General features: G+C 71.2%; 412 protein-coding genes, 6 tRNA genes and 12 pseudogenes (2 of these 430 cut by a window edge). 231 read left to right on the top strand and 199 right to left on the bottom strand.

All coding sequences use genetic code 11. From position 1 onward, the window contains the following. Nucleotides 1–71: the 5' end (the start) of a DUF349 domain-containing protein gene (locus tag OG505_RS19140; protein WP_405426228.1), read on the bottom strand. Its footprint begins 1,138 nt before the window's first position; only the first 71 of its 1,209 coding nucleotides appear in the window; the start codon lies at nt 69–71; its stop codon lies beyond the left edge, outside the window. Nucleotides 72–272: 201 nt separating this feature from the next. Between OG505_RS19140 and OG505_RS19135 the strand changes: the two genes are divergently transcribed. Genes OG505_RS19135 through dapF form a run of 3 tightly spaced genes read left to right on the top strand, consistent with a single transcriptional unit; the run spans nt 273 to nt 2,777 of the window. Then, on the top strand, nt 273–989 hold the full coding sequence (locus OG505_RS19135; RefSeq protein ID WP_405426227.1) for a class III extradiol dioxygenase subunit B-like domain-containing protein: 717 nt from the start codon (nt 273–275) through the stop codon (nt 987–989). After that, the gene (gene miaA / locus OG505_RS19130; protein ID WP_405434591.1) at nt 974–1,918 is read left to right on the top strand and encodes a tRNA (adenosine(37)-N6)-dimethylallyltransferase MiaA; all 945 of its coding nucleotides are present in this window, start codon (nt 974–976) and stop codon (nt 1,916–1,918) included. Before OG505_RS19135 ends, miaA begins: the two co-directional genes overlap by 16 nt. Before the next feature lie 7 nt (nt 1,919–1,925). Further along, complete coding sequence (gene dapF / locus OG505_RS19125; protein WP_405426225.1) at nt 1,926–2,777, top strand: diaminopimelate epimerase; 852 nt, start codon at nt 1,926–1,928, stop codon at nt 2,775–2,777. A gap of 210 nt (nt 2,778–2,987) precedes the next feature. Here the strand turns inward: dapF and OG505_RS19120 are convergent, their stop codons facing one another. After that, on the bottom strand, nt 2,988–4,454 hold the full coding sequence (locus tag OG505_RS19120; protein ID WP_405426224.1) for an NAD-dependent malic enzyme: 1,467 nt from the start codon (nt 4,452–4,454) through the stop codon (nt 2,988–2,990). 183 nt (nt 4,455–4,637) lie between these two features. On the opposite strand from OG505_RS19120, the gene hflX reads away from it, so the two are divergent. Further along, nucleotides 4,638–6,092, top strand: a complete 1,455-nt coding sequence (hflX, locus tag OG505_RS19115) for a GTPase HflX (RefSeq protein WP_405426222.1) — start codon at nt 4,638–4,640, stop codon at nt 6,090–6,092. A gap of 50 nt (nt 6,093–6,142) precedes the next feature. Next, on the top strand, nt 6,143–7,816 hold the full coding sequence (locus OG505_RS19110; protein WP_405426221.1) for a hypothetical protein: 1,674 nt from the start codon (nt 6,143–6,145) through the stop codon (nt 7,814–7,816). Between the two features lie 68 nt (nt 7,817–7,884). On the opposite strand, the gene lexA is transcribed toward OG505_RS19110, so the two are convergent. Further along, nucleotides 7,885–8,670: a transcriptional repressor LexA gene (lexA, locus tag OG505_RS19105; protein ID WP_091400540.1), complete on the bottom strand. Its 786-nt coding sequence runs from the start codon at nt 8,668–8,670 to the stop codon at nt 7,885–7,887. Between the two features lie 541 nt (nt 8,671–9,211). On the opposite strand from lexA, the gene nrdR reads away from it, so the two are divergent. Together nrdR and OG505_RS19095 are read left to right on the top strand one after the other, a co-directional pair. After that, nucleotides 9,212–9,712, top strand: coding sequence for a transcriptional regulator NrdR (nrdR, locus tag OG505_RS19100; RefSeq protein WP_234587987.1), 501 nt, complete (start codon nt 9,212–9,214; stop codon nt 9,710–9,712). Between the two features lie 32 nt (nt 9,713–9,744). Continuing rightward, nucleotides 9,745–12,651: a vitamin B12-dependent ribonucleotide reductase gene (locus tag OG505_RS19095; protein WP_405426219.1), complete on the top strand. Its 2,907-nt coding sequence runs from the start codon at nt 9,745–9,747 to the stop codon at nt 12,649–12,651. Between the two features lie 73 nt (nt 12,652–12,724). Here the strand turns inward: OG505_RS19095 and OG505_RS19090 are convergent, their stop codons facing one another. Further along, nucleotides 12,725–12,904 carry a hypothetical protein gene (locus tag OG505_RS19090; protein WP_405426217.1) on the bottom strand — a complete coding sequence of 60 codons (180 nt, stop codon included), beginning with the start codon at nt 12,902–12,904 and terminating at the stop codon, nt 12,725–12,727. A 354-nt stretch (nt 12,905–13,258) separates the two neighbouring features. Here OG505_RS19090 and OG505_RS19085 point away from each other — a divergent pair, with 354 nt between their 5' ends. The 3 genes from OG505_RS19085 to OG505_RS19075 all read left to right on the top strand — a co-directional run bounded on the left by OG505_RS19085 (nt 13,259) and on the right by OG505_RS19075 (nt 15,929). Continuing rightward, nucleotides 13,259–13,828 (top strand): RNA polymerase sigma factor, encoded by a 570-nt coding sequence (locus OG505_RS19085; protein ID WP_405426216.1) that lies wholly within the window; start codon nt 13,259–13,261, stop codon nt 13,826–13,828. Between the two features lie 18 nt (nt 13,829–13,846). After that, on the top strand, nt 13,847–14,812 hold the full coding sequence (locus OG505_RS19080) for a CU044_5270 family protein (protein WP_405426214.1): 966 nt from the start codon (nt 13,847–13,849) through the stop codon (nt 14,810–14,812). Between the two features lie 181 nt (nt 14,813–14,993). Next, the gene (locus tag OG505_RS19075) at nt 14,994–15,929 is read left to right on the top strand and encodes a DUF2332 domain-containing protein (RefSeq protein WP_405426212.1); all 936 of its coding nucleotides are present in this window, start codon (nt 14,994–14,996) and stop codon (nt 15,927–15,929) included. 24 nt (nt 15,930–15,953) lie between these two features. Here the strand turns inward: OG505_RS19075 and OG505_RS19070 are convergent, their stop codons facing one another. Beyond that, nucleotides 15,954–16,889: a MerR family transcriptional regulator gene (locus OG505_RS19070; RefSeq protein ID WP_405426210.1), complete on the bottom strand. Its 936-nt coding sequence runs from the start codon at nt 16,887–16,889 to the stop codon at nt 15,954–15,956. 293 nt (nt 16,890–17,182) lie between these two features. On the opposite strand from OG505_RS19070, the gene OG505_RS19065 reads away from it, so the two are divergent. Both OG505_RS19065 and OG505_RS19060 read left to right on the top strand, forming a co-directional pair. After that, complete coding sequence (locus OG505_RS19065) at nt 17,183–17,437, top strand: DUF5522 domain-containing protein (RefSeq protein WP_405426208.1); 255 nt, start codon at nt 17,183–17,185, stop codon at nt 17,435–17,437. Nucleotides 17,438–17,526: 89 nt separating this feature from the next. After that, complete coding sequence (locus OG505_RS19060; protein WP_405426206.1) at nt 17,527–18,075, top strand: hypothetical protein; 549 nt, start codon at nt 17,527–17,529, stop codon at nt 18,073–18,075. A 19-nt stretch (nt 18,076–18,094) separates the two neighbouring features. On the opposite strand, the gene OG505_RS19055 is transcribed toward OG505_RS19060, so the two are convergent. Beyond that, nucleotides 18,095–18,781: a metal-dependent transcriptional regulator gene (locus tag OG505_RS19055; RefSeq protein ID WP_405426204.1), complete on the bottom strand. Its 687-nt coding sequence runs from the start codon at nt 18,779–18,781 to the stop codon at nt 18,095–18,097. A gap of 100 nt (nt 18,782–18,881) precedes the next feature. On the opposite strand from OG505_RS19055, the gene OG505_RS19050 reads away from it, so the two are divergent. The 3 genes from OG505_RS19050 to OG505_RS19040 are packed head-to-tail and all read left to right on the top strand — an operon-like array spanning nt 18,882 to nt 23,553. Next, on the top strand, nt 18,882–19,742 hold the full coding sequence (locus OG505_RS19050) for a sulfurtransferase (RefSeq protein WP_405426202.1): 861 nt from the start codon (nt 18,882–18,884) through the stop codon (nt 19,740–19,742). A gap of 48 nt (nt 19,743–19,790) precedes the next feature. After that, nucleotides 19,791–20,972 (top strand): acetoin utilization protein AcuC, encoded by a 1,182-nt coding sequence (locus tag OG505_RS19045; RefSeq protein ID WP_405426201.1) that lies wholly within the window; start codon nt 19,791–19,793, stop codon nt 20,970–20,972. A gap of 25 nt (nt 20,973–20,997) precedes the next feature. After that, nucleotides 20,998–23,553, top strand: coding sequence for a GNAT family N-acetyltransferase (locus OG505_RS19040; RefSeq protein WP_405426199.1), 2,556 nt, complete (start codon nt 20,998–21,000; stop codon nt 23,551–23,553). Nucleotides 23,554–23,674: 121 nt separating this feature from the next. Here OG505_RS19040 and sigB read toward each other — a convergent pair whose 3' ends face one another. Continuing rightward, the gene (gene sigB / locus OG505_RS19035) at nt 23,675–24,691 is read right to left on the bottom strand and encodes an RNA polymerase sigma factor SigB (RefSeq protein ID WP_405426197.1); all 1,017 of its coding nucleotides are present in this window, start codon (nt 24,689–24,691) and stop codon (nt 23,675–23,677) included. 230 nt (nt 24,692–24,921) lie between these two features. Here sigB and OG505_RS19030 point away from each other — a divergent pair, with 230 nt between their 5' ends. Next, nucleotides 24,922–25,710 (top strand): sporulation protein, encoded by a 789-nt coding sequence (locus tag OG505_RS19030; RefSeq protein WP_405434589.1) that lies wholly within the window; start codon nt 24,922–24,924, stop codon nt 25,708–25,710. Nucleotides 25,711–25,833: 123 nt separating this feature from the next. On the opposite strand, the gene dtd is transcribed toward OG505_RS19030, so the two are convergent. After that, nucleotides 25,834–26,256 carry a D-aminoacyl-tRNA deacylase gene (gene dtd / locus OG505_RS19025; protein ID WP_405426195.1) on the bottom strand — a complete coding sequence of 141 codons (423 nt, stop codon included), beginning with the start codon at nt 26,254–26,256 and terminating at the stop codon, nt 25,834–25,836. A 28-nt stretch (nt 26,257–26,284) separates the two neighbouring features. Continuing rightward, on the bottom strand, nt 26,285–27,769 hold the full coding sequence (locus OG505_RS19020; RefSeq protein ID WP_405426193.1) for a methyltransferase: 1,485 nt from the start codon (nt 27,767–27,769) through the stop codon (nt 26,285–26,287). Between the two features lie 96 nt (nt 27,770–27,865). On the opposite strand from OG505_RS19020, the gene OG505_RS19015 reads away from it, so the two are divergent. After that, the gene (locus tag OG505_RS19015; protein WP_405434588.1) at nt 27,866–28,450 is read left to right on the top strand and encodes an HhH-GPD-type base excision DNA repair protein; all 585 of its coding nucleotides are present in this window, start codon (nt 27,866–27,868) and stop codon (nt 28,448–28,450) included. A 3-nt stretch (nt 28,451–28,453) separates the two neighbouring features. Here the strand turns inward: OG505_RS19015 and OG505_RS19010 are convergent, their stop codons facing one another. Beyond that, the gene (locus tag OG505_RS19010) at nt 28,454–28,765 is read right to left on the bottom strand and encodes a hypothetical protein (RefSeq protein ID WP_405434586.1); all 312 of its coding nucleotides are present in this window, start codon (nt 28,763–28,765) and stop codon (nt 28,454–28,456) included. A 13-nt stretch (nt 28,766–28,778) separates the two neighbouring features. Then, nucleotides 28,779–29,066, bottom strand: coding sequence for a hypothetical protein (locus tag OG505_RS19005; protein ID WP_405426192.1), 288 nt, complete (start codon nt 29,064–29,066; stop codon nt 28,779–28,781). A gap of 103 nt (nt 29,067–29,169) precedes the next feature. Here OG505_RS19005 and OG505_RS19000 point away from each other — a divergent pair, with 103 nt between their 5' ends. Beyond that, nucleotides 29,170–29,529, top strand: a complete 360-nt coding sequence (locus tag OG505_RS19000; RefSeq protein WP_405434584.1) for a DUF3099 domain-containing protein — start codon at nt 29,170–29,172, stop codon at nt 29,527–29,529. Between the two features lie 63 nt (nt 29,530–29,592). Here OG505_RS19000 and OG505_RS18995 read toward each other — a convergent pair whose 3' ends face one another. Together OG505_RS18995 and OG505_RS18990 are read right to left on the bottom strand one after the other, a co-directional pair. Continuing rightward, nucleotides 29,593–30,492 (bottom strand): carbohydrate kinase family protein, encoded by a 900-nt coding sequence (locus OG505_RS18995; RefSeq protein WP_405426191.1) that lies wholly within the window; start codon nt 30,490–30,492, stop codon nt 29,593–29,595. Beyond that, on the bottom strand, nt 30,489–31,424 hold the full coding sequence (locus tag OG505_RS18990; RefSeq protein WP_405426189.1) for a pseudouridine-5'-phosphate glycosidase: 936 nt from the start codon (nt 31,422–31,424) through the stop codon (nt 30,489–30,491). Before OG505_RS18990 ends, OG505_RS18995 begins: the two co-directional genes overlap by 4 nt. 88 nt (nt 31,425–31,512) lie before the next feature. Here OG505_RS18990 and OG505_RS18985 point away from each other — a divergent pair, with 88 nt between their 5' ends. From OG505_RS18985 to OG505_RS18975, 3 genes are all read left to right on the top strand, one after another. Beyond that, nucleotides 31,513–31,731 carry a DUF3039 domain-containing protein gene (locus OG505_RS18985; RefSeq protein ID WP_007456912.1) on the top strand — a complete coding sequence of 73 codons (219 nt, stop codon included), beginning with the start codon at nt 31,513–31,515 and terminating at the stop codon, nt 31,729–31,731. 40 nt (nt 31,732–31,771) lie between these two features. Beyond that, complete coding sequence (locus OG505_RS18980; RefSeq protein ID WP_405426188.1) at nt 31,772–32,434, top strand: trimeric intracellular cation channel family protein; 663 nt, start codon at nt 31,772–31,774, stop codon at nt 32,432–32,434. Nucleotides 32,435–32,603: 169 nt separating this feature from the next. Then, nucleotides 32,604–34,337, top strand: coding sequence for a DEAD/DEAH box helicase (locus OG505_RS18975; protein ID WP_405426186.1), 1,734 nt, complete (start codon nt 32,604–32,606; stop codon nt 34,335–34,337). 130 nt (nt 34,338–34,467) lie between these two features. On the opposite strand, the gene OG505_RS18970 is transcribed toward OG505_RS18975, so the two are convergent. Both OG505_RS18970 and OG505_RS18965 read right to left on the bottom strand, forming a co-directional pair. Then, nucleotides 34,468–34,701, bottom strand: coding sequence for a hypothetical protein (locus OG505_RS18970; protein ID WP_355234582.1), 234 nt, complete (start codon nt 34,699–34,701; stop codon nt 34,468–34,470). Nucleotides 34,702–34,946: 245 nt separating this feature from the next. After that, complete coding sequence (locus OG505_RS18965) at nt 34,947–36,557, bottom strand: RNA polymerase sigma factor (protein WP_405426184.1); 1,611 nt, start codon at nt 36,555–36,557, stop codon at nt 34,947–34,949. Nucleotides 36,558–36,845: 288 nt separating this feature from the next. Between OG505_RS18965 and OG505_RS18960 the strand changes: the two genes are divergently transcribed. After that, nucleotides 36,846–37,667 carry an inositol monophosphatase family protein gene (locus tag OG505_RS18960; protein ID WP_405426182.1) on the top strand — a complete coding sequence of 274 codons (822 nt, stop codon included), beginning with the start codon at nt 36,846–36,848 and terminating at the stop codon, nt 37,665–37,667. 58 nt (nt 37,668–37,725) lie between these two features. On the opposite strand, the gene OG505_RS18955 is transcribed toward OG505_RS18960, so the two are convergent. Further along, nucleotides 37,726–38,244 carry a LytR C-terminal domain-containing protein gene (locus OG505_RS18955; RefSeq protein ID WP_405434582.1) on the bottom strand — a complete coding sequence of 173 codons (519 nt, stop codon included), beginning with the start codon at nt 38,242–38,244 and terminating at the stop codon, nt 37,726–37,728. Between the two features lie 435 nt (nt 38,245–38,679). On the opposite strand from OG505_RS18955, the gene OG505_RS18950 reads away from it, so the two are divergent. Further along, on the top strand, nt 38,680–38,976 hold the full coding sequence (locus OG505_RS18950) for a DUF4193 domain-containing protein (RefSeq protein WP_007075406.1): 297 nt from the start codon (nt 38,680–38,682) through the stop codon (nt 38,974–38,976). 121 nt (nt 38,977–39,097) lie between these two features. Continuing rightward, on the top strand, nt 39,098–39,895 hold the full coding sequence (locus OG505_RS18945) for a hypothetical protein (protein ID WP_405426178.1): 798 nt from the start codon (nt 39,098–39,100) through the stop codon (nt 39,893–39,895). Nucleotides 39,896–39,905: 10 nt separating this feature from the next. Here the strand turns inward: OG505_RS18945 and OG505_RS18940 are convergent, their stop codons facing one another. After that, complete coding sequence (locus OG505_RS18940; protein WP_405426176.1) at nt 39,906–40,439, bottom strand: DUF3093 domain-containing protein; 534 nt, start codon at nt 40,437–40,439, stop codon at nt 39,906–39,908. A gap of 84 nt (nt 40,440–40,523) precedes the next feature. Between OG505_RS18940 and dut the strand changes: the two genes are divergently transcribed. The 4 genes from dut to OG505_RS18920 all read left to right on the top strand — a co-directional run bounded on the left by dut (nt 40,524) and on the right by OG505_RS18920 (nt 42,971). Then, complete coding sequence (gene dut, locus OG505_RS18935; RefSeq protein WP_405426174.1) at nt 40,524–41,060, top strand: dUTP diphosphatase; 537 nt, start codon at nt 40,524–40,526, stop codon at nt 41,058–41,060. 25 nt (nt 41,061–41,085) lie between these two features. Further along, nucleotides 41,086–41,754, top strand: coding sequence for a DUF3710 domain-containing protein (locus OG505_RS18930; RefSeq protein WP_405426172.1), 669 nt, complete (start codon nt 41,086–41,088; stop codon nt 41,752–41,754). Between the two features lie 124 nt (nt 41,755–41,878). Next, a complete protein-coding gene (locus OG505_RS18925) occupies nt 41,879–42,259 on the top strand; it encodes an OB-fold nucleic acid binding domain-containing protein (protein ID WP_357498525.1) in 381 nt (126 codons plus the stop codon). 25 nt (nt 42,260–42,284) lie between these two features. After that, the gene (locus tag OG505_RS18920) at nt 42,285–42,971 is read left to right on the top strand and encodes a DUF3159 domain-containing protein (RefSeq protein ID WP_405426169.1); all 687 of its coding nucleotides are present in this window, start codon (nt 42,285–42,287) and stop codon (nt 42,969–42,971) included. Nucleotides 42,972–42,998: 27 nt separating this feature from the next. Here OG505_RS18920 and OG505_RS18915 read toward each other — a convergent pair whose 3' ends face one another. Both OG505_RS18915 and OG505_RS18910 read right to left on the bottom strand, forming a co-directional pair. After that, nucleotides 42,999–43,688, bottom strand: a complete 690-nt coding sequence (locus tag OG505_RS18915) for a potassium channel family protein (RefSeq protein WP_405426167.1) — start codon at nt 43,686–43,688, stop codon at nt 42,999–43,001. 3 nt (nt 43,689–43,691) lie between these two features. Continuing rightward, complete coding sequence (locus OG505_RS18910) at nt 43,692–44,357, bottom strand: potassium channel family protein (RefSeq protein ID WP_405426165.1); 666 nt, start codon at nt 44,355–44,357, stop codon at nt 43,692–43,694. A 173-nt stretch (nt 44,358–44,530) separates the two neighbouring features. Between OG505_RS18910 and OG505_RS18905 the strand changes: the two genes are divergently transcribed. The 3 genes from OG505_RS18905 (at nt 44,531) to dxs (ending at nt 49,898) form a co-directional block, all read left to right on the top strand. Continuing rightward, entirely contained in the window at nt 44,531–46,600 is a 2,070-nt protein-coding gene (locus OG505_RS18905; protein WP_405426163.1) for an APC family permease, read from the top strand. Next, the gene (locus tag OG505_RS18900) at nt 46,593–47,870 is read left to right on the top strand and encodes a class I SAM-dependent RNA methyltransferase (protein WP_405426161.1); all 1,278 of its coding nucleotides are present in this window, start codon (nt 46,593–46,595) and stop codon (nt 47,868–47,870) included. Before OG505_RS18905 ends, OG505_RS18900 begins: the two co-directional genes overlap by 8 nt. An 81-nt stretch (nt 47,871–47,951) precedes the next feature. Further along, nucleotides 47,952–49,898, top strand: a complete 1,947-nt coding sequence (dxs, locus tag OG505_RS18895) for a 1-deoxy-D-xylulose-5-phosphate synthase (protein ID WP_405426159.1) — start codon at nt 47,952–47,954, stop codon at nt 49,896–49,898. A gap of 213 nt (nt 49,899–50,111) precedes the next feature. Here dxs and OG505_RS18890 read toward each other — a convergent pair whose 3' ends face one another. Then, a complete protein-coding gene (locus tag OG505_RS18890) occupies nt 50,112–51,311 on the bottom strand; it encodes a hypothetical protein (RefSeq protein WP_405426158.1) in 1,200 nt (399 codons plus the stop codon). Nucleotides 51,312–51,748: 437 nt separating this feature from the next. Here OG505_RS18890 and OG505_RS18885 point away from each other — a divergent pair, with 437 nt between their 5' ends. Further along, on the top strand, nt 51,749–53,599 hold the full coding sequence (locus OG505_RS18885) for a hypothetical protein (RefSeq protein ID WP_405434580.1): 1,851 nt from the start codon (nt 51,749–51,751) through the stop codon (nt 53,597–53,599). After that, the gene (locus tag OG505_RS18880; RefSeq protein ID WP_405426156.1) at nt 53,599–55,404 is read left to right on the top strand and encodes a hypothetical protein; all 1,806 of its coding nucleotides are present in this window, start codon (nt 53,599–53,601) and stop codon (nt 55,402–55,404) included. The genes OG505_RS18885 and OG505_RS18880 overlap by 1 nt, the downstream gene beginning before the upstream one ends. Here OG505_RS18880 and OG505_RS18875 read toward each other — a convergent pair. Continuing rightward, nucleotides 55,401–57,308: a hypothetical protein gene (locus OG505_RS18875; RefSeq protein WP_405434579.1), complete on the bottom strand. Its 1,908-nt coding sequence runs from the start codon at nt 57,306–57,308 to the stop codon at nt 55,401–55,403. The two genes, OG505_RS18880 and OG505_RS18875, sit on opposite strands and share 4 nt — an antisense overlap. Nucleotides 57,309–57,431: 123 nt before the next feature. Here OG505_RS18875 and OG505_RS18870 point away from each other — a divergent pair, with 123 nt between their 5' ends. From OG505_RS18870 to OG505_RS18845, 6 genes are all read left to right on the top strand, one after another. Further along, nucleotides 57,432–58,709, top strand: coding sequence for a PQQ-binding-like beta-propeller repeat protein (locus OG505_RS18870; RefSeq protein WP_405426154.1), 1,278 nt, complete (start codon nt 57,432–57,434; stop codon nt 58,707–58,709). Beyond that, on the top strand, nt 58,706–59,833 hold the full coding sequence (locus OG505_RS18865) for a PQQ-binding-like beta-propeller repeat protein (protein WP_405426152.1): 1,128 nt from the start codon (nt 58,706–58,708) through the stop codon (nt 59,831–59,833). The genes OG505_RS18870 and OG505_RS18865 overlap by 4 nt, the downstream gene beginning before the upstream one ends. Before the next feature lie 85 nt (nt 59,834–59,918). After that, a complete protein-coding gene (locus OG505_RS18860) occupies nt 59,919–60,587 on the top strand; it encodes a response regulator transcription factor (RefSeq protein WP_039907546.1) in 669 nt (222 codons plus the stop codon). Further along, nucleotides 60,584–61,765: a sensor histidine kinase gene (locus OG505_RS18855; RefSeq protein WP_405426150.1), complete on the top strand. Its 1,182-nt coding sequence runs from the start codon at nt 60,584–60,586 to the stop codon at nt 61,763–61,765. The genes OG505_RS18860 and OG505_RS18855 overlap by 4 nt, the downstream gene beginning before the upstream one ends. Before the next feature lie 164 nt (nt 61,766–61,929). Beyond that, the gene (locus OG505_RS18850) at nt 61,930–62,352 is read left to right on the top strand and encodes a VOC family protein (protein ID WP_405426148.1); all 423 of its coding nucleotides are present in this window, start codon (nt 61,930–61,932) and stop codon (nt 62,350–62,352) included. Then, a complete protein-coding gene (locus OG505_RS18845) occupies nt 62,349–62,768 on the top strand; it encodes a VOC family protein (protein ID WP_405426147.1) in 420 nt (139 codons plus the stop codon). The genes OG505_RS18850 and OG505_RS18845 overlap by 4 nt, the downstream gene beginning before the upstream one ends. 56 nt (nt 62,769–62,824) lie before the next feature. Here OG505_RS18845 and OG505_RS18840 read toward each other — a convergent pair whose 3' ends face one another. The 4 genes from OG505_RS18840 to OG505_RS18825 all read right to left on the bottom strand — a co-directional run bounded on the left by OG505_RS18840 (nt 62,825) and on the right by OG505_RS18825 (nt 68,482). Next, entirely contained in the window at nt 62,825–63,613 is a 789-nt protein-coding gene (locus OG505_RS18840) for a hypothetical protein (RefSeq protein WP_405426145.1), read from the bottom strand. A 171-nt stretch (nt 63,614–63,784) separates the two neighbouring features. Next, the gene (locus OG505_RS18835; RefSeq protein ID WP_405426143.1) at nt 63,785–65,854 is read right to left on the bottom strand and encodes a 3-hydroxyacyl-CoA dehydrogenase NAD-binding domain-containing protein; all 2,070 of its coding nucleotides are present in this window, start codon (nt 65,852–65,854) and stop codon (nt 63,785–63,787) included. Next, nucleotides 65,851–67,047: a thiolase family protein gene (locus OG505_RS18830; RefSeq protein ID WP_405426141.1), complete on the bottom strand. Its 1,197-nt coding sequence runs from the start codon at nt 67,045–67,047 to the stop codon at nt 65,851–65,853. The genes OG505_RS18835 and OG505_RS18830 overlap by 4 nt, the downstream gene beginning before the upstream one ends. A gap of 109 nt (nt 67,048–67,156) precedes the next feature. Next, entirely contained in the window at nt 67,157–68,482 is a 1,326-nt protein-coding gene (locus tag OG505_RS18825; protein WP_405426139.1) for a ribonuclease D, read from the bottom strand. 266 nt (nt 68,483–68,748) lie between these two features. On the opposite strand from OG505_RS18825, the gene OG505_RS18820 reads away from it, so the two are divergent. Next, on the top strand, nt 68,749–69,981 hold the full coding sequence (locus OG505_RS18820) for a trypsin-like peptidase domain-containing protein (protein WP_405426137.1): 1,233 nt from the start codon (nt 68,749–68,751) through the stop codon (nt 69,979–69,981). Between the two features lie 197 nt (nt 69,982–70,178). Beyond that, nucleotides 70,179–71,222 (top strand): hypothetical protein, encoded by a 1,044-nt coding sequence (locus OG505_RS18815; protein ID WP_405426135.1) that lies wholly within the window; start codon nt 70,179–70,181, stop codon nt 71,220–71,222. A gap of 27 nt (nt 71,223–71,249) precedes the next feature. Here the strand turns inward: OG505_RS18815 and OG505_RS18810 are convergent, their stop codons facing one another. Then, nucleotides 71,250–71,822, bottom strand: a complete 573-nt coding sequence (locus tag OG505_RS18810) for a DUF3000 domain-containing protein (RefSeq protein ID WP_405426133.1) — start codon at nt 71,820–71,822, stop codon at nt 71,250–71,252. A 149-nt stretch (nt 71,823–71,971) separates the two neighbouring features. Here OG505_RS18810 and hemE point away from each other — a divergent pair, with 149 nt between their 5' ends. The 3 genes from hemE to hemQ are packed head-to-tail and all read left to right on the top strand — an operon-like array spanning nt 71,972 to nt 75,289. After that, nucleotides 71,972–73,123: a uroporphyrinogen decarboxylase gene (gene hemE / locus OG505_RS18805; RefSeq protein ID WP_405426131.1), complete on the top strand. Its 1,152-nt coding sequence runs from the start codon at nt 71,972–71,974 to the stop codon at nt 73,121–73,123. A gap of 7 nt (nt 73,124–73,130) precedes the next feature. Next, nucleotides 73,131–74,591, top strand: a complete 1,461-nt coding sequence (gene hemG, locus OG505_RS18800; protein WP_405426130.1) for a protoporphyrinogen oxidase — start codon at nt 73,131–73,133, stop codon at nt 74,589–74,591. Continuing rightward, nucleotides 74,588–75,289, top strand: coding sequence for a hydrogen peroxide-dependent heme synthase (gene hemQ, locus OG505_RS18795; protein ID WP_405426129.1), 702 nt, complete (start codon nt 74,588–74,590; stop codon nt 75,287–75,289). Before hemG ends, hemQ begins: the two co-directional genes overlap by 4 nt. A 51-nt stretch (nt 75,290–75,340) precedes the next feature. Here the strand turns inward: hemQ and OG505_RS18790 are convergent, their stop codons facing one another. The 3 genes from OG505_RS18790 to OG505_RS18780 all read right to left on the bottom strand — a co-directional run bounded on the left by OG505_RS18790 (nt 75,341) and on the right by OG505_RS18780 (nt 77,361). After that, the gene (locus OG505_RS18790; RefSeq protein WP_405426127.1) at nt 75,341–76,474 is read right to left on the bottom strand and encodes a lytic polysaccharide monooxygenase; all 1,134 of its coding nucleotides are present in this window, start codon (nt 76,472–76,474) and stop codon (nt 75,341–75,343) included. Nucleotides 76,475–76,592: 118 nt separating this feature from the next. Continuing rightward, a complete protein-coding gene (locus OG505_RS18785; protein WP_405426125.1) occupies nt 76,593–77,048 on the bottom strand; it encodes a GNAT family N-acetyltransferase in 456 nt (151 codons plus the stop codon). Nucleotides 77,049–77,100: 52 nt separating this feature from the next. Continuing rightward, entirely contained in the window at nt 77,101–77,361 is a 261-nt protein-coding gene (locus OG505_RS18780; protein WP_357498562.1) for a Prokaryotic metallothionein, read from the bottom strand. 317 nt (nt 77,362–77,678) lie between these two features. On the opposite strand from OG505_RS18780, the gene OG505_RS18775 reads away from it, so the two are divergent. Both OG505_RS18775 and OG505_RS18770 read left to right on the top strand, forming a co-directional pair. Then, nucleotides 77,679–78,431 (top strand): lytic polysaccharide monooxygenase, encoded by a 753-nt coding sequence (locus OG505_RS18775; protein WP_405426123.1) that lies wholly within the window; start codon nt 77,679–77,681, stop codon nt 78,429–78,431. Nucleotides 78,432–78,494: 63 nt separating this feature from the next. Next, complete coding sequence (locus OG505_RS18770; protein ID WP_405426121.1) at nt 78,495–79,082, top strand: DUF305 domain-containing protein; 588 nt, start codon at nt 78,495–78,497, stop codon at nt 79,080–79,082. A 9-nt stretch (nt 79,083–79,091) separates the two neighbouring features. Here OG505_RS18770 and msrB read toward each other — a convergent pair whose 3' ends face one another. Then, nucleotides 79,092–79,496, bottom strand: a complete 405-nt coding sequence (gene msrB, locus OG505_RS18765) for a peptide-methionine (R)-S-oxide reductase MsrB (protein WP_139582112.1) — start codon at nt 79,494–79,496, stop codon at nt 79,092–79,094. 47 nt (nt 79,497–79,543) lie between these two features. Between msrB and ligD the strand changes: the two genes are divergently transcribed. Further along, nucleotides 79,544–80,569, top strand: a complete 1,026-nt coding sequence (ligD, locus tag OG505_RS18760; protein ID WP_405426119.1) for a non-homologous end-joining DNA ligase — start codon at nt 79,544–79,546, stop codon at nt 80,567–80,569. Nucleotides 80,570–80,600: 31 nt separating this feature from the next. Here ligD and OG505_RS18755 read toward each other — a convergent pair whose 3' ends face one another. Continuing rightward, nucleotides 80,601–80,738 carry a hypothetical protein gene (locus OG505_RS18755; RefSeq protein WP_405426117.1) on the bottom strand — a complete coding sequence of 46 codons (138 nt, stop codon included), beginning with the start codon at nt 80,736–80,738 and terminating at the stop codon, nt 80,601–80,603. A 232-nt stretch (nt 80,739–80,970) separates the two neighbouring features. On the opposite strand from OG505_RS18755, the gene OG505_RS18750 reads away from it, so the two are divergent. Further along, complete coding sequence (locus tag OG505_RS18750; RefSeq protein WP_405426115.1) at nt 80,971–82,221, top strand: DUF222 domain-containing protein; 1,251 nt, start codon at nt 80,971–80,973, stop codon at nt 82,219–82,221. 179 nt (nt 82,222–82,400) lie between these two features. Here the strand turns inward: OG505_RS18750 and OG505_RS18745 are convergent, their stop codons facing one another. After that, nucleotides 82,401–82,820, bottom strand: coding sequence for a barstar family protein (locus OG505_RS18745; protein ID WP_405426113.1), 420 nt, complete (start codon nt 82,818–82,820; stop codon nt 82,401–82,403). On the opposite strand from OG505_RS18745, the gene OG505_RS18740 reads away from it, so the two are divergent. The 7 genes from OG505_RS18740 to OG505_RS18710 all read left to right on the top strand — a co-directional run bounded on the left by OG505_RS18740 (nt 82,813) and on the right by OG505_RS18710 (nt 91,160). Further along, the gene (locus OG505_RS18740; protein WP_405426111.1) at nt 82,813–83,073 is read left to right on the top strand and encodes a DUF2975 domain-containing protein; all 261 of its coding nucleotides are present in this window, start codon (nt 82,813–82,815) and stop codon (nt 83,071–83,073) included. The two genes, OG505_RS18745 and OG505_RS18740, sit on opposite strands and share 8 nt — an antisense overlap. 4 nt (nt 83,074–83,077) lie before the next feature. Further along, nucleotides 83,078–83,293 (top strand): helix-turn-helix domain-containing protein, encoded by a 216-nt coding sequence (locus OG505_RS18735; protein ID WP_405426109.1) that lies wholly within the window; start codon nt 83,078–83,080, stop codon nt 83,291–83,293. Beyond that, nucleotides 83,290–83,418, top strand: a complete 129-nt coding sequence (locus tag OG505_RS18730) for a hypothetical protein (RefSeq protein ID WP_405426107.1) — start codon at nt 83,290–83,292, stop codon at nt 83,416–83,418. Before OG505_RS18735 ends, OG505_RS18730 begins: the two co-directional genes overlap by 4 nt. 108 nt (nt 83,419–83,526) lie before the next feature. Further along, a complete protein-coding gene (locus tag OG505_RS18725; RefSeq protein ID WP_405426106.1) occupies nt 83,527–86,724 on the top strand; it encodes an FtsX-like permease family protein in 3,198 nt (1,065 codons plus the stop codon). Then, nucleotides 86,721–89,426: an FtsX-like permease family protein gene (locus OG505_RS18720; RefSeq protein WP_405426103.1), complete on the top strand. Its 2,706-nt coding sequence runs from the start codon at nt 86,721–86,723 to the stop codon at nt 89,424–89,426. Before OG505_RS18725 ends, OG505_RS18720 begins: the two co-directional genes overlap by 4 nt. Nucleotide 89,427: 1 nt before the next feature. Continuing rightward, entirely contained in the window at nt 89,428–90,423 is a 996-nt protein-coding gene (locus OG505_RS18715) for an ABC transporter ATP-binding protein (protein WP_405426101.1), read from the top strand. 11 nt (nt 90,424–90,434) lie between these two features. Further along, nucleotides 90,435–91,160 carry an ABC transporter ATP-binding protein gene (locus tag OG505_RS18710; protein ID WP_405434577.1) on the top strand — a complete coding sequence of 242 codons (726 nt, stop codon included), beginning with the start codon at nt 90,435–90,437 and terminating at the stop codon, nt 91,158–91,160. A gap of 531 nt (nt 91,161–91,691) precedes the next feature. Here the strand turns inward: OG505_RS18710 and OG505_RS18705 are convergent. The 3 genes from OG505_RS18705 to OG505_RS18695 are packed head-to-tail and all read right to left on the bottom strand — an operon-like array spanning nt 91,692 to nt 94,912. Continuing rightward, entirely contained in the window at nt 91,692–92,144 is a 453-nt protein-coding gene (locus tag OG505_RS18705) for a GNAT family N-acetyltransferase (RefSeq protein ID WP_405426099.1), read from the bottom strand. A gap of 22 nt (nt 92,145–92,166) precedes the next feature. Continuing rightward, nucleotides 92,167–93,738 carry an alpha/beta hydrolase gene (locus tag OG505_RS18700; RefSeq protein WP_405434576.1) on the bottom strand — a complete coding sequence of 524 codons (1,572 nt, stop codon included), beginning with the start codon at nt 93,736–93,738 and terminating at the stop codon, nt 92,167–92,169. A 58-nt stretch (nt 93,739–93,796) separates the two neighbouring features. Continuing rightward, nucleotides 93,797–94,912, bottom strand: coding sequence for an ATP-dependent DNA ligase (locus OG505_RS18695; protein WP_405426097.1), 1,116 nt, complete (start codon nt 94,910–94,912; stop codon nt 93,797–93,799). A 135-nt stretch (nt 94,913–95,047) separates the two neighbouring features. Between OG505_RS18695 and OG505_RS18690 the strand changes: the two genes are divergently transcribed. Continuing rightward, complete coding sequence (locus OG505_RS18690; protein WP_039905709.1) at nt 95,048–95,260, top strand: hypothetical protein; 213 nt, start codon at nt 95,048–95,050, stop codon at nt 95,258–95,260. Between the two features lie 133 nt (nt 95,261–95,393). Further along, a complete protein-coding gene (locus OG505_RS18685) occupies nt 95,394–95,816 on the top strand; it encodes an SRPBCC family protein (protein ID WP_405426095.1) in 423 nt (140 codons plus the stop codon). Here the strand turns inward: OG505_RS18685 and OG505_RS18680 are convergent. The 11 genes and pseudogenes from OG505_RS18680 to OG505_RS18630 all read right to left on the bottom strand — a co-directional run. Then, nucleotides 95,797–95,997 (bottom strand): annotated as a pseudogene (locus OG505_RS18680) (GNAT family N-acetyltransferase); the annotation flags it as partial. The gene OG505_RS18685 and the pseudogene OG505_RS18680 sit on opposite strands and share 20 nt — an antisense overlap. A 78-nt stretch (nt 95,998–96,075) precedes the next feature. Then, the gene (locus OG505_RS18675; protein WP_405426093.1) at nt 96,076–96,996 is read right to left on the bottom strand and encodes a DNA-3-methyladenine glycosylase family protein; all 921 of its coding nucleotides are present in this window, start codon (nt 96,994–96,996) and stop codon (nt 96,076–96,078) included. A gap of 125 nt (nt 96,997–97,121) precedes the next feature. Beyond that, entirely contained in the window at nt 97,122–97,772 is a 651-nt protein-coding gene (locus tag OG505_RS18670; RefSeq protein ID WP_405426091.1) for a hypothetical protein, read from the bottom strand. A 206-nt stretch (nt 97,773–97,978) separates the two neighbouring features. After that, the gene (locus tag OG505_RS18665) at nt 97,979–98,761 is read right to left on the bottom strand and encodes an anti-sigma factor family protein (protein WP_405426089.1); all 783 of its coding nucleotides are present in this window, start codon (nt 98,759–98,761) and stop codon (nt 97,979–97,981) included. Continuing rightward, nucleotides 98,758–99,450: a sigma-70 family RNA polymerase sigma factor gene (locus OG505_RS18660; protein WP_007457036.1), complete on the bottom strand. Its 693-nt coding sequence runs from the start codon at nt 99,448–99,450 to the stop codon at nt 98,758–98,760. Before OG505_RS18660 ends, OG505_RS18665 begins: the two co-directional genes overlap by 4 nt. Nucleotides 99,451–99,586: 136 nt before the next feature. Continuing rightward, a complete protein-coding gene (locus OG505_RS18655; protein ID WP_354863142.1) occupies nt 99,587–100,444 on the bottom strand; it encodes a fused MFS/spermidine synthase in 858 nt (285 codons plus the stop codon). A gap of 16 nt (nt 100,445–100,460) precedes the next feature. Beyond that, nucleotides 100,461–101,513 (bottom strand): hypothetical protein, encoded by a 1,053-nt coding sequence (locus OG505_RS18650; protein ID WP_405426087.1) that lies wholly within the window; start codon nt 101,511–101,513, stop codon nt 100,461–100,463. Continuing rightward, nucleotides 101,476–103,950: an AAA family ATPase gene (locus OG505_RS18645; RefSeq protein WP_405426086.1), complete on the bottom strand. Its 2,475-nt coding sequence runs from the start codon at nt 103,948–103,950 to the stop codon at nt 101,476–101,478. The genes OG505_RS18650 and OG505_RS18645 overlap by 38 nt, the downstream gene beginning before the upstream one ends. After that, nucleotides 103,950–105,098: an exonuclease SbcCD subunit D gene (locus OG505_RS18640; protein ID WP_405426085.1), complete on the bottom strand. Its 1,149-nt coding sequence runs from the start codon at nt 105,096–105,098 to the stop codon at nt 103,950–103,952. The genes OG505_RS18645 and OG505_RS18640 overlap by 1 nt, the downstream gene beginning before the upstream one ends. 18 nt (nt 105,099–105,116) lie before the next feature. Beyond that, complete coding sequence (locus tag OG505_RS18635; RefSeq protein WP_405426084.1) at nt 105,117–106,880, bottom strand: ATP-binding protein; 1,764 nt, start codon at nt 106,878–106,880, stop codon at nt 105,117–105,119. A 148-nt stretch (nt 106,881–107,028) separates the two neighbouring features. Next, on the bottom strand, nt 107,029–107,775 hold the full coding sequence (locus OG505_RS18630) for a pyrimidine reductase family protein (protein ID WP_405426083.1): 747 nt from the start codon (nt 107,773–107,775) through the stop codon (nt 107,029–107,031). A gap of 150 nt (nt 107,776–107,925) precedes the next feature. Here OG505_RS18630 and OG505_RS18625 point away from each other — a divergent pair, with 150 nt between their 5' ends. The 6 genes from OG505_RS18625 to OG505_RS18600 all read left to right on the top strand — a co-directional run bounded on the left by OG505_RS18625 (nt 107,926) and on the right by OG505_RS18600 (nt 114,622). Then, nucleotides 107,926–108,471 carry a plasmid pRiA4b ORF-3 family protein gene (locus OG505_RS18625; protein ID WP_405426082.1) on the top strand — a complete coding sequence of 182 codons (546 nt, stop codon included), beginning with the start codon at nt 107,926–107,928 and terminating at the stop codon, nt 108,469–108,471. A gap of 268 nt (nt 108,472–108,739) precedes the next feature. Next, nucleotides 108,740–110,050, top strand: coding sequence for an ABC transporter substrate-binding protein (locus OG505_RS18620; RefSeq protein ID WP_405426080.1), 1,311 nt, complete (start codon nt 108,740–108,742; stop codon nt 110,048–110,050). 110 nt (nt 110,051–110,160) lie between these two features. Continuing rightward, entirely contained in the window at nt 110,161–111,147 is a 987-nt protein-coding gene (locus tag OG505_RS18615) for a carbohydrate ABC transporter permease (protein WP_405426079.1), read from the top strand. 13 nt (nt 111,148–111,160) lie between these two features. Continuing rightward, nucleotides 111,161–112,063: a carbohydrate ABC transporter permease gene (locus OG505_RS18610; RefSeq protein WP_405426078.1), complete on the top strand. Its 903-nt coding sequence runs from the start codon at nt 111,161–111,163 to the stop codon at nt 112,061–112,063. Then, on the top strand, nt 112,060–113,493 hold the full coding sequence (locus OG505_RS18605) for a GH1 family beta-glucosidase (protein WP_405426077.1): 1,434 nt from the start codon (nt 112,060–112,062) through the stop codon (nt 113,491–113,493). The genes OG505_RS18610 and OG505_RS18605 overlap by 4 nt, the downstream gene beginning before the upstream one ends. Nucleotides 113,494–113,575: 82 nt before the next feature. Further along, nucleotides 113,576–114,622, top strand: coding sequence for a LacI family DNA-binding transcriptional regulator (locus tag OG505_RS18600; RefSeq protein WP_234581573.1), 1,047 nt, complete (start codon nt 113,576–113,578; stop codon nt 114,620–114,622). An 11-nt stretch (nt 114,623–114,633) separates the two neighbouring features. Here the strand turns inward: OG505_RS18600 and OG505_RS18595 are convergent, their stop codons facing one another. Both OG505_RS18595 and OG505_RS18590 read right to left on the bottom strand, forming a co-directional pair. Next, the gene (locus OG505_RS18595; RefSeq protein WP_405426075.1) at nt 114,634–115,842 is read right to left on the bottom strand and encodes an acyl-CoA dehydrogenase family protein; all 1,209 of its coding nucleotides are present in this window, start codon (nt 115,840–115,842) and stop codon (nt 114,634–114,636) included. After that, nucleotides 115,842–116,921, bottom strand: coding sequence for a phosphotransferase family protein (locus tag OG505_RS18590; protein ID WP_405426073.1), 1,080 nt, complete (start codon nt 116,919–116,921; stop codon nt 115,842–115,844). The genes OG505_RS18595 and OG505_RS18590 overlap by 1 nt, the downstream gene beginning before the upstream one ends. Before the next feature lie 239 nt (nt 116,922–117,160). On the opposite strand from OG505_RS18590, the gene OG505_RS18585 reads away from it, so the two are divergent. Together OG505_RS18585 and OG505_RS18580 are read left to right on the top strand one after the other, a co-directional pair. Further along, on the top strand, nt 117,161–117,862 hold the full coding sequence (locus OG505_RS18585) for an amino acid-binding protein (RefSeq protein ID WP_405426072.1): 702 nt from the start codon (nt 117,161–117,163) through the stop codon (nt 117,860–117,862). A 90-nt stretch (nt 117,863–117,952) separates the two neighbouring features. Next, nucleotides 117,953–118,072 (top strand): annotated as a pseudogene (locus tag OG505_RS18580) (GNAT family N-acetyltransferase); the annotation flags it as partial. Between the two features lie 77 nt (nt 118,073–118,149). On the opposite strand, the gene OG505_RS18575 reads toward OG505_RS18580, so the two are convergent. Both OG505_RS18575 and OG505_RS18570 read right to left on the bottom strand, forming a co-directional pair. Then, nucleotides 118,150–118,548 (bottom strand): VOC family protein, encoded by a 399-nt coding sequence (locus OG505_RS18575; RefSeq protein ID WP_405426070.1) that lies wholly within the window; start codon nt 118,546–118,548, stop codon nt 118,150–118,152. Between the two features lie 88 nt (nt 118,549–118,636). Then, nucleotides 118,637–118,810 (bottom strand): hypothetical protein, encoded by a 174-nt coding sequence (locus OG505_RS18570; RefSeq protein ID WP_405426069.1) that lies wholly within the window; start codon nt 118,808–118,810, stop codon nt 118,637–118,639. Between the two features lie 357 nt (nt 118,811–119,167). On the opposite strand from OG505_RS18570, the gene OG505_RS18565 reads away from it, so the two are divergent. The 3 genes from OG505_RS18565 (at nt 119,168) to OG505_RS18555 (ending at nt 125,394) form a co-directional block, all read left to right on the top strand. Beyond that, nucleotides 119,168–122,056, top strand: coding sequence for a glycoside hydrolase family 9 protein (locus OG505_RS18565; RefSeq protein WP_405426067.1), 2,889 nt, complete (start codon nt 119,168–119,170; stop codon nt 122,054–122,056). A 207-nt stretch (nt 122,057–122,263) separates the two neighbouring features. Continuing rightward, nucleotides 122,264–124,750 (top strand): non-reducing end alpha-L-arabinofuranosidase family hydrolase, encoded by a 2,487-nt coding sequence (locus tag OG505_RS18560; protein ID WP_405426065.1) that lies wholly within the window; start codon nt 122,264–122,266, stop codon nt 124,748–124,750. A 113-nt stretch (nt 124,751–124,863) separates the two neighbouring features. Then, a complete protein-coding gene (locus OG505_RS18555; RefSeq protein ID WP_405426063.1) occupies nt 124,864–125,394 on the top strand; it encodes a DUF488 family protein in 531 nt (176 codons plus the stop codon). A gap of 1 nt (nt 125,395) precedes the next feature. Here OG505_RS18555 and OG505_RS18550 read toward each other — a convergent pair. Next, nucleotides 125,396–125,542, bottom strand: a pseudogene (locus OG505_RS18550) (GNAT family N-acetyltransferase); the annotation flags it as partial. Between OG505_RS18550 and OG505_RS18545 the strand changes: the two are divergent. After that, nucleotides 125,539–125,670, top strand: a pseudogene (locus OG505_RS18545) (cellulose binding domain-containing protein); the annotation flags it as partial. The pseudogenes OG505_RS18550 and OG505_RS18545 overlap by 4 nt on opposite strands. Nucleotides 125,671–125,777: 107 nt before the next feature. Here the strand turns inward: OG505_RS18545 and OG505_RS18540 are convergent. Together OG505_RS18540 and OG505_RS18535 are read right to left on the bottom strand one after the other, a co-directional pair. Next, nucleotides 125,778–126,422 carry a response regulator gene (locus OG505_RS18540; RefSeq protein WP_405426062.1) on the bottom strand — a complete coding sequence of 215 codons (645 nt, stop codon included), beginning with the start codon at nt 126,420–126,422 and terminating at the stop codon, nt 125,778–125,780. Beyond that, the gene (locus tag OG505_RS18535) at nt 126,374–127,663 is read right to left on the bottom strand and encodes a sensor histidine kinase (protein ID WP_405426060.1); all 1,290 of its coding nucleotides are present in this window, start codon (nt 127,661–127,663) and stop codon (nt 126,374–126,376) included. The genes OG505_RS18540 and OG505_RS18535 overlap by 49 nt, the downstream gene beginning before the upstream one ends. A 220-nt stretch (nt 127,664–127,883) precedes the next feature. Between OG505_RS18535 and OG505_RS18530 the strand changes: the two genes are divergently transcribed. The 3 genes and pseudogenes from OG505_RS18530 (at nt 127,884) to OG505_RS18520 (ending at nt 130,002) form a co-directional block, all read left to right on the top strand. Continuing rightward, a complete protein-coding gene (locus OG505_RS18530) occupies nt 127,884–129,449 on the top strand; it encodes an apolipoprotein N-acyltransferase (protein WP_405426058.1) in 1,566 nt (521 codons plus the stop codon). Next, nucleotides 129,383–129,822 (top strand): annotated as a pseudogene (locus OG505_RS18525) (DUF488 family protein); the annotation flags it as partial. The gene OG505_RS18530 and the pseudogene OG505_RS18525, both read left to right, overlap by 67 nt. A gap of 6 nt (nt 129,823–129,828) precedes the next feature. Then, nucleotides 129,829–130,002: a hypothetical protein gene (locus OG505_RS18520; RefSeq protein ID WP_405434884.1), complete on the top strand. Its 174-nt coding sequence runs from the start codon at nt 129,829–129,831 to the stop codon at nt 130,000–130,002. 1 nt (nt 130,003) lies between these two features. Here OG505_RS18520 and OG505_RS18515 read toward each other — a convergent pair whose 3' ends face one another. The 3 genes from OG505_RS18515 to bioB are packed head-to-tail and all read right to left on the bottom strand — an operon-like array spanning nt 130,004 to nt 131,730. After that, complete coding sequence (locus tag OG505_RS18515) at nt 130,004–130,510, bottom strand: GNAT family N-acetyltransferase (protein WP_405426056.1); 507 nt, start codon at nt 130,508–130,510, stop codon at nt 130,004–130,006. Between the two features lie 4 nt (nt 130,511–130,514). Then, entirely contained in the window at nt 130,515–130,733 is a 219-nt protein-coding gene (locus OG505_RS18510) for a hypothetical protein (RefSeq protein WP_393048875.1), read from the bottom strand. Between the two features lies 1 nt (nt 130,734). Further along, the gene (gene bioB / locus OG505_RS18505) at nt 130,735–131,730 is read right to left on the bottom strand and encodes a biotin synthase BioB (RefSeq protein WP_405426054.1); all 996 of its coding nucleotides are present in this window, start codon (nt 131,728–131,730) and stop codon (nt 130,735–130,737) included. 273 nt (nt 131,731–132,003) lie between these two features. Between bioB and OG505_RS18500 the strand changes: the two genes are divergently transcribed. The 4 genes from OG505_RS18500 to OG505_RS18485 all read left to right on the top strand — a co-directional run bounded on the left by OG505_RS18500 (nt 132,004) and on the right by OG505_RS18485 (nt 136,362). Beyond that, nucleotides 132,004–133,140: an 8-amino-7-oxononanoate synthase gene (locus OG505_RS18500; protein ID WP_405434575.1), complete on the top strand. Its 1,137-nt coding sequence runs from the start codon at nt 132,004–132,006 to the stop codon at nt 133,138–133,140. A 196-nt stretch (nt 133,141–133,336) separates the two neighbouring features. Next, nucleotides 133,337–134,041: a dethiobiotin synthase gene (gene bioD / locus OG505_RS18495; protein WP_405434573.1), complete on the top strand. Its 705-nt coding sequence runs from the start codon at nt 133,337–133,339 to the stop codon at nt 134,039–134,041. A gap of 54 nt (nt 134,042–134,095) precedes the next feature. Further along, on the top strand, nt 134,096–135,688 hold the full coding sequence (locus tag OG505_RS18490; protein ID WP_405426053.1) for a sensor histidine kinase: 1,593 nt from the start codon (nt 134,096–134,098) through the stop codon (nt 135,686–135,688). A 56-nt stretch (nt 135,689–135,744) separates the two neighbouring features. Beyond that, nucleotides 135,745–136,362, top strand: coding sequence for a response regulator (locus OG505_RS18485; protein WP_405434571.1), 618 nt, complete (start codon nt 135,745–135,747; stop codon nt 136,360–136,362). A 32-nt stretch (nt 136,363–136,394) separates the two neighbouring features. On the opposite strand, the gene OG505_RS18480 is transcribed toward OG505_RS18485, so the two are convergent. The 3 genes from OG505_RS18480 to OG505_RS18470 all read right to left on the bottom strand — a co-directional run bounded on the left by OG505_RS18480 (nt 136,395) and on the right by OG505_RS18470 (nt 138,909). Further along, a complete protein-coding gene (locus tag OG505_RS18480) occupies nt 136,395–137,216 on the bottom strand; it encodes an ABC transporter permease (protein WP_405426051.1) in 822 nt (273 codons plus the stop codon). Then, nucleotides 137,213–138,145, bottom strand: coding sequence for an ABC transporter ATP-binding protein (locus tag OG505_RS18475; protein WP_405426049.1), 933 nt, complete (start codon nt 138,143–138,145; stop codon nt 137,213–137,215). The genes OG505_RS18480 and OG505_RS18475 overlap by 4 nt, the downstream gene beginning before the upstream one ends. 83 nt (nt 138,146–138,228) lie before the next feature. Continuing rightward, entirely contained in the window at nt 138,229–138,909 is a 681-nt protein-coding gene (locus OG505_RS18470) for a polysaccharide deacetylase family protein (protein WP_405426048.1), read from the bottom strand. A gap of 297 nt (nt 138,910–139,206) precedes the next feature. On the opposite strand from OG505_RS18470, the gene OG505_RS18465 reads away from it, so the two are divergent. Beyond that, complete coding sequence (locus tag OG505_RS18465) at nt 139,207–139,485, top strand: hypothetical protein (RefSeq protein WP_405426046.1); 279 nt, start codon at nt 139,207–139,209, stop codon at nt 139,483–139,485. Here OG505_RS18465 and OG505_RS18460 read toward each other — a convergent pair. Beyond that, the gene (locus OG505_RS18460) at nt 139,459–140,640 is read right to left on the bottom strand and encodes a cytochrome P450 (RefSeq protein WP_405426045.1); all 1,182 of its coding nucleotides are present in this window, start codon (nt 140,638–140,640) and stop codon (nt 139,459–139,461) included. The genes OG505_RS18465 and OG505_RS18460 overlap by 27 nt on opposite strands. A gap of 9 nt (nt 140,641–140,649) precedes the next feature. Continuing rightward, a complete protein-coding gene (locus OG505_RS18455) occupies nt 140,650–141,318 on the bottom strand; it encodes a class I SAM-dependent methyltransferase (protein ID WP_405426043.1) in 669 nt (222 codons plus the stop codon). A 193-nt stretch (nt 141,319–141,511) separates the two neighbouring features. Here OG505_RS18455 and OG505_RS18450 point away from each other — a divergent pair, with 193 nt between their 5' ends. Beyond that, the gene (locus tag OG505_RS18450; protein ID WP_405426042.1) at nt 141,512–142,360 is read left to right on the top strand and encodes a hypothetical protein; all 849 of its coding nucleotides are present in this window, start codon (nt 141,512–141,514) and stop codon (nt 142,358–142,360) included. 45 nt (nt 142,361–142,405) lie between these two features. Here OG505_RS18450 and OG505_RS18445 read toward each other — a convergent pair whose 3' ends face one another. Further along, nucleotides 142,406–145,336, bottom strand: coding sequence for a M36 family metallopeptidase (locus OG505_RS18445; protein ID WP_405426040.1), 2,931 nt, complete (start codon nt 145,334–145,336; stop codon nt 142,406–142,408). A 221-nt stretch (nt 145,337–145,557) separates the two neighbouring features. On the opposite strand from OG505_RS18445, the gene OG505_RS18440 reads away from it, so the two are divergent. Continuing rightward, the gene (locus tag OG505_RS18440) at nt 145,558–146,691 is read left to right on the top strand and encodes an alkane 1-monooxygenase (protein WP_405426039.1); all 1,134 of its coding nucleotides are present in this window, start codon (nt 145,558–145,560) and stop codon (nt 146,689–146,691) included. 4 nt (nt 146,692–146,695) lie between these two features. On the opposite strand, the gene OG505_RS18435 is transcribed toward OG505_RS18440, so the two are convergent. After that, complete coding sequence (locus tag OG505_RS18435; RefSeq protein ID WP_405426038.1) at nt 146,696–147,277, bottom strand: TIGR03086 family metal-binding protein; 582 nt, start codon at nt 147,275–147,277, stop codon at nt 146,696–146,698. A gap of 80 nt (nt 147,278–147,357) precedes the next feature. Beyond that, nucleotides 147,358–147,960, bottom strand: coding sequence for a TetR/AcrR family transcriptional regulator (locus OG505_RS18430; protein ID WP_405426036.1), 603 nt, complete (start codon nt 147,958–147,960; stop codon nt 147,358–147,360). Nucleotides 147,961–148,373: 413 nt separating this feature from the next. Between OG505_RS18430 and OG505_RS18425 the strand changes: the two genes are divergently transcribed. The 3 genes from OG505_RS18425 (at nt 148,374) to OG505_RS18415 (ending at nt 148,639) form a co-directional block, all read left to right on the top strand. After that, a tRNA-Gly gene (locus tag OG505_RS18425) sits at nt 148,374–148,446 on the top strand. Between the two features lie 34 nt (nt 148,447–148,480). Beyond that, nucleotides 148,481–148,551: transfer RNA gene (locus OG505_RS18420), tRNA-Cys, on the top strand. A 13-nt stretch (nt 148,552–148,564) separates the two neighbouring features. Continuing rightward, nucleotides 148,565–148,639: transfer RNA gene (locus OG505_RS18415), tRNA-Val, on the top strand. Nucleotides 148,640–148,719: 80 nt separating this feature from the next. Here OG505_RS18415 and OG505_RS18410 read toward each other — a convergent pair. The 5 genes from OG505_RS18410 to OG505_RS18390 all read right to left on the bottom strand — a co-directional run bounded on the left by OG505_RS18410 (nt 148,720) and on the right by OG505_RS18390 (nt 157,468). Next, nucleotides 148,720–151,479 (bottom strand): FtsX-like permease family protein, encoded by a 2,760-nt coding sequence (locus tag OG505_RS18410; protein ID WP_405426034.1) that lies wholly within the window; start codon nt 151,477–151,479, stop codon nt 148,720–148,722. Then, nucleotides 151,476–154,661 (bottom strand): permease, encoded by a 3,186-nt coding sequence (locus tag OG505_RS18405; protein WP_405426032.1) that lies wholly within the window; start codon nt 154,659–154,661, stop codon nt 151,476–151,478. Before OG505_RS18405 ends, OG505_RS18410 begins: the two co-directional genes overlap by 4 nt. Before the next feature lie 7 nt (nt 154,662–154,668). Next, on the bottom strand, nt 154,669–155,391 hold the full coding sequence (locus OG505_RS18400; RefSeq protein WP_405426030.1) for an ABC transporter ATP-binding protein: 723 nt from the start codon (nt 155,389–155,391) through the stop codon (nt 154,669–154,671). Beyond that, a complete protein-coding gene (locus tag OG505_RS18395) occupies nt 155,388–156,320 on the bottom strand; it encodes an ABC transporter ATP-binding protein (RefSeq protein WP_405426028.1) in 933 nt (310 codons plus the stop codon). Before OG505_RS18395 ends, OG505_RS18400 begins: the two co-directional genes overlap by 4 nt. Before the next feature lie 167 nt (nt 156,321–156,487). Then, entirely contained in the window at nt 156,488–157,468 is a 981-nt protein-coding gene (locus tag OG505_RS18390; RefSeq protein WP_405426026.1) for a DUF5937 family protein, read from the bottom strand. Between the two features lie 71 nt (nt 157,469–157,539). On the opposite strand from OG505_RS18390, the gene OG505_RS18385 reads away from it, so the two are divergent. Beyond that, complete coding sequence (locus OG505_RS18385; RefSeq protein ID WP_405426024.1) at nt 157,540–158,355, top strand: isocitrate lyase/phosphoenolpyruvate mutase family protein; 816 nt, start codon at nt 157,540–157,542, stop codon at nt 158,353–158,355. Nucleotides 158,356–158,494: 139 nt separating this feature from the next. Here OG505_RS18385 and OG505_RS18380 read toward each other — a convergent pair whose 3' ends face one another. Continuing rightward, complete coding sequence (locus tag OG505_RS18380; RefSeq protein WP_405426023.1) at nt 158,495–158,767, bottom strand: DUF6458 family protein; 273 nt, start codon at nt 158,765–158,767, stop codon at nt 158,495–158,497. Nucleotides 158,768–158,915: 148 nt separating this feature from the next. Here OG505_RS18380 and OG505_RS18375 point away from each other — a divergent pair. The 4 genes and pseudogenes from OG505_RS18375 to OG505_RS18360 all read left to right on the top strand — a co-directional run. Further along, nucleotides 158,916–158,988: transfer RNA gene (locus OG505_RS18375), tRNA-Gly, on the top strand. Nucleotides 158,989–159,037: 49 nt separating this feature from the next. Further along, nucleotides 159,038–159,112: transfer RNA gene (locus OG505_RS18370), tRNA-Val, on the top strand. A gap of 132 nt (nt 159,113–159,244) precedes the next feature. Then, nucleotides 159,245–159,895 (top strand): TOPRIM nucleotidyl transferase/hydrolase domain-containing protein, encoded by a 651-nt coding sequence (locus tag OG505_RS18365; RefSeq protein ID WP_405426021.1) that lies wholly within the window; start codon nt 159,245–159,247, stop codon nt 159,893–159,895. A gap of 165 nt (nt 159,896–160,060) precedes the next feature. Next, a pseudogene (locus tag OG505_RS18360) lies at nt 160,061–160,711 on the top strand (NAD-dependent epimerase/dehydratase family protein); the annotation flags it as partial. A gap of 123 nt (nt 160,712–160,834) precedes the next feature. Here the strand turns inward: OG505_RS18360 and OG505_RS18355 are convergent. Beyond that, nucleotides 160,835–161,818 (bottom strand): Acg family FMN-binding oxidoreductase, encoded by a 984-nt coding sequence (locus tag OG505_RS18355; RefSeq protein WP_405426019.1) that lies wholly within the window; start codon nt 161,816–161,818, stop codon nt 160,835–160,837. A 193-nt stretch (nt 161,819–162,011) separates the two neighbouring features. Here OG505_RS18355 and OG505_RS18350 point away from each other — a divergent pair, with 193 nt between their 5' ends. Beyond that, entirely contained in the window at nt 162,012–162,650 is a 639-nt protein-coding gene (locus tag OG505_RS18350) for a response regulator (RefSeq protein ID WP_405426017.1), read from the top strand. Nucleotides 162,651–162,665: 15 nt separating this feature from the next. On the opposite strand, the gene OG505_RS18345 is transcribed toward OG505_RS18350, so the two are convergent. Together OG505_RS18345 and OG505_RS18340 are read right to left on the bottom strand one after the other, a co-directional pair. Beyond that, the gene (locus OG505_RS18345; protein WP_405426015.1) at nt 162,666–164,399 is read right to left on the bottom strand and encodes a GAF domain-containing protein; all 1,734 of its coding nucleotides are present in this window, start codon (nt 164,397–164,399) and stop codon (nt 162,666–162,668) included. Between the two features lie 42 nt (nt 164,400–164,441). Continuing rightward, on the bottom strand, nt 164,442–165,437 hold the full coding sequence (locus OG505_RS18340) for an Acg family FMN-binding oxidoreductase (RefSeq protein ID WP_405426014.1): 996 nt from the start codon (nt 165,435–165,437) through the stop codon (nt 164,442–164,444). A 296-nt stretch (nt 165,438–165,733) separates the two neighbouring features. Between OG505_RS18340 and OG505_RS18335 the strand changes: the two genes are divergently transcribed. Continuing rightward, nucleotides 165,734–168,067, top strand: a complete 2,334-nt coding sequence (locus OG505_RS18335; RefSeq protein WP_405426013.1) for a heavy metal translocating P-type ATPase — start codon at nt 165,734–165,736, stop codon at nt 168,065–168,067. A 29-nt stretch (nt 168,068–168,096) separates the two neighbouring features. Here the strand turns inward: OG505_RS18335 and OG505_RS18330 are convergent, their stop codons facing one another. From OG505_RS18330 to OG505_RS18320, 3 genes are all read right to left on the bottom strand, one after another. Next, a complete protein-coding gene (locus tag OG505_RS18330) occupies nt 168,097–168,942 on the bottom strand; it encodes a universal stress protein (RefSeq protein WP_405426012.1) in 846 nt (281 codons plus the stop codon). 10 nt (nt 168,943–168,952) lie between these two features. Then, nucleotides 168,953–171,346 (bottom strand): phosphoketolase, encoded by a 2,394-nt coding sequence (locus OG505_RS18325; protein WP_405426010.1) that lies wholly within the window; start codon nt 171,344–171,346, stop codon nt 168,953–168,955. Nucleotides 171,347–171,413: 67 nt separating this feature from the next. After that, a complete protein-coding gene (locus OG505_RS18320) occupies nt 171,414–172,274 on the bottom strand; it encodes a universal stress protein (protein ID WP_405426009.1) in 861 nt (286 codons plus the stop codon). A gap of 191 nt (nt 172,275–172,465) precedes the next feature. Between OG505_RS18320 and OG505_RS18315 the strand changes: the two genes are divergently transcribed. From OG505_RS18315 to OG505_RS18285, 7 genes are all read left to right on the top strand, one after another. After that, the gene (locus tag OG505_RS18315) at nt 172,466–172,702 is read left to right on the top strand and encodes an HTH domain-containing protein (protein ID WP_007457155.1); all 237 of its coding nucleotides are present in this window, start codon (nt 172,466–172,468) and stop codon (nt 172,700–172,702) included. Then, nucleotides 172,702–173,280, top strand: a complete 579-nt coding sequence (locus OG505_RS18310; RefSeq protein WP_405434570.1) for a Clp protease N-terminal domain-containing protein — start codon at nt 172,702–172,704, stop codon at nt 173,278–173,280. Before OG505_RS18315 ends, OG505_RS18310 begins: the two co-directional genes overlap by 1 nt. 93 nt (nt 173,281–173,373) lie before the next feature. Further along, nucleotides 173,374–174,378 carry a diacylglycerol/lipid kinase family protein gene (locus tag OG505_RS18305; protein ID WP_405426006.1) on the top strand — a complete coding sequence of 335 codons (1,005 nt, stop codon included), beginning with the start codon at nt 173,374–173,376 and terminating at the stop codon, nt 174,376–174,378. Next, nucleotides 174,371–175,372 carry a YihY/virulence factor BrkB family protein gene (locus OG505_RS18300; protein WP_405426005.1) on the top strand — a complete coding sequence of 334 codons (1,002 nt, stop codon included), beginning with the start codon at nt 174,371–174,373 and terminating at the stop codon, nt 175,370–175,372. Before OG505_RS18305 ends, OG505_RS18300 begins: the two co-directional genes overlap by 8 nt. Before the next feature lie 71 nt (nt 175,373–175,443). Beyond that, nucleotides 175,444–176,934 carry a phosphatase PAP2 family protein gene (locus tag OG505_RS18295; RefSeq protein WP_405426004.1) on the top strand — a complete coding sequence of 497 codons (1,491 nt, stop codon included), beginning with the start codon at nt 175,444–175,446 and terminating at the stop codon, nt 176,932–176,934. 17 nt (nt 176,935–176,951) lie between these two features. After that, on the top strand, nt 176,952–177,749 hold the full coding sequence (locus tag OG505_RS18290) for an endonuclease/exonuclease/phosphatase family protein (protein WP_405426002.1): 798 nt from the start codon (nt 176,952–176,954) through the stop codon (nt 177,747–177,749). Nucleotides 177,750–177,821: 72 nt separating this feature from the next. Beyond that, a complete protein-coding gene (locus tag OG505_RS18285; RefSeq protein ID WP_405426000.1) occupies nt 177,822–178,847 on the top strand; it encodes a hypothetical protein in 1,026 nt (341 codons plus the stop codon). Between the two features lie 450 nt (nt 178,848–179,297). Here OG505_RS18285 and OG505_RS18280 read toward each other — a convergent pair. Next, nucleotides 179,298–180,259, bottom strand: a pseudogene (locus OG505_RS18280) (TIGR03557 family F420-dependent LLM class oxidoreductase). A 376-nt stretch (nt 180,260–180,635) separates the two neighbouring features. Between OG505_RS18280 and OG505_RS18275 the strand changes: the two are divergent. After that, nucleotides 180,636–182,027 carry a cellulase family glycosylhydrolase gene (locus OG505_RS18275; RefSeq protein WP_405425999.1) on the top strand — a complete coding sequence of 464 codons (1,392 nt, stop codon included), beginning with the start codon at nt 180,636–180,638 and terminating at the stop codon, nt 182,025–182,027. 300 nt (nt 182,028–182,327) lie between these two features. On the opposite strand, the gene OG505_RS18270 is transcribed toward OG505_RS18275, so the two are convergent. Genes OG505_RS18270 through OG505_RS18255 form a run of 4 tightly spaced genes read right to left on the bottom strand, consistent with a single transcriptional unit; the run spans nt 182,328 to nt 187,677 of the window. Then, nucleotides 182,328–184,463, bottom strand: coding sequence for an alpha-galactosidase (locus tag OG505_RS18270; protein WP_405425997.1), 2,136 nt, complete (start codon nt 184,461–184,463; stop codon nt 182,328–182,330). Then, nucleotides 184,460–185,374: a carbohydrate ABC transporter permease gene (locus OG505_RS18265; protein WP_405425995.1), complete on the bottom strand. Its 915-nt coding sequence runs from the start codon at nt 185,372–185,374 to the stop codon at nt 184,460–184,462. Before OG505_RS18265 ends, OG505_RS18270 begins: the two co-directional genes overlap by 4 nt. Beyond that, nucleotides 185,371–186,327 carry a carbohydrate ABC transporter permease gene (locus OG505_RS18260; RefSeq protein WP_405425993.1) on the bottom strand — a complete coding sequence of 319 codons (957 nt, stop codon included), beginning with the start codon at nt 186,325–186,327 and terminating at the stop codon, nt 185,371–185,373. The genes OG505_RS18265 and OG505_RS18260 overlap by 4 nt, the downstream gene beginning before the upstream one ends. A 21-nt stretch (nt 186,328–186,348) precedes the next feature. Continuing rightward, the gene (locus tag OG505_RS18255) at nt 186,349–187,677 is read right to left on the bottom strand and encodes an ABC transporter substrate-binding protein (RefSeq protein WP_405425991.1); all 1,329 of its coding nucleotides are present in this window, start codon (nt 187,675–187,677) and stop codon (nt 186,349–186,351) included. Between the two features lie 285 nt (nt 187,678–187,962). Between OG505_RS18255 and OG505_RS18250 the strand changes: the two genes are divergently transcribed. After that, nucleotides 187,963–189,954, top strand: coding sequence for a beta-galactosidase (locus tag OG505_RS18250; RefSeq protein WP_405425989.1), 1,992 nt, complete (start codon nt 187,963–187,965; stop codon nt 189,952–189,954). A 37-nt stretch (nt 189,955–189,991) separates the two neighbouring features. Beyond that, on the top strand, nt 189,992–190,765 hold the full coding sequence (locus OG505_RS18245) for a DeoR/GlpR family DNA-binding transcription regulator (RefSeq protein ID WP_405425987.1): 774 nt from the start codon (nt 189,992–189,994) through the stop codon (nt 190,763–190,765). Here the strand turns inward: OG505_RS18245 and OG505_RS18240 are convergent. Continuing rightward, a complete protein-coding gene (locus OG505_RS18240; RefSeq protein ID WP_405434569.1) occupies nt 190,762–191,040 on the bottom strand; it encodes a hypothetical protein in 279 nt (92 codons plus the stop codon). The two genes, OG505_RS18245 and OG505_RS18240, sit on opposite strands and share 4 nt — an antisense overlap. 44 nt (nt 191,041–191,084) lie before the next feature. Beyond that, nucleotides 191,085–191,333 carry a DivIVA domain-containing protein gene (locus tag OG505_RS18235; protein ID WP_405425985.1) on the bottom strand — a complete coding sequence of 83 codons (249 nt, stop codon included), beginning with the start codon at nt 191,331–191,333 and terminating at the stop codon, nt 191,085–191,087. 330 nt (nt 191,334–191,663) lie between these two features. On the opposite strand from OG505_RS18235, the gene OG505_RS18230 reads away from it, so the two are divergent. The 4 genes from OG505_RS18230 to OG505_RS18215 all read left to right on the top strand — a co-directional run bounded on the left by OG505_RS18230 (nt 191,664) and on the right by OG505_RS18215 (nt 194,156). Beyond that, complete coding sequence (locus tag OG505_RS18230) at nt 191,664–192,536, top strand: helix-turn-helix domain-containing protein (protein ID WP_405434567.1); 873 nt, start codon at nt 191,664–191,666, stop codon at nt 192,534–192,536. Further along, nucleotides 192,533–192,754 carry a DUF397 domain-containing protein gene (locus OG505_RS18225; RefSeq protein WP_405425984.1) on the top strand — a complete coding sequence of 74 codons (222 nt, stop codon included), beginning with the start codon at nt 192,533–192,535 and terminating at the stop codon, nt 192,752–192,754. Before OG505_RS18230 ends, OG505_RS18225 begins: the two co-directional genes overlap by 4 nt. A gap of 118 nt (nt 192,755–192,872) precedes the next feature. Continuing rightward, on the top strand, nt 192,873–193,112 hold the full coding sequence (locus OG505_RS18220) for a hypothetical protein (protein WP_405425982.1): 240 nt from the start codon (nt 192,873–192,875) through the stop codon (nt 193,110–193,112). Between the two features lie 63 nt (nt 193,113–193,175). Beyond that, nucleotides 193,176–194,156, top strand: a complete 981-nt coding sequence (locus OG505_RS18215) for a sporulation protein (protein WP_405425980.1) — start codon at nt 193,176–193,178, stop codon at nt 194,154–194,156. Nucleotides 194,157–194,222: 66 nt separating this feature from the next. On the opposite strand, the gene OG505_RS18210 is transcribed toward OG505_RS18215, so the two are convergent. Continuing rightward, a complete protein-coding gene (locus OG505_RS18210) occupies nt 194,223–194,504 on the bottom strand; it encodes a hypothetical protein (protein WP_405434566.1) in 282 nt (93 codons plus the stop codon). A 405-nt stretch (nt 194,505–194,909) separates the two neighbouring features. Here OG505_RS18210 and OG505_RS18205 point away from each other — a divergent pair, with 405 nt between their 5' ends. After that, the gene (locus tag OG505_RS18205) at nt 194,910–195,329 is read left to right on the top strand and encodes a hypothetical protein (protein ID WP_405425978.1); all 420 of its coding nucleotides are present in this window, start codon (nt 194,910–194,912) and stop codon (nt 195,327–195,329) included. 55 nt (nt 195,330–195,384) lie between these two features. Here the strand turns inward: OG505_RS18205 and OG505_RS18200 are convergent, their stop codons facing one another. After that, the gene (locus OG505_RS18200) at nt 195,385–197,604 is read right to left on the bottom strand and encodes a HelD family protein (protein ID WP_405434565.1); all 2,220 of its coding nucleotides are present in this window, start codon (nt 197,602–197,604) and stop codon (nt 195,385–195,387) included. Nucleotides 197,605–197,858: 254 nt separating this feature from the next. Next, nucleotides 197,859–198,974: a LolA family protein gene (locus tag OG505_RS18195; RefSeq protein WP_405425976.1), complete on the bottom strand. Its 1,116-nt coding sequence runs from the start codon at nt 198,972–198,974 to the stop codon at nt 197,859–197,861. 95 nt (nt 198,975–199,069) lie between these two features. On the opposite strand from OG505_RS18195, the gene OG505_RS18190 reads away from it, so the two are divergent. Continuing rightward, nucleotides 199,070–199,726 (top strand): response regulator transcription factor, encoded by a 657-nt coding sequence (locus OG505_RS18190; protein WP_405425974.1) that lies wholly within the window; start codon nt 199,070–199,072, stop codon nt 199,724–199,726. 53 nt (nt 199,727–199,779) lie between these two features. Continuing rightward, on the top strand, nt 199,780–201,147 hold the full coding sequence (locus OG505_RS18185; RefSeq protein WP_405434564.1) for an ATP-binding protein: 1,368 nt from the start codon (nt 199,780–199,782) through the stop codon (nt 201,145–201,147). Nucleotides 201,148–201,184: 37 nt separating this feature from the next. Here the strand turns inward: OG505_RS18185 and OG505_RS18180 are convergent, their stop codons facing one another. Together OG505_RS18180 and OG505_RS18175 are read right to left on the bottom strand one after the other, a co-directional pair. Further along, nucleotides 201,185–202,831: a tetratricopeptide repeat protein gene (locus tag OG505_RS18180; RefSeq protein ID WP_405425973.1), complete on the bottom strand. Its 1,647-nt coding sequence runs from the start codon at nt 202,829–202,831 to the stop codon at nt 201,185–201,187. Between the two features lie 57 nt (nt 202,832–202,888). Then, nucleotides 202,889–203,350, bottom strand: a complete 462-nt coding sequence (locus OG505_RS18175; protein WP_234581715.1) for a MarR family winged helix-turn-helix transcriptional regulator — start codon at nt 203,348–203,350, stop codon at nt 202,889–202,891. Nucleotides 203,351–203,399: 49 nt separating this feature from the next. Here OG505_RS18175 and OG505_RS18170 point away from each other — a divergent pair, with 49 nt between their 5' ends. Continuing rightward, on the top strand, nt 203,400–203,921 hold the full coding sequence (locus OG505_RS18170) for a VOC family protein (RefSeq protein WP_405425971.1): 522 nt from the start codon (nt 203,400–203,402) through the stop codon (nt 203,919–203,921). Between the two features lie 25 nt (nt 203,922–203,946). Continuing rightward, nucleotides 203,947–204,855 (top strand): hypothetical protein, encoded by a 909-nt coding sequence (locus OG505_RS18165; protein WP_405425969.1) that lies wholly within the window; start codon nt 203,947–203,949, stop codon nt 204,853–204,855. Nucleotides 204,856–205,026: 171 nt separating this feature from the next. Here the strand turns inward: OG505_RS18165 and OG505_RS18160 are convergent, their stop codons facing one another. Beyond that, nucleotides 205,027–205,206: a DUF4236 domain-containing protein gene (locus tag OG505_RS18160; RefSeq protein WP_030333600.1), complete on the bottom strand. Its 180-nt coding sequence runs from the start codon at nt 205,204–205,206 to the stop codon at nt 205,027–205,029. Nucleotides 205,207–205,371: 165 nt separating this feature from the next. On the opposite strand from OG505_RS18160, the gene OG505_RS18155 reads away from it, so the two are divergent. Beyond that, nucleotides 205,372–205,518, top strand: coding sequence for a hypothetical protein (locus tag OG505_RS18155; RefSeq protein WP_405425967.1), 147 nt, complete (start codon nt 205,372–205,374; stop codon nt 205,516–205,518). 164 nt (nt 205,519–205,682) lie between these two features. On the opposite strand, the gene OG505_RS18150 is transcribed toward OG505_RS18155, so the two are convergent. Next, a complete protein-coding gene (locus OG505_RS18150; protein ID WP_405425965.1) occupies nt 205,683–206,138 on the bottom strand; it encodes an RrF2 family transcriptional regulator in 456 nt (151 codons plus the stop codon). 7 nt (nt 206,139–206,145) lie between these two features. Further along, nucleotides 206,146–207,138: a helix-turn-helix domain-containing protein gene (locus OG505_RS18145; RefSeq protein ID WP_405425964.1), complete on the bottom strand. Its 993-nt coding sequence runs from the start codon at nt 207,136–207,138 to the stop codon at nt 206,146–206,148. A gap of 188 nt (nt 207,139–207,326) precedes the next feature. Here OG505_RS18145 and OG505_RS18140 point away from each other — a divergent pair, with 188 nt between their 5' ends. Then, nucleotides 207,327–208,103, top strand: a complete 777-nt coding sequence (locus tag OG505_RS18140; protein WP_405425962.1) for an SDR family oxidoreductase — start codon at nt 207,327–207,329, stop codon at nt 208,101–208,103. Nucleotides 208,104–208,216: 113 nt separating this feature from the next. On the opposite strand, the gene OG505_RS18135 is transcribed toward OG505_RS18140, so the two are convergent. Beyond that, complete coding sequence (locus OG505_RS18135; protein WP_007457244.1) at nt 208,217–208,648, bottom strand: SsgA family sporulation/cell division regulator; 432 nt, start codon at nt 208,646–208,648, stop codon at nt 208,217–208,219. A gap of 294 nt (nt 208,649–208,942) precedes the next feature. Between OG505_RS18135 and OG505_RS18130 the strand changes: the two genes are divergently transcribed. Continuing rightward, nucleotides 208,943–209,500 carry a TIGR02611 family protein gene (locus OG505_RS18130; RefSeq protein WP_405434562.1) on the top strand — a complete coding sequence of 186 codons (558 nt, stop codon included), beginning with the start codon at nt 208,943–208,945 and terminating at the stop codon, nt 209,498–209,500. 50 nt (nt 209,501–209,550) lie between these two features. Beyond that, nucleotides 209,551–209,622, top strand: a tRNA-Val gene (locus tag OG505_RS18125). A gap of 233 nt (nt 209,623–209,855) precedes the next feature. Here the strand turns inward: OG505_RS18125 and OG505_RS18120 are convergent. From OG505_RS18120 to OG505_RS18095, 6 genes are all read right to left on the bottom strand, one after another. Continuing rightward, nucleotides 209,856–210,653, bottom strand: a complete 798-nt coding sequence (locus tag OG505_RS18120) for an aminoglycoside phosphotransferase (RefSeq protein WP_405425958.1) — start codon at nt 210,651–210,653, stop codon at nt 209,856–209,858. A 15-nt stretch (nt 210,654–210,668) separates the two neighbouring features. After that, nucleotides 210,669–210,830 (bottom strand): hypothetical protein, encoded by a 162-nt coding sequence (locus OG505_RS18115; protein ID WP_405425957.1) that lies wholly within the window; start codon nt 210,828–210,830, stop codon nt 210,669–210,671. A gap of 256 nt (nt 210,831–211,086) precedes the next feature. Then, nucleotides 211,087–211,371, bottom strand: a complete 285-nt coding sequence (locus OG505_RS18110; RefSeq protein ID WP_405434561.1) for a hypothetical protein — start codon at nt 211,369–211,371, stop codon at nt 211,087–211,089. Between the two features lie 370 nt (nt 211,372–211,741). Next, entirely contained in the window at nt 211,742–212,647 is a 906-nt protein-coding gene (locus tag OG505_RS18105) for a hypothetical protein (RefSeq protein ID WP_405425955.1), read from the bottom strand. A 93-nt stretch (nt 212,648–212,740) separates the two neighbouring features. Next, nucleotides 212,741–213,418 (bottom strand): GPP34 family phosphoprotein, encoded by a 678-nt coding sequence (locus OG505_RS18100; protein WP_405425954.1) that lies wholly within the window; start codon nt 213,416–213,418, stop codon nt 212,741–212,743. A gap of 11 nt (nt 213,419–213,429) precedes the next feature. Next, the gene (locus tag OG505_RS18095) at nt 213,430–214,443 is read right to left on the bottom strand and encodes an acetamidase/formamidase family protein (RefSeq protein WP_405425952.1); all 1,014 of its coding nucleotides are present in this window, start codon (nt 214,441–214,443) and stop codon (nt 213,430–213,432) included. Nucleotides 214,444–214,503: 60 nt separating this feature from the next. On the opposite strand from OG505_RS18095, the gene OG505_RS18090 reads away from it, so the two are divergent. The 11 genes from OG505_RS18090 (at nt 214,504) to OG505_RS18040 (ending at nt 225,024) form a co-directional block, all read left to right on the top strand. Next, nucleotides 214,504–214,665: a hypothetical protein gene (locus OG505_RS18090; RefSeq protein ID WP_405425950.1), complete on the top strand. Its 162-nt coding sequence runs from the start codon at nt 214,504–214,506 to the stop codon at nt 214,663–214,665. Continuing rightward, nucleotides 214,662–215,363 (top strand): pPIWI_RE module domain-containing protein, encoded by a 702-nt coding sequence (locus OG505_RS18085; RefSeq protein WP_405425948.1) that lies wholly within the window; start codon nt 214,662–214,664, stop codon nt 215,361–215,363. The genes OG505_RS18090 and OG505_RS18085 overlap by 4 nt, the downstream gene beginning before the upstream one ends. A 238-nt stretch (nt 215,364–215,601) precedes the next feature. Next, complete coding sequence (locus OG505_RS18080) at nt 215,602–216,948, top strand: hypothetical protein (protein WP_405425947.1); 1,347 nt, start codon at nt 215,602–215,604, stop codon at nt 216,946–216,948. Beyond that, a complete protein-coding gene (locus tag OG505_RS18075; protein WP_405425946.1) occupies nt 216,945–218,372 on the top strand; it encodes a class I adenylate-forming enzyme family protein in 1,428 nt (475 codons plus the stop codon). Before OG505_RS18080 ends, OG505_RS18075 begins: the two co-directional genes overlap by 4 nt. Continuing rightward, a complete protein-coding gene (locus OG505_RS18070) occupies nt 218,369–218,626 on the top strand; it encodes a phosphopantetheine-binding protein (protein ID WP_405425944.1) in 258 nt (85 codons plus the stop codon). The genes OG505_RS18075 and OG505_RS18070 overlap by 4 nt, the downstream gene beginning before the upstream one ends. Further along, nucleotides 218,623–219,354: a dihydrodipicolinate reductase C-terminal domain-containing protein gene (locus OG505_RS18065; RefSeq protein ID WP_405425942.1), complete on the top strand. Its 732-nt coding sequence runs from the start codon at nt 218,623–218,625 to the stop codon at nt 219,352–219,354. Before OG505_RS18070 ends, OG505_RS18065 begins: the two co-directional genes overlap by 4 nt. After that, nucleotides 219,332–220,105, top strand: a complete 774-nt coding sequence (locus tag OG505_RS18060) for a class II aldolase/adducin family protein (protein WP_405425940.1) — start codon at nt 219,332–219,334, stop codon at nt 220,103–220,105. The genes OG505_RS18065 and OG505_RS18060 overlap by 23 nt, the downstream gene beginning before the upstream one ends. Beyond that, nucleotides 220,102–221,211, top strand: a complete 1,110-nt coding sequence (locus OG505_RS18055; RefSeq protein ID WP_405425938.1) for an acyl-CoA dehydrogenase family protein — start codon at nt 220,102–220,104, stop codon at nt 221,209–221,211. Before OG505_RS18060 ends, OG505_RS18055 begins: the two co-directional genes overlap by 4 nt. A 9-nt stretch (nt 221,212–221,220) precedes the next feature. Continuing rightward, nucleotides 221,221–222,567 (top strand): MFS transporter, encoded by a 1,347-nt coding sequence (locus OG505_RS18050; RefSeq protein WP_405425936.1) that lies wholly within the window; start codon nt 221,221–221,223, stop codon nt 222,565–222,567. Between the two features lie 28 nt (nt 222,568–222,595). Continuing rightward, nucleotides 222,596–223,789 (top strand): LLM class flavin-dependent oxidoreductase, encoded by a 1,194-nt coding sequence (locus OG505_RS18045; protein WP_405425934.1) that lies wholly within the window; start codon nt 222,596–222,598, stop codon nt 223,787–223,789. Then, the gene (locus tag OG505_RS18040) at nt 223,786–225,024 is read left to right on the top strand and encodes a hypothetical protein (protein ID WP_405425932.1); all 1,239 of its coding nucleotides are present in this window, start codon (nt 223,786–223,788) and stop codon (nt 225,022–225,024) included. Before OG505_RS18045 ends, OG505_RS18040 begins: the two co-directional genes overlap by 4 nt. A 38-nt stretch (nt 225,025–225,062) precedes the next feature. Here the strand turns inward: OG505_RS18040 and otsB are convergent, their stop codons facing one another. Then, the gene (gene otsB, locus OG505_RS18035; protein WP_405425930.1) at nt 225,063–225,851 is read right to left on the bottom strand and encodes a trehalose-phosphatase; all 789 of its coding nucleotides are present in this window, start codon (nt 225,849–225,851) and stop codon (nt 225,063–225,065) included. A gap of 62 nt (nt 225,852–225,913) precedes the next feature. Between otsB and OG505_RS18030 the strand changes: the two genes are divergently transcribed. Both OG505_RS18030 and OG505_RS18025 read left to right on the top strand, forming a co-directional pair. Further along, entirely contained in the window at nt 225,914–227,383 is a 1,470-nt protein-coding gene (locus OG505_RS18030) for a trehalose-6-phosphate synthase (protein ID WP_405425928.1), read from the top strand. Next, nucleotides 227,380–228,702: a condensation domain-containing protein gene (locus tag OG505_RS18025; RefSeq protein ID WP_405425927.1), complete on the top strand. Its 1,323-nt coding sequence runs from the start codon at nt 227,380–227,382 to the stop codon at nt 228,700–228,702. Before OG505_RS18030 ends, OG505_RS18025 begins: the two co-directional genes overlap by 4 nt. Before the next feature lies 1 nt (nt 228,703). On the opposite strand, the gene OG505_RS18020 is transcribed toward OG505_RS18025, so the two are convergent. The 8 genes from OG505_RS18020 to OG505_RS17985 form a co-directional block, all read right to left on the bottom strand. After that, entirely contained in the window at nt 228,704–229,573 is an 870-nt protein-coding gene (locus OG505_RS18020) for an MBL fold metallo-hydrolase (RefSeq protein WP_405425926.1), read from the bottom strand. Next, nucleotides 229,566–230,849 carry a 3-phosphoshikimate 1-carboxyvinyltransferase gene (aroA, locus tag OG505_RS18015; RefSeq protein ID WP_405425925.1) on the bottom strand — a complete coding sequence of 428 codons (1,284 nt, stop codon included), beginning with the start codon at nt 230,847–230,849 and terminating at the stop codon, nt 229,566–229,568. The genes OG505_RS18020 and aroA overlap by 8 nt, the downstream gene beginning before the upstream one ends. Nucleotides 230,850–230,902: 53 nt before the next feature. Further along, nucleotides 230,903–232,051, bottom strand: coding sequence for a putative PEP-binding protein (locus tag OG505_RS18010; RefSeq protein ID WP_405425923.1), 1,149 nt, complete (start codon nt 232,049–232,051; stop codon nt 230,903–230,905). A gap of 196 nt (nt 232,052–232,247) precedes the next feature. Next, entirely contained in the window at nt 232,248–233,000 is a 753-nt protein-coding gene (locus OG505_RS18005) for a hypothetical protein (protein ID WP_405425922.1), read from the bottom strand. Nucleotides 233,001–233,093: 93 nt separating this feature from the next. Next, entirely contained in the window at nt 233,094–233,741 is a 648-nt protein-coding gene (locus OG505_RS18000; protein WP_405425920.1) for a dTMP kinase, read from the bottom strand. A 74-nt stretch (nt 233,742–233,815) separates the two neighbouring features. Next, entirely contained in the window at nt 233,816–234,748 is a 933-nt protein-coding gene (locus OG505_RS17995; protein WP_405425918.1) for a diiron oxygenase, read from the bottom strand. Further along, nucleotides 234,748–235,086: a PqqD family peptide modification chaperone gene (locus OG505_RS17990; protein WP_405425916.1), complete on the bottom strand. Its 339-nt coding sequence runs from the start codon at nt 235,084–235,086 to the stop codon at nt 234,748–234,750. Before OG505_RS17990 ends, OG505_RS17995 begins: the two co-directional genes overlap by 1 nt. A 46-nt stretch (nt 235,087–235,132) precedes the next feature. Next, on the bottom strand, nt 235,133–235,912 hold the full coding sequence (locus OG505_RS17985) for a nucleotidyltransferase domain-containing protein (RefSeq protein ID WP_405425915.1): 780 nt from the start codon (nt 235,910–235,912) through the stop codon (nt 235,133–235,135). Between the two features lie 218 nt (nt 235,913–236,130). Here OG505_RS17985 and OG505_RS17980 point away from each other — a divergent pair, with 218 nt between their 5' ends. Beyond that, nucleotides 236,131–236,748 (top strand): TetR/AcrR family transcriptional regulator, encoded by a 618-nt coding sequence (locus tag OG505_RS17980; RefSeq protein ID WP_405425914.1) that lies wholly within the window; start codon nt 236,131–236,133, stop codon nt 236,746–236,748. Here the strand turns inward: OG505_RS17980 and OG505_RS17975 are convergent. Beyond that, a pseudogene (locus OG505_RS17975) lies at nt 236,726–236,938 on the bottom strand (hypothetical protein); the annotation flags it as partial. The gene OG505_RS17980 and the pseudogene OG505_RS17975 sit on opposite strands and share 23 nt — an antisense overlap. A gap of 393 nt (nt 236,939–237,331) precedes the next feature. Beyond that, nucleotides 237,332–238,237, bottom strand: a complete 906-nt coding sequence (locus tag OG505_RS17970; protein WP_405425913.1) for a septum formation family protein — start codon at nt 238,235–238,237, stop codon at nt 237,332–237,334. Nucleotides 238,238–238,798: 561 nt separating this feature from the next. Here OG505_RS17970 and OG505_RS17965 point away from each other — a divergent pair. Then, nucleotides 238,799–238,921, top strand: a complete 123-nt coding sequence (locus OG505_RS17965; protein WP_405425911.1) for a hypothetical protein — start codon at nt 238,799–238,801, stop codon at nt 238,919–238,921. Between the two features lie 55 nt (nt 238,922–238,976). Here OG505_RS17965 and OG505_RS17960 read toward each other — a convergent pair whose 3' ends face one another. Both OG505_RS17960 and OG505_RS17955 read right to left on the bottom strand, forming a co-directional pair. Next, the gene (locus OG505_RS17960; protein ID WP_405425910.1) at nt 238,977–239,399 is read right to left on the bottom strand and encodes an SRPBCC family protein; all 423 of its coding nucleotides are present in this window, start codon (nt 239,397–239,399) and stop codon (nt 238,977–238,979) included. A 152-nt stretch (nt 239,400–239,551) separates the two neighbouring features. After that, on the bottom strand, nt 239,552–239,965 hold the full coding sequence (locus tag OG505_RS17955) for a hypothetical protein (protein WP_405425908.1): 414 nt from the start codon (nt 239,963–239,965) through the stop codon (nt 239,552–239,554). A gap of 1,027 nt (nt 239,966–240,992) precedes the next feature. Here OG505_RS17955 and OG505_RS17950 point away from each other — a divergent pair. After that, entirely contained in the window at nt 240,993–241,973 is a 981-nt protein-coding gene (locus tag OG505_RS17950; RefSeq protein WP_405425906.1) for an SdrD B-like domain-containing protein, read from the top strand. Between the two features lie 1,144 nt (nt 241,974–243,117). Here the strand turns inward: OG505_RS17950 and OG505_RS17945 are convergent. The 4 genes from OG505_RS17945 to OG505_RS17930 form a co-directional block, all read right to left on the bottom strand. Beyond that, the gene (locus tag OG505_RS17945; RefSeq protein WP_405425905.1) at nt 243,118–243,921 is read right to left on the bottom strand and encodes an inositol monophosphatase family protein; all 804 of its coding nucleotides are present in this window, start codon (nt 243,919–243,921) and stop codon (nt 243,118–243,120) included. A 189-nt stretch (nt 243,922–244,110) separates the two neighbouring features. Next, entirely contained in the window at nt 244,111–244,707 is a 597-nt protein-coding gene (locus OG505_RS17940) for an SMI1/KNR4 family protein (protein ID WP_405425903.1), read from the bottom strand. Between the two features lie 454 nt (nt 244,708–245,161). Beyond that, nucleotides 245,162–245,824: a serine hydrolase domain-containing protein gene (locus OG505_RS17935; RefSeq protein WP_405425902.1), complete on the bottom strand. Its 663-nt coding sequence runs from the start codon at nt 245,822–245,824 to the stop codon at nt 245,162–245,164. Nucleotides 245,825–245,836: 12 nt separating this feature from the next. After that, on the bottom strand, nt 245,837–246,019 hold the full coding sequence (locus tag OG505_RS17930; protein ID WP_405425900.1) for a hypothetical protein: 183 nt from the start codon (nt 246,017–246,019) through the stop codon (nt 245,837–245,839). A 375-nt stretch (nt 246,020–246,394) separates the two neighbouring features. On the opposite strand from OG505_RS17930, the gene OG505_RS17925 reads away from it, so the two are divergent. The 5 genes from OG505_RS17925 to ltrA all read left to right on the top strand — a co-directional run bounded on the left by OG505_RS17925 (nt 246,395) and on the right by ltrA (nt 256,635). After that, nucleotides 246,395–249,274: an immunoglobulin-like domain-containing protein gene (locus OG505_RS17925; protein ID WP_405425898.1), complete on the top strand. Its 2,880-nt coding sequence runs from the start codon at nt 246,395–246,397 to the stop codon at nt 249,272–249,274. Between the two features lie 875 nt (nt 249,275–250,149). After that, nucleotides 250,150–250,350: a DDE-type integrase/transposase/recombinase gene (locus tag OG505_RS17920; RefSeq protein WP_405425896.1), complete on the top strand. Its 201-nt coding sequence runs from the start codon at nt 250,150–250,152 to the stop codon at nt 250,348–250,350. Nucleotides 250,351–250,548: 198 nt separating this feature from the next. Next, nucleotides 250,549–251,085 carry an SUKH-4 family immunity protein gene (locus OG505_RS17915; RefSeq protein WP_405425895.1) on the top strand — a complete coding sequence of 179 codons (537 nt, stop codon included), beginning with the start codon at nt 250,549–250,551 and terminating at the stop codon, nt 251,083–251,085. 15 nt (nt 251,086–251,100) lie between these two features. Continuing rightward, the gene (locus OG505_RS17910) at nt 251,101–253,311 is read left to right on the top strand and encodes a hypothetical protein (RefSeq protein WP_405425893.1); all 2,211 of its coding nucleotides are present in this window, start codon (nt 251,101–251,103) and stop codon (nt 253,309–253,311) included. A gap of 1,569 nt (nt 253,312–254,880) precedes the next feature. Beyond that, complete coding sequence (ltrA, locus tag OG505_RS17905) at nt 254,881–256,635, top strand: group II intron reverse transcriptase/maturase (RefSeq protein ID WP_405425891.1); 1,755 nt, start codon at nt 254,881–254,883, stop codon at nt 256,633–256,635. 88 nt (nt 256,636–256,723) lie between these two features. Here the strand turns inward: ltrA and OG505_RS17900 are convergent, their stop codons facing one another. Beyond that, on the bottom strand, nt 256,724–256,921 hold the full coding sequence (locus OG505_RS17900) for a hypothetical protein (RefSeq protein ID WP_405425890.1): 198 nt from the start codon (nt 256,919–256,921) through the stop codon (nt 256,724–256,726). 33 nt (nt 256,922–256,954) lie between these two features. Here OG505_RS17900 and OG505_RS17895 point away from each other — a divergent pair, with 33 nt between their 5' ends. Beyond that, entirely contained in the window at nt 256,955–258,250 is a 1,296-nt protein-coding gene (locus OG505_RS17895) for an MFS transporter (protein ID WP_405425888.1), read from the top strand. Nucleotides 258,251–258,487: 237 nt separating this feature from the next. On the opposite strand, the gene OG505_RS17890 is transcribed toward OG505_RS17895, so the two are convergent. From OG505_RS17890 to OG505_RS17865, 6 genes are all read right to left on the bottom strand, one after another. Continuing rightward, nucleotides 258,488–259,171, bottom strand: a complete 684-nt coding sequence (locus OG505_RS17890) for a GNAT family N-acetyltransferase (protein ID WP_405425887.1) — start codon at nt 259,169–259,171, stop codon at nt 258,488–258,490. Between the two features lie 124 nt (nt 259,172–259,295). After that, nucleotides 259,296–259,811, bottom strand: coding sequence for a hypothetical protein (locus tag OG505_RS17885; protein ID WP_405425885.1), 516 nt, complete (start codon nt 259,809–259,811; stop codon nt 259,296–259,298). A gap of 135 nt (nt 259,812–259,946) precedes the next feature. After that, on the bottom strand, nt 259,947–260,486 hold the full coding sequence (locus OG505_RS17880) for a GNAT family N-acetyltransferase (protein ID WP_405425883.1): 540 nt from the start codon (nt 260,484–260,486) through the stop codon (nt 259,947–259,949). Between the two features lie 276 nt (nt 260,487–260,762). Next, nucleotides 260,763–261,296 carry a DUF3592 domain-containing protein gene (locus OG505_RS17875; RefSeq protein WP_405425881.1) on the bottom strand — a complete coding sequence of 178 codons (534 nt, stop codon included), beginning with the start codon at nt 261,294–261,296 and terminating at the stop codon, nt 260,763–260,765. 664 nt (nt 261,297–261,960) lie between these two features. Further along, a complete protein-coding gene (locus tag OG505_RS17870) occupies nt 261,961–262,617 on the bottom strand; it encodes a response regulator (RefSeq protein WP_405425879.1) in 657 nt (218 codons plus the stop codon). Next, nucleotides 262,614–263,747, bottom strand: coding sequence for a sensor histidine kinase (locus tag OG505_RS17865; RefSeq protein ID WP_405425877.1), 1,134 nt, complete (start codon nt 263,745–263,747; stop codon nt 262,614–262,616). The genes OG505_RS17870 and OG505_RS17865 overlap by 4 nt, the downstream gene beginning before the upstream one ends. Before the next feature lie 186 nt (nt 263,748–263,933). Between OG505_RS17865 and OG505_RS17860 the strand changes: the two genes are divergently transcribed. Both OG505_RS17860 and OG505_RS17855 read left to right on the top strand, forming a co-directional pair. Continuing rightward, nucleotides 263,934–264,410 carry a DUF6326 family protein gene (locus OG505_RS17860; protein ID WP_393083041.1) on the top strand — a complete coding sequence of 159 codons (477 nt, stop codon included), beginning with the start codon at nt 263,934–263,936 and terminating at the stop codon, nt 264,408–264,410. Nucleotides 264,411–264,427: 17 nt separating this feature from the next. Next, nucleotides 264,428–264,763 (top strand): MMPL family transporter, encoded by a 336-nt coding sequence (locus tag OG505_RS17855; RefSeq protein ID WP_405425875.1) that lies wholly within the window; start codon nt 264,428–264,430, stop codon nt 264,761–264,763. 523 nt (nt 264,764–265,286) lie between these two features. Here OG505_RS17855 and OG505_RS17850 read toward each other — a convergent pair. Further along, nucleotides 265,287–265,838 carry a hypothetical protein gene (locus tag OG505_RS17850; protein WP_405425873.1) on the bottom strand — a complete coding sequence of 184 codons (552 nt, stop codon included), beginning with the start codon at nt 265,836–265,838 and terminating at the stop codon, nt 265,287–265,289. A 114-nt stretch (nt 265,839–265,952) separates the two neighbouring features. On the opposite strand from OG505_RS17850, the pseudogene OG505_RS17845 reads away from it, so the two are divergent. Then, a pseudogene (locus tag OG505_RS17845) lies at nt 265,953–266,414 on the top strand (transposase); the annotation flags it as partial. Nucleotides 266,415–266,968: 554 nt separating this feature from the next. Here the strand turns inward: OG505_RS17845 and OG505_RS17840 are convergent. Then, on the bottom strand, nt 266,969–267,280 hold the full coding sequence (locus OG505_RS17840; protein WP_405425871.1) for an integrase core domain-containing protein: 312 nt from the start codon (nt 267,278–267,280) through the stop codon (nt 266,969–266,971). Then, complete coding sequence (locus tag OG505_RS17835) at nt 267,280–270,093, bottom strand: ATP-binding protein (RefSeq protein ID WP_405425869.1); 2,814 nt, start codon at nt 270,091–270,093, stop codon at nt 267,280–267,282. The genes OG505_RS17840 and OG505_RS17835 overlap by 1 nt, the downstream gene beginning before the upstream one ends. Nucleotides 270,094–270,314: 221 nt before the next feature. On the opposite strand from OG505_RS17835, the gene OG505_RS17830 reads away from it, so the two are divergent. Beyond that, complete coding sequence (locus OG505_RS17830; protein WP_405425867.1) at nt 270,315–270,671, top strand: VOC family protein; 357 nt, start codon at nt 270,315–270,317, stop codon at nt 270,669–270,671. A gap of 59 nt (nt 270,672–270,730) precedes the next feature. Next, entirely contained in the window at nt 270,731–271,375 is a 645-nt protein-coding gene (locus tag OG505_RS17825; RefSeq protein ID WP_405425865.1) for a glyoxalase, read from the top strand. Nucleotides 271,376–271,605: 230 nt separating this feature from the next. On the opposite strand, the pseudogene OG505_RS17820 reads toward OG505_RS17825, so the two are convergent. Beyond that, nucleotides 271,606–272,024: pseudogene (locus OG505_RS17820) on the bottom strand (transposase); the annotation flags it as partial. Between the two features lie 109 nt (nt 272,025–272,133). Then, nucleotides 272,134–272,598, bottom strand: a pseudogene (locus tag OG505_RS17815) (transposase); the annotation flags it as partial. A 506-nt stretch (nt 272,599–273,104) separates the two neighbouring features. On the opposite strand from OG505_RS17815, the gene OG505_RS17810 reads away from it, so the two are divergent. Then, nucleotides 273,105–273,815: a DinB family protein gene (locus tag OG505_RS17810; RefSeq protein WP_405425864.1), complete on the top strand. Its 711-nt coding sequence runs from the start codon at nt 273,105–273,107 to the stop codon at nt 273,813–273,815. A gap of 91 nt (nt 273,816–273,906) precedes the next feature. Here the strand turns inward: OG505_RS17810 and OG505_RS17805 are convergent. Together OG505_RS17805 and OG505_RS17800 are read right to left on the bottom strand one after the other, a co-directional pair. Beyond that, a pseudogene (locus tag OG505_RS17805) lies at nt 273,907–274,050 on the bottom strand (DUF3618 domain-containing protein); the annotation flags it as partial. 422 nt (nt 274,051–274,472) lie between these two features. Next, nucleotides 274,473–274,730, bottom strand: a complete 258-nt coding sequence (locus OG505_RS17800) for a phage holin family protein (protein WP_405425862.1) — start codon at nt 274,728–274,730, stop codon at nt 274,473–274,475. A gap of 647 nt (nt 274,731–275,377) precedes the next feature. On the opposite strand from OG505_RS17800, the gene OG505_RS17795 reads away from it, so the two are divergent. Both OG505_RS17795 and OG505_RS17790 read left to right on the top strand, forming a co-directional pair. After that, entirely contained in the window at nt 275,378–276,406 is a 1,029-nt protein-coding gene (locus tag OG505_RS17795; protein WP_405434559.1) for a fatty acid desaturase family protein, read from the top strand. Between the two features lie 676 nt (nt 276,407–277,082). Then, nucleotides 277,083–277,379: a helix-turn-helix domain-containing protein gene (locus OG505_RS17790; protein ID WP_396729268.1), complete on the top strand. Its 297-nt coding sequence runs from the start codon at nt 277,083–277,085 to the stop codon at nt 277,377–277,379. A 17-nt stretch (nt 277,380–277,396) separates the two neighbouring features. Here OG505_RS17790 and OG505_RS17785 read toward each other — a convergent pair whose 3' ends face one another. The 4 genes from OG505_RS17785 to OG505_RS17770 all read right to left on the bottom strand — a co-directional run bounded on the left by OG505_RS17785 (nt 277,397) and on the right by OG505_RS17770 (nt 280,445). Further along, nucleotides 277,397–278,275, bottom strand: coding sequence for an AEC family transporter (locus tag OG505_RS17785; RefSeq protein ID WP_405434557.1), 879 nt, complete (start codon nt 278,273–278,275; stop codon nt 277,397–277,399). Nucleotides 278,276–278,277: 2 nt separating this feature from the next. Continuing rightward, nucleotides 278,278–279,393 carry an ISAs1 family transposase gene (locus OG505_RS17780; RefSeq protein ID WP_405425859.1) on the bottom strand — a complete coding sequence of 372 codons (1,116 nt, stop codon included), beginning with the start codon at nt 279,391–279,393 and terminating at the stop codon, nt 278,278–278,280. Nucleotides 279,394–279,681: 288 nt separating this feature from the next. After that, a complete protein-coding gene (locus OG505_RS17775) occupies nt 279,682–279,912 on the bottom strand; it encodes a hypothetical protein (RefSeq protein WP_405425857.1) in 231 nt (76 codons plus the stop codon). A 242-nt stretch (nt 279,913–280,154) separates the two neighbouring features. Continuing rightward, nucleotides 280,155–280,445 carry a hypothetical protein gene (locus OG505_RS17770; protein ID WP_405425856.1) on the bottom strand — a complete coding sequence of 97 codons (291 nt, stop codon included), beginning with the start codon at nt 280,443–280,445 and terminating at the stop codon, nt 280,155–280,157. A gap of 729 nt (nt 280,446–281,174) precedes the next feature. Between OG505_RS17770 and OG505_RS17765 the strand changes: the two genes are divergently transcribed. Then, complete coding sequence (locus tag OG505_RS17765) at nt 281,175–282,125, top strand: hypothetical protein (RefSeq protein WP_405425855.1); 951 nt, start codon at nt 281,175–281,177, stop codon at nt 282,123–282,125. A gap of 336 nt (nt 282,126–282,461) precedes the next feature. Here the strand turns inward: OG505_RS17765 and OG505_RS17760 are convergent, their stop codons facing one another. After that, complete coding sequence (locus OG505_RS17760; RefSeq protein WP_405425853.1) at nt 282,462–284,738, bottom strand: glycoside hydrolase family 44 protein; 2,277 nt, start codon at nt 284,736–284,738, stop codon at nt 282,462–282,464. Between the two features lie 380 nt (nt 284,739–285,118). Here OG505_RS17760 and OG505_RS17755 point away from each other — a divergent pair, with 380 nt between their 5' ends. From OG505_RS17755 to OG505_RS17745, 3 genes are all read left to right on the top strand, one after another. Then, on the top strand, nt 285,119–286,348 hold the full coding sequence (locus tag OG505_RS17755; protein ID WP_405425851.1) for a cytochrome P450: 1,230 nt from the start codon (nt 285,119–285,121) through the stop codon (nt 286,346–286,348). Continuing rightward, nucleotides 286,345–286,572 (top strand): ferredoxin, encoded by a 228-nt coding sequence (locus tag OG505_RS17750; protein WP_124772925.1) that lies wholly within the window; start codon nt 286,345–286,347, stop codon nt 286,570–286,572. Before OG505_RS17755 ends, OG505_RS17750 begins: the two co-directional genes overlap by 4 nt. Nucleotides 286,573–287,043: 471 nt before the next feature. Further along, a complete protein-coding gene (locus OG505_RS17745) occupies nt 287,044–287,373 on the top strand; it encodes a TraR/DksA family transcriptional regulator (RefSeq protein ID WP_405425849.1) in 330 nt (109 codons plus the stop codon). A 48-nt stretch (nt 287,374–287,421) separates the two neighbouring features. Here OG505_RS17745 and OG505_RS17740 read toward each other — a convergent pair whose 3' ends face one another. Both OG505_RS17740 and OG505_RS17735 read right to left on the bottom strand, forming a co-directional pair. Then, nucleotides 287,422–287,673 carry a potassium transporter TrkA gene (locus OG505_RS17740; RefSeq protein ID WP_405425847.1) on the bottom strand — a complete coding sequence of 84 codons (252 nt, stop codon included), beginning with the start codon at nt 287,671–287,673 and terminating at the stop codon, nt 287,422–287,424. A gap of 153 nt (nt 287,674–287,826) precedes the next feature. Next, a complete protein-coding gene (locus tag OG505_RS17735) occupies nt 287,827–288,036 on the bottom strand; it encodes a hypothetical protein (protein ID WP_405425845.1) in 210 nt (69 codons plus the stop codon). Between the two features lie 316 nt (nt 288,037–288,352). Here OG505_RS17735 and OG505_RS17730 point away from each other — a divergent pair, with 316 nt between their 5' ends. After that, the gene (locus OG505_RS17730) at nt 288,353–288,745 is read left to right on the top strand and encodes a nuclear transport factor 2 family protein (protein ID WP_405425843.1); all 393 of its coding nucleotides are present in this window, start codon (nt 288,353–288,355) and stop codon (nt 288,743–288,745) included. A gap of 68 nt (nt 288,746–288,813) precedes the next feature. On the opposite strand, the gene OG505_RS17725 is transcribed toward OG505_RS17730, so the two are convergent. Next, the gene (locus OG505_RS17725; RefSeq protein WP_405425841.1) at nt 288,814–289,434 is read right to left on the bottom strand and encodes a Type 1 glutamine amidotransferase-like domain-containing protein; all 621 of its coding nucleotides are present in this window, start codon (nt 289,432–289,434) and stop codon (nt 288,814–288,816) included. Between the two features lie 226 nt (nt 289,435–289,660). Then, nucleotides 289,661–290,509 (bottom strand): methyltransferase domain-containing protein, encoded by an 849-nt coding sequence (locus OG505_RS17720; RefSeq protein ID WP_405425840.1) that lies wholly within the window; start codon nt 290,507–290,509, stop codon nt 289,661–289,663. 235 nt (nt 290,510–290,744) lie between these two features. On the opposite strand from OG505_RS17720, the gene OG505_RS17715 reads away from it, so the two are divergent. Then, entirely contained in the window at nt 290,745–291,029 is a 285-nt protein-coding gene (locus tag OG505_RS17715) for a hypothetical protein (protein ID WP_405425838.1), read from the top strand. A gap of 151 nt (nt 291,030–291,180) precedes the next feature. On the opposite strand, the gene OG505_RS17710 is transcribed toward OG505_RS17715, so the two are convergent. The 3 genes from OG505_RS17710 to OG505_RS17700 form a co-directional block, all read right to left on the bottom strand. Further along, on the bottom strand, nt 291,181–292,008 hold the full coding sequence (locus OG505_RS17710; RefSeq protein WP_405425836.1) for an SAM-dependent methyltransferase: 828 nt from the start codon (nt 292,006–292,008) through the stop codon (nt 291,181–291,183). Between the two features lie 258 nt (nt 292,009–292,266). Continuing rightward, the gene (locus tag OG505_RS17705; protein WP_405425834.1) at nt 292,267–293,622 is read right to left on the bottom strand and encodes a carbohydrate-binding protein; all 1,356 of its coding nucleotides are present in this window, start codon (nt 293,620–293,622) and stop codon (nt 292,267–292,269) included. A gap of 278 nt (nt 293,623–293,900) precedes the next feature. Further along, nucleotides 293,901–294,290 carry a hypothetical protein gene (locus OG505_RS17700; protein WP_405425832.1) on the bottom strand — a complete coding sequence of 130 codons (390 nt, stop codon included), beginning with the start codon at nt 294,288–294,290 and terminating at the stop codon, nt 293,901–293,903. Nucleotides 294,291–294,441: 151 nt separating this feature from the next. On the opposite strand from OG505_RS17700, the gene OG505_RS17695 reads away from it, so the two are divergent. Both OG505_RS17695 and OG505_RS17690 read left to right on the top strand, forming a co-directional pair. Further along, entirely contained in the window at nt 294,442–295,620 is a 1,179-nt protein-coding gene (locus OG505_RS17695; protein WP_405425831.1) for a cellulose binding domain-containing protein, read from the top strand. Nucleotides 295,621–295,644: 24 nt separating this feature from the next. Next, a complete protein-coding gene (locus OG505_RS17690) occupies nt 295,645–296,772 on the top strand; it encodes an arabinogalactan endo-beta-1,4-galactanase (protein ID WP_405425829.1) in 1,128 nt (375 codons plus the stop codon). Nucleotides 296,773–296,883: 111 nt separating this feature from the next. On the opposite strand, the gene OG505_RS17685 is transcribed toward OG505_RS17690, so the two are convergent. Continuing rightward, the gene (locus tag OG505_RS17685) at nt 296,884–297,318 is read right to left on the bottom strand and encodes a hypothetical protein (RefSeq protein WP_405425827.1); all 435 of its coding nucleotides are present in this window, start codon (nt 297,316–297,318) and stop codon (nt 296,884–296,886) included. 135 nt (nt 297,319–297,453) lie between these two features. Between OG505_RS17685 and OG505_RS17680 the strand changes: the two genes are divergently transcribed. The 3 genes from OG505_RS17680 (at nt 297,454) to OG505_RS17670 (ending at nt 300,009) form a co-directional block, all read left to right on the top strand. Then, entirely contained in the window at nt 297,454–298,611 is a 1,158-nt protein-coding gene (locus OG505_RS17680; RefSeq protein ID WP_405425825.1) for a sensor histidine kinase, read from the top strand. Further along, complete coding sequence (locus OG505_RS17675; protein ID WP_357495432.1) at nt 298,608–299,249, top strand: response regulator transcription factor; 642 nt, start codon at nt 298,608–298,610, stop codon at nt 299,247–299,249. Before OG505_RS17680 ends, OG505_RS17675 begins: the two co-directional genes overlap by 4 nt. A gap of 70 nt (nt 299,250–299,319) precedes the next feature. Then, a complete protein-coding gene (locus OG505_RS17670) occupies nt 299,320–300,009 on the top strand; it encodes a phosphotransferase (protein ID WP_405425823.1) in 690 nt (229 codons plus the stop codon). 79 nt (nt 300,010–300,088) lie between these two features. On the opposite strand, the gene OG505_RS17665 is transcribed toward OG505_RS17670, so the two are convergent. The 3 genes from OG505_RS17665 to OG505_RS17655 all read right to left on the bottom strand — a co-directional run bounded on the left by OG505_RS17665 (nt 300,089) and on the right by OG505_RS17655 (nt 302,809). Then, a complete protein-coding gene (locus tag OG505_RS17665; RefSeq protein WP_405425821.1) occupies nt 300,089–300,970 on the bottom strand; it encodes a fructosamine kinase family protein in 882 nt (293 codons plus the stop codon). Nucleotides 300,971–301,061: 91 nt separating this feature from the next. Continuing rightward, nucleotides 301,062–301,709 carry a response regulator gene (locus tag OG505_RS17660; protein ID WP_405425819.1) on the bottom strand — a complete coding sequence of 216 codons (648 nt, stop codon included), beginning with the start codon at nt 301,707–301,709 and terminating at the stop codon, nt 301,062–301,064. Beyond that, complete coding sequence (locus OG505_RS17655; RefSeq protein WP_405425817.1) at nt 301,706–302,809, bottom strand: sensor histidine kinase; 1,104 nt, start codon at nt 302,807–302,809, stop codon at nt 301,706–301,708. The genes OG505_RS17660 and OG505_RS17655 overlap by 4 nt, the downstream gene beginning before the upstream one ends. A 141-nt stretch (nt 302,810–302,950) precedes the next feature. On the opposite strand from OG505_RS17655, the gene OG505_RS17650 reads away from it, so the two are divergent. Both OG505_RS17650 and OG505_RS17645 read left to right on the top strand, forming a co-directional pair. After that, nucleotides 302,951–303,544: a CDP-alcohol phosphatidyltransferase family protein gene (locus OG505_RS17650; RefSeq protein WP_405425815.1), complete on the top strand. Its 594-nt coding sequence runs from the start codon at nt 302,951–302,953 to the stop codon at nt 303,542–303,544. Then, nucleotides 303,541–304,011: a VTT domain-containing protein gene (locus OG505_RS17645; protein ID WP_405425813.1), complete on the top strand. Its 471-nt coding sequence runs from the start codon at nt 303,541–303,543 to the stop codon at nt 304,009–304,011. The genes OG505_RS17650 and OG505_RS17645 overlap by 4 nt, the downstream gene beginning before the upstream one ends. 163 nt (nt 304,012–304,174) lie before the next feature. Here the strand turns inward: OG505_RS17645 and OG505_RS17640 are convergent, their stop codons facing one another. Beyond that, on the bottom strand, nt 304,175–304,708 hold the full coding sequence (locus tag OG505_RS17640; protein ID WP_405425811.1) for a hypothetical protein: 534 nt from the start codon (nt 304,706–304,708) through the stop codon (nt 304,175–304,177). Between the two features lie 108 nt (nt 304,709–304,816). Here OG505_RS17640 and OG505_RS17635 point away from each other — a divergent pair, with 108 nt between their 5' ends. From OG505_RS17635 to OG505_RS17580, 12 genes are all read left to right on the top strand, one after another. Then, complete coding sequence (locus OG505_RS17635; protein ID WP_405425810.1) at nt 304,817–305,239, top strand: GNAT family N-acetyltransferase; 423 nt, start codon at nt 304,817–304,819, stop codon at nt 305,237–305,239. Nucleotides 305,240–305,309: 70 nt separating this feature from the next. Beyond that, on the top strand, nt 305,310–305,801 hold the full coding sequence (locus OG505_RS17630) for a YcxB family protein (protein WP_357574523.1): 492 nt from the start codon (nt 305,310–305,312) through the stop codon (nt 305,799–305,801). A gap of 385 nt (nt 305,802–306,186) precedes the next feature. Next, nucleotides 306,187–307,491 carry a cellulose-binding domain-containing protein gene (locus OG505_RS17625; RefSeq protein WP_405425808.1) on the top strand — a complete coding sequence of 435 codons (1,305 nt, stop codon included), beginning with the start codon at nt 306,187–306,189 and terminating at the stop codon, nt 307,489–307,491. Between the two features lie 156 nt (nt 307,492–307,647). Next, complete coding sequence (locus OG505_RS17620; RefSeq protein WP_405425806.1) at nt 307,648–308,259, top strand: YdeI family protein; 612 nt, start codon at nt 307,648–307,650, stop codon at nt 308,257–308,259. Nucleotides 308,260–308,889: 630 nt separating this feature from the next. Next, the gene (locus OG505_RS17615) at nt 308,890–310,206 is read left to right on the top strand and encodes a cellulose binding domain-containing protein (protein ID WP_405425804.1); all 1,317 of its coding nucleotides are present in this window, start codon (nt 308,890–308,892) and stop codon (nt 310,204–310,206) included. Nucleotides 310,207–310,757: 551 nt separating this feature from the next. Further along, nucleotides 310,758–312,296, top strand: a complete 1,539-nt coding sequence (locus OG505_RS17610) for a non-reducing end alpha-L-arabinofuranosidase family hydrolase (protein ID WP_405425803.1) — start codon at nt 310,758–310,760, stop codon at nt 312,294–312,296. A 135-nt stretch (nt 312,297–312,431) separates the two neighbouring features. Next, nucleotides 312,432–312,791 (top strand): VOC family protein, encoded by a 360-nt coding sequence (locus tag OG505_RS17605; protein ID WP_405425801.1) that lies wholly within the window; start codon nt 312,432–312,434, stop codon nt 312,789–312,791. A 283-nt stretch (nt 312,792–313,074) separates the two neighbouring features. Continuing rightward, a complete protein-coding gene (locus OG505_RS17600) occupies nt 313,075–314,895 on the top strand; it encodes an ABC transporter ATP-binding protein (RefSeq protein WP_405425800.1) in 1,821 nt (606 codons plus the stop codon). Between the two features lie 5 nt (nt 314,896–314,900). After that, nucleotides 314,901–316,673, top strand: coding sequence for an ABC transporter ATP-binding protein (locus OG505_RS17595; protein WP_405434556.1), 1,773 nt, complete (start codon nt 314,901–314,903; stop codon nt 316,671–316,673). 23 nt (nt 316,674–316,696) lie between these two features. Further along, on the top strand, nt 316,697–317,932 hold the full coding sequence (locus OG505_RS17590) for a glycosyltransferase (RefSeq protein WP_405425798.1): 1,236 nt from the start codon (nt 316,697–316,699) through the stop codon (nt 317,930–317,932). 48 nt (nt 317,933–317,980) lie between these two features. Next, a complete protein-coding gene (locus OG505_RS17585) occupies nt 317,981–319,258 on the top strand; it encodes a glycosyltransferase (protein WP_405425796.1) in 1,278 nt (425 codons plus the stop codon). Next, a complete protein-coding gene (locus tag OG505_RS17580; RefSeq protein WP_405425795.1) occupies nt 319,255–320,076 on the top strand; it encodes a PIG-L deacetylase family protein in 822 nt (273 codons plus the stop codon). Before OG505_RS17585 ends, OG505_RS17580 begins: the two co-directional genes overlap by 4 nt. Here the strand turns inward: OG505_RS17580 and OG505_RS17575 are convergent. The 3 genes from OG505_RS17575 to OG505_RS17565 all read right to left on the bottom strand — a co-directional run bounded on the left by OG505_RS17575 (nt 320,039) and on the right by OG505_RS17565 (nt 322,537). Then, nucleotides 320,039–321,271, bottom strand: a complete 1,233-nt coding sequence (locus OG505_RS17575; protein WP_405425793.1) for an RNA polymerase sigma factor — start codon at nt 321,269–321,271, stop codon at nt 320,039–320,041. The two genes, OG505_RS17580 and OG505_RS17575, sit on opposite strands and share 38 nt — an antisense overlap. Nucleotides 321,272–321,287: 16 nt before the next feature. Beyond that, nucleotides 321,288–321,644 (bottom strand): YciI family protein, encoded by a 357-nt coding sequence (locus tag OG505_RS17570; RefSeq protein ID WP_405425791.1) that lies wholly within the window; start codon nt 321,642–321,644, stop codon nt 321,288–321,290. Nucleotides 321,645–321,778: 134 nt separating this feature from the next. Continuing rightward, a complete protein-coding gene (locus OG505_RS17565) occupies nt 321,779–322,537 on the bottom strand; it encodes an LLM class F420-dependent oxidoreductase (protein ID WP_405425789.1) in 759 nt (252 codons plus the stop codon). A gap of 235 nt (nt 322,538–322,772) precedes the next feature. Here OG505_RS17565 and OG505_RS17560 point away from each other — a divergent pair, with 235 nt between their 5' ends. Continuing rightward, nucleotides 322,773–324,011 (top strand): cytochrome P450, encoded by a 1,239-nt coding sequence (locus OG505_RS17560; protein ID WP_405425787.1) that lies wholly within the window; start codon nt 322,773–322,775, stop codon nt 324,009–324,011. Between the two features lie 91 nt (nt 324,012–324,102). On the opposite strand, the gene OG505_RS17555 is transcribed toward OG505_RS17560, so the two are convergent. Further along, nucleotides 324,103–324,843 carry an SDR family NAD(P)-dependent oxidoreductase gene (locus tag OG505_RS17555; RefSeq protein WP_405425786.1) on the bottom strand — a complete coding sequence of 247 codons (741 nt, stop codon included), beginning with the start codon at nt 324,841–324,843 and terminating at the stop codon, nt 324,103–324,105. A 248-nt stretch (nt 324,844–325,091) separates the two neighbouring features. Here OG505_RS17555 and OG505_RS17550 point away from each other — a divergent pair, with 248 nt between their 5' ends. After that, entirely contained in the window at nt 325,092–326,273 is a 1,182-nt protein-coding gene (locus OG505_RS17550) for an acyl-CoA dehydrogenase (protein WP_405425784.1), read from the top strand. A gap of 248 nt (nt 326,274–326,521) precedes the next feature. Continuing rightward, complete coding sequence (locus tag OG505_RS17545; protein ID WP_405425782.1) at nt 326,522–326,944, top strand: SgcJ/EcaC family oxidoreductase; 423 nt, start codon at nt 326,522–326,524, stop codon at nt 326,942–326,944. Between the two features lie 489 nt (nt 326,945–327,433). Here OG505_RS17545 and OG505_RS17540 read toward each other — a convergent pair whose 3' ends face one another. Beyond that, nucleotides 327,434–328,099, bottom strand: a complete 666-nt coding sequence (locus OG505_RS17540; RefSeq protein WP_405425780.1) for a MerR family transcriptional regulator — start codon at nt 328,097–328,099, stop codon at nt 327,434–327,436. Between the two features lie 919 nt (nt 328,100–329,018). Between OG505_RS17540 and OG505_RS17535 the strand changes: the two genes are divergently transcribed. The 4 genes from OG505_RS17535 (at nt 329,019) to OG505_RS17520 (ending at nt 332,275) form a co-directional block, all read left to right on the top strand. Continuing rightward, complete coding sequence (locus OG505_RS17535) at nt 329,019–329,828, top strand: helix-turn-helix domain-containing protein (RefSeq protein WP_405434554.1); 810 nt, start codon at nt 329,019–329,021, stop codon at nt 329,826–329,828. Between the two features lie 187 nt (nt 329,829–330,015). Beyond that, on the top strand, nt 330,016–331,068 hold the full coding sequence (locus tag OG505_RS17530; protein ID WP_405425778.1) for a carboxymuconolactone decarboxylase family protein: 1,053 nt from the start codon (nt 330,016–330,018) through the stop codon (nt 331,066–331,068). Between the two features lie 113 nt (nt 331,069–331,181). Next, the gene (locus OG505_RS17525; protein WP_405425776.1) at nt 331,182–331,739 is read left to right on the top strand and encodes a hypothetical protein; all 558 of its coding nucleotides are present in this window, start codon (nt 331,182–331,184) and stop codon (nt 331,737–331,739) included. 2 nt (nt 331,740–331,741) lie between these two features. Continuing rightward, entirely contained in the window at nt 331,742–332,275 is a 534-nt protein-coding gene (locus OG505_RS17520) for a copper resistance protein CopC (RefSeq protein ID WP_405425774.1), read from the top strand. Nucleotides 332,276–332,340: 65 nt separating this feature from the next. Here the strand turns inward: OG505_RS17520 and OG505_RS17515 are convergent, their stop codons facing one another. After that, entirely contained in the window at nt 332,341–333,501 is a 1,161-nt protein-coding gene (locus OG505_RS17515; RefSeq protein ID WP_405425772.1) for an epoxide hydrolase family protein, read from the bottom strand. 218 nt (nt 333,502–333,719) lie between these two features. On the opposite strand from OG505_RS17515, the gene OG505_RS17510 reads away from it, so the two are divergent. The 5 genes from OG505_RS17510 to OG505_RS17490 all read left to right on the top strand — a co-directional run bounded on the left by OG505_RS17510 (nt 333,720) and on the right by OG505_RS17490 (nt 339,025). Then, on the top strand, nt 333,720–335,045 hold the full coding sequence (locus OG505_RS17510) for an FAD-dependent oxidoreductase (RefSeq protein ID WP_405425771.1): 1,326 nt from the start codon (nt 333,720–333,722) through the stop codon (nt 335,043–335,045). A 33-nt stretch (nt 335,046–335,078) separates the two neighbouring features. Beyond that, entirely contained in the window at nt 335,079–336,542 is a 1,464-nt protein-coding gene (locus OG505_RS17505) for an MFS transporter (RefSeq protein ID WP_405425769.1), read from the top strand. Between the two features lie 11 nt (nt 336,543–336,553). Then, nucleotides 336,554–337,363 (top strand): TIGR03084 family metal-binding protein, encoded by an 810-nt coding sequence (locus tag OG505_RS17500; protein ID WP_405425767.1) that lies wholly within the window; start codon nt 336,554–336,556, stop codon nt 337,361–337,363. Nucleotides 337,364–337,558: 195 nt separating this feature from the next. Beyond that, a complete protein-coding gene (locus OG505_RS17495; RefSeq protein WP_405425765.1) occupies nt 337,559–338,542 on the top strand; it encodes a DUF1702 family protein in 984 nt (327 codons plus the stop codon). Nucleotides 338,543–338,575: 33 nt separating this feature from the next. After that, a complete protein-coding gene (locus OG505_RS17490) occupies nt 338,576–339,025 on the top strand; it encodes an SCP2 sterol-binding domain-containing protein (protein ID WP_405425764.1) in 450 nt (149 codons plus the stop codon). Between the two features lie 55 nt (nt 339,026–339,080). On the opposite strand, the gene OG505_RS17485 is transcribed toward OG505_RS17490, so the two are convergent. The 3 genes from OG505_RS17485 to OG505_RS17475 are packed head-to-tail and all read right to left on the bottom strand — an operon-like array spanning nt 339,081 to nt 342,270. After that, a complete protein-coding gene (locus OG505_RS17485; RefSeq protein WP_405425762.1) occupies nt 339,081–340,070 on the bottom strand; it encodes a carboxymuconolactone decarboxylase family protein in 990 nt (329 codons plus the stop codon). After that, nucleotides 340,067–341,704 carry a GMC family oxidoreductase N-terminal domain-containing protein gene (locus tag OG505_RS17480; RefSeq protein ID WP_405425761.1) on the bottom strand — a complete coding sequence of 546 codons (1,638 nt, stop codon included), beginning with the start codon at nt 341,702–341,704 and terminating at the stop codon, nt 340,067–340,069. Before OG505_RS17480 ends, OG505_RS17485 begins: the two co-directional genes overlap by 4 nt. Then, on the bottom strand, nt 341,701–342,270 hold the full coding sequence (locus tag OG505_RS17475; protein WP_405425759.1) for a DUF5987 family protein: 570 nt from the start codon (nt 342,268–342,270) through the stop codon (nt 341,701–341,703). Before OG505_RS17475 ends, OG505_RS17480 begins: the two co-directional genes overlap by 4 nt. A gap of 283 nt (nt 342,271–342,553) precedes the next feature. Here OG505_RS17475 and OG505_RS17470 point away from each other — a divergent pair, with 283 nt between their 5' ends. The 8 genes from OG505_RS17470 to OG505_RS17435 all read left to right on the top strand — a co-directional run bounded on the left by OG505_RS17470 (nt 342,554) and on the right by OG505_RS17435 (nt 355,846). Further along, nucleotides 342,554–343,537, top strand: a complete 984-nt coding sequence (locus tag OG505_RS17470; protein WP_405425757.1) for a DUF1702 family protein — start codon at nt 342,554–342,556, stop codon at nt 343,535–343,537. Then, nucleotides 343,534–349,320: an SDR family NAD(P)-dependent oxidoreductase gene (locus OG505_RS17465; protein WP_405425756.1), complete on the top strand. Its 5,787-nt coding sequence runs from the start codon at nt 343,534–343,536 to the stop codon at nt 349,318–349,320. Before OG505_RS17470 ends, OG505_RS17465 begins: the two co-directional genes overlap by 4 nt. A gap of 2 nt (nt 349,321–349,322) precedes the next feature. Further along, nucleotides 349,323–349,763 carry a thioesterase family protein gene (locus OG505_RS17460; RefSeq protein ID WP_039905788.1) on the top strand — a complete coding sequence of 147 codons (441 nt, stop codon included), beginning with the start codon at nt 349,323–349,325 and terminating at the stop codon, nt 349,761–349,763. Then, complete coding sequence (locus OG505_RS17455; protein WP_234582918.1) at nt 349,760–350,299, top strand: flavin reductase family protein; 540 nt, start codon at nt 349,760–349,762, stop codon at nt 350,297–350,299. Before OG505_RS17460 ends, OG505_RS17455 begins: the two co-directional genes overlap by 4 nt. After that, the gene (locus OG505_RS17450; protein WP_405425754.1) at nt 350,296–351,654 is read left to right on the top strand and encodes a cytochrome P450; all 1,359 of its coding nucleotides are present in this window, start codon (nt 350,296–350,298) and stop codon (nt 351,652–351,654) included. Before OG505_RS17455 ends, OG505_RS17450 begins: the two co-directional genes overlap by 4 nt. Nucleotides 351,655–351,748: 94 nt before the next feature. Further along, nucleotides 351,749–353,719, top strand: coding sequence for a CRTAC1 family protein (locus tag OG505_RS17445; RefSeq protein WP_405425752.1), 1,971 nt, complete (start codon nt 351,749–351,751; stop codon nt 353,717–353,719). Continuing rightward, complete coding sequence (locus OG505_RS17440) at nt 353,716–354,771, top strand: enediyne biosynthesis protein (RefSeq protein WP_405425750.1); 1,056 nt, start codon at nt 353,716–353,718, stop codon at nt 354,769–354,771. Before OG505_RS17445 ends, OG505_RS17440 begins: the two co-directional genes overlap by 4 nt. 133 nt (nt 354,772–354,904) lie before the next feature. Next, nucleotides 354,905–355,846 (top strand): hypothetical protein, encoded by a 942-nt coding sequence (locus tag OG505_RS17435; protein WP_405425748.1) that lies wholly within the window; start codon nt 354,905–354,907, stop codon nt 355,844–355,846. Here the strand turns inward: OG505_RS17435 and rph are convergent. Beyond that, complete coding sequence (rph, locus tag OG505_RS17430) at nt 355,837–358,647, bottom strand: rifamycin-inactivating phosphotransferase (RefSeq protein WP_405425746.1); 2,811 nt, start codon at nt 358,645–358,647, stop codon at nt 355,837–355,839. The two genes, OG505_RS17435 and rph, sit on opposite strands and share 10 nt — an antisense overlap. A 53-nt stretch (nt 358,648–358,700) precedes the next feature. Between rph and OG505_RS17425 the strand changes: the two genes are divergently transcribed. Next, nucleotides 358,701–359,264, top strand: coding sequence for an alpha/beta fold hydrolase (locus OG505_RS17425; protein WP_405425744.1), 564 nt, complete (start codon nt 358,701–358,703; stop codon nt 359,262–359,264). 47 nt (nt 359,265–359,311) lie between these two features. Continuing rightward, on the top strand, nt 359,312–360,148 hold the full coding sequence (locus tag OG505_RS17420; RefSeq protein ID WP_405425742.1) for an alpha/beta fold hydrolase: 837 nt from the start codon (nt 359,312–359,314) through the stop codon (nt 360,146–360,148). Between the two features lie 67 nt (nt 360,149–360,215). On the opposite strand, the gene OG505_RS17415 is transcribed toward OG505_RS17420, so the two are convergent. Beyond that, nucleotides 360,216–360,929: a hypothetical protein gene (locus tag OG505_RS17415; RefSeq protein ID WP_405425741.1), complete on the bottom strand. Its 714-nt coding sequence runs from the start codon at nt 360,927–360,929 to the stop codon at nt 360,216–360,218. A gap of 165 nt (nt 360,930–361,094) precedes the next feature. Continuing rightward, complete coding sequence (locus OG505_RS17410; RefSeq protein ID WP_405434552.1) at nt 361,095–362,708, bottom strand: glycoside hydrolase family 27 protein; 1,614 nt, start codon at nt 362,706–362,708, stop codon at nt 361,095–361,097. Between the two features lie 293 nt (nt 362,709–363,001). Between OG505_RS17410 and OG505_RS17405 the strand changes: the two genes are divergently transcribed. After that, the gene (locus OG505_RS17405; RefSeq protein WP_405425739.1) at nt 363,002–363,895 is read left to right on the top strand and encodes an SGNH/GDSL hydrolase family protein; all 894 of its coding nucleotides are present in this window, start codon (nt 363,002–363,004) and stop codon (nt 363,893–363,895) included. A 155-nt stretch (nt 363,896–364,050) separates the two neighbouring features. Here OG505_RS17405 and OG505_RS17400 read toward each other — a convergent pair whose 3' ends face one another. The 4 genes from OG505_RS17400 to OG505_RS17385 all read right to left on the bottom strand — a co-directional run bounded on the left by OG505_RS17400 (nt 364,051) and on the right by OG505_RS17385 (nt 368,397). Beyond that, complete coding sequence (locus OG505_RS17400; RefSeq protein ID WP_405434551.1) at nt 364,051–365,196, bottom strand: RNA polymerase sigma factor; 1,146 nt, start codon at nt 365,194–365,196, stop codon at nt 364,051–364,053. A gap of 8 nt (nt 365,197–365,204) precedes the next feature. Beyond that, nucleotides 365,205–365,612 (bottom strand): YciI family protein, encoded by a 408-nt coding sequence (locus tag OG505_RS17395; RefSeq protein ID WP_405425738.1) that lies wholly within the window; start codon nt 365,610–365,612, stop codon nt 365,205–365,207. A 101-nt stretch (nt 365,613–365,713) separates the two neighbouring features. Further along, on the bottom strand, nt 365,714–366,778 hold the full coding sequence (locus OG505_RS17390) for a LacI family DNA-binding transcriptional regulator (RefSeq protein WP_405425736.1): 1,065 nt from the start codon (nt 366,776–366,778) through the stop codon (nt 365,714–365,716). Between the two features lie 44 nt (nt 366,779–366,822). After that, a complete protein-coding gene (locus OG505_RS17385) occupies nt 366,823–368,397 on the bottom strand; it encodes a glycoside hydrolase family 43 protein (RefSeq protein WP_405425734.1) in 1,575 nt (524 codons plus the stop codon). Nucleotides 368,398–368,876: 479 nt separating this feature from the next. Here OG505_RS17385 and OG505_RS17380 point away from each other — a divergent pair, with 479 nt between their 5' ends. Then, on the top strand, nt 368,877–371,708 hold the full coding sequence (locus tag OG505_RS17380; RefSeq protein WP_405425732.1) for a glycosyl hydrolase family 95 catalytic domain-containing protein: 2,832 nt from the start codon (nt 368,877–368,879) through the stop codon (nt 371,706–371,708). Between the two features lie 509 nt (nt 371,709–372,217). Here the strand turns inward: OG505_RS17380 and OG505_RS17375 are convergent. After that, the gene (locus tag OG505_RS17375) at nt 372,218–372,667 is read right to left on the bottom strand and encodes an iron chaperone (RefSeq protein WP_405425730.1); all 450 of its coding nucleotides are present in this window, start codon (nt 372,665–372,667) and stop codon (nt 372,218–372,220) included. Nucleotides 372,668–372,904: 237 nt separating this feature from the next. On the opposite strand from OG505_RS17375, the gene OG505_RS17370 reads away from it, so the two are divergent. Then, a complete protein-coding gene (locus tag OG505_RS17370; protein WP_405425728.1) occupies nt 372,905–373,918 on the top strand; it encodes a LacI family DNA-binding transcriptional regulator in 1,014 nt (337 codons plus the stop codon). Nucleotides 373,919–373,969: 51 nt separating this feature from the next. On the opposite strand, the gene OG505_RS17365 is transcribed toward OG505_RS17370, so the two are convergent. The 4 genes from OG505_RS17365 to OG505_RS17350 all read right to left on the bottom strand — a co-directional run bounded on the left by OG505_RS17365 (nt 373,970) and on the right by OG505_RS17350 (nt 378,791). Then, nucleotides 373,970–375,682 (bottom strand): amylo-alpha-1,6-glucosidase, encoded by a 1,713-nt coding sequence (locus OG505_RS17365; RefSeq protein WP_405425726.1) that lies wholly within the window; start codon nt 375,680–375,682, stop codon nt 373,970–373,972. A 56-nt stretch (nt 375,683–375,738) separates the two neighbouring features. Further along, nucleotides 375,739–376,563, bottom strand: a complete 825-nt coding sequence (locus OG505_RS17360; RefSeq protein WP_405425725.1) for a carbohydrate ABC transporter permease — start codon at nt 376,561–376,563, stop codon at nt 375,739–375,741. Further along, nucleotides 376,560–377,408, bottom strand: coding sequence for a carbohydrate ABC transporter permease (locus OG505_RS17355; protein ID WP_405425723.1), 849 nt, complete (start codon nt 377,406–377,408; stop codon nt 376,560–376,562). Before OG505_RS17355 ends, OG505_RS17360 begins: the two co-directional genes overlap by 4 nt. A gap of 141 nt (nt 377,409–377,549) precedes the next feature. Further along, nucleotides 377,550–378,791, bottom strand: a complete 1,242-nt coding sequence (locus tag OG505_RS17350) for an extracellular solute-binding protein (protein ID WP_405425722.1) — start codon at nt 378,789–378,791, stop codon at nt 377,550–377,552. A gap of 300 nt (nt 378,792–379,091) precedes the next feature. Here OG505_RS17350 and OG505_RS17345 point away from each other — a divergent pair, with 300 nt between their 5' ends. Further along, nucleotides 379,092–380,927: an RICIN domain-containing protein gene (locus tag OG505_RS17345; protein ID WP_405425721.1), complete on the top strand. Its 1,836-nt coding sequence runs from the start codon at nt 379,092–379,094 to the stop codon at nt 380,925–380,927. A gap of 219 nt (nt 380,928–381,146) precedes the next feature. Next, nucleotides 381,147–382,724, top strand: coding sequence for an arabinofuranosidase catalytic domain-containing protein (locus tag OG505_RS17340; RefSeq protein ID WP_405434549.1), 1,578 nt, complete (start codon nt 381,147–381,149; stop codon nt 382,722–382,724). Between the two features lie 120 nt (nt 382,725–382,844). Here the strand turns inward: OG505_RS17340 and OG505_RS17335 are convergent, their stop codons facing one another. Beyond that, complete coding sequence (locus OG505_RS17335; protein WP_405425719.1) at nt 382,845–383,462, bottom strand: TetR/AcrR family transcriptional regulator; 618 nt, start codon at nt 383,460–383,462, stop codon at nt 382,845–382,847. A gap of 189 nt (nt 383,463–383,651) precedes the next feature. On the opposite strand from OG505_RS17335, the gene OG505_RS17330 reads away from it, so the two are divergent. Together OG505_RS17330 and OG505_RS17325 are read left to right on the top strand one after the other, a co-directional pair. After that, nucleotides 383,652–385,292, top strand: a complete 1,641-nt coding sequence (locus OG505_RS17330) for an MDR family MFS transporter (RefSeq protein ID WP_405425718.1) — start codon at nt 383,652–383,654, stop codon at nt 385,290–385,292. Nucleotides 385,293–385,376: 84 nt separating this feature from the next. After that, nucleotides 385,377–386,156, top strand: coding sequence for a phosphatase PAP2 family protein (locus OG505_RS17325; RefSeq protein WP_405425717.1), 780 nt, complete (start codon nt 385,377–385,379; stop codon nt 386,154–386,156). On the opposite strand, the gene OG505_RS17320 is transcribed toward OG505_RS17325, so the two are convergent. The 7 genes from OG505_RS17320 to OG505_RS17290 all read right to left on the bottom strand — a co-directional run bounded on the left by OG505_RS17320 (nt 386,122) and on the right by OG505_RS17290 (nt 393,075). After that, on the bottom strand, nt 386,122–386,691 hold the full coding sequence (locus tag OG505_RS17320) for a hypothetical protein (protein WP_405425715.1): 570 nt from the start codon (nt 386,689–386,691) through the stop codon (nt 386,122–386,124). The genes OG505_RS17325 and OG505_RS17320 overlap by 35 nt on opposite strands. Before the next feature lie 159 nt (nt 386,692–386,850). After that, nucleotides 386,851–388,329 carry an arabinofuranosidase catalytic domain-containing protein gene (locus OG505_RS17315; RefSeq protein WP_405425713.1) on the bottom strand — a complete coding sequence of 493 codons (1,479 nt, stop codon included), beginning with the start codon at nt 388,327–388,329 and terminating at the stop codon, nt 386,851–386,853. 610 nt (nt 388,330–388,939) lie between these two features. Then, complete coding sequence (locus tag OG505_RS17310) at nt 388,940–389,299, bottom strand: hypothetical protein (protein WP_405425711.1); 360 nt, start codon at nt 389,297–389,299, stop codon at nt 388,940–388,942. Between the two features lie 10 nt (nt 389,300–389,309). Further along, nucleotides 389,310–391,055, bottom strand: a complete 1,746-nt coding sequence (locus OG505_RS17305) for a hypothetical protein (RefSeq protein ID WP_405425709.1) — start codon at nt 391,053–391,055, stop codon at nt 389,310–389,312. A gap of 19 nt (nt 391,056–391,074) precedes the next feature. Beyond that, nucleotides 391,075–391,986, bottom strand: coding sequence for a hypothetical protein (locus OG505_RS17300; protein WP_405425707.1), 912 nt, complete (start codon nt 391,984–391,986; stop codon nt 391,075–391,077). Nucleotides 391,987–392,439: 453 nt separating this feature from the next. Beyond that, nucleotides 392,440–392,772, bottom strand: a complete 333-nt coding sequence (locus OG505_RS17295) for a putative quinol monooxygenase (protein ID WP_405425706.1) — start codon at nt 392,770–392,772, stop codon at nt 392,440–392,442. Between the two features lie 36 nt (nt 392,773–392,808). Next, nucleotides 392,809–393,075: a helix-turn-helix domain-containing protein gene (locus OG505_RS17290; protein WP_405425704.1), complete on the bottom strand. Its 267-nt coding sequence runs from the start codon at nt 393,073–393,075 to the stop codon at nt 392,809–392,811. 104 nt (nt 393,076–393,179) lie between these two features. Here OG505_RS17290 and map point away from each other — a divergent pair, with 104 nt between their 5' ends. Beyond that, nucleotides 393,180–393,998, top strand: a complete 819-nt coding sequence (gene map / locus OG505_RS17285) for a type I methionyl aminopeptidase (RefSeq protein WP_405434547.1) — start codon at nt 393,180–393,182, stop codon at nt 393,996–393,998. A 72-nt stretch (nt 393,999–394,070) separates the two neighbouring features. On the opposite strand, the gene OG505_RS17280 is transcribed toward map, so the two are convergent. The 6 genes from OG505_RS17280 to OG505_RS17255 all read right to left on the bottom strand — a co-directional run bounded on the left by OG505_RS17280 (nt 394,071) and on the right by OG505_RS17255 (nt 399,879). Then, complete coding sequence (locus tag OG505_RS17280; RefSeq protein ID WP_405425702.1) at nt 394,071–395,066, bottom strand: sensor histidine kinase; 996 nt, start codon at nt 395,064–395,066, stop codon at nt 394,071–394,073. After that, a complete protein-coding gene (locus OG505_RS17275) occupies nt 395,063–396,235 on the bottom strand; it encodes a DUF418 domain-containing protein (RefSeq protein ID WP_405425700.1) in 1,173 nt (390 codons plus the stop codon). Before OG505_RS17275 ends, OG505_RS17280 begins: the two co-directional genes overlap by 4 nt. A gap of 72 nt (nt 396,236–396,307) precedes the next feature. Further along, nucleotides 396,308–396,952: a LuxR C-terminal-related transcriptional regulator gene (locus OG505_RS17270; RefSeq protein WP_405425699.1), complete on the bottom strand. Its 645-nt coding sequence runs from the start codon at nt 396,950–396,952 to the stop codon at nt 396,308–396,310. Nucleotides 396,953–396,993: 41 nt separating this feature from the next. Next, nucleotides 396,994–397,821, bottom strand: a complete 828-nt coding sequence (locus tag OG505_RS17265; RefSeq protein WP_405425697.1) for a PIG-L family deacetylase — start codon at nt 397,819–397,821, stop codon at nt 396,994–396,996. A 265-nt stretch (nt 397,822–398,086) separates the two neighbouring features. Further along, on the bottom strand, nt 398,087–398,695 hold the full coding sequence (prfH, locus tag OG505_RS17260; RefSeq protein WP_405425696.1) for a peptide chain release factor H: 609 nt from the start codon (nt 398,693–398,695) through the stop codon (nt 398,087–398,089). After that, a complete protein-coding gene (locus OG505_RS17255) occupies nt 398,692–399,879 on the bottom strand; it encodes an RNA ligase RtcB family protein (RefSeq protein WP_405425694.1) in 1,188 nt (395 codons plus the stop codon). The genes prfH and OG505_RS17255 overlap by 4 nt, the downstream gene beginning before the upstream one ends. Nucleotides 399,880–400,110: 231 nt before the next feature. Here OG505_RS17255 and OG505_RS17250 point away from each other — a divergent pair, with 231 nt between their 5' ends. Continuing rightward, nucleotides 400,111–400,641, top strand: coding sequence for an adenylate kinase (locus tag OG505_RS17250; protein WP_405425693.1), 531 nt, complete (start codon nt 400,111–400,113; stop codon nt 400,639–400,641). 7 nt (nt 400,642–400,648) lie between these two features. Here the strand turns inward: OG505_RS17250 and OG505_RS17245 are convergent, their stop codons facing one another. The 3 genes from OG505_RS17245 to OG505_RS17235 all read right to left on the bottom strand — a co-directional run bounded on the left by OG505_RS17245 (nt 400,649) and on the right by OG505_RS17235 (nt 404,771). Further along, nucleotides 400,649–401,299 (bottom strand): class I SAM-dependent methyltransferase, encoded by a 651-nt coding sequence (locus OG505_RS17245; protein WP_405425691.1) that lies wholly within the window; start codon nt 401,297–401,299, stop codon nt 400,649–400,651. A gap of 173 nt (nt 401,300–401,472) precedes the next feature. After that, nucleotides 401,473–403,668 carry a hypothetical protein gene (locus OG505_RS17240; RefSeq protein WP_405425690.1) on the bottom strand — a complete coding sequence of 732 codons (2,196 nt, stop codon included), beginning with the start codon at nt 403,666–403,668 and terminating at the stop codon, nt 401,473–401,475. A 176-nt stretch (nt 403,669–403,844) separates the two neighbouring features. Next, nucleotides 403,845–404,771 carry an AraC family transcriptional regulator gene (locus tag OG505_RS17235; protein WP_405425688.1) on the bottom strand — a complete coding sequence of 309 codons (927 nt, stop codon included), beginning with the start codon at nt 404,769–404,771 and terminating at the stop codon, nt 403,845–403,847. An 82-nt stretch (nt 404,772–404,853) separates the two neighbouring features. On the opposite strand from OG505_RS17235, the gene OG505_RS17230 reads away from it, so the two are divergent. The 18 genes from OG505_RS17230 (at nt 404,854) to OG505_RS17145 (ending at nt 427,857) form a co-directional block, all read left to right on the top strand. Further along, nucleotides 404,854–405,822, top strand: coding sequence for an SDR family NAD(P)-dependent oxidoreductase (locus OG505_RS17230; RefSeq protein WP_405425686.1), 969 nt, complete (start codon nt 404,854–404,856; stop codon nt 405,820–405,822). A 155-nt stretch (nt 405,823–405,977) separates the two neighbouring features. After that, nucleotides 405,978–406,505 carry a hypothetical protein gene (locus tag OG505_RS17225; protein ID WP_405425684.1) on the top strand — a complete coding sequence of 176 codons (528 nt, stop codon included), beginning with the start codon at nt 405,978–405,980 and terminating at the stop codon, nt 406,503–406,505. A gap of 58 nt (nt 406,506–406,563) precedes the next feature. Next, nucleotides 406,564–407,406, top strand: coding sequence for a DUF4097 family beta strand repeat-containing protein (locus OG505_RS17220; RefSeq protein WP_405425682.1), 843 nt, complete (start codon nt 406,564–406,566; stop codon nt 407,404–407,406). 34 nt (nt 407,407–407,440) lie between these two features. Next, nucleotides 407,441–408,451 (top strand): ATP-binding cassette domain-containing protein, encoded by a 1,011-nt coding sequence (locus tag OG505_RS17215; protein WP_405425680.1) that lies wholly within the window; start codon nt 407,441–407,443, stop codon nt 408,449–408,451. After that, nucleotides 408,448–409,236 (top strand): ABC transporter permease, encoded by a 789-nt coding sequence (locus OG505_RS17210; protein WP_405425678.1) that lies wholly within the window; start codon nt 408,448–408,450, stop codon nt 409,234–409,236. Before OG505_RS17215 ends, OG505_RS17210 begins: the two co-directional genes overlap by 4 nt. 792 nt (nt 409,237–410,028) lie before the next feature. Beyond that, the gene (gene araB, locus OG505_RS17205) at nt 410,029–411,711 is read left to right on the top strand and encodes a ribulokinase (RefSeq protein WP_405425676.1); all 1,683 of its coding nucleotides are present in this window, start codon (nt 410,029–410,031) and stop codon (nt 411,709–411,711) included. Beyond that, the gene (locus OG505_RS17200; RefSeq protein ID WP_234582851.1) at nt 411,708–412,400 is read left to right on the top strand and encodes an L-ribulose-5-phosphate 4-epimerase; all 693 of its coding nucleotides are present in this window, start codon (nt 411,708–411,710) and stop codon (nt 412,398–412,400) included. Before araB ends, OG505_RS17200 begins: the two co-directional genes overlap by 4 nt. A 130-nt stretch (nt 412,401–412,530) precedes the next feature. Then, on the top strand, nt 412,531–413,535 hold the full coding sequence (locus OG505_RS17195; protein WP_405425674.1) for an ABC transporter substrate-binding protein: 1,005 nt from the start codon (nt 412,531–412,533) through the stop codon (nt 413,533–413,535). Nucleotides 413,536–413,725: 190 nt separating this feature from the next. Then, the gene (locus tag OG505_RS17190) at nt 413,726–415,267 is read left to right on the top strand and encodes a sugar ABC transporter ATP-binding protein (RefSeq protein ID WP_405425672.1); all 1,542 of its coding nucleotides are present in this window, start codon (nt 413,726–413,728) and stop codon (nt 415,265–415,267) included. Next, on the top strand, nt 415,264–416,334 hold the full coding sequence (locus OG505_RS17185) for an ABC transporter permease (RefSeq protein ID WP_405425670.1): 1,071 nt from the start codon (nt 415,264–415,266) through the stop codon (nt 416,332–416,334). Before OG505_RS17190 ends, OG505_RS17185 begins: the two co-directional genes overlap by 4 nt. Further along, nucleotides 416,331–417,323, top strand: a complete 993-nt coding sequence (yjfF, locus tag OG505_RS17180) for a galactofuranose ABC transporter, permease protein YjfF (protein ID WP_405425668.1) — start codon at nt 416,331–416,333, stop codon at nt 417,321–417,323. Before OG505_RS17185 ends, yjfF begins: the two co-directional genes overlap by 4 nt. 26 nt (nt 417,324–417,349) lie before the next feature. Then, complete coding sequence (gene araA / locus OG505_RS17175; RefSeq protein WP_405425666.1) at nt 417,350–418,852, top strand: L-arabinose isomerase; 1,503 nt, start codon at nt 417,350–417,352, stop codon at nt 418,850–418,852. A 339-nt stretch (nt 418,853–419,191) separates the two neighbouring features. Continuing rightward, nucleotides 419,192–421,312 (top strand): family 43 glycosylhydrolase, encoded by a 2,121-nt coding sequence (locus OG505_RS17170; RefSeq protein WP_405425665.1) that lies wholly within the window; start codon nt 419,192–419,194, stop codon nt 421,310–421,312. Nucleotides 421,313–421,726: 414 nt separating this feature from the next. Then, entirely contained in the window at nt 421,727–422,716 is a 990-nt protein-coding gene (locus OG505_RS17165; RefSeq protein WP_405425663.1) for a LacI family DNA-binding transcriptional regulator, read from the top strand. A gap of 342 nt (nt 422,717–423,058) precedes the next feature. Further along, nucleotides 423,059–424,201, top strand: a complete 1,143-nt coding sequence (gene chvE / locus OG505_RS17160) for a multiple monosaccharide ABC transporter substrate-binding protein (protein ID WP_405425661.1) — start codon at nt 423,059–423,061, stop codon at nt 424,199–424,201. A gap of 81 nt (nt 424,202–424,282) precedes the next feature. Then, a complete protein-coding gene (mmsA, locus tag OG505_RS17155) occupies nt 424,283–425,821 on the top strand; it encodes a multiple monosaccharide ABC transporter ATP-binding protein (protein ID WP_405425660.1) in 1,539 nt (512 codons plus the stop codon). Continuing rightward, entirely contained in the window at nt 425,818–427,068 is a 1,251-nt protein-coding gene (mmsB, locus tag OG505_RS17150) for a multiple monosaccharide ABC transporter permease (RefSeq protein WP_405425658.1), read from the top strand. The genes mmsA (OG505_RS17155) and mmsB (OG505_RS17150) overlap by 4 nt, the downstream gene beginning before the upstream one ends. Before the next feature lie 315 nt (nt 427,069–427,383). Continuing rightward, a complete protein-coding gene (locus OG505_RS17145) occupies nt 427,384–427,857 on the top strand; it encodes a hypothetical protein (protein WP_405425656.1) in 474 nt (157 codons plus the stop codon). A 385-nt stretch (nt 427,858–428,242) separates the two neighbouring features. Here the strand turns inward: OG505_RS17145 and OG505_RS17140 are convergent, their stop codons facing one another. Continuing rightward, entirely contained in the window at nt 428,243–429,619 is a 1,377-nt protein-coding gene (locus tag OG505_RS17140; protein ID WP_405425654.1) for a DNRLRE domain-containing protein, read from the bottom strand. Nucleotides 429,620–429,840: 221 nt separating this feature from the next. On the opposite strand from OG505_RS17140, the gene OG505_RS17135 reads away from it, so the two are divergent. The 3 genes from OG505_RS17135 (at nt 429,841) to OG505_RS17125 (ending at nt 432,515) form a co-directional block, all read left to right on the top strand. Further along, nucleotides 429,841–431,121, top strand: a complete 1,281-nt coding sequence (locus tag OG505_RS17135; RefSeq protein WP_405425652.1) for an MFS transporter — start codon at nt 429,841–429,843, stop codon at nt 431,119–431,121. Beyond that, nucleotides 431,118–432,104, top strand: coding sequence for a TolB family protein (locus tag OG505_RS17130; protein WP_405425651.1), 987 nt, complete (start codon nt 431,118–431,120; stop codon nt 432,102–432,104). The genes OG505_RS17135 and OG505_RS17130 overlap by 4 nt, the downstream gene beginning before the upstream one ends. A gap of 267 nt (nt 432,105–432,371) precedes the next feature. Next, on the top strand, nt 432,372–432,515 hold the full coding sequence (locus tag OG505_RS17125) for a hypothetical protein (protein WP_405425649.1): 144 nt from the start codon (nt 432,372–432,374) through the stop codon (nt 432,513–432,515). Between the two features lie 61 nt (nt 432,516–432,576). Here OG505_RS17125 and OG505_RS17120 read toward each other — a convergent pair whose 3' ends face one another. After that, a complete protein-coding gene (locus OG505_RS17120) occupies nt 432,577–433,143 on the bottom strand; it encodes a TetR/AcrR family transcriptional regulator (RefSeq protein ID WP_405425647.1) in 567 nt (188 codons plus the stop codon). A gap of 13 nt (nt 433,144–433,156) precedes the next feature. Next, complete coding sequence (locus tag OG505_RS17115; protein ID WP_405425645.1) at nt 433,157–433,849, bottom strand: hypothetical protein; 693 nt, start codon at nt 433,847–433,849, stop codon at nt 433,157–433,159. A 147-nt stretch (nt 433,850–433,996) separates the two neighbouring features. Here OG505_RS17115 and OG505_RS17110 point away from each other — a divergent pair, with 147 nt between their 5' ends. The 4 genes from OG505_RS17110 (at nt 433,997) to OG505_RS17095 (ending at nt 438,701) form a co-directional block, all read left to right on the top strand. Continuing rightward, nucleotides 433,997–434,656: a M23 family metallopeptidase gene (locus OG505_RS17110; RefSeq protein ID WP_405434546.1), complete on the top strand. Its 660-nt coding sequence runs from the start codon at nt 433,997–433,999 to the stop codon at nt 434,654–434,656. Between the two features lie 73 nt (nt 434,657–434,729). Beyond that, complete coding sequence (locus tag OG505_RS17105) at nt 434,730–434,960, top strand: DUF2188 domain-containing protein (RefSeq protein WP_405425644.1); 231 nt, start codon at nt 434,730–434,732, stop codon at nt 434,958–434,960. Between the two features lie 156 nt (nt 434,961–435,116). Further along, nucleotides 435,117–438,128 carry a fibronectin type III domain-containing protein gene (locus OG505_RS17100; RefSeq protein WP_405425642.1) on the top strand — a complete coding sequence of 1,004 codons (3,012 nt, stop codon included), beginning with the start codon at nt 435,117–435,119 and terminating at the stop codon, nt 438,126–438,128. A gap of 204 nt (nt 438,129–438,332) precedes the next feature. Then, the gene (locus OG505_RS17095; RefSeq protein ID WP_405425640.1) at nt 438,333–438,701 is read left to right on the top strand and encodes a hypothetical protein; all 369 of its coding nucleotides are present in this window, start codon (nt 438,333–438,335) and stop codon (nt 438,699–438,701) included. A gap of 118 nt (nt 438,702–438,819) precedes the next feature. Here OG505_RS17095 and OG505_RS17090 read toward each other — a convergent pair whose 3' ends face one another. The 4 genes from OG505_RS17090 to OG505_RS17075 all read right to left on the bottom strand — a co-directional run bounded on the left by OG505_RS17090 (nt 438,820) and on the right by OG505_RS17075 (nt 442,940). Next, nucleotides 438,820–439,803 carry a hypothetical protein gene (locus OG505_RS17090; protein WP_405425638.1) on the bottom strand — a complete coding sequence of 328 codons (984 nt, stop codon included), beginning with the start codon at nt 439,801–439,803 and terminating at the stop codon, nt 438,820–438,822. 16 nt (nt 439,804–439,819) lie between these two features. After that, nucleotides 439,820–440,365 (bottom strand): hypothetical protein, encoded by a 546-nt coding sequence (locus tag OG505_RS17085; RefSeq protein ID WP_405425637.1) that lies wholly within the window; start codon nt 440,363–440,365, stop codon nt 439,820–439,822. Nucleotides 440,366–440,491: 126 nt separating this feature from the next. Next, nucleotides 440,492–441,514: a DUF4331 family protein gene (locus tag OG505_RS17080; RefSeq protein WP_405425636.1), complete on the bottom strand. Its 1,023-nt coding sequence runs from the start codon at nt 441,512–441,514 to the stop codon at nt 440,492–440,494. Between the two features lie 169 nt (nt 441,515–441,683). Next, complete coding sequence (locus OG505_RS17075) at nt 441,684–442,940, bottom strand: family 16 glycosylhydrolase (protein WP_405425635.1); 1,257 nt, start codon at nt 442,938–442,940, stop codon at nt 441,684–441,686. Between the two features lie 278 nt (nt 442,941–443,218). Between OG505_RS17075 and OG505_RS17070 the strand changes: the two genes are divergently transcribed. Further along, a complete protein-coding gene (locus OG505_RS17070; RefSeq protein ID WP_405425633.1) occupies nt 443,219–443,617 on the top strand; it encodes a hypothetical protein in 399 nt (132 codons plus the stop codon). Nucleotides 443,618–443,629: 12 nt separating this feature from the next. Here the strand turns inward: OG505_RS17070 and OG505_RS17065 are convergent, their stop codons facing one another. Both OG505_RS17065 and OG505_RS17060 read right to left on the bottom strand, forming a co-directional pair. Continuing rightward, a complete protein-coding gene (locus OG505_RS17065) occupies nt 443,630–445,078 on the bottom strand; it encodes an aminotransferase class V-fold PLP-dependent enzyme (protein WP_405425632.1) in 1,449 nt (482 codons plus the stop codon). After that, nucleotides 445,068–446,834, bottom strand: coding sequence for an ATP-binding cassette domain-containing protein (locus OG505_RS17060; RefSeq protein ID WP_405425630.1), 1,767 nt, complete (start codon nt 446,832–446,834; stop codon nt 445,068–445,070). The genes OG505_RS17065 and OG505_RS17060 overlap by 11 nt, the downstream gene beginning before the upstream one ends. Nucleotides 446,835–447,056: 222 nt before the next feature. Here OG505_RS17060 and OG505_RS17055 point away from each other — a divergent pair, with 222 nt between their 5' ends. The 6 genes from OG505_RS17055 to OG505_RS17030 all read left to right on the top strand — a co-directional run bounded on the left by OG505_RS17055 (nt 447,057) and on the right by OG505_RS17030 (nt 455,305). Continuing rightward, nucleotides 447,057–448,235, top strand: coding sequence for a glutathione-independent formaldehyde dehydrogenase (locus OG505_RS17055; protein ID WP_405425628.1), 1,179 nt, complete (start codon nt 447,057–447,059; stop codon nt 448,233–448,235). Nucleotides 448,236–448,765: 530 nt separating this feature from the next. Further along, nucleotides 448,766–450,313 carry a multiple monosaccharide ABC transporter ATP-binding protein gene (gene mmsA, locus OG505_RS17050; RefSeq protein ID WP_405425627.1) on the top strand — a complete coding sequence of 516 codons (1,548 nt, stop codon included), beginning with the start codon at nt 448,766–448,768 and terminating at the stop codon, nt 450,311–450,313. Next, nucleotides 450,310–451,608, top strand: a complete 1,299-nt coding sequence (gene mmsB / locus OG505_RS17045; protein WP_053652775.1) for a multiple monosaccharide ABC transporter permease — start codon at nt 450,310–450,312, stop codon at nt 451,606–451,608. Before mmsA (OG505_RS17050) ends, mmsB (OG505_RS17045) begins: the two co-directional genes overlap by 4 nt. A 57-nt stretch (nt 451,609–451,665) precedes the next feature. Further along, a complete protein-coding gene (locus tag OG505_RS17040) occupies nt 451,666–452,769 on the top strand; it encodes a substrate-binding domain-containing protein (protein WP_405425626.1) in 1,104 nt (367 codons plus the stop codon). Nucleotides 452,770–452,880: 111 nt separating this feature from the next. Continuing rightward, on the top strand, nt 452,881–454,143 hold the full coding sequence (locus tag OG505_RS17035) for an ROK family protein (protein WP_405425625.1): 1,263 nt from the start codon (nt 452,881–452,883) through the stop codon (nt 454,141–454,143). A 73-nt stretch (nt 454,144–454,216) separates the two neighbouring features. After that, nucleotides 454,217–455,305, top strand: coding sequence for a DNA glycosylase AlkZ-like family protein (locus OG505_RS17030; protein WP_405425624.1), 1,089 nt, complete (start codon nt 454,217–454,219; stop codon nt 455,303–455,305). A gap of 47 nt (nt 455,306–455,352) precedes the next feature. Here the strand turns inward: OG505_RS17030 and OG505_RS17025 are convergent, their stop codons facing one another. Genes OG505_RS17025 through OG505_RS17015 form a run of 3 tightly spaced genes read right to left on the bottom strand, consistent with a single transcriptional unit; the run spans nt 455,353 to nt 457,672 of the window. After that, a complete protein-coding gene (locus tag OG505_RS17025; protein WP_405425622.1) occupies nt 455,353–456,333 on the bottom strand; it encodes an ABC transporter permease in 981 nt (326 codons plus the stop codon). After that, nucleotides 456,330–457,220: an ABC transporter ATP-binding protein gene (locus OG505_RS17020; protein ID WP_405425619.1), complete on the bottom strand. Its 891-nt coding sequence runs from the start codon at nt 457,218–457,220 to the stop codon at nt 456,330–456,332. Before OG505_RS17020 ends, OG505_RS17025 begins: the two co-directional genes overlap by 4 nt. 44 nt (nt 457,221–457,264) lie before the next feature. Next, on the bottom strand, nt 457,265–457,672 hold the full coding sequence (locus tag OG505_RS17015; RefSeq protein ID WP_355068880.1) for a GntR family transcriptional regulator: 408 nt from the start codon (nt 457,670–457,672) through the stop codon (nt 457,265–457,267). Between the two features lie 178 nt (nt 457,673–457,850). Here OG505_RS17015 and OG505_RS17010 point away from each other — a divergent pair, with 178 nt between their 5' ends. Beyond that, the gene (locus tag OG505_RS17010) at nt 457,851–458,006 is read left to right on the top strand and encodes a hypothetical protein (protein ID WP_405425618.1); all 156 of its coding nucleotides are present in this window, start codon (nt 457,851–457,853) and stop codon (nt 458,004–458,006) included. A gap of 64 nt (nt 458,007–458,070) precedes the next feature. Here the strand turns inward: OG505_RS17010 and OG505_RS17005 are convergent, their stop codons facing one another. The 3 genes from OG505_RS17005 to OG505_RS16995 all read right to left on the bottom strand — a co-directional run. Further along, entirely contained in the window at nt 458,071–458,343 is a 273-nt protein-coding gene (locus OG505_RS17005; protein WP_405425617.1) for a hypothetical protein, read from the bottom strand. A gap of 66 nt (nt 458,344–458,409) precedes the next feature. Then, nucleotides 458,410–461,247, bottom strand: coding sequence for a DUF5682 family protein (locus OG505_RS17000; protein ID WP_405425615.1), 2,838 nt, complete (start codon nt 461,245–461,247; stop codon nt 458,410–458,412). Then, a protein-coding gene (locus OG505_RS16995) for an AAA family ATPase (RefSeq protein ID WP_405425614.1) crosses the window boundary here: on the bottom strand, nt 461,244–461,373 show its final stretch. It continues 983 nt past the right edge of the window; only the last 130 of its 1,113 coding nucleotides appear in the window; its start codon lies off the right edge, out of view — the gene reads right to left on this strand; it ends in the stop codon at nt 461,244–461,246. Before OG505_RS16995 ends, OG505_RS17000 begins: the two co-directional genes overlap by 4 nt.

Here is a 461,373-nt window from a genome sequence, read left to right as displayed (position 1 = left end):
TCGCCCTCGGAGGTCTTGACGTAAACGGTGCCGTCCGCGTCCACCCGTCCGAAGGCAGTCCAGTCGCTCATGTGCCCATCCTCGTTCTCCCGGCGTCGAGGGAGCCATCCCCCGTCGCCGCCACGGCGCAGCCAAGTTACTTCCGGCATTGTCACAGGTCCGACCCGGTCCCCGTCGAGCGCCTATCGCCGACCGTGACCATACGGTGTCCTAGAGCCTGATTGACCGGATCGGCGCGGAGACGCACCGGGCGTTCCCGCTACGGTGAACGGGTGCCACTGGTCGCCGCCGCTGTCTGCCCGCATCCGCCCCTGCTCGTGCCCGAGGTTGCCGGTGCCGCCGCCAGCGAACTGGACGACCTGCGCGCGGCCTGTGACCTCGCCGTACGCCGACTGCTGGCAGCCGATCCGGATGCGGTGGTGCTGCTCGGCGTCGGCCCGTCGACCGGCCCGATCCGCCCCCCGGCCACCGGTTCCCTCCAGCCCTGGGGCGTCGACCTGGACGTGCCCCTGGCCCCCGGTCAGCCGGACCGCGGCGCGGTGCTGCCGTTGAGCCTGACGGTCGGCGCGTGGCTGCTGGCCCGGCACGCCGAGCGCCCCGCCGTGACCGCCGTGCCGGTGACCGCCGACGCCGGGCCGGTGGAGGTGGCCGCGCTCGCCGAGCAGGTCGCCGCGGCCGGTGACCGGGTGGCGCTGCTGGTGCTCGGCGACGGGTCGGCCTGCCGGGGGGAGAAGGCCCCCGGGTACGACGACCAGCGCTCCCTCCCGTACGACAAGCGGGTCGCCGCGGCCCTGGCCGAGGCGGACCTGGACGCCCTGCGCGACCTGGACGCGGGTCTGTCGGCGCAGTTGAAGGTCGCCGGCCGGGCGTCGTGGCAGGTGCTCGCCGAGGCGGCCCGGTCGAGCGGCGGCGGGTGGCGCGGCGAGTTGCTGCACGACTCGGCCCCCTACGGCGTGGCCTACTTCGTGGCGTCCTGGGAGCGGGCGTGACCGGCGGTGCGGCCGTCCCGGCCGGCACGGTCGTGGCGGTGGTCGGCCCGACGGCGGCGGGCAAGTCGGCGTTGAGCATCGCGCTCGCGCACGCGCTGGACGGGGAGGTGGTCAACGCCGACTCGATGCAGCTCTACCGGGGCATGGACATCGGCACCGCCAAGCTGACCCCGGCCGAGCGGGAGGGGGTGCCGCACCACCTGCTCGACATCTGGGAGGTCACCGAGCCGGCCAGCGTCGCGGAGTATCAGCGGCTGGCCCGCACGGCGGTGGACGACATCCTGTCCCGAGGCCGGGTGCCGCTGCTGGTGGGTGGCTCGGGGTTGTACGTGCGGGCGGTGCTGGAGCGCTTCGAGTTCCCCGGCACCGACGCGGCGCTGCGCGAGCGGCTGGAACGGGAGTTGGCCGAGGTCGGCCCCGCGCCGCTGTACGCGCGGCTGCGCGCCGCCGACCCGGTGGCCGCCGAGGGCATCCTGCCCGGCAACGGCCGGCGGATCGTGCGGGCCCTGGAGGTGATCGAGCTGACCGGTGCGCCGTTCGTCGCGTCGCTGCCGCAGCCGACCCCGTACTACCCGTCCGTGCAGCTCGGCGTCGACCTGGACACCGGGCTGCTGGACGAGCGGATCGCGCTGCGGGTGGACCGGATGTGGGCCGACGGCCTGGTGCCCGAGACCCGCGAGCTGGTGGGTCGGGGGCTGGCCGAGGGACGCACGGCCAGCCGGGCGCTCGGCTACCAGCAGGTGCTCCGCCTGCTCGACGGCGAGTTGACCGAGGCGCAGGCGCACGACGAGACCGTCCGGGCCACCCGGCGCTTCGTGCGCCGGCAGCGGTCCTGGTTCCGGCGCGACCCGCGGATCCAGTGGCTGGACTCGGCGACGCCGGACCTGATCGGGGCCGCGCTGCGTCTGGTGCCGGCCGCTGCGCGATGATGGGGGCGTGGAGTTCACCAAGGGCCACGGCACCGGCAACGACTTCGTCCTCCTGCCCGACCCGGACGGTCAGCTCGACCTGACCCCGGAGTTGGTCGCGGCGCTCTGCGACCGGCGGCGGGGCATCGGCGCGGACGGCGTGCTGCGGGTCGTCCGCGCGGCCAAGCATCCGGACGGCGCCGGGCTGGCCGGCGAGGCCGAGTGGTTCATGGACTACTGGAACGCCGACGGCTCGTTCGCCGAGATGTGCGGCAACGGCGCGCGGGTCTTCGTGCGCTACCTGCTGGACAACGAGCTGGCCACGCCGGCCGGCGCGGCGCTGCCGGTGGCCACCCGGGCCGGCGTCGTGCGCGCGCTGGTCGAGGGCGACGCCGTGTCCGTCGAGATGCGCCGCCCCCAGGTGTACGACGCCTCGACCGCCACCCTGGGCGGTCTGACCCTGCCCGGCACCGCCGTCGACATCGGCAACCCGCACCTGGTCTGTGTCCTGCCGTCGGGCGTGGAACTGGCCGCGCTGGATCTGACCGTCGCGCCCGGATTCGATCCGGAGGTCTTCCCGGCCGGGGTGAACGTGGAGTTCATCGTGGCGGGCGACCCGGTCGACGCCACCGACGCGCACTCCCTGATGCGGGTGTACGAGCGCGGCAGCGCCGAGACCCTGTCCTGCGGCACCGGCGCCTGCGCGGTGGGTGCGGTGGCCCTGCGCGATGCCGGTCGGGACACCGGCGTGGTCGCCGTCGACGTCCCCGGCGGCCGCCTGACGGTGACGGTCACCGAGAACTCGTGCTGGCTGTCCGGCCCCGCCGTCCTGGTGGCCACCGGCGAGGTCGACCTCTCGACCCTGCCCGCCGCCGTCTGACGTCGGGCTGATCCGCGCGCCCAAGTTGATCCGCGCGCCCGCTGGCCGCCGGTCGGTGTTGGTCCTTTGCTCTGCTTCAACCCACGCAACGGCATCTGTCCGATAATCGGACACCGGGCGTTGCGTGGGTTGAAGCAGAGCAAAGCGGGGGAGACGACCCAGCCGAGGGCCGCCTCCCCTGCTCCCGGCGTCACACCGCCGGGCTGCTCGTCAGGGCGTCGCGCTGGCGTTGGCCGCGATCTCGGGGAGGTCGGAGGGGCCGGGGTCGGCTGCCGGGAGAGGGCTGGGGTTGTGCGCGGCGGCGCGGACGGCGGCGGCGACGGCCGGGGCGACCCGCGCGTCGAAGACGCTTGGCACGATCACCGTCGGGTTGATCTTGTCCTCACCGACGACGTCGGCGATGGCCTGGGCGGCCGCGATCGCCATCTCCTCGGTGAACTCCTCGGCGTGCGCGTCCAGCATCCCGCGGAACACGCCGGGGAAGGCGAGCACGTTGTTGATCTGGTTGGGCTGGTCCGAGCGGCCGGTGGCGACCACCGCGGCGTACCTGCGCGCCTCCCGCGGGTCGACCTCCGGGTCCGGGTTGGCCAGCGCGAAGACGATGGCGTCCTTCGCCATGCCGGCGATGTCGTCGCCGGAGAGCAGGTTCGGCGCGCTGACCCCGATGAACACGTCGGCGCCCCGGATCGCGCCCGGCAGGTCGCCGGAGTAGTTCTCCTTGTTGGTGTTCTCCGCCAGCCACTGCCAGGCCGGGTTGAGGTCGCTCAGCCCGCGGTGCAGGGCGCCCTTGCGGTCGTACGCGATGATGTCGCCGACGCCCTGGCGCAGCAGCAGCTTCATGATCGCGGTGCCCGCCGCGCCGGCGCCGGAGACGACGACCCGGACGTCCGCGAGCTGCTTGCCCACGACGCGCAGCGCGTTGGTCAACGCGGCCAGCACGCAGATCGCGGTGCCGTGCTGATCATCGTGGAAGACCGGGATGTCCAGCGCCTCGCGCAGCCGGGCCTCGATCTCGAAGCAGCGCGGCGCGGCGATGTCCTCCAGGTTGATCCCGCCGTACGCGGGCGCGATCGCCTTGACGATCTGCACGATCTCGTCGGTGTCCTGCGTGTCGAGCACGACCGGCCAGGCGTCCACGCCGCCGAAGCGCTTGAACAGCGCGGCCTTGCCCTCCATCACCGGCAGCGACGCGGCCGGACCCAGGTTGCCCAGGCCGAGCACCGCCGAGCCGTCGCTGACCACCGCCACCGTGTTGCGCTTGATCGTCAGCCGCCGGGCGTCCGCCGGGTTCTCGGCGATCGCCATGCAGACGCGGGCCACCCCCGGGGTGTACGCCCGGGACAGCTCGTCACGGTTGCGCAGTGCGACCTTCGAGGTGACTTCGATCTTGCCGCCGAGGTGCAGCAGGAACGTCCGGTCCGACACCTTGCGCACGTCCACGCCGTCGAGCGCGGTCAGCGCCTGCACCACCTGGCCGGCGTGACCGGCGTCGGCGGTGTCGCAGGTCAGGTCGACGATCACGTTGGTCGGGTCCGAGTCCACCACGTCCAGCGCCGTGACGATCGCTCCGGCCTCGCCGACGGAGGTGGTGAGTCGGCCGATCGAGGACGCGTCCGCGGTCACGGCGATCCGGATGGTGATCGAAAATCCGGCGCTCGGCAGTCGGGTGATGGCCACGGGGTCCCTCCGTCACGGCTGTGCGGCCGGTCGGCCGCCGCCCGCATTTCTACCGGGTTGTCGCGGCCGACCAGCATTCGCCCCCGCTTTTGGCGGCCTTCACCGTGGGCATATAGCAGGTGCGTTCGGCGTTGAGGCATGTCAGGATTGCGTTCTACTTATCATTTCGGACAGGAGAACCGCTTGCGAGACCAGGAGAGCTTTGTCCCCGTCGAGGACGAGCTCGACGACGTCACCACCGGCGAGATGGAGCTGTCGGAGCGACAGTCCCTGCGACGCGTCCCCGGCCTGTCAACCGAGCTCACCGACATCACCGAGGTGGAATACCGCCAGCTGCGGCTGGAGCGGGTCGTCCTGGTGGGGGTCTGGACCGAGGGCACGGTGACCGACGCGGAGAATTCGCTTACCGAGCTGGCCGCGCTGGCCGAGACCGCGGGCTCGCAGGTGCTCGAAGGGCTGATCCAGCGTCGTACGCGACCCGACCCGGCCACGTACATCGGCCGCGGCAAGGTCGACGATCTGGGCGCGGTGGTGCTCTCCACCGGCGCCGACACGGTCATCTGCGACGGTGAGTTGTCCCCGTCGCAGCTGCGCAACCTGGAGCAGCGCACCAAGGTCAAGGTCGTCGACCGTACGGCGCTGATCCTCGACATCTTCGCCCAGCACGCCAAGAGCAAGGAAGGCAAGGCGCAGGTCGAGCTGGCGCAGCTGGAATACCTGCTGCCCCGGCTGCGCGGTTGGGGTGAGACGCTCTCCCGGCAGACCGGTGGTTCCGGCCGGGGTGGCGGCGCCGGCGGCGGCGTGGGTGTGCGTGGTCCCGGGGAGACCAAGCTGGAGACCGACCGGCGGCGCATCCGCCACCGCATCTCCCGGCTGCGTCGCGAGATCAAGAGCATGCGCACCGTACGCGTCACCAAGCGCGCCCGTCGTACCCGCAACTCCGTGCCCGCCGTGGCCATCGCCGGCTACACCAACGCCGGCAAGTCCAGCCTGCTCAACCGGCTGACCGGGGCGGGCGTGCTGGTGGAGAACGCGCTCTTCGCCACGCTGGACCCGACCACCCGCAAGACCACCACCTCGGACGGGCGGCTCTACACGCTCTCCGACACGGTGGGATTCGTCCGGCACCTGCCGCACCAGATCGTCGAGGCGTTCCGCTCGACGCTGGAGGAGGTCGCGGAGGCGGATCTGGTGGTGCACGTCGTCGACGGCACCCACCCGGATCCCGAGGAGCAGGTGCGGGCGGTGCACGAGGTGCTCGCCGAGGTGGGCGCGGACCGGCTGCCCGAGCTGCTGGTGGTCAACAAGACCGACGCGGCCGACGAGGACGCGCTGCTGCGGCTCAAGCGACTCTGGCCGGAGGCGATCTTCGTCTCGGCGTACTCGGGTCGGGGGATCGACGCCCTGCGGGCGGCGATCGAGGAACGGCTACCGCAACCCGCCGTGGAGGTCCGGGCCGTGCTGCCGTACGACCGGGGTGACCTGGTGTCCCGGGTGCACCGCACCGGCGAGGTGCTCAGCACGTCGCACCTGCCGGAGGGCACCCTGCTGCACGTGCGGGTCAGTGCGGCGCTCGCTGCCGAGCTGGCGCCGTTCGCCGTGCAGCGGGAGGGCCAGGCGGTCGGTAGCCGGCCCTGAGCGGCCCCGGCGTCATCCACCGGAAACGCGCGGCATGCGACACTGGCCGAATGCGCCGCGTTGTTTCCTCGGTCACGGTTGTCCTCGGCCTGCTCGGGGCAACCGTGGCGCTGGCCGGAGTCGCCGTAGCCGCTCCCGCGCCCGGATCACCCCAGTCGCTCGGGGTTTCCCCCGGCAAGAAGCGCTGTTCGGTCACCGATGAGCGGCTGCGGGAGCTGTCCGGGCTGGTGGCGACCAAGACCGGCTACATCGTCATCAACGACGGCACCGAGGTTGAGGCGCGCAAGCGCATCTTCTTCCTCGACAGCAAGTGCAAGGTCGTCAAGGAGCCGGTCCGCTACTCGGGCCAGGGGCCGTCCGACACCGAGGATCTTGCCGTGTCGCCGAAGGGCGACACTCTCTGGATCGGTGACATCGGCGACAACGCCACCAACAAGGAGCGGCGGTCGCGGATCGCGGTCTGGACCATGCCGATCGACGGTACGAAGCAGCCCGTACTGCACCGGCTCTCCTATCCGGAGAACAAGCCGCACGACGCCGAGGCGTTGCTGGTGGGGGCCGACGGTCTCCCCTTGATCATCACCAAGGTGTCGAACGGCAACTCGGAGATTTTCACCCCGACGGCGAAGCTGAAGAACGGCGACACCCCGCCGGTGCCGATGAAGAAGGTCGGCGAGATCAAGCTGCCGAAGACCACCACCGAGAACCCGCTCAGCGTCTACGGGCGGCTCGCGATCACCGGGGCCGCCCAGTCGCCGGACGGCACCCGCGTCGTCATCCGGACGTACGCGGACGCCTTCGAGTACGACGTGACCGGCGGCGACATCGTCGGTGCGCTCACCACCGGCAAGCCGCGGGTGACGCCACTGGCCGATCCGTTCGGTGAGGCGATCTCCTACACCCCGGACGGAAAAACCTTCGTCACCGTCTCCGACGGCGGTCAGCTCACCGCGGACGAGCCGGTCGACATCCTGAGCTACACGCCGTCCACCAGCGTGGCGGCGCCCGTGGCCGCTCCCGGGGGTGGCAAGCCGGCCGCCGGGAAATCCTGGATCGACGGGCTCGATTTCGACGACATCACCTACCTCGTGGGCTCGGTCGGCGTGCTCGGTCTGCTGCTCGTCGGCGCCGGCATCGTCGGCATCCTGCGGGCCCGCCGCCGGCCACCCGCAGCCGACGACGCGGATTCGACGGATGACCGGGACGATCGGCGCGGCGCACCGCGGGACGAGGACGCCCCGCCCGGCGGTCGCCGTCCCGGCGCTGGCGTGTACGGCGGTGCGGCGGCCGGTGGCGGCGTCTACGGCGGTAATTCCGGCCGGGGTGGTCCCGCTCCTGCCGGCGGTGCCGTGTACGGCGGCGGCGGTGCACGCCCAGCCGGTGGCGGTGGCGCACGCCCAGCCGGTGAGGGGGGTGGCGGTTACGGCCCTGCCCGCCCCGGCGGCGGGGGCGGTGCTCCGGTCGGGGGCGGTGTCTACGGCGGCGGCCGTGCCGGCGGCCCTGGAGGTCGACCCGGCGGCGCCGGTGGCCGGCCGGGCGGCGGGGTGTACGGCGGCGGTGGTGGCCAGCCCGGCGGCGGTCGCGCGGAGCCGCCACGGCGCGGTGGACAGGAGCCGGACTACCGGGGCCAGCGGCCCGGCCGTCGGCGGGACGGCGATGCGCCCGGCGACCCGTACGGGCAGTATCCCGGGGGCGGCCGTGGCCATCGGGGCGACCGCTACTGACCCGGTCAGCGCTATCGGTCCGGCGGCGCGGGTGAGCGCGGTGGGCCACCCACCCGCGCGCCGGCCGGTCAGATTCGGCGGAGCACCGCCACGACCCGGCCCATGATGGTGGCGTCGTCGCCGGGGATCGGGTCGAAGGCCGGGTTCTGCGGCATCAGCCAGACGTGCCCGTCGCGTCGCCGGTAGGTCTTGACGGTCGCCTCGCCGTCGAGCATGGCGGCCACGATCTCGCCGGAGTCGGCCGTCGGCTGCTGCCGGACGACCACCCAGTCGCCGTCGCAGATCGCCGCGTCGAGCATCGAGTCGCCCTTGACCTGGAGCATGAACACCTCGCCCTCACCGACCAGCTCGCGGGGCAGGGGAAAGATGTCCTCCACCGCCTGCTCGGCGAGGATCGGCCCACCGGCGGCGATGCGGCCGAGCATCGGCACGTACGCCGGGGTGGGCCGTTGGGCGCGGGACAACTCGTCGTCGATGGCCTCGCTGGGGGCGCGGACGTCCACCGCCCGGGGCCGGTTGGGGTCGCGGCGCAGGAACCCCTTCTTCTCCAGCTCCTTGAGTTGGTAGGCGACGCTCGACGGTGACACCAGGCCGACCGCCTCGCCGATCTCCCGGACGCTCGGCGGGTAGCCGTGCCGCTCGACCCAGGTGCGGATGAACTCCAGGATGCGGCGCTGACGGGCGGTCAGGTCGACCGTCGCCGGGTCGGGGAAGGCGCTGACCACCGGGGTGACCGGGCGCACGGCGGGCTGACCCGTCCGGCTGCGCGCGGCGCTGCGGCGTCGGGTGGCCGGCGGGCCCGCCTCGGTGATCTGCTGCGGGCTCTTCGGCCGGCTGGCCCGGTCCTCGGTCACGTCCGTCCTCCCTGGTCGGCGGTGGGTGCCTCGTCGGCTCGTGGTGCGTGCGGTGGTGCCACGTTGTTCATGACCGTATAGGTGAGATCGGTCATTTTCAAACATCTGTACGACGTCTCACCGGCGTGTCGGGGTGAAAAACGGCTCTGGTCGTACGAATGTTCTGCTAAATGGTACGTCGGATAGCACGGATGTTCGATCGGCGGCTGTTTTCCGGGGCGTTCCGGCCGTGCGGCCGGTAACCGGGGAGGGTTCCCGGCGTTGGTTCTGCGGTGACGTGGCGGGGTGCGGATGACCGGATGGTCCGTGACGCGCCGGACACGCCGGCCAACTTGACCGGGGTTCGCCAGCGACATACGGTCAACCCCTAGATGTAGTAGTGACACGGGCGTAAGTTGCCTACAGGTTGGGTTCGACTACCGACCGCACTCCCGTAACGTTGATCACGACGGGCGTCACCCGAGGGTGGCGCCGTCGTGGCGAGCCGTGTCCGGGAGTGCCCGGTGCGTCCGCGGTTGATCATGATTTTGGAGGTTGGGCGATGCGGTGTCCGTACTGCCGGCACGCCGACTCTCGGGTGGTCGACTCGCGGGAGGCCGACGACGGCCAGCTCATCCGGCGGCGGCGCTCCTGTCCGGAGTGCGGCAAACGGTTCACCACCGTCGAGGAGGCGGTCCTCGCGGTCGTCAAGCGCAGCGGGGTGACCGAGCCGTTCAGCCGCACGAAGATCATCGGCGGGGTGCGCAAGGCGTGCCAGGGTCGGCCGGTGGACGACGACTCACTCGCGCTGCTCGCGCAGCGGGTGGAGGAGACCGTCCGGGCCAAGGGGGCCGCCGAGATCCCCAGTCACGAGGTGGGCCTGGCGATCCTGGGTCCGCTGCGCGACCTGGACGAGATCGCCTACCTGCGGTTCGCCAGCGTCTACCGCTCCTTCGACTCGCTCGCCGACTTCGAGCGCGAGATCGAGACGTTGCGGGCCGTGGCGCGAGCCCGGGAGCAGGGCCGGGCCGACGCGGTTGAGGCCGCCGGCCGTACCAGTTGACTTCACTGTTTTTCGAAAGATCAGGACGCGCGGTGGGTGACCGCGCAGACGAGGGGGGCGACGGCGTGACAACGAGCCGTTCACGGAACAAGGCAGGCGCGGGGCTGAAGATCGAGCGGGTGTGGACGACGGAGGGGGTCCACCCGTTCGACGAGGTGTCCTGGGAGCGCCGCGACGTCGTGATGACGAACTGGCGGGACGGCTCGATCAACTTCGAGCAGCGTGGGGTTGAGTTCCCGGAGTCGTGGAGCGTCAACGCGGCGAACATCGTCACCACCAAGTATTTCCGGGGCGCGGTGGGGACCCCGGAGCGGGAGTGGTCGCTCAAGCAGCTGATCGACCGGGTGGTCACCACCTACCGCACCGCCGGCGAGGAGTACGGCTACTTCGCCAGCCCGGACGACGCCGAGGTCTTCGCCCACGAGCTGACCTGGATGCTGCTGCACCAGGTGTTCAGCTTCAACTCGCCGGTCTGGTTCAACGTCGGCACGCCGTCGCCGCAGCAGGTCAGCGCCTGCTTCATCCTCTCCGTCGACGACTCGATGGACTCCATCCTCGACTGGTACAAGGAGGAGGGGCGGATCTTCCAGGGCGGCTCGGGGGCCGGCGTCAACCTCTCCCGGATCCGTTCCTCCAAGGAACTGCTCTCCTCCGGGGGCACCGCCTCCGGTCCGGTCAGCTTCATGCGCGGCGCGGACGCCTCCGCAGGCACCATCAAGTCCGGTGGCGCCACCCGGCGCGCGGCCAAGATGGTCATCCTCGACGTCGACCACCCGGACATCGAGGAATTCGTGGCGACCAAGGCGCGCGAGGAGGACAAGATCCGCGCGCTGCGCGACGCCGGGTTCGACATGGATCTCGGCGGCTCCGACATCGTCAGCGTGCAGTACCAGAATGCCAACAACTCGGTCCGCGTCTCGGACGAGTTCATGACCGCCGTGCAGAATGGTGGCGGCTTCGACCTGCGGGGGCGGCTGGACGGCTCGGTGATCGACACCGTCGACGCCAAGAAGCTGTTCCGCACGATCTCCCAGGCCGCCTGGGAGTGCGCCGACCCGGGCCTGCAGTACGACGACACGATCAACGACTGGCACACCTGCCCGGAGACCGGGCGGATCACCGCGTCGAACCCGTGCTCGGAGTACCTGCACCTGGACAACTCCTCGTGCAACCTGGCCTCGCTCAACCTGATGAAGTTCCTGCGCGCCGACGGCGGCTTCGAGGTGGAGAAGTTCGTCAAGTCCGTCGAGTTCGTCATCACCGCGATGGACATCTCGATCTGCTTCGCCGACTTCCCGACCGAGAAGATCGGTGAGACCACCCGCGCCTACCGGCAGCTCGGCATCGGCTACGCCAACCTGGGCGCCCTGCTGATGGCCACCGGCCAGCCGTACGACTCGGAGCAGGGCCGCTCGGTCGCCGCGGCGATCACCTCGCTGATGACCGGCACGGCGTACCGCCGCTCGGCCGAGCTGGCCGGCGTCGTCGGCGCGTACGACGGTTACGCGCGCAACGCCGAGCCGCACAAGCGGGTCATGCGCAAGCACGCCGCAGCCAACGACGAGATCAAGCCGACCAGCCCGGTGGCCACCGCGATCGTCCGCGAGGCGACCAGGCAGTGGACCCAGGGCAACAAGATCGGTGACAAGTTCGGCTGGCGCAACTCGCAGGCCAGCGTCCTGGCCCCGACCGGCACGATCGGCTTCATGATGGACTGCGACACGACCGGTGTGGAGCCGGACCTGGCGCTGGTCAAGTTCAAGAAGCTGGTCGGCGGCGGCTCGATGCAGATCGTCAACCAGACGGTGCCGCGCGCCCTGCGTAGCCTCGGCTACCCCGAGGAGCAGGTCGAGGCGATCGTCGAGCACATCGCCGACCACGGCCACGTGGTCGATGCCCCCGGCCTCAAGCCGGAGCACTACGCGGTCTTCGACTGCGCCATGGGGGAGCGGTCGATCGCCCCGATGGGCCACGTGCGGATGATGGCGGCGATCCAGCCGTTCGTCTCCGGCGCGATCTCCAAGACGGTCAACATGCCGGAGGCGGCCACCGTCGAGGACGTCGAGAAGATCTACTTCGAGGGCTGGAAGCTCGGCCTCAAGGCGCTGGCGATCTACCGGGACAACTGCAAGGTCGGCCAGCCGCTCTCGGTGGCCAAGTCCAACAAGGCCACCACGCCGGCCGCCGTCGAGACCGCTGCCGCCGCGCCGACCGCGGTGGAGAAGGTCATCGAGTACCGGCCGGTGCGCAAGCGCCTGCCGAAGAAGCGCCCCTCCGAGACGGTCAGCTTCTCCGTCGGCGGCGCCGAGGGCTACCTCACCGCGTCGTCCTACCCGGACGACGGCCTCGGCGAGGTCTTCCTCAAGATGTCCAAGCAGGGCTCGACCCTGGCCGGCGTGATGGACGCCTTCTCGGTGGCCATCAGCATCGGCCTGCAGTACGGCGTGCCGCTGGAGACGTTCGTCAGCAAGTTCACCAACATGCGCTTCGAGCCGGCCGGCATGACCGACGACCCGGACGTGCGCATGGCGGCCTCGGTGATGGACTACATCTTCCGTCGCCTGGCACTGGACTTCCTGCCCTACGAGCGCCGCGCCGAGCTGGGCATCTTCACCGCCAGCGAGCGGGCCGCCCAGCTGCGTGCCGAGGCCGACGCGGAGGCCGCCGCCGTCACCGGAGCGGAGCTCACCGCGATGGCGTCGTCGGCGCCGGTCGAGGCCCCGGCCAAGCCGGAGGTCGTCGCCCAGCCGGCCCAGGAGATGGCCGACGTGGCCGCCGCCAAGCCGGCCCCGAGCGTGGGTTCCAGCACCGAACTGCTGGAGGCCGTGATCGGCAAGGCCGCGGACGCGCCGCTCTGCTTCACCTGCGGTACGAAGATGCGCCCGGCCGGTAGCTGCTACGTCTGCGAGGGCTGCGGCTCCACCAGCGGCTGCAGCTGACGTACCACCGCACCACCCGCGAGCGCGGCAGGGATCACCTGCCGCGCTCGCGGCGTTCCCGCCCGCCGCTTGGCTACTGGCTCGCGCGTTCGGCGGCGATGGTGGCGAGGCTCGGTGTGATCCCGCGGTCGCGCAGGCGGGCGGCTGCGGCGGCGGTCTCGGCCAGGACGGCTTCGGCTACCGGTGCACCCGGCAGGAGCCGGGCCGTGCCGGATGGGCTGTGGCGCTCGGCGGATTCGCTGGTCGTGGTCATGGCGGTCCCTCGACGCAGGCGCCCAAGCGGTCGACGCCCGCGAGAGGCTCCCCGATGGTTCGACCATCCCCGTGCCGCCAGTCGCCGATGGTCCGATAACGCCGCATCACCAGGGCGGCTGCCCAGCCGGACCAGCGGCGTCGCCGTCAGCGCCAGGCAGACCCGCACCCTTGGCATGCCGCCGATCGCCGACATACCTCAGAGTCATAGATATGACTCTGAGGTATGTCGCTCGTCGGGGTTGGTGCCGCCGACGGGGCCGGCCGGGCCAGCACGAGGGCTCAATCGGGGTTCGGTAACACCGGTGCTCCGCCGAACGAAGAAGAGGTGTGAACGCGCGAGAGAGGACGGCCCGTGAATGAGACCAGCCGCGCTGGTGACGACATCTCCGGCATCGGAGTCGATCCGGTGGCGTTCGAGGTCTTCTACCGGCGGCACCTGGAGGCGGTGGGCCGGTTCGTGGCGCGGCGGGTCGACGACCCACATCTCGCCGCCGACCTGACCGCCGACGTGTTCCTGGCGGTGATCGAGTCGGCGGCCGGCTACCGGCCGGACCGGGGCAGTCAGATCGGCTGGCTGTACGGGGTGGCCCGCAACGTCATCGGCGACGAGCGGCGTCGGGCGGCCCAACGACTGCGGGTGACCGGCCGACTGGCCGGACGACGGGACCTCGGCCCCGACGACATCGCGCGCATCGAGGAGCGGATCGACGCCGAGTCGGCGGCCCGCCACACCCACCGGGCGCTCAGCGAGCTACCCGAGGGCACCCGAACGCTCGTCGAACTGGTCGCCGTGGACGGTCTCACCGTCGCGGAGGCGGCGACAGCGCTCGGGATGTCGCCGGTCGCCGCTCGGGTCCGCCTGCATCGTGCCCGCCGCCTCGTCCGCGCCGTGCTCGCCCGCCCGGTCACCACCCTCGCCTGAGATGAGACGGAGCTGACGATGAACGAGACCGAACGGTCGCCGCAGGGTTTCGACGAGCAACTCCTCAGGGACCTGACCGCACACGTCGCCCAACGCGCCGAGTTGGCGTCGGCGGCCCGTCCCGCCGGGCGCCGTACCCGGTTTCTGCGCGGTTGGCGTCTCGCCGGAGCGGTCGGGCTGGCAGTCGCGCTGACCGCCGGTGGTCTGGCGGTTCAGACCATGAGGCTGGGCGACCAGTCGCCGCCGACGGCCAGCGCGTCGGAGATCTTCCACCTGGCGGCCGACGCCGCCCGGCAGCAGCCGGAGCTCACCGCCCGCCCCGACCAGTACGTCTTCACGGAAACCCTGGCGACGATCCGGGAAATGCCGGCCAGTGGCCCGTACCGGACCCTCCGGAACCAACTGTGGCAGTCGGCCGGCGGGGTCGCGTACACGCAGGGACGGTATCGACCGGAGACCGATCCGAACGGGTGGGGCGAGCTGAGGGTGCTCCGCATGGGCGACGTCGCCGATCCCGAGAAGGAGCTCGACGCGTTCCAGCCGCCCGCGTACCACGGCGACCTGCCCACCGATCCGGACGAGCTGCTTCGATACCTTCGGGAACACCCGGTCGACCTGCATCTCCCCGAAGGGGCCGACGAGGAGGCCGTCTACGGGGACGAGAGCATGGCGTACACCACGGCGCGGTCGATGCTCGACGGGTACGTGCCGCCCCGAGCGCTGGCGGCGCTGTTCGAAGTGCTGGCACGGGAGCCCGGTGCGGTAGTCATATCCGGCGACGTGGTGGACGCCGCCGGTCGGCATGGGGTGGCGATTCGGATGCCCGGTGTGATCGGTGGAAACCTGGACCTCATCTTCGATCGGGACTCCCACGTCTACCTTGGCACCCGCAACTCGGTGATACGCAACGGCAAGGAGTCACTGGAGTCGGCTGCCGCCCTCCTGCGGGTCGCCATCGTCGACCGGCCGGGCCAGCTGCCGTGAGCGGCGATGCGCTCGTCCCGGCCACCGGGCCGTTACCCCGCGCGAAACGCTCCTCCCCGTTGCGCAGGCCCGCTGAGCTGCTGCTCAACGATTCGGCCGCCGCAGCACTCTAGGAGGCGGGTGAGTCAGCGCACGCGTACGGGGGCTGAATTACCGAGGGATGGGCTGCGACGATGACTGCATGACAACCGCCGAGGCGTACGTCGAGTTCGCTCGCCGCGAGGCACACGGCGTGTCGCCGACGTACGAGCGGCTGTCGTACGCGGTGGCCGCCGACCCCGACCTGCTCGCCCTCCTCGACACCCTCCCGCCGGCGAAACGGCAGCCGAATCTGCTGTTCGGCGTGGTCCGCTGGCTGGGCGGCCCGGTCGACGACCCGGCCGCGTTCCACGACTACGTCCTGGCGCACTGGCCGGTCATCGAGACGGAGTTGCGACGAAGGGCCACCCAGACGAACGAGGTCGGGCGGTGCGCGGTCCTGCTGCCCGTGCTCGCCGCTCTGCCGCAGCCCCTCGCCCTGCTGGAGGTAGGCGCGTCCGCGGGGCTCTGCCTCTACCCCGACCGGTACGCCTACCGCTACGGCGAGCACGAGGTCGGCGAAGGCACGCCGGTCCTGGAGTGCGCGGCCAGCGGATTCGTGCCGCCTGAGCGCGTACCCCAGGTGGTGTGGCGGGCCGGCCTGGACCTGAACCCGCTCGACGTGACCGACGCGGACGACGTGTCCTGGTTGGACGCCCTGATCTGGCCGGAGCACGCCCACCGACGTGCCCGCCTGCACGCGGCGGCGGCGGTCGCTGCGGCCGACCCGCCGGTGCTGGTCCGCGGCGACCTGGTGGACGACCTGCCGGCGCTGGCCGCGCGGGCGCCGGCCGGCGCGACGCTCGTCGTCTTCCACACCTCGGTGCTCTACCAGGTGCCCGTCGCCCGTCGGGAGGCGTTCGTCCGGCTGGTGCGTGAGCTGCCGGGGCGCTGGATCGCCAACGAGGCACCGGAGGTGTTGCCCTACGACGGCCTGCCCGACTCGCCGGACGCGGCGCTGCACAACGTCCTCGCGCTCGACGGCAAGCCGCTGGCCTGGGCCCGGGGGCACGGCCAGGCGATGACCTGGTTCGCCTGACGTCGCGACGGCGACCCGTCCGGTTCAGCGGTTCGGCGCGGGCATCCTGGCGCGCAGGGCACGGATGAACCAGTCCACGGCGGGCGCGACCGCGCCACCGCCCGACCAGCCGTTGATCACCGACAGCAGGTCGAGGTAACGGTCTCGGCGCGGGTCGTTGGCCAGAACCAGCCGGTCCAGCAGCCGCTGGCGCAGGTCGGCGTCGTCGGGACGACCGCGGAGGCTCGCGTACCGGCCGGTGACCGCCGCGACCACCGGCTCGGCCTCGGGTCCGGTCGGATCGAGACCGGCGGCCAGGGCGGCCGCCACCCCGTCCCGGACCACGGCGACGGCGTCCGGGCGGGGCAGCCCGGGCACGTCGTTGTCGGCGGCGTGCTGGCGAGCGAGCCGCCGCATGCTCGCCCGGAAGGCGGGGTCCCGGCACAGGTCGGCCAACTCCACCCACGCCCGCACCTGCTCGGCGGTGGGGTCGTCGGGCAGCTCGGGCGTCATCGAGACGAGCACACCCGGGTACGTCGGCGGGTCGGCGGTGAAGACGCTGTCCAGGAAGTCGTCCACCAGTTGCCGTCGTTCGTGGGCGGTGAGCTGGGCCAACCGGTGCAGGTCGTTCACCTCGGACGGGCCCGCTTCGCGCCCCGCCGCGACGGTCAGGACGGCCTGGCGCAGCCGCAGCACCCGGATCTGCGCCGCCAGCGCCTCGGCGTGCGCGGCGGCCACCTCGTGCAGGGGCACCTCGCGGTCCACCACCCGCCGGATGGACGCCAGGTCCACGCCCAGGTCGCGTAACGTCCGGACCAGTTCCAGTCGGGCGACGGCGTCCGGGCCGTACTGACGGTAGCCGGCCGGGCTCCGGTCGGTCGGCGGCACGATCCCGCTGTTGGCGTAGTACCGGATGGTCTTGACGCTCAGCCCGGTGCGCCGGGCCAGGTCGCCGATCGTGTACCGCTCGTCACCGCTCATGCCCCCACCCTGCGGTCTCCCCCCGCTGGAGACTCAAGCCACCGGGACTCTACGACGGAACTGGCGGCGTGTCCCGCATCCGTCGCAGCGGCGAGCAGACCACGAACAGGCACGCCGCCCAGGTGCCCAGCACGCACACCCAGAGCGCGCCGCGCAGCCCCAGCGTGGTGCCGAGCGCGCCGCCGGCCGACGGCCCGCGGACTCTATCGAGGCGCCACCCCGCCCGGCACCGCAATTCCGTCGGCGCGACGCGGCTGGGCGATCGCCGACGGGTCCTCCCTAGACTGCTGCGGGTGAGCGGAGAGCGACGACCCCTGGCGGATCGGCCGCTGACCGAGCCGCACCCGTCCCGGCTGCCGCCCGAGCGCCCCGAGCGGATCCGGATCCTCGCCGCGCACGCCGCCGCGCTGGCCGCCGGTGAAGCCGGCTACCTCGACCCGGCGACGGGGCTCTTCGTGCTCAGCGCCGGCTTCCTGGCCCGCCGCGGCACGTGCTGCGGTCGGGGCTGCCGCCACTGCCCGTACGTGGATGATCCACCCTCAGAATGAGGACTTCCGCCCGACCCGGACACCCCGTACGGTGTCCGACGGACATCCGGCGGGGCCCCTTCCGCCGTCGGTCGGCGAGAGGGTGGAGCGTGCGCGGGCGGATCGTGGTCGCCGGGCTGGCGGGCCTGCTGGTGAGCGGCTGTGCCGCCGAGGCCGAGCCGGTGGCGGTGCCGCCGCAGGCGCCGGTCGCCCTGGACGTGTCGGCGGCCTCCTCAGGGGGCGCCTGCCGGCTGCTGGACTTCGCGGTGATCGAGCAGCTCGTCAAGGTGCGCTTCGACGTGGCGGCGGCCAGCGAACGGGGTGACACGCACACCTGCGTGGTCCGGGCCGAGCGCGCGGCGCTGCCGGAGCTGATGCTCAGTGTGTCCAAGACCACCATCGACAAGACCACCTTCGGCGCGGACGTGGTGCCCGACAAGGCGGCAAAGGTCACCGGGCTGGGTCAGCAGGCGTACCGGCGTACCACCGCCGCGACCGGCGGGCACGGCCCGGTCGCCGAGGTCGGCTGGCTGGCCACCGACGGACGCCTCGCCACGCTGACCTGGACGGGCGCTCGTGCCGCCGACCGCACGGCCGCCGACAAGCTGGCCGGTGACCTGGTCGGGCTGGCCAAGAAGGTGGACACCCGGGCGCTGTGACGCCCGGGTGTGCGGCCGGTCAGTTGGCGACGAAGACCCGGGAGGCGACCTCGCGCGGCAGCCGCACCCGGTCACCGGACCGGTCGATCGACACCCCGTCGCGCTCCTGGGCCACGGTTACTGTGGCGCCCGGGTCGACGCCGGCGGCGTGCAGCTGGCGCAGCACGTCGGCGTCCTTCTGCACGCTCTCGCAGATCCGCCGCACCACGACCGGCCCGGAGAGGCCGGGAAAGGCCAGGTTGCGCTCGCCCTCGGCGGCCTCGGTGGTCTCCGCCTCGGCCGAGCCCAGCTCCTGAAGCCCCGGGATCGGGTTGCCGTACGGGGAGCGGGTCGGCCGGTTGAGCAGCTCGTACACCCGCTTCTCCACCGCGTCGCTCATCACGTGCTCCCAACGGCAGGCCTCCTCGTGGGCCTCCTCGTAGGGCATCCCGATGACGTTGACCAGCAGCAGCTCGGCGAGGCGGTGCTTGCGCATCACGGAGACCGCGCTGCCCCGGCCGAGCGCGGTGAGCGTCAGGTGCCGGTCGCCCTCGACGGTGAGGAGGCCGTCGCGCTCCATCCGGGCGACGGTCTGGCTCACGGTGGGGCCGCTCTGCTGCAGCCGTTCGGCAATCCGGGCGCGCAGAGGCGGCACCCCCTCCTCTTCCAACTCGAGGATGGTGCGCAGGTACATCTCGGTCGTGTCGACCAGGTCGTGAGACTTCATAACGTCAGCGGCCCTCCGGTGCACGATGCTACCTCGCTGCGTGGCCGACGACCGCCGCCGAACCGCGTGGTGCCGACCCGGATGGTGTTGGATGGTCGCCATGTCCGGTACCGAGGAGTTGCTTGTCGAGGTCGATCAGCTCGCCGTCGAACTCGACCACGCGGACCCGCCCACCCTCCTCGACGTTCGCTGGCGGCTCACCGGCCCGCCCGGCCACGACGACTACCTGGCGGGCCACCTGCCCGGCGCGGTCTTCGTCGACCTGGACACCGCGCTGTGCGGGCCGCCCGGGGTCGGCGGCCGGCACCCGCTGCCCGACCCGGGCGCGCTACAGGCCGCGCTGCGGGCCGCCGGCGTCCGCGCCGGTCACCCCGTGGTGGTGTACGACGGCGGTGACGGCCTGGCCGCCGCGCGCGCCTGGTGGACGCTGCGCTGGGCCGGGCACCGGCCGGTGCGCCTGCTGCACGGGGGCTTCCCGGCCTGGGTCACCGCCGGACGACAGGTCTCCACCACCGCGCCCGCCCCGGCCGACGGCGACGTCGAGGTGCGCCCCGGTGACCTTCCGGTACTGGACGCCGGGCAGGCCGCCGCGCTGGCTGCCGCCGACGACGCCGTGCTGCTCGACGTGCGCGCGGCACCCCGCTACGCCGGCGAGGTCGAGCCGATCGACCCGGTCGCCGGTCACGTGCCCGGCGCGGCCAACCTGCCCGCCGGCGATTATGTGGGCGCCGACGGGCGCTTCCCGGCCGCCGACGTGCTGCGCGAGCGGTTCGCGGCGGTCGGCGCGACCGAGGCGCGGACGGTCGGGGCGTACTGCGGCTCCGGGGTGACCGCCGCGCAGGCGGTCCTCGCGCTGCACCTGGCCGGCCGCACGGACGCCGCGCTCTACGTGGGTTCGTGGAGCAACTGGGTGGCCGACCCGGCCCGACCGGTCGCCTCCGGGCCGACACCCGGCCGCTGACCAGCGCGTGCGGTGGGCCGACGATGGTCCTCGTGCGACGATGGGCTCATGTCCGACGACACGGTGGTGGTGTGGGACCCCTCGCTGCTCGCCTACGACATGGGCGACCATCCGCTCGACCCGGTCCGGGTGGAGTTGACCATCGCGCTCGCCCGCGAGCTGGGCGTCCTCGATCGCTCCGGGGTGCGCGTGCTCAAGCCGGAGCCCGCCGACGACGCCGCGCTCACCCGCGTGCACCACCCGGCCTACCTGGCCGCCGTGCGTGCCGCGCCGCGCGATCCGCTCTTCGCCGGGTATGGGCTGGGCACCTCCGACAACCCGGTCTTCGAGGGGATGCACGACTCCAGCGCGCTGATCGCCGGTGCGACGCTGGCCGCCGCCGAGGCGGTCTGGCGCGGTGACGCGCGTCGGGCGGTGAACGTGGCCGGTGGCCTGCACCACGCGATGCCCGCCCGGGCGTCTGGCTTCTGCGTCTACAACGACCCGGCGGTGGCCATCGCCCGACTGCTCGACCTGGGCGCCGAGCGGATCGCGTACGTCGACGTTGACGTGCACCACGGCGACGGGGTGCAGGAGATCTTCTGGGACGACCCGCGGGTGCTCACGGTCAGCCTGCACGAGACGCCGCTCGCGCTCTTTCCGGGCACCGGTTTTCCGGACGAGACCGGCGGGCCGGGCGCGCAGGGCAGCGCGGTGAACATGCCGCTGCCGCCGGGCGTCGACGACACCGGCTGGCAGCGGGCGTTCCACGCGATCGTGCCGTCGGTGCTGCGCGCGTTCCGGCCGCAGGTGCTGGTGAGTCAGTGCGGCGCGGACGGGCACCGGCTGGATCCGCTGGCCGACCTGAACCTGACGGTGGACGGGCAGCGCGCCACCTACCTCGCGTTGCGGGCGCTCGCCGACGAGCTGTGCGAGGGCCGTTGGGTGGCCACCGGCGGCGGCGGGTACGCGCTGGTCGAGGTCGTGCCCCGAGCCTGGACCCACCTGTTGGCCGTGGCGACCGGCGGCCCGATCGACCCGGCGACGCTCACCCCACCGGGCTGGCGTGAGCTGGCCGCGGCCCGTCGGCCAGGTCGGGAGATTCCGCTGCGGATGACCGACGACGCGGACCCGTCGTACGAGCCGTGGCAGCCGACGGGCGAGCCGAACGCGGTGGACCGGGCGATCGCGGCGACCCGTAAGACCGTCTTCCCGCTGCTCGGGCTCGACCCGCACGATCCCCGGGACTGAGCCGGGCCGGGGGAGGACCACACCGGTGACGACCGTGGACCAGCCGGTGGACGTGCTGCTCAGCGACGGCAGCACCGTCCAGTTGCGACCGATCAGCCCGGACGACGCGCCGGCGATCGTGGCGATGCACAGCCGATTCTCCGAGCGCACCCGCTACCTGCGTTACTTCTCGCCGTACCCGCGCATCCCGGAGCGGGATCTGATCCGGTTCGTCACGGTCGACCACCACGACCGGGAGGCGTTCGTGGTGCTGGCCGGGGATCGGCTCGTCGCCGTCGGCCGGTACGAGCGGCTCGGCCCGCAGGCGCCGGAGGCGGAGGTCGCCTTCGTGGTCGAGGACGCCTTCCAGGGCCGGGGCATCGGCTCGGTGCTGATGGAGCACCTGGCCGACGCCGCGCGGCGCAACGGCATCATGAGCTTCGTCGCCGAGGTGCTGCCGGCCAACGGGACGATGCTGCGGGTCTTCTCCGACTTCGGCTACCAGGTGCAGCGCGCGTACGCCGACGGCGTGGTGCACCTGAGCTTCCCGATCGCCCCGACGGAGGCGACCCTGGAGGTGCAGCGCGGCCGGGAGCACCGCACCGAGGCCCGCTCGATCGCCCGGCTGCTCGCCCCGCGAGGCATCGCCGTCTACGGCGCGAGCGCCACCGGCCAGGGCGTCGGCGCGGCCGTGCTCGGGCACCTGCGCGACGGCGGGTTCACCGGCGCGGTGGTGCCGGTGCACCCGAGCGCGTCGACGGTGGCGGGCCTGCCCGCGTACCCCTCGGCGGTTGACGCCGGGGTGGCGGTGGACCTGGCGGTGGTGGCGGTCCCGCCGGAGGCGGCGACCGCGGTGGTCACCGACGCGGCCGCCGCCGGGGTGCACGGCCTGGTCGTGATCTCGGCCGGCTTCGCCGAGGCCGGCGGTGAGGGCGCGGCCAGGCAACGTGCGCTGGTCCGCGCGGCGCACGCCGCCGGGATGCGCGTAGTGGGCCCGAACTGCCTGGGCGTGGCCAACACCGACCCGGTGGTACGCCTCAACGCCACCCTCGCCCCGGCGTTGCCGCCGGCCGGTCGGGTTGGCATCTTCAGCCAGTCCGGCGCGTTCGGGGTGGCGCTGCTCGCCGAGGCGGACCGGCGTGGCCTCGGGCTGTCCAGCTTCGTGTCGGCCGGCAACCGGGCCGACGTGTCGGGCAACGACCTGCTGCAGTACTGGCAGGACGACCCGGGCACCGATGTGATCATGTTGTACCTGGAGACGTTCGGTAACCCGCGCAAGTTCGCCCGGCTGGCCCGACGGATCGGCCGGGCGAAACCGGTCGTGGCGTTGGCCTCGCCGGCCCGCCCGGCCGGTGTGGGCGACACCGCCGGCCCGGACGAGGTGGCGGTGGCCGCGCTCTTCGCCCAGTCCGGGGTGATCCGGGTGGACACCGTGCCGGAGCTGCTCGACGTGGGGGTGTTGCTGGCCAACCAGCCGCTGCCGGCCGGCGGCCGGGTCGGCGTGGTCGGCAACTCGTCGGCGCTGACCGGCCTGGCCGCCACGGCCTGCGTCGGGCAGGGCCTGACCGTCGCCGACGGCTACCCGCGTGACGTCGCGCCGAGCGCCGGCGCCGACGAGTTCGCCGCCGCCCTCGCCGAGACGGCCGCCGATGACCGGGTGGACGCGCTCGTCGTGGTCTTCGCCCCGCCGCTGCCCGGCCAACGCACCGAGGTGGACGCCGATGTCACCGCCGCGTTGCCGGCCGCCCTCGCCCTGGGCAAGCCGACCGTGGCGACGTTCCTGGTCGGTCGGTTGCCCGCCGGGGTGCCCGCGTACGGCGGCGTGGAGGAGGCCGTCCGGGCGCTCGCCCGGGTGCACCGGTACGCCGAGTGGCTGCGTCGACCGCCCGGGGTCGCGCCCGAGCTGCCCGGGATCGACCGGGACGCCGCGGCGGCCGCGCTGCGCGTCGACGGCACCGACGTCGATGCGCTGCTGGCCGCGTACGGGATCGAGGCCGTCGCGTCGGTGCCCGTGGCCTCGGTCGACGCGGCGGTCGACGCGGCGACGCGGGTGGGTTTCCCGGTGGCGCTCAAGGCCGCTGCCGCGGGGCTGCGGCACCGGCTCGACCTGGGCGCGGTCCGCCTCGATCTGCCCGACGAGGCGAGCGTCCGTCGCGCGTACGCCGACATGGCCGCCGGCTTCGGCGCGGACGTGCTGGTGCAGCCGATGGTCCCGCCCGGTGTGGCCTGCGTGGTGGAGTTGGTGGAAGATCCGGCGTTCGGTCCGGTGGTCGGCTTCGGCCTCGGCGGGGTCGCCACCGAGCTGCTGGGCGATCGGGCCTGGCGGGCGGTGCCGCTGACCCACACCGACGCCGCCGAGCTGGTCGACGAACCTCGGGCGGCTCCGCTGTTGCGGGGGCACCGGGGCGCGGCGCCGGTGGACCGGGCGGCCCTGGCCGACCTGCTGCTGCGGGTCGGTCAGCTGGCCGACGAGCAGCCCCGGGTGCGCTCGGTGACCCTCAACCCGGTGCTCGCCCGCCCGGACGGCATCTCGGTCCTGCACGCCCAGGTGCGGGTGGGCGGCGTGGCCGCCCGTCCGGACACCGGCCCCCGGCGTCTCTGAGCGCGGCAGCTCAGGCGCGGCTGGACGATCGAGCAGCCGGAGCCGGGCGCCACAGTCAAGCACCTCGACAGCAGGGAAGGCCCCGGCGAACCGCCGGGGCCTTCCCTGCGCATCCGGTGCGTCAGCAGGCGTACGCCTCCAGGCGCTGCGCCCGCTCGGGAGCGCGCAGCTTCAGCAACGTCACCTTCTCGATCTGCCGGATGCGCTCACGGGACAGGCCGAACTCGCGGCCGACCTCGTCCAGGGTGCGCTGCCGGCCGTCGTCCAGCCCGAACCGGAGCCGGATGACCGCCTGCTCCCGCTGCGACAGCGTGGACAGCACGATGCTCACCTCGTTGCGCAGTTCGCCCTGCGCGGCACCCTCGCCCGGGTCGGTGCGCGGGTCCACCGAGGCCACGAAGTCACCGAGCGCGCTCTCGCCGTCGTCGCCGACGGCCTGGTCCAGGCTGACCGGCTCGCGGTCGTACGAGATCAGCTCGATGACCTGGAACTCGGGGATGTCCAGGGCCCGGGCGACCTCGGCGACCGTGGGCTCGCGACCCAGCGTCACCGCCAGTTCCCGGCGGGCCCGGACCATCCGGTTGACCTGCTCGACCATGTGCACGGGGATGCGGATGGTGCGCGCCTGGTCGGCCATGGCACGGGTGATCGCCTGCCGGATCCACCAGGTGGCGTACGTGGAGAACTTGTAGCCCTTGGCGTAGTCGAACTTCTCCACCGCCCGGATGAGGCCGAGGTTGCCCTCCTGGATCAGGTCGAGGAAGGCCATCCCGCGTCCGGTGTAGCGCTTGGCGATGCTGACCACCAGCCGCAGGTTCGCCTCCAGCAGGTGGTCCTTGGCGGCGCGGCCCTCGGCGACGATCAGCTCCAGGTCGGCCCGCAGCTCCTCGGAGACCGGGGTGCAGGTGGCGAGCTTCTCGTCGGCGAACAGGCCGGCCTCGATCCGCCGGGCCAGGTCGACCTCCTGCGCCGCGGTCAGCAGCTTCGTCCGGCCGATTCCGTTCAGGTACGCCCGGACCAGGTCGGTGGAGATGCCGCGCTCGTCGGTGGCGTCCAGGTCGGTGAGGGCCTCGGCGGCCCCGTTGGTCTCGGTGCTGGTGGCCGGGCGCGTCCGGTGTTCCGTCATCTGCAGGACCATCTCTGTCTCCCCGTTTCCACGTCTGTGCCGTGTCTCCGGCCCAGTGGTGCCGGTGTGAGACACAGCTTGGCGGGTGGGGCGTAAAACGGGAGTGAGGCGATCGGGCACCCGACAGGAATCCGGCCGGATCGTTGCCGCGGTGTGTCATCCCGGCGGTTGCGGGCCCGGCCCGGTTACGTTGCGGACGGTCGGCCGCCCCGGGTCGGCATGGTCCGACGATGGAGGACGGTGTGGTCTTCAGGCGGCTCATGAAGGCGATGGGGGTCGGCGGCCCCTCGGTCGAGACGGTGCTCGCCAACCCGAACTGCCGCCCCGGCGGGCAGTTGGAGGGCCACATCCACGTGCTCGGCGGTGACCATCAGGTCGACATCGACCACGTCACGCTCGGCCTGGTCACCCGGGTCGAGGTGGAGAGCGGTGACAACGACTACGACACCACCCAGGAGTTCTACCGCCAGCGGGTCACCGATGCGTTCCGGCTGGAGCGGGGGCAGCGCCACGATCTCCCGTTCCGCTTCGACGTGCCCTGGGAGACACCCGTCACCGAGCTGTACGGGCAGCACCTGCACGGCATGACGATGGGCCTGCGGACCGAGCTGGAGGTCGCCCGCGCCGTCGACACGAGCGACCTGGACGCCGTGTCGGTGCACCCGCTGCCCGCGCAGGAGCGGCTGCTGGAGGCGTTGCTGCGGCTGGGCTTCCGGTTCGCGCGCGCCGATGTGGAGCGTGGGCACCTCTACGGCGTACGGCAGACGTTGCCGTTCTACCAGGAGATCGAGTTCAGCCCGGCACCGCAGTACGCCCGCTCGATCAATCAGTTGGAGGTCACCTTCATCGCCGATGCGCGACAGATGCAGGTGGTGCTGGAGGTCGACAAGCGCGGCGGCGTCTTCACCGAGGGCCGGGACGCCTTCGGCCGGTTCACGGTCGAGCACGCCACCGCCGACGCCACCGACTGGACCGCCGAACTGGACACCTGGCTCCGCCAGTCCCTGTCCCGCCGAGGCCTCTTCTCCTAACCCACCCCACCCCACCCACCCACCCACCCACCCACCCACCTCTTCGTCCGTCGATCATGAAGTTATTGCCCCGACACGCCGAGGCGGCGGGCAATAACTTCATGATCGACAAGGGGAGTGAGATTAGAGGTCCAGGAGGAGGGTTTGGGGGCCTATGTTGGTGCTTTCCACCAGCATGTGGGTGCGGAAGCGGCCGGTCTCCACCTTGGCTCCCCGCTGGCGTAGCGCGTCGACTACCGCTGTCACCAAGGGTTCGGCTACCTCGGCGGGGGCGGCGGCGGTCCAGCTCGGGCGGCGGCCCTTGCGGACATCGCCGTAGAGGGTGAACTGGCTGACCAGCAGGATCGGAGCGCCAGTGTCGGCGGCGGACCGTTCACCGTCCAGGATGCGCAGCTCGTGCACCTTGCGGGCCATCGTCTGAGCGGTCTTTGTGGTGTCGGTGTGGGTCACCCCGAGCAGCACCAGCAGGCCGTTCTCGATCGCGCCGACCACCTCGCCATCGACGGTCACGCTGGCCCGCCCGACGGTCTGTACCACCGCCCGCATCAGCGCCCCACCGCGTACATCGCCGGCATCACGTGGTCACCGGTTCGATGAAGCCGCGCTCCACCAGGTGCGCGACGATCGGGCCGGCCGCCACGGCCATCTCCGCGGGTTCGACGTCGTGGGCCGCCGCGAGCAGGGCGAGCTGGTCGCGCAGCGGCAGCCGGCCGTCCGCCCCACCGACCAGTGCCAGCACCAGCGGGTCGATCTCCTCGGTCCAGCGCAGGCCGTGCGGCATCGCGAGCACCTGCCGGTCCACCGCCCAGCCCTCGTCGCCCATGGTGGCCTCCTGGCGCAGTTGGAGGCCGTCGGTGGCCCGGTAGCGCTCGGCGAGCAGCGCCTCGGTGTCGCGTACCCGCAGGAAGTCCTGGCGGTCGAACCAGGCGCCGATCTGGTCGCCCAGCGGTGGCTGGACCCGCTGACGCAGGTCCTCCACGCGGACCACCGGGTCGGCGTGCCCGCCCTGGCGCAGTGACACGATGCCGAAGCCGATCGCCTCGATCTTGTGCGCGTCGAACCAGTCCAGCCAGACGGCCGCCCGCTGCGGGTCGGCGCCCTCGCCGACGTCGGTGAGCCACAGGTCGACGTACGCCATCGGGTCGGCGACCTCGCGCTGGATCACCCAGGCGTCCAGGCCGGTGCCGACGAACCAGCCGGCCACCCGCTCGTCCCACTCCTCGCCGGCGACGTGCACCCAGTTCGCCAGGTACTGCATGGTGCCGCCCTCGGTGAGCAGGCCGGGGGCGGCGGTGGCCAGCTCGGCGGCGATCGCGTCACCCACCCGCCCCGAGTCGCGGTAGACGTGCGTGGTGGTACCCGGGCCGACGACGAACGGTGGGTTGCTCACCACCAGGTCGAAGCGGCGGCCGGCCACCGGGGCGACCAGGTCGCCCCGCAGCAGCTCCCAGTCCTGGCCGTTGAGGGCGGCGGTGGTCGCGGCGAAGCGCAGAGCGCGCTCGGAGAGGTCCGTGGCGGTCACCGTGTCGGCGTGGGTGGCCAGGTGCAGGGCCTGGACGCCGGAGCCGGTTCCCAGGTCCAGCGCGCGGCCCACCTGCCGGCGCACGGTCGCGCCGATCAGGGTCTGGGTGGCGCCGCCGATGCCCAGCACGTGCTCGGCGTGCAGCGCGCGGCCCGGCCGGGCGCTGGCCGGCACGTCGGCGAGCACCCACCAGTCGTCGCCGTACGGCTCCAGGTCGACGCCGGCACGCAGACCGTCGCCGTACCGCTCGACCAGCCCGCCCGCCAGCGCCTCCGCAAGGCTGAGCGGCGCCAGGGCGGCGGCCACCGTGGCCTCCGGCTCGGTCTGGTCGCAGATGAACACCCGGATCAAGGTGCCGAGCGGGTCGCCGTCCTCGGTGGCGCGCAGCGCGGCCCGATAGTCGTTGCGGGAGACCGCAGCGGTGGCCTGCGCGCCCAGCCGCTCGGCGATGCCGTGGCTGGTGAACCCCGTTCGGGTCAGCGCGGTCCGCAGCGCGTCGACGCCCGAGGGGGAGAGCAGCATGTCGTGTTCGTCCACGCCCTCATCCTGCCTTTCGCCCCGTCCCGCGTCGGCAGCACCCGCCGGACGACTCCCGGAGCGTCGGTGGCCGCCCGGATCCGCGCGCCAGGCAAGATGGCAGGTATGACGCTCGTGCTGCCCATCGATCCAGAGGCCAACCGGCTGCTGGAGCGCAGCCCGCTGGCCCTGCTCATCGGCATGACCCTGGATCAGCAGGTGCCGATGGAGAAGGCGTTCTCCTCGCCGTACGTGCTCACCCAGCGGCTCGGCCGCGACCTGGACGCGGCGGAGCTGGCCGGCTACGACCCGCAAGCCCTGGTCGCGCTCTTCGCCCAGCCACCCGCGCTGCACCGGTTCCCAAAGGCGATGGCGGCCCGGGTCCAGGAGGTCTGTCAGGTGCTCGTGGAGCGCTACGACGGCGACGCCGCGCTGCTGTGGGCCGACGTCAACGACGGGCCGGAGCTGCTGCGGCGGGTGGCCGGGCTGCCCGGCTTCGGCACGCAGAAGGCGCAGATCTTCGTGGCCCTGCTCGGCAAGCGGTTCGGGGTGACCCCGCAGGACTGGCGGGAGGCGGCCGGCGGGTACGGCGATCCCGGCGCGTACCGGTCGGTGGCGGACGTCACCGACGCCGATTCGCTGCGCCGGGTGCGGGAGTACAAGCAGCAGATGAAGGCGGCGGCGAAGGCTGCCCGGGGCTGACGCTCAGGCGGCGGTCGGGTGGGCCAGCGACGCCAGCGCCCGCCGGACGTCGGCGAGGGAGACGGTCGCGGAGTCGTCCAGGTCGGCGAGGCCCGCCTCGATCCACTGCCGCATCAGCGTGGTGACTCCGATGCCCCGGGCGTCGGCGGCTGCGCGGACCCGCTCGTAGGTCTCCAGCGGCAGCCGCACCGATCGGCTCACCATCGGCACGTCGGTGTCGGGGGTGGGCAGGTCCACCGCCGGGCTGTCGTCGATCAGGTCGGCGAGCCCGTCGTCGCCGCTGTGGAACTGCTTGGTCGCGTCGTTACGGTGCATCGTCACGGCCTCCTCATCGGCGATCTCTCCGCACGGCCTCGTCGTAGCGCTTCGACTCGACGTCGCTCAGCTCGCGGGCGGAGAGGATGTCCCAGTCGTTGTCGGTGCCGTCGGACTCGGCGAGCAGCACCGCCAGTCGGCGACCCCGTCGGGCGGCGGCGTAGACCACCATCACGTCGTCGCCCAGGTGGCGGATGACCCGCCGGGCGCTGTGCAGCGCCTCCCAGACTTCCCCGGGTGTGACGTCGTAGACCCTCAGGTTGGCCAACGCCTCGTCGGTGAAGCTGAACCTGCTGCCCACATCGCGCAGCGTACCACGTGCGTAACACGTACGGGCTGGGTCAATTTTCGCTGATCACGCTTTTGTGGTGACAGGATGAGGCGTAATCCCCTCGAGGAGGTCCATAGTGAAGCGTCAGGCGTACCAGCCGATTCTGATCACCGATGCCTCGCGCAGCCAGAATGATCAGCTCACCAGCCGTCAGCGCCGCTATGTCCTCATGATGGGCATCCGGGTGGCCTGCATCGTCGCCGGCGCGATCCTGGTCGGCGCGAGCGCCCCACTGCTCTGGGTCTGGCTGCCGCTGTGCGCCCTCGGCATGGTGCTCATTCCGTGGCTGGCCGTGCTGCTGGCCAACGACCGGCCGCCCAAGGAGGAGCACCGGCTGGCCAATCGGTTCCATCCCCGGCGGCAGGACGAGGCGCCGCCGATGAGTCTCACCGCCGAGGAGCGCCCGCACAAGGTCATCGACGTCGAGCCCTGACCCGCGAGCGGGCCAGGGCTCGACCGTGACGGCGTGCGGTGACTGCGGTCGGTGCGTCGGTCCCTACGGCTGCGGCCGCGCGCCGGCTGTGGAGACGGCCAGCGCGCCGAGGTCGGTGGCGCGGCTCAGTGCCACGGTCGGGCTGGCGCCGGCGAGCCACGCGGTGAGCAGACCGGCCGCGAAGGCGTCGCCCGCGCCCGTGACGTCCACCACCGCCACCCGACGGGCCGGAGCCGCGCAGACCGGCGTCGTGCGATCGACCCAGACCGCTCCCGCCGCGCCACGTTTGACCACCACCCGCCGAGCCGTCGCCGACAGCGCCCGCCCCTGTGCCGCCGGGTCCAGCCCGCCGGCCAGCACCGTGGCCTCGTCCGCGTTGACCAGCAGCAGGTCGACATCACGTACCCAACCCAGGAAGGTCCGCGCGCCCGCGCGCCGCAGCGGCGCCGCGGACGCCGCGTCGACGCTGGTGGTGAGCCCGCGCTCGCGGGCGGCGGCCAGCGCCCGCAACCCCGCGCCGCGCGACCCCGCGTCCAACAGGGTGTACGCGGACAGGTGCAGATGCCCCGCGTCGGGCACCGCCGCGAGGGCCTTCTCCACGTGCTCGGCGCTCAACGCGAGGTTCGCGCCCCGCGACGTGACCATGGTCCGCTCGCCGTCGGCGGCCAGCACGATCACCGTGCCGGTCGGGGCGTCGACCACCCGCTCGACCGCGCAGTCCACGCCCGCGCGGTCCAGCTCGGCGATCCGGTCGCGCCCGGCGTCGTCGTCACCGACCGCGCCGACGAGCGTGACGGCCACCCCCTGCGCGGCGATCCAGGCGGCGGTGTTGGCCGCCTGCCCGCCGCCGCCGAAACTGATCTCGGCCCCGGTGTCCGACCCCGCCGCGAGCGGCCCGGACAGCACCGCCACCACGTCGGTGATCACGTCCCCCACGACGACCACGCGGGCCGCACGGGTCATGCCGGTACGGCGGAGGTGCGGGCGACCGCGGCGACCGCGATGCGCGCGGCCAGGTCGGCGTTGCGCAGGATGATCCGGACGTTCACCGCCAGGCTCGCGCCCTCGGTGGCCGAGTGGAAGTGCGCCAGCAGGTACGGCGTGACGGCCTTGCCGGTCACCCCGTCCCGATCGAGCAGGGCCAGGCCCTCGGCGAGGGTTCGGTCGTGCAGCTCCGGGTCGAGCTGCTCGTCGACCGGCAGCGGGTTGGCGACGAGCAGGCCCCCGAGGTGCACGGCGTGCCCGTCCCGAGCGGCCAGCACGGCGGCGACCTGCTCCGGCGAGTCCACCGACCAGTCCAGGTCGAAGCCCGCGTCGGTGAGATAGAAGCCGGGGAACCGGCGGGTGCGATAGCCGATGACGGCTACCCCGAGGGTCTCCAGGCGCTCCAGCGTCGCGCCCACGTCGAGGATCGACTTGACCCCGGCGCAGACCACCGTGATCGGGGTCTGGGCCAGGGTGACCAGGTCCGCCGACTCGTCGAAGGTGTGCGCCGCCTCCCGGTGCACCCCGCCGAGGCCGCCGGTCGCGAACACCCCGATCCCGGCGGCGGCGGCCACCGCGCTGGTCGCCGCCACGGTGGTGGCACCGTCCGCGCCGGTCGCCGCCGCCACGGCCAGGTCGCGGACGGAGAGTTTCGTCACGCCATCGACGGTGGCCAGCCGGGTCAGCTGCGCGTCGTCCAGGCCGACCACCAGCTCGCCACCGATCATGCCGATGGTCGCCGGCACCGCTCCGGCGTCCCGGACCGCCTGCTCGATCTCCCGGGCCACCCGGAGGTTCTGCGGACGGGGCAGGCCGTGCGAGACGATGGTGCTCTCCAGGGCGACGACGGGCCGGCCGTCGCGCAGGGCTTCGGCGACCTCGGTGCCGTAGCTGATGCGAAAGTCAGTCACACCGGCACGGTACGGGGTCGGACCCCGACCGGGCTCAAGTGGACCCTGCCGTGATGACCTGCCAAACTTGACGATCGGAGGTGCAGACGTGAGCACAGAGGTTCTCGAGCGTCCGGAACTGAAGGACGCCGACACCGGTCCCGAGATGTTCCATTACGTCCGCAAGGAGAAGATCGCCGAGAGTGCCGTCATGGGCACCTTCGTCGTCGCGCTCTGCGGGGAGACCTTTCCGGTCACCAAGGCGGCCAAGCCGGGCTCGCCGGTCTGCCCCAAGTGCAAGGAGATCTACGACTCGTACCGCGAGTGAACCTGGGCCGGCGCTCCGGCCGTCGACGTAGCCTGCGGCGGTGACCACCTCCACCGCCCTGCTCCTCGCCGACCTGACCGGGGTGGCGGTCTTCGCCGCCTCCGGCGCCTCGGCGGCGGTGGCCAAACGACTCGACCTGTTCGGCGTCGCGTTCGTCGGCTTCGTGGCCGCGCTCGGCGGCGGGATCCTGCGCGACCTGGTCATCGACGAGGTACCGCCGCTCGCCTTCGCCGACTGGCGGTACGCCGCCACCGCGGCGATCACCGCGCTCGCCGTCTTCTGGCTGCACCCGCAGCTCGCCCGACTGCGCACCACGGTGCTGGTGCTCGACGCGGCGGGCCTCGGTCTGTTCACCGTCACCGGCACGCTCAAGGCGCTCGACGCCCGGGTGCCGGCGGTCGGCGCCTGCCTGATCGGCATGCTCACCGCGATCGGCGGAGGGCTCGGCCGGGACCTGCTGACCGCCGAGATCCCGGTCGTGCTGCGCCGGGAGATCTACGCGCTGGCCGCACTGGCCGGTTCGGTTCTGGTGGTGCTGCTGTACGTCACCGGCCGAACCGGGCCCGTGCCGCTCACCGCCGCCGCCGTGCTGGTCTTCGGGCTGCGCCTGATCGCGCTGCGTCGACGCTGGTCCGCGCCGGTGGCCACGCTGCGCCCGCCGCGTGCCGACGGGGCGGATCCACGCACCGACCGCGAGTGGTGAGGAGGTCGTCGGATGTGACAGGCGTGGTGTCGCCTGGGCCCGCGGGCCCGCGCTGGTTATGCTGAGTCGGCCTTCGCGGCAGCTTCTGCGCGGAGGCGTTTTCATGGGCGGCGGTACTCGTGGCCCTCGCCCGGTGTCCGCCCTCGTGCGGTCGGAGAGGAGCTTTCGCGTGGCAGCCCGGACGCCGGTGCTCGAGACGTTCCCGGCACTACGTGCCTGGCAGCGCAAGGCCCTGGTGGAGTACCTGCGCCGGCGTACCGAGGACTTCACCGCGGTCGCCACGCCGGGCGCCGGCAAGACCACCTTCGCCCTGCGGATCGCCGCCGAACTGCTCGGCGACGGCACCGTCGAGGCGGTCACCGTGGTCGCGCCCACCGAGCACCTGAAGAACCAGTGGGCCGAGGCCGCGGCCCGGGTGGGCATTCAGCTCGACGCCGCGTTCCGCAACGCCGACGTGCACTCGGCGGCCGACTTCCACGGTGCGGTGGTCACCTACGCCCAGGTGGGAATGGCCCCGCAGGTGCACCGGCGGCGCACCATGACCCGCCGCACCCTGGTCATCCTCGACGAGATCCACCACGCCGGCGACTCCCGCTCCTGGGGCGACGGCGTCAAGAACGCCTTCGAGCCCGCCGTACGTCGGCTGATGCTCACCGGTACGCCGTTCCGCTCCGACGACAACCCGATCCCGTTCGTCACCTACGAGCGGGGCGGTGACGGGTTGCTGCGCTCCCACGCCGACTCGGTCTACGGCTACGCCGACGCGCTGCGCGACGGAGTCGTCCGGCCGGTGCTCTTCCTCGCGTACTCCGGGGAGACCCGGTGGCGCACCAACGCGGGGGACGAGTTGGCGGCCCGCCTCGGCGAGCCGATGACCCAGGATCTGGTGGCGCAGGCGTGGCGTACCGCCCTGGACCCGGCGGGGGACTGGATGCCGCAGGTGCTGCGGGCCGCCGACGCCCGACTCACCGTGCTGCGCAACGCCGGCATGCCCGACGCCGGCGGTCTGATCATCGCCACCGACCAGCAGACCGCCCGCTCGTACGCCAAGCTCATCGAGCAGGTGACCGGCGAGAAGGCCGCTGTGGTGCTCTCCGACGACCAGGGCGCGTCCGCGCGCATCGCGACGTTCGCGGCGTCCGACCAGCGGTGGCTGGTCGCGGTGCGGATGGTGTCCGAGGGGGTCGACATCCCTCGACTGGCGGTCGGTGTCTACGCCACCAGCGCCAGCACCCCGCTCTACTTCGCCCAGGCGATCGGCCGGTTCGTGCGGGCCCGCCGCCCCGGCGAGACCGCGTCGGTCTTCCTGCCCAGCGTGCCGCACCTGCTCGGGCTGGCCAGCGAGATGGAGAACGAGCGGGACCACGTCCTCGGCAAACCCAAGGACTCCGACGGCTTCGACGACGACCTGCTGGAACGCGCGCAGCGCGACGACCAGGCCAGCGGGGAGCTGGAGAAGCGGTTCGCCGCACTCTCGGCCACCGCCGAACTGGATCAGGTGATCTTCGACGGCGCGTCGTTCGGGACCGCGGCCCAGGCCGGCACCCCCGAGGAGGAGGAGTACCTCGGCCTGCCCGGCCTGCTCACCGCCGACCAGGTCTCCCTGCTGCTCACCAAACGGCAGGCCGACCAACTCGCCGCCCAGCGTCGCCGTACCGCCGAGCGGGCCGCTCAGCCGGCCGCTGCGCCCACCGCCGCGCCGCCGGCACCCATGAGTGCCGCCCAGCGCCGCGTGGCGCTCCGGCGCCAACTGAACGCTCTGGTGGCCGCCCGGCACCATCGCACCGGCCAACCCCACGGCAAGATCCACGCCGAGCTGCGCCGGCTCTGCGGCGGCCCGCCGAGCGCCCAGGCCACCATCGAGCAGCTCGAGGAACGTATCGCCACCGTGCAGACCCTCTAGCCCGCGGGCACCTCGTGCGCCGGGCGTACGCCGGGCGCGGGGGCCGTGCGGGGCCGCATGGGTGGGTACCGAAAAGCCGACCGGAGGCGCCCCGTGGGGTGCCTCCGGTCGGCTATGTCGGGTTGCGGACTCAGTTCGCCATCAGATCGGCGCCACGCCAGCTGAACTCGGGGTCCGTTGCGAACCGCACGGTGATCTTCACGAGATCCTCCGCGTACTTGTTCGCGTGGTGCCCACAGAACACCAACTCGCTCCCACCCGAGAGAGTGATCCGGAGCTTGCCGGCAGCATTGCAGCGGTCGCACCGTTCATCGGCGGCTGGGGGAGCCACCGTCTCGGGCGGCGGCGTGAGGGTCGGGGTCATCGCCTTCCTCCTCTGGTCGTCACCGATGAACAATCTCTTCGGTCGTTGCTCACCTATCGTGCAACACCCGTGCCGGGCCTTGCCTTCCCTGTGTGCCCGCGGGGGACCGAGGTCACACATGGCAGGGACAGTGTGCCGTGAACCCAGGGTGCCACGTCAACGATCACATTCGTGCATCCGGACGATCACCATCTGGTGTTGCACACCAGGTGGTCAAAACGACACGTTCGGTTGACGAAACCGGCTCAGTCCAGGTAATCCCGGAGAACCTGCGACCGGGACGGGTGACGCAGCTTGGACATCGTCTTGGACTCGATCTGCCGGATCCGCTCCCGGGTCACCCCGTAGACCTGACCGATCTCGTCCAGCGTCCGCGGCTGACCGTCGGTCAGGCCGAAACGCAGGCGCACCACACCCGCCTCACGCTCGGAGAGCGTCTGCAGCACCTGCTGGAGCTGGTCCTGCAGGAGCGAGAACGAGACCGCGTCGACGGCGACCACAGCCTCGGAATCCTCGATGAAGTCACCGAGCTGGCTGTCGCCCTCGTCACCGATGGTCTGGTCCAGCGAGATGGGCTCCCGGGCGTACTGCTGGATCTCCAGCACCTTCTCCGGTGTGATGTCCATCTCCTTGGCCAGCTCCTCCGGCGTGGGCTCACGGCCCAGGTCCTGGAGCAGCTCGCGCTGTATGCGGCCGAGCTTGTTGATGACCTCGACCATGTGCACCGGGATGCGGATGGTCCGGGCCTGGTCGGCCATGGCGCGGGTGATCGCCTGCCGGATCCACCAGGTGGCGTACGTGGAGAACTTGTAGCCCTTGGTGTAGTCGAACTTCTCCACCGCGCGGATGAGGCCGAGGTTGCCCTCCTGGATGAGGTCCAGGAAGGCCATGCCGCGCCCCGTGTACCGCTTGGCCAGGGAGACGACCAGACGGAGGTTCGCCTCCAGGAGGTGGTTCTTGGCGCGCTCGCCGTCGCGGGAGATCCAGCCCAGGTCGCGGACCATCTCCCGGGCGAGCTTCTCCTCGCCCTCGTCGGCTGCGCGCAGCTGCTCGGCGGCGTAGAGCCCGGCCTCGATCCGCTTGGCCAGCTCCACCTCCTGCTCGGCATTGAGCAGCGGGACCTTGCCGATCTGCTTCAGGTACGCCCGGACGGAGTCGGCGGAGGCGGTCAGCTCGGCGTCGCGCCGGGCCTGCTTGAGCGCCTCGGACTCCTCGTCGTCCCACTCGAAGTCGTTGTCGGTGGCCGACGCGGCGGCGTCGGTCTCGGCGGCCTGGGCCAGCTCGGCCGGCTCCTCCACCACCACGTCCTCGATGGCGGCGGCGAGCTCCTCGGGGTCGATCTCACCCTCGGCGCCCTTGGCCTTGCCGCCGGCCTTGACCGGCTTGGCTCCGGCGGCCGCGGCGACCGTCGCCTTGGTGGCGCGGGTCGACTTGGTCGCCTTCGCCGGGGTGGCCGCGGCGGCGGCGACCTCGGCGGTGCTGCCGGCGGCCTTGCGAGCGGCCACCTTGCGCGGCGCCGGCGTCGACGGCGCCTCGTCGGAGGCGGGCGCCTGCTTCGGGGCGGGCGCGGCGGCCTTCTTGGTGGTCTTGGCGGTGGTGGCCCGGGACGCGGGGGTCGTCGAGCGGGCCGCGGCGACCCGGCGGCGGGTGCTCGCCGAGCCGTCCACCACAACGGTCACTCCCGCCTCGGAGAGCGCCCGCAGGATCTTCTTGGCCTGGGCCGGAGTCACCTCGGCGGTCTCGACGGTGCGCGCGAGCTGGGCCGACGTGAGCTGACCGCCGGCGCTCTGCGCGTGGGCGATCAGGGTGTCGGTGAGCGAGCGAACGTCGGCGCCGGGCTGGCGGGGTTCTGTCACGAATGACCTTCCGGAGGCGAAGAGCGGGCACGGCCGGATCGTCCGGCACAGCGTGGGGCAACCGGGCCGGGCGATGTGGTTGAGGGACCCCCGTGTCACGGACCGGCCGGTGGTCGGCGGTCCGTGGCGCGTGGGCAGGGTGAATTGTAACGCCGTCTGCGGCGATCATCCTGCGCCGCACGACGTAACGACGGCGGGACCGCCGATTCGGCGCAGATGTGGAGTTTGTAAGGATGATACTCGCGCACGGCCCGGAACGTCCCGGTCGTACGGGAAGGGGACCCTGGAATGGACCGTTCGGCGCCGCCACCGCGGGAACTGTTGGCGATCGCGGTCGACGTGGCGCGGGACGCCGCGGCCACCGCGTACCGGATGCGGGTCGAGGGCGTCTCCGTGGCGGCGACCAAGAGCACGGTCACCGACGTGGTCACGGCGGCCGACCGGGCCGTCGAGCGGCAGGTCCTCGACGCCCTGCGCGCGCTGCGGCCGGGGGACGCGGTCCTGGGCGAGGAGTACGGGACGGAGGCCACCGGTCCGGCGGAGCCGGGCGGCGTGCGGTGGATCGTCGACCCGATCGACGGCACCGTGAACTACCTCTACGGGTTGCCGTACAGCGCGGTGTCGCTGGCCGCCGAGGTGGACGGGGTGGTGGTCGCCGGCGTGGTGCGCAACGTGAACACCGGCGAGGAGTGGACCGCCACCGCTGGTGGCGGCGCCTGGCGCGACGGCGTCCGGCTGCGCTGTTCCGGCGAGACGGATCTGGGGCAGGCGCTGGTCGGCACCGGCTTCGGCTATGACGCCGGTCGGCGGGCGCACCAGGCGGCGGTGGTGGCCGGACTGATCGCGTCGGTGCGGGACATCCGCCGCCTCGGAGCGGCCGCCCTGGACCTCTGCCTGGTGGCGGAGGGGCGGCTGGACGCGTACTTCGAGAAGGGCCTGGCCGCCTGGGACCTGGCCGCCGGCGGGCTGGTGGCCGCCGAGGCGGGCGTGCGGGTCTCCGGCCTGGCCGGTCGCCCGCCCGGCCCGGACCTGGTGATCGCGGCCCCGCCCGCCCTCTTCGCCGAGCTGCACGACCGGCTGGCCGCCCTGGACGCCTCCGGCGGCCCCTGACCGCGCCGCCGTCGCGGACCGGGACGCCCGGCGCGGGGCGGACGGCCCGGTTACGCCGTCACTTCTTGGCGGCGGGGGACGGGCAGGAGCCCGCCGGCGCGACCGGTGGGCCCAGGTCGCCGAGGGACTGGTTGACCTCGGTGGTGGTGGCGAGCTGCTGGAAGCCATTGCCCAACACCACGTCCACGGTGTCGTCGGTGCGCTTCTCGTCGTAGACCGGCTCGGCGTTGTCGAGGAAGTACGCCTTCAGCAGGTGGGCGGAGCTGACGCCCTTGGGCCCGAACTTCAGCACGGCGACGTCGTCGATGCCCTTGGGCGCGTTGCCGACCTTCTTGACCTGGAACTTGCGGTTGCGGAAGTCGTCGGCGACGGTGCCCGCCCGGCCCGGCTCGTCGGTCGCGTTCAAGACGTTGATCTTGACGTCCTTGGGCTCGTGCAGGGTGACGTCGGCCAACGGCCAGCCGTCCGGGCAGCCGCCCGCCGCGCCGGCCTCGCTCTGGCTGTCGCGGACGATCGCGGTGATCACGAACGCCAGGGCCAGGACCCCCAGCAGGCCGACGACAACGAGTGCTCGCACTCGCGCAAAACTCATCTGGGCGCTCCCGGGACCTCAGGTGGGTGGCGGCGGCCACCAACGATCGCACTGACCGCCGGCCGTCGAATACGCCGCTGAGGTTAACGGTTGTCCGGCCGTCGCGTGGAAACAGTCCGACATGCCGGCGCGCCGACCGTGAACCGGGTACTACTACCCCTATCTTCGTGTCGCCTGAATCACATTGGGAACAACTTGGCGTGCGGGGGCGTACATCTCAGCCGCAAGGGCGGTATACATGCCTCGCCCAAGGGGGGGTAAGGTTCCGCGCTCGCAGGGGAGTGGCCCCAGCGGTCCCGACCCGTACGGTCCCCCGGGTCGGGTGCCCGACACAAGTGGTTGCCGGCCAGCGGAACCGAAACAGCGTCGTCCGGCGTTACAACCGGAAGCGACAACATCGATATGGGAGAGTGACATCCGATGGCCACCGACTACGACGCCCCGCGTCGCGACGAGGTCGACCTCGGCGAGGACAGCCTGGAAGAGCTCAAGGCCCGGCGCGTCGACTCACAGTCGGGCGCGGTGGACGTCGACGAGGCCGAGGTCGCCGAGAGCTTCGAGCTGCCCGGTGCCGACCTGGCCGACGAGGAGCTCACTGTCAAGGTGCTACCGATGCAGCAGGACGAGTTCCGGTGCGCCCGCTGCTTCCTGGTCCACCATCGCAGCCAGCTGGCGGTCGAGCGCAACGGCGAGCTGATCTGCCGAGAGTGCGTCTGACACTCACGACACCGGCGGCGGCCTCCTGATCGGGGCCGCCGCTACCGGTGTAGGCATGCAACGCCGGTGGGTACCTGCTTGACTCGTAGCGGGGTAGCCACACCACCGGGAGGTCCGACCCATGAGCGATCGAGGCGACACCACCGACGACGGCGCGGACGATCTCGGCGCCACCGTCGCGGCGTTGACCGCGGACGACATCGAGCCGGCCCGGCGACGGCAACTGCTCACCCGGATGGTGGGACAGGCCCGCAGCCGAGGCATCTCCGACCTGTTCAAGCCCCGCGCCGCCGTGCGCTGGATGACCGACACGGTGGCCGAGATCGCCCCGCACGTACCGGTCCGGGACCTGGCCACCCTGCGTCGACACTTTCCCGGCCTGGACGACGCCGCCCTGGCCGAGCGACTGATCCGCAACGCCTCCCGCGCCACGGCCGGGATCGGCGCGGCAGGCGGGGGAGTCGCCGCCGTCGAATGGGCCGTCGCACCCACGCTGCTCTCCGCGCCCGTGCTGCTCGCCGCCGAGACCGTCGCCGTCGTGGCGGTGGAGCTGAAACTGATCGGTGAGCTGCACGAGATCCACGGCGTGTCGCTGCCGGGCGTCGGCAGCCAACGAGCGGTGGCCCTGGTGCACTCCTGGGCCACCCAGCGCGGGATCAACCCGATGGTGCCCGGCGTGGGGGTGGGCGCGGTGCTCGGCACCGCCGCCCGCAAGGAGATGCGGGACATGATGCTGCGCCGATTCGGGCGCAACCTCACCACGCTCGGGCCGTTCCTGACCGGCGCGGCGGTGGCCAGCTTCCTCAACCGCCGGGCCACCCGGCAGATGGCCGACCAGCTCCAGGTGGACCTGCGCCGCCGCGGCATCGCCCGGCCGGCGCCGCCGCCGGCCCTGCCCGGCCCGCCGACGGGAACCTGAGCGCGGTCGGTCAGCCCGGTTCGCCGGCCGTACGGTCGGCAGGCCGACCGGCGTCCCGCGCGGCCAGCACCGCCTCGGCCAGCTCGACCGGACGCCTCGTGCTCACCACCCAGAAGGGGGTCGGGTCGGCCGGGTCGTCGAGCACCACCTGCACGGCGCCGCCGATCCAGGGCCGCTGCACCACGAAGGCGAGTGGGTCCGCGCCCACACCGAGCACCTCACGGCGGCCGGTCACGTCCAACGGGATCACGTCGGCCACGAAGCGCACCGGCAGGCGGGCGTCGTCCACCCGCAGCTCGGAGTCGACGACCGCGACGCGGATGCGGCCCAGCCACCACAGCCCGGCGGCGGTGACCGGCAGCAGCACCGCGAAGGGCAGCCAGGCGCGGACGCCGGAGCCGCCCATCCAGATCTCGACGGCCAGCAGCGCGGCGGCCACCAGCCCGGTCAGCCACAGCCACCAGGGCAGGTCCAGCCGTTCGGCGTACGCCGGACGGGCCGGCACCGGCGGCCGATCGGCGGACGGAGAGGGCGACATGCTCACTCCTGCGAGGGTACGGCGCACGGCGGGCCGGCCAACCGGCAGGATGGCAGGGTCACCGGAGACAACCGGACGAAGAGGGGACCCGTGACCGACGTCGTACCCGTGCCCGTACGGCTGCTCGATGCCGAGCTGCCGCTGCCCACGTACGCCCATCCCGGCGACGCCGGGGCCGACCTGGTGGCCGCCGCGGAGGTGGAGTTGCCGCCCGGCGGTCGGGCCCTGGTGCCCACCGGCGTGGCCGTCGCCCTGCCGGACGGGTACGTGGGCCTGGTCCATCCGCGGTCCGGCCTGGCGGCCCGGCTCGGCGTGACGGTGCTCAACGCGCCCGGTACGGTCGACGCCGGCTACCGGGGTGAGATCATGGTCAACCTGATCAACCATGATCGGGACACGACCGCGAAGATCTCCCGTGGCGACCGGATCGCCCAGCTCGTGATCCAGCGGGTCGCGCGGGTTCGGTTCGAGCCGGTGGCCGAGCTGCCCGGGTCTTCGCGCGGGGCCGGCGGGCACGGCTCGACCGGCGGGCACGCCGGGCTGGTGCCGTCACCGGCCGGCCAGGAGTGGGCCGACCAGCGGCGGGCCGAGCCGGGCCACGGGCAGACGGAAGAGGTGGCAGGGTGATTGTGAACAGCGGAGGGTGGGCGCAGTGATCTTCTCCCGAAAGCGGGCCGATGCCGGGCGGCACACCCGCGACGAGCGGGCCACCGAGGTCCTCGACGAGGGCGCGTCGGCGCCGGCGCTCGTGCGCGGGCCGTACGACATCTCCGAGGTCGACGACGACGTGCAGCGACTCGACCTCGGCAGCCTGCACATCCCGGCGGTGGCCGAGGTGGAGGTGCGGGTGCAGGCCGACCCGCAGGGCGTGATCCAGCAGGTGGTGCTGGTGCACGGGGACAACGCGCTGCAGCTCGGCGTCTTCGCCGCCCCCCGGTCCGAGGGGATCTGGGACGAGGTGCGCGAGGAGATCCGGCAGTCGCTGCTGCGCGACGGCGCCGCAGCGCAGGAGGTCGAGGGCGAGTACGGCCCGGAGCTGCACGCCCAGGTGCGCACCCCGGACGGCCCGACGAACCTGCGGTTCGTCGGCGTCGACGGGCCGCGCTGGATGGTCCGGGGCGTCTTCCAGGGCCCGGTGGCCACCGACCCGGCCGGCGCCGGGCCGCTCGCCGAGTGCCTGGACGGCCTGGTGGTCGACCGTGGCCAGGAGGCGAAGCCGGTCCGTGAGCCGCTGCCGCTGCGACTGCCCCGCGAGATCGCCGACCAGGCCGACGCCGAGGGCGGGGATTCGTCCGCCGCCTCCGAGCCCCGCCAGGTCTGACCGAGCGCACCGGCCCGCCGGAACCGGCCCCGTCGGCGTACGCTGGCGGGACGGTTCCGGCGTCGCCGGAGCTGGGCCGGTGCCGGCCTGCGCCGGCGAGCGTGGAGAGGGTGACGCGGAGGTCATGACGACCGACGAGAGCCGGGTGTCGCTGCGGCGCATCCTGCAACGGTTCACCGCCAGCGAGGCCGAGATCGACGCGCAGGAGCTGCGGCAGGAGAGCGCCGAGTGCGGCGGTGTCCTGGCCCAGCAGTGCTCCCGGGGCCAGGTGGTCTCGGTGGCCGGTCGGCTGCGCACCGTGGTCTACACGCCGCGCACCAACCTGCCCACGCTCGAGGCCGACCTCTACGACGGCAGCGACGTCGTCACCCTGGTCTGGCTGGGCCGGCGGCACATCTCCGGGATCGAGCCGGGCCGGCACCTGACCGCGCGCGGCCGGGTGGCCATGCGCGACGACCGCAAGGTCATCTACAACCCGTACTACGAGCTGGACTCGCCGAAGTGACGGCACCGCGGACGGAAGGCCGGGCATGACGACGGGACAGCACCGGGCAGCACAGCCGGAGATCGATCCTCCGCAGGACGACGAGCCGCTGCCCACGATCGCCGAGCAGATGGCCGACCAGCTCGGCGGCTGGCGGGGGCTGGTCGAGTCCAGCATCCCGGTGGTCGTCTTCGTGCTCGCCAACATCATCGGCGACCTGCGGCCCGCCGTGATCGCCTCGGTGGCCGTCGCGCTGCTGATCGCCGGGTTGCGGCTGGCTCAGCGCCGGCCGATCCGGCACGCGCTCAACGGGCTGTTCGGGGTCGGCATCGGCGCCGCCATCGCCTGGCGCACCGGTGACGAGCGGGATTTCTACCTTCCCGGCATCCTCTACGGCATCGGCTACGGCATCGCCCTGCTGATCTCGGCGGCCATCCGGCAGCCCCTCGTCGGGTGGATCTGGTCGGTGCTGGTCGCCAAGGGCCGCTCCGAGTGGCGGGCCGACCCGAAGCTGGTCCGCGTCTTCACCCGGCTGACCGTGCTCTGGGGCGTGGTGTGGCTCGCCAAGGTGGGCGTGCAGGCCGGCCTCTACCTGGCCCACCAGGACACGGCGCTGGGCGTGGCCCGGCTGGCGCTGGGCTACCCGCCGTACGCGTTGCTGCTGCTCATCACCGTCTGGACGGTGCGCCGGGTCACCCGGGAGCCGCAACCCACCCCGCTGCCCGGCGCCTGAGCGACCGCGCCACCCGCGCCCCGCGGCTCAGTGTGAGCCGCGGGTCCGCTCGACGCTGTCCGGGCCGAGGATGACCGCGCGGACGTCGTCCTCCACCTCGGCGGTGCAGACGAAGATCAGCTCGTCGCCGGCCTCGATGGGGTCGTCCGGGCTGGGCACCAGGACGCGCTTGCCGCGCAGGATCGCCACCAGGGCGGAGTCGCGAGGCAGCGGCACCGCGTGCAGGGGCTGACCGACGTAGGGAGCGGCCGGCGGGAGGGTGATCTCGACGAGGTTGGCCTCGCCCTGCCGGAAGGTCATCAACCGGACCAGGTCGCCGACCGTGACCGCCTCCTCGACCAGGGCGGCCATCACCCGCGGCTTGCTCACCGCGACGTCGACGCCCCACTGCTCGGTGAAGAGCCACTCGTTCTCCGCCCGGTTGACCCGAGCCACCACCCGAGGCACCGCGAACTCGGTCTTGGCCAGCAGCGACAGCACCAGGTTGGTCTTGTCGTCACCCGTCGCCGCGACCACCACGTCGCAGCCGGCGACGTTGGCCTCCTCCAGGCTGGCAACCTCGCACGCGTCGGCGAGCACCCACTCGGCGGCCGGAACCCGGTCCGGGCGGAGCATCTTCGGCTGCCGTTCGATCAGCATCACCTGGTGGCCGTTCTCGATCAGCTCCTGGGCGATCGAGCGGCCCACGTTGCCGGCGCCCGCGATGGCGATCCGCATGGCTCAGTGCCCCCCTTCCGGCGGGGTCGCCGCCACCGACGTGACCGTCGCCACGATGTCGTCGCTGACCAGCACGAACACCTGGTCGCCCTCCTGCACGACGGTGGACGCGGTGGGCAGCGTGCCGATGCCGAAGCGGATCAGGTAGGCCACCCGCGCGCCGGATGCCTCCTCCAGGACGCGCACCGGCCGACCGATCCACTCCTTGTGCACCGGGACCTCGACGATCGACACGGTGCTCGTCGGGTCGCGGAAGATCTCCACGTTGCCCTCGGGGACGAGGTGCCGCAGCATCCGGTCGGCCGTCCAGCGCACCGTCGCCACCGTGGGAATGCCCAGCCGCTCGTAGACCTGGGCCCGGCGCTGGTCGTAGATCCGGGCCGCGACCCGGGACACGCCGAACGTCTCACGGGCCAACCGCGCCGAGATGATGTTGGAGTTGTCGCCGCTGGAGACGGCCGCGAAGGCGTCCGCGCGCTCGATCCCGGCCTGGCGCAGCACCTCGCCGTCGAAACCCGCCCCGGTCACCGTGATTCCGGCGAAGTCGGGGCCGAGGCGGCGGAAGGCGTCGGCGTCCTGGTCGATCACGGCCACCGAGTGCCCCCGGGACTCCAGGCTGTGGGCGAGGGTCGACCCGACCCGGCCACATCCCATGATCACGACGTGCACGCTGTCCCTCCCAAGGTGCGTACCGCTGCCGCTGGCCCTCTCGCCGCCGGTGGCTCCGAATCCGAGCCTGCCACGTCCGGGTCGACAGCGGGACCGACCGTACCGCGTCCTGCCCGCCACCCCTGATCGCCCACCCCCGCGTTCTCACCGTGGTGGTCGTACCCTTGGCGTTCGTGGCCAGACCCACCTCGCTGCTGAAGCGACTGCTCCTCGGTCGACCGTTCCGGTCCGACCGACTGCAGCACACCCTCCTGCCGAAGCGCATCGCGCTGCCCGTGTTCGCCTCCGACGCGCTGTCCAGCGTCGCGTACGCGCCTGACGAGATCCTGCTGACCCTGTCCATCGCCGGGGCGTCGGCGTTCCTGTTCTCCCCCTGGATCGCCCTCGCGGTGGTCGTGGTGATGCTCACGGTGGTGGCCAGCTACCGGCAGAACGTGCACGCCTACCCCTCCGGCGGCGGCGACTACGAGGTGGCCACAGTCAACCTCGGACCGAAGTTCGGGGTCGGGGTGGCCAGCGCCCTGCTGGTCGACTACGTGCTCACGGTGGCCGTGTCGGTCTCCTCCGGCGTGGCGAACCTCGGCTCGGTGGTGCCGTTCGTGGCCACCCACAAGGTCATGATCGCGGTGCTCGCGGTGGTCCTGCTGACCGCCGTCAACCTGCGCGGGCTGCGCGAGTCGGGCACCGCGTTCGCCATCCCCACGTACGGCTTCGTGATCGTGATGGGCGGAATGCTGCTCACCGGGCTGTTCCGCGTCTTCGTGCTGGGTGACGAACTCCGTGCGCCCAGCGCCGGCCTGGTCATCCAGGCCGAGCACAGTGTGACCGGTTTCGCGCTGGTCTTCCTGCTGCTGCGGACGTTCAGCTCGGGCGCCGCCGCGCTCACCGGCGTGGAGGCGATCGCCAACGGCGTGCCCGCGTTCAAGGCGCCGAAGAGCCGCAACGCCGCCACCACGCTGCTGCTGCTGGGCGTGATCGCGGTGACCCTGCTCGTCGGGATCATCTGGCTGGCCCGGTTGACCCGCCTGCAGTTCGTCGAGGACCCGGCCCTGCAGATCGTCTCGGGCCCCGAGGGGTACGTGCAGAAGACGGTGACCACCCAGCTCGGCGAGACGGTCTTCGGCTCCGGCTCGTTCCTGCTCTACGTGGTGGCCGGGGTGACCGCGCTCATCCTCTTCCTGGCCGCGAACACCGCGTTCAACGGTTTCCCGGTGCTCGGCTCGATCCTCGCCCAGGACCGCTACCTGCCCCGCCAGTTCCACACCCGGGGCGACCGGCTGGCCTTCTCCAACGGCATCACCTCCCTCGCCCTCTTCGCGATCGTGCTGATCGTCGGGTTCCAGGCCGAGGTGACCCGCCTCATCCAGCTCTACATCGTCGGCGTCTTCGTCTCGTTCACCGTCTCCCAGGCCGGCATGATCCGACACTGGAACCGACGCCTGCGCACCGAGCGGGACCCGGAGGCGCGAAAGCGGATGCACCGCTCCCGGGCCATCAACACCTTCGGCATGGGGCTGACCGGCACGGTGCTGGTGATCGTCCTGATCACCAAGTTCCTGCTCGGCGCCTGGATCGCGATCGCGGCGATGGCGGTGATCTACGCGCTGATGCTGGCCATCCGCCGGCACTACGACCGGGTCGCCACCGAGCTGACCCCGCCGGACGAGGGCCGGGCCGTGCTGCCCGCCCGGAACCACGCGATCGTGCTGGTCAGCAAGCTGCACCAGCCGACGCTGCGAGCCATCGCGTACGCCCGGGCCACCCGGCCGGACACGCTGACCGCGGTGACCGTCAACGTGGACGAGAAGGACACCCGCGACCTGCAGGCCGACTGGGAGCGGCGGGAGATGGCGATCCCGCTCACCGTGGTCGACTCGCCGTACCGGGAGATCACCCGGCCGATCCTGGACTTCGTCGCCTCGACCCGTCGTACGTCACCGCGCGACGTCGTCACCGTCTTCATCCCCGAGTACGTGGTGGGGCGCTGGTGGGAGAACCTGCTGCACAACCAGAGCGCGCTGCGCCTCAAGGGTCGGCTGCTCTTCGAACCGGGGGTGATGGTGGTCAGCGTTCCGTGGCAGCTCGCCTCGACCGCCAGCAAGAACCTGGACCGGCTGGACGCCACGCTCTCCCGTACCCCCGCGCGCGGGCCGCGGGGCACCGTGCCACCCGTGGTCACCGCACCGCCGCCGGACGAGTCCGGCCCGGTGGACAGCGAAACGGTCGGGAACGGCCGTGACTGAGCGGACCGCGCCGTCCGTGGCGACCGAACGGGGCCTGGCGGAGGCGGAGCGGGTCGAGCTGACCGTCGACGCGGTCGCCCCCGGCGGGCACTGCGTGGCCCGGGTGGAGGGGCAGGTGGTGTTCGTCCGGCACGCGCTGCCCGGCGAGCGGGTGATCGCCGAGGTCACCGAGGTGCACCGGGGGTTCGTCCGGGCCGACGCCGTGACCGTGCTGGACCCGTCACCGGACCGGGTGGAGCCGCCCTGCCCGTACGCGAGGCCGGGCGCCTGCGGCGGCTGCGATCTGCAACACGTCGCCCCGGACGCGCAGCTGGCCTGGAAGACCGCCGTGGTGCGCGAGCAGTTGGTCCGCCTCGGCGGGCTCGCCGACGCCGAGCTGGACCGGCTGGGCGTCCAGGTCGAGGCGCTGCCGGGCGGGCCGCTGGGCTGGCGTTCGCGGGTCCGCTACGCGGTCGACGCCGCGGACCGCGCCGGCCTGCTCAAGCACCGCTCGCACGAGGTCGTGCCGATCGACCGCTGCCGGATCGCCCACCCGGCCATCCAGCAGCTACCGGTGCTCACCCCGACCGGCACGCGCTGGCCGGCGGCCGAGGCGGTGGAGACCGTCGCCAGCACCGGCGGGGACGTGAGCGTCGCCGAGGTCCGCGACGGGGTGGCCACGCCGGTGAGCGGGCCGACCGAGGTCCGCGAGGTGGCCGCCGGCCGGGACTGGGCGCTGCCCGCGTCCGCCTTCTGGCAGGTGCACCCGGCGGCGGCGGACACCCTGTCCACGGCCGTGCTGGAGCTGCTCGACCCGCGGCCGGGCGAGGTGGCCTGGGACCTCTACGGCGGCGCCGGGCTGTTCGCCGCCGGGCTGGCCGCCCGGGTCGGCGCGTCCGGTCGGGTGACCCTGGTGGAGGCCGCCGCGCAGGGCGTCGCCGCCGCCCGGGAAAACCTGGCCGACCTGCCCCGCGTGGAGGTGGTGGCGGCCCGGGTGGAGACCGCGCTGGCTCGTCGACGGATCACCGGCCCGGTCGACGTGGTGGTGCTCGACCCGCCGCGCTCGGGCGCCGGCGCCCCGGTGGTGCGCGCGCTGGCCGCCGCCGGTCCGCGGGCCGTCGCGTACGTGGCCTGCGACCCGGCCGCCTTCGCCCGGGACGTGCGCACCTTCGCCGAGCGGGGCTGGCGGCTGGCCGCGCTGCGCGCCTTCGACCTGTTTCCGATGACCCAGCACGTCGAGCTGGTGGGGCTCCTGCTGCCCGTCGACGCTCCCGTTGTGGATCGACCCTGACCAGGCGCTCAGCGGCCCGCCGCGGTGCGCGCGGCTCGGGCCAGGCTGCGGAGTGTCGGACGGCCGATAGACTCTCCGGTCATGAGTGTTGAAGAGGACACGGCCAACCACGGTCGGTTGCTGGGGACGGTACGCGGTCCGCAGGACGTCAAGCGGATGTCGGGCGAGGAGCTGGATGTGCTCGCCGCCGAGATCCGGGACTTTCTGATCGCCAAGGTCTCCCGCACCGGCGGGCACGTCGGGCCCAACCTCGGTGTGGTCGAGCTGACGCTGGCCATGCACCGCGTCTTCGACTCCCCTCGGGACCGGCTCCTGTTCGACACCGGCCACCAGGCGTACGTGCACAAGATCCTCACCGGGCGCCAGGCCGGCTTCGACAAGCTCCGTCAGCGCGGTGGCCTCTCCGGCTACCCCAGCCAGGCGGAGAGCGAGCACGACCTCATCGAGAACTCGCACGCCTCCACCGCGCTCTCCTACGCCGACGGCCTGGCCAAGGCGTACGCCCTGCGGGGCGAGGCGCGCAGCGTCGTGGCCGTGGTCGGTGACGGCGCGCTGACCGGCGGCATGTGCTGGGAGGCGCTGAACAACATCGCCACCGCCGGCAACTCCCTCGTCATCGTGGTCAACGACAACGGGCGGTCCTACTCGCCGACCATCGGCGGCCTCGCCGACCACCTCTCCTCGCTGCGGCTCAACCCCGGCTACGAGAAGGTCCTCGACACGGTCAAGGACGCCCTGGGCTCCACGCCGCTGGTCGGCAAGCCGATGTACGAGGTGCTGCACGCGGTCAAGAAGGGCATCAAGGACGCGGTCGCCCCGCAGGCCATGTTCGAGGACCTCGGCATCAAGTACGTCGGCCCGGTGGACGGGCACGACGTGGCGGCCGTCGAGTCGGCGCTGCGCGCGGCGAAGAACTTCGGCGGGCCGGTGATCGTGCACGCGGTCACCCGCAAGGGCTACGGCTACCGCCCCGCCGAGGAGGACGAGGCGGACTGCCTGCACGGCCCCGGCGGCGCCTTCGACGTGGAGACCGGCGCCCTGCTGGCCGCCCCGGCGGTGAAGTGGACCCACGTCTTCGCCGACGAGTTGCTGGCCATCGCCGACGAGCGCCCGGACGTGGTGGGCATCACCGCCGCCATGGCCGAGCCGACCGGCATCGCCAAGCTGGCCCGCAAGTACCCCGAGCGGGTGTACGACGTGGGCATCGCCGAGCAGCACGCCGCCACCTCGGCGGCCGGTCTGGCGCTGGGCGGGCTGCACCCGGTGGTCGCGGTCTACGCCACCTTCCTCAACCGCGCCTTCGACCAGGTCCTGCTGGACGTGGCGATGCACAAGCTGCCGGTGACCTTCGTGCTGGACCGGGCGGGCATCACCGGCCCGGACGGCCCCAGCCACTACGGCATCTGGGACATGTCGGTCTTCGGTGTGGTGCCGGGTCTGCGGATCGCGGCTCCCCGGGACGCCGCCACACTGCGCGAGGAGCTGCGCGAGGCGCTGGCCGTCGACGATGGCCCGACCGTCGTGCGGTTCCCCACCGGCACGGTCGCCGCGGACCTGCCGGCCGTGCGTCGGGTCGGCCCGGTCGACGTGCTGGCCGAGTCGGCGCGTACCGACGTGCTGCTCGTCGCCGTCGGCTCCTTCGGGCAGCTGGGCATGGAGGTCGCGGCCCGGGTCGCCGAGCACGGCTACGGGGTCACCGTCGTCGACCCCCGGTGGGTCCGCCCGGTGCCGGCCGAGCTGGTCGAGCTGGCCGCCCGGCACCGGCTCGTGGTCAGCGTCGAGGACGGCGTCCGCGTCGGCGGTGTCGGCGACGCCCTCGGCCAGGCCATGCGCGACGCCGACGTCCGGGTGCCGCTCAAGGACCTGGGCGTACCGGCCGACTGGCACCCGCACGGCACTCGCGCGCAGATCCTCGCCGACCTCGGCCTGACCGCCCAGGACGTCGCCCGGAACGTCACCGGCTGGGTCTCCGGCCTGGACGCCACCCCGGACCGGCTGACCCCCAGCAAGACCGCAGTCCAGAACTAGTCCCTGAAACGTCACGAAGGCGGGCGCGTCCCTCTCCGGGACGCGCCCGCCGTCCCTGCGCGCTACTTCGACTCCTCCGCGCGGTCTCCCGCCCCTCTCCGCGCCGATCTTGCACTTTCGGTTGTCGTAACGCACCTTTTCGCGCCTTATGTCACAGCAGAAAGTGCAAGATCGCCGGGGCCGGGGCCGGGGCCGGGGCCGGGGCCGGGGCTGTTAGCGGGGGCGGGGGCTTACTGAGCGGTAGTGGGTCTTGTCGGTGTTGGCCAGGCTGTAGGTCTGGGTGCGTTCCGGCTCGGGGACGACCACCAGGCCGGGGCGCTCCACCAGCAGCGGGGTGCCGGGCGGCACCGAGAGGGAGCTGTCCCGGGTGGCCCGCCAGCTGAGCACCACCAGCGGCTGGCCGGGCACCGGCAGCTGGTACGTCTGCAACGGCGTGGCCCGGTCGGCCGGCGAGACCACCGGCGCGCTCCCGTCCGCCGGCCGGTAGACGACCGCGGTCATCGTGCCGGCGTCGGTAGCCCAGCTGAGCTGCTGCAACTCGGCCGGCTCGCCGCCGCCCAGAGCCACCTCACCGAGTGAACGGACCGAGAGCTTCGCCATCGGCCAGGACGTCGGCACCGACTTCGGCGCGTCCCGGTCGCCGATCCGGCGCGGGATGCTGCCGAACGGACCCCGCTCACCGGCCAGCACGCAGGTGTCCAGGCCGGTGAGCGCCCGCCGGCCCGCGCCGGACTCGTCACGGACCAGCGGATAGCGCGGGTCGGTCGTGCCGGTGCCCAGGTCGAGCAGCCGGTCGGCGGCCCGCCCACGGGGCAGCGACTCGGTGGCCCGCAGCGTCGCCGTCACGCCGACCGCGGTGCAGGCCGGCACGTCGACCGGGGCGCTGAGGCCGTCGGCGACGGTCAGCGCCCGGCCCTGCGGCCCGAGCAACTGCTGCACCCGGGCGGAGACCAGATAGCGCCGACCACCGGCCGTCTGCACCGGCAGCACGTCGGAGTAGACCAGGTAGCCGGGGTCGGTGTACTCGGTGGCGCGGGCGATCGCGTACCGGCCGCCGTCGCCGGCGAGTTGCAGCAGCCAGGACGCGCTCTCGCCGGGCACGTCGGCCGCGACCAGGGCCACCGGCGCCCCGTCGACCCGACCCGAGAAGAGGATGCCGGACGAGGGCAGGTGCGCCCGGTCGTCGGCCGGCGAGCGCCAGTCGCGGACGGCCCTGGTGACCGCCGCCGTCGCCGCCGCATCACCGGCCAGGTCGCCCCGAGGCGGCCACACCGCCAGCGTGCCGTCGAGGCTGTCGTACCCCACCCGCAGGTCGCGGGGCGTGCGCTCCGCGACGGGACCGCACGCGGTCGCGGTCAACAGCGCGGTCAGCAGGACGCTGAGCGCCCTGCCGTGCCGGCGGCCCGGAGTCACCTGATCCGCCCCCGATCGCCTCGCCGTCGTTGTGGGAAAGCGCCATAGTACGAGATGTCCGACGCGACCCCGTCGCTGGCCGGTCCTGCACCCACCACAATGGACGTCACCGGGGCTTTAGTGCCTTTTCGCCGCTCGGGTAGACTCCGCCGACTGTGACGCCTGCCGAGTCCCGCGCCCTGTCCGCGCCGCACCGGGAGGCGGCCGGCCCCGACGAGACAGTGAGCCACCACACTCCCACCGCTTCCCGGGCCAGGGCCGTCGGCGCTTCCGGCGGCTCCGCTGCTCCGGCCTCCCACGCCGGCGCCCGCGTGCGCACCGTTGGGCGCGAGCCCGAGCCCGCCACGACGGCGGTCGCCGCCGCGCCGGTCGAGGCCCCACCGGCGCCGCCGGTCGAGGCCCCACCGGCGCCGCCGGCCGAGACCCCGCCAGCGCCGCTGGTCAGAGCCACCCCGGCTGGTGTACCCGTCGAAGTCGCCCCGGCCGGCGTACCTGCCCAGGGCGACGGCGACGAGGGGGCCGCCGGGCCGCGCCGACGTCGGTGGGCCCGCTGGACCCGCCGACGGCAGCACCTGGCGGTCGGCGGGCTTTTCCTGCTCGCCGCGCTCTGGGTGACCAGCCGGATCTGGCTGGACCCGGCCGGCCGGGTGGCGTCGCTCTACACCGGAGACCCGGCCCAGGTGCAGTTCTTCCTCGCCCATTCGGTGCGGGTGGTGCTGCACGGCGAATACCCGTTCTACACCGAGCAGTTCAACTATCCCGACGGCGTCAACCTGATGGCCAACACGGCGGTGCTGGCGCTGGGCATCCCGATGGTGCCGGTGACCCTGCTGTTCGGGCCGGCGGTGTCCTTCGTGGTGCTGGTGACGCTCGGCCTCGCCGGCACCGCGATGGCCTGGTACCTCATGCTCCGCCGCCACGTCGTGCGTACGCCGCTCGCCGCCGCGGCGGGCGGCTGGTTCTGCGGGTTCTCCCCGGCGATGCTCTCGCACGCCAGTTGGCACCCGAACATCATCAGCCAGTTCCTGCTGCCGTTCATCGTCTGGCGGGTGCTGGTGCTCACCCGCTCGCGCCGGCCGGTCCTCGACGGCGCCCTGCTGGCCCTGCTCGTCACCGCGCAGGCGTTCATCAACGAGGAGATCCTGCTCTTCACGGCGCTGGCCTGCGGGATCTTCCTGCTCGCGGTGGTGGCGCAGGAACCGGCCCGCTGGCGGGCGGCGTGGCGACCGCTGGCCGCCGGCCTGGCCGCGTGCGCGTTGCTGGCCGGGGCGCTGCTGGCGTACCCGCTGTACGTGCAGTTCGTCGGGCCGATGGCGTACCACGGGCTCAGCGACGCCGTGCAGGACTACGGCAACGACATCGCCGCCTTCTTCGCCCCCGGCTCGGCCACCCTCGGCGGCAACCAGCGGGCCAACGTCAACCTGGCCCCGAACTACTCCGAGGAGAACGCCTTCTTCGGCTGGAGCCTGTCGCTGCTCGCCGTCGCCGTCGTGGTGTGGCTGCGTCGGGAGATGGTCGTGCGGGCGCTCGCCGCGACCGGTGGCTTCTTCGCCCTGCTCTCCCTCGGCGAGCGGATCTCCTGGTGGGACCGGGAGCTGATCACCGGGCCGTGGGAGCTGCTGGTGCACCTGCCCCTGCTGGACGCGGTCGTGCCGACCCGGTTCGGCCTGATCACCACGGTGGTCATCGGTCTGCTGCTCGCGCTCGCCGTCGAGCGGGCCTGGGCGCTGCGCCCGGCCGACCGGCGTACCGTCCGGACGCTCACCGCCGCCGGCCTGGCGTTCGCGCTGCTGCCGATCGCCCCGATGCCGCTGCGGATGGTTTCCCGGCCGCCGGTGCCGGAGTTCATCACCGCCGACCGCTGGCGGGCGTACGTCGGCCCGGACCAGACGCTCGTGCCGATCCCGGTGCCCAGCATGGGCAACACGCACGGCATGCGCTGGGCGGCGGCCACCAACCTCGACTTCAAGATCCCGGGTGGCTACTTCCTCGCCCCCCGCAACGGCAACACCGGCGACCCCGGTCGGTTCGGCGGCCGGCCCAGCGGGGTGGGCCAGCTGCTGGAGGAGGTGGCGACCACCGGCCGGACCCCCAAGCTGGACGACCGGCAGCGTCGGCGCTGCACCGACGAGCTGCGGCACTGGCACGCGGCGATCCTGGTGCTGCCGGTCCGTCAGCAGCACGTCGAACCGCTGCGGCGTACCGTCGAGGAGCTGGTCGGCCCCGGCCGGCAGGAGCTGGACGTCTGGGTGTGGGACGTTCGGACGCTGACCGACCGCTCGGTCTGATGTCCACGGGAACGTCGTCGCCGACGGCGACGACGGCAGCGACGGTCGGGCCGCCGACCGCGCGCCCACCCCGGCCGGCGTGGCTGACGGACGCGTTGGTCATCGCCGGCTACCTGGGGCTGGCGGTGCTGCTGACCAGCGCACAGTGGGGCCGCCCCGGCCGGCTGTTCCACCAGGCCGGTGACCAGGTGCTCTTCGAGTGGATGCTGGCCCACGCGGCGCACGCCGTCGTCGCGGGGGAGAACCCGCTCTACAGCACCGCCCTGAACGCGCCGGACGGCGTCAACCTGATGGCGAACACCTCGGTGCTCGGCCTCGGTGTCCCGCTGGCCCCGGTCACGCTGCTGTTCGGCTCGCAGGTGGCGTTCTGCGTGGCGGTGGTCTGCTGCCTCGCCGGCACCGCCACGGCCTGGTACGCGCTGCTGCGGCGTCGACTGGTCACCGCCCGCTGTGCGGCGGCGCTCGGCGGGCTGGTCTGTGGCTTCGCCCCCGGCATTGTCGCCCAGGCCGGAGCTCATCTGCACGTGGCCGCCCAGTTCCTGCTACCGGCGATCCTCGCCCTGGTGTTCCGTCCCGGGTCGAGCCCGCGCGGGGTGTGGCGGCCCGGTGTCGGCCTCGGGCTGCTGCTCGTGTGGCAGGTGTTCATCGGCGAGGAGGTGCTCGTCTTCCTGGCGCTCGCCGCCGGGGTGTTCGCGCTGGGCTACGCCCTCGCCGACCGGGCTGCGGCCCGCCGCCTCGCGCCGTCCCTGCTCGGCCGGCTCGCGGTGGCGGGCGTGGTGGCGGTGACGCTGCTGGCGTACCCCCTGTGGTTCCAGTTCCACGGGCCGCAGCACTACACCGGAATGGCCTTCGCCGCGCACGGCTTCCAGCTCGACGCCGCGTCGTTCACCGCGTCGGCCCGGCAGACCGTGCTCGGTGACGACTGGCTGCCGGGGCTGCTCGCACCGAACCCGACCGAGGAGAACTCGTTCTTCGGCCCCGGGCTGCTGGTGCTCGCCGTGGTCATCGTGATCTGGCTGTGGCGACGGCCGCTGGTCCGGGCGCTGGCCGGCTGCGGTGTCGTCTTCGCCCTGCTGTCGCTCGGCACCGAGCTGCGGGTGGACGGCACCGCCACCGGCGTCGCGGGCCCGTACCGGCTGGTCGCCGGGCTGCCGCTGCTCGACCTCGCGGTGCCGGCCCGGTTCGCGCTGGTCTGCGTGCCGGTGCTGGGTGTCCTGGTGGCGCTCTTCGTGGACCGGGTGCGGGCGGCTCGCCGGTCACCGGCCGTGCCGGGACTGCCGGTACGACTGCTGGGGGCGGGCGCGGTGGCCGCCGCGCTGCTGCCGCTGACGCCGACGCCGATCCGGGCGGTGCCGGTCGCGCCGCTGCCGGGGTTCGTCGCCGACGGCGGGTGGCGGGCGCTGGTGCCTCCGGGCCGGACCGTGGTGGCGGTGCCCCCGGTGACCGGCGCCGCGCTGAGCCCGGTGATGCTCTGGTCCGCCCGCACCGGCCTGGCGTTCCGCGCCCCGGGCGGGTATTTCATCGGGCCGAGCGGTCCGGACGACCCGGCGGCCCGCTGGGGCGCCCCGGACCGAACGACCGCCGTGCTGCTGCGCCGGGTCGCCGAGACCGGCACGGTGCCGGTGCTCACCGAGGCCGACCGTCGTCGGGCCGTCGACGACCTGCGGCACTGGCGGGCGGGCGTGGTGGTGCTCGGCCGGTTGACGCACGGCGAACCGGTCCGTCGGACCGTCGAGGAACTGCTCGGCCCCGGCCGTCCGGTCGACGGCGGGTGGGTGTGGGACGTCCGGACGTTGGTCGGCTAGCGCTGATCCACCAGCGTGCGGACGTTCCAGACCCAGACGTCGTCGACGCGCTGCGGCGGCCCGATCAGTGCGGTGACCAGTTCGCGCAGCACCGCCTCGCGCGGGTGTGCGCCGAGCACCACCACCGACGCCCGCCAGAACCGGAGGTCCTCGACGGCCTGACGGCGGTTCTCGTCGGTGAGGACGGGGACCGCGCCGGCGTCCATCGTGGCGTAGATGAGGCTGCTGGTGGGCCGGTTCGGTGCGCCGAAGACGCCCTCGCCCAGCTCGTTGGGGCCGATGAAGTAGCCGCCCGGGACGGGGAACTCCTGCCCGGTCAGGGCACTCCAACGCAGCGTGGGCAGGCCGTGCACGTTGCTCGGGATCGGCACCGGCACGAGGGTCCGGCCCTGCGGCACGTACGGCCGCCAGCCGCCGGCGGTGATGAAGTGCGGCGGCGGGTCGATCTGCTGGGCCGGCAGCGGCCGGGGGACAAGCGGCAGCAGGGCGAGGGTGACCGCCGCGTACCCCAGCGGGCGCAGCCACCGGCGTCGCGGCGCGACCGGCGCGGTGGCGCCCTGATCGTCGGACGTCGCCGCCTCTGCGGCGGTCGCCGGCTCTCCGGCGCGCGGGGCCGGCACGCGGGCCGGCGCGGCCACCGGACGGCCCTGCCGGGCCGCGGCGTCCCAGGTCAGCGCCAGCAGTACGCCCACCGCGGCGGCGACCACCAGGGTCAACCGGGTCGGCATCATCATCTCGACCAGCGGCAGGTCGTCCGGTACGTACGACCAGGGGCCGCGCACCCCGGTCTCCACTCCGTCGAAGCGCACCCGCGGCCCGATCGCGGCCACCGTGAAGACCACGATCAGCACCGCGACGATCCGGGCGGCCAGCGAACGGCGCACCAGCAGCACAAGGGCCACCACCGACAGCAGCACCAACGGCCAGCCGAACCAGGTGTTCTGCTCGGTCATGCCGATCGTCTGCTCGACCGCCGGGTCGCCCGCCCAGGTGTCGCGGGCGAAGGTCACGAAGGCGACCAGGTCCTCGCCCCAGTTGTGGAACACGCCACCCTGCAACCCGCGGTAGGACTGCGGGCCGTTGAACTGGAACCAGATCGGGTACGCCGCCAGCAGCAGGGCCAGCCCGCCGGCGACGCCCAGCCCGGCCAGGAACGTCCCGGCCGCGGCGCGCGCCGCCCGTGGCCGCTGCACCGCGTACGCCAGCACGACGACCAGGCAGGCGAGCGCGGTGAGCAGCAGCATCTCCTCGTTGATGAAGATCTGGTAGACCACCAGCACCCCGAGCACCAACCCGTTGCGCCGCCACCGGCCCGGCTCGCCCATCCGCAGCACCCGCACCACGATCAACGGCAGCAGGAAGTTGGACACGAAGTTGGGCTGGCCGTTGGCGTGGTGGATGATGCCCGGCGCGAAGCCGAGGAACGCCCCGCCGACGAAGGCCGCCGCCCGGGAGCGCACCAGGTGCCGCGAGAGCATCCAGTAGGCGGTGCCGGCGGTGGCCGCCAGAGCGCCACCCAGATAGAGCGCGTACGTGACCTGGGGGCCGAACAGCATCGTCAGGGGCGACAGCGGCAGGGTCACCCCGAGCAGCGAGGTGTTGGCCATCATGTTCACCCCGTCCGGGGCGTTCTGCCGGGCCGTGAACAGCGGGTTCTCCAGGTGCCGCACCGAGTACGCGCCGTGCGCGAACAGCCACTCGAACCAGCTGTGGTCGGTGGGCAGGTGCGAGGACACCCGACCGGTCACGTCCCCCCAGTAGTGGAGGCAGACGAAGACGCCCAGCACCACATAGGCTCCGAGGGCCAACAGGTCGGCTCGGGCCGGACGGCGGCGAGGGCGCCGTGTCGGCTCGACCTCGGCCGGCTCAGCGTCGGTCACGGGATTCAGCGAGGGGTCTACCACCGGCACAGCCACGACGCGCCATCGTACAGGCGAGGATGCGTCGCTTCTGCCGGGCCGGTACGCCCCCGGCCGGTTTGCCGGGGCCGCCCCCGGCCGACCTCGCCGGCGATGGAGGGACGGTCTTTGTCGATCATCGAGCTGGGCGAGGTCCGGGACGAGCCCGAGTCGCGGCCGAGCGTCCGCCGACCGCGCGCCGCCGGCCGCCGGCTGCGCAGCATGGCGGTGCTGCTGCTGGCCCTCGTCACGCTGGCCGGCGCGACCCCGGTGCGGCAACGGATCGTGACGTCGGTGCCGGCCTCGCCGGGCGCCTCGGTGTACCTCACCGAGGACGCCGTCGTCGTGGTCGACACGTCGACTCCCATCGGCGACCGGTACCTGACCGCGTACCGCCGTCCCGGGCCGACGGGCGGGGACAGCGTGCGGCGCCGGTGGCGCGCGCCGCTGGAACGCAGCGGTGACTTCATGGCGGTCTGGGCCGACCGCGGGATGCTGCTGACGGTGGGTGCCAGCACCGCGAACGGGGTGCTGGAGACCACCGCCTTCGACGCCGGGACGGGCCGGCGGCGCTGGCGCCAGCCGGGAATCGCCCAGCGAACGGCCGACGGGGGCATGCTCCTCGCGAACGACCTGGGCGACGGGCCGGGCACGGTGAGCCGGGTGGTGCCCGACACCGGCCGGGTGCTCTGGTCGGTGCCCATCCCGTCCGGCAGCCCCGACTACCACGGACCGGCGGGCCAGATCGACCAGATCGTGTTCGTCCAGCCGACTGGTGAGCTGCAGGTGTACGACGCCGGCAGCGGCGACCTGCTGCGCAGCGTCGACACGTTGCCCGGTGCCCGGTCAGCGTTCCAGCGGGTGCAGGTCGTGGATGACCTCGTGCTGCTCGTTCCGCCCGGCAGCACCGGGCTGGTCGCCTTCCGGCTGCCCGGACTGGACCCGGTGTGGACGTCCTCGCTGCCGCTGGTGGCATGGGCGGTGCCGTGCGCAGGTCTGCTCTGCACGGTCCAGCAGACCGGCACCATCCAGACCATCGACCCCGCCACCGGCGCCGTTCGCTGGTCGGACCCGGGGCCGGACACGTTGGTCGACGTCCGGCGGGACATGTTGCTGGTGACCACGCCCGAGCAACGGTACGCGGTGCGGGACGCGCAGACCGGGCGGGAACGCGCTGAGCTGGGCCGGTGGCAGCTGGTGGACCAGCTACGCCGCGATGATCCGCTGATCGGCGTACGGTCGACGCCCGACGGCCGGCTCGTCGTCGCCGAGCTGGACCTCACCGCCGGTCGGGCGCGGATCCTGGACGTGTTGCCGGGCGTGGTCGGCGGGTGCCAGGCGGCGCTGCCCGTCCTGCTCTGCCGCCGCGTCGACGGCTCGACCGCGCTGTGGCGGTTGTCCCGGTGACCGGCCCAGTGATCGACCTCGGGGAGCTGCGGCACGGGCCGGACCTCGACAGCGTCCGGCTGCCCCGCCCGCCGCTGGCCCGGCAACGGCCCCTGCGCTGCGCGCTGGTCCTGCTGCTGGTGCTCGCCGGCCTCTCCGGTTCGGGGCCGTTCAACCGGCGTGAGGTGGTGACGCTGCCGGCAGAGCTCGGCACCGAGGCGTTGGTCTCGGACGACCTCTTCGTCCTCGTCGAGCCGTTCGGCCGGACAGGGCAGCGGCGGCTCACCGCCACCCGGCTGCCCGGCGGCGAGCCGGCCTGGCAGGTGCCGTTGCCGACCGAGGGCCGGTACTGGGGAGTCGCGCAGCAGGGCGAGACACTGCTGGTCACCGGCCACGAGGTCGGCCCGGACAGCCAGGGGACGCTCACGATGGCGCTGGGCATGTTCGTCCTCCGCGACGGCGAGCACGGGGTGGACCGCCTGCTCGTCGTCCGCCTGGGCGGGTCGACCGAGGTCCGCGACCCGACCACCGGCGCGGTGCTGGCCCGCGCCGACCTCGGCGCTGGCGGGGGTACGTCCGGCGTGTCGGTGCAACTGGCGGACGACCTGCTGCTCACCATCGGCGGTCCGTCGGCCACAACCACCGCGTACGGGCTCGACGACCTGCGCCAACGGTGGCGCGTGCCGGCCGGCGAGGCGCTGTACGCGTCGGACTGCGGCGTCGTCGTCTGCCTGCAGACCCGCTCCGGCGGGCTGCGGGCGCTCGACGCCGCCACCGGCCGGGACCTCTGGGGGAGCGAGCGCTGGGGGCGGGTCTGGCCCTACGCCGGTCGGCTGGTGGCCACGACGGTGAGCAGCGCCGGGCCGGGTGCGGAGGAGATCGTCGTGCTCGACCCACCGACCGGCCGGGTGGTGGCCGAGCTGGGTCGGTGGGAGCTGGCCCGGTTCGCCCTCGGCGACCCGCTGATCGGCGTACGCCGCCATCCCGACGGGGGTCTGCTCGTCGCCGAGCTGGACGTCACCGGTGGCCGGGCACGGACGCTGGACGTGTTGCGGGACGCGACCGGGGACTGTCAGGCCCGCACCGGGCGGCTGGTCTGCCGGCGCCATGACAGCGCGTACGGGCTGTGGCGGTTGCCCCGCTGACCACCGGTGGGTCGGTCCGGGCGGCGAGGGAGGATTGTTGCCCGCCGGCACTAGGTTGTCGGTGGTCAGCAGCGAGGAGGCCGGGATGCGGGTACTGGTGGTGGAGGACGAACGCAACCTCGCCGACGCGATCGCGCGCGGGTTGCGCAAGCGGGGCATGGCGGTGGACGTGGCGTACGACGGCGACGCCGGCCACGAGGCGGCGTTCGTCACCCGGTACGACGTGGTGGTGCTCGACCGCGACCTGCCCGGCGTGCACGGCGACCAGATCTGCGCCGACCTCGCCGCCTCCGGGGCGCTGACCCGGGTGCTGATGCTGACCGCGAGCGGCACCGTGGCCGACCGGGTGGAGGGGTTGCAGCTCGGGGCGGACGACTACCTGCCCAAACCGTTCGCGTTCGACGAGTTGGTCGCCCGGGTGCAGGCGTTGGGCCGGCGGGCCACCCCGGCCGCGCCGCCGGTTCTCGAACTGGCGGACCTGGTGCTGGACCCGGCCCGCCGGGTCGCCACCCGCGCCGGTGTGCCGATGGACCTGACGAACAAGGAGTTCGGCGTGCTCAGTGAGCTGCTCAAGGCCCGCGGCGCGGTGGTGTCCAGCGAGGAGCTGTTGGAGCGGGTGTGGGACGCCAACACCGACCCGTTCACCACCATCGTCCGGGTGACCGTCATGACGCTGCGTCGCAAGCTCGGCGACCCGCCGTTGATCGAGACGGTGGTGGGGGCGGGTTACCGCACGGCCGAGGTCCTGCCGTGAGCCGGCCGGGGCGGTTGCGACCCACCCTGCGGTTGCGGCTGACGCTGCTCAACGGGGTGCTGCTGGTCGGCGCCGGCGCGATCCTGGTGCTGCTGGCCTGGCTGCTGGTCCGTGACGCGCTGCGGCCCACCGACGAGCTGCTGCCCGGGACGACGGTGCTGCTGTCCGACGGTGGGCGGATGGACGCGGCCCAGTGGCAGCGGGAGCTGGTCGACGCCGCCTCCGGGGAGCTGCTGGCCAAGGGCCTGGTCGCGCTGTTGGCGATCAGCGTGGTCGGGGTGGCCGGCGCGTACGCCGTGGCCGGCCGGGCGCTGCGACCCCTGCACCAGGTCACCGCGACCGCCCAGCGGCTCGGCGAGGCGACGCTGGACCAGCGGATCGGCTACTCGGGCGCGGACGACGAGGTCGCCGAGCTGGCCAAGACGTTCGACGCGATGCTGGACCGGATCGCGTCCGCGTTCGAGGCGCAGAAGCGCTTCGTGGCCAACGCCTCGCACGAGCTGCGGACCCCGCTCGCCGTCATGCGGACCGAGATCGACGTGACGCTCAGCGACGACGACGCGGACGCCGCCGAGTACCGCCGGATGGCGACCGTCGTCCGGGACGCCTCGGAGCGGGCGAACAGCCTGGTGGACGCGCTGCTGGTGCTGGCCCGCAGCGAGGCGCAGGCCGGGCGGCGCCTCGGTCGGCGCACCGAGTGCGACCTCGCGACGGGCACCGCCAACGCGCTGTCGGCGATGCGCCGCGAGGTGGAGCGGATCGGCCTGCGCGTGCAGACGTTGCTGGAATCCGCGCCGGTGGTCGGCGATCCGGGGTTGCTCGACCGGCTGGCCGGCAACCTGATCGAGAACGCCGTCCGCTACAACCACCTGCACGGTCGGCTCTGGGTGCGTACCGGCACCGACGGCGACCGCTCGTGGCTGGTGGTGGGCAACACCGGGTTCGAGGTCGACCAGGCCGACGTGCCCGGGTTGTTCGAGCCGTTCCGGCGCGGTGGCCGGGAACGCACCGGGGCGCGCGGCTCCGGCCTGGGCCTGTCCATCGTCCGGGCGGTCTGCCAGGCGCACGGCGGCACCGTCCGGGTGATCGCCCAGCCCGGCGGCGGCCTGGAGGTGACGGTCACCCTGCCGACCGCGGACGCCCCGGCGGTGACCGGCCCGGTGGCCGCTGCCGGTTGAGCGGTCGGCGCGGTCGCGAGGGTTGCGGACGGCCCTCGCCCGATGGCAAGATCACTCACGTCAGCTCGAGAGCGAAGGGGGGTGCGTCGATGTCCACCAGTCAGGGCTCCGCACCCCGGGTCTTCGCCGGCTGACCCCGGGCAGCGGAGCGTCCCCATCCGAACATGGAGGGACCACCCGTGTATCCACGGATCCGCAACATCAGTTTCGACTGCCACGACACGTACTCCCTGGCCGGTTTCTGGTCGGCGGTGCTCGGCTACGCCCGGCACGGCGAGGACGTCCCCGGTGATCCGGAGGCGGTTCTGCTGCCGCCGGACGAGGCCACCCCGAACCTGTTCTTCCAGGCGGTGCCCGACGACAAGGTGACCAAGAACCGGCAGCACATCTGCCTGGAACCTGTCGACCGGACCCGTGACGAGGAGATCGAGCGGGTGCTCGGCCTCGGTGCCACGATGGTCGCCGACCGTCGGCATGCCGACGGCACGGGCTGGGCGGTGCTTGCCGACCCGGAGGGCAACGAGTTCTGCGTGCTGCGCAGCGCCGGGGAACGTGTCGTCACCACCACTGTGGAGGACCAACCGTGAGTTCGACGATCCACAACATCAGCTTCGACTGTCGCGACACGTACGCCCTGGCGGGCTTCTGGTCGCAGGTCTTCGACTGCCCCCGGCAGCCCGACGACTTCCCGGGCGACCCGGAGGCGATGCTCCTGCCGCCGGGCGGGCCGGAGGTGCTGTTCATCGCCGTGCCCGAGGGCAAGGCGGTGAAGAATCGACTGCACCTGGACCTGGAGCCGGCCGACCGGTCGCGGGCCGACGAGGTCGAGCGGTTGCTCGGCATCGGCGCGGTGCACGTCGCCGACCAGACCCGGCCGGACGGCTCCGGCTGGGTGGTGCTTGCCGACCCGGAGGGCAACGAGTTCTGCGTGCTGCGCAGCGCGGCCGAGCGGGCCGCGTCAGCGGCGGGCGGCGCGGCGACGGGTGACGCCGAGCCGGTCTAGGCGTACGGCAGGGGCCCCGGTCACCCTGAGGTGGCCGGGGCCCGGTCGTGCACGGGTCAGGAGCGCTGCTCGATCTGACCCCGGATGGTGACGAACTCGGCCTTCGTCTCCTCGGCCGACTTGAAGTACATGACCACCAGGCCCACGCTGCCCCGGTCGGCCCACACGCAGACGCCGAGCGGCACGCCCTCGGTCTTGCCGTCGCCGCAGCGCGCGTCACCGCCCAGCGGGCCCGCCTCGACCACCGCCATGTTGGTCACCGACAGTTCGCTGGAGAGCCCGGTGACGGCCTCGTCCAGTTCCTTCTTCGGGTCGGCCATCACGCCGGACACCGCCGTGACCATGATCAGATCCTGCTTGGCCGGGTCGCCGTAGAACGCGCCGATCGTGCTGGTCTCGTTCTGCACCTCGGTCTTCATCTCGGTGACCATCTGGTCGGCGACCGTCTGCAACTGCGGGTCGGTGTTCTTCGCCCGGCCGGCGAGGGTGGCCGGCGCGACCACCCGGGTCTTGGTGGCGTCGACGACGTCGCCCACCTCGTCCTTGACCGCGAACCAGGTGATCGCCGCGCCGCCGAGGCAGAGCACGAGCACCACGGCCAGCACGATCAGGATGATCTTGCCGACGTTCGATCTCTTCGCCGGTGGCGGGCCGCCGAACTGGTTCGGGTCGCCGTACGGCTGGCCCGGCTGAGCCGGCGGGAAGCCCTGCTGCTGCGGCGGCGGCCAACCGCCGGGCTGCTGCGGCTGGCCCGGCTGCTGCGGCACGGCCGGCTGGCCCGGCTCCTGCGGCGGGTGAGGGGAATCGTGCGGCGGGCCGAAGGGGTTGGCCGGCGGCTGGGACATCAGTCAGCTCCAGGATGGGTGTGCAAAGCGCGTGATCGTAACCCGGCGACCGCCCCGGCGTTCCCCCGCCCAGGTCCCGGCACGCTCCACGGCCGGTCACCAACGAGCGCGGTGGCCGGCCCGGTCCACGAGGGACGGTCCGGCCACCGCGACGGTGGTGCTGGGATCTTGTCAGGCGGGCAGGCTCGCCGCTCCGAGCGGCAGGAACCGCCGACCGGTGACCCGCTCGCTGGTGCCGGTCCGGTCCAGGTACGGCGTGACGCCGCCCAGGTGGAACGGCCAACCGGCGCCCAGGATCATGCACAGGTCGATGTCCTGCGCCTCGGCGACCACGCCCTCGTCCAGCATCAGCCGGATCTCCTGCGCGAGCGCGTCGAGCGCGTTCTGGCGTACCTGCTCGGCGGTCAGCGGCTGGTCACCGACGACGAGCAGCTTGGCCACCTCGTCGTTGACCTGGTCGTCGACCACGATCGGCTGGCCCGAGTCGGCGATCCGCTTGAGGTTCTCGCTGACACCGAACCGGTCCGGGAACGCGGCGTGCAGGGTGCCGCCCACGTGGTACGCCACGGCCGGGCCGACCAGCTGGAGCAGGGCGAGCGGGCGCATCGGCAGGCCCAGCGGGTCCAGTGCGCTGTTCGCCACGTCCAGCGGCGTGCCGGCGTCGACGGCCGCGAAGACGGTGCCCAAAAAGCGGGTGAGCAGCCGGTTCACCACGAACGCCGGGGCGTCCTTGACCAGCACGCTCGACTTCTTGAGCTGCTTGCCGACCGCGAACGCGGTGGCGAGGGTGGCGTCGTCGGTCCGCTCGCCCCGGACGATCTCCAGCAGCGGCAGCACGGCCACCGGGTTGAAGAAGTGGAAGCCGACCACCCGCTCCGGGTGCTCCAGCTCCGCGGCCATCTCGGTGATGGACAGCGAGCTGGTGTTGGTGGCGAGCACCGCCTCCTTTGAGACGATCTTCTCCAGCTCGGCCCAGACCTGCTTCTTGACGCCCAGGTCCTCGAAGACCGCCTCGATGACGAAGTCGGCGTCCGCGAAGGCGCCCTTGTCGACAGTGCCGCTGACCAGGCCGTACAGCTTGGCGGCCGTGCCCTTGTCCATCCGGCCCTTGGTGACGGCCTTCTCGATCTGGGTGTGCACGTAGCCGACGCCCTTGTCCACCCGGGCCTGGTCCAGGTCGCTCATGACGACCGGCACCTGGAGGCGGCGGGCGAACAGCAGCGCCAACTGGCTGGCCATCAGGCCGGCGCCGACGATGCCGACCTTGGTGACCGGGCGGGCCAGGCCCTTGTCCGGTGCGCCGGCCGGCCGCTTGGCCCGCCGCTGCACCAGGTCGAAGGCGTACAGGCCGCTGCGCAGTTCCTCGGAGAAGACTAGGTCCGCGAGGGCCTCGTCCTCGGCGGCGGTGCCGGCGGCGAAGTCGCCGTCCTTCGCCGTCTCCAGCAGGTCCAGCGCCTTGTACGCGGCCGGGACCGCGCCGTGCAGCCGCTGGTTCAGCGTCTCCCGGGCGAAGTAGAGCACGCCCGCCCACATGTCCTTGTCGACCTCGGGTCGGGTCACGGTGACCTGACCGCGCACCACACCGGCGGCCCACTCCAGGGACCGCTCCAGGAAGTCGGCCGGCTCCAGCAGCACGTCCGCGATGCCCAGCTCGGCGGCCTGCTTCGGCTTGAGCATCTTGTTCTGCATGAGCGGGTTCTGGATGATCACCTGCGTGGCGGCGGGGATGCCGATCAGGTTCGGCAGCAGCTGGGTGCCGCCCCAGCCGGGCACCAGACCGAGGGAGACCTCGGGCAGGGCGAGCGCCGCCGCGCCGCCGGAGAGCGTCCGGTAGTGGCAGTGCAGCGCCAGCTCCAGGCCGCCGCCCATGGCCGCGCCGTTGACGAACGCGAACGTGGGCACGGTGCTGTCCTTGAGCCGGGCGAAGACCCGGTGACCGAGCCGGCCGATCTCCAGCGCCTGCGCGCGGTCGGCGAGCTGCGGCAGGCCGACGATGTCCGCGCCCACACAGAAGATGTACGGCTTGCCGGTGACCGCGATGAACGCCGGGTCGGCGGCGAGCGCGGCCGTGATGGCCTCGTCCAGGCTGGTCAGACCGGCCGGGCCGAAGGTGTTCGGCTTGGTGTGGTCGAAGCCGTTGTCCAGCGTGATCAGAGCGGCGGGTCGGTCCAGTCCTGGCACGTTCACCTGGCGCAGCAGCGCTCTGGTGACGACCTCGTTCGGTGCGGCGAGCGCGCTCACTTGTTGCCACCCTCCCAGTTCGGGTTCTCCCAGATGACCGTGCCGCCCATGCCGATGCCGATGCACATCGCGGTGACGCCGTAGCGGACCTCGGGGTGCTCGGCGAACTGGCGAGCCAGCTGCGTCATCAGCCGTACGCCGGACGAGGCGAGGGGGTGGCCGATGGCGATGGCGCCGCCCCACGGGTTGACCCGCGGGTCGTCGTCGGCGATGCCGAAGTGGTCGAGGAAGGCGAGCACCTGCACGGCGAACGCCTCGTTCAGCTCGAACAGGCCGATGTCGTCGATGGTCAGGCCGGCGAGGCGCAGGGCCTTCTCCGTCGACGGGATCGGGCCGACGCCCATCACCTCCGGCTCCACCCCGACGAAACCGAACGACACCAGCCGCATGGCGATCGGCAGGCCCAGCTCGCGGGCGGTGGCCTCGTCGGCGAGCAGGCTCGCGGTGGCGCCGTCGTTCAGGCCCGCCGCGTTGCCCGCGGTGACCTTGCCGTGCGGGCGGAACGGGGTCTTCAGGGTGGCCAGCTTCTCCAGCGACGTGTCGCGGGGGGCCTCGTCCACGCCGGCCAGACCCCAGCCGCCCTCGGTGTCGCGGATGGCCACCGGCACCAGGTCGTCCTGGAGCTTGCCGTTGGCGTACGCCTTCGTGGTCTTCTGCTGCGAGGCGAGCGCGAACGCGTCGGTGCGCTCCTTGGTGATGTGCGGGACCAGGTCGTGCAGGTTCTCCGCGGTGGCGCCCATGACCAGCGCCGACGGGTCCACCAGCTTCTCCGCGATGATGCGCGGGTTGGGGTCGACGCCCTCACCCATCGGGTGGCGGCCCATGTGCTCGACGCCACCGGCGATGGCGACGTCGTACGCGCCCATGGCGATGCCGCTCGCGACGGTGGTCACGGCGGTCATCGCGCCGGCGCACATCCGGTCGATGGCGAAGCCGGGAACAGTCTTGGGCAGACCGGCCAGCAGCGCGGCGGTACGGCCGATGGTGAGGCCCTGGTCACCGATCTGGGTGGTGGCCGCGATGGCGACCTCCTCGACCCGCTCCGGCGGCAGCTGCGGGTTGCGGCGCAGCAGTTCACGGATGCAGCGGATCACCAGGTCGTCGGCGCGGGTGTTGGCGTACATGCCACCCGCCTTGCCGAACGGGGTACGGACGCCGTCGACGAAGACGACATCCCGAACTTCACGGGGCACTTGAGCCTCCTAGCCGAACGGGCACGGTACCCCGGATGCTACTCGCCAGTAACCAGCCTGCCGCCCACCCCCCGCTGTGGCACACCCCACACTGGAAGGCGGGGGCGGGTCAGGGGATGGGGTTGGGGGACAGGGCCTGGGTCAGGTCGGGGGTCAGCAGGGCGATCTGCCACTCGCGGGCGTTGAAGGCGCGCAGGGACTCCGCCACCGTGTCCTCGGTGACCTCCTCCGGCGGGCTCCACGCCAGACGGCGTACCGAATCCGGGGTGATCAGATTTTCCGGGGGCAGGTTGTGCTCGCCCGCGATGCGGACCACCACCTCCCGGCAGCGGGCCAGGCGACCGGCCGCCACCGGGTCCCGCTCGGCCCACCGGTGCGGTGGTGGTGGGCCCTCCACCGCCGGGGTGACCGGAAGCGCGTCGTCCGGCAACTCCCGGGCGTCGTCGAGCGCGGCCAGCCAGGTGCGGGCCAGCCGACGGACCGACCGGCCCCCGAAGCCGGGCAGCGTCAGCAGCGTCTTCTCGTCTTTCGGGTCCAGCTCGGCGGCGGCGACGATGGCCGAGTCGGGCAGCACCCGGCCGGGCGCGGCGTCCCGCCGGGCCGCGATCTGGTCCCGGGCGTACCACAACGAGCGGACCCGGGCCTGGGCCCGCGCCCCGCGCACACGGTGGATGCCCGACGTGCGCCGCCAGGGTTCCGCGCGGACCCGGGGCGGTCGGGCGCCGGTCCGGACCAGGGCGGCGAACTCCTCCGCGGCCCAGGCCGACTTGCCCTGCCGGGCCAGCTCGGCGTCGAGCGCGTCGCGCAGGTCGGTGAGCATCTCCACGTCGAGCGCGGCGTAGGTCAGCCACGACTCGGGCAGCGGCCGACTCGACCAGTCGGCCGCCGAGTGATGCTTCTCCAGGGTGAATCCGAGTAGCTGCTCGGTCAGCGCGGCCAGGCCGACCCGCTCGAACCCGGCCAGCCGAGCGGCCAGTTCCGTGTCGAACAGCCGGCGCGGACGCAGCCCCACCTCGGCGAGGCAGGGCAGATCCTGACTCGCCGCGTGGAGCACCCACTCGGCCTCGCCGATCACCGCGTCCAGCGCGCTGAGATCGGGCAGCGGCAGCGGGTCGACCAGCGCGGTGCCGGCGCCCTCGCGGCGCAGCTGCACCAGGTACGCGCGTTGGCTGTAGCGGTAGCCCGAAGCGCGCTCGGCGTCCAGGGCAACCGGGCCGGTGCCCGCCGCGAACCGGGCCACGACCTCGGCCAGCTCGGCTTGTGTGGTCACCGGATCAGGGGTGCCGTCGCGGGGGGCGGTCAGCGGAACGGGCCCACCGTCGGTCGGGTCGGGCCCCTCGCCCGCCGGCTGCGGCTGGGCCGACGGCGGGTGCTGGGGTGCGTGTCCCGGGAGTTCTTCGGTGGGCCGACGGCGCAGGGGTGGTTCGTCGGTCACCTGCCAACCCTAGTGCGCGCCGCGATCCGGTGTGTGCAGCCGGTCCGGCGTGTGTCGGTCAGGCGTCCGCAAGGTGTCCCATCGGATGCCGGACATCGGGGGAGACAAAGCCCGTTCGCGCCGGTACGGTCCATCGAGCCGCCGGCCCCGCTCGGGTGATCCTGGGCCGTGGCCGCAAGCGCACGACCACGGGGAAGGGCAAGACGATCATGACGGCTGGCTTCGGTGCGGGGGACGCACGGCCAACGGGCGCCGGGCCTGACGACGTGAGCGGGCGGGCGGCCGAACGGCCGGGCCCTCTGCCGCCGCGCATCGAACCGCACCCGGAGGTCGGCGCCACCTGGCAAGGTGCGCCGGGCCCCGGTGGCGAGCCCACCGCCGCCGTCCCGGCGCCCCGCGCCGGCTGGGCGGCCCCACCCAACGCCGGCCAGTGGGCCGCGGCGCCCCAGGGGCCCGTGCCGGCCGGCCCGCACACCACGGCCGCCGCACCGGGCACCGGCGCTGCGCACGGCACCGCCACGCCGTACGCGACCGGGCCAGCGCCGTACGCGGCAGGTCCAGCGCCGCACGGCGCCGGTCCCTACACCTCGGGCGCTCCCGTAGCCTACGGCGCGGGCGGCTATCCGCCCGCCGGTGACCTGGCCAGCGCACCGCCGTTCCCGACCGCGACTCACCCCGGCCAGCCCGCCTGGCCGGGCGTCACCCCGCCCGCGCGACCCACCCGGCGCCGTTGGCCGGTGGCGCTCGCCACGTTGCTCGTCGTCGCGCTGGCCACCGTGGCCGGCCTGCAGGCGTACCAGCTCAACCGGCTCGGCGACCGGCTCGCCGCCACCGACCGCCGGCTGGCCCAGGCCCAGGACGGCGACGGCACCCGCCTCGACGGCCTGGAACAGCGCACGGACGCGCTGGAGAAGCAGGCCGGGGCGGCGTTCAACCCCGAGGCGGTGGCCAGCGCCGTGCTGCCCAGCGTCTTCCGGGTGCGGGCCGGCCAGTTCACCGGCACCGCGTTCGCGGTGGGCAAGCCGGCCGCCGGTGGCGGCACCAACCTGTTCACCAACTTCCACGTCGTCGAGTCGATCTGGGAGAGCGGCGGCCGACAGGTCTTCCTGGAGCGCACGGACCAGCGCTTTCCGGCCACCATCGTCAAGGTCGACAAGGCCAACGACGTGGCGCACCTGCGGGCGACCGGCAAGTTCACCGGCCTGGTCACCGCGCCCAGCGCCGTGAAGTCCGGCCAACAGATCATCGTCGTCGGTGCTCCGCTCGGCCTGGAGGACAGCGTCACGACCGGTGTGGTGAGCGCGTTGCGCGCCGCGCAGGGCGGCTCCGGGCCGGCCATCCAGTTCGACGCCCCGATCAACCCCGGCAACTCCGGCGGCCCGGTGATCAACGGCAGCAAGCAGGTGGTCGGCATCGCCACCGCCAAGGCTCGTGACGCCGAGGGCATCGGGCTCGCCATCCCGATCAAGGTGGCCTGCGACGGTTTCAAGATCTGCTGATCTGTGGCCCCGGCCGCTCGCGCCACCGACGGCCTCCTTCGGCCGCTCGCGCCACCCACGGCCTCTTCGGCCGCTCGCGCCATCGACGGCCTCTTCGGCCGTCTCCGACCCATCCGGGTCCTCGGTCCCGGACGATCCCGCCGCCGCACCTGGTCCGTCGCGCCTACCGGCGGAGGACCTGCTCACCTGGAGGAAACATGTCCCAGCCACCGACCGGACCGGAGGGTCTCCCGCCCGCCACCCCCACGCCGCCGGCCGGCTCGCCCGACCCCGACGCCACGGTGCAGCACGCCGCCGGCACCGACCCGACCGTGCAGCACGCGGCCGGCACCGATCCGACCGTGCGGTACCCGGCCGGGCAGCCCGCGCCGCAGCAGCAGTACGCGCCGGGTCAGGCCGCGCCGCAGCAGCAGTACGCGCCGGGTCAGGCCGCGCCGCAGCAGCAGTACGCGCCGGGTCAGGCCGCGCCGCAGCAGCAGTACGCGCCGGGTCAGGCCGCGCCGCAGCAGCAGTACACGCCGGGTCAGGCCGCGCCGCAGCAGCAGTACGCGCCGGGTCAGGCCGCGCCGCAGCAGCAGTACACGCCGGGCCAGCCCACGCCGCAGTACGGTGCCGCCGCGCCCGCGCAGCCGCAGTACGGCACCCCGCAGACGCCGGGCCACCCGGCCAGCGCCCCGCCGTACGCCGGCCAGCCGATGTCCGCGCCGCCGGTCTCCGGTCCGGCGTACGGGCAGTCGATGTCCGCGCCGCCGGTCTCCGGCCCGGCGTACGGGCAGCCCATGTCGGGTCCGCCCGGGATGGCGCCGTACGGCGCTGCCGCGGCCCCGCGGCGGGGTCGCGCGGTGCTGGTGCTGGCTCTGGTGGCCGCGCTTCTCTTCGTGGTCAGCGGTGTGATGACCGGGCTGTTCGTGACCAAGAACAACGAGCTGAACCGGACCGAGAAGCGCCTCACCAGCCAGGTCAGCCAGCGCGACGGGACCATCGCGGCCAACACCACCGAGATCGCGAAGCTCAAGACGGATCTGCAGGCCATGCAGGACAAGCTCGACAACACCGAGCAGGACCTGACCGGCACCCGCAACGACCGTGACGAGCAGGCCCGGCAGAAGAAGGTCATCGCGAGCTGCCTGGACAAGCTGACCACCGCGCTGGGTGCGGCGGCGGCCGGCAACAAGGGCGCGTACAACGCGGCGATGAAGGGCCTCGACAAGGTGTGCGACGAGGCGGAGAACTACCTCTGATGTGCTGTGCCGGCCGCCGCCGTGGTTTCAGGCGGTGGCGGCCGGACGGCGGTCGGCCAGGGCGGTGACCCCGGGTGGGGGCAGGCCGGCCGTCGAGGCGAGTAGGGCGCACCAGCCGAGCAGGTGGGGGGCGAGGTCGTCGTCGACGGGCGTCCAGGAGGCGCGGATCTCGATGTCGCCGGCCGTCGGCGGCCCGGCCAGGTCGCCGAACCGGGTCGACATGGTCTGGGTGACCGTCCCGCCGATCGCCCGGTGACCCGCGTCCTGGGTGTCGAGGGCGTCGGTCAGCCACGTCCAGCCGACCCCGGGGAGCAGCGGGTCGGCGGCGAGGTCGACCTCCAACTCCGCCGTCACGTAGGTGACCAGTCGCAGCGTGCCCTGCCAGGCCTCGTGCCCGGCCGGGTCGTGCAGCAGGATCAGCCGGCCGGTGGCCACCTCGTCGCCGTCGCGCAGCACCGTCGCGGCGAGAGCGAACGTGAACGGCGCGAGCCGCTGGGGAGCGCCGACCTCCTCGAGGGTGATCTCCGGTCTCGGTGCCGGCGACCGCAGCCCGGCGACCGCGCGGGCAAAGGTCTCCGGGAGCGCGATCGGGGGGGCCATGTCGGCAGCCTATGCCGCCGTCGGCCCACCCGCTTCGACGGCGCGCCGACGTGTACCCCGCCCGCCCGCCCGCGCGACGGACGTTAGGTGCGTCGCCTTCCGTTCACCCGCGGCGGGCTGGGGCCGAGCGGCGTGGCACGATTGCGGCGATGACCACGGACACCACGGGCACTGCCGCCCGAGACGGACACCCGCGCCCCGGCGGCCCGGCCGACTCGCCCCTCATCCGGGCCTGTCGGCGTCGGCCCGGGCCGCACACCCCGGTCTGGTTCATGCGCCAGGCCGGCCGCTCACTGCCGGAGTACCGGGAGATCAGGGCCAGCGTGCCGATGCTGGAGTCCTGCCGTCGCCCGGAGCTGGTCACCGAGATCACCCTCCAGCCGGTGCGCCGGCACGGGGTCGACGCGGCCATCCTGTTCAGCGACATCGTGGTGCCGGTCGCCGCGGCCGGGATCGACCTGGACATCGTGCCGGGCACCGGTCCGGTGGTGGCCGAGCCGATCCGTACCGCCGCCGACATCGAGCGGATCCGCCCGATCGGCCGCGACGACGTCCCGTACGTGGACGAGGCCGTCCGCCAACTGGTGGTCGAGCTGGGCGACACCCCGCTGATCGGCTTCGCCGGCGCACCGTTCACCCTGGCCAGCTACCTGGTCGAGGGCGGCCCGTCGCGGACCCACGCGAAGACCAAGGCGCTGATGTACGGCGCGCCCGAGCTGTGGCACACGCTCTGCGGCCGGCTGGCCGAGGTGACGCTGGCCTTCCTGCGGGTGCAGATCGAGGCCGGCGTCTCGGCCGTGCAGCTGTTCGACTCGTGGGCGGGCGCGCTCTCCGAGGCCGACTACCGTCGCTACGTGCTGCCGCACTCGACGGCGGTGCTGAGCGGGCTGGCCGACGACCGCTCCGGGGCGGGGCGCGACGACAGACGCGCCGAGCCGGAGCGGTCGCACGCGGGCGTGCCGCGGATCCACTTCGGGGTGGGCACCGCCGAGCTGCTCGGCGCGATGAGTGAGGCCGGCGCGGACGTGGTCGGCGTCGACTGGCGTGTCCCGCTGGACGTGGCCACGCACCGGATCGGCCCGGACAAGGCGGTGCAGGGCAACCTGGACCCGGCCGTGCTGCTCGCGCCGTGGCCGGTGGTGGAGGCCGAGGTGCGCCGGATCCTGGCGCAGGGGCGGGCGGCCCCCGGGCACGTGTTCAACCTCGGCCACGGTGTGCTGCCGGAGACCGACCCGGACGTGCTGACCCGGGTGGTCGCGCTGGTGCACGAGGTCTCCAGCCGCCGGGCCGACGAGGGCTGACACGGCGATGCGGCAGCCCTGGCGGGTGGCGGTGGTCGGTGGCGGGATCGCCGGGCTGGCCGCCGCGGTCCGGCTGCGCGACCGCGCGCCGAAGGGCACCGAGATCACGGTGTACGAGCAGTCCGGCGCGGTGGGCGGCAAGCTGCGCACCGGGACGTTGGCCGGAGCGCCGGTGGAGTTCGGCGCCGAGTCGTTCCTGATGCGCGACCCGACCGGGGCCGAGAGCGCCGCGGTGGCGTTGGCTCGCCGGCTCGGACTGGCTGAGAAAATCGTGCACCCCAGCGTCGGGCAGGCCGCGCTGGTCGTCGACGGGGGGCTGCGCCCCATCCCGGGCGGGACGCTGGTGGGCGTACCCGGGGATCTGGAGCGGGTGGCCACGGTCGCGCGCCCGGCCGCGGACGCCGACACCGACGGCGGCCGGCCGCTGGTCGGGCCGGCCGCGGACGTCTCGGTGGGCGCGCTGGTCCGGTCCCGCTTCGGCGACGAGGTGGTCGACCGGCTGGTCGACCCCATGCTGGGTGGCGTGTACGCGGGCCGCGCGGACGACCTCTCCCTGGTGACCACGATGCCGGCGCTGGCGCGTGCCGCCCGGGTGGAGCACACCCTGGTCGGCGCGGTCCGGGCTGCGCAGGCCGCCGCGCCGCGCGCGCCGGGCGCCCCGGTCTTCGGCACCCTGGCCGGTGGGCTGAGCACCCTGGTCGAGGCGGCGGTGACGGCCAGCGGCGCGACGGTACGACGGGACGCGGCGGTACGCGATCTCACGCCGACCGGCACGGGTTGGCGGCTCACGGTCGGCCCGACCCGCGCTCCCGACGACGGCTTCAGGTCGTGGCGCGGCGGCAGACGCGCCGAGCTGAAGTCGTCGGTAGTCGACGTGGACGCCGTGGTGCTGGCGGTGCCGGCCCGGCCGGCGGCCCGGCTGCTCGCCGGCCCGGCCCCGGTGGCCGCCTCGGCCGTGGGCGAGCTGGACTACGCGAGCGTCGCGCTGGTCACCCTGGCGTTGCCGCAGCCGCTGCTGCCCGAGCTGTCCGGTTTCCTGGTGCCGAGCACCGAGGGACTGCTGATCAAGGCGGCCACGTTCTTCACCACGAAATGGGGGCACCTGCGGCGGCCGGACGGGCTGGCGCTGGTGCGCGCCTCGGTGGGCCGCTACGGCGAGGAGGCGCAGCTCCAGCGCCCGGACGCCGACCTGGCCGCCACCGTGCACCGGGAGCTGTCGGCGGTGCTCGGCGCCCCGCTGCCCGCCCCGGTCGACGGGCACGTGCAGCGGTGGGGCGGCGCGCTGCCCCAGTACGCCCCGGGGCACGCCGACCGGGTTTCCGCCGCGCGGACGGCGCTGCGGGCCGCGCATCCCACCCTGGCCCTGGCCGGCGCCGGCTACGACGGTGTCGGCATACCGGTCTGCGTCCGCTCCGGCGAGACGGCAGCCGACGAGATCATCACAGCACTGGGAGGATCGACGAGATGACCGAGCAGACCAACGCGGCCCGGCTGCGGGAGCTGAACGACAGCATCCGTTACACGATGTGGTCGGTGTTCCGGGCGAGCGCCCCGCTGCCGTCCCTGCGGGACAACGTCATCGGTGAGGTCGAGTCCCTCTTCGAGGAGCTGGCCGGCAAGGACGTGGTGATCCGGGGCGTGTACGACGTGTCCGGGTTGCGCGCCGACGCGGACGTGCTGATCTGGTGGCACTCCGCGTCGAGCGACGCGCTCCAGGACGCGTACCTGCGGTTCCGCCGCACCACGCTGGGCCGGGCGCTGACCCCGGTCTGGTCGCAGATGGCGCTGCACCGGCCGGCGGAGTTCAACAAGAGCCACATCCCGGCGTTCCTCGCCGGCGAGGAGGCCCGCCCCTACATCTGCGTGTACCCGTTCGTCCGCTCCTACGAGTGGTACCTGCTGCCCGACGCCGAGCGGCGCGAGATGCTGACCGAGCACGGCAAGATGGCCCGCGGCTACCCGGACGTCCGGGCCAACACGGTCGCGTCGTTCGCGCTGGGCGACTACGAGTGGATGCTCGCCTTCGAGGCCGACGAGCTGCACCGGATCGTCGACCTGATGCGGGACCTGCGCGCCTCCGGGGCCCGCCGGCACGTCCGCGAGGAGGTCCCGTTCTACACGGGCCGCCGCCGGTCGGTCGCCGAGATCGTCAACTGCCTGGTCTGAGCCCCGCCGGCCGGCGCCGCGCCCCCGCCCGGGTGCGGCGCCGGACGGGGATCAGCTGGTCTTCGTACAGGAGACCAGGGGAACGGGGTTGCTGCCGGTCCACGAGCCGAGGAAGCCGAACGTGGTGCTCGCTCCGCCGGCCAGGGCGCCGTTGTAGTTCACGTTGCGCGCGGTCACCAATGTGCCGTTGGTGGTGAGGTCGGCGTTCCACGCGGACGCGACCTTTTGCCCGTTGTTGAAGTTCCAGCTCACCGACCAGCTCTGGGTCGGCGAGTTGGCCCCCGCGGTCACCTTCACCTCGGCCTGGAAGCCGCCGGCCCACTGACCGGTGATCGTGTACGTCGCGTAGCAGGCGCCGGCCGGCACGGGAGTGCTCGGCGGCGGGGTGCTCGGCGGCGGCGTGCTCGGGGGCGGGGTGGTGGGCGGCGGCGTGGTGGGCGGCGGGGTCGTCGGCGGCGGCGTGGTGGGCGGCGGGGTGCTCGTGCCACCGGAGAAGTCCACGTCACTGCACAGGTAGTACGACTGGTCCAGGTGGCTGGCCTGCCAGACGGTGTAGACGATGTGCCGCCCGGTGCGGCCCGGCGCGCTGACCGGGATCTGGATGGACACGCCACCGGTGTCCTTGTCCCACTGCGATGCCGGGGTGTTGCCGATCTGGCCGGCCAGCTCCAGGTCGTTCCAGCCGAGCGCCTCGGTCGACGAGTTGAAGCCCTGCTTGGTCACGTACACCCGGATGTAGTCGGCGCCGTGGCTGGCCTGGTCGAAGAAGCGCAGCCGGAAGTTGTTCGACACCGGGGTGGCCTTCCACGCACCGATGGTGTCCAGGGCGTTGTAGCGACCGTTCTGGGTGCGTCCGCCGCTGCACAGCTGGCCGTTGGGGACGGCGGCCTGGTGGTTGCCGGCCACACCCTCGCGGAACAGCCCGTTCCAGTTCCACATGGCCTGCGGGTCGGCCTGCCAGGCCTGCCAACACATCGGGTCCTCGGTGGCCATCCGCGGATTCTGGAAGTCGCTGCCCCAGCGTTGCCAACAGCTGTAGTTGCGCGAGGCCGGGTCGACGACCGAGCCGTGCGCGGAGGCGGGCTGGACCAGCGTGACGCTCAGCGCGGTGGTCAGCAGGAGCGTGGCGGCCGCCGCGATGGCGAGTGGCCGGAGCACGCGTGGTGATCGGACGAAAGTGGACATGGAGCCCCCGGGGGGATGAGGTCGGACGACGACACCCGGACAGCCGGGAGTTGCCCGCTCCCGTGCCTATTGCGTTGCTCCCGCGATGGCTCTACCCGGCACGATGCCAGGCCAATCGTCAGACGTCAATGAGCTGGCGGTGCATCGGGGTGTGCGGGATGCCGTCCTCGACGTACTCCGGGCCGCTCACCGCGAAGCCGTGCCGGGCGTAGAAACCGACCAGGTGCGACTGGGCCTCCAGCACGCAGGGCCGGTTGCCGACGAGGTCCAGCGCCGCCGTCATCAGCCGGCCCGCCTGCCCGCCGCCGCGCGCCTTCGGGGCCACCGCCACCCGACCGATCCGGGCGGCGCCGTCGGGGTCGGCGAGGATCCGCAGGTACGCCAGCGGCGCGTCGCCATCGGTCAACCAGAGGTGGCGCGTGCTCGGCTCCACGTCGCGCCCGTCGAGTTCGGGGTAGGGGCAGTTCTGCTCCACAACGAACACGTCGATGCGCAGCTTGAGCAGGTCGTGGAAGGTGCGGGTGTCCAGGTCGGCGAAGGACGCCGCCCGGATCTCGGTGGTCTGCTGGGGCACGCACCGATCGTAGGCCGAGCAGGCTCACGCGGCGTCCGCGCGGGAAGTGTGGTCAGGCGGGGCGGGCGCCGACGGCGTCGCGGATCTCGGCGCCCTCGGCGCCCTCGACCGCGCGGGCGCAGTGCCCGCAGCAGAAGAACCGACCGTTGACCTCCACGCCGTGCCCGACGATTTTGATCTGGCAGTGTTCGCAGATGGGTGCCAGGCGGTGGATCGCGCACTCGAACGAGTCGAAGGTGTGCACGTCACCGCTGACGGTGTGCACCTCGAACGCCATCCAGTAGTCGTTGCCGCAGACCTCGCAGGTTGCCACCGAAAACCCCCCGTATCAGGATATGTGCCATCAGACTCCCCCAGGGCAGGGCGGCGGCGGGCGAATTACCGCCAGCTGGCCGGGCTGAGCGGCGTGTCGGCTCCGGCGTGTCGTCCGTTAGGTCCGATGAGCGCCGTAACCCCGGAGGATCGCCATGATCGAGACGGCCGACGAGGTCGACGACCGCGGCGGCCTGCTGCGACTCTGAGGAGCGAAGTCGTCACCATCGATGTATTTATCGACCGCACCCTTTACTGTTAATAAAGTTTAAATTACCTTGGGGGCACCTCACCGCACCTGGAGAAGGAGCTGCCCCCATGCGTCGAAGAATCACCGTCCCGCTGGTGGCGGCGGGCGCTGTCGCCGCCACCCTCACCGTCGCCGCGCCCGCCCAGGCGCACGGCTACGTCTCCGCCCCACCGAGCCGGCAGGCGCTCTGCGCGCAGGGCCGGGTGCCCGACTGCGGGCAGATCAAGTACGAGCCGCAGAGCGTCGAAGGGCCCAAGGGCCTCAAGAGCTGCAACGCCGGCATCGCCCAGTTCGCCGTCCTCAACGACGACAGTCGGGGCTGGCCGGCCACGTCGGTCGGCAGCTCGCTGACCTTCACCTGGGTCAACACCGCCCGGCACGCCACCAGCAACTGGGAGTACTGGATCGGCAACACCCGCGTCGGCGTGGTCAACGGCAACGGGCAGCAGCCGGGCGCGACGGTCTCGCACACCGTCAACCTGGGCAACTTCTCCGGCCGGCAGAAGATCCTCGCGGTGTGGAACATCGCCGACACCGCGAACGCGTTCTACTCCTGCATCGACGTGCAGATCGGCGGCGGCGGGTCGACGCCCACCCCCACGCCGACGCCGACCACCTCACCCACGCCGCGGCCCACCACCAGCCCGACCACGGCGCCGACGACCCCGCCCGCGACGGGTGGCACCTGGACCGCCAACCGGGCGTACCAGGTCGGCGACCAGGTCACCTACGGCGGCCTGACGTACCGCTGCCGGCAGGCCCACACGGCGATCCCCGGCTGGGAGCCGCCGAACGTACCGGCCCTCTGGCAACAGGTCTGACCCGCACGGGTGCGGCCCCGGCCGCACCCGTGTCGCCGTCCCCGGATGATCGGAGCCCTCGGCATGCCCCGCGCAACCCTGCTGACATGCCTGGTCGTCGCGTCGCTGCTCACCGCCTGCGCCGGGCCGACGGAGCGCCCGCCAGCTCCCGCGTCCCCGGCCGCGTCGGCCACGGCCGGGCCCGCGGCGGCCGGAGCGCCGCCGGCCGGAGCCGAGATGAGCGGCATCGACGTGGTGTTCCTGAGCACGATGGTCGGGCACAGCGAACGCACGTTGCAGATCGTCCGGCTCGTCCGGGACCGGCTGCGCGACGACGCGCTGCGCACCCTGGCCGCCGCCATCGAGGCGACCGAGGCCGACGAGCTGTCGGCCATGCGCGGTTGGCTGCCCACGACCGGGCCGGGCATGAGCACGGCCGGGCACGACCACGCCGGGCACGGCGACGACACCGCGCTCGACCGGCTGCGGGCCGCGTCGGACGCCGACGTCGACCGGGTGCTGCGCGAGGTCCTCGCCGACCACCAGCGGGCCGCCGCCGGCCTGGCCCGGGCCCAGGTCGACGTCGGCCGCAACGAGCGGGTCCGCGACCTGGCCCGGCGGATCGACCAGTCCCGCAGCGCCGAGGTCGAGCTGCTCAGGGGTACGCCCTGAGCGTGCCCGTCAGCGCGGTTCCAGCCGGACCGAGATCGAGTTGACGCAGTGCCGGGTGTCCTTCGGGGTGAAACCCTCGCCGTGGAACACGTGCCCGAGGTGGCTGTCGCAACGGGCGCAGCGGATCTCCGTACGGGCCATGCCGAGGCTGCGGTCCTCGATCTCCTTGACCCGGCCCGGGATGGCGTCGTCGAAGCTCGGCCACCCGCAGTGCGAGTCGAACTTCGTGTCGCTGGAGAAGAGTTCGAGACCGCAGGCGCGACAGTGGTAGACCCCCTGGGTCTTGGTGTCCACGTACTCGCCGGTCCACGGGCGTTCGGTGCCGGCCTCCCGCAGGACGTGGAACTCCTCGGGGCTCAGGCGGACACGCCACTCGTCCTCGGTCTTGGGCAGGTTGTTGTCGTCAAGACTCACCTGTCAACGGTACGTCGAACGTCGGGGGCGTGGCATAAGGTCGCGGGATGGGTGGCACCAAGGCAGCGGCCGCCGAGGTCGAGGTGGCCGGGCGCAGCGTACGGCTGAGCAGTCCGGACCGCGTGATCTTCCCGCAGCGGGGGTTCACCAAGGCGGACGTCTTCCACTACTACCTGGCGGTCGGCGACGGGATCATGCGCGCCCTGCGGGACCGGCCCACCACGCTGCAACGCTTCCCCGAGGGCGTCGAGGGTGCGGCGTTCTTTCAGAAGCGGGTGCCCACCCGGGGCGTGCCGCCCTGGGTGACCACCGCCCAGATCACCTTCCCCAGCGGTCGCAGCGCGGCCGAACTCTGCCCGGCCGATCTGGCGCACGTGGCCTGGGCGGCACAGATGGGCACGATCGTCTTTCACCCGTGGCCGGTGCGCGCCGCCGACGTGGACCGCCCCGACGAGCTGCGCATCGACCTCGACCCGCAGCCCGGCACCGACTTCGCCGACGCGGCGCGGGCCGCCGGCGAGGTCCGCGCGCTCCTCGACGAGCTGGGCGCGACCGGCTGGCCGAAGACCTCCGGGGGCCGCGGCGTGCACGTCTACCTGCGCATCCAGCCCCGCTGGACGTTCACCGAGGTGCGTCGCGCCACGATCGCGCTGGCCCGGGAGGTGGAGCGCCGCAACCCCGACCTGGTGACCACCGCCTGGTGGAAGGAGGAGCGCGGCACCCGGGTCTTCGTCGACTACAACCAGATGGCCCGGGACCGGACGATCGCCTGCGCGTACTCGTTGCGGGCCAACGCCCGGGCCACCGTCTCCACCCCGGTCACCTGGGACGAGCTGCCCGACGTCGAGCCGGACGACTTCGACCTGCGCAGCGTCCCGACCCGGCTCGCCAAGCAGGGCGACCCGCACGCCGGCATCGACGACGCCCCGTGGGACATCACGCCGCTGCTGGAGTGGGCCGAGCGCGACGCCGCGGCCGGCCAGGGCGACCTGCCCTACCCGCCGGACCACCCGAAGATGCCCGGCGAACCCAAGCGCGTGCAGCCCAGCCGCGCCAAGCGCGAGAGCGCCTGACCCGGCCCGCTCACGTCGGCGCCCGGCCCGCTCACGTCGGCGGTCGGGCGGTCCACGCCAGGAACCTGGCGAACAGCTCCGCCGGGTCGGGCGCCGGATCGGGGTTGAGTCGGCACAGGTCGGCCGCGGCGTCGAACAACTGGCTGGCCATGTAGATCGACAGCGCCACCCGATCCGCCCGGCAAGCAGCGGGTTTACGTGATCAACAGCCACCGCAACTTCCCGGAGCCGGTCGCAGACTTGGTGCAGGGCAAGGTCTGGCGGAGGTCGGACGTTGCGGCGTGGATCAGGCAGCACCGCCCGGAGTTGGCAGATGGCGGCGCCTGACCTCGCAATACCGGGTGCGGTCCGTCGATGTTCGGACGGCCGAAAGTGTCGTACACCCGTTCTAAAATTCGCCTGTGATCGATGAGTTGGCGCGGGTGGAGAGTGCGGTGGCGACCTGCGCCGACACTGCCGCCTGGGCCCTGTCCGAGCATGACCTGATCGCGACGATCGATGCCACTCACCGGCTGCAACAGCGTCTGGCCGCGGTGCAGGTGGCGGCGGTGCGCGAGTTGGACGGCCGGGGCACCGCGGTCGCGCAGGGTGCGTCCTCGACGGCGGTGTGGCTGCGTCACCGCCTGCGCCTTGACGTCGCCGCCGCCCGTCGGCTGGTCGGGCTCGCTGCCTCGCTCGACGTGGCACCGCCCGGCGTGCGGGCAGCCCTGGCGGATGGTGCGGTCAGCGTCGAACAGGCCCGGGTCATCGTCGACGCGGCCGCCACCGTGTCGGCCTCAGCGGGTGCCGAGGTCGCCGACAAGGCCGTCGGCGTGCTGGTGGAGTGGGCCGAGCAGTTCGATCCCACCCTGCTGCGCAAGATGGGCACTCGGATCCTCGACCACGTCGCCCCAGACCTCGCCGATGCTGCCGCCGCGGCGGCCTTGAAGGCCGAGGACGCGCGAGCCGCCCGCGACCGGCACGTCACCATCTCCGAGCAGACCGGCGGTCGACTGCGGGTCGCCGGCACGCTCGACGCGGAGGCCGCCGCGCTGCTGCGCGCCGCCATCGATCCGCTCACCGCGCCCTCCGGGCCCGACGACAGCCGAAGCCCCGGGCAGCGCCGCCACGATGCCCTCGCCGACGTGTGCCGGCTCGCCCTGCGTACCGGTGAGCTGCCCGAGCACGGCGGCGATCCCGCCCAGGTCGTCGTCACCACCAGTTACGACGGCCTGACGCGGCAACTGGATGCCGGTGCCCTCGACATCGGCCCGCACCTCACCCCCGACTCAGTGCGTCGGCTCGCCTGCGATGCCGGCATCCTGCCTGCCGTGCTGGGCGGTGCCGGCCAGGTTCTCGATGTGGGCCGACAGCGCCGTCTCATCTCTGGTCCGCTGCGTCGAGCTCTGGTCCTCCGGGACGGCGGCTGCGCGTTCCCGGGCTGCGACCGGCCGCCGCGCTGGTGCGCTGCCCACCACATCCGCCACTGGGTCGACGGTGGCCCGACCAGCCTCGACAATGCCGTCCTGCTCTGCGGCCACCACCACCGACACGTCCACCAGGGCGACTGGGTCGTCCGCCTCGGCGGCGACGGCCACCCGGAGTTCGTGCCGCCGGCCTGGCTCGACCCGGAGCAACTGCCGCGCCGCAACCACTACCACCGGCGAACGTAGGCGATCGGCACTCGGGCTCGTTCTCGCCAGCGATTCCCGGACGTGATTTCCGACCGGGCCGTTGCGGCGCGCTGCGAGGTGGGGTGCTGCGAGGTGGGGTGGTCGCAACCGGCGGCGTGGGTGTCCACCCGCTCGGGTTCGGCGCCGACGGCTCAGGAGTTCGGTTCGTCCGCCACGGTTCAGAGTAGTTCGAGGAGGATGCCGTTCTCGGAATCCTCGCCGCGTGGGCCGTGGTCGCGGATGATTTCGACGATCATGTCGAACAGCGTCTGCCCCTGGCCGCGTCGCGCGTTGCGGAGCCTGGCCTCGATGTCGGCCCGGTTCGACGGGTGGCAGGTGCGCAGGATCTGCTCCAGCCAACGGACCGTCGCGTCATGACCGAGTGCCGCCCGCGACGTGTCGGAGTTGAGCCACCTGAGCACCCACGGTGTCTCCGGGGTGCCGAAGCCTCCGTGCAGGATGTCGTTGAAGGCGTCGAGGTTTCCGTTCCACGTGGCGTGCGGCAGCAGCCGCGAGAACTCGCGTACGAAGCCGGCGAAGTCGACGAACGAGGCGCCGTCGATGCTCAGCACGGGGAGGGCGTCGCTCTGGTTGGTCACGGTCCGAGTATGCGGGCTCCACCCGCACGAGGCGTCCCTGAAGGGGGTCGACCTGATCGTGTGGGCCATCGGCGCGGGGTGGGTGGTGCTGGTGGGCGTCTTCCTCTACGTCGGCTTCAACGCGGACGACCCGGGCGGCCCGATCCTGCGGTTCCTGTTGACGATGGGCGTCACGGTGCTCGGGCTCCTCATGGTCGTGATGCGCGCGCTGTGCGGCAGGCCACCACGCTGCGGACCGACACGGAAACGGTGATCTGATGCCCATCATCGTCCGCATCGACGTCGAGTTGGCCAAGCGCAAGATGAGCGTCGGCGAGTTCGCCGAGCGCGTCGGGCTCAGCCCGGCGAACGTGGCGGTCCTGAAGAACGGCCGCGCCAAGGCCGTCCGCTTCAGCACCCTGGAAGCGATGTGCCGAGTGCTCGACTGTCAGCCCGGAGACCTGCTCGAGTGGGTCGAGGAGGAAACCCCATGAGCTACGTCATCGCCGCCCTCGTGTACGCAGGAGCCGACGACTCGCCGGGCCTCCAGCTCATCGGTGCCCTGCTCGTCGTTGGAGCGGTGGTGTTCGCGGTACGGACGGTCCGCCGCGGAACGTGACCACGCCGGTCGTACTCGTAATAACGATCATGTAACGGGCGCGAACCTTTCCCCGTAGGTGACCGGTCTTGAAGGTCGTCGGCCCGCCAGGGCCAGGGGAGGCGTCGGATGAAGCTGGTGTGGAGGCGGGCCCGCGAGGCGCGGGGTCTGCTGGTTGCCGCGGTGATCGCCGCCCTGGTGGCCGTAGCGTTGGTCACCGGTCTGTCCGACTACAACCGCCGGGCGGTGGACGCCGGGCAGCGAGCACTGGTCGCCGCGTCGCCGGCCGAGGAACGCGGCCTGCTCATCAGCGGCGCCGGCGGCCGTGACGCCGCCGAGTTCGCCACCCGCGACCAGGCGGCACGGGCCCAGTTCGCCGACGGGCTCGCCGGGGTCCCGGTCACCGTCGCCGGGGCCCGGTACGGCACCGGCCGGGAGCTGACCGGCGACCTCGGCTCGGTGCCGCGCACGGGCGACGAGCCGATCTTCGCGAACCTGGCCACCCTCGACGACCTGGCCGCGCACGCCGAGCTGGCCAGCGGAGCGTGGCCGCGTCCCGGAGCGAAACCCGTCCAGGTGAGCCTGCCGGAACGGGTCGCCACGACACTCGGCCTCACCACCGGCGAGCGGATCCCGCTGCGGGACCGCTCCACCGAGAAGGCCAGTGAGGTGGTGCTCGCCGGCACCTGGCGGCCCCGCGACCCGACCGAGGCGTACTGGCTGCTGGCCCCCGGTGTGGGTGCGGGCAGCGTCGGGTCGGCCACCTCGTACGGGCCGTTCGCGCTGGACCCGGCCGACTTCGCGACCGCCTTCCCGGGCTCGGTGACGGCGTCCTGGCTGGCCGAACCGGACCTCGGCGGCGTCAACGCCGGTGACCTGCCCGCGGTGCGGACCGCCGTGAACGCGGCCTCGACGGCGGTGCCGGAGGCCGCCCAACTGGGCAGCTCGGCGCAGTCCCTGACGAAGATGGACCAACTGCTCGACCGGATCGCCCGCGCCGACCTGGTGGGACGCTCCGCGCTGGCCACTCCGCTGCTGCTCATCCTGGTGCTCGGCGGGTACGCGCTGGTGCTGGTCGCCGCCCTGCTGCACGAGGACCGCCGTCCGCAGACCGCGCTGCTGCGCGCCCGGGGCGCTGCCCGGAGCCAACTCGCGGGCCTGGCCGCCCGGGAGGCGACCCTCGTGGTGGCGCCGGCCGCCCTGCTCGGGCCGGTGCTCGCCGGGGAGGCGCTGCGGTTCGTCCGGCCCGGCGGGGCGGCGGAACTGTCCGTCGCCGGCGGCAACGCCACCCTGGTCTGGGCGGCTGCCGCGGCGACCGCCGCCGGATGCCTGGTGGCCATGGTCGCGCCGACGCTGCGCGGGGCCGGCACGTACGTGGCCGACATGGCCGCCCGGTCCCGGCCGAACCGGTCGGCGAGCATCCAGCGGGCCAGCGTCGACCTGGTGCTGGTCGCACTCGCCGTGCTCGCCTGGGTGCAACTGCGCCGGTACGCCTCACCGCTGGCCGGCTCGAACGGCCGTCTCGGGCTCGACCCGCTGCTGGTGGCCGCCCCGACCCTCGGTGTGCTGGCCGGGGCCGTGCTGGTGCTGCGGGTGCTCCCGCCGCTGACCCGGTTCGCCGAACGGTTCGTCGACCGGCGGCCGTGGACGGCCACCATGTTCGGCATGTGGCAGGCCGGCCGGCGTCCGCACGCCGGGCCCGTGCTGCTGCTCGCCCTCGCCGTCGGCGGGAGCACCCTGGCCTGGTCGCTGGTCAGCACAGGCGAGCGGTCCCAGGTCGAGCAGGCCGGCCACACGGTCGGCGCCGACCTGCGGGTGACCGAGCGGGCCGGCGCCGCCCCGCCGTCCCGAGCCGGTCAGCTCGCCGCGCTGCCGGGTGTGCACCGGGCAGTGCCGGCGTGGCGCGACGAGATACGGGTCGGCCGCAGGGACCTGCCCGTGACCGTGATCGGGTTCGACCCGGCCAGCGCGGCCGGCGTCGTCCGGCTCGCCGACCGGCTCAGCGACGAGCCGGTGTCGACGCAGTACCAACGGATGGTCGCCGCGCGTGGCGCCCCCGCCGGCGTCGAACTGCCCGTCGGCACCCGTGCGATCACCGGCACGGCTCGCACCCCCGTCGGCCAGGCCGTCCGGCCACAGCAGATCGCGGTGGCGCTGCTGGTCACCAGCTCCGACGGGCTCGCCTTCCGGCTGCCGGCGGTCAGCGCCACCAGCGACGGGCGGGCTGCGCCGTTCACCGTGCAGTTGCCCGACATGGGCCCGGCGCGGCTGCGGCTCGCCGGCTTCGAGGCCGACGGCGGGGCGGCAGCCGGGAACTCGTACCAGCTCCAGGTGGACGGACTGACGCTCGTCGGCGCGGACGGGACCACGCGACCCGCCGAACTGACCGGGGACTGGATCACCACGACCGGCCGCCAGGCCGGCAACCAGGCGCCCGCCGTGGCGCGGTCCACCGCGACGGGGGTCGCCGCGAGCTACCCGGTGGAGGTGATCCCCGGCGGGCAGTTCGCCTACCAACCGCCCACCCGGTTCGCCATCGTGCCCGCTGGGCAGATCGCACCCGTTCCGGTGCTGATGACCGCCGGAGTACGTGACGCGTTGAGCCTGCGCACCGGCGACACCTTCAACCTGACCCTCTCCGGCGCGTCCGTGCCGGCCCGACTGCTCGGCGAACTGGACTCCGTGCCGACCACCACCGGCGAGGGCGTGCTGCTCGACCTGCCCACGGCGGTCGACGCGCTGATCCGCGCCGGCGGGACCGTCCGGCCGGTGCCGGAGTGGTGGATCGGCGCCGACGACCCGGCGGCTGCGGCCCGCGCCACCGGTGAACTGACCGGCGTCACCGTCCTCGACCGGCGAGCCGTGATCGAGGCCGCCGCCGACGACCCGTACTGGCGCGGCTCGCGCACCGGGATGCTCGCCGCGGCGCTCGGGGCGGTGCTGCTCGCCCTGGTCGGTCTCATGGTCGACGTGTGGGCCACCGCCCGGCGTCGGGTGGGCGAGTTCGCGGTGCTGCACACCCTCGGCGCGACACCTCGGCTGCTGGCCCGGGCGTTGCTGGCCGAGCAGACCTTCCTGGCCGGCATCGGCGTCGGGGTCGGGCTGCTGCTCGGCGCCACCGTCGGGGCCACCATGGCTCCACTGGTCATCCTCACCCCGGCCGCCGGCCGGCCGGTGCCCCCGGCGGCCTTCGCGCTGCCCTGGGTGCCCATCGGCCTGACCGCGGTCGGCCTGCTGCTGGCGGCGCTCGCCTTCAGCGCGTTCATCGCCGCCGGCATCCGTCAGCGGGTGGCGGCGGTGCAGCTGCGAATCGGGGGAGAACGATGAGCGTCGGCGCGGCCGCCCGCCGGGTCCGGGCGTACGGCGGGCAGTTCCTGCTGCTGGCGGTGCTGACCCTGGTGGTCACCCTCCTGGTCAGCGGAGTGCCCCGACTCGTCAACCGGCTCGCGGAACAGGGGTTGCGGGCGCAGCTCACCAATGAGCCCGCCGCTCGCCGGGACCTTTCGTACACGTCGAACTCCGCCGTTCCCACGACGAAGACGGCGATGGCCGAGTCGCAGGAACGGTTCGACGGCCTGGTCGCGGCGATGCCGCCCCGGGTACGCTCGGCCGTCACCGAGCGGTGGCACCGGGTGGACCTCCCCCCGACCCGACTGGTCGGACCGGACCTCGCGGCCCGCAAACTGCTGGTCGATCTGGGTCTGCGGGCCATGCCCGGGATTCAGGATGCCGGCGCCCTCGTCGAGGGCACCTGGCCCAGTGAGACGTACGTCCCGGACCGGCCGATCGAGGTGGCGCTGGACGTCGACGTGGCCCACAAGCTCAACCTGCGTGCCGGCAGCCGGCTGCGGATCGGCACCGTCGACCTCGCGGGCACCTTCGGCAACCCGAAACCGGTGGTGGTGTCCGGGTTGTTCCGGCCCATCGACCCCGCGGACGGGTTGTGGGACGGACTGCCGCAGCTGCTGCGGGTCATCGAACCGAGCGGCGACGGCCAGCCGTTCACCATCACCGGCGTGATCGCCCAGTCCGCCATGAACAAGCGGGCCGCGGAGGGCTGGCCGATCCAGTCCGAGTGGCGGTACCGACTGGGCATCGACCGGATCGACGCACGCGGTCTGGACCAGATGATCGGCGGCCTGCAGGAGATGCAGCGCAACGTTCCGCCGGGCTTCACGCTGACCGTCGGCGTCGACGTTCCGCTGCGGGCCTTCGCCGCCCAGGTGAACGCCGCCCGTACCCTGCTCGCCGTCATCGGCGCCGGTGTGCTGGCCACCCTGGCCGGTCTGATCGTGCTCGCGGCCACCCTGGCCACCCGCCGGCGTCGCTCGGAGTTCGCGTTGATCCGGGCCCGTGGCGGCGCCGCCACCGCCGGCGCCCGTCGCAGTCTGGCCGAGTCACTGCTGGTGGTGCCGGTCGCCGCCCTGGTCGGCTGGTTGCTCGGCACCCTGTTCCCCGGCGCTCCGGATCCGACCGCCCCGTACGCCGCGGCGGCGACCGTGCTGGTCACCCTGGCGCTGCCGCTGGCGACACTGGCGGTGCCAAGCGGCGGTGTCGCTCGCCGGGACCTGGTCCGGGTGCGCCCGTCGGCCCGCCGGCTCACCGTCGAGGTCTCCCTGCTGCTGCTGGCCGGGCTCGCCGCGGTGCTGCTGCGCCGACGCGGGCTCACCCTCGGCGAGGTGGACCCGCTGCTGGTGTCCGTGCCGGTGCTGCTCGCGGTCGCCGCGGCGGTGCTCGCGCTGCGCGCGTACCCCTGGCCGTTGCGGTTGGTCAGCCGGCTGGCCGCGCGCACGCGCGGCAGCGTGACATTCCTCGGCACCGCGCGGGCCGGGCGATCCGCCGTCGCCGCGCCGCTGGTCGTCGTGGTGCTGGCGATCGGCACCGCGGCGTTCTGCGCGGTCGTCGCCGCCGGCGTCGACGCCAGCCGTGACCGGGCCGTGGAGCGGATCGTTCCCGCCGACGCGGTGATCCGGGGGGAACGTTTCGCCCCGGACACGGTCGAGGCGCTGGCCGGTCTGCCCGGCGTCCAGGCCGCCACCCCGGTCCTGATCGAGCCGGGCGAGCGGCTGGCAAGCGACGAGGTCGGCACCGACGCCCGGGTCGGGCAGACCACGGTGCTGCTGGTCGACGGACCCGGACTGGCCAGGGTGACCGGCGACTCAGAGCTGGACGTGACGGTGCCGGACGCGTTGCGCTCCGCCCGGGCCGAACCGGGACCGCTGCCCGCGATCGTGTCCCCGGCCGTCGCCGCCGACCTGTCGCGCACGGGCCTGCAGGGCTCGGCGTTCGTGTCGGTGCAGGGGCAACGGTACGAGTTCCGGGTGGCCGGCGCGCAGGACAGCTTCCCGCTGTTGGCGGCGAGCACCAGCCGATTCGTCATCCTGCCCTGGCAGGCGCTGCCGCCGCGGAACACCACGCCCGTGCCGACCAGCCTGCTGGTCGCCGGGGACCGGCTCGATGTGGAGGCGCTACGGCAGGCCGGTGACCAGGGCCAGCTGCGCTACCAGCAGCAGGGCGCGGTCACCGGCCGGGAACGGCCGCTCGGGGTCACCGTCGACACCCGAGCGGGCGTACGACGGGACCTCGGGGACGGTGGCGCGAACGGTGTGCTGGCCTTCGGGTTCGTGGCGGGCGCCGCCGGCGGCACCGCGCTCGGACTGCTGGCCATCGCGTTCACCGTGCTGGCCGGCGCGCGGGCCCGGGGGCAGGTGCTGTCCCGGCTGCGCACCCTCGGCCTGTCCCGCCGGCAGTGGCGGGGGCTGCTGCTGGTCGAGCTGGCCCCGCTGGTCGGGGTGTCGGTGCTGACCGGCGCGCTGGTCGGCGCGGTGCTCCCGCTGGTGCTCAATCCGGTGCTCGGCCTGTCCGCGTTCACCGGCGGAATGCCGGTCCGGGTGGCGTTCGAACCCGGCCTGGTCGTCGCGGTGTTCGCACTCGGGGCGGTCGCCCTCGGCTTCGCGGTCGCCGTCGAGGCCCTGAACAACCGCCGGCTGCGCCTCGGCGAGGTGCTCCGGCTCGGAGAGGAGAGCTGAGATGACCGTTACCGCACAGACGTCACTGGTGCCCGACCTGGCCGCCCTGCAACACAGGGCCGCGCAACGCGCTGCCGAGCGCGCCGGCGGGCAGGACCGACTGCGCGGACACATCGTCTGCGACGGTCTGGTGCGCATCTTCAAGACCGAGGGGGTGGAGGTCGTCGCCCTGCAGGGTCTGGACCTGGTCATCGACCGGGGTGAGCTGGTGGCGATCGTCGGCGCGTCCGGCTCGGGCAAGTCGACCCTGCTCAACATCCTCTCCGGTCTGGACACGCCGACCGCCGGCATCGCCCGGGTGGCCGACTACGATCTGCTCTCGCTGTCGGCCAAGCGACGGTTGAGCTACCGGCGTGAGCTGGTCGGGTTTGTCTGGCAGCAGACCGGCCGCAACCTGCTGCCGTACCTGACCGCGCTGGAGAATGTCGAGTTGCCGATGCAGTTGGCCGGCAAGCGCGGCGCCAAGGCCCGCCGGGAACGGGCCCGGGAACTGCTCGACATGGTCGGCGTGGGCTACTGCGCGGACCGCCGGCCGGGCCAGCTCAGCGGCGGCGAGCAGCAGCGGTGCGCGGTGGCGGTGGCGGTGGCCAACGACCCGGAGGTGCTCTTCGCCGACGAGCCGACCGGTGAACTGGACGAGGCCACCGGCGCGGAGGTCTTCGCGGCGCTGCGCACCATCAACGCCGAACTGGGCGTGACCATCGTCGTCGTCACCCACGACCACGCCGTGGCCACCCAGGTCCGCCGGACCGTCGCGATCCGCGACGGCCGAACCGCCTCCGAGGTACGCCGGACCGCGCGCGTCGGCGCGGACGGCAACACCGAACTGGTCAGCGAGGAGTACGCGGTGCTGGACCGCAACGGCCGGATGCAGTTGCCGGCCGCGTTCGTCGACGCGCTGTCGCTGAAAGAACGGGTCCGGCTCGATCTGGAGCCCGACCACGTGCAGGTACGGCCCGGTGACCGGGCCTCGGACGAGCGGGAGGCACGGGCGTGAGCCCTCAGGACATGGTGGTGGCCGGAACGGCCGGGTTCAGCGGTGGCTCCGGAACGCCTGCCGACGAGGTGGTGCGGGTCAGCGGCGTGAGTCGGACCTTCGGCCGCGGTGAGCACGCCGTGCCGGCGGTACGGGACGTCTCGTTCAGCGCCAACCGTGGTGAGCTGGTCGCCATCCGGGGTCGCTCCGGCGCCGGCAAGACCACGTTGCTGAACATCATCGGCGGACTGGACCGGCCGGACAGCGGTCAGGTCATGGTGGCCGGGCACGACGTGACCTCGGCCGCGGAGGCCGAGCTGCTGCGGCTGCGCCGGGGCACCGTCGGCTTCGTCTTCCAGACCTTCGGGCTGGTGCCGATCCTCTCCGCCGCCGAGAACGTGGGGGTGCCGTTGCGACTGGCGCAGGTGCCGGCTGCGGAGCGGGAGCAGCGCGTGGCGGTGCTGCTGGAGCTGGTGGGGCTGGGCGGGCACGCGGCGCAGCGCCCGTACGAGTTGTCCGGCGGGCAGCAGCAGCGTGTGGCGGTCGCCCGCGCGCTCGCCAACGAGCCGGACCTGCTCATCGCCGACGAACCCACCGGACAGCTGGACTCGGAGACCGGCCGCTCCATCATGGACCTGCTGCGCGCGGTGGTGCACGCCCGTGGCATGACGGCCCTGGTGGCCACGCACGACCCGGCCCTGATCGACCTCGCGGACCGGGTGCTCATCCTGCGCGACGGCCGCCTGGTCGACGGCTGACCGCCGCCCTCGGCCGTGGTCATGGTCCATGGTCGGTGGTCCATGGTCGGTGGTCGGTGGTCGGTGGTCGGTGCTCAGTGGTCGTGGTCTGCGGTCGGTGATCGGCGGTTGGCGACCACAGGCTGCGGGCGCGCGGGCCGCGCGGGCTCGGTCAGAGCCGACCGGCTGTGGTCTGTTCGCATCCTGTCGAGCTGCCCCAGATATGGGCCGCGCGGTAGGCGTGCGCGTCTTGTGTCAGGCGTACTGGGCGGGGGCGTGCAGGGCCCCGTGCTGGGCGGGGGCGTGCGGGGCCCGTGCTGGGCGGGGCGTGCGGGCGCCCCGTGCTGGGCGGTCGGCGTGTGGGCGTGGGGCCTCCCGCCGCCATCGCCGTGGTTCCGTGCCCCGGATCTGGGGCAGCTCGACAGGGCCGAAGGGGCACCCTGGGGACCTGAGGCGCCACAGCGCGCCGAAGCTGGCCAACGGGCGGGCGACGTTGACGGGCTGACGACGTTGACGGGCTGACGACTCGGCGGTCTGACGCCGTCGGCGGCATCAGAGCGGGAGCTTCATGCCCTCGTGGCTGGCCACGAAGCCGAGCCCCAGGTAGAAGCGGTGCGCGTCGGCGCGGGACTTGTCCGTGGTGAGCTGCACCAGGGCGCAGCCCCGGTGCCGGGCCTGGTCGATGGCCCAGGTCATCAGCTCCCGGCCGAGCCCCTGGCCGCGCCGGTCCGAGCGGACCCGGACCGCCTCGATCAGGGATCGCTCGGCGCCGTGCCGGCCGAGCCCCGGGATGTAGGTGATCTGGAGGCAGCCGACCAGATCGCCGTCCTGCTCGGCGACGATCAACTGGTTGCGCGGATCGGCGCTGATGTCGGCGAACGCACGCTCGTACGCCTCATCGACCTCGGTGAAGTCGCGGGTCTTGCCCAGGACGTCGTCGGCGAGCAGGGAGATGACGGCGGGCAGGTCGGCCCGTACCGCCTCGCGGAAGATCACGTCGGTCATGCCGGTCAGCGTGGCACATCGGTCACTTGGCCGGGCAGCGCAGCCCCTCCCGCGGCACGGTCAGGTCGAGCAGGTACGCGTCGACGGCCTTGGTGATGCAGGAGGTCTGCGGGTACGCGGTGTGCCCCTCGCCCTCCCAGGTGAGCACCCGGCCGACACCCAACATCGAGGCGAGGCGGCCGGTCTGCTCGTACGGCGTGGCGGGGTCGCCGGTCGTGCCGACCACCACGATCGGCGGGGCGCCGTTGGCCCGACCGGTCGGGTACGGATCCCGACCACCCGGCCACTCGACGCAGCTCAACATGCCGACCGCGAGCGCCGGACCGAACAGCGGGTACTTCGTCCGCCACTGCGACTGCAACTGACGGATCTGCTCCCGGCTCGGCTTCTCGGTCTCGTCGGCACAGTTGATGGCGAGGTTGGCGTCGAACAGGTTCGAGTAGTGCCCGTCGCCCTCCCGGCCGGCGTACGAGTCGGCGAGGCGGAACACGTCCTTCGGGTCGCCCTCGGCCAGCCGGTCGATGGCCCGGGCCAGTTCCTGCCAGCCGGCCTCGGTGTAGAGCGAGGAGATGACCGCGTAGAAGACCCAGCCCGCCGTGGCCTCCCGCCCGTCGTCGCCGCGGACCGGGGAGACCTTGGCCTTGTCGATGGCCGAGGTCACGGCGGCGCGGGCGTCCGGGGCGATCGGGCAGCGCGCGGCGTTCGCGGCGCACCAGCGGGTGAAGTTGTCAAAGGCCCGTTCGAAGCCGCGGGCCTGGCTCTCCGAGCCGGCGATCAGTCGCTGCTGCGGGTCGACGGCGCCGTCGAGCACCAGCGCGCGCACCCGCTGCGGGTAGAGCTGGGCGTAGATGGCGCCGAGCAGCGTGCCGTAGGAGTAGCCCAGGTAGGTGAGCTTGTCGTCGCCGACCGCGGCGCGGACCGCGTCCATGTCCCGAGCGGCCTGCTCGCTGCCGTACAGGGGCAACTGGTCGCCGTAGCGGTCCCCGCAGCCGCGCCCGATGCGCTGGCTCAGCCCGGCGAAGCCGTCGAACGACGTCTGGCTCGCCGGATCCGGGTCGTAGCCGAAGCTGGCGTCCAGGTCGGCGTCGGAGATGCACTTCACCGGACTCGACCGGGAGACACCGCGCGGGTCGAAGCCGACGATGTCGAAGCGTTCGGTGACCGAGGCGGGCAGCCCACCGAGCTGGGGGCCGAAGGAGAGGTAGACGGCGGTGTCCACACCGGAGCCGCCCGGGCCGCCGGGGTTGACCACCAGTGAGCCGATCCGGTCCCGCTGTTTGGTGGACCGGGCCCGCAGCAGAGCGATCTCGAAGGTCTCGCCGGCGCCCGGCCCGGCGGTCGCCCCGCCGCCGGTGCCCCAGTCCCGGGGAACGGTGATCCGGGCGCACTCGTAGCGCATGTCCGGCGCGCCCCGCCCGACCAGGTCCTCAGCGGCCTCGGGGCAGGCCCGCCAGGTCGCCGACGAGCCGGCCGGCGCGGCCGCACCCTCCACGTCGGTGCGCGGCGCGAACGCCGGCAGCGTGCAGCCGGCGGTGAGCAGCGCCGCCACGGCGAAGGCGACGAGGCTGCGACGGACTTGGCGACTGGTCGCCATCCGAGGCTGGTCGGCGGTGCGGCTCACGTGATCCTCCGGTGTCGGGTCGACGGCCAGGCTACGCCGGACCGGTGGCGGCCCGATCGAGGGTGACGGTCGGATCGCCGCGCAGCACCTGGTCCACGTCGAAGCGGATCGGGCGGTCGAGCTGGTCGTAGCGGCACGAGCGGGGGTCGCGGTCCGGCCGCCAGCGGACGAACTGGGCGGTGTGCCGGAACCTCTCGCCCTCCATCGCGTCGTAACCCACCTCGACCACCAGCTCCGGGCGCAGCGGCTCCCACTCCAGGTTCTTGGTGCCGGTCCACCGGCTCACCCCACCCGGAATGCGCTGGCCACGCTCGTGGTCGCCGTGCACCCACGGGTGCTCGCCGCCGACGTCCCGGTAGGGGGCCAGCTCGTCGAGCAACTCGGCGCGGCGGGCCATGCTGAACGAGGCGCTCACCCCGACGTGGTGCAGGACGCCCGCGTCGTCGTAGAGGCCGAGCAGCAGCGAACCCACCACCGGGCCGGACTTGTGCCAGCGGAAGCCCGCCACCACCGCGTCGGCCGTACGGGCGTGCTTGACCTTGAACATCAACCGCTTGCCCGGCTCGTACGGCAGGTCGGCCGGCTTGACGATCAGCCCGTCCAGCCCGGCGCCCTCGAAGACGTCGAACCAACGGCGCGCGGTCTCCGGGTCGGTGGTGACCTGGGTGACGTGCACCGGCGGGCGCACCCCGGCCAGCGCCTGGACCAAACGCTCCCGGCGGCGCGGGTACGGCTGGTCGAGCAGCGCCTCGTCACCGATCGCCAACAGATCGAAGGCGACGAAGTCGGCGGGAGTGGTCTCGGCGAGCAGCTTCACCCGCGACGCCGCCGGGTGGATGCGTTGGGCCAGCAGTTCGAAATCAAGACGGGGCTGGCCGGACGGCCCGTCCCGACGGATCACGATCAGCTCGCCGTCGACAGCGCACCGCTCGGGCAGCTGACGGCGGGCCTGCTCGACCACCTCGGGGAAGTAGCGGGTCATCGACTTGCCGCCCCGGCTGGCCAGCTCGACCTCGTCGCCGTCCCGGAACACGATGCACCGGAACCCGTCCCACTTGGGCTCGTAGGTCACCCCGGCGGTGGTGGGCAGCTTCGGGACGCTCTTGGCCAGCATCGGCTCGACGGGCGGGTTGATCGGCAGGTCCACGGCGACCAGTCAATCAGACGAGGCCGACAGTCGTGAGGCAGATCACCGTGGGCACGGCGGCGGCGTGTCCGTCCGCGCGCCGCTCGTCCTGCCTGGGCGAATCAGATAACCCCAGGTCAGAGTTAGTTTCGCGGGGTGTCCGAGTGGGTCTGTGACTGCTGCGGGCGGTGGCGGGTGAGCGTGGAGCTGATCCGGGGCCGCTACCGCTACCGGCTGACCCGCCGTTACCCGCAGCGGTTCGGCGGTGGCCGCAACGTGCTCGGCGAGGTCGGTTCGGTGGCGGAGCTGGAGGAGCTGCTGCGTCGGCGTACCCCGTTGAGCCTGGCGGACCTGCGCGAAGCCGCCTGATCCCGCGCGCCCGGCGAACCCACGTCCCGATCGATGATCGGACCGGGCGGTGGATGCCGCCGTCACGATCCGCCGGGCAGCGTCGTCGGCAGAACGAGGCGGCGCCGGCCGGTGCCGCCGGGAAGGGGACGCGATGCGGTTCGAAGCGGACACGGAGATCGGCGCGGACGCCGAGCGGGTCTGGGCGCTGCTGGTCGACGTGGCGCGGTGGCCAGAATGGACGGCCTCGGTGAGTCGGGCCGAGCGGGGTGAGCCCGGGCCCCTCGCGGTCGGCGCGACCGCCCGGCTGACCCAGCCGAAACTGCGGCCGGCGGTGTGGCGGGTCACCGAGCTGACCGAGGGGCGGGAATTCACCTGGGTCTCCGACAGCCCGGGCGTGCGCACCCGCGGCGAGCACCGGTTGCTGCCGCTGCCCGACGGGCGTACCCGGGTCGAGGTGGCCATCGACCAGGCTGGGCCGCTCGCCGGGCTGATCGGCCTGCTGTACGGCGGTCTGCTGCGCCGCTACGTCAGGCTGGAAGCCGACGGACTCAGGGCCCGAGCTGAGCGGAGCTGACGACCGGCTTCTCCGTCGTCGGGCCGGTCAACACCGCCCGGACCTCGTCCAGCTCGGTCAACGGCGGCAGGAACGGGTCGGCGTAGTGCTGCGCCTCGGTCAGGTACGCGGCGCGCTGCACGGTGAGGATCTCGCCGGCGTCCGCGACACCGGCCGGGACGATGCGGGGCTCGACGCTCATCCGTGCAGCACACCACAGCCGCACGCCTCGTCCACCGGCGACCCAACGCGCCGGCCGTACCCTGGCCGCCGCCGGTCTTCAGAACCGGGCGAACGAGCGGATCGGGGCGCGCGGGCCGTACTTCGGCGCCTGGATGCCGGCGGCCTCCAGCAGCAGACACACCCGGGCCCGATGCCCCCGGAACGGCTCCAGCAGGGCCAGCATCCGAGCGTCGTCACCCCTCGGTTCGCCGGCGAGCGCCCAGGCCACCGTGTTCGGGATGTGGTAGTCGCCGACGCTGACCGCGTCCGGGTCACCGTAGGCGATCCGGACCACCTCGGCGGCGGTCCACGGGCCGATGCCCGCGATGGCGGTCAGCCGGCGGGTGGCCTCGGTGGAGTCCACGCAGCGCTCCAGCCGATCGGCGAGCGCGGCGGCGCGGCGCAGCGTGTCGGCCCGGCGCTGCTCCACGCCGAACGGGTGGAACACCCAGTACGGGGTGGCGGCCACCGCGGCGGCCTCGGGCGGCAGCAGCAGCGGTTGCAGCGGGCCGGGCGCCGGCTCCCGGAAGTGCCGCACGGTCGCCGAGTACGCCCGGTACGCCTCCTTGCTGGTGACCTTCTGCTCGAAGACCGCGCGCAGCAGCCGGGGGAACACCTGCCCGGTGGTGGGCATGCGCAGCCCCCGGTGCTCCCGGGCCAGCCGGGCGACGAGCGGGTGCGCCGCCGCCAACTCGGCGAAGCCGGTCAGGTCGTCGTGCAGCCCGGCGATCTTGTCGGCGCGGGCCACCACGTGCTCGGCGCCCGGCCCGTAACCCTCGGCGAGCAGTTCACCGCCCGCCGGCCGCAGAGCGAGGGTGGCCGGCCCGTCCGGGGTGCGGGTAGCCCACCAGAACGTGCCGGCGGCGACCCGCGCGCACGGGTCGTACGGGCTGAAGGTCAGGCCGCGGACCGACGCGGCCAGCCGGTAGCCGACGGGCGGGTGCAGCACCCTCGTCGCGGCGGGCTCGGTCTCGGTCACCGTCCCACTCTGCCAGGTCACGGTGCGGTGCCGGTCGCCGCCGTCGCTGATGCGCTCCGGGCATGGCGGTGGCCGGCCGCGCCCTCCCCGGCTGCGACCGGCCACCGTGCCCTGGCGTATCGGGATCAGTACGAGTAACCCGAACCGCCGGCGTCGCTCGACCCGCTGTCCGCCGGCGGCGCGACGGCCTTCGGCGTCGAGGTGGGCAGGCAGGTCAGGTTCTTCTTGCCGTTCTTGTCGACCACGAACCAGGTGCCGCCGACGGCCTGGCCCTTCCACTGGCCGGGCTTCTTGTCGCCGATGTAGCGGTACACCGGCCAGCCGCCGATGGTGAGCTGTCGGGTGCCGTCCTGTCGGGTGACGCTGCCGACCTTGTCGTCGGAGAGGCCGGTGAGCTGCGGGTTGCCGTCGGTCAACGCCGGCGGCCACACCTGCGCGCACTTGTCGACGCAGTTCGACGCGGGCGGGTCGGCGGTGTCCTTGTCGAAGCGGTACAGGACCCAGCCGTCCTGGTCGGTCACGACGTTGCCCATCCGGGCGATCTTCTTGCCGATCAACTGCTCGGTCAGGTCGACGTTCGCGGGCGGCGGCGCGTCGGCGGCCGGCGCCTCCGCGGATGCCGACGCCTCGGGTTCAGCCGACGCGGCGGGCTCGGCCGCGGCGACGGCGACCGGCTCGGCCGCGCCCGAGTTCGCCCCGTCGTAACCCGCGGGAGCGCAGGCCGTTAGTGCGACCATCGCGCTCGCGACGATGACGGTCCGCTTCATCTGTGCCACGTGCCCTCCTCATTCTTGGCAGTTCACCCATAGGTACGGCGGGCAGGCTGTCAAGGTTGAACGAGTAACAGTGGTCAATTTCACGCGAATGGATTGAACCGATGTGAGCGGCCATCCGTATGGCCCTCCACATGGGGCCTGCGGTCCCACAACAGATCGACGCCGGCCATTGAGACAATGACCGGCGTCGAGGATGGTACGCGACCTTACATGGGCACCGTGACCAGCGGGCTGGCCACACCGTTGCCGTCGACCGACTGCACCTGGAGTTGCTTGATGTCACTCGCCAACGCGGACGTCGAAGCGCTCAGCTCGAGACCCTGCGGGCGATTGTTCGTCCCGTAGCCGCCAGCGGGCACCGACCACGTCGAAATCACCTCCGTGGTGGCGTTCTTGCGCACCACCACCAACCGGCAGGTGCGCGGGCCGGGCAGTTTCCGCAGGCTGAAGTTGATGCGGGTGCCGTACTCCCGCTCGACCAGGAACATCGTCGTCTGCACGCCCGTCGTCGGGTCCGTGGCGTCGACCTGGTCGCCCTCCTCCTCGGTGCCGCCGACACCCGGGCCGCTCGGCGGCGCGGTCGACGCGCTCGTCGGCGGGTCGTTGGCGGCGGCGCTCGTCGTCGGCTCCGCGAGAATCCCCGGCGCCTCGTCCCCGGCCACACTCACGAACCCGTAACCCGTCAACCCGCCGAAGACCACCACCGCCGCGGCGGTCGCGAGCAGCTGACGAAACCGGGTACGCCGTCGGTCGGCCCGGACCGCGACCAACGTCCGGTCCAGCAGCGCCGGATCGGTGGCAGTCTGCTCCAGCGCCATCATCGTCTCGCCGTCGATGCCGGAGAGCAGCCCCACCACCGGCACCATCGTCTCCAGCTCGGCCGCGCACGCCCAGCACGCGGCGAGATGCTCCTCGAACCGCTCGGTGTCCTGCTCGTCGAGCACGCCGAGCGCGTACGCGGCGACGTCCATGTGGTCTGGCCGGCTCATTCTGTCACCCCCCGCTCCTGCAGAGCCGTGCGCAGCGCGCGCAGCGCGTAGTAGACCCGCGACTTGGCGGTGCCCAGCGGAAGCCCCAACTCCTCGGCGGCCTCCGGCACCGTCCGCCCCCGGAAGTACGTCGCGATCAGGATCTCCCGATGCGACTGACTCAGCGTACGCAGCGCGTCCGCCACCGTCATCGTGCGCAGCACCCGGTCGGTGCTGTCCGCCTCGGCGAACGCGGTCAGGTCCCGGTCGTACGTCTCCGGCGGCCGGGCCTCCTGGCTGCGGTGCTCGTCGATGGCGATCCGACGGGCCACCGTGACCAACCACGGCCGCAGCGAACCCTGCCCCTGCGCGCCGAGGCGGTGCGCGTTACGCCAGGCCCGCAGCAGCGTCTCCTGCACGATGTCCTCCGCGCGCTGCCGGTCCCCCCCGGTGAGCCGCATGACGAACATCAGCAACGGGCCGGCGTGCTCGGCGTAGAGCAGCCGGATCAACTGGTCGGAGTGGTTCGCCTCGGTTGTCGTCGCCTGGTGGCGCCCGGGCGCCGGTCGGGGCGTCACCGGACCATTTTGGCGAGATGTGGCTCGGGCGTCGACCCCCCGGGCAGACGAGGTCGGCCGCGACGATGACCGCGCGGACAACCAGTCTGCGCGAACCGCGTCGCCATGCCAACCGGCCGCCACCGCATGCATGCAGACCTCCGGGATGTCCGTGACCAACGCCGCCCCCACAGGGCGGGCCGCCCGGTGGTACGCAGCGCCGCCCCGAACGGATCAACAAACCGCGAAAAAAGTTCGACGGAGAGGTCGGCGGGCTCGGATCGGCCCGTCAGCGGCGGACGGAGAACAACCCCGGCGGCGGCGGATCCGACCCGGTGGCGTCCGCGTCGCGGACCACCGCCGCGCCACCGACGAAACGGTCCAACTCGTCGCCGGCCACCACCCGCCCGGGGAACCAGTCCCCGGCCGCCCGCCGGGTCAACGCGGGCACCGGGGGAGTCGTCCGCCCGGCGACCAGCACCAGATTGCCGTACCGGCGACCGCGCAGCACCGCCGCGTCACCGACCAGGCACGCCTGGGGCAGCACCGAGCGCACCGTGGCGACCTGACCACGGGCGTACCGCAGCGGCGGGCCGTCGGCCAGGTTCGCCAGCAACCAGCCCGCCGGGCGGAGCACCCGCGCCACCTCGGCGGCGTACTCCACCGACGTGAGATGCGCCGGCGTGCGGGCGCCGGCGAAGACGTCGGCGACCACCACGTCGTAGCTGGCGTCGCGCGTCGAGGCCAGCACCGCCCGCGCGTCCTGCACGCGGACCCGCAACCGGGCGTCCGCCGGCCAGGGCAACGCGCGGCGCACCAGCTCCACCAGAGCACCGTCCACCTCGGACACCCGCTGGGTGGACCCCGGCCGGGTGGCCGACACGTAGCGGGGCAGGGTCAGCGCGCCACCGCCGAGGTGCAGCACCCGCAACGGCTCGCCGGGCGGCGCGACCAGGTCCAGCGCGGCGGCCAGCCGCCGGACGTACTCGAACTCCAGATGCGTGGGATCGGTCAGGTCCACGTGCGACTGCGGCGCCCCGTCCAACAGCAGCGTCCACGAACCGGCCCGGTCCGGCGACGGCACCAGCTCGGCCCGCCCGGTGTCCACCTGTTCGACCACCCGGTCATCCGCTCGTTTGCGTCCCACCGCGACCGGTCCCCGCTCAGCGGCCGACGCGCGCCGCGGTGGTCAACGCGCGGTGCAGCAGACGGGAATCGCCGAGCAGCGCCCGCAGGCGGCGCTCCAGACCGGCGATCGGAATGAGGTTCTGCGGCGCCCGCGGATCCTTGTACGGAGTCGACGCGAACCGGGGCAGCGTGACCAGCGACAGGTCGGCCAGGTCGATCGCCGCCTCGACGGGCAGGTCGGCGGAGCACTCCACCCGGACGATCCCGGCCCACGGCGCACCCACGGCCACCGGCAGCCGCAGATACCACGACCACCCGCCCCACGCCGTGCCGAGCCGGAACACCGGTGACCGCTGACCGGACGCCAGAGACGTCACCACCGCCGTCAGCCGGGCGTCCAGGTACTGGCTGTGCTGGGTCTTGATGTAGCCGAGCGTGCGCGGCAACTGGCGGCGACTGCGCAACGGGCCGTCCACCACCAACAGGTCGCCGTCGACCCGGGCGGCGTCGGACACCGCCACCTCCAGCGCGGTCAACGGACCCTGCACGGCCGCCGGCAGCTTCGCCAACTCGCCGGTGCCGCCCACCCGGTGCACCGGGTAGCGGATCGCGCCCGCCACCACGTCCTGCGCCGACGGGCTCGCCGTGAACAGGCCCCGGCCCACCTGCGTGCCGGCCAACTGGGCCGCACCCCGGCCGAGGTCACAGCGGACCACACCGGCCGCGTACGACGCCGCCAGCCCCGGGAAGGACCCGCCGTCCGCCTCGGCCGTCCAGATGCTCGCGTCGATCCGGCGGACCCCGTCGACCAGCAACACCACGTCCGGGGCCCGCACGTCCGCGCGTACCCCGATCGCCCGCCAGTCGACGGCCGGCAACTCCACGTCGGCGTCGACCTGCGCGCTGCTCGGCGTCGCCGGCCCGGACGCGGACGCCTCGAACGACGCACCGTACGACGGATCCCACGAGTCGACGAAGAACGCGGCGTCGCTCACCGGCCCGACCTCTCGTTCGCGACTGCGGGGCTCCGCCGCGCTGCGCTGCTCGCGCTCACCGGCCGGTCCGTTCGACGCGGGCCGAGCGGGCATCCTTGCGCACCTCGAAGCGGACCGGGATCCGCTCGGCCAGCGCCGAGACGTGCGTGACCACGCCGACCATCCGGTCACCCCGGGCGGCCAGGTTCTCCAGGGTCGCGGCCACCGTGTCCAGGGTGGCCGCGTCCAGCGTGCCGAAGCCCTCGTCCAGGACGATCGACTCCAGACTCGCGGCGGTCGTCGACATGCCGGCCAGCTGTTCGGAGAGCGCCAACGCCAACGCCAGCGACGCCTGGAACGTCTCGCCACCGGAGAGGGTGCGCACACCCCGGCGCAGCCCCGCGTCGTGGTGATCGACAACGAAGAACTCGCCCTTGTCGTGCACCAGCTCGTACTGGCCCGAGGACAGCTCCCGCAGGATCCCCGACGCGCCGTCGACCAGCAGGTCCAACGCCTCCGCCAACAGCCACCGCTCGAAGTTGTTGGCCCGCAGGTGCCCGGCGAGGGCCCGTGCCACCTGCGCCTCGCGCTCGTGCCCCGCCCGCTGCTCACGCAACGTGCCGGCCTGCTCGCGGCGCTCGGCAAGCCGGCGGCGGTCGGCCTCGGCCCGCTCCACCGCCACCGTCGCGGCGTGCACCGGGTCCTCGCCGACGGGCACGTCGGCGGCGGCGAAGCGCTCGGCGATCCGCCGCTGCACCGCGTCGGTTGCCGCCTCGGCGTCGGCGACGACGGTGGCCCGGCCGGCCCGGTCCGCGCGGCGGCGCTCGGCCTCGGCCGCCGCCCAGTTGGTCAGCGCCGCCCACGAGGCCGCCACGTCGTCCCGATCGGCGGCCGGCGGACCGAACCGCGCCAGAGCGTCGCGAGCCGTGTCGAAGCCCCGCCACGCCGACCGCAAACGCTCCTCGGCCGCGTCCACACCCGCGCGCGCCTGGCGGGCGCTGTCCCGGCCGGCCCGCACGGCGGTCGCCGCCTCCTCCAGGGCGCGTCGCAGCCGGGCGTGCTCGGCCAACTCCCGGCGCAGCACCGCCGGCTCCGCCGCGCCCGCGAGCTGCCCGCCCAGCTCGGCCAGCCGGGCGTCCACCTGCTCCTGCCGGGCACGGGCCTGCACCAGCAGCCGCTCCAGGTCCCGCGCCGCGGCGTCCCGCTGCTGCACCACCGCCTGCGCCGCCTTGGTGGCGGCCCGCGCCGCCTTGCCGGCGGCCGTCGCGGCGGCTACCGCCGAGTCCGCCGGAACCGCCGGCACCTCGGCCACCGGGTGCTCGCACACCGGGCAGGGCGCACCGGGATGCAGGTGCACGCGCAGGCTGACCGCCAGGTCGGTGGCCTTCGCCTCCTCGTGCGCCCGGAAGGCCGCCTCCAGCTCGGCTTCGGCCCGCTCGGCGTCCGCGCGGGCGGCGGCCAGCGCCGCGACCGCCGTGGCGTGCTCCTCGTCCGCCGCGCGCACCGCCGCGCGGACCGTGTCGGCCTCGCCGGTCAGCCGATCCCGGTCGTCGTACGCCCGCAGTTGCAGTCGCAGCGCGCTCTCGTCACCCGCGCCGGCCAGCTCACCGCGCAGCTTCTCCTCCCGCTCCTCGGCCAGCGTCACCGCCGCGGCAGCGGCGTCGGCCTCGGCCCGCGCCGCGGTCACCGCGCGGGCCACCTCGGCCACCCCGCGCGGGGCACGCACCCCGGACAGCACGCCCAGCTCGTCGTCGAGCGCGGTCAGGGCAGCCGCCGCCTCCCGAGCGCGTGCCCGGGCCGCCGCCAGCTCCGGCATGGCCCCGGTCACCGCGTCGGCCAGCTCGACCATCCGGCCCACCCGGGCGTCGGCCTCGGCCAACGCCTCGTCGTCCACCCCCGTCAGGCCGGCGAGCACCTGATCGACCGCGTCCAGCCGGGCTTCCGCCTGCGTGGCGCGCGCCGTCGCCCGCTTCTGCACATCCTCGTAGACGCCGAGGCCGAGCAGGTTGACCAGGATCTGCTGCCGGGTCGCCGGCTTGGCGTGCAGGAAGTCGGCGAACTGACCCTGCGGCAGCACCACACAGCTGGTGAACTGCTCGTACGGCAGCCCGACCGCCTCCAGCACCGCCTGCTCCATCTCGGCGGGGGTGCCGGCCACCACCTCACCGAGGTCGTCCGGGCTCAACCCGGTGTCGAGTTTGGTCACGTCGAAGCCGGCCGGCATCACCTGGAGCCCGGCGTTCGCGGTCTTCACGTTGCCCCGGCCGTCCCGGCGCACCACCCGGGTCGCCACGTACCGGGCGCCGCCGGACTCGAAGACCAGCCGGACCCGGGCCTCGGTCGCCGACGGCGCCAGCGCGTTGGCCAGCCCGCGGGCGCCACCCCAGCGGGGCACCGTGCCGTAGAGGGCGAAGCAGATGGCGTCCAGCACGGTGGACTTGCCCGAGCCGGTCGGGCCGATCAGCGCGAAGAAGTCGGCGTCGGTGAAGTCGACGGTCGTGGAGTCCCGAAAGACCGTGAAGCCGGCCATGTCCAGCCGCATCGGCCGCATCAGTGCTCGACCTCCTCGAAGAGCTCGTCGAAGAGTTCCCGGACACCCTCGTCGTCGTGGCCCCGGCTGTCCAGGTAGTCGCCGAACAGCTCCCGGGGAGAGCGCCCCGACCGCTGCGCGATCCGCGCGCCGCTGCCCGGCGCGGCGAGCAGCTCCGGATCGATCCGGATCTCCAGGGCCCGGGGGAGCAGCTCCTGGATCTCCTCGCGCAGGCCGGCGCGGGGCTGCTCCCGGACGAACACCCGCAGCCAGGCGTCCGGCGCCTCGATCTCGGCGAGCTGGGCCAGGGTGCCGCGCACCGTCCGCAGCGCGCTCGCGGCGGTCACCGGCACCTCCCGCACCCGGGCGGCCGTGCTGGCGGTCACCTCGACCACCGTCACCGAGGGCACGTTTTCCTGCTCGCCGAAGTCGACGGCGAGCGGGCTGCCGCTGTAGCGCACCGGGCACGGGCCCTCGACGCGCTGCGCCCGGTGCAGGTGGCCCAGCGCCACGTAGTGCGCGGTCGCGGGGAAGACGGTGGCCGGCACCGCGTAGCCGAGCACCGTGTGCGCGTCCCGTTCACCGCCGCCGGCCGCCGCGCCGGTCACCGTCAGGTGCGCGGTGACCAGGTGCACCCGGTCCGGTTCGGTGAAACCCTCGGTGAGGCGGCCCAGCACACGGCCCAGGTGGTCGGCGTACGTCTGGTTGGCCTCCGCGGCGGTCAGCTCGTACATCTCCAGTGCGCGGATCGCGTACCGCTGGGACAGGAACGGCAGCGCGGCCAGCTGCCACCGCTCACCGCCGGCCGTGGTGCCGTCGATCACGTGCTCGGCCGGGTTCTCGCGGACGCCGCCGCGCAGCGTGATGCCGGCGGCCTCGGCCCACGGCCGCAGCGCGTCCAGCGCCGGACCGTTGTCGTGGTTGCCGCCGATCGCCACCACGTCCGCGCCGGTACGCCGCAGCGCGGTCAACGCCCGGGTGACCAGGCGGGTCGCCTCCGAGCTGGGCGCGGCGGTGTCGTAGAGGTCACCGGCGACGATCACCAGATCCGGCTGCTCGGCACGGGCGATGTCGATCACCCCGGCCAGAACGGCCTTGTGCTCGTCGGCCCGGGACTGCCCCTTGAGCACCTTTCCCACGTGCCAGTCGGAGGTGTGCAGGATCTTCATGGCTGTGCCGGCCCCTACCTAGAACGGGATGTCGTCGTCGGTGCTGCCGCCGCCGGAGCCCACCACGGCGAACGGGTCCGCGGACTGGGTGATCGAGCGCAGCGTCTCCGATGGTGCCCGGCCCGCCTCGGAGACCCGGGTGGCCCAGGCCGGGAACGGGAACTCCAGACACAGCGGCACCGGAATGTCCGGCTGGTTGACGAACATGGTGCCCGGCTTGGCCAGCAGCGCCCGCTGCCGCTGCGCGGGCGGGAGGAAACCGTACTCCGGGCGGGACGCCTCGGCCGGGTCGAGCCGGCCGACCACCCGGATCGCCGAGTTGGTGACGATGCGCCGCTCCACCTCGCTCGCCGTCTGCTGCGCGCCGATCAGAATGACCCCGAGCGACCGCCCCCGCTCGGCGATGTCGAGCAGCACCTCCTTGATGGGGGAGGAGCCCTCCCGGGGCGCGTACTTGTTGAGCTCGTCGAGGACGACGAACAGCAGCGGCTTGGCGGTGCCGGACTTCTCCTTGCGCTCGAACTCGCTCTTCAGCGTCACACCCACCACGAACCGCTGCGCGCGGTCCGGAAGGTTGTGCAGGTCGACCACTGTTACCTGGGCGGACTCGCTGGTGTTGATCGAGTGCGGGCGGCGGGTGGCCAGGTCGCCACGGATCAGCCGGGCGAGGTCCTTCTTGCTGCCGATCAACCGCCGGGCGAACGCGTTGACGGTGCCCAGACCGACAGCGCTGCCCGCCCAGTCGGAGCGGGTCTCGTCGTCGTTGAGCGCATCGACGATGTGGTCGACCAGGTCGCCGTAGGACCCGAGCCGCACCCCGTCGATGCTCACCCCGCCGTCGGCCGGCTGGGCGTGGCGGGCCAGGTGCGCGGCCACCGAGTGCACGACCATCGTGTACTGCTGGCGCTCGTCGTCGGCGTCGGCGAACACGTACGGCAGCAGGCGGTCGGCGCAGAACTCGTCGAGCGTCCAGTAGAACGAGTCGACCCCGGTGAGGCGGCTGCTCACGTCCGGCGTGCCGGCCGCGTCGCCGACCCGCGGCGGGGCGTACACCCGCACGTCGGGGAAGGCGCCGGCGCTCAGGCCCAGCTTCGCGTACGCCGCTCGGGTCGGCTCGTCGAGGCGCGTGTTGGGGTGGTCGAGGAACAGCAGATCCTCGCCCTTGACGTTGAAGATCAGCGCCTTGGCGTTGACCGCGTCGCCACCCAGGACGCCGGAGCGGAACACCGAGTAGAGCAGGAAGGTCGCGAAGCTGGTCTTGGTGGCCACCCCGGAGATGCCGGAGATGGAGACGTGCGCGCCCCGGCTGCCGTCGAGGAAGTCGGCGTTCAGGTAGACCGGCACCCCGTCGCGGCCCATCCCCATCGGGATGCGCCGCTCCATCCGGTCGAAGTGCAGCGCCCGGGCGCGCGCGTCGCCCTCGGCCCGGTGCACCACGGCCCCCGGCGTCGGCGGCACGTAGAACTCCGGGTCGACCCGGGTGGTGGTCACCTCCGCCGCCTCCTGCACCTGGGCGGGCAGTGTGCCGTCGGCGATGGCGAACACGTCGGAGTCGAACTGGGCGCCCTCGTGCCGGGCCCGGACCTGGGTGACCACCCCGGCGATCGTCACCGGCTCACGGTCGGGCAGCTCGCGGCGGGTGACCACCACGTCGTCGAGCTGGAGGTAACTGCCGGGCGCCACGGCCGTCCAGAACTGCAACGGGGTGGCGTCGGCGGTGCCCAGCACCCGGCCGACCGGCTGGCCCGGGCCGTCCAGGCCGTCGTGGTCGGCGTCGGTCATCGGGCGGGGTGGGTCGGTCGGGCAACGCGGTCGGGGCACATGCCCTGCATCCTGCCCGAGGAGTACGACAGGTCGCCACGCGACGCGGCGGAGGACACGATGCCCGGTCACACTCGCGACGCTCGGTGTGTGACCGGGCGACGGTTCGTCACGGGCGGGCGTGGTGGAGCATGAGGACGCCGTCGTCGGCGGCGAGCACGTGCCGCAGCGGCAGGTGCCGGGGCGCGCTGGCGTCGCCGGCGCTGATCCGGCCAGGGCCGGGGCCGGCGAGCAGCGGCGCGACGGTGAGGCACAGCTCGTCCACCAGGTCGGCGGCGGTGAGCGCGCCGAGCAGGTGCGGGCCGCCCTCGCAGAGCAGTTGGGTCAGCCCGCGCCGGTGCAGCTCGGCGAGGCCGGCGGCGAGGTCGACCCGGTCGGTCCCGCAGCGCAGCAGATCGGCGACGTCGGTCAGGCCGGGCGGCGGCTCGGCGTCGGCGCGGGTGAGCACGATCGGCCGGACCGGGGCGTCGGCGAAGGCCGCCTGCGCCGGGTCCAGGTCGAGGGAGCCGGAGACGACCACCAGCGTCGGGTACGCGGCCAGCCCGTTCGCCCGTCGCCAGGCGCGTCGAGGCTCGTCGAGCCGGACCGCGCGGTAACCCTCGTGTCGCAGGGTGCCGGCGGCCACCACCAGGGCGTCGCAGACCATCCGCAGCAGGCCGAAGACCCGCTTGTCCGGCTCGCCGGACAGGCCGGCGGAGTAGCCGTCCACACTGACCGCGCCGTCCAGGCTGGCGACGAAGTTCACCCGCAGTCGCGGCTGGTCCGCGCGCTGGTAGAGCGCGGTCAGCCCGGCCTCGTCGAGCGGCTGGGTGGACGGCTCGGGCCAGAGTCGCCGGATCGGTATTCCGACCGTCATTCGCCGGCCGGACCGGTGACCGGAGGGGTCGGTTCGGCGGTACGGTGCTGGCAGTCGCACCAGTTCCGGCCCGGGCAGTCATCGTGCCGCCGGGCCCGGCACGCTCGGCAGATCATGCTCGCAGCCTAAGCCGCCGGAGGACAGGACAGCATGCCGCGTCAGATCTTCCAGTTGAAGATGTCCCTCGCCGGCGTACGTCCGCCGGTGTGGCGCCGGGTGCTCGTCCCGGCCGGCTACACGCTGGACCGACTGCACCGGGTCGCCCAGCACGCGATGGGCTGGCGGGACTGCCACCTGCACTCGTTCGAGATCGACGCGGTGGCGTACGGCGAGCCGGACCCGGACGGGGGTCTGGCGCTGCACGACGAGCTGGACGTCCGGCTGGACGCGGTCCTCGGCAAGGGCAGCAGGTTCTCCTACACGTACGACTTCGGTGACTGGTGGGAGCACGACCTCGTCGTCGAGGACGCGCTGACCGCCGACCAGGACGAGCGGTACCCGGTCTGCCTGGACGGCGAGCGGGCCTGCCCTCCGGAGGGTATCGGCGGGCCGCCGGGTTACCAGGCGCTGCTCGCGGCCCTGGCCGATCCGACCCATCCGGAGGGGCCTGTGCTGCGGGTCTGGGCCGGTGAGGGCTTCGATCCGACGTTCTTCGACCCCACCGTCGCCACCACCCTGCTGCGCCGTTTCTGCTGACCCCGCCTGGGCGTACGGGTCGACCTCCGTCACGCGCGGTGCCGGCCTGAAACAGGGCGGTAACGATCTGGGAACGCTCCCAATGGTCTATTGACACCCTGGTAGCGCCCCGGCAATCTCATGGGAGCGCTCCCGGGGGAGTGGCGGAAGTCTCCTTCACAGCTCTCCCCAGATCGTCCACGACCCACCGGTCCGGCGGCGGCAGGGGCGCTGCAGCACCCCCCACCACGCACGACACACCAAGCCTCACCACTTGAGAGGGGTCAGGATGAGCGTCACCTCACGTCGCCGCTTTGCGGCGATCGCGCTCGCGTCCGTCGCCGTACTCGCCTCGGCGACCGCCTGCAGCGGCGACGACTCGTCGTCCGATTCGGACGGCGGCAAGGTCACTCTGGTCGTCGATGTCTTCGGCGACCAGGGCTTCGGTTACGAAGATCTTTACAAGCAGTACCAGACGGAGCACCCGAACGTCACCATCCAGGAGCGCGGCAAGGGTCTCGGCCTGGATGACTACAACACCCGGCTGACGCAGCAGATCACCGCCGGCGCGGGCGCCGGTGACGTCGTCGCCCTCGAAGAGGGCACGATCGTGCAGTTCTTCGCGCAGGCCGACAAGTTCGTGAACCTGGCCGACCACGGCGCCAACGACCTCAAGGCCAACTTCCTGCCCTGGAAGTGGGAGGGTGGCCTCACGCCGGACGGCAAGGTGCTCGGTCTCGGCACCGACGTCGGCGGCATGGCCGTCTGCTACCGCAGCGACCTCTTCAAGGCCGCCGGCCTGCCGACCGACCGCGAGCAGGTCGGCGCCCTCTGGCCGACGTGGGACGCCTTCATCGCCCAGGGCCAGAAGTTCGCCGCCGCCGACAAGAAGCACAAATTCGTCGACTCGGCCACCAACTTCTACAACATCGTGCTGATGCAGACGGCGGGCGCCGGCAACGGCTACACCTACTTCGACAAGAGCGGCAAGCTCGTCGTCGGCGAGAACCCGGACGTGCAGTCCGCGTTCCAGCAGACCACCAAGATGATCAGCGCGGGTCTGTCGAACAACCTGCGGAGCTTCTCCAACGAGTGGAACGCCGGCTTCAAGAACGGCAGCTTCGCCACCATCGGCTGCCCGGCGTGGATGACCGGTGTCATCAAGGGTCAGGCCGGTGACGCGGCGGCCGGCAAGTGGGACGTCGCCAAGGCGCCCGGCAACGGCGGCAACTGGGGCGGTTCCTGGCTGGCCGTGCCGAAGGCCAGCAAGCACCAGAAGGAAGCCGCCGAGCTGGCCAAGTTCCTGACCACCGCCAAGAGCCAGACCGAGGCGTTCAAGAAGGTCGGCAACCTGCCCTCGTCGCCGCAGGCCCTCGAGGACCCGGCCGTGCTCGCCGCCACCAACGAGTACTTCAGCGGCGCGCCGGTCGGCAAGATCTTCGCCGCTGGCGCGAAGGAGCTGAAGCCGGTCTACCTCGGCCCGAAGAACCAGGCGGTCCGGAACGCGGTCGAGAACGCGCTGCGCAGCATCGAGCAGGGCAAGGCCGCCGACGCCGCTTGGCAGGACGCGGTGAAGAACGGCCAGGCAGCAGGCAAGTAACGGCTGTGACGCGCTCACGGGTGGTGCCGCTGCGGCACCACCCGTGAACCCGCGTCGGAACGCCCTGCCGCGGCGCCCACGACGGCGTCGCCGAGTGTGAAGGACCGCTCATGAGCTCCCTGAAGACCCCCGCGCCACCGGATGCGTCGGCCCGCCGGTCGCGTCCCGCTCCGCGGCACTCACCGGCGCGCCGCCGGCAGCTGAACCGGCTGGACCTGCGCTTCACCCCGTACGTCTTCGTGCTGCCGTTCTTCGTGCTGTTCGCGATCTTCGGCGTCTACCCGATCGTCTACACGTTCTGGATCGCGATGACCGACCGGTCACCGATGAACGCGACGATCAGCTTCGTCGGTCTGGACAACTTCGTCGAGTTGTTCACGAACGATCCGCAGTTCTGGAACGCGGTGGTGAACACCTTCGGGATGTTCGCGCTCTCCACCATCCCGCAGCTGATCATCGCCCTGCTGCTGGCCAACGCCCTGAACCGGCGCATCCGCGGTCAGATGTTCTTTCGGCTGGCCATCGCGATGCCGATCATCACCTCGACCGCCGTGGTGGCGCTCATCTTCTCGATGATCTACGCCCGCGAGTTCGGCCTGATGAACTGGTTGCTCGACGTGGTCGGCGTCGGCCCCATCGACTGGCGGGCCAACCGCTTCGCCTCCTGGTTCGCCATCGCCACGATGGTCGACTGGCGGTGGGTGGGTTACAACGCCCTGATCTACCTCGCGGCGATGCAGTCGATCAACAAGGACGTGTACGAGGCGGCCGCCCTCGACGGCGCCTCCCAGCGTCGGCAGTTCTGGTCGATCACCATCCCCCAGCTGCGTCCCACCATCATCTTCACACTGATCATCTCGACCATCGGCGGTCTGCAGCTCTTCACCGAGCCACTGATGTTCACCAGCGGCTCGGGCGCGCTCTCCGGCGGCACGGAGGGTCAGTTCCAGACGATCACGATGTACCTGCTGGACGTCATGAACCAGCGGTTCCGGTGGGGGTACGCGGGTGCTGTCGCCCTGGTGCTCTTCCTGCTGATCGCGTCCGTCTCGTTCCTCAACTACCTGCTGGCCCGCCGAATCAGCTCCGACAAGTGAGGGTGGCCCACCCATGACCAGTACCACTCTGCGACCGCCGGCGGTTGAGCCACCGGCCGGGGGCACCGGCATCCGCCACCGGGCGGAGAAGCTCTGGACGGCCAGCCCACTGACCTGGTTCGGGCTCGTCCTCGGCGTGATCCTGTCGCTCTTCCCGTTCTACTGGATGATCGTCATCGCCTCGCGGACCAGCGACGCCGCGAACTCCTGGCCGCCGCCCTTCCTGCCCGGCGGCAAGCTGGGCGAGAACATCCAGCGGGTGCTCGACAACGGCGACGCGAACATCGTCAAGGGCCTGCTGAACTCGTTCCTGGTGTCGGGCACGATCACGGTGGCTACCGTGTTCTTCGGCTCGCTCGCCGGGTTCGCGTTCGCGAAACTGCGCTTCCGCGGCAAGAACGCGCTGTTGCTGATCATCCTGGCCTCGATGATGATTCCCATCCAGCTCGGCGTGCTGCCGCTGTACATCCTGATGGCGAAGCTGGAATGGCTGAACACCATGCCGTCGGTGACCGTGCCGTTCCTGATCGGCGGGTTCGGCATCTTCATGATGCGCCAGTACGCCGAGCAGGCGGTGCCCAACGAGCTGATCGAGGCGGCCCGGGTCGACGGCTGCTCCACCTGGCGTGTCTACTGGCACGTGGTGGTGCCGGCGCTGCGACCCGCGGCGGCCGTGCTCGGGCTGCTCACCTTCATGGAGCAGTGGAACCAGTTCTTCTGGCCATTCGTGGTGCTCGCCGACCCGGCCAACCCGACCGTGCAGATCTCATTGCGCAGTCTGAACACCGCGTACTTCGCGGACAATTCTCAGATCTTCGCGGGTACGCTCATCGCGACCCTTCCGTTGTTTATCGTGTTCGTTCTGTTCGGCCGCCAGATCATTGGCGGGATCATGGAAGGTGCCGTCAAGTCGTGAGCAACCCCGCCAGCCCACCCGCCGTCGACGTCCTCGACGAGCGCCCCGGGCTGACCTTCCCACCCGGCTTCCTGTGGGGCGCCGCGACCGCGGCCTACCAGATCGAGGGGGCGGCGGCCGAGGGCGGCCGCACCCCGTCGATCTGGGACACCTTCAGCCACACCGAGGGCCTGGTGGTCAACGGACACACCGGTGACGTGGCCTGCGACCACTACCACCGGGTCCGTGACGACGTCGCCTTGATGGCCGAGCTGGGCCTGAAGTCGTACCGTTTCTCGGTCTCCTGGCCCCGGGTGCAGCCCGGCGGCTCGGGCGCGGCCAACCCGCAGGGCCTGGACTTCTACCGTCGGCTGGTCGACGATCTGCTGGCCCACGACATCGAGCCGTGGCTGACCCTCTACCACTGGGACCTGCCGCAGGAGTTGGAGGACGCCGGCGGCTGGCCGTCGCGGGACACCGCGGCGCGCTTCGCCGACTACACCACGCTCGTCGCCGACGCGCTCGGCGACCGGGTGCGCTACTGGACGACGCTGAACGAGCCCTGGTGCTCGGCGTTCCTCGGGTACGGCTCCGGAGTGCACGCCCCGGGCCGGTCGAACGGCGCGGACGCGGTCCGCGCCGGACACCACCTGATGCTCGGGCACGGCCTGGCCGTGCAGGCGCTGCGGGCCGCCCGACCCACCGCCGAGGTGGGCGTGACCGTCAACCTGTACCCGGTCGACCCGGCCAGCGACGCCCCCGCCGACATCGACGCGGCCCGGCGGATCGACGGGCTGGCCAACCGCTTCTTCCTCGACCCGCTGCTGCGCGGGTCGTACCCGGCGGACCTGGTGGCCGACCTGCGCACGGTGACCGACTTCGACCACGTCCGCGACGGCGACCTGGCGACCATCGCCACGCCACTGGACCTGGTCGGGATCAACTACTACAGCCGGCACGTGGTCGCCGCGCCGGTCGAGGGCGCCGAGCCCGAGCCGTACTGGCGGGAACCGTCCTGCTGGCCGGGCAGCGAGGACGTCCGCTTCGTCACCCGGGGCGTCCCGGTCACCGACATGGACTGGGAGATCGACGCCCCGGGCCTGGTCGAGACGCTGCGGCGGGTGCACGACGAGTACACCAACCTGCCCCTGTACGTCACCGAGAACGGCTCCGCGTTCGTCGACACGGTCGTCGACGGGGAGGTCGACGACCCCGATCGGCTGGCCTACTTCGACGCCCATCTGCGCGCCTGCCACGAGGCGATCAACGCGGGCGTCCCCCTGCGGGGATACTTTGCCTGGTCACTGATGGATAATTTCGAGTGGGCCTGGGGTTACACGAAGCGCTTCGGCATGATCCACGTCGACTACGACAGCCAGCTTCGCATCCCCAAGTCCAGCGCCAGGTGGTACGCCTCGGTGACCCGACGCAACGGTCTGGCCGCACAATAGGCTCGGGCCAGCCATCAGGGCGGTCCTGGTGTCCACCTTCCTCGGGTGGCGCCAGGCCCGCCCGCCGTCGGAGGAGCAGACGATGACAACGCAGCGCACCCGGTCGCTCGGGCGTCCGACCCTCGACGCGGTCGCGGCGCGCGCCGGCGTGGGTCGAGGCACGGTCTCCCGCGTGGTCAACGGCTCGCCCCAGGTCAGCCCGGAGGCCCGGGCCGCGGTCCAGCAGGCCATCGCCGAGCTGGGGTACGTGCCGAACCGCGCGGCCCGTGCGCTCGTCACCCAGCGCACCGACTCCGTCGCCCTGGTGGTGTCCGAGTCCGGCGAGCGGGTCTTCACCGAGCCGTTCTTCGCCTCGATCGTGCGGGGCATCAGCTCCGCGCTGCTCGAAACACCGATGCAGCTCTGGCTGGCCATGGCTCAGTCGCCGGTCGAGCGGGAGCGGGTCGAGCACCACCTGACCAACCAGCACGTCGACGGCGTACTGCTGCTGTCGTTGCACGACTCCGACCCGCTGCCGACCCTGCTGGAGGAGCGCGGCCTGCCCGCGGTGCTCGGCGGTCGGCCCGCCCGGATGCTGCAACCCGGCGCGCAGCCGGCCTGGTTCGTCGACGTGGACAACGTTGGCGGAGCCCGGCAGGCGGTGGAGTACCTGACCGGGCAGGGGCGTCGACGCATCGGCACCATCGCCGGGCCACAGGACATGGGCGCTGGTCTGGCCCGCCTGGCCGGCTACACCGAGGCGGTCAAGGCCACCGGGGGCGGCGTCAACCCCGACCTGATCGCGTACGGCGACTTCAGCGAGGGCAGCGGCGCGGCCGCCATGCGCCGGCTGCTGGACTCCTGCCCGGATCTGGACGCCGTCTTCGTGGCGTCCGACCTGATGGCGTTCGGCGCGCTGCGTACCCTGCGCGAGGCCGGCCGGCGTGTCCCCGAGGACGTCGCGGTGATCGGCTTCGACGACGCGACGATCGCCCAACAGGCGGACCCGCCGCTGACCACGGTCTTCCAGCCGGTGGAGGAGATGGGCCGACAGATGGCCCGCCTGCTGGTCGCCCGCATCCGCGGTGACGATCTTCCGGCCCCGCACATCCTCCTGGACACCCAACTGGTCCACCGAGCCTCCGCCTGAGCGGCGGGGGGTCAGGCCCAGCGGCGTAGTTCGCGTTTGGCGAGGGAACTGCGGTGAACCTCGTCGGGACCGTCGGCGAGGCGCAGGGTGCGGGTCTGCGCCCAGAGGGCGGCCAGTGGCGTGTCCTGGCTGACGCCGGCGCCGCCGTACCCCTGGATGGCCTTGTCGATCACCCACTCCGCCATCGCCGGCGTGCCGATCTTGATGGCCTGGATCTCGGTGTGGGCGCCCTTGTTGCCGACGGTGTCCATCAACCAGGCCGTCTTGAGCACCAGCAGGCGGGCCTGCTCGATGCGCACCCGCGACTCGGCGATCCACTCCCGGACCACGCCCTGCTCGGCGAGCGGTCGACCGAACGCGACCCGCCCGAGCGCCCGCTTGCAGAGCAGCTCCAGGGCCCGCTCAGCCATTCCGATCAATCGCATGCAGTGGTGGATCCGGCCCGGGCCCAGTCGCGCCTGGGCGATGGCGAAGCCGGTGCCCTCGGCGCCGATCAGGTTCTCCGCCGGCACCCGGACGTCAACGAAGTCGATCTCGGCGTGCCCACCGTGTGCGCCGTCGGTGTAGCCGAAGACGGTCATGCCCCGGCGGACGTGCACCCCGGGGGTGTCCCGGGGGACCAGCACCATGCTCTGCTGGCGGTGCCGGTCGGCGTCGGGATCGGTCTTGCCCATCACGATGAAGATCTCGCAGCGCGGGTCCATCGCGCCGGACGACCACCACTTGCGGCCGTTGATGACGTACTCGTCGCCGTCGCGGACGATCCGGGTGGCGATGTTGGTGGCGTCGGAGGACGCCACGTCCGGCTCGGTCATGCAGAACGCGGAGCGGATCTGGCCCTCCAGCAGTGGCATCAGCCAGCGCTGCTGCTGCGCTTTCGAGCCGAACTCGGCCAGCAGCTCCATGTTGCCGGTGTCCGGGGCCGCGCAGTTGACCGCCTCCGGCGCCAGGTGTGGGCTGCGCCCGGTCAGCTCGGCCAGCGGAGCGTACTGCAGGTTGGTCAGGCCGGCGCCGTAGCGCGGGTCGGGCAGGAACAGGTTCCACAGGCCGCGCTTGCGGGCCTCGGCCTTGAGCTCCGCCAGCACCGGGGTACGCGACCACGGGTCACCGGCGGCGACCTGCTCGGCGTGCACCGCCTCGGCCGGGTAGACGTGCTCGGTGAGGAACCGGGTCAGCTCGTCGCGCAGCTCCTCGGTCCGGGCGTCGTACGAGAAGTCCATCACCGCTCCCTGGCGGCGGTCAGCCCATGCGCGACCAGCGGTGCCACCATCTCGCCGATCCGGTCGAAGCCCTCGCCGAGCGTCTGCCCGAGCGTGTGGCGGTAGTGGATGCCCTCGCAGATCACCGCGAGCTTGAAACAGCCGAGCGCCACGTGCCAGTGCAGCGGCCCGACGTCCACGTCGCTGCGCCCGGCGTACCGGTCGATCAGTTCGGCGCCGGTGGGGAAGCCGGCGCGCGGCCCGAGCCCGTCGGCGACCGGGTTGCCCTCGGCCGTGTCGCTGCCGCCGAGGACATCCCAGTACGTCAGGAGCAGCCCCAGGTCGGCGAGGGGGTCGCCGAGGGTGGCCATCTCCCAGTCCAGGACGGCGTGCACGGCCACCGGGTCGGCCGAGGCGAGAAGGTTGTCCAGCCGGTAGTCGCCGTGCACGATCCGGCCGGCGTTCGCGCCCTCCGGGGCGGTCGCGGCCAGCAGGTCACGCAGCTCGTCGATGCCGGGCAGGTCGCGGCTGCGCGAGCGGTCGAGCTGCCCGGCCCAGCGGCGGACCTGCCGGGCCAGGTAGCCCTCGGGGCGGCCGAAGTCGTTCAGCCCCACGGCGGCGGGCTCGACGGTGTGCAGCGCGGCGAGGGTGTCCATCATCGCCATGGCGAGGGCTCGTCGTCGGTCGTCGCCGAGCGGGTCGGTCTGCGCGCGGGTGCGGAACACCTCGCCGGGCATCCGCTCCATGAGGTAGAAGGGTGCGCCGATCACGTCGGGGTCGGTGCAGAGCAGCAGCGCGCCGGGCACCGGCACCGCGGTCGGCGCCAGCGCCGAGATGACCCGGAACTCGCGGGCCATGTCGTGCGCGGTCGCCAGCACGTGCCCGAGCGGTGGCCGGCGCAGCACGACCTCGCGGTCGCCGATGCGCAGCAGATAGGTGAGGTTGGACTTGCCGCCCGCGATCAGGTGAGCGCGCAGCGGCCCGGCGGCCAGCTCAGGTCGGTGCTGGGCCAGATGGTCGGCGAGCCGGTCCAGGGCCAGACCCGCGGGTGAGGCCGGGACGGCTTTCGGCCGCGACGCATCGGCGGCCGGATCACTCATCCGACTAGTTGATGGCAGGCCGTTCACGTTGTCAAGGTCAGAATGCGTCTGCCCGTCGGCAGCACCCTTCTGGAGCCGCCCATCTGGGGCTCGGCCCGCTTCCCCAACTGTCGGAACCAGCCGGCGCCGGTCGCAAATTTCCCCTCGGGACATGCCTCGGCAACAGGGACGAAATGGTCAACATGCAGGCTGTGAGCAGCCTGCCGGCCGCCGCCGGCCCGCCAAGCGGAGGGACAGACATGTTGCTGCGAGTTCGGGTCACCCTGCCGGACCGTCCGGGCACCCTCGGCCAGGTCGCCCGCACGTTGGGTGTCTCCGGCGCGGACATCGTCCAGGTGGTGGTCCTCGAACGTCTCGGCGGGCGCGCGGTGGACGACTTCACGGTGGTGTGGCCGGGCGCGGCTCGGGTCGAGCGTCTGCTGGCCGGCCTCGCGGCGATTCCGGGTGTACGGGTGGACGGCGTGTGGCGGGCGATCGGCGCGCCCACCACCACCGGCCAGGACGCGGAGCTGCTGGCGCAGGTCGCGGCCAACCCGGCCGACGGGCTGGCGACCCTGGTCGACGCGGTGCCGGGGCTGCTGGCCGCCGACTGGGCGGTCGCCGCGGTGGTCCCGGTGGACTGGGCATCGCGCACCGGAGGCGGTGGCGCCACCGTGGGCCACGCGAGCTGGCGTGCCCCCGTACCCCTGCGGTTGCCCGAGGTGACCCCGCTGCGCGGCCGCTCGATGACCACGCCCGACGGCACCCACCACGCGATCGCCCCGTTCGGCCGGGCCGGCCTGGTGCTGGTGGTGGCCCGCGAGCACAGCGACACCCTCTGCGCGGCTGGTTTCCACAGCACGGAGGTCGACCGGCTCACCCAGCTCGTCCGGGCCAGCGCGGTGATTCTCGGCGACCGACTGGACCTGGTCGGCGCACCACCGGTCGTCGCCGGCCCCTGAGCGGCCCCGGGAATTCCCGGGCCGACACGGCCGAGCAACCGGGCGGCAACAGCCGGGGGCGAGGCTCCGACGTGGGGAAGGGAGCCAACCATGACGTTGTGGCGGATCCGGGCCACCGTGGACGACCGGCCGGGTTACCTGTCGGTTCTCACGGCGAGCCTCGTGCTGCGTGGGGTCAACATCCTCACCGTGCAGGTGCAGCCCACCGAGCAAAGGAAGGGCACCCTGTTAACGCCTGTTGCATAGGAAGGGCCCCCTTTTAACAGCGGGCGCGGCTCACTGATGCGTCAACGCGTGGAGGGTTGGCGGCGGCCGGACAGGCAGAACCGGTTGCCCTCCGGGTCGGCGAGGACCACGTACGGCGGTTCGGTGGGGTGGGGGTCCGTGGGGTAGCGCCGCCAGTCCACCCGCTGGGCGCCGAGCGCGAGCAATCGGTCGAGCTCCTCGTCGAGGCTGCGCTCGCCGGCGTCCAGGTCCATGTGGAGCCGGGGAAACTCCTGCACCGGGCTCTTGCTGAGGTCCATCGCGATGGCCATGCCCGGAGCCCCTGGCGGCGGCTCCAGCACGATCCACTCGTCACCGTCGAATCGGGGCGCCCGGCGGCGGTAACCGAGCGCCGCGGCCCAGAACCTTCCCGCTCGCTCGGAGTCGGACACGCCCAGGGAGAGCTGTTCGATCATCGCCATCGTTCGACGGTACGCCGACGGCGCGCTGTTAATAGGGGCCCCCTGCTCTACATCAGGCGTTAACAAGGGGCCCTTCCTTGCACCGTGGTCAGGTGGCGGGGTAGCTGTTGTGCAGCGTGGTGACGCCGTCCACCTCGGCGCCGGCGTGGGCGGGGTGGAGGGGGGCGATGCTCGATGCCCAGGCCGGTGAGGCGATGGCGAGAGCGGCCGTGGCGGCGGCCCTCCAGACGGCCGAGCGCATCAGGCGCCGACGCAGTGGCATGAGGATTCCTCCGAGATTGGTCGAGGGGGCCGCCCACGATCCCATGAACGGGACCTCCCGACGGCATCGGTCAACCAGGTTGAGCTGGGACGACGTCTCAGGCGGAAGTGGTTGCCGGGACGACGTTCCGCGCGGCCATGCGCGTGTCGCTGTAACGCCTACGAGCGCGGTGGCGCTGGCGGCGCGACACGGGCTTCCCAATCGACGACGTGCACATTACATTGTCGGTTATCCATGGGAGCGCTTCCACGACTGCCCGTGGTCACACCGCCACCCCGCTGTCGCCGGTGGCCGTGCCGCCCCCACGCCGTCCCGCGTCGGTGCGACCGCCGGCGGCGCCTCCGACAGGAGCCCTTCATGCGCCACCTGACCCGGCCGTCCACCGGCCACCCCGGCCGGTCGCCGGTCGCCGACCAGCCCTGGCCCCGGCGGTTGCTGGCCGCCGGCGTCGCCCTGCTCACCGGGCTGTCCCTCGCGGTCACCGCGCCGCCGGCCGGGCCCGCGTCCGCCGCGCCGGCCTTCAACTACGCCGAGGCGTTGCAGAAGTCGCTGCTCTTCTACGAAGCGCAGCAGTCGGGTAAGCTGCCGGACTGGAACCGGGTCTCCTGGCGTGGCGACTCCGCGCTCACCGACGGGGCCGCCGCGGGACTGGACCTCACCGGCGGCTGGTACGACGCCGGCGACCACGTCAAGTTCGGCTTCCCGATGGCGTTCAGCGCCACCATGCTGGCGTGGGGCGCGGTGGAGTACCGCAGCGGCTACACGGCCTCCGGCCAACTGCCGCACCTGCTCAACAACCTGCGCTTCGTCAACGACTACTTCATCAAGGCGCACCCGTCGGCCAACGTCCTCTACGGACAGGTCGGCAAGGGCGACGACGACCACAAGTGGTGGGGCCCGGCCGAGGTGCTGCCGATGGCGCGGCCCGCGTACAAAATCGATGCGAGCTGTGGCGGCGCGGACCTCGCTGGCGAGACGGCGGCCGCGATGGCCGCCTCCTCGATGGTGTTCCGGCCCACCGACGCGACCTACGCGGACAAGCTGCTCACCCACGCCCGGCAGCTCTACACCTTCGCCGACACGGTGCGGAAGTCCTACCACGAGTGCATCACCGACGCGACGAGCTTCTACAAGTCGTGGAGCGGCTGGCAGGACGAGCTGGTGTGGGGCGCCATCTGGCTCTACCGGGCCACCGGCGACGCCAGCTACCTGACCAAGGCCGAGAGTGAGTACGACAAGCTCGGCACCGAGCCGCAGTCCACCACCCGCTCCTACAAGTGGACGATCGCCTGGGACAACAAGCAGTTCGGCGCGTACGTGCTGTTGGCCAACCTGACCGGCAAGCAGAAGTACGTCGACGACGCGAACCGCTGGCTGGACTACTGGACCGTCGGGGTGAACGGGCAGCGGGTGCCGTACTCCCCCGGTGGGATGGCGGTGCTCGACTCCTGGGGTGCGCTGCGCTACGCGGCCAACACCTCCTTCGCCGCGCTGGTCTACAGCGACAAGACCACCGACACGACCCGCAAGGCGCGCTACCACGACTTCGCCGTTCGGCAGATCAACTACGCGCTCGGCGACAACCCGCGCAACTCCAGCTACGTGATCGGGTTCGGCGCCAACGCACCGAAGAACCCGCACCACCGCACCGCGCACGGGTCCTGGTGGGACAGCCAGACGGTGCCCGTCGAGACCCGGCACACCCTCTACGGCGCGCTGGTCGGCGGCCCGTCCTCGGCCAACGACGCGTACACCGACAGCCGGTCCGACTACGTGATGAACGAGGTCGCCACCGACTACAACGCCGGCTTCACCTCGGCGCTGGTCCGGCTGACCTCCGAGTACGGCGGCAGCCCGCTGGCCAACTTCCCGGTCGCCGAGACGCCCGACATGGACGAGCTGACCGTGGAGACCACGGTGATGCAGGCCGAACCCCGGGCCACCGGGCTCAAGGCGATCATCTACAACAAGTCGGCGTTCCCGGCCCGGGCCCTGACCACCGGCAAGTTCCGGTACTACTTCCGGCCCGACGGCGCCGGCGCGGTGCAGGTCACCCCCGGCTACACCCAGGGCTGCCCGTCGCCGGCCACGGCCAAGCAGTTCAGCGGCGACATCTGGTACGTCGAGGTGGACTGCACCGGCTACACCATCGCCCCGGCCGGGCAGTCCCAGCACCGGATGGAGGTCCAGTTCAAGATCGGCGTGCCGGAGGGCGGGACCTGGGACCCGACCAACGACCCGTCGTACCAGGCGACCGCCGGGCCCAACCGCAAGGTGCCGCTCTACTCCGGCGGGGTACGGGTCTGGGGCGAGGAGCCCGGACCGGCCACCCCGGACACCACCGCGCCCACAGTGCCCGGCACGCCCGTCGCGTCCGCCGTCACGTCCAGCGGGCTCACGCTGACCTGGGCCGCGTCCACCGACACCGGCGGCAGCGGGTTGGCCGGCTACGAGGTGACCCGTACCTCGGCCGGCGCCGACCCGGTCGTCACCGCCTCGACGAGGGCCACCCTGGCCGTGACCGGGCTGGCGCCCGAGCGGACGTACCAGTTCACCGTGCGGGCGCTCGACGGCGCCGGCAACCGTTCGGCGGCGTCGGCGGCGGTCACCGTCACCACGCCGGCCGGCCCCGCGCCGGACACCACAGCGCCGACCGCACCCGGTACGCCCACCGCCTCCGCGGTCGGCCCGACCGGCCTGACCCTGACCTGGGGCCCGTCCACCGACGCGGTGGGCGTCACCGGCTACCGCGTCTACCGGGGCGGGAACGTTCTGGTCGGTTCGGCCACCGGCACCACGCTGGCGGTGACCGGGCTGACCGCCTCCACCACGTACACGTTCACGGTGGTGGCGGTGGACGCGGCCGGAAACGTTTCGCCCGCGTCGCCCGGCGTCACGGTCACCACCACGGCCCCGCCTGCCGGCGGCGGCTGCGCGCTGACCTGGACGGCGAACAACTGGGACACCGGATTCACCGCGAACATCACGATCGCCAACACCGGCGCCACGGCGATCAACGGCTGGACGCTCGCGTTCACCTTCCCGAGCAGCGGGCAGAAGGTCGGGCAGGCCTGGTCGGCGAACGTGACCCAGACCGGCACCGCGGTGACCGCGTCGAACCTGTCCTACAACGGGACACTGGCGCCGGGTGCGTCGACGAGCTTCGGCTTCAACGGCACCCACACCGGCAGCACCACCAGGCCGGCCGCCTTCACCCTGAACGGCGCGGCCTGCACCGTCTCCTGACTCATCGACGCGGCGTGGCGTGGCCGGTACCGCGCCCGGGCGACCGGTCACGCCACCCGCGCAGGGCCACAACATTCCCGAAACTTTTCCGTAAACTCCATTGCCCGGACCGACGCGTGGTTAGCATCGACTGAGTTAGATGTCCCAACCAAGACGTCCGGTCGTTCCGCCTCGGCGGCCCGGGTGTAGGCCACTAAGGAGGCCGAGATGGCAATGAGCCCATCCGATCATCGCAGCGGCACTCGGCGACGGCGATCACCCGCCGTCCGAGCGCTGCTCGCCGGCGCGTTCAGCGTCGTGACGGTGGCCGCCGTCGCGGTGATGATGCCCTCGGCGAACGCCGCCGCGAGCACGCTCGGCGCGGCCGCCGCGCAGTCGGGCCGGTACTTCGGCACCGCCATCGCGGCGGGCCGGCTGGGCGACTCGACGTACAGCACCATCGCGGCGCGTGAGTTCAACATGATCACGGCCGAGAACGAGATGAAGCCGGACGCGACGGAGCCCCAGCGGGGCCAGTTCAACTTCAACTCCGGTGACCAGATCTACAACTGGGCGACCCAGCGCGGCCTGAAGGTCCGTGGGCACACCCTCGCCTGGCACGGGCAACAGCCGGGGTGGATGCAGAGCCTGAGCGGCAGCAGCCTGCGTCAGGCGATGATCGACCACATCAACGGCGTGATGGGCCACTACCGGGGCAAGCTCGCCGCGTGGGACGTGGTGAACGAGGCGTTCAACGAGGACGGCAGCCGGCGTAACTCCAACCTCCAGGGCACCGGCAACGACTGGATCGAGGTGGCGTTCCGGACCGCGCGGGCGGCCGACCCGTCGGTCAAGCTCTGCTACAACGACTACAACATCGAGAACTGGTCGTACGGCAAGACGCAGGGCGTCTACCGCATGATCCAGGACTTCAAGTCCCGTGGCGTGCCGATCGACTGCGTCGGGTTGCAGACCCACTTCACCGGCGGCAGCTCGCTGCCGAGCAACTTCCAGACCACGCTGTCCAGCTTCGCCGCGCTCGGCGTGGACGTGGCGCTGACCGAGGTCGACGTCACCAACTCCTCCACCACCCAGTACGCCGGGCTGACCCAGGCGTGCCTGAACGTGCCGCGCTGCATCGGCATCACCGTCTGGGGCGTACGCGACAGCGACTCGTGGCGCTCGAACGAGAGCCCGCTGCTCTTCGACGGCGGCGGCAACAAGAAGGCCGCGTACAACTCGGTCCTCAACGCGCTCAACGCGGCCCCCCCGACGTCGAGCCCGACCGCGAGCCCGACGGTGAGCCCGACGGTGAGCCCGACGGTGAGCCCGACCACGAGCCCGCCGCCGAGCGGCGGCGCCGGCCGGATCGTCGGCGTGCAGTCGGGCCGGTGCATCGACGTGCCCAACGCCACGCAGACCAACGGCACCCGCGTCCAGCTCTATGACTGCAACAGTCAGTCGAACCAGCAGTGGACGTACACCAGCGGCAAGCAGCTGAGGGTCTACGGCAGCAAGTGCCTCGACGCGAACGGCGCGGGCTCCGCGAACGGCACCGGAATCATCATCTGGGACTGCAACGGCCAGTCGAACCAGCAGTGGAACGTCAACTCCAACGGCACCATCACCGGTGTGCAGTCCGGCCGGTGCCTGGACGTCTGGGGCACCGGCAACGGTCAGCAGGTCCAGCTGTACGACTGCCACGGGCAGACCAACCAGCAGTGGCGGACCGACTTCGGTGGCGGCACCACCCTGCCGACGCCGCCGACGTCGCCGTCGCCGCCGCCGACCACGCCGCCGCCGGGCGGCTGCGCGCTCCCGTCGACCTACCGGTGGTCGTCGACCGGCGCGCTGACGAGCCCGAAGAACGGCTGGCTCTCGCTCAAGGACTTCACCAACGTGGTCTACAACGGCCAGCACCTGGTCTACGGGTCGTACGTCAACAGCAGCGGCCAGTACAGCTCGATGAACTTCGGCACGTTCACCAACTGGTCCGACATGGCCTCGGCCAGCCAGAACGGGATGAGCCAGGGCACCGTGGCGCCCACGCTGCTGTACTTCGCGCCGAAGAACATCTGGGTGCTGGCGTACCAGTGGGGACCGACCTCGTTCAGCTACAAGACGTCGAGCGACCCGACCAACGCCAACGGCTGGTCCTCGGCGCAGACGCTGTCCACCGCCACCCTCTCGGACGCTCCGTACGGGGTGATCGACCAGACCCTCATCGGCGACGACCAGAACATGTACCTCTTCTTCGCCGGGGACAACGGCAAGATCTACCGGTCGAGCATGCCGCTGGGGAACTTCCCGGGCAGCTTCGGCTCGACCTACACGACGGTCATGACCGACTCGACCAACAACCTGTTCGAGGGCGTCGAGGTCTACAAGGTGCAGGGCCAGAACCAGTACCTCATGATCGTCGAGGCGATCGGAAGCCAGGGACGCTACTTCCGGTCGTTCACGTCCACCAGCCTGGGCGGCTCGTGGACTCCGCAGGCCGCCAGCGAGAGCAACCCGTTCGCGGGCAAGGCCAACAGCGGCGCCACGTGGACCAACGACATCAGCCACGGTGACCTGGTCCGCACCAACCCCGACCAGACCAAGACCGTCGACGCCTGCAACCTGCAGTTGCTGTACCAGGGCAAGGACCCCGGTGCGGGCGGCGACTACAACCGGCTGCCGTGGCGGCCGGGTGTCCTGACCCTCCAGCGCTAGGCCCACCGCGCAGAACCGAAGCGCGCCCGGCACCGTGTGGTGCCGGGCGCGCTTTTCGGTGGACCGTGCCGGGCCGGCGGGCGGGCGGCGGCGACCCGGGGCAAACTGGGTCGATGGAGCGCGCGTTGGTGACCGTCGGGCACGGGGCCGCCGGCCGGGACCAGTTCGGGGCACTGCTGGCCAGCGCGGAGATCGCCCTGGTGGTGGACGTGCGCCGCTACCCGGCCAGCCGGACCAACCCGGACGTCCGCCGGGAGGCCATGGAACGCTGGCTGCCCGAACGGGGCATCGGCTACCGCTGGGAGCCGCGCCTCGGCGGCCGCCGGCACGTCCGCGCCGGCGAGCCGGAACCGGACACCTGGTGGACTGTCGCGGCCTTCCGGGCGTACGCCGCGTACACGCGCACGCCCGACTTCGACACGGCCCTGGACGAGGTGCTGGCGGACGTCGCACCGCGAACCACAGCGGTGATGTGCAGTGAGAGCGTCTGGTGGCGCTGCCACCGGCGGCTGATCGCCGACGTCGCAGTGCTCGGCCGCGGGGTGCCGGTGTCGCACCTCATGCCGGACGGCCGGCTCAGCCCGCACCGGCCGGCCGAGGGCGCCCGCCGCCTGCCCGACGGGCATCTGCTCTGGGCGGGCTGAATCAGCCGGCCAGCTCCTCCGCGAGCAGGTCCATCAGCAGCGCGTCGTGCCAGCGCCCGTCCGCCCCGCGCTCGTAGCGGCGCATGATGCCCACCGGCCGGAAACCCACCTTCGCGTACGCCCGGATGGCCGCGCTGTTCGCCGACGAACCTGTCGTACAACGGGACGCTGGCGCCGGGGGCGTCGATTGGCTTCGGCTTCAACGGCACCCACACCGGCGCCAACCCGAAGCCCACGTCCTTCACCCTCAACGGCACCCCCTGCACCGTCTCCTGACGGCGCCGGCCGGATCGTGGTCGGTCACCGTTGCGCACGGACGGTGACCGGCCACGAGTACGCCCCGAAGCCGCCGTTCGACGCCGGCTCACCGGCGACCCTGGCCCCTACCCGTTGAGGTAGGCGAGCACGGCGCGTACCCGGCGGTTGTCGCCGTCGGAGGGCGGCAGGTCGAGCTTGCTGAAGATGTTGGCGATGTGCTTGCCGACGGCGCCGTCGCCGATGACCAACCGTTGCGCGATGGCGGCGTTGGAGCGGCCTTCGGCCATCAGGGCGAGCACCTCGTGCTCCCGCCGGGTCAGCCGGGCCAGCGGCTCGTCCTTCGCGGTGCGGGCCAGCAGCCGGGAGATGACTGTCGGGTCCATCGCCGTGCCGCCGGCGGCGACCCGGCGCAGCACGTCGAGGAACTCGTCCGTGCTGGTGACCCGGTCCTTGAGCAGGTAGCCGATGCCACCGGCGTCGTCGGTCAGCAGCTCGCGGGCATAGAGCTGCTCGACGTGCTGGGACAGCACCAGAATCGGCTGGCCGGGTATTCGACGGCGTGCCGTCAGGGCTGCCTGTAGTCCTTCGTCGGTGAACGACGGGGGCAGCCGCACGTCGACCACGGCCACCTCCGGTCGCTGCTCGGACAGCGCCTCAAGCAGCGCCGGACCGTTGTCGACGGCCGCGACGACGGTGATGCCGTGTGCCTGCAGCAGCCGGGTCAGTCCGTCGCGCAGGAGAGCGTGGTCTTCGGCGAGGACAACTCGCATGGCAGCTCCATGGTCACTGTCGTGGGTCCACCTGGTGGGCTGTTCAGGGTGAGGGTGCCATCGAAGGCGGCGAGCCGCCGCTGGATTCCGCGCAGCCCGGTGCCGCGCCCAATCTCCGCGCCACCGCGCCCGTTGTCGGCGACGGTCACCCGGAGCATGCCGTCGCGGTGCCGGATGTCGATCGACACGCGCTCCGCGCCGGAGTGCTTGGCTGCGTTGGCCAGGACCTCGGAGATCGCGAAGTACGCGGCGGATTCCACCGCGGGCGCCAGCCGGCCGGGCAGCTCGGCTGAGACAGCCACCTTCTGGCTGCTGTCGAGTGCCACTGCCCGCACCGCGTCGGGCAGCCCACGATCGGCCAGCACGGGCGGGTGGATGCCCCGGACCAGGTCGCGCAGCTCGTTCAGCGCCTTTGTTGATGCCGTCCGGGCTTCGCCCACAAGCGCCCGCGCGGTCTGCAGGTCGTGATCCAGCAGTTGTTCGGCCGCGCTGAGGGTCATGCCCATGGCCACCAGCCGGGCCTGGGCGCCGTCGTGCAGGTCGCGTTCGATCCGGCGTAGCTCCGCAGCCTGGCTTTCCAGCGCATCCGTGCGGGTTTCGGTCAGGCGCCGCACTCGCAGGGCCAGGGCGGTGGGTGCCAGCAGCCAGCGCGTGAAGCGGGCGTGGGTCAGCAGTGACCGGGGGCCGATGGCCAGGCCGAGCAGCACGATGGCCGCGCCCAGCGCCGCCGCCGACCATGCGGTGACCGGGCCGGTGACGTGGATCATGGCGTACCAGTTGTTGCCGCCCGCATCGACGATGGGCCGCCACACGATCGGCTGGGCGAGGCCGAACAGCCCGAACGCGAGGACCGCCGCCGGCAGGACCGCGACGGAGGCGCCGACGATCGGGGCGAGCAGCAGCCACAGCAGGTCCCGCCAGGTCGCCGGGTCGGTGAGGAGCCAGGCCCAGCGCTGCCACCACCCCTTCGCACCGGCGGCGATCGGCGGTCGCGGCCGGTACGGTACGGGGATCTCCACCCCGCTCCAGGTGTCGGCGAGACGTCGCGAGTGGTCGGCCAGCTTCCGGATGGCCATGACCGTCGCCGGGACCAGGAAGACGCCGGGAAAGAGGACGGTGCCGACGGCAACGGTCAACAGCACCGTGAGTAGGACCGCCTGCAGCGACAGTCCGAACAGGACCAGCCCTCGTCCGGCGGCAACCAGACCACGGCGGCCCCGTTCAGCGATCTGGTTGCGCATTGTCATCTCCCCGTCGGACGTTGTCTCGCCCAGTATTCAGGCGAGCCGGGCCCGACGCACGGGCCCTGGGACCCGGACCCGTGCGGGGGTTCAGCTCCACCACGGTTGCGGGGGCTGGCCGGATGGTCCCGACGACGTCGTTTTCCTACCTTTCCGTCAGCGGCTCCTGCCGCCTGCCCTATCCGAGGAAGGTGAGGACAAAACGATGCGAGGATCGCGCTTGCCGCAACCGGCCGATCGGCTCGGCTACCTGTGGCTGGGGATCGGCACCGTCCTGTCGTTGTTCGCGGTGCACGGGCGCTGGGACGTGCCCGTGGCGGCGTGGCTGTACGGCGTCTTTCTGCTGCGTTACACCCGTACCCGCCGGCCGTTCGTCGGGTTCGTCGGCGTCTGGGCGGCATCGGCGGTCAGCGCCGCGTTCTGGCTGTACGAGTCGGGTGTGGACGTGCTCAGCCCGATCCTGTTGTTGTGCCTCGCGTTGAGCACCGTGCTGACGGTGCCGTACCTGGTCGACCGGCTGCTCGCCCCGCGGCTGGGCGTACCGGGCGCGTTGGTCGCCACGCTGGTGTTTCCACTGGCCCGGGTCTGCGCCGAGTACGTCAACGCCATGTTCAGCCCGGCCGGTAGCATCTTCGGGTCGCTCGCCGCCACCCAGCACGACAACCGGCCACTGCTGCAGGTCGCCGCGGTCACCGGCAGCTACGGCGTCAGCTTCCTGATCGCGTGGTTCGCGGCCGTCTGCGCCGGCGTCTGGGAGCGTCGGTTCTCCTGGCTGGCAATCCGCATCCCGGTTCTGGCGTACGGCGTGGTGCTGGGCATGGTCGTCATCGGCGGGGGTGTCCGGCTCGCGCTCTTTCCGCCCTCTGCCGGCACCGTCCGCGTTGCGGGGGTCAGCCCGACGCGTTCGGCCCTGGCCCACCGGACCGCGATGCTGGACAGTTTCGCCTCCCTGTCGCAGTTGGCCCAGGCTGACCCCGCGCTGCTCCGCCCGGTCTTCGCCGCCGTCACCGACGACCTGCTCGCGGCCAGCGAACGCGAGGCCCGCGCCGGAGCACGGATCATCGTCTGGCCGGAGACCGGCGCGGGCGTCCTGACCGGCGACCGGGCCGAACTGATCACCCGGGTCGGGGTACTCGCCCGCACCCACGGCGTGTATCTGGAGCTGGGTCTCGGGGTGCTGTCCCGCCAGCCGCCGTACGTGCGGAACCAGGCCGTCCTCATCGACCCACGCGGCCAGGTGGTCTGGACCTACGAGAAGGCGCACCCCGTCCCGGGCCTGGAGGAACTCACGCCAGGCGACGGTGTGGTCCCGACGGTCGACACACCGTACGGTCGGCTCGGGAACCTGATCTGTTTCGACGCCGACTTCCCCAGCCTGGCGCGGCAGGGCGGCAGTCAGGGGGTGGACCTGATGCTGGTGCCGTCCAACGACTGGCGGGAATTCGGCGAGGCGCACACGGAGAAGGCCACCCTCCGGGCGATCGAGAACGGCTACTCGCTGGTCCGGCAGGACACCAACGGGCTGGCGCAGACGGTCGACTACCAGGGCCGGGTCCTCGCTTCGTCCAACTACTTCACCAGCGACCAGCAGACCATGGTCGCGTACGTGCCGTCCAAGGGAGTACGCACGATCTACGCCGCGGTCGGTGACGTGTTCGCCTGGCTGTGCGTCGCGGCGCTGGCCGCGCTGGTCGGCGTAGCCGCCCGCCGCGCCGTGCGGTGGCCCGCGCGGACCCTCGCCGGCCGACCCGCCGTCACCGAACGAGCATCCATGGGTACGCCCTGAGCGATCCGGGGCAAGCTGACCTGGTGGAGCGGGTGGTGCTGACGGTGGGGCACGGGGCGGCCGACCGGGAGCGGCTGGGGGAGCTGCTGGGCGGCGCGGGGGTCGCGCTGGTGGTGGACGTGCGGCGGTATCCGGCCAGCCGGACCAACCCGGACGTGCGGCGCGAGGTGCTCGAGCGCTGGCTGCCCGAACGGGCATCGGCTACCGCTGGGAGCCGCGCCTCGGCGGCCGCCGGCACGTCCGCGCCGGCGAGTCGGAACCGGACACCTGGTGGACTGTCGCGGCCTTCCGGGCGTACGCCGCGTACACGCGCACGCCCGACTTCGACACGGCCCTGGACGAGGTGCTGGCCGACGCCGCACCGCGAACCACAGCGGTGATGTGCAGTGAGAGCGTCTGGTGGCGCTGCCACCGGCGGCTGATCGCCGACGTCGCAGTGCTCGGCCGCGGGGTGCCGGTGTCGCACCTCATGCCGGACGGCCGGCTCAGCCCGCACCGGCCGGCCGAGGGCGCCCGCCGCCTGCCCGACGGGCATCTGCTCTGGGCGGGCTGAATCAGCCGGCCAGCTCCTCCGCGAGCAGGTCCATCAGCAGCGCGTCGTGCCAGCGCCCGTCCGCCCCGCGCTCGTAGCGGCGCATGATGCCCACCGGCCGGAAACCCACCTTCGCGTACGCCCGGATGGCCGCGCTGTTCGCCGCGGCCGGGTCGATGGTGAACCGGTGGTGGCCGTACTCGTCGATCAGGTGCCGGGCCAGGGTGCGGATGGCGTCCCCGCCCAGGCCCTCGCCGCGCACCGCCGGATCGAGGAAGACGTCCAGGCTGGCGTGCCGGTAGTCCGGGTCCGGTTCGGCGTGCCACTGGATCGCGCCGATCACCCGACCGTCGTGCTCGATGGCGTACAGGGCGAGGTCGTCGTCGTTCAGGTCGGCCTGGACGGACGCGGCCAGGTCGTCGCCGCCGCGCCACCACCGGCGTACCTCCGGTTCGGCCCGGATGGCCGCGAGGGCCGGCACGTCCGCGACCGTCGCCGGTCGGAGGGTCACCGCACGCCCACGCAGCATCGGCTCAGCCTCGGCTCTCGCCGTGCTCGACGCAGACCGCCGACCAGCCGACCGGCAGCACCTGCACCTTCATCCGGCGTCGGCACTGCGGGCAGTAGCGCGGCGGCTCCAGCGCGCGGGCCGCCGCGCACGACTCGTGCCCGGCGGCCGACGCGTCCTCGCCGCAGCGGTCACACCAGCGCTGCGCTGCCACAAGCTCGGTCACGTCGTCCTCACCGGTCAGCTCAGAGGGTCGCGGACAGGGCCTTGACCGGCATCTTCAGCTCGTCGAGCAGGTCGAGGTCGGCGGTCGCCGACCGGCCCAGGGTGGTCAGGTAGTTGCCGACGATCACCGCGTTGATGCCGCCGAGCAGACCGTCGCGGGTGCCCAGGTCACCGAGGGTGAGCTCTCGGCCGCCCGCGTACCGCAGGATGGTGCGCGGCATGGCCAGCCGGAACGCGGCGATGGCCCGCAGCGCGTCCTTGCCCTCGACCACCGGGCGGTCACCGAGCGGGGTGCCGGGGCGCGGGTTGAGGAAGTTCAGCGGCACCTCGTGCGGGTCGAGTTCGGCGAGCTGCGCGGCGAACTCCGCCCGCTGCTCGACCGTCTCGCCGAGGCCGAGGATGCCGCCGCAGCACACCTCCATGCCGGACTCGCGAACCATCCGCAGCGTCTCCCAGCGCTCCTCCCACGAGTGGGTGGTGACCACGTTCGGGAAGTACGACCGGCAGGTCTCCAGGTTGTGGTTGTAGCGGTGCACGCCCATGTCGACCAGGTCGTCGACCTGCTCCTGGGAGAGCATGCCCAACGACGCGGCGACCTGGATGTCGACCTCGGCCTTGATGGCGGCGACGCCCTCACGCATCTGCTTCATCAGCCGGGCGTCCGGACCGCGCACGGCGGCCACGATGCAGAACTCCGTCGCACCCGTCTTCGCGGTCTGCTTCGCGGCCTCGACCAGCGATGGGATGTCCAGCAGGACCGAGCGCACCGGGGAGGTGAACAGGCCGGACTGGGAGCAGAAGTGGCAGTCCTCCGGGCAGCCGCCGGTCTTCAGCGAGACGATGCCCTCGACCTCGACCTCCGGGCCGCACCAGCGCATCCGCACCTCGTGGGCGAGCTGGAGGGCGGCGGGTAGGTGCTCGTCGGGCAGGGTCAGCACGGCGAGGACGCCGGCCTCGTCAAGACCGACACCGTCACCCAGGACCTGGGTGCGGGCCTGGTCGAGGATCTCTGGCATGGCTCGTACCCTACAAGGCCCCCGGTCGGGCGGGTACGACCTGCCGTCCGGTCGATCGTCGTCAGCGGAGCCCGCGGCACACCGGTGGCGACCGTGGGTGACTGACCATTGACGGTACGTGGTGACGGCCGTCTCGGATCCCCATCGACGTCGCCATCCGCCCCCGGTCGGCCGCCGGGTGCCGAGTGGATTCGCCGGGTCGGTGGCGGCGGGTGGTAATTTCGCCCGGCGGGTGTCGGCGTGACCGGCGCGGACGGCGGTGAAGGGGTGACGGTGGCGGACTGGCTGGCGGCGCTCGATCGTCGCGCGCAGTTGCGGGCGAAGGCCGGCCTGACCCGTCGGCTGCACCCGCGTCCCGCCGACGACCGGATGGCCGACCTGGCCGGCAACGACTACCTCGGCCTGGCCACTCACCCGGAGGTCACCGCCGCGGCCACGGCGGCACTGTCGGCGTACGGGCTGGGAGCGACCGGGTCGCGGCTGGTGCGCGGCTCGACCGACGCGCACGAGGCCCTGGAGGTCGAGCTGGCGCAGTGGCTGGGCACCGACCGGGCGCTCGTCTTCTCCTCCGGATACCTGGCCAACCTCGGCGCGCTGCGGGCCCTCGTCCAGCCCCGGACCCTGCTCGTCTCGGACGCGCACAACCACGCGTCGCTGATCGACGGCTGCCGGATCTCCGGCGCGGAGACGGTGGTCAGCGCGCATGCCGACGTGACGGCGGTGGCCGCCGCGCTGGCGGTCGCGCCGGGACGCCCGGCGGTGGTGGTCACCGAGTCGGTCTTCTCGGTCGACGGCGACCTCGCGCCGCTGGCCGAGCTGCACGCGGTGGCCCGTCGCCACGGTGCGCTGCTGCTGGTCGACGACGCGCACGCGCTCGGCGTGACCGGTCCGTCCGGTGCCGGCGCGGTCGCGGCCGCCGGGCTGGCCGGCGAACCGGACGTGGTGGTCACCGCCACCCTCTCCAAGGCGCTCGGCGGTGCGGGTGGGGTGGTCGCCGGCCCGGCGGAGTTCGTCCGGCACCTGGTCGAGACCGGCCGTACGTTCATCTTCGACACCGCGCTGCCGCCGGCCGTCGCGGCCGGTGTGCACGCCGCGCTGCGGCTGGCCCGGGCCGGCGACGACCTGCGCGCCGAGGTTGCCGACCGGGTGGCGCTGGCGGTCGGTCGACTGGGCGCGGCCGGGCTGGCCGTCTCCGCGCCGGACGCCGCGGTGATCTCGGTGGCGGCGCCCGGCCCGGAGGCGGCGACCGCCTGGGCCGCCGACTGCCGGGACCGGGGAGTCGCGGTGGGCTGCTTCCGGCCGCCCTCCACCCCGGACAGCCGCTCCCGGCTGCGCCTGACCGTCAGCGCCGGGGTGCCCCGGGCGGATTTCGAGCGGGCCCTGGACGTCATCGTGGAGTGTGCGCCGTGAGCGCGAGGAGTGAGCCGGGTTTGCGAGCCCCGCAGTCGCGAACCACGTGCGGTCCCGTGAGCGCGAGGAGTGAGCCGGGTTTGCGAGCCCCGCAGTCGCGAACCACGTGCGGTCCCGTGAGCGCGAGGAGTGAGCCGGGTTTGCGAGCCCCGCGGTCGCGAGCTGAGGGAGCGCCGTGACGGCGTGGGAGGGGCCGGTGCTGGTCACCGGCACCGACACCGAGGTGGGCAAGACGGTGGTCACCGCGGCGATCGCGGCGGCTGCGCAGGCCGCCGGCCTGCGGGTGGCGGTGGTCAAGCCGGGTCAGACCGGCACGGCCGGTGGGGAGCCGGGCGACGTGGACGCGGTCAATCGGCTGGCGGCCCCGCTGACCGGTCGTACGCTGGCCAGCTTCCCGGACCCGCTCGCCCCGCTGGCCGCCGCCCGGGTCGCGGACCTGCCGCCGCTGGAGCTGTACGCGGCGGTGGACGCCGTCCGGGAGGAGGCGGACAAGCACGACCTTGTCCTGGTCGAGGGGGCCGGTGGTCTGCTGGTGCCGATGGGGCTGCGGCCGTCCGGCGAGCCGTGGACGATGGCCGACCTGGCGGTGTCCCTCGGGGCGCCGGCGGTGGTGGTCACCCGCGCCGGGCTGGGCACGCTCAACCACACCGCGCTGACCCTGGAGGCGCTGGACCGCCGGGCGGTGCCGGCCGGCGTGGTGATCGGCGCCTGGCCGGCGTCGCCCGAGCTGGTGCACTGGACGAACCTCACCGACCTGGTGCCGAACCTGCTGGGCGCGGTGCCGGCCGGCGCCGGTGCGATGGACCCGGGGGTGTTCCGGCGGTCGGCGCCGGGTTGGCTCACTCCGGCGCTGCACGGTGTGCTCGACGACTGGCGGGTCTGGGCCGAGGAGAGCAGCTGAACACCTGACTTTCGTCGGTGTCCGCGCAGGTCGGGCGTGGGTAGCCTGGCCGCCGTGAGGATCCTGGACCGGTCGGTGCCCGGGCGGTGGCGGCGTCCGTTGCGGGACGTGCTGCTCTGGGCCGTGGTGGCCGCCCCGATCGCGGCGGCCCGGTTGAGCCCGCCGTACCCACGTTTCGATGTGGCGCTGCTGCTCGGTTCGCTGGCGCTGCTGGCGGTCGCGGTGGCGTCGGCGCGGCGCTGGCCGCTGGTCGGGTTGCTGCTGGTGGTGCTTGGTTCGCTGGCGGACGGCAACTTCGTCTTCGCCATTCCGGTCTTCAGTTATCTGAGCGGGCGTCGCAGTGCGGGCGCGGCGCCGGCGGCCGTGCTGTTCGGCGTGATCGCCGTCGGCGGCACGGTGCTGAACCTGGGGTTGCTCGGCACCGGGGCGGCGACCTGGTTCCTGCTCGCTTCGGTGCTGCTGTTCGCCGGGGTGTTCCCGTGGCTGGTGGGCCGCTACCGGCGGCAGCAGCAGGCTCTGACCGACGCCGGCCGTCGGCACGTCGAGGCGCTGACGCGCGAGCGGCGGGGCGCCGCGGAGCGGATCCGGCTGCGGGAGCGGGCCCGCATCGCCGAGGAGATGCACGACTCACTCGGCCACGACCTCAGCCTGATCGCGTTGCGGGCCGCCGCGTTGGAGCTTGCCGACGACCTCGCCGCGGAGCACCGGACGGCGGTGGGGGAGCTGCGGGCCAGTGTCGCGGCGGCGACCGAACGGCTGCACGGCATCATCGGGGTGCTGCGGGAGGAGGGCGGTCCGGCCGGCGTCCGCCCGGTGGGGGAGACCGTCGTCGACCTGGTGGTCGGGGCCCGCGAGGCCGGGATGGCGGTACGGCTGGACGGCCCGACCGACACCGCCGAGCTGCCCGGGTTGACCGGGTCGGCCGCCCAACAGGTGGTGCGGGAGGCGCTCACCAACGCGGCCCGGTACGCCCCGGGCGCGTCGGTGACCGTCACCCTCGCTCGGGACCCGAACGGGGTCGAGGTGCGGGTGCGTAACGCGTCGCCGCCGGCGGGCCCTCTGCCCCGACCGGCTTCCTCGGGGAGCGGTCTGCTCGCCCTCGCCGAGCGGGTACGGCTGGCCGGCGGCGTGCTGGATGCCGGCCCGTGCCCCGACGGTGGCTTCGCGGTGCGCGCCCGGCTGCCGCTGCCCGCCGAAGCGGACTCCGGCGCGGGATGGTCGGGCGTGCCCGTCGCGGTGGGCGCCGTGACCGATGGCACGTTCGACGGTGCCGTCCCGGTCCTCGGTGGCCCGGAACGGCCGGCCGACGCCGAGCGCCGGCTGCGCGAGGCTCGTCGCCGGGCGCGGCGCAGCCTGCTGACGGCGCTCGCCGCCCCGGCCGGTCTCGCGCTCGTCCTGTCATTGGTCTACTACTCGGTCGCCACCACCGGCACGGTGCTGGACGAGTCGACGTACGACCGGATGCGGCCCGGTACCGCGCGCGCCGACCTGCCCGGGTTGCCCCGCCGGCAGCTCGCCCCGCCGGTCGGCGGGTCGGCGCGGGGGTGTGAGTACTACACCGACGGCAACTTCCCCCTCGCCGAGCCGACGTGGCGGCTCTGCTTCACCGACGGTCGACTGACCAGCAAGGAGCGGATCACGCAGTGAACACCGACACGGCCGCGCCGACTCCGGTCCGGGTGGTCCTCGCCGACGACGAGGCGATGATCCGGGCCGGCGTCCGGGCCATCCTCGCCGCCGACCCGGGGATCGAGGTGGTCGCCGAGGCCGGTGACGGGCGGGCCGCGGTGGAGCTGGTTCGCGCGCACCGACCCCGGGTGGCGGTGCTGGACATCCGGATGCCCCGGTTGGACGGGCTGGCCGCGGCGGCCGAGATCCGCCGGGTCGCGCCGGCCACCGCGACGCTCATGTTGACCACCTTCGGCGAGGACGACCACGTGGCCCGAGCGCTCGGGCACGGCGCGAGCGGGTTCCTGCTCAAGGCCGGCGACCCGCGCGAGCTGATCGCCGGGGTGCACGCGGTCGCCGACGGCGGGGCGTACCTGTCGCCGCGGGTGGCCCGCCGGGTGATCGAGCTGGGGGCCGGGCGGCTGGCACGCCAGCCCGCCGCGCGGAACCGGACGGCCGGGCTGACCGAGCGGGAACGTGAGGTGCTGGCACTGGTCGGGGCGGGGCTGTCCAACGCGGAGATCGCCCGTCGGCTGCACCTGGTGGAGGGCACCGTGAAGAGCTATCTGACCAGCATCTTCACCCGGCTGGACGTGCGTAACCGGGTGCAGGCGGCGATCCTCGCGTACGAGGCGGGGCTGGTCGAGCGGTGAGCGGGGGCCGCGAGGGCCCCCGCTCGCGTGCCTCAGGCGTCGCGGCGGCGCAGCGCGGTCCGACCGAGCAGCAGGGCGGCGCCCGCCCAACCGGCGAGCACCAGCAGCCCGACCGCGCCCGGGTACGGCTCGGTGTCGCCGGCCAGGAAGTGCCCACCGGCCACGCCGGGGAACGCGTCGGCGATCCGGTTCAGGACGGTGATGTCCGGCTCCTGCAGGGACAGCGGGACGATCATCAGGGTGGCGAAGAGCACGATGATCGTGAGCACCGCGCTGCGCAGTGCCGCGCCGAGGCCGAGCGCGAGGACGCTGACCAGGGCCAGGTAGGTCGCCACCGCCGCGATGTCGCCGATCGTGCCGGCGGCCGGCGCGCTGCCCCACTCGCCGAGCACCGGCCGGGCGACCAGGGCGCCGACACCGCCGAGCAGCAGTCCGAGGACGAAGGTGACGGCACCGGCCACCACGGCCTTGGCCAGGAGCACCCGGCCGCGTGCCGGGGTGCACTGCAGGGTGGTCCGGATGGTGCCGCTGGTGAACTCCGTGGTGATGGCGAGCAGTCCCAGCGCCAGCACGGCGTACTGGGTCAGCTCGACCGCGTCGATCAGCACGCTGCCGACGGCGACGATGCCGGGGTCGTCGGCCGGGTCGTCGTTGGTGTTGGCGTTGGCCGCGTAGATGGCGAGCTGGCCGGCGCTCGCGGCCATCAGGAGCAGCCCGGCCAGCATCGTCCACCAGGTGCTGCGCACCGAGACCAGCTTGGTCCACTCGGCGGCCACGGCGGCCCGGAAGGCGGCCGGCGCGCTGACGGCCGGGGCGGCGGTGGGACGGCTGCCCACCATGGTCTGCGTGCTCATCGTGCGTCACCTCCGGTCGGGCCGCCGGCGTACTCGACGCTGTCGGCGGTCAGCTCCATGAACGCCTGCTCCAGCGACGCGCCGTGCGGGCTCAGCTCGTGCAACCGCACCCCCAGCTCGTACGCCAGATCGCCGATCCGGTCGACGGTGGTCCCGGTGACGGTCAGCTCGTCCGCGCCGGCCGGCTCGACGGTGGCGCCCTGTGCGGCGAGACGTGCGGCGAGGGTGGCGAGCCCGTCGGGGTGCGGGCTGCGGACCCGTACGGCGAGTCCACTGCCCGCGATGACGTCGCCGACCGGGGCGTCGGCGAGCAGTCGTCCCCGGCCGATCACCACGAGTTGGTCGGCGGTGAGCTGCATCTCGCTCATCAGGTGGCTGGAGACGAAGACCGTGCGGCCCTGCCCGGCCAGGGAGCGCAACAGCTGCCGGACCCAGCGCACCCCGTCCGGGTCGAGGCCGTTCACCGGCTCGTCGAACATCAGCACCGGCGGATCGCCGAGCAGCGCGCCGGCGATGCCGAGCCGCTGGCCCATGCCCAGGGAGAGGGTCCGGCCCGGTTTCCCGGCGGCAGGCCCGTCCAGCCCGACGGTGTCGAGCACCTCGTCGACCCGCCGGGCGGGGATGCCGTTGCTGCGGGCCATGGCCAGCAGGTGCGCGCGCCCGGACCGGGTGGGGTGGATGGCCCGGGCGTCGAGCAGGGCGCCCACCTCGTGCAGCGGTCGCCGCAGCTCCCGGTACGACCGGCCGTGCACGAGCGCCGTTCCGGCGGTGGGCCGGTCCAGGCCGAGGATCATCCGCATGGTGGTGGACTTGCCGGCGCCGTTGGGGCCGAGGAAACCGGTGACCCGCCCGGGTGCGATGTCGACGGTCAGCGCGTCGACCGCGAGGGTCGCCCCGAACCGTTTCGTCAACCCACGTAATGTGATCATGCGCTGACGCTAGGCGTCCGCCACCTCGGCCCGCCGCGCCCGAACGGCACCACCCGACCCTGACTTTCGTCAGGTCGCCCGGGTCAACGGATGTAGTCCTCCAGCAGCGCCGGGGTGAGCCCGGCCCGGTGGATCGCCTTCAACGCCGCGAGGAGGTCGTCCATCAGTGCCGGCCGGAAGTGCATCAGCAGCACGTCGCCCGGTTGGACGACCTTCTCCGGGGTCTGGTAGCGCACCTTGCCCTCGTGGACGGTCTCGGACCAGTGCAGGACGGCCTTCGCGCCGCAGTCCCGAGCGGCGGTCAGCGTGGTGCTGTCGTACTCGCCGAACGGTGGGCGGAACAGGGTCGCCCGCTTGCCGAACAGCGTCTCCAGCTTGTCCGCCGCCCCGCAGATCTCCCGCTTCTGGTAGCCGTACGACCGGCCGGCCAGCGAGTTGTGCCGGATCGTGTGGTTCTCGACGACCCCGCCGGCCACCTGGATCTGCCGGAAGTAGACGTCGTGCTCCTCGGCCGCCGGTGAGTTCAGGAACATCGTGACCGGGATGTGCGCCCGCCAGATGAAGTCGGCCACCGCGGGCGGGCGAGCCAGCCCACCGTCGTCGATGGTGATGAAGGCGACCTTCTGGTCGGTCGGCAGGCGGTGCCAGAACGGGATCGCGCCGGTCGCGGTCAGCGGCACCGGCTGCGGCGGCGGCGCCTCGGGAAAGGTCGGCACCTGGGACACGTACCAGTCCAGGCTTCCCGGAACGGGCTTCGTCGTCACCGACGGCGAGGTCAAGGGTGTCGGCTGGGCGGACGGTGTGGGCTGGGACGCGGTGATCTGCCGGGCGTGGATCGTACGGCCCTGGCCGACTGTGCACGAAGTCAGCGTCAGCAAGGCCAGAAGCGTTACCACTGCGTGGATGCGGCGCGGAGGGGCTGATGACACGCCCGAAAACATAGCGGGTGACGCTCAGGTGCCGCGCCCCCGTGACGCTCTCCCGAGCGGTCTTGCCCGGGCGGCCTAGTCTCGGATCGACGTCGATTCGAGCAGCGGAGGCGACCGATGGTGCGGTGGATCATGCAGATACTCGCTGTCGTCGGCTTCGGCGTGCTGCTGGGGTTCATCGGGCTGGCGATGACCCGCAACCTGTTCGGGTTTGTCGACGCGGAGGCCCGCCGGTTGTCGAGGAACCCGTTGAATCGCCTGTGGGGAATACCCGACCGTGATCCGGCGGAGTTGCGGCAGGCCGCCGGCTTCAACGTCGCGCGGTTCCTCGTCGGCGGCGCCGCCCTGCTCCTCGGTGCCGCCGCGGTCATCGGGGGCATCGTGCTACTGGTCAGCGGGCCGCTCGACTGACCGCACCACGAAGGCGTCCGGCATCCGGAAGGTGAGGTTGTCCGGGCACCACGGCGGCCGGACCACGGTCACCCCGTCGAGCAGGGGCGTCGCCTCAGCCACCACCACGGCCGCCTCCATCCGGGCCAGCACGTCGCCGACGCAGCGGTGCGCGCCCGCCCCGAACGCCAGGTGCCGGCGCGACCCGCGCTGCCCCGGGCGGAACTCGTCGGGGGCCTCGACGATCGCCGGGTCCCGGCCGGCGCGGGCCAGCCACAGCACGATGCTGGTGCCCGCCGGCACGGCGGTCCCATCCAGCGTGCCGTCCACCGCCGCGACGCGTCGCCACGTGACGATGGGCGGTTCGAGGCGCAGGCCCTCCTCGACGACGTCGGCCACCGCGACGTCGCCGGTGCGCAGGCCGGCGCGGACCGCCGGTTCGCCGGCCAGCCGGTGCAGCAGCAGGGTGAGGAACTGCGAGGTGGTCTCCTGGCCGGCGACCAGCAGGAAGAAGAGCGCGCCGACCACCACGTCCGGCGGGTGGCCGCCCGCGCGCAGCTCGGCGGCCAGGCCGCCGCCGGTGGCCGCGAACTCCCGCAGTACGCGGTGGAAACGGCCCACCTCGGTGGCGAGCGCCAGCTGCCGGTCGGTGTCCAGGGGCGCCCAGAACAGCTCCAGTGCCGCCCGGGCGAACGCCTTGACCGCGCCGACCGGCGCGTCCGGCAACTCGACCAGCCGGGCCAGCACCAGCAGGGGCAGGTCGGCGGCGAGGTCGGCGTACAGGTCGACCGGCGCACCGGCGTCGAGCGCGGCACGCAGCCGGGCCACCCGCTCCCGGACCAGAGCGGTGAGCCAGGGGCGCTGCGCCGCGACCCGGGTGGGGTGCAGCGCGTCCGCGACGATCGCCCGGATCGCGGGATGGCTGGCGGCGGAGTTGTTCGCCAGCGTCGGCGGCAGCCGGAACCGGTGCCCGGCGAGCACCCGCAGCGCGGTCACCGGCATCGGGGTCACCGCGTCCAGGGCGTTGTCCGGCCGGTAGCGGACCGGGTCGGCGAGGACCTGCCGAACCAGGGCGTGCCGGGTGACGACGAGGTGACGTACGCCGACGTGGTCGGTCACCTCGGCGACGTCCGGCCAGGGTGCCTCGACCTCGGACGCCCAGCCGGAGAACAGCACGCCGACACGCTAGCCGGCAGCCCTCGGCAGGCCGGCGCGCAACTGCCAGACGGTGGTGCGCTTCACCCGGACGCTCTCCAGGGCCTCCGGCACCGGCACGTCGTAGGTCGCCAGCTCGTCGAAGCGGTCCCCGGGCAGGAACGCCCGGCCGGGGTCACCGACCAGCGCCGGCGCCCCGGCCCGGGTGGCGCGCAGCAGGAACCGCAGCACCCGGTGGGCCATCGCCTCGCTGTAGAACACGTCCCCGGCGAGCACCACCTCGGCGTCGCCCGCGTCGCCGTCGAGGATGTCGCCGAACTCGGCGTCGACGCGTACCCCGTTGGCCTCGGCGTTGAGCGCGACGGCCGCGACCGCCAGCTCGTCCACCTCGACGGCCCGCACGGACGCCGCGCCGGCCCGGGCGGCGGCGATGGCCACCAGACCGGAGCCGGAGGCGAGGTCGAGCACCCGGCGGCCGGCGACCAGCTCCGGATGGTCGGTGACGTAGCGGGCGAGCGCCTGCCCGCCGGCCCACGCGAAGGCCCAGAACGGCGGCGGTCGGTCGGTGGAGAACTCGCCCTCGGTGAGTTCCCAGAGCCCGATCGGCTCGTCCGCCTGGTGCAGGCGCACCTCGGGAACGAAGGAGACCGGGGCGAGCCGGGCGTGTAGCCGGACGAATGTGCTGGAGAGCTCGGACACCTGGCAATTCTCGCGCACCGGGCAGCCCCGGCGACGCACGGAGGTGGTCGAGGGAGTGCGGGTACGGGTGAAGGGTTCACCACTCTCGGTGAAATCACCCCTCGCGCTTGGCGTCCGCTGCGAAGACACCCCTCTGTCCGGCCCGCCCGATTCCTCCTAGCGTTTCCCTCCAGGGACAAGAAGGAGCGAGGTGGTGGTGATCGTGTGGCGGTACGCGCTGCGGCTCGGAACGTTGGTTGCCGGCGTTGCCGGGGCGGTGCTGACCCTGGCCGCGCCGGCCCAGGCGGCCTTCGCCACCGAGATGAGCGGCCTGCCGGCCCGGTTCACCGCGGGGGGCCAGGTACGCACGATCTCCGCGGTGGTCTCGCAGACGGACCGGCGCGGCGGATGCGCGAAGGTGCGCTGGTCGATGGTGCTGCGCGTGCAGGGCATCCGGCTCGACCAGGTGAAGATGGACCGGGTGGAGGAGAACGGCGACTTCCCGCTGGAGATCCGGACCGACGGTGACGTGGCCCGGTTGACCGATCGGCAACTCGACCCGGGCACGCTCTGTCCGGGCCGCACGGTCACCGCCCGCTACCGGGTGGCCTTCGCCGAGGACGTCACCCAGGGGCGGGTCACCCTCGCCGCCGAGGCGTACGACGTCAACCTGCGCCTGTTGGCCCGCCAGAGCGCCACCCGGTCGGTGGTGGGGGCGGGGGCCAGGCCGACCCGTACGCCGACGCCGACGCCGAGCGCGACGCCGGCCGAGCCCAGCGATCCGCCGAGCGAACCGGCGCAGGAGAGCGCCCCGGCCGAGGAACCGGTCGCCGACCAGAGCATCGACGCCGCGCCGCCGGCCGCTGGGCGGCCGGTCTCGCAGACCGGTGGGTTCGGCATCGTGCAGGCCGCGTTCGGACTCGGTGGGCTGCTGCTCTCGCTCGGGGTGGGGTTGCTGCTGCGGCTGCGTCACCTGACCCGGGCCACCACCGAGGCCGAGGACCCGCCGGCGGACCGGCTCTGGGAGCGGCCGGCGGGTGGCTGGCGACCGGCCCGCCGCTGATCGGGGGTTGTCGGGGCCGGCGGCGGACCGCCGGCCCCGACGGTGTCACTTCGTGAACGCCTGGAACTCGGCGATCCTGACCTGGGCCCGGGCCGGGCTGGCGGTCGCGCAGTCCGTCGTCGTGGCCGGGTCGTCGTCCTGCTCACCGGCGTACTGCGGGCCGCCGGTGCACTGGCTGGCCAGCACCTCCAGGCGCAGGTGGGTGGCGAGGGTGGCGGGCACCGCGAACGTCCGCAGGTTGATGTCGCGGCTGTACGCCCGGTACGCCCCGCCGGGGAACGCGTCGCCCGCGCTGGTGTAGATCCGCCGCCAGTGCGCCGGATCCGCGCAGTCGGTCGTCGTCGCGTCGCACGCGGACACCGCGAACGAGCGCAGCGCGCTGAGCGCGTTCTGAGCACCGGTGTCGGCGTCCCCGACGATCGCGGGTCGCAGCATCGCGCTGACGTTCACCCGCTTGACCGTCTGCCGGCCGTCGCCCGGCAGGTCCACGGTGAGCTGCCGACCGGCCACCCCGTCCAGGGAGGCCCAGTTGGTCGCCTCGGTGTCGTCGGCGACCCGGTCCAGGTTGACCCCGTCGCCGCTGATCGTGGCGCCGGAGGCGGTGGACGCGAGGTTACGACTCAACCGCAGGTCCAGGTAGCCGGTCCGGCCGGCGTCGGCGACCACGCTGAGCCGCTGGTGCCCGAAGCCGGGCGCGACGGCCAGCAGGTCGTACGTGCCGGCCACCAGCTCCACCGTGTCCGGGATCGGCGTCGCCGGGTCGGTGTCCGCGATCGGCGTGGCTCGCGCCTCGTACGCCCCGACGTACACCCGGATCGGCGCGTCGGCGCTGTCCCCGCGGGGACGCAGGGTGAGCGTCGCGTTGCCGCCGCGCGGCGAGGCGAAGCTCGGCATCGGGTCGGTGTCCGCGGCCCCGTTGGTGGCGGCGTCCCGGCCCATCCCGGAGCGGGCGAACTCGGCCCAGATCAGGTCCTGGTTCGCGCCCCCGAAGCGCAGCAGGTCGGCGGTGAGCATGTTGTCCCGCATGTCGAGCATGCTGACCTGGCTGGCCGCCTGGAGCAGGAACGAGTCGAAGACCAGTTGCGACCAGCGCCGGTTGCCCGGGCACTTGTCGGCGGTGACCTTGCCCTGCGCGCACTCCAGCTGCCGCTGGGCGGTGCCGAGGCCGTACCGCTTGACCAGCGCCGAGCGGACCCGGTAGTTGGTGGCGCCCCAGATCTCCCCGTCGGCGTGCACGGCGGGGCCACCGGTGTTGTAGCCGATGTCGGAGTAGTTCAGCGGGCTGCGGCTCAGGTCGTAGTTGCGGATTCCGCTGACCAGGTTGCCGGTGACGTAGCCGCCGGTGACGAAGGGCGTCTCGCCGGGTGCCCGCAGGCCGTTCTGGTACAGGTACTCGGCCGCGAGCAGGTCGCCCCACGACTCACCCATCGCCCCGCCCTGGTGGCCGCTGATCCCGCTGTCCGGGCCGGCGATCATCCGGTTGGTGATGGCGTGGGTGTATTCGTGTCCGATCACCGTCATGTCGTAGTCGCCGTCCACGCACGGCGGGTACGGGCCACCGGCCTGCGGCTGCCACAGGTACATGTTGGTGGTCGGCGGCAGGCCGTCGCGCCCGGTGCTCTGGTTGGCGTTGTTGCGGTTGCCGGTCAGCGCGCCCTGCTGCGCGCGACCCTGCTCGGCGTCCCCGCCCAGCCCGGACGGGGTGAGGTTGACCGCCTGCAGGTTCCACGCCGACTCGGTGAAGCCCAGCTGGTACGCCCAGTCGTGCATGCGGTTGTGCATGACGAAGAGGTTGGCGATCGCCGCGTCCGCGTCGTTGCGCTGCGCGGACGTGAACACCTCCGGATTGCACTTCGCCTGGTGCCACTGGTCGGTGAACGGGTACTCGTGGCGGCGCTGGGCGCTGGGGGTGGCCGGGACGATCGGGGTGTTGTTGCCCCAGGAGAGCACGGTGTTGGCCGAGTTGCCACGTGAGGTGAAGGTCGGTGTGCCGGTGGCCGCGTCGACGTCCCACGGCTGGCCGGTTGCCGGGTCCCGCTGGGCGGTCTGGCAGCCGGGGGCCGGGTCACCGCACCAGCGCACCCGGGGGTCCTGCCCGGCGGCGAGGTCGCGGGGCGGGGTGGCCGGGAAGACCGCCCAGCTCGGGTTGTCCGAGTCGAAGTCGACGAGGTCCTCGCGGACCAGCACCTTTCCGGTGCTGCCGTCCACGTAGCTGGTGAACGCCGCCGGGTGGTCGGCGTCCGCGCCGATCATGGTCACCTCGTAGGCGGCCCGGGGCCCGTCCAGCGGGGTGGGCACGGCCACGGCGCGCACGGTGTGGCTGGCCACCGCCGTCGCGGTCAACCCGGCGTCGGCGAGCGCGTCGGCGTACGCCTGCTCGGCGGTGCGGGTGGCCGGCGCGGGCGCGCGGGTGTCGCGGGCCAGCGAGGAGTTGACGGCGAGCACCGAGCCGCCCTGGACCGCGAGGGTGACCAGGCCGTCAGGCCCGGCCGGCAGGTCGCCGAAGCGCTGCCGCAGGGTCACCACGGCACCGCTGCCGATCGGGCGGACCAGCACCCGTTCCAGGTCGGCGACCGTCGCGGCGTCCATGCCGTACAGGTCACGGTTGGCCCTCAGGTAGGCGCGGGCGGCGGCCTCCGGGTCGGTGGGCAGCCCGGTGGCGAGCGGGGTGCGACCGGGGCCGAGTGCCTGCGGGGTGCCGAACCGGTTCCACCGCACGTCGGGATCGGCGGCGCGGGCCAGACCGCGCTGGCGGGCGTCGGGTGCGGCCGTACCGGAGCGGTTGTCGAGGTCGGCGGGCTCGTGGTTGCCCTCGGCGAACGGCCCGGACGAGCGTTGCGTGGACGGCGACCCGGCGGGGGCCGCGGTGCTCGCGCCGGTGGGTAGCAGCGCGGCGATGGTCGCGGTCGTCGCCAGGACGGCGATGAGCCGGCGTCGACGCCGGCTCATCGGGGGTGACCACTCCGGTTGTGGCACGGGACCTCCTCGTGGGAGCGGGATGGCCGGCGGCTGCCGACCGACGCAGCGCGGTGACGCATGTGCATCTGTGGATATCAGCCGGCCGGGGGTGCGGCAAGGTCCACGACCGTCGACGCGCGGGCGGATCGAGATTAATCGACTTTACAAAACGTACGCCCTTGTAAAAGAGCGTGACGGCTGTCACTGTCGATGCCAGAACGCGAGACCGGAGGTTGGCCATGGCCGTCGATGCCGATCCGACCGTCGAGCCCGCCGTCTGGCGGGACCGTCGCAAGCCGCTCTGGCCGCTGGCGCTGCTGGTGCCGGCGCTGCCCTTCGTCGGCTTCGCGTTGTGGCGGGCCGGCGGCGGCGCCTGGGCGTGGTGGCTCACCCCCGCCATCGTCTTCGGCCTGATCCCGGTGGTCGACCTGCTGCTCGGCGACGACCGGCAGAACCCTCCCGAGGAGGCCGTGCCCCGGCTGGCGGCCGACGGCTACTACCGCTGGCTCACCTACCTCTACCTGCCGGCGCAGTACGCGGCACTGGTGCTGTGCTGCGCGGTGTGGGCCCACGACAGCCTCTCCGTCGCGGGTGCCGCCGGCCTGGTGGCCACCGTCGGGGTGGTCAACGGCATCGCCATCAACACGGCTCACGAGCTGGGCCACAAACGCGAGCGGGTGGAGCGGTGGCTGTCCAAGGTGGCCCTGGCGCCGGCCGCCTACGGGCATTTCCACGTCGAGCACAACCGCGGCCACCACGTACGCGTCGCCACGCCGGAGGATCCGGCGAGCTCGCGACTGGGGGAGGGCTTCTGGGCGTTCTGGCCGCGTACCGTCCTCGGCAGCCTGCGCTCGGCCTGGCGGGTGGAGACCAGCCGGTTCCGCATTCGCGGCCGGTCCCCGTGGACCCACCGCAACGACGTGCTCAACGCGTGGGCCCTGACCCTGGCGCTGTACGCGGCGCTGACCCTGGTCTTCGGCCCGGTGGTGCTGCCGTTCCTGGTCCTGCAGGCGGTGGTCGGCTTCTCCCTGCTGGAGGTGGTCAACTATCTGGAGCACTACGGGCTGGCCCGGCAGCGCACCGCCGCCGGACGCTACGAGAAGGTCGACGCCCGGCACAGCTGGAACAGCGACCGCACGGTCACCAACGTCTTCCTCTTCCAGCTCCAGCGGCACAGCGACCATCACGCGAACCCGCTGCGCCGCTACCAGACGCTGCGCCGCTTCGACACCTCACCGCAGCTGCCCGCCGGGTACGCGACGATGGTGGTCGTGGCGCTGGTCCCGCCGCTGTGGCGACGGGTGATGGACCACCGGGTGCTGGCGCACTACGGCGGCGATCGGGGGCTGGCCAACACGCGGCCCCGACGGTGACCGGTCAGTCGGCCGGGGCCCAGTCGGGGTCGCGGCCGAAGGCGGCCAGCAGATGATCCTGCTCGTCGGCGTCGGCGGGCAGCCGCGCGTCGTCGCGTACCAGCTTGTCCCGCCGGTAGTCGTCGACCCGCCCGGCGAACCAGCGGGCGCACACGCGTACCGCCTCCGGGTCGAGCCGCGGGTCGGCGCCGATCGCCACCGCCAGATCCCAGCCGTGCACGAGGTGTTCGGCGAGGAGCTGCTGGACGTACTCGGCGGCCGGGGTCGGGCCGGCCGACAGGTGCACGGTGCGGTCGATCGTGCCGGGATGGATGACGGCGATCTCGGCCTGCGCGGCCGCCTCCCGCGCCGTCGTGGCCGGGTCCGCGCCGAGCTGGTCACCGTCGAAGCGGTCGCCGACCTCGTCGACGGTGCGGCCGGCGAGCAGCGGAACGCTCCACCGGTCCTCGCCGACCACGTGGTTGACCAGGGTGCGGACGTCCCAGTCCGGGCACGGTGTCTCCTCGGCCCACTGGCCGGGCCCGATCTGGTCCACCCGGTCGACGAACTCGGCCAGGCTCCGGCGGTACGCCTCCAGCAGGTCCATGCCGTCGATTGTTCTCCTCGGCGCGGTGGCCCGAGCCGTTTTGCCCGGCCCGACGTGCGGCGCCGTCGCGCCGTCGCCGCTCAGTCCAGGTCGGCCGGGCCCAGGCCCAGCTCCCGGGAGGTGACCAGCCGCACCCACTCCCCGAACTGCCGGCGGGAGATCACCCGGTCGTGCACGGCGAGCTGCACGGCGAGGCCGTCCATCACGGCGCTGATCCGCCACGCGGCCCCTTGCGGGTCGGCGCACTGGAAGGTGCCGTCGGCGACCCCGGCGGCGATGACGGCGGCGAGATCCTGCCGCCAGCGCAGGTCGAGCCGCCGGGACACCTTCTCCAACTCGGGGGTGCGCAGCGACTCGGACCAGCCGTCGATCCACATCGACCAGGAGGTCGCCCGCCCGGCCGGGGTGTAGAGCTTGAGGATCCTGCGGAGCTTCGTCAACGGCGCAGCGGAGGAGCGGGTGACCGCGTCCAGGCGGGCCAGGTCCTGCTCGACGGCGTACGCGAACGCCTGCGCGAGCAGTCGCTCCTTGGTGGCGAAGTGGTAGAACACCAGGGCCTGACTCACGCCGGCGGCCTGTGCCACGTCCGCCGTCCGGGTGTTGGCCAGACCGCGCTCCACGATCACGTCGCAGGCCGTGCGCAGCAGGGCATCCAGGCGGATCTCGGCCGCACGTCTCGTCACGACCGTTACCGTAGCCCATCCACCCGAACACGAACAGTTACCACCACCGTCCGTTTCGTGAGGTAAGAGTCGGAAGCCGGACACTTCCCTGGAATGCCGTGGTCCGGTCTCCCGGCGGGGTCCATCGAGCTCCGCCGCTCGCTGCGGCGGCGCGTCGCCGCTGGTCGAGGGGCATTTGCCCGGACGGCGACACCGACCGTCGCAGGATGCCGGAGGGTGATGGTCGGGAGTCAACCGAGAAACCAGTCCAGCTCCCTAGGAAGCCTGCGGTCTGTGGGTCCGACCTGCCTCCAGGATCCGGCATGCCGCGCTGCCCGGACGGGAGGGGACGCGCCGACACAGACCCCCGGGTTGGCAGTCGTTCACCGGCTCGGCTAAAGTTCTCATCCGTCACCCGGGAACGCCGGGGGCGTGCGGACGTAGCGCAGCTGGTAGCGCATCACCTTGCCAAGGTGAGGGTCGCGGGTTCGAATCCCGTCGTCCGCTCGGAGCTGCCGCCACGCATGACGGGGGCAACCTCGGTGGGGTGGCCGAGAGGCGAGGCAACGGCCTGCAAAGCCGTCCACGCGGGTTCAAATCCCGTCCCCACCTCGGCATTATGCACGGGCGATTGGCGCAGTGGGAGCGCGCTTCCTTGACACGGAAGAGGTCACTGGTTCAAACCCAGTATCGCCCACCAGCTGTACAAGTAGGGCAGAAGGCCCGTTACCGGATATCCGGTAACGGGCCTTGGTCAATTCGGTCGTAGCCCACCGGCGTCTACTCGCCCGCGCGGAGCACCTCGCTCAGCCGGTCGCGTCGCCGCAGCGCCGACTCGACAGGTACGACCGTCGCGGCCGCCGCCAGCAGTGCCACGCTCACCAGGCCGAGCAGCCACCACGGCAGGACCGCCCCCGGGTCGGCGGCCTGGCCGGTGAACAGCCGCAGGTCGAGCGGGCCGAGCGTCAGGCGTGCGAGCAGGGCCCCGAGGAGCGGGCCACACACCGCAGCGGCCACGACCGGCGGCAGCACCTCTCCGGCGGCGACCCAGCGGGCGTCGCGTGGCCGCAGGCCGAGGGTCCGCAGCCGGGTCAGGGTCTGCCACCGCTCCGACGCGCCCGCGGCGGCGGCGAGCGTGAGGCCGAGCAGCCCCAGCGCCAGCAGCATCGCGGCGGCCGTCCACGCCAGCCGTAACAGCCCTGCGGTCAGCGGAGCCACTCGCTGTGCCCGCAGGACGTCCGCGCGCAGCACGACGTCGGCCGCGACGCCGCTGTTCGACACGGCCCGCGCCGCGCCGGGGCCGGTCACCCAGACGGTGTTCGCAACGGCGGGCAGCCCGGCGCTCGCGAGGGCCGCGGCGTCCACGATGACGACGTCACCGACGCCACCGACGGAGGGCGCGGTACCGACGGCGGTGAGACGGATCGCCGGGGCGTCGTCCCGGGTCAGCTGCAACCGCGTGCCGGCCCCTAGCTCGCCGTCGCTCGATCGGACCAGCGCCGGGACGTCCCCCGGGCCGGGAACGGGTGTCGTGAGCCGGGCCAGCGCCGGCGCGTCGGGCAGCGGGGTGGTGGCCAGCAGGCGCTGGAACGCCTCGGCGTCCACGATGACCAGGCGTGGGGTGAACAGTGTCGATTCGCTGAAGACGCGCGCCGAGTCGGTCACCTGCGCGACGACGACCTGCCCGACCCCCGGTGCGGCGGCGATGCGCTCGGCGACCGCGGGCGTGGCGGCCCCGGCCTCGGCGCCGACGTCGAGGCGAGCGTCGGCGCCGACGCTGCTCCACGCGCCGTCGGCCAGGCCCCGGGTGACTGTGCTGCCGAGGATGAGCGCGAACGACGCGAGCGCCGTGGCGCTCACCAGAACCAGCAGCGGTAGCGCGCGCCCGGCCGTTGCGGCGGCCCGGGCGGCACCGAACACGGCCAGCGGGCGGCGCGAGCGCAGGGCCTGTCGAAGCGCGAACCGTGCCCCGAGGGGCAGCAGCCGGATCAGGACGAGCGCACCGACGAGCACGCCCAGAGCGGGAGCGCTGATCGGCAGGATCGTGTCGCCGGTCAGCTCGCCGGTGTCGCCGTCGGAGGCGACGGACAGGAGCCCGCGCTGGTGCAGGGTGACGAAGGCGGCGACCGCGGCGATCAGGACAGCGGCCTCCACAGCGGCGCGGCGCAGCTGGCCGGTGGCCCGGATCCAGCGCCGAGCGGCCGGGTTGGCGGGTTGACGCCGGTCGCGGCTGGCGCGGGCGGCGGCGAGGATGCCGAACGCCGGGCCGGCGACGGCACCGGCCAGGACAGCGGGAACGGCCCAGGCCCAGGCGACGCCCGGAGCCGCCGCGCGGGCGAGCGTGAGCCCGACGGCGGCGGCCGCGAGGGACACCACTGTGGACTCGATGGTCAGCTCCGCACCGAGGTCGGGTAGCGCCGCCCCACGCTGCCGGGCGGCGCTCAGCGCCGGGTCGCGGCGGCGGACCAGCAGGTCGGCGGCGAGTAGCAGGACCAGTACCGTGGCGGTCAGCACCCCGGTGAGCAGGACGGCGGCCTGCGCCCAGGCGGCGCTGATCCGTCCACGGACGTCGCGCAGGGTGGTGTCGAGTTGCGACTCCCACTTCAGGGACTCATCGCGGGTGGCTGATGAGCCGGAGGCTGCCTTGAGCTTGACCACCTGACTGGCGAGCGCCGCGGTGGTGTCCCAGGTGAGCGCGTCGGGTTCGGGGGCGAAATGGACGGTGCGCCGCAGTTGGTCCTCGTCGACGGCGAGCCGGGCGTCCGGCAGCGACTCGCGCGACAGCAGGCCGGCGAACCGGGTGATCCCCACGCCGTCGGCGCCGGGCACGGGGCGCAGGAGCGCCGGGGCGAGTCGCCAGGCGGGGTCGGCGCTGTCCGCGGGTCGGTAGATTCCGCTGATCCGGACGTCCCGGTCCCGACCCTGGCCGTCCTTGACCGGGATTCGATCGCCGGGGCCGAGGCTGAGTCCGGTGGCGTCCGCCTCGGAGATGCCGACCTGCACCGGCCAGGGCGGTCCCTTGTAGGGGGTCTCGACGTATTCGGCGGCGACGGTGGGGCCGGGCGCGCTGCCGGCGATCCAGGTCACGTCCGGGCCGCCGAGATCACCGGCCAGGTAGGTGAACTGGAAGGTACGCGGCGCGTTGCCGTCGGTGATGGTGAGGATCGGGCCGTTGACGACGGCGATGGGCGAAAGTAGCGCGGCGTCCAGGTCGGGCCCGAGCGCGTACGCCGCCCGGGTGCGGAAGTCGTCGACGTCATCGGCGAGGCGGGCGGTCCGGACCCGTCCGCCGGTCGGGCCGTCGTCGCGTTCCCAGTCGGCGCGTACGAGGACGTTCGAGTCCTGGCCGGCGCGGCGGACCGCGTCCTGGACGGCGTTGTCGGCGGCGGCGCGCAGCAGCGCCGGCACGGCCCCGGCGAGCAGCGCGACGGCCGCGATGACGGCGGCGGTGAGCAGCAGTGGTCCGACATCGGTCCGGCCACGGCCGCGGATGCTGGGCCAGTGCGGCGCCGGCAACCGGCGGGTCAGCCACCGGTTCACGGCGCTACCCGCAGGTGCGCGGCGTCGGCCCGGCGGACCTGGACGGTGACCACGACGGCGACCGCCAGCAGGCATCCGGCCAGCAGCACGGCGAGCAGCGCGGTCTCGGCTGGCCACGGCCACTGTGGCTGGGCGGCCGGGATGGGCGCGGCGCCGGTGTCGGAGCGCACCAGCAGGGGCGCGACGATGCGGGTGGCGAGCGCGCCGACGGCCGCGCCCGCCGCGAGCAGGGGCAGCAGAACCCCGACGTGCTGGCCGAGCAGCACGGCCCGGATGCCGCGCCGGGACATACCCAGGCCGCGCAGCCGCGCCACCTCGACGGCGCGGACCTGCAGATCGCAGGTGACGTGCAGGACGGCGCCGGCGAGCAGCAGCAGGGCCGCTGCCGGGACGATGAGCCGGAGCGCGGCCGGTAGGCCGGCGCGCAGCGGGCCGCCGGTGAGGCGGGCGGTCTCCGCCGCGCGGTTCGTGACGGTGCCCAGGTGCAGGGCGGTGGCCCGCTCGGCGGCGCCTGCACCGGCGGGGTGGCCGACCCACCAGGCGTCGACCGGGAATGTCAGGTCGCCGGTGACGGCGCGTGCGCGGGACAGCGTGTCCAGGTCGGCCAGGACGGCGACGGCGCCGGGGGCGGACGGTACGGTCGGCACGACCTCGGTGACGACGATCGGGACGGGCGTGGTGCCGACGGTGACGCTGAGCTGGCTGCCGCTGTCGACACCGACCTCGCTGGCGAAGCGGGCGGACACGGCGACGGGCACCGGGCCGGGGTCCGCAAAGGCGGTGGCGACGAGGGTCCGGGCGGCGTCGTCGGCGCCGCCGAGGTCGACGGTCGCGGCCATCCGCAGCGCTGTTCCCGTCGGCGTGGGAGACAGCAGGACGCTCAGGTTGCTCAGCTTGCTCGGGACCGGCGGCGCGGACGTGGCGGTCCAGGCCGACCCGTCGGCGGATTTGTCCGCCGGCCCGGTGGGCGGCACGGTGAGCGTGACGGCCACGGCGACGGGTCCAGCGGTGGCCACGGGTTCGTCGCCCGCGTCGGCGGTGACCGGCAGGGCGACCGCGACGAGGCGCAGCCCGTCAGCCGTCGCGCAGGCGGGCAGCCGCACCTTTCGGCCGTCGAGCGGCACGGCCGGACCGGTGCAGGACGTGCGCAGGCCGGTGGCGTCCTGCAGCAGCAGCCGGGGCGTCACGGCGAGCGAGGCGCCGCCGGCTGCGGTCCCGCTCAGGACGAGCGGGGCGCCGGCCGCGACGGCGAGGCCGGTGACCCGGGTGCGTGGTGCCAGCGTGGCACCCACGTCAGCCCATCCGCGGTCGCTGTCCACCGGCCCGCGCAGCAGCGCGTCGGCGCGGGTGGTGTCGACGGCGACCAGGCGTGGCGCATCGCCGGCGGTGCCGAGCCACTGACCGACGGCGGTACCACGGTTGAGGGCCGGACTCACCGCCCCGGCGGTGGCCGCGCTGACGACCGCGCCGTCTCCGGGCACCGGCGTCGTGCCGAGGGTGAGTACCAGGTCGGTGCCGACGGAGAGCGCGGCCTGGTCGCGCTGCGACTGGTGCCAGGTGGCGTCGAAGGCGAGGCCGAAGGTTCCCCCCGCGCAGGCCAGCCCGACGAGCAGCCCGGCAGCCACCGCCTGCGGCCGGCGGGCGCTCTCGGAGACCGCCAGCGGAAGCGCCAACCCGCGGGCGCGGTACGCCAGCCGGTCGGCGCCGCGCAGGGCGGGCAGTACCACCCGGAGCGCCAGGGCGGCGCCCGCGGTGAGCAGCAGCGCTGGCGCGAGCATCCGGACCGCGTCGGCGCGTGGGCTGGCGGCGGTGGGCTGCGCCTGCAGCTGCCACCATCCGGCGACGGCGAACAGCGCGAGCATCAGGTCGGCGCCGGATCGGGCCAGCAGTTCGCGGCGGGTACGCCGGTCGCCAGGTGCCGGGACGGGCCGGATCGCCAGGACGGTGAGTACAGCGGTGAGCACCAGCGCGCCGCCGGCCACCGCGAGGACCTGGACGCCGGTGATGGCCGGCCGGACGGTCAGGCCGGCGTCGTCCAGCGGCGAGAGGTGGGTCAGGCCGGCGTGCACGGCTGCCGAGGCCGGTATCGCCAGCGCCGCGGCGACGGCGGCGACGATCCCGGCCTCGAGTGTCGCGGTGGCGGCGAGTTGGCGAGGGCTGGTGCCCAGGGCCGAGCGCAGGGCGGTCTCGTCCGCGCGGATTCCCGCGGTCAGCCGGCCGGCGAGGACGAGTGCCGTCGCGGCCAGGACACCGCCGAGGACGGCGATGGCGAGCACGACGGCGGCGGTGACGTGCCGTTGGTCGTCGGCGGCCCGCAGGGTCAGCGCCAGGTCGGAGGAGACACGCGCGAGCGTGACGCGGTCGCCGAGGGTGCCGCCCAGCCGGCGGTCGGCACCGCCGACGGCCCCGGCCATGGTCTCCAGGTCGCGGCGGTTGGGGTGGGACAGGTCCGGATGGGCGGTGATTTCCATCCGGTCGACGGTGGCGCCGGTGGTGAGCAGGTCGGCGAGGTTGACGAGGAACGGGCCGTAGGCGTTGACCGGCTGCAGGAAGCGGCCGTCCCGGTAGCCGGTGGCGGAGCCGGCCGCGGCGAGCGGGTCGCGGTCCCAGCCGCGCCCGGGCAGCGGGCGTACGACGCCGACGACGGTCACGTCGACGGCCGGGACGGGGGCGTGGGCCAGTTCGGCGCCGAGGCGTACCCGGCTACCGGGGGTGAGGCCGAGGAGCCCGGCGGTGGACTCCAGCAGCACCGCGTCGCCAGGGTGCTGTGGCCAGCGTCCGGTGATCAGCTCGGCTCGGGCCGGCAGGTCGTCCAGCCCCGACAGGTACGCCTGGGCCGGGACTGTGGTGCCCCGGGCGAGCGCGGGCGGCAGCGCCCGCAGCACTGTCGACGCCCGCGCGGTCGTTGTCACCGGAAACGGTGCGAGCGCGGAGGTCATCACGGTGCGGGTGTCGGCGGCGACGGACCGGGCGTCGCGGCCCTCCACGGCGCCGGTGTAGACGGTCACGTCGACGGCGGCGGGGGCGGCGCGGGCCATGGCGACCTCCAGCGCCCGCTCGGCGGTGCGGGTGACCAGCAGGGTGCAGGTGCCCAGCAGGGTCGCGCCGATCGTGACGACCCCGAGGAGGGCTGCCAGCAACGGCCACTGCGCGCGGGCACGCCGGCTGACCAGCCTCAGCATCGTCGCGTCACCTGGCGTCCGGCACGGGCCCGTACGGCTGCCCGGTCGCCTCTTCGTCGAGGTGCCCGTCGTGGATGCGGATCACCCGGTCGGCCAGCGCCATCATCACCGCGTCGTGCGTCGACACCAGCACGGTGACGCCTTCGGATTCGGCTATCCCGCGCAGCAGGGCCATCACCGACAGACCTGTCTCGGCGTCCAGTTGCCCGGTGGGCTCGTCGGCGAGCAGCAGCCGGGGCGAGGCGGCCAACGCGCGGGCGATCGCCACCCGCTGCTGCTGGCCGCCGGACAGCTCGGTCGGCCGCTGCCGGGCGTGATCGGCCAGGCCGACCAGATCCAGCAGCAACTCGACCCGCCGCTCGCGCTCGGCCGGGGCGGTGCGGGCCAGCCGCAGCGGGGCGGCGACGTTCTCCGCGGCCGACAGCACCGGGATCAGTCCGAAGCTCTGAAAGACGTACGACACCTTCTCGCGCCGCAGCCGGGACAGGCCGTCCTCGTCGAGCGCGCCGATGTCGGCGCCGTCGACGTGCACGGTGCCGGCGTCCGGGCGGTCCAGGCCGCCGATGACGTTGAGCAGGGTGGTCTTGCCCGAGCCGGACCGGCCGACGAGCGCCACCATGGAACCGGCGGCCACGTCGAACGACACCCCGCGCAGGGCGTGGACGACTGTCGGCCCGGTGCGGAAGCGCCGGTGTACGCCGTGCACGCGCAGCAGCGGCTCGCTGCTCATTCGCCGCTTCCCAAGTCGGGGCGGATCGTGATGTGGTCGGGTTCCAGGGCCAGCCGGACCCGTCGGGTCAGCGCCAGCGCCTGGCGGAACTCGCGGGGCACCTGGACCCGCCCGGCCCGGTCCATCACGGCGTACTCCTCGGCGATCACGTGGGTGTCGCCCTCGGCGTCGGTGGTGGTGCGACGCAGCACCTCGCTGCTGGTGCGCCCGTCCCGGATCGCGATGGTCCGTTCGACCTGCCCGCTGACCTCCGGGTCGTGGGTCACGACGACAACCGTGACGCCGTATCGCCGGTTGACGTTCCGCAGCACGCCGAAGACTTCCGCGGACGTGGCGGCGTCCAGCTCGCCGGTCGGCTCGTCGGCGAGCAGGACCCGCGGCTGGTTGGCCAGCGCCACCGCGATCGCGACCCGCATCTGCTGCCCGCCGGAGAGTTGCCCGGGGCGCCGGTCGGCGCAGTCGGCGACACCGAGGCTGTCCAGCAACTCGGCCGCGCGCTCCCGGCGCTCCTTCTTCGCGGTGCGGGCCGCCGTCATCGGCAGGTCCACCATCTCCCGTGCGGTCAGGTAGGGGATCAGGTTGCTCGCCGTCTGCTGCCGTACGAACCCGACGGTGTGCCGCCGGTAGTCCACCCGGTCCGCGCGGGACATCGCCAGCAGATTCCAGTTCTCGACCCGGACCCGCCCGGCGGTGGGGGCGTCGATGCCCGCCAGGATGGCGAGCAGCGTCGACTTGCCCGACCCGGAGGCACCGACGACGGCGACCAGCTCACCGCTCTGCACGGCCAGGTCCAGGCCCTGTAGTGCCTGCACCTCGACCGAACCGGTCTGGTAGATCCGCACCAGGTTCTCGCAGACGATGAGCGCGTCCCGGCCGAACTCGGTCGTCCGCGCCGATGGCTGCGGCAGGGACAGCGGTGTGCTGGACATTGTGAGCAGTTTCGCAATCCGCCGCCTCGTTGACCATGCCCCGGGGCGGCTTTTCTGCGTTCCGGACGAGGATCTGCTCCGGAACGTGTCGGCGGACGGGGCGGCCCGGTCAGAAGGTCAGCAGCCGGAACGATCGGCCGTCGGTGATCCGCCGGCCCGGACGACGGCTATGCCGTTGCCGAGAGCAGCGCCTCGGCGAGGTCGGTGCGGGCGCTGAGCAGGCTCCGACCCCGGCGGTGGGTCACCACCAGACCGGCCGCGCGCAATGCGGTGAGGTGCTGGGAGACGCCGCCGGGCGACATCCCACTGCGACGGGCCAGTTCGGTGGTGCTCGCCTCCCCGACCAGTTCGGTGAGCAGCCGGGCCCGCCCGCGGCCGAGCACGGCGGCCAGCGCGTCCGGGACATCGTTCGGCCGCTCCCAGAGGGTGCCCAGCCCACTGGCGGGGTAGGCGAGCTGCGGCGCGTCCCCGGCGGACACGCTCAGCACCGACGGCCAGACGAAGACCGACGGGACCAGCACCAGGCCCGGGCCGTCCGCGACGTCCGGGGCCAGGCAGTGTCGCTGCGCGACGACAAGCGTGTCGCCCTCCCACCGCACCTGCCGGTGCAGATCGTTGAGGAGCACCGCCGCGCCGTCCTCGGCGAGCAGGCGGGCGCGTGCGGTGACGTCGGCGTCGAGCAGCAGCCGCAGCCGCGGCCAGTGCGGGGCCAGGGCGATCCGCCAGTACGCCTCGATCTCCGCGCTGAGGCGGCGCAGCCCGGCCGGCGGGTCGGCGTACAGGGCGGCCAGCGCCGGTGTCCGGTCGCCCGGATACAGGTCGAGGTGGGCGCGGACGGAACCGGCCGGGGTGGCCCGCAGGGCGGTCAGTTCGGCGGCCAGATCGGGGTTGAGGTCGGCCGGCGGCGGGGTGAGGAAGTCGGCCAGGTAGCCGGGAGGGGCCGGCACGAGTTGCCAGAGCAGCCCGGTGTCCGCCTCGATCAGCCCCGCCTCGACAAGGGGTCGACGCACCCGGCGTACCCAGGGCAGGTGGACCGCGTGGTCTCCGGGGTCGCGCAGCACGCGGACACTCGCGACGACCTCCCACAGGCAGGAGACGGCGAACCGGATGCGAGCGACGGCGCCCGCCGACATGCTGATGGCGACCACGACACCCCCGGTGGTTTCAGCTGGCGCTAAAACATTACCGGCGGCTGCGGGGGCCGACCGAGACTTGCCGCGTGAGCGAACACCACACCCGAGCCGAACTGTTCCGATCCCTGCACACCCCCGGGTCGCCGCTGGTCCTGGTCAACGCCTGGGACGCCGCGAGCGCCCGCGTCGTGGCCGCCGCCGGTGCCCGGGCGGTGGCCACGACCAGCGCCGGCGTCGCCTGGAGTCTCGGGGCGCCCGACGGTGACATCCTCGGCCGCGACGCGGCCGTCGACCTGGTCCGCCGGATCACCGCCTCGGTGCCGCAGCCGGTCACCGCGGACATCGAGTCCGGGTACGGGGGGACGCCGGCGGAGGTCGGCGTGACCACCCGGGCCGTGCTCGACGCCGGTGTCGTCGGCGTGAACATCGAGGACGCCCGACGCGAGGGCGGCCCACCGCTGCGCGACGCGCCCGACCAGTGCGCCCGGATCGGCGCGGTGCGGGACGCGGCCGACGCCGCGGGTCTGCCGCTGTTCGTCAACGCCCGGATCGACACGTTCCTCAGTGGCGCTGGGGACGTCGCCGAGACCCTGGCCCGGGCCACCGCCTATCTCGCCGCCGGCGCGGACGGCATCTTCGTGCCCGGGGTGGTCGACCCGGTGACCATCCGCGCGCTGGTGCGGGCGGTGCCGGCGCCGCTGAACGTGCTCGCCGGGCCGGGCGCCCCGGCGGTGGGGGACCTGGCCCGGCTCGGGGTGGCGCGGGTGAGCCTCGGCTCATCGATCGCGCAGGCCGCGTACGCCCTCGCCCGCCGGGCTGCGGACGAGGCCCTCGGCGCGGGCACGTACGACGCGCTGGCGGACGCCCTCGACTACGGCACGCTCAACGCCCTCATGCGGTGAGCGGGGCGGGCTGCGTCACCCCCGGAGCCCGTCCCTCCCGTGGCGCGTGGGGGCCACGATGACGTCGGGCCGGCCGCCTCTGCCGAGGTGGCCGGCCCGGATGCTCCGCCAGTTCCGTCAGTGGTGGCCGATGGTCGTGTCACAGCGGCGGGGCGATGTCCCGCCGCTCCTCGACCCGGCGGTACTCGACCGGTTCCTCGACCTGGCGATACTCCACCGGCTGCTCGGTGGCGACGGGGACCGCCTGGCGGCGGCGACCCCAGACCAGCGTGGTCATGATCAGGCCGAGCACGCCGGCGCCCATCAGGATCCAGCCGACCACGTCGAGGTTGATGCCGCCGACGCTCGCGTCGAGCGCGAAGGTGAGGATCGCGCCGAGCGCGATCAGGAAGATGCTGGTGCCGATACCCACGACAGCCTCCTTAGGGGGTGTGGTGCGCTGTCGAGGTCCCTCAGTACCCCGGCGGCGACCAGCGCAATCGCCCCCGCCCAGGGTCGCGCGCCCGCCGATCTTGGCATCGGGTAGAGTTTGTCGCGTCGCCGGCGTTCGTCGGGGACGTGCGGACGTAGCGCAGCTGGTAGCGCATCACCTTGCCAAGGTGAGGGTCGCGGGTTCGAATCCCGTCGTCCGCTCGCGATTTCGCCTCGACGGGCTTGAGTTCCCGGGCCGGGCGGAAACCACGGGCGATTGGCGCAGTGGGAGCGCGCTTCCTTGACACGGAAGAGGTCACTGGTTCAAACCCAGTATCGCCCACCAGTTCACTACGGCTCGTCACCGCATCCTCGGTGACGAGCCGTTTGCTGTGGTGACACCACCGCGGGACCCCGACGCCCGACAGACCGGACAATCCGGTTGTGACGCGGGTTGGTCGTTGCGAGACTCGGTCCCGTGCCTGAGCCGGACCGCTTCCGCGCCGCCGTACGCGTCTGGGCGGCCGGCGGTCCGGACGCCGCGACCGCCGCCGACGCGGCCCGGGAGTCGGCCGCCGGCCTGCGTACCGTCGTGCTCGTCGAGGGGGTCAGCGACCAACGCGCCGTGGAGGCGCTAGCTGAACGACGGCACCGCGATCTGGCCACCGAGGGGGTGTGCGTGGTGCCGCTCGGAGGCGCGATGAGCGTCGGTCGTTACCTGCGGCTCTTCGGCGCGCAGGGCCTCGCCGTGACCGTGCGGGGGCTGTGTGATGAGGCCGAGGAGGGCTTCTTCCGGCGTGGCCTGGAGCAGGTGGGTCTCGGTGCCGGCCTGACCCGGTCGGCGATGGAGGTGCTCGGCTTCGAGGTGTGCGTGACCGACCTGGAGGACGAGCTGATCCGTGCGCTCGGCAGCGACGGCGTCGAGCGGGTCATCGCCGAGCAGGGGGACCTGGCCCGGTTGCGGGTGTTCCAGAACCAGCCCGCCCAGCGCGGACGCTCGGTCGAGCGGCAACTGCGGCGCTTTCTGGGGACGATGAGTGGCCGCAAGGCCCGCTACGCGGGGGCGCTCGTGCGCGCTCTCGACCCGGGCGCCGTGCCCCGCCCGCTGGACCGGCTGCTCGCCGGTTGACCGGCCCGAGCCCCGTTGACCAACCTGGCCTCGGTTGACCGGCCCGAGCCCGGTTGCCGGCCCGATCCGGCCGCGCGGACGTCGGGGCGGGGTTCTGCCGAGGGCAGATCCGCTCGCCGTGAACAGGAGCGCCACCCGCCACACCCACCCGGCAGGGTGGGGCCCATGAGATTGCTGGTGTTGGGTGGTACGGGTTTCGTGGGCGGTGCGACGGTCGCCGAGGCGGTTCGCCGGGGCTGGTCGGTGACGGTGTTCAACCGAGGGCTGCACGGGGCGGTCCCGCCCGGCGTACACCGGTTGCGGGGCGACCGGAGCGCGCCGGACGGCCTGGCGGCGCTCGCGGACGGTGAGTGGGATCTGGTGGTCGACACCTGGGACGGCGCTCCGCGCGCCGCGCGCGACGCTGCCCGCGCGCTGGTCGACGCCGTCGGGCACTACACCTACGTGTCCAGCGGCTCGGTCTACGCCGACCCGGTGGTGCCCGGCTCGGACGAGACCGCGCCGGTGGCCGACGCCGACCCGGACGCCGTCGACGGCGACTACCAGCACCTCAAGGCGGGGGCGGAGCGGGCGGTACGGGCGGTCTTCGGTGACCGGGCGCTGATCGCCCGGGCCGGGCTCATCCTCGGCCCGGGGGAGGACATCGGCCGGCTGCCCTGGTGGCTGAGCCGCATGGCGCGGGGCGGTGACGTGCTCGCCCCCGGCCCGGCCGAGCTGCCGATCCAGTGCATCGACGTGCGCGACCTGGCCGGCTGGATGCTGGACCAGGGCGCACGACGGCGGGGCGGGACGTTCAACGCGGTCAGCCGTCCCGGGCCGCGGTCCCGCCGCGCGCCGGCAGACCCGGTCGCGGTTCGGTCGGCCTGGACCCGGCCCGGGAGGCCGCCCTGCTCGCCGCGGCCGGGCCGGTGGCGAGCTGACCGGCGGTCGTCGGATCACCTACACCGTGACCGAACCGGCGGTCGGTGCCGCGAGCACCTCGTCGATCGCCCGGCGCGGGGTGGGTCGGCCCGGCTGGCCGTACCCGATGCGCAGCACCATCTGCGGCGTGCCGAACCGCCCCAGCGACACCCGTAGCTGCTCCCGGGCGGTCGGCACCTCGATCGGCTGGGACAGCATCGACACGCTCAACCCGGAGTCGGTGGCGGTGAGCAGCACCCGTTGCAGGGCCTGCCCGGCGACCACCTGGTCGATGGCGGTGTTGCCGACCGAGCCGAGCACCCCCACCAGCGGCTCGGGTTCGAAGTCGCGTCCCGGCGCGCGGTCGCGCCCACCGAAGCCGCGCGTCGGCAGCACGTCCTGCGGCTCGTGCTGCGGGCCGCCGGCCGAGGCGGGTACGCCGTCCGGCGCGGGCTCGTGACGCAGCCACTGTTCCCGCTCGGCGCGGTACGCCGGGTCGCGCTCCAGCACCCGGTGCGCGCTGCGAGCGATCTCGCCGAACGCGTTCACCGCGCTCACCCCGACCAGCAACTCCAGCCAGCATCCCTCGGCGCGGGCCGCCTCTCCGAGGCGCCACCGCGAGTCGGACGGCACCGGGTCCGGCCAGAACGGCAGCCGGTTGCTGAACCGGCGGGGGATGGCCACGTACAGGCTCTGCTCGGCGGGTGTGGGCCGGCGCGGGATGTCCGGCACCAGCCGAGCCAGCAGATCCGGTTCGGCCGGGTCGGGGCGCAGCCGTACCTGGGCCGGGACGCCAGCCACGGCCAGCGCGAGCCGCAGGTTGAACAGGGCGGCGCCGCACGCGACCCGTACGCCCCAACCGTTCGGATCGGTCGCCGGCAGTCGCCGGGTCGGATCGGCCAGCACCTCGATCCCACCGTCGCGCAGCCGTAGCCGCCACGGCTGTGTGTTGTGCAGCGACGGCGCGCGGACCGCGTCGGCGGCGGCGGCCCGCAGTTGGTCCGCGGTGTAGCCGATGTCCATGGCGGTGCTCCTTCCGGTGGGCCGGTCGTCGAGCCGCGACGGCCGGCGCACCCCCACGGTCCGCCGATCCAGCCGTGCCGAGCAGGGCCGGACGTCCCGACCCGCCGGGCCCGACCGCCCCACCGACAGTCGGTCCCTCCGGTCGGGACCTTTGGCCCGTGCACCCGTCGCTCGGCGCGGGTAGAAACGAGTAATGATCCGCGTCTTCCTCCTCGACGACCACGAGGTCGTCCGCCGTGGCCTGGCCGACCTGCTGCAGAGCAGCGGGGACATCGAGGTGGTCGGCGAGTCCGGCTCCGCGCAGGAGGCGTCCCGCCGCATCCCGGCGCTGCGGCCCGACGTGGCGATCCTCGACGCCCGGCTGCCCGACGGCAACGGCATCGACGTGTGCCGCGACATCCGGGCCGTCGACTCGTCCATCAATGGCCTGATCCTCACCTCGTACGAGGACGACGAGGCGCTGTTCGCCGCGATCATGGCGGGGGCCGCCGGGTACGTGCTCAAGCAGATCCGCGGCACCGACCTGGTCGACGCGGTGCGCCGGGTGGCGGCCGGGCAGTCCCTGCTCGACCCGGCGATCACCGCCCGGGTGCTGGAGCGCATCCGCAACGGCGTCGAGCAGCCGCGCGAGTTGAAGTCGCTCACCGAGCAGGAGCGGCGGATCCTGGAGTACGTGGCCGAGGGGCTGACCAACCGCGAGATCGCGGGAAAGATGTTCCTCGCCGAGAAGACGGTGAAGAACTACGTGTCGAGCGTGCTGGCCAAGCTGGGCCTGGAGCGCCGCACTCAAGCTGCCGTCCTGGCCACCCGACTGCTGGGTAAGACGCCCTGACCCGGCCCGCGCCGGTCAGTCGCGCAGGGGCACCGACCAGCACAGCTCGGTGCCGTGCGGAACGGCCGGGCGGATCGTGAAGATGCCGCCGAGGCGGTCGGCGCGTTCCCGCAGGTTGATGAGGCCACCTCGGGCGGTGGCCGGGTCGCAGCCCACCCCGTCGTCGGTGACCGTCACGCTGACCTGACCCCCGTCGACGCGTACGGCCACGTCGACGCGGGTGGCCTGCGCGTGCCGGACCGTGTTGGACAGCGCCTCGCGCAGCACGGCGGTGAGATCCGGGCGGATGGTGTCCGGCACGGCGCTGTCCACCGGGCCGGTCACCTCCAGGTGCGGCTTGAAGCCCAGCGACTCGGCGGCCAGTTCGATGGCCTCGCTGATCTCGGTGCGCAGCGCGGCGGTCATCGGCGTCCGCAGCTCGAAGATGGTGCGCCGGATGTCGCGGATGGTGGCGTCGAGGTCGTCGACGGCCGCGTTGATCCGTCTGGCGACCTCGGGGCGGGTCATCATCGGCGCGGCGCTCTGCAACTGCAGGCCGGTGGCGAAGAGCCGCTGGATCACCACGTCGTGCAGGTCGCGGGCGATCCGTTCGCGGTCCTCCAGGACCACCAGCAGCTCCCGTTCCTCCTGGCCGCGGGCCCGTTCCATCGCCAGCGCCGCCTGACCGGCGAAGCTGCCGAGCAGCGCCACGTCCTCGTCGCTGGCACCGCCGCCGCGCTCGGGCCGGTGCGCCACGATCAGCACGCCGTGCAGAGTGTCGGCGGTGGCCAGCGGTGAGACGATCGCGGGCCCGGTGTGCAGCAGCGCCGGCCACGGCGCGGCGTGTGCCAGGTCGTCCACCTGGTCGTGCCGGCCGTCGGCGACGGCCGCCCCGAAGCTGGTGTCGGCGGCCGGCAGGACCGCGCCGACCAGCGCCCGGGCCCGCTCGTCGACGCCGTCGACGACCTCCACGGTGAACTGCGCGGTCTCGCTGTCGTGGAGCAGCACCAGCGCCAGCTCCGCCTCGGCGACCTCCCGGGCCCGGCGGGCGACCAGCGCCAAGGCATCGGTGCGACGTACCTCACCGAGCAGCACCGTGGTGATCTCGGCGGTCGCGGCGAGCCAGCGTTCCCGTCGGTGGGCCAGGGCGTACAGGCGAGCGTTCTCGATGGCCACACCGGCGGCCGCCGCGAGCGCGACGACGATCTCCTCGTCGTCCTCGGTGAACTGCGCGCCGCCCTGCTTCTCGGCCAGGTAGAGGTTGCCGAACACCTGCTCCCGGATGAGCACCGGCACGCCCAGGAAGCTGTGCATGGGCGGGTGGTTGGCGGGGAAGCCGTAGGAGCGCGGGTGCTGGGTGATGTCCGGCATGCGCAGCGGGCGGGGTTCGTCGATGAGCAGGCCGAGCACGCCCCGCCCGTGCGGCAGGTCGCCGATCTGCGCGTGCTGCTCGGGCGTGATGCCGTGCACGATGAAGTCGTGCAGCAGCCGGTCCGGGCCGACCACGCCCAGCGCGCCGTACCGGGCGCCGACCAGCTCGCAGGCCGCCTGCACGATGCGACGCAGGGTGGTGCGCAGATCCAGGTTGGTGCCGATGCCGACGACCGCGTCGAGCAGCGCCCGCAGCCGCTCCCGGCTGGTCATCACCTCACCGACCCGGTCCAGCATCTCCTGGAGCAGCTCGTCGAGGCGGACCCGGGACAGGGGGCTCAACCCGAGCGACGGCGTCACCGGGGATTCTGGGCGGGGCTGCGGGACGCTGCTGATCATCGCGTGATCGTAGCGCCGGCGTACACCGTCGATCCGCCCCCGTCAGGCCCGCTCGCCGCGCACCGCGGAGGTGTCCACCACCTGCTCGCTGGCCAGTCGCGGGGTGTGCGGCGGGCCGGCGTGTGCCGGGTCCGCGATTCCGATGCGCAGCACGAGGTACGGGAAGCCGATGCCGGCGAGCACCTGACGCAGGGCCTGCCGGGTGCCCGGGATCTCGACCACCGCGCTGAGCGGCACCACCGACACGCCGAGTCGGGTGGCGGTCAGCCAGGCGGCGGAGAGCGCTTCACCGGCGCGCAGCCAGCTGTCCCGATCGTCCTCGTCGCCGTGCAGCAGCGCGTACACCGCCGCGCGGTCGTGGCCGGGGCCGATCGGCAGGCTGCCGGGACGGCCGAAATCGCGGCCCGGCACGGTGGTCTGTGGCGGCTCGGCGGGGAGCACCTCGGGGGGCAGACCGGTGTTGGTGTCGGCGCGGCTCGTCCAGTACGCCAACTCGGCGCGCAGCTCCGGGTCCTCGGCCTCGACCGCGCTGGCGTGCCCGGCCGTGGCGGCCAACTCCAGCACCTGGTCGCGGTCGAGGACCTGGAATCGGCAGCCCTCGGCGGTGACTGCCCGCGCGATCTCCCCGATCGAGTCGGTGGGCACCGGCTCGTCGCTGACCGGCCGCCGGTCGGTGTGCCGCACCGACATGCACTGCACCATGCGCATGGCGTCCGGGTCGGCCGCCGTCTGGCTCAGATCGGTCAGGCGGGCCAGCAGGCTGGGATCGCCCGGGTCGGGCAGGCGTCGCACCACCGCGCGCCAGCCCTCGGCGGCGAGCGCCAGCCGGGCGTGGTGCAGGGCGGCGCCGCAGCTGATCGCCAGCAGTCGTCCCTCCGGATCGCTGGCTTGGAGCTGCCGGTCGGCGACCGTGCGCAGCTCCAGCGCGTCGGGGAGCACCCGCCAGCGCCACGGCTGCGTGTTGTGCACCGAGGGGGCGTGGCCGGCGGTGGCGGCGGCCTCCGCCAGCGCGGTCGTCAGCTGACTGTCCTGACTCATCGTCACGACCTTTCCGTCTCTGCCCATCGTGCCTCACCGGGCGGTGACGCGCGGTGCGTTGCCGCTCCATCCTGGGGCATCGGAGCTGGTGACGCAGGGGCCATAGGTCCCGGCCGCCCCGGTCGTCCGCCCACCGGCCGGGGCCCTGTGCAAGCGGCGTGGCCCGGCCCGCCGGGCCTCATCAGGCTGGCGGAGAGGCCGCTGGCATCGGTCTGCTCCAGACACCGCCGGCGGCCGGCGGGGCGGATCCCACCGTGTGGGGCCGATGAAAGGCTGTGGGCTGCGACGATGCGCAAATGGCAGGGGAGCCGACCGAGTGCGTCGACAAGCGGCCGGCGCGCGAGCGCGTCCGGCGGTGGTGGGCGTGGGCGCCGCTGGTCGGGCTCGGTGCCGCGGTGTTGGCGGGCGCGGTGCTGCGGGTCGTCGGCCGACCCGGTGCGGCCGAGGTGATCTGGGCTGCCGTCACGGTGGCCGCGCTGGTGCCGGCCGTCTGGTCGACGCTGCGGGAGTTGTGGCGTCGGCATTTCGGCGTGGACGTGATCGCCGTTCTGGCTCTGGCCGGTGCGCTCGGCATCGGGGAGTACCTGGCCGGGGCGGTGATCGCGGTGATGGTGGCGACCGGACGGTCGTTGGAGGCGTACGCGCAGCGCCGGGCGACCCGGGACCTGCGCGCCCTGCTCGAGCGCGCCCCGCGTACCGCGCGTCGACGGGGCGCCGGCGGCGCGATCGAGGTGGTGCCCCTGGACCGGGTGGCGGTGAAGGATCGGCTGCTGGTCGGGCCCGGTGACGTGGTACCGGTCGACGGAACCGTCGACGAGGCGGCCACCCTGGACGAGTCGGTGGTGACCGGGGAGTCGCGGCTGGTGCAGCGCTCGGCCGGGGAGGCGGTGGCCAGTGGCGTGGTCAACGCGGGCGCGGGGTTCGGCATGCGGGCGACGAAGAGCGCGGCGCAGAGCACGTACGCCGGGATCGTCCGGCTGGCCGAGGAGGCCACCGCGCACAAGGCCCCGATGGTTCGGCTGGCGGACCGGTACGCGGCGGCGTTCGTCCCGTTCACGCTGGTGCTGGCGGGGTTGGCGTGGCTGCTCTCCGGCGACCTGGTCCGGGCGGTGGCGGTGCTGGTGGTGGCCACCCCCTGCCCGCTGCTGTTGGCCACCCCGATCGCGATCGTGTCCGGGCTGTCGCGGGTGGCCCGACGCGGGGTGCTGGTCCGTGACGGCGGCGCGTTGGAGCTGCTCGGCCGGGCCCATACCCTGCTGGTCGACAAGACCGGCACGCTCACCGCCGGCCGGCCGCGTACGGCCGAGACGGTCGTCGCTCCCGGCGGCGACCGGGACGAGGTGTTGCGCCTGGCGGCGTCGGTGGAACAACTCTCCCCGCACGTGCTGGCCGCCGCGTTGGTGCGGCAGGCCCGTGAGCGAGGGCTGGCGCTCACCGAACCGACCGACGTGACCGAGGAGCCGGGCCTCGGGGTCAGCGGTCGCGTGGACGGACGGCTGGTCCGGGTCGGTCAGCTCACTGGCGAGCTGCCCGAGTGGGCGGACCGGGCGCGGGCGCGTACCGAGCTGGCCGGCTGGTCCGCCGTCTGGGTGAGCGACGACGGCGGCCCGCTCGGCGCGATCCTGCTGGAGGACCCGGTACGCCCCGACGCCCGCCGGACCGTTCGCCGGCTGCGCGCGGCGGGGCTGCGGCGCGTCGTCATGGTCACCGGCGACCGACCGGCCACCGCCGCCCAGGTCGCCGAGGCGGTCGGTGTGGACGACGTGCTGGCCCGCTGCACGCCGCAGGAGAAGGTGGCCAGGGTTCGGGAGGAGGCCGACCGGGCCGTCACTGTGATGGTCGGCGACGGCGTCAACGACGCTCCGGCGCTGGCCCAGGCGCACGTGGGTGTGGCGATGGGCGCGACCGGCGCGAACGCGTCGGCGGAGGTGGCCGACGCGGTGCTCACGGTGGACCGGCTGGACCGCCTCGCCGACGCCGTGGAGATCGCGCGGTACGCCCGTCGCATCGCCGTGCAGAGTGCCGCCGTCGGGATGGGACTCGCCGTGCTGGCGATGCTCGCGGCGGCGGCCGGCCGGCTGCCCCCGGTCGCCGGCGCGTTTCTGCAGGAGGGCATCGACGTGCTGGTGATCCTCAACGCGTTGCGGGCCCTACGCGGTGGACTGCGTCGCCGCGACATCCCCCCGGCCACCCGGGATCTGCTCGCCCGCTACGCCGGGGAACACCAGGCCGTACGCGACGTGCTGGCCGGGCTACGCGACACCGCCGACCTGGTCGCCACCGACGCCGCGTCCACACGGTGCCTGCCGGCGCTACGCGAGACGCACCGCCGGCTGGTCGAGCGGGTGCTGCCGCACGAGGCCGCTGAGGAGCGCCAGCTCTATCCCGCGCTGGCCGACCCGCTGGGCACCGGCGAGGCGACCTCGACGATGAGCCGCGTTCACGTGGAGATCCGCCGCCAGGTCGACATGCTCGGCGCTCAGCTCACCCATACCGACGGCCGGCTGCGCCCGGACCAGGTTCCCGATCTGTTGGCCACGCTCTACGGGCTGGACGCCGTTCTCCGCCTGCACCTGGCACAGGAGGAGGAGACGTTCTTCACCCTCGACCCGGCCCCCGAGCGGCAGTGAGCTGCGGTTGCCGCTTGATCTGGCCCGTCTCAACGTTCCCGGACGACCGCGACCGGGCAGCCGGCGTGCTGGATCACCTGCTGGCTGACCGAGCCGAGCAGCATCCCGGCCAGCCCACCCCGGCCCCGACTGCCGACCACCACCAACTGCGCGGACCGGCTCGACTCGATGAGCGTCCCCGCCGGGCTGCCCGCGACGAAATCGAGCGTGATGTCCAGCTCGGGGAACGTCCGCCGCCACGGCTCCAGCGCCTCCTCGACGGCGGTCTGCTCGTCGGGCGCCCCGGCCGCCCCGCCGGGGCCGGGGGTCCAGGCGTGCAGCACGCGCAGCGGCACCCGGCGTTGGGCGGCCCGCTCGGTCGCGAACCCGAGCGCCACCAGCGACGGCTCCGAACCGTCCACCCCGACCGCCACCGGGGCTTTCGGCTCGCTGGCGGTCCCGTCGCGGACCACCACGACCGGGCAGTGCGCGTGCGCGGCGGCCGCCACCGCCGTCGACCCGGCCAGCAGCCCGCCGAATCCGCCGTGGCCCCGGCTGCCGAGCACCAGCAGCCCCGCGTCGACAGAGCGCTCCTGCAACACCAGGGCCGGAGGCCCGTCGTACACCTCGCTGGTGATCGTCAGGCCGGGGTGCGCGGCGGCGGCGTCCGCCGCGGCCTTGCGGACCAGGTCGTCCGCCTGCCGCCGGGCGGTGTCGTCCGGCCAGATGCCGGGCGCCACGCCCGGACCGACCCAGCTGGCCACCGTCAGCCACTCGAAGACGTACGCCAGTCGCACCGGCTGGCCGCTGTGCTCGGCCTCGGCCAGCGCCCAGTCCAGGGCCACCGACGCGTCGGTGGAGCCGTCGTAGCCGACCAGGATCTCCGCATCCCGCACGTCGTCCTCCTCAGGGGTTGGTCGGGTCGGTCTCGCGGACCCAGCGCCACTCGGCGACCCGGGGGTCGTCCTCGCCGTGTTCGCGGGTGTAGTCGCGGGCGGCCTGGCGGGCGTCGATCATCTGCTGGCGCAGGTGCGCGGCGCGAGCGCCGAGGCCGGGCACCCGGTCGATGACGTCGATGACCAGGTGGAACCGGTCCAGGTCGTTGAGCACCACCATGTCGAACGGGGTGGTGGTGGTGCCCTCCTCCTTGTACCCGCGCACGTGCAGGTTGTCATGGTTGGAGCGGCGGTAGGTCAGGCGGTGGATCAGCCACGGGTAGCCGTGGTAGGCGAAGATGACGGGCCGGCCCGCGGTGAAGATGGTGTCGAACTCCTTGTCTGGCAGGCCGTGCGGGTGTTCGGTGTCCGGCTGCAGGCGCATCAGGTCGACCACATTGACCAGCCGTACCTTCAGCTCCGGCAGGTGATCGCGCAGCAGCTCGGTGGCGGCCAGCGTCTCCAGGGTGGGCACGTCACCGCAGCAGGCCATGACGACGTCCGGCTCGCTGCCGCCGTCGCTGCTGGCCCACTCCCAGATGCCCAGGCCGCGCCGGGTGTGCTGGATCGCCTCGTCCATCGTCAGCCAGTTCGGCGACGGCTGCTTACCGGCCACCACGACGTTGATGTAGTGCCGGCTGCGCAGGCAGTGGTCCATGGTGGCGAGCAGGGTGTTGGCGTCCGGCGGCAGGTAGACCCGCACCACCTCGGCCTTCTTGTTGACCACGTGGTCGATGAAGCCCGGGTCCTGGTGCGAGAATCCGTTGTGGTCCTGCCGCCAGACGTGGCTGGACAACAGGTAGTTCAGCGAGGCGAGGGGCTGCCGCCAGGGGATCGCCCGCGTCACCTTCAGCCACTTGGCGTGCTGGTTGACCATCGAGTCGACGATGTGGATGAACGCCTCGTAGCTGGTGAACAGGCCGTGCCTGCCGGTCAGCAGGTAACCCTCCAGCCAGCCCTGGCACAGGTGCTCGGAGAGCACCTCCATGACCCGGCCGTCGGGGGAGAGGTGGTCGTCGCCGGGGACCGTGCCGGCGATCCAGGCCCGGTCGGTCACCTCGAAGGCGGCGCCCAACCGGTTGGACGTGACCTCGTCCGGGCCGAACAGCCGGAACGTCTGCGGGTTCGCGGTGATCACGTCGCGGATCCACGGGCCGAGCACCCCGGTCGCGCCGGCCATCGGCTGGCCCGGCTCGGGAACGTCCACGCCGTAGTCGCGAAAGTCGGGCAGGGTCAGGTCGCGCAGGACCACGCCGCCGTTGGTGACCGGGTTGGCGCTCATCCGTCGGTCACCGCGTGGCGGCAGCGTCCGCAGCTCGTCGACCGGAGCGCCGGTGGCGTCGAACAGCTCCTCCGGCCGGTAGCTGCGCAGCCACTGCTCCAGTTCGCCCAGGTGGGCGGGGTTGTCGCGGACGCCCGACAGCGGCACCTGGTGGGCGTGGTACGTGCCCTCCACCTGGGTGCCGTCGACCTCGCGCGGGCCCGTCCAGCCCTTCGGCGTCCGCAGCACGATCATCGGCCAGCGGGGGCGCTCGACGACACCCCCGGAACGGGCCCGTCGCTGGATTTCGGCGATCTCGTCCAGCGCCCGGTCCATCGTCGCGGCGAGGGTGCGGTGCACCACGGCCGGGTCGTCGCCGGACACCACGTACGGCTGGTAGCCCGAACCCCGCATGATGTCGAGCAGATCGGCCTCGGGGATCCGGGACAGCACGGTCGGGTTGGCGATCTTGTAGCCGTTCAGGTGCAGGATGGGCAGCACCGCGCCGTCGCGGGCCGGATTGAGAAAGACGTTGGAGAGCCAGCTGCCGGCCAGCGGCCCGGTCTCCGCCTCACCGTCGCCGACGACGCAGGCCACCACGAGGTCCGGGTGGTCGAACGCGGCGCCGTAGGCGTGGCTCAGGGCGTACCCGAGCTCGCCGCCCTCGTGGATCGAGCCCGGCACGTCCGCCGCGACGTGGCTGGGAATGCCGCCGGGGAAGGAGAACTGCCGGAACAGCCGGGCCATCCCGGCCTCGTCGCGCGCCACGTCGTGGTAGCGCTCCGACCAGGTGCCCTCCAGCCAGGTGTTGGCCACGATCGCCGGGCCGCCGTGCCCGGGGCCGGTGACCAGCATCGCGTTCAGGTCGCGGGCGACGATCACGCGGTTGAGGTGCGCGTAGATCAGGTTGAGTCCGGGGCTGGTGCCCCAGTGCCCGAGCAGCCGTGGCTTGATGTCGTCGGGGGTCAGCGGCTCGCGCAGCAGGGGGTTGCCCAGCAGGTAGATCTGCCCGACGGTGAGGTAGTTCGCGGCACGCCAGTAGGCGTCCAGTCGGCGCAGCTCCTCGTCGGTGAGTGCGCGCTGCACGTCGAGAGCGATGTCCATGATGCTGCCTCTCGCGGGTAGGGGGCGGGTGTCCGGGGTCCAGCCTCGCCGCCGCCGACGCGGCCGGTCAGGGCCGTTGGTCCCGGGCCGGGCGGGCGTCGGGCCCGGTGAGCGGCACCTCGGCCATGCCGCGTACGACGATCACCGGGGCGGGGGAGTGGTAGAGCAGGGACTGGGCGACCGCGCCGAGCATGGCTCGTCCCGGTTCGTCGCCCCGGGCGGCGACCACCGCCACCTGGGCCGACCGGGACGTGTCGACGAGCACCTGCCCGGGGTCGCCGCGGACGACTTGGCACTCGGTGGGCACCCCGCTGTGGCGGTCGGTGTGGCGGGCCAGGGCCTCGCTGAGCTGCTGGGCGACCGCGTCGGTGTCCTCGTCGCTCTCCACCACCCGCAGCGCCACGAGGCGGGCGTCGCGCCCGCGTGCGCAGTCCACGGCCCACCGCAGGGCGAGGTGTGAGCTGGGCGAGCCGTCCACCCCGACCAGGACGGGGCCCTGCGGCGGCGGTTCGCGGCGGACCACCAGCAGCGGGCAGCTGGCTCGCGCGGCCAACTGCACGGCGGACGTCTCGGCCGGGACGCACTGGGCGCTGCCGGCCATTCCGCTGTCGCCGACCGCCAGCAGGAAGGCCGTTTCGGACCGGCGGATGAGGGTGGGCAGCAGGCCGCTCTCGACGATCTCGGCGCGTACGGTCAGACCGGGTTCGACCTGGTGGGCGAGCTGGGCGGCCCGGGTGATCAGGTTCTCGGCCTCGTCGCGCGGCGCGGCGACGGTCTCCGCCTCGAAGGCCGCGTGCCAGTCGAAGGTGTGCACGACGTGCAGGGGTCGACCGTGCCCGGCGGCCTCCTGCGCGGCCTGCTCCACGACCGGAAGGTCACCGTCCGAGCCGAGGCCGACCAGCACCTCCGCGTCGGCGGATACCGCCATCCGATATCACCTCCCGGGCGTCGCGCCCGGCACGACCGCACTGTCTCCTCACCGAGGGTAGTCGTGTGGTGGCGGCGGCGGGTCGGTTCGGGCCGCGCCGACGGGTCTGCGGTGGTCAGCGCATGGGGGTCGACGCGATCGGTCGTCAACAAAGGTTGACAGCGGTGGCGTTGTCAACGTATGTTGACGACATGAGTCAGGCGACCGAACTCGCGGCGGCAGCCGGCAGCACCGACCCCCGGGTCGGGCTGCGCGCCGTCCGCGCGCTGCGCCGGCTGCTCGAGCGACTCGAGGTGGTCCAGGTGGACAACGCCCGTCGACAGGGCTGGTCCTGGCAGGAGATCGCCGACGCGCTCGAGGTCAGCCGGCAGGCGGTGCACAAGAAGCACGCTGGGCGACCGGCGGTCAACTCATCCTGGGAGGCGTGATGTTCGAACGGTTCACCGAGCGGGCGCGCGGAGTGGTGCGGCAGGCGCTGGAGGAGGCGCGGGCCGAGGGTCAGCGGCCGGTCGGCACCGAGCACCTGCTGCTCGCCCTGCTCGCCGACGAGGCCGGCCTGGCCAGCCGGGTCCTGACCGACGCCGGAGTGCGCGCCGACGACCTGCGCGAGCGGGTCCGGCGGCACACCAGCGGCGGAGGCGCGGGCCTCGGCGATGCGGACGCGGCGGCGCTGCGCGAGATCGGCATCGACCTGGCCGCCATCGTGGCCCGCATCGAGCAGTCCTTCGGCCCCGACGCGCTGCGCGAGGCCGTGCCGGCGCCGCGCCGCCGGTGGGGGCGTCGACGCTACCTGGGCGGGCCGTTCTCGCCCCGGTCGAAGAAGGCGCTGGAGCTGTCGCTGCGCGAGGCGCTGCGGCTGCGCCACAAGCACATCGGCACCGAGCACATCCTGCTCGGGGTGCTGCGGGAAGGCCAGGGGCTGGGCGCGCTGGTGCTCACCGAAGCGGGCGTCGACCTCGACGATCTGCGCCGACGGGTGGAGACCGCGCTGCGGACGGCGGCGTGACGGAGACGTACGCGTTGAAACCTGTCTGTGGCACTTCCGACGCCGGCGCGTCACCAGGTCGCTGAAGGCGGCCCGGTGCTGCACACTGGCGCCGTGGATGCTGGACAGGACAGGCGCCCCGCAGGTGGCGACGGCGGGCTACGCTCCGCCGTGGTGGTGAACCCGGCGAAGGTCGACGATCTCGACGGGCTGCGCCGCACCGTGAACGACGCCCTGAGCGCCGCCGACTGGCCCGAGCCGCAGTGGTTCGAGACCACCGTCGACGATCCCGGCCGGGGCCAGACCGAGCAGGCCGTCAAGGCCGGCGTCGACCTGGTCTTCGCCTGCGGCGGCGACGGCACCGTGATGTCCTGCGTCAGCGGGCTCGTCGGCACCGACGTGGCCCTCGCCGTGCTGCCGCAGGGCACCGGCAACCTGCTCGCCGCCAACCTCGGCCTCTCCACCGACCTCGCGGCGGGGCTTCAGATCGCCGTCGAACGTGGTCGGCGGCTGCTCGACGTCGGCGCGGTGGAGGACCAGTACTTCACCGTCATGGCCGGCATGGGCTTCGACGCCCAGATGCTCGCCGCCACCAACGAGACCACCAAGGCCCGCATCGGCTGGCCGGCGTACGTCATGGGCGCTGCCCGGCACCTGCGGGACCGGCCGATGCGGGTGCAGATCCGCATCGACGACCGCCCGCCGGTGCGCCGCCGGGCCCGCTCGGTGCTGATCGCCAACGTCGGCCGGCTCCAGGGCGGGGTCCGCCTGCTCACCGAGGCCGAGCCGGACGACGGCTGGCTCGACGTCGCCGTGCTCACCCCGCGCAACCTGCGGCACTGGCTCGCGCTCGGCTGGGCGGTGATCCGTCGCAACGGCCAGGTGCCGCAGATGGAGGTCTTCCGCGGCCGCCGTGTGGTGGTCACCAGCAACCGGGCCCAACCCCGGGAACTGGACGGCGACCTCATCGCACCGGGTCGACAGCTGCGGGCCGAGATCCGGCCCGAGGCGCTCTGGCTCTGCGTCCCGCAGCCCGAGGACACCCCCGACCTGTCCGTTGACGCCCAGGGCGCCGGGGAGCGGGGCGAGCAGCTGATCGAGGAAGCGCGCCGTGAGTAGCACCCGGATCGTGCCGGAGACCCGGCTGATGGCCAACGAGGAGCTGTCGGCCGACGACGCCTGGCACACACTGCGCCGCCAGGGCGGCTGGCACCTGCTGCGCGACGCGTTCATCCGGTTCCGCTACGGCGACGGGTTCAGCCACTCCCGCGCCTTCGCGTTGCAGCTCTGCCTCGCCGTGGTGCCGTTCCTGATCGCCCTCACCGGTCTGATCAGCAAGCTGGGTGTCGAGGAGGGCGGCCAGGTGGTCGCCGACACCGTGCTGGCGCTCACCCCGGGCCAGAGCGCGCAGGTGGTCGGCGAGCTGCTCGGCGAGGGCGAACGCGTCGAGGACGCCGGCGAGCTGGCGCTCACCCTCGGTCTGCTCACCGGGCTGGTCGCGCTGACCACCACGATGGCCCAGATCGAGCGGGGCGCCAACCGCATCTACGGGGTCGAGCGGGACCGCCCGGCCCTGGGGAAATACCTGCGGGCGGCCGTCCTGGCCGTCACCGCCGGTCTGCCCGCGCTGGCCGGCTTCCTGATCCTCGTCGGCGGCGGGGCGATGGGCGACTCGGTCCGCAAGCACTACGAGTGGGGCGAGGTCGCCAACGGCATCTGGGACGTGGTCCGCTTCCCGCTGAGCCTCGGGCTGACCGTGCTCGCCGTGGCCGTGCTGTTCCGGCACGCGCCACGCCGCAACCAACCCGGCCTGTCCTGGCTCTTCTTCGGCGCGGGCATCGCCACGGCCCTGTGGTGGCTGGCCAGCCTGCTGCTCGCCGCGTACGTGCGGTTCAGCGACGGCTTCGGCCAGACCTACGGCGCGCTGGCCGGCATGATGGCGCTCCTGCTCTGGGCCAACCTGACCGGCATGGCGCTCTTCGGCGGGCTGGCCTTCGCGGCCCAGTTGGAGGCGCTGCGTATCGGTGTGGAGGAGCCGGCGCAGCCCGACCTGTGGGAGCCCGAGGCCGACCGCGCCGAGCTGCTCGACACCGGCGACATGACGGCGCTCTGAGCCGCGCCCGGGTGTACGCCTGACCCGGATCGGGTACAGCGCCTCGCCAGGAGCAACAAGGGAGGTGCGGGGTGACCGCGGTCAAAGAGGTGGCTCGGCGTCCAATCGGTCACTTCGCCGAACGGAGCATCGCCGGTCTGGTGGCCGTCACCGGCGCCGGCATGGCCTTCGGGCTGTTGTTGTTGCTCGTGCGGGTGCGGTGGAGCCCGTTGCAGGACGCCGACCACGCGGTCGCCGAGTGGTTCAACTCGCTCGTCGCCCCGCACCACCCGCTGGTCACCGTGCTTCAGGCGGTGACCGATCTGGGCGGCCGGCCGATCCTCATCTGGCTGGTCACCATCGCGGTGGTCGGGCTGCTGATCCGGCGGCAGCCCCGGCTGGCCGTCTACCTGATCATCACCGGGGTCGGTGGGCTGATCCTCGACCCGTCGCTCAAGGCGCTGGTCGGCCGGCTTCGTCCGGTGGTGGACGTGCCGATCGCCAGCGCCCCCGGCAACAGCTTCCCGAGCGGGCACGCCCTGGGCTCGTTCGTCGCGTACGGGGCGCTGCTGCTGGTGTTCCTGCCGGCGCTGGCGCCGCGCTGGCGCAAGCCCGCGATCGTCGGCGGCGGTGTGCTGGTGGCGCTGATCGGGCTGACCCGCATCGCGCTGGGCGTGCACTTCGTCTCCGACGTGCTGGCCGGCTGGCTGCTCGGCGCCGCGTGGTTGGGCGTGACCGCGTACGCCTTCCGGTTGTGGCGGCGTGAGCGCGGCCGGCCGGTGCCGCCGCTGAGCGAGGGGCTGGAGCCGGAGGCCGGGCACGACATCGCCCCCGCCCCGGCGGAGGAGCACGTGCTGGCGCACCCCCGCTCGGCGGTGGCCGAGCTGCTGGTCGGCTGGGTGCTGGTGTTCGGCGCGCTGTACGGCTTCGGCATGTACGTCAGCTATCACGCCAAGGGCACCTTCTTCGACACCCTGGACACCGAGGTTCCCCGCTGGTTCGCCGCCCGGCACACCGAGACGCTGACCGAGGTGAGCTGGTGGTGGAGCAAGTTCGGTGACACCCACGCCATCCTGCTCATCTCGCTGGTGTTCTGCCCGCTGGTGCTCGCGGTGTGGCGGCGATGGCGGCCCGTGCTGTTCGTGGCGCTGGCGATGGTCGGTGAGCTGACCCTCTTCCTCGCCTCGGCGCGTGCGGTCGACCGGCCACGGCCCCCGGTGGAGAACCTGGACGGGCAGATGCCCACCTCCTCCTTCCCGTCCGGGCACATCGCGGCGACGATCTGCGTCTGGCTGGCGATCACCCTCATCGTGTTCCCGCGTACCGACCGCTGGTGGCGGTGGATCTTCGTGGCGGTGGCCGTGCTCATGCCGGCCGGGGTGGCGACGTCGCGGATGTACCGGGGGATGCACCACCCGACCGACTTCATGGGCGCGATCCTGCTCTCCGCACTCTGGATCGGGCTGCTCTACCTCGTGATCCGTCCGAACGCCGACCTGGCCGAGGGCAACCAGCTGGCCATCGAGTCCGACGACGTGGCCACCCTCGACGACGAGTTGGCGCGCGCCGGCCGCGCCGACTGAGCGCTGCCGTGCGGGTGATGACCTGGAACATCCGCACCGGCGGTGCGGACCGCGGTGGCGCCGACCGGCTGGATCAGGTGGTCCGGGTCGTCAACCAGCAGATGCCGGACGTGCTGGCCCTGCAGGAGCTGCGCGGCTTCGACTCCGACGGGCTGATGGCCATCGTGGCGGGTCGGGTGGGGATGACGCCCCACCTGGCCCGGTCCTGCTTCGGGCAGCCGGTGGCGGTGCTGGTCCGGCCGCCGTACCGGGTTCTCGCCGCGGGGGCGGTGCGCCGGCCGTTCCACCACGCCGCCGCCCGCGTCGTGGTGTCCACCTCGGCCGGCCCGCTCACCGTGCTCGGCACCCACCTCTGTCCGTACTCCGGGGGACGCCGGCGGATGGAGGTCGACTGGCTGGTGGGGGCGCTGCGTCGCGCCCCGGGGCCGCTGACGCTGCTCGCCGGCGACCTCAACTCGCTCGACCCGACGGTCGATCACACCGCTCGCCTGGCCGGCCTGAGCGCTCTCTACCGGCGACGGCACGTGCGCCGGGGCGGTGGCGCCGTGGACACTCGCGCGATCGCCCGCCTGCTCGCCGCCAACCTCGTCGACCTGTGGCCGTCGTCCAACGTCGGAGCGCCGGAGGCCGACGGCCTCACCGTGCCCACCCGCTTCGGCGGGGCCGAGTTCGCCGCCATGCGGCTGGACTACCTCTTCGGCAGCAGCGCGGTGGCCGAGCGGGTGCGCGGCTGCCAGGTGATCCGGGGTGGACCAGCGGACACCGCCTCGGACCACTATCCGCTGCTGACCACGCTGGATCTGGGCGTCGACTGATGCTGCCCGCACCGCCCGCGGTACGCCGTCGCCGACCCCCACGGGCTGGCACGGCCCGGTTACCGTGCCACCGTGACCGACCGTCCGACCGTTCGCGCCTCGTTACCCGCGCCGCGCGGCGAGGGCCCGAGCGCGCCGACGCTCGCGCGTCTCGCCCGTGACGCGCCGACTCCGGACCCGGGGGAGCCGGCCGCCGTCGCGCTCCCGCTGGTCGCGGCCGTCGCGCGTGCCGTGGCGCTGGTCGTGGTGCTGCCGGTACGCCTGCTCTGGGAGCTGATCGCGGCTGCCGGCCGGCTGCTGCGTCGGCACCTGTTCGGCCCGGCCGGCCGGTTCCTGCGGCGGTGGGTGCTGGCCCCCCTGGCCTGGGCGCTGCACCGGCTGCTCTGGCTGCCGCTGCTGTGGTGCGCCCGCACGCTCGTCTGGCTGCCGCTGGTGTGGTTCGGGCGGGGGATCGCGTGGGTGGCGCGCACGGCGGTGTGGTCCCCGCTGGTCTGGCTGGGCGGCGCGCTGGCCGCTCTGGGCTCGGCGGCGGGGCGGGCGCTTCGGCGTCTGCTGTGGGATCCCCTGCTGTGGATGGTCCGCAACGTGCTGCGTCCGCCTCTCGTCGGTCTGGGTCGTGTGCTGGTCTGGCTCGCCGATCACCTCGTCCGGCGGCCGCTGCGCTGGCTGGGCGCGGCGCTCCGGCCCGTCGGCCGGCTGCTCGCGTGCGGCCTGGGCCTGCTCGTCGGTGTGCTGGGCGCGGCGCTCGTCGGGTTGGCCCGGGGGATCTGGTGGGTGGTGCGGGGCGTGGGTCGGCTGGTCGCCGTCGTCGTGGTCGGTGCGTGGCGCACGGCCGGCGGGATGCTGCGGCTGGTCTACCGGGTGCTGCTGCGTCCGCTCGGTCGAGGCGTGCGCTGGCTGTGGCGGCACACCGTGCGCCCACTGCTGCGGGGTGTGCGCTGGGTCTGGTCGGTGACGGTCGTGCCGGCGGCGCAGGGCGCGCGGGTGGCCTGGCGGGCCACGGTCACCCCCGCGGCCCGCTGGACCCGCCGATCGGTGCTCGACCCGGCCCGGTTGGCTTCCCGGGAGGTGCTCAGCGCCCTGGGTCTGCGGCGCTGACGGCCCCACCCGGCACGGTGCTCTCAGAGCAGCGCGTTGAGCAGGACGGTGAGCACCACCGAGGCGACGATCGAGAAGAGGATCATCAGGAGGCAGCCGAGGCCGCCGCCGAGCGGCCGGATCTCCGTGTTGCCAAAGCGCATGGGTTTCACCTGCTCACGAGTGTCGGGGCGAGAAGGTGGCGGATCGCGTCGGCGACCGCCGTCGGAGCCGTGGTGGCCAGCCGGCGCGACGGAATCCCGCGCGCCGCTGACGACCAGGGTCGGCGCCGTGATCCGGACCAGGTCCGCCTCGATCGTGTTGTGGACCGAGTGCGACAACGTCGACGCCGCGTGTGGGTACGCAGCCCGTCGACCAGCCGCCACTCACTGGTCAGGCCGGCGGCCGGCCGAGGCGCGGCCATCGCGAGCCGCAGCTCGTCCGGCCCGAATCGACCGGCGGTCGTCAGCCTCACAACTGGCGCAGCCGGGGCAGTAGCTGCTCCTGTGCCCAGTCCAGGAACATCGGCTGGCTCTCGCCGCCGACCTGGATGAGCGCCACGTGCGTGAAGCCGGCGTCGACGAACTTGCGGAACGCCTCGACGTGCGCGTCCACGTCCGGGCCGCAGGAGATGCCCTCGGCGACGTCCTCCTCCCGACGAACTGGGTGGCGGCGGCGAAGGCGTCCGGGCCGGGCAGGTCGGCGTTGACCTTCCAACCCATTCCGAACCAGCGGAACTGGTCGTGCACGATCTTGCGGCACTCGGCCTCGTCCGGGCCGTAGCAGATGGCCACCTGCCCGTAGCGGGGCTGGCCGACGCCACCGGCGTCGTCGTACATCTCGATGATGTGCCGGTCGGGCTCGGTGGAGACGAGGCCGTTGCCGTACTCGGCCGCCAGGGTGGCGGACTGCCGGCCGGAGGCGGCGATGGCCATCGGCACCGGCCGCTCGGGGCGGTCCCAGACGTAGGCGTCGGGTACGTCGAAGTGGTTGCCGGAGAAGGTCAACGTCTCACCGTTGAGCAGCGGCCGGATGATCTGCAGCGCCTCCTCGAACATCTCGTGGCGCTGCTGCACGTGTGGCCAGCCGCCAACGACATGCTCGTTGAGGTTTTCCCCGGCGCCCAGGCCGAGGGTGAATCGCCCGTCCGAGAGCGCCCCGATGGTGCTGGCCTTCTGCGCGACCACGGCCGGGTGGTAGCGGCGGATCGGGCAGGTCACGAAGGACATCAGCTCCGCGCGGGAGGTGGCGTGCGCGACCGCGCCGAGCACCGACCAGGCGTACGGGGAGTGGCCTTGGGCGTCGAGCCAGGGATAGTAGTGATCAGAGATCACCAGTTGGTCGAAGCCGGCCGCCTCGGCCCGTACCGCGTGGTCCACCAGCTGCTTCGGACCGGCCTGCTCGCACATCAGGGTGTAGCCGACGCTCACCATCCGGGTTCTCCTTCTCGCCGACGGTTCGTCCCGAGATACCCAGGTCAGCAGCCGTCAACCCTCTCGTCCGGTTCGGACGGGCGATGCTTGACGGATGCCGGAGACCGGCCTACGGTCGTCTTAACCGGTTAAGACCTACGGTCTGGCGCACATCCTGTGGTGGGGATGACCGCCCCGTGACGGCCCGCGTCCGCGCGGGCCGTTACGGCTGTCTGCGTCCCTCACCGAGCTACTGAACCGGTTGCTAGGGCCGATTCATCGCCCTAGGCTGATGCGAGCGTCGCCGGGAGTCGGGCGGTGGCTGTCGGGCTGCAGCCGCCTTCCCCTGTCACGTCCCACCCCTGTCGGGCAGCGGGGGTCCTGCCTGAGGAAGGCCATGAAGACTCGACTCTCCGCCGCCGGCGCGGCCATGCTCGCGTTGCTCCTCGCCGTGCTGGCGTTCAGCCAGCCGGCGCACGCCGCGGCCGGCTTCTCCGTCGCGGGCGGCAAGCTGTACGACGCCAACGGCGCGGAATTCATCATGCGCGGGGTCAACCACGCGCATACCTGGTATCCGCAGCAGACCAGCTCGTTCGCCAACGTCAAGGCGCTCGGCGCGAACACCGTGCGGGTGGTGCTCGCCAGCGGCGACCGGTGGACCCGCAACACCAACGCCGACGTCGCCAACGTCATCTCGCTGTGCAAGGCCAACCGGCTGATCTGCGTGCTGGAGGTGCACGACACCACCGGCTACGGGGAGCAGAGCGGCGCCATCACCCTGGACCGTGCCGTCGACTACTGGCTCAGCCTGAAGGATGTGCTGGCCGGCCAGGAGCGGTACGTCATCGTCAACATCGGCAACGAGCCGTACGGCAACCAGAACTACTCCTCGTGGGCCACCGACAACGCCAACGCGATCAAGCGGCTGCGGGCCGGTGGGCTGACCCACACCATCATGGTGGACGCCCCGAACTGGGGGCAGGACTGGTCGTTCACCATGCGCGACAACGCCGCCTCGGTCTTCGCCGCGGACCCGGCCCGCAACACGGTGTTCTCCATCCACATGTACGGCGTCTTCGACACCGCCGCCGAGATCACCGACTACCTGGGCCGTTTCCGGGCGGCGGGGCTGCCCATCGTGGTCGGTGAGTTCGGCTTCAACCACTCCGACGGTGACCCGGACGAGGACACCATCCTCGCGTACAGCCAGGCCAACGGGATCGGCTGGCTGGGCTGGTCGTGGAGCGGCAACGGGGGTGGCGTGGAGTATCTCGACATGGCCACCGCGTTCAACCCGGCCAGCCTGACCACCTGGGGGCAGCGGGTCTTCAACGGCACCAACGGCATCCGGCAGACCGCCCGCGAGGCCAGCGTCTTCGGCGGAACCCCGCCGCCGACCACGCCCCCGCCCACGACTCCGCCTCCCACGACGCCCCCGCCGACCACGCCGCCCCCGACCACTGCACCGCCGACCACTGCACCGCCCGCTGGCGGCTGCACGGCGACGTACACGGTGCTCAACCAGTGGCAGGGCGGCTTCCAGGCCGAGGTACGGGTCACCGCCGGCTCGACGGCGATCGCCGGCTGGACCGCCCGGTGGACCCTCGCCAACGGCCAGAGCGTCACCCAGTCCTGGAACGCGACGGTGACCAGCAGCGGATCCACGGTGACCGCGCGTAACGTGGACTACAACGGCCGGCTGGCGGCCGGCGCCAGCGCCAGCTTCGGTTTCCTCGGCGGCTGGACCGGCACCAACCCCAAGCCGGAGGTGAGCTGCACGGCAGGCTGACCGAGGCCAGGTGGCCGGGCCCGCGTCGGGCCCGGCCACCGTGCCGGCTGCGGTCAGTGCTCCCCGGTCAGGTTCACGATGACCACCCCCACGATGATCAGAGCGATGCCGGCGAGCTTGACCAGCCCGACCGACTAGGACGTGTGTCAAAGCCCCTGGCCGGCCTGCGGCGGGCCCAGACGACGGCCGGCCGCGTTGGAGATCAGTCCGGATACAACACCGGTATCCGGACTGATCTCCGCCTTGCCGGACCGCCGCCTGGACTTCGCCTCGGCTCGACCGAGGACTTTGACACACGCCCTAGCTGGCCTCGTCGACCTCCAGCACCAGGCTCTGCTCCGGGTGCAACGCGGGCAGCTGCACACCCACCCGGGCCAGCGCCGCCCCGCTGAGCGTGACACCGGAGGCCAGCCACGGTGCCGCGGACCGTTCGATGGTCGCCGGGGCGGGTACGCCCGCCACCTGTCGCACCCGGTAACGCCGGGCCGGGTCGAGGCCGGGCAGCCGTACCGCGCCCGGGGTCTGCGCCACCGAGGTGGCCAGCGTGGCCACCGCGTACACCGCCCGGGTCGTGTCGTGATCGACCACGCCGTGCGCCCAGACGGCCGGGTCCGGGTGGTCGACCCGGACCACCCGGCCGGCGTGCAACAGCGGGCGCAGCCGCTTGTGCAGTGCCACCCAGGCGGCCAGCTCGGTCTGCTCGGCGGCGCTGATCGAGGCGATGTCCCACTCGATGCCGTGGTGGCCGAACAGCGCGGTGGCCGCCCGGAAACCCAGGTCGTGCACGCGGTGGGTGGTGTGCGAGCGTTCCGGGCCGATGTGCGTGCCGATCAGCTCCGGTGGCAACAGCAGACCGGTCCAGCGTTGGATGCCGAGCCGTTCCAGGGCGTCGTTGCAGTCGCTGGCCCAGACCCGGTCGGTGCGGGCCAGGATGGCCAGGTCCACCCGGGCGCCGCCGGACGAGCAGCTCTCGATCTCGACGCCGGGATGCCGGCGGCGCAGCTCGTCGAGGAGGCGGTAGACCGCGAGGGTCTGCCCGTGCACCCCGGGCCGGCCGTGGTGCCCGGCCTCGGTGAGGTCCCGGTTGTGGTCCCACTTGAGGTAGCTGATGCCCCGATGGTCGCTCAGCAGCGCGTCGAGGCGTTCCAGCACGTAGTCGTACGCCTCCGGGCGGCCCAGGTCGAGCACCTGCTGGTTGCGCCAGGCCGGCGGCAGCCGCCCCGGCACGGCCAGCAGCCAGTCCGGGTGCGCGCGGAACAGGTCGGAGTCGGGATTGACCATCTCCGGCTCCACCCACAGGCCGAACTGAAGGCCCTGGCCGGTCACGTGGTCGATGAGCGGTTGCAGGCCGTCGGGCCAGACGCCCTGGTCGACGTACCAGTCGCCGAGCCCGGCGGTGTCGTCGCGCCGGCCGCGGAACCAGCCGTCGTCGAGCACGAACCGTTCCACCCCGAGGTGCGCGGCCCGGTCGGCGAGGGCCCGCAGCCGGTCCAGGTCGTGGTCGAAGTAGACCGCCTCCCAGACGTTGAGGGTCACCGGGCGGGGGGAGCGGGGGTGTCCGGGCCGGGCCCGCAGATGCGAATGGAGTACGTCGCTGAGCCCGTCCAGCCCGACGTCGGACCAGACGGCGTAGAGCAGGGGAGTGTCGTACTCCTCGCCGGGGGCGAGCCGGATCTCGCCGGGTGCCAGCAGCTCGCCGCCGCTGAGAGTGGATTCACCGGTGGGACGCCGCTCGGCGACGGTGACGTGATCGCCGCTCCACGCGGTGTGCACCGCCCAGACCTCGCCGTGGCCGAAGCCGAACCCGGCGGTGCCGGCGACCAGCAGCAGCGTGGCGTCGTGCCCGGTGCGCCCGTGCCGGCCCTCGCGCACCCAGGCGCCGTGCTGCCACGGGTGCCGTTGTGGCGAGCGTTCCCGACACCAGCGGCCGGTCAGGTCGAGCAGTTCGGTGGCGACCGCCGGCACCGGCAGCACCGGCGTCAACCCGTGCACCTCGTACGCGCCGTCGCCGTCGTTGCGCAGGCGATGGCGAATGGTCAGCAGACCGTACGGGTCCAGCGTGATCTCGATGGTCAGGCCCAGCCCGGCGGCCCGGTCCGACGCCCGCACGATGACCCGCGCCGGAGCGTCGGAGGGCTGGTCGACGTCGAGACCGTCGAGCTGGAACGCGGTGGACCAGTCCCGCCCGTCGCGATGCCCGACCAGTCCCGGCCGGCCGCTCCAGCCGGCGCTCGCCTCCGGCAGGAGGGACAGTGCGGGCGGCTCGTCGAAGCTGCTCGGCACCACGGGTGGCACGGTCGCGTCGGTGAGCTGGCGCAGGGCGTCGTCGTCGAGGTCGCCGACGTCGCCGCCCCAGTGCACGACCCGGGGCAGCCCCGGGCCGCGCGCGTCGAGCACCAGACTGGTCCGCGCACGGCGCAGGTGCAGGATCGTCATCCTTTGGAGGCTCCCAAGGTCAGGCCCCGGACGAAGTGCCGCTGGAGCATAAAGAAGATCACCAGGGTGGGGATCGCGACGAGCACGCTGCCCGCCGAGACCAGGTTGTTGTCGGTGAAGAACTCGCCGCGCAGGTTGTTGAGCGAGCTGGTCACCGGGAACTTGTCGCCGGTGCGCATGAGGACGGTGGCCCAGAAGAACTCGTTGTAGATCCAGGTCACTTCCAGGGTGGCGAGCGCTGCCAGGGCCGGCCGGCACAGCGGCATGGTGACCTGCCAGTACTGTCGCCAGACGCTGGCACCGTCGACCATCGCCGCCTCGTACAGGTCGCGGGGCAGCGCCTTCATGTAGTTGCTGAGCACGAAGACGCAGAACCCGCACTGGAAGGCGACGTTGATCAGGATCAGGCCCCAGTAGCTGTCGTAGAGCAGCTCGGAGTCGCTCATGAACTCCGGCAGCGGCACCTCGGTGAACAGCCGGAACAGCGGGATGAGCAACGCCTGCTGCGGCAGCAGGTTGGCGGCGGTGAACACCCCGAGCAGAACGAGGTTGATCTTCCAGTTGAACCGGGCGATGACGAACGCCACGCAGGAGGCGAGAAAGAGCGTCAGCAGCACCGCCGGCACGGTGATGTAGACCGAGTTGAGGAAGTGTTTGCCGAACTCCGCCGTCTGCCAGGCGGTGACGTAGTTGTCGATGGTCCAGCCGCCGAACGAGACGTAGCCGTTGGCGGCCGTGTACTGGTAGGAGCGCAGCGAGGTCAGCACCGCCCAGGCGATCGGGAAGAGCCAGGCCAGCGAGACGACGATGAGGAAGCCGTGCAGCAGCAGCCGCGCCGGGGTCAGCTTGCGGCGGCGGACCGGGGCGTCGGTGCCACCCTCGGTACGCCGGGACACGGTCGCGGTGCTCATTCCCGGTTCTCCCTCATCACGGTCGCCAGGTAGATGGTGATGAAGACCAGCGAGACGACCAGCATGATCGTCGCCAGCGCCGAGCCGAAGCCGATCCGGCTCGCCTCACCCACCACGTTCTGGGTGACCAGCGCCGAGATCAGTTCCAGACCGTTGCGTCCCTTGTTGACGACCCAGACCAGGTCGAACGCGCGCAGCGACTCGATCACCGTCACCACCAGCACGATGATGTTGATCGGCCGCAGCACCGGGAACACCACCCGGAAGAACGTGCGCCTCTCCGACGCGCCGTCGACGGCGGCGGCCTCCCGCAGCGACGGGTCGACCCCCTTCAGGCCGGCGAGGTAGAGCAGCATGATGTAGCCGACGTGCCGCCAGCTGGAGGCGATCATGACCGCCCAGATGTTGACGTTCGAGTCGCCGTACCAGTCGATGTTGCTGCCGAAGACGGCGTTGATGAGACCCTGGTCGCGGGAGTAGAGCAGCTGCCAGACGAAGCCGATGAGCGCCAGCGAGAGCACCACCGGCAGGTACAACGCCGTCTGGTAGAAGCGGCTGCCGCGCAGCTCCTTGTCGAGCAGTACGGCCAGGAACATGCCGAACGGGGTGGCGACCACGAACAGTACGGCCAGCCAGAGCAGGTTGTGCTGGATCGCCGGCACGAACGGCGGGTAGATGTTCACGACGTCGCTGTAGTTGCGCGCGCCGACGAAGTCGATCTCGTTCAGTGGGCCGATGCCGTCCCAGTCGGTGCCGGAGAGCACCACGGTCGCCAGCGCCGGCAGCCAGACGAAGGCGGTGACGAGCAGCAGCGGGACGAGCACCATCAGCGTGATGACCACGCGGTCGGTGCGGGACAGGAGCCGTAGCCGCCGGCGACGACCACCCGTTGGGGTGGTCGCGGCCGGCGGCGGCACGGCGCGATCCGCTTGGATCAGGGGCAGGTCGGACACGATGTCCTCCCCCTTCCGCCGTCAGTCAGTGAAGATCGACTTCTTCTGGTTCTCGATGGACGAGGTCAGACCGTCAATGTCCTTGGGGTTCTTGATGAACTGCTGGATCGCCGGGATCATCACCGTGGAGGCGAAGTCCGGCCGGGTGTCCCGGTCGAGGAACTGCGCGATCTCGGTGGCCGACCCGACCAACTCGGCGGCCTTCTTCTGCAGGGCCGTGTAGCCGCCGACGTCCGCGCCACTGTTGGCGACGAGGACGGCCGGGTCGTTCTTGAGGTTGATGTCCGCGGCGGCCTTGCCACCGAAGTACTCCAGCAGCTTGCGGGCGTTGTCCTCGTTCTTGGGCTTGCGGGCCATCATGTAGCCGTCGATCGGGGCGTCCAGAGCCTTCGCGCCGATCGACGGGTCGATCTCGGGGAAGGTGAAGAAGTCGAGGTCGTCCTGCTCGTCGTTGCTGAACTGCTGACCGACGAAGAGGCCGAGCAGGTACATGCCGCTCTTCTTCTGCTGCAACGACTGCGCGGCCTCCTGCCAGGTGCGGCCGAGGCTGTCCGGCTGGTGCAGGGGGAGCAGGCCGGCCCAGGTGTCGAAGACCTTCTTGACCTTGTCGGAGGTCCAGGCCTCCTTGCCGGCCATCAGGTCGACGTGGAACTGGTAGCCGTTGATGCGCAGGTTGAGGATGTCGAAGGTGCCCATCGCCGGCCAGCCGTCCTTGTCGGCGAACGCGATCGGGGTGAGGCCGTCCTTCTTCATCTGCGCACCGAGCGCGGTGAACTGGTCCAGGGTGGTGGGCACCTGGTAGCCGTGCTGCTGCCACACGGACTTGCGGTAGAAGACCGCCCACGGGTAGTACGTCGCCGGGACGAAGTACTGCTTGCCGTCGTCGCCGGTGGACGCCTTCTTGAAGGCGTCGGAGTAGCCGGAGAGCTTGCCCCACACGTCGCTGATGTCGCTGGCCAGGCCCTTCTGCGCGAAGAAGCGCATCCGGTAGCCGGCGAACCAGGTGAAGACGTCGTCCGGCTTGCCCTGGAGGTAGTTGTTGATGTTCTCCTGGAACGTGTTGTGGTCGACCGTGTTGGTCGCGACCTGCACGCCGGACGAGGTCTTGAACCCGTCGGTGACCTTGGCGAGGACATCCTTGGGCTTCGGGTCGGACTGGTTCGATCCGAGCGTGACGTCCTTACTGGACCCGCCGGAGCCGGAGTCGTCGCCGCAGCCGGCGAGCAGACCGGTGCCGAGCAGCGCGCCCGTGCCGGCCGCGCCGGCCAGCAGCGACCGTCGGTTGATGCCGGCAACGGAGGGCGGTACGAGCCGAGCCAGGTACTCGGCTTGGGATCGGGGACGGGACATCTGTGCCTCCTGCTGATGAAGAGGTGCTACGCCCAAGGGCCGTCAGGGGTGGTGAAAAGCGCGTCCGGCCTTGTGAATACGCATCGTGATCCACCGAGAATCCACATTGGCGAACACGATCGGCCAGTGGGGCCTCAAGCTACCCCTCCATAGGCCGCTGTCAAGAGGTCTGTTCGCCTCTGATAACCCAGTCGTGATACGGCTGTTACGTGGTAAACGTTGGAAAGCACGTCGATGTTGGAACCTGTTGACTTCCGTGCGGCGGCAGGTGCACCCTCAGCTGTCATGCGGCGATGGCAGGGGAACGGCATCTATTTCGGCGGCGACTACAACCCCGAGCAGTGGCCCGAGCAGACCTGGTCGGAGGACATCGAGCTGATGCGCCGGGCCGGGGTCAACCTGGTCTCCGTCGGCATCTTCTCCTGGGCTCTGCTGGAGCCCGCCCCGGGCCGGTTCGAGTTCGGCTGGCTCGACCGGGTCCTGGATCTGCTGCACGACGGCGGCATCCAGGTCGACCTGGCCACCGCCACCGCCAGCCCGCCACCCTGGCTGGCCCGCGCGCACCCGGAGACACTGCCCCGCCGGGCCGATGGCGCGATCCTCTGGCCGGGCGGGCGGCAGGCGTACTGCCCCAGCTCCCCGGTGTTCCGCGAGCGCTCCCTGGAGCTGGTGCGGGCGGTCGCCGGCCGGTACGCCGAGCACCCCGCCGTGGTCATGTGGCACGTCTCGAACGAGCTGGGCTGCCACAACGTGCACTGCTACTGCGACGTCAGCGCCGAGGCGTTCCGGGGGTGGCTGCGGGAACGCTACGGCGACCTGGACCGGCTCAACGACGCCTGGGGCACCGCGTTCTGGAGTCAGCGCTACGGCGACTGGGCCGAGATCATCCCGCCGCGCACGGTGACGGCCTTCGCCAACCCCACGCAGCAGCTCGACTTCCTGCGCTTCTCCTCCGACGAACTGCGCGCCCAACTGCGCGCCGAACGCGAGGTGCTCAAGACGCTGGTCCGCCAGCCGGTCACCACCAACTTCATGATCGGCATGGGCGTCAAGCACATGGACTACCAGTCCTGGGCCGACGATGTGGACCTGGTGTCCAACGACCACTACCTGACCGCCGCCGACCCCCAGGCGCACCTCGGGCTGGCGCTCGCCGCCGACCACACCCGGGGCGTCGCCGGCGGCGACCCGTGGCTGCTCATGGAGCACTCCACCAGCGCGGTCAACTGGCAGCCGCGCAACGTGGCCAAGCTGCCCGGGCAGCTGCGCCGCAACAGCCTGGCGCACGTCGCCCGGGGCGCCGACGGGGTGCTGTTCTTCCAGTGGCGGGCCTCCCGGGCCGGCGCGGAGAAGTTCCACTCCGCGCTGGTGCCGCACGCAGGCCCGGACACCAAGGTGTTCCGCGAGGTCTGCCAGCTCGGCGCGGACCTCAAGGCGCTGGCCGAGATCCGCGGCAGCCGGGTGGACGCCGACGTGGCGATCCTGTTCGACTGGGAGGCGTGGTGGGCGGTCGAGCTGGATTCGCACCCCAGCGCCGACGTCACCTACGCCGACCGGATGAACGCCCTCTACGGCGCGCTGTGGCGGGCCGGAGTGACCGCCGACATCGTCCACCCGTCGGCCGACCTCAGCGGCTACCGTCTGGTCCTGGTGCCCACTCTCTACCTGGTCCGCGACGCCGAGGTCGACGAGCTGCGCCGGTTCGTCGAGGGCGGTGGCACGGCGGCCGTCACCTACTTCAGCGGCATCGTGGACCCCAACGACCACATCCGCCTCGGCGGCTACCCCGGAGCGTTCCGGGACCTGCTGGGCGTACGGACCGAGGAGTTCTTCCCGCTGCGCGACGGCGAGCGGGTCCGGCTCGATGACGGCAGCACCGCCGACGTGTGGACCGAATGGCTGCACGCCGATGGCGCCGAGGTGCTGGCGTCGTACACCGACGGGCCCTTGCCGGGCGTGCCCGCGGTGACGCGGCGGCCGGTCGGCGCGGGCGCCGCGTGGTACGTCGGCACCCGGCTGGACGAGCCGGCCACCGACCGGCTCGTCGCCCGGCTGCTCGACGAGGCCGGGGTCCGTCCGGTGGCGCAGGCGCCGACCGGGGTGGAGGTGGTACGACGGCGCGACGGCGAGCGGACCTGGCTGTTCGCGATCAACCACACCGAGACCGAGGCTCGCGTCGCGGCGCGCGGCACCGAGCTGTTGACCGGGACGCGGTGTACGGGTGAGCTGACAGTGCCGGCCGGCGAGGTGGCCGTGATCCGCGAGGACCGGTCCTGATTTGGGCGACAGCCACGGTGCGAAGGAGGTTCCCCAGATGCTGGCCCAGCAGCGGCAGAGCGCCATCCTCGACCTGATCCGCCAGCGCGGCGGTGTACGGGTGAGCCACCTGGTCAGCCGTTTCGGCGTGTCCGACATGACGATCCGGCGGGACCTGGAGGTGCTGGCCGAGCGCGGCCTGGTGGACAAGGTCCACGGTGGCGCAACCCTCGCCGGGCCGGGCTCGGCCGAGGAGCCCGGGTTCGCCGCGAAGTCGATCCGCCAGCAGACGGAGAAGCGGGCCATCGCCGAGCGGGCGGCAACGATGGTGGAGCCGGGGATGGCCATCGCGCTGTCCGCCGGGACGACCACCGCCGCGCTGGCCACCCTGCTCTCCGATGTGCGCGGACTGACCGTGGTGACCAACTCGATCCCGGTGGCCGACGCGCTCTATCAAAACCCGCGTGCCGACCAGACGGTCGTGTTGACCGGCGGCATCCGCACCCCGTCGGACGCGTTGACCGGTCCGGTGGCCGAGGCCGCGATCAGCGCGCTCAACGTCGACCTGCTGTTCCTGGGTGTGCACGGGCTCAGCCCGCGCACCGGCTTCACCACGCCGAACCTGCTGGAGGCCGGCGTCAACCGGTGCCTGATCGGCGCGGCCCGCCGGCTCGTGGTGCTCGCCGACCACACCAAGTGGGAGACGATCGGCATCGCCACCATCGCCCCGCTGGAGGCGGCCGACGTGTTGATCACGGATGTCGGAATGCCCGCCGAGGCCCGCACCACGATCGGCGAGCAGGTCGGCGAACTGGTCGTCGTGGAGACCTAGCAGGGATCGTCGACGGGCCGGCAGGGTTCGTCGTGGTCGGCCGGCCGCGCACACCGCCGGCGATCGGGCATGATCCGGTCACAGAAGACCCAGTGTCGTACGTGCTGCGCGTCCTCGGCCGACACGGTGATGCCGCCGACGTCGACCTGTGACATCGTGGCCAGCGACCGGGCGAGAGCGCGGGCCAGCTCCAGTGCGCCGGCCAGGTCGCCCACCGCCACCGGCAGGTGGAGCACGTGGCGGGGCGGCGGTTCGGGTGACTCGGTGAACGCCATCACTGCGGCCCGAGGGAGCGGTACGAAGACCCGATCCGGCGGAATCACCTCCGCTGGCTCTCGGACCAGGCGCCCTGCCGGGCACGCAGCGCCCGCTTTACCCGCGCGTTCTCCTCGCTGAGCAGCGCCAGATCGTGGTGCAGCGTGCTCAGGTCGAGCGCGACGCGGTGCAGGAACCGCCGCACCTCCCGGGGGTCGAGGCCTCTTCGGCCGAAGCCGACGGTGGCGAACTGGTGGTCGCGCACGTGCCGCGGATGCAGCCGGCCGCCGTCGTGGAACGCTCCTCTGGTCATCGATCACCTCTGTCGTCGTCGGTCGATGGTGGGTCGGGGTCGCGAAAGCGGCCAGCTTCGTGGTAAGTATTCGTTCAAGTCGGTTCGGAGCCGGGATTCGTACATCCCGACGCTCTAGTTGAGACCCGACGAGAGTCGGTATGCGACTGCCACTCGCGAGGCCGCCTCTCGTCACCTTCTCGGCTGTTGGCACAGCCGCGGTTGCCGTGTTTGCACCGGGTTTCCCCGGGGACCGGCGATCACCCTCACCCGCAGGCCACGTTTCCAGTGGCCCCGGTATTGGTGCAACGACACCAACGGAATCCTTCAAGGGTGCCTGGAGAGGTGAGCATGGCCGCGAACAGAGAGCCATTCGTTCGAACCCTGCGTGCTCAATGGCTGGGCCAGCAGATGCGCGAGCTGCGGGAGCGTCGAGGGCTGACCCTCAAGGACGTCGCCCAGTATCTTGAGCGCGATTTTTCGTCGCTGGCTCGGTACGAACGGGCGGAGTGGCCGTTCCGGAGAGATCTTGTAGTGGCGTTGCTGGACCTTTACGGGGTCTACGACGAGCAGGAACGGGAGCGGCTCATCCAGCTCGCTCAGGACGCCTGGCGCGTCGACCGCTGGGACAACGGGTTCGACAAGACGATCTACGACAACTCGTTCATCGACTTTCCCTGGTTGGAATCGAGAGCAGACCTGGTCTGCACCTACGCGGCGCTGTTGATACCCGGTCTGCTTCAGACCCGCGACTACGCCGAGGCGGTCATCAGAAATGCCGAGCCCAGCTCCGCAGGCGAGGTCGAGATCCGGAAGTGGGTCCAACTGCGCATGGATCGGCAGCAGTTGCTGGACCGCCCCTCGCCAATGAGGCTCGCCGTGATCATAGAGGAGACGGCCCTGCGGCGGCCTGTCATGAGTAGAAGCGTCATGGCTGCTCAACTTGCCGACCTGGCGCGCGCTACCGCGAAGCCGAACGTCGAGATCCGTGTCCTCCCGCTGACCCTCGGCCTGCACGCCGGCCTGGATGGCACCTTCTGGCTCTTCAGGATGCCTGTGCCGTACTCGGACGTCGCTCATGCCGAAACCCTCGGTGGTCGTCTCTTCCTGGAATCGGGCAATGCCTCGCGGTACGTCCGCGCGTACGATCGCCTCCGGGAGGCCGCACTCAGTGCGACTGAGTCGGCGAAGCTGATCACAGCACTCGCGGAGGAGCTGTCATGAGCGAGTCCACGCCTGAAGTCGCCTGGCACATCAGCACTAGGAGCCCCGACAATGGCGGCAACTGCGTTGAGGCCGGGCCTGTTCTCGACGGGTCTGGTCGGGTGGCGGTGCGCGACAGCAAGGACCGCGCGGCGGCGACCCTCATCTACGGCGTCAGCGACTGGACTGCCTTCGTCAACGGGGTCAAGGGTGGCAGGTTCGCGCGCACCGATCCGTGATCGACTCGGGTTCGCCGATGTGGGGTGTCCCGGTCGCGCTGACACCCCCACATCGGCGATGTGGAGTTGATCAGAAGTCGGTGGCGGCTTCCACGGGCCGGCGGGCACCATCCCGGTCGTGGAGGCGCAGCAGGTGGCGGACCTGTTCGACCAGGCGGTGCGGCGGCTGCGTCGCGTCGCCGACTCGGGCGACTCCGACGACGGATCGGAGCTGCTCCGGGAGGTGGACGGCGCGGGTGTCCTGGTCGGGGGACACCCCGACTTCCAGGAAGCCGAGTCGATCAAGCCTGCCGACGCCTGCCGACGCGAGCGCGGGCGGTCGGCGCGCTCACAGCCACCTCACAGGGGTGCTGGATAGGGTGCGCGGTGAGTCAAGGTCCGACTCCATAGTGGAGCGGTCGGCTGTCGCACAGGAGTTTCGATGGTCTTCAAGAAGATGTTGAGCGCGTTCGGTGTGGGCGGTCCCAGTGTGGACACCGTGCTGAACAACCCCAACACCCGGCCCGGCCTGACCCTCGACGGGCAGGTCAACCTCGTCGGCGGTGACAGCCCGGCGGCCATCGAGCAGGTGGTGATCGGTCTGATCACCCGGGTCGAGGTCGAGGGCCACGACACGGAGCACGCGGGCACAATGGAGTTTCACCGGATGTCCGTGAGCGGCGCGTTCCAGCTCGCGCCCAAGCAGGAGCTGTCGATCCCGTTCCAGCTCCCGGTGCCGTGGGAAACCCCGATCACCGACGTGTACGGCCAGCGCCTGCACGGCATGACGATGGGCCTGCGGACGGAGCTGTTGGTCGCCCGCGCCGTCGACAAGAGCGACCTGGACCAGGTGGCGGTGCACCCGCTGCCGGTGCACGAGCGGATCCTGGAGGCGTTCCAGCGGCTCGGTTTCCGGTTCAAGCACGCCGACCTGGAGCGCGGCCACATCCGGGGCGTGCAGCAGACGCTGCCGTTCTACCAGGAGATCGAGTTCTTCGCCTCCCCGCAGTACGCGGGCACCATCAACGAGGTCGAGCTGACCTTCGTGACGAGCCAGCGCGGCGTCGAGGTGATCCTGGAGTGTGACAAGCGCGGCGGCTTCCTCAGCGCCGGGCACGACGCCATCGGCCGCTACCAGGTGTCCCACGTCGACGTTGACCGCGTCGACTGGGCGCAGGTCGTCGACGGTTGGCTGCGCGAGACCACGTCCCGCTACGGCAGCCTGCGCTCCCAGTACGGCCACGGCCACGGCCACGGCCACGGTCACGGCTACGGTCCGGGCCACGGTCACGGCCGTGGCGGCATGGGCGTGGGCGGCATGGTCGCCGGCGCGGCGCTCGGCGTCGCCGGCGGCATGATCGCCGGAGAGATGATCGAGGACGCCTTCGAGGGCGACTTCGGCGACTTCGGCGGCGACGAGTAACGCTTCCACAGACGACGGTGGCCTCCGGGAGAACTTTCCCGGAGGCCACCGTTCACGCAGGAGGCGTCAGCGCATGCTTCGCTCCTTGCCGGACCGGCGGGCGGAGCCGGCCTTCGACAGACCACGGCTGATTAGGTAACCACCGGTCAGGACGGTCAGATACCACCATGCCTGGTTCGGGTTGTTGATGTTCAATCCGTTGGTGGCGGAGCCCCGCCAGAACGCGGCGATCACCACGAGCGCGACGGCGGCGGCGTAGACCCAGAATTCCGTCGTCAGGAACGCCTGCTTGGTCTCCGTACCCGGCGACGGCATCGGCTCTCGGTGCCCGTCGCGCATTGCCGGCATCTGCTGCGTGTCCCGCATCATGGCGGGGTTCTGCGGGTCGTTCATGGGCCGGTTCATCGGCCGGGTGGAAGCAGCCTGCGTGCTCATCTGGTCCTCCTCAGGATGCGATGAGTCGTACCTGCATTCCCTCGCCCCGCTACCGCGTTTCGGCCACGGCACGGTTCGCTTTCACGGCGGGGACACCCCCCGACTACCCGAGGCCCGGGACCAGGTAACACTCCCTCGGCCAGAAAGAATCGACGGCGGCCGGGGCCACGACGGCGCTGGCGCGACCCGCATGGCGCGGGCACTTCACGACCGATCGGGGCGGTTGACCGTTTCCCGCCCGGCACACCGGCGCTGCGGGTTTGGCCGACCGGCGACCGGGCACGCCGTCAGTTCCACAGCTTCTGCGAGGTGATGAACGTGCGTGAGGACGACATGCGGCAGGAGGCCGCCCGGCGGGCCGAGAACCGGATCGCCGGCGGCGTGTACGGCGAGGGCGCCCTCGACGAGGTGACAGTGCCCCGTACCGACATCGAGAGCCAGATCCAGCGGGACGACCCGTTCGATCCGGCGAAAGAGCGGGTCGACCCGCAGGTGCTGCGCGACGGTGGCCCGGTCGGAGGTCAGGGCGCGGTGACCACCACCGGCGGCACTGCCGGCCCGGCGAGCGTCCGTCGGGTGGCCCGCCAACCGGAGCGACACCCCGGCAAGGTGGCCCCGACGACGACCGGGGACGCCACCACCGGCGGTCTGAGCACCCCGATGGGCGGCGGCACCAGCGACCAGTCCACGTCCGCCACCGGGCCGGGCAAGTCCAACCAGGACCGCTCGACCGACTGACCGACGGTGAGCCCGCCCCCGCCGACCGGTCGGTCAGCGGGGGCGCGGCGGTCGGTCAGCGGCAGGGGCGCAGGACACCCAAATGCTGGGTGGCCCGGGTGAGCGCGACGTACAGGTCGCTGCGCCCGCGCGGCGACTCCGCCACCATCCGGTCCGGGTCGACCACCAGCACCGAGTCGAACTCCAGCCCCTTGGCCTGCGCGACCGTCAGCACGACCACCCGGCTCTCCAGCTCCGGGTGCTCGCCCACCGCGGCCTCCGGCAGCGCGGCGGTCAACGCCGCGCCGAGCGCGTCCACCCGGCTGGCCGGCACGATGACGCCGAGCCGCCCCTCGGTCAGCCCGGCTGCCTCGCGCGTCGCCGCCGACACCAGCTCCGCGGTCAGCTGCTCGTCGGGCACCGCCCGGTCCCACGGTGGTACGCCGCTCTCGCGCACCGAACGCGGCGGTCGCAGCGCCGGGTCGATCTCGGCCAGTACGTTGGCGGCGACCGCCATGATCTCGGCCGGCGTGCGGTAGCTGACCGTCAGCTCGGTCAGCCGCCAGCGCCGCGCCACGTAGGGGGCGAGGGCGTCGGCCCAGGAGGGCGTCCCGGCGAGCGCGCCGGTCTGTGCCACGTCCCCGACGATCGTCATCGACCGGCTCGGGCAGCGGCGCATCAGCAGCCGCCACGCCATCGGCGACAACTCCTGCGCCTCGTCCACGATCACGTGACCGAACGCCCAGGTCCGGTCGGCGGCGGCGCGCTGCGCGGTGGTCAGCCGGTCGGCCTCCTCCTGCCGCTCCAGCAGCCGGTCGGCGTCGATCAGGTCGGTCACGCCGAGGATCTCACCGCCCTCGGCCTCGTCCTCGACGTCGATCGAGCGGGAACCTCGGGCGATCTCCAGGACGCCCTCGGCGTACTCCCGTTCCATCATGCGGATGCGGTCCCGGCGGGCGGCGGCGGCCCGCTCGTCCTCACCGAGCAGCTCGGCGGCCTCGTCCAGCAGCGGCACGTCGGCGGGCGTCCAACCGCCCGGCTCGCGATGTAGCCGGGCCCGCTCGTCGTCGGTGAGCATCGGCGCGGCGGCGGCGATCCGGTCGGGGTCCGCGTACAGGTCGGCGAGCAGGCGCTGCGGGGTGAGCACCGGCCAGAGCCGGTCGAGGGCGGCCTGAATCTCCGTCTCCTCGCGCAGTTCGCGGCGGATCTCGGCGCGGTCGGCCTCGTCGAGCAGATTGTCCCCGCCCAGCGGGTCGGCGCCGATCCGCTCGGCCACCTGGTCGGCGAGCGCGTGCACGATCTCCACGTCGAACAGCGCCCGCGCCAGGTTGTGCGGCCGGTCGGTGCGGCGCACCCGGTCCCGGGCGGCGCGCACCGTCTCCGGGTCGAGGGTCAGCACCTCGCGCTCCACCTCGATCTCCAACGGCTCGTCCGGCACCCACTGCCGGTCCCGGACGGCCCGCGCCAGCACCTCGGCGAGCACCGCACGGCCCTTGAGCGCCGCGGTCTCGGCCGGCTCGACGCGCTGGGCGTTCACCCCGGGAAACAGATCACCCTGGGTACGCAGCAGCACGCCCGTCTCGGCCAGAGTGGGCAACACCTGGGAGATGTAGCGCAGGAACGTCGCGTTCGGGCCGACCAGCAGCACACCCCGGCTGGACAGCTCCCGACGATGCGTGTAGAGCAGGTACGCCGCCCGGTGCAGCGCGACCGCCGTCTTGCCGGTGCCGGGCCCGCCCTGGACCACCATGACGCCGGGCAGGTCGGCGCGGATGATCCGGTCCTGCTCGGCCTGGATGGTCTCCACGATGTCGCGCATCTGGCCGGTCCGACCGGCGTTGAGGGCGGCGAGCAGCGACGCCTCGCCGGTCAGCTCCTCGTGCCCGCCCGGCGAGGCGCTGTCGATGTCGAGCACCTCGTCGTTGAGCCCGGTCACCTTGCGCTGGCGGGTGCGCAGGTGCCGCCGCCGGCGTACGCCCTGCGGGTTGGCGGCGGTGGCGAGGTAGAACGGACGTGCGGCGGGAGCCCGCCAATCCATCAGCAGCGGATCGTAGTCGCCGCTGGTGTCGAAGATCCCGATTCGGCCGATGTAGCGGCGGGAGTCGTCGTCGCCGTCGAGCCGGCCGAAGCAGAGACCATTCTCGACGGCGGAGAACTGCTCCACCTGGTCGGCGTACATCGCCACGGAGCTGTCGCGCTGGGAGCGGTCCTGGAGGGTGCCGCCGGTGTTGCGCAGCTCGGCGGTGAGCCGGTGGGCGGCCTGCTCACGCAGCCCGTCCAGCCGGTCGTAGAGCATCGAGACGTACTCCTGCTCGCGGCCGATCTCGTCGTCGAGCGGCAATTCACCGGTACCGCCGGAGTGCCTTGACAAGCCGTCTCCCTAAAGATTAGAATGCTCTGCAGGAACGGCTTTTATGCCGTTCTTTTTTGTGCCCTCGAATTGTTGAAGATAGCGCGGCCCGGCCGCTGTCACCAAGCCGACCGGGCCGATTCGAGTCACACAACGCCGGGCCGACCATCAGGTCGACCCGGCGCGAGAGCTTCGGGAAGTCAGCCGCGGGCCACCTGGTAGAGCCGCTCGGGGGTGACCGCTCCGGCGAGCACCCGACCGTCGTCGGTGAGCAGCACGCTGAACAGCTTGCCGGTGAGCAGTCGGCCAGTGCCCCAGTCCCCGCTGACCGCGGGCAGCCCGCCGAGCAGCTTCGACACGTCCGCGTCCGGCGCCGCACCGGCCGGCTTGCCGGCGGCCGCCTTGCCCGGGACCCCGTCCAGGCGCGCGACCAGGACGGTGGCCCAGCCGTCGCCCACGGCACGCACCTGCGGGTCTCGGCCGCGTGCCGCTGGCGCGGGCCGGCCCACTGACGGCCGCTCGGCGGTCTCCTCGGTGACGGCTACCCCCGGCGGCGGGTTGAAGGCGAACTGGTCGGCGTCGGGACGCCGGTAGTCGACCTGGGTGAAGGCCATCTCGAACGCCGGCTGGTCGCTGCCCTTGGCGAGCACCTCGAAGCGCAGCGGCACGTGCTGCGTGGCGTCGATGGCGATCCGCAGCTGGTGCACCAGCGAGTCGCGGTCGCGTGGCTGGAGCACCAACTCGTAGGCGTCCCGACCGGCGACGGTGGCCGAGCGGCCGACGCTGACCTCGGTGCTCGGATCGATCGCGCCCAACGCCAGGTCGGCGGCCTCCTGCGGGGTGGCGGGGAGACTCGGCGTCCCCGCGGAACCCGGTGTTCCGGTCGGGCCCGCGTCGCCCAACGTGCGATGGCGCGCGGTGTTGCCCCGGCTCTCCCAGGTCCACAGGTCCCGGCCGTTGCGGATCACGTCCTGCTCGCCGAGGGTGTCCACCAGCGCGACGCGCTGCCGCTCCGGACCGGAATACCAGACCCGCAGGGTGTGCGTACCGGTCAGCAGGGCGGTCAGATCGTTGCCGGGAATCAGCCCGACCAGCGGCGGCAGACCGAGGTCGGCACGCTGCACGACCGTCCCGGACAACCCCTCCAGCCGGGACGTCTGAAGATCCACCAGGAGTTGGGCGGCGGTACGCGGTGGCAGGCTCGGCTCCGCTTCGGCGGCGAACGTGCCGATCGCGGCGCCTCCACCGATGACGACGACGCCAGCGGCAGCCGGGACCAACCAGCGCAGGACGGGACGGCTTCTCAGGATCGACATGGTGCACCTCCTGCCAGACATCCTGCCCGGTCGGCGCTGTGAAGGCGCTGAGGACGCCGAGCCTTCGGCTTTGACCCTGGTGGCACCCTTGGAGCGTGCGGTTGTTGGTGGTGGAGGACGAGGCCCGGCTGGCGGCTGCCCTGCAACGCGGCCTGCAGGCGGAGGGGTTCGCGGTCGACGTGGCGGCGACCGGCCCCGCCGGCCTGGACGCGGCCCGGCACGGCGGGTACGACGCGATGATCCTCGACGTGATGCTGCCCGGGCTGTCCGGCTACGAGCTGGTCCGCCAACTGCGCGCCGAGCAGCACTGGCTGCCGGTCCTGATGCTCTCGGCCAAGGACGGCGAGTACGACCAGGCCGACGGCCTGGACTGCGGCGCCGACGACTACCTGACCAAGCCCTTCTCGTACGTGGTGCTGCTGGCCCGCCTGCGGGCCCTGCTGCGTCGGGGAGCGCCGGAACGCCCCACCGTGCTGACGGTCGGCGACCTGCGGTTGGATCCGGCCCGCCGACGGGTGACCCGTGCCGACGCCGAGGTGGCGTTGACCGCGCGGGAGTTCGCGTTGCTGGATTATCTGATGCGTCGTCCCGGCCAGGTGATTTCCAAGATCGAGCTGCTGGACCACGTGTGGGACGCCAGCCTGGAGACGGCGCCCAACGCGGTCGAGGTGTACGTCGGCTATCTGCGCCGCAAGCTCGGCCGGGACCGGCTGGAGACCGTCCGGGGCGCCGGCTACCGGCTGGCGACGTGACGCCGGCCGACCCGGTGGGCGGCCGTCCGGTCCGCCGGCTTCCCGGGTGGGGTCTGCGCGGTCTGGGCCTGCGCGGGCGGCTCACGGCGCTCGGCGTGGTCGGTCTCACCGTCGGGCTGGCCCTCGGCGGGGCGGTGCTCCTGGGCGCGCTCGGCTTCGTGCTTCAGCGCACCGTGGACACCGAGGCGTTCCGGACCGCCGACGCGGTCGTCCTGCTCGCCGCCGAGGACGCGCTGCCCGACCCGCTGCCGGTGGCCGGCGGGCAGGTCCGGGTCCAGGTGATCGACGCGCAGGGTCGGATCCGGGCCGCCTCGATCGACGCGGACCGGCTGGTCCCGATGGTCCGCCCCGAGCGGTTGGACACCGGTCACCGTCAGCGTCTGGTGGTGCCGGCCGAGCGCGTCGGGCTCGCCGGCCCGGTGCGGGTGGTCGCCGTACCCGCCGGCACGGCAGCGGATCCGCTCACCGTCCTGGTCGCCCGGTCGATGGCCGACGTCCGGCACAGCACGCACGTGGTACGCGCCATCCTGCTGGTGGCGTTCCCGCTGTTGGTGGCGATCCTGGCCGGGGTGGCGTGGCGGGTGATCGGTGCGACGTTGCGTCCCGTGGAGGCGCTGCGCCGGGGCGCCGAGGAGATCACCGGCCGCGCGGGCGGCGGCCGTCTGCCGGTGCCCGCCTCCGCCGACGAGATCCATCGGCTCGCGGTCACCCTGAACGGGATGCTGGACCGGATGGAGTCGGCCCGGATCCGGCAGCGCGCTTTCGTCTCCGACGCGGCACACGAGCTGCGCAGCCCGCTCACCAACATCCGCACCGAGCTGGAGGTGGCCCAACGGCTCGCCGACCGCACGGACTGGACCGCGGTGACCGTCAACCTGCTCGCCGACACCGAGCGGTTGAGCCGGCTGGTCGACGACCTGCTGCTGCTGGCCCGACTGGACGAGATGCCACCGGCACGGGGGACCGGCCCGGTCGACCTGACCGCGCTGCTGACCGAGGTCGCCGAGCGGTACCCGTCGCCGCCGGTCCTCCTCGTGCCGCCGTCGGGCCCGCTGTGGACGGCCGGAAACGCGGCCGAGCTGCGGCGGGTGCTGGCCAACCTCGTCGACAACGCGGTCCGGCACGCGCGCGCCAGTGTGGTCCTCACCGCCGAACCGCACGACGACGCGGCGTACCACCTGGTGACGGTGACCGACGACGGCCCGGGGATTCCGGCGGCCGACCGGCGACGGGTCTTCGACCGTTTCACCAGGTTGGACGACGGTCGGGGCCGCGACGACGGTGGCGCCGGCCTGGGCCTCGCCATCGTGTGGGAGCTGGTCCGCCGCGCGGGTGGCACCATCACCCTGACCGACGCCGACGGCCCGCAGGGGCTGCGGGTGCGTCTGCTGCTTCCGAGGACGCCGACCGGGGACGCGTAGGTCGACACCCCATGACGGTGGTCGACCGGTCGGGACGTCAGCGGCGGCGGGTGCAGACCTGGTTGGCGCTCGCGACGGTGTCGGTGGACCAGACGACGGCCACGGTGAAGCAGTAGTCGTTGGCGCGGTTCAGCGCGTAGACGATGTAGCTGTCGGTGCCGGCGGGCAGCGTGGCGATCGCTGTCTTCTCCTGCCCGGCCCGGCCGGCCGACACGACCACCGGCCCCTCGCCGCCGCCCGGGTACGTCCAGCGCAGGACGATGTTGTCCCGGTTGTCGCGCAGACTAACCGCCTCGGGCGGGGTGCCGGGCGCGGCGACCGGCGCTGCCGTGCCGGCGGCAGCGGTGCCGGTGGCGGCCGGCGCACCCGTGCCGGTCGGGCCGGCGCTGGGGGAGCCTTTGTCCGGCCCGGGTTTCGGGTCGTCCCCGTCGCCGACCCGCGCCACCCCGGCGATCACCGCCGCCGTGCCCAGCAGCACCACGACGACACCGGCCACCAGCACCGGCACCAGCCGGTTGCGCGGCGACGTCTTCGCCCGGTGCACGGGCACCGGCAACAGCCGCGACGGCGTGTACGGCTCCAGCGGCGCGTACGGCTCCGCCGGTTGACCCGGCTGGGCCGATGCGCCCGGGCGGTGCAGCCGGTAGACGCCGGACGTCTCCTCGGTGCCGCCGGTGAACCCGGCCACCGACGGGGGCACCGGCCCGACGGTGGAGTGCGGGACGGGGTCGTTCGTCGGGTCCGGTGGCCAGCGGAAGCCCGGCGACCCGTCCGGCTCGTCGGCCGGCACCCGGGGGTTCGGCACCGAGCCGACCCCGTGCACGGGTCGGCCCTCGTCGTCGTGATCGACCGGACCGGTCACCCCCGGGTCCACCGGACGGGGCGGGGGCGCGGGTGGGTGGTAGGCAGACTCGACAGGCCGGTCGCTGTGCGGCGCGGTACGCGCGGCCGGCACCACCGGGACGTCCCGCTCGGCGGGCGCGTCGTCGGCGCAGGCGTGGTCGGGGTTGGCCGCTGCCCGGGCGAGAGCGGCCACCTGCGACGCCAGTGGATCGTCGGCGGCCAGGTGCTGCCGGCACAGCTCGCGGGCCAGCGCCAGGTTGTCGTGCGCCTCGGCGAACTGCCCACAGTCGCGTTGCATGGCGCCGAGCCGGGCCAGCATCTTGATCCCGCTGGGGTGACCGTCGCCGTACACCTCGCGGTGCAGCTCCCAGGCGTCCTGGAGGCGGTCGCGGGCCACCGTGCACTGGCCCCGGGCGTACTCGACGGTGGCCAGGTCGGCGTGTGCGGCCAGCACCCGCAGCGACTCGGGCCCGTCCTGCGCGGTCAGCTCGAGGATGACTTCCTGATACAGCCGGGCGGCCCGGGAATGGCTGCCCACCCGGTGCAGCACGGCGGCCAGGGTGGCCGCGGCGGCCACGGTGCGGGGGTCGGAGCGGCCGTGCAACCGGGTGGTGGCCGCGTACGCGAAGGCGGCCCAGCCTCGGGCGGAGTGTGGCTCGCCCAGGGCGACGAGCACCCGCGCCTGGAGGCTGGCCGCCTCGGCCAGCTCGGGCGTGGCGTTGGCCGGGCGGGGGTCGGCGTCGGTGAGCGCGTCGGAGAGCAGCCGTTGCGCACCGGCCACGTCGCCAGTGGACACGAGGTGGTGCGCCTGGTCAGTCAACTCGTCGAAGCCGGAGGACACGCCCCATCGTGCTCATCCGACGACGGTAAGTACAAGACCCGCGCCGGTGCCGATCGGTCAGGATCTGGTCAGGTGCTCGGCCAACGTCTCGCTGATCCGGCGCAACTGGTCGACCTGGGCCGGGCTCAACGGGTCGAACAGGTGTCGGCGTACCCCCTCGACGTGGCCGGGGGCGGCGGCGGCGAGGGTGGCGAAACCGTCGTCGGTGAGCACCGCGATCTGCCCGCGCCGATCGGTGGGGCAGTCCTCGCGGCGTACCCAGCCGGCCGCCTCGAGGCGGGCCACGGCGTGTGAGAGCCGGCTGCGTGACGACCCCGCCGCATCGGCCAGGTCGCTCATCCGAAGTTGCCGACCCGGGGCCTCGGAGAGCCGGACCAGGATCTCGTAGTAGGCGTGCGGCATGCCGGCATCGCGTTGCAGCTCGCGGTCGAGCGTGTCCATCAGTGCCCGGGAGGCGGCGAGGAACGCCCGCCAGGTGCGCTGCTCATCGGGGTCCAACCAGCGGGTCATGACGACCATCATACCCGCGGTGGTTGAACGTTCAACTAAATGGCGCTAACCTGGGGTCATGGGTATCCACCGGCTCAACCACGCGGTCCTCTACGTCAGTGACCTTGCCCGCAGCGTCGCCTTCTACCGCGACGTGCTGGGCTTCCGCCCGGTGGCGATGACCCCGGACGGCTTCCGGGGCGCCACCTTCCTCCAAGCCCCCGACTCCACCAACGACCACGACCTCGGCCTGTTCGAGATCGGCGCGGCCGCCGGTCGCTCCACCGCCGGCCGGGCCACCGTCGGGCTCTACCACCTGGCGTGGGAGGTCGACACCCTCGACGAACTGGCCGCCACCGCCGAGCGGCTCACCACCGCCGGGGCGCTGGTCGGCACGTCCGACCACGGCACCACCAAGAGCCTCTACGGCCAGGACCCGGACGGTCTGGAGTTCGAGGTGGTCTGGCTGGTCCCAGCCGACCGGCTCGACGCCACCACGCTGGCCGCCCGCAAGCGCATCGGCCGGCTCGACCTGGCCGCCGAGCGGCAGCGCTACGGCGGGCAGACCCGCGGCGGCGTGGGGATCTCCGTGCCGGCCTGAGCCGGCCATAGGGTAGAACGGACCGATGCCGACCAACCGGACCACCGACTTCCTTCGTGAGCTGCTGGTCCGCCAGGTGACGACCTGGTTGCCCGCCGCCCTGCACCGCTCCCGGCGGGCAACCATCGCGCTGGCCTGGGCCGGCGCCGACGGCGGCGCGGCGGAGGCGGTGCTGCGGGTGGTCGCCGGCCACGCCGCCCAGGTGCGGGGTCGACAGGTGACGGTGCTGGTGCTGTCCGACGGCGCCGCCGACCTGCCGGCCCGGCTCGGGCCGATCGAGGCGGAGTTGCCTGCCGAGGTGACCGTGCACCTGCTGCCCGGCGGTCCCGACCGGCTGCCGGTCGCGGTGAAGGCGGCCGGCGCGGCCGGGTCGCCGCTGTTCTGCTTCCTGGACCTGCCCGGCGAGGTGTCCCCGCACCTGCTCAGCGCCGCCGCCAACGGCCGCACCGGCGAGGTGCTGCTGCACGCCGGCGGCGTCACCCGTGCGGCCCTCGTCGCCGCCGGGTTCCCGCTGGTCGCCGAGGTGGCGCCGGTGCTGCCGACCGACGCGACAGCTCCGACCGACGCTGCGGCCGGTGTGGTCGCGTTCGGCAGCCGTTCGGACCGCAGTCTGGAGGCGGTGCGTGATGCGCTCTGGACGGTCGGCGCGGACTTCAGTGTGCGCTACCGCGACCCCGCCGACCCGACGGCCCCGCCGGTGGACGTGGCCGGCGATCCGGCCCTGGAACCGCTGGCCGGGGAGCTGCTGACCGAGCTGCGCCGGGGCGGGCCACGGCCGGTCACCGAGCTGCGCCGGCACACCCTCACCGTAACGGTCTACCGTGCCGCGGACGCCAACCGCGCGCTAGCCAACCTGGTCGAGGCGGGCGACGTACGCCGCGAGCGCGACACGGGCCGCCTCGCCGGCGACGAGATCATCACGCCCACGCGCTGAAGCGCACCCCTGTCCCTCCGCGATCTTGCACTTTCTGTCCCGGCATACCGGGGATACCGCACACAACAACAACCGAAACTGCAAGATCGACGAGGCTGGGCGCGGCGGGTGGGGCTGGACGCCGAGCGGGGTGCCGGTGAATCACCGGCACCCCGCTCGACTCCCGGGACGCTACGACCGGGACTTGTCCTGCTTCCAGGACAGCGGACCCGGCAGGTCGACGCGGTGCGCCCGGGCCTTCGAGTTCCAGGACCAGCGCCCGATCTTGATGCTCCACGAGGAGAAGCCGTTCTCGGTGAAGTTCAGGATGATCGGACCGTACTTCTTGCGCTTGCGAAACATGAGGCCCATCGGAGGTCTCCCCTCGTCACCGTTCCCTGCCGTGTCGAGATCGAACATTCCCGAACGGGCGAAATCCGAAACCCTCGTCGTCCCGGGTGGACGGTGGCGCGGCACGGCCCGACACGCTCTGTCGAGCGGGCCCGCACGCAGCCCCGGGAGACCGTGGTCGCCCGGATGCGCGACATCATCGCCAATCGCGGCCGCAACGAGGATCCGTCGCTCCTCGCGTACTGGAAGAGCAGTGGCGTCGCCGGGCGCGGCGGGGTGATCGGCGGGCAGGAGTTCGGCACCTGGATCGACTGGCTCGCCGCCGAGGGCTAGCTGAAGGGCGTGCCGCCCACGCCGTCCGACATCTTCACCAACCGGTCCAACCCCTTGGTGGACGGAGGGAACGCGTGGAGCGCGATCACCGCGCTGGACCAGGTGACCCTCGGGGTGCGCCCCGGCGAGTTCCTCGTCGACCGCCGACGCGGCAGCGACCAGGGTCAGCGGGGCTCCCACGCGTCGGGCAGGGCGGTGAGCTTGCGGACGTGCGCGGGCAGCCGGCCGCTGACGATCTCGGCGAGGCTCACCTCGTCGACGACCCGCCGCACGGCGGCGCGTACCGCCACCCACAGGCCGGGCAGGTTCTCCGCCGCGCCCTCGTAGCGGGTCTGCTCCGGCCGCAGGCCGCGTACGCCTGCGAGGGGGCCCTCCACCGCGCGCAGCACCGCGCCGATGGTCACCTCGCGGGGCGGACGGGCGAGCGTGTAGCCACCCTCGGCGCCGCGCTGGGCGCGCACGATGCCGGCCCGGCGCAGATCGGCCAGGACCGCCTCCAGGAACTTGCGGGGCATGTCCTGTTCGGCGGCGATGGCCTGGGTGGACAACAGCGAGGGGTACGCGGTCGCGAGGCTCAGCGCCGCCCGTACCGCGTAGTCGCCGCGCGCGGAGATCTGCACTCCGCCATCATGCCCGCCCGGTCCGGCCGCCCGGCCCGGTGGGCTTCCCGGACCGGGTGGCGTGACCGCCGTTGGCCGGTTCGACGGCGGCGCCGGAGCGGAACCGTCCGCCGTTGGCGCCCGTCGGCTCGACCGCCGGTCGGGGTCGGACGACCCGGCCGGTGGCCGGCTGATCGCGGGCGGCGCGGAACGCCCCCGGGCTGACCCCGATCTCGCGGGTGAAGAACCGGCCGAAGTTGGTGGGCTCGGAGAAGCCGAGCTGACGGCCGATCTCGGCGATCGGTTCGTCGCTCGCGGCGAGCAGCCGCGCGGCCTGCAACGCGACCCGCTCGTCGATGACCTGTTTGGCGCTGCGACCGGTCACGGCCAGGCAGGCTCGGGTCAGGGTCCGCACCGAGCAGCCGAGCGCGGCGGCATAGTCCTCGACCCGCCGGGTCACCTGGTAGCCGTGCTCCGCCTCCCGACAGAACCGCTGGTACGTCTCGACCTCCGGCCGGTGCCCGGACCGGGCGAGACCGGGCAGCGTCAGCCGCAGCAGCAGCACGGCGAGCTGGTGGCGCAGCAGCGCACGACCGGCGGGGCCGCCGCCGTGCCGCTGGCAGTCCACCGCCAACTGGCTCACCTCGTTGATCACCGCGTCCTCGTCCTCGCCGGCCAACTGCCGCCAGGTCGGCGGGGCGTCCGGGTCGACGGCCAGGCCGTGCAGCGCCTCGGCGGTCCAGCCGACCACCGTCGCGTCGAACTGTGGGCCGGCACAGCGCAGCACCTGACCGGCGCGGACCCGCAGCAGCGTGCCGGGTCGGCACGGCAACAGGTGGAAATCCAGCTCGGCGTCGCCGTGACCCCGGGTGGTGAGGATCAACAGCTCCCGCTCGACGAACACCGGCCGCCGCCAGCCGGGGTCACCGGCCAGGTCGGCCAGTGCGAACGTGGAAATCTCGTCGGGTACGGGTGACGCCGTGCCGATCGATGGCGCGGGGGAGGGATCGGTGGAGACCATCGCCTGCGACGGTAGCCCGAACCGCAGGTCACCGCATCCCGATCTTGGTGCGCGGCGGCGTCGAGGCTTGTCGCGATCCCCTCGGCCGGGCTACGTTACCCGGCGGTACGCCGTGCGGCCCGTGGCCGCCAGGCACCCGCCGTCCGCCCGACCGTCCGGCGGACCCGCCGACACGCGATGGGATGGGCATGACGCAGCTGTTCTCGGTCGAAGGCAAGACGGTCCTGGTCACCGGCGGATCGCGGGGGATCGGGCTGATGATCGCCCAGGGCTTCGTCCGAGCCGGCGCTCGCGTGATCATCTCGTCCCGCAAGGCGGACGTGTGCGAGGCGGTCGCCAAGGAACTCTCCGCCGAGGGCCACTGCGACGCCATCCCTGCCGACCTGGGCACCGACGCGGGCGCCGAGACCCTCGCCGCCGCCGTCCGCGAGCGCGTCGACCGTCTCGACGTGCTGGTCAACAACGCCGGCGCCACCTGGGGCGCCCCGCTGGAAAACTACCCGGAGGCCGCGTTCGACAAGCTCTGGGCGGTCAACGTCAAGGCCGTCTTCCGGCTCACCACCGCGCTGCTGCCGGCGCTGCGCGCCGCCGCCAGCGCCGACGACCCCGCCCGCGTGATCAACATCGGGTCCATCGACGGCATCCGGGTGCCGTTCCTGGAGGTGTACGCGTACTCGGCCACCAAGGCGGCAGTGCACATGCTCACGCGCAGCCTCGCTCACCAACTGGCCGGCGAGCAGATCACCGTCAACGCGATCGCGCCTGGCCCGTTCGAGAGCAAGATGATGGCGTTCGCCCTCGACGACCCGGCAAGCAGGGCCGCCATCGAGCAGCAGGTGCCGCTGGGCCGCATCGGTCGCCCCGAGGACATGGCCGGCACCGCCATCTACCTCTCCTCGCGGGCCGGCGCGTACCTCACCGGCGCGGTCATCCCCGTCGACGGCGGCATCACCACCCACGGCTGAGCGCCGGCGACCCCCGGTCGGGCTGCCCGCGTACCCCCGGGTGTGCCAGGGCCGCGCGGACTCGGCAGATCCGCGCGGCCCTGTCTGGCCGGTGTTGCCCGTTCGGGCGGTACTCAGCGACCGGCGAGCAGCCGGTTCACCGCCGTGTCGACGTCCAGGTGCTCGGCCTCGCGGCCGCGCGGGACGACGACGTACGTCCGTCGAAGGAAACGCACCAGGACGCTGCGCGGCACCTCGAAGAGGGCGTTGCCGTCCGGTGACGAGAGGGCCAGCGCGACGAAGTCGCCCCGCGGTGTGGCCCAGGGCCAGACCCGCACATCGCCGATGCCCGCCGGCTCGTCCAGGCCGGTGACCAGAAGTTCGCGAGCGAACGACCAGCTCACCGCCTCGCCCCCGGCCGATTCGGCATGGAACAGGACATGGACCGCATACGGGTCAGCAGGGTCGTAACGCAGACTGGCACGCACCGGCAAGGCGGTGGCGTCAGGTGCGACGAGCCTTAGCGACGTCTCGACCTCTACGGTCGTCGGTCGGATGACACTCATGGACGTTCTCCCCCCGGCACCGCTGCGGAACGCGCGTGTCCCGCTTTTCCCATACTCAGGTGCTACTCCTGGCTACGCTCCGCCATACGCTGACTTCACCCAGTGGTGGGAAGGGGGACGGAAAGGCCGCGTGAATGTGAGCATTCATGTAGGATTTCCGGTTCTGCCCAGTGCGTGATTCCGCCCGGCGTCGGGTGGCTCAGTCGTCGACTTACTCCGGTAACGTCCAGTCGGCCGTTGCAGTGACGGGCCCGAGCGACACTGGGGGGTGAAATGGTCACGAACCGATCCTCAGTGGATCCGGTGGCCGCGTCCGGTCCGCCGAAAGTCGCGGTCCGAGCAGCCGAAAAGCGGGGGTACGACGTGCCGATGGAGCAGCCCGAGCGACCCGGACGGTCGACGCCCGACACGGGCCGCACCGGCGGTGTCCTCGTCGTCGGCGAGCCGCCGCGGCGACCCCACTGGCGGCAGCGGATCTCGACGACCCTCGACCTGATCCGCGCCAACCCCACCGGCCGGGTCGCCCTCAAGATCTTTATCGCCATCGCCGGCGCCCTGGTCGTCACCATCGGCATCGCCCTCATCCCGCTGCCCGGGCCGGGCTGGCTCCTGGTCATCGCCGGCCTCGGCATCTGGGCCGTCGAGTTCCACTGGGCCCGCCGACTGCTCGGCTTCACCCGCCGGCACGTGCACGGCTGGACGCGCTGGGTGACGCGACAGTCGCTGCCGCTGCGCTTCGTGCTCGGCGCCGTCGGCCTGGTCTTCGTCGGCGCGGTGGTCTGGCTCTCCCTCAAGCTCAGCTTCGGCATCGACGTGGTGGCCGAGGCGATGCAGTACCTCGCGACGCACTGACCCCGGATTTCCGGTCTCGTTCCACGATCGGGTAGAGTCAACGGCGCTGAGGGCGATTAGCTCAGTGGGAGAGCGCTTCGTTCACACCGAAGAGGTCGCTGGTTCGATACCAGCATCGCCCACTCTCAGTTTGTGCAGGTCAGAAGCCCATTACCGGACTATCCGGTAATGGGCTTCGCCGTATGTGCCGCTTACATTGGGAGCAGATTGGGAGCAGCGCGCCTGGTTCTCGGCTCGGGCCGCCATGAACCTGTCCGGTTGAGTGACCTGATGTGCGGTCCCGAGCGGACCTGCTGGCTAGTTGAGGAGTTGGGCCGACCGCTGCCGGTGCCGCGCGGCGAGAGGGTGCCCCGGGTTATGGCGCATGGGTTGACCGGCGGCGGTAGGTCCGATGGTTGGCCCATTCGCCGGTCCACAAGGCGAGGTCGTGTACCCAGAGCTCGGCGCTCTGCCGGGACTTGACGGCCCACTTTGTTGCGTTCTTTGCGGCGAAGTGGTCAAGGACCTGACGGTCGGTCGCCGTCCATGCGGGAAGCTGGGTTAGCCACTCTTCTGCCTGTTTCGCGCTGTAGCCGCTGCCGATCAGCCACTGGACGAGCAGCGCGAGTTCGACCCATGCGGCGGCCTTGGTTGCCCACGCCCAATCGACGATCCGTAGGCCGAGTGGCGTCACGATCAAGTTGGCCGGGTTGAGGTCGGAGTGGATAAGTGTCTCGCCATTCATCGCCGGGTGCGCGAACCCGAGCCGGGCTGCCGGGGTGAACCACATCTCGCCAGGCGCAGGCGTCTCTTGAAGTGCTTTCAGCGCGGCGAGGAGCAGATCGAGGTCCCTACTGCCGGGTGACAGGTCCGGGTGGGGACCGGCAAGATGTTCGGTCCCCACCACCAGCCAGCCATCGGATTCGAACTGCCACAGGACCGCGGGCGGGTGCCGGTCGATGGCTCGGGTGGCCGCGAGTTCGTAGCGCAGCGACCGAACGCTCAGCTCGCCGGAGGCAGCCTTGACGAAGATCCGCCCGGCGGGTCCGGTCACCGTCGAGGCGATCTCGACGTGGTTGCCACTGGAAGCCGAGGTGACGTCAAAGGTTCCGCCGACCCGTCCGGCGATCCCTGCCGTGACACTCTCCGGCAGAGCAGTCCAGTCGCTACGCATCGGATCTCCCCTCTGCTACGTGCCCGGCTGAGGCGGATTCGGCGGACACCAGGACTCGGCCTCGCCACCCCAGAATTCCATGTCGACCCGGTAGCCGGTCGCGTGCAGCGCCGCGAGTGTGTAGGTGATGGCGGTGCCGTCCTGCATGGCCCCGGTCAGGATCGGCCGGTGGTGCACGTAGTGGTCCGCGATCTGTTTGCAGGCGACGGGGTGGGGCTCGCTGATCTGCAGGGCGGTATGCCAGACAGCCGCACACAGCAGCGATGGTGACCGGGCCGCGGACTATCTCATCCAGGCGGACCGCAGCTGCCGAGGCGCGGCGATCGTGAACGTGTTCCCCGATCGGCCGGTGCGGCTGCGGGTTGGCAGCTCACGATGGGAGGTGGGGGAGCCGTCGTCCTTACTGTCGACGGTTGGCCTGCGGATCGCATGCTCAGGGAACTCGATGGAACGGCGCGGGTTCGTTGTCTTGTGGTGGGACTGGCTTTGGTTGGCCAGGGGTGTGATGGCGTGGGTTTCGGCGCATGGTGCTCAGGGTTGGGCCTTCGGGCAGGTTGATGGTCGGTTGTGGTGTGTAGCCGTGGCGGATGTGCATGTTCTGGGCGTCGGTGGTGGTGCTGGTCCAGGACAGGAGGTTCACGTGGTCGAGTCGGCTGCGGTGGTGGTTGAGCAAGGCTGTGCCGCGTCCGGAGCGTCTGGCTGTGGGTTGTACGGCCAGGAACGCGAGGTGGTAGTGGGGTTCGGTGGGTCGTTCCTTGGCGAGCAGTCGGTCGAGGAGGTCGAAGCGGTCGGTGTGGGGGCCTGCGGCGTCGCTGAGGCGGGTGGGGTAGTTCGCGGGGGGTGGTGGCGGCGGTGGCGTCGTCGGTGAGGTAGATGTCGCCGTAGAACATGGCGTGTTCGATCCAGATGGCGAGGACGTCGGTGAGGATCCGGCGCCGTGGGCTTGGGTCGGGGATTAGCCATGTGGCGAGAGGGCTGGGGTGGAGGGCGTCGGCGATGAGTGCGGCGACGTGGTCTTTGTCTGCCCAGCGGGCGGCGCGGATGCGCGGGACAGTGTCCATGGCATTTCCCTTGAAGTTGTTGCGGGGTCAGGAGTTGTCGCTGCTCGTGGTGTGGGTGTGGACGAGGAACAGGTGGTAGTCGTCGACGAAGGTGGCGTTTCGGTCGCTGTCGGCTGGCGGTGTGAGTGCGGCTCTTTCGTAGGCGAGTAGTTCGCCGGTGCTGGGGTTGAGGATCAGCAGGAAGCGGATGTCGTCGGCGGTGGCGCTGACGCCGATGCCGGTTCGGCCTGCCCGGTCGGTCACCGATGGGTGGTAGGTGATTCCGGCGGTGTCGCGCAGGACGGTGAGGATCGCGGTGCGGGCGGCTTGGTTGGGGGTGCGCCAGCCGAGCAGGCTCGCGAGGCCGCGGATGACGGCGGTGGGTCCGAGGAATCGGGGTTGCGTGGTGTGGATCTGCGCGGTGAGTGTCGTTGGGTCGGCGGCGATCGCTCCGACGGGTCCGTCCAGCTGGCCGGGGTAGTAGGTGCTGTCGTCGGTGGGCTGGTTGCCGCCGGGGTAGCGGCTGCGGATGACGCGGCCGGAGGCGTCGTCGGCACGCCAGCGTTGCTCTTCGAACAGCAGGGTCCGCGTCGTTGTGCTGTTGCCTGCGATCGTGGTGTCCGTGGCCCACTGGAGTAGATGGACGTAGGCGAACCGTCCCGGGATGACGTCACAGCCGGACGGCCCCGTCCCTACCGTCTTAAGGCCGTGCCGAGTCGGAGACGACGCCGACAGGCGCGTCGGCGCCTGGTCGAGTTTCTGTTGGGCACGGGCCTTGAGCTGTGCCGCGGTCAGGGTGGCGGGCGACGGACACGGTGCCACGGTCGGCCGGGACGTGACGGTGCGTGGCAGCGAGGGTGGGGATGGCGCCGGCCCGGCGGTGCCCGTCCAGGTCGGGATAGCGGTGGCGGCAGCGAGTAGGCCGACTACGCAGACGGCGGCCATAACCTTCATGGCTCCCCGGCCGACCGGGTGGGGCTTACTGGTCGGAGGTCGCATGGGGGATTGGTTGGTCACGGTGGGTTTCCTCGAGATGAGCGGACAGGGCTAGCGGTAGGCGGCGGTGGCCAAGTCGCCGATGGCGGCGTCGACGGCGGCGATGATGTCGCGCACCGGCTGATGGTGCTGCGCGGCGACGGCCTTCAGGCGAGCGGCCAGGGTGGTGGTGTCGTCGTCGAGGTAGAGGTGGTGGGTGAGGCCGAGGTCGGCGACGAGGCCGGCGAGGGCGGCGGTGTGATTGTTGGGTTGTTCGTGGCCGGTGGCGAGGTAGCGCAGGCGGGAGCGGGCGAGGACGGCCCATTTGCTGTCGGTGGGTAGGTAGGTGTGGGCGCGGATGAGGCCGCCGAGGCGCCGCTGGGTGTGCTGGCGCAGGATCCCGCCGGCGAACAGACCGGCGCGGGTGCGGTCGTACAGGTCGTCGGAGAACCCCCGCAGCCACATCCGCAGCAGCGGGTGAGCGTTGCGGATGGTGGCGGCTGCGGCGTCGGCGATCAGGTCCCCGACCGGGCGGTCGATGTGCGGGTGTATCCGCTGGTGGCCTGCCGCGCGCGCCTCATCGTTCAGGTCGAGAGTCACCCGCCCGGCGAGATACAGGTCGATCAGGACCGCGCCCGCGAGCCCGAGGGCGAGGGCCTGCCGGTGCACGTGGAGGTGTCCGGTGTCGTCGTCGTGGCCGAGGAGGAACAGGTCATCGCGCAGTGGCAGGCGCGGGATCGACGCGGGCATCGGCGGGGTTCCTACCGCAGCCCGGCGGTGAGTCGCCGCAGCCGCTCGTGTGTCCCGCGGTACGCGGGTCCGGGGGCGGGGAGCAGGGTTTTGTCGACGGCGGCGAGGACGGTGTAGTTGGGGTCGCACACGTTGCCGATCGGCGCCCGCCCCGCCTGCGACACGAGCTGGTAGGCGTCCAGGGTTTCCAGGCCGGTCAGGGCGCTGGTCCAGCCGACGAGGTCGTGCTGGGCGATGCGGTAGGCGTCCTCCAGGGGCCTCGCGCAGCCGATCGTCAGGATGTCCCGGTCGGTCTCCAACCGCGGCCACCGTGTGGTCACGCCTTTGATGACGTCGATGGCGAGGGTGGTGGTCGTGGCGATCTCCACGCCCACGCCGCAGGCCTCGCCCTCGCCCTGGCGGGCGTGCCCGTCGCCGAGGGCCAGCATCGCCCCGTGCACATTCACACCGAGGTAGAGGGTGGTGCCGGCGCGCAGGTGCGGGGTGTCCAGGTTCCCGCCGTGGGTGTCAGGCACGAGTGTGGAACGGGCCTCGAATCCGCCGGGGGCGACACCGATCGTTCCGATCATCGGGTCCAGCGGCAGGTCCGCGCTGTGGTCGCTGCGCGTGGCCTCGAACCGTACGGTCCCGGCCTGCCGGTCGATGCCGTACACCCACACCCGCTCCTCCAACGGCGCTTGCAGGGTGGCCGTGTGGGAGGTGGAGGTCAGTGCCCCGAAGTGCGGGAACGTCGAGGACACACCCCAGTCCCGGGCCGGGGTGATGGCGGCGAGGTGGACGGCGAGGGTGTCGCCGGGCTCGGCGTTCTCGACGAAGAACGGCCCGGACACCGGGTTCAGGTACGGCATGCGGCAGACCTGCGATGGCAGGTCCGCCGGCCCCCTCACGAGACCACCGAAGCAGTCCTCCGTCACGACGGTGAACACGTCCCCGCCGCGTACGTGCGCCACCGGCATCCGGGCGCCGAAGGTGTACGCCAGTTCGTCGCGGGCGGGCCGGTAGGTGAACGTGTCCATGCCGGTCACACCCGCTCCACGTGACGCGACTGCGGCTGTGCCGCGGACACGGCGCGTACCAGCATCGTCGTGGCCACCGACCAGTACCTTGGACAACTGCTGGCCACGCCCGCCGACGGCGCGAGCCAGCACCGCCTGCGAGAGCACGCCGTCAACACCGCCGTGTGGGGCCTGATGGGCCACCTGGTCCGCACCAACGACCCCCTGGGATCGAGGAGGACCCCCCGGTGACCGACACCGAGACCAGCGAGAACACGGCCAAACCACCCCGCAGGACCACCGGCGACCACCTGCGCCTGCTCGCGTTCGACATCGAGCCGGGCACCCGCTGGGACGTGGAGTGCGACGTCGCGGCGATGCCCGCCACCTGGTTCACCGAACTCGACAAGCAATGGCGCGCGAGGCCATTCGGCCGCCCCGGGCACTCGCTGCCCACCAGCAGCCTCAAAGAGCTCCTCTGCGGCATCGACCCGGCGATCATGTACGTCAACTGGGACCTGAGGTCGGACGACTTCATCGTCGCGTTCCCCGGCATCGACACGTACGTGGTCACCGACGCGATCGCCAGCTGGGCTACCACCGAGATCACCGACCAGGTCGACTGGTACCAGATGCTCAAGCCGGCCGACCTCGTCTTCGAACGCCGCTGCTTCAATCTCCTCGAATACGCCGTCCGCGCCAACGGCACCGCCGCGGTGGCCCCGCACGTCTACCAGATGCTGCCCTCGTTCCTCGCTAAGGAGGTCGTCGACAAGAAACTCGACCTGCTCGGCAAGGCCCGGCGTGACTTCATTCTCGGGCCGCTGTCGGTCAAGCCAGCGATCACAATACCTTGCCAAAGATCGGCGGTCGTGTATCATAAGTCGGGCCGCAAAGATCACGGGGGTGATAAGGCTTTCTGGCGATACGGCTCGACGTGTGCCGATTAGGGCTCCGTGCTTGATGGTGCGCTGGCGACGATGCCGCGTAGCGAACGCTGTTTGCAGCGAATGCAACCTGACGCCGGCCAATCGTTATTGCGCCCACGTCTGAAACCTGGTACCTCACCTGGCTCAACAGGCTGCGCGCGACCTTGCCCGCGCATCTGTCTAGTCCTTCGCGAGGCGCAGCGCTGCCTTCCTCGCCTGCTTCCGTCTCGACTTCAATCGGGGGATCGATGTCGCATGCTTGGGAACCATCGAGGTGTTGAAGTCCGTTACTCAACCCGGTTGGTCAGGTTCTGTGAAAGCGGCCTGGAACGCCTTTGAATACACGGAGTCGACACCGGAGTACCGCACGATCAATGTCGTCGATCATGGCATACGACAGGCCGTTGATTTGATCGCATGCTCACTCTTTCCGGATGCGGATGGAAAATGGCCAGTTCCGTCCGCCGGTGGCATATATCCATTCACGGTCCTTGTCGTGACAATCGTCGAGTCCTCCTGGCAGGTGTTCCGGCTGCCCGGCAGAGGTCAGGTGATCCGAGCCGACGTGCCACCCGGCCAGGCGGCCGCGCTCGCGACCGCGCTCGATCCCGCCCGATCGGACCGATCCTGCCACGTCCTGCTGCTGCTCCGGCCGTGGCTGTCGATGCGCAAGTACGGTCCGCGTGGGTACCTCTACGCGCAGCTCGACGCCGCGCACGCCGCGGCGAACCTGACCGGCGCCACTCCGTCGGACTGGCGTCCCGTGCTGCGTGTCGGACCTGACCCGTTCGCCATCGAAGCGGCTGCGGAGGCCGCCGTTCCTCCCTTCCACGAGATTCACTCGGTGCTGTCCTTCGAGTCGAGCCACGTCGTCGATCCGGCACCCGTCGCGGTGCGCGTGCCCCATGGGCGTGCCGCGTTTCCGGAGCCTGATCCGGTGGAGGCGCTGTGCTGGGCGTTCCTGGTCGGCACGCTCCAACGCGGTGACCCGCCCCCGTCGGCGCCGGTCCCGACCGCGCTCCCGGCCACCACCGGTGAGTCGTCGAACGACTGGCGGCGGTGGCGGAGATGGGCGGCGGCGCGACGGTCGTGCCGCCGCTTCGACGGTCCTCGTCTGGAGGCCCTGACGTTGTTGCGGACACTGTCGGTGTTGGAGGTCCGGCTGCCATTGAACTTCGGGGAGACGGACGTCGGCGAGGTGCGCGCGACGGTCGTGTTGGGCCCGGGCTACGACGTGGACGAGAGGATCCGGGCGTGCCTCGCCCCGTACGGCGATGTCGTGACGTGGCCGGACGACCTGTGCACGGAGGAGTTGGTGCGGGCGTGCGGCAGTCAGGAGCACGCCGCAGACGCCCAGGCCTTCGTCCTGCTGCATCACCCCGCCAGTCGCATCGTCGTCGAAGGACGTCCTGATCTGCTGCGGGCGGCGTTGTTCCGGGCGGGGTGCGCTGCCCATCTGATCCAACTCGGTGCCGCCGGCACCGGGGTGGCCGTGCTTACCATCGGCCGATTCGATCAAGCCGTCTGGTCGAATGCCGGCCGACTCGACGCCGACGACCAGGTCCTCTACCTCATGGCCCTGGGGACGGCAAAGGAGGGCACGTGACCGCCCGACATCTGCGTGACGCCCTCGACTGGGCGTTGCGCGAGCATCACGATCGGCTCGCCGTCGGCAGCCTCACGCACCAGATGACGTATCGGGAACTGGACGTCGCCTCGGCCTCGACGGCGCGGGAGATCGCGGCCCGCGGGTGGCGTCGCGTCGCCCTCAAGGCGGCCAGTTCTCCCCGTTATGTGGTCTCACTACTGGCCGTACTGCGTGCGGGGGCCGTCCCGTTTCTGGTCGACCCGGCGTTGAGCCCCGACGAGTCTGGCAAGTTGGCTGAGTCCTGCGGCTTCGATGCCGCCATCACCGACGGGGACGACGCCGGGCCCGACCTGACCATCCAGCCACTAACGAGGTCGGGGCCCGTACCAGACCTGCTGCCGGACACCGAGGTGTGCCGCTTCAGCTCGGGCTCGACACGTACACCGGGTTGCATCGAGTTCAGCGGCTCCGCCGTCCGCAACGCGGCCGCCGCTTGGACCGAGGCCAGTGGCCTGCACGCAGACGACGTGATCCTCTGCTTCGCCGGCCTCTACAACGGCCTCGCCTTCAACACCTCGCTGATCCCCGGCCTCCTCGCCGGAGCTTCTCTGTGGCTGCCTCGCGGGCTGCCCAGCGCCAGCCATGTGCAGCGGTACGTGGCGACCGTCCGGCCGAGCATCCTGGTCGGCTTTCCCGCGCTGTACGACGGGCTCGCCCGCCGCGCTGGTGGCCGGCCGCCGCTGACCGGCATCCGGATCGCCCTGTCCTCCGCCGCCCAGCTGTCCGTGGACACTGCCCGGACTGTGGCCGAGCACGACGGCGTGCGGATCGCCGACTACTACGGCATAGCGGAGACCGGCCCGCTCACCTTCGATCCCGATTCACGGCCCGGCGGCGGCCAGGGCGCTCTCCTGCCCGGGGTCGAGGTACGTGTCGTGTCGCCGAACGGCCTGGGCGCGGAGGACGGCGAACTCGAGGTGCGGAGCCGCTCGATGGGTTCGCGCTACCTCAACTACCCCGGCGAGATGGAGCGCCGGATCACCGTGGACGGGTTCTACCGCACCGGTGACGAGGGTTTGGTGGCCGATGGCCGGCTCAGGCTGACCGGACGCAGCGGCAGGCGCTTCAACATCGGCGGTCGCAAGGTCTCGGCCGAAGAGATCATGGACGTCATCCGTATGCACCCCGCGGTGCGGGACTGTGTCGTTCTTGAGGTGACGAACCAGAGCGACGCCGCAGTCATTGCCGCAGCGGTGGTCGCCGATGGCGCACTGACCGTCGAGGAGGTGCGCCGGTTCTGCCTGTCCCGCATGGCGGCGTTCAAGGTTCCCGAACGCATCGCCTTCACGGACCGTATCCCGCGCAGCGGCGCCGGCAAACCGCTCGCCGTGGCGCTCCACGCACTGTTCACCGAGACACGCGCAGCCGGAGGAGACCGATGAAGGCCGATGACATCCTTCACGACCGTGTGGCAGAGCTTATCGCGGCGGCGTCCAACGGCACCGTCACGACGCAACAGGCCTCGGACACCAGCAGCAACCTCCTGGAGAAGGGCTTCACCTCGCTCTCGTTTCTTCAGTTGATCGACGCGGTCGAGAACGAGTTCGGTCTCTATATCGACCTGGAGGAGGACACCACGTTCCTCGGGTCCGTCGATGGCATCGTCGGCTTCATCCATGCTCAGCAGGCGCAGTGACCGGATCGAGTGCGCCGGTCGCGGGCGTCGTCGGGGCCACCGGACGGTTCGGCGCGGCGCTCTGCTCGGCCCTAGAGTCGGCCGGTGTATCCATCGGGCTGCGGGCGAGCCGCGCGGGCTGGACTGTCGTGGAGCCACCCACCGTGGTGTTCGACGTGAGCGGGCCCGAGTGCTTCGACCGGACGGTACGGCTGTGCCGGCAGTGGTCCGCAGCGCTGGTCTACGCCGTGTCGGCGGTGCCGGATGCTCACGCCGACCGACTGCGGCAGCTTGGCAGGGAGTTGCCGGTCGTACGGGCGACCAACCTGTCGATCGGACACTGGATCCAGGTCCGGCTGCTGGAGGCGGTGGCGAGCCTCGGCCCGTCCCTTCCGGTGCTGCCGGTCGCGGCTGTGTGGGAACGGCATCCCGTCACGAAGGCAGACCGTCCCAGCGCCTCAGCGAGGGAGTTGGCTGAGGTGTGGCGCGCGTCCTCCGGCGCGCCGGCCGCCGACCTGACAAGTGTGCGCGCCGGGCACCCGGTCAGCGATCACGCGGTGCAGCTCGACCTGCCCGACGAGTCGGTCACCATCGCACACGCGGTGACCGGGATCGGTGCGGCGGTACGGGGAGCGCTGCTGCTCCTGCCCTGGGTGTCGACCGCTCCGACGGGGCTCGTCACCGCACACCACATCTACGAGGACATAGTTGCGAAAGGTGCCCGGCATGCCGCCTCCCCTCATCACTGAATCGCTGTCGGCGGCTGAGCGCAACCTCTGCGTTCAGGTCGCCATCGCCGCGCGCTCGCTGTCGATCGGCGGGCACGACGATTTCAACCAGGGGCAGGTTTCCGCCCGGATCCCCGGCTCGAACCGCTTCCTGATCAAGTCAGCCGTGACGGGCTTCGAGGAATGCACGCCGGAGGACCTGGTAGTCGCTTCTACCGATCCGAGTGCGCCGCCCCATCGCCTGGCACCCCCGGAACTCGTCCTCCACCAGGCCGTCTATCAGGCGCGCCCCGACGTCAACGCCGTCGTGCACAGTCACGCGGCGTACACGCTCGTCTTCGGCGCGACCGATCTGGAGCTGCAGGCCGTGTCGCACGACGGCGCGATGTTCGAGGGACGCCTACCGCGGTACACGCTGACCAGCAACACCATCCTGGACCTGCCGATGGCCGAGAGCGTCGCCAAGGCTCTCGGCGACGCGCCAGCCGCCCTGCTGCGCAATCACGGCGGTGTGGTGGTCGGCAAGTCCCTACGGCACGCCACGGTCCTCGCGCACCTCTTGGAGCGAGCATGCAGGCTACAGCTGTTGGCCGAGCAGGTGCCCGGCGGCTACCACTCGTCCAGCGGCGACGACATCGACGCGAAGCGGTCGTTCAACTTTGCGGATCTGTCGGTCCGGTCGTACTGGGACTTCTGCGCCGGACAGGTGGCCAGACGCTGGCCTGACTCGGTGTCCTGGAAACCCGCCCGGTCGGTCGAGCAGCCGATATGACCGTGACGGAACTGGCCGGAGTCGCCCTGCTCGATGAGGTGGTGCGGCTGACTCGCGACGAGCTGCGACCGAGTGCCGACGCCGCGGAGGAGGCGAAGGAGTTTCCCCGCGAGCTCGTCCGCCGGCTGTGCCAGCTCGGCCTCGTCCGGCTCGGCCTGCCGGAAAGTCGCAGCGGACTCGAGTTCTGCCGCGCGATCGAGACACTGGCGGGCGGTTGGCTGGCCGTCGCGGAGTCCGTACATCTGCAGGTGCTGGCCGCCGTCGGCCCGGCCCGCTTCGGCGGTGCGCACGTGCGGGACGATGTGTTGCCGACGATGCTGTCCGGTGCGGTGATCGGGGGCAACTGCTTCTCGGAGCCGAATGCCGGCTCGGATCTGTCACACCTCGAGACGACCGCGGTGCTCGACGGCGACCGGTACCGGCTCAATGGCGAGAAGTCCTGGGTGGGACACGCGAACGTGGGTGGCGTGTTCAACGTCTATTGCCGTACCGCCGGTGGTGGACTCGGTGGCATCACCTGCCTGCTGGTCGACGCCGACTCACCGGGCCTGAACGTCCATCGCCCGGTGCGCAAGATGGGAGTCCGCGCGCTGCCGACCGCGACCATCACCTTTACCGATGTCCTCGTGCCTCGTGACCGGGTGATCGGGCGACCGAATCGAGGAATGCTGGTCGCCGCCGACGTGTTCGTGCAGGGTCGGATCGGCCTGGCGGCATGTGCGGTGGGTCTGGCTCAGAGCGCGCTGGAGTACGCCGTTGCCTACGCGAAGACGCGGATCCAGTTCGGTCAGCCGGTGATCCAGTTTCAGGGTGTGAGCTTCCTGCTCGCCGACATGGCAACGCAGATCCAGGCGGCCCGGCAGTTGCTGCACTACGCCGTGACGCGCCGTGACGCCGGGCACGACGTGTCGGTCGAGGCGGCCCAGGCGAAATTGTTCAGTACGGACGTCGCCATGCGCGTCACGACCGACGTCGTGCAGGTACTCGGCGCCTACGGCTACGCGCAGGACAGCCCGGCGGAACGCTGGATGCGGGAAGCCAAACTGCTCCAGATCATCGAGGGCACCAACCAGATCCAGCGTGCGGCGATCGCCGCACGCCTTTAGGGAGTGACCGTGAAGACCGACATCGACGGCACCGGCCCGGCAGCTCACGGGCTGGGCCGGCTCACCGCCGTGGGACGTACCACGTGGTTACTATCGCTCAGCCAGGCCCTCTACTTCGGTACGGTCAGCATTGACCTGACCCTGACCGCGGTCGTCGGTCTCCACCTGGCACCACGCATCGAGCTGGCCACCCTGCCCCTGGCCATGATCACTATTGTGGCCACCGTCGGTTCGGTCCTGGCTGGCTTGCTCACCAGCAGGATCGGCTACCGCGCCGTCATGATCATTGGAGCGGCGGCGGCCGTTGTCGGCGGCGGCCTCTCGGTCTACGCGGTCGTTCAGCACTCGTTCTTCCTGCTGTGCGTGGGCACCGGTCTGGTGGGTCTCTACCGGGCAACCGGGGGCTATATCCGTTTCCTCGCCGCCGACCTGGCACCCGACGGTTACCGCGAGCGCGCCCTGTCATTCGTACTCTTCGGCGGCCTGCTTTCCGCGTTCGGCGGGCCGTTCCTCGCCACGGCGAGTGTCGACTTCATCAGCACTGAGTTCGCCGGGCCGTATCTGATGGTGGCGCTACTGTCGCTGGCCAGCATCCCGCTGGTTCTGCTGGTTACCCGGGGACGGGAGGTGGCCAAGGCGCAGCCGAAGGATGCGACGGTGAAGCCCGTCGCGGTACGCGAGGTCGTTCGCTCTGGCGACTTCATCACGGCACTGCTGGTGCTGACGGTCGCCGGTGCCACCATGACCATGATCATGGCAGTCGGACCGATCGGCAGCGAGCAGGCCGGCCACTCGCTGCACCAGGGCGCCTCGATCATCCAGTGGCACCTCGTCGGCATGTTCGCGCCATCGATCTTCAGCGGCGCGCTGATGCAGCGCATCGGGCGGCGGTCCGTCGCCGTACTCGGCTGCGCTCTTCTGGTCATCGGTGCGGTCATCGGCAGCGCCGGCAGCCAGCACTACCACTTTCTCGCTGATCTGGCGCTCAACGGCCTTGGCTGGAACTTCCTCTTCCTCAGCGGCAGCGCGTACCTCATTGCCTGTTATCCGCCCGGCCGTGGTGGGCGCGTCCAAGCCACGGTGGAGGGCGTCTCCTCGGGTGCCGCAGTTATGGCCTCACTGTCCGCCAGCGCGATTTACAACGCACTCGGCTGGCGGACGACCAACGTCCCTGTGATCATCATCGGCCTCTTCGTGCTCGTCTGGCTCGGCGTGCGATTCGCCGCCGAGAGGTCGGCCTCGTCCACAGCGCCGCTGCCGGAGGCGGTGGCCGCGCCAGAGCCAACCCAGGTGGCCGTGCTAGCCGGAACGGACGACGTCGAGCCGGCGGAGAGCCGCAGCCCGCGTCGCACCTGAACGTCCTCTCTGACAAGGAGATTCTGCGATGCTTCTGCCAACGACGTTCGGATGCTTTGTCTCGCCTACGCATCCGATCGGCGAGGACCCACGCTCGTTGATCGAGTACGAGCTCGAGCTTGTCCAACTCGCCGATCGCCTCGGCTTCGACGAATTCTGGGTGGGCGAGCACCACTCGAGCGGCTGGACGCTGATCGGCAGCCCCGAGGTGTTCCTCGCAGCCGCCGCTCAAGTGACCCGGCGGATCAAGCTGGCGACCGGCGTGGTCAGCCTGCCCTACCACAACCCGTTCATGGTCGCCGAGCGCGCTCGCCTGCTCGAGTACCTCACGAACGGACGTTTCATCCTCGGTGTCGGCGCCGGTTCGTACGTCGGCGACATGTACATGCTCGGGATCGACGCGAGCGAGACCCGTCGCCGGACCGCGGAGTCGACCGAGGTGATCGTCGAGCTCCTGAATGGTGGACGGATCACCCGCAAGAGCGACTGGTTCGCGCTGTACGAGGCACAACTGCAGCTCGGCCCACTGGACCGGGCTGGTATCGAGGTCGTCGTCTCCAGCGCGGCCAGCCCGTTCGGCATGGAGTTGGCCGGACGCCTTGGCGTCAACGCGCTGTCGCACGCGGCTCCTCCGTGGGGCATCGTGCGGCCCGGACGCGACCGCCTGGGTTTCGAGCGCCTCGCCGAGCAGTGGCGCCGTCTGGAGGACGCGGCCGAGGGGAGTGGAACGCTTCCGGACCGCGAGAATTGGCGCTTGACCATCCCGGTACACGTCTCGGACAGCCGGGAACAGGCGCTCGAGGAGATCTACGCCGGCTGGGTGCGGCATCGTCAGGAGTTCCGTATCGGGACGCAGGGCCTGCCGATGTCACGGGCAGCCGAGGCGTCACGGAAGGCCTTCGACGCAACGGTCGAAGCCGGCGGCATCGTGGTGGGAACCGCGGACGAGTGCGTCGAGCAGATCTCCCAGCTGGCGAAGACCTCTGGCGGCTTCGGCTGCCTGCTGATCAGCATCCAGAACTGGGCACCACGCGAGGCGCAGCAACGCAGCCTGGAGTTGTTCGCCCGGTTCGTCGTGCCCAGGCTGCGCGGCCGTCTGGACCCGCTGCACGCCTCGCAGGCGTGGACCGTCGGAAACAAGACGGTCTTTCAGGAGGCGCACTTCGCCGCGCAGAGCCGGGCCATGCAGGGTGTCGCCGCAGGCGAGTCGGACCATAGATGAGCACCTTCAGCGCGCACGCGGGGGACGGGCCGGACAGCAGCGATCTTCTGGTGCACGACCGGACCGTCGAAACACTGCGCTGGCGCGACATCGCCGTCCCGGTGGGGCGTGGTCCCGTGGTCGAACTGCGGACGGGTGACGCGGAGTTCGCCGGTCCGCTGGAGATGCTGCGTCGCATCCTCCTGCGGAACAGCGAGGGCTGGACATCGCCATCGGCCGGGGCCATCTACCCCTTCGAGTTGTGGGCCCACGACGACGGGACCGGAGCACTCGGTCACGTCGACCTCGTCCGCCGCCGGGTGGTCACCACGAACGTCGAGCCGTTCCGAAGCGCGCCGCGGGTGATGCTCGTGCTGCGACCCTGGCTCTCCGTCCGCAAGTACGGCTCGCGCGGGCTCGCCTACACGCTGCTGGACGCGGGTCATGCGCTGGTGAACATGCAGATCGGGGCAAGCATGGTGGCGACCGACGCCACAGCTTTGTCCCTCGGGACCCTAAACGCCGCACTTCCGGTGGGCCGCTTTCCGATCGCGGAGCTGTCCGGTGTGCCCGCGCGGCCCGTAAACGCCGACGAGCCGCAGTGGCGGGTTGAGCGGTTGGCGTCGGACGCGAAGGTGGCAGAGGTGGGGGAGTACGAGGAATTGTTCGCTCGCCGGCTGCTGACGCACTGGCAAGTCCCGCCGGTTGACCTTCCGTTGCGTACCGGCACCGAGGTTGCCGCCCGCCTGGCACGCCAACTGCGTCGCCGGCGGTCGGCGGCGTCCTTCGTCTCCGGCCTACCACTGGAGGACGTCCGCTCGGTGGTAGCGGCGGGCGAGTCGGACAGTCGAGCGCTGGGATGGGCTGAGATCCTGCCACCCGTCGAGAGCACTCTGTTTTCCCGGGCCGCTGACTTCGGGAGATTCACCATGGATAACCTCTTTCACCAACAGCACCTGGTGACCGCCGACCACATCGTTGCGCTCTCGGTACCACTGCCGGGTGGGCAGGCGCCGGTCACCGATCTGGTCGCCTCCTCCATCCTCGCCGCCGGGATGGTTGGCCAGTGCCTCTACCTCGAGGCCACCCAACGAGGTCTGGCCGCAACGGGGGTCGGGGGCTTCGTGCCCACGTCGTTTCGGTCGGCCGCGTCCACCTGGCCCGTCTACTGCATGGCGTACGGGCGGCTGCCCGAGCATCGGCAGATCAAAGAGGACGCCCTGGCCATCAATCGGGCGCACGGGTTCGGCTCGTGACCGGGCCACGCCCGACAGCAGCTCACTCGGGCGACGGGTCAGCTGGGCGTTCGTGCGACTTCGACGAGGAAGTCGCGGAGCGATTCCGGCGAGGCCAGCGTGAAGTCGGCGCTCTCCGAGACTGTCGTCCCGGTCTCCGGATTGAAGATGGCGACGCACACGTCACGGAACCCGGGATCAGCCGAGGATCGCGACCGCAGCGCGCGAAAGGCCGTGAGGTCGGCCAGGTCGTCGCCGAAGAACCAGGCGCCGTCGAGCTTCTCCGTCTCGTCACGCAGCACGGTGCCCTTGTCGCGCTCGATCGGCGGGAAGAATTCGACGGCCATCCGGGCGGTGTGCACACGCAGACCGAACCGCTCACCCGCGGCGGCAGCCCAATCGCCGATCATCGCCCCAAGGTGGGGGTGGCGACGGTAGTGCAACGCCACCGTCAGCCGCTTGTCCTCGACAGTCAGATCCGCGGGAAGCTCGTGGCGGGCGAGGGCGATCACCGCGCGCAGCACCGGAATCCATTGCTCGGCCGCCGGGTGGACAACCGCGGTGGCGCCGGCGAGCCGGTACTCCATGCCGTAGGCGCCGTGCAGGTCGATCGACGGCAGCTCCGCGAAGATGGGCAGCAGGAAGTCGAGTGGACGGCCGGAGACCACCGCCAGTGTCCGCACCTGGCGGGACAGCGTGGCAAGCGCCGCCACGATGCCGCTAACGGGCCGGGCGGCCGGGGGATCCGGCGTGATCGGAGCAAGCACACCATCGAAGTCAAAGAACAGGCCACCTGTGGCCATCCGGGGCGCGAACTCCTCCCAGTGGCGGTGAGGGCTTGGCAGCACGGCTGTGATCGTAGCGTGTCCTTCTCGTCCCCCGGGTCCCCGTCAAGACGAGGTGCTGACCAATGACCGCACGGCCAATCGTCATCTGCTCCAACCGAGGTCCGGTGACGGCGTACCCGCGGGGATCTGCCGGATACGACTTCACCCGGACTCGCCCCAACGGCCTGGTTCCCACCGTCTTCCCCGCTTTCGCCCACCACGGCGGCACCTGGGTGTACGCCGCCCGCTCGGAGGCCGACCGGGCGTTGGCGAAGGCCGCCCCGGTTCCTCTGTCCGGTATCGGTGATGCGGCGCCGATGAGACTGCGACCGCTGGCCGTGCCGTCCGCTCTGGCGCGGAGCCATTACGAGGACTTCTCCGTCGGCGTACTGGCCCGCTTGCTGCACTACCTTCACGACCGGAGCAGCGCGGCGGACCTCGACGCCGCGGCCTACGCCGCGTGGCCGGCCTATCAGGCGGTCAACGAGCAGTTCGCGGTCGCGCTGGCCGAGGAGGCCGCAGGTTGCCCCATTCTGGTGCAGGACTATCACCTGCTGCTTGTGGCAGCCATGCTGCGTCGTGCGGGAAAAGCGCCGGACACACCCTTGATCTACTTCCATCATGTGGCGTGGTGCGATCCCGACTACTTCGGCATGCTGCCCGTCACGGTGCGGGAAGCCCTCCTCGCCGCACTGGTGGACTTCGACGTCGTGGGCTTCCACTCACGCCGCTGGGCGGACGCGTTCTTGGCGTGCTGCGCTCGGTGGCTGCCCGGCGCGCAGGTCCGACCCGATGCCGTACGCTGGGGAAATCGGACGTGCCGGACGACCGTCGCACCGGCCGCGATCGACCGCGACGACTTGCTGGTCGAGACGCTGGACCCGCGGTACGAGTGGTGGCGGGCGCACCTGCGGGACGAGGCAGCCGGCCGGTGGATGCTCACCCGGGTCGAGCGGGCGGATCTGTGGAAGAACCCGCTACGCGGCCTGCAGTCGGTCGAGCGTTTCCTGACTGACCACCCCACCGCAGCAGACCACGTCTGGTTTCCCTGGGTGCTCACCCCCACCCGGGACTGGATGCCGGAATATCGCCTCTACCTCGACGACTGTCTGCGCGTTGCGAAGCGCATCAACGCGGAATTCGGCCGGGCCGGCCGTGAGCCCGTCCGGTTGTTCGTCTCTCCAGATGCGGCGAACCCCGACCGGGCCCTCGCTTTGGCCGCGCTCAGCGTCGCGGACGGTGTGATGGTGACACCCACCTTCGACGGGCTGAACATCACCGCGAAGGAGGCGGCGATCCTGAGTGACGCGGACCCCGTGATGATCGTTTCCGAGAACGCCGGGATCATGAGCGAGTTTCCCGGATTGATGATCAGCATAAACCCGTTCGACGTCGCGGACACGGCTGATGGTATTCGGCGGGCGTACCGGATGGGCCGGTCGGATCGCAGTGCCCGATCGGCGGAGCTGAGGCGTCGGGTCCTCGCCAGAACGCCGCAGACCTGGCTCAACGACCTGCTCGGTGCGGTTTCGCTCCTGGAGAGCAGTCGATGAGGAGCACTGGACGCTGGACGGTCAGGTGGGACGGGGGTCGATCGGGCAGTGCCCCAGCCACCTGGGGCCAAAGCTACATGTACCTCGTGCTGCGCACGTTGGAACCGGCGACCGCACAGCTCAATCAGTCCGGGGGCGTCATCGTACCGCCCGGCGTCACGCTCGACCGCGTGCTGGCCGCCGTCGGCCGGCTGCTCGTCCACTGTGAATCGCTGCGTACCGACATTGTCGAGGAGGAGGACGGGAGGCTCGTCCAACGTCTCACCAGTGGTTCAGCATCGGTGGACGCCTGGGATACCACTGATCGGGACGACGGGGCAGCGATCGAGGCGGCGCGGCTCGACGTGGCCGGTGTCCCATTTGACCCGGTCGGACTGCCCTTCCGCAGCGCCATAGTCGTTCGCGACGGGACACCTGTCGGCCTGGTGTGGGCCGCCTCGCACGTGGCCTGCGACGCGAACAGCATTCCCATCGTCAATCGCTGCCTCGCCGCCTTCCTTTCCGGCGCAGCCTCGCCCGACCCGATGGACGAGTGCCAGCAGCCGCTGGAGAGGGCCGCGTTCGAACAGTCCGAGGCCGGCCAACGGCTCGGTCGCCGAGCGCTGGACTTCTGGGAGCGGAAGGTCGGCCTGTTACCCGTGGCAGCGCCCTGGCCGGAACACGAACCGGACGATCCACGGTTCTGGCGGGGCACCCTGACGTCCGCCGCGATCCAACCCGCCGCCGACGCGATCGCCCGGCGGCTCGCCACCGGCACGTCGGCTGTCCTGCTGGCGGCCACCGCCCACGTGTTGAGTGACCTGCTGGGCACGGAGCGGGTCGCGATCCAGCTCACGGCCGGCAATCGCGGGGCACGGGAGAGGATCCGCTCCGTCGCGAACATGACGCAGACCGGCCTGGTCGTCCTGGACGTGGACCGATCCTCCCTCGCGACGACCGTCGGTCAGGCGTGGCGGGCCGGGATGCAGGCGTACCGGCATTCGCAGTTCGACTTCGCCGAGTTCGAGGCCCTGTTCGATCGGCTCGGGCAGGCCCGCGGAGAGAGCGTGGACCTGGCGTACTTCTTCAACGACCTACGGACCGACACCCGGCCGGCGGAGGCCGCAGTGGATCCAGCAGAGTTCGCGAACCTGCGGTCGGTAACCGCCTTCCGCTGGGAGGAGGGCATTCGGCAGCAGAACATCAAATTCTTGATCATGGTACGTGACGGAGGCGCGCTGACGATCCTCGTGGATACGGCCTTCTGCAGCAGAAAACGAGCGGAGGTGGTCATTCTCGCCATCGAGGAGTTGTTGGTGACGACCGCCAACTCTGGCTGAGTCAGGGCTTCCCGGAGCCCGTCAGGTCACTCAGTTCGCTGAGGAGCGTCGCGTCAGTGTCCTCCTCGACAGGCGCACCGGGATCGAAATGCGCGAAGGTGGATGCGGCCGCCAGCCGGCTCAGAATCGCCGAACGATTCGCTGGGAGGTCGGTGGTGAGCGACGTCCGTCGCACCGTCTCGGTCGCCGCCGCGATCACCTCCGAGGCTCGCAGGCTGGCGGTGAGGATTCCCTGACAGTCGGTACCCCGAAACACGCTGGTGCGGGCGCCCTGCCAGTCCAGCGGATGACCGACCACCATCAGGTCTATTCGCAGCTTGAGAAGACTGCGGATGCTGGCCCGGTACTGGCGGCCGGAGCCGTAGTAGACTGGGAGTTTCCGGGCAGATCCCGTACCCTGCACGCTGTCGCCGACGATCAGCAGTCGTCGGACTGGTTCGTAGAAACAGACGCTGCCGGCAGTGTGTCCCGGCGTTTCGACCACGTCGAGACTGACGTCGCCGCGGATGATCCGGTCACCCCCCGACACCGGCGTGTCGGGCGCGAAACCGGCGAGGTCGGTGTCGTGCGGGGAGAAGTAGGAACGCGCGCCACTGAGCTCGCGGATCGCCCGGCTGCCACCGGTGTGGTCACGATGGCCGTGCGTGCTGCATACCGCGGTCACATCCCGGACGTCTCTGCCGAGCAGGGTGAGCGCCGGGCTCAGTGCCGCCGGCATGTACTCGGACATCCCGCTGTCCACGAGGACAACGCCCCCTGCCCCCGCGTCGATTGCCACCATCGTCACCATGCCGGTGTGGCTCTGGGGTTTAGGACAACGGGTCAGCACCACATCGGGCGCGATCAGGGTTGCCGTTTCGGACTCAGACACTGTGTCTTCCTTCGTCGAGTGGCAGACCCCAGCCATGTGCCAGGGCGGCGAACTCCTCATGGAACTGGGGGAAGGTCTTGTCGACGCAGGACGGTTCGTCGAACTCGATTCCCGGCGTACGCAGGCCGGTCACGCTCATGCTCATCGCGATGCGGTGATCTGAGCGGGTCTGCACCAGCGCTCCGGTCGGGGTTCCCGGATCGATTTCGAGCCAGTCCGGACCTGAGCGGGTGGATACGCCGCAGGCGGTGAGCGCGGTGGTAATCGCATCGATGCGATCCGATTCCTTCACCCGACAGTTCGCCACATCGGTGATCCGGGTCGGCGCATCGGCGAACGGCGCGATGGCTGCGAGGGTCATCATGGTGTCACTGATGTCGCGCATGGCGACCGTGCCCGGTGAACGCAGCCGGGTCGGGCCGGTAACGGTGACGGTGTTGTCACCGACCTCGACCCGGCAACCCATCGTCGGTAGAACCTCCGTGGCGAACCGGAGATCGCCCTGGCACGACCCTCGGCCGAGACCCGGCACCGTCACGGTGTTTCCCGTGACGGCGGCAGCGGCGAAGAAGTACGACGCCGTTGACGCGTCCGGCTCGATCCGATAATCCTGAGCTTGGTAGGTGCCCGGCGGGATGGTGATCGTGGAATCCTGCCACCTGGACTCGACCCCGAACTGTCGCATCATCATCAACGTGAGATGGACGTACGGCGCCGAGACGGGATTGGGTGCCCGCACCCTGAGGCCGTTCCGCATCGCCGGCGCCGACAGGCACAGTGCCGACAGGTACTGACTGGAGACGTCCGCGTCCACCTCGATGGCTCCGCCGACGACGCGTGAGCCGTGCACGACCCACGGCAGGCTGCCCCCGGCCGCAGCGTCGACCTCAACACCGAGGCCACGCAGCGCTGTCATCAAGGACCCCATTGGGCGGGCACGCATCTGCGCGCTGGCATCGATCACATAGCGACCCGATCCCAACGCCGCCACGGCCGGCAGAAACCTCGCCGCGGTGCCCGAATCGTGGCACCACACCGTCGCCTCCGTGGCGGGCGGGCCGGCTGGATCACCGGTCACGCTCCACACGTCGGGCTCGCGGAGCACCGGGAACCCGAGGCTGTCGAGGCCCTTTGCGAAAGCCACCGTGTCGGCCGCGACCAGAGGAGCCACCAGGCGAGTCGTCCCCCGAGCCAGAGCCGCGATGACCAACGCTCTGGCCATCATCGACTTCGAACCGGGAACACGAGCAACTACCGTGCGGGGTGCAGAGATCATGCAGGCCTCTCCTGGCTTAGCTGACCGGGCCCTCACCAGACTAATCAGACGTGTCAGTGCCTCGTACCCCGCCCGATGGCGTCGGCCACACCGTATGCGTCGACGAGCCGATCCGCCGCCACCGCCTGTGTCAACACCGGCGTCAGGCGATCGTGTGCCACGGTCATCAACGCGGGTATCGGGCAGGAGACCAGGAAACCGAGTTGCCGCGCGAACGCCCGATATCCGGGGTCCTCGCCGGCGGCCCCGGACAGGACCGCGCTGATCCCTCGACCGGTGCAGTCGTCGGCCAGCGTGCCCAGCAGTGCCAGGACCGCAGGGTGTGCCTCATGACGCGCGTCGACCAGTCGAACCGGCATACGGCGCGGGCGCGCCAGGGTGAACTGGGTGAGGTCATTCGTGCCGATCCCACACAGCGCCGGGACGATCCCGTACTCCCGCTCTAGGTGGTCACTCCAGAGCCCCGTACAGAGGCACGCGGCCGGGGTTTCGACCTCCCACCCGAAGCCCGGCCGAGTGAGGTCGTCGGGAGACGCCGCGAAGGTGACACCGCCACGACCCGCGAGCGCCACTGTCTCCGTCAACTCCGCGTAGGTTGCCACCATAGGCATCGCGAACACGTACCGGACGGCATGACGAGCCTGCGCCTCGGCCACGATGTTCGCAAGAAACACCACCGCCTCGGGCAGTTGGTCGAGCAGGAGGGCCGCGCCACGCAGGCCGCCGCCGGTGCCGCTGTAGGCGTCGCCGTAGTCGAAACACCGGACGAACACCGGAGCGGACGGAGGAAAGGCGGAATCCGCCGCGTCCAGGATGAACATGAGTTGTTCAGCTAGCATGCGACGCAGCCGCTGATCAGCCAGCAGCCGGCAGAGAGTCCGCCATTCCCCGTCGCTCGTCAACGCATCGGCGACCGTGCCACCGCCGGTGAACTGCTGGTCCACGAGCGCCGCAACCCCCACGGCGAACAGGAACTCGCCGCGGACGAGCCCGAGCCCGACCGACCCGAGCTCAGCGGCACGCTTGAAACCGTCGGCCGTGCAGGCGTTGGCCAGCAGTTCCTCGCCGAGCGGCGGGCCGGCGCCACCGTCCGCCGACGTACGCCACGACGCGATCTCATCCCACAGGATCGCGGCGTGAGCGGCGGCCAATTCACCGGTGAACTGGACCCCCGCCACACCAACACGTTCCAGGAAGGCCACCGCCGGTAAGGGGGCGTCGACCGCGCAGTGCACCGTCCTGCCCGCCACCAACTCGGGCGACCTGTAGAAGGTGCTCGACCAATCAACTAACGTCTCGCTCACCGGCTCCCCGCTCAACTCATGTCTGCCGTTCCCCGCGTCGTTGCGCGGCTGCCGCGCGGAACGGTGTGGCCGGCAGCCTCGGGTGTGCGTTCAACTAGCGTGCGGGCTGCCAGATGCCGAGGACCTTCTCCAGGACCGTCTTGACGCGGGTCTCGTTACCCGTCAGCTCCGCGACCGTCTCGGCGCAAATCTGCCGCTCCTTGATCAGCTTGTCGGCAACCCCACCCGCGGTGAAGCAGTTCGTCCGGTACGCGAGCTGGTCGCCGCGATCGAAGACGTAGATGCTGCCGAACTCGACGTCGCGTCCGGCCAGATGCTCGACCAACTGGTCAAGGTCGGGCTGCGGGGCGCTCCGGTCGAGATTGAAGCCGTGGTGGTATTCGTACGACACCTGCGTGACAATCTGCCGGGCACCCGGCACGACGAGTTTCACGCTGTCGTACTCGTTCTCCACCGTCTTCGGCTGACCGTCCCAGGTGATCGCGAAACTCACCTGCTCCAGCTCCACGATCGCGTTGGGGTACGCGGCGTAGACCTCGTTCAGGATCGTCGGCGCCAGGGAGAGCCGTGCCACGTCGCCGAGGTAGATCGAGGCGAAGGAGTCAGCCTGTGGATCCTTGTCGTGCGCGGGGTGATGTTCCGCGTAGGCGTCCGGCGACTGCTTGCGCTGCGGCCCACTAACCAGGTCCACAACAGGAACCGCCTTGCACGGCGCCGGGTGCTTGGCATCGAGGATCTTCGCGATGTCGACGGCAGCGGCGAACCCACCAGCATCGACGTGCATGTGGCAGGTGCCGATCCGGCTGAACATGCCGTCCTCAATGGTGTCGCCCTGATACCTGTTCACATTCTCTCCTCAGCTGGGCTTGGAACGATGCTGGAGCCATTCACGTACGGCGGAAACACCCTGGTCGTGACATCAGGGTCGTGCTCTGCGCGCCTAGGCGGCCTTCTCGAATCTGTCCGGAAAGGCCGACCGGAGCGTCGCGCGTAGAAGACCTGCCACCTGCTCCCGGGTGCCATTACCGTCAACGACCACAAAATCATCGAATTCTGGGAGCGAACGGTACGCCTCCCGGAACTCCTTCAGAAAAACGACGTCCTCGGTGTCGATACCACGATCGTTTATTCGTCGGGCAGCGGCTTCCGGGTCCACGTCGAGAAAGATGGTCAGATCCGGACGGGGAAGACCAGCGAACATCCGGCGAAGGAACGTCACGCTGCCCACCCGATGGGCAGCGGCGAGCGCGTACTGGCAGTAGGTGTATCTGTCCAGGATCACCAGGTCAGTGCGGTGCTGCAGGGACTCCCGCAGGGCGGCGACCCTGGCCAGCTTGGAGCACGCCGAGATCAGCCGCATGGTCTCGGCGCCGATCATGTCGAGGTGATCGGTAAACCCGTCTTCGTGGGCGATTTTCGTGAGCGCGGCACGTACTGGTGCCATCGATACGCTCGTCTGCGCCATGGCCTGCACTCCTCGCGATGCGAGCCAGTCACCGAGGGCGTGGACCTGAGTCGTCTTTCCTGCGCCGTCGAGGCCCACCACCGCAACCAGGGTGCCTCTGCGCGGCGGCTCCTCCTCTCTCATGGGTGCCGCCCTTCTCCGAACGGTTTGTCATCGCGCATCGCGACCGGCTCCTCTCCGCCGTCGTAAACGTTGGCTCAACGGGTAAGCGACAGCCCCGCAGCCTGGAACGCGTCCTGCACTTCGAGGTCTTCCATCGCCCCGACCTGCGAAAAACTCCGCACCGTGGCCTGGGATGCCTCGCGGGTGGTATTCAGAACCGTTTCAGGTTGATAAGACTTCCGAAGAATTTCGTCGATCTCGGCAGGGAGGAAACCGGTAGCGTTCAGAGCCGACGCCACTGCCGCCTTGTCTGGATCGAGGAAGGTTCGGATGAACTCCGGCACTCTGGGCGCTATCATTCGGCGCTCCTGCAGCGACAGTTGTGGCCACACCCGCTCGAGAACCTTACGAAAATATGCGTGATGTCGACCCTCGTCCGCGGCGTGGTCGGCGACGATCGCGCGTACCGGGACCGGCAGCCGGTAATCCTTCGGAATGTCCGAGAGCAGCCCGGAAACCAGCGTTTCGCTCACCACCGCGAACATCAGGTCGACAAGGTAGCGAGAGCTCACATCGAACGTCTCGCGCACTTCCGACAACCGCCGGACGAACCGGGGCTCGACGACAGTGTTCGCGGGAACCTCGACGGCGCGAGCCACCTGCGCAATGAACTCGTGAGCGGACTGGGCGTGCCATGCTTCGTCCGTGGTGATCTTGAAGGCGTCCGTTCGCATCGCGGCGGGCAGGTCTAGCCCGCTGATCCCCGTGGAGATGCGACACGTGACCGGCAGGACGGCGACCTGCTCCAGCACCGTGGTGAAGTGCAGATACTGGTACAGGGAGTACAGGAGGATCCGCCGAGCCACCTCGGGACCGCGTGCCGCGACCAGCGGGTGGCTCAACGCCGGAACAAATTCTGGGGGAAAAAACAGTTGGACGTCGCGTGGGTCGTCCAGGGATCGACGCGGCTTGGTGCGCACACTGGCCCGTTCGTTCCAGCTGTCGAACGTGCTCCGATAGGGCTCCATCAGCGGTCCACCGAAGTCGATGTCGTCGGGCGGTGACTTCCGAAGGGCACCGGTCCGGTCGCCGGTGACGATGTAGGCCCCGGAACCGGTGCCGACGCGTCCGAGGCACCAAATTGGTCGACGATCCTCCGCTCGCCCAGGTCAGCGACGAACTCGGCCACGTCATCCATGATCTCGTCGACCGGAATGCCGAACGTTGCGGCCACCAGCTCGCCTATCTCGGCCACGGAGCGCTTGCCGTCGATGGCCCGGAACATCAACGCGGCGGAGTCGTTGAGCTCTATGTTGTCAGCAGGGTCCGGGGCTGCGATCAGAAGCGATCCAGCGAACTTTCGCATCCTCACCAACCGGTGCCGCCTCGGAACTGAGCTCAAATGAAACACGTCACACCTCTATTTCCATGCTCAGTTCCTTGCATAGCTCGACTACTGTTTCAACCCATTTCACGGGATTCGAGGTCGAATATTCACGCATGGTCTCGATCGACCAGTACTGCTCGTAGGAAACCAGGCTGGGGGCCGCTACACGCATCCTGCGCGGTCGCCACTTCATGTCGACGCTGTACTCACCATGACTGATGAGAAGCGCCTCCATCGACCACCCGAACGCCTGCCTGGCCGCCAGGACCGCGCCGTCCGCCTCGCCGCTCGCAACCAGGCCGAAGGCGGCGTCCGCTGCACGGTCCGAATTGTTCAACGCTTGCATGATCATGAAACGTTGGAAAGCCGATTCCTGCAGATCGTTCTGACGCCGCAGGAGCCAGTCCTCGCCAAGGATCGGTATGCAGGTGCCCAGCCGGCCGAGAAAGAACTCCTCCACCTCCGTGAGTCGGCTGCCGATCCGCTGATCCGCGTCGAATGCCTTCCGGCTCACCTTGCCGAACAACTGGTCGACCTGGGTGTCGAGCCAGTACTTCACCTCGCCGCGCCGGCCTTCATAGGTAAAAGCGGCCAGTCCCAACGAATCGGGTTCGAGGACAACGGTGATCTCCGCCAACCGATCATCCACGAAAGGCTCGGCCGACACCACGACCAGATCGATGTCGCTCATTTCATGGGCCCAGCCACGAGCTAGGGAACCCGTGACGAAGATGCAATGGGTGGACGACGGAAGCAAGTTGCGCTCCTGCAGGACGTCCACGTACTCAGCGAACTTCTGATTCATATTCCGACCATCTTCAGAACGCCCGCATCGAGGGCAGATTCGTCTCTTGCAAGCGGGTCCGCCGATTCCATCCCGTGGTGCTGCGTGGGTGCCGGCTGGAGGCGGCTCTCGGAGAGGGGAGTCGCCGCTGGGTGCGCTTACACTGGGACCCGGTGGCCGGAGATGGGTACGGATTCGTTCTCTCCGTAGACAGGTTGTCCAGCAGACAGGGCTTGCAGGTGACTCGGACCAGAGCGGAATCGCCACACACCCCGGCCCCCGCCCGACGTCACGGGCGTGTCCTGGAACAGGCCATCTTTGACGCGGTCATCGAGCAGCTGGAGAAGTTCGGCTACGCGAAGTTGACGATGGACAGCGTCGCTGCCGCGGCACACACCGGCAAGGCCACGCTCTACCGCCGCTGGGCGGACAAGGACGAGCTGATCCTGGACGCGTTCTACAACGCGCTGCCGTCGCCGGTGGCCATTCCGCTCCGCGGCGTGCTGCGGACCGATCTGGCGACGGTGCTCCGGAGCCTGCGGGACGCGTTCGACGCGACCCGGGGCGCGGCCTTCCAGATCGTCAAGTCGGAGAACGGTCCGAAGGCCGCGATGGTGCACACGATGGTCAAGGAGCGGGTCACCGACCCGTGCAAGAAGCTGCTCCTGGGCATCCTGCGCGACGGCGTCGAGCGGGGTGAGGTCCGTGCGGACGCGGTCACCCCGCTCGTGGCGAACGTCGGCTCGGCGATGATGATCTACCACTCGCTCACCGAGGGCCCCGTCTCCGACGACATGATCAACGACGTCATCGAAGGGGTGCTGCTCCCGCTGGTCAGCCCGAGACCGTCGGCGTGAGAACGCCCGCCGGCGCCGGGGCGCCGAACCAGGCCCCGATCGCCCGGCGCCGTTCGGATCGGTGCCGTCGACGTCGAACGTGCGCGACGTGCCCGTCGGGACGCACCAGCACGTGGCGGCGTCGTAAGCGACGTAGTTCAGGACGAACGCCTTCACGTTGCGGCACACCGGGTGGCGTGTGACGGCGCGCTGGATCGCGCCAAGGTTCCTTTTGCGCTGATCGCCGACTGGGGCAGCCCTGCGTCCGACACTAGACAACACGGCAGGGTGCCGAGCCGGCCCGGTGACGTCTTCGACTCACCCGAAGTCACCACCGCAGCTAGGTCTGTGCGAGCTGCAGAGTTGCGTTGAGCGTCATCGGCGGTGGGGCATTGGTTCGTGTCGCCCCGCGGACACCAATGATTTGCCCACGGTGCGTGCTGAGATCGACTGCAGCACGCACCGTTTGCGTTTCGGTCTGGTAGGTGAGTCGACGCGAGCACCCCCGCAGTGCAGAGCCGTACGTCGATGCCTTGTGACCTTCGTGAATTCCGGCAACAGCCCCCGGACACAGCCAGTACCATCCAGACGGCGAGGAGCGCGCTCAGCGGACCGGCAGCGCCCTTGTGCCACCGCCCTTGATCGAGCGAGTCACCTTCGGGCCTCCTGACCAGTAGAAGCATCGGATTCCCCGGTCGCCGCGCGCCCACGCCTCCTCGGCCGGCACCAGGTACGAGGTGCCCGTGCGGTAGCGCAGCGTGCTGTCAACCGGGACCTTGGCATACCGGGCCACGAGGGTCCGGCACTTCGCGTGCGCTCCGTCCTCGTCGCGGTCCGCGTCCGCGTACGAGGTGTCGGGCGCCGTCCATGAGCCGACGTATTCGAAGGTGTGCGGCCCGGCGCAGGTGCTCTGCTCGAATTTGCCGTACCGGTCCTCGTTCAGGCACCCGAAGGCCAGCGGTGACGTGCCCTTCAGTTCGTCCCGCAGGCTGCCGGTGTGCTGCACCGGGTGGTCGTCCGGATGCCGTTGCGCCGAGCCGCCGTCGGCGGTGTCCAGCTCAAAGATGTCGCACCGGAACCAGCGACTGCCACCCTGCCATCCGCCCGGAGACGGGGGCGCGACCTGCACCGTCAGGCGAGCGCCCCGCCAGTCGCCACCGACGAACGCGGTCGCCTTCGCGTCGCATTCGGCAAACGCCGGTCGAAGCATTGCCGAGCCCACCGGCGGCGGGGTTTCCCGTTCGGCTACCGGGCCGGTGAACGTGCCCAGGTAGAAGGTCTCCAGCAGGTGCTGCCGTGTGCAGTCGACCGGGTGGTAGCTGGTCAGGTAACTCGACGGTTCGGGATCCACGTGGCAGTCGCCCGCCTTCGGGGTGAACTGCACGGCCGCCGCGGCGGGCGGCCAGTCGTCGGTCAGGTTGCCGTCCAGCCCTGCCGGTGCCCGGCACCCCGCCATCGCCGTCACCCCGGCCAGGGCGGCCACCGCCACCCATACCCGCCACCGTCGCATGTCACCCTCCCCGTCGTGCCGCGGCAGCATATGCCACCCGGAGGCATCGCCAAGGTCCCCGTCCGGCGTGCGGCATCCGGCGGGGCCCAGGTGCTGAGAGCGCGGGCGGCAGCCAGGTCAGCATCGTGTCAACGTCGAAACTCGTTGCGCCGATTTCGAGGCGGACCGTGACCGCCTTGCGCAGGCCATCACCATGCAGCATGGCGCACCGCGGCCAAGAGATCTGATGCCGTACGTCTTCGGCAATCCGCCGCGTGATTCGACGCTGCCCGGCCACCGCCGAGCAGGACCCCGGCCGGGCCGCGCAGCCGCGCCCTCGCCCGGCCACGCCAGCTGACAGATGGGAGCGGAAGCCACTTCAGACGCTCGTACCCGCTCTACCGGTTGCCGGCGCCGATCCCGTTCGCGCAACACACAGATCGATGGGCCGACCTGTATCAGCAGCACCAGGGCGTCAGGTCTGAGGATCCGCTGCTCGCCGAAATCCGTGTGTTCAGGACGGGGACAGGATGGCGGCGCTGCGGCATGTCCGCCAGCAGGCGCCGCGGATCAGCTTGCGGAATGCCAAGGCGTACCGCGCCCGACGTCGAGACCGCCGTCGCAGTCGCGGCGCTGCTGCTCGGAGCCGCTCTGACCGTGCTGGCCTGCGCGAGGCTCAGCACGACCCACAGCGAGACGCGCTGAGCCTGGCGCCCTCCAGCGGCGACTTCTGAATGGCAAGCGCGCACATCTGCCGATGTCAGTGCGGCGCTGCCGTCGTGTGGTTGGCTTCCAGGACCTCTTTCATTTCGAGGATCCCCCGCTCGACACGAGCCCTCACCAGTCCGGCCAGAGCATGAGGGAGTACGTCGGTCAGCCAGACGATCTGGCTCTGGTCACCCCTGTCGAACACCTCAAACGAGGCGTGGTGATAAGTCAGCGGGAGTCGTTGCCCATCCGTCACCGCGTACGCCATCCTGCGGAGCTCGTGGTCGATCGCAAGGATGAGTTCGCGGACTTGTGCTCCGTCCGGCATGGTCAATATGCGGACGTCGCCGTCGATCGAGGTTCCCGCCACCCGCCCCGGCAGGAGTCGCTGGTGTACCGCACCCACATCCGCGATGGCTTCCCATACCTGTTGCGCAGGAACGTCAACAACGGCATCGACACTAATGGTGGCCATAATCGACTCCTCTCGCCAAGTCATGGCAGCGCGCCCGACGCCGCAGCCTGCGGGTCGTCGGCCTGACCGTCCAAAGGACTCCATGCTGCCGGATTGAGTATCCGAAGATGCCGCGATCCGCGCTGTCCCTCTGCAGCCAGCTTGTCGCGCCGTCAGTTACCTGCTGCGGCCTGCCACAGACCAAGTGCCCGGCAACGGAGCGGCTGAGAGAGTGCCGGCGAGTCCTTCATATCGGCCAGCACGTCGACCAGGTCTCGGATCGGCCACCCGGACTCCAGCCAACCGAGCGCCAGCGCCGGCCAGTGTTCACCCCACGCGGTGAGCGCGAACCGCACGAGGGCGGGTAGCGGCGTGTCTGCCAGGGGCATGTGAGGCAACGCCGCGATGATGTCGGCCGGGGAGCGCTCCAGTAACGGCAACAGCCACACCAGCCGCTCACCGGCTGCATAGACCAACCCATCAGCCGAACCCTGAACCAGCCAGGTGCCGACACCGCCCTGGATGAGGAGCAGGCCGCAGTCGTTGATCGCCAGCACCGAACGGGGACTCTCCTCGGCAGCGTCCACGTCGTGCATCCTGTCATGCCGCTGACAAGGCGCGTCGATCGTGAGCGTGCTCCCCGATCGACCGATACGGCTGCGGGCGCCAACGCTGGCGCCAACCAGAGCACTGGGCCCGAGCTCACGATCGGTCGGCGGTCCGGTGCGGGCCCGGTTTGGGGGGAGCAGGTTGGGAGCAGCGGGGTGCCCTGAACGGCCTTGAACCGCGTCCAACGGCATCGAACGGCGCTCAACTGCACCCACCCCTGCCTGCGGCTCTAGGTTGCCGCAGGTCAGAGCGGGTGCGGCGTCCTGTTTCACACCGAAGAGGTCGCTGGTTCGATACCAGCATCGCCCACTCTCAGTTTGTGCAGGTCAGAAGCCCGTTACCGGACTATCCGGTAATGGGCTTCGCCGTATGTGCCGCTTACATTGGGAGCAGATTGGGAGCAGCGGGACGCAGCGCGGTTGTGCCGCGGTCGCCGCGATGATGGGGCAGGCAGGCGTGGCGCTGACTGTGCTCGGGCTGGTGGGTCAGATCGGCGGCTCTGGGTTACCCGCAGCGGGTCGTCTTGGGGCGGGTGGTGGCGCCGCGACGTTGCTGCTGGTTCCCTGGCGAGGCCGCCACGGTGTAGATGGCCCGCCCGAGTGGAACGCTCCGATGGTGGGCAGCGGTCGCCTTTGGAGGCGGAGAGCCGACAGCTACTTGCGCGTGTCCTTCCCAGTGTCCCGGGCTTCGCCGCTGCACCGCTTGTCGTGTCGTCGTCGCCGCCGACGCTCTGTGACTTTCGAGGCGGCCGAATTGTGGGGCGTCGTCGCTTGCTCGCCTGGAGTTGACGCGGTTAGGCCTGTCCGCTCTTGCGGCAGGTGGGGGAGTCGTCGTCTTTTCTGTCGACGGTTGGCCTGCGGATCGCGTGCTTTGAGCGTTCACTCGATCATCAAGCTATCCGTGATCGGATACCTTTCCGATCACGTTCTCGATCTTGGGACAGCGGGGTGACTCGCCCAGCCGCTAGCATCGCGCTGATTCCCGCCTCCCATTACGGAGACCTTCATGCGCAAACTTGCCGCCGCCGCCCTCGTGGGCGTGCTCGTGGCCGTCCTTCCGGCAACGGCCGCCCTGGCCGCCGACTCCAAGCCGGATATCGCGGTGACCTCCGCCGCCGACAAGGCCAACTACGCCGAGGGCGAGACCTTCACCATCACGGTCACGGTGACGAACAAGAGCTCCGTCGACGCCAAGCACGTGCACTACACCGGCGGCGACAGCGAGGGCGTCGACGGTGTTGCCTACGGTGAGTTGTCGACCGGCTTCGACCTCGCCGCCGGCGCCACCAAGACCGTTCAGATCACCGGCAAGACCAACCACGTGGCGTGGCAGTCCGGCTACGGATTCGTTGCCTTCGCGCTTGCCGCCGACAACGGCGAGGCCAACGACGCCGACAACATCACCAGCGTGCGGCTGCTGGTGGCGGGCGCCTTCGGCGATCTCGGCGGCTACGTCTTCCAGGGTGAGTCCGATGATGCCGAGTGGACGCCCCGGACGCCTGGCGTTCCGGGTGTCAAGGTCGTCGCCACCAGTGCCGACGGCAAGACGAAGTACGCCGAGGCCGTCACGGACGCCAAGGGCCTGTTCCGTTTCGCCCACCTCCCAGCCGGCGACGTCCTGCTGACCTTCACCGCCCCGGCGGGCTGGAAAATCCTGGCCGGCGAGAACGGCGAGGAGGACCACACTCTGGCGCAGGTCAGGGGCGACGACAGCGACGAGCCGCGCGTCTTCGTGCCGGCGAAGAAGGTCGCCGCGAGCTCGCCGACCGTCTCGCCGTCGGCAACGGCAACGGCAACGGCAACGGCATCGCCGTCGGCATCGGCATCGGCATCGGCGGCGCCGTCGGCGTCGTCGAGCGCCGGCCCGGGCCTGCCGGTCACCGGCGACAACACCATGCTGTTCGTCGGCGCGGCTGCGGTCGCCGTCGCGGTCGGCATCGCGCTGGTGCTCGTCGCACGGCGCCGCCGCGTACACCTGCAGGCCTGATCGGCCGAGATCGCTCCATCGGCCGATCACCGCAGGCTGTAGCGTCCCCCGCTAGGCCGAGCAAGGCGAAGGGCGCCGAGGCCCCAGCACCCCGCTGGAGCCTCGGCGCCGCGACTCCGGCCGCGACAACGCCCTCAACGCGCGCTCCGTCGGGTGTTCACCTTCATGGTCCTCGTCGGCCACTCGAACATCCTCGGCTTCGGGATCGTCCTGTGGGGTCTGCGGCGTTGAATGGTGCCCTCGTCGGGGAGGCTCCCATGGTGAAGTTTTCGGCCCGACGGCGTCCGCCTTTCCATCGCGGCGAGTCAATTCCACCGACGAGATCAGGCTTACGCTCATGCCGCTGACAAGGCGCGGCGGTCGTGGGCGTGCTTCCCGATCGACCGATGGGGCCGCGAGAGCCAGCGCTGGCGCCAACCAACGCACCGCGCCGGACGCTCACGATCGGTCGGCGGTCCGATGCGAGCCCGGTTTGGGGGGAGCCGGTTGGGAGCAACGGGGTGCCCTGAACGGCCTTGAACCGCGTCCAACGGCATCGACCGCCGCCCAACTGCACCCAGCCCTGCGGGCGGCTCCACGTTGTCGCAGGTCAGAGTCGGTGCGGCGTCCTGGTTCTCGCGGAGTGCTCCCCGGTTTTGGGCAGCAGTCGACGGCGCTCTATGCCGCCTGGTAGGGGAGTGTGCGCAGGTCAAGGCGGTAAGGAGCCGTTGGCCGGGCCTGGTCTTGCAAGTGGGAGCAGATTGGGTGCAGGTTGGCGAAGGGGTCACCGCGCCCGAAGTGTTCACCGACGCCGGATAGGGACGAGAGCTTTGACCTGCGGTGACGCGGTCTAGCGGTGCGGTGTGACCTTCCAGTAGAGGTCGAAGTGGTCAGGCGTTGTTGTTCCCGGGATGGCTGGCGTCGGCCGGCGTCCCGGTTCGCCTAAGGCCGCGTCCGTGGGCGTACTGCAGATCGATGTGGAGCGTTGCGGGTGAGCATGCTGGAGTCCGCCGCTGTTCCGTCATTCGAGACACCGATCCCACGTGCAGTGCTCTGACCTGGCCCTTCAGGCTGGAGACCTCTTCGGCGAATCCGAAGGCGTCAGCACTGGTGGTCCTGGTCGTGGTCGGGTGGCATCCGCACATGCCGAGAAGCGGATACCGGATCAATCCGTTCGTGGGCGCTGGTTCGCGACGAGGGTCAGTAGGGCGGCATGCGTCTGCTCGTCTGCAGCCACAACCAGACCGCCCAGACCGGTGTGAATCGGCTGGCCGTCGATCCCGGTGACTACACAACCGGCTGCCTGGCAGAGGGCGATTCCCGCCGCGAAATGAACGCTGTTGGACAGGTGACCATCGGTGACGTAGGCGGCGCGGCGGCCAGCGGCGACCCAAGCCACGGCCAGGGTGGTGGAGACGACGCGAGGGCGGAACTGCTCGATGAATCCTTCGTCAGCGAGCATCCGGGCGGCCGAGAAGACTCCCTTGTTGGGAAACGGTGGGTCGAGATTGGCGTCGACCAGTCTCGACTCGGCCGACGGGGCAAGTCGCTGGTCCGAACCACCGCGACGCACGTACGCAGCGGCACCGTCAGTCCAGAACACCTCGTTCGTGAACGGGTCCGCGGAGGCGGCCACCGTGACCTGCCCACCGGCTCGCAGCGCCACATTCACCGAGGCCAGCATATTACGTACGGCATAATTCAACGTTCCGCACAACGGGTCGACCAGCCACATGCGATCGTTCTCGCCGTTGCCCGTGCGCCCGCTCTCCTCACCCAGCACGAGATCGTCCGGGCGCGCCGTACGTACCACATCGATGATGGCCTTCTCAGCCTCGATGTCGGCCGCGGTGGCGAAGTCACCTGCGGACTTCTGGAAGCGTGTCAGCGATGATCCGTAGTGCGAGCGGACGACCGCAGCCCCGGCTTCCGCCGCTTCGATGACCAAGTCTTGGTCGGTGATCGACATGCAGGGACCATAGATGTCCACCGCACCTCGAACGCGCGTGGGTCTCGACGGCCAGCGAGCCTCGATCAAGTATCCGGATCTGCCGCCGATCGCGCGCTACGTGGCGTCATCACGATCGCGCGAAACCGGCGCCGGTCATGCCGGTGACTCGTCGTCATGCTCACTGGGCAGTGTCGTCGTGCGGGAGCTTCAGCCCTCTTCTTCGTATTCGCTCGCGGGCCGAAGGGCCTGCACAAAGGACACGAAGCTCGGTGCCAGCACCGTGATCCGGTAATCCCACTCTTGGTCGACGTGGACTACTCGCGGTTCACCGTCGGGGCCGCTGTCCCGGTAGTCGAAGGCGATTATGTCGTGTCCAGCGGATGGGCAGGTAGCAACGTACACGCCGATCGGCGGGTAGCCCCATTCCTCGATCCAGAATCGGCTGCCAGCCTCGCCTGCCACCGAGTATCGCTTCTCCCGTCCGATCCCCATGACCCCGTCCACGGCGACATGAGTGTCGGCCCACGTGGTCCGGCTCGGCGCCGGACAACACGTGTGGTGCGGCATCCCGCCGTTATGCGACCACATCAACGTCACGTACAACACCGGCAGCCAGTAGCCCAGCTCAGCCTCGACCGAATCGATCAACGCGGGCGACGGAGGCACGTCGACGTAGGCGCCGAGCGCGTACTCGTTGTCGTCCCAGAAGGTGTCCAGGTCAAGATCCGGAAAGATCCGCTGGACAGGCACCTCGAAGATGACGCTCCCTACAGTCAGTTCGACACCGTACTCTGCCGCAGTCATCGCGCCGATCGTGGAGGTGACACCGCCTATGAGGCGGTTAGTGCGTCCAAGCCCTGGTAGGGGAGTTCGTATACCTCGCCGGTTGCTTTTGCTCCTCGTTCCGGTGGGCCTTGCCGTCAGCCATAGCCGCAGCTGCGGGAGGGCGGCTCCTCCGATGGCCATACCTCAGGCCAGCGTCCGCGATCTGGCGAGGAGCTGAGACGCCGATCCCACTCGCGGTGCCGTGACCAGCGCATCCTCTGTGGTGACCCGTTCGGCGAACCGGAAGAGCTCGCCGAGCAGCAATGATCGTGCCTGACGGAGTTGCCGCGGTTATGCGTACTCGGCGCTGGACGCCTCAGGGCCTGAATCGACGGGTGACGAGAGCTTGGTGTCGGTCGTTGGTTGGTCGTGGACATCTCGAACGGCCTCGCGGGGTAGGATCGCCGTTCGCTCCCTTCCGGTGCTGAGATCTTTATAACCGAGGCGCGCAGATGCCGTCGGCGTCGGCGTCGGCGTCGGCGTCGTCGATGTTACCGTCGAAGTTAGGCGTCACCGCGACCGTCACCTGGCGGCGCCGGTCGTGGGTGGAGAAAGAATAGGCCTGGTAGGCCAGGACGTCGCCGTCGTTGCCGTATACACGGACCCCGCACGGTGTGTCCCGCAACGCCAGCCCGAGACCATGCGTACGGCTCTCGACACCCGGCATCTTCATCTCGTCGAGCAGGTGCCCGGGTAGCAGGCGCCCATTGAGCAGTGCGGCGAAGAAACGGTTGAGGTCCTTCGTGGTGGAGATCATTTCGCCGGCGGCGCCGAATACCGACGGATTCGACTGGGTGTAGTCGACGAGCTGCCACCCGCCGTTCCGCTGACCGATGGGCACGTATCCGTGGGGATGGGGTCCGCGAATCCGCGTCGCGGCTCCCGGCAGCGACGTGTCGTCCAACTGCAATGGCCGGATCACCCGGTGCTCGATCTGCTCGGCGTAGGACGTGCCCGTCGACTTCTCGATGATCTGGCCCAGGAGGGTGTAGCCGGTGTTCGAGTACGAGAAACCCGAATCGGGTCCCGGAACCGGCCGCCGACCGGGACCGCCCCGTTTCTGCCGTCTTCGGCGACGCCGCTGGCGCCCTGCCACAGGCCGTGCTCGTTACGCACCCTGCGCCAGCGCACCGATCGCGCCGGCGGCTACGAGCTCGTCGAGCCCACTCTGCAGCCCGGCGTGATTCGCCTCCTGCGGAGCGGCAGCAGCGACTGCCGGCGTCGCCATGACAGCCATCGCTGTCGTCGCAGTCACCAGCGTGCGAAGCATGTTCTTCAGCCCGACCCCCATGATCAGTTCCTCACGATCCAAGCCTGGTGGACCGGGAGTGGCATTCCTATCGGGGGCCACCCTGGCTCTGCCCCGAAGGCCGGTACGGGGGCGCCCCTTCAGGGTCCAACCGTTCGAAGTAGCCGGCCGGCCCACCGATCCGGGTGGCTTCCTGGTCAGCGCCGCTCTGGCAGCAGACGACCTACGCCTCGGGCCGGGACGGATCGCGTTGACTCGACCACAGGCCGTAGTTAGCGTTAACACCCTTAGTCCACGTCGGAGCGCGCCACCACCACGCCGGCCAAGGAGGACCAATTGCGACTGCGGCAGCCAAGGTCACGTCCCGGATTGAGTCGGAAGGGCAGAGGTGTCGTGGCCCTGACACTGGGTGCACTCATGTCGGTTCCGATCGGCGCGACACCCTCGCACGCTGCCGAGCAGCGGCTCGATGTGGGTCTGGTGCACCACTTCGCGCTTGACGAAACCAGTGGAACGACGTTGGTCAACTCGGGTAGCGCGGGCTCGGCGGCGAACGCCACGCTGGTGCATCCCGGGAAGGCGAGCCTGACCGGGGACGGAGTCAGGTTCAACCCCGACTCCTACCAGAGCGCCCTCGACGGCGCGTACGTGGCGCTGCCGAGCGACATCACCGCCGGCATGTCCAACCTCACCGTTGACTACGACGTGTGGATCGACCCGGCGAACGTCGGCGAGCACCAGATGTGGAGCTTCGGCCGCAAGTCCGGCTCGTGCGACGCCGACACGGGCGCCGAGGGCTCGATCTTCGCGTCGAACACCCAACGGTTCCGCGTCGCGGTGGGTCCGGCGAACCTGCAACAGAACCGGGTCCGCATGCTTGAGGGAGCGTGGACGCATGTCACCTACACCCAGTCGCTGAACCCGGACGGAACGAGCTGGACCGGCCGGCTCTACCTCGACGGCGTGCAGCACGCGACGTCGACGAACCTGACCACGCCACCGTCGGTGAGCTCTGCCGGAACCAACTGCAACTTCCTCGGTCGCTCGCAGACGTCGGGTCACTACTCGTTCCGCGGGACGATCCGGGACTTCCGGGTCTACGACCGGGCACTGGGTCTCGACGAGACACTCACCCTGGCGGGAAGGACCGTCTCCGAGGGCGTCCGCGCCGACGCCGCCGCCATCGACCTCGGCCTGACCAGTGCGGTCGTACACGACATCGTTCTGCCCAAGGTGGGCTCCGTGGCGGGTTCGGCCATCACCTGGACGAGTTCGGACCCCTCGGTCGTCGAGGTCTACACCCCGCCCGCTGTCCCCAGCGCCCGCAAGGTCGCGATGACCGGCACGATCAAGCGGCCCGCGCAGGGGCAACCCGACGCGACAGCCACGCTCACCGCGACTGTCCGCAAGGGCGCCCAGGAGGTCACCACACGGGAGATCCCCGTCGTGGTGAAAGCCGAGTTCGACGACGCGCAGGCGGTCGACCGCGACGCCTTCGACCTGACCCTGCCGGGCACCGATGACGTACGCGGGAACCTGGACCTCGGCGCCAAGGGCGAGTTCGGCTCGACGATCACCTGGAGGTCGACCACCAAACTCGTCACGCCGACGGGCGAGGTGACCCGCCCGGCCTTCGGCCACGAGGACGTCGCCGGCACCCTGACGGCGACCATCACCAAGGGTACGGCCTCGCGGACGAAGTCGTTCCCGGTGGCCATCACCGCCATGCCCCGTTCCGAGGAGTACGAGCGGTACTTCATGGGCTACTTCAAGGGCGAGGGAATCGCCGACGGCGAGCAGATCATGTTCGCCACGTCCAACGGGAACACCGCTCTGGACTGGACCGGGTTGACCGGCGGCGGGCCGTCACTCATCTCCCAGTTGGGCGACCAGGGCCTTCGTGACCCGCACATCGTCCGATCACCCGACGGCGACACGTTCTACATGATCGCCACCGACCTCAACTGGTACGACCAGGGTGGATACGCCATCAACGACACCCAGTACATCGAGGTGTTCGAGTCGCACGATCTGGTGAACTGGACCCCTCAGCGGCACGTGAAGGTCGCGCCCGACAACGCGGGCAACGCCTTTGCCCCGGAGTCGCTGTGGGTCGAGGAGATCGGCGCCTACGTCGTGTTCTGGGCCCAGTCGCTGTGGAGCGACCCGGTGAACCGCACCGGCCAGGGCAACGCGCAGATGTGGTACGCCACGACGCGGGACTTCAAGACGTTCTCCGCTCCCCAGGTCTGGCAGGACCCCGCTCCGCTGTCGCGGATCGACACCACCGCGATCCGGGTCGGCGACCACTACTACCGGGTGACCAAGAACGAGGCTGGCAACCAGGGCTCGGACATCTTCTCGGAGAAGCACACCGACTTCCTGGACAGCAACCTCGACAACTGGACGTTGGTCGCGCCGGCGCTGGGGAGGACGACGTGGGTCGCCAACCAGGGGTACGAGGGACCGGTCATCTTCAAGGCGAACCCCGGTGACACCTCCTGCCCCGGCCAGTTCTACCTCTGGGGTGACCGGTACACGAACGGCGGCGGATACCAGGCCGCATGCCACGAGAACATCGAGGCCCCGACGTGGAACGCCAAGGCGATCACGATGACCAACGCGGGTGTCGTCCGTCCGCGTCACGGCACCGTGATCCCACTGACCGTCCGCGAGTGGAACGACATCCGCGGGATCCCGAACAGCGACGTCACGACCACCACCGAGGTGGCTGTCGCGCCGTACGCGAGTAAGGCCCAGACGACCACGGCCACCGCGACGGTCACGGCGGCCGACGGGTTCGAGGCCGGCGGTCAGGTGCGGTTCAGCATCGGCTCCTGGTCGACGCTCGCCCACCTCGACGACGGCGCGGCCACTGTCACGCTGCCTGCGGGTCTGCCGGCGGGCGCCCGGGCACTCAAGGCCGAGTACCTCGGCTTCGGCTACCTGAAGGCGTCGGAGGGTAGGGCGTCGTTCGAGGTGCCCTCCGGCCCGGCCGCCGTCAAGGTCAAGGCGAAAGCCACGCCAGCGTCGGTTGTCCGCGGGGAAACGTTCAGGTTGACCGTGACCGTCGAGCCGGCGGGCGGACCGAAGCATCACGCTCCGACCCCGACCGGCGAGGTCACCGTCACCTTCGGCGGCACCGTGCAGGTCGTACCACTGATGGATGGCAAGGCGGTCGTCGAACTGCGGACCGCCGACCTGCGTCCCGGGACCTACCAGGTCCACGCCGCCTACTCCGGTAACCCGACCTACCGGGCCTACGCCGCCAACTACCAGAAGTTGCGGGTGCGCTAGCCGGCACCGGACGAATTGCCCGCAGCCCCGGCCGAACCGATGCCCGACGATGGTGGCAACGCCGGCGGCGTGCGCGAGCCGGCATAGATCCGTCCGCGGTCGAGCGCGACACCAGTCCGACCGCGGATGCTGGCGCTGACGGCGCTCAAAACGTCGGGGCGCCGCCCACCGGATCCACATACGCCGCCGGCTACCGCGAGCCCGGTTGGGGGAGCAGGTTGGGAGCAACGGGCTGCCCTGAACGGCCTTGAACTGCGCCCAACGGCATCGAACGTTCCTCAACTGCACCCACCCCTGCCTGCGGTTCCGCGTTTGCGCAGGTCAGAGTCGCTGCGGCGTCCTGGTTCACCGCGGAGTGCTCCCCGAATCTTGAAGTAGCCGATAGGTCTCGATCTTACCTGGTGGGGGAGTGTGCGCAGGTCACGGCGGTAAGGGGCTGCTGAGTGGTGGGCCTTGCAGGTGGGTGCAGATTGGCGAAGTGGTCAGCGTGCCCGAAGTAGTCACCGGCACGACGCAGAGCTTAAGGGCCAAGGCCTGCGGCGATACAAGCGAGCGGTCCGCCGTGACCTCCCAGAGAGAACCGAAGAGGTCAGGCTTCGCTGGCCCCCGCTTGGCTCGCGGTGGTTGTCGTCGCGATCTTGCTTGCGCGGGCGTCCGCCGGTTCCGCGGCATCGATGTATGGCTTTGGCTGTGCCTGTGGCAGCGGTAGCGCGGATCCTGAGGAGTGGAATTCCCATCCCACGGGGACCTCTCTGAGCAGGGCCTCCTGCTCGGTGACCTCTTCGGCGCATCCGAATAGTTCACGCCGCCCGCTTCTGCCGGTCTTCACCAAGCGACAGATGGCCCGGCGGTGAGACGTACGTCAAGGCCAACGGGTGTGGCGATACGTGTACCGGGCGGCCGGCCAGGACGGGCAGCTCATCGACATGTTCATATCGGGCCGCCGGGACGCCGGCGAGGCCCGGCGTTTCTTCCGATGGGCGCTGTCGACTGGGACGGAGATGGGTCAACACGTCAGCCGATCCTTCAACGCAACGGCGCAGCTGGACATCCTCCTAAGACCCCTCGAGCCCTGATCTCGGATGTCCACCAAAGCGGGTCAGGGCCAGTGCCCACGGTCGGGACGTGAGTCGATGGGGAGTCGGATACCTGCTATTCCCCATTTCCGATCGGGTTTGCCACCCCACAGCTTCGACCGCACGTGTGAGCATTGAGGGGAATCAACGCGGGCGCGCGGACCGCACCTGATCCGCCCCCACGACAGGAGAAGATCAATGGCGGCATCCGACGTTCCATCCTGGGACGACCTCGTCGAACAGATTCGCCGGGTCTGGGACGGCCGGCTCGCGCCGATCCGACCTGAACTCGTCCATCCCCGCGTCTCCGACCGGACCGGGCGGTTCCTGACCGCCGTCGGACTGCCCACCGTGGACGTGAGGGACATCGGGTTCGTCCACGACGAACGGCTCCTGAGCATCTTCTCCCGCGCCGGACGCGATTACCTCATCGTCACGGCCGAGCCCGACTACCGCTACGGCGTGGATCTCGAGTCCGACGGGGTGATCTGCCTCTACGACAGATACCCGGCCGACGACACACTGGCCAACTCGAGCATCGCCGCCTTCGTCCTGACCCTCGGCCTCTTCCACACTCATCTCTTCGAGGGCAACGCGGGCACCCAGGCGTCGGTCGCCGACGCCGTGGACACGATCTGGGACCAACTCGACAGGTGGGATCCCGCCGCCGTGAACGACCACGCCGGTCACTGGAGCACTCTGCTCGACGAATACGCAATGGAATACGACGACTAGGCCTCGGGGGTCCTGATGTCCGCACCCGTCTTCCTGCGCCGCAGTCTCGCCGCCGTGCTGGCCGTCCTCGTCGGCCTGGTGGGACCGGGAATAATCATCGTTCCCGAGGCGCTCGCGGCGCCGTCGAAACCCAACTACCCGGTCGATATCCTCGTCCCCGGCGAGCGGTTGCACCTGCCGCTGCTGATGTCCCGCTACCGGCACACCGTGCTGACCGACGACGACCACCGGCCGGACACCTGGATGGGTTACGGCCGCAACGTCGCCGACGGGCACTGGGCGACCACCGCCGGCGGCCGCACGATCGACTGGTACTTGACCGTGCCCAGCGTAAACAGCCACGACAACAGCAGCCCCATCGCGCTGATCGACATCTACCAGTTCGACGAGAGCACCCGACTGTGGCGGCTGGTGGACGTCAACGGCAACCAACTGCGGGACGCCAAGGGCAACGCCGTCGCCTGGAACAGGTCCTCCGTGCCCAGTTTCGCCTGGGACCTCAGCAAGGAGGCGGATCTCGCGGCCGACCTGAGGAACAACAAGCTTCACTCCGAGCCGCTGATCAAGCTGTTCCTGACCCGGCACATGGCTGCCGCACTCGGCCGGGACGACCTGCCCCAACTCGTGGACGAGGTCGGGTCGGAGCGGATGTTCTGCTCCGGCCCTGCCCGCTGCGTGCGCAAGCTTAAGGACGAATACTTCCCCAACCTGCGACGCGGCAAGGTCCTCACCGATCTGCCCAGCAAGTCGATGCTTGGCCGGATCGCCCGCCACAAGGGGTCCACCGACGCCGCCCGCACCGCCGCGCGGGAGAAGCTGAAGAAAGGCGAGTACTCCGACGCGGTCATCCAGAAGAGCGTGGCCGACTGGTCGACCAAGGGCAGGCCGGTCGGGGCAGACGCGACGCTGCTGCTCGGCGGCAAGGAGTTCGGCGCCGGCACCGGCAACACCGCCCCAACCGGCCCGGCCGCGCTAGGGGCTGAGCCGACCGGCGCCGACCCCGGCGGGATCGACTTCACCACGCTCCAGCTCCGGTACCTGTCCGAGGACGAGCGCGGCAACCTCCGGTACGCATACCGGGCCACGCCCGCCACGCGTCCCGGCCAGAAGGTGAGCGACGGGCAACGGGCCACCGCCCAAGCCACCGATGCGTTCTATGTATGGCTGAACCTGCCAACCTCGACGTTTTGGGTCAACCTCAACCCCAATGAGCCCGACCGGATCATCGACCGCAGGCTGGCCACCACCGACGTCGGGCGGATCCTGTTGGAGGCGGACCTCGACATGAAGCGGCTCGCGGCCCGGCTGACCAACCCCGACACCGCACTCGGACTGCAATTCTGGGGCAAGCCCGATCCCAAGCGGCTCCGAGAGTGCGCGGTCACCCGGCAGTGGATCGTGCCTAAGCCGGCCTCGGTCTACGAGGACAACGGCGGCCTCTACATCGTGGACGCCCCGTTGGAGGTCAGGTCCGAGGCGCAGGTGTCCAACGGCAAGGTCGGCGACCCGGCCTGTCCAGTGCCCAGCGCGCGTATGGACAAGGTCTACCGGAAGCTGATCCTGCCGAAGGTCGAAGCCGCCGTGAACACCTCACCGCAGTTCGCCGACCTGCGGAAGGTCTACCTCGCCCGGGTCGCCGCGGAGTGGTATCGCCAGCGGCGTACTGGCGCCCTGGCGCCGATGATCGACAGCGGGGACGTCAGCCGGTGGCCGGCGACGCGGCCATGGACGCCGCGCCAGACCTTCGACGCGTACGTCAAATCGTACCGGAAGGGCGAGTACAAGGTCACCAAGAACGTCGTCTCCGGCCGCTACCGCTACACGTTCACCTACGTAGACGGCGGTGTGGACTTCGCAGACGTGCCGTTCGCCAAGCTGCCGCAGCCGGCGTTCCAACAGCGGTACGCCGACGTGTCGACGGCGGTCGGCCAGTCGTTCCGCACAGCGGCGCCCGACCAGCACGGCGACGTGTGGCTCGGCGCGACCACCCAGGTGAGCCCGCGCGCGCTCGACTTCGACGCAGGCGACGACGGCCTACCCAACGACGCCCCGCCGCCAACGGCGGAGCGCGATCCGCTCGGCCCAATCGGTCTCGTCGTGGGCGGGATCGCGCTCATCCTCGGTGCCCTATTCGTGGCGGCGGCACTGGTGGTCGTCGTCATCGTCGTGGCCAGGCGCCGAGGGAGGTCGGGCCCCAGCCGTTTCTCGTCCAGCGGGACCGCCTGATCCGACGTCGGCCCCCTGCGGTCGACGCAACCGCAGGGCGATCCGTGAGCCGACAAACGCCGTCCAAGAGCGGGGTGGGAGCTGCTGGATGCGGTGACGCGGAGGCAGCGAACGCATCGCTGCTGCTGGTCTGACACCGCACGTTTGGCAACCGCACCGGTGCCAGCCTCGGCGGCAGCAGACCGTATCCGCCGGTCAGCCGACGGCGGTGTCGTACCAAGACTGGGGGAGCGGGATGGGAGCAGACGGGTGCACTGAACGGCGTTGAACAGCGTGCAACGGCCCCGAACGGCATCCAACTGCACCCACCCAGACCTGCAAGTTCTCGTTTCCGCAGGTCAGAGTCGGTGCGGCGTCCTGTTTCCCGCGGAGTGCTCCGCGGTTCTGCGCAGCAGTTGACGGCACTCTATGTCGCCTGGTAAAGGAGTGTGTGCAGGTCAAGGCGGTAAGGAGCCGCTGGTAGGCCTGGACTTGCGGATGGGAGCAGACTGGGTGCAGGTTGGCGAAGCGGTCACCGCCCCCGAAGTGCTCACCGACGCCGGACAGAGACGAGGGCTTTGACCTGTGGTGATGCGGTCAATTGGTGCGCCGTGACCCCCAGTGAGTGGCGAAGTGGTCAGGTGGCACTGCTCCCAGGACGGCTGGTGCCGGCCGGCGTCTCGGGTCGCCTAAAGCCGTTGCTGCAGGTGCGCCGTGGATCGATGTAGAGCGTTGTGGGTGAGCTCGGTGGAGTCCGCTGCGGTTCCGTCATTCGAGACACCGATCCCACGGGCAACGCCCTGACCAGGCACTTCAAGCTGGTGAACTCTTCGGCGAATCCGAAGGCGTCAGCACTGGTGGTCCTGGTCGTGGTCGGGTGACGTCCGCTCATGCCGAGATGAGGTGCGACACGAGGTCGCACGTGTTGAGCGAGTACGTCGATTGGAGGTCGGGTGTAGATGCCCGAGACGTAGCTCCCGGTCAGTATCCAAGACCGGTTCCCGCCCTGACGTGCGTGGCGAGTAATTGCCGGGTGCGAAGCTCAGGGAAAAGCCCAAGGGCACCCATGCCGACTGGGTGTTACAGGTGAGGGGAAGGCCGAAAGGGTGAATATGGTGAACCCTCGTTGATGCCTCGTCACGGCAACTCTCCGGGTCGGATAAGCAGTGCTGGGGAGACAAAGAGGCTGGCCGTTGGAAGTCGGTAGACGGCGACCGAGGACTCATCGACGGTCGTGTGGATACCGTCGCCTCCGGGGTTAAGAGGGCACCCGACCCGGCCGGGTCTCACGCGTGTGGAACGTGGAAACCCCGTTACGGTCCGCAGCGCCTTTCGGGGCGTTTGCGGTAGGCCGCCCGTGAGGAGAGCTGAAACCCGTACGGGAACAGGACGCCCAAGAAGCGAATGCCGGTGGCTGAAAGGCAACAGGAAATCGGCAGCATGAAGACCGGTCCTCCGACCGGTCGCTGTCGTATAACTGGCCGGATACCGGGCCTGGTGCCCGGCTGCGAAAGCAGGCTGACGTGAGGCGGGTGAGCCTTTGACGAGAAAGTACCGGAACCACCCGAACCGAAGGACAAGTTAGACGCGATGACGGCCTTTGCTTTCGATGTTTCGATGGCGGCCCTCGGAGTGAACGGACCGGAGGACGCACCTCCCACGTGGGACACCGTCGAATGGCGACACCACGAGGAGAACGTACGGCGGCTACGGGGCAGGATCTTCAAGGCGACGACGGACGGTGACTGGCCCAAGGTCAGGAACCTGCAGAAACTGATGCTGCGGAGCTGGTCGAACACGCTGACAAGCGTGCGCCAGGTCGCGCAGCGCAACGCTGGCCGCAACACGGCGGGCATCGACGGGCAAGTCGCGTTGACCGGCCCGGCGCGCATGGACTTGGCGGAGCAGACCCATCGCACGGCCAGGTCGTTCATGCCGCTCGCCGTCAAGCGGGTATTTATACCGAAGGCCAATGGGAAACAGCGCCCGCTCGGCATTCCCGTCATCTCGGACCGCGTCCACCAGGCGCGCCACCGTAACGCACTGGAACCCGAATGGGAGGCCCGGTTCGAGCCCAAGAGCTACGGATTTCGGCCGGGCCGCAGCTGCCAGGACGCGATCTCGGTCATCCACGTGACGTCGTGCGGTGCGACCGCGCAACGCCTGTGGGTACTGGACGCGGACCTCACCGCGGCATTCGACAGGATCGACCACGACCATCTCCTCGCCGCGATCGGGACTTTCCCCGGCCGGACGAAAATCCGGGAATGGCTGAAGGCGGGCGTGTTCGAACCAGGCAAGGGATTCGCACCGACCCATGCGGGAACCCCGCAAGGTGGTGTGATCAGTCCATTGTTATTGAATGTCGCATTGCATGGGCTGGAAGGGGCGGCAGGAGTCCGACACGAACGCAGCGATCCGCAGCGGACCAAACGTGGCTCCCCTTCGCTGATCAGGTACGCCGACGACATGGTCGCCCTCTGCTACTCCAAGCAACAGGCCGAACAGGTCAGAGCGCAGCTCGCCGCCTGGCTGGCACCGAGAGGTTTGACCTTCAACGAGGACAAGACGCGCATCGTCCACCTTGACGACGGGTTCGACTTCTTGGGCTTCACCGCCCGCCGGCGCAACGGCAAGCTGATCATCAAACCCAGCAAGGCCGCCGTCAAACGAGTCAGGCATCGCCTCGCCGTCGAGTTCCGTGCCCTGCGTGGCACGAACCCGGCGGCAGTCCTCGCGAAGATCAACCCGATCGTGCGGGGATGGGCGAACTACTACCAGGGGGTCGCGTCGTCCGTCGTGTTCGCCGCGCTGGACGTGCACCTGTGGCGGCTGGCCTACAAGTGGGCCTGCCACCGCCACCCCCACAAGCCGAAACACTGGATCATCAACCAGTACTTCGGCCGGTACAACACGGCCAGGCAGGACCGCTGGGTGTTCGGCGACCGCACCAGCGGCGCCTACCTACCCAAGTTCGCCTGGACGAAAATCGTCCGGCACTCGCTGGTACGCGGGGACGCGTCTCCGGACAACCCCGCCCAAGCCGACTACTGGGCCATCCGGCGTGCCAAGAGCAAACCCCCGCTCGACCGCAGAACCCTGCACCTGCTGCGCAGGCAGCACGGGTCCTGCCCGATCTGCGGGCAGTTGCTCCTACACGCCGACCGCGAGCCACAAAGCCCCCGCGAATGGGAGCAGTGGCACCGCACCACCCGCAAGGCGATCACCAGGCAACACCTGATCGTCTTCGGGCCAGGCCTACCGGACGAAACCCGACTCGTTCACTCCTCCTGCCACCGCCGGACCACCGGCGCACGGCAGGAACCAGCACCTCTGTATTCCTGAAATCGCCCTAGTGGCTTGCTTGAGCCGTGTGCCGCGACGAGTTGCACGCACGGTTCTGAGGGGGCGGCGGCGCAGCAATGCGCCGTCGCTACCCGACTGCGCCGACGTTGGCTGCCAACGTGTCTGCCGCATCGCCTTTCTGCTCTTGAGAGAATGGCTCGATCGAACCGCACTGAGAGCCGATCATTACGGGTGTTCCTTCCACCACCTTCCTTCTGGGCATGGAACCTCCAGCCACGAGGGTGGCCTGGGTGCCGATCGCCTCGGCGAGCTGCATCTGCTCCATGTTGATCGTTGCCCTGTTCCGGATGGAGGACTGATGCTGGCTCCGCTGCGGTATGGCGCGTTCCGATACCTGGCTGCTGGCCGGATGGTCAACATGCTGGGTAACGGCGTTGCTCCCATCGCGCTCGCCTTTGCCGTACTCGATCTGACCGGCTCGGTGCGCGACCTGGGCCTGGTGGTCGGCGCGCGATCGCTGGCAACCGTGCTGTTCGTGCTCTTCGGCGGCGTAGTGGCGGACCGGCTCCCGCGCCGGCTGGTGCTCGTCGGCTCCAACGTACTGGGTACCCTGACACAGGCCGCAGTCGCCGCCCTGGTGCTGACCGGCACTGCGACGGTCCCGCTGATACTGGCGCTCGGCGTGGCCAACGGCATGGTGAGTGCCCTAGCCCAGCCAGCCTCGGCCGCCGCGACACCGCAGACCGTGCCGTCGGAGCTGATCCAGCAGGCCAACGCGATCATCCGGCTCGGCATCAACGCGAGCATGATCGGCGGCGCTGCACTCGGTGGCCTCCTAGTGGCCACCGTTGGGCCTGGCTGGGGACTCGCCGTCGACGCGCTCACCTTCGCCATTGCGGCTGCCGCCTTCGCTGGACTCCGGATCGCCGCCCCGCCGGTTACAAGTACCCGCAGGAGCGTAGTCGCCGACCTTCGGGAGGGCTGGACCGAGTTCACTGGACGAACGTGGGTCTGGGTGGTGGTGCTCGGCTTCATGCTCCTCAACGCGGCGCTCGCCGGGGGCGTGAACGTGCTCGGTCCGGCCGTCGCGGACGAGACGATTGGCCGTAGTGCCTGGGGTGTGGTGCTGGCGGCGGAGGCCGCCGGAATGGTGGTGGGCGGTCTGATCGCCCTGCGGATCCGGGTACGCCGACTTCTGCTGCTCGGGGTCGCCTGCATGTTCGCCGAGTCGTTCCTACTGTTGGGGCTCGCCTTGGCGCCCACCATGATCGTACTCGTTGCGGCCTCGGCGACGGTCGGCATCGCCGTGGAACAGTACGCGGTGGCCTGGGACACATCGATCGCGCAGCACATCCCGGCCGATCGGCTGGCCCGCGTCTACTCATACGACATGCTGGGGTCCTGGGTCGCCATCCCGCTCGGCCAGGTAGCGGTCGGGCCGCTCTCCGCGGCGATCGGCACCCGCGACACATTGCTGATTCTCGCAGCGTTGGTGCTGCTCGCCGTCCTCGGCATGCTGGCGAGCCGAGACGTCCGTCAACTGCAGGTGGTAGCCCCCGCCCGCGCTGCCGACGCAGCGCAGCCCGAGCCAGCCGACGGTGGACCGAGTGACAGCCCCACCACCAAGCCCACCGAACCAGCCGCCCGCGCCTGACAGCGGCGGACTTCTTCGAGGCCAGCCACACCGCCAGTTCGCAGAGCAGGATCAGGCGGCCGCCATGTACCGCGGCTCACTGTTCTGCCGCGAGCCGCGCGTTACACAGCGTGACTCGACCGGTCGGCCGCCGGTCGAAACTGCCGAGATCGGTGCACCGTTGTCGTCGGACGTTGGATTGCGCGCTCGCGTGGGCGACCTCCAGGAGCGTGGGTCGGCCGAGGCTATCTATGCTGTTCAGGACGGGTACGTGTTGCCAGGCGTCGTTGCGATCAGTACATCGGCCACCGGCTGCCAGCCGAGCGTCCTGTACAGACGTTGACCGTCCTCGCTGGCGATGAGAATGCCCTGCTCGGCGCCTTCTTCGATCGCGGAGCGGGCAAGTGCACCCATGACCGCGCTGGCTAGGCCCTTGCGGCGATGAGCCGGCATGGTTTCGATTCGGTCCGCGACCGCATCCGTACCGGCCAGTCCCATCGTCCCGCGCGCACCGATCTCTCCCGACTCGTGCCGTACCGTGGCTGTGACCACGCTGCCGCCTCTGTGCGAGTCGACCTGGGTCAGTAGCCGGTACGGTGCCGTGGGCATGTTCTGCGGATGCCAACGAAGATCGGCTGTCATCAGCAGTTCCGACTGCTTAAGCACGATCAGGCCGGCGGCCGCCAGAGCCGAGGCCGCCCTCGCCGGGTCGGTGGTGGGCACGGTCAGCCATGTGACGGCGTCCTCGCCAGCGACCAGCTCAGCCAGCGTGGACAGCGACGCGAGGTCCTCGCCGACATCGAGCGCGACATACTCGATGTCGCGGCCGGGCTGCATGCACCGGACCCGCAACGCGCCGCCTACGTCTTCGGCGACGGGCAGCGCACGAGCCACGCCCCAGCCGCACTGCCAGCGGACGATGAGATCTCGCAGGTTGCTCACCCATCGAGTAGATCACCTGCACCTGAGCGGCCCGCCACGCTCTGAGACGCAATGAGCCCGAGATCACGTGCGTGGTCTGCCGCCGAGCGGTCGCTACGTCAACCGGGTCTGCCGAAGGCGGACGCTACGTACCCCTTGATTCACAAGTGAGCCGCGCTGCACGTCGGTGATGCAACACGTAGATCGAATATGCCAGTGACCAGATCAGCAACGCCGCGACCACAGGCCCGGCGAATAGAACCACGAGACCAGCGCCGATGTTGGCCCCGATCACCCCGGCGGTCATCACCCGCCACCCGTACCCCACGATCAAACCGGCTACCAGCAGCGGGATAAGCACGCGCCACCACTGTGGATCGAGGTGCTTCCTGCGCGTGGCCCGAGCCAACATTAGCAATGCGACGATGGTCAGGACTGCCGATGCGACGCCGGCGGTACGTTGCGTACGAGGAGTGACGTCGAAAGGCTTGAACGTGTAGTCGGGGTTGACGCTGACGGGAACCGTTGACTGGTCTCCGACAAGCCACCAAGTCGCTACTGGAACGGCGATAACCAGAGCAGCTGCGACGACAGCAAGTCCCCACCTCGCCAGCGCTTCCGGACTCTTCGTTGGGTGACGCGACTCTGCTCGCTCTGCCATGTGCACAGCTTGACAGGAGCGCGCAGAGTGTGGCGTGAGCCCACATACTCATTTGCCGCCGACCGGGCGCGGCCTGCTGATCGGTCTGTCAGTATCCGTGGCCGCCGATCGGGTTGATGTCGCCGAGCCGGCCGGCTACGGCGTCCAGTCGCACCGGAGTAGACCGTAGATCACCATGTCTACGAAGCCGTCGCCGTCGTACTCGCGCTCCCGCTGGGTGCCTTCGTGCGTAAAGCCGCACGTCTCCGCGGTCCGCCGCATGGCCGTGTTGCTGGCCAGCGTCTCCAATTCCAGACGGCGTAGGTTGCGGTTGCGGAAGCCGTACCGGCAGAGCAGCCGGATCACCTCGGTCCCGTACCCCTGGCCACGCGCCTCGGGTAGCAGTGAGATGCCGAGGTGGGCGTACTGGTTGAATGCGTTGATCCCCCACAGCACGCTGCCACCGAGGAAAGTGCCGTCGGCGACGGTTTCGGCGAGCAGCGACACGGTGGTCGCGCCGTCGGGCGGCTCGGTGACCTGTTTCTCCAGCCGGGCCCGGATTTGGCCGACGTGGCACGGCAGGAATGGCTCGCCGTCTGTGATCAGGTGCAACTCGGGATCACCGTGCAGGCGGAACATGTTCGGCGCGTCGTCGGGCGTGGGCGGGCGCAGTCGGACCCGGTCGGTGGCGAACATGCCGGCGACGCTAACAGCCGGCATGGAGATCCACGACCGGGTTAAACCGGGGCACGCGGACCGCGCGGCGTGCCAGAACTCCGCCGTGATGATGACGGACCGCGCCGCCAACCGGCCACCATGGCAGGGGCACCGATGATGTCCGGATCTGCCGCGATCCGCGCGCTACGCAGCGTCACGCCGAGCTGGCCCGGTTGCCGTCCGGACGTGCCGAGAACAGTGCAGCCCCTCTGCCTGCTGAACTACTCATCGCTGCACGCCCGACACCACGCCGACTCACGGCCCATCGAACTCGTCGAAGTTGAAGTCGGGGTCTCTGAAATCTCCCGGATCCCCAGAATCGGAGAATCCTCCGAAATCGCGGAACTCGCTGAGGACCAGGTCGGCCATCTGGTACGCGCACAACGAGAACGTCAGGAAGATCAGGCCGAACACCAGTGTGATGATCAGCCTCGTGTTGCCCTTGCGCACCGGTGCCGCCTCGGTGGGCTTCTGCGGGTCGTAGAGCACGTCGATCTCGGTGCCCACCAAGTGGGACCGGAACCCGCCCAGATCAGCGAGCACCGTCGTCACCTCCTGACCCGAGCTCGCCTGGAACGTGACCACGGGCCGGAACGCCGTTCTCCCGTCGGACCACGACTCCAACTGGTTGTCTACGACCTGCGCGGTCGCTCGCTGGCCCGAGGCGGCGAGCGCGCGCAGCTTGCTCCACCGTCGCGCCGCCGCGAAGATCAGCCCAGCTCCGACCAGGGCGGGAACGCCCACGACGAAGGCCGTGACGTACGGCAACCAGGCCAGGTTCTCGATCATGGCGAGACTGTAGTGGACCCTGACAAGGAGTCAGCTCATCCGGCAGGTTGACGAACCACTCCGGTCGTACCCTGCTCTCAGACGGGGCCGACCCGGAATGCAGGTCAGCATCATCGCCAGCACGCGGACAGCGCTAATGGCAACCTCCCTGGCGGCTACCAAAGTCTGCTCGGCTGACCAGCGGCCCGGTCCGCGCCGCTACACGGCCGCCGCGGGGACGGCCATAGATGATTCATTCGCAGGCGAACGACCTCAAGATCAGGTACACGTATCTGCCGCGATCCGCGCGCGCATTCGTCCGTGGGCAGTGACGGGATCTGCCGAGCGGCGGACGTCGCGCTCGATGCCGTCGGCTCGCCGGGCCCGCGTGCCCTGCCGTCGTCGTGCACGACGGCGATCGGTACGACTAGCGCGCCTGCGGGATGTCGGAGCCGTAACGGGTCGGCCGCCGCCGACACGGCGGTCGATCCTTCGGGGCACCGAGCACCGTGACACACGACCGGGACACCGCAGGGCGCAACCTGTGTAGGAAGGGACAGCCGCCGGACGTCCGACGGTGCGCCCGAAGCCAGCGGCATGCCCACTCAACCCGCCCGAGGTGAGTTCCTCGCCTTATCCGGCCCCCGGCGCTCCTGCTTCCGCGATTCGAGTATGCGGGCGCCGATCAGGCGCCGACGCGGCGTGTCTCGTAGGCCCACATGACGATCTCGACGCGGTTGCGGGCGTTGAGCTTGCGCATCAGGGCGGCGATGTGGGTCTTGACGGTGCTGAGGCTGATGGACAGCTCATCGCCGATCTCGCTGTTGGTCCGCCCGCGAGCGGCAGCCAGCAGGACCTGTTCCTCGCGAGCGGTCAGCGGCTCGACAGGCTCAGCTGGCACCGAGCGCGAGCGGCTGTTCGCGAAGGAGGACAGGAGCATCGCGGTGATGTTCGGTGCGATCAGGGCGTCGCCGCGGGCGGCGGCATGGATGGCCTGGGTGAGCATCTCGGCGCCGGCGTCCTTGAGGAGGATGCCTCGGGCGCCTGCCTTCAGCGCGCCGTAGACGTACTCGTCGAGGTCGAAAGTGGTGATGACGACGACGGCCAGAGGATCGGCGACGTCGGCCCCGGCGAGCTGGCGGGTGGCTTCGATCCCGTCGACCTCGGGCATGCGGATGTCCAGCAGGCACACATCGGGACGCAGCGAACGGGCCATGGCGATCGCCCGGCGGCCGTCGGCGGCCTCGCCGACGACGGCGATGCCCGGCTGGGCGTCCAAGATCATGCAGAGCCCTGCCCTGACGATGTCCTGGTCGTCAGCGACCAGCACGCGGATGGTCATGACGCGCGCGCTGTCCGAGGCAGCGAGGCGTCGACGCTCCAGCCGCCGTCCGGGCCAGGTCCCGCCCGGAGGGTGCCGCCGAGCAGGCTCGCCCGCTCGGCCATGCCGCGCAGCCCGTAGCCGGCGTGCGGGGAGCTGGTCGTACTCGCCTCGCCGTCATCGCGCACTCGCAGGTGCACCTGGCTGCGGGATGCGGTGACGTCGACGGTCACGTGGGTGGCGCCGGAGGCGTGGCGGGTCGCGTTGGTGACCGCCTCGGCGGCGATCAGGTAGAGGGCGGTGCTGACTGCTGGCTCAACGGCCTCGACGTCACCGGAGACCTGCACGCGGACGCCCAGCACCTCGCCGCCGGGACGAGCGAGTCGTTCGACGTCCACCACCCCTCGCCGGGGGGCGAGATCGGCGTCCGTTCCCTCGCGCAGCACGCCTACGAGCGCTCGCATCTCCTTGAGCGTCCGGGACGCCTCTTCCTCAATGGTGACCAGGGTAGCCAGCGCGCGCTTCGGATCTGCGGCGGACAGCGCGCGACCTGCCTGTGCCTGGACGGCGATGGCCAAGACGCGGTGGCCGACCGTGTCGTGCAGCTCGCGGGCGAGTTCGTTGCGCTGGTGAAGCCGCACCTGCTCGATGTCGCGGTCGTGGCTTCTGGTGCGGTAGCGCACTGCCGCGCCGAGCGCGGCCGAGAACAGGAAGAAGCCGTAACCGGCGACCTTCTCCGCGGGTGAGGTCGGGTCCGCGATGAGGGTGACGGGTAGCCAGATGAGGATGATGCCGAGTCCGAGGGCAGCCTCGCGAGCTGCTCCCCAGCGCAGCAGGGCGTAGGGCAACACAAGCAGCCCTGCGATGCCCAGCAGACCGGTGGCATCAATGACCGCGATCCTCGCGATGTCGAACGCGAGAACGGCTCCGAAGGCAACGGTGACTGCGGCCAGCGGCCGCGTGCGTCGCCACAGCAGGCACGCCGCGACCACGACGCTGACACCGACCAGCAGCGGCGCCCACGCCCTGTCGTCGCGCAGCAGTACCTCGACGAGCGAGATCGCGACAAGAGCCGAGGACAGCGCCCAGTCCCGCCAGACCCGCACCGGCGGGCGTGCGGGGCGAGGCTCAGCCAAGATCCCAGCACGCATGCTTCCCCCTCCCGGACAACGTAAGGGGGCCGCCGCTCGGGCGGATCAGCCGAAAGTACTGCGGATGTCCCGCGCCTGCGGCCAGGACCGCTCGAGCCCGCAAGCGGATGTGCCGCCCGTCAACGCTGGTCATGGTTAAGACATCGAGTGAGCCGACCCGGCTGACGCCAGCACACAGGAGACGTGATGACCAGAACCGACAGACCAGCCGGTGCGCTCCAGGAAGCGCACATCCCGGTCCAGGCGAAGCTCGCCGCAGCCTGGGCCAGCTTCATGTTCCTCTACATCTACGTCGACTACCTCGCCCTGTACAAGCCCGGCTTCATCAACGACATCCTGGTCGGCGTCGTTCATGAGTTCGACACCGGCCCAACCTTTGTCGCCCTTGCGCTCACGCTCGTGGCCATCCCGATCCTCATGATCCTGCTCTCCACGACACTCCCCGCCCGTGTCAACCGCGCCACCAACCTCGTCGTGGCAACGCTCTACATTCCCGTCTCGGTGTACAACGCGGAGGGCGAGTCCTGGACCTACTTCTACTTCTACGGCCTCTCCATCGGACTCGAGCTGCTGCTCCTGGCCTTCATCCTGCGCGCCGCATGGACCTGGCCCCGGACCATTCGAGCCACCGCCGGCCGCGACCCCGCCCAGGCCCGGGTGTGACGCTCGAGGCAGGCCCGGTGTGCGGGGTCGCTGACAGCGGCTCCGGCAACAGCGACCGCGAGCAGCAGCACGATCCAGAGCGGGACGGCGCCGCGGCTACCGGCGACTACGTCGAGTCCGTCGCCCGCGGGCTGGCTGCCTCGGGACGCGTCATCACCTGCGGCGCGCTGATCATGATGGCCGTCTTCCTGTCCTTCGTGGTCAACCCGAACCCGTTCGTCAAGATGATCGGGCTCGGGCTGGCGGTCGCGATCGCGCTCGACGCAACCGTGGTGCGGATGATCCTCGTCCCGGCGACGATGGCGCTGCTCGGCCGTGCGAACTGGTGGCTGCCGGGGTGGCTCGACCGCTAGCTCCCGCAGCTGCGTGTGGAGGGGCAGGAGGCAACGGCCCCCGCGCTGGCGCCAGAGCCGGTGCCGGTGCCGGTGGGATCGCCCGTCGGACGAGCCGGCGGTACGCCTTGCCTGCGCGGTCGCCAGTGGCCGTGCACACGACGAGAAGACGGGATCAAAACGGCGCGCTCGCCCGAGCCGAGGTGATTGCACCCGCCAGGGTTCAATTACATCGGCCGTCGCTTCTGGTCCTCTGAACATCCGCTCATGCCGCCGTCCGGGCGCCTCGGCCCTTGGGACCCAACGTCACTCACCGTAGCCGATGCCCTGGGAATGCCTGACCGCACATGCCGATGACAGGATGCCGGAGCCGGCGTGGCAGTGAACCACGCCGGCGACTCAGTCCTGCGTTTACCCATCGACTGGCCTCGCAGACCTATGGGGCGATGCCACACAGAAGCTTCGCAGTCTGGGCACCCTCATTGCCCGGTCACGCTGCCCCGTGGCCACAGGCAGTCCCTCTCAAGATGGCCGGCCTCCCGCGTCACGCCGCCGCTCGGCTCATCGCGGCGCTGGCCAGCCCGTTCAACGTGGTCAGGTCGGCTGCCCCCAGGTACGAGTCCGACATCATGACCACCACCACGTAGTGGCCGACTGCGGCGGCGACGTAGCCGACGTAGCGGTCGCCCTCGTCGTAGGTGCCGAGGAACAGCACCGTGTCCGGCCCGAGGTGGTCCTCGGCGACCGGGTCGAAGCCCTCCTCGTCGCCGCCCACCCCGCACCGGGCGAGCTGCGCTTTCAACGCGGTGATGTATGCGTGTGCCCCATCGCCGCGGTACCGGGCGACGTTCTCGTAGATCCGAAATCGGGTACCGAGGTGGGCCGCTTCAGTGCGGCTCACAACCGGCTGCGGCACCGGCGTGTCCGCGCACGGCTGGGGTAGTAGCGACCACACCAGCCCGTCCTCCACCGGCCCCGGTGCGGCCCCGCCGAGATCGTCCGGCTGCAACATGATCCGGTCGGGGATCCCCCGTGGCCGCTGCTGCGCCGCCGCCGGCCCGCTCGCCGACATCAGCCCCAGGGCCACGGCCGTCATCACAATCAGTGTCCTTCGCATGCCAATCATCCTCTGCATCGCTGGCAACCGATGAATGGGCAGCCCTACCTACCTTTCCTAAGTACACGTACTCTCCACCGGAGTGGGAACTCCCCCACACAGGGAACCGACGCGGCCAAGAAGATCGTCGGACGTAAACGCAGCGTAGTCACGGACACCCTGGGACTGCTGCTGGCCGTCATCGTCATGGCCGCCTCCGCCACCGAGAACACCGCCGGAATCCGCGCGTTGGACCAGGTCAAGGCCACCCATCCCACCGTCACCAAGACATGGGTGGACGCCGGCTTCAAGAACCAGTTCGTCGAACACGCCGCCACCCTCGGTATCGACGCCGAGGTCGTACCGAGAAACACCGAGACCAGAGGCTTCCACGTGGTCAAACGGCGCTGGGTCGTCGAGAGGACCCTGGGCTGGCTGATGCTGCACCGCAGACTCGTCCGCGACTACGAGACCCTGCCGGCCAGCTCCGAAGCCATGATCCACATCGCGATGATCGACAACATCAGCCGCCGCGTAACGGACGAATCCACACCCACCTGGCGAGGCGCATACTAGTAGATCAAGAACAAATCGAACGCCCTCTCAGAGCTACCGGGAACCTCAGGTCAACGCCCCAGCCGAGCCCGATCACCGCGAAACGTGACCCAAGTCAGGTAGATCAGAGGCTCTGGCACGCAGGGCCCCGGCAAAGTCGCGGGGGTGCCCGGCTTGATGCGGTTGGTGTAGACGCGCCCGTGCTGGTGGTAGCAGGGCGGGCATGACCGGTTCAGATGATCATCGAGGTTCCTACGCCTTGTTGATCGTCCGAAGTGAGTCATGCCCGCCCTGCCATCATCGCTGATCTCGTCCATGTCCGCCGCACCGGCCGTCACCGTGCCCGAAACCGCTGCTGGACTGCCTGCGGCGCTGGCGGGTCTGCCGGGTCCTCGCGCCCGTCGCGGGGTGCGGCACCGGCCGACGGCCGTCGTCACCGCTGCCGACCATAAGCCACCATCCACTCCGAAACGGTCAGGGCATGAGCAAACTGTGATGGCAGATCAGCCCGAGCGCGCCGGTCACGGTGGCAGGGCACGAGTCTGGGACGAGCCCAGCGGGAATGCTCGGAGAACTCAACCGACGCGGCGGTATTTGTGGATCAGGCCGCCCAGTACGTCGACTCGTTGCACCGGCCGCGCTCGGCCGCCCGGCTGGACCAGCGTCAGCCGGGACGTCGGATTCGGCGGCTGCAGTTCCAGGCTGCGGTGTGGTCGCACGGTGTTGTAGTGCCGGAGGTATTCGGTCAGCACCCGGTACAGCTGGCCTTCGTTCCAGACCAGCGTCCAGTCCAGACACTCGGCCCGAACCGTGCGACGTGCGCCGAAACAACTGTAGCGGTTCCGGTACCGGTCCCTGGCATGAAGACGCCGGCCGGCGCCGTTCATCACTGGTGCTGTCGTGGGGCCATCGGGGTGAGGCCGAGGTCGGCGAGTGCGGCGGCGCCGTGGGCTGCGTGGTCGCCGCCGGCAAGTATCAGGGTCCGCGCCGATTGGTAACGGCAGCCTGCGGCGTCAAATGCACCTGTTGTGGCGAGCAGACGCTCCTGGTCGTTGTCGAGCAGAGCCTCTGCCCGATCCAGGATGGTACCGGCGATCGGGTTGCCGGCCACGGTGGTGCGGGCCTCGGCCACGCGGTCGCGGGCGTCGGAGCTACCGGCGAGCACGGCGGCTTCGGTGCGCAGCGCGACGTACCAGTGCAGCCAGGTCCAGGTGACCCATTGCCACACCTCGTCCGGCTCGGGCGCCAACCGTTCCCGCGCGTGGTCCGCCTGTCCGTGGTGAAGCATGAGTATCGCGTCGAAGACGGCCCCGTAGCCGTGGGTGCGCCACGGTGAGGGGTCGAGTTGGTCTAGGACCGCGTTCCATGCGCGCTGGGCGTCCTGGGTGCCGTGCAGGCCGTGGATCAACGCCACACCGGCGGCCGCCGGGCCGAGGACCGATCCGGCGGGGCTGCCGGCCCGCCGCCACGCGTCGAGGAACCGGACGCTGACCGGCAGCACCTGTTCGACATTGCCCGCCAGCGCGTCGGCCACCAGCAGCCAACTTGTGGCGCGGTGGCCGATCTCCGCCAGTAACGGATGATCGGCGAGTTGCCGCGCCCACCGGTGGGCGCCCGGCAGGTCCCCGACGCCGAGGCTGGCCTCGATGACCTCGCCGAGTGTTTCGATCAGCTCGTGAGTGCTGGCGGGTGTGCCCGGCGTGGGCGACAGCAGTGCCATGCGACGCCGCACCGTGGCGGCGGCGGCGAAGCTGTCACCGGCCCAGCTCTGGGCGGCGGCGAGCGTATCGAGAGCGGCGGACTCGGCGAGCGGGTTACCCGTGTGTGCGGCGAGCGCGACCGCACGTTCGGCGTGCGTGATCGTCTCCGATACGGCGTTGTCATGTGGACCATGGGCCGCACCGAATGCGTCGGTGAGCGCCTGCCCAGCATCGGCCAGTGCCACCGCGGCCCGGGCGGCCGGGTTATCGCCGGCTAGTTCCCGCGCCTCGATGATGAGGGCGGTCGCCTCCTGCGGCGGCAGGTTGCGTGCGAACTTGCTGGAGAACCGGTACGTGTTGGTGGCGGTGGTCGCCAGGTCGTAGGCGGCGCCGGCGGTGTTCCCGGACCGGCGGGCGGCGTCGGCGGCTGCGAGGTGGAGGCGGTGCATGTCGTCACCGCGCATCCGGCATCCGGCCACGGCTGCGGCGTTACGGAGCATCGACACGGCGGCGGCCGGGTCGTCGGCGAACGCGGCCGCCTGCTCGTATCGTTGCTGCGACTCGCCAATGAGGTTGCGGGTGAAGGTCAGCTCGGCCAGGTGCCGGGCGAGGCGGTACGCATCGGTGCGCTGTTCTGGCCGGTCGGCCGCCCATGCCAGAGCGGCGCGCAGGTCGTCGGCCGCCGCGTCGAAGCTGGCCCGCCAGTCTGCTCCGACCACGGCCAGGTCGGCGGCTGCGGACAGGCACCAGCGAAGGTGGCGGGATCGGAGATCGACCAGCTCACCGGCCTCGGTGAGCCGTTGTGTCCCGTACTGGCGGATGGTTTCCAACGCCCGGTACGCGGTGCCGCCCGGCAACGACGTGACCACCAGCAGGCTCTGCTCGGCCAGGCGGGCCAGCCCGTCGGCGACCAGCCCCGTGCCGGAAAGGCCTGTGTCGGACCCGGTCACCTGAGCCGCCGCATCGAGGGTGAACGGCGCCACGAACACCGACACGCGGCGCAGGAGTGCTTGATCGGCTGGCTCCAGCAGGGCATGGCTCCAGTCCAGCGCCGCCCGTACCGAGCGGTGCCGGTCATCGGCGCGGGAGCCGCCGGCGAGCATCCGCAGCGGGTCGGACAGCGCCGCTGTGATGCCGTCCAACCCGAGGCTGGGACACCGGGCGGCGGCCAGCTCGATGGCCAGCGCCATGCCGTCCAGCCGGGCGCAGAGCGGGGCGACTTGGTCGCGCAGTGCGGGATCTGGCGGCAGACCCACCGCCGCCGCGCGGTCCAGGAACAACGCGACGGCCTCCGAGTCACCGTCGCCGGCCAGCGACAGCGGCGGGACCGGATACACCCGTTCAAACGGCACCATCAGCCGGGCCTGGCTGGTCGCCAGCACCGTCAGGTGAGGGCACGTGGTAAGCAGCCGCTCCAGAAACGACGCCACTGCATCCCGTACGTGCTCGCAGTTGTCCAGTACCAGCAGGGCGTGAGATTCCGCGAGCGCGGCGAGCACCGATTCGTCCACGCCACGGCCGGGTTGCTCGCCGAGGCCGAGCGCGCCGGCGACCGCGGCCGCGAGCAGCCCCGCTTCGGTGACCGGGACCAGGTCGACGAACCACACACCGTCGGGGTACTCCCCGGATGCTTCCGCGGCCACCGCCAACGCGAGCCGGGTCTTACCTACTCCGCCAGGGCCGACCGCAGTCACCTGCCGGTGCAACTTGATCGTCTCGGTCAGCTCGGCCTTCTCCCGTACCCGACCGATGAACGAAGTCAGCGGCGTCGGCAGGACCAGCGCCGGGTGGGGCCGGTCGGCGCGAGCCAGCTCGGATGCGCGCTGCGCGAGCGCCCGCCGGTCCGGCGCGTCCAGCTTTCGCAGTAACGAAGAGACGTGGCTTTCGACCGTACGCGCAGAGATGTATAGCTTCGCCCCGATCTCGGCGTTGCTGAGGTGTTCCCCGACCAGCGCCAGCACCTCGGCCTCCCGAGCCGAGATCTCCACTGTCTCCGTCACGGCCCCATTCTTCCGTAGTGGGCCGACTTCGACGAACTCACGCGCAGTAGCCGTCGAATCACAGTGTCCGCTGCCTGCAATCCCCGCACCCCGACCCGTGCCTCATTCCGTGCCTCGGTCCGTGGTCGGTTCCGTGGCCGCAACGGATGTGGGCCGGTCGCGTCCGAGGAGATGCTGTGAGCACGTTCAGCGCGATGCAACACCCACCTCAAGGAGCGATCATGACCGACACGTCAACCCCGGCGATCAGGACCGTGCTGCACCCCGTGTCCGATCTGGCGACGGCCAAGGCGGTGTACGCCGCCCTGCTCGGCGTCGCGCCCCAGGTCGACGGGCCCTTCTACGTCGGCTTCGAGGCTGGCGGCCAGCACATCGGGCTGGTACCGGGCGGCGGACCGCAGGGCATGACCTCGCCGGTGGCCCATTGGCACGTGGCGGACATCGAGGCGAAGTTGGCCGAGGTGACCGCCGCCGGTGCCACCGTGAAGGAGCCGGTGCGTGACGTCGGTGGCGGCCGCCGGGTAGCCACCGTCACCGACCCCGACGGCAGCGTCCTGGGATTGATCCAGGACCAGTAGGGCCGGCTCCCCACCCCCGCTGTCACCGATAGAAGCCCGTCTCGCGAAAGGACCCAGCCATGTACTCCATCGACCACATCACCCTCGAAATGCCTGACCCGGCCGCCGCCGACACCTTCTACACCGCCGCGTTCGGGTTGGACTCCCAAGTGCGCGTACGCGCCTCGCAGGCACCGACGACCGGCTTCCGCGGGTACGCGATGTCGCTGGTGGTGGCCCAGCCGAGCATCGTGGACAGCCTCTTTGGCACCGCCCTCGCCGGTGGGGCGACACCGCTCAAGCCCGCCACCAAGAGCTTCTGGGGCTACGGCGGCGTCCTGCGCGACCCGTACGGCACGATCTGGAAGATCGCGTCGTCGTCGAAGAAGAACACCGGCCCACACTCTCGCCAGATCGACCAGATCGTGCTGCTGCTAGGGGTCACTGACGTCGCCGTGACCAAGCGGTTCTACGTCGAGCGCGGCCTGCCCGTGGCCAAGAGCTACGGCCGCAAGTACGTCGAGTTCGCCACCACGAACGTCAAGCTGGCGCTCTACAGCCGCCGTTTCGCCGCCAAGGACGCCGGCGTGTCGCCCGAAGGCACCGGGTCACACCGCATCGCCATCGGCAGCGAGACCGGAACCTTCACCGACCCGGACGGGTTCGAGTGGGAGGCCGCCCCAGCCGTACCCAGGCAGCTCGACGACCTCGTCGCACAGGCCTGACCCGCAGATGCACCCGAGACCGCTCTCGGGTGCATCTGCGCGTGCCCAGTCGAGCCCGGCTGCAGAGCCGGGATAGTGACCCGAAACGTCCGGCTGCGGCCACGTCGCCCGGGTCGACAGCCGACACGGCGACTGACCCGCAGATACCGGTCGTCCGTGCGGTGCTCCGGCGTCCGACGCGTCGCCGCCTCTCGGCCTGCCGGCGCGGCTAGGGGCTGTATCAAAGTCGGTCACAGCCATTCGTTGATCGCGGCGATGTGAATCGTGGCCTCGTAGCGAACGGCGAGCTTGTCGAACCGGGTCGCCACTGCGCGGTTGCGCTTGAGCCGGTTGATGCCGCACTCCACGGCGTGGCGTTGCTTGTACCGTTCGGGGTCGAAGGCCGGCGGCCGGCCTCCCTTCGGCCCCCGCTTGCGCCGGTTGGCGTCCTGGTCGGCCTTGGACGGGATGGTCGCCTTGATCCCGCGTCGGCGCAGGTAACGCCGGTTGGCCCGGGACGTGTAAGCCTTGTCGGCTAGGACCCGGTCCGGGCGGGTGCGGGGCCGGCCGCCGTCCGGACGGGGCACCCGGATGCCGTCGAGGACCGTGACGAACTGGGGCTGTCCCCGCGCTGGCCGGCGGTCAGCACCAGCGACAGCGGTTTCTGGCCTTAGCCGGCGGCGGGTCTTGCCGACCACGTCACGCGGACGCACGGTGCCCAGCAGGGCGCGGGCCTGCTGGGCGGACAGGTCCTTCTTCGCGCCGCCGGGCACCAGTTCGAGTAGCAGGCGATGCAACCGGGAGACCACGTCGGTGCGGGCCCGGCCGAGCTGGTCACGACGGTCGACCAGCAGCCGTAACGCCACTGTGGTGTCGTCGGTGACAACCTGCCGCAACCCTTCGGTGCGCAGGGCGACCACAGCGACGCTGCGGGCATCGACCGGGTCGGTCTTGCGGCCCAGGCCGGTGGCGAACACCCGGGCCCGGGCGGACAGCTTCGCGGGAACGTCCACGACGGTCTCGCCGTCAGCGACCAGGCGTTGAGCGACGTGCCGGCCGATGCCGTTGCAGCCCTCGACCGCCCTCAGGCGGTCCTTGTGCTTCCGACCGGCGGCGAGCATGGCCTGGTAGCCGTCGCGGTCGGTGCCGAACCGGCCCTGCCCGACCGTCTTCTCCCGGGCGTTGATGATCTCGATGGTGGCGGAACGCTCATGCGGGTCCACGCCGATGATGACCTGGGCCATCGTGTCCTCCCTCGATCCGACGGTGTTCGTCGACGGGAGGGCAGCGCTACCTTGAGCCGGGCAGTCCCCTCTTGAGCCTCTCACCGCCGCGGTGACCGGCGGAGCGCACGCCAGATGAGAGCCACACCAACCTGCGGTGGGCAGCCGCGATGAGAGCGACTCCACCGGTCACCTCGACCAAGCCTGGCCGGGCTGCGGTCGTACCACCAGCTGACAGGTAGCCGCGATCCGCGCGTCGCGCCGCGTAACGGATGGATCGCGGCGCTCAGCGCACGGATCTGCCGAATTGAGGACGTTCAGCGAGTGCCTGCTTATGACACGCCCGCGTGCTCATCCGGACATCGACGATCGCTCGCGTGTACCTCGCCGAACGTTGACCTCGTCTCGTATGGTGCGGGGTCGCCGGCTCGGCGTGTTTTCCGCTGACAGCCTCCGGGCCCGGCTTACAGCACCCTCTACCCGCGGTGGCTGCGCGGTTGTCGGTACGCCGGTGGATACTACCCGGCATGGCGAGCTTCAAGGACCAGGACCTGACTGATGCCGAGTTCCGCGAGTGTGACTTGACCCGCGCTCGTCTGATCGGGGTGGTAATGCAGGACGCTGTGATCGACGGGCTGGTCACCAATCTGGTGGTCAACGGAGTCGAGGTGACGTCGTACGTCGAAGCCGAGCTTGACCGCCGGTATCCGGTGCGGCTGCTGCTCCGCTCAGCCGATCCGGCCGACCTGCTGCAGGCTGTCAGGCAGCTGCGGGCCGGCTGGGCGGAGACGATCGAGCGACTGCGAGCGATGCCCAGAGGTTCGGAGCAGCAGCGCGTCGGCGGCGAATGGTCGGCGGTAGAGACCCAGCGCCATCTGGTGTTCGTGCACGACTCGTGGTTCCGCCGCTGCTGTCTGGGATCGACCCAGCCGTTCACCGCGATCGGGCTGGCGTCCGAGTTCGTCCCTGACCAGGAGGAGCAGGGCCTAGACCGAGCGGCGGCCCCCAGTCTCGACGAGGTGCTGGCCGCGCGAGACGTGCAAGGCGCTGAGCTAGAGCGTTGGCTGTCGACGGTGACGGCCGATCAGCTCTCGGCGCCCGCGCCAGTGCCGGCGGGCCCGGGTTGGCCGCCGTATGCCAGGGGAAAGTCGGTGCTGGAGTGCGTTCAGGTGGTACTGGACGAGGAGTGGGCGCACCACGGTTTCTGCGTTCGTGACCTCGATCTACTCGGATCATGACCCTCGCCACGAGGTTGCGTGCGACTAGCTGCGTCGCCTTGGTCTTCGCCGACTGACCGGCCTGGGTGATCCGCTGTCGGACACCGCCGACGGCGGAGGTCGTCTTGGTGCGCGCGCGGGTCTTGGCGTCGGTCTTGGCGGTTAATGCGGCTATGGTTTCGCCGAGTTCGGCGCGTGTCTGCTGGATATCGTGTCGGGTCTGGTCCAAGTTGCTGCTTTCGGGTGGCGTGCTCATGACTGTCTCCGATTCGCTGCGCCACGTATCGTCTCGGCGTCGGCTCGCACGCTGTCTCTGGTTGCTCCTCTTCATCCCGCTCGCCGGACCCGCACCATCTGGCAGTACTGACACGCCCGGCTTTGTCGGGGCTGCTCCCACCCTCCCCGGCACTTCCCGGGTCAGGCTGCCCTCAGCTCCACCGCCCTACTGCGACAGGGTCAGCGGCGAAGGTCTCTCACCTCCACTCGAAACAACAGCGCCTCACGGCGCACACGTCCGAGACGTCACCTTCCGTGAAGACCTACACCAGGCCCGCACCGGCACCGGCCCCGCCGTCATCGCAACCCTGCGTAACACCGCGATCGGCTACCACCGCACTAACGGCGACACCAACATCGCCCGCGCAACCCGACGCGCCAACCGCCGCCCACACGACCTCATCACCACCGTGACCAGCAGTTACTCGACAACGCAATGACCCTGACGATCAGGGCGGCCACCGCGTCGGGCATGATCGCGGCCAGGGTCAGCACGAGCGTGGTGACGGCGGTCGCGCCGGCGAAGATTCCGAGCATCGCGCCGCCGCCGAGCAGCCCGGCGCCGACGCCCGCGCGTTTACCCTTGGCCGTCATTTCCGCGCGGGCCATCGTCAGCTCGTCGCGCACCAGCCGGGTGATCTGATCGGTGGCACGCTGCACCAGCTCGGCGACCGGCGTGTCTGCAGACGCGGTGCCAGGGTTGGCGCTGGATCGTTCTGGCATCAATGTTCTCATCTCTGTCGAACAGGGAGTGGTCCGAGGCGCTGCCCGGGGGTCAGTGGTGCGGTGCCGCAGGCACGCTTTCGGGCCTTGTGCGGCGGGGCGTCGATACGTTCGCCGGTCATCGGTGCTCGGCTGTTGTCGAGCTGGCCCGCGACGTCAGCTGCCGGGAAGTCACCATCCTGGCGGCGAATTCGGAGCGTGAGCATGCTCGCCGCTCCGGTCACCGCTCCAGCCGCGAAGGCAAGGATGAGCGTTTGCCGTGCGATGGACTTCCTCTTTCGCCTCATGACAACCCCTTGAATCCGACGTGACCTCATAGTCCTGATTGTCGGACGCGGTGGCGGAAGTCAGGCGTCCAATCGGCGGACTTCTATGAAGGTGAACGGTGCTTGCGCCGGGGTTGCCCGTGAGCTGTCGTTTCCTTCTGCGAGAGGCGGCGGTGAGGAAGACTGGGACCATCAAGCGGCGGTTCGCTTGCTCGATGTCTGTCGCATCGCGAAGGGGTCGCGTGCCTACCCCCTTGCGACTGTTGGCAGACCCCTGACCTGAACTGGCCGTCCTACAGGAGGGCGAGAGTGAGTAACGTGGATCTTGGCGCCCGCAGTGACCGTGGCAGTGCGTACGCCGAGCTGTCTCGCCTGGTCCGGGGCACGGGTCTCCTCGACCGCCAGCCCTGGCGCTACGCGACGCGGATCGCGCTTGTGCTGGGTTGTCTCGGGGTCCTGGGTGTGGTGTTCGTTCGGCTCGGACCGTCGTGGTGGCAGACGGCTGTCGCAGCCGCCGTGGCGATGCTCCTCGGGCAACTGGCCTTCGTCGGTCACGACGCCGGGCACCGGCAGATCTTCCGATCCCGTCGGGCGAACGAGGTGCTCGGCCTTGTCTGTGCGAACCTGCTGACCGGGATCAGTTACGGATGGTGGGTCGACAAGCACAACCGCCACCACGCCCATCCGAACACCGAGGGCCGCGACCCTGATCTCATGGTGGCTCCGCTGTCGTTCACCCCGGGCCAGGCCGCGACGCAGCGTGGCCTGCGGGCGCTCTTCGTCCGGCACCAGGCGGCACTGTTCTTCCCCCTGCTGATGGCGGAGGGTGTGCACCTGCACGGCGCCAGCGTCCGGGCGATCGTCAGCCGTCCTGGGCTCCGGCACCGACCGGTGGAGGCCGGCCTGCTCGTCCTGCACTTCGCCGGGTACCTCGGGGCCGTCTTCCTGGTCCTGAGCGTTCCGCAGGCGATCGTGTTCATCCTGGTCAACCAGGCCCTGTTCGGCCTCTACCTGGGCAGTTCCTTCGCCCCGAACCACAAGGGGATGCCCATCCTGACCGAGGCCGACGACCTCGACTACCTACGCCGACAGGTCCTCACCTCCCGCAACGTGCGCGGCGGTCGACTCCTCGACGCGCTCCTCGGCGGGCTCAACTACCAGATCGAACATCACCTGTTCCCCAGCATGCCCCGACCCAACCTGCGCCACGCCCAGCCACTGATCCGCCAGTTCTGCACAGAACATGGCATCGCCTACCACGAAACCACTCTGATCCAGTCCTGGGCGCAAGGGCTGGCCCACCTGCGGACGATCGGGACCGGAGCGACCCGCCAGGGCAACGACTGAGTCTGGTCCGCGCACGCCCTGGTCACCGACCAAGGCCCCGGGCAGGCCCCCGCCCAGAGACGGCTGCTCGGGTACTGCTGTCGGAGTCGGCGTGGATGACCGGCGGGCAGGAAATCTAGGTTGGAACGACTAGACATCTTCTCTGGTGTGGCATACTCTTTTTCGAGTCGAGAGGGAAGATCCGTCAAGACGCAGACGGGCCGTCCGGCCGTGGGATCACGACGGGCGGCGCGGAGAGGAACATGCTTCACCGTTCCTCCCGAGAGGTAGTAGGAGCACGTCAGTTCCTGCGTGACACACGCTGGTTGCAGGTGGGGCCAAGGCTCTTTTTGGGGCTCCAGCTGATGTTCGCCGCACGTGTCGGGGCCATGAAGTCGCGTGGGCTCCGGTGCCGGCGGACCGTACGACAGCAAGGGAAAGAAGTAGCAGAGGAAAGGGAGGGCCGTACACCGTTGGATCGCCCGCCGTCGGCCTTCATGTCAGGCCGGGCGGACACCGCAGTTTCCATCGAACGAGAGGTGGTCTCCGGTCACGCATATGCGATCCTCGCGCCCGATGCCGTCAGTGGCGGCTGGTGCGGATACGACAAGCCGACGTTTCTGTCGGAAGATGGTGTTCTGACCCGTAACCCTGGGCCCCGGCGCTTACGCGCCGGGGCCCTCGACGTGGAGGTGACATGGGGCAAAACCCCGAGGACATGTTCGGCGACGAGAACTACCCGGCCTACACCATCGGCCAGGCCGCGGAGATGCTCGGCACCACGCAGGACTTCCTGCGTCGCCTGGACGAGGCGAAACTGATCAACCCGCACCGCTCCAGCGGCGGGCACCGCCGCTACTCCCGCTACCAGCTGCGCCTGGCCGCCCGGGCGCGGGAGATGGTCGATCAGGGCACCGCCCTGGAGGCCGCCTGCCGGATCATCATTCTCGAAGACCAACTCGAGGAAGCCCTCCGGCAGAACGAGAAGCAGTAGCGAGTCAGCTGATGGACCTACCCGAGCAGCGTCGCCGCCGCGGCCAGGGTGGCCAGTGACAGCGTCGTGGTCACCACCACCGCCCGGTTGGCCACCGCCTCGCCAACGCCGTACTCCTGGCCGAAGATGAACGTGTTCTGCGCTGTCGGCAGGCCCGCGCACACCACCACGGCGAGCAACTGAGCCGCGGACAGGTGCAAGGCCAGCCCGGCCGCGTACGCGATGACCGGCTGTGCGACGAGCTTCAGCGCGGTGATCACGGCCAGCTCGGGCAGTTCGGTCGGCTCTGCCGGCGACGGCGCCGTGCGGTGCAGTGACGCGCCGAGCGCGACGAGGGCGGCCGGAACCGCGGCGCCCGACAGCAGGGTGAGCGACGCGCCGGCCGTCGACGGCAGGTGCAGGCCGGCGGCCGAGCACGCGACGCCGAGCAGCGACGCCAGGATCACTGGGTTGCGTACCGGCAGGGAGGCGATACGGCGGACCCGTACTCGCCCGGCCGGGTCGCTGTGCCGGTCCAGGGCGACCAGGATCACGGGCGTCACCACCAGCACCTGCAGCAGCACCACCTCCGCCAGGAACGACACGTCGCCGAGAACCTGCGTTGCGATCGGGATGCCGAGGTTCGCAGAGTTTACGTACCCGGCGGCCATGCCCCAGATCGGCCGTTCGCCGGAATCGCGACCGAACAGCCAGCTCGCGCCGACCCAGCCGAACCCGACGACCGCGGCAGTGCTCAGTCCAAAGGCGAGCAGTGAGCGGCTGTCGAACCCGGAGAGCGGCATTCGGGAGAGGGCTAGGAACAGGGCAGCCGGCATCGCAAGATGGAACACGAACCGACCGAGCACCGACGCCCCAGCCTCGCCCAGCAGGCCCCAACGACAGGCCGCGTAACCCAGGGCTATTGCGTTGTCGGGTTGCTCCTGGTCACGGCGTCGATGAGGTCGTGCGGTCGACGGTTGGCGCGTCGGGTGGCTCGGGCGATGTTGGTGGCACCGTTGGTGCGGTGGTATCCGATCGAGGTGTTACGGAGTGTGGCGAAGACGGCGGGGCCGTTCCCGGTCCGGGCTTGATGGGCGTCTTCACGTAGCGTGACGTCGCGGACGTGGTGCAGGCGGTTCTCGATATGCCACTCGGAACGGGCCCAGGTGCCGAGGTCGGCGGGTTGGGCCTGCTCGGCGGGTAGAGACACGGTCAGGTACGCCGTCTCGCGGGTGGTCTTGCCCTTGATCGTACGGGTTCGGGTGATCCGGACGGCCTGCTGCGCGTGGGGGAAGCTGAGCCCGCCCGGGGTGTTCACGGTGACGGCTTTGACGGTACGGGTCTCCTTACGGCCGTGACCGGTCTCGCGGGTCTGGCAGCCGACCGGCACCTGCGCCCAGGGCAGGGTCTTGAGCTGGGCGTGCAGGGTGGGCTGGTTTCCCTTGACCGCGACCATCAGATGCCCGCCGTCGGCGGCGAGTAGTTCGGCGTGGCCGGTCTGGGCGTGGAGCGCGTCCGCGACGACCAGGACATCGTTCAGTGATCCCAGTTGGGCGGCGACCTGGCGTAGCAGCGGGGTGAACGCGGGGATTTCGTTGGACTTCGCCGCGATCTGCACCTGGGCGAGCACGATGCCGGTGCTGGTGTCGTATGCCGACAGCAGATGGACCTGACGCCCGTCGGCAAGCCGGGCGCCGCGTTCGACCTTGCCGTCGACGGCGATGACGAGGCGCCACCGCCGCCCGGCCACCACGACCGGCGCCGCCCGAGCCCGCAGCCATCGGGCCAGCACCGCCGACAGCACCTCAGCGTCGATACGGATCAATAGCCGCCAGATCGTCGTGGCCGCGGGCACCCGGTCGGTGAACCCGAGCCGGCCCCACGCCGTCCGGTCCAGATCTCGCACCCAGTCGGCGATCGCGGCGAACGTGCACGCCCCGGCCAGCACCGCGCACACCGCCACGGAGAGGATGCTCACCAGCGGATAGCGCCGGCCACGTAGGCCACGCGGATCGGGCACCGTAGCCAACGCCACGATCAGGCTGTGATGTTCACCCTCAGTGACCGCAGTCGGTAGGGGTATACCGGTAGGCCGGTGGGGCAGCAGCATTGCGGTAGGTGATGATGGCATCGGCGGGTGCGGTCCTTCTCGTGATCATTGGCTTCGCAACCTCATGATCACCAACGGATCGCACCCGTCCTACATGGACCCCAGTTCCGCCCAAACTCCCAGCTCAGATGCTCCGCCACCGACTACGCAACAGCCCTGCCGCGTAACCGACCGCGGTAAGGATCCAGATCGGTACGAACGCCGACACCAGGTTCATCCGGGCGTCACCGGCGGGCGGGCGTCGCGCCGGCTCAGGGACTGGCGGGCGTCCGGGGCGGACGAGGCGAGAAACTTGGCGAGAATCTCCACCTGGGCGAGGATGTCATCGACCTGCCGCAGGGTGAGCCCAGGTCCGTGACACTCCAGCGCGCTTTCGCCGGTCTTCAGATACACCGACCCGTCCAAGGTGCGTACCAAGCCGTCGGGCAGCCGGGGGTTGCCCACGTGTGCGTCGATCGGGAAGCCACGCGTTCAGCCTCGCATCCCGTCCGGACCGAGCAAACATCCCGCTCATCCGCAGCTTCACGTGGTCGTCCCCCTTCTCGTTACTGCGGGTCAGGGCGGTCCGGCGTGGCTGGTCGGGCGACAGTGTGTGTCGGGTGGGTGTTCCTGCTCGTACGACAGTCCACTGGTGGTGCGACCGGGCAGGGCCGCACCACCAGTGGACTGCTTGGAAGCAACAGTTATCAGTCCTGCCAGCACTCCGGTTCGCCGGGCGTAGGCTGGTTGGCCGAATTGGGGGTGTTGAGGTAACGATCGGCGATGTAGCCGACCTGCCCCTTGGCAGGACCGTCCAACGGGGTGACGAGATGCCATCGGCGGTTGGTATAGGGGCCTACAGCCTCGCCCCAGTCGCCACAGATCAACTCGACAGTGGTGCCGTAGTAGACGAACCGGTAGTAGACGCGGTCGACCGCGCTCATCCAGGCGAAGTTGCGGAGGTAGATCCCGGAGTAGGGATCGTTGTCTGCGTCCACCACTTGATAGCGAAGGGTTGCGGCGACCGTACGCTCCCCAGCGGCCCCGGTAGCGGGAGACGCTGCCGCCGGGGGTGCTCCGGTGAGAGCGAAGCCAGAGAGTAGAGCGCACAGCAGCGCTGAAGCCCAGAAGCCGTTCCTGTACCGAATCATGATCCTCCTCCGTCCCAGGGGCGACCAGCGTGCGCTGATCGTCGTCGTCCCAGTTCTAGAGGCGGCTGCGGTTGCCCAGCCCCGGCGACGGTCAACTCGCCCGGCGACGGTAAATGCCTGCCGATGCCCAGCCACGGCGCCAGAAACCCTGTCCTGGGTTTTCACCTTCGCTGGCCCTGTCGGTTTCCTCGGCCCTGACAACTAGTGGCCGGACCCTGCCTGGAACCATTGCCGATTGTCGATAGTGTTCTCAACCACACTGTCCGCGCTTCCTGAAGGGTTCTGCCATGAGCTTTGGTCGTCGGCGACCGTCGCGAACTCTCGCCGTTGCGCTGTTCCTTTTCGCCGTTGTAGCTGTACCCGCGTTCCCCGCCCACGCGGCGAAGAGAGGTCCGGACCTGGCGGTCGACGCGTCCGGGACACGGATCCCTCTGGGGGGTCGATAAGAAGGTCGTCTATCTGAAGATCAGCAACCTGGGGGACGAGACTCCGAGCGACGTCGTCGTCAATGTCCACCAGCCGCCGGAGGGCCCCGACCCCATGCCGGTTGCCCTGCTGTGGCATTCAGGGGGTGGTGTGGGGGAATGCGACGGCGATTTCGGCGGGTTCTACTGCCGACTGTCGCCGGAGCTGATTCCGGGGCCGGGCGAGACCGTCGACGTTCCCATCGACGCGATTGTCTACGGGCGGGCCCCCTACGAGGGCAGGTTCGAAGCTTCGGTCACCATCAGGCCGGACACGGACGCGAATCCGGCCGACAACACCAGATCGTTCCCGCTGATGCTTGTCGACGAGCCCAAGGCGGACCTCTCGTTGGTCGCCCGAGACGTGAAGCAGTCGGTGCGGATCGGCACCGACGGCAGGTCCACGCCCACCGGCACGCTGAACCCGGGTGAGACGGGTGCCGTGTGGCACACCGTCGCCAACCAGGGCCGCAAGACGGTCAACGGAGTCCGGGTCACACTGCGTCTGCCCAAGGGTGTGACCTTCACCAGGCCGCCGACCCAGTGTGTGCTCGCCGACCGGGGTCGTTCTGCCGTCTGTACCTACCGGAGCCTCACCCTCGCTCCGGCCGCCGAAGACACCGACCCGAACGACACGATCTACTCGGCAGTCGAGCTGTACAACCTGGTGACGACTGCGCCCTCCGCCACCGCGCCTGCGACATTGCGGGGCGGAACCGTGCGGGTGGAGGGCCTCGCCGAGCAGTCGACGAACAACCGCTCCAAGCCTGCGCCGACCGAGCTGCCCGCGAATGCCGCCGCCGTAAGGGTGGCCGACGCGGACCCTAGCGACAATCAGGACGGGTTCGCCGTGGTGCTGGCCGCGAAGAGCGCTGGCGGCGATGGCGGCGGCGGTGGCGGCGGTAGCGGCGGTGACGGCGGGTTGCCGGTCACGGGACCGCAGGCCGGGCTGGTCGGCGGAATCGGCATCGCGGCGCTGACGGCCGGAGGTGTGTTGTTCCTCGCTGCCCGGCGTCGCCGGATGATCCTGGTGACCTCCGAGGACGAGAGGCCAGCAGCCTGATCTGCTGTGTCTGCGTAGGGGGTGGGGCGGTCAGGCGGATTGCCGGTGGCGGCCGAGTGGCAGAAGCAGGCCAGCGGCGGCCAGGGCGCTTCCGGCGGCGGTGGTGTACGCAGGGAGGTGGGCGGGGACGCCGAGGTGGACGGTGATGCCGAAGATGCGGGACAGGCCCCAGCGCTGCAGGCCACCTGGCCCGGAAAGTCGACCGCCGGCTCCACAGGCACAGACCCACGAGATCAGGTGCCGGGACGCCACTTGAGAGTGAGGGGTCCGGGGTGCCGCTGCGCCCCGGACCCCTCGGCCTGCCCCACGGGTCGATCTCAGTAGGGATCTCTCAGGTCACCCGCAGCGTTGACCGTTGAGGGTGAAGGCGGCTGGCGGCGGATTGGTGCCGCTCCACGTGCCGTTGAAGCCGGTACTGGTGGACGCGCCGGGGGCGAGTCTGCCGTTCCAGCTCATGCTGTCCGCGGTGACGCTCGTGCCGTTCTGTCTCCAGGTGGCCGACCAGCCCTGGCTGACCTTCTGACCGGCGGTGGGAAAGTCGAAGCTGAGTTTCCAGCCGTCGAAAGCGGTGGTGCCGGTGTTCTTGATCGTCACGGTCGCGGTGAAGCCGCCGGGCCAACTGTTCGCCGTGTATCCGACGCTGCAGCCGAGGGCCGGGGCGGTGGGCGCTGTCCGCACGGTCAGGCCGGGCGAGGCCGCCGAGACGTTGCCCGCCGCGTCGCGGGCGGTCACCACGAAGGTGTACGGGGTGTCCGGCGTCAGCCCGGTCACGGTGTACGTGGTGCCGGTGGCGCTGCCCACCTTCACGGTGCCGGTGGTGTCGACCCGGTGCACGTCGTAGCTGGTGACGGCGGTGTCGTCGGTGGACGGCGTCCAGGCCAGCGCGATGCTGTCGCCGGTGATCGTGCCGGCGGTCGGCTTGCCCGGAGCGCTCGGCGCCTGGGTGTCGCCGGGCGTGGTGCCGCGCGGCAGCACCAGGTGGGTGATCGAGTTGGCCGGGAAGGTGGCCGTGAGGCCGGCGGCGGTCACCGGCAGGTCGGCCTCCCGGACGACGCCGGCGAGATTCGCCCCGCTGTAGCGGTAGACCTGAGCGGTGCTGGCGGAGGCACCGGTGAGGGCGACCGGGCTGGTCAGGTCGTCGCCGGTCTTGTTGACGACGACCACGGTGAGCGCCTTGTCGGCGCTGCGCTCGGCGGCGTACACGGCCAGCTTGCCCTGGTCGCCGCTGGTCGCCTTGACGGACGTCTCGCCGAACGCGCCGCCCTTGCCGTCGTAGTTGCGGTAGACGCGGAAGGCGTTGGCCACCGGCTGGTCGGCCGTGGGCGCGGTCCAGAGGGTCGCCAGGTCGAGCCCTTCGCGGCCGAAGATGCCAAGGACGTCAGCCTGGGCGAGCGCGCCGTTGAGCGAGCCGAAGGCGCCCCAGTTGTACTCGGTCATCGCGACCTTCGTACCCGGGTAGTGCTGGTCGACCAGCTCGCGCAGGCGCGGGATGAACCGGACGGGCTGGTTGATCCAGCTCTCGTCCACGTAGGTCGGGTCCCAGAGTTGGCGGGTCGAGCGCAGCCGCAGCGCCTGGGTGGTGGCGTCGCCGGCCGCGTCGCCGAGCACGCCGGACTGCTGCGGGTAGAGGTGGACGTCGAAGTAGTCGAGGATGCGGGTGCCGTGCTGCTGCTCGTACTCGCGCATCCGGTCCAGATACCACGGGCCGAGGTCCTGGCCGCCGTGCGCGGCCTTGTCCGGTGGGTTCGACCAGCAGCCGGTACGCGAGCAGGTGTCCTGGTCGAGGCCCGAGTAGAAGATCGAGTTCAGGCCCCAGCCGACGGGGCCGAGCGTCTTCGCACCGGGGTCGGCGGCCTTGATCGCGGCGGCGTACGCGTAGGTGCGGTCGCGTAGCTCGTCGTAGCCCATCCCGGTCGGGCGGACGTCGCGGTGGGTGGATTGCCACAGGTCCGGCTCGTTGTCCAGGTTGTAGAACTGGACCCCGCCGTCGGCGGCGGCGCCGAACTGCCCCTTGAGGTGGTTGACGAAGTCGGTGACGTACTCCGGGCCGACAGCGACGCTGGTGTCCTTCGGATCGTTGCCGGTGACAAGTGACCCGTCTGGCTTCTTGCCGTTGCCGCAGTCCGGTGCCCAGGGATCGGTGGACTCCTGCGGGCCGTACTTGGCGACGCTGAAGCCGCACGCGCGCGACCGGTCCTTGGCGATCCAACCGAGCATCGGCACTGTCATGACCGTGGCCGCGCCGGTGGCCTTGTTCTCCTGCACGAACCGGTCGCTCTCCGAGCCCTCCGGGAGGTCGTCCGGACTCGGGTTGTCGTTGGGGATGTTCTCGAAGTACCAGTCCGCCGCGCGGTTGGTGGTGTCGGCACGGAAGTTGTAGCGGGTGGTGGCGTTGCCGCCGTAGCGGTGCACCGGCAGCCGCAGGTCGCGGGCGAGGGCCTGGTCGGCGAAGTTCATGCCGTAGACGTACGGGCTGATCTGGTGCCGGGCGGCGGTGGTGTCGACGGCCAGCGCCGGGCCGGCCGCGGCCAGGGCGGGCTCCGGCAGTGCCAGACCGCCGAGGGCCGTGGCGAGCACGACCGGGAGTAGAGCGGTGGTGGGACGCACGAACATTCCTCTCCAATAGGTGCCTGTAAATGGGAGCGCTTCCACAGCCTTTCGCTTCCCTGGCTCCGAGTCAACGGGCGCGTTGTCCGAAGTGGGCGCCTGTCGCTGCTCCCGGCACGGCTGGCACCGCACCCGGTGACCCGCAGCGGCGGCAACAGGTGCGCGGTGAGCGCGAAGACGTTGAGCTGTTGGTTGGTGCGGCTGTGGCGTAGGGAAGCTGCCCAGCCTCCATGGCGATCATCGACATCTGTCGCTACGATCCGATATCGACAGGTTACTGAACGTTGATGCGCGCTGTTCGCAAGCCCTGGACGTTGCCAGTCCGGCGCCGCTACGAACGTGGTGCCCGGCTTGAGGATCACGCCGTCTCGACGAAGGGAATCCGGATGACCGAGAGCGCGCAGACCACCGAGAGTCGGACCGTTCCGCCCGCGCGGCCGTACCCGTTCAGTCTGCCCGACCGCCTCGCCGTCGATCCGACCTATGGCGAGCTGCGCGAGAACGAGCCGATGACCCGGGTGCAGCTCCCCTACGGCGAGGAGGCGTGGCTCGCCACCCGGTACGAGGACGTCCGTACGGTCCTCGGCGACGTGCGGTTCGGCCGCGCCCCAGCCGTCCAGCGCGACGAGCCCAGGCTCACCCCGCGCCAGCAGTACAGCGGCATGCTGACCATGGACCCGCCCGAGCACACTCGGCTGCGCCGGCTCGTGGCGAAGGCGTTCACGGCACGTCGGGTCGAGGCGCTGCGACCCCGAACCCAGGAGATCGCCGACGCGCTGGTCGACGACATGGTCCGGCTCGGTCCTCCGGCCGACCTGGTGGAGCACGTCGCCACGCCGCTGCCGATCCAGGTGATCTGCGAGCTGCTCGGGGTCCCGTACGCCGATCGCGACCGCTTTCACATCTGGTCCGAGGCGATCGTCTCGACCACCTCGCTGCCCGTGGAAACGATCCAGGAGTACCTGAACAATCTCTGGGGCTACATCGGTGATCTGGTCGCCGAGCGCCGCCGCGAGCCGGGGATCGACGACCTGCTCGGCGCGTTGGTGCGGGCCCGCGACGAAAATCAGGATCGGCTCAGCGAGACCGAGCTGGTGGAGCTGGCCGGAGGGCTGCTCGCGGCCGGCCACGAGACCACGGTGACCCAGATCCCCAACTTCGTCTACGTCCTGCTGCACAATCCGGACCAGTTCGCCCGGCTACGGGCCGACCCGTCGCTGGTGCCGGCCGCGGTCGAGGAACTGTTGCGGTTCGTGCCGCTCGGCGTCGGCTCCTCCTTCGCCAGGTATGCCAAGGAGGACGTCGAGGTCGGCGGGGTGCTGGTCCGGGCAGGTGAGCCGGTTCTCGGCTCACTGTCGTCGGCGAATCGGGACGGCACCGTCTTCGCCGACCCGGACCAGCTCAACTTCGACCGCGAGCACAACCCGCACCTGGGCTTCGGGCACGGCGTACACCACTGCGTCGGCGCCCAACTGGCCCGTATGGAGTTGCAGGTCGCCGTCGCCACCCTCGTGACTCGCCTGCCCGGATTGCGGCTCGCCGTACCGGAAGCCGAATTGGAGTGGAAGCGGGGCATGTTGGTGCGGGGCCTGCTCGGCATGCCGGTGGCCTGGTGAGTACCGCGTGGCGGATCGGGGTGGACTCGCGCCGCTGCATCGGCACGAGCATCTGCGCCGGTACCGCGCCCGAGCACTTTCGCCTGGTGGGCGGCCTGTCCGAGCCGCTGGCCGACGTCGTCGCCCCGGCCGAGGTCATCCTCGACGCCGCCGACTCGTGCCCGGTGGAAGCGATCACGGTCCGCGACGCCACCGACGACCGGTTGATCGCGCCGGAGGAATGACCCCTCCGAGGGTCGCGACGATCGTTCCGACCGCCGCGATGGGCGCGAAGACCGGCGACGGCATGTCCAGCGCTGCGCGGTTTGTCCAGATCGACGACACGGGTGGCGTGCCCGACCAGGACAGGGCTGCCGAGGCTGATCATGGCAGGAGCCAGGCCTCGCGCAGGCGTTGGCATTACTGCGGTCGCCGCCTATGGTTGAGACATGCCCCCGGTGACGTTCCGCTCTCCTGCCGTCACCGGTGTGTCGGCAGTCGAGGCTGCCCACGTGGCGACGGCGGCGTGCCGGATGGTCGGGATGCGGGTGCCAGTTGTCCGCGTGCTGCACCTCGCGCCCACGTCCCGGTTGTGGAACCAGACTCGAACCGGCCGAGGCCCCCCGCGGAATCGTTTGCATCACGGAACGACCGCCAGGGCGAAGCTATCCAGCTTCGGCCCTTTTCTTTTTTCCTTCGAAAGGTAGAGGTAGACCATGACCGTCGATCATCGAACCGTCGACCAGGGCTGGCTGGCTGATCTGCGAGCGTCCCTGGCGGAAGACTTCGCCACGCAGACGGCTCGGCTGCGGGAACTGACCGAGCTCAACGCGGACACCGGCGACCCGAGCGAGGCCCACCACCGGGCCGCGCTGCTGATGGCCACCCGCCGCAACATCGAGCAGATCACCGGTGCGCTGAGCCGCATCAGCGACGGCACCTACGGTGCCTGCAAGAAGTGTGGCCAGAACATTCCGGCCGAGCGGCTCGAAATCCTTCCGCACGCGCAGTTCTGCGTGTCCTGCCAGGCAAAGCAGAACGGCTGAATCGCGGTGTGGCTGCCGTGCCTCGGTGGGCACGGCAGCCACAGACCGTCACGCAGGAGATGACTCCGCCACGGTGGCGACGTCCAGGACGTCAAGGATTCCCAGGAGTCTGGCAAGGGTCACCGCCTCGGAGCGGGTCAGGGTCAAAGAGCAGGCGGCGTCGGGGTCGTCGGGGGACTCGTAGACGAGATCTCGCCGGCCGCTTGGACGGTGCGTGACCACGCCCACGCGGCGGCCGTCAGCGGTGGTGAACATGCGGCGTACCCCGATACCGGGCAGCGGGGTCAGTTCGACAATCATGGGGACTCCAGCGGGCAGGGTGGCGGATTCGCGTAGCGGCGCAGGCCGGCGAGTGTGGCGAGGCCAAGTGCGGGGGCGCGGTGACAGCGCTGCTGGCCGGTCACGGCGGCCAGCCGGGGGAACGATGGGACCGGCGCGAGCGGGGCGAGTGGATCAGGCGAGGCCCCGCGCATGGCGCGGGGGAGCACGATCCGCCGACCAAGCGGGCACACAACCGGGGATCGCCCGCCGTGCGGAACGGAACACGATGCACAGCCCGATCGACCGGGTGGCAGAGAGCACCAGTACGAGCACGGCAAGCAGCAGCATCGTCGGCAGCGGCACCCGCTCGCCGACGCGCCGAAGGCCGCGTCGATCGTGCATGCCCAAACCATAGCCGTCGCCCAGAGTGCAGACCAGATCCGCGTCGGGTGACCGCTCATGCCCCGCCGGCAACGCCGGTGACCGACCTCGCGGGCCGAGCCCGACACCAGCGAGCACCATGTCGGCCTGAGTGCGACTGCGCCTGTCGCACAAGGCCGAGGCGCTGCCGCAGACCGGGTACCGGCGCTCGGTCTGCGGGGGGTCGGCGGCCAGTTGGGAGCGCCGGAATACTACGACGGGACGTGCCTGACATGACCAGTTCCCTTGCTGCCACGTCCCTGGAAACTCCGCGTGCAAAGGCCCGTACGCTGGCGTGGTGATCGACTTTCGCGCGGCGGTTGACGCACGTGACCCCGATGCCCTTGAGGCGGCCCTGGCCGACAACGTGCTGTTTCGCAGCCCGGTGGCGTTCAAGCCCTATCCGGGCAAGGCCATCACCGCCGCGATCCTGCGGGGCGTGCTGCGGGTGTTCGAGGACTTCCGGTACGTCCGTGAGCTGAGCGGCGAGGGCGGTCGCGATCACGCGCTGGTATTCGAGGCGCGGATGGGCGACGTCGCCGTCGAGGGCTGTGACTTCCTGCACCTGGATGAGAGCGGCTTGATCGATGAGTTGACGGTCATGGTTCGTCCGCTATCCGCCGCGCAGGCCCTGGCTGCCGCGATGGCCGCTCAATTCGAGCGAATCCAGCGCGAGGCGACCGCCAGCTGAGCGCCGAGCTGGAGCCTCTGTCGGGCCGCTGGCCGACGTGGCCTACCGACACAAGCTGCTCGACATCGTCAGGGGTTGATCAGTCTCCAGTCGCCTTCGGAGATGACGTCAACGACGCCATCGACCACCTTGATGGCGGTGTTGTCGTCGATGGCGTAAGTCGGGACCGGGATACCGGACGCCCACTTCTGGATGTTGGACAGCTCGGTGTCCTCCATGTCCGGATGATTGAGGTGGGGGTACAGCGTGAAATTCACCAGCCCCAGCGCCCGGTCGGCACCGTGCGCCATGTCGCTGCCGTCCGGGACGAATTCAAGGTCGAATTCGGCGTCGCAGTTGTACGGGGTGACCGCGATGCTCCCGGCGCTGACCCCGACGTAAACCGTGTCACTCAGCGACGGTAGGAGGTCGGCCAGGCCCGACTGGCGCAGCCAGTAGGTCAGGTAGAGCACATCGCCGCCCCAGACGAGGAGGGCATCGGCCTGCCGGACGGCCGGGACCCAGTTCTCCTCTCGGATGGTCGGCAGCGCGGTGAGTTCCAATATCCCCAGGGATTTCCAACCGAGCTGGGGCAGCGGGATCGTGGCCGGGCCGTGAATCGCCTTCCACGCCCTCTCACCTCCGCCCGGGAAGGGGTAGACACCGGTGGGGATGAACAGGGCCGTGGACTCGGCGATTAGGTTGTCCATCAGGACCAGCGTCTCTGTTCGCTAACCCGAGCGACACATCGCTGGATCATCCGGTGGCGGTCGTCCCACCGTCAACTGCGTCCGCCACAAGACCACAAGGCCCGATGTCACACGCCGCACCTGCACTTGTTCGCCAGTTCTGATCCACCTCGATCGGGTGGTCCGATGCCGCTACGACATGGTGGGTGCTCCCGCCCAGGTGCATCCAGAAGGTCAGGCAGGCCGCTCAGCCTGGACGGCGTCCCCATGCCGAAATCAGTGGCGCGAGGGTGAGGTCGAGTTCGCCGGCATCGACGGCCGCCAGGTGCGCGTCGATCTCGGCGTCGTCGGCCAGCCCGGCGGCGAGCAACTCGGGGCGGACCATGCGCACCGTCGCGATCTCCAGCCGGTCACAGGCAACCCCACCGACCGGGAAGCAGCCGGCCGCCGCCACATCGACCAGGCCCGCCGCACGCAACGACTGCGGCAGCGTACGGCCGTAGCGCAGATCGGCCCCGCGGCGCGTCATCAACTCCCGGACGGCACGCCGCAGCCGGTTGGCACGCCGCTGCGCCGGACCGACCTCATCGAGGCAGGCCAGCGGCTGCAACTCGGTGTCGGCATCCTCGATCAACAACCAGCCGCCGGGCCGCAGCGCCGCCACCATCGTCGCCAACGCCCGGGCACGGTCAGGCACGTGAACGAGTACGAGCCGCGCGTGTACCAGGTCAAATGTGCCGGACTGCGGCGGCGGGTCCCCGACGACGTCGTGCCGAAGCACCTCGTACCCGCCGTGCGGGTCCAACCAGGCCGGATTGATGTCCGTGGCCAGCACGTAGCCGGTTGGTCCGACGGCCGTGGCCAGGGCCTCGGGAATGCTGGGTCCCCCGGCGCCGACTTCCCAGCAGCGCCAGCCCGCCCTCAGCCCGAGCCGGTCGAAGTGCCCACGCGTGACACCGTCGAACAGCTCGGCCAGCCAGCTGAACCGCTCGCCCGCCTCACGCCGGGCATTGTCGAGCAGGTAGCGGTGATCCGGGCCGCCCGTGGTCGTGTGCGGCTCGGGCCCGGGATCGACGACGGGCTGTGGCGAACTCATGCCCACATCCTTACGCCCGCCCGTCCGGAGTCGTACCCCGACCCGGCCGGGCGGGACGCATGCGCCCGCCCGCCCGGTCACCGCAACGCCATGCGTGTTTCACGGTTGGTCGCGAGCGCGGTCGCGGGGGTGGTGCTCGCGTTGACCGCTCTGACCGCTCCGGCGTCCGTCGCCGACGGCTGGCAGCGCGCGCGTGACGTCGGACAGCCCGGGCCAGGACGCAGTCTGTAGCGACGTGGCCTTCGTCGGAAAGGGGTGTTTCGAGGGGTACGGCGAGTGGTTCTGGCTGCGGGACACCGACGCCGACGACGAGCCCGTCGTCATCCACTGGACCCACCGGACCATGTACGACAAGCCCCGCGAGGGCTACATCTACGCCGACCAGGGCAAGGCCGCCGGCTGGACGAGCCTCAACAAGAGCTTCGAGGAGGGCCTCTTCATCTACTTCAAGGTGTGCATTGTCGACCTCAACGACCACACGCTCTCCTGGTGCGGCGCGCTGGAATGGGTTGCCACCTAGGACTCCGTCGCAGCACTGACCCCGTGGTTCCGGGAGCACCCGGAGCCACGGGGTTCCGCTGGCGGGGGCATCGTCTCGCCCGGGTCGGAACCGTCCGGCGCGTCCGTCGGCGGGACGCGCTCGCGCCGACGGACCGCACCGGAAACGGAGCCTACGGTTTGTGGGCGAGGAGCCCGACGAAGGTGTGATAGGTGTCGGTCTGCATCGGAGCGGGCGTACCCGGCTCCGGCCGCCACTCGGCCAGCGGCACCAGCCCCGGCTCCACCAGCGTCAGCCCATCGGCGAACGAGAGGATCTCCTCGTCCGTACGCCAGCGGCCGGTGCCCAGCGACTCGTTGAAGACCCGCTCGACCTCGCGGGCCTTGCGGGAGCCTTCGGGGTCTCGCTCACCCGGGTCGCGGAAGTGCGAGATCGCCACATAGCTGCCGGAGGGCAGCGCGTCGATCAACGCCGCCGCCACCGCTCGCGGATCCTCGTCGTCACCGAGGTGGTGCAGGATCGCGAAGAGCAACAGGCCGATCGGCCGGTCGAAGTCGAGGAACCGACGTACGTCTGGATGGTTGAGGATCTCCTGCGGCGCCCGGATGTCCGCCTGGATCACCGTCGCGGTGCCCTCCCTGGCGAGCAGGGCCCGCCCGTGGGCCAGGACGATCGGATCATTGTCCACGTACACCACCTGAGCCTTCGGGTTCTGCTCGGTGGCGACCTCGTGCACGTTGCCCTGGGTGGGCAGCCCCGATCCGATGTCGAGGAACTGGTCGATGCCCGCCTCGGTGACGAGGAAGCGAATCACGCGACGCAGAAAGGCCCGGTTCGCCTGACCCGCTGCCGGCCCATCGGGCGTGATCCGCAGGGCGTGCTCGGCGACCTGTCGGTCGACCTCGAAGTTGTCCTTGCCGCCAAGGAAGAAGTCATAGACCCGGGCCACGCTGGGAATGCTGGGGTCGATGCCAGGGGGTGCCGCCTTGTCGCGGGTCACAGGCGTCTCCATTCGATCGGGACGGGCGCAGGCTGAGGTCTGCGGGCGGTGCCGGGTTGCGGCGAGTCTAGCGATCGGGAGGGTTGAATTTTGCCCCGACTGGTACCGCTCCCAGCTAGCCGTCCCCTCACCAGCACATTCGTCCAGCGACACGCTCACACGGACGCCGACCGGCGGCTGATGGTGATCGACGACGGCTTGCCGGGCCTCGCGCCGTCGGGAGGCCGGCTGGCGGTGGGCCCGGCGCCAGCACTCCCGTCAGCGGCCCTGCAGGCGCTTCACGTTGTCGCCGAAGGTCCAGCCCTTCGACCCGTCCCAGTTCGCCGACCAGGTCATCAGGCCCTTGATGCCGGGGACGCTGTTGTACGCCTGCGTGACCAGCGACGTCGACATGTAGCCGCCGCCCGCCCCGTTCTGCGCGGGCAGGCCCGGGACCTGCTTGTCGTACGGCACGCGGATGGTGGTGCCCCCGATGGTGAGGCCGTTGTTCAGGCACTGCGTCTGCACCGTGAAGCCCTGCACGGTGCCGGCGGGGTACGAGTCGCCGGCGCAGCCGTACATGCTGCCGTTGTAGTACTGCATGTTCAGCCACCAGAGCCGACCGTTGTCCACGTACTTCTTGATGATCGGCAGGTACGAGCCCCAGATCGAGCCGTAGACCACGCTGCCGCCGGTGACGTAGGCGGTTTCCGGTGCCATGGTCAGGCCGAAGTTCGAGGGCATCCGGGCCAGCACTCCGTCGATGATCCGGATCAGGTTGGCCTGCGACGTCGACAGGGTGTTGATGTTGCCGCTACCGGTCAGGCCGGTCTCGATGTCGATGTCGATGCCGTCGAAGTGGTAGGCCGTCAGGATCGGCACGATCGTCGCGATGAACCGGTCGGCGACTGCGGTGGAGCTCAGGTCGATGCCCGCGGCGGCCCCGCCGATCGACATCAGGATCGTGGCCCCGGCGGCTTTGGCCTGGCACATCTCGGCCGGGGTGGCCACCTTCACGCCGGCGTCCATGCCGTTCTCCCAGAGGACCGTGCCGTCTGAGCGGATCACCGGGAACGCCGCGTTGATCACGTTGTAGCCGTGCTGGTTGAGCCGGTTGTCGGTGATCGGGATCCAGCCGAGTCCAGGGTGGACGCCGTTGGAGGCGCCGTCCCAGTTCTCCCAGTAGCCCTGCAACACCTTGCCGGCGGGCCGCGACTTCACCGCGCAGGTCCCGCCAGTTGGCGGCGGCGTGGTGGGGGGAGCGGTGGTCGGCGGCGGCGTGGTGGGCGGCGTGGTCGTCGGCGGCGTGGTCGTGGGCGGCGGGGTGGTGGGCGGCGGAGTGCTTCCCGAGCAGGCGCCCAGGTCACGCCACAGCGACGGGGTCGCGGCGGGGTTCCAGCCGGCGCCGGGGTACGCGGTGTGGGTGACCAGAGCCTGGTAGAGCCGGCCGCCGTAGGTGACCTGGGCGCCCGACTGGTAGGTGGTGCCCTCGGCCCAGGCCGGGGCGGTGCAGACGACCAGCGTGACGGCGTTGGCCGAGGACACGGCCGCCATGCTGCTGGGGACGAAGGCGATGGCGGCCGTGACGGTCATCGCCGCCCCGGCCACCACTGCGAAAATTCGACGGCTTCTCATGGCTCACTCCCCGGCTTCGGCGACCCGTGACCTCCACATATTGACGTCAATGCGGCTTAATAGCAAGGGTTGTTTACAGATAGCTCGATCCGGACGTCTATCCACCCCTCGATCCTCGCGAGCCGGTTCCGGAGACCGCCGAAGAGCTGCTTCCCGGTACGCCGAGTGAACTGCCGGAGGCGCCGACCGAACCGATGCCCGACGACGGCGAGCCCGGAGGCGTACCCGAGCCGGCGTGACAGTCGTCCGACAGCGCTGTCCCACCCCCGTGCGGGCGGTCAGCAGGAGCGCGGCTGCCAGCTCACCTTCGTCACGTGCATGGGCACGTACAGGTCACCACTGCCGTTGGCTCGCGCGCAGATCGTGCCGGTGAGCGGCGTCCCGAGATACGTGTAGGCCCAGGTGATCTCGGCGTTCCGGGAGGTGTAGTTGTAGAAGTTGAAGGCCGGGGCGTCGCCGGACCACTCGGTGTTGGTCAGCACGGACGGCGTCTCGACCGGCCCCTCCGGCGGGTGGTTCCAGTTTGGCCAGATGCAGAGCATGCCCTGCGGACAGTTCCCGGAGCCCCAGGGGCCGTCTGCCGCCTGGGTGGTCGACGCCGAGGCGGCGGGGGCGGTGGCCAGCACGCCTACGACGGACGCGGCAACGGCGATGGTTTTCCACAGCATGGTTCACCTTCTTAAATAGACGTTCCTGAATGGAAATAAGCTACTGCGGGAAAGTTGAGGCGTCAATAACTCGGGTGAGACCCGAGCGCGGCCGCCGACCGAGGCGTGAGATACGTTGGCGATCATCGATGTCTGGCGGGATCGTCGACGTATGACAGGCGTGTTCCTTTCCTCGCTGATCCGCCGCCTCCGGCCGGGTCTGCTGGCCGCCGTCGTGGTGTCGACGGCGGTGCTCATCAGCGCGTTCAGCGTCGCTCCGGCAGCCGACGCCGGGGCCGCGCCGCCGGCCGCGTACCCCGGAATCGTCCCGGCCCCCGGCGGCCCCGCGGAGCCGACCGCCACCGTGCCGCCGGCCCCAACCACGGCGCCCAGTACGCCGAACACCTCGCCCTTCCCGCCGAGCGCGCCGACGAACCTGGCCGCCAGCGAAGTCCGCAGCGGGTCGGTCACCCTCACCTGGACGGCCGCCAAGCCGGGCTGCTGCGCCGTCACCGGCTACGACATCACGTACTACCAGGCGTTCGACGACGTCATCTACAGCGCCAGCGTCGGAGCCGTCACCACCGCCACGATCAGCAACTACATCCGGCCGGGCAGGCAGTACTCGTTCCGGGTGGCCGCCCTGGACAGCCTCGGACACCGCTCGGCCTCGACGGACGCGCTGACCGTTGTCACCCCGTTGATCGACACCGGCCCGGACAGCACCCCGCCGAGCGCCCCGCAGAACCTGACCGTCGGCGAGGTGACCGCCTCGACCGCCACGCTGTCCTGGTCGCCGTCGACGGACAACGTCGGCGTGCTCGGATACAACGTCTACCAGTTCGACGGCTGGTTCAGCTCGACACTGATCGCCACCGTGCCGGGAACGACGTACACGGCGGCGCTGCCCGCGTCGACGCCGCTTCGCAACCTGATCTACGTACGGGCCCGGGACGCGGCGGGCAACGTGTCGATCGCGTCCAACACGGTCACCCTGCCCACGACGTCCACTCCGCCGCCCCCGCCGCCCTCGACCTGCCAGGTGACGTACCGGAACCAGTCGCAGTGGCAGGGCGGCTTCGTGGCCACGGTGACGGTCCAGAACCTCGGCGCGGCACCGATCGACGGCTGGATCGTCACCTTCGGCTTCCCGGGAGACCAGCAGGTCACCTCGGCCTGGAACGCCACGGTCGGCCAGACCGGGACCAGCGTGACCGCCCGCAACGTCGACTGGAACCGCGTTCTCGCGCCGAACGGCTCCGCGAGCTTCGGCGTCCAGGGACGGTGGGGCGTCAGCGACGCGCCACCCACCGCCTTCTCGCTCAACGGCGCTCCCTGCGCGGTGGGCTGAACGCGTCCCCATTGGAGGATCCTCGTGAGCGCACCCCACCGCCGCCGCAGAGTACTGCTCGGGGCGGTCACGGCCGGCATTCTCGCCGTCTCGACCACCCTCGGCGGTACGACCACGCCCGCCTCGGCCGCGAACACGCTCAGCATGCGGGGCGCCGACGTCTCCTCGTTGCAGCGGAGCCTGGATCTGGGCGCCAGGTACTACGACGCCGGAGGTGTCGCCCGCGATCCGTTGGACATCCTGAAGTCCGTGGGCGTCAACTACGTCCGGCTGCGCGTCTGGAACAACCCGGTCAGCGGCTACAACAACAAGAGCAGGGTGTTGGCCCAGGCGAGGGCGGCCAGGGCGAAGGGCCTCAAAGTGCTCATCGACTTTCACTACTCCGACACCTGGGCCGACCCCGGCAAGCAGTACAAGCCGGCCGCCTGGGTCGGCCACAGCCTGAGTCAACTGCGCACCGACGTCTACACGTTCACCTACGACGTCTGCTCCAGCCTCCGCGGGCAGGGCACCCCACCGGACAGCGTGCAGATCGGCAACGAGATCAACGTCGGGATGCTGTGGGACGAGGGCAAGGTCGTCAACAACGACTTCGCCCCGCTGGCCGGCCTGCTCAAGCAGGGCTACAACGCGACCAAGGCGTGCGGCAGCGGCATCCCGGTGATGATCCACACCGCCGACGCCGACAGCAATGCCAACGCGCGATGGTTCTACGACGGCATCCGCGCCCAGGGTGTGCAGTGGGACATGACGGCCCTGTCGTACTACTGCATGTGGCACGGGACCCTGGCGAACCTTTACAACAACATCGTCGACCTGCGCGGCCGCTACGGAAAGCCGGTGGTGATCGTGGAGACCGCGTACCCCTTCACCAGGATCAACGCGGACAGCGAGCCGAACGCCATCGGCGACGCGACCTGTGACGGCATCGGCGCGACCTGGTCCGGGCAGGCCCAGGAGTTCGACTGGGTCCAGAACACCGCTCGCAACGCAGGAGCCATCGGTGTCTTCTACTGGGAGCCGACCTGGTATGCCGTGCGGGGCAACGGCTGGGATCCGGCCAACATCAACGGCACCGGAAACCAGTGGGACAACATGGCCGTCTTCGACTGGTCCGGGCGGGTGAACCCGAGCGTGCGCTGGACGCCCTGACCCGTCGTCTCCGCGTCGGACCGGGCCGGGATGGGTCGTGGGTCCGTGCTGGGGGTGGCCGCCACGCGCACGACCGCCCACGACGCGCGCCGAATGAGCGGCGCCGCCCGGTCACGGTCTCGGCCAGGGGCGGGCGGCGGGAGTGGCCACCGCGTCTCCTGAGCCGCCCGCCATGGCCGACCGGACCACGCGAAGGTTCGTGCGGACCACGACGCTGGCCATGAACACGCCGCACACGGCCTGTTCGATGCGCAGCCAGACCGGGAACGCGCCGGGCCAGGCGACGACAGCGACGATCGCGGCCAGCACCACCATGGCGATGATGCGGAGCCGGCGGAAGGAGCCGCGGTGCCCCGCCGCTGCGCGCCGGGACAGCACCAGGAGCACCGCCGCGCTGGCGGCGACAAGTGGTGTGCGGACCCAGACGGCCGTGGTGACGAGCGCGGGGTCGTGGCGCATGAGCACCACGGCTACGACGGTGGACACGCTGATCACCAGGAAGGCGGCCAGCAGTTTGACAACGGTGTTCAGATGGTCGTTCCTCATGCCGTTCAGCCTGCGTCCGCAGGCCGGGGTGAAGCATCGGCGCGCGGATCGATGTTCCGTCTCCACCCACGGTTGCAGACGGGTCTGCAACCGCGCGCCGATGCTGCCGTGGCGACATCGGTCTAGGTTCTAACGGTGCAGACCGAGGAGCCGACGCTGACCCGCCTGCGGGTCGTGCGGTGGATGCAACTGCTGACACCGCTGATGCTGTCGTGGTTCGTGTGGGCCGCCGCCACCGCCGAGCCTGGATTCGGGCTGACCGGCAGGCGATTGATCGTCGTGCTGGCCACCGCCGTGTTCGTGGTCGGGGTGTTCGGCCGCAACGCGGTCGCCGACCTGCCGATCCGACCGGCGTACGTGGTATTCGTCGGGGCGATGCTGGTCAGCTCGGTGACGCTGGTGGCGGTGCAGCCCGGCGGGCCCGCCTCGGTGGCGGTGCTGGTGGCGGTGCTGTGCGCCGCGACCGGACTGATGCCCGTACGGGTGGCCGTCCCGGTGTTGATCGCGGCTTTCGTGGTGCTCGAGATGGTGGCCTCGATCACCGGGCAGGACTTCGGCTTCCTGGCCGTGCTCGCCGGGTTCGCCGTCCTGTTCGGCCTGATGTATCTGGCGTTCCGCCTGGCCGAGGCGCAGCGTGAGACCAAGCGGCTGCTCGCCGAGTTGGAGGCCGGTCAGGTGGCGCTGGCCGAGGCGGCCGGGCTGGCCGAGCGCCAGCGGCTGGCCCGCGAGATGCACGACGTGCTCGCCCACTCATTGTCGGGGCTGTCGCTGCAACTGGAGGGCGCTCGCATGCTGATCGCCGAGGATCCGACCGACCCGCGCCTGCCGGCGGTTGTCGACCGTGCCCACCACCTCGCCCGTACCGGCCTGCAGGAGGCCCGCCGGGCCATCGGCATGCTGCGCGACGACGACCTGCCCGGACCGGACCGGCTGGCCGCGCTGGCCGCGCAGTTCACTCGCGACCAGGCCGTACCGTGCGACTTCGTGGTGTCGGGGGAGCCGCGCCCGCTGCAGTCGGAGGCGCGGCTGGCGCTCTATCGCGTGGCGCAGGAGGCGATGACCAACGTGACCAGGCACGCGTCTCCGGCGCGGGTTTCGCTGCACCTCACCTACGAGTCGACGGTCACCCGCCTGATCGTCGAGGACTTCGCCGCTCGACCGCCCGTGGTCCCCCACGAGACCGACGGTTACGGGTTGACCGGAATGCGTGAGCGGGCCGAGCTGCTCGGCGGGACCCTCAGCGCGGGCGCGACAGCCCAGGGGTTCCGGGTCGAGTTGGCGGTGCCGGCGTGATCCGGGTGCTCATCGCCGACGACCAGCGGGTCGTCCGCGAAGGGCTGGGCATGGTGCTCTCTCTGATGAAGGACGTCGAGGTGGTGGGTGGGGCCGCCGACGGCGCCGAGGCGGTCAGGCTGGTTCAGGCCGCGCGGCCGGATGTTGTGCTCATGGACCTACGGATGCCGCGGTGCGACGGGATCGAGGCCACCCGCCGCCTACGCGTCGAGGCGCCCGAGGTCAGGGTGGTGGTGCTGACCACCTACTCGGACGACCGGTCGGTGCTGGACGCGTTACGGGCCGGCGCCCGGGGCTACCTGACCAAGGACGCCAGCGGCGAGCAGATCCACGAGGCGCTGCGGCAGGTGGTCGACGACCACGCCGTCATCGACCCGGCCGTTCAGCGGCACGTCGTCGATGCCATCGCGGCCGAGTCGACGTCACCGCCGAGGTTTCCCGACGGTTTGACGCCGCGCGAGGCCGAAGTGCTGTCACTGATGGCCCAGGGCCTGTCCAACGCGGAGATCGCCTCTGACCTGACGGTGAGTGAGGCGACGGTGAAAAGCCACGTCAACCACCTGTTCGCGAAGATCGGTGCCCGGGACCGGGCGCAGGCCGTCGCCTACGCCTTCCGACATGACCTGGGCGGGTCGTGACTCCCCGCTGACGCGGCGCTCCCCACGATCAAGGGCATTGCTGGCTGGTTGCGTCGGTTACTGTCGCAGCGTGACGGACGCGGTCCCTCTGGCATCGGGCCGAGACGCTGACGTCTTCGCCATCGACGATCGGCGCGTCCTTCGCCGCTACCGCCACGGCGGAGACGTGGCCGCCGAGGCGGCGGTCATGGCGTACGTGGCCGGTCTCGGGTTCCCGGTACCCACCGTCCATCAGGCGCGCGGTGCCGATCTCGTCATGGAACGACTGGACGGGCGCACCATGCTGTCGGCGCTCCTGGCCGGTGAGATGGATGCCGTTGAGGCGGCCACGTGTCTGGCGGATCTGCAACACCGGCTCCACGCGTTGCCGCCCCGGCTCGGTGAACGCGACGACGCCCGGATTCTGCACCTCGACCTGCACCCGGACAACGTCATGCTGACGTCACGAGGGCCTGTCGTCATCGACTGGCGCAACTCCACCGAGGGGCCGGCGGACCTCGATGTCGCGCTCTCCGCGGTCATCCTCGCCCAGGTGGCAGTCGAGGAGGACCATCACCTGGCGGCGCCGGCTGCAACGCTGTTGGCAGCGTTCCTCGACCGCGTCGGGGGCGGCCTGCTGACCGTGCTGGACCGCGCCCTGGCGATCCGGCGCAACGATCCGGCTCTCACCGGCCGTGAGCGGGAGCTGCTCGGCGCCGCTGCCGCCCTCATCACCGGTCACCGCTCAGGCCGGGAGACGACGTCGGTCGACGGCGTCTGACGTCTTCATGTCGCGGGCGTCCCGCCTGCCCCGGCGCGGCATCGGCAGGGGTGGGACGCTCGTCGCCACCGCTTCGTCGTCACGGACGCTTGCGGAACGGGGCGAGGACGGCCCGGATCTGGTCGGCCGCGCCCCAGTCGTCATCGAACTGGGCCAGCACGGCGAGGTGTTGCCGCAGCTGGACGATCGGCATTCGGGCCTGCCAGCCGCTGTCGAGCGAGGTCAGGTCGGCGTACACGTCGAACATCCGTCGCGCCTCGGGCGGGGGAGCGGTGGACCACACGTGGGCGAGGTCGACCTCGGCCCACATGTACGACACGGCCGGGTCGATCAGCGCGGGCTGCCCGTCCGGAGTGGCCAGGATGTTCTGTGCCCACAGGTCGCCGTGCGTGAGGCAGGCCGGCCGGTCCGGCAGCAGGTCGGGCAGGCGGTGACACAACCGCTCCAGCGCCGCCCGGTCGCCGGCGTCCAGCGCCGCCTCGACGCGGGGCTGCCCGAGCCACCGCAGCAGCCGGTGCTGCGCGAAGAACGCGTAGCCGTCGTCGTTCCACGTGTTGATCTGGCGGCGACGACCCAGCCAGTTGTCGTGGTGCCATCCGAAGCGGGGATGGGTCGTGCTCGTGTGCAGGTGCGCGAGGACGTGCGCGAACTGCTCCCAGAAGACCTCGCTGCGTGGCCTCGGCTCCAGCATCGACAACACGAGCAGCTCCCGGTCCGCCAGGATCACCTCGGGTGTCGCCACACCGCCGAGCTCGCGGAGGGCGGCTAGCCCGTCGGCCTCCGCGACGAAGACGTCGTCGGCCGGAGCTTCGGCGAACGCCTTGACGAACACCTGCGGTGCGTCTCGTCGGGTGGCGATGCCCGCGAGCGCCGCGAGGCCGCCCGTCACCGGTTCCACAGTGACGATGTCGGGCATCCTGGGTTGGAGCAGGCGCTCCAGCAGGCCGGTCGTCGAGCGCATCGGGTCCGACTCCTCGGGTGCGGCGGTTCGCGTCGCGCAATCCTAGGCGGCGGACGGCCCCTTGTGGAGGATCGAGGGGGCCATCGACGGGTCACGGTGTGAGGCCGGCCCGGATCGCCAGGATGGCGGCGCCCACCCGGTCCCGGCTGCCGGTCTTGGCCAGCACGTTGGTGACGTGGGTCTTGACGGTGCTCACCGACAGGTAGAGGCGCTCGGCGATCTCGTTGTTGTTGAGTCCGGCACCGACCAGGGCGAGCACGTCGGTCTCCCGAGGCGTCAGCTGGTAGACCACCAGGTCCACGCGGGCGGCCGGTCCGGTGGCGCGGAGCCGGTCGAGAACGGCGCCGGTGACCTCGGCGGAGAGGATCGCCTCGCCGGCGGCGACGGCGCGTACCGCGGCGATCAGGTCGGCTGCGCCGCACCGCTTGAGGAGGAACCCGCGCGCGCCGGAGGCGATGGCGTCCAGGACGTAGGCGTCGTCGTCGAAGGTGGTCACGACGATCACGGCCGGAGCGTGCGGGATCGCGGCCAGCTCGCGGGTGGCCTGCAGGCCGTCGAGCACCGGCATGCGGATGTCCACGAGGGCGACGTCGATGCGGGGGTCACGACGCACGGCATCGAGGAACTGCCGGCCGTCGGCAGCCTCGACGGCGACGTGGATGTCGGGTTGGGCCCGCAGGATCAGGCTGAAGCCGTCGCGGATCAGCTGCTGGTCGTCGACTATCGCTACCCGGATCACGGGTTCGCCACCGGCAGGTTGACCTGCACCATGGTGCCGCCGCCGGGGCGCTGCGTCAGCTCCCAGCTCCCACCGCGCGCCCGCACGCGCTCCTCGATGCCCAGCAGGCCCGAACCACGCCGGGGTGTCCGGGGCGGCCCGACGCCGTCGTCGCTGACCCGCAGGCGGGCGTGGTCGCCGACGCGGACCAGTTCGACCCACGCCGCCGTGGCCTTCGCGTGGCGGGCGATGTTGGTGAGGGCCTCCTGGGCGATGCGGTAGGCGGTCAACACGCCGACCTCGTCCAGACCCGGCTCGGGGTCCACGCGTACCCGTACCGTCACGCCCTGCTGGCGCAGCGGCTGCGCGAGCAGTTCGTCGATGTCGGACAGGCGGGGCTGCGCGCTCACCGCGATCGCCGCTTGCGGATCGCGCAGGTGCACGACGAGCGTGTCGAGCTCACTCAGCGCGGTGCGACCGCTGCCCGCGATCGCCCGCAGCGCCGCCCCCGGGTCGGCGCTGAGCTGGCCCGCCTCGGCCTGGACCACCATCGCGGTGACGTGGTGACCGACCACGTCATGCAACTCGCGGGCCAGGTTGGTGCGCTGTTCGAGCCAGGCCGCCTGGCCGCGCAGGTCGTCCGCCTCCCGGGTCAGCGCGCGGCCGCGGGACCACGACCGCAGCAGGATCGCCAGGAGATAGCCGACCGTCACGAAGACGAATGGCTGCTCGTACATACCGCGCCCCGTGAGCAGCGCGGTGGCGAGGGCACCGGCCGCGCCGAGTAGGCCAGCCAGCCAGCCCAGCCACGGACGCCGGGCCGGGTCTTCGCACGTCGAGACGAACACCAGGCAGGCGGCTGCGAGGCCCAACTGCACCGACTCGCCGGTGCTCACGATCGCCACGAACCCGGCGCAGGCCGCGAAGACCAGGGCGCGGTAGCGGGGCCGCAGCGCCGCGGCACCGAGGCCGACGGGCACCACCAGCCACGCCCAGCCCGCCGGCACGGACAGGCCACCCTCGGCGGTCGTGATCACGAGTGCGATGATCAACCCCGCCGCACCGTACGCCAGCCGGCGCACCCGCTCGGGGTCCCGCAACCATTCCCGGATGTCGGTCATCACCTGGACAGTCTCCGCGACCAGCTCGGAGGCCGGCCAGTACCTGGGTACCAGATCGGGCGGCACCCCGGTGCCGCCCCGGCGAGCAGATCGGCACCACGGCACGTTCCGCCGAGACGCGTACCGCACGAGGCTTCTGGGGTGACTCTCGTCGACTCCCGCGCCGCCATCAGTGTCGGCCCTCTCCGTACGGTTCCCAACTACATCACCGCCGTCCGCACGGTCGCCGCGGTCACCGTCGGGGTCGCCGCCCTCGTCGCGGGATCGGTGGTATTTCTGGCGGTAGCGTACGGTATCTACTGGATCGGCGACATGCTCGACGGCTGGGCCGCCCGGCGGCTCGGGCAGGAGACCCGGGCCGGGGCTGTCCTCGACATCGTGAGCGATCGCGCGTGCACCGCCGTACTCTGCGTGGGCCTGATCTCCCTCGTGCCCGACGTCGCGGTCGTGGCTCTGGTGTTCCTGCTGTCGTTCCTGGTGCTGGACACCATGCTGTCGCTGGCCTTCCTGTGCTGGCCGGTGCTCAGCCCCAACTACTTCCACCTGGTCGACCGCCGGGTATGGGCGTGGAACTGGTCGCCCGTGGCCAAGGCCGCCAACACCGCCGGAGTCGTCGGCGCCATCGCGTTCGGCCAGTACCGGCTCGCGCTGGCCGTCGCCGTCGCCGTCGTCGTGGTCAAGCTGTGGTCGGTCGCCGCGGTGGCCCGGCTGCTCGACCGGGACGGCCGGGCGTGAGCAGCCTCGCCGAGGCCGTGGTGGCGCTCGGTTACGGCCTCGCGTCGGCCCTCGTTCCGGTCGTCAACGCCGAGGCGTACGTCGTGGTCGCCGGCCACCGTGGCGGCCCCGTTGTCGTCGCCGTGCTCGCCCTGGCTCTCGGGCAGACCGCCGGCAAGCTGCTCCTGTTCGAATCCGCGCGCCGTGGAACGGGACGGCTGGCCCGCAGGCTCGGGAGACACAGCGGGTCAGGTCGTACGGCGGCCCGAGCCGCCCGGTGGACCGGGCCGATCCGGCGCTGGCTCTCCCGCCGCCGCACCGCCGTTCCCACAGTTCTGGTCTCCGCCGCGGTCGGGGTCCCACCGCTGGCCGTGGTCAGCGTCGCCGCCGGCACCGTGGGCCTGCGCCGCTGGGAGTTCGCCGTCGCCTGCCTCGTGGGGCGGGTGATCCGTTTCGCCCTCCTCGTCCTGCCGGCGACGCTGGCCTGACCCCGTCGTCAGGTAGCCGCTCCAGGGCGCGTACGTGTGGATGACCGGCAACCCGCCCGCCACGCGCACCGCCGCCTGGTCGGTCCGTTCCCACGCGACGTGCTGGTCTGATCGCTCGATCGCGGTCCGGCGAAAGGCTCCCGCTGCCTGCACCACGCGCACGTTAGTGGGTGACACGGGGCCGACGGAGTTCGCGCAGCACGCCGTGGCGGCGCACGGCCCACGCGAGGCGTCGGACGCTCGGGTGCCGCACGAACAGTGCCGCCGCCCGGCGGATCAGGCCGAAGCGGTTGTCGCTGACCTGGTTCTCCATCGCCTGCCAGATCAGCTCGCGCACCTTGGCGCTGTCCAGGGCCGCCCGTACCTCACGGCGTACCGCAGGGTCCTCGGCCGCCGCGGCGATGGCGGCGGCCAGGCCCGGACGGGCCGCAAGCGGCTCCACCGCCGCGGCGACGAGCGGCCGGCGCACCTCGTCCTGCTCCAACAGCAGCAGTACGGCCTCCCGGATCTCGACCGTTTCCAGGCCCGAGCGCAGCAGGCTCAGCAGGCTGCGCTCGACCTCGCCGTCGTGATCCGGGACGGACAGCGTGGCCAGCAGCACGGACACCTCGTCGAGGTCGATGAGGTGTCGCACCCCGCTGCGGAACTCCGGCAGCTCCCAGGCGACCTGGAGAGCCCTGACGAGATCGCGGTTCATGCGCCATCCGCTACCCGCGAGCGACCGCCGGCGAAACTCCGCCGGCCTGCCCGGCACGACGGGCCGCTCGGGCGCCCGCCGGTGCCGTGCTCGCCTAGACTCCGACGGGTGAACGTGCGCAAGGGCGGCGTGGCGGACGCGGCGGCGCTCGCGGAACTACGCGGCGTCGACGGACACAAGCTCGGGGCGTACGCGGACTGGGTGGCCGCCCACGCGGACACGCACCTGCCGTTCGTCGCCGAACTGGACGGGCGTGTGGTCGGAGCCGCCTGGCTCCTCGTCGCCCAGCGGGTGCCCAGCAACGAGTCGATGGGCCGGTGGTACGGCGACGTGCAGTCCGTCGCGGTCCGCGAGGAGTACCGCGGTCGCGGTGTCGGTGGTGCGCTGATCGCCGCGATCCTGGCCGAGGCCCGGACGCGGGGGCTGCTGCACGTCACAGTTCACTCCAGCCGCCGCGCGGTCGACTTCTACCTGCGCAACGGGTTCGTCCACGACCGTGAGCTCCTGCTCTGGGAGCCGCCCGCCTCCTGACCGGACGGGTATCCCGCACGGGCGACGGGTCCGGCGGTGCCCGGGGCGGTCGGGGAACTATCGTGCTGGGGTGCACATCCGTTTCGACGTCCCCGCTGATCCCGACTACCCGGGTCGCGTGGCGGCCACGCTCGGCGGTGTTCGGCTGCGCAGGTACAGCTACGTCGGCGCGGTGCTGGCGGCGGTGGGGGTGATCGGTCTGGTCGTCTCGCGCGGGTTCGCGTCCGGCGAGCGGTCGACACCGCTGTGGATGGCGTTGCTCGTGGGTGGCGTGCTGTCGATGCTGTACCTGCCGTGGGTGCGGTGGCGCGCACGTCGCCGCTCCGGTCGTTACGCCGTCGAGGGCGGCTACGACATCACCGACGACAACATCATGATGCGCAGCGGCTCGGAGTCCGGTGGTATCGCGTGGGACGGCGTCGCCCAGGTGAAGGACACCCCGGACTTCTGGATCGTGTACGTCGGGCGGATGCCGGCGACCGTGATCCCCCGGTGGTTGATGTCCGCCGAGGATGCCGAGACGCTGCGGGCCTTCATGGCCAACCGTGGGCTGCTCCGTTAGGCGCGACCTCGTGTGCCGCGTCGCGGCGGGCAGAGCACGGCGAGGACCCGACGTTTCAGGATCGGTGTCGGGGCTGGGCGAGGAAGCGCAGGTACTCCGGCCGGTCGAACGGGTTGCCGTCGGTGCGGGGCCGGTGCGGTGGGTCGCCGGACACCCTTGATTCAATAGGAATCTGTCAATAGATTGAGGGCGGGCGCCGCCGAGGTCCGGGCAACCGGGCCGTCGGCGACTGACAGGTCCACCCCGAGCCGGGCACGTCGGTCGTACGCATCGACCAGTCGCTGTGGCGCATCGCCGCGCCGCACCCGGCGCGTTGTCGCGCCGCGTCCGTCCCGGACGCGCGCTGCCGCGCCGATTCCCCAGCTCGATGGCAGAAGGACTTTTCATGACGATTCTCCGCGCCCGCCCCGCCCCGACCCTGGCGGTCGTCGCCGCGCTGGCCGCCGCCGTGACCGCGACCGGAACGGCCCTGCTCGTCGTCCCCGCCGCGGCCGCCCAGGGCTGCCGGGTCGACTACACGCCCAACCAGTGGCCCGGCGGATTCACCGCCAACATCAAGGTCACCCCCGGCGACAGCGCCGTCTCCAGTTGGACCGTCACCTGGAAGTACGCCGGGGACGAGCGCGTCACGAACGGCTGGAACGCCACGGTCAGTCAGTCCGGATCGACGGTGACCGCCCGCAACATGTCGTACAACGGCAGCATCCCGGCCGGCGGCTCTACCGAGTTCGGCGTCCAGGGCACGTACGGCGTCAGTGGCGGCGCGCCGACCGGTTTCAGCCTGAACGGCGTGCCGTGCAACGGCACCGGACCGACCCCGACGACCGGCGTGCCCACCACGCCGCCGCCCACGACGCCCCCGCCGACGACGCCCCCACCGACCACCCCGCCCCCCACGACGCCCCCACCGACCACCCCGCCCCCCACCACGCCGCCGCCGACCACCCCGCCCCCCACCACGCCTCCGCCCACGACGCCTCCGCCCACCACCCCGCCGCCGGCCGGATGCGCCGGTGCAGTGCTCTGCGACGGCTTCGAGAACCAGACCGGCTCGACGCCGTCGGGCGACTGGACGGTGGTGAACCCGGACTGTTCCGGCGCCGGCACGGCCACCATCGACACGACCACCACGCACAGCGGCAGCCGGGCGGTCCGGATCAACGGCGCGGCCGGGTACTGCAACCACGTCTTCATCAGGTCCACCAAGAACCTCAGCAGCGTGGGCAGTGTGCGGTACGGCCGGATCTGGGTGCGGCACACCACCGCCCAGCCCACCGACCACACGACCATGATGGCGATGGCCGACGCCGCCGACGGCAACAGGGACCTGCGGATGGGCGGCCAGAACGCTGCCCTGCAATGGAACCGCGCCTCCGACGACGCGACCCTGCCCGAGCAGAGCCCGGCCGGGGTGGCGCAGAGCGTGCCGCTTCCCACCAACCGGTGGACCTGCCTGGAGTTCATGGTGGACGGCTCGGCCGGTCAGCTGCGTACCTGGCTGGACGGCACGGCGATCGCGGGGCTGACCGCGGACGGCGTACCGACGCACGACATCGACGGCCAGTGGTACAACCGCACCTGGCGTCCGCAGCTCACCGACCTGAAGCTCGGCTGGGAGAGCTACGGCAACGGGGCCGACACCCTCTGGTACGACGACGTCGCGGTCGGGTCCAGCCGGATCGGCTGCTGACCCTCCGGAACCTGGCAGGAGACAGCCTGGATGTGCCAAGGGTGTGGCCCGGTCGACGTGTCACACCCTTGGCCGTTCCGACTGCCCCGGCCGGCGGTCGGGTCGGGACGTCCACCGACAGCCGTAGCTGTCACAGGGCGGCGATAGCCTGCTGCCATGGCGAGCGCCGAACTGGAAGAGTTGATCGTCACGGACGCCGGCGCGCTGCGCGCATGGTTGTCGGAGAACCACGCCACGTCGCCCGGCGTCTGGCTCGCCCTGACCAAGAAGGGCGGCACGGTCACCACGCTGACCTGGCAGCATGCGGTCGACGAGGCGCTGTGTTTCGGCTGGATCGACGGGCAGGCCCGCAAGCGGGACGAGCAGTCCTCCTGGATCCGGTTCACCCCTCGCCGGGCCCGCAGTGTCTGGTCCCGACGCAACGTCGAAAACGTCGGCCGGTTGGAGGCGCAGGGACTGATGATGCCCGCGGGCCGCGCGGTGGTGGAGGCCGCGAAGGCCGACGGCCGGTGGGCCGCTGCGTACGCCCCGCCGTCGGAGGCCGAGGCGCCGACCGACCTGCTCGCCGCCATCGCCGCCGAACCCGCCGCCCAGGCGATGTTCGACGTGCTCACCAAGACCAACAGGTTCGCGCTCATCTACCGCCTCAACGCCGTCAAACGGGCGGAGACCCGCGAGCGGAAGATCGGCGAGTTCGTCGCCATGCTGGCCCGCCACGAGACCGTCTATCCGCAGAAGGCGCGGCCGGCGGGCGCCCCGCCTTCGTGATCACGGCGCTCCGCTGGCCCCGACCCGGAGCGTCGAACCTGCCGCCGGTCGACCTCGACCAGGTCCGCCTGGCCCAGCGCCGCCACAGCGACACCCGCTGATCGTCCGCCCCGCGGAAGGGCCCTCAGTCGGCGCCGTCGACGCGGGCGGCGATGTCCCGCAGGGCGGCGATGTGAGCGCTCAGGGCGGCCCGACCGGCCGCCGGCGCACGCGGGGCAGGGTCGGTCGGTCCGCTGTGGCCGGTTCCGGGGCACTCGGCCGGTTGAGCATGTTATCGATAACATGCTATCTTTCGGCGCGGGAGCGAAGGGCACGCTCCCAGTCACCTCAGTCAATCGGCACAGGCACGCCGAGGGCTCGCCCCTCCCGCCGCCTCGCCGGTCGGTGACCCGTCCGGGCCGCTCCGCCACTGCCAGGCGACCGCAGGTGGTCGTCGGACGACCCTGGTCCGGCTGCGTTCCCCGCTTTCCTTGCCCCGTCACGGACACCCCGGCAGCGACGGTACGGCCCGTACGCACCCGTGTGCGCCACGCCGGCCCCAGGAGCATGCCGGCCCGCACACCGGCGCGAACCGACTCGTTGACGGCGAGGTGCATGTCGTACGGACGATCAACGGCAAGGAGTCGAGCAATGGTCAAACGGAGACAACTCTTCTCGTTCGTCGCGGCCGCGGTGGTTTTCGTCGCGGCGACCGGTGGTGCGCTGCGCGGCGGATTCGGCACCGAGGCGGTGGCTGCCACCAACGGCACCCTCGCGGCGACCGCGGGCTGCGGCAAGGCGCCCACTCTCACCAGCGGGACGCGCACGATTTCCAGCAGCGGCCAGAATCGCAGCTACATCCTCCAGATCCCGGGCGGTTATGACAGGAACCATCCGTACCGACTGGTCTTCGGCTTCCACTGGCTGAACGGCTCGGCCAACAATGTCGCCTCGGCCGGCTACTACGGGCTGGCGCCGTTGTCGAACAACAGCACGATCTTCGTCGCGCCACAGGGCATCGACGCCGGTTGGGCCAACACGAACGGTCGGGACCTGACCCTGTTCGACGACATCTCCCGGCAGGTCGAGAACGACCTCTGCGTCGACACGACCCAGCGTTTCGCCCTGGGCTGGAGCTACGGCGGGGCCATGAGCTATGCGGTGGCCTGCGCCCGACCCACCGTCATCCGCGCGGTCACCGTGCTTTCCGGCGCCAACCTCAGCGGCTGTAACGGCGGCACCCAGCCCGTCGCCTACTTCGGCATCCACGGCATCTACGACAGCGTGCTGAACATCTCCCAGGGCCGGGCGCTGCGCGACACCTTCGTCAGGAACAACGGCTGCACCGCACAGAGCCCGCGCGAGCCCAGCCGAGGCAGCCTCACCCACGTCACCACCACCTACTCCGGCTGCCGCGCGGGTTACCCCGTGCAGTGGGCCGCGTTCGACGGCGACCACACCCCGAGCCCGGTCGACGGGTCGTCCAGCCCCAACGACTCCAGGACCTGGACCTCGGCGGAGATCTGGCGATTCTTCAGCCAGTTCCAGTCCACCACGCCGCCGACGACCGCCCCGCCGACCACCGCCCCGCCGACCACGGCGCCGCCGACCACCGCCCCGCCGACCACGGCGCCGCCGACCACGCCCCCGCCGACCGGGGAGCCGGGCAGCTGCGCCGCCACCTACCGGGCCGTCAACAGCTGGCCGGGCGGCTTCCAGGGTGAGGTCACCGTCGCCAACAACACCGCCACCTCCATCAGCGGCTGGACCGTACGCCTGACCCTGGCCAGCGGCCAGGCCATCAGCAGCCTCTGGAACGGCACCAACACGGGCACCACCGGCAACGTCACCGTCCGCAACGCCGCGTACAACGGCGCCCTGGGGCCGAACGCCTCGACCACCTTCGGGTTCACCGCCACCGGCAACGGTGACACCCCGCCCAGCAACGTCACCTGCACGAGCCCCTGACCATCTCAGCCTGGGGTCCGGAGCCACAGCTTCGGGCCCCGGGCCGGGGTTCCACCCAGCGGCTACCGCCACGGCGGGCAGCGTTCGCACCGCGGGCCGTGCGCCCGGTGGTGCGAGCTTCGGCGCCACGCCTGTCGGAGCGTCGACGCCCGAGGCGGCCGGGACCAGGTCATGTGTAGACGCCGATGTTAGCGCCAACCATCTCGGATCTTCGGACGCGCCTTCCCGGTTCGCGGACGGCGGACGGCGTGGTGGCCGGGCATGATCGGCGTCGATCGGTCGCGCCGTGCGCGGGCGCGGGCTGCCGGCTCACCGAAGCGCCAATGTTACGACTTGACGAACAGCATGTTATCGCTCACAGTCGATGGTCAAGGACGGCGACGGCAACGGCTTACGGGGCGGGGCTGCTCTGCCGACCTTGGTTCAGGCGTGCGTCCACAGCATGCAGGGGATCTTGTTAGCGCGAACATTCCCGACGCATGCACCCGGTCGCGTGTCGCGGTGCGCCCAGCTTCGGGTGACCGTTCGGCTTTTGGTGATTGAGGAGGATCATGTCTGCCTTTGGTAGCTCTCTGTCGACAGCACCGCCCGCGCGGCGGCGAGGGTGGTTGGTACGAGCGGTCTCCGCCGGCGTGGCAGCGGTGGTGGTCGCCGGCGCCGCCGCGATGGCGGTGTCGTCACCCGCGGCCGCGGCGACTGTCGACACGAGCGCCTGGTACGTGTTGGTGAACCGCAACAGTGGCAAGGCGGTGGACGTCTACAACCTGGCCACGAACGACGGCGCGCGGATCACCCAGTGGACGCGCAACAACGGTAACCAGCAGCAGTGGCAGTTCGTGGACTCCGGCGGTGGTTACTACCGGATCAAGTCGAGGTTGTCGGGCAAGGTGCTGGACGTGTCGGGCCGCTCGACCGCCAACGGCGGGGCGATCGTGCAGTGGTCCGACAACAACGGCACCAACCAGCAGTTCCGGTTGACCGATTCGGACAGTGGGTACGTCCGGTTGATCAACCGCAACAGCAACAAGGCGATGGAGGTGCAGGGCGCCTCGACCGCCGACGGTGGCAACATCGTGCAGTACGACGACTGGAACGGCACCAACCAGCAGTGGCAGCTCGTGCGCGTCGACGGCGGGGGCAACCCCACGACGCCGCCGCCCACCACGCCACCCCCGGGCGGCACGTGTGACCTGCCGTCGTCGTACCGGTGGTCGTCGACCGGCGCGTTGGCGCAGCCGAAGTCCGGTTGGGTCTCGTTGAAGGACTTCACCGTCGCTCCGTACAACGGCCGCCAGTTGGTCTACGCCACCACCCACGACTTCGGATCGTCGTGGGGCTCGATGAACTTCGGGTTGTTCACCAACTGGTCGGACATGGCCTCGGCCAGCCAGAACACGATGAACAGTGGCACCGTGGCGCCGACCCTGTTCTACTTCGCCCCCAAGAACATCTGGGTCCTGGCCTACCAGTGGGGCGGCGCGGCGTTCTCCTACCGCACCTCCACCGACCCCACCAACCCCAACGGCTGGTCCGCCGCGCAGACCCTGTTCACCGGCAGCATCTCCGGCTCCGGCACCGGCCCCATCGACCAGACCCTCATCGCCGACAGCACCACCATGTACCTGTTCTTCGCCGGCGACAACGGCAAGATCTACCGCGCCAGCATGCCCATCGGGAACTTCCCCGGCAGCTTCGGCAGCACCTACACCACCATCATGAGCGACTCCACCAACAACCTGTTCGAAGCCGTCCAGGTCTACAAACTCCAAGGCCAGAACCGCTACCTCATGCTCGTCGAAGCCATCGGCTCCCAGGGCCGCTACTTCCGCTCCTTCACCGCCACCAGCCTCGGCGGCACCTGGACCCCCCAGGCCGCCACCGAGAGCAACCCCTTCGCCGGCAAGGCCAACAGCGGCGCCACCTGGACCAACGACATCAGCCACGGCGAGCTGATCCGCACCAACGCCGACCAGACCTTCACCGTCGACCCCTGCAACCTGCAACTGCTCTACCAGGGCCGATCCCCCAGCTCCGGCGGCGACTACGGCCTGCTGCCCTACCGCCCGGGCCTGCTCACCCTGCAACGCTGACCCTCCACCACCCCCCGACCCGGGGCGGGTTCGGCATCACTGCCGAACCCGCCCCGCGTCACGTGCCAGGGCCGTTGGTCCGTGCCAGGGTGGGTCATGCCATTGAATGCACACCACCTGAGAACATCTGTCGCCGTGTCCGACATCGCGAGGGCCGTCGCGTTCTACGAAGGCAAGCTGGGCCTGGTGGCGCTGTGGTCCGCGCCCAGCGCCACCATCGCCGACGGCAGCCGCATCTACGCCTCCGGTGGCGGTCCGGCCCTCAACGTGTACCAGTCGGTCACCGCCGGGAAGACCTCGGCGACCCTGGCGACGTGGTACGTCGACGACATCGACGAGATCGTCGACGAGCTGTCCTCGTCCGGCGTCGAGTTCGCCCGCTACGAGCAGATCGAACACGACGCGAAGGGGATCACCGAGCGGGCCGGCGGTGGTCGTATCGCCTGGTTCCAGGACCCGGACGGCAACACCTTCGCCATCGAAGCCGACGTCTGACCGACCGCCGGGTGCCGCCGCGCGGAAACCCGCCCCGCCAAACTCTGCCGGGGTGCAGAGGACGACGGATCGGAAAGCCGCGAGTTTTCTTCCACCTTGCCGCGTTGCCCCGGGTCGGTCCGCTCCGAGCATCTTCCGCGATGGAATTCGGCCCTCGTGTCGATCTCGACCGCTCGACGTTCGTCGGACCAGTGACAGCACCGGCGGTCGAGTAGGGAGATCGATGAACATGCGCAGCAGCCTGTGGGGACTGATATCCGCGCGTGCGAGCATCCTCCGCCTGATGCCCAGAGCGGGCTTCGGCCTCCTCGGCGCGCTCCTGGCGCTCAACCTGCTTCTCGCCGCGCTGCCCATCGCGTTCGTCATCACGTCCAGCGTGGTGCTGGGCAAGGTGCCGGGGGCGGTGGACGGTGGCCTCGGCTCGACGGCGTGGCGGGAGCTGGTGCCGGTCTTCGCGGCGGCGGCCGGCATCTTCGTGATGCAGCAGGTGTTGGCTCCGGCCCAGCTCTCGCTGGGTGAGCTGCTGGCGCGGCGGATCGACGGCAGGGTGGTGGACGACGTGATGCGGGCGTCCACGCGCAGCACCGGGGTCGGGCCGATGGAGGACCAGTCCGTCCTCGCCGACCTGCGCTACGCCGCCCGCGAGTTGGAGCACGGCCTGCAGATGTGGGGGCCGGGCAGCGCCTGCGCCGGCACTCTCGCGCTGATCGCGCGGTACGGCCAACTGGTCGGCTACACGGCCATCATCGGCGTCGTCTATTCCTGGTGGGCGGCCCTGGCGGTGGCCGTGACCGTGCTGTGGTTCCGCAACGTGCAGCGCGGCGGCCTGCGTCGCTACGCCCACGCCCGGTTCAGCCTCATGCCCCAGCAGAACAAGGTGGAGTACGTCCGCAACCTGGCCGTGCAGGCGCCGGCGGGCAAGGAGATCCGGGTCTTCGGGCTGGCGAACTGGATGGACGGCGAGATGCGATCGTCCTACCGCGCGTGGTTCACGCCGCTGTGGGCGGCGCGGCGGCGCGTCTACCTGTGGCCCGGCGTCTGGTCCACCGGGTTCAGCCTGCTCGCCTGCGGAGCGATCTTCGCGACGATCGGCGCCACCGCGATCAGCACGCTGACGCTGACCGAATTCGTCCTGATCATGCAGGCGGCGCTGGGCGCCATCCGGCTGTCGGTGTTCTATCCGGAGGCCGATCTGGAGACCGCGATCGGCACCGAGACCCACCGGGCGGTGCGACGGTTCTCCGATCACATCGACCGGTACACCGTGCTGGAGCCGACCGGCTCCGGGAGCCCGGCGCCCGAGCCGGTCAGTGAGATCCACTTCGATGACGTGTCGTTCCACTATCCGGGTCAGGACCGGCCGGTGCTCGACGGACTGGACCTGCGAATCCCGGTCGGCAGCTGCACCGCGATTGTCGGGCTCAACGGTGCGGGCAAGACGACCCTGGTGAAGCTGCTCGCGCGGCTCTACGAGCCCGACCGCGGCGCCGTACGCCTCGACGGCGTCGACATCCGCACGTTCGAACTGTCGCAGTGGCGGGCCCGGCTCGCCGTGATCTTCCAGGACTACCTGCGTTACGAGTTCTCCGCCGCGGACAACGTGGCGTTCGGCGCGGTGGGCTCGGCGGACGATCGGGACGGCGTCCGGGAGACCGTGGCCGCGATGGGCCTGACCGAGGTGCTGAACTCGCTGCCCCGCGGCCTGGACACGCCGCTGGCCACGCACGTCACCGGCGGCGCCGAGCTGTCGGGTGGCCAGTGGCAGCGGTTGGCGCTGGCGCGGGCCCTGTTCGCGCTGCGGCACGGCGCGTCGGTCGTCGTGCTCGACGAACCGACCGCGAGCCTCGACGTACGCGCCGAGGCGCAGTTCTTCGATCAGTTCGCGGCGCTCACCGAGGGTGCCACCACGCTGCTCATCTCCCATCGTTTCTCGACGGTCCGGCACGCCGACAAGATCGTGGTGTTGCACGACGGCCGGGTCAGCGAGGAGGGCTCACACGACGAGCTGCTGGCCCGCAACGGGCGCTACGCCGAGTTGTTCAGGTTGCAGGCCAACCGCTTCGTCGACAACAGCGACCCGGACCGGGACGAGGTGCTGCTGTGAGGGACATGTTCTCCGGCGTCGGCAGGCTGCTGTCCGCGGCATGGCGGATCGACGCGCGCAAGACCGTGGTCGCCACCTTCCTCATGCTGGCCCTGGCCGCGTCGGCCGCCCTGCTCGCCGTCGCGCTCGGCATGATGACCGACGCGGTCATCGGCGGCGACGCGACCGAGGCCGCCGTGTTGGGCGCGGTGGTGGCCCTGCTCGCCATCCTGGCGCAGTCCTCCGGCCAGTTCGCCATGGTCGCGTACTTCGAGCTGTCCGAACTGATCGAGCTGGACCTGCACCGGGAGTTGCTGGCGGTCTCCAACGGATCTGAGGGGATCGGCCATCACGAGCGCCCCGAGCAGGCCGACGAGCTCACCGTCCTGGTCCAGGACAGCGGGCAGTTCCGCAGCAGCATGGAGTCGCTGTTCCAGGCGGCGACGATGGTGCTGGCGGTCGTCCTGGGCGCGGCGATCCTGGCGTGGCAGAGCCCGTTGCTGTTGTTGCTGCCGGTGGCCGCTGCCGTGCCGTTGTTCACCGGCCGGCTGGCGGAGAGCGCCCTGGAGCGGGCCAAGACGGCGGTCGCCGAGCCGACCCGTGTCGCGCTCAACCTCTTCCAGGCCACGACCACCGCCCGCTACGCCGGCGAGCTGCGGGTGTTCGGCGTGGAGAAGGAACTACGGCAGCGGTACGCGAGCCTGTGGCGAACCGCCACCCGTGGTCTCTACGGCGCGCACCTGAAGGCCATGACGCTACGCGCGGCGGGTCAGGTCGTCTTCGGCCTCGCGTACGTTTCAGCGGTGTTGCTCGTCGTGCGCAACGCGATAGCCGGGCAGCAGAGCGTCGGCGAGGTGGTCCTGGTCATCGTGCTGGCCACCCAGGTCAACCAGCAGGTGACCGGCGCCGTCACGCAGCTGCAGCAACTGCAACGCCTCGCCAACACCTATCTGCGGCTGGATCGGTTGCGCGACGCGGTCGCCGGCGCCGGGTCCCTGGCCGACCAGCCCGTCCCGGACCGGCTCGTCACCGGGATCGCCTTCGAGAACGTGAGCTTCGGTTACCCGAGCGCCGAACGGCCGACGCTGCGCGATGTCAACCTGACGCTGGCCGCCGGCAGCACGGTGGCGATCGTCGGTGAGAACGGCGCCGGCAAGACGACTCTGGTCAAGCTGCTGTGCGGCTTCTACCAGCCCACGGCCGGCCGGATCCTCGTCGACGGTGTCGACCTGCGACGGCTGCCCGTCGAGAAGTGGCGCGAGCGGATGGCCGCCGGCTTCCAGGACTTCGTGCGGTACGAGATCCGGGCGCTCGAGGCGGTCGGTGTCGGTGACGTGGCGCGGGTGTCGGACGAGGCCGCGGTCAACGAGGCGTTGGTGAAGGCGCACTCCACCGACGTCCTGCGTGCCCTGCCGGACGGGTTGTCCACCCAGCTCGGCACGTCGTACGCCGATGGCGCCGAGTTGTCCGGCGGGCAGTGGCAGAAGCTCGCCCTGGGCCGGGCGCTCATGCGCGACAACCCGATGCTGCTGCTGCTCGACGAACCCACGTCGGCCCTCGATCCGCAGGCCGAACACGAACTGTTCGAGCGCTACGCCGAACACGCGAGGCGCACCAGCGCGCAGACCGGGGCCGTCACGGTGTTGATCTCGCACCGCTTCTCCACGGCACGGATGGCAGACAAGATCATCGTGGTCGGCGACGGGCAACTGCTCGAGGTCGGAGACCACGACACCCTGATGCGCGCCGGCGGCTCCTACGCCGAGATGTTCGCCATCCAGGCCAAGGCGTACCGCTGACCGACCATACGAGGGAGAGAGAAATGGGCCACCGGATCCGGGCATCCGTCATCATCGCGACCTACAACTCGGCCGACCTGCTGGCCGACACACTGCGCTACCTCGTCCGGCAGACGATCCCCACCAACGAGTTCGAGGTGATCGTCGGCGATGACGGTTCGACCGATCACACCGCCGAGGTGGTGCGGTCCTTCGCCGGCACCCTGCAGGTCAAGTACGTCTTCCAGGAGGACCGGGGATTCCGTGCCGCCGCCGCGCGCAACGCCGCGGCCCGGCTCGCCGCCGGCGCGCTGCTGATCACTCTCGACACCGGCTCGATGGTCGGTCCGGAGTTCCTCGCCGCGCACCTGGCCGCCCACGAGGGCGGCGAGTCGCGGCGGGCGGTGATCGGTCTCAGCTACGGCTACAACCCCGAGGTGCCGATGGCGGGGGTGGACGAGCTTCTCGCGCAGATGTCCCCGGAGGCGGCGGTGGAGCAGTTCCGCGACCTACCCGACTTCCAGGACATCCGCCAGTCCTACTTCGCCGACTGCGAGATGGACCTGAGCCGGCGACTGGTGGCCTGGCAGGCATTCTGGACCTTGAACTCGTCCGTGCGGACGGACGACTTCCGCCGGGTCGGCGGCTTCGAGGAGAAGTTCGAGGGCTGGGGCGGCGAGGACATGGAGTTGGCGCTTCGGCTGCAACGGGCTGGTCTGACGATCGAGATCGCGCCCGACGCCTGGGTCGTGGTGGCGCCGCACGACCGCGATCACAAGGCGAACTACGACGCGCTCTTCGCGAACATGCGGATGTTCCTGCGCAAGTTCCCGGAGCCCGTGGTCGAGATGGGCTTGGGCGTGATGCTCGACAAGGGGGAGTTCTGGGCCTGGGAGCAGACGTACCAGGAGCTTCTGGACTGGCGGCAGCAGACCGGCGACCGGAGCGTCTCGGACGAGATTGCCAGGGCCCTGGCGGACGTGCCGGCCGACGAGTCGGTCGCCATCATCGGATGCGGCGCCGAGCTGCCCGCGACGCTGACCAGCGCCATCCTGGTCGACTTCGATGACCAGCTCCTCGAGCGTGCCGTGCGTTCGGGGGACCACAGCGGCTACCACGCCGTCGGGCTGCACACGCTGCTGGCCGACGACAGCGTCGACACGGTCGTCATCACCTCGCGGATGGCCGGCCTGTGGGGCACCTGGAGCGCGGAGATCCTGGCCGAGGCCGACCGGATCGGCCGGCGGACCATCTCGTACGCCGGCCCGGCAACTCCGTGAACCCGTCGGCCAGTTCGAAGGGCTGAACCGACCATGCGAAGGAGAACCATGGGCCACCGGCGGCGGGCATCCGTCATCATCGCGACCTACAACTCAGCTGACCTGCTGTCGGAGACCCTTCGGCAGCTCGCCCGGCAGACGATTCCCACCGACGATTTCGAGGTGATCGTCGGCGATGACGGGTCGACCGATCACACCGCCGACGTCGTGCGGTCGTACGCAGACCTGTTGCACATCAAGTACTTCCATCAGGAGGACCGCGGGTTCCGGGTCGCGTCTGCGCGCAACGGCGCGGCCCGGATGGCGGTCGGCGGGCTGCTGGTCATTCTCGACACCGGGTCGATGGTGGGCCCGGAGTTCCTCGCCGCGCACCTGGCCGCCCACGAGGGCGGCGAGGCGCGGCGGGCCGTGGTGGGGCCCAGCTACGGCTACAACCCGGATTCGCCGATGGTGGGGGTGGACGAACTCCTCGCGCAGTTGCCGCCCGAGATGGTGGTGGAGCGCTACCGCCACCTACCGGAGTTCCAGGACGTGCGTCAGCCCTACTTCGTCGGCTGCGGCATGGACCTGAGGAAACGGTCGATCCCGTGGAAGGCCTTCTGGACCGGAAACTGTTCGATCCGGATGGACGACTTCCGCCGGGTCGGCGCCTTCGAGGAGCGATTCCAGGGCTGGGGCGGCGAGGACATGGAGCTGGGATTCCGGCTGCACCGCGCCGGCCTGACGATCGAGCTCGCGGCGAAGGCGTGGGCGGTTGTCGCGCCGCACGACCGCGACCACAAGGCCAATTTCGACGAGCTGTTCGCCAACATGCGGCTGTTCCTGCGCAAGTTCCCCGAGCCCGCGGTCGAGATGGGTCTGGCCGTGCTGGTGGAGAAGGGCGAGTTCTGGCAGTGGGAGCCGATGTACGCCGAGCTCCTCGACTGGCAGCAGCGGGCGCGGGGCCTGAGCGTCTCCGCCGAGATAGCCGACGCCCTCATGGATGTGCCCGACGGCGAGGCGGTCACCATCATCGGGTGCGGTGGCCAGTTGCCCGCGTCGGTGACCGGCGCGACCCTCGTCGACTTCGATCGCGAACTCCTCGACCGCGCCGTGCGTTCGGGGGACCACAGCGGCTACCACGCCCTCGGGCTGTCCACGCCGTTGAGTGACGACAGTGCCGGCACGGTCGTCATCACCTCCCGGTTGGCCGGCGTCTGGGACGCCTGGGGAATGCAGGTCCTCGCGGAGGCCAGCCGGATCGGCCGCCGGACGATCTCGTACGCCCACCCGGTGACGCCGACCGCACATTCGCAGGAAACCCACTTCGAAGGGAGAGCCGCATGACAACCCTGGTGGTGTCGCCGCATCTCGACGACGCGGTGCTGTCCTACGGCGGCCACCTCGTCCAGTTGGCCGACACTGGCGAACACGTCGTCGTCTACACGGTGTTCGCCGGGAGTCCCGCGCCGCCGTACTCGCCGATCGCGACCACCTTCCACGACCAGTGGGCGATCGTCGGCGATCCCGTGGCGGCGCGACGCGACGAGAACGTCGCGGCCCTCGCCACGCTCGGCGTCGACCCACCGTATCTGTGCGGCCCGTTCCTCGACGCGATCTACCGCAGGAACGCACAGGGCGGCTGGGTGATCGACGACGAGAACCCGATGGACCACCATGCCGACGACGAGGACGACCTGGTCGCCGCCATAGCCGCCGACATCGAGCGGGTGATCGGTGAGTTCTCCGTCGACCGGGTCGTCACGTGCGCGGCGGTCGGCAATCACGTCGACCACCGGCGTACCCGCGACGCCGTTCTCACCGCGGTGGCCAGGACCAACTCGCCGCTGACGCTCTGGGACGACTTCCCCTACCTCGCGTGGCCGGAGGTCAACGTCATGCCGGCGCTGCCGGCGGGCGTGCGCGTGTCGGAGCCGGTGGCCGTCGCGATCAGTGACAGCGAGTGGGCCCGCAAACTTCGTGCCGTCGGCGCCTACGCGAGCCAGATCGCGATGCTGGAGAGCGGTGGCCAGACCATGAGTGAGCAGTACGCCGAGGACTGCGCGAACCGCCGCGGCCACCACGGCGTCGACGGTTTCTACGAGACCGTCCGCGAGGTGCTGGCGCTCACAGATTCCGCTCCACTTCGGTCAAGCGCTCGCTGAGGAACGCGCGCTCGACGTCGTTGTCGGTGAGGGTCAGCGCCTCCTCGTAGGCCGTCCGGGCCTGCGACCACTGCCCCAGTTGGCGCAGGAAGTCGGCCCGGGCGGCACTGAGGTACCCGTACGTGGCCAGGGCCGGGTCGGCGAGCAGGGGATTCAGCGCGTCGAGGCCGGCCCGGGGGCCGTCGCGGAGCCCGATCGCGACGGCCCGGTTGAGATCGACCACGGGCGAGGGCCAGAGCCGGAACAGGGCGTCGTACAGCGCGACGATCTGGGCCCAGTCGGTGTCCCGCCAGCTCGCCGCCTCGGCGTGCAGGGCGGCTATCGCGGCCTCCAGCGCGTACCGCGTCGGCGGCCGTCGGCGCAGCGCGTCGGTCACCAACGACCGGCCCTCCGCGATGAGCTGCCGGTCCCAGCGCGAGCGATCCTGCTCGGACAGCAGCACCAGGCGCCCGTCCGCGGACATTCGGGTGTCCTGGCGCGAGGCGTTGAGCAGCAGCAGCGCGAGAAGCGCGCTGATCTCGGCGTTGGTCGGCATGAGCAGATGCAGCATGCGGGCCAGGCTGATCGCGCTGTCCACCAGATCCTGGCGAACCAACTGGGCGCCGAGCGGCGCCGTGTGCCCGGTGGTGAAGATCAGATGGACGACCTCCAGGACGGCGCTCACCCGTTCCTCGAGCTGGTCCGGGCCCGGCACCCGGTACGGGATGCGGGCCGCGGCGATCTTTTTCTTGGCCCGGGTGATGCGGGCCGCCATGGTCGCCGGCTGTACCAGGAACGCGCGGGCCACCTCGGGGGTGGACAGCCCGCAGACCAGGCGCAGCGTCAGCGCGACCTGCGCCTCCCGGGCCAGGGCGGGGTGCGAGCAGGTGAAGATGAGGCGCAGCCGGTCGTCGACCAGGCCGTCCTCGGGCCCGGGTGTGGTCTCGTCGGCGACGAGCAGCGGCATCTTGCGACGGAACACGGACTCGCGCCGCAGGACGTCGCGGGCCCGGTTGCGCGCGATGGTGGTCAACCAGGCGCCCGGTCGGTCGGGGACGCCGGTCTCCGCCCAGGTCTCCAGGGCCTGCGCGAACGCGTCCTGCGTGCACTCCTCGGCGAGGTCGAGGTCCCGGGTCAGGTGGGCCGTGGTGCTGAACACCTGGGCCCAGTCGCGGCGGTGCGCCTGGGCGACCGCCGCGACAACCTCGTCTTTCATCCGTGGGTCGGCCACGTCAGCCGTGGTCGACCACCGGGCGGATCTCCACACCGCTGTGCGAAGCGTGCACCTCGGGAAGCAGGGTCGCCATCGACAGAACCTCGTCCAGGTCGGTCGCCTCGATCAGGTAGTAGCCGCCGAGTGCCTCCTTGGTCTCCAGGAACGGGCCGTCGGTCGTCTGGATCTGGCCTACCGAGTCCGAGCGCAGCGTGGTGGCCGTGGGCGCCATCTCCAGCTGCTGGCCGTCGATGATCTGCGTGCCGGCCTTGGCGACGAACGCCTCGTGCGCCGCGTCGTGCGCCTTCCACTGCTCGTCGGTCATCGCGTCCCACTGCTGGGCGTCGCCGTAGATGAGGATCATGTACTTGGCCATGTCTCGTGTCCCGTCGTGTGCCGGCCCCCTCGGTGGTGGCCTCTACATTACGACGGGTCGCGTGGGCGGTAGATCGACAGCAGCGACGAAAATCTGGGCCTCGCTGGCCCGCGCCGACCGGCCGGCTGACGGGTTCAGTCCCTCGCGTGTGCGAGCAGGCGGTCCAGGGGTTCGAGGTCGAACGGGGTGTCCAGGCCGAGGATGACGTGGGTGGCGCCGGCCTTGAGGTAGGCATCGACCTCGTCCACCTCCGCCGTCTCGATCATCGTGGTGCGCTCGATCTCGGCGGGGTCGCGGCCCTGCTCGGCGCACCAGCGGTCGAGGACGGCGCTCTTGTGGGCGAAGCGCTCGGCCGAACCGAAGTCGTTCCACATGTCCGCGTACCGGGCCACGATGCGCAGGGTCACCTTCTCGCCGCCGCCGCCGATCAGCAGCGGCACCCGTGCTGCCGTCGGGGCCAGCGCGGCCAGGCGGGACCGTACGGTCCGCACGCCGTCCTCCAGCGCCCGCAGGCGTTCGCCGGCGCCGCCGAACCGGTAGCCGAACTCGGTGTAGTCCCGCTCGAACCAACCGGCGCCCAGGCCCAGGATCAGGCGACCGTCGCTGATATGGTCGACCGTGCCCGCCATGGCCGCGAGGAGGTTGGGGTTGCGGTAGCTGTTGCACGTCACGAGCGAGCCGAACCGGACGCGCCGGGTGTCGGCGGCGAGCGCGGCCAGGGTGGTCCAGCACTCGTAGTTCGCGCCGTCCGGGTCGCCGTAGAGCGGATAGAAGTGGTCCCAGGTCCAGACGGTGTCCACACCGAGCTCGTCCGCCGCACGCCAACCCTCGCGTAGCTGAGCCATCTCGCAGTGCTGCGGCTTGAAGAGCACGCCGACCTTGAATCGAGCCATGACCGTCTCCTCTGGATTTACGCGTTATCGAGTCGAGGATGCCCGCCGCGGCCCCGCAAAACCTCTTCAGAATTGCTTTTCCGACGCGATAAAGGCACACGCGGAGTGGATTTCCACGCTCGGCAATCGAGAAGAAATATGGAGCTGGGGAGTTCATTAGGTTCAGCGGCAGATACCGCTCTTCGCACCACCGGATCCCTGCCCGGTGCCGTGCACCGAACCATGGAGGCCCGCGATGGGTAAATGCCCGATCATGCTCGATCCCGAGGGACGTGACATTCATGCCGAGGCTGCCCGGATCCGCGCCGAAGGCCCGGTCACCCTCGTCGAGGTTCCCGGTGGCTACCACGCCTGGTGCGTGACGTCGTACGACATCGGCAAGAAGCTGCTCGCCGGTGACCAGCTCTCCAAGAACGCGAAGGAGGACTGGCCCCCGTTCGTGCGCGGAGAGGTGCCGCACGACTGGGAGCTCATCACCTGGGTGGCGATGGACAACCTGACCGTTCGTGACGGCGCCGACCACGACCGGCTGCGCAAGCTGGTGTCGCACGCCTTCACGCCGCGCGAGGTCGAGAAGGCCCGCCCCCGCGTCGAGTCGATCGTGCGGCGGCTGCTGGACGACATGGCGGCCAGCACGCGACCGGGTGAGACCGTCGACATCAAGGGCCAGTTCACGTACGCGCTGACCGCCACACTCATCTGCGACCTCTTCGGCGTGCCGGAGGAGGTGCGCGAGGAAGCGCTCAAGGGCACCAAGCAGAACAGCCTGACCAACCACACCGGTGAGATGGCGGCGGCGAACCTCGACCAGTGGCACGACGCCATGTCCAAGCTCGCCGCCCGCCGCCGTCAGGACCCGGGAGACGATCTCACCAGCGTCCTGATCGCCGCGAACGAGGACGGCGAGACGCTCTCCAACGAGGAGCTGATCGGTAGCCTGCACGTCCTGCTCGGCGCGGGCTCGGAGACCCTGAGCAACGTGCTGGCCCACTGCATCATCGACCTGAGCACCCACCGCGACCAGCTGGAGCTGATCCGCACCGGGCAGTACACCTGGATGGACGCCTTCGACGAGGCCGTCCGCAAGGACGCCGCCGTCGCCCAGTTGCCCTTCCGCTACGCGAAGGAGGACATCGACGTCGCCGGCGTCCACATCGCCAAGGGCGACCTGGTCCTGATCGCGTACGCCGGGATCGGCCGGGACCCGGCGCTGCACGGCGACACCGCCAACGACTTCGACATCACCCGAGCGGACAAGACGAACCTGTCCTTCGGGCACGGCGAGCACTACTGCCTGGGGCGGCCGCTGGCCACGATGCAGTCGATGGTGGCCCTGCCGGCCCTCTTCGAGCGCTTCCCCGACCTGACCCTGGCCGTGCCGCGCGAGGAACTGCCCCCGCAGGGCTCGTTCATCATGAACGGCTACGACCGGGTGCCGATGTACCTCACCGCCGCGGTCCCCGCGGTCGCCTGAGCCCCGTGCCGACCGTCATGGCGGTGGCCACCACGATGGTGGCCACCGCCATGCGTACGTCTTGTGGCTCCGCAACAGCCCCTGCGCGGGCTCAGGGCAGTCGCGTCAGGCCGGCGCTGGTCAGCAGATGCACGGTGCCGGGCGGGTTCGGGTCGCCGCCGAGCCGCAGGAAGGCCGCGCCCGCCGCCTCCGGCGTCAGCACCGGACGCATGGGCTCGACGAACGTCTCGGGCGGGACGCCGGCGCGCTCGGCGTACGCGTCGACCGCCGCCCGGCCGAGGCGGGTTTCCGGAGTGAGCTGCGGCAGCACCGTGTGGACCGTGATGTCCAGTCCGGCACGTGCGGCCTCCTGGGCCGCGTAGTCGGCGAGGAAGCGTACGGTCGCTTTGCCTCCGGCGTAGCCGCCGCTGAGCACGGAGCCCTTCAGCGCGGCGCCGCTGCTGGTCACGAGGACCCGGCTGCCGGGCGCCAGGGGCTGCCGCAACACCTGCCGCAGCCAGAGGAACGCGATGCGCACGTCGGTGTTCCAGGGGGTGGAGAACGTCTCCCAGGTCTGCTCCGTCAGCGGACGCAGCTCGGGTGAGGCGCCGGCCACCAGGGCGAGGACGTCCGGCGGGTTCCGGCGGAGCACGTCGAGGCTGGCCGGGTCGGTGGCGTCCGCGTCGACCAGGCTCAGGGTGCCGTGCGCGTCGGCCAGGGCGGCCAGCGGTGCGGTGTCCCGCGACAGGGCGGTCACCGTCGCGCCAGCCGCCAGGAACGCCTCGGTCACCCCACGGCCGAGGCCACGGCTCGCGCCGACCACGAGCACCTTCCGATCGGACCAGTAACTCATCTCGCCCACCATTCTTGATGCCGTCGGTCAATTGGTCACCGTAAAGCTACGATCCTGGTCGAGCCCGATCTTCTTTCAGAATGCGCGGTTCCGCACGACGCTCTGATTTGCCTTTTCCGGCCGACGCCCAGGGGTTAACGTGACTTCCTGAATTCCCGGCAACGACCTTCAGCGCTTCATGCAGCCGCCCGTTTGCGCCATCCGCTTCCCGGCGGGGGCACGATGGGGCCGTACCAGGAGGAGACCCCGTGCAGACAACCGAGACGTCACACCGAACCGATCTGACGAAGAGGGCGGCCGACATCGTCCCGGTGCTCCGGAAGAATTCGTTGTGGCAGGAGGAGAACCGCCGGCTCGCCGACGAGAGTGTCGAGGCGATGACGGCTGCCGGAATCTTCCGGATGCGTACCGCGGCGCGCTTCGGCGGGTACGAGGCGGACGCCCACACGCTGCTGGACGTCGGCATCGAGCTGGGTCGCGGCGACGGCGCCGCGGCGTTCGACGTCGCCGCCTGGTGGATCACCTCGTGGAACGTCGGCCTGTTCCCGGACGAGGTGCAGGACGAGATCTTCGCCGACCCCGATGCCCGGATCAGTGGAACGCTGGCGCTCAACGGCACCGGAGTCCCCAAGGACGGCGGCATCGTGGTCAACGGTCAGTGGGCGTTCAACAGTGGCGCCGCGCACAGCGGGTGGAAGCTGCTCTCCACCCTGCTCATTCCGTCCGACGGCGAGCCCGAGCCGGTGATGGCCGTGGTGCCGATGAGCGCGCTGCGCATCGTGGACGACTGGCACGTGTCCGCGCTCTCCGGCACCGGCAGCGTCACGGCCGTCGCGGAGGATGTCTTCGTGCCCGGCGCCAACGTCATGCGGATCGCCGCGTTCACCGCCGGCGAGTACGCGTCCGAGCGCAACCGGGACCTGCCGATGTTCCAGTCGCCGCTGGTCGCGGCGGTCGCGGCGTCGACCTCCGGCAAGATGATCGGCATGGCTCGTGCTGCCGAGGAGCAGTTCTACGCCCGGATCAACGAACGGCCCATCTCCAACACCAACTACGAGCGCCAGGCGGACGCGCCGATCACGCACCTGCAGGCGGCCGACGCCGCCCTCAAGATCGACGAGGCCGAGGGGCACGCGCGCCGGCTCGCCACGCTGGTCGACGAGCGCGGTCTGACGCGGGAGCCGTGGACGGTCCGCGATCGCGCGTACGCCAGGGCCGTGGCCGGGCGTGTGCCGCAGTTGACCGCCGAGGCGGTCGACATCCTGGCCGGCGCCTGTGGCGCGTCGTCGATCTACACCCGGGAGCCGATCCAGCGGATCCGGCGCGACGTCCGCGCGGTCACCCTGCACGCCCTGCATCTGCCGACGACCACGATGGAGCTCTACGGCCGGGTGCTGTGCGGCCTGGAGCCCAACACGTTCTTCATCTGACCGGTCCACCAGCTCGCGGATGTCCACCGACACGTCGGTGGGCATCCGCGCGCGCGTACCCGAATGCGTCCGGCGACCGGTCCGGGCCGTCACCGAACATCCATCGCCGGCGGGACGAGTTCGCCGGCACTTCTCGGACGTTGCGCCCTGCCAACCCGGCGCACGCTGGAAGACGCCAGGACAGCGCGGATCCGGCCACGATGGTCATCAGTTGCCATCAATGGACGACCGACGGAAGTGGGTAGCAGATGACCACCAACACACCGGCTCCGGTCCTGGACGGATCGGACCAGGCGGCGATCGGCGCGGTGTCGGCCCGGATGGTGAAGGCCTGGGCGGCACACGACGCCGACGCCTTTGCCGACCTGTTCGTCGAGGACGGCACGCTCATCCTGCCGGGCGTGTACGTCAAGGGCCGCACGGCCATTCGCGACTACATGGCCGACGCCTACCAGGGCGTGTACGCCGGCACCACCGTCACCGGCAAGCCGATCGACGTCAAGCCCCTCGGGCCCGGTGCGGTGGCGTTGTTGACCGTCGGCGGGGTGATCGCGGCCGGGAGCACCGAGCTGGCCGCCGCAGACGCCATCCGGGCCTCGTGGATCCTCGTCAAGCGGGACGACGCCTGGGTGCTCTCGGTCTACCAGAACTGCCCGCGTGACCCAGCCTGAGTAGCCAGTTCTGAGGGCCGGCCAGATGGCCGGCCCTCACGCGTCAGCTTCACCGGCGGCGCAGGCACAGTCACCGGCACCTGGCTCTGCCGTGGCCGGCCGCGCCGAAAGATCATGTGGCCTGCACGCTCGCAGTTCGCGGTGACCGGCTCGCGCTCAGGTCCCGCAGCTCGGGTTCGCGGGGCGGGCTCAGGTCTCACGGCCCGCGGCTCAGGGTTCGCGGTGAGCGGGCTCAGGTCTCGCGGCTCAGGTCTCACGGCTCGCGGTGAGCGGGCCCAGGTCTTGCGGTTGTTGGTCCGTGGTGAGCGACTCAGGGTTCGCGGCGAGTGGCCAGCAGGCGAGCGGCTCAGGCGCTGCGGCGAGGGCCAGCGGGCGAGCGGCTCAGGGTTGCGGCAGACGGCCATTTCGGGCAGTGCGTCGGCGCCGCCCCGCCGGGCCGACGCCCTGTCCGGGGCGACCCGTGCGCGTCGGCGCACCGGCTCCGGGATGTCAGGAGCGGTCGCCGTCGTCGGCCGTCCCCTGGTTCGCCGGCACGAGGCCGAATCGGCGGGACAGGTGATGCTGCTGCCCGAGCTGGCGCATCGCCGCGAATGCCTGGTGCAGCAGCACGTTGCGCGCGAGGGCCTCGATGCGCGCGGTGCGGTCGTTCGCGATCCGGCCGACCTCGTGCCGGGCGAGCCGGTCAGCTGCCTCCCGGTACACGTCGAGAAAGTCCGGATCGCAGTCGCAGCCCAGGCGCCGCATCGCGGCGAGCGCGAGGGTGAGGTGTGAGCGGGCAGCGGCTTCCGGGTTGACCTCCCAACCGGACGCCTCGATGATGCGGTTCGCGTCGGCACGGGCGAGCTCGAGGCTCTCGTCCTCCTCGGCGGCGGTGTCCTTGCCCGCCATCGACACCTGGTTGAGCACCTCGAACAGCTCGATCGACGACAGGTGCTCCTCCTCGGCGGCGATCAGGAGCCGTCGTACCGACGTGAGGTCAAGTTCTCCTATTGAGGTAAATATCTTGATCAATCGAAGGCGCCGCAGGTGATTCTTATTGTAAAGCGCCTGGTTGCGTCCCGTGGGTTCACCGGGTGGGAGCAGGCGTTCGCGCAGGTAGAACTTGATCGTCCCGACCGGCACCCCGGACTGCCGGCTCAAGTCAGATATCCGCATCGTGGCTCCCCGTGATCAACGTTTCAGGCCCGTGGATCGCGACCGCTCGTGCTAGCTGTGGCTGCGCCGCGGAAATAACGCGGTCGTTGCGGCGTCGCTGCCGGCGGAGGTCGTCGTGGCTGTCCTGGGCTGGTGTGGACCGAGAAGCACGGGTGATCGGCTCCTTCCGAGCGTGGTGCCGGATGCGCAATCGAGGTGGCTGATGGTTGCGCCGTCCGATAGGAGACTAGGAGACTCGGACATACTTCGGCAACCCTTAATTACCGCAGAAACACTGTTAGTAACCAGGGCTGGTCTCCCAATCACGTCCGTCAGTGGCAGGTGAACGGATGAGGATGACCGCGTCAGCGAGCCACGTGCGTTGTCGTGGTTGACCGCACAAATAGAACTGTCCGCCATGAAAGCCCTGGCTGAGACGCGCATCTGACGCCTCGGCGGCATGCTGATCACGTATCTGGCCGGCGTCGTCGGCGGGTATCGTCGCAGAGGGCGACCGGAGGTGGCAGGGGGTCCGGTCGACCTGCCGGCAAGCCGGTTGGCCTCCGTCGCCGCCAACCCGCCACGACCGGTCGCGTGCACTCCGAGCAGTGTCGATGGTGATCAATTCCAGCCATGCGCCGGCAGGTCGAGGTCGTCCGTAGGGGTCTGGACCGCGCCGGCCACGGGGTGTGCATATACCGGTGATACACGCTATCCATATCCAGTAGCGCCAATACCCGCTGCTTCTCCACGATTGCGTCGCGCGCTCACCCAGGGTTGATTGCCGACGTGCCGTCCGTTAGTGTTGCCATAAGTCGAGAGATCATCGGCGTAATTGACCGCACTGTTCCGGCTTTTATATTCAATTGTCAGGTAGGTGCACACATATCTGACTGCCACGAGTTGAATGATTCAGCGGAACAGCACCTGGGGGAGTGTCATGAAAGACGTTTCTGAGCAAGCGGTGTTGCGCGCGGTCGCAGCGATGCACGACCGCATGGGCGAACAGTTGACTGTCGATGACATGGCCCGCGCCGCAATGTTCAGCAAATTCCACTTCACTCGGATCTTCCGGCGGGTGACCGGTGTGTCGCCGGCCCGCTTCCTCTCGGCGCTGCGCCTGCAGCGGGCGAAAGACCTGCTCATCACCACATCGATGAACGTCGCCGACATCAGCGTCCGCGTGGGATACAACAGCGTCGGTACGTTCAGTTGGCGGTTCAGCCGCAGCGTCGGTATGTCGCCCACCGCGTTCCGTCGACACGCCGGCTACACGCAGTCTATCCACCCGCACTTCGAGTGGCGCTCCGGTCGATCGCCGAGCGGCCAGGTGTCGTGCCAGGTCCGTCTCGCCGAAGACGACGACCATCCGCTTATTTTCGTCGGGCTGTTCAGCGGTCGTATCCCGGAAGGACGCCCGGCGCGGTGCGCCGTTCTGCAGCAACCCGGCTGGGTCCACTTCGACGCGGTTCCCCTGGGCTCCTGGTACCTGTTGGCCCAGTCGGTGTCGGCCGATCCGGACGGTGCCGAGCAGCGCGCCGACGTGGCCGATCGTGCCGTGTCGGTGGCGACGTACGGCCCGCTGACGGTCCGCGCCGACTCGAAGGTCAGCGCGAACATGGTGCTGCGGCGCAGCAGCGCACTGGATCCGCCGGTGCTGCTCGCCCTGCTCGACGCGCGCAAGTACGCGCTGAGTCAGACCCAGCACGCCGGTACCGCGATGCGGGACCGGGTGGGCGCGGCCGCCTGAGGGCGTCGCCCCGCGGGGCAGGAGGCGGCCGAGCCCGGTAGTGGGTGCGCCAATGCGCGAGGCGTGCGGTCACCGGCGGGCCCGCAGACAGCGAGAGCAGTCGGCGAATCTGACGCGGGAGGTTCTGATGGTCGCGAGACGGGTTGCTTCCTCGGTCGCTCAGAAGCACGTCAGATTCCTGACCGTCGTGCCTGCCGCGACGGCGCGCGGACTCGTCGCGGTGGTGTATCGCCAGGTCGCCGAGGAATTCCAGATCGTGGTGCCGCCGGCGTTGTTGCACTCGCCGTCCGACGATGTTCTGGCCGCCTACTGGACCCTCACCCGGGAGCCGCTGTTGCCGGCCGGTGCGGTGGACCGCGCTGTCAAGGAAGCGGTCGCGGCATCGGTGGCGGTGGCCAATACCTGTCCCTACTGCGCCGATCTGCACGTGGCGGGCCTCTTCGAACTCTCCGATGAGCGCGACGCCGAGGCGATCGCCGCGGATCGACCTGACGAGATCGCCGACCTGCGTATGCGGCGCGTCGTGGAATGGGCGCGTGGCGCGCACCGTGCCGACGGCCCACCGCTGCCGCCTGACGTGTCCGAAGTGGAGTGTTCGGAGCTGGTCGGGGTCGTGGTGGGCTTCCATTACCTGAGTCGCGTGGTCAACGTCTTCCTCGCCAACTCGCTGCTGCCGCAGGGCCTCGGCCCGCGCGCCCGGCGCCGGTTCAATCAGGGACTCGGCCGGGTGCTCCGGCCCACCCTGCGAGGGCAGCACGTCGCCGGCCGAGCCACCCGCCTGCTCGACGCCGCGCCGCTGACCTCGGACGTCAGGTGGGCCTCGGGCAGCCCGCGCATCGCGGACGCGATGGCGCGCTCCTACCGGGTCTTCGAGGTCGCCGGGCAGCGCTCGCTCGACCCCGAGGTCCGCAACCTCGTGCTGACCCGGCTCGACGGATGGGCCGGGGAGGACGCCGGCCTCAGCACCCGCTGGTGCGAGGAGCTGATCGAGCCGCTGACCGCACCGCAGCGGGCGGCGGCACGCCTCGCGCTGCTCACCGCGTTCGCCTCCTACCGGGTCGGCCCCGAGGTCGTCGAGGATTTTCGCCGCCACCACCCGGCGGACGCCACGCTGGTCGACGTGGCCGCCTGGGCCAGCTTCGCCGCAGCCCGTCGGATCGGTGTCCGGCAGAGCGCACACGAAGAGAAGAACGGCGGGCGTCCCCGGCGTGACAATGGCGCTGTCGTGCCCCACGAGTAGTGAAAGACGCGTACGACAGAGCCAACGCCGGTCAGAACCAGTGTCGTTTCTCGTTGGCCCCGTGCTGCGGCGATGCGGCGCGTGAGTCGAACCCCACGGAACAGGAGAACCGAATGGCGGTCGCACCGGTTCGCACACTCAACCATGCCCATCACCGGGCAGCGCTCGGTGGATTCCTGGTGATCACGCTCGCGCACTGGGCCGAGCACCTGGTCCAGGCGTACCAGATCTGGGTGCTCGGCTGGGCCCGTCCCCAGGCCCGCGGCGTGCTCGGGCAGTTCCTCCCGTGGCTGGTGACCTCGGAATGGATGCACTACGGGTACGCGCTGGTCATGTTGGTCGGCCTGTTCCTGCTCCGCCCCGGCTTCGTCGGCCGGGCCCGGACCTGGTGGACGGTCGCCCTGGTGATCCAGTTCTGGCATCACATCGAGCACTTCCTGCTGCTGTTGCAGGCGCAGCTGCACACCAACTTCTTCGGCGCGGCGGTGCCGACCAGCGTCCTGCAACTGATCTATCCGCGGGTCGAACTGCACCTGTTCTACAACTCGGTCGTGTTCCTGCCGATGATCATCGGGATGTATCTGCACCTGCGCCCGAACGATCGGGAACTGGAGCGGACGCACTGCAACTGCGTGCAGACGCAGCCGCACCCGAGCGTCGTAGCGGCCTGACCGTGTCCCGTCGGACCCGCCTGCTCATCGCCGCCGTGCTGGTCCTGTTGCCAGTGGGTTGGCTCGTCGCGGTCACCGACCGCGCGCCGACGGTACGCCTCATGGACAGCTCGCCCGCCGACGCGCAGAGCCTGACCACGGCGCCGGGCGAGGCACGACTGAACCTGTCGGCGGCCGCCGACCCCGCGCTGTCGCACCTCTCGGTCGTCGACAGCGCGGGGCGGCGGGTGGACTCGGGTGCCGTGACCGCCGGGCCGGGCGACATCCTGCGCGTGCCCGTCCGGATCCAGGCCAACGGCACATACACGGTCGTCTACCACGTCATCGGCGTCGCTGGCGGACAGACCAGCGGCGTCATCCGCTTCGCCGTCGGCACCCAGGCGTCCGGCGCCGCGGCCGCCGACGCCCACGCCGGGCACGAGCACGGCGTCGACGGGCTCAGCGCGATACTGCTCCTGATCAATTTCGTCACGGTCGTCGTCCTGGCGGTCCTGCTCGTCCGCCGACCAGCGCCACGCCGCCTACCTCCGCGGTAACGCCTTCGACGAGCCGCACGGTGAAGGCCCCGGATGCCGAGACATCCGGGCCTTCACCGTGCGGTTCAGCTCCGCAGGGTCGCGACGAACGAGCGCAGGTCACCGACCAGCAGGTCCGGCTGCTCCATGGCGGCGAAGTGGCCACCCCGCTCGAACTCGGTCCACTGGACGATGTTCGGGAAACCGCGCTCGGCGAAGCGCCGGACCGGCTGCCCGGGGTCGCGCGGGAAGATCGCCACGCCCAGGGGCACCGGCAGGGGTGGCGGGGGCGGCGGGGGAGTCTTGGCGATGGGCAGCAGCTCGGCGTTGTCGTAGTAGAAGTGGGCCGACGACGCGCCGGTGCCGGTCAGCCAGTACAGCATCACGTTGGTGAGGATCCGGTCACGGTCGATCGCCTCTTCGGGGGCCTTGGTCGAGTCGCTCCACTCGTGCAGCTTCTCGACGATCCAGGCGAGCTGGCCCACCGGCGAGTCGTTCAGGGCGTACGCCAGCGTCTGCGGCCGGGTGGCCTGGATCTTCATGTACCCGGACTGGTCGTCGACGTAGTTCATCAACAGCCCCAGCCGTCCCGCCTCGACCTCGGTCAGCCCGGCCAGGTCGGCGGGGTCGCCCGAGGGCGGCGTCGGCAGGAAGTTCACGTGCGCGCCGATGACGTGCTCGTGGTCGAGGCCCGCCAACACCAGGCTGATCCAGGCGCCGAAGTCGCCGCCCTGGACGACGTACCGCTCGTAGCCCAAGCCGGCCATCAGCTCCGCCCAGGCGGCGGCGACCCGTGGCATGGTCCAGCCCGGACCGCTGGGGGGCCCGGAGAACCCGAAGCCGGGAATGGTGGGAATGACCAGGTGGCAGGCGGTCGCGGGGTCGCCACCGTGTGCGCGCGGATCGGTGAGCGGCCCGATGATGTCGGTGAACTCGGCGAAGGAACCGGGCCAGCCGTGCGTGATGATCATGGGAGTGGCGTCCGGCTCGGGGGAGCGCACGTGCAGAAAGTGCACGGTGGTGCCGCCGACCTCGGTGGTGAACTGCGGGAAGGAGTTGAGCCGGGTCTCGGCGGCACGCCAGTCGTAACCGGTTCGCCAGTACTCCACCAATTCGCGCAGGTAGGTCGCCGGTACGCCCCGGCTCCAGTCCTCGGCGGGCGAGTCGGCAGGCCAGCGCGTGTCGGCGAGACGGCGGCGCAGGTCGTCCACGGCGGCTTGTGGAATGTCGATCCGGAACGGTTTCATGCGGCAATCCTCACTCGATGAGGGAACGGAACGCTATTCCTCGCGACAAGAGACATCGCGGCGGCGTCCGCGGACCATGTTAGCAATGCGAAGGTGGGCCGGAAAGGCTTGGGGAATCCCTTTCCGGACTGAGCATTCTGGAAGAAGAAATGATGCTTCCTGTCGATACCATAACTGGCAACAATTGATTCTTATCCCAATCCTGGAGGCTGACGGTAATGGGCATTCCGCTGATTGCGCATGCGGTGGTCCTCGGCGGCAGCGTCGCCGGATCACTGGCGGCCCGGGTCTTGTCGCCGGCCTGCGAGAGGGTCACCATCGTCGACCGCGACGATCTCTTCGGGCCGGTGGAGCCCCGCCAGGCGGTGCCGCAGGGTCACCACATCCACGCTCTGCTCGCCCGCGGCCAGCAGATCCTGGAGGAGCTGTTCCCGGGTTTCACCGACGAGCTGGTGGCCGGTGGGGTGCCGATCGGCGACTTCGGCACGAGCCTCAGCTGGTACTTCAACGGCCAGATGATCCGTAAGGCCGAGACCGGGCTGGTGTGTGTCGCGAGTGGACGGCCACTGCTCGAGTCGCGCGTACGCGCCCGGGTTCGGGCCCTGGGCAACGTCACCTATCGAGACCGCACCGACATCGTGGGTCTGGTCGCGTCGCCGGACCGGCAGCGGATAGCCGGCGTCCGCGTGCAGGGGCGGGTGCCGGGCGCACCCGAGGAGATTCTCGACGCGGATCTGGTCGTCGACACCACCGGGCGCGGCTCACGGACGCCGCTCTGGCTGGAGGAGCTGGGCTACCAGCGGGTGCCGGAGGAACGGGTCAAGATGGACCTGACGTACACCACTATGGACTTCTACGGACCGCTGTCGTTCGACCCGATCGGCGAGGACATCGCGCTGCTCCCGGTCGCCACCCCGGCGCAGCCGCGCGGCGCGATCTTCGCCCGGATGCCCGACCGGTACGCCCTCTCGCTGACCGGCATTCTGGGCGACCGGCCGCCGACCGACCACGAGGGCTTCCTGGCGTACGTGCAGTCCCTGCCCGTACCGGAGATCTACAAGGCGATCCGCGACGCCGAGCCGATGGGGCCGGCAGCCTCTTTCCGGTTCCCGGCGAGCATCCGTCGACGCTACGATCGGCTGGCGCGGACGCCGGATGGGCTGATCGTCCTCGGCGACGCCGCGTGCGTCTTCAACCCCGTCTACGGCCAGGGCATGACGGTGGCGGCGATGTCCGCCCGATTGCTTGGTGAACACGTGCTTTCCGGTCCGCCGACGCCGCGGGCCTTCTTCCGTGACCTGGCCCGGCTCATCGACGCGCCCTGGGACATGTCAGCCGGAGCCGACCTCGGCTTCCCCGGTGTCGTGGGCCGACGGACGGCAAAGGTGCGGATGGGCAATCTGTACGTCCCCCGCCTGCAGGCGGCAGCGGCTCACGACGGCGTGCTGACGACTGCCTTCTTGCGCTCCGCCGGCCTGGTCGACCCGCCGCAGGCGCTCATGCGCCCCGCAATCATCTCCCGCGTGCTGCGCTCGCGGCGCTGACCCGCTTCAGCCATCGAGACGAAGGACAGCGACATGGACACAGCTCAGCTCGCCGGCACCGCAGCGCCGCCGGACTCGCGCCGATGGTGGGCGCTCGTCCTGCTGTGCACCGCGAATTTCATGGTCATCCTCGACACGCAGATCGTCATCCTGGCGCTGCCGACGATCGGCGCCGACCTGCGACTGGCGCCCAGCTCGGCCCAGTGGGTGCTCAGTGCCAACCTCGTCACCTTCGGTGGGCTGCTGCTGCTCGGTGGCCGAGCCGCCGACCTGCTCGGACGCCGCCGGATGTTCTTCGTCGGAACGGTGCTGTTCCTGCTGGTCTCGCTGGCCTCGGGCTTCGCGTGGAACGGCGAGGTGCTGATCGCCGCCCGGGCCGTGCACGGCCTCTCGGCGGCCCTCATGGCGCCGACCGCGCTCTCGATCCTCACCAGCATGTTCCCGGAGGGCCGCGAGCGGCATCTCGCCCTGGCCGGCTGGGCCGGCATCGCCGGTGTCGGCGCGACCGTGGGTCTGCTCATCGGCGGCTGGCTCACCAGCAGCTTCGGCTGGCCCGCCGTCTTCTTCGTCAACGTGCCGGTGGCGCTTCTGATGCTGGCCCTCATCCCGGTCCTGTTGCGCGAGAGCCGGGACCTGAACGCCACGCGCACGTACGACGTCGCGGGCGCCGTGACGAGCACGGCGGCGCTGGTGCTGGTGATCTATGCCCTCGTGACCGCACCGGCGGAGGGCTGGCTCAGCGTCCAGACCCTGAGCACCGCCGCCGCCGCGATCGTGCTGGCCCTGGTGTTCGTCGCCATCGAGGCCCGGTCCAGCGTGCCCCTGCTGCCGCTGCGGCTGCTGCGCTCGGCGTCTCTGGTCGGCGGCAACCTGGTCATGGTCACCATGATCATGTGTGCCTTCGGGATGTCGCTGGCGATCGCCCAGTACACCCAGGGCCCACTCGGGGACACCGCGCTGGAATCCGGCATCCGGCAGTCGATCATGCCACTGATGGCGTTGGTCGGTTCGTACGCCGGGCAGTCGTTCATCACGCGGTACGGCTTCCGGCCGGTGGCGGCGATCTGCCTCGTCCTGCTCGGGGCCGGCAGCCTGCTGCTGGCGCAGGCGGTGGCGGCCGGTGGCTCGTCCGTCGGGCTGTTCATCGGGCTGTTCGTCTTCGGCACCGGCCTGGGGCTCGGCACGGTAGCGGCCTCGGCGGCTGCCCTCGCCGGTGTCGCCGAGACCGATCTCGGCCTCGCGTCGGGGATGAACACCGCCTCCCAGCAGATCGGCGGCGGCCTGGGGATCGCCATCGTCTCGACCGTGCTCGTCTCCTTCTCGGCCGACGGCGGGCCGGCGGCGGGCTTCCGCCCCGCGTTCGTCACCTGCGCGATCTTCACCGCCCTCGGGCTCGTCATCGCCATCGCGCTGCTGGGCGGACGCCGGCAGGTCGCCCCCGCCGAACTCGCGACCGTTCCCGGCACTGACCGAGCTATCCGGACGCCATCGAACTGAGAGGCAGAACCGTGACCGAACAGCAGTATCCCAAGGTGATCGCCGACCTGACGGCCGACGGTGACGATCTCGACCGTCTGGTCAGCGACCTCGACGTGGCCGGATGGGCGCTGCCGACCCCCGCGCCCGGCTGGACCGTCGCCCACCAGATCGCCCACCTCGCGGCCACCTTCCGGATGGCCGGACTCGCGGCAGCCGACCCCGACCGGTTCGTCGCCATGACGGGGCAGCTGGGCGCCGACTTCAACGCCAACGTGACCGCGGCACTGTCCGGCTACCTCGCCGAGGAGCCCGCCGAGTTGTTGCGGCGCTGGCGTGAGGAGCGGGCGTGGGCCGAGAAGGCGTTGGGCGCCCTGCCGATGAGCCAGCTCGTCCCGTGGTTGGTGCGCCCGCTGCCGGCGGCGGTGCTGGCCATGGCCGGGATGATGGAACTCTTCGCCCATGGTCAGGACATCGCCGACGCCCTCAGCGTCCGACGCACGTTCACCGACCGGATCGGGCAGATCGTGGGGTTCGCGGTCCGGACCTGGGACTTCGGTTACCAGGCGCGCGGCCTCGAAACCCCGGACGTCGAGTTCCGCTTCGAGATCACCGCGCCGTCCGGCGCGCTGTGGGAGTTCGGCCCGGCGGAGTCGCCGGAGCGCGTCACCGGGCCCGCGGAGGACTTCTGCCTCCTGGTCACCCGCCGCCGGCACCGCGACGATCTCGCGGTCCGCGCCCAGGGGGACATCGCCACGCACTGGTTGCAGATCGCCCAGGCCTATCGGGGCCCCGCCGGCCCCGGCCGGGAGCCCGGACAGTTCGCGGATCGGGCCAACTGACCTGAGCGTCGTCGCCGGGTGGGCCCACCCGGCGACGACGCCGGTCCCACCCCGGCCGTGCGGGACCACGTCGAAAGCCCAGCGCAGGGCCGGGAATCGACCGGGCACGCTCGGAGACGCGCGGCTCATCGAACCCGGCGAGGATGAAATCGCCGCGGTGACCGCCGCCGTGGCCCCGAACGAAGGGTGGCCGGTATGTCCAGAGTGCTTGGGTCGATGCGCAGGATGGTTCTCGCGCCTTCGCTGGAGCAGGTCTCCTTCGCCGCGCTCGGATTCCCGGTCACCGCCTCCGCCACCGCAGTCCACCTGGAGGCGATCCCGCAGGCGGTGGTCTGCGGCTTCGAGTGGGGGATCGAGGGTCCGGGCGTCGCCGAGCTGGAACGCCGGCTCGCTCTCGTCGACCCGGAACGCCGTGGCTTCGCCTACGAGGGCGCGACGATGGCCTACACCGTGCTCGATGCGACGGCAGGCGGTTCCCGTACCCGGGAGTTGCTGGAGGGGCCGGGACGCCCGCACTACTTCCTCGCCTGCATCGGCATCGGCTTCGCGATGGCCCGGCTGCCGCGCGTGTTGTGGCGCAAGGTGCTGCCGGCCCTCACCGGGATCCCCTACCACCCGACGATGAGCTGGCTGGCCGTCGACGGCTACGGCTTCGACAAGGCGTACTTCGACCAGGCCACCTGGGTCACCGGGCAGCGACGGCCACGGCCGTACCCGTGGCAGGGGCACGCCGACTACTTTCCGCGGGCGTTCGACCAGGGCGTCGGCCGGGCGCTGTGGTTCCGGCACGCGGCCGATCCGGCGGCGGTGGCCGCGACCGTCGACGGCTTCGCGGCCTCGCGTCGCGCGGACCTGTGGAGCGGCGTGGGACTGGCCGCGACGTTCGCCGGCGGGTGCGACACCGCGGGTTTCGAGTCGTTGCGGTCGCTGGCCGGCGAGTACGGCCCGCACCTCGCCCAGGGCGCGGTCTTCGCGGCCAAGGCGCGGACGTGGGCGGGGTACTGCCCGGAGCACACCGACGCGGCGGCGCGGGCGCTGACCGGCCTGTCGTCGGAGGCCGCCGCCGAGCTGGCCGATGCCGCGGCGGTCGACGCCCCCGCCGACGGCCTGGCCTACGAAGAGTGGCGGCGGGTGATCCGTGAGCGGGTCGTCCAGCCCACCGGCGTCAGCGACAGCTAGGACCCGCGCAGACGACGACCAGAGGAGTTTTCGATGACCACCAACAACGCCGATCCGGCGGCGCTGGCGCCCCGGGATCTCGCCATCTTCGTCAAGAGCACCCCGATGCCGGACGTCCGCGCGCTGATGAGCGGGGGACGCCGGGACGCCCTGTTGCAGGAGGTCTTTCGGCGGATGCCGGACGTGTTCCGGGCCGATCGGGCGGCCGGTCTCGACGCCGTCATCCACTGGGTGATCGGTGACCGACCTGACGGCGGTGCCGACCGCTACCAGCTGGAGATCGCGAACGGGGTGTGCCGGGTGTCGCCCGTCGCCGATCGCGAGCCGAAGCTGACGCTGACGATCGGCGGCGCGGACTTCCTGCTGGTGGTTACCGGCAACGCGCATCCGGTCGTGCTGACGATGAAGGGCCGGCTGCGAACCCGGGGCGACCTCGCGCTGATCGCGAAGTTCCCCTCCCTGTTCGACGTGCCGAAGGTCTGACGGCGCCGTGGGGCCAGCTCGGCCGGCCCCGGCGGGGCCGGCCGACGTTCGCCGGTCAACCAGTCGCTTCGTACGCCGTGGCGAGCGTGTCGCCGTGCCGGCGTGCCGCGGTCAGGGCGGCCCAGGCCGCCAGGCCGAGCAACGCCGCGTCGTCGTGGCCGTCGGCACGGACCGCGGCCACCGCCGAGTCGGGCACCCGGTACGAGGCGAAGGCGACGAGCATCGCCAGTCGTCCGGTCGCCCGGTCCGCGACGGACAGACCCGCCAGCCGCGAGTCGAGCCAGTCCGCCACCCCCGTCAGGTCGCCCGGGGCGGCGTCGTCGACGAGGCACTCGCGCACCAGCTGCCGAACGGCAGGAGGCACCGACTTCTGCCCGGCGTCCTCGATCACCGCCGCCGCTCCCGTCATGGCGGCGGCGACGTGTGGCAGCCCCGCAGCCCACCGGAGGTCGTCCGGCAGGCGCCGCACCGTGCCGGCCGTGCCGGGCAGCAGCGGCAGGGACTGCCCGGCCACCGCCTCCCGACCGGCCAGCCGACCCATCAACCGTGCCGCGGCGCTCCGGGCGCCACCGAGCAGGGGAGCGGGAACCGCCGCCAGTGGTGAGTCCCGCAGGAAGACGTTCACCATGCGGTTGAGGTAGTGAAAGTCGACGGCCACGCCGATCAGCTCCGGCGACAGCACGGTCGGCAGGGGCGGCGGCGAGGTGCCCCGGCGCCCGAGCCCGCGTACGGCTGCCTGGTGGACGTCCACGCAGTACGGGCAGGCGTTGGCAGCCGACACCGCGGCCGCCACCGCCTCGCGCTCCCGACGGCTCGTGGTGCCCGAGACGAGCAGGGTCTCGCGCAGGATGCACCAGGCCGCGGCGAGCAGTCCCGGCGCGGCGGCGTGCAGGGCGATGGGCGGTGCGAGCAGGCCGAAGTCGCGTTCGACCTGCTCGTACACCTGGCGAACCCGCACCGGCGCGGCCTGCGGAGGTACTCCGGAGACGTGCCGCAGGTGCGCGAAGGTGGCCCGCCGGGTGAGCCCGGCGACCGTGAAACTCATGACCGCAGGCGGACGACCGCACGCCGTCCCGCGGTCTCGCCGTCCGGCGACGGCGCACCGTAGGTCACCTCGACGCCCCGTTCCCGCGCGGCCCGCACGATGCCCGGCATGGCGCGTTCGGCGAGGGCCGCGATCGTCGAGGCCGGGTTGACCGTCAACGCGCCGGGCACCGCCGATCCGTCGGTCACGAAGATGCCCGGGTGCCCGCGCAGCTCGTGACGGTCGTCCAGGGCCGAGGTCGCCGGGTCGTCGCCGATGCGGCACGAGGCGAGGGGATGCACGGTGTAGGCGCCCACCAGGTCGTTCGTCCACGGCATCACGCGGGACAGCCCGTCGCGCTCCAGGATGTCCTTGACGTCGGCGTCGGCCAGCGACCATCCGCGCCGGGTGTTCGCCGTGGGCCGGTACCGCAGCGGGCCGTGGCCCAGCATCTGCTGCGAGAAGCGGTGGGCGTTGCCGGTCTCCGGCGGCGGGCCGAAGACGCCCTCGTTGTCGTCCTCCGACATGGTGAAGATCGTCAGCCACGACTGCCAGCGGCGCAGCATCTCCTTCTTGTCCCGGCCGAACCAGCTGGGGCTCGCGTCGGGCACCTGCGCCAGGATCGTGCCCAGCGCGGGCGGGAAGTAGAGCTGTTCGAGGGAGTAGCGCTCAAACTCGGGCAGGGCGCCGTCGAGCCGGTCCCAGCTGGCGACCGTCGGGCCCCGCCCGATCTGGTACGCCTCGTAGGCCCGCCCGTCCGGCCGCGACAGCTTCAGCACCTCGCGGACCCGATCCTCGTCGAACACGGCCGTGTTGAGGCGCTCACCGTTGCCGGAGAAGTATCGCCCGACCGCGTGCGGCATCCGGCCCAGGTGGGGCTCCGACCGTTGCAGGATCACCGGTGTGGCGCCCGCGCCGGCGGCGATTACGACGATCTTCGCGTCGATCGTTCCCTCGCCGTGCAGGATCCGGTAGTCCTCCTCGTCGACCACGCGATAGTGGACCCGGTAGCTGCCGTCGGCGTTACGGACCAGGTGCTGCACCTCGTGCAGCGGCCGGATCTCGGCGCCGTGCGCCAGGGCGGCCGGCAGGTAGTTGAGCAGCAGCGAGCGTTTGGCGTCGAAGCGGCAGCCGGCCATCATCCAGTTGCAGTTCGTGCACATGTCCACGTCGATGGCCGACGGCGCCGGGTTGGCGGTACGTCCGGCGTGGTGGCAGGCGGCGGCGAACAGGCCACCGGCGTACGGAACCCGGTCCCAGGTCTGCTGGGTGACCGGCAGCGCCTCGGCCACCCGGTCGTACCAGGGCTCCAGGGTGTCGCGGCTGATGGCGGCGGGCCACATGCGTCGCCCGATGCTGCCGTGGCGCTCGAAGACGAAACGTGGCGCCCGCGGCATCGTGGCGAAGTAGACCACGCTGCCGCCGCCCACGCAGTTGCCGCCCAGCACGCTCATGCCGTCACCGATGACGAAGTCGAAGACCCGGGTGTACGACGCGCCCAGCTTGAAGTCGTGCTCGAAATCGTCGGCCTTGAGCCACGGGCCACGCTCGAAGACCTTCACCCGGGCCCCGCCGGCGGCGAGGTGGTACGCGGCGATGGCGCCGCCGAAGCCGCTGCCGATGACCAGGACGTCGGTGGACTCGGTGGCCGTCATGCGGGGCTCCCCGTGGCGGTGGTCAACGGGTGCGGGTTGGCGAGCTGCCGGCCGTACGAGAACGTGGGGAACCGCCAGAGCCCGTCCGGGTCGGGCTGCTCGTACCCCATCGCCAGCAGGCCCGGATGCCCGGCTGCCAACGCGTCCACGGTGTGCAGGTGTGGCGCGCTGTCGAAGGCCATGTTGCAGAAGAGCGCCAACCCCACCCACATCTGCTTGTCCGGGTGATCGGGGCTGGTCAGCTTCTCGATCAGCGCGGTCCGGGCCTCGAACGGCAGGCCCACGAAGGGCGGCAGGTCCGGGTTCAGGTCGAGGCCCGTGGCGGCGGCGTGCTCCCGGGCGTACTCGTCGAGTTCCACGCAGATCGTGTCGAGCGCCGGTGCCAGCCCTCCGGCGGGGTCTTCGAGCAGTTCGATCGCGCCGCCCGCGACGGCACCGCCGCCGACATCGACGCCGGCGATCGCCGCATCGTCAGGACCGCGTTTCTCGCCCGGGATGATGGTGTCGGCGAATGCCTCCAAAATCATCGTGCGCACCCGGTGTTCGGCCGCTTCGTCGGATTCCACGGCACGCTCCTTCGAGGAAGTCCGGATGTCAATTCCGGAGGTTTCGTTCGGATGCCAGTCATCGTGGTATCGGGCCGCCCCCCGCGTCCATCTCCTGTGTTGCGCTAACCGCCCCGTACTGGCAATTCCCGCTGTCCACTATCCATTCGGCCGTTGCACGATGCCGCTGAGCAGCAAAAACCTGCCGCCTCTCACGCTGGCGGCAACCGCCGCAATGCAGGAGAAGTTCCGCTCCGCATAGTCGCGTAACAATGAGGTCCCAGCGGGAGGGCCGGAGCATACGATGAGTTCATTGACCAGACTTCGACGCCGTATTTTGACCCCCGACGTGGGGCAGACCAAACTCAGCACGCGCGGATTTCATCTCAAGAACGAGCAGGCCCGCGAGCGCCTCGAAACAGTCGGTAGCTCGTTCGTGCACGGATTCGGGGCAGCCGCGGAGGCGAATGGCCCGGCAGCTGCGGCACCCTCGGTCGAGGCCACGCCGGCCGAGTACCGGGGCTTCGCCTACGAGGGTGCGGCGATGGGCTTCGCCATCCGCGACGCCCTACCCGGGCGCCCGCGGCACGTCGCGCGGTTCCTCGCCGACCACGACGAGCACGTCTACATGGCGTACGTCGGGGTGGGCTGGGCGATGGCCCGCCTTCCGCGTCTGCTGTGGCCCCGCCTGTACGCCCCGGACCCGCTGCTGCGCTGGCTCGTCCTCGACGGGTACGGGTTCCACGAGGCGTACTTCAGGACCGACCGGTACGTGCGCCAGCGGTGGCGGCCATCCACCTTCGCGTGGCCGGCCGACGGCCCCCGGGACTACTCGCTGCGCGTCATCGACCAGGGCATCGGCCGGGCCTGCTGGTTCGTCGCCGGAACGGATCCGGAGCAGCTCGTACGTCTCTTCGACGCGTTCCCCGCCGACCGCCGGCGCGACCTGTACGCCGGGGCGGGCCTCGCCGTCTGCTACGCGGGCGGTGCGAGTGAGCGGGAACTGACCTGGCTCGCCGAGTGCGCGGGGACGTACCGGCCGGACCTCGCGCAGGGCGCGTCGTTCGGTGCCGCGGCCCGGCTGCGCGCCGACCTCGTCACGCCGCACAACGAGTTGGCGACCCGTGTCCTCTGTGGCATGACCGTGAGCGACGCGACACGGGTGACCGACGAGGCGCGGGTCGGGCTGCCCCCGGACGACGTCCTGCCCGCCTACGAGGTGTGGCGCCAGCGCATCAGGAGTGCCTTCGACCCGTCGCCAGCGACCCGAAAGCTGAGTGAGCAATGACCAGTATCGCCGTGGTGGGGATGGCGTGCCGCTACCCCGACGCCCGTTCACCGCAGGAACTGTGGGAGAACGCGATCGCAGGTCGCCGGGCGTTCCGGCGGCTCCCCGACGTCCGGATGAACGCCGACGACTACTTCGACGCCGACCCGGCGGCCCCGGACCGCTTCTACGCCCGCAACGCCGCCGTCATCGAGGGCTACGAGTTCGACCGGGTCGGCTACAAGGTCGCCGGGAGCACGTACCGGTCGACCGATCTGGCCCACTGGCTGGCCCTGGAGACCGCCGCGACGGCACTGGCCGACGCCGGTTTCCCGGCCGGCGAGGGGCTGCCCCAGGAGCGCACGGGCGTCATCGTGGGCAACACGCTGACCGGTGAGTTCTCCCGCGCCAACCAGATGCGGCTGCGCTGGCCGTACGTGCGGCGGACCGTGGCCGCGGCGTTGCGGGCGGAGGGCTGGGACGACGAGAAGCTGTCGGCCTTCCTCGCCACCTACGAGGAGGCGTACAAGAGCCCGTTCCCGCCGGTGAACGAGGACACGCTCGCCGGCGCGCTGTCGAACACGATCGCCGGACGCATCTGCAACCACTTCGATCTCAAGGGTGGCGGCTACACCGTCGACGGCGCCTGCTCGTCGTCGCTGCTGTCCGTGGTGACCGCGTGCCGGGCACTGCTCGACGGAGAACTGGACGTCGCGATCGCCGGCGGTGTCGACCTGTCCATCGACCCGTTCGAGGTCATCGGCTTCGCGAAGACCGGCGCCCTGGCCAGTGGCGAGATGCGGGTCTACGACCGCGCCTCCAACGGGTTCTGGCCGGGTGAGGGCTGCGGGATGCTGGTCCTGATGCGCGCCGACCAGGCCGCCGAGGCAGGTCACCGGATCTACGCCTCGGTGGCCGGCTGGGGCGTCTCGTCCGACGGCCGCGGTGGCATCACCCGGCCCGAGGTCGACGGCTACCAGCTCGCCCTGCGCCGCGCGTACGACCGGGCCGGTTTCGGCATCGACACCGTCGGGCTGTTCGAGGGGCACGGCACCGGCACGAAGGTCGGGGACACCACCGAACTCACGGCGTTGTCCAGCGCCCGTGCGACGGCGAATCCCGACGCGCCGCCGGCCGTCATCGGCTCGGTCAAGGGGATGATCGGTCACACCAAGGCCGCCGCCGGGGTCGCCGGTTTCATCCGCGCCGCGATGGCCGTGCACCACGAGGTGCTTCCCCCGAGCGTCGGCTCCGTCGACCCCCACGAGCTTCTCACCGCCGACGGCGCCCGGCTGCGCACCCTGCGCAAGGCCGAAGCGTGGCCGAACGCGGTCCCGGTGCGCGCCGGCATCACCGCCATGGGCTTCGGCGGCATCAACACACACGTCGTGCTCGAACGCCACGGCCCGCGCCGGCCCGTGCCGGACCGTCGCGTCCGTACCTTGGCCGCCTCCGCCCAGGACGCGGAGCTGCTGCTGGTGGACGCGGCCTCGGCGCCGGAACTCGCCGTTCGGCTCGCCGAGCTGAGCACCTTCGTGTCCGAGATCTCGTACGCGGAGCTGGGTGACCTGGCGGCGACGCTCCACCGCGACCTGCAGGACCGGCCGTTCCGGGCCGCGGTCGTGGCCTCGTCACCCGAGGAGGCGCAACGGCTGCTGACCACGGCCCGTGAGACCGTCGAATCCGGCGAGACGACACTGATCCGCTCCGACGGCCGGATCCTGCTCGGGCACGTCAGCGGCCCGGCCCGGATCAGCTTCCTCTTCCCGGGGCAGGGTTCCGGACGCGGCGTCAGCGGTGGCGCGCTGCGGCGGCGGTTCGCCGAGGTCGAGGACGTCTACCAGCGCGCCGCGCTGCCCACCGGCAGCGACGTCGTCGCGACCGAGGTCGCCCAGCCGCGCATCGTCGCCGGGTCACTGGCCGGGCAGCACGCCCTGGCGCTGCTCGGCATCGAGGCGTCCACCGCGATCGGGCACAGCCTCGGCGAGATCGTGGCCCTGCAGTGGGCCGGCGTCATGGACTCCGACACGCTCCTGCGCGTCGCCGGCGTCCGGGGTCGGACCATGGCCGGGTACAGCCAGGCCGGCACGATGGCCGACATCGGGGCGCCCCCGGAGACGGTCGACGGGATCATCGCGGGGCTGCCGGTGGTCGTGGCCGCCTACAACGGGCCCGAGCACACCGTCGTCTCCGGATCGGTCGACGCGATCGAGGCGGTCTGCCACAAGGCTCGGGCCGCAGGCCTGAGCGCGACCCGGCTGCGGGTCTCGCACGCCTTCCACTCCCCGCTTGTCGCACCGGCCGCGGACACGTTCGCCGACGCCCTCGCGGGCGAGACCTTCCACCACGTCGGCGCCCGGGTCGTCTCCACCGTCACCGGTGAGGTGCTGCCCGCCGGTACCGACGTGCGCGGCCTCCTGCGCCGCCAGATCACCGACCCGGTCCTGTTCAACCAGGCCGTCGCGTTCGCCGCCAAGAACACCGACCTGTTCGTCGAGGTCGGGCCCGGGCGGGTGCTCACGGGACTGGCCACGACGGTCACGGACGTCCCGGCGGTCGCCGTGGACACCGACGACGACTCGCTCGCGAGTCTGCTGCGGGTCGCCGGCGCCGCGTACGTCGTCGGCGCGGCCCCGGCCCCGGCGGCGCTGTTCGACGGACGGTTCGTGCGGCCGTTGGAGGTCGGTGCGGCCTTCTCCTTCCTGACCAGCCCCTGCGAGCAGGCGCCGGAGCTCAGCGCGGCCATCGAACGCGGGCCCGCCGTGGTGACGTCCACCACCACCACCACCGATCCGGTCGGGGTGGGGGAGGAGTCCACCGAGGACCTCATGCGGCGGCTCACCGCCGAGCGCGCCGAGTTGCCGATCGAACTCGTCCGACCGGACAGCCGCCTGCTCGACGACCTGCACCTGAGTTCGATCACGATCGGCCAGGTGGCCAACCAGCTCGCACAGCGTCTGGAGCTGCCACCGGCGCAGATGCCGATCAACTTCGCGACCGCCACCGTCCGGGAACTCGCGGCGACGATGGAGACCCTCGCGCGTACGGCCCGGGACAGCGACGTCACCGCCACGCCGGTGGTGGCGGGTGTGGCCGGCTGGGCGCGGCCCTGGCGGCTCGACCTCGACGAGGTGCCGTTGCCGGCGGTTCCCGGCGACGCCACCGCCGCGAACGGTCCGTGGCACGTTCACGCGTCGGCGGAGCACCCGTTCGCCGCGGCCCTCGCCGCGGCGCTCGAACAGGCCGGGCTCGGCGGCGGCGTCCTGGTCTGCCTGCCGCCGGACTGCACCGAGGAGCAACTGGAGCCGGCCCTGCGGGGAGCGCAGCAGGCGCTCGCCACCGGCAGCACCCGCTTCGTCCTGGTCGGGCACGGTCGGGGCGCGGCGGCCATCGCCCGGACGTTGCATCTTGAGGCGCCGTCCGTGCTGGTCACCGTCGTGCACCTGCCGGCCGGCAGTGACTCGGCGGTGGAGCTGGTGGTGCGGGAGGTCGCCGCGACGACCAGCTTCACCGAGGTGCACCACGACGACGGGGTGCGGCGCGTCCCGACGCTCCGCGCGCTGCCGGTCCGCCCCGCGACGTCGGTGGCTCCGCTCGGCGCGGACGACGTGCTGCTGGTGACCGGCGGGGGTAAGGGCATCACGGCCGAGTGCGCCCTCGCCCTGGCCACCGACAGTGGCGCCAGCCTGGCGGTGCTGGGCCGTTCCGAACCCGCCGAGGACGCCGAACTGGCCGCGAACCTGGCCCGGATCGCCACCGCCGGCGTCACCGTGCGGTACGCCCGCGCCGACGTCACCGATGCCGCCGCCGTCCGGCAGGCGGTGCGGGACCTCTCCGCCGAACTCGGGCCGATCACCGGTGTTCTGCACGGCGCCGGCCGCAACGAACCCGCCGGACTGGCGAGCCTGGACCCGGCCGCGTTCCGTCGCACTCTGGCGCCGAAGGTCGGCGGCCTGCGGGCGGTGCTCGACGCGGTCGAGAAGCCCCGGCTCCGGCTGCTGGTGACGCTCGGCAGCATCATCGGCCGGGCGGGGCTGCGGGGCGAAGCGCACTACGCCACCGCCAACGACTGGCTGGCCGAGGAGACCACGGCCTTCTCCCGGGCGTACCCCGAGTGCCGCACCCGGTGCCTCGAGTGGTCGGTCTGGTCCGGCGTCGGCATGGGGGAACGGCTGTCGGTCGTCGAGTCGCTCAGCCGCGAGGGCATCACGCCCATCACCCCCGACCAGGGCATCGCGATCCTGCGGCGTCTGGTCGCGGACACCACCGCGCCGGTCGTGGTGGTGATCAGCGGCCGCACCGAGGGCATCCACACGGTCCGGTACCACCAGCCGGCGCTGCCGTTGCTCCGCTTCGTCGACCGCGCGCTGGTCCGCTACCACCAGGTCGAACTCGTGGTCGAGACGGAACTCAACGTCGGCACCGACCGCTACCTCGAAGATCATGACCTGGACGGCAACCTGCTGTTCCCCGCGGTCTTCGGGATGGAGGCCATGGCGCAGGTGGCCGCGGCCCTCTCCGGCGCCGACGTCCTCCCGGTCATCGAGCGGGCGGAGTTCCTGCGGCCCATCATCGTCGCGCCCCACGGGCACACGAGGATCCGGGTGGCCGCCCTGGTCACCGACGACGACGTCGTCGAGGTCGCGATCCGCAGCGAGGAGACCGGTTTCACCGCCGATCACTTCACCGCCCGGCTGCGCCTCGGCGCCGACACAGTGCCCGACGGCCCTCCGGACCAGGTGCCGGATGGTCTCGCGCCGGCCTCGATCGCCCCGCTCGACGACCTGTACGGCGGCACCCTGTTCCAGGGAGGCCGGTTCCAGCGGATCCGGCAGTACCACCGGGCCGCCGCCCGTCACGTGGACGCGATCGTGGAGGCCGACGACTCGACGGCGTGGTTCGCCCCGTACGTCTCCGCGACGCTGCTGCTGGGCGACCCCGGCGTCCGCGACGCGCTCATGCACGGCAACCAGGTGTGCGTGCCGGACGCCACGCTGCTGCCCGTCGGCGTGGAACGCATCCACCCCGGCGGGGAGAAGCTGTCGTCCGCCCGCGAGCTGCGGTACTGCGCCACCGAACGCGAGCGCGACGGCGACACGTACGTCTACGACATCGCCCTGCGCACCGAGTCCGGAATGACCGTCGAGCGTTGGGAGGGGCTGCGGCTGCGCGCGGTCCGCAAGCAGGACGGCGCGGGCCCGTGGGTGGCGCCGCTGCTCGGCCCCTACCTGGAGCGTGGGCTGGGAGACCTCGGGCTCACCGGCGTCGCCGTCGCCATCGAGCCCGACGCCCCGTCACCCGAGCCGGGCGAGCACACCGTCACGCGCCGACGCAACAGCGCCCGCGCCGTCGGGCAGGCGCTCGGGCGGCCGGTCGAGATCACCTACCGGCCGGACGGACGGCCCGAGGTCGCCGGGGAGCACACCGTCTCGATCGCGCACGGCGCCGGGGTGACGCTGGCCGTCGCCGGGGCGGGCGTCCTGGGCTGCGACCTGGAGAGCGTGGCGCGGCGCAGCCCCGAGGAGTGGAAGGGCCTGCTCGGCCCGCACGCCGAACTCGCCGAGCAGTTGGCCGGCGACTCGGGCGAGGACGCCGACACCGCCTCCACCCGGGTCTGGACCGCGGTCGAGGCGCTGCAGAAGGCCGGCCTGCCGATGCGCGGCCCGCTCGTCCTGGGCGGTACGGCCCGTCCCGGCTGGGTGCTCTTCGCCGCCGGCGGCGCTCGGGCCGCCTCGTTTGTCACGAGCCTGCGCGGCGGCGACGGACGGGTCGTCATCACTGTTCTGGCCGGTGCGGAGGGATGAGCATGGAGAGCTACTACGAGCTGCGGCACACCGTCGGGTTCGAGGAGACGAACATCGTCGGCAACGTCTACTACGTCAACTACCTGCGGTGGCAGGGCCGCTGCCGGGAGATGTTCCTCAAGGACCGGGCGCCGACCGTCCTCGCCGACCTGCAGGACGACCTCAAACTGTTCACGCTCAAGGTCGAGTGCGAGTTCTTCGCCGAGATCACCGCGTTCGACGAGATCGCCGTCCGGATGCGGCTGCTCGAACTGGCCCAGACGCAGCTCGAGTTCGGCTTCGACTATGTGCGGACCGGACCAGCCGGCGAGACACTCGTCGCCCGCGGCGCGCAGCGCGTCGCCTGCATGCGCGGCCCGAACAACCGGACCGTTCCCACCCGGGTTCCGGAGGCGCTCGAACGCGCTCTGGAACCGTACGCCGCCGCCGGGGTCCGGCGATGACGACCTTCGGGACCGAAGAGTTGACGGACCCGGTGCTGATGCGCCGCGTCTGCGGGACCTTCGCCACCGGTGTCACGGTGGTCAGCGTTGGCGGGGACGAGCCGCACGCCATGACCGCGAACTCGTTCAGCGCGGTGTCCCTCGACCCGCCGCTGATCCTGGTGTGTGTCGGGCGGGACGCTCTCATGCACCAGGCGCTCAGCCGGGCCGGCGCGTTCGGCGTCTCCGTGCTGGCCGCCGATCAGGAGGCGGTGGCGCGCTACTACGCCGACCGCCGCCGCCCACTCGGACCGGAACAGTTCGAGTTCACCGAGTGGCGGCCGGGCGCGCGGACGGCGGCGCCGTTGCTCGGCGGTGCCGCTGCCCACATCGAGTGCGAGCTCTGGCGGTCGTACGACGGGGGAGATCACACGATCTTCCTGGGTCGTCCGTGCGGGATGCGCCGGTACGACGACGGCGACGGCGAGGCACTCGTGTTCCTCGGTGGCCGGTTCCGCCGGCTCGAGCGGGCGCCGTCGGCCGTGGTGGCGTCATGACCGCCGTCACCGGCCCGGCGCCGGCCCTTCCCGGCCCGTCGCGCGCCTCGGCCGTCAGCATGCTCATCACGATGGGCCGCGACCGCCTCGGCATGATGACGTCGGCGGCCGCCCGCTACGGCGACGTCGCGCTGCTGCCGGTCGGTCCGAAGGAGCTCTACTTCTTCAATCACCCCGACCACGCCAAGCACGTGCTCGCCGACAACGCGGCCAATTACCACAAGGGCATCGGTCTGGTGCACGCCCGCCGGGCGCTCGGCGACGGGTTGCTGACCAGCGAGGGTGAGCTGTGGCGCAAGCAGCGCAGGGTGGCGCAGCCGGCGTTCCAGAGCCGGCGCATCGCCCAGCAGGCCGGCATCGTCGCCGAGGAGGCGGCGGCCCTCGTCGGCCGGCTGCGGACGCTCGGCCGCCACGGTCCGGTGGACGTGCTCCAGGAGATGACGGGTCTGACTCTCGGCGTGCTCGGGCGCACTCTGCTCGACACCGACCTCGGCCGGTTCCCGTCGATCGGGCGCGACTTCGCCGTGGTGCAGGACCAGGCCATGTTCGAGCTCGCGTCGTTGAGCGCCGTACCGCCCTGGGTGCCGCTGCCGCGTCAGGTGCGGTTCCGGCGTGCCCGCCGCCGTCTGCAGACGATCGTCGACCAGCTCGTCGCCGAGCGCGGGAGCCACACCGGTGACCGCGACGACGTGCTGTCGCGGCTCATCGTGTCGGCCCGGGCCGAGCCCGACCCCCGGGTCGGACGACAGCGGCTGCGCGACGAGCTCGTGACCCTGCTGCTCGCCGGGCACGAGACCACCGCCAGCACGCTGAGCTGGGCGCTCTACCTGCTCGACAGGCATCCCGAGGTGCGCCACCGGCTGCGGGAAGAGGCGATCGCGGTGCTGGGCGACCGGCTGCCGACCTTCGACGACCTGGGCCGGCTGCGGTACACCGCGATGGTCATCGACGAGGTGGTACGGCTGTACCCGCCGGTGTGGATCCTGCCCCGCAAGGCGCTCGGCGCCGACGTGGTGGGCGGGTACGCGGTGCCGGCGGGCGCCGACGTGCTGATCTGCCCCTACACGCTGCACCGGCATCCGGACTTCTGGGACCAGCCCGAACGCTTCGATCCGGAGCGCTTCGACCCGGCCCGCACCACCGACCGCCCGCGGTACGCCTTCATCCCGTTCGGCGCGGGACCGCGGTTCTGCATCGGGAACCACCTGGGCCTGATGGAGGCCGCATTCGTCCTCGCCGTACTGGCCCGGGACCTGACGCTCACGACGGTCGCCACGCACAACGTCGTACCCGAGCCGATGTTGTCGCTGCGCATACGCGGCGGCCTGCCGATGACCGTGCGTGCGGCGGACTGAGGACACCGCCGGGTGACCGCGGAGCGCTGTCACCCACGACCGCACCACCCGAACGCCCGACCCGGCCGGGTCGGGCACCACCCGAGGGGGATCGTTGCCACCGAAACCAGTGGGTCCGCTGCGCAGACTCATTCCCGTCGTCTTCGTCCTGGTACTCGTCGCGGGGCTGTTCACGATCTCGCGGCTGCCGTCCGCATCCGCAGCCGACCGACGCGCGATGGCGTCGCAGTTCGCGTTCACCGAAATGCCCATCGCCCTGCCGCCGGGTCTGCCGCAGCGCACGATCCGGACGGTGAACCCGAAATACGAGCACATCCGGTCCTGGATCTCGTCGGTGGGCGCCGGAGTAGCGGTCAACGACCTCGACGGGAAGGGCGGCGCCAACGACCTCTGCCTCGTCGATCCACGCAGCGACAGCGCCATCGTGACGCCGGCGCCCGGCGGCGGCGCCCGCTACGCGCCGTTCGTGCTGGACCCGGCGCCGTTGCCGATGGGACCGGCGATCGCCCCGATGGGCTGCACACCGGGCGACTTCAACGTCGACGGCCGGACGGATCTGCTGGTCGTCTACTGGGGACGGACGCCGGTCGTGTTCCTGCAGACCGGCGACGCGGCGAGCCTGAGCCTCGCGTCGTACCACCCGGTCGAGCTGATCCCGCAGCAGCAGACCACCGACGGGCGCTACCGGGGGCCGCTGTGGAACACCAACGCGACCGCGGTCGCGGACTTCGACGGCGACGGGCGGCCCGACATCGGGATCTTCAACTACTTCCCGGACTCGCAGGTGCTCGACGCGCGGGGCCTGCCGAACGTGCAGATGAACCACTCCATGTCCCGCGCGCAGAACGCGGGCGGGGCGCACATCCTGCGCTGGACCGCGGCCACCACCGGCGCCGAGCCGAGTGTCACCTACGAGGAGCAGAGCGCGATCGACCCCCGGTACGCCACCGGATGGACGCTCGCCTCGGCCTCCGCCGACCTCGACGGGGATCTGCTGCCCGAGCTGTACCTCGCCAACGACTTCGGCAACGACCGCTTCTTCCACAACGTGTCGGCCCCCGGCCGGATCAGGTTCGCCCTGGCGGAGGGGCGCCGCGGCCCGCTCGACCCCAAGTCGCTGGTCGTGGGGCACGACTCGTTCAAGGGGATGGCCGTCGACTTTGCCGATCTGCGCGGCAGCGGTCGGTTCGACGCCTTCGTCAGCAACATCACCGAGTCGTGGGGGCTGGAGGAGAGCAACTTCGTCTGGCAGAACACCGCGGCCAACCCACAGGAGGCGCGGGAACGGCTCTCGAAGGGCATCGCTCCGTTCGAGAACAAGGCATCGGCGAAGAACCTCGCCTGGGTCGGCTGGGGCTGGGACGTCAAGATGGCCGACTTCGACAACAGCGGACGGCTCGTCGTGGTGCAGTCCTGCGGCTTCGTCAAGGGCACGGTCAACCGGTTCAACTGGCTCCAGGAGTTGGCCGCCAGCAACGACCTGATGCTGCGGGAGCCGGACATGTGGCCCAACGCGCAGCCGGGCGACGACATCGCCGGCTCGAACGCGCTGGCGTTCTGGGCACCGGAGGACAACGGCCGCTACGTCGACCTGAGTCCGCAGCTCGGACTCGACGATCGGACCCCGACCCGCGGTATCGCCGTGGGTGACACCGACGGCGACGGCCGCCAGGACTTCGCGGTGGCACGCCAGTGGGGACCGCCCGCCTACTACCACAACACCAAGGCGCAGGTCGGCGACTTCCTCGGGCTGCGGCTGCACCGGCCCGCGCTCGGCGCCGCCACGGGCAACGACGCCCGCACCCCGGCGTACGGCGCGCAGGCTCGGGTGACCACGGCCGACGGTCGCACCCAGCTCGCCCAGCTCGACGGCGGCGGCGGGCACTCCGGCAAGCGCAGCTTCGACCTGTTCTTCGGACTCGGTGACCAGGGCGGCACGCCCGTCACCGTCGAACTGAGCTGGCGCGACCTCGACGGTGTCCAGCAGCAGCAGACCCTGCCCCTCTCCGCCGGATGGCACGACCTCACGCTCACCGACCGAGCCCAGGAGCTGACCACACCATGACGGACGTCAAACGCGCCCCGGTGGGCGTGACCACCACGGCCGAGGTCGCCGACGCGACCCGTAACGGCAGCGGGCCGGACCGGGCCCTGGCCGGCGTCGACCGGCGACCGCCCGTACCCCGGGTGGACAGGCGCGACCCCCGCTACCTGGCCCTGCGGAACTTCGCCATCTCCATGTCCATCCTCAACGTGCTCGGCTACACGGTGCTCGGGTTCGAGCAGCCCTGGACCTGGCCGCTGTTCGCCTTGGCGATCGGGTACACGGCCGAGCTCGCGATCGAGGCGGTCGCCGCCCGCTCCCTGGGGCGCCGACCGGCCTACAGCGGTAACGGCGCGTGGGGCGTCTACACGTTCCTGCTGCCGACCCACATCACCGCGCTCGCCGCGAACATGCTGCTGTACGCCAACGACCTGTTCTGGCCGATCGCCTTCGCCGTGGTCGTGGCCGTCGGGCAGAAGGCCGTGCTGCAGGCGCCGATCGCCGGACGGATGCGGCACTTCATGAACCCGTCGAACTTCGGCATCACCATCACGCTGCTCGCGTTCTCCTGGGTCAACGTGGCGCCGCCGTACCACTTCACCGAGAACGTGCCCGACGTCTTCCGGATGTTCATCCCGATGGTGGTGCTCACCGCGGGCACGATCCTCAACGCGATGCTCACGAAGAAGGTCGCGCTGATCGTCGGCTGGGTCGGCGGCTTCGTCATCCAGGCCCTGATCCGGCACTTCGTCTGGGACGTACAGCTCTGGTCGGCGCTGAGCATCATGACCGGGGTGGCGTTCGTGCTGTTCACCAACTACATGATCACCGATCCGGGCACCACACCCTCCAAGCCCCGCTTCCAGTTCATGTTCGGCGCCTCGGTGGCCATGGTGTACGGCGTCCTGATGCTGTTCAACATCGTCTACACCCTGTTCTTCGCGGTCACGATCGTGTGCCTGGCACGGGGCCTGTTCTGGTGGGGCAGGTGGCTCGCCGAACGGCGGCGCGCCCGCACCGCGGTGCAGCCGGTGCCGCCGCCAGCGGCGGTGCAGCTGCCGATCGCCCGCTGACCCTGTCGAGCCGCATGGCCCGGCCGGCCGTCCTCTGCAGGCAGAGAACCGCACTGAGAGGACGGTCCGGCCGGGCCGCGGACGAAGAACCAGTCAGCGCATCCTGCCGTCACAGATTTCGAAAGAGGCTGTCATGACCGCCACGCAACGACCGGCCGTGCAGAACGCGGCCACCCCGACGCCGGCCCGCTCGGACCGGCGCGGCGCGCTGATCGTGGGCAGTGTGCTCGCGGGAATCGCGCTGTCCCTGCTCTGGTCGTACCAGTTCGTCGACCAGACGATCGGCGACAACGTCGCCAACACCCTGCTGGGCCACGACGCGAAGGCGACCGCGATCGGCGGCACCGCGGCGGGCCTGCTGTTCGCGTTCGTCTCGGGTCTGGCGGGCACGTTCACGGCCTGCAACATCGCCATGGCCGCCTCGATCGGGCCGATGACACACGCTGGCGCCGGCGGCACACCGGCGGCGGGGCTGCGCTTCATGCTCCGGCCGGTGGGCCTGCTGGCGCTGGGCATGGTCGTCGTCTCCGCCACGTACGGCTTCGTCGGGGTCCTGCTCGGCGACTCGCTGCCGCAGCTGTCGACGGCGACGACCGCCGGCGGCATGCCCGTACGACTCGTGCAGTCGGTGGTGGTCTTCGGCCTGATCGGTCTCGCGTTCATCTATCTCGGCCTCGCGGCCCTCGACAAGGTCCCCGATCCCTTCGCGCGCCGCCCGTTCGCCCGCGTCTTCGTGCTCGGCATGCTGGTCGGCGCCTTCCTGATCGGCCGGCCGTACCCGCTGTTCCACAAGCTCTTCCAGTGGGCCGCCGACAACGGCAACCCCCTCTACGGGTCTGCCGCCTTCGTGCTGCAGTCGCTGGGCAACATCGCGATCGTGGGCATCCTGTTCGCACTCGTCGTTCTCGCCACCCGCGGAGGGCTGATCCGCTGGCTGTCCGCGCGGCCGGCGCGCACCCTCGCGGTCACCGGCGCGCTGCTGCTCGCGCTGGGCGTCTTCACCCTCGTCTACTGGACCGTCCGGGTGCCCGCGATGTTCGGCTACGGCTGGTTCCCGACGATGCCCTACAACTGAGCGCGGGCGTCGGCGTCGTTCGGCGATGCCAGGATCTCGATGTACCCGTCGGTGCCGTGCACCCGGATCCGCTGCCCGTCGCGGATCAGCCTGGTCGCGTCCGCCACCCCGACGACGGCGGGCAGGCCGTACTCCCGGGCGATGACCGCCCCGTGGGTCATGAGGCCGCCCACCTCCGTCACCAGGCCCTGGACCGCGACGAACAGGGGTGACCAGCTCGGGTCCGTGTAGGAGGTGACCAGGATGTCGCCGGGCTCCAGCTCGGCCTCGGCGATGTCCAGCAGGACGCGGGCTCGGCCCTCGACGATCCCGCCGGAGACTCCGAGGCCGGCCAGTGCCCCGGCCGGCACATTGTCGCGGCGGTACGCCCCGGCGATGGCCTCGCCCTCCGAGGTGAGCACCCGGGGCGGCGTGAGCGTCCGGTGCCACCGGAACGCGTCCCTGCGCCGCTGGATGAGGTGGTCGTCGACCTGGTGCGTCCGCACGACGTCGCGCAGCTCGGAGAAGGTGAGATAGAGGATGTCGTCCCTGTCGCGGAGCACGCCGGCCCGCACGAGGTGCTCCGCCTCCTGAAGCAGGGCCTGCTTGTAGACGAAGTAGCGGCTGATGATGGCGTACTTCGGATACTCCCGGTACCCGATGAAGGTGCGGAGCCGGTCGATCATCCGCGTGGTCTCGTCGGCCTTGCGGTCCCCGTCCGGCAGGGCCCGCAGCCGTTCCAGCAGCTCCTCGCGCTTGCCCTGCGCAGCCTGACGCCCCTGCTCGAAGCGTCGCCCGGCGGCGCCCGGCTCGAGGAGCCTGATGTTGTCGAGGATCAGGGGTACGAGCGTGGTGGGGCGTTCGCTCCAGCGCGGCCTCGTGATGTCGATCTCGCCGACGCAGCGCATGCCGTACCGGTCGAGGTAGCCCCGGATGGCGTCGCGCGCCTCGGTCCCGCCCGCGAAGCTCGGCAGCTCGTCGAGGAAGCCGTCGTCGTCGACCTCCTGAAGGAAGGCCACCACCTCCGGATGCCCTCGGATCACGTCCGCGACGTCGAGCAGTGCCAGGCCCATCTCCGACGTGATGTTGCCCGGGGCGGACAGCGTGAGGGTGTCAGCGGCGTTCTTCTCTCCCAGCCATTCGGACAGCTGCTCGTTGAGCCACCAGGTGGCCTCCATCCCCGCCATGATCGCCTGCATGCTCAAGGGATCACTGAGGAGCCGCTTGTGGTCCTCGAACGCCTCCGGCAGGAAGTCGAACAGCGCCGGGCCCGTCACCATCGCGATGTCGCGCCGAAGGGCGGCGAGAGACGCCTCGCTGCGCTCGATCAGCTCGGTGACGATCGCCGGATCGTTCTCGATAGCGGCGGGCGTGCCGCCGAGCCGCGGAACATCGGGACCCTCCTCCGAGAGCGTCGGAACGAAGTCGGGGCGGCCGAGGACGGTCTCCAGCGCGTCTTTGGTCAAGGGATCGGACCTGCCCGCCATCTGGAGGAAGCCGGCGCGGCTCGCGGGCGTCGCCAGCAGCCGGGTGGCGTCGACGAACAACCTCCCGCCGGCCTCGTGCATCGGCGCCATGGCCGTCAGCTGCCACATGGAGAACCCCAACGGCTTCATGGCGTCGGTCATCATCTGCTGATGGCCGACCGAGAGGTAGACGTGGTTCTCGCTGTCCCTGGCCGCCGGGACGGGGAACAGCGTCGTGATCGGCCGGCTCTGCACGATCTCGACCTCACCGTCGACCAGGCACCATTCGATGTCCTGCGGGTGACCGACGTGCGCTTCGATCCGCCGGCCCACGTCCACCAGCCGCAGGACCTGGGCGTCCGTCAGCGCCGGCTGCTCCTGTCGCTCCGGGCTGATCGCCTGTTGCGTGGTCCCGCCGGCCGGCAGCGCCTCGATGGCGAGACGCTTGCTGCCGATCGTCCGGTCGATTATCGCGCCGTCGCGCACCCGGTAGGAGTCCGGGTTCACCAGCCCGGAGACCAAAGCCTCGCCGAGGCCGAAGCTGGCCTCCACCGAGGCGACCTTCCGGTTGGACGTGACGGGGTCGGCCGTGAAGAGGACGCCGGCCGCCTGCGGAAATACCATCGTCTGTACGACAACGGCCAGGTGGACCGCGTGGTGGTCGATGCCATTGCGCTGACGGTAGGTGACAGCCCGCTCGGTGAAGAGCGAGGCCCAGCACCGGCTGACGTGCGTGTGAATCGCCGCCGGACCCCGCACATTCAGGTACGTGTCCTGCTGGCCCGCGAAGGAGGCCGTCGCCAGGTCCTCCGCCGTGGCGCTGGATCGGACGGCGTAGGCAGCTTTCGCACCGTGCCGCCCGAGCGCCCGGGTGATGGCCGCCGCCACGTCGTCGGGCAGGGCCAGCCCTTCGATGGCCCGGCGGATCTCCGCGCTGAGGTCGCGGATCGCCTCCCGGTCGTCCGGCTTCAGGCGCGACAGCTGGTCGAGCTGATGGTCGATCGAGGGCACTTGGGCCATGACCCGTCGGAAGGCGTCCGTCGTCACGCAGAAGCCAGCCGGTACGCGGATGCCGTCGATCCGCGACAACGTCCCCAGACGGGCGCCCTTGCCGCCGACGATCGCGACCTGCGTCTCGTCGACCTCGTCCAAATCTCGCACATACTCCTCGATCATCGCGCCCCGATTCTTCGTCCGTTCCGGTGTCCGGCGGACGATTCTGCGGCAAGACCGGGGTCTTGCGGCAAGGCCCCCGTTGCGATATACGTTAAAGTGGGAGCGGATACCAGTGGTGTTTTTCCCCGCTGTGAATGAGATCGTTCCGCTGATCCCTGCCTGTTGATCCCTGCGGCTCACCCCGCTGTCGGCGCATGATGCCGCTTCGACGCAGTACGCGAGAGGGGACCGTCATGGCAGCGACCGCGCAGATTCTGTTCGTGCAGGGCGCTGGCGCCGGCACGTACGACGAGTGGGACAACAGGTTGTTCGACAGCCTGCGGCGCGGGCTCGGGAACTCGTACGAGGTTCGTTACCCGCGGATGCCCGACGAGGGTGACCCGAGCTACGCCACCTGGAGCGCCGCCATCCGGCGGGAGATCGCGGCACTGGACGACGGGGCCGTCGTCGTGGGCCATTCGGTGGGCGGGGCGATCCTCGTCCACACGCTCGCCGAGCGGCCACCCGAGCGGGACCTCGCGATGATCGTGCTGATCGCCGCCCCGTTCGTCGGTGCGGGCGGCTGGCCCGGCGACGAGTTCGAGCTGCCGCACGACCTCGGCGTCCGGCTGCCGCGGGGCGTACCGGTGCGGGTTTTTCACGGGCTCCAGGACGAGACGGTGCCGCCGTCGCACGCGGACCTGTACGCGGGCGTCATCGGACAGGCGCGGGTGTACCGGCTGCCGGGGCGCGATCACCAACTCAACGACGACCTCGGTGACGTGGCGAAGGTGATCAGGCTTGACACGCTTAGCTAATGGTATTAGCTTAAAGCTAACGCAATTAGCCGAGCGTGGAGGATCCCATGACCGAGTACCTGACCGTCGATGGCGGCGCCCTGGCGTACGAGGTGACCGGCGCCTTTGGGCCGCTCGTCGTTCTCGCCCACGGCATGGGTGACAGCCGCGAGGCGTACCGCTTCGTCACGCCGCGCCTGGTGGCCGCCGGCTACCGGGTGGCCGCGGTCGACCTGCGGGGCTGCGGCGAGTCGAGCGCGCAGTGGCCCTCCTACAGCCGCACCGACATCGCGGGAGATCTGCTCGCGGTGATCCGTCACCTCGGCGGTCCGGCCGTGTTGGTCGGCCACTCGATCTCCGGCGGGGCCGCCACCATCGCCGCCGCCCAGGCGCCCGAGATGATCACCGGCATCGTCGAACTGACCCCCTTCACCCGCAAGCAGTCGATCAAGCTGGGTGACCTGCGGGTCGCCCGTTACCGCAAGGGCATGGCCCGGCTGCTCGGCACCGGCCTGCTGGGCAGCGTGCCGCTCTGGCGCAGCTACCTCGACATCGCCTACCCGGCGAGGAAGCCGGCCGACTGGGCCACCCGCACGGCCCGGATCGACGCCATGATGCGCGAGCCCGGCCGGATGGCGGCGATGCGCAAGATGCGCCGGTCGGCGCCGGTCGACGCCGGGGCGCAGCTGGGTAACGTCCGCTGCCCGGTCCTGATCGTCGAGGGGTCGCTCGACCCGGACTGGGCCGACCCGCGGGCCGAGGGGGAGGCGATCGTGGCCGCGCTGCCGGCCGGGTTGGGTCGGCTCGAGGTCATCGAGGGCGCGGGTCACTACCCGCACGTGCAGTACCCCGACGAGACGGCCGCCCTGCTGCTCGCCTTCCTGGGCACGAACGCCCGCGCCTAGAGTCCCGGGCGCGGGGCCCTCTCGGCTGGGGATCGCCCGGCTCCGGAGCGCGCCGTCAACGCCGCAGTCAGGCCAGCAGTTGTTCGCGCATCCGTGCGCCCAGGTTCATCCGTCCCACCGCGCGCGGACCGGCCGGGTCGTGCACGTCCACTGTGTTGTTGCGACGCATCAGCGCACGGACCGGAGGTGGCAACCGGGGCGGGTCGTCCATCGCGGCGAGGATCTGGGCGGCGCTCGTGATCAGTCGATCGACGAACGCGGCGGCGTCGGTGTCCACCCGCACCCGGCCGTACTCCCAGCCGGCGGTGGTGAGGTCGAGCACCTCGAACACATGGGTCACCAGCGGGGTCGGGTCGGTCACCCGATCGAGCCGGGCCGCCCGGCCGCCGACCACCGCGACGGCGGCGGCCACCTGGGCGTAAGGGTGGAAGCCGCACGGCAACGCGAACAGCGGCCACCGCAGGCCGGGACCGGCCTCCATCCACAGCGGCCGGTAGTTCCGCCGGTGCACCAGGAGCCGCCGGCCCGTGCGCCGGTGGATGTCCTGGGCCTGTGCCCGCAGATCCGCGTGTGCCTCGTCGGCGACCTGGTTCAGAATCCGGGCCGCCACCACCAGGCCGTCGTCGCCGCCCAGCATCCCGGTCGCCGCTTCGACCTGAGCGGGAAACGGAACCCGGGCATGCGTGCCGTATCCGTGCTGGAGGTCTCGCAGCAGCGCCTGCTGCCGCCCCGGGTCGAGCTGGACCCGCCCGCCGCCCAGCAGCCGCTGGAGCCAACGCATGTCGCCTCGTTTCAGCAGAGCCGTCCCGAACCGTGGCAATGCTATGCGTCGGACGTTCCCCGGATGCCGCAGGGGTGAGCATGGTGCGGCGTGCGCCGGCCAGGCGACGCGCGGGTCGGTGCCCGCGACCGCGCCCGGCCGGCCCCGCCTACCGGGGCGGGTCGCTCAGCTGCGGCTCCACCGCTGGCTGGCTGCGCCGTTGCAGTCCCAGATCTGGGTGCGTGTGCCATTCGCCGTACCGTTGCCCACCAGGTCCAGGCAGCGACCCGAGGCGACCGCCGTGATCGAGCCGTCGGCGTTGAAGCGCCATTGTTGGTTCGCCTGGCCGTGGCAATCCCAGATGATCACCGATGTCCCGTTGGCGGTGCCACCGTTGTTGACGTCGAGGCACTTGCCGCCGTAGACCCGCAGCTCCTGAACGTTGGTCGAGGTCCAGGACTGATTGGCCTGGCCGTGGCAGTCCCAGATGATGGCCGAGGCGCCGTTGGTCTGGGACGCGCCGTTGACGTCCAGGCACCGGCCGGCGGACGTGCTGCGGATCGCCGACGTCGTGCTCGGCGGCGGAGTGCTCGGCGGCGGAGTGCTCGGTGGGGGAGTGCCGCCGCCGGTGACCAGGAACATGGCGGCGCCGTGCCCCGGCACCGACGCGCTGATCGTGCCGGTCGACGTCGAGGTGGTGTGGGACCACAGGTCACGCACGGTGTACGCGCCGGCGCTGCCGAGCCCGAGCGCGCTGGCCGTGGTGGAGATCGTGGTCGTGCCACTGCCGCGGTTGAGCAGGACCGTGGCCACCCCGCCGGTGGACATCGGCTTGCGCCAGACCTCCAGGTCACCGGAGTCACTGATCTTGCGGCCCTGCTGACCGCCCCAGTCCTGGTTGACGGCGATCACGTCGGTGTTGGTCAGGATCGTGCGGGTGGCCGCCGACATGGTGCGGATGTCGTTGCCCGCCAGCAGTGGGGCGTTCAGCAGCGCCCACAGGCTGAAGTGGGCCCGGGACTCGGTGTCGGTGGGGCCGTTGCCGACCTCCAGCATGTCCGGGTCGTTCCACGCGCCGGGTCGGGCGTACGACTCCTTGCCGACCTGCTGGTCGAGGATGCTCATGATGGAGTTCCAGTTCCCACCGATGTCGCCGGTGGTACGCCAGGAGTTGCCCACCCCCGCGCCCCAGGTCCAGACGCTGTCCTGTCCCCAGCTGCACAGGCTGTAGAGGATCGGCCGGTTGGTGGCCGCGAGCGCGTCCCGCATCGCGGTGTAGCGCTGCTGCGCGCTCCGACCGAGGTGGTCGCCGCAGTTGTCGTACTTGAGGTAGTCGATCCCCCAGGACGCCCAGAGGTTGGCGTCGCGTTGCTCGTAGTTGATGCTGGCCGGGTATCCGGCGCAGGTGAGGGTGCCGGCCGAGGAGTAGATGCCCAGCTTGAGGCCCTTGTCGTGGACGTAGTCGGCGAGAGCCTTGATGCCGCTCGGGAACTTCTGCGGGTCGGCGACCAGGTCACCGCTGGCGTTGCGCTGCTTGGTGGACCAGCAGTCGTCGATGTTGACGTAGCGGTATCCGGCCGCGGCCATGCCGCTGGAGACCAGCGCGTCGGCCGTCTGCCGAATGAGCGTCTCGTTGACGTTGCACCCGAACGCGTTCCAGTCGTTCCAGCCCATCTGTGGCGTGCGGGCCAGCCCGTTCTCCAACGCCTGCGCGGGTTGGGTGGTGGTGAGCACCACCGCGCCGCTGACCACCGCGGTGCCGAGGGCGGCGGCAAGGACCGCGGGGAGCAGTAGGGCCATTCTTCGTCTGAGCACGTGCACTCCTTGCGGGTGGTTGGCGGCGAGGGCCCGCTGCCGGTCCACAGGGAGCCAACGACATAGATCGTTGCCAATTTAACTCGTACGACATATGACGTCAACGCCCCCGACGTCCGGCGCGGACCTCGGGGGGTCGGAGCCTGCCGCGCAGCCCCCCTGGCCCACACTGTGGGACGGTATTTAGTGAGGGTCATCTATATTGACGTCGCTCGGCGGGCGGCGACAGGATCTCGGCACCACCATCACCACCGCCGCGATCTCCCCTGGGAGGCGTCATGCCCCGTCCCCGCCTGCCGCTCCTGCGAGCAGCCACCCGACTCGCCGCGCTCGCCGCGGCGACCGCCGGTGTGCTGCTCGCCGTCGCCACACCCGCCAGCGCCGCGGTCCCCACCGGCCGCTACGTCGCGCTCGGCGACTCGTACACCGCCGGTCCGCTGATCCCCACCCAGGTCGACCTGAACTGCCTCCGGTCGAACCGCAACTATCCCTCGCTGGTGGCCGCGTCCGCCGGCTCGACGTCGTTCGCGGACGTGAGCTGCTCCGGCGCCACGACCGACGACATCCTCTACGGCGGCAGCGGCCAACTGGGCATCAACGTGCCACCGCAGCTCAACGCGGTCACGTCGAGCACAGCGCTGGTGACGGTGCAGATCGGCGGCAACGACATCGGCTTCTCCGGCATCATCAGCGAGTGCGCGGAGGCGAGCCTCAGCAGCCCCCTCGGCTCGCCGTGCAAGAACCGGTACACCGCAGGCGGCACCGACCAGCTACAGGCCCGGATCGCGGCCACCGTGCCGAAGGTGACGACCACGCTGCAGGCGATCCGCCGCGCCGCGCCGAGCGCGCGGATCGTGGTGCTCGGGTATCCGGCGATCCTGCCCGACAGCGGGTACGGCTGTTGGCCCGTCGTCCCGATCGCCTACCAGGACGTGCCGTACCTGCGCGGCATCGAGAAGTCGCTCAACGCCATGCTGGCCAGCGCCGCGGGGGCGAACGGCGCCACCTACGCCGACGTCTACACGCCGTCGATCGGTCGGGACGCGTGCAAGAGCAGCGGCACCCGGTGGGTCGAGGGGCTGGTGCCGCAGAACGCGGCCGCGCCCTTCCACCCGAACGCGCGCGGTGAGCAGGGCATGAGCAGCGCGCTGCTCGCCACTTTGAACAGCTGACCGAGCAGGATCGCTCGCGCCGGCCCCGTCACGCGACGACGGCGGGGCCGGCAGCCGGACCTCGGCTCGGGATGACCGGTGCCCGGTGGTCCGCGCGGTGCCGCCGGCGACAGGCGTCTGACGTGGGGGGCGTTGCCGGCGTCGGGCGGGCGCCGTCACCGCTGTCGGCGGGCGTTGAGCCGGGCGGCCTGGCACGTCAGGTGGTCGCGCTCGGCGAGGTTGGGGGCCTTGTGGGCCGCCTCGACGTACAGGCGTGCCGCCGTCGCGAGGTCGCCGTCGCGCTCGTGCAGGTACGCCGCCACCGCCGTGTGACGGGGCAGCGAGTCGTCCAGCGCCGCGAGCGCCGCCAGGCCGGCCCGGGCGCCGTCGGCCTCGCCGACGGCCACCGCGCGGTTGAGCCGGACGACCGGGCTGTCGGTCAGGCGGGCCAGCTCGTCGTACCACTCGACGATCTGCACCCAGTCGGTCTCCTCGGCGGTGGGCGCGTCGGCGTGCAGCGCCGCGATGGCGGCCTGGGCCTGAAACTCGCCCAGCCGGTCGCGGGCGAGGGCCGCCTGGAGGATGTCGACACCCTCGGCGATGACGGTGGTGTCCCACCGGCCGCGGTCCTGCTCGGCGAGCGGCACCAGGCTGCCGTCGGACGCGGTCCGGCTGGCCCGGCGGGCGTGGTGCAGCAGCATGAGGGCGAGCAGCCCGGCCACCTCGGGATGGTCGATGGCGGCCGCGAGCTGCCGGGTGAGCCGGATGGCCTCGGCCGCGAGGTCGACGTCGCCGGTGTAGCCCTCGTTGAAGACCAGATAGAGGACGCGCAGCACGGTGGCGACGTCGCCGGGCTGGTCGAACCGCACGGCGGAGACAGTGCGTTTGGCCCGGCTGATGCGTTGCGCCATGGTCGCCTCGGGCACCAGGTAGGCGTCCGCGATCTGACGGGTGGTCAGCCCGCCGACGGCCCGCAACGTGAGCGCGACGGCGGACGACGGCGTCAGCGACGGGTGGGCGCAGAGAAAGTAGAGCTGGAGGTCGTCGTCCACCGCCGGCGTGGGCTCCGGCGCCGGCTCGGAGTCGACAAGGTCCTCACGACGGCGACGGGCAGCGTCCGCCCTCGTGGTGTCGAGGAACCGACGCCAGGCCACGGTGATCAGCCAGCCCTTCGGGTCCCGCGGCGGGTCGGCCGGCCAGACGCGGATGGCCTCGACCAGCGCGTCCTGCACGGCGTCCTCGGCCGCCGCGAAGTCAGCTCCGCGGCGGACGAGGACGCCGAGCACGCCCGGCGTGAGACTCCGGAGCAGTGCGTCGTTCATCGCCGAGGTCACTCGGCGATGGTGGGGGGCTCGGTCAGGAAGGGGCGCACCTCGAGCCACTCGTGGATCGGCTTGCCGCCCGCCCCCGGAGCGGCCGACAGTTCCCCGGCCAGCTCGACGGCGCGTTCGTAACTGTCGACGTCGATCACCATCCAGCCGGCGATGAGGTCCTTGGTCTCGGCGAACGGGCCGTCGGTGACCGGCGGGCGTCCCGCGCCGTCGTAGCGGACCCACGCTCCCTCGGGGGCGAGCGCCTGACCGTCGATGAACTCACCGGTCTTCTCCAGCCGGGACGCGAAGTCGTTCATGTACTTCATGTGCGCCGAGATCTCCTCTGGCGTCCACCGGTCCATCGGCACGTCGTTGACCGCGGCCGGAGCGCCGCGGTAGTGCTTGAGCAGCAGGTACTTCGCCATCGTCGTGTTCCTCCTCGCTGGTGTGACCCGTTCCGGTCACGTTCACCTCGGGGACGGAGCCGCGCGCCGTTTCTCGACATGGCCGCCAAGAAAATTCTGGCTCACGGGCGGAGAGCGGCGTCCGGCCGCCGCGAACCGGGCGGCCCGGTGCTGCCCCGCACGACCAGCGCGGTGCCGAGCTCGTACCGCTCCTGGGGCAGCGAGTGGCCGTCGGCCAGCGCCAACGCGAGCCGGGCGGCGGTGGCCCCGATCTCGCTGAACGGCTGCCGCACCGTGGTGAGCGGTGGCGTGGTCCAGGCCGCCTGGTCCACATCGTCGAAGCCGACGACGCTGAGGTCGTCGGGGATTCGCAGACCGGCCTCGTGCGCCGCCGCATAGACGCCGAGCGCCTGCAGGTCGTTGCCGCAGACGACGGCGGTGGGCGGTTCGGCCAGGGTCAGCAACTCACGGCCGAGGTCACGGCCGTCCTCGAAGCTGAAGACTCCGCGCCGTTCGAGGCTGCCGTCGAACGGAACGCCGGCGTGGTCCAGCGCGGCTCGGAAGCCGTCCAGGCGAGCCCGCGCCGACAGGTCCTGCTCCGGCCCGGTGACCACGCCGATCCGGCGGTGGCCGAGGTCCAGCAGATGCCGGGTGGCGGCCAGGGCGCCGCTCCAGTTGTTCGACCCGACGGCGGGCGTGGGGAACCGCTCGCCGACCGGGTCGATGGCCACGAGCGGTATGCCCATGGCGGTCAGCTGTCTGCCGTGCTCGGCGGTGACCAGTGAGCAGACCGCGATGACGGCGGTGGGCTGTCGCAGCAGCAGGGGCTCCATCCAGGGCAGCCCGGCCGCCACGCGATGGCGGATGTCGATGAAGCCGACCGTGCAGTCCCGAGAGCCGGCGACCTCCTGGATCCCCCGCAGGATCTCCAGGGCGATCGAGGACAGCATCCGGTGAAACAGCACCTCGATGCAGAGCGTCCTCGCGGCGGTCTCCGGCCGGCGGTAGCCATGGTCACGCAGCAGTGCCTCCACCCGCTGCCGGGTCTGCTCGCCCACCCCGGCGCGGCCGTTGAGAACCTTGGACACCGTGGGAGGGGACACCCCGGCGAGCTCGGCGATCGTGGCGATGGGCAGGTCACCGCGCCGGGGCTTGCGGGGGTGGTGCCGCCGGCTCTCCTCGATCACACCGGGAGTCTACGGTGATCCCTCGATGGCGAGCCGGTCCGCGCTCAGTCGGTCGGCCGCGCTGCCGGCCGGTAGTCGAACCAGTCGAAGGCGGCGCTGGCCTCGGTCACGTACATGCCGATGACCCGGCCGGTGAAGCCGCCGGCGACCTCGGTGGACAGGTAGCGCCCGTCGAGTTCGGCCAGCAGCACGCGGCCCTCGGAGGTCTCCACCTCGAACGCGATCATGTCGGAGGTGGCGGGGCGTACGCCGAAGGGTTCGTCCGCGGCCGCCAGGCCCGCGGCGGAGGTCACGGTCGGCGGGTAGAGGTCGTGGGTCCGGGTGACGATCGTCAGAACCAGCGGGCCAGCGGGTACGTCGAGGGACGCGAAGACCTGCCGGAACGGCCCGACCCGGCCGACGACGCGGACGCTGCCGACTCCAATCTCCAGGTCGTAGTGGTGCGCCTCGTCGATGCGGATGGTGAGCCCGGCCGTGCCGCCGCCCGGATCCACCCGCGTGCCGGCGCGGCAGTCATGGTGGCGCTGGCGCGTCGCCACGATCGTCGCGCCGGCGCGGTCCAGCGTCGTACCGGTGGCGTGCAGGGTGAGCCATCCGGGCCGCTCGGTCAGCGACCAGGCCGCGTCGGGGCGGGAGCGGGGCGAGATCCAGCCGGGCGCGAGGGTTGTCGCGTCGAAGTCGTCGTGGTGGGCGACCGGGCCGGGCGGGGCCGCGAGGGCCGGTGCGCTGCCGGCGGGTGCCGCGGTGACCTCCCGGACGACGTCCACGACGGGCCACCCGCCGTCCCAGCGAACCGGCGCGAGGAACGTCTCGCGGCCGAGCACGTGAAAGGGCGGCCACTGGCCCTTCGCCCGGATGCCGAGAAGCACCATCCACCAGCTGCCGTCCGTGGCCTGCACCAGATCGGCGTGCCCGGCGGCCTGTACGGGCAGGTTGGTGCTGCGGTGCGTGAGGATGGGGTTGGTCGGCGCGGGCTCGAAGGGCCCCCGGAGGCTGCGTGAGCGGGCGACCGAGACGGCGTGGCCGGTGTGCGTGCCGCCCTCGGAGAGCAGCAGGTACCACCAGTCGCCGATCCGGTAGAGGTGCGGCGCCTCCGGGTACTGGCCGCCGGTGCCGGACCAGAGCGGAATCGGCCCCTCCAGCACCTGACCCTTGTCCGGGTCGATCCGGTAGGCGTCCACTCCGGAGGTCGTCAGCCAGCAGGTGCCGTCGTCGTCCCAGGCCAGGGACGGGTCGACGTGGGGAAGGTCGAGGTACACCGGCTCGGACCACGGGCCGGTGGGGTCCTGCGCGGTGACGATGAGGTGGCGGCCCAGGCTGACATTGGTGGTGATCATCCAGAACCGGCCGTCGTGGTGGCGGATGGTCGGCGCGAAGATGCCTCGGGACGCGTCGGCGTCCGGCGGGATCTCCAGCTGGCTGGGACGGTCGAGGATGTTGCCGATCTGTCGCCAGTTCACCAGGTCCCGACTGTGCAGGAGCGGTACGCCCGGGAAGTACTCGAAGCTGGAGCAGGCCAGGTAGTAGTCCTCGCCGACCCGGCAGACGCTCGGATCGGGATAGAAGCCGGGGACGACCGGATTGTGGTAGCGCGAGACGGCCGGCGTGCCTGCGGACACTGGGTGCCACCTCCCGCGCGGTCCATGCCCTGATGCCACCAAATGTTCGCGATAACATCGTGTGCCCTAGATGCTACGAAGATGCCGTCGGGATGGCAACCCGATCCGCGCGTCGGGGCGGGCGGCCGCCTCGCGACCTCGGAGGGGCGCTGGCGGGAAACATGGCCGGCATCCCTTGACGAGCGGCACTGCCATCTACGAAGGTCTATAGAGGGTGAGATGACGCGCCGCCGGGAGCTCGGCGCGTCGGTCCCCGGCTGTGAACGTTGCTGCATGGTGCGAACGGGCGGCACTTGTTAGCGCTAACAGCAGGGCGTCCCACCACCCGTCCAACGGCAGCAGCCGCACGTCTCGCACGAGACCTCGATCGGCGCGCTGGCCGTGGACACGTCCACGACATTCGACTTCCTCCGCGGTGGCCCGGCAAGGGCGCCGTTCTTCACCCTCCTGCGCCTCTAGCTGCGCTGATTGGAGAGACCATGCCTGACGTGACACGAAGGAACGTGCTGAGGGCCGGTGCGGCGGGCGCCGGAGCCGCGCTGCTGCCAGTCGCGTGGTCCGCCGTCGCCCGCGCCGGCTCGGTGGCGCCGTCGCAGGTGCTCGCCGCCGACGACATGGCCCTCTGGTACGACGAACCCGCGGGCACCGACTGGCTACGGGCGCTGCCGATCGGCAACGGCCGGCTGGGCGCGATGGTGTTCGGCAACGTCGACACCGAACGGCTACAGCTCAACGAGGACACGATCTGGGCCGGCGGCCCGTACGACTCCGCCAACACCCGGGGGGCTGCCAACCTGGCCGAGATCCGGCGGCGCGTCTTCGCGGACCAGTGGACCCAGGCGCAGGACCTCATCAACCAGACGATGATGGGAACCCCGGGCGGCCAGCTCGCCTACCAGCCGGTGGGCAATCTCCGGCTCGCCTTCGGATCGGCCAGCGGGGCGTCGCAGTACAACCGGACGCTGGACCTCACCACCGCCACCGTCACCACGACGTACGTGCTGAACGGTGTCCGGTACCAGCGTGAGGTGTTCGCCAGCGCACCCGATGCGGTGATCGTGCTCCGGCTGACCGCCGACCGCGCCAACTCGATCACGTTCAACGCCACCTTCGACAGTCCGCAGCGGACGACCATGTCGAGCCCCGACGCCACCACGATCGCCGTCGACGGCATCTCCGGCGCGATGGAGGGCGTCAACGGATCGGTGCGCTTCCTCGCCCTGGCCCAGGCCGTCGCGACCGGCGGCACGGTCAGCAGTTCCGGGGGCACCCTGCGCGTCTCCGGCGCCACGAGCGTGACCGTCCTGATCTCGATCGGCTCCAGCTACGTCAACTACCGCATCGTCAACGGCGACTATCAGGGCATCGCGCGCAGCCGCCTCGCCGCCGCCCGTGGCGTGAGCTTCGACCAGCTGCGCAGTCGCCATCTCGCCGACTACCAGGCCCTGTTCAACCGGGTGACCATCAATCTGGGTCGTACGGCCGCCGCCGATCAGCCGACCGACGTGCGGATCGCCCAGCACGCGAGCACCAGCGACCCGCAGTTCTCCGCCCTGCTGTTCCAGTACGGCCGCTACCTGCTGATCTCCTCGTCGCGGCCGGGCACCCAGCCGGCGAACCTGCAGGGCATCTGGAACGACTCCATGACGCCGCCCTGGGACTCGAAGTACACCATCAACGCCAACCTGCCGATGAACTACTGGCCCGCCGACACGACGAACCTGGCCGAGTGCTTCCTGCCGGTCTTCGACATGATCAAGGACCTGACGGTGACCGGTGCGCGCGTCGCCCAGGCGCAGTACGGCGCCGGCGGCTGGGTCACCCACCACAACACCGACGGGTGGCGCGGCGCCTCGGTCGTCGACGGAGCGCTGTGGGGCATGTGGCAGACCGGCGGCGCCTGGCTGTCCACCCTCATCTGGGAGCACTACCTGTTCACCGGCGACGTCGGCTTCCTGTCGACCAACTACCCGGCGATGAAGGGTGCCGCCCAGTTCTTCCTGGACACGCTGGTGGCCCACCCGACGCTCGGCTACCTGGTCACGAACCCGTCGAACTCGCCCGAGCTGCCGCACCACGCGAACGCCAGTGTCTGCGCGGGCCCCACCATGGACAACCAGATCCTGCGGGACCTGTTCGACGCGGTCGCCCGCGCCAGCGAGGTGCTCGGCGTCGACACGACGTTCCGCTCCCAGGTGCGCACGGCCCGGGACCGGCTGGCGCCCTCGAAGGTCGGCTCGCGCGGCAACGTCCAGGAGTGGCTGGCCGACTGGGTCGAGACCGAGCGGAACCACCGGCACGTCTCGCACCTGTACGGCCTGCATCCCAGCAACCAGATCACCAAACGGGGCACCCCGCAGCTCTACGAGGCCGCGCGCCGGACGCTGGAGCTGCGCGGCGACGACGGCACCGGCTGGTCCCTCGCGTGGAAGATCAACTACTGGGCCCGGCTGGAGGACGGCGCCCGCGCCCACAAGCTCCTGAAGGACCTCGTGCGGACCGACCGGCTCGCGCCGAACATGTTCGACCTGCACCCACCGTTCCAGATCGACGGCAACTTCGGCGCGACCTCCGGCATCGCCGAGATGGTGCTGCACAGCCACGCCGGCGAGCTGCACCTGCTGCCGGCGCTGCCGAGCGCCTGGCCCACCGGCCAGGTCGCGGGGCTACGCGCTCGCGGGGGATACACCGTCGGGGTGGCCTGGACCAGCGGGCAGGCCGACGAGATCAGCGTCCGCGCCGACCGGGACGGCACCGTACGACTCCGCTGCCGGCTCTTCACCGGTTCCTTCACCCTCGTCGACGTCACCGACGGCAGCACGCCCACCACCACCCGACCCGAGACGGACGTCGTCCAACTCGCCGTCCGCGCCGGGCACACCTACCGCGCCGCGCGGCCCGGTGTGACACCGTCGCCGACGCTGAGCAGCACGCCCACGCCCACCGTCACTCCGACCCTGAGCCCGACACCGACGCCGACGCCGACAGTGACGAGCACGCCGTCGCCGTCCGGTGCGCGGGCCACGTACACGGTGACGAGTTCGTGGTCGGGCGGCTTCCAGGGCGAGGTCACCGTGACCGCCGGCGCGGCCGCGATCCGTGGCTGGACCGTCTCCTGGACCTTCCCCAACGGGCAGGTGATCAGCCAGATCTGGAGCGGCGCACACACGCAGAGCGGCGCGAACGTGCGGGTGACGAACGTCGACTACAACGGGTCGCTGCCGGCGGGCGGCTCGACCACGTTCGGCTTCATCGCCTCCGCGACCGGCGTCAACAACCCGCCGACCGACATCACCTGCACGACGACCTGACCCGGCGCGTCCCGCGCCCGCGCTCCAGCCCGCCGTCGGCCCCGTGCCGGTGGCGGGCTGGGGCGGCCGGCGTTCGCGTCGCGTCGTCCCGGACCGTCGGCTACCGCCCTCGCTCACCGTCCGTGGGCCGGGCCTGCCTCCGCCACCGGTGGTGACGCCAGACGGCGACCGCGCACGCCACGGCGACGAGCAGCGCCGCCGCGCCCTTGCACGCGCGCTCGAACCACGGTCTCTCGGTGCCGAACGCCGCTTCGCCGGCGGCCATCAGCCACAGCCCGCCCACGTCCACTGCCAGCCACGTGGCCAGGAGAAGGAGTCGGGCGGATCGGTGAACGCGCCGCCACGAGGAACGCGGCGCCGACGACGACGATCAGCGGTACGCCGATGCGCGAGACGACCTCCCAGAGCGACACGGATTGATCATTGCCGGTGGACGCAAGCACCAGCGCCGCCGGGCGTGCGGACGACAGCCGGTCCGCCGGTCGCGAGCGGCCCGATCCCGGCGATGGTCAGGAGACCGCCGCGCGTACCAGCTCGATGACCCTCTTCTCCACCTCGGGGCTCCACGTCCGCAGCGCGTACGACACCGGCCAGAGGTCGCCGTCGTCGAGGTTGGCCGTGTCCTGGAAGCCCAGGGTCGAGTAGCGGTAGTTGAACTTGCCGGAGTCCTGGAAGAAGACGACGATCTTGTCGGCCGCGTTCGCGTAGGCGGGCATCCCGTACCAGGTCTTCGGCGTCAAGTCGGGGGCGGCGGCGGTCACCGCCACGTGCACGCGCTCGGCGAGCGCGCGATCGTCGGGCGCCATCTGCGCGATGCGGTCGAGGACCGCCTGCAACCCGTCGGCCCTCTTGGCGCCCTTCTTGCCCTCGGCGCGCAGCTCGGCCGCACGCTCCTTCATCGCGGCGCGCTCCTCGGCGCTGAAGCCGTCGGACTCGGTCGTGGAGGTCTTCGCGGACATGTCGGGCTCCCTCTCGATGTTTCCCGGCCCGGCGTGGCGCCGGCTACCTGGGAAAAGGCTAGGCCGGGGGGCCGACCGGGCGCTTCTTGATTCCTGACCGGGTCGAGCTGGTTGGGACGGGCGGACGAGCTGGTGAGGCGTCGGGCGGGGCGTCCGGGCGCCGACGCGGAGCGCCTATGCTCGGAACCGGAGCTGGGCGCGTCCCCGTCGGGGCAGGAATCGATTCGAGGGCGGCGTATGAACATCGGGGAGATCGCCCGGCGGGCGGGGGTGTCCCGCAGCACCGTGTCGTACGTGCTGAGCGGCAAGCGAACCGTCTCGGAGGCGACCCGGCAGCGGATCCAGGCGGTCATCGACGAGCTGGACTACCGGCCGAACGCCAGCGCCCGTGCCCTGAAGGAGGGGCGTACCCGCACCCTCGGGCTGGTGATCCCACCGGCGAGCCAGCGGTTGACCGACATGCAGTTGGGCTTCGTCGCCAGCGTCGTCGAGGCCGCCGCCCGCCACGACCTGGATGTGCTGCTGTCCCCGTCCGGTGGCGACCACGACCGGTCGTTCGAGCGGATCGTCAGCGGACGTCGGGTGGACGGCGTGGTCCTCATGGAGATCCGGTTGGAGGACGACCGGGTCACGCGGCTGGCCAGAACGGGTCTGCCGTTCGTCACGATCGGTCGGACGGCCGAAGCGCACGGCATGAGCTGGGTCGACATCGACTACGCCGGGCTGATCGCGCGCTGCGTGCACCACCTGGCCGATCTGGGGCATCGGCACGTGGCGCTGGTCAACCGCTCCGCCGAGCTGGTGGCGGCGGGTTACGGGCCCAGCCATCGCGCGTTGGCCGGTTTCCAGGCGGCGGTGGCGGAACGGGGTCTGGTCGGCGTGGACGTCTGCTGCGGCGATGACACGGCCTCCGGTGAGGCGTGCGTGGAGCAGTTGCTCGGGACGCATCCGGACGTCACGGCGGTGGCCACCATCAACGAGGCGGCGCTGCCCGGGATGCAGCGTGCGCTGACCAGCGCCGGGTTGTCCGTTCCTGTCGACTTCTCGGTCACCGGGGTCGCCGCCCAGCACTGGGCGGAGGACTTCCGCCCGCCGCTGACCGCCGCGGACGTGCCCATGCGGGACATGGGCGCCGAGGCGGTGTCGCTGCTGCTGGAGATCATCGCCGCCCCCGACAGCGTGCCGCGGCACCGCCTCTACAGCCCGCCCATCTCGCTGCGGTCCAGCACCGGCCCGGTCCGGACGCACTGATCCTCCACCGGCGCGTGGGCCCGCCGATCGGCGGGCCCACGCGCCGGCCGGCTACCGTCGCGCGGCTCGGCGCTCCTCCTGGGCGGCAGCCAGGATGAGGTAGCTGCTGGCCGTCCAGGTGTACGCGCGATCCCGCAGTCCGGCGCCGGTCTCGGCGTCGAAGTTCTCCGCGAAACCGGACTTCTCACACAGCGCGAGGAAGCGCTGGCTGATGTCGTCGGCGATCCCGGTGTGCCCGGCCCGCCGCAGACCGTCCTCGACCAGCACGGTGGAGGGCGCCCAGATCGGGCCCCGCCAGTAGCCGTCGGCGAGGTAGTGGGCCGAGTCCGTCGGTTCGGTGGCCAGCCCGTGCGTGGTGAGGTGGGTCTCGACGCCCCGGGCCAGCGCGTCGGCGATCGGGGCGGGCAGGTCGGCGCCGAGCGCGACGGGCATCAGGTCGAGCAGGCTGCGGCTGGTCCGCCGCTGCCCGGTGTGCGGGCTGCGGGCGGTGAACCGCTCGCCGTCCCACAGCTGCCCGATCATGGCCGTGCGGATCCGGTCGGCCTCCCGGGACCACCGGTCGGCGGGTTCGCCCAGCTCGGTGGCGAGGTCGGCCAGGCAACGCAGCTGGGAGACCAGGAACGCGGCCAGGTCGGCGGTCTGCACGACCCGACCGTCGTCGAACGTGGTGGCGTTGTCCCAGCCGCTGTCGTTGCCGTGCTGGTAGTGCGGCAGGTCGTGGCCGGGCGCGCGGCGTGCGTCGAGCCAGAACCCGGTCCAGCGGGCCAGCCGGTCGTACGTCTGCGCGAGCGCCGCCCGGTCCGGGGGCGCAGGGAGGCGGCGGCGCAGGTGGCGCAGGGCCCAGCCGTGGATGGGCGGCTTGACGTAGTTGTGCAGGACCTCCGAGTGGGTGATCGAGTCGGGCAGGGCGCCCGCACCGTCCTGGTGGTCGAAGGGCAGGTGGAACTGGTGCCAGGCCAGCTCCGGCTCACCGGCTGCGAGCGCGATCGCGTTGAAGCAGTGGTCCCAGCTCCACACCTTGTCCATCCAGTGCTTGGACATCAGGACGGCGGGCCGGGTCACGAAGCCCGCCGGGGCGACGGTGGCGGACCACAGCACGTACGCGGCCAGTTCGGCGGCGGGCGTGTCCGCGCCGCGCCACGGCGCGACGGCGTCGACGAACGCGGCGAACTCGGCCCTGCGGTCGCGGCACACCTGGTCGAAGGGGACGGCGGTGGCGTACGGCCGGCGGGCGGTGGCGTACTCCTCGATGGCGATCTCCCAGGGCTCGTCGCCGGGGAGGTCCAGGCAGCGGTCGGCGGTGCCGAGCGCCTCGACGCCGTCGGCGCGGCACAGCGCGCCGGAGAGCACCGTGACCCGGTAGCGTCGCCCGGTCTCGTACGAGGTGAAGACGTGTGAGCCGTCGACCGGGTCGAGGTAGAGGTAGGTGCCGCTGAACGGGGTGAGGGTGCCCGCGGCCGCGGCGATCCGCAGGCCGAGGTGCCGGCCCCGGATCCGCAGGGTGTCGGGTGTGTCGTAGACGGCCTCGATGTGACCGGGACCGGCACGCCAGGTCAGCAGCGCGGGCGTGGCCACGACCGTGGGGCCCGCGGCCGTGGGGGAGAGGCGCAGCACCGGGTGCAGCCCGGTCTGGTGCGACACCAGGTGCAGGTCGTCGGCGTACGTCTTCTCGGCTACCACCGGGGAGATGTTGAACCAGGATCCGCGGTAGCTGAACGGGATGTCCTGGATTCCGAACTCCGGACCGGACGGGGCGACGGTCATGGGTGGCGGGTGCCTTTCTGTGGTGCGGGTGGTCAGTCCTCGACCGCCGCGGATGGTCAGTCCTTGACGGCGCCGGCGGTCACGCCCATCGATACGTACCGCTGGGCCAGGATCAGCAGCACGGCGGCGGGGATCGAGGCGACGACGGCGGTGGCCATGATGGCGTTCCACTGCTGGTTGTTGTTGCCGATGTAGTGGTAGATGCCGAGGGTGATCGGCTGGTGGTCGCCGCCGCCGGCCAGGGTCGAGGCGAAGATGAAGTCCGACCAGGACCACAGGAACGCGAAGAGCGACACCGTGACGATCGAGTTGCGGCTGACCGGCAGCACGATCGACCAGAAGGTGCGCAGCCGGCCGGCGCCGTCGACCACGGCGGCCTGGAGCAGCTCGTCGGGGATGCCGGACATGAAGGCCGTGAAGATCAGTACGGCGAACGGCACCGCGAGGGTCGTGTCGGCCAGGATCAGGCCCGGCAGCGTGTTGAGAACGCCGAGGGTGAGGTAGATGGCGTAGAAGCCCATCGCCATGATGATTCCCGGGATCATCTGGGCGATCAGCAGCAGGAAGCTCAGCGCCGGGCCGCCGGGTGGCCGCAGCTTCGCCAGCGCGTACCCGGCGGGGGCGGCGAGCGCCACGGTCAGTGCCACCGTGCCGAGCCCGACGAGAAAGCTGGTGCCGAGGTACGGCAGTTGCTGGTCGAGGACGGCCCGGTAGCCGTCCAGCGTGCCGTTGGTCGGGAACAGGTGCGGCGGACTGGCCCGCATGTCCTGGTCCCGGGTGAACGACACGTTGATCATCCAGTACACGGGGAAGAGCATCAGCCCGGTCAGCACCAGACCGACTCCGGTCTTCCACCAGACGCGACGCGGTGACGTGGTCATCGTAGGTGCTGCCTCCGTTGGGACCGGATGTAGACGAGCCCGGCGACCAGGGCCAGCACGATGAGCAGGTTGCCGACGGCCGCGCCCGGACCGAACTCGGGCAGCAGGTTGCCGAAGCCGAGGCGGTACGACCAGGTGGCGAGCGTGGCGGAGGAACCGGTCGGGCCGCCCCTGGTCATGATCCAGATGATGTCGAAGACCTTCAGCGTGTAGATCAGCCCCAGCAGCAGCGTGATCGCGGAGACCGGGCGCAACAGCGGGAACGTGATCGACCAGAACCGTTGCCAGCCGGTCGCGCCGTCGAGCGCGGACGCCTCGTACACCTCGACCGGGATGGCCGCCAGGCCGCTGTAGAGCACCACCAGGTTGAACGGGATGCCGATCCAGACGTTCGCGATGATCACCGAGGTGAGCGACCAGGTCGGCGAGGTGAGCCAGTTGACCGGGTCGATCCCGACGACGCCCAACGCGGCGTTGACCAGCCCCGAGTCGCTGTTGAGCAGCCACGACCAGGTCGAGGCCGACACGATCAGCGGCAGCAGCCACGGTACGAGGATCAGCGCCCGCAGGGTGCCCGACAGCGGGAAGTGCTGGCGGAAGAAGAGGGCCAGGGCCATGCCGATGCTGAACTGGAGGACGAGCGACGCGCCGGTGAAGACCACTGTGTGCGCCAACGTCGGCCAGAACGCCGGGTCGGCCAGGACGGTGCGGTAGTTGTCCAGGCCGGCGAAGGGCGCGCCGCCCTGCACGAACGAGCGGACGGTGTACTCGCGCAGGCTCAGCTCGACGTTGCGGTAGAGCGGGTAGGCGTAGAAGGCCAGCAGGTAGACGACCGTCGGCGCCAAAAAGCCCCACGCCAGCCATCGTCCGGGCCGGCGGGTTCGAGGCGCGGGGGGCCCGGGTGGGGCGGCCTCAGCCGCCCCACCGTGGCCTCGCGTGGTGGTGGAAATCCGCGTCGTGGGGGTCATCGTGTCGGGTCGGCGCGCTTACTTGCTCGTGGCCGAGGCCTGCGCGGCGGTCAGCGCCTGCTGCGGCGACTTCCCGCCGCTCAGGGCTGCCTGCACGGCGGTCCACAGGGGTTCGGAGATCTTCGGGTACTTGGTGCCGAGGTTGTCACCGGTGCGGCCCTTCGCCGCGCGGACGGCCTCCACCCAGACCTTGAGCTTGGGGTTCTCGGTCGCCTGCCGGTCCTGCACGGCGGCGACGGGCGCGACGTAGGAGAGCGTGGTGTCGGTGGTGAGGAGATTGTCGGCGTTGGTCAGGCAGGTCACGAGCTTCTGCGACGTCGTGTACCGGTCGGTTTTCTTCTGCACCGGGATCGAGACGAACTCGCCACCGGTCGGCGCCGGGGCCGGTCCACCGGCGCTGGCCGGGATCGCGATGGTGCCGTACGAGAACCCGAGCTTCTCCGCGTTGGCCAGCTGCCAGGTGCCGTTCTCGGCGAACGCGAAGTCGCCGGTGGCGAACTCCTGCCAACTCGTGGTCTGGGTGTTGTTGATGACCGAGTTCGGGGCGTAGCCCTGCCGCAGCCAGTCCGTCCAGAGGGTCAGCGCGGACACCGCCTGCGGCGAGTCCAGGCTGGTCAGCTGGGCGCCCGATCCCCAGAACCAGGGCAGGAACTGGAAGCTGCCCTCCTCGGTGCCGATCGCGGAGAAGGTGATGCCCTTCTTGCCCTTGGCCTTGACCTTCGTCAGCGCCGCGGTCAGTGACGTCCAGTCCTTCACCGAGGCCGGGTCGACGCCGGCGGCGGTCAGCAGGTCCTTGTTGTAGTACAGCGCGAGGGTGTTGGCCCCGATCGGCACCCCGTACGTCTTGCCCGCGCTCTGGCCGGCGCCGAGCAGGTTCGCCGCCATGCTCGACACGTCCAGCTTGTTCTCTTCGGTGGTGGTGAGCGCGCCGGCCTCGGCCAGTGTCGAGATGACCGGGTTGTCGACGATCAGCACGTCCGGCGAGTTGCCCTGCTGGGCGGCGAGCAGCGCCTTGTTGGTGAGGTCGGTGGTGTCGTAGCCGGTCCGCTCGACCGTCACGCCCGCCGAGGTTCCGCACTTCTTGAGCAGGGCGACCCAGTCGGAGTCGTCGGCGAACTGCGGATACGGGTCCCAGACGAGGTACGCGCCGCCGCCACCGCCGGAGTCGCCGGACGACGACGAGCAGGCGCCGGCCGTCACCGCGGCGAGCGCCATCACGGCAACGGCAGCCAGGCGCCGCCGTCGGTTGAGTCGTGTCATGTGCTGCCTCACTTCAAGTCGATCGTCAGGTGGGGTGTCGTGGGTTGACCGTCGCGGGCCGGACCACGTCCGACCATGAGGCGAACCGATTCGACGAAACGGTTCGCACGAAGATAGGACCGCCCATACGCGGTGGTCAAGGGTTGGTGAGCGCCCAGGGAGGCGCTGCTGGGAAACACCGGCTTCACGCGATCGTCGCTTCATTGACACAGATGATTCCCGGACCTACGATCCGTGCGAATCGATTCGCAAGCGCAGCCCTCCGGAGAGCGTCCCCCGCGCCCCACCAAGGAGCCGCCCGTGAAAACCCCGTCCCGCAGCAGGTCGGGGCGAGCCCACGCGCTCGTCGCCCGACTCGTCGTCGGCCTGCTCGCCGCAACCACCGCCGTCACCGTCGCCGCGTCCCCGGCCCAGGCCGCCGACGAGTCGATCAGCGTCAACTTCTCCACGACGACCGGCACGCCGACCTACCGCGCGTCCGGCTGGATCTACGGCATGACCGAGAACGCCAGTGGCCCGCCCGACCACTTCTACCGCGACGTCAACTTCCGCTACATGCGTGCCGGCGGCGCGCAACTGCCCGGCAGCGGCTGGGTTGGCGGAAACTACGATCGCCGCTGGAACTCCACAGTCGCCCAGGCGCGTCGGACCGTCGCCCTGGGCGGGCAGTTCATCCTGTTGCCGCACGACCTCTGGGGCGCGGACGGTGCCGGCATCTCCCGCTTCCCCGGCGACAACGGCAACTGGACCGACTACGACAACTTCCTGACCCGGCTGATCAGCGACGTCCGGGCGTCCGGATTGTCGGTGCAGTGGGACATCTGGAACGAACCCAACATCACCATCTTCTGGAACCGGCCGATCTCCCAGTACCTCGAACTCTGGCGGCGCACGTACCAGCGTCTCCGGACGGAGTTCCCCAACCAGCTCATCGTCGGGCCGAGCTGCGCCTGCGTGCCGTCGACCAACCACGCGTTCTGGAACCAGTACCTGGACTTCGTGCGCTCGACCAACACGGTGCCGGACATCATCAGCTGGCACTCGCTGCCCGGTGACCCGGTCGCCAACGTCGCCGCCGCCAACGCCACCCTCGACCCGCGCGGCATCCCGCACCCCCGCCCGTACCAGATCAACGAGTACGGGGCGAGCAACGAGCAGAACCCGGCCGACGGCGCCTGGTACATCGCCCGCCTGGAGCGGGCCCGGGCGGATGGCCTGCGGGCCAACTGGGCCAGCGCCGGCAATCTGCACAACGACCTCGGCAACCTGCTGGTCCGCAACTCGGCCGGCCAGCACCAGCCCAAGGGCGAGTGGTGGGTCTACCGCTACTACGCCTCGCAGGCCGGCGAGATCGTGTCGGTGACCGGCAGCCAGTCCTACGACGCGTACGCCACCAAGACGAACGGGGTGGCGAAGGTCCTGGTCGGTGGTGGTCGTACGACCGGGAACCTGGCCGTCAACCTGCAACGCCTCGACACGACAAGTGGCGTGGTGCAGAACAACCAGGTGCGGGTGCTCACGCAGCGCATCCCGTACAACAACGGTGGCGCGGTCCAGGGGCCGATCACGGTCTCCAACAGCGTCGTCACCGTGTCCAACAACAACGCCACGGTGAACCTGCCGTACGGCAACCAGAACGACACGTACACGGTCACCCTGCTGCCACCCTCCGAAGCAGGCTTCCAGTCGGTGGCGGTGGCCCAGCACTCCCAGCAGTGCCTGGACAACACCGGCCTGAGCACCGCCGACGGCAACGTCCAGCAGCAGTTCTACTGCGAGGGCGGTGACCAGCAGCTCTGGAACTTCCGGCCGGTCGCCGGCGCGGCCGACACGTACACCGTGGTCAACCAGCAGAGCGGCAAGTGCCTCGACGTCAGCGGCGCCTCCACCGCAAACGGCGCCGCCGTGGACCAGTGGACCTGCCAGAACGGGCTCAACCAGCAGTTCACCCTCCGGAAGGTGACCTACTCCGGTAACGACTCGCACGACTACCAGCTCGTCGCCCGGCACAGCGGCAAGTGTGTCGACGTCAACGGGGTCTCCACGGCGGCCCGCGCGACGGTCCTCCAGTGGCCCTGCAACGCGGTCAGCCAGGGCAGTCCGCTGAACCAGAGCTGGCGGATCTGGGGGCGGTAGGCGTCGCGGAAGAGGTCAGGCGGTGGCCGCCGGCACGGGCGGCCACCGCCGGACTCCCGCCGAGCGGGCTTACATTGACACTCGTCGAAAATTGATCCTACGATTGCCGCGAATCGATTCGGCTGCTCCCGCCACCACCACCTGCGGCGTCGGCACTTCCACGCTGCCACGACTCCGAGGAGCCACCTCGTGCGAACACCATCCCCCGCCGGGCCCGGCATGGCCCACGAGCCCATCCCGAGACGTCGCCCCCCACGCCTGGCCGTCCTGGCCAGCGCGCTGGCCGGCGTCCTCGTCCTCGTCACCGTCGGTGCGACAGCCGGCGCCGGATCGTCCGCCGCCGAGGCCGCCGCCGCGCCGCTGGCGGCCGCCGCCATCGCACCCGGGCAGAGCACCACCATCGTCGGCGTCCCGTCCGGCCGATGCGTCGAGGTCCCCAACTCCAGCACCACCAACGGCACCCAGACCCAACTGTGGGACTGCAACGGCGCGGCCGGCCAGACCTGGACCTGGACGTCGAGCAAGCAACTCACGGTGTACGGCAACAAGTGCCTGGACGCCTCCGGCCGAGGCACCACCAACGGCACGCAGGCGATCATCTGGGACTGCAACGGCCAGACCAACCAGCAGTGGAACGTCAACAGCAACGGCACCATCACCGGTGCGCAGTCCGGGCTGTGCCTGGACGCCAACGGCGCGGCCACCACGAACGGCACCAAACTGATCCTCTGGGCCTGCAACGGCGGCGCCAACCAACAGTGGACCTCGCCGACCACCCCGCCCACCACCATCCCGCCGACCACCACGCCGCCGACGACCCCGCCGCCGAGCGGCGCGCGCCCGTGCGACATCTACGCCTCCGGCGGCACCCCGTGCGTGGCGGCGCACAGCACGACGCGAGCCCTCTACGCGACGTACGCCGGCAACCTCTACCAGGTCCGGCGCTCGTCGGACAACACCACCCGCAACATCGGCCTGACCGGCACGGGCGGCACCGCCAACGCGGCGACGCAGGACTCGTTCTGCTCCGGCACGACCTGCGTGATCACCGTCGTCTTCGACCAGTCCGGGCGCGGAAACGACCTCTGGTACCAGGGCTCCAGCGTGGTTCCGGGCTCACCGCAGAGCAGGCCGGCGACCGCGACCTCGGAGTCCCTGACGGTCGGCGGCGCCAAGGCGTACTCGCTCTACATCAACCCCGGCAACAGCTACTGGCGCGACGGGCACCTGACCGGCGTGCCGACCGGCTCGGCGCCGGAGGGCATGTACATGGTGACCAGCGGCACCCACGTCAACAGCGGCTGCTGCTTCGACTACGGCAACAGCGAGACGACGCGCAAGGCCGACGCCGCCGGCGCGATGGACGCCATCAACTTCGGCAAGCAGTGCTGGTTCGGCGGTTGCTCCGGCAGCGGTCCCTGGGTGCAGGCCGATCTGGAGTGGGGCCTGTTCCCCGGTGGCAGCAGCTCGTGGAACCCGAACCAGCGGGCGTTCACCAGCAAGTTCGTCACGGCGACGCTCAAGAACAACGGCACGTCCCGCTTCGCCATGAAGGGCAGCGACGCCCAGTCCGGCAGCCTCTACACGCTGTGGGACGGCTCGCTCCCGCCGGGATACAGCCCCATGAAGAAGCAGGGCGCGATCATCCTGGGCAGTGGCGGTGACTGCTGCAAGCCGGACGGGGGCGCGAACCTGAGCGCCGGCACCTTCTACGAGGGGGCCATGGTCGCCGGTTATCCGTCCGACGCGACCGAGAACGCGGTGCAGGCCAACGTGGTGACCGCCGGTTACCGCTGACCCCGTCGACGGCGGGCCTCGTCCGCCGGCCACCACCGCCGAGAGCGGTGGCGGCCGGCGCGACGGGGCCCGCCGTCGTCCCGCTGTTGCGCGCGGATGGCGGCGGGCCGGTGCGCCGCGTCAGGTCGTCGAGTCAGCTGCCGGTGCGGCGGCGGACGGGGGAGCGACCTCGGTGAGCGCGGTTCGAACGATCTCCAGCAGGTCGTGGCCCGGATGGTCGATCCAGTGCTGGAAGGCGACGCGCAGGGCGGCCAGGAACGTCGCGGTCAGCAGACGGGAGCGCAGCTCCACCGCCGGGCCGGTGAGCTGGTGTGCAAGCTCCGCGGCCAACTCGCGCTCGATCGCGGTGTACGCCGCCACCTGGTGCGCCGCCAGGCCGGGATGCCCGCGCAGCTGCCGGCGTCGGGTCAGCCAACTGTGGTCGCGATCATCTGATGATTCCCTGGCGACGTGTTCGGCCGCCCGACTCAGCGCGGTCCACGGCGGCTCGCTGCCCGGCCGCTCGCGCACCAGCTGCAACAGTCGTCGCAGGCGCACCGCGTCGCCGTAAAAGAGCGCCTCCTCCTTGCTGGAGAAGTAGTTCGAGAACGTCCGCCGGGAGACGTTCGCGGCGTCGGCGATCGCCTCGATGGTCACGCCGTCGGGGCCCTGCTCGGCCGCGAGGCGCAGGGCCGACTCGTGCAGGGCGAGGCGGGTGGCCGCCTTCTTGCGCTCCCGTAGACCGGTGATCTCGTCCATCGCGCTCAGCGTACGTCGAGTGACCGGCTTCTCAATGGGCAAACTTGCCGACCAGGCAAGATCGGTAGATGCTTGCGTGAGGCAACCAAGTCAGGTGCGCGAATGCGCGGGTTCGTGAACCCACGACGCTCGCCGCGCAGCCCTGTTCGACGTCGCCCTCGTCAACCACGACAAGCTGGAGGCCGCGCGATGAGCGCACCCACCACCACGGCCGGCACCGAGCCGATGACCCATCGGCAGACGCTCGAGGCGCTCAGCGGTCTGCTGCTGGTGCTCTTCGTCGCGATGTTGAGCAGCACCGTCGTCTCGACCGCGCTTCCCAAGATCATCGGGTCGTTGAACGGCTCGCAGAACCAGTACACCTGGGTGGTCACCGCGACCCTGCTCACCGCGACCGCAACCACCCCGATCTGGGGCAAGCTGGCCGACCTGTTCAACAAGAAGCTCCTCATCCAGATCGCCATCGTGGTCTTCCTGCTGGGCTCCGTCATCGCCGGCTTCTCGCAGAGCGCGGGGCAGCTCATCGCGGCCCGCGCGTTCCAGGGCATCGGGGTCGGCGGCCTGCAGGCCCTCGTCCAGGTGGCGATCGCCGCCATGATCCCGCCGCGTGAGCGGGGTCGCTACAACGGCTACCTCGGTGGCGTCATGGCGGTCGCGACGGTCGGCGGCCCGCTGCTGGGCGGCCTCATCGTCGACACGTCCTGGCTGGGCTGGCGCTGGTGCTTCTTCGTGGGCGTGCCGGTCGCCGCCATCGCCCTGGTCCTGCTCCAGGCGACCCTGCACCTGCCGACGCTGCGCCGGGAGAACGTGAAGATCGACTACCTGGGCGCCACCCTGATCGCCGCAGGCGTGAGCGTGCTGCTGATCTGGATCTCCTTCGTCGACGGGTCGTTCGCGTGGGTCTCCTGGCAGACCGGGGTCATGGTGGGCGGCGCGCTCCTTCTGCTCGCCCTCGCGATCTGGGTGGAGTCGCGGGCGGCCGAGCCGGTGGTCCCGCTCGGCATCGTGCGCCAGCACACCACCGCGCTGGCCATCCTCGGCAGCCTCGCGGTCGGCATGGCCATGTTCGGCGGCGCGGTCTTCCTCGGCCAGTACTTCCAGATCGGCCGCGGCTACAGCCCGACCGAGGCCGGTCTGCTCACCATCCCGATGATGGCCGGTGTCCTCGGCTCCTCGATCGTCGCCGGCCGGTTGATCACCAGGACCGGACGGATCAAGCCGTACATCGTCGCCGGTTCGATCATCCTGGTCGCCGGGTTCGCGCTGCTCGGCACCATCGACCACGAGACGTCGCTCGTCCTGGTCGGCGTCGCCATGTTCATCGTCGGCACCGGCGTCGGCATGACCATGCAGAACCTCGTCCTCGCCGTCCAGAACACGGTGGCCCTCAAGGACATCGGCGCGGCCAGCTCCAGCGTCGCGTTCTTCCGGTCGCTCGGCGGCACCATCGGTGTCTCGGTGCTCGGCGCCGTCCTCGCCCACCGGGTCACCGACCAGATCACGCGTGACCTGACCGCCGCCGGGATCCCCGCCTCCGGGGCTGGCGGCGACAGCAACCTCAACATCACCGCGCTGCCCGACGGGATCCAGCACATCGTGCGGGCCGCGTACGGCGACGCCACCGGACACATCTTCCTCATCTCGGCCGCCATCGGGGTGGTCGGCGTCATCGCCGCGCTCCTGCTCCGGCCGGTGACCCTGCGGACCAGCCTCGACCTGCCGGACGCCGCCACGACGACGGCGGTCGGCGCCGACGCGGTCGACGGGGCGCCCGCGTTCGACCAGGTCTCCGTCGATCCCGCGCCGGGGAGGATGCCCGACCGGCGCTGACGCCAGACCCGCAGCGGGCCGCCACCGTCTTCAGACGGTGGCGGTCCGATTTCACCCGGCGACAGTGACTGAATCGAGGCGCCTGTGGAGATCGCCGAGCTGGCGGTGCCGCAGCCGGTGGCACCCGGCCGGCGGGCCGCTCCGGCACGCCGCGCGGCGCGCGAGCTGCTGCTCGTCGCCACGCTGTTCCTCCTCTACAAGCTGGCGCGGATGGCGGTGGCCGGTCGGGTGTCGACCGCGCTGGCCAACGGCGAGTCGATCTGGCACCTCGAGCGGCTGTTTCACCTGCCCCACGAGGCTGCCGTCCAGCAACCGCTGCTCGCGCACGATCTGGTGGCGCACCTGGCCAACGGCTACTACGCGTACGTGCACTTCCCCGCCACGGTGATCACTCTCATCTGGCTGTACCTCCGGCACCCGGCGCACTACCTGTGGACGCGTCGCGTGCTCGCCTGTCTCACCGCGGCGGCTCTGGCCCTGCACCTCCTGGTCCCGCTGGCGCCGCCCCGGCTGACCGCGCTGACGGGCCTGGTGGACACCGGCCGCCGGTTCGGGCCCACCGTCTACGGTCCTCCGGACACCGACACCCTCAGCAACCAGTACGCCGCCATGCCGTCCCTGCACGTCGGGTGGGCGCTGGCGGTGGCCGTCGCGCTCGTCGCGGTGACCCGCGGACGCCTGCGGTGGCTGTGGCTGGCCCACCCGCTCGTCACCCTGCTGGTCGTCGTGGCCACCGGCAACCACTACTGGCTCGACGGTGTGGTGGCGGCACTGATGCTCGGGGTCGTCCACCTGGTCCTGCCCACGCCCGCCGAGCGACCCGAGTCGCTCAGCCCACCGGGACGCCGTACTCGCGCTCGGTGAACAGGTCGACGTCGCGCGGGCCCAGTTTGGCGACCCGTCGCGCGTGCAGGGCGAGCTGTCGACGTGCCTCGCCGAGGCGGCGGCTGGCGATCGTCATCTCGTCGGACGCCTCGAACGGCTCCGTTCCGCTGGCCCGCAGCGCGGCGGCCAGCACCGCGTTGAACGCGGTCATGAGCCCGTTGGCAAGCGCGATGCCGTCCTGGTCCGCGCGCGTCCAGATCTCCGACCAGGCGGCCTCCACAGTGACCATGTCCCGGGCCAGCCAGTCGTGCAGCACCATCGGCCCCACCGGCTTGTGCCCTCCGAGCAGGTCGTTACCCGCCTCCGGCAGGCTCGACCGCCAGTACCTGGTCTGCCGCAACGCCTCGGCCTTGTGGGCGAGGCGTAGGGCACCGGACAGCACCAGGACGTACGCCCGCTGAAGCTCGGCCCGCTCCCGCTGCCGCCGCCGGATCCGACTGTGCACCCACACCACGAACAGCGATGCGAAGGCGGTGATCGCGGAGCCGAGCAGGGCGGCCAGGGTTGAGTTCACGCCGACATGATGCCTGCCGCCGCTCGACGTCGCCGCGCGGGCTCACGCCGACCCGGATCACCGCTCGGGGGCCGGTCCGTCGATCGGTTCCGCCGGCTGGACGTACCGGAGCTGGACGCGGCCGCCACCCCGCGAGGCGGGTGTGGCGGCCGCGGGACCTCAGCGGTAGCCGGCGGCGACGATGTTCGCCTGTAGCGCGTTCTCGGTCGCGTCGGACGGGTAGCCCGCCACCATCGCGCCCTCGTAGAAGGTTCCGACACTCTGGTTGGAGTTGTCGATGCAGCAGTCACCACCACTGCCCAGGATGATCGCGCCCTGCTTCCTCATCGGGTTGTAGCCCGAGGGCAGCGAGCCGTCCCAGAGCGTGTAGAGGTTGCCGGACTGGGCGTTGCTGCCCTTGATGGCGAAGCGCGTCGTGCCGTTGTTCTTCAAGGTCGCGGTGACGAACTTGCTGGTGAACGCCCGCTGGTTGGGGTTCCACGAGCTGCTGCCGCCCGGGAACAGGCCGTACTCCAGGTCGGCCTGCACCCAGGGACCGCTGCCGGAGCAGCCGCCGAACCAGCAGCTCGTACCGAAGTAGATGGCGTCCATCGCGCCCCGGCCGTCGGCCCGACGGGTGGTCTCACTGTTGCCGTAGTCGAAGCAGCAGCCGCCGTTGACGTGGGTGCCGCTGGTCACCATGTACATGCCCTCCGGCGCGGCCCCGGTCGGGATGCCGGTCAGGTGCCCGTCGCGCCAGTAGCTGCTGTTGCCGTTGATGTAGAGCGAGTAGACCTTGTTGCCGCCGACGGTCAACGACTCCCTGGTCGCGACCGCCGGCTGCACGGCGCCCCCGATGCCCCCCGCGCCCTGGTAGCCGAGGTTGTTGCCGCGCCCGGACTGGTCGTAGATGACTGTGATGACGCACGTGGTGTTCGCGCAGAAGCTGTCCTGGGTGGCGGAGTTGGCCCGGCCTCCGGTGCTGAGCACCCCGATGTTTCGGGTGCTGTTGTCCGAGGATCGGCGTACCTGGTAGAGCGAGCCGTTGTAGGAGGCGTACAGGGCGCGGGTCGTGCTGTGCGCCGCGACGCAGGGTGTGCCACCTGCCGAGTAGAGGTCGCAGGGCAGGGTCGTGGCCGGCGGGGGAGTGGTCGGCGGCGGGGTCGTGGGTGGCGGAGTCGTCGGCGGAGGTGTGGTGGGCGGCGGCGTGGTGGGTGCCGGGTTCGTCGGGCTCACCCCTCCCGTGCAGGTGGTGCCGTTCAGGGCGAAGGACGCCGGCTCGGGGTTGCTGCCGGTCCAACTGCCGTTGAAGCCGAAGCTCGTGCTGCCGTTTGTGGGAATGCTGGCGTTGTAGGGGGCATTGGTGACGGTGACCTCGCTGCCCGCCTGCGTGTAGCTGCCGTTCCACAGTTGGGTGACGGCCTGGCCAGCGGCGAAGTTCCAGGTCAGCCGCCATCCGTCGACGGCGTCGCCCAGGTTGGTGATGGTGACGTTGGCGCCGAAGCCGCCCTGCCACTGGGAGCTGATCGAGTAGGTCACCTGGCACCCGGCGGCGGCCGCCGAGGCGCCGGTCTGGGTGAGGGCGGCGCCGACGAGCACGAATGTGGCCGCGGCGGCGATGAGTGCTGGCCGCCGATGGTGGGCTTGTCTGATTCGCACGTGCTCTCCTCATCGGTGAGAGATTGACGATGTGCCGGAGGCCGGCCCGTTCCCCCTGCTCGGGCCCGGACTCTGAGCAGGGGGAATGGCGGGACGTGGCCCGGTCTGCGGCCGCGTACGGCGACGCCGGGGCCGTCCGGTGCCGAGGTGAGCCGTCGGGGACGGCGTGGTCGGCGGGCCTGGCGGTTCGGTACGTGGCGTTACGGTCGCCGGTCACCGCCCACGGCCCTGCCCGGGGACGCGGTGGTGATCGATGAAGTGGCCGTGGCCTGGAATCGTCCGGCCCTCGGCGCGAGTCGCCCGGTGGTGACCTCGGGCCGTCCCGTGCCGGCCACGCTCCACCCGCCCACGCCGCGAACGATGTCGACCGCACAGCCGGGACCAGGGATGACAGGCCCATCGTGACGGTCGGATTACGCTCAGATATCGACGGTCGTCGGCAACGTTAGCGTTAACAGAAGACCATGTCTATAGACGACTGTTGGTATCTCACGCGCGCTGGTTCCCGGTCGGCGGGGGTGTGCATCCTGCCGGCCGCTCGGTGTTGGCGCTAACACCACGCGCGGCGCCTGGGCGCGCGGCTCGACGTGCCCGGGAGGTGCCGTACCGGTCAGATCGGCCAGTGCTGGGTGACGATGTCGATGGCGCCCTTGACCGCCTCCGCCAGTGTGCCGCCAACAGTGGCCAGCGCGGCAAGTGTCTCCAGCGACGTCAGCACCGGCTTGCGGTCCGGCTGTTGTTCCTCGCGGGCGACCTCGATGGCGGCCACCTCGCGGCCGGCGCGGTCCGGGTCCTCGAAGTCGGCGACATGTTCCTTGAGGATGCGCAGCAGCGCGTCGAACCGCTGAGCGGGGTCGCCGGTCTCGTTGTGCTGGATCATGGTGACGTTGTTGTTGCCCATCGCCTGTTGACCACCGTGGATCGTGTTGTGGAAGACGATCGACTGGGCCGGCTGGTCGGGGTCTGGCACGGGAAACCTCCTAGTTGTTCTTCTGCTCGAACGTGACGTTGGAGCTGGCCATCGCCTGCTGACCGCCGAAGATGTTGTTGACGTTGCCGAAGATGTTCTGCACCTGGGACGCGCGCTGGACCAGGTTGCCGGTGTCCAGGCCACGTTCGGTGAGGAACGAGACGACAGCCTCCAGCACGGCCCGCTCCAGGAGCTTCGTGTACTTCCACTCGTCGAGCAGTTGCAGGTGCTTGACAGCGGCCGGCTCCGCGACGAGTTCACGCACACTGACCCGGGCGCCGTAGTCGTGCGTCCGGAACTGCTCGCTCGCGGCGAGCGCGTCGTCCATCCGGGTCTTCATGCCCCGATCGTGGCGCAGCCGCTTGACGAGGTGCCAGCCGCTGAGCACCGAGTCGGTCACCATGTTCGCCAGCACGTCGCGCACGATCCGGACCATCGACTGCTCGGGCCGCAGCCTGTCGACAAGCGCGTACCGGGCCTTGATGGGGTACATCACCGTGGTGATGAACTCGACGTAGAGCAACCCGCCCTCGACGGCTGCGTGCACGAACGCGGAGATGTCGATGCCGAGGTCCTGCTCGGGCAGCACGAGCCGCCCGTCGGCGGTGTGCAGCGGCTTGCCGGCGCCGCTGACCACGATCCGGTCGTAGTAGCGCAGCCCGCCCTGCGGATGCCGGACGATCACGTCGATCACCTCTTCCGAGGCGCGGCTGCGCGGCATCCCGGTCGCCGGGTCGAGCAGCGGGTCACCCTGGCGGCGTACCCCGTCGGCGACGATGTGTGGCACCAGCGAGAGCCCGGGCACCCGGACGGCGCGGGGCAGCGGATCCTCCCGCATCCGCCGGATCGCCGCCCGGACGTGCGCGGTCAGCGCGGGCCCCAGCTCGGCCTGGTCGATCGGCGGGGCGTCCGGGCCGGCGGCCTGCCGCACCGGGATGGCGTACGACCAGCCGTGCTCGGCGGCACCGCAGCCCAGGAAGGGGTCGTCCTCCTGGATGGTGATGTTGCCGTACTGGGCGCGGGCCACCAGGTCGAGCCGGCGGGCCACCCGTTCGTTGGGCAGGGTCGGCAGGACCGGCGCGATGCCGGGGCGCAGCTCGTCGGTCAGGATCTGGTGGGTGGTGCGCTCGAACCGGACCAGGACCGTGAGCGTGGCGATCCCGAGCAGGAGGGGCATCCAGGCCACGAAGCCGAAGAGGCCGGCCGCCATCCTGGTCTGCAGCGCCTCGACAAGTGAGTCGGTACTGAGGTCGGAGCCGGTGCCCAGCAGGGTGCCGGCGAAGATCTGGAGGCTGCTGGACAGACTGAACAGCGGCAGGATGAGCGCCAGACCACCACTGCACAGCACGATGGTGATCAGCGTGCCGAACAACAGGAAGCGGACGGGCATGGACATCCTGCGCGCTTCCCGGGAGCGCGCCAGCAGCACGATGAGCCCGAGCACCACCCAGCCCACGGTGGCGGTGATCGAGACCAGCAGACCGACGACGAGCAGCCCGAACAGGATGCTGTCCCGGACCAGGTAGCGACGCTGTGCCCGGAAGCAGTGCCGCACGACCGCGTTGAGGTCGAAGCCGAACGAGAGCGCCACGGCACGCCGTTCGTCCTCGATCACCTCTCTGATCACCGTCTCGGCGTAGTCCTGGTCGAGGTAGGCCGCGCCACACAGGCGCCGCGTGGTGTCGGACAGCCGCGGGGGCGCCTGGTACGACGGGAAGTCGAAGTGGTCGGTAGGTGCCGCCTCGGTCACCGTCACGATGTCATCTCCCGGCTCCCTAGATTTCCTTACTGGTGCGGGTGGGCAACCCGCGTGAGACGGCTATGGGGTTCCACCGGCGCAGAAACTCGTTCTTGGCCTTCTGGGACTGCTCGGAGAGCTGGTTGCCGCGCCGCCAGTTGGCGTCGAGCGAGCAGCCGGAGCTGATGGAGCGTCGCGTCCAGGCGGCGTAGGCCGCGTCGGCGTCCCCGGCGTACGTGAAGGCGGAGACCAGGTGCGAGCGCATCGCCGGCCCGTCGGTGAGCGCGTCGACTGTCAGTGCCTCGGCCTGGTCGCGTTGGGTGCGGCGTTGGCGTGTCACGCCGTCCAACAGGCCGAGCGAGCGGTTCAGGTCGCGGCACTCACCCACTGCCGCGATGGCGGTGGCCAGGTCGCCGCGCGAGGCGATCGACTCCGACAGCAGCGCGTCGACCGCCTCCGCCTGCGTACGCCGCCGGGCCTCCGGATCGTCGCTCACCGTCGGCGTCGGTGTGTCCGGGTCGGGCGTCGTCGGCGGCGTCTCGGTGGGCACTTCGTCGTCGGCCGTCGGGGTCGTCGAGGTGGACGCCGCCTCGGGGACGGCGGCGGGCAGCGGCACCGTCATTCCCGCGACGAGCGCCACCGCGACGGTCACCACGACCGTGGGCACCACAAGCTGGAACCCTCGCCTCAGGTCACCGTCACGGCCGTCACCACCGGCGGCGCGCGCCCACAGATGGCCAGGCGACTCGGGTACGCCCCGAACTGCCGTCAACAGGTAGATGGCGACGGCGAGGGCGGCGAGCACGTACTGCCACGGGGCCAGTCGACCCGGCACCCCGGACGGGTCTTCGGCGCCCCGGGCGACCGCGACGAGCAGGAGCAGCAGCACCCAGCCGGCGAACAGCAGCGCGCACACCAGCAGATCCCACAGCGGGGGTGGCAGGCCCATCCCGGACATCGCGCCCCGCGGCCCGTCGACTGGCGAGGCTCCCGACGGCTCGGTCGCGGAGGATGTCGCGGTGGGTGGCTCGGTCCCGAGGTTCGTCGGGCCTGGTGGCTCGGTGCTCGGGTCGGGTGGCTCGGTGGCGACCGAGAACGCGCGAGGCTGAGGCTCCGGCTGTGGCACGGCGGCGCCGGGCAGGGCCGAACCGCACCGTAGGCAGGTGGGGAGAGCCGCATCGGTGTCGGCTTCACAGCTGGCACAACGCATCGATCACCGCCTTCACCGGCAGGCGTTTGTCACAGTGGACGTTAGTGACGTGATCGATGTCCGACATCCTCCGCCCGGGCCGGCGTTGGCGATCGCGGATATCCGACAGTCCCCAGTGGAGCAACCGGCCCGGGTCGGCGAGGAGAGCCGAGTGGATCCGGCGGACAGTGGGCCGCCGGTGTCGGCCTGCGGTCAGTGGGTCTCGGGTACGGCCATCTCGCCGAGCAGCGACCAGTCCTGCTGCGGAACCGTGGTGTTGACGATGCGCGGCGTCTCGGCCAGGTGCGGCGGCAGCGTCTCCTGTGCGGCGCGGAAGTGGGCCGACTGGACGTGTGCCCCGCCTGCCTCCTCGTCGCGGAAGGCTTCGACAAGGACGTACTCGGTCGGGTCGTCCAGGCTGCGGGACCAGTCGAACCACAGGCAGCCCGGCTCGGCGCGGGTCGCCTCGGTGAACGCCGCGGCGATCTGCGGCCACTGGTCGGCGTGCTCGGGCAGCACCCGGAACTTCGCGGTAATGAAGATCATGGCCTGAAGGCTACCCAGCGGTCGTCGACCGAGCGCTCAGGACGCCTCGCGGACCCGCAGGTCGGCCAGCCACACCTCGGCCAGGTCGCTGAGCGGAACGCCGAGGACCTCGCTGAGGCAGACCACGGTGCCGAACGCGGGTGCCGGGAGCCGGCCCACCTCGATCTTGCGCAGCGTCTCCGGTGAGATGCCGGCCGCCAGGGCCACCTCGACGAGACTGCGGCTGCCCCGGGCGACCCGGAGGGCCGCTCCGAGGCGCTGCCCCGCGGCGATCTGTTCCGGGGTGAGGGGTGGGCGGACCATGTGAGCAGGATAGATGCGCCCGCACTGACCGGCAATGTCGACCCGCCGGCCCCCTCGGGCCAACGTGGTATAAATATACCGCACCGGAGATGGAAGGGTTGATCGTGATCGAGCTTAAAACCGCTGCGGAAGTCGATCGGATGGCCGTGACCGGCCAGTTCGTCGGCGAGCTGCTGGCCGAGCTACGCGCGGTGGCCGCAGCGGGGGTCAACCTGCTGGACCTGGAGCACCACGCCCGCCGCCGGATCAGGGAGCGGGGCGCCGACTCCTGCTACTGGGACTACACGCCGTCGTTCGGTCGCGGCCCGTTCCGCAACGTCCTGTGCCTCTCGGTCAACGACGCCGTGCTGCACGGTCTGCCGCACGACTACGTCCTGCGCGACGGTGACCTGCTGAGCATCGACATGGCGGTCGGGATCGACGGCTGGGCTGCCGACTCCGCGCTGTCCGTCGTCGTCGGCACCCCCGACCCGGAGGATCTGATGCTGATCGAGGCCACCGAGGTCGCGCTGACGGCCGGCATCGACGCCGCGCGGCCGGGCAATCAGCTCGGCGACATCTCCGCCGCCATCGGCCAGGTGGCCCACCGCTACGGCTACCAGGTCAACGACGAGTTCGGCGGGCACGGCATCGGCCGCACCATGCACGAGGCCCCGCACGTGCCCAACAACGGGCGACCCGGGCGGGGCATGAAGCTCAAGCCCGGCCTGACGCTCGCGATCGAGCCGTGGTTCTGCCGCAGCACCGGCAAGATCAAATTCGATCAGGACGGCTGGACGATCCGCTCCGCGGACGGCTCGCGCTCGGCCCACTCCGAGCACACCGTCGCGATCACCGACGCCGGCCCCCGGGTGCTGACCGACCGCCCCGGCCAGGGCGTACTGCCGGGCAGCCGCAGCGGGCAGTCGACCGCGACGTCCTGAGGCGTACCGCTGGGGAGCGTGCGGGCCGTCGGTCGGCCCTGATCGTCGCCGCCGGTGTCGTGCGTCCGCAGGTCACCCCGGTTCGATCGGGATCGTGACGGTGACCCGGGTCGGGCCGCCGACCGGGCTGTCGACCGACAGGCGGGCGTCGATGGCGTCGAGGCGACCCATGATGCCGCGCAGGCCGGTGCCGCGCCCCGGGCCGGCGCCACCGGAACCGTTGTCGTCGACGTGGATCCGTAGCATCTCGCCGGCCTGGTCGAAGGTCACCGACGCCACTGTGGCGGCGCTGTGTTTCGCCACGTTGGCCAGGGCTTCGGCCACCGCGAAGTACGCCGCGGTCTGCGCCGCCGGTGGGAGCTGCGCCGGCGGGTCGCCGGTGACGGTGACGGGAACGGCGAGGTCGAGCGCCAGGGCGCGGACGGCGTCACCGAGGCCACGGTCGGCGAGGACCGCCGGGTGGATGCTCTGGGTGACGGTGCGAAGGTCGTCGAGGGCGGCGGTCGCCGTGGCGCGGGCCTCCGCCAGCAGCTGCGCGGCGCCGTCGATGTCGCGGCGCAGCAGGTCCCCGGCCAGGCCGAGGGTCAGCGCCAGGGACACCAGACGGGCCTGGGCCCCGTCGTGCAGGTCGCGTTCGATCCGTTTCAGCTCGGCCGCCTGCTGGTCCACGGCGCTGCGGCGGGAACGGGTCAGCGTGGCGACCCGCTCGGTGAGCTCCCGCTCGCGGGCACCGGGAGGGCGACTGACCACCCAGGCGTGCAGCCCGACGATCGTCACCAGGCCGAGCAGCGTCCAGGCCGGCCAGAAGTAGCCGCCGCCGGTGAGCACCCAGACGCTGAGGTCGGCGCACCCGATCAGGGTGCAGGCGGCGGCGTCGAGGGCGAGCCACAGACGCCGGCCCGGTGGCACCCGCAGTGCCCGCCGCAGCAGGAGCCGGCCGAGTAGGACGACGCCGACCCCGAAGTACACCCACCGGGGCCAGAACACGCCCCGGCCGGTGACCAGCCAGGCGACCGTGGCCGCGACGCAGAGCACCCCGGCCACGGTCCTGCGGGTGACGGCGGTCATCGGCGGGTGGCGCGGTAGGTGATGCGGCGCAGCAGCGTCTCCGCCGGCCCCCGGTGACCGGTGACACTCAGAGCCCAGGCGGCGGCCAGCGAGACCAGCCAGGTGACGACCGCCACGCCGGCGGCCGCGTACGTGCCCCGCAGGTGCAGCGCCCACGGTGCGAACAGCGCCAGCCACACCGCGGACTGCAACAGGTACCCGCTCAGCGACCGTTGCCCGAGCGCGACCACCGGGGCGAGCAGGGCACGGCCGCGGCGGGCACGGTCGAGTCGCAGTGCCAGCAGGCCGAACAACGCCACGTAGCCGGGCCCTCCGTACTCGCCGCTCACGGCGTGGACGAGTGCCATGGCCTCGACCGTAGTGGCGTCGACGTGCACGGCACCAGCGGCGATCAGCGCGTACGGGAGCGCGCCGACGACGGAGATGCCGAGGCAGCCGACGGCGACGCGGCGCAGCAGCACGCGGTGCGCGACGGGGTTCTCCAGGATGCGGTGCCGGGCCGCCCAGATGCCCAGCCACACGATGACGATGAACGGGAGCACGGTGGCGGTGTGGACCGGCCACTCGGCGAGACGGTCGAGGACGGACTGGCCGTACGACGAGGCGGCGAGCGACGGATTCGGCGTGTTGGCCAGGACGGCGTCGCCGCCGCGCGCGCCGACGAGCGCGGTCAGCGCCAGGACCCCGGCGTACGCGGTCTGGATGCCCCAGAGCCACAGCACGACGCGGTGGAACCGGTCGCCGCGACGCAGCAACAGCAGGGTGGCGACGATACCGACGATGCCGTACGCGCCGAGGAAGTCCCCGAAGTACAGCAGCGTCGCGTGGCACAGGCCGAAGACGATCAGGGCGGCGTTGCGCCGCAGCAGGATCCGCCGTCCGCTCTCGCCCTGTCGTCGGGCGATCTGCACGAGGCCGTACCCGAACATGACGGCGAAGACCGGGTAGGCGCGGCTGTCGACGAACGTCGCCAGGACGGCGTTGACGACGCGCTGCGCGCCGTGCGGCGTGCCGTCCAGGCCGGGCTGGCCGGCGAACGCGGCGTTCGCGGCGTTCGCGAGCGCGATGAACAGCAGCATGGCCCCGCGGGCGAGGTCGGGAGCGAGGGCGCGGTCGGCGCGGGGGACAGGGCCCGGTTGGAGGGCCGTCGTGCTAACGGTTGCGGTCATGTTCTCAGGCTCGCCGCTGGCGCGACGCGTTTCGAGGAGCCTGGAATCCCTCCCGTGGTGGTACCAGTACCCCTATGCGTCGAGGTAGGCGAGGACGGCGAGGACGCGCCGGTTGTCGTCCTCGGAGGACTGCAGCCCGAGCTTGGCGAAGATGCTGTTGGTGTGCTTCGCGACGGCCTTCTCCGTGATGAACAGGGCCGCGCCGATGGCGGCGTTGGACCGGCCCTGCGCCATCTGCCCGAGCACCTCCCGCTCGCGGGGGGTCAACCGGTCCAGTGGCAGCACCCGCGTCCGGCTGTCGAGCAGCTTCGCCACCACGGTGGGGTCGAGGGCGGTGCCGCCCGCGGCGACCCGGCGGACCGCGGCGACGAACTCCCCGAGGTCGGACACCCGGTCCTTGAGCAGGTAGCCGATCCCGCCGTGGCCGTCGGCGAGCAGTTCCCGCGCGTACAGCCGCTCCACGTACGCCGAGAGCACCAGCACCGGCAGTCCCGGCACCTCGGCCCGCGCCGCGAGCGCGGCCCGCAGACCCTCATCGGTGTACGACGGCGGCAGCCGCACGTCGACCACGGCCACGTCGGGGCGCCGCGTGACGAGCTCGGTCAGCAGATCCGGCCCGGTGCCCACGGCGGCGACCACCTCGAAGCCGTGCGCCTCCAACAGCCGGATCAGCCCGTCCCGCAACAACATCAGGTCTTCCGCCACCACCACCCGCACCCGGCAACGGTAGCGGTCCCGCCGCCGGGTGTGGGTACGCGTCAGCGCAGGCCGGCGAAGAGGTCGTCCTCGGGCACCGGCGCGTCGGTGGTGTCCCGTACCCGGACGAAGGTCTCGGTGCCCATCAGCTCGGTGAACCGCTCCTGGCCCAGCTGGAGGAAGAAGATGTTCTCGGTCTGGCTGGCGTGCGCGGCCAGGGCCTCGAACTTCTGCGCGCCGTAGCTCCGGGTGTCGACCCAGGTGGTGATCTCGTCGTCGGGCAGCCCCAGCTCGGGCTGGTCGGACGACGGGTCCGGCTCGGCCCACTCGACGCCGAGCTCCTTCATGATCTGGCCGAACTCCGCGAACGCCGTCCGCGGCACGGTGGTCCAGTAGACCTTCGCGGGTATGTCGGTCTGCGCGACGGCGGCCATGGTGATGCGGTGCGCCTGGATGTGGTCCGGGTGGCCGTAGAAGCCGTTCTCGTCGTAGGTCACGATGACGTCCGGCTGGTAGCGGCGGATCAGGTCGGCAAGCCGGTCCGCGGCCTGGGCCACCGGCGTCGTCCAGAAGGAGCCGGGCTGGTCGTTCGTCGACCAACCCATCATCCCGGAGTCGGCGTAGCCGAGCGTCTCCAGGTGGGTGACCTTCAACGTGGCCGCGCTGGCCTCCAGCTCGGCCTGACGCATCGCCACGACGGCGGCCGGGTCGTGGCCGGGCTCACCGGGCTTGACCCCGCCGGGGCCGTCGCCGCATCGCCCGTCGGTGCAGGTCACGAGGATTGTGGTGACACCTTCGGCCGCGTACCGGGCGAGGATGCCACCGGTGCTCGTCGCCTCGTCGTCGGGGTGCGCGTGCACCGCCATCAGGGTCAGGGATCGCTCAGCCATGCCACCACCCTACGACCAGCGTCGTGGTCACACGGGGGTGTCCTGTTCGCGCACGCATCCTAGCGATCCGCGCACCGGCCCTGCTTTCCTGCGCAACTCGCTGTCGGGCGGCTCGCGGATTCCTACCATTTCGGGGCTGGGCCGGTGGTCCGGGGTCGCGTTTCGACAGCGGGAATCAGCCGGGGCAGGGGACCGGTTCCATGGCCCTGTTCGATGCCGTGCGACAGGTCGACGCCGGGGTCCTGTGGAGGTCTGAGCCGCCGGCCTACGGGCGTTCGATGCGGGTCGGGTCGCCCCGCACGAGGTCGTCGTGGATGCGCCAACGAGCGGTCGTGACCGCGCGGCGGGTCGCCTCGTCGCCGCGCTCGACACGCTGGCGCAGCAGCTCAAGGGCGATGCGCCGGTTCAGACTGAACTGCCGTTCGTCGTCCACCACCACGACCAGGCCCGAGGGGCGGTGGGTGGCGCGTACCGCCGTGCTGGCCTTGTTCCGGTGCTGCCCGCCGGGACCGCCGGTGCGGCACCCGACGATGTCGACGTCGGCCTCGGTGAACGTCGTCGTCGGCGCGTCGCTCGGCGGCGGCTGCGCGGTCACGTACCAGTTCTTTCGACCCGCGCTCGTCCGGTAGGGGCTGGGCGCCTGCCAGCACAGCGTCCCCGTCCAGGAGGCGGCGAACGCCTCGACGTCGGCGCCGGACAGCCGGATCAGCACCGACCGGTAGGTGCCACTGTGGTCACCGGGCACCGCGTCGACCCGCTGGACCGTCACGCCCCGCCGGGAGGCGTCACCCTCCAGGCGGCGCAACAGGTGGGCCAGCGCCCACGCGCACTCCCGCGGCCCACGGCCGGCGGACAGCAGCAGGTGCGCGTTCACGACCGGCCCCGCCCGCGACGCCGGTCGCGCCGGTCCGACCTCGGCGCGGCCCCGACATCCGGCGTCTTGTAGGTGACCAGGGGGATCGTGGTGGCCACCGGCGTGGCGAGCCGGTGCTCGACGAGATCGCCGATCACCTGCTCGATCCGCTTGTACGCCGTGGGCGCCTCCTCGAAGAGCAACTGGCGGTCGCCGCACACCACCAGCGAACCCACCGGGGTACGCCGCAGCTCCTCGACCGTGTGCTTGGCCCGGCCCCGGCGCAGCGCGTCGGCGCGGGACATCTTCCGGCCCGCGCCGTGCGCCACCGAGTGGTTGGCGTCCGCCCCGGCGTGGGCGGCCACCAGGTACGACGCGGTGCCCCGCGTACCGGCGACGAGCACGTCGCGGCCGTCACCGGGCGCGGCTCCCTTGCGGTGCAGGTAGACGCCGTCGCGCACCTCGACCAGGTTGTGGCACTGGTCGACGACCGGCTCGGTCGGCTCGGCCCCCAAGGCGTACGCGACCCGGGCGGCCAGCAGCCGCCGGTTGAGCGAACCCCAGCGCACCGCCTCGTCGTGCCGGGCCAGGTACGCGGCCGGGTCGGGAGCGGGGCCCGCCCCGTGCGTCTCGGTGTGCGTGCGCAGGATCCGCTCACCCAGGCCCCGCGAGCCGCTGTGCACGACGAGGACGAGGTCACCCGTTGCCAGCCCGAGTCGGTGCGCGTGCTCCGGTGCGAAGACGGTGTCGACGCGAGCCAGTTCGACGAAGTGGTTACCGCGGCCGACCGTACCGAGACCGTCCAGATGGCCGGCGGGAACGTCGCCCGCGACGACGGCCCAGGCCGGGTCGTCGGCGTCCCGCTCGGGGTCGAGCGCGCGGTCGAGGTCGGGGAACCGGGCAGCCAGCCGCTCGGGTACGACGCGCCGCAGTCGAATGGGGAACACCGCGATGCCGCAACCGATGTCCGAGCCCACCAGGAACGGGTACAGGACGGTCGACGCCATGGCCGCGCCGATGGGGGCGCCCTTGCCCGGGTGCAGGTCCGGCATGCCGGCAACGTGGACCATGCCGTCGAGGGCGGCCACCTGCCGGCACTGGTCGAGCGCGGCGGACTCGACCCAGCTCGCGGGGGACGCGAACACGGTGACGGTGGCCAGGGCGGACGGGGACGAGGACTCCCGAGGGGAGTGGTGCTCAGACAACGACGCTCACTTCTCGCTGAATCGCAAGTGGACGGACGGCAGTGCGGCACCGGGCGGCGCGAAGCGGCCTCGGCGCGGTGCTCAGGTGGTGTCCGTCAGTACGTCATGGGCACCACTCTGGCGACGCCCGCCGCGCGCGGCAAGCGATTATCGGCGGGCCTCGGCACGCGGTCGGCCCGTCTCACCAGCATCCGGTGAAGCCCGCCAGACGCTGCGGCGTACGCTGCCGCGATGACCGCACCGCGTCGCATCCTGATCTACGGGGTGTACGGCGCGGGCAAGTCCACTCTCGCCGCGCGGTTGACGCAACGCCTCGGGGTGCCGTGGTATCCGGTGGACGACCTGCTGTGGCTGCCGGGGTGGGTCGAGGTGCCCGTCGCCCAGCAGCGCAGCCGAATCGAGGAGATCTGCCGCCGGGACAGCTGGATTCTCGACGGCGCGTACCACGGATGGCGGGACGTGCCGCTGGCGCGCGCCGACCTGGTGGTGGCCCTGGACTACCCGCGGTGGCGCTCGTTCGGGCGGTTGCTGCGTCGTACGCTGCGCCGCCTGGGCACGGGCGAGGTGATCTGCAACGGGAACCGCGAATCCCTCGGCAGCGTGCTGTCCCGTGACTCGATCCTGCTCTGGCACGTCGGCGCGTTCGGCCGTGCGCGGCGGCGGATGCGGGCCTGGCAGGCCGATCCGACCGGGCCGCCGGTGCTGCTGTTCGCGAGCCCGGAGGCCCTGGACGACTGGCTGGCGAGCCTGCCGACCCGGTGAGCGGCGCTCAGGCCGCCTGCTGTTCCCGGCGGGTCGCGCGACCCAGAACGCACGGCGAGGAGGGGCTAGAGCTGCCGGTCGGGAACCGGAAGCGACGCAGCTCGTCGATGGCGAACCGGGCCGCCTCGATGGCGGCCGTGGTGTCGCGACCGGTGTGGCAGCCGGCGAACAGTTTCGGCCAGAGCGTGGCGTCGGAGAACCGCTGGACCCGACGGAGGCGACCGGGTTCCTCGGCGGCGACGTGCTCGAAGAAGCGCAGCTGCCCGCCGGGGCGCAGCACGCGGTGGATCTCGGCGAGCGCGGCGGCCTGGTCGGGAACGGTGCACAGCACCAACGCGACCACGACCGCGTCGAATTCGCCGTCGGCGGCGGGCAACGCCTCGGCCAGGCCGTCGACGACCGTGACCGGCACGGGCGCGGCCGGGGCAGCCCGGACGGCGGCGGCACGCAGGCGGCGTTCCGGCTCGACCGCGACGACCTCGGTCACGGTTGGGGGGTAGTGGGCGAACATGCGCCCGTTTCCGGCGCCGACCTCGAGCACCCGGCCGGTCAGGCCGGCGGCCAGGTCGCGGCGGAACTCGGCGGTGCCGGCGCGGTCCATGGCGACGCTGAGCCGCTCGTAGACCCGGGCGAACACCGGGTGGGACACAGCGGCCACGTCTACCTCCAGGATTCGCGGGCAGCGACCACAATCATGAGCGGCGAAGTCAACCGCGCCGGTGTGGCCCGCTCCGTAGGCTGGTTCTGGCGCCCGCATCCCCGGGACACGCCTTCCACTGGCGTGCACAGACGGCGTGATGCTCCGCTCGGGCGGCGTGGTGGTCGTTCGCGTCACTCGGGCGGCGCGTGCCGCAGCCGCTGCGCCAACTCCCGTACCGCGTCGGCGAACCCCTCGTCGGACTCGGACCGCCAGTGCCCCTGGATCGGTGGGGGAACGCTGTCGCCCGGCGGGGTCACCACGTCGCTGGGATCGCGCTCCCGGCGGTCCACCGCCGCCGCCGGGTCACCCTCGGATGCCCGTGACCCCCGGTCGGGGAAGACGCGCCCGCCGATCGCGTCGGTGTCGCGCCACAGGTTCACCCACCGCCAGCCGACCCGGCCGCCGATCTCGCGCAACACCGCGTCGTCGATGTACGCGGGAAAGAGCCGCGCGTACAGCCGGCGCAGCGGTGACCCGTACGTGAGCAGCGCGATCCGGCCGCCGATCCGGGGCGGCAACTGGAGTACGGCCGCGGCGAGCAGGACCGAGCCGTGGCTGTGTCCGGAGAGCAGCACGGCGTTGCCGCGCTCGACCAGGTAGGTGATGCGTCGCGTCAGCTCCGGCACGGCCCGCTCGGCGTAGCAGGGTGGCGCGAACGGGTGGGCGGCCCGGGGCCAGAAGGTCCCGAGGTCCCAGATGACGCCGACGTGCCGCCGGAACCCCTCGGTGCGGTAGGCGAAGACTCCGCCGAGGACCAGGCCGACGATGACCGCTGCCGTCGCCCAGCTGGCGAACGCGATGCTGAAGGTGGTCGCGTCCGAGGGCAGCCGGGTGTACCGCTCGACGACGTCGCCCGGAAACAGCCCCAGCAGATCGAGGGTGGTGGTGGCGGAGCCGATCCCGGCGAGGCAGCCGAAGACCACGGCCAGCAGCACCAGGCGTTCGGTGAATCTGGCTCGGGCCAGCGCGTCACGGACCTGGCGCAGCCGCGGTCCGGCCTCTGCCGGCGCGTTCGGATAGTCGCGCGCGATGATCGCCGCCGCCGCGCGGCGGCGGCCGGGGCGGGAGACCATGACGACCAGGCCGGCGACGAGCACCGTGACCACCGCGGTGCGGAGAAAACCAAAGATCGCCCAGGTGTACGCCCGGGGCGGGCCGGTCGCGATGCCCTCCCCGGTCGGCAGGTCGCGGTCGAGGTAGTCCGCCACCCGGTAGTTGAGCTCAGCGGCGTACGCCACCGCCGTGCTGATCCCCGTGGCCGCGATGACCAGCGCTCCCAGCCCGAACAGGGGGCTGCCTCTGCGCCGCCAGAGCAGCACGACACCGAGAGCGGCCAGCAGTGTCGTCTGGGCGGAGAACAGCCAGACCACTGTGGCGTCGTAGCCGGGCAGGGCATCCATCTCCCGCCAGGTCGCGGGGCTGGTCAGCACATGGGCCACGACCACGACGGTCAGGATGATCGCGGTCGTCCGGAGGGCGGTGGTGATCGCGTCGAGCCGCCGGTCGGTGGGGGACCGGTCGATCAACGGTGGCGTGCAGAGCAGCACCACGCAGGCAGCCAGGAGTACGCCGGTGGCCACCGCCAACGCGACAGTGGCGATCGACGCGCCTTCCGCGGCGCGGGCGGCGAGCAGGACGAGGCTCAGCGTCCCGAACGCGGCGGCGACGTGTACGGACCGGAGCCGTCCGACCAGCGGTTCGGAGTCCCACGTGCCGACCGTGCTGAGCCGATGCCCGGAGAATTCCTCGTCGGGCCTGCGGAACGCCTCGAACGACCGCCCGGGGCGGTTGCTGAGCCGCCAGACCAGGCCGATCGCGACGACCGGGACCAGCGCGAACACCGCCAGCCGCCGCCCGGCGGGCTGGTCGCTGAACCAGGACAACCAGCTGCGACCGGCCACGCAGCGGGGCGAGTTCAGGCAGTGCCAGGCGACGAGGTCGAGGGCGACGCCGGCGATGGCGAGCACGTACAGCGCGGTGAGCGTCAGCGCCAGCACCCGGCACAGGGACTTGACCATTGCCTCCGAGCGGGGGTTCGCCGGACGCATCCAGATCGCCACGTTGACCAGCAGGAACGGCAGCAGGAGCACCAGCGCCAGGGTCCGGGCCACGGTGCCGGAGGGCAGGTCGCCCCAGCGGTACGCCTCCAGCGTCACCCCTCGCGCCTCGGGCGTCGACCAGTGGGGGCGGACGCGGACGAAGCCGCCCACGCGGTCGCCGGCGACCTGCACCGTCCGCTCCAGGCCGAGAGCCTGCTCGGTGCTCGCGCCGGAGACGCCGTGCACCCGTAGCTCCACGATGTCGCCGAAGCTGTCGGGCCCGCTCACCCGCGCTGATCCATCCGCCATCGCCCCCCGAGGCGTCCGGCCGCCCGGTGCCGGCGATCCAGCCGCGGGCGGCCCCGCCACCCGCGTGGCAGACCGGGGTCTACCCCGCCCGGACGCGCCCAATCGCGCCGGCGACGCCTGTGGTGCGCGGGCCGCTCGCGGCGCTGCCGGCCCGCCTACCCGGCCCGGGTGCTCCCGGCCACCTGTCTGCGGTAGGTCCGTGGCGAGACGCCGGTGACACGCTTGAAGGCCACGCTGAGGGCGCTCTCCGAGCCGTACCCGACGGCCAGGGCGATGGCGGCGACGGTGTCCGAGCCGCGGCGGATGCGGTCCGCCGCGAGTTCGATCCGCCATCGGGTGAGGTACTCCAACGGGCCGACGCCGACGACCTGCCGGAAGCGGGCGGCGAGGGTGGAGCGGGAGACGGAGGCGGCGCGGGCGATCTCGTCCACCGTCCACGACTGCGCGGGTCGCCCGTGCATCGCCCGCAGCGCGGGGGCGACCACCGGATCGGCGAGCCCGGCCAGCCAGCCCGACGTGTGCTGCGGATCGCGGGCCAGGTGCAGCCGCAGGACCTGGATCAGCAGGACGAGCGCCAGGTGTTCGGCGACGAGCCGCGATCCGAGTTGAGGCTGCCGCAGCTCGCTGTCGATCTCGTCGAGCGCCCACCGGATGGTGGCCGCCGCGGGGGTGTCGGCGGGTACGTGGATGATCGGCGGAAGGCTGTCCAGCAGGAGACTGCGACCCCGGTCGCCCAGGGAGAACGCGCCGCCGATGAGGAACATGTCGTCGCCGTCGCCCGCGTGCGCCACGCCGTCGCCAGCGGCGGCGAAGATCGGGTACGCCGGCTGGACCGGTGCGTCGGGGTCACTGAAGAGCGTGTAGGCCACCGGCCGGGTCAGCAGGTAGCAGTCGCCTTCGGCGAGGCCGACCGGCTCGGGCTGGCCGTCGACGAGCAGGAAGCAGCGGCCGCGCCGGATGGCGTTGAACTTGGCGCCGGCCGGTGGGTCGAACCGGACCGCCCAGCGCCCTCCGGCGACGAGGCCGGCGGAGACGTGACTCGTCGCACCGAGCAACGCCAGTACGTCCTCAAGGGGATCCATCGGCACCGCCCTGGACGATCACTAAAGTATCGCGGATCTTAGACTATAGGCAGTCCAGGTCCAGGTTCATAGTCTGGCTGGCATGACAGCGAACCCACGCCTCACCACGTCGTTCACCGCCCGTACCACCGCCGTCGAGATCCTCGACGGCGTGGACCTCGCCGGGCGCCGGATGATCGTCACCGGCGGTGCCTCCGGCCTCGGTGTCGAGACGGTACGCGCCCTGGCCGGTGCCGGCGCCGAGGTCACCGTCGCGGTCCGTGACCCGCGGCGGGCCGCTCGGCTCGTCGAGGAGTTCGCCACCGACGCCACCCGGGGCGTCGTCCGGTCGGCCGCGCTCGACCTCGCCGATCTGGGCTCGGTCGACGCCTTCGTCGGGGCCTGGCGGGGCCCGCTCGACACGCTGGTCGCCAACGCCGGCATCATGGCGCTTCCGACTCGGCAGCTCTCCGCGCAGGGCTGGGAACTCCAGCTCGCGACCAACTACCTTGGTCACTTCGCGCTCGCCGTCGGTCTGCACGACAACTTGCGTGCCGCCGGGGCGGCCCGGGTCGTGGTGGTCAGCTCCGGGGCGCACCTGGGCGCTCCGTTCGATGTCGAGGACCCCCAGTTCGAGCGGCGCCCGTACGACCCGTGGTCGGCGTACGGGCAGTCCAAGACCGCGGACGTCCTGCTCGCGGTCGGCATCACCCGGCGGTGGGCGAGGGACGGGATCACCGCCAACGCCCTCAACCCCGGGTACATCCACACCAACCTGCAACGTCACATCGACGACGACATGATGCGCGCGCTCGGCGCGATGGACGAGGCGGGCAACCTGGTGGTGCCGGACTACTACAAGACGCCCGCCCAGGGAGCGGCGACCACCGTCCTGCTCGCCGCGTCACCCCTGCTCGACGGCATCGGCAGCCGGTACTTCGTCGACAACCAGGAGGCGGAGGTGGTGCCCGGTGGCCCGAACGCCACCGGCGGGGTCGCGGACCACGCGGTCGACCCGGTCGCCGCGGACCGGCTCTGGGCGTACGCCGAGAAGGTGCTCTCCTCGCGCTGAGCGCGACCGCCGCCGGGCGTCGGGCGCGGCGCGCTCGCGCGTGGCCGCGCCCGGCGGCCACGATTGATCGGGGTACGGCGGGGTAGCCGCCGTCATGGCAGCAATCTGAGCCATCACTGTTGCATCCTGAGCCAAAATGGTGCCATCATGGTGCCATGGACCTGAGGCCGTACGTCGAGAACCTGCGCAACGAGTTCGCTGTGGCCGCCGAGGGCGTCGACCCGGAGGGTCGGATACTGGCCGAGCGGCTCTTCACTCAACTGGAGGCGGCGACCCACCTCACGCTGCTCGAGGCGCTGTCCGACGCGGCCGACGAGATCACCCGCGATCTCGCCCCCGGGTCGGTGCACGTCCGGCTGCGCGGGCGCGAGCCCAACTTCGTGGTGACGCCCGCGAGCCCGCTGGCGGACAGCTCAGATGCGGTCAGCGAACCGTCTCCGGCGCCGGCGCCGCTGCTCCCGCCCGAGGGCGACGAGGGCGGCACGTCCCGGATCAACCTCCGTCTCCCCGACCATCTCAAGGCCAGCGTCGACGGGGCCGCCAGCCGGGCCGGGCTGTCCGTCAACGCCTGGCTGGTGCGAGCCGTCGCCGCCGCCGTCGGGGCCGGCGGCACGGATCGCCAGCCACCGCGTCGGTTGGAGCCGCCCCGCTCCGGCCAGCACGTCACCGGCTGGGCGCGCTGAGCCGCGCACCCTCCGCCACCTCCGTTCGCCTCCACCACCCACCTTCCGGGAGACCACCATGCCTGTTTTCGAGACACCAGAACCGATTTCCGTCCAGGTCGAGCTGCCCGTCGGGGACGCCTGGATCGCCGCGACCGACCGCACCGACACGGTGGTGCAGGTGCGGCCCCGCGACCCGTCGAGCAAGGCCGACGTGAGCGCCGCGGAGCAGACCACCGTCGAGTACGCCGCCGGGCTCCTGCGGATCAGGGTGCCCAAGAGCTGGCGCCGATACGGCTTCGGCTCCGGGCCCTCGGTCGACGTCCTCATCGAGGTGCCGAGCGGGTCACGGCTGCATGCCGAGGCGGCGTGGGCGGCGTTTCGCGGCGAGGGGCGGCTCGGCGAGTGCCGCATCAAGACCGGCAGCGGCATCCGGCTCGAGGAGACCGGGCCGCTGGAGATCGACAGCAGCCACGGCGAGGTCGCGGTGGAGCGTGTCACCGGTTCCGCCCGGGTGAAGGCCTCCTCCGGAAAGGTGCGCCTCGGCACGGTCGACGGCACCGCGGAGATCAAGAACTCCTCCGGCGACTGCTGGATCGGCCGCAGCGGCGGTGAGGTCCGCGTCAACACCGCGTACGGCGACATCGCCGTGGACGCGTCGATGGCCTCGGTGGCGGCACGCACCGCGTACGGCAACGTCCGGCTCGGCGAGGTCGTACGCGGGTCGGTCGAGTCGCACACCTCGTACGGCGCGATCGAGGTCGGTGTCCGGCGGGGCACCGCCGCCTGGCTCGACGTCAGCTCCCGGCACGGGCGCGTGCACAACGCGCTCGAGTCGGCCGACGGCCCGGCCGAGACCGACGAGACGGTCGAGATCCGCGCGAACACCTCCTACGGCGACATCACGATCCGCCGTGCCTGATCCGCCGCGACCCCCCACCGCAAATGAGGAGACCATGACCAGCAGCAGGAAACCCGCGATCGTCACCACCGAGCTGCGGAAGTCCTACGGTGACAAGGTCGTCCTCGACGGCATCGACCTGATGATCACCGAGGGAACGATCTTCGCGCTGCTCGGCCCGAACGGCGCCGGCAAGACCACCACCGTGCAGATCCTCTCCACCCTGCTCCGGGCGGACGACGGCCACGCCCGCGTCCTCGGCCACGACGTGACCCGTGAGCCCGACGCGGTCCGTGAGCTGATCGGCGTGACCGGCCAGTTCTCCGCCGTGGACAACCTGCTCACCGGCCGGGAGAACCTGAACCTGATGGCCGACCTGTGCCACCTGGACCGGGCGGAGGGTCGGCGACGAATCGCCGACCTGCTCGCGCGGTTCGATCTGACCGAGGTGGCGGACAAGCCAGCCTCGACGTACTCCGGCGGCATGCGCCGTCGGCTCGACCTCGCGATGACCCTGGTCGGCGACCCCCGCGTCATCTTCCTCGACGAGCCGACGACCGGCCTCGACCCGCGCAGCCGCCGCGCCATGTGGCAGATCATCCGGGCCCTCGCCGCCGAGGGCGTCACCATCCTGCTGACGACCCAGTACCTGGAGGAGGCCGATCAACTCGCCGACCGCGTCGCGTTCCTCGACCATGGCCGGCTGATCGCCGAGGGCACTCCGCACGAGCTCAAGCGGCTCATCCCGGGCGGCCACGTCGTGTTGCGGTTCGCCGACCAGGAAGGGCTCGACTCGGCGGCCCGTACGTTCGCGGCGGCCACCCGGGACGACGCCGCGCTCACCCTCCAGGTGCCGAGCGACGGCGGGGTCGGCTCGTTGCGGTCGGTCCTCGACCACCTCGACCGCGACGCGATCACCGTGGCCGGCCTCGCCGTGCACACCCCCGACCTCGACGACGTCTTCCTCGCCCTCACCGGCCGACCCGACAGCCACCCCGACCACCCCGACAGCCACCCCGACACCCGGGCCGGGCGGTCCGGCCACGAAAGGGCTTCCGCCCGATGAGCACCCTCAACCTCGCCCTGCGCGACTCGAACACCATGCTGCGGCGCAACCTCCTGCACATGCGGCGCTACCCCTCGCTGACCCTCATGCTCGTCGGTCTTCCCGTCATCCTTCTGCTGCTCTTCGTCTACGTTTTCGGCGGCACGCTCGGCGCCGGCCTCGGGCCCTCCGGCGGCCGTGCCGACTACGCCAACTACGTCACCCCGGGAATCCTGCTCATCACGGTGGCCAGCGCGGCGCAGGGCACCGCCATCTCCGTCGCCATGGACATGGCCGAGGGCATCATCGCCCGCTTCCGTACGATGGCGATCTTCCGACCGTCGGTCCTCACCGGCCACGTCGTGGGCAGCGTGCTCCAGACGATGCTCAGCCTCGCGGTCGTCACCGGCGTGGCGCTGCTCGTCGGGTTCCGTCCCACCGCCAGTGCCGTCGAGTGGCTCGCCGCGATCGGCGTCCTCACCATGATCACTTTCGCGGTCACCTGGCTGACGGTCGCCCTCGGCCTGGCGACGAAGAGCGTCGAGACGGCCAGCAACGTGCCCATGCCGCTGATGCTCCTGCCGTTCCTCGGCAGCGGGTTCGTCCCCACCGACTCGATGCCGACGGCGGTGCGCCTCTTCGCCGACTACCAACCCTTCACGCCGGTCATGGAGACCCTCCGAGGCCTCCTGCTCGGCAGCGGAATCGGCATCAACGGGATCCTCGCGGTCGCCTGGTGCGCCGTCATCACGGTGGCCTGCTTCCTCTGGGCCAAGGCGCTCTACAACCGCGGCCGGACCGCCTGACCCGACGGGCCCGCCCCGCCCGACCCGCCCGACCCGCCCCGGTCCGGCCCTCCGGGGCCGGGCCCGAGGCGCATAACCGACCCCGGTTCAGCGATGTCGCGGTGTCCGGCCGACCGGATACCGCGACCTCGCCGACCTGGAGTCGATCACCAGCGCGGGGTCGCGTCGGAGGCCCCACTCCGGCCATGGGCGCGACGCCGCACGTCTTGTCGCCCGGTCGGGTCAGGCGCCACGCGGGCGCGGGCGAGACGCGATGAGTCGAGACCGGGCGGGCGGCGGTCGCCAAACGTCGAATGTTATCGATAACACGAGCCCTGGGCGGGGCACCCGAGGTGCACGTCGGCGACCGGATCGCGCGCTCATGGGCTCGGCGGCGGCCGCGGCGCGGATCATAGATCTGATCATGCGAGGGCGGCGGCCGCGACGATGTTATCGCTGACATCGCCGTTGCCTGGGCCACCGTCGCGATCGCAACGTCCCGCCGTGACGCAGTGGTGCGGGGACATCGCTGTCGTCCTGCCGGCTGAGGCGGCGCCGGGCCGGCGGCCGGCCGATGGGGCGTCCGGCCGCCCGCCGGGCGAGGAGGTTTCGGCCGACTGCCGACCAGGCGTCGCCCTCTCGGCGCTGCGCTGACCGGCCTGGAGACGGAATCGCGGCCTTTGCGCCAATCCCGTAGCTACCCGCCCGACTGGGCGCGGCCTCCGCGTTCCGTTACGGAGCTGTTGCAGCTTGATGTCTTGACGGCGCTGGATGTGAACGTTAACACTATCCCCGTTAACGGTGGAGGTGAACATGGAGCGTGTGGACGGAGCTGCCGAAAGCTACGTCGTGGGTGTCGACTTCGGCACTCTCTCCGGGCGGGCCCTCGTGGTCCGGGTTTCCGACGGTGCCGAGTTGGGGACCGCGGTGCACGAGTATGGCGACGGAGTCATCAGCGAGACGCTGCCCGGAGGTCGACCGCTGCCCCCGGACTGGGCGCTGCAGAATCCGGACGACTACCGCGACGTGCTGCGCTACGCCGTCCCGGCGGCGGTGTCCGCCGCAGGGGTGGACCCCGCAGCGGTGGTGGGCATCGGCATCGACTTCACCGCCTGCACCGTGCTGCCGACCGACGCCCACGGCACCCCGCTCTGCGAGGATCCCGAGCTGCGCGATCGGCCGCACTCCTGGGTCAAGCTGTGGAAGCACCACGCCGCGCAGCCGCACGCCGACCGGATCAACGCGCTGGCCCACGAGCGGGCGGAGCCGTGGATCGGCCGGTACGGCGGCAAGATCTCCGCCGAGTGGCAGTACGCCAAGGGTCTGCAGATCCTGGAGGAGGACCCGGAGATCTACCACCGGGCCGAGCGGTTCATCGAGGCCGCCGACTGGATCGTCTGGCAGCTCAGCGGCACCGAGACCCGTAACGTCTGCACCGCGGGTTACAAGGGCATCCTGCAGGACGGGCAGTACCCGTCCGAGAGCTTCCTGACCGCGCTCAACCCGGGCTTCGGCGACTTCGTGGCCAAGCTCGACGGCCCGCTGCTGCCGCTCGGCGCCCGCGCCGGCACGCTCACCGCCCGCGCCTCGGCCTGGACCGGTCTGCCGGAGGGGATCGCGGTGGCCGTCGGCAACGTCGACGCGCACGTCACCGCGGCGTCCGCGCAGGCGGTGGAGCCCGGTCGGCTGGTCGCCATCATGGGCACCTCGACCTGCCACGTGGTCAACGGCGCGGAGGTCGCCGAGGTGGCCGGCATGTGCGGTGTCGTGGACGGCGGCATCAGCCCCGGCGCCTGGGGCTACGAGGCCGGGCAGAGCGGCGTCGGCGACATCTTCGGCTGGTTCGTCGAGCACGGCGCCCCCGCCGGCCTCGACTCGCACGAACGCCTCACCGAGCTTGCCGCCAGCCAGCCGGTCGGCGCACACGGCCTGGTCGCGTTGGACTGGTGGAACGGCAACCGCTCGCTGCTGGTCAATCACGACCTCAGCGGGATGATCGTCGGGATGACCCTGGCCACCCGGCCGCAGGACATCTACCGTGCGCTGCTGGAGTCCACGGCGTACGGCACCAGGATGATCATCGACGCGTTCGTCGAGGCCGGGGTTCCGGTGAACGACCTGGTGATCGCGGGCGGTCTCACCAACAACAAGCTGCTGATGCAGATCTACGCCGACGTGACCAAGCGACCGCTGAACATCATCGCGTCCGCGCAGGGGCCGGCGCTCGGGTCGGCGATCCACGCCGCCGTCGCCGCCGGGGCGTACCCGTCGATCCACGAGGCGTCGCAGGCGATGGGGCGTGTGCACGAGGCGGTCTACACGCCGGATCCCGACCGGGCGCGCGCCTACGACGCCCTGTACGCCGAGTACCGGGCCCTGCACGACCACTTCGGTCGGGGCGGCAACGACGTCATGCTCCGCCTGCGGGCGATCCGCAACGCGGCGGTCGAGGCCGTCGCGGCCACGCACGAGGCCCCGCTGGAGGTCGTCGCATGAACGCAGAGGTGAGTCGGCAGATCGGCGAGCTGCGCGAGGTCGTCGCCCGCCTGCACAGCGAGCTGACCCGGTACAACCTGGTCGCCTGGACGTCCGGCAACGTCTCGGCGCGGGTCCCCGGTCAGGACCTCATGGTGATCAAGCCGAGCGGTGTGGGCTACGACGACCTCACGGCCGACACCATGGTGGTCTGCGACCTCGACGGTGTGCTCGTCGAGGGGGACCTCGCCCCGTCCAGCGACACGGCCGCCCACGCCTACGTCTACCGCGCCATGCCCGAGGTCGGTGGGGTCGTGCACACGCACAGCTCGTACGCCAGCGCCTGGGCCGCCTGCGGAGAGGCGATCCCCTGCCACCTCACGGCGCAGGCCGACGAGTTCGGCGGGGAGATCCCGCTGGGTCCGTTCGCGCTGATCGGCGGCGACGACATCGGCAAGGGCATCGTCGCCACGCTCGCCGGGCACCGCTCTCCCGCGGTGCTGATGCGCAACCACGGCGTCTTCTCCATCGGTCGGGACGCCCGGGCGGCGGTCAAGGCCGCGGTCATGTGCGAGGACGTGGCCCGCACCGCGTACCTGGCGCGGACCCTCGGGCAGCCGGTGCCGATCGCGCAGGCCGACATCGACGCTCTCTACCACCGCTACCAGAACGTCTACGGGCAACAACCAGTCGCACCGGCAGGTCCCTGACCGTCTCCATCGGCCATCCGGGCCCGCCGGTCTGCTCCACCGACGCACCAGCACGCACCACCCGCGTACGCCACCCTTCGCACGTCGGCGGCTCGCGCGGTCCCCACCACACCCCAGCCAAGGAGAACTGATGGGAAAGATGCGAACGCAGTCCGCTCCGTGGCGCGCTGTCGCGGTCCTCGCCAGCGTGCTGCTCGTGGGCGGCGTGGCGGCCTGCGGCAACAGCGACACCGGCGGCGGCGGGTCCAAGGACGACGGCAAGATCACCATGGGCTTCTCCCAGGTCGGTGCGGAGAGCGGGTGGCGTACCGCGAACACCACCTCGATCAAGGAGTCCGCCGCTGCGGCCGGCATCGAGCTGAAGTTCGACGACGCGCAGCAGAAGCAGGAAAACCAGATCAAGGCGATCCGCAACTACATCCAGCAGAAGGTCGACGTCATCGCCTTCTCGCCGGTCGTGGAGTCCGGCTGGGACACCGTGCTCAAGGAGGCCAAGGACGCCGGCATTCCGGTCATCCTGACCGACCGCTCGGTCGACTCGGCCGACAAGAGCCTGTACAAGACGTTCCTCGGCTCGGACTTCGTCAAGGAGGGTCGGCTCGCCGGTGAGTGGCTGGTCGAGCAGAAGAAGAGCGCCACGGGCCCGGTGAACATCGTCGAGCTGCAGGGCAACACCGGTGCCGCTCCGGCCAACGACCGCAAGAAGGGCTTCGGCGAGGCGATCGCCGCCAACCCGAACCTGAAGATCATCGCTTCCCAGCCGGGTGACTTCACCCGGGCGGGCGGCAAGCAGGTCATGGAGCAGTTCCTCAAGGCCAACCCGAAGATCGACGTGCTGTTCGCGCACAACGACGACATGGGTCTGGGTGCGCTCGAGGCCATTACCGCGGCTGGCAAGGTGCCCGGCAAGGACATCACCATCATCACGGTCGACGCCGTCAAGGACGGCATGCAGGCCCTCGCCGACGGGAAGTTCAACTTCATCGCGGAGTGCAGCCCGCTGCTCGGCCCACAGCTGATGGACCTGGCCAAGAAGGTCCACGCGGGCGAGACGGTGCCGCCTCGGATCGAGACCGAGGAGACCACCTTCACGACCGAGCAGGCCAAGGAGGCTCTGCCCACCCGCAAGTACTGATCGACGCAGGGGGGTCGCCGCGCTCGCGTGGCGACCCCGCCGCGTCACCCCATAAACCCGAACGGACCGGGCATGACCCGCGATGACCCGCGCCACGCCCGCCCGAGCCCCCCGCAGGGGCGGCCGGGCGGGCGCGGTGGGAGCGCAGCGGCCCTTCCGCGTCGACAACCCCCAGAAGAGGTCTGATGGGATGACGGATAGCCGTCCGGTCCTGACGATGACCGGGATCAGCAAGTCCTTTCCCGGGGTGCGCGCACTCCACGACGTCAACTTCCGGCTCTTCCCCGGCGAGGTGCACGCCCTGATGGGCGAGAACGGCGCCGGCAAGTCGACCCTCATCAAGGTGCTGACCGGCGTCTACCACACCGACGAGGGCACGATCACCCTCGACGGTGAGCCGGTGTCCTTCACCGGCCCGATGCAGGCGACGGCGGCCGGGGTGAGCACCGTCTACCAGGAGGTCAATCTCTGCACCAACCTCTCGGTGGCGGAGAACATCTTCATCGGCCGCGAGCCGCGGCTCCTCGGCGCCGTCCGCTGGGGTGAGGTCCGCCGACGCGCCCGCGCGCTCCTGGCCCGCCTCGACCTCGACCTCGACGTCAGCGCGCCGCTGGGCTCGTACTCCCTCGCGATCCAGCAGATGGTCGCGATCGCCCGTGCGATCGACATCCAGGCCCGGGTGCTGATCCTGGACGAACCGACGTCCAGCCTCGACGCGGGTGAGGTCGCGCAACTGTTCCGCATCATGCGGCAACTGCGCGACGAAGGTATCGCGATCCTGTTCGTGACCCACTTCCTCGATCAGGTCTACGAGATCGCCGACCGCATCACCGTGCTGCGCAACGGCGGGCTCGTCGGCGAGTACCCGACCGCCGAGCTGCCCCAGCTCAGCCTCGTCGAGAAGATGATCGGCAAGGAACTCGACGTCCTCGAAGGAATCGAGGAGCACTCCCGGCGGGACCTGGCCGAGCTGGAGGAGGGCACCCCGCTGGTCGCGGTGTCGAACCTCGGCCGGGCGGGCGCGGTCGCGCCGTTCAGCCTGACCATCCACGCCGGCGAGGTGGTGGGCCTGGCCGGTCTGCTGGGCTCCGGGCGTACCGAGGTGGCGCGGCTGTTCTTCGGCGCTGACCGGGCCGACGGCGGGCAGGTCGCGATCGACGGCACGTCGAGCAGTCTGCGTACCCCCGCGCAGGCCATTGACCAGGGCGTCGGCTTCTGCTCGGAGAACCGCCGCGCCGAGGGCATCGTTCCCGAGCTGTCGGTCCGCGAGAACATCATCCTCGCCATGCAGGCCGCCCGCGGCTGGCTGCGGCCCATCCCGCGCCGCCGGCAGGACGAGCTGGTCGACAAGTACATCAAGGCCCTCAACATCCGTCCGGCGGACCCGGAGGTGCCGGTCCGCAACCTCTCCGGCGGTAACCAGCAGAAGGTGCTCCTGGCCCGGTGGCTGATCACCGAGCCGCGGCTGCTGATCCTGGACGAGCCGACCCGGGGCATCGACATCGGCGCGAAGACCGAGATCCAGAAGCTCGTGACGCAGTTGTCCGACGGCGGGATGGCGGTGCTGTTCATCTCCGCCGAGCTGGAGGAGGTGCTGCGCCTCAGCCACAAGGTGGCGGTCATGCGCGACCGGCAGATGGTCGCGCAGCTCGCCAACGACGAGGGCCTCGACGCCGAGCGCATCATGCAGACGATCGCGAGTGGATCTCACCGGGAGGAGGTGGACCGATGAACGACACCATGGGCCGCTATCGGACGATGATCGGTCACCGGCTGTTCTGGCCCGTCGCCGTGCTGGTCGCCATGCTCGCCGCGAACACGATCTACCGGCCCGGGTTCCTGTCCATCGAGCTCAAGGACGGGCACCTGTACGGCTCGCCGATCGACATCCTGCGCTTGAGCGCGCCGCTGATCCTCGTCGCGCTGGGCATGACCCTGGTCATCTCGACCGGCGGCATCGACCTGTCGGTCGGCTCGGTGTGCGCGATCAGCGGCGCGATGGCCTGCATGTACATCAGCAAGCAGCCCGACCAGAACAGCCTGGCCGTGGTGCTGACCGCCCTCGCGATGGCGTTGGGGGTCGCGCTCGTGCTCGGCGTCTGGAACGGGGTGCTGGTGGCCGTGATCGGGATCCAACCGATCATCGCCACCCTGATCCTGATGGTGGCCGGCCGGGGCCTCGCCCAGTTGATCACCCAGGGTCAGATCATCACCATCAACTCCGGGCCGTTCCGGGCGATCGGGCTGGGCCACCTGCTGACCCTGCCGCTGGCCATCTTCATCGCCCTCGCCGCGGCGCTGCTCGTCGCCGCGTTCACCCGCCGTACCGCACTCGGCATGATCATCGAGTCGGTGGGCGGCAACGCGGAGGCGAGCCGACTCGCCGGCATCCGCTCCGGCCGGGTCATCTTCCTCGCGTACGTCGTCAGCGCCGTCTGCGCGGCGATCGCCGGCTTCATGATGACGGCCAACGTCTCCAGCGCCGACGGCAACGCCGTCGGCCTCTGGGTGGAGTTGGACGCCATCCTCGCGGTCGTCATCGGTGGCACGTCCCTCGCCGGCGGCCGGTTCTTCCTGAGCGGCACGATCCTCGGCGCGCTGATCATCCAGACCCTGACCACCACGGTGTACGCCATGAACATCTCACCGCAGACGTCTCTGCTGTTCAAAGCGGTCGTCGTCATCGCCGTCTGCCTCATCCAGGCGCCGGCGTTCCGCGCCAAGTTCAGCCGGCGCAGAAGAAGCGCCCCGCCGCCGCGCCCCGTCGTCGACAAGCCGAAGGAGCAGGTGCCGGCATGACCACCGGATCGCTCACCGCCCCCCGCCGCACCCGGATCCGGCTGCCTCGGCGGCAGGTGCCGGTGCTGGCCACGCTCGCCCTGCTCCTGGTGATGTACGGCATCGGCGTGTCCCAGTACACGGCCTTCTCGAACGTGCAGGTCATCTTCAACGTCTTCATCGACAACGGATTCCTGCTCGTCGTCGCGGTGGGGATGACCTTCGTGATCCTCACCGGTGGCATCGACCTGTCGGTGGGATCCGTCGTCGCCATGACGGCGATGGTGTCGGCGGATCTGTTGCACAAGGGCCTGCCCGCGGCGCTCGTGCTCGTCATCGCCCTGCTCATCGGCCCGACGCTCGGCCTGTTGATGGGGTGCGCCATCCACTTCTTCGACATCCAGCCGTTCATCGTCACGCTCGCCGGGATGTTCTTCGCCCGCGGCATGTGCACGTTCATCTCCGGCTCGTCCATCCCCATCACCGACGGGTTCTGGACCAGGATGTCGCAGGAGCGGATCGGGGATCCCCGGGGCAACTTCGTCTCGATCAGCGTGTTGATCGCCTTCGCCGTGGTGCTCGTCGCGGCGTACGTGCTGGCCTACACCCGGTTGGGTCGCAACGTGTACGCGATCGGCGGCAACCCGCAGTCGGCGCTGCTGATGGGCCTGCCGTTGGGGCGGACCCGGATCGCCGTCTACACGATCAGCGGCCTGTGCTCCGCGATCGGTGGCATCCTGCTGTCCTTCTACACCCTCTCGGGCGCCCCGCTGATCGCCGTCGGCATGGAATTGGACGTCATCGCCGCCGTCGTGATCGGAGGCACCGTGCTCACCGGTGGCTCGGGTTACGTCTTCGGCACGGTGCTCGGCGTGCTGGTGCTCGGTGTGATTCAGACCCTCATCACCTTCGACGGGAGTCTCAACTCCTGGTGGACCAAGATCGTGATCGGCGGTCTGCTCTTCGCGTTCATCCTCCTGCAGCGCCTCATCGGAATTCGTTACAAGTGATCGTTCCTCTCGTGGAAGGCAACCCCATGGCACCACAAACCCAACCCGAGATCTGGTTCCTCACCGGCAGCCAAGGCATGTACGGCGAGGAGACGCTCCGGCAGGTCGCGGAGCAGTCCCGCCAGATCGCGGCCGCGCTCGACGACTCGCCGCAGATTCCCGCCCGGGTGGTCTGGAAGCCCGTCCTGACCAACAGCGGTGAGATCCTGCAGGTCTGCCGGGACGCCGCCGCTCAGGGGGCCATCGGGGTCATCGCGTGGATGCACACGTTCTCACCGGCGAAGATGTGGATCTCCGGTCTGGACGCCCTGCAGACGCCGCTGCTGCACCTGCACACCCAGGCGAACGTCCTGCTGCCGTGGGACGACATCGACATGGACTTCATGAACCTGAACCAGGCCGCCCACGGCGACCGCGAGTTCGGGTACATCCAGACCCGTCTCGGGGTGGCCCGCAAGACCGTCGCCGGGCACGTGAGTGACCCGCGGGTGACCAGCCGGGTCGGGGCCTGGGCCCGCGCGGCGCTCGGCTGGTCGGCGATGCGGTCGCTGCGGCTGGCCCGCTTCGGCGACAACATGCGCGACGTCGCGGTGACCGAGGGTGACAAGGTCGAGGCGGAGCTGCGCTTCGGGGTGTCGGTCAACACCTACGGCGTCAACGACCTGGTCCAGGTGGTCGGCGAGGTCGCCGACGCCGACGTCGACGAGCTGGTCAAGGAGTACGGAGACACCTACCGCGTCGGCGCCGAGCTGCTTCCGGGGGGCGAGCGGCACGACTCGCTGCGCTACGCGGCCCGTCTGGAACTCGGCATGCGTGCGTTCCTGGACGCCGGCGGGTTCCGGGCGTTCACCACGAACTTCGAGGACCTCGGTGGCCTGCGTCAGCTGCCCGGCATCGCCGTGCAGCGGCTGATGGCCGACGGCTACGGCTTCGGCGGCGAGGGCGACTGGAAGACGTCCATCCTGCTGCACACCCTCAAGGCGATGTCGGTGGGGGTCGAGGGCGGCACGTCGTTCATGGAGGACTACACCTACGACCTGACTCCGGGCCAGGAGGTGGTGCTGGGCGCCCACATGCTCGAGGTCTGCCCCACCATCGCGTCCGACGTGCCCAACGTGGAGATCCACCCGTTGAGCATCGGCGGGCGGGAGGACCCGGTGCGGCTCGTGTTCGACGCCGCGCCCGGTCCGGCGGTGGTGCTGGGGCTGGCCGACATGGGGGAGCGGTTCCGGCTCGTGGCCAACGAGATCGACGTGGTGACGCCGCCGCAGCCGCTGCGCCGGCTGCCGGTCGCCCGCGCCGTTTGGCGGCCGCGACCGGACCTGCCGGTCTCGGCCGAGGCGTGGATCACCGCCGGCGCCCCCCACCACACCGTGCTGTCGCAGGCGGTGGGCACCGAGGAGCTGCACGACCTGGCCGAGATGAGCCGGACCGAGCTCGTCGTCATCGACGCCGACACCGAGCCGCGCCGCTTCGCCGACGAGATCCGCTGGAACCAGGCCTACTACCGGCTGGCCCGCGGCTTCTGATCCGCGCGTTCGGAGCGTTTACGACAAACGGGTGGTCCATCCCTGCCTGCGGGCGGGGTGGGCCACCCGTTCGCGTGTGCGCCAGCGGGGCCACGCGGCGGCTGTGTTACGACTTGACGAACAGCATGTTATCGCTCACAGTCTATAGCCAAGATGGTCGATGTCGTTGGCTGGTCCGGCCGCGCGCGCGTCCTACCCCGCGGTTTCGGCACCTCGTCGCCGCGACGGTCGGACGATCGGTGTTAGCGATCACATGGCCGGGCGTGGTCAGCTCGGTGCCCCGCCCGGTGCCGCGGACGCCGACCCAGACCGCACGGTTCGCGTCAGCAGAGGAGGATCATGCTTTCCATCGGTCGGGTTCCCCGGGGTGCGCCACGTGGGCGCGGGTGGCTGTCGAGACTCGCCGTCGCCGCGATGACACTGGTGGTCGGTGGCGCGGCCGCGGCCGTCGCCTCGTCGCCTGCGTCAGCGGCGACTGTCGACACGAGCGCCTGGTACGTGTTGGTGAACCGCAACAGTGGCAAGGCGGTGGACGTCTACAACCTGGCCACGAACGACGGCGCGCGGATCACCCAGTGGACGCGCAACAACGGTAACCAGCAGCAGTGGCAGTTCGTGGACTCCGGCGGTGGTTACTACCGGATCAAGTCGCGGTTGTCGGGCAAGGTGCTGGACGTGTCGGGCCGCTCGACCGCCAACGGCGGGGCGATCGTGCAGTGGTCCGACAACAACGGCACCAACCAGCAGTTCCGGTTGACCGACTCGGACGGCGGCTACGTCCGGTTGATCAACCGCAACAGCAACAAGGCGATGGAGGTGCAGGGCGCCTCGACCGCCGACGGTGGCAACATCGTGCAGTACGACGACTGGAACGGCACCAACCAGCAGTGGCAACTCGTGCGCGTCGACGGCGGGGGCGACCCCACCTCGCCGCCCCCCACCACGCCGCCCCCGTCGAACGGCACGTACTCGAACCCGGTGGTCTGGCAGGACTTCGCCGACGTCGACATCATCCGGGTCGACAACGTCTACTACATGTCGGCGTCCACCATGCACTACTCGCCGGGCGCCCCGGTGCTGCGCTCGTACGACCTGGTGAACTGGGAGTACGCCGGGCACTCCGTACCCCGGTTGGACTTCGGCTCGAAGTACGACATGAGCGGTGGCAACGCGTACGTCGACGGGATCTGGGCCTCGACGTTGAACTACCGGCCGAGCAACAAGACGTACTACTGGGCCGGGTGCATCGACTTCGCGCAGACCCACATCTACACCGCGTCCGCCGTCGACGGCACGTGGACCAAGCACACCACCATCCCCAACTGCTACTACGACGCCGGCATGCTGATCGACGACAACGACACCATGTACGTCGCGTACGGCAACACCAACATCAGCGTCGCGCAGCTGTCCGCCGACGGAAAGACGCAGGTCCGTAACCAGCAGGTCTACAGCACGCCGTCGAGCATCGGGACGCTGGAGGGCGCGCGCTTCTACAAGCGCAACGGCGCCTACTACATCTGGCTCACCCGGCCGGCCAACGGCCAGTACGTGCTGAAGTCGACGAACGGCCCGTTCGGCCCCTACGAGCAGCGTCAGGTGCTGCTCAACCTGCCCGGCCCGATCTCCGGTGGCGGCGTGCCGCACCAGGGCGGGCTGGTGCAGACCCAGAACGGCGACTGGTACTACATGGCGTTCGTCGACGCGTACCCCGGTGGTCGGATGCCCGCCATGGCGCCGATCACCTGGACCGGCGACGGCTGGCCTGTCCTGCAGACCGTCAACGGCACGTGGGGCAGCTCGTACCCGAAGCCGAACCTGCCCGCGCCGCCGCGTGCGGTGAAGCCACTCACCGGCACCGACACGTTCGCCGGCACCACCCTCGGCCCGCAGTGGGAGTGGAACCACAACCCCGACAACAGCAAATGGTCGGTCAACAACGGGCTGAACCTGCAGACCGCCACCGTCACCAGCGACCTGTACAAGGCGCGCAACACGCTGACCCACCGGATCCAGGGCCCCACCTCGACCGCCACCATCGAGTTGGACTACTCCACGATGCGCGACGGTGATCGCACCGGCCTGGCGGTGCTGCGCAACTCGTCGGCCTGGATCGGAGTACGACGGGACAACGGGTCCACCCGCCTGGTCATGCAGAACGGCCTCACGATGGACGGCAGCTGGAACACCACCAGCACCGGCAGCGAGGTGGCGAGCACCGCCGTCTCCGGTGGCCGGATCTGGTTGCGGGCCAACGCCGACATCAGACCCGGCTCCGGCCGGCAGGCCCGCTTCTCGTACAGCACCGACGGGGTCAACTTCACCTCCTTCGGCAACGCCCTGACCCTGGCGGACAACTGGCAGTTCTTCATGGGCTACCGGTTCGCCATCTTCAACCACGCCACACAGGCGCTCGGTGGCGCGGTCGCCGTGCGTCGATTCGACCTGACGACACCGTGACGCCGATCACACAGCGAGTAATCCACGGGTGACGCGAACGGACCACCCCTCCCACCGCGGAAGGTGTCCACGTCCCCGGCTCCGGCCCGCCGCCGCCCTGTTCCGCGCTCTGTCCAGGAGCGCGGAGCGGGGCGGCGGTCCGCTGTGACCGGCCCGGGTCAGGGCGCCCGGCACGCGCGGCGCACGGCGCTGGCCGCCCGACCTGGCACACGCCGTGTAGTTCCCGCTCAGCCGTTCCGTGATCGAGGCGGTGCCTGGCGTAGACTGTCGGCGATCCAGCGCTGGTCACCTGCGATTCAGCACCGGCGTGGTGGCTGAGCGAGGGGGATCGGGCCGGGCCGCTCCAGTCGACGTCGACGGGCCGCGGGTCGGGTTGCAGGCGGGGGGAGTGAAATGGCCGTGCACGGTCCCGCGATGACAGATGTCGCTCGTCTGGCCGGTGTCTCCCACCAGACGGTGTCGCGGGTGCTCAACGGGCACCCCAACGTGCGTGAGCAGACCCGGTTGCGGGTGCGGGCGGCGATCGCCGAACTCGGCTACCGCCCGAACGGCGCCGCGCGCGCACTGGTGACCGGTCGGTCCCAGGTCATCGGCGTGGTGGCACAGAACACGACCCTCTACGGCCCGGCGTCGCTGCTGGCCGCCCTGGAGCAGACGGCCGCCCAGGAGGGCTTCGCGGTCAGCGTGGGCAGCGTCCGCAACCTCGACCACCGCTCCATCTCGGCCGCGGTCGAGCGGCACCTGGCCCACCGGGTGGCCGGCATCGTCGTCATCGCGCCGGTCGAGTCGGCCGGCGAGGCCCTGGAACGGCTGCCCAAGGACGTTCCACTGGTGACCGTCGACGGCGATCCGCACCGGCCGGTGCCGTTGGTGACGGTCGACCAGGTGGCTGGCGCGCGGGCGGCGACCCAGCATCTCCTCGACGCGGGGCACCGCACCGTGTGGCACGTCTCGGGGCCGTCCGACTGGTTCGACAGCGCCGGCCGGATCGAGGGCTGGCGGGCGGCGCTCCTGGCCGCGGGGATCGACCCGCCGCCCCTGATGCACGGGGACTGGTCGGCGGCGTCGGGCTACCGGTGCGGGCAGATGCTCGCCCGGATGCCGGAGGTGACCGCGATCTTCACGGCCAACGACCACCTTGCTCTGGGCGTGCTGCGGGCGTTGCACGAGTTCGGGCGGCGGGTGCCGGCCGAGATCAGCGTCGTGGGTTTCGACGACGTGCCGGAGGCCGCGTACTTCATCCCGCCGCTGACCACCGTACGACCGGACTTCGACGCGGTAGCCCGGGCGAGCCTGCAGATGTTGCTGACCCAGATCGAGTCGGGCATCGGTGGGGGTGCCCTGCGACAGACCATCGCCCCGACCCTTGTCGCCCGCGACAGCGTCGCCCCGCCGCGCCACTGAGGGTGTCAGCGCCCGCGCGCCTCGGCGTCCGCCGCGCGGCTGACCGCTTCGCCGTCGTGGCCGGCGTGCATCGATCACCGCCTGGCGGCCTCGTCGTCGGCCCTGCCGTCGCGCGCCCGGCGGGTGTCCACGCGCAGGCCGATCCCGACCACATACTGACGGCAGTCGATCAATCGCCGACGAGGTCGCGCGAGCTCGCGTCGGTGGCGAAGCCTCCGTTACGAGACCGTGACACCGGTATTTCGGATCAAGTGTTGACGTGCCCTATGTGAGCGCTAACACTACCCGAAAGGTGACAGGTGGCCCCGGCGGTCAGCGGGGGAATCGGGAGAGGAGAAGCCCGTGAGCAGGAAATTCCTGGTTGCTCTCGGTAGTGCGGCGCTGGCGCTGAGCCTGGCGGCGTGCAGTGGTGGAGGTGCCGGCAGCGGCGGCGACACCAGCGACAAGAAGCCGGGAGACCTGACGATCGGTGTCTCGATGCCGACGCAGACCTCCGAGCGGTGGATCGCCGACGGCAACGCGGTGAAGTCCAAGCTGGAGTCGAAGGGCTACAAGGTCGACCTGCAGTACGCGGGCGACGACATCCCCACGCAGTCGCAGCAGGTCGACCAGATGATCACCCAGGGCGCCGACGTCCTGGTCATCGCGGCGATCGACGGCACCGCGCTCAGCAGCCAGCTGCAGGCCGCCGCAGCCGCGAAGATCCCGGTCATCTCCTACGACCGGCTGATCCGCGGCAGCAAGGACGTCGACTTCTACGTCAGCTTCGACAACTACAAGGTCGGCGTCGCCCAGGGCACCGCGCTGCTGGTGGGTCTCGGCCTGGTGAACAAGGACGGCTCGAAGGGCACCGCCAAGGGGCCGTTCAACATCGAGCTCTTCGCCGGCTCGCTCGACGACAACAACACGCAGTACTTCTTCGGCGGGGCGATGGACACGCTGAAGCCGTACATCGACGCCGGCACGCTGAAGGTGAAGTCCAAGCAGACCACCCCCGAGCAGGTGGCGACCCTGCGGTGGCAGCAGGAGACCGCGCAGAAGCGGATGGAGAACCTGCTGACCTCCAGCTACAACGACGGCTCAAAGGTCGACGGCGTGCTGTCGCCGTACGACGGCATCTCCCGGGGCATCATCACCGCCCTGCAGAACGCCGGCTACGGTAGCGGCGCCAAGAAGCTGCCCGTCGTGACCGGTCAGGACGCGGAGATCGCCTCGATCAAGCTGATCAACGACGGCGTGCAGAACTCGACCGTCTTCAAGGACACCCGCCTGCTCGCCGACCAGGCCGTGAACGCCGCCGAGGCGTTCCTGCAGAAGAAGCAGCCGCAGGCGAACGACACGCAGACGTACAACAATGGCGTCAAGGTCGTTCCGGCCTACCTGCTGCCGATCGCGACCGTCTACAAGGACGACATCAAGGCGACGCTGATCGACTCCGGCTACTGGACGGCGGAAGAGGTCGCCGCCGGTCAGGCCAAGAAGTAAGTCACCCCGTCGGGCTCGGCGGACAACCGCCGAGCCCGACGCCGTGATGGACCGCGTCCAGACCGACAGAGGACAGTGACCATGGACGACACCATCCTCGAGATGCGTGGAATCACGAAGACGTTCCCCGGGGTGACCGCACTGGAGGACGTCAGCCTCGCGGTGCGCCGGGGGGAGATCCACGCCATCTGCGGTGAGAACGGCGCCGGTAAGTCCACCCTGATGAAGGTGCTGTCCGGCGTTCACCCCTCCGGCTCGTACGACGGGGAGATCCTGTTCGACGGCAAGCCGATGCAGTTCCGGGGCATTCGGGACAGCGAGGCCAACGGCATCGTCATCATCCACCAGGAACTCGCCCTGGTGCCCTACCTGTCGATCGCCGAGAATCTCTTCCTCGGCAACGAGCGGCGTGGCCGTGGCGGGCTCATCGACTGGAACCGGGCCAACGCCGAGGCGGCCGAGCTGCTGGCGTCGGTCGGGCTGCACGAGAACCCGGTCACCCCGGTCATCCAGCTCGGCGTCGGCAAACAGCAACTGGTGGAGATCGCCAAGGCGCTGTCGAAGAAGGTGCGCCTGCTCATCCTGGACGAGCCGACGGCCGCCCTCAACGACGTCGACTCGGCGCACCTGCTCGGCCTGTTGCGGCAGCTCAAAGAGCAGGGCATCACCTGCATCATGATCTCGCACAAGCTCAACGAGATCACCGCGATCGCCGACTCGACCACCGTCATCCGCGACGGCCGCACGGTGGAGACCCTGGACATGCGCGCCGACGACGTGAGTCAGCAGCGCATCATCCGGGGCATGGTCGGGCGCGACATCGAGAGCTTCTACCCCGATCGCGTCTCGTCGCCCGGGGAGGAGGTGCTGCGGATCGAGGACTGGTCGGTGCGGCATCCGACCCAGGAGCGGATGGTCGTCGAGGGCGTCAGCCTGTCGGTGCGCGCCGGTGAGGTCGTCGGCATCGCGGGGCTGATGGGCGCCGGCCGGACGGAGCTGGCGATGAGCGTCTTCGGCCGCTCCTACGGTCGCGACATCCACGGCAAGCTCTTCGTACGCGGGCGGGAGGTCAACGCCCGTACCGTCGCGGAGGCCATCGACAACGGCATCGCGTACGTCACCGAGGACCGCAAGCGCTACGGCCTCAACCTCATCGACGACGTCCGGCGCAACGTCTCGGCGGCGGCCCTGGACCGGCTGGCCCACCTGGGCTGGGTGAACGGCAACGAGGAGATCAAGGTTGCCGAGGCGAGCCGCAAGGAGATGAACATCCGGACGCCCAGCGTCATGGCGGTGGTCGGCAAGCTTTCCGGAGGCAACCAGCAGAAGGTCGTGCTGTCGAAGTGGCTGTTCACCGACCCGGATGTGCTGATCCTGGACGAGCCCACCCGGGGCATCGACGTCGGTGCCAAGTACGAGATCTACACGATCATCAACCGGCTGGTGGCCGCAGGTAAGGCGGTGATCGTGATCTCGTCCGAGCTGCCGGAGCTGCTCGGCATGTGCGACCGCATCTACACCCTCGCCGCTGGCCGGATCACCGGCGAGAAGCCGGTCGGCGAGGCGACCCAGGAAAGCCTCATGGAGCTGATGACCAAGGACAAGGAGCTCGTCGGATGACCAGCATCAAAACCCCTTCGACGGAGCGCCCGACGCCCCCGGACAACACACCCGCCGCCGCCCTGCACAGTGGGACGAGCGACCTGCGGGCGCTGGTGTTGAACAACCTTCGGCAGAGCGGGATCTACGTCGCCCTGGTCGTCATCGTCGCGCTCTTCGCGCTCCTGACCGACGGGGTGCTGCTGAGCCCCGGCAACATCACCAACATCGTCCTGCAGTACTCGTACATCCTGGTGCTCGCGATCGGGATGGTCATCCTCATCATCGGCGGGCACATCGACCTGTCGGTGGGATCGGTGGTCGCGCTGACCGGCGCGGTCTCCGCCGTCCTGGTGATCCAGCAGGGCCACCCTTGGTGGGTGGGTATCGCGGCGGCACTGGCCGTCGGTGTCGCGGTCGGCGCCTGGCACGGGTTCTGGGTGGCATACGCCGGCATCCCGGCCTTCATCGTGACCCTGGCCGGCATGCTGCTCTTCCGGGGCCTCACGCTGCAGGTGCTCGACAACATCTCGCTGTCGCCCTTCCCGGCCGAATACCAGAAGGTCGCGGCGGGCTTCCTCAACGGGCTGCTCGGCGGTCAGGGCTTCGACGCGTTCACGCTGCTCATCGGCGCTCTCGCCGTGGCCGGGTACGCGGTGAGCGGCTTCCGCACCCGCCTCGCGCGCATCCGCTACCAGCAGCCAGTCGAGTCGTTCCCGCTGTTCGTCGCCCGGGTCGTCCTGGTGGGCGCGGTCCTCATGTACTTCGCCTGGCAGTTGGCGCACGCCCGAGGGCTGCCGATCGTACTGATCATCCTGGCCGTGCTGGTGCTGGTCTACGGCCTGCTCACCCGGCGTACGGTCTTCGGCCGCCAGGTCTACGCGATTGGCGGTAACCTCTCGGCGGCGGCGCTGTCGGGTGTGAAGGTCCGCACCGTCAACTTCTGGATGTTCGTCAACATGGGCTTCCTCGCGGCGGTGGCGGGCGTCATCTACTCGTCGCGGTCCAACGGGGCGCAGCCCGCAGCCGGCAACATGTTCGAGCTGGACGCGATCGCCGCGGCGTTCATCGGCGGCGCGGCGGTCACCGGCGGCGTGGGCACCGTGGTCGGCGCCATGGTCGGTGGTCTGATCATGGCGGTGATGAGCAACGGCATGCAGCTGATGGGCATCGACCAGTCGACGCAGTCGGTGGTGAAGGGGCTCGTCCTGCTCGTCGCCGTCGCGTTCGACGTCTACAACAAGCGCCGCGCCGGTACGGCCCGCTGACACGACACACTGCGCACATGTGCCCCTACCCGTCCCACGGGCAGGGGCACACGTCGTTCGGCGGTGCGGGCGTTCGGCGGTGCGGGCGTTCGGCGGTGCGGGCGTTCGGCGGTGCGGGCGTTCGGCCACCCGGCCACGTCGAATTCGCGCTGCGGCGCCTACAGAGGCCCGCGCCGCGTCGTCGTCGGGGGAGGCTGGCGCCGTTGTCCGAGCCGCCTTGCCGGAGTCGGCCCCACCTTCCTCAAGCGCTGTAGAGCTGCCCCAGATATGGGGCGGCACCCCCGTGGCACCCCAACAGGGCTCGCGGCCACGCCGGTGGCGGCGGTCGTGCTGGTGGCGGCGGTCGTGCTGGTGGCGGCGGTCGTGCTGGTGGCGGCGGTCGTGCTGGTGGCGGCGGTCGTGCTGGTGGCGGCGGTCGTGCTGGTGGCGGCGGTCGTGCTGGTGGCGATGGTCGTGCTGGTGATGATGGTCGTGCCGGAGGCGACGGCCGTGCTGAGTGACGACGGCCGCGCGCCACGCCGCCCTGTCGTGGTCTGGAGACGGCCCGCCGCCCCCGGAGACGGACGGCGGCGTCGGGCTGTCGATGCCGCGGATCTTGGACAACTGTCCAAGATCTGCATTCGCGAGGAGCCGTGCTGGGCGTGTGGTCCTTCGCCTGCGGCCTGGTGTGCGGTTGGCGCGGGGCACGGTACGCTCCGCTGGCCAGGGGAAGTGGTCCGAGCCGCTGGCGAGGGGCAGGGGTCTGTGCTGCTGGCGATTGCGCATGATCCGCGAGCTCGACCGGCATGACGACTTCCGCGCCGGGCGGGTAAGTGGCCCATATCTGGGGCAGCTCTACAGGGAATCGCACGGAACCCGGGGCCGTCGCCACCACGTGCCGCCGTGCCGCAGCAACGCCTGGCGTCGTGCCGCAGCGCCGCCGTGCCGCGTGCCGCAGCAACGCCTGCCACCGTGCCGCCGTGCCGTAGCGCCGCGTGCCGCAGTGCCGCAGTGCCGTCCTGCCGCAGCGCCGCCGTGCGGCGGCGCCGAGTCTCCGCGCCCGGTGCTGCGGGTGCCGCGGGTATCGCGTGAGCGCGGTGCGGGTGTTGGAGGTGCCGTGGGTGCCGCAATGTCGCGCGTGCCGCTGCGAGGGGTGATCCCGCCGCACCGCTACCGGTGCGGCGGGATCACGCGGTCAGTGGCAGGCGCCGGTGCCGCTGTCGTTGTAGGTCTGCCCGGCGACCGGCACGAACTGCCAGTCGTAGCTGCCGGAGTGCAAGGTGAACTTCAGGACCCCGAACGCCGAGCTGTTGCGGGCCTCGCTGTTGGGCTGGATGGTGCCGAAGCCGTAGTGGTCGGCGCCGCCCATCCCGGCCACGAAGCTGCGCATCCCCCGGCTGGCGTCGTAGCCGCCGGACGGGTTCATCGGGCCGAACCGCTCGTACACGTGGTTGTGCCCCCAGACCACGACGTCGGCGTTGTAGTCGTAGAGCGCCTGGTACAGCGGGCGGGTCGACGTCGACGGCGCGTGGTTGGAGCTGGACGTGAACAGCGGGTGGTGCCAGTACGCCAGCGTGCACGGCTTGCTGCTGGCCGCCAGGTCAGCGCGCAGCCACTGCTCCTGCGTCGACCCGGCCGACATGCTGATGTTCGAGTTCAGCGACACGATGTGCCAGTTGCCGAGGTCGAAGGAGTAGTACCCGCGACCGCTCGGGCCGGCGGACGTGCCGAAGTAGTTGTAGTAGCCGGTCGCGCCGGACGTGTTGTAGTCGTGGTTGCCCGGTGACGGGCGGGTGCGTGCCTTGTGCCGGCCCCAGGTGGGCTCGTAGTAGCTGGCGAACTGGGACGCGGTGCCGCTGTCGTAGACGTTGTCGCCGGTCGTGAAGACGGTGCCGGAGATGCCGTCCAGCAGCGCCGCCGTGGCGGTGTCACCGGAGCCGGAGGTGGCGATGTCACCGGCCCCGACGAGGACTGGATCGCCCGACGGCGGTGTCGTGGTGCCGGTCGTGACCACCAGCTGCGGCGCGTCGCCTCCACTCTCCCGCGTGTCGTAGTAGGCACCGTCGCCGCTGGTCGAGGTCGCGCCGAGGCTGAAGGTCCCGTTGCCGGTGACCGCGGAGGTGACGTCGACCTCGTACCAGGTGTTGCCGGCGACCGCGCCGAGCGACCCGAGGGTGGCCCCGTCGATCGTCGGCTGGTTGCTCCAGGTCGTGCCGGTCTCCGACCAGGTGATGTTGGACATCGTCCGGAACGTGCCGCCGGCGTCGCTGCCGCTGTTGCCGCTGATCGTGTGCAGCCGCAGTTTGGCGCTGGTCACTGTGCCGCTGACACCGCTCACCGTGAAGCGCAGGAACATCCGTCGTGCGGGTGAGTTGTCGACCACGATCTGCGTGGACGTGCCGTAGTTGGTGGACGCCGTGTCGCTCTGGACGTAGGTGTCGGCGACCGGCGCGAACGTCACGCTCGCCGCGGAGGCCGCGCCCGAGCCGGTCAGGACGACGGCGGCGGTGGCGGCGACGAGCACCGCGACCGTCCCGATCGTGACCGGTGGGCGGGCGATTCGAATGTCCATCCAGGACCCCTTCGTTGCGGGTGGAAGCGCAAGGAATGTAAGAAGGTCGATGAACCGGCGGACTGCCGCCAGGTGAACAGTACGCTCAAGCAGCGAAACACCTCGATGTTTGTCCGATGTTCACCCACCGCATGGTTGTCCGCCCCTCGCGGTCCCTTGTGACGCCCCCGATCGGATCGTCACGATGGCTGACCGTCGCCCATTGATCAGAGGAGATGCGCGTGTATCTGTCGTCCGTCTCCCGGCCGGTCAGCGACCCGCCCGACGCCGGGCCACGACGCCGACGGCTCGCGCTGGTCAGCGGCAACGTGGTCGCGCTCGGCACGGTCAGCCTGATCACCGACATCTCGGCCGAGATGGTGGCCGCCGTCCTGCCGCTCTACCTGGTGCTGGGCCTGCAACTCAGCCCGGTGGCCTTCGGCGTGCTCGACGGGGTCCACACGGGCGCCACCGCGCTGCTGCGGGTCGTCGGCGGCTTCGTCGCCGACCGGTTCCGACGGCGCAAGCTGGTCGCCGGCATCGGCTACGCGCTCTCTGCCGTCGCCAAGCTCGGCCTGCTGCTCGCCGGCCGGTCGGTGCCCGCGATCGGCGCCGTCATCGCCGTCGACCGGCTCGGCAAGGGTGTTCGCAGCGCGCCCCGCGACGCGCTCATCACGCTCTCCACCCCGCCCGAGGCCCTGGGCCGGGCGTTCGGGGTGCATCGGGCGATGGACAGTTTCGGCGCGTTCCTCGGGCCGCTCGCCGCGTTCGCGGTCCTGCTGGCCGTCGGGCAGTCGTACGACGCGGTCTTCGTCACCAGCTTCTGCGTCGCCGCCCTGGCCGTCGTCGTGCTCGTGCTGTTCGTCCGGGAGCGACCGACCGGCGAGCCGGCCGACGGGCCGGACGAGCCCCGGGTCTCCGTCCGCGAGGCGTTCGGCCTGCTGCGCAGCCGGCCCGCCCGGCGGCTGCTGCTGGCCGCGACGATGCTCGGCCTGGCCACCATCGGCGACGGCTTCGTCTACCTGGTGCTCCAGCGCCGGGAGGACCTTGGTCTGCGGTGGTTCCCGCTGCTGGCCGTGGGCACCAGCCTGGCCTACCTGGTGCTCGCCGCACCGCTCGGTGTGCTCGCCGACCGGATCGGGCGGTTGCCGGTGGTGGTGGGCGGCTACGTGGCCCTCGGCGCGACCTACCTGCTGCTGTCCGGGCCGGCGCACGGCTGGCCGGCGCTCGCGCTGACACTCGCGCTGTACGGCGCGTTCTACGCCGCCACCGACGGCGTGCTCATCGCGCTCGCCGGACCGGTGCTGCCACCACGGCTGCGGACCACCGGGATCGCCCTGGTCCAGACCGGGCAGGCGCTGGCGTACCTCGTCTCGTCGGTCCTGTTCGGGTTGGCCTGGCAGGCGTGGGGACCGCAGACGGCGGTCCGGGTGGCGGCCGTGGCCGTCGTCGGCGTCCTGGTCGTCACCGTGCTCCTGCTGGCCTCCCCGTTCCGCCCCGGTCCTCGGAAGGTGTCCCCATGAGCGCGATGTCGACCCGGGCGAAGCTCGGCGTGGTGGCCGCCAGCGCGGTCCTGTTGGCCAGTGTGGCGGCCGGCTACGCCGCCATCGCCGCCGAGCCGGCCCGGACCCCGCCGCCGGCCGCCGCCGGGGACCAGGCGGTCACACTGGCGCCGGGCCCGCGTCTGCTGGCCATCACCGACCGGTACGTCTCCAGCGTCGCGACCGCCGATCCCGCCGGGCCGCGTACCGTCTCGGGTCTGGAATGCCTGCGGGTGTACGCGGCCGCCGGCACCGGTGTCTGCCTGAGGCCGGAGACCGCGTGGTCGTACCAGGTCGTGGTGCTCGACGCGGCGCTGCGCCAGAAGCGGACGCTCAGCGTGCCCGGCCTGCCCAACCGGGCCCGGGTCTCGGCCTCCGGCCGGATGGTCTCCTGGACGACGTTCGTCGGGGGCGACTCCTACACGGCGAGCGGCTTCTCCACCCGCACCGGCCTCCTCGACACCGTCGCCGGCACCACCGTGACGTCGCTGGAGGAGTTCGCGATCACGCGCGACGGTCGTGGCTACCGCAGCGCCGACGTCAACTACTGGGGTGTCACCTTCACCGCCGACGACAACCACTTCTACGCGACCATGGCCACCGGCGGTAAGCGGTACCTCGTGCGCGGCGACGTGGCCGCCCGGACCGTCGAGACGTTGCGGACGAACGTGGAGTGTCCGTCGCTGTCGCCCGACGGCACCCGGATCGCCTTCAAGGAGGCGATCGACGCCGACCCGACGAAGGGCTGGCGGCTGTCGGTGCTCGACCTGGCGTCCGGGCGGGTCACCGCGACGGCGGAGACCACCAGCGTCGACGATCAGGCAGCCTGGCTCGACGACGCCACGTTGGCCTACACACTGCGTCAGAGCGACGGTCGGCCCGACGTGTTCAGCGTCCCGGCCGACGGGTCCGGTACGCCGAGACTGCTCATTCCCGGCGCCGAGTCGCCGTCGCCGCTGACCTGACGGCCCGGCCGCCAACCTCGGGCGGCCAGGACACCTGACCGCCTTGCCGCGGTCAACGTCCCGTCACGTCGGCTTCTGCGCCGCAGCCTTCGCCGTTCATCGACGGCCTTGAGGGTGTGGACCATGGCAAGGCTGAGCCGTCGCATCTTCGTCCTCAGTGGACTGGGAGCCACCGGCGCCGCGGTGACACCCTGGCAGGGCGCCCGCGCCGCAGTGCCGGCGTAGCGGGCGACCACCCTGGCCGTCGCCGCGTCCCCGTGGGGCGAGGTGAGTCTCTGCTACACCGACGACAACGACGGCAACACCTTCGACCAGGTGCTCCTCGGTCTCGGGGCGACGAACTCCACCTGGCTGATGACCGCCGACGAGCTGCGCCGGCGCAAGGCGCGGGCCGCCGCTCGGGTGGGCTGAGCGGATCGCGAGCGACGGGCCGTGACTCGACGTCGAGTCACGGCCCGTCGGCCGTGCGGGCTCAGCCGAAGAGCAGGTCGAGGTGGGCGTCCAGGGCAGCCAGCGCCCGCTCGGCGGTGTACTGCCCACCGAGCAGGTGGACGCCCAACCCCTCCATGAGCGCCAGCAGACCCGTCGCGGCGGCGTCGCCACGGCCGGCGGGCAGGACGCTGGCGATGAAGCCGGTGAGCTGGGCGGTGTCCTCACGCAGGCTGGGCGCGGCCGACGGCCGCACCGCCGTGTACGCGAGGAAGGCGAGCGCCACCCGACCGTCGTCGCGGGTGTGCTCGTCGAGCGGCAGGAGCGCGGCGATCATCGTGCGCAGCAGCAGCCGGGGGGACGGATTCTCGCCCAGGCCCGCCACCGCCTCGGTGACCCGAATCTGACTGCGCTCGCGGACCACGCTCAACGCGAAGGTCATCATCTCGTCCTTGGTGCGGAAGTAGTGCTGGACCATCCCGGCGGACACGCCCGCCTCGGTGGCCACGTGGCGGAGGCTGACCGCCTCCAGGCCCTGGTCCGCGGCGACCCGCATCAACGCGTCCGCGATGAGGGTGCGTCGCTGCTGGTGATCGACCTTCTTGGGCATGACCTCGATCGTTTCACAGTGGGTGGCCGGGAGCCGCAGTCGTGCGGCGGTCGGCCTCCGGCGCGGGCGTGCCCCGGGCGCTGCGCAGCAGACCGTCGGGGTCGTCGGCGTACAGCCGCAGCTCGTCCATCGGCGCGGACCGGCCCGTGGGCAGGTCGAAGGTCGTCGGCCGGCGCAGCAGGACGTCGATGCTCGTCTGACTGCCGACCGAGAGGTGCAGGACGCGCCGGTCACCCTCCTGCTCGACCTGGACGGACCTGCCCGACGGCAGTGAGCGGTGGCGTTTGCGCAGCGCCTCGACGTCCCTCCAGGGGATCCAGATGTCGATGCCCGAGCTGACCCGCACCCGAAGACCGGTGTCACCCACGACGTGTGGATGAATGGTCATGCTGGCGAAGAGGCCGACCATCCAGAGCACGCCCCAGATGCCCAGGCCGAGCACGATCCAGCGGGCCGGCGGCCACGGCACCACGTGGGTGACGATCAGGTCGAAGATCGGGATCTCGACGACCGACAGGCCGATGAAGATGCCGAGGATCGGCCTGACCACGCCGAGGTAGCCGAACGTTTCGTCGCCAGGCTTCAACGGCAGTGGACGACGCCGCGCCCACACGTAGAGGCTGCGCCACATCGCGGCCTCGGCCGCGGCCGCCCGGCGCAGCAGTGGTCCCACCCTCGCCCTGATCGGCGTCCTCGTGTCGGTCATCTCGTCGTCCTCGGGGGTTGGGGTGGACATTCCGCCCCTCAGTTGCAATGCGAGTGCATCGTAACCACGGTAGCCTTTTGGCGATGCAACTGCAATGCCACCTGGGTGCGAGCGCGACCCGCGATCGCGGCGTTGCCGACGTCTGCCATGCTCGGACCGGTGACGACCGGCCGCCCCGCCCCAGCCCGCAGCCACCGCCGCACCCGCCGCCGCATGATCCCCGTCCTCCTCGCGCTCGTCGTGGCGGCGGCCGTGGTCGGCGTCGCCGTGGTGGTCGTGCCGTTGCTGCGGCCGGCCGGTCCCCGTCCGCTCTTTCAGATGCCGGTCGCCTGCGGTGAGACGTGGCAGCTCAGCACCTACCCCGGTCACGACGATTTCGACGTCGACCTGTTCCCCATCGAGGGCGAGGCGTGGGGGCGTCCGGTGCTCGCGTCCTACGGCGGCACGGTCACCGTGGCGGGCATCAACGGTTCGCTGGGTGGGCGTACGCCCGAGAATCCGCAAGGCCCGCGCGGTCGCGGTGGCGGCTACTGGGTGAAGATCGATCACGGTGGCAAGTGGGAGACGCAGTACCTGCACATGCTCGAACCGCCGCTGGTCAAGGTCGGTCAGAAGGTCGCCCAGGGTGAGCAGATCGGGCGGCTCGGCAGCACCGGCGACTCCGGCGCTCCGCACCTGCACTACGAGCAGCGCCGCGGCTGGGACAAGGTCGAGACCCATTTCGGCGGTACGCCGTCGGGCATCACCACCGACGAACGCGAACAGATACTTCGGCGGGTGAGCGACAACTGTCCGGCCGTCTCCTGAGGACCGCGGTTTTACCCTCCACGGCTCGGGGCACTGATCTGGTGACAGTTCAGACGTAGGGGAGGAGCCGGCGATGGCCAAGGGTGACGTCGACACGTACCAGGAAGACGGGCAGTGGAAGAACCGTCCGGAGGGCAACGACCGGGCCAGCAGCACGCACGACTCCAAGGCCGACGCGCAGGCGCAGGGGCGCGACATGGCAGCCGACCGGGGCGTCGAGCATGTGATCAAGAAGCAGGACGGCACGATCGGTGAAAAGAACACGTACCCGCGCAGCCGCGACCCACGTGACATCGCGGGCTGACCGCTGCACCGGCTGCGGACCGACCTCTTCGGCGTGACCGAGGAGGTCGGTCCGCTTTTGCGCGTGTCATCTCCTGCCTTATCGTCGTCTGCCGCAACTGGGGGATTTGTGGGGATATAGTCCACTTCGGGGCTGAAGTGAAAGCTGGGAGTGGACATGACGTTTCGGGGCCGGCGGCGTCGTCCGGTGAGCGCTGCGGCTCTGGTGGTCGCCGTGACCGCGGGAACCCTCGCGCTCGCGCCGCCTCTCGCGTGGGCGGCCGGGTCGGTCCTGTTCGACCAGCCGTTTCACAACAACACCGCGAACGGCATCGGCCCCGTGACGGTGCCGGGCGTCCCATCCTCCACCGTCACCAACGCCGCCTGCCTGAGCGCGGCCGGCAACTCGACCAGCGGCCCGCTGCTGAGCTGCACCACGTCCACCGACCCGCAGGGCGCGGGCAAGTTGCGCCTCACCCCCGCCATCGCCACCCGGCAGGGTGGCGTGTTCGGCGCGGTGAGCGCGCCCACCTCGCAGGGCCTGCACGTCTCCTTCAACACCTACCAGTACGGCGGCTCCAGCCCGGGAGCGGACGGCCTGGCGTTCGCGCTGGCCGCCGTCGATCCGGCGAACCCGCTGTCCCCGGCGGTCATCGGGCAGCCGGGCGGATCCCTCGGCTACTCGGCGGCGTTCAACGGCGGCTCGGTGGGTCTGTCCAACGGCTACCTGGGCGTCGGGCTGGACGTCTTCGGCAACTTCAGCAACAGCCTCTACCAGGGCTCCGGCTGCACGAATCCGCCGTACATCTCCACCACCAACACCCGGGTGCCAGGCCAGGTCGTGATCCGTGGACCGGGCCGCAACGGTGTCGGCTACTGCGCCATCAACAGCACGGCCACCAGCACCTCGTCGCCCGCGCTGACGCTGCGCGCCACCACCCGCGCCGCCTCGGTGGTGCCGGTCGAGGTGGTCGCCAACACCACGTCGTCTCCGTACACGACCGACACCGGGATCACCGTTCCGGCCGGCGAGTACCGGGTCCGATTCACCCCGGTCGGGGGATCGGCGCGGACGTTGGCCGGCAGCCTCCCGGTCGTGTCGCCAAGCCTGTACCCGTCACCGACCTGGCTGAACGCCAGCGGCTTCCCTCGGCAACTTGCCTTCGGCTGGGTGGGCTCGACCGGCTCGGTCACCGACTTCCACGAGGTCGACAACGCCCGCGCGGTCACCTTCAACCCGGTGCCGGACCTGAACGTGTCGCAGACCAGCGCGGTCGGCCTCAGCCCGCAGCCCGGCGATCCCGTCACCTACTCGATCACCGCAGGGGTCGATGCCGGGGCTACCGAGACGGCGCCGATCTCGGTCACCCAGACCGTGCCCACCGGGGTCGTACCGCGCGGGGCGTTCGGCTCCGGCTGGGTCTGCGGCGCACCGTCCGGGCAGACCATCAGCTGCACCAACAGCAACGGCCCGTTCCCCGGCGGGACCTCGCTGCCGCCGATCACTGTCGTCGCGACCGTGACCGGAAACGGAGTGACGCCGGCACTGATCCAGACCGCCACGGTGGCGACCTCGTCCTCGATCGACGCCAACCCGGGCTACTCCTCCGCCACCACGCCCGTCGCGCCGGGCATCGCACCGAGCGGCGTGACCGTCACCCCGGCGCAGAGCTCGATCGCCGGGGGCATCGCGGTCACCGTCGGCGGAAGCGACCTCGCCGCGGCGACCGCGATCACCATCGGTACGGCCGCCGAACAGCAGGCCGGTACGTCGGTGCTGCTGCTGCCGTGCACGTCCGGCCCGGCCGCCGGCTGCTTCACCGTGAACTCCGACGGCACACTCGGCATCTCCTCCATGCCCGCCCGCTCCAGCGCCGCCACGGTCACCGTCAGCGTCGTCACCCGCGGCTCCGCGGGATCGGCCAGCTACGTCTACGCGTCCGCGCCCGGCACGCCGGTCACGCCCACGGCGGTCGCGGGCGTCACCAGCGCCACCGTGAGCTGGACCGCGCCGGCGAGCAACGGAAGCCCGATCACGACGTATCTGATCACCCCGATCCGGGACGGTGTCACCCAGCCGACCCTCTCCTTCGCCGCCTCCACCACCAGTCGCACGTTGACCGGGCTGACCGCCGGCTCGTCGTACGCCTTCCGGGTGGCGGCGGTGAACGCGTACGGCACCGGCGCGGCCAGCCCGGCCTCGGCGGCGGTCGTCCCGTACACCCTGCCGGGCACTCCGACGATCACCTCGGCCACCGCGGGGACCACCGCGGCCACGCTGAGCTGGACGGCCCCGGCCAACGGCGGTTCGCCGATCACCGGTTACACCGTGACGCCGTATATCGGCGGTGTGGCGCAGACGCCGCAGACCTTCACCGGGACCGCCACGATCCAGACCGTCACCGGACTGACCGGCGGCGCGACGTACACCTTCCGGGTGGCCGCGATCAACGCGGCGGGCACCGGCGGACAGTCGGCCCCCTCCGCGTCGGTGACGGTCAACCCGCCACCGACGCTGACCTTCGCGTCACCGCCGCCCGGCAAGGCGTACGTGCCGTACCAGTACCAGCTCACGGTGGCCGGCGGAACGAGCCCGTTCGCCTGGTCGGTCAGCGCCGGGAGCCTGCCCGCCGGGCTGACCCTCGACCCGGTCACCGGCCTGCTCTCCGGTACGCCCACCGTGTCCGGAACGTTCCCGTTCACTGTCCGGGTGACCGACTCGTTCAACCAGTCCGCGACCCGGGGAGTCGAGCTGGTCATCAGCCCGCTCGGCGGGCTCTCGATCAGCATCCCGGCGATCTCCGCACTCGGCACCGTCACCTCGGACACGACCGGCGTCTCGGGCCAACTCGGGCCGGTGACCGTCACCGACGACCGCGGGCCCTTCTCCGGAAACTGGGTAAGCGTCGTCTCGAGCACGAGCTTCACCACGGGTTCCGGCTCGGGTGGCGAGGCCATCCCCAACAGCAGCATCACGTACGCCTCCGGGGCGGCCCTCGCCACCAGCGGCGTCGGAACCTTCCTCCCGCAGCCCGGCGCGGTGCTGAACACCCCGCGTACGGCCGCCGGGTGGTCCGGCCAGACCGGTGGCCCGAACTCGGCCACCTGGAGCCCCACCCTGTGGGTGACGTTCCCGGCCGGGGTGGTGGTCGGCGACTACGTGGCAGTCGTGACCCACTCCGTGATCTAGACGAGTAATTCCTAACCCTGGCTGGGGCGGTGGGCGCAGCCGGCGACCGGCGGTGACCGTCAGTGACCTCCGTGGGTGCGGATGCGGTCGTGAGCGGTATACCTCAGAGTCATATTCATACCTCTGAGGTATACCGCTGAACAGCACATCGACGCGGCGGGCAGCCAAAGCGGATCATCAACACCCTTCTCACCGCACTGGTATGTGAAGATCGATGACTGGCTCAAACGCCCTGCCCGGGTCGCACGGCCGCCGCGGTTGACCGATGCCGAGTTGTTGACCCTGGCCGTGGCGCAGGTATTGCTCGGGGTGCGGTCCGGCGTTGCCGTTGCTGAAGCGGGCTTCTGCGACCGTCATACCGCAACCGCACCCCACGCCCCGACGAACACCTACTCAAACCGATCCGACAACTCATCGAGTCGGTCAACGACACCCTCAAAAGGCCAACTCGACCTGGAACTACACGACGGCCGCAGCATCGAAGACGTCAGCGCCCGCATCGCCCAACGCCTCCCAGCCCTGACCGCCGCCATCTGGCACAACCGCAACACCGGCCAACCCGTCACCCGATAGGACTTACTCGTCTAGGGCTGCGGCGCTGCCGCGCCGATCAGGCCGGTGCGCCACCGTGAGACGTCGCTGCCCGGCCGTTCCGAGGAACGGCCGGGCAGTCTCTGGAGGTGGGGACGGGTCAGGCCAGTTGGATCCGTTGCCGGCGGATCAAATACCAGCCACCAAGGGTGATGAGCACCAGCAGGGCGATCCCGCCGACCGTGTAGACCAGCCAACTCGGCCCGGTGGATGCGGTGACCGCCATCGGCGCCGCGACGGGCAGCACGATCTTCCCGGTCGCGGTGCGTTCCACGGTCCCGCTGGCGAGCTTCGCGTGCACGTCCCAGGTGCCCGCGGGCAGGGCCTGGTTGACCTCGACCCGAACCTGGCCGCTCTGGCCGGGCAGGATCGTCACCCCGTTGGTCACCTTGAACGGGCCGGCCTGGACTGCCACCTTGCTCAGCGACAGGGTGCCGGTCATGTCCAGCGCGCGCTGACCGGTGTTGGTGACCTCCGCGGTGACTACGGGAAACTCGCCGGGTCCGGGCTCCGCGGCCAGCCCGTCGATGCGGAAGTCCGTTGGCGGCTCACCACCCGGACCGATGTCGAGGTAGACCCGGATGCCCACCCGGTGGATCTGGGTGACGTTGCCGGTGCGCTCCTTCGCGCTGCTGACCTGCGCCCAGATCGCCCCGTACCGTTCGCCCTTCGACGCCTTCTTCGGCACGGCGATCTCGACCTCGACCGGCCGTCGGTCGCCCGGGTCCAGTTCCATCCCGGCGGTCTTCAGCCGGATCCAACCGCTGAGTTCGTTGCCCGCGCGTCCCTCGGGAACGGTGAAGGCGTTGTTCTCGACCGACGCCGCGCCGGAATAGAACTCGATCTTTTGCGACTCACCGGAGGTGTTCTGCACCTCGACCCGACGGTTGATCGTCGTTCCGGGCTTCAGGTGATCCACGATGTAGACCCGGGCCCGGGGGTCCTGCACCCGACTGGCGGGGACGTCCAGCATGCGGATGCTGATCGCGGCATCCTCGGCGGGCTCCTGTCGCTGCTCCCGCACGGCAACGGCTGGTGCCGCCGAAACCCCGAGCACCACGAGGGCGACCGAGGCCAGCAGCACCAGCCGGCCGAACGGGTCAGAACACCGAATGTGTCACCGTCCCCGTGTAGACACCGTCGACGGTGCCGGTGGGCACGTTCACCACCAGGGTGGGGTTCCAGGTGGCGAAGTTGTTGCCCGTGCCGCCGGTGTGGCTCATCGCCGTCCGGGGAACGTTGATGACCACCTGCTGGGCCGCAGTGGGCTGACCGGGTGTGAAGGTGCCGCCACCGGCGGTTGCCGTCGCGGGACCCGACCAGTACAGGACGTTGATGTTCGGGATCGTCTCCCCGGAGGTGCCGCCGCCGGTGACGAAGTCGGTGGAGATGACGGTGGCGGTCCAGTTGGGGGTGAGCAACCCGCGCTGGTCCAGCACGGTGACCGGGCCGAGTTGACCGCTGACGGTCGAGCCCTCCACGCCGTGCCCGATGTTCGCCGTCGCCGGTACCGTGATCGAGAGACCACCGGCGGCGTCGATGGTGAGGGTCACGATCGTGTTGCCCGTCGTGTCGGCGGCGGCCGGCCCTGCGAGAGCGAGGGCGGCGGCAATGCCGGCCACGCCCGCGAGAAGTTTCCTGCGCATCAAGTCTCCTTCGTCCTAAATTGCCCATGAGGTGCGGTTCGGAGCGTAATTGCGCAAAGACCCCAAAAACCGGCAAACGCCGCCGAGTCACCCGGATCACGCCTGCCGCCTGGCCTTCTGCTCAGGTCAGGCCGGCACCACGTACGGAAACGCGTCGGCGCGGGCGGCCTTCGTGACGTCGGGCGTGAGGCCCGAGGTGGTGCCGGTGTTGAGGACCAGGGAGAACATCACCTCGGGCGCGTTGTCGGCCATGGTGCGGCCGTTGCGGACCGCGAAGCCGTAGTTCGCGGCCGTGCCGACCGTGTACGAGAGCACGTCCGGGTAGAGCTGCCGGGCGACGCTCCAGCCGTACGCCTGCGGGTCCGGCGCGGTGCCGTTCGCCGCGACGACCCCGGCGACCGCGGTGGCGATCTCCTCCCCGTCCTCGGGCAGGTCCTGGCGGGGGTGCCGGAAGTTCGCCGGGTCGGAGAAGTCGGTGTCGTGCGGCCAGAAGACGGGCCACATCATGGGGTGGCCCGCGCGGTTGATTTGCCGCCACCCACCCGCGTCGGTGGCCAGCAGGGTCCGACACCAGACGCCGATCTCGGTGCCCTCGCGCAGCAGCGGCTCGTCGTGCGAGACCTCCAGGACGATCGACTCGACGGTGGTGCCCGCGAAGCTGTTCTTGGCCTGGTCTGCTCGCCACGCCGAGCGGTCCACCCGCGCGCCGTTCTTGACCGCGCCGTTGATCGTGGCGAGCTCGTCGAGGTCGATGTAGAACGGGTCGGTGATCCGGCCCGCCCAGATCCGGACGCGCTGCCCGGTCGTCACCTCGCCGGTCCTGCCCTGGGCGATGGGGGTTCCCATGGCGGCGTCGTCGCGGGCGTCCGCGCCGGTGAGTTCGTACAGCTCCAGGGTCTGCGTGGCGTTGCCGTCCGGCTCGCCGAAGGCGAATCGGTAGGTCAGCTCCTCCAGGTCCGAGCCGTTGAAGTGAATCTTGAACTCGTAGCGGGCCTCGGCGTGGAAGCCGCGCTTGATGTCGGCCTTGGTCACCGAGCTGTTGACGTCCATGACGAGCACCGTGGCGCGGTCGCCGTTGAAGACGTACAGGTCGTCGATGTAGAGCTGGCCGCCCTGGGCGGCGAGGGGGGTGTCAAGGTGGTGCGACATGGGCTCACTCCCGTAACGGCTATATCCGGATTAAAACGAACATAGCGGGCGGGATGCGGCTGCCCGGTCCATCGACCGAATCAGGCTGACCCGGTGACCGGAGATGCCGCACGCGGCGGTGGGCCGTCCGAAGCGGTTCCCGGACGGCCCACCGCTCGTGCCGACCTCGTCAGAAGCGGGACCACTTCTGGTTGGCCGCGCCGAGGCAGTCCCACAGGTGCAGCTTGCCGCCGTTGTTGGGGTTGGCGTCCCGCACGTCCACGCACCTGTTGGCGCTGAGATTGACCAGGTCGCCCGCGCCGTTGAGCGTGAAGCGCTGGGCCGGATTGCCGTTGCAGCTGACCAGGTTGACCTCGGTGCCGTTGGCGGTGCCGGCCCAGGCCGGGTCCATGCACTTGCCCATCGCGCGGACGGTGCCGTCGGAGGCGAACGTCCACGCCTGCGCCGCGGTCGTGTTGCAGTCCCAGATCTGCAGCTTGGCGCCGTCGACCGGGTTGGCGCTCGGGATGTCGATGCAGCGCCCGCTCTGCGCCCCCCTGATCCGGGTGGTGCCGGGCGCCGGGTCGCCGCCGCCGGAGGTGTAGCTCGACACCCGGACGTAGTCGACCAGCATCTGCTGGGGGAGCTGCGTGGAGCCGTCCGGGTAGCCGGGCCAGTTACCGCCGACCGCCACGTTGAGGATCATGAAGAACGGGTGGTCGAACACCCACCGGTTGCCGCCGAGCCGGGCGGGGTCGACCCGGTGGTACTGCACCCCGTCCAGGTACCAGGTGATCGCGTTCGGCTCCCAGTCCACCCGGTAGTCGTGGAAGCCGTCGGCGAGCGGGCTGCCGAGGGTCCGGCTGCCGGTGATGCCGCCGCTGCCGGAGTAGCCAGGCCCGTGCACCGTGCCGTAGACGGTGTTCGGCTCCCGGCCGATGTTCTCCATGACGTCGATCTCGCCAGCGTCGGGCCACCCGCCGCCGGTGCCGAGCATCCAGAACGCCGGCCAGATGCCCTGGCCGCGCGGAATCTTGATGCGGGCCTCGAAGCGGCCGTACGTCTGGGTGAAGGTCGCCGCGCTCAGCAGCCGTGCCGAGGTGTACTCGCAGCGACCGTAGTGGCACTGGTAGTTGGCCGGGTTCTCCCGGCGGGCGGTGATGACGAGGTTGCCCTGGCCGTCGTGCACCGCGTTGCTGGTGCTGTTGGTGTAGTACTGCCGCTCGTTGTTGCCCCAGCCGCCACCGCCGATGTCGAAGCGCCATCTGCTCTGGTCGACCGGTGTGCCGGCCGGGGCGTTGAACTCGTCCTGCCAGGTGATCGGGCCGATGGCGGCCTCGGCCCGGTCGGACTGCCCCGGGAGGGTGAGGGACGCGAGGGTGGTGACGAGGGCGACCGCCGCGAGGGCGAGGGGCCGCAGGCGGGGTGCGGGACGGGCTGTGAACACGGGAGGCTCCTCAGCGGAGGGGGTGGCGGAGGCTGCGCGCCGGAGAGGTCGGAGAGCGCTCTCTGAAGTGAAGCATGTCGATATCATGACTTTCTGTCAAGAGTGTTTCCAATGCGACGGCGGTCCGTTACCGGCGGACCGCACCCCTCGATAGCGGTCGAATCGACCCTTCCTATTGCCGTGGAGCGTCCACGCGCGACAGGATGACGAGGTTCGCAGGAAACCTCCCCGTAACCTGCGTGCTGCTGGTCTCTGTCACAAGGAAGTGGGAGTCAGTCATGAGCGACGCGTCGACGGCGCTGGGTGTGCGCCTCTACCCGGACCTGGTCGAGCGGGGTGGCCTCGCCCCCGCGCTCATCGAGACCGCTGCCCGCCTGCAGCTCGACATCGGGCGGGTGACCGCCCCCGAGCAGGGACGTGCCCGGTTCACCTGCGCCGAGCTGCACTCCGATCAGGGGGTGGTCTGCATCGGGCTGGGCTCGCAGGCCCGATACTTCATGATCGACGTCCGGTCCGCGGGTGAGGTGCTCGCGCGCGGGGACTGCATGGACCTTCTCCAGGTCGCCCAGGTGGCCTCGGCCTGGCGGGCCGGGCTGACGCTCGCCGAGTTGACCGCCCGCTTCGCGTTCATGGAGGAGATCAAGCACCGCCCGGCGTCGGTGGCGCAGGCCGTCTAGCCCCGGGGCGCGTCAGCAGCGCAGGCGGGGAGGCAGCGGAGGCTCGGCGCTGACCTCCCGGTCGAGGTAGGACGCCTCGACGAAGGCGAGAAAGCGTTGCGCGTCGGAGGCGTTGGAGGCCAGGCCGAACGAGACCCGGACCGCGCCGCCGGTCGGCAGCCGCAGCGCGCCGAGGTACTCATCGATCGTGTCGATGCGTGCGAGCAGCCCTCGCCGCAACGAGGTCCCGCTGATCCCGAACGCGCCCTCACCGGCCCCCGGGTTGCAGAAGCAGCCCGTCCGCAGCGAGAAGCCGGCCGCGGCAGACTCCCGCGCCACCAGCCGCTCGTCCACCGGGGACCCGTCCGGGCGCAGGACGTTGAACGTCACGGTGCCGCCCCGACCCACGCCCGTCGTCGGCCCGTACACCCGCACCAACGGTTCGCCGGTGCGGTGCCGCAGCGCGGACAGGCGGCCCAGCAGCCACTCGGTGAGCAGACCGACCCGGGTGTGCACGAGGTCCACACCGATCGAGTCGAGCCACCGCAGCCCGAACTCGACATCCGGGATGCTCAGGAAGTTGAGCGTCCCGTCCTCGAACGCCGACTCGCCGTCCATCGAGCGGTGCCAGTCGCCCTGCACGCTGACCGCGCGGATCGTGCCACCGGCGAACCACGGCCGGCGCAGCCGGGCCAGCGCGTCGCGGCGGGCCAGCAGCGCGCCGACGCCGGTCGGGTAGCCGAAGAGCTTGTACCAGCTCAGGCAGACGAAGTCGGGTCGGACGGCACGCAGATCCAGCCGGTTCGTCGCGGCGAACGCGGCGGCGTCCAGCAGCACGTCGTAGCCGTGCCGGTGGGCCAGCTCGACCCAGTCCAACGGATGCTGCACGCCGGAGAAGTTGCTCTGCGCCGGGTACGCGAACAGTCCACCGCGACCGGACCGCCCCCGCCGCCCGGCGTCGAGCACCGTGACCAGGTCGGACTCGGAGACCCGCAGCTCCGGCCCGCTCAGCGGCACGTACCGCACCGGCGCGTCGGCCGCCCGGGCGTACTCCCGGATGCCGTTGACCGAGTTGTGGTTATCCCAGGTCAGCGCGAACGGCGCGGCCCGGCCGAAGTCGTACGCCTCGCCGACCAGTCGACAGGCGCCGCTGGCGTTCGGGGTGAAGACCACCGCGTACTCGGCCGGGTCGGCGTGGAAGAAGTCGAGCACCGCCCGCCGGGTCGACTCCACCAGCGACCCGGCCGCCACGCTGGTGGGGCTCTCCGAGTGCGGATTGCCGTAGAGGCTGGCCAGCAGCCGGTCGTGGTGCGCCCGCACCTGAGCCTGCGCGGTCACCCCGGCGCCGGCGTAGTCGAGGTAGACCTGGCCGTGCCGGTCGAGGTGCTGGTACTCGGTGGCGCGCAGCTCGTCGATCCGGGCGGTGTCGGCGTACCCGGGCAGCGCCGGCGGTGAGGGGGGAGGGGCGTGCTCAGGGGGCACGGCGGGCCTCCCGGCGCACCAGGACCGCCCACGCGGCGGCGAGGAAGACCAGCACGAAACCGCCGAGCACCAGCCAGTCGACCCAGATCGGCCGGGAGAAGCTGTCGCCGTACGTCTGCAGCAGCGGCGGGCCGAGCGGCGAGCCGCCGTCGCGCCAGAGCCGCTCCACCCCGGCGGTGTGCCCCAGCCCCTCGAACGCCCACCGGTTCGACATCGCGTAGCTGAGCCACCGGCCGCCGGCCGCCATGGCCGGCACCGGCAGGATCGCCCCGACGAACAGCACCTGCGGGAAGCACAGCATCGGCAGCATGAGCGTCGCCTGGGCCGCGTCGGAGACGGCCGCCGAGCAGAGCAGGCCGAGCGCGAGCGCGGCCGCCGAGGAGAGCAGCAGGGTCGCGTACAGGGCGGCGAAGTCGCCGCCGTCGACCGGGGGCAGCCGGTCCATGCCGCGCAGCACCCCGAGCAGGGCCAGATCCACCAGGGCGAGCAGCGGCAGCAGCACCGCGACCTTCGCCAGCAGGTACGGGAGCAGCCGGACACCGGCAAGCCGCTCCCGACGCAGGATCGGCAACTCCGTGCAGATCTGGAGCAGCCCGTAGGTCAACCCGAAGAAGAAGCCGCCGAACGCGATCCAGAACAGGATCATCACGGTGACGCTCGGGCGGGGGTTCGCCGGGTCGAAGGCGCCGGGGCGAAACAGCAGCGCGAACATGCCGAGCACCATGAGGGGTGAGCCGAGCAGGATCGCCAGCGTCAGCCGGTTGCGGGCGACGATCTCCGCGTTGCGCGCGGCGAGGAGTATCCACTGGCGAAACCGACCGACCCGCCGTGGGGCGGTCCCGCCCGGGTCGTCCGTCACGCTCGGGTGGCCGGTCGCGCCCGGGTGCTCCGTGGTGCCCGGATCGCTCCCAGCGGGGCACGGGCCGGCCGGGCCCGGGTCGACCGTGTCGGCGGCCCGGTCGGCGTCGCGGTACGCGGCGAAGCGCTCGGGCCACCTGGCCGGGTCGGACTCCTCGTCAAGCCGTAGGTGCACCTCCGCCAAGGACCGCAGGCCGAAAAACTCCCGGGCGGCGGCGGGCGTGCCGGCGTAGGCCAACCGGCCCTGGCGGGTCAGCACGACGACCCGGTCGCAACGGTCCACGTCGGTGATCTGGTGGGTGGTGAGCACGACAGTGGTCCCGGCGTCGGCGAGGGTACGCAGCACCCGGAGCAGTTCCACGGCGATCGCCGGGTCCAGCCCGGAGGTGGGCTCGTCGAGGAAGAACACGCCGGGTCGGGTCAGCAGTTCGACGGCGATGCTGGCGCGCTTGCGCTCACCGCCGCTGAGGCGGCCCACCGGCACGTCGGCCCGCTCGGTGAGCCGCAGGTCGGCGAGCACCGCGGCGACCCGACGGGACGCCTCGGCCGGGCCGGTCCCGGAGGGCAGGCGCAGCCGGGCCGCGTAGCGCAGGGTGCGGGCCAGCGGTAGCTCGCGGTGGATGATGTCGTCCTGCGGGACGAAGCCGACCGCGCCCGGCGCGGCGCTGCCGTCGTACGCCACGGTGCCCGCAGCCGGTCGGCGGACCCCGGCCAGCGTCTCCAGCAGGGTGGTCTTGCCGGCGCCGCTGACCCCGATGATCGCGACCAGCTCGCCCGGTGCGACGGTCAGGGAGATGTCGTCCAGGATGCGGTGTCCACCTTGGACAGTTTGGCCCAGGCCGGCGGCCACGATGGCGACGCCGGTACGCGGTGGTGCGGCGGTCTGCTCGGTCGTCATGTCGAGGGTGCCCGATCCGGTCGGTGACATGGTGCGCCTGACATCGCGCCTCGTCGATACTACGTCGCGCCCCGGGCGCCGCTGGGGCCTCGATCACGACGGATCATCCACACCGTCGAGGCCGAGCAGGCCCGGTCGATGGGCCGACCGGCCGACATCACCGCGGCATGAACGACCCGACCGGGGGAAGACCGACACTCCACCACCGGAAGGGGAGTCGGGATGAGAGCCGTCGTCTACGCGGACGTCCGGACCGTCGCGGTGCGGGAGGTGCCCGACGCGATGCTGGAGGCGCAGACCGACGCGCTCGTGCGGATCACCTCCACCGCGCTGTGCGGCACCGACCTGCACATGTACGACGGGCGCACCGGCGCCGACCCCGGGCTGGTGCTCGGTCACGAACCGCTGGGCGTGGTGCAGGAGGTCGGCTCGGCGGTGCAGACCGTGCGTCCGGGCACCCGCGTGGTGATCCCCACCCACCTGTTCTGCGGCACCTGCGTGATGTGCGCCCGCGGGCTCTCGGCGGCCTGCCTGCGGGCCCGGGCCGAGGGGCCGGGCGCCGCGTACGGCTACGCCGGGATGGGCCCGTACCGGGGCGCCCAGGCCGACCTGCTGCGCGTGCCGTGGGCCGACGCGAACTGCGTGCCCGTGCCGGGGGAGCCGGGTGACGCGTACGAGGACGACTTCGTGCTGCTCGCCGACGCGTTCGTGACCGGTTGGCACGCCGCGGCCACCCTCGCCGGGGTCCAGGCCGGCGACACCGTGGCCGTGTTCGGCGCCGGCACCATCGGCCTGCTCGGCGCGTACTCGGCGCTGCTACGGGGCGCGCGGGTCGTCTACTGCGTCGACGGTGTCGACGCCCGGCTCGACAAGGCCGGTGAGATCGGGGCCGTTCCGGTCGACTTCCGCCTCGGCGACCCCGTCGAGCAGATCCGTGCCGACCGCGCGCGGGCCGGCCTGCCGCTCGGCGAGGAGAAGCTGGGCGGGATCGACCGGGTCATCGACGCGGTCGGGTTCCAGGCGCGCGACCGCGAGCGCCCCGACCAGGAGCGCCCGGACCAGGTCATCGCCGACGCGGCCCGGCTGGTCAACACCGCCGGCTCGATCGGGGTCGCCGGCGTCTACCCGGACAAGGACCCGCACCCCCGGCCGGGCGCGAGCGCCCGCGAGGATCTGGTCGCGCCGTGGGGGACGCTGTTCAGCAAGGGCGTCGCGGTCCGGTTCGGCCGTACGCACGACCGCCGCTACACCGTGCTGTTGCGCGACCTGGTCGTCGCCGGTCGCGCCCGGCCCGGCGTGATCGTGACCCACCACGGCACCCTCGCGGACGCGCCGGAGCTGTACCGCAGCTTCGACCGTCGGGAGAAGGGGGTGATCAAAGCGGTGCTGCGCCCGAGCTGACCGGCCGGCGCATCGTGCCCTTGGGGCCTAATCCGCACTTAAGGGACGTTCAGTCGTGGATCCGGCTGGTGGTGCGCGTGACGAGATCACCGTCGTCGATCCGTCCCGCCATTCGAGGCGTGGGTCACACCGGCGGCCGATGGTGCTCGTCGCGTCCCTTGGGTGGTGCCGGCTGCGCCGCGCGATCAAGATCGCTCGATGGCGGCGTACTCGCGGGTAGGTTGTCCTTCGTCCGGCCGGCGGAGATCGTGCCTGGTGGCGGGCCTGGTGGCAGCGACCGGAGTTGATCACCCCCCGGCCCCGCATTTGACAACGTTGCCACCGGCAGGCCATGGTGCCAGGAGGGGCTGCGGGGACGGCTGTGACAGGCGATTATTCTGGTACGTCTATATTGCCGGATTGTTACATTTTCAACAGGCTTTCGCCTTGCGGATGGCCTGTTCACCGCAATACGTTGCCGTCAACAACAAAACCAAGTGAAGGTTCAACCTTCCGGAGGCGACGATGACGTTGGCGAGGTGGTACGAGCGATGAACGACGTGCCCACCCTCCTTGAGATGCGCTCCATCACCAAGGAGTTCCCCGGAGTCAAGGCCCTCTCCGACGTCAACCTGGTGGTTCGCGCCGGCGAGATCCATGCCATCTGCGGCGAGAACGGCGCGGGCAAGTCCACGCTGATGAAGGTCCTCAGCGGGGTCTACCCGTACGGAAGCTACGACGGCCAGATCATCTACCAGGGGTCGGAGAGCAGGTTCTCCGACATCCGGGCCAGTGAGAACGCCGGAATCGTGATCATCCACCAGGAGCTCGCGCTCATCCCGGGCATGTCGATCGCCGAGAACATCTTCCTCGGCAACGAGCCGCGCAAGCACGGCGCGATCGACTGGAAGGCCGCGAACCGGATGGCGCTGGACCTGATGGCCCGGGTCGGCCTCCAGGAGGATCCGGACACTCTGATCAAGGACATCGGTGTCGGCAAGCAGCAGCTCGTGGAGATCGCCAAGGCGTTCGCCAAGGACGTGAAGCTGCTCATCCTGGACGAGCCGACGGCGGCGCTGAACGAGACGGACTCCAAGCACCTGCTGGACCTGCTGCGTGGGTTCCGCTCGCGCGGCATCACCTCGATCATGATCTCGCACAAGCTGAATGAGATCGAGGCGATCGCCGACCAGATCACCATCCTGCGCGACGGCCGCACCGTGGAGACCCTGGACGTCAAGGCGGACGGGGTCGACGAGGACCGGATCGTGCGGGGCATGGTCGGCCGCGAGTTGGGCAGCCGCTTCCCGGACCACACCCCGAACATCGGCGAGGTCTTCTTCGAGGTCCGCGACTGGAACGTCCGGCACCCGATCTCCGCCGAGCGCCAGGTCTGCAAGAACGAGAGCTTCGTGGTGCGCCGCGGCGAGATCGTCGGCTTCGCCGGCCTGATGGGCGCGGGCCGCACCGAACTCGCGATGAGTGTCTTCGGCCGCTCCTACGGGGTGTACGAGTCGGGCACGATCATCAAGGACGGCAAGGAGATCGTCCTCAAGTCGGTCGCGGACGCGATCGACAACGGGCTCGCGTACGTCAGCGAGGACCGCAAGGCGATCGGCCTCAACCTGCTCGACGACATCAAGTCCTCGACGGTGGCCGCCAAGCTGTCCAAGATCTCCCACCACGGCGTCCTGAACGAGGTCGAGGAGTACCAGGCGGCCGAGGCGTACCGCAAGGAGTTGCGGACCAAGGCCCCGACGGTCGACGAGAGCGTCTCCAAGCTCTCCGGCGGCAACCAGCAGAAGGTCGTTCTGGCCAAGTGGATGTTCACCGACCCGGACCTGCTGATCCTCGACGAGCCGACGCGCGGCATCGACGTGGGTGCCAAGTACGAGATCTACGGCATCATCCAGCGGCTCGCCGACCAGGGGAAGGGCATCGTCGTCATCTCCTCGGAGCTGCCTGAGCTGATCGGGCTCTGCGACCGCATCTACACCGTGTTCGAAGGCGCCATCACGGGCGAGATCGCCCGGGCCGACGCGACCCCGGAGAACCTCATGAAGCAGATGACCTCGACGAAGAAGATGTTGACACGATGAGCCGATTGAAGGACCTTCAGAAGAACCTCTTCGGAGGCACCACCTCCAACGCTCGCCAGTTCGGGATGATCTTCACCCTGGTGGCGATCGTCGTCCTGTTCCAGATCCTGACCGACGGCCTTACCCTGCGGTCGGACAACCTGATCGCGCTGTTCCAGCAGAACTCGTACATTCTGATCCTGGCCATCGGCATGCTCATGGTGATCGTCGCCGGGCACATCGACCTCTCGGTCGGGTCCGTCGCCGCCTTCTCGGGCATCCTGGTGGCGAAGGCGATGGCCGACTGGTCACTGCCCTGGCCCCTCGCCATCCTCTTCGGCCTCGGAGTCGGTGCCCTCATCGGTGCCTGGCAGGGCTTCTGGGTGGCCTACATCGGGGTGCCCGCGTTCATCGTGACCCTGGCCGGCATGCTGCTCTTCCGCGGCGGCAACCAGTTCATCGGTAACGCCAACACCATCCCGGTGCCCGAGGGCTTCCGGCAGATCGGCTCCGGCTTCCTGCCCGAGTTCGGGCCGGACACCGGCTACAACAACGCCACACTGCTGCTCGGCCTCGCCGCGGCGGTGGCTGTGGTGTGGCGCGAACTCCAGGCGCGCAAGACCCGCCGCGAGATGGACGCCGACCCGGCGCCGATGTGGATCTCGATCCTGCGGATGGGCGTCATGGTCGGGGTCATCGCCTTCGCCGCGCTGCGCTTCGCCAGCGGTCGCGTCGGCACCAGCTTCCCGATCTCCGGCATCATCCTTGTCGCGCTTGTCATCGCGTACTCCTTCTACACCCGCAACACGGCCGGCGGCCGGCACATCTACGCGGTGGGCGGCAACTCCCGGGCGGCCGAGCTGTCCGGCGTGAAGCTCAAGCGGGTCAACTTCTTCGTCATGATGAACATGTCCGTCCTGGCAGCGCTGGCCGGCATGATCTTCGTGGCCCGTTCGGCGGCCTCCGGTCCGCAGGACGGCAACGGCTGGGAGCTGGACGCGATCGCCGCGGTCTTCATCGGCGGCGCGGCCGTCTCCGGAGGTATCGGCACCATCAGCGGGTCGATCGTTGGTGGTCTCGTGATGGCCGTGCTCAACAACGGCCTGCAACTGATGGGCGTCGGCACCGACCGCGTCCAGATCATCAAGGGGCTGGTTCTGCTGCTGGCCGTCGCGATCGACGTCTACAACAAGAGCCAGGGTCGTTTCTCGATCATCGGAAGCCTGATGCGGCCATTCCGTCGCGAGGAATCCGGACCGCCCGCCTCACCGCCGGACGCGGAGCGCGAGCCCGCCAAGGCAGCGGTGTCCGGCTGAACGGCCACCGACCCTCACCACCCGTCTCCACCCTTTCCAGAAAGGCAAGTCCTCACCATGCGTAAATCCTTCGGCACGTCGGTGGTGGCCATCAGCGCCGCCGCCATGCTGGCCCTCGCCGGCTGCGGCTCCGGCCGTAGCGAGGAGTCCGGTGGCTCCAACGGAGACGCCAAGGGCTTCGCGGCGAACTCGCTGATCGGCGTCGCCCTGCCGGCCAAGACCTCGGAGAACTGGGTCCTCGCCGGTGACCTCTTCAGCAACGGTCTCAAGGAGGCCGGTTTCCAGGCTGACGTGCAGTACGCCGGCGCGTCGACCACGGTCGCCGACCAGCAGGCCCAGATCACCGCCATGACCACCAAGGGCGCCAAGGTCATCGTCATCGGCGCGACCGACGCCGCGCAGCTGTCGACCCAGGTCGCCGCGGCGCACGCCGCCGGCGTGAAGGTGATCGCGTACGACCGGCTCATCACCAACACGCCGGACCTCGACTACTACGTCGCGTTCGACAACTTCAAGGTCGGCCAGCTCCAGGGCCAGGCCCTGCTGGACGGCATGAAGGCCAAGAAGCCGAACGGCCCGTACAACATCGAGCTGTTCTCCGGCTCGCCGGACGACAACAACGCCGGTGTCTTCTTCAACGGCGCGATGGACGTGCTCAAGCCGGAGATCGACAAGGGCAACGTCGTCGTCGCTTCGAAGCAGACCGACGTCAAGCAGACCGCCATCCAGGGCTGGAAGGCCGAGGGTGCGCAGGCCCGCATGGACCAGCTGCTCACCTCGACCTACGGCAACAAGGAGCTGGACGGCGTCCTGTCCCCGAACGACACGCTGGCCCGCGCCATCCTGACCTCGGTCAAGGGCGCTGGCAAGCCGGTCCCGGTCGTCACCGGTCAGGACTCCGAGGTCGAGTCGGTCAAGTCGATCGTCGCTGGCGAGCAGTACATGACGATCAACAAGGACACCCGCAACCTGGTGAAGGAGACCATCAACATGGTCAAGGCTCTCCAGGCCGGCGACAAGCCGCAGGTGAACGACACCGAGTCCTACAACAACGGCAGCAAGGTCGTCGACACGTTCCTGCTCCCGCCGGTCGCCGTCACCAAGGCGAACGCCGCCGAGGCGTACGCCAACGACCCGAAGCTCGCGCCGCTCACCAAGTAATCACCACACGGTAGGCAGCAACGACGATGGGTCCCGGATCTCCTCTTCCGGGACCCATCGTCGTCCGGGCGCCCCGCACCACCCGGCAGCGACCCGGAAGGAGATCTGACCGTGGGCACACCCTTCCGGTCCAGGCCAGCCGGCGTCGGCCGTAACCCCGAATCTCCGCTGCCCTCGGTCCCCGGCGCCAGCCAGGAGGAGATCCGACGGCAGAACCTCGGCGCCGTGCTGCGCTACGTGCACCTGCACGGACCGACGTCCCGAGCCGAGCTGACCAGCCGGCTCGGCCTCAACCGCAGCACCATCGGCGCACTCGCCGCCGACCTGGTCGCCAGTGGCCTGGTCACCGAGGAGGTGCCGACCACCGCCCGCCGGGCCGGCCGGCCCTCCCTGGTGGTCAGCCCCCGCTCCGAGCGGGTGTACGCGCACGCCCTGAGCATCGACGCGGACCGGCTGCGCGCGGCGCGGGTCGGCCTCGGCGGGCGCATCCTCGACCTGCGGGAGGTCGCCCGACCCGGCGGCATGTCGGCGGTCGACGCCGTCGGGCCGCTCGCTGACCTGCTCCGCGACATGGAACGCGCGGTGGCCCCCGACGCGCTGCTCGTCGGAGGCGCGGTCGCGGTGACCGACACCACCCGCAACCCGGACGGCGAGATCCAGGTCGCCAGCGTCGAGGCGACCCTCGGCGCGGCGCTCGAGGCCGAGCTGTCCGCCTGCCCCGGCTTCGTGGCCGGAGACCTGGCCGACATCGCAGGCCTCGCCGAGCACGTACGAGGCGTGACGGCCGGCGTCGACGACCTCATCTACCTGCACGGCGACGTGGGGATCAGCGCCGGCATCATCGTCGGTGGCCGGGTGGTGATCGGCCACCGGGGGCACAGCGGCAAGGTCGGCCACATGGTCGTCAACCCGAACGGCCTGCCGTGCGGCTGCGGCTCTCGTGGCTGCTGGGAGACCGAGATCGGTGAGGCCGCGCTGCTGCGCCACGCCGGCCGGGACCCCCGCGACCGCGCCGCCGTGACCGAGGTGCTGCGCGCGGCGGCGGACGGCGATCCGGCCGCCCTCCAGGCCGTCGAGCAGGTCGCCGACTGGCTCGGCTTCGGCGTGGCCAACCTGGTCAACGTGGTCAATCCCGACGCCGTGGTGTTCGGTGGCTCGCTGCGCGACATCTTCATCGCCGCCGCGGACACGGTGCGTCGACGGCTGGACGCCATGCCGTTGCCGGCCTCCCGCGAGCACCTGCGGCTGCGCGCGGCGGCGCTCGGCCGCGACGCCGTTCTGATCGGCGCCGCCGAGCTGGCCTTCGACAAGCTGTTGGCCGATCCGCTGAACGTCGGCGTGGTGGGCCAGTCGAAGACCACCGCGCCGGCGTAGCTCCCGCTGGGCTGCTGGCCGTCGGCTCGGCGGCGTCGCGGTCCTGTCGGTGCCCGCCGTTAGGGTCGGCGGCGTGGTTCCCCACCAACTCGATCGTGCGCAGGCACGGCGGATCGCCGTGCAGGCGCAACTGCTGGCCGCCCCTCGGCCGACCGACCTGCTGACCGTGGTGCGTCAGCTGACCCTGGTGCAGATCGATCCGACGGCCGCCGTCGCGCCGAGCGCGGACCTGGTCTGCTGGAGTCGGCTCGGCTCGTCGTACGAGCCGGCGCACCTGCGACAGGCCCTCGAACGGGACCGGACGCTCTTCGAGCACCAGGCGATGGTGCGTCCCATGGACGACCTGGGGCTCTACCTCGCCGCGATGGCGGCCTGGCCCATGCACGAGCGGCCGCGCGCGTGGCTGCGGAGCAACGACTCGTTCCGCCGTGACGTGCTCGACCTGCTCGCACGCAGCGGGCCGTTGCTCTCCCGCGACATTCCGGACACCTGCGTGGTGCCCTGGCCCTCGTCCGGGTGGACCAACAACCGCAACGTCACCCAGATGTTGGAGTTCCTGGTGCTGCGCGGCGAGGTCGCGGTCGCCGGCCGCCGGGGCCGGCAGCGCCTGTGGGACGTGGCCGAGCGGGTCTACCCGGCCGGCACACCGATCGTCGGGCCGCAGGAGGCACACCGGCTCCGCAACGAGCGGCGGCTGCGGGCCCTGGGCATCGCGCGGGCAAGGGCGATGGTCGTCCCCGGTGAGCCGGCGGACGTCGGCGCCGCCGGGGAGCCGGCGGTCGTCGAGGGCGTCCCGGGTGTCTGGCGGGTCGATCCGGCCGCGCTCGGGCAGCCCTTCACCGGGCGTACGGCGGTGTTGTCGCCCTTCGACCGGCTGGTGCACGACCGGGTCCGCCTCGCCGAGCTCTTCGAGTACGAGTACGTGCTGGAGATGTACAAGCCGAAGGCCAGCCGGCGGTGGGGCTACTTCGCGTTGCCGATCCTGCACGGCGACCGGCTGGTCGGGAAGGTCGACGCCACGGCCGACCGTCGAGGCGGCACGTTCACGGTGCACGCCGTGCACGAGGACGTGCCCTTCACCCCGGAGCTGACCCGAGCCGTGCACGGCGAGCTGCGCGACCTCGCGTCCTGGCTCGAACTGACCGTCGAGGGCCTGCGCTGACGGGTGATCGCCGGGGCCCCCGTGGCTCCGGCGATCACCCACCCCGACTACGCGATCCGGCGGACCCGACGCACGGCGAGGTAGAGCAGGAGCACGGCGAGGGCGACGAAGATGCCCGTCTCGATGCTCTGGAACAACCAGAACCGGTCCGCCGGCTGGTACAGCTCCCAGTTGTACGCGCCCGGTCCCAGGCCCAGCTCGGCGCCGCAGGTCTGACCGGTCGGGCCCTTGCCACCCGGCGGGCACTGGATCCGGGTGTTCTCCGCCGCCATCGTGCCGTCCGCGTTGCGGATTCCCACGGCGAGAACCCAGTTGCCCCGGTCTCCCTCCGGAATCCCGGGGCCCTCGATCGGGAAGGTCTGGGTGCGGGCGGGCTGGTAGTGCGGTCGGGCCAGCATCTCCACCGCCGCCCGTACGCCGATGAACCCGGCCAGGGTGATGCCCATGGCGGGCAGCATCCGCTTGAAGATGGTGCCGGCGAAGATGCCGAGCGCCACGGCGAAGAGGGTGTAGCCGATCGGCACGATGCCCTGCAGGTCGAAGACGATCACGCCGAGTCGGCCCTGGTGCGCGGCCTGGGTGAGCGGTTCGACCCACCACGACATGCCCAGTCCGTAGCCGACCGCGAGGAGCACGACGGCACCGCCGACCAACCCGAACTTGACCAGCGCCCAGCGGGTGCGGCCGACGCCCTGGGTCCAGACGAACCGGTGCGTACCCTGCTCCACCTCGCGAGCCACCAGCGGTGCGCCCCAGAACAGGCCGACGAGCACCGGCAGGGTGATCAGCAGCACCGCCACCAGGTTCAGGCTGTCGTACCGGTCGCTGAAACGGCGCAGGCCCACGTCGCAGGTCTGCGCGGCAGCCTCGCTGAGCTCGGACGGACGTAGACACCCCGCCAGCCCGAGGTCGGCGAAGGTGTGCCGCATCGACAGGCCGATCGGCACCAGCACGGCGGCGAGCACCAGGAACCCCAGGAGGGTGTAGAACGCCAGCTTGCGGTGTTGCCGCCAGGTCAGCCAGATCATGCCGCCACCCCCCACTCGCTGTGACTGGTCTGCGCGACGCCGTCGGCCAGGTAGGCCAGGACGACGTCCTCCAGGCTGACGTCGCGCACCGTCCAGCCGGGGTCGGTGACCGGGCCGTCGGTGCGCACCAGCAGCGTGGACTGCCGGTCGGTGTGGCTGGCCCGGACCACGTGCGCGACGCCGCCGATCGGATCGCCGTCGTGCCGCGGGCCGACCAGCTGCCGGTGCGCGGCCACCAGGTCGTCGACCGAGCCGGTGAGCTGCACCTGGGCGGCGTTGAGCACGATCAGGTAGTCGCAGACGCGCTCCAGGTCGGCCAGCAGGTGCGAGGAGAGCAGAACTGTGGTCCCGGAGTCCGCGACGCTGCCCATCAGCGACTGGAGGAACTCCCGCCGGGCCAGCGGATCGAGGCTGGCCACCGGCTCGTCGAGCAGCAGCAGCCGGGGTTGCTTGGCCAGCGCCAGAGCGAGCGCCACCTGGGCCCGTTGCCCGCCGGAGAGTTTGCCGACCGGCTTGTCGGGCGGTATCCCGAGCTGCGCCAACCGGGTCCGGGCCAGCGCCGCGTCCCACCGCCTGTTCAGCTTGCCGCCGGCGATGACCAGCTCGGCGGCGGTGAAGTCCCGGTACAGCGGGGTGTCCTGGGCGACGAACCCGATGTCGGCCAGCCCATCCGTGTCGCCGTACGGCGACCTGCCGAACACCCGCACCGCGCCCTCGTCGGGCTTGAGCAGCCCGACGGCCAGGTGCAGCAACGTGCTCTTGCCCGCGCCGTTGGGCCCGACCAGCGCGGCGATCCGGCCGGCCGGAAGGTGCAGCGAACAGTCCCGTAGCGCCCACGTTCTGCCGTACCGCTTGCCCAGCCGGTCGGCCTCCAAGACCATGTCCATCCTCTGTCCTCTCGTCGCGCCGCGTGCTCGCTGCGCTCGCCCGCTCACGCGGGTTCCTTCTGTGGGGTGTCGTCGGCGAGGGTGGCGCGCAGCGTGGTCTCCACCAGGGCGACGACGTCCTCGGCCGTGAGGCCGGCGGCCTGCGCCCGGTGCAGCCACGCCACGAGGTCGTCGCGCAGCTCGGCCTGATTGGGCAGGGACGCGCCGGCGAGGGTGCGCTGGACGAACGTGCCCACCCCCGGTCGGCCGCCGACCAGACCCTCGATCTCCAGCTCCCGGTACGCCTTCAGCACCGTGTTCGGGTTGATCGCCAGTGACTGGGCGACGTCCCGGACCTTCGGCAGCTGGTCCCCGGGTGCGAGCAGACCGACGCGCAGCGCCTGCTTCACCTGCTGCACGAGCTGCATGTAGGTGTTCACCTTCGACCGGCTGTCCAGCACGAACTCGATCACTCGTGATGATCCTTCCTGTTGTCCTACGACAGTAGGACTAATAGACAGCTTGGGGGGACGCGCGCCCACTGTCAAGCGGCTGACCCGCCGGTCACCCCGGGGCCAGCGATTGGCACCGACGGGTCAACCGCCCGGGAAGGGAACAGGCACGCGATCCGTGCGGAGGGGAAGGTGCTCGATGGTCACCAACGAACTCACGACGACGAGGGCGACGCCGTTGCAGGTCGCTCGCGCCCGCGGCCGCGTACGCGGGCGGCTGATCCTGCTCGGCCCGGCGTTCGTCGCCGCCGTCGCGCTCAACGCGTTCCTGCTGCGGCAGGTCGTCGCCGGCTGACCCCCGCGGGGACGGACCCGATCCGCCCGCCGGTCGCGGCCCGCCCGGGCCGCGACCGGCGGGGTCAGGTGCGGCGACCCTCGTCGCGCGCGGGGATCTCCTGACGCTGTTCGAGGGCATCCGCCGGGTTGGCGTCGGCCGGGAGCGACGTGACCTCCTCAAGCGTGCCCGCCGGCAGGGCGCCCTGCTCGGCCAGGTCGGCCTCGGACGCCTCCGGGTCGATGTCGCCGGACACCCGGTCCGGAGGCCCGACGTCGAACGCGTCCTGCCGCTGCTCGGCGGCGTCCGCCTCGGGAGGAGGAAACTCGTCGCCCTGATCATCCCGGAACGTGCTCATCGAAAGCCTCCTGCCCGACGGGTGTCGACATGCCGCCGGGCCGCTGCCTACCCGCCGCTGTCGCACTCACGCCTGGCGCACCACTCGCGCGGCGACCGCCTCGACCGTGTCGGGATACTTTGCCACCAGCGCGGCCGCGCCGCCCGGGTCGGCGAGAGCGTCGGTGACCGGCAGCCAACCGCCGTCGTGCCCGAGCAGAGAGGCGATCGCGTCGACCGCCTCCGGATGCGCGGCGAGCAGGACACCCATCCGCCCCCGGGGCGCGACGACGGCGCGCTCGTCGCTCTCTGGCCCATCCACCCGCCCGAGACTCGGGGACGCGACCCACGGCGGCACCCAGGAATCCAGCTCCGGCAGCGCCTCGGGAAAGGTGCGCCCCGCCTCGCGGATCAGCATCGGGACCAGCTCCGGCCCCTGGTCCCGCAGCGTCGTGATCAAAGTCGGCAGCCACGGCAGCAGCACCGGGTCGGGTAGCCGGGCGAAGGCGGTCGACATCGTCTCGACGACGAACGGCGCCAGCGCGGGCACCGGCTCCAGCGCGTGCACGAACCCGGCCAGATACTGCGGGAAGGCCGGCACCACCAGCGGGTTGGCCAGCAGCTCGGCACACCGGGCCCGCAGCTCGGCCAGCGGCAGCAGGCCGAGCTGGTGTCGGGCCGCCCAGAGCAGGGCGACCTTGGGCGGCGCCGTCGGGTGCGACTGCCCCACGGCCAGCTCCAGCTGAGACCGGTCGCAGCCCAGCGACAGGGCCAGGCCCTCCATGGAGAACAGGAAGCCGAGCATCGCGCCGACCTGCCAGACCCCGGTCTCCTCGGCGGTGATGGCGGTCGGCAGCAGGGTGCAGTAGTGCGCGTACCCGGTGGTCACGAACGCCGCGCACCAGGGCGGGAGGGTCGACGCGGTGGCCCGGTAGTAAGCCAGCAGGCGCCGGATGCGGCGCAGCACGTCCGGGGCGTCGTCGACGGTGCGCTCGGCGGCGAGCAGGTCCACCGCACGCGCCCCCAACTCGTCGACCAGACGAGGGCTGTCGAGCAGCCGGATGGCGTCCTCGACCGCGGCCAGCGCACCCGCGGCGGTGGCGTCGGGGCCGCGTACCGCCCGCCGCAGTCGCTGCTCCAGGACCTGCTCGACGGTCACGCCCTCGTAGCCCAGCTCGATCAGCGCCCGCTGGTGGCGGCCGAGCGCCAGGTCCCAGCTCTCCTGGACCGAGCGGTGCCCGAGCCGCCGCTCGCCCATGATCGGACGGACCGCGGCCGGTGGCAGCAGGTGCCGCAGGATCCACAGCAGGTCCGAGCAGCGGCCCAGCTCCGGCTGGGCGGCCAGATCCAGCAGCGCCCGCTGCACTGTCCGCTTCTCCAGGGCCAGGCCGAGGGGCTGGAGCCGATCGAGCACGTCGCGGGCCAACGGCGGGAGGGCGTCGTAGCCGACCTGGCCGATCCGGTCGCCGCCCAGCAGGATCTCGCAGAGCCGCCGGACGTCGCGCCGGCCAGGCACCACGTCCTTCTCGATGCAGGTGACCGCCGCGTCGGCGAAGTCGTACGGGGTGGGCCGAGCCCGGTTGCGCATGCCGGCCAGCAGCACCGAGGTCTCGAAGACGGCGATCGCGTCGGCGGTGCTGGCCAGGTACCCGTTGCGCCGGGCCAGTCGGACGATGTCCACGCACCAGCCGCGCAGCTCCGCCTCGTCCAGCCCGTCCAGGTCGGGCGCCGCGGCGAGGAAGCCGGTGAGCCGGTCGCCGACCGGCCCGTCGGAAGAGGGCGCCGTCGGGGTCCGGCCCCGCCGCCCCCGGCTGGTTCCGGTGCGCTGGCCGTCCAGCCGGTACGGGGACAGCCCGTGCCGGCTCACCGCCTTCGTCCAGGTCGCCGCCGCGATCGACACCGAGCCCGGGGCCAGCCCGAACTGGGCCTCGATCGCGGAGTGGCTGGACGGGATCAGCCCGTACCGCCAGCGGGTGTCGGTGCGCGGTGTGATCTCGAAGTCGGCCGCGGTGGAGCCCAGCCCGAACTGCTCGACCCGGCTGGCGGCGTGGAACGCGCCGCAGACGTAGAGGCAGTCGGCCGGGTCGACGCCGGAGGTGGCGAGGTGCTGTCGCATCCGCGTCCACATGTACCGCTCGCGATCCTCGTCGCGGTCCAGCCGATCCTCGCCGGCCGGGCGCAGCCGCCGAAACAGGCTGCCGATCAACACCATCACCTGCCGGTAGGTGTCGTGGTCGGCGTCGGCCAGCGGGCGTTCCACGTACTGGTCCCACCACTCCGACCAGTGCCGCACCTTGCCGTGGTGCAGCAGGTACGCCTCCAGCTCCGCGAAGCGCGGCCGCAGGTCGCCGATCTCCACCCCGACGGCGTCACCGTGCAGCCCGGACTCCTCGCCGCTGGCGGTCGGCCCGGCCGCGCCGCTCCCGTCGGTCGGCCGGTCGCGCGGCGACCACTGGAAGACGTGGTCGGTGGAGCGGTCCACCAGCACCAGCTCCACGCCGGGGGTTTCCAGCGCGTACGCGATGGCCTGGTACTCCGCCGACGCCTCGGTGACCGGCGCGACGACACTGAGCGGCCCGGCGTCGGCGGGAAAGCCGGACAGCTCCGACGCGAACGCCTGCACCGCGACGGGCAGACGGCAGTTGCGCAGCTCCCCGAGTAGCGGTTGAAGATCTTCGCACAGCTCCAGGTAGATCACCCGGGGCTGCTTGGCCCGCAACCGGCGCACCATGGCCAGCGCGGAGGCCGGTGAGTGGTGGCAGACCGGGAAGATCTCCAGGCGCTCGCCGAGCGCCCGGTCGACGTCGTCGACCATGCCGGCGAGGATCGCGCCGAGCGCGTCGGCGGAGCCCGCGAATGTTGCCGCCGCGTCGCTGAGCTGTTCGCGGAGCGCGCCGAACGGGCCGGCGACGGTGGACGCGGTCACGACAGGGACGCGATCGCCTGACGACCGCCGTCGAGGAAGCTCGCCCACCCGTCGTCGTCCTTGCGGGCCCGGGGCTCCACCACACCGTGCAGGTACTTGTTGAGGATCGCCAGGTCCTCCGGGCTG

It is taken from the genome of Micromonospora sp. NBC_00617, assembly GCF_045161355.1.
In the GTDB taxonomy this organism is placed as follows: domain Bacteria; phylum Actinomycetota; class Actinomycetes; order Mycobacteriales; family Micromonosporaceae; genus Micromonospora.
This window is presented reverse-complemented; position numbering and strand designations above follow the sequence as displayed.

Coding starts and splice junctions, on each gene's coding strand:
- OG505_RS19110 (WP_405426221.1), top strand. CDS start 6,143: ATGCGCCGCGTTGTTTCCTCGGTCACGGTTGTCCTCGGCCTGCTCGGG.
- nrdR (WP_234587987.1), top strand. CDS start 9,212: ATGCGGTGTCCGTACTGCCGGCACGCCGACTCTCGGGTGGTCGACTCG.
- OG505_RS19090 (WP_405426217.1), bottom strand. CDS start 12,904: ATGACCACGACCAGCGAATCCGCCGAGCGCCACAGCCCATCCGGCACG.
- OG505_RS19080 (WP_405426214.1), top strand. CDS start 13,847: ATGAACGAGACCGAACGGTCGCCGCAGGGTTTCGACGAGCAACTCCTC.
- OG505_RS19075 (WP_405426212.1), top strand. CDS start 14,994: ATGACAACCGCCGAGGCGTACGTCGAGTTCGCTCGCCGCGAGGCACAC.
- OG505_RS19070 (WP_405426210.1), bottom strand. CDS start 16,889: ATGAGCGGTGACGAGCGGTACACGATCGGCGACCTGGCCCGGCGCACC.
- OG505_RS19055 (WP_405426204.1), bottom strand. CDS start 18,781: ATGAAGTCTCACGACCTGGTCGACACGACCGAGATGTACCTGCGCACC.
- OG505_RS19050 (WP_405426202.1), top strand. CDS start 18,882: ATGTCCGGTACCGAGGAGTTGCTTGTCGAGGTCGATCAGCTCGCCGTC.
- OG505_RS19045 (WP_405426201.1), top strand. CDS start 19,791: ATGTCCGACGACACGGTGGTGGTGTGGGACCCCTCGCTGCTCGCCTAC.
- sigB (WP_405426197.1), bottom strand. CDS start 24,691: ATGGTCCTGCAGATGACGGAACACCGGACGCGCCCGGCCACCAGCACC.
- dtd (WP_405426195.1), bottom strand. CDS start 26,256: ATGCGGGCGGTGGTACAGACCGTCGGGCGGGCCAGCGTGACCGTCGAT.
- OG505_RS19015 (WP_405434588.1), top strand. CDS start 27,866: ATGGCAGGTATGACGCTCGTGCTGCCCATCGATCCAGAGGCCAACCGG.
- OG505_RS19010 (WP_405434586.1), bottom strand. CDS start 28,765: ATGCACCGTAACGACGCGACCAAGCAGTTCCACAGCGGCGACGACGGG.
- OG505_RS18995 (WP_405426191.1), bottom strand. CDS start 30,492: ATGACCCGTGCGGCCCGCGTGGTCGTCGTGGGGGACGTGATCACCGAC.
- OG505_RS18970 (WP_355234582.1), bottom strand. CDS start 34,701: ATGACCCCGACCCTCACGCCGCCGCCCGAGACGGTGGCTCCCCCAGCC.
- OG505_RS18960 (WP_405426182.1), top strand. CDS start 36,846: ATGGACCGTTCGGCGCCGCCACCGCGGGAACTGTTGGCGATCGCGGTC.
- OG505_RS18950 (WP_007075406.1), top strand. CDS start 38,680: ATGGCCACCGACTACGACGCCCCGCGTCGCGACGAGGTCGACCTCGGC.
- OG505_RS18945 (WP_405426178.1), top strand. CDS start 39,098: ATGAGCGATCGAGGCGACACCACCGACGACGGCGCGGACGATCTCGGC.
- OG505_RS18925 (WP_357498525.1), top strand. CDS start 41,879: ATGACGACCGACGAGAGCCGGGTGTCGCTGCGGCGCATCCTGCAACGG.
- OG505_RS18920 (WP_405426169.1), top strand. CDS start 42,285: ATGACGACGGGACAGCACCGGGCAGCACAGCCGGAGATCGATCCTCCG.
- OG505_RS18915 (WP_405426167.1), bottom strand. CDS start 43,688: ATGCGGATCGCCATCGCGGGCGCCGGCAACGTGGGCCGCTCGATCGCC.
- dxs (WP_405426159.1), top strand. CDS start 47,952: ATGAGTGTTGAAGAGGACACGGCCAACCACGGTCGGTTGCTGGGGACG.
- OG505_RS18880 (WP_405426156.1), top strand. CDS start 53,599: ATGTCCACGGGAACGTCGTCGCCGACGGCGACGACGGCAGCGACGGTC.
- OG505_RS18860 (WP_039907546.1), top strand. CDS start 59,919: ATGCGGGTACTGGTGGTGGAGGACGAACGCAACCTCGCCGACGCGATC.
- OG505_RS18850 (WP_405426148.1), top strand. CDS start 61,930: ATGGAGGGACCACCCGTGTATCCACGGATCCGCAACATCAGTTTCGAC.
- OG505_RS18840 (WP_405426145.1), bottom strand. CDS start 63,613: ATGTCCCAGCCGCCGGCCAACCCCTTCGGCCCGCCGCACGATTCCCCT.
- OG505_RS18815 (WP_405426135.1), top strand. CDS start 70,179: ATGTCCCAGCCACCGACCGGACCGGAGGGTCTCCCGCCCGCCACCCCC.
- OG505_RS18810 (WP_405426133.1), bottom strand. CDS start 71,822: ATGGCCCCCCCGATCGCGCTCCCGGAGACCTTTGCCCGCGCGGTCGCC.
- hemE (WP_405426131.1), top strand. CDS start 71,972: ATGACCACGGACACCACGGGCACTGCCGCCCGAGACGGACACCCGCGC.
- hemG (WP_405426130.1), top strand. CDS start 73,131: ATGCGGCAGCCCTGGCGGGTGGCGGTGGTCGGTGGCGGGATCGCCGGG.
- hemQ (WP_405426129.1), top strand. CDS start 74,588: ATGACCGAGCAGACCAACGCGGCCCGGCTGCGGGAGCTGAACGACAGC.
- OG505_RS18790 (WP_405426127.1), bottom strand. CDS start 76,474: ATGTCCACTTTCGTCCGATCACCACGCGTGCTCCGGCCACTCGCCATC.
- OG505_RS18775 (WP_405426123.1), top strand. CDS start 77,679: ATGCGTCGAAGAATCACCGTCCCGCTGGTGGCGGCGGGCGCTGTCGCC.
- OG505_RS18770 (WP_405426121.1), top strand. CDS start 78,495: ATGCCCCGCGCAACCCTGCTGACATGCCTGGTCGTCGCGTCGCTGCTC.
- ligD (WP_405426119.1), top strand. CDS start 79,544: ATGGGTGGCACCAAGGCAGCGGCCGCCGAGGTCGAGGTGGCCGGGCGC.
- OG505_RS18735 (WP_405426109.1), top strand. CDS start 83,078: ATGCCCATCATCGTCCGCATCGACGTCGAGTTGGCCAAGCGCAAGATG.
- OG505_RS18730 (WP_405426107.1), top strand. CDS start 83,290: ATGAGCTACGTCATCGCCGCCCTCGTGTACGCAGGAGCCGACGACTCG.
- OG505_RS18725 (WP_405426106.1), top strand. CDS start 83,527: ATGAAGCTGGTGTGGAGGCGGGCCCGCGAGGCGCGGGGTCTGCTGGTT.
- OG505_RS18720 (WP_405426103.1), top strand. CDS start 86,721: ATGAGCGTCGGCGCGGCCGCCCGCCGGGTCCGGGCGTACGGCGGGCAG.
- OG505_RS18715 (WP_405426101.1), top strand. CDS start 89,428: ATGACCGTTACCGCACAGACGTCACTGGTGCCCGACCTGGCCGCCCTG.
- OG505_RS18710 (WP_405434577.1), top strand. CDS start 90,435: ATGGTGGTGGCCGGAACGGCCGGGTTCAGCGGTGGCTCCGGAACGCCT.
- OG505_RS18705 (WP_405426099.1), bottom strand. CDS start 92,144: ATGACCGACGTGATCTTCCGCGAGGCGGTACGGGCCGACCTGCCCGCC.
- OG505_RS18700 (WP_405434576.1), bottom strand. CDS start 93,738: ATGGCGACCAGTCGCCAAGTCCGTCGCAGCCTCGTCGCCTTCGCCGTG.
- OG505_RS18685 (WP_405426095.1), top strand. CDS start 95,394: ATGCGGTTCGAAGCGGACACGGAGATCGGCGCGGACGCCGAGCGGGTC.
- OG505_RS18665 (WP_405426089.1), bottom strand. CDS start 98,761: ATGAGCCGGCCAGACCACATGGACGTCGCCGCGTACGCGCTCGGCGTG.
- OG505_RS18660 (WP_007457036.1), bottom strand. CDS start 99,450: ATGCATGCGGTGGCGGCCGGTTGGCATGGCGACGCGGTTCGCGCAGAC.
- OG505_RS18650 (WP_405426087.1), bottom strand. CDS start 101,513: ATGCCCGCTCGGCCCGCGTCGAACGGACCGGCCGGTGAGCGCGAGCAG.
- OG505_RS18645 (WP_405426086.1), bottom strand. CDS start 103,950: ATGCGGCCGATGCGGCTGGACATGGCCGGCTTCACGGTCTTTCGGGAC.
- OG505_RS18640 (WP_405426085.1), bottom strand. CDS start 105,098: ATGAAGATCCTGCACACCTCCGACTGGCACGTGGGAAAGGTGCTCAAG.
- OG505_RS18635 (WP_405426084.1), bottom strand. CDS start 106,880: ATGACCGACGCCGACCACGACGGCCTGGACGGCCCGGGCCAGCCGGTC.
- OG505_RS18630 (WP_405426083.1), bottom strand. CDS start 107,775: ATGACGGTCGGAATACCGATCCGGCGACTCTGGCCCGAGCCGTCCACC.
- OG505_RS18625 (WP_405426082.1), top strand. CDS start 107,926: ATGCCGCGTCAGATCTTCCAGTTGAAGATGTCCCTCGCCGGCGTACGT.
- OG505_RS18620 (WP_405426080.1), top strand. CDS start 108,740: ATGAGCGTCACCTCACGTCGCCGCTTTGCGGCGATCGCGCTCGCGTCC.
- OG505_RS18615 (WP_405426079.1), top strand. CDS start 110,161: ATGAGCTCCCTGAAGACCCCCGCGCCACCGGATGCGTCGGCCCGCCGG.
- OG505_RS18610 (WP_405426078.1), top strand. CDS start 111,161: ATGACCAGTACCACTCTGCGACCGCCGGCGGTTGAGCCACCGGCCGGG.
- OG505_RS18600 (WP_234581573.1), top strand. CDS start 113,576: ATGACAACGCAGCGCACCCGGTCGCTCGGGCGTCCGACCCTCGACGCG.
- OG505_RS18595 (WP_405426075.1), bottom strand. CDS start 115,842: ATGGACTTCTCGTACGACGCCCGGACCGAGGAGCTGCGCGACGAGCTG.
- OG505_RS18590 (WP_405426073.1), bottom strand. CDS start 116,921: ATGAGTGATCCGGCCGCCGATGCGTCGCGGCCGAAAGCCGTCCCGGCC.
- OG505_RS18585 (WP_405426072.1), top strand. CDS start 117,161: ATGTTGCTGCGAGTTCGGGTCACCCTGCCGGACCGTCCGGGCACCCTC.
- OG505_RS18575 (WP_405426070.1), bottom strand. CDS start 118,548: ATGGCGATGATCGAACAGCTCTCCCTGGGCGTGTCCGACTCCGAGCGA.
- OG505_RS18570 (WP_405426069.1), bottom strand. CDS start 118,810: ATGCCACTGCGTCGGCGCCTGATGCGCTCGGCCGTCTGGAGGGCCGCC.
- OG505_RS18565 (WP_405426067.1), top strand. CDS start 119,168: ATGCGCCACCTGACCCGGCCGTCCACCGGCCACCCCGGCCGGTCGCCG.
- OG505_RS18560 (WP_405426065.1), top strand. CDS start 122,264: ATGGCAATGAGCCCATCCGATCATCGCAGCGGCACTCGGCGACGGCGA.
- OG505_RS18555 (WP_405426063.1), top strand. CDS start 124,864: ATGGAGCGCGCGTTGGTGACCGTCGGGCACGGGGCCGCCGGCCGGGAC.
- OG505_RS18540 (WP_405426062.1), bottom strand. CDS start 126,422: ATGCGAGTTGTCCTCGCCGAAGACCACGCTCTCCTGCGCGACGGACTG.
- OG505_RS18535 (WP_405426060.1), bottom strand. CDS start 127,663: ATGCGCAACCAGATCGCTGAACGGGGCCGCCGTGGTCTGGTTGCCGCC.
- OG505_RS18520 (WP_405434884.1), top strand. CDS start 129,829: ATGTGCAGTGAGAGCGTCTGGTGGCGCTGCCACCGGCGGCTGATCGCC.
- OG505_RS18515 (WP_405426056.1), bottom strand. CDS start 130,510: ATGCTGCGTGGGCGTGCGGTGACCCTCCGACCGGCGACGGTCGCGGAC.
- bioB (WP_405426054.1), bottom strand. CDS start 131,730: ATGCCAGAGATCCTCGACCAGGCCCGCACCCAGGTCCTGGGTGACGGT.
- OG505_RS18485 (WP_405434571.1), top strand. CDS start 135,745: ATGATCCGGGCCGGCGTCCGGGCCATCCTCGCCGCCGACCCGGGGATC.
- OG505_RS18480 (WP_405426051.1), bottom strand. CDS start 137,216: ATGAGCACGCAGACCATGGTGGGCAGCCGTCCCACCGCCGCCCCGGCC.
- OG505_RS18475 (WP_405426049.1), bottom strand. CDS start 138,145: ATGATCACATTACGTGGGTTGACGAAACGGTTCGGGGCGACCCTCGCG.
- OG505_RS18465 (WP_405426046.1), top strand. CDS start 139,207: ATGCAGATACTCGCTGTCGTCGGCTTCGGCGTGCTGCTGGGGTTCATC.
- OG505_RS18440 (WP_405426039.1), top strand. CDS start 145,558: ATGGCCGTCGATGCCGATCCGACCGTCGAGCCCGCCGTCTGGCGGGAC.
- OG505_RS18435 (WP_405426038.1), bottom strand. CDS start 147,277: ATGGACCTGCTGGAGGCGTACCGCCGGAGCCTGGCCGAGTTCGTCGAC.
- OG505_RS18405 (WP_405426032.1), bottom strand. CDS start 154,661: ATGCTGAGGCTGGTCAGCCGGCGTGCCCGCGCGCAGTGGCCGTTGCTG.
- OG505_RS18400 (WP_405426030.1), bottom strand. CDS start 155,391: ATGAGCAGCGAGCCGCTGCTGCGCGTGCACGGCGTACACCGGCGCTTC.
- OG505_RS18395 (WP_405426028.1), bottom strand. CDS start 156,320: ATGTCCAGCACACCGCTGTCCCTGCCGCAGCCATCGGCGCGGACGACC.
- OG505_RS18355 (WP_405426019.1), bottom strand. CDS start 161,818: ATGGACATCGGCTACACCGCGGACCAACTGCGGGCCGCCGCCGCCGAC.
- OG505_RS18350 (WP_405426017.1), top strand. CDS start 162,012: ATGATCCGCGTCTTCCTCCTCGACGACCACGAGGTCGTCCGCCGTGGC.
- OG505_RS18345 (WP_405426015.1), bottom strand. CDS start 164,399: ATGATCAGCAGCGTCCCGCAGCCCCGCCCAGAATCCCCGGTGACGCCG.
- OG505_RS18340 (WP_405426014.1), bottom strand. CDS start 165,437: ATGAGTCAGGACAGTCAGCTGACGACCGCGCTGGCGGAGGCCGCCGCC.
- OG505_RS18335 (WP_405426013.1), top strand. CDS start 165,734: ATGGCAGGGGAGCCGACCGAGTGCGTCGACAAGCGGCCGGCGCGCGAG.
- OG505_RS18325 (WP_405426010.1), bottom strand. CDS start 171,346: ATGGACATCGCTCTCGACGTGCAGCGCGCACTCACCGACGAGGAGCTG.
- OG505_RS18320 (WP_405426009.1), bottom strand. CDS start 172,274: ATGGCGGTATCCGCCGACGCGGAGGTGCTGGTCGGCCTCGGCTCGGAC.
- OG505_RS18315 (WP_007457155.1), top strand. CDS start 172,466: ATGAGTCAGGCGACCGAACTCGCGGCGGCAGCCGGCAGCACCGACCCC.
- OG505_RS18310 (WP_405434570.1), top strand. CDS start 172,702: ATGTTCGAACGGTTCACCGAGCGGGCGCGCGGAGTGGTGCGGCAGGCG.
- OG505_RS18290 (WP_405426002.1), top strand. CDS start 176,952: ATGACCTGGAACATCCGCACCGGCGGTGCGGACCGCGGTGGCGCCGAC.
- OG505_RS18275 (WP_405425999.1), top strand. CDS start 180,636: ATGAAGACTCGACTCTCCGCCGCCGGCGCGGCCATGCTCGCGTTGCTC.
- OG505_RS18270 (WP_405425997.1), bottom strand. CDS start 184,463: ATGACGATCCTGCACCTGCGCCGTGCGCGGACCAGTCTGGTGCTCGAC.
- OG505_RS18265 (WP_405425995.1), bottom strand. CDS start 185,374: ATGAGCACCGCGACCGTGTCCCGGCGTACCGAGGGTGGCACCGACGCC.
- OG505_RS18255 (WP_405425991.1), bottom strand. CDS start 187,677: ATGTCCCGTCCCCGATCCCAAGCCGAGTACCTGGCTCGGCTCGTACCG.
- OG505_RS18250 (WP_405425989.1), top strand. CDS start 187,963: ATGCGGCGATGGCAGGGGAACGGCATCTATTTCGGCGGCGACTACAAC.
- OG505_RS18245 (WP_405425987.1), top strand. CDS start 189,992: ATGCTGGCCCAGCAGCGGCAGAGCGCCATCCTCGACCTGATCCGCCAG.
- OG505_RS18240 (WP_405434569.1), bottom strand. CDS start 191,040: ATGGCGTTCACCGAGTCACCCGAACCGCCGCCCCGCCACGTGCTCCAC.
- OG505_RS18235 (WP_405425985.1), bottom strand. CDS start 191,333: ATGACCAGAGGAGCGTTCCACGACGGCGGCCGGCTGCATCCGCGGCAC.
- OG505_RS18230 (WP_405434567.1), top strand. CDS start 191,664: ATGGCCGCGAACAGAGAGCCATTCGTTCGAACCCTGCGTGCTCAATGG.
- OG505_RS18225 (WP_405425984.1), top strand. CDS start 192,533: ATGAGCGAGTCCACGCCTGAAGTCGCCTGGCACATCAGCACTAGGAGC.
- OG505_RS18215 (WP_405425980.1), top strand. CDS start 193,176: ATGGTCTTCAAGAAGATGTTGAGCGCGTTCGGTGTGGGCGGTCCCAGT.
- OG505_RS18210 (WP_405434566.1), bottom strand. CDS start 194,504: ATGCCGGCAATGCGCGACGGGCACCGAGAGCCGATGCCGTCGCCGGGT.
- OG505_RS18200 (WP_405434565.1), bottom strand. CDS start 197,604: ATGCTCTACGACCGGCTGGACGGGCTGCGTGAGCAGGCCGCCCACCGG.
- OG505_RS18195 (WP_405425976.1), bottom strand. CDS start 198,974: ATGTCGATCCTGAGAAGCCGTCCCGTCCTGCGCTGGTTGGTCCCGGCT.
- OG505_RS18175 (WP_234581715.1), bottom strand. CDS start 203,350: ATGGTCGTCATGACCCGCTGGTTGGACCCCGATGAGCAGCGCACCTGG.
- OG505_RS18170 (WP_405425971.1), top strand. CDS start 203,400: ATGGGTATCCACCGGCTCAACCACGCGGTCCTCTACGTCAGTGACCTT.
- OG505_RS18165 (WP_405425969.1), top strand. CDS start 203,947: ATGCCGACCAACCGGACCACCGACTTCCTTCGTGAGCTGCTGGTCCGC.
- OG505_RS18160 (WP_030333600.1), bottom strand. CDS start 205,206: ATGGGCCTCATGTTTCGCAAGCGCAAGAAGTACGGTCCGATCATCCTG.
- OG505_RS18155 (WP_405425967.1), top strand. CDS start 205,372: ATGCGCGACATCATCGCCAATCGCGGCCGCAACGAGGATCCGTCGCTC.
- OG505_RS18145 (WP_405425964.1), bottom strand. CDS start 207,138: ATGGTCTCCACCGATCCCTCCCCCGCGCCATCGATCGGCACGGCGTCA.
- OG505_RS18140 (WP_405425962.1), top strand. CDS start 207,327: ATGACGCAGCTGTTCTCGGTCGAAGGCAAGACGGTCCTGGTCACCGGC.
- OG505_RS18135 (WP_007457244.1), bottom strand. CDS start 208,648: ATGAGTGTCATCCGACCGACGACCGTAGAGGTCGAGACGTCGCTAAGG.
- OG505_RS18120 (WP_405425958.1), bottom strand. CDS start 210,653: ATGCGTAGCGACTGGACTGCTCTGCCGGAGAGTGTCACGGCAGGGATC.
- OG505_RS18105 (WP_405425955.1), bottom strand. CDS start 212,647: ATGAAGGTTATGGCCGCCGTCTGCGTAGTCGGCCTACTCGCTGCCGCC.
- OG505_RS18100 (WP_405425954.1), bottom strand. CDS start 213,418: ATGCCCGCGTCGATCCCGCGCCTGCCACTGCGCGATGACCTGTTCCTC.
- OG505_RS18070 (WP_405425944.1), top strand. CDS start 218,369: ATGAAGGCCGATGACATCCTTCACGACCGTGTGGCAGAGCTTATCGCG.
- OG505_RS18060 (WP_405425940.1), top strand. CDS start 219,332: ATGCCGCCTCCCCTCATCACTGAATCGCTGTCGGCGGCTGAGCGCAAC.
- OG505_RS18055 (WP_405425938.1), top strand. CDS start 220,102: ATGACCGTGACGGAACTGGCCGGAGTCGCCCTGCTCGATGAGGTGGTG.
- OG505_RS18045 (WP_405425934.1), top strand. CDS start 222,596: ATGCTTCTGCCAACGACGTTCGGATGCTTTGTCTCGCCTACGCATCCG.
- OG505_RS18040 (WP_405425932.1), top strand. CDS start 223,786: ATGAGCACCTTCAGCGCGCACGCGGGGGACGGGCCGGACAGCAGCGAT.
- OG505_RS18030 (WP_405425928.1), top strand. CDS start 225,914: ATGACCGCACGGCCAATCGTCATCTGCTCCAACCGAGGTCCGGTGACG.
- OG505_RS18025 (WP_405425927.1), top strand. CDS start 227,380: ATGAGGAGCACTGGACGCTGGACGGTCAGGTGGGACGGGGGTCGATCG.
- aroA (WP_405425925.1), bottom strand. CDS start 230,849: ATGATCTCTGCACCCCGCACGGTAGTTGCTCGTGTTCCCGGTTCGAAG.
- OG505_RS18000 (WP_405425920.1), bottom strand. CDS start 233,741: ATGAGAGAGGAGGAGCCGCCGCGCAGAGGCACCCTGGTTGCGGTGGTG.
- OG505_RS17995 (WP_405425918.1), bottom strand. CDS start 234,748: ATGGAGCCCTATCGGAGCACGTTCGACAGCTGGAACGAACGGGCCAGT.
- OG505_RS17990 (WP_405425916.1), bottom strand. CDS start 235,086: ATGCGAAAGTTCGCTGGATCGCTTCTGATCGCAGCCCCGGACCCTGCT.
- OG505_RS17985 (WP_405425915.1), bottom strand. CDS start 235,912: ATGAATCAGAAGTTCGCTGAGTACGTGGACGTCCTGCAGGAGCGCAAC.
- OG505_RS17970 (WP_405425913.1), bottom strand. CDS start 238,237: ATGCGACGGTGGCGGGTATGGGTGGCGGTGGCCGCCCTGGCCGGGGTG.
- OG505_RS17965 (WP_405425911.1), top strand. CDS start 238,799: ATGCCAAGGCGTACCGCGCCCGACGTCGAGACCGCCGTCGCAGTCGCG.
- OG505_RS17960 (WP_405425910.1), bottom strand. CDS start 239,399: ATGGCCACCATTAGTGTCGATGCCGTTGTTGACGTTCCTGCGCAACAG.
- OG505_RS17950 (WP_405425906.1), top strand. CDS start 240,993: ATGCGCAAACTTGCCGCCGCCGCCCTCGTGGGCGTGCTCGTGGCCGTC.
- OG505_RS17945 (WP_405425905.1), bottom strand. CDS start 243,921: ATGTCGATCACCGACCAAGACTTGGTCATCGAAGCGGCGGAAGCCGGG.
- OG505_RS17940 (WP_405425903.1), bottom strand. CDS start 244,707: ATGACTGCGGCAGAGTACGGTGTCGAACTGACTGTAGGGAGCGTCATC.
- OG505_RS17930 (WP_405425900.1), bottom strand. CDS start 246,019: ATGGGGGTCGGGCTGAAGAACATGCTTCGCACGCTGGTGACTGCGACG.
- OG505_RS17925 (WP_405425898.1), top strand. CDS start 246,395: ATGTCGGTTCCGATCGGCGCGACACCCTCGCACGCTGCCGAGCAGCGG.
- OG505_RS17915 (WP_405425895.1), top strand. CDS start 250,549: ATGGCGGCATCCGACGTTCCATCCTGGGACGACCTCGTCGAACAGATT.
- OG505_RS17910 (WP_405425893.1), top strand. CDS start 251,101: ATGTCCGCACCCGTCTTCCTGCGCCGCAGTCTCGCCGCCGTGCTGGCC.
- ltrA (WP_405425891.1), top strand. CDS start 254,881: ATGACGGCCTTTGCTTTCGATGTTTCGATGGCGGCCCTCGGAGTGAAC.
- OG505_RS17900 (WP_405425890.1), bottom strand. CDS start 256,921: ATGGAGCAGATGCAGCTCGCCGAGGCGATCGGCACCCAGGCCACCCTC.
- OG505_RS17895 (WP_405425888.1), top strand. CDS start 256,955: ATGCTGGCTCCGCTGCGGTATGGCGCGTTCCGATACCTGGCTGCTGGC.
- OG505_RS17885 (WP_405425885.1), bottom strand. CDS start 259,811: ATGGCAGAGCGAGCAGAGTCGCGTCACCCAACGAAGAGTCCGGAAGCG.
- OG505_RS17880 (WP_405425883.1), bottom strand. CDS start 260,486: ATGTTCGCCACCGACCGGGTCCGACTGCGCCCGCCCACGCCCGACGAC.
- OG505_RS17875 (WP_405425881.1), bottom strand. CDS start 261,296: ATGATCGAGAACCTGGCCTGGTTGCCGTACGTCACGGCCTTCGTCGTG.
- OG505_RS17870 (WP_405425879.1), bottom strand. CDS start 262,617: ATGACCATCCGCGTGCTGGTCGCTGACGACCAGGACATCGTCAGGGCA.
- OG505_RS17865 (WP_405425877.1), bottom strand. CDS start 263,747: ATGCGTGCTGGGATCTTGGCTGAGCCTCGCCCCGCACGCCCGCCGGTG.
- OG505_RS17860 (WP_393083041.1), top strand. CDS start 263,934: ATGACCAGAACCGACAGACCAGCCGGTGCGCTCCAGGAAGCGCACATC.
- OG505_RS17850 (WP_405425873.1), bottom strand. CDS start 265,838: ATGACGGCCGTGGCCCTGGGGCTGATGTCGGCGAGCGGGCCGGCGGCG.
- OG505_RS17840 (WP_405425871.1), bottom strand. CDS start 267,280: ATGAACGGCGCCGGCCGGCGTCTTCATGCCAGGGACCGGTACCGGAAC.
- OG505_RS17830 (WP_405425867.1), top strand. CDS start 270,315: ATGACCGACACGTCAACCCCGGCGATCAGGACCGTGCTGCACCCCGTG.
- OG505_RS17825 (WP_405425865.1), top strand. CDS start 270,731: ATGTACTCCATCGACCACATCACCCTCGAAATGCCTGACCCGGCCGCC.
- OG505_RS17810 (WP_405425864.1), top strand. CDS start 273,105: ATGGCGAGCTTCAAGGACCAGGACCTGACTGATGCCGAGTTCCGCGAG.
- OG505_RS17790 (WP_396729268.1), top strand. CDS start 277,083: ATGGGGCAAAACCCCGAGGACATGTTCGGCGACGAGAACTACCCGGCC.
- OG505_RS17760 (WP_405425853.1), bottom strand. CDS start 284,738: ATGTTCGTGCGTCCCACCACCGCTCTACTCCCGGTCGTGCTCGCCACG.
- OG505_RS17755 (WP_405425851.1), top strand. CDS start 285,119: ATGACCGAGAGCGCGCAGACCACCGAGAGTCGGACCGTTCCGCCCGCG.
- OG505_RS17745 (WP_405425849.1), top strand. CDS start 287,044: ATGACCGTCGATCATCGAACCGTCGACCAGGGCTGGCTGGCTGATCTG.
- OG505_RS17740 (WP_405425847.1), bottom strand. CDS start 287,673: ATGATTGTCGAACTGACCCCGCTGCCCGGTATCGGGGTACGCCGCATG.
- OG505_RS17735 (WP_405425845.1), bottom strand. CDS start 288,036: ATGCACGATCGACGCGGCCTTCGGCGCGTCGGCGAGCGGGTGCCGCTG.
- OG505_RS17725 (WP_405425841.1), bottom strand. CDS start 289,434: ATGGACAACCTAATCGCCGAGTCCACGGCCCTGTTCATCCCCACCGGT.
- OG505_RS17720 (WP_405425840.1), bottom strand. CDS start 290,509: ATGAGTTCGCCACAGCCCGTCGTCGATCCCGGGCCCGAGCCGCACACG.
- OG505_RS17705 (WP_405425834.1), bottom strand. CDS start 293,622: ATGAGAAGCCGTCGAATTTTCGCAGTGGTGGCCGGGGCGGCGATGACC.
- OG505_RS17700 (WP_405425832.1), bottom strand. CDS start 294,290: ATGCTGTGGAAAACCATCGCCGTTGCCGCGTCCGTCGTAGGCGTGCTG.
- OG505_RS17695 (WP_405425831.1), top strand. CDS start 294,442: ATGACAGGCGTGTTCCTTTCCTCGCTGATCCGCCGCCTCCGGCCGGGT.
- OG505_RS17685 (WP_405425827.1), bottom strand. CDS start 297,318: ATGAGGAACGACCATCTGAACACCGTTGTCAAACTGCTGGCCGCCTTC.
- OG505_RS17665 (WP_405425821.1), bottom strand. CDS start 300,970: ATGCGCTCGACGACCGGCCTGCTGGAGCGCCTGCTCCAACCCAGGATG.
- OG505_RS17655 (WP_405425817.1), bottom strand. CDS start 302,809: ATGACCGACATCCGGGAATGGTTGCGGGACCCCGAGCGGGTGCGCCGG.
- OG505_RS17640 (WP_405425811.1), bottom strand. CDS start 304,708: ATGAACCGCGATCTCGTCAGGGCTCTCCAGGTCGCCTGGGAGCTGCCG.
- OG505_RS17625 (WP_405425808.1), top strand. CDS start 306,187: ATGACGATTCTCCGCGCCCGCCCCGCCCCGACCCTGGCGGTCGTCGCC.
- OG505_RS17620 (WP_405425806.1), top strand. CDS start 307,648: ATGGCGAGCGCCGAACTGGAAGAGTTGATCGTCACGGACGCCGGCGCG.
- OG505_RS17615 (WP_405425804.1), top strand. CDS start 308,890: ATGGTCAAACGGAGACAACTCTTCTCGTTCGTCGCGGCCGCGGTGGTT.
- OG505_RS17610 (WP_405425803.1), top strand. CDS start 310,758: ATGTCTGCCTTTGGTAGCTCTCTGTCGACAGCACCGCCCGCGCGGCGG.
- OG505_RS17600 (WP_405425800.1), top strand. CDS start 313,075: ATGCCCAGAGCGGGCTTCGGCCTCCTCGGCGCGCTCCTGGCGCTCAAC.
- OG505_RS17595 (WP_405434556.1), top strand. CDS start 314,901: ATGTTCTCCGGCGTCGGCAGGCTGCTGTCCGCGGCATGGCGGATCGAC.
- OG505_RS17590 (WP_405425798.1), top strand. CDS start 316,697: ATGGGCCACCGGATCCGGGCATCCGTCATCATCGCGACCTACAACTCG.
- OG505_RS17585 (WP_405425796.1), top strand. CDS start 317,981: ATGGGCCACCGGCGGCGGGCATCCGTCATCATCGCGACCTACAACTCA.
- OG505_RS17580 (WP_405425795.1), top strand. CDS start 319,255: ATGACAACCCTGGTGGTGTCGCCGCATCTCGACGACGCGGTGCTGTCC.
- OG505_RS17575 (WP_405425793.1), bottom strand. CDS start 321,271: ATGAAAGACGAGGTTGTCGCGGCGGTCGCCCAGGCGCACCGCCGCGAC.
- OG505_RS17570 (WP_405425791.1), bottom strand. CDS start 321,644: ATGGCCAAGTACATGATCCTCATCTACGGCGACGCCCAGCAGTGGGAC.
- OG505_RS17565 (WP_405425789.1), bottom strand. CDS start 322,537: ATGGCTCGATTCAAGGTCGGCGTGCTCTTCAAGCCGCAGCACTGCGAG.
- OG505_RS17560 (WP_405425787.1), top strand. CDS start 322,773: ATGGGTAAATGCCCGATCATGCTCGATCCCGAGGGACGTGACATTCAT.
- OG505_RS17555 (WP_405425786.1), bottom strand. CDS start 324,843: ATGAGTTACTGGTCCGATCGGAAGGTGCTCGTGGTCGGCGCGAGCCGT.
- OG505_RS17545 (WP_405425782.1), top strand. CDS start 326,522: ATGACCACCAACACACCGGCTCCGGTCCTGGACGGATCGGACCAGGCG.
- OG505_RS17540 (WP_405425780.1), bottom strand. CDS start 328,099: ATGCGGATATCTGACTTGAGCCGGCAGTCCGGGGTGCCGGTCGGGACG.
- OG505_RS17535 (WP_405434554.1), top strand. CDS start 329,019: ATGAAAGACGTTTCTGAGCAAGCGGTGTTGCGCGCGGTCGCAGCGATG.
- OG505_RS17525 (WP_405425776.1), top strand. CDS start 331,182: ATGGCGGTCGCACCGGTTCGCACACTCAACCATGCCCATCACCGGGCA.
- OG505_RS17515 (WP_405425772.1), bottom strand. CDS start 333,501: ATGAAACCGTTCCGGATCGACATTCCACAAGCCGCCGTGGACGACCTG.
- OG505_RS17510 (WP_405425771.1), top strand. CDS start 333,720: ATGGGCATTCCGCTGATTGCGCATGCGGTGGTCCTCGGCGGCAGCGTC.
- OG505_RS17505 (WP_405425769.1), top strand. CDS start 335,079: ATGGACACAGCTCAGCTCGCCGGCACCGCAGCGCCGCCGGACTCGCGC.
- OG505_RS17495 (WP_405425765.1), top strand. CDS start 337,559: ATGTCCAGAGTGCTTGGGTCGATGCGCAGGATGGTTCTCGCGCCTTCG.
- OG505_RS17490 (WP_405425764.1), top strand. CDS start 338,576: ATGACCACCAACAACGCCGATCCGGCGGCGCTGGCGCCCCGGGATCTC.
- OG505_RS17485 (WP_405425762.1), bottom strand. CDS start 340,070: ATGAGTTTCACGGTCGCCGGGCTCACCCGGCGGGCCACCTTCGCGCAC.
- OG505_RS17480 (WP_405425761.1), bottom strand. CDS start 341,704: ATGACGGCCACCGAGTCCACCGACGTCCTGGTCATCGGCAGCGGCTTC.
- OG505_RS17470 (WP_405425757.1), top strand. CDS start 342,554: ATGAGTTCATTGACCAGACTTCGACGCCGTATTTTGACCCCCGACGTG.
- OG505_RS17465 (WP_405425756.1), top strand. CDS start 343,534: ATGACCAGTATCGCCGTGGTGGGGATGGCGTGCCGCTACCCCGACGCC.
- OG505_RS17460 (WP_039905788.1), top strand. CDS start 349,323: ATGGAGAGCTACTACGAGCTGCGGCACACCGTCGGGTTCGAGGAGACG.
- OG505_RS17455 (WP_234582918.1), top strand. CDS start 349,760: ATGACGACCTTCGGGACCGAAGAGTTGACGGACCCGGTGCTGATGCGC.
- OG505_RS17450 (WP_405425754.1), top strand. CDS start 350,296: ATGACCGCCGTCACCGGCCCGGCGCCGGCCCTTCCCGGCCCGTCGCGC.
- OG505_RS17440 (WP_405425750.1), top strand. CDS start 353,716: ATGACGGACGTCAAACGCGCCCCGGTGGGCGTGACCACCACGGCCGAG.
- OG505_RS17435 (WP_405425748.1), top strand. CDS start 354,905: ATGACCGCCACGCAACGACCGGCCGTGCAGAACGCGGCCACCCCGACG.
- OG505_RS17425 (WP_405425744.1), top strand. CDS start 358,701: ATGGCAGCGACCGCGCAGATTCTGTTCGTGCAGGGCGCTGGCGCCGGC.
- OG505_RS17420 (WP_405425742.1), top strand. CDS start 359,312: ATGACCGAGTACCTGACCGTCGATGGCGGCGCCCTGGCGTACGAGGTG.
- OG505_RS17415 (WP_405425741.1), bottom strand. CDS start 360,929: ATGCGTTGGCTCCAGCGGCTGCTGGGCGGCGGGCGGGTCCAGCTCGAC.
- OG505_RS17410 (WP_405434552.1), bottom strand. CDS start 362,708: ATGGCCCTACTGCTCCCCGCGGTCCTTGCCGCCGCCCTCGGCACCGCG.
- OG505_RS17405 (WP_405425739.1), top strand. CDS start 363,002: ATGCCCCGTCCCCGCCTGCCGCTCCTGCGAGCAGCCACCCGACTCGCC.
- OG505_RS17400 (WP_405434551.1), bottom strand. CDS start 365,196: ATGAACGACGCACTGCTCCGGAGTCTCACGCCGGGCGTGCTCGGCGTC.
- OG505_RS17395 (WP_405425738.1), bottom strand. CDS start 365,612: ATGGCGAAGTACCTGCTGCTCAAGCACTACCGCGGCGCTCCGGCCGCG.
- OG505_RS17380 (WP_405425732.1), top strand. CDS start 368,877: ATGCCTGACGTGACACGAAGGAACGTGCTGAGGGCCGGTGCGGCGGGC.
- OG505_RS17375 (WP_405425730.1), bottom strand. CDS start 372,667: ATGTCCGCGAAGACCTCCACGACCGAGTCCGACGGCTTCAGCGCCGAG.
- OG505_RS17370 (WP_405425728.1), top strand. CDS start 372,905: ATGAACATCGGGGAGATCGCCCGGCGGGCGGGGGTGTCCCGCAGCACC.
- OG505_RS17365 (WP_405425726.1), bottom strand. CDS start 375,682: ATGACCGTCGCCCCGTCCGGTCCGGAGTTCGGAATCCAGGACATCCCG.
- OG505_RS17360 (WP_405425725.1), bottom strand. CDS start 376,563: ATGACCACGTCACCGCGTCGCGTCTGGTGGAAGACCGGAGTCGGTCTG.
- OG505_RS17350 (WP_405425722.1), bottom strand. CDS start 378,791: ATGACACGACTCAACCGACGGCGGCGCCTGGCTGCCGTTGCCGTGATG.
- OG505_RS17340 (WP_405434549.1), top strand. CDS start 381,147: ATGGCCCACGAGCCCATCCCGAGACGTCGCCCCCCACGCCTGGCCGTC.
- OG505_RS17335 (WP_405425719.1), bottom strand. CDS start 383,462: ATGGACGAGATCACCGGTCTACGGGAGCGCAAGAAGGCGGCCACCCGC.
- OG505_RS17330 (WP_405425718.1), top strand. CDS start 383,652: ATGAGCGCACCCACCACCACGGCCGGCACCGAGCCGATGACCCATCGG.
- OG505_RS17300 (WP_405425707.1), bottom strand. CDS start 391,986: ATGGGCCTGCCACCCCCGCTGTGGGATCTGCTGGTGTGCGCGCTGCTG.
- OG505_RS17295 (WP_405425706.1), bottom strand. CDS start 392,772: ATGATCTTCATTACCGCGAAGTTCCGGGTGCTGCCCGAGCACGCCGAC.
- OG505_RS17290 (WP_405425704.1), bottom strand. CDS start 393,075: ATGGTCCGCCCACCCCTCACCCCGGAACAGATCGCCGCGGGGCAGCGC.
- OG505_RS17280 (WP_405425702.1), bottom strand. CDS start 395,066: ATGACCGCCGTCACCCGCAGGACCGTGGCCGGGGTGCTCTGCGTCGCG.
- OG505_RS17275 (WP_405425700.1), bottom strand. CDS start 396,235: ATGACCGCAACCGTTAGCACGACGGCCCTCCAACCGGGCCCTGTCCCC.
- OG505_RS17265 (WP_405425697.1), bottom strand. CDS start 397,821: ATGGCTGAGCGATCCCTGACCCTGATGGCGGTGCACGCGCACCCCGAC.
- OG505_RS17250 (WP_405425693.1), top strand. CDS start 400,111: ATGACCGCACCGCGTCGCATCCTGATCTACGGGGTGTACGGCGCGGGC.
- OG505_RS17235 (WP_405425688.1), bottom strand. CDS start 404,771: ATGGATCCCCTTGAGGACGTACTGGCGTTGCTCGGTGCGACGAGTCAC.
- OG505_RS17230 (WP_405425686.1), top strand. CDS start 404,854: ATGACAGCGAACCCACGCCTCACCACGTCGTTCACCGCCCGTACCACC.
- OG505_RS17225 (WP_405425684.1), top strand. CDS start 405,978: ATGGACCTGAGGCCGTACGTCGAGAACCTGCGCAACGAGTTCGCTGTG.
- OG505_RS17220 (WP_405425682.1), top strand. CDS start 406,564: ATGCCTGTTTTCGAGACACCAGAACCGATTTCCGTCCAGGTCGAGCTG.
- OG505_RS17215 (WP_405425680.1), top strand. CDS start 407,441: ATGACCAGCAGCAGGAAACCCGCGATCGTCACCACCGAGCTGCGGAAG.
- OG505_RS17210 (WP_405425678.1), top strand. CDS start 408,448: ATGAGCACCCTCAACCTCGCCCTGCGCGACTCGAACACCATGCTGCGG.
- araB (WP_405425676.1), top strand. CDS start 410,029: ATGGAGCGTGTGGACGGAGCTGCCGAAAGCTACGTCGTGGGTGTCGAC.
- OG505_RS17200 (WP_234582851.1), top strand. CDS start 411,708: ATGAACGCAGAGGTGAGTCGGCAGATCGGCGAGCTGCGCGAGGTCGTC.
- OG505_RS17195 (WP_405425674.1), top strand. CDS start 412,531: ATGGGAAAGATGCGAACGCAGTCCGCTCCGTGGCGCGCTGTCGCGGTC.
- OG505_RS17190 (WP_405425672.1), top strand. CDS start 413,726: ATGACGGATAGCCGTCCGGTCCTGACGATGACCGGGATCAGCAAGTCC.
- OG505_RS17185 (WP_405425670.1), top strand. CDS start 415,264: ATGAACGACACCATGGGCCGCTATCGGACGATGATCGGTCACCGGCTG.
- yjfF (WP_405425668.1), top strand. CDS start 416,331: ATGACCACCGGATCGCTCACCGCCCCCCGCCGCACCCGGATCCGGCTG.
- araA (WP_405425666.1), top strand. CDS start 417,350: ATGGCACCACAAACCCAACCCGAGATCTGGTTCCTCACCGGCAGCCAA.
- OG505_RS17170 (WP_405425665.1), top strand. CDS start 419,192: ATGCTTTCCATCGGTCGGGTTCCCCGGGGTGCGCCACGTGGGCGCGGG.
- OG505_RS17165 (WP_405425663.1), top strand. CDS start 421,727: ATGACAGATGTCGCTCGTCTGGCCGGTGTCTCCCACCAGACGGTGTCG.
- mmsA (WP_405425660.1), top strand. CDS start 424,283: ATGGACGACACCATCCTCGAGATGCGTGGAATCACGAAGACGTTCCCC.
- mmsB (WP_405425658.1), top strand. CDS start 425,818: ATGACCAGCATCAAAACCCCTTCGACGGAGCGCCCGACGCCCCCGGAC.
- OG505_RS17140 (WP_405425654.1), bottom strand. CDS start 429,619: ATGGACATTCGAATCGCCCGCCCACCGGTCACGATCGGGACGGTCGCG.
- OG505_RS17130 (WP_405425651.1), top strand. CDS start 431,118: ATGAGCGCGATGTCGACCCGGGCGAAGCTCGGCGTGGTGGCCGCCAGC.
- OG505_RS17120 (WP_405425647.1), bottom strand. CDS start 433,143: ATGCCCAAGAAGGTCGATCACCAGCAGCGACGCACCCTCATCGCGGAC.
- OG505_RS17115 (WP_405425645.1), bottom strand. CDS start 433,849: ATGACCGACACGAGGACGCCGATCAGGGCGAGGGTGGGACCACTGCTG.
- OG505_RS17110 (WP_405434546.1), top strand. CDS start 433,997: ATGCTCGGACCGGTGACGACCGGCCGCCCCGCCCCAGCCCGCAGCCAC.
- OG505_RS17105 (WP_405425644.1), top strand. CDS start 434,730: ATGGCCAAGGGTGACGTCGACACGTACCAGGAAGACGGGCAGTGGAAG.
- OG505_RS17100 (WP_405425642.1), top strand. CDS start 435,117: ATGACGTTTCGGGGCCGGCGGCGTCGTCCGGTGAGCGCTGCGGCTCTG.
- OG505_RS17085 (WP_405425637.1), bottom strand. CDS start 440,365: ATGCGCAGGAAACTTCTCGCGGGCGTGGCCGGCATTGCCGCCGCCCTC.
- OG505_RS17080 (WP_405425636.1), bottom strand. CDS start 441,514: ATGTCGCACCACCTTGACACCCCCCTCGCCGCCCAGGGCGGCCAGCTC.
- OG505_RS17070 (WP_405425633.1), top strand. CDS start 443,219: ATGAGCGACGCGTCGACGGCGCTGGGTGTGCGCCTCTACCCGGACCTG.
- OG505_RS17060 (WP_405425630.1), bottom strand. CDS start 446,834: ATGACGACCGAGCAGACCGCCGCACCACCGCGTACCGGCGTCGCCATC.
- OG505_RS17055 (WP_405425628.1), top strand. CDS start 447,057: ATGAGAGCCGTCGTCTACGCGGACGTCCGGACCGTCGCGGTGCGGGAG.
- mmsA (WP_405425627.1), top strand. CDS start 448,766: ATGAACGACGTGCCCACCCTCCTTGAGATGCGCTCCATCACCAAGGAG.
- mmsB (WP_053652775.1), top strand. CDS start 450,310: ATGAGCCGATTGAAGGACCTTCAGAAGAACCTCTTCGGAGGCACCACC.
- OG505_RS17040 (WP_405425626.1), top strand. CDS start 451,666: ATGCGTAAATCCTTCGGCACGTCGGTGGTGGCCATCAGCGCCGCCGCC.
- OG505_RS17025 (WP_405425622.1), bottom strand. CDS start 456,333: ATGATCTGGCTGACCTGGCGGCAACACCGCAAGCTGGCGTTCTACACC.
- OG505_RS17020 (WP_405425619.1), bottom strand. CDS start 457,220: ATGGACATGGTCTTGGAGGCCGACCGGCTGGGCAAGCGGTACGGCAGA.
- OG505_RS17010 (WP_405425618.1), top strand. CDS start 457,851: ATGGTCACCAACGAACTCACGACGACGAGGGCGACGCCGTTGCAGGTC.
- OG505_RS17005 (WP_405425617.1), bottom strand. CDS start 458,343: ATGAGCACGTTCCGGGATGATCAGGGCGACGAGTTTCCTCCTCCCGAG.